The following is a 461,373-nucleotide window of genomic DNA, read 5'->3' on the forward strand; positions in this document are numbered from 1 at the left end:
CTAATACAAGTGGAATCATCGCAGCTTTTTTCGCTAAATGTTTACCTGTGTTTGTACCACCTGTGAACGATACCATATTAATGCCTTCGTGTTCTACTAAGTAGTCACCAATTACCGAACCGCGTCCTGTAGCTACGTTTACAAGCCCTTTTGGAAGGCCAGCTTTATGAAGTGCTTCAACCATTTTAATACCGCTAATTGCACCTTGAGTTGCTGGTTTGAAAATAACAGCGTTACCCATAATTAATGCTGGTGCAAGTTTTGCAGCAGATAAGTTTACTGGGTAGTTAAATGGTGCGATCGCTAATACAACACCAAGTGGTGCGCGTTGGATAATCGCAAGTTTAGATTTCGTTCCGCCAGGGAAGCTATCGCCCATCATGCTTTCTCCGTGCATATGAAGAGCTTCTTCAATCGTGTAACGAATGAAGTCAGCTGTACGAACAACTTCTTTTTTTGCATCTTTATATCCTTTACCGACTTCTTTCATAATGATATCGGCAATTTCATCTTGCATATTTACGAGCTCATCAGCCCATTTATATAAGTATTTTGCGCGATCTTGTAGAGAAGCGTCAGCCCATGATTTTTGAGCTTCTTTTGCAGATGCAATTGCTTCATCTACTTCTCCACGAGTAATTGCTTGTACTTGACCAATTACTTCGTGTAAGTATGGAGATGGAATTTCGATTGTTTGACCTGAAGAGCTTTCTCTCCATTCTCCGTTTAAATAAAATTTGTACGTATTGCTAGTTGTCATGATTAGTCCTCCTAAAATAGCAACTTGTAAGAGTGAGTATAAGGTGATTGTAGGTGGTTTGATAATATTTTTCAAATGAAATGTTTGTGAAAACGATTTCTTATTATTTTTTTATTTTGTATGCCCTTTCTTACAGAAGATTCTCTTATTTCAAATGGATTCATTGTGTATTTTAATTTTATATGTAAAAAAATAATTGACAGAATACTCAATAAAGTTGTAAGATTATAAATGGAAAATAAATGAAGGGGGTGTGCGTAATGATTGTAATCGTAAATGTAATGGGCTTAGCTCTGTTAAACGGTGGAAAACATTCATATCATTACGCAACCCGTGCGGATATATAGGACCTTTTTGTCTTATGAGAAGCGTACGTTGCGTATATCGTAACGTACGCTTTTATGCATTCTTTTGCATATCGTCAAGCGGCGGTATGCTTTTTTTTGTTTATTTTCCTTGTTTCCATACTTTGTATGGTTACTTAAAATAAATATTTGGAAGGTGGAAAAATGTGATGAAATTGTATGGCTTACGAAATGTAAATGTGATGGGTTTGGATAGCGGATAAAGAAATGTGAATCAAACGAAAACGAGAAAGGAGAGGTTATATTGTTTTCAGTATTACTAAAGTTAAGCTGGTTTTTTAGGGAGCATTGGAGAAGGTACAGTATCGCAATTGGGGTGCTTTTAATTGTAAACGTGATAGAGGTAATTCCTCCGAAAGTGTTAGGGATTACAATTGATAATATTAAAACAGGAGCCTTAACGAACGAGGCGATTATGCAATATATTTTTATTTTACTTGGAGTAACGATTGGTGGGTATGTGCTTACTTTCATTTGGCAGCACCAACTATTTGGCGGTGCGTTCGTACTTGAGAAAACGATGCGTTCAAAATTTATGGGGCATTTACTCAAGATGACACCAACGTTTTATCAAAAAAACCGTACTGGCGATTTAATGGCGAGAGCGACAAATGATTTAAAAGCAATCTCCATGACAGCTGGTTTTGGTATATTAACGCTCGTTGATTCTAGTCTATATATGCTTACAATCGTTTTTATGATGGGATTTACAATAAGTTGGCAGTTAACATTTGCTGCGCTTATACCGCTTCCGATTATGGCGTATGCGATGAATAGATACGGAAAGAAATTGCATGAACGATTTACAGTCGCGCAAGATGCGTTCGGAGATATGAACGATAAAGTGCTTGAATCAATTGCGGGTGTACGCGTTATTCGTGCCTATGTACAGGAGAATGCTGATCAAGAAAGGTTTCATCATTTAGGAGATGACGTATACGAGAAAAATATGAGAGTAGCAAAAATCGATGCATTATTCCAGCCGACTGTGAAAATGCTCGTCGGTCTTAGTTATTTAATTGGTTTAGTGTACGGTGCATATCTCGTATTCCAATCAAAGGTGACACTCGGTGAGCTCGTTTCTTTTAACGTCTATTTAGGGATGATGATTTGGCCGATGTTTGCAATTGGTGAATTGATTAATGTTATGCAAAGAGGAAATGCTTCGTTAGATCGTGTGAATGAAACGTTAGCTTATGAACCGGATGTAAAGAATCCGAAAGATCCAAAGGTTGTACAAGAGCCAGATTACATTCAATTTGATAACGTTACTTTTTCATATCCTTCATCAATTGAAACAAATTTAAAAAATGTTTCGTTCTCATTAAAACAAGGAGAGACACTTGGAGTTGTTGGGAAAACAGGAAGCGGGAAAACGACGCTCGTTCGTCAGCTTCTTCGTCAATATCCACTTGGAGAAGGGGATATTGCGGTTTCTGATGTGAAGCTAGATAAAATTACGAATGATAACGTACTTGGCTGGATTGGGTATGTACCTCAGGAACACATTTTGTTCTCAAAAACAGCGAAGGAAAATATTTTATTTGGAAACAGAGAAGCGACTGAAGAAGAACTTGAAAAAGCGATTGAAATAGCTGCGTTTAAAAAAGATTTAGAGTTTTTACCAGAAGGTTTAGAAACGCTTGTTGGGGAGAAAGGTGTTTCTTTATCAGGTGGGCAAAAGCAAAGGATTTCTATTGCGAGGGCTGTTATTCAAAATCCGGAAATTTTAATTTTGGACGATTCTTTATCAGCTGTTGATGCTCGTACTGAAGCGGCAATTATTGAAAACATAAGAACTGAAAGAAGCGGGAAGACGACGATTATAACAACGCATCGTTTGTCAGCGGTACAGCATGCTGATTGGATTCTCGTTATGGATAAAGGTGAGGTTATTGAAGAAGGTTCGCATGAAGCGCTCGTTCGAAATGGGGGCTGGTATGCTGAGCAGTTCGACAGACAACAAGGTGAAAGTGAAAGTGCGGATAGCGGGGTGAAAATATGAGTGTTTCAAAACGATTGTTTCAATATGCGATGAGAGTGAAGGGGCCGATCTTTGCAGCGATGGCGATGCTATTTGTTTTCGTCATTGCAGAACTCGCGGGTCCTTTCGTCGCAAAAACGATGATTGATGAGCATATAGTTGGAATAGAGAGACCTTGGTATGAAACAGAGAAGAGTGAGGATGCAGTTTCATATAATGGCGCCTTTTATAAGCGAAGTGATCGCTTTGAACAAGGTGAGCAAAAAGGGAAAGAGGTCCGAGTTATTCAAGTTGGTTTTCAATACTATTTTGTACCGAATAAAATAACGCTTGAAGGAACTCGTTCTGTTAAGGACGATATGCTTACAGTACAAAGTGGTAAGGCAGTGCAAGTGTATAAAGCGAAAGCCTTAACGAAAGAAGAAGTATTTGCGTTTTATAAACCAGAAATAAACCGACTATTACTACTCGGTGGTGGATATTTCGCTTTATTAGTAGTCGTATCATTATTTGCATACGGAAAGCAGTTCTTCTTACAGAAAGCAGCAAACAAAATTATTCAAATTATGAGGGAGGATGTTTTTTCTCATATACAAACGTTGCCAATTCGTTATTTCGATCATTTACCAGCAGGGAAAATTGTTTCGCGTGTAACGAATGATACAGAAGCGATTCGTGATTTATATGTAACAGTACTTGCGACATTCATCTCCAGTATTATTTATATTATCGGGATTTTCGTTGCGTTATTTTTACTTGATGTAAAACTGGCGGCGCTATGTTTACTTATCATCCCAATTTTAATTATTTGGGCGATTATGTATAGAAAGTATGCGTCTGTATACAATCATAAAATGCGTTCGCGTTTATCGGATATTAACGGAACAGTGAATGAATCGATTCAAGGGATGCCAATTATTCAAGCATTTCGTCAAGAGCGTGAAACGAAGAAGGAATTTGAAGAACTCAATGGTGATTATTTTAAATATCAAAATAAAATTTTAAATTTAAATGCAGCAACTTCACATAATTTAGTGTCTGTATTAAGAAATATTGCTTTCACAGGTGTGATTTGGTATTTCGGCGGTGCGTCATTAAGTGCTACAGGCATTATTTCACTTGGAGTACTGTATGCGTTCGTTGATTATTTAACACGATTATTCTCGCCAATTACGAACATGGTGAATCAGCTTGCGAACTTAGAGCAAGCGCGCGTTGCATCAGAACGTGTCTTTGAATTGCTAGAGGAAAAAGGAGAGGCAGTAGAAGAAGAACGTATGCCTCGCCTAAACGGAAATGTGAAATTCGATAATGTTTCGTTTTCTTACAATGGAAAAGACGAAGTGTTAAAAAATATTTCTTTTGAAGCGAAACAAGGGGAAACAGTAGCACTTGTTGGGCACACTGGATCAGGAAAAAGTTCCATCATGAATGTGCTCTTTCAGTTTTATGAGTTTCAAAAAGGAAAGCTTACGATTGATGGCCATGATGTGAAAGAGATGCCGAAACAAGCAACTCGTGAACATATGGGAATTGTATTGCAAGATCCGTTTTTATTTAGCGGGACAGTGGCATCCAATGTCAGCTTAGAAAATGAAAAAATTTCAAAAGATCGCATCGTAAAAGCATTACGTGATGTTGGTGCTGAAAGGTTTGCAAACAACATAGATGAAGAAATTACGGAAAAAGGAAGTACACTTTCAACCGGAGAACGACAGCTTATATCGTTTGCTAGGGCACTTGCTTTTGATCCGGCGATTTTAATTTTAGATGAAGCGACTTCTAGCATTGATACAGAGACAGAAGCGATGATTCAACAAGCGCTAGAAGTTGTGAAGAAAGGAAGAACGACGTTTATTATCGCTCATCGTCTTTCAACAATTAAGAGCGCCGATCAAATTATTGTGCTTGATAGAGGAACGATTTTGGAAAAAGGTTCGCATGATGAATTAATGAAAAAGCGTGGGCGCTATTACGATATGTATAAAACGCAAATGGAAGGAAACCAAAGCGCTTAATATGGAGGAGAACTTGCGAGTTTCGCAAGTTCTTTTTTGATCAATTAGCTTGTTGAAACGTTGATATATTTCGCGGCAAGGAAAACTTATAAATAAGTAAGTATTGTTTTACCTTTTTCCTTATAAATGCTATATTTAAAAATGTTACTTATTTTTTGTATGTAGAAGTGTTTTTCCATTTTGTTTGATTATGAAGAAAAAGGATAAACTAAATAAGAACATTTTTATTGAAAAATTGTTTGGAATTGCATACAATCAATATAGATTTTGAATTCCTATCAGAATACTTGGAGGACTACTACCATGAAAAAATTATTTTCAGTGCTTGCAGTAACTACATTAGCGATTGGGATTGTAGCGGGCTGCGGCAAAGAAGAGAAAAAAGATACAGCTAGTCAAGATGCGTTACAGAAGATAAAACAAAGCGGTGAGCTTGTAATTGGTACAGAAGGTACATATCCACCATTTACGTTCCACGATACAAACAATAAATTAACTGGATTTGACGTTGAATTAGCAGAAGAAGTTGCAAAACGTTTAGGTGTAAAACCTGTATTTAAAGAAACACAATGGGATAGCTTACTTGCAGGAGTAGATGCGAAGCGTTTCGATATGGTTGCGAATGAAGTTGGTATTCGTGAAGATCGTCAAAAGAAATATGATTTTTCTAGTCCATACATTTCTTCTTCAGCAGCATTAGTTATTGCGAAAGATAAAGATAAACCTGCTACATTTACTGATGTAAAAGGATTAAAAGCAGCACAATCTTTAACGAGTAACTACGCAGATATTGCTAAGAAAAATGGTGCGGAAATCGTTGGTGTAGAAGGATTCAGCCAAGCAGCTGAATTATTAAGTTCTGGCCGCGTTGATTTCACAATCAATGATAAATTATCAGTGTTAAACTATTTAGAAACGAAGAAAGATGCAAAAATTAAAATTGTAGATACAGAAAAAGAAGCATCACAAAGTGGATTCTTATTCCGTAAAGGTAGCGACAAACTTGTACAAGAAGTAAATAAAGCGTTAGAAGATATGAAAAAAGATGGTACGTACGATAAAATAACGAAAAAATGGTTCGGTGAAAATGTTTCTAAGTAGTGCAGTCGTCTCAGATCGATTGTCTACATGGATAGATATTATGCAGACTTCCTTCACGCCTATGCTGAAGGAAGCTGTCTTTACGACAATTCCGTTAACGCTTATTACATTTATTATCGGTATTATACTTGCGACGTTAACAGCGCTCGCGCGTATTTCAGGTAGTCGTATTTTACAATGGATTGCTCGTATCTATGTATCTATCATTCGCGGAACGCCACTTCTTGTACAGTTATTTATTATTTTCTATGGTCTTCCAACTCTTAATATTGAGGTTGAGCCATATACAGCAGCAATTGTTGGTTTTTCATTAAATGTCGGTGCATATGCATCTGAAATTATTCGTGCTTCTATCCTTTCAATCCCGAAAGGACAGTGGGAAGCAGCTTACACAATTGGGATGACATATCCGCAAGCATTAAAACGTGTTATTTTACCGCAAGCAACGCGTGTATCAATCCCACCGCTTTCGAATACATTTATTAGTTTAGTGAAGGATACTTCATTAGCATCGCTAATTTTAGTAACAGAAATGTTCCGAAAAGCGCAGGAAATTGCGGCAATGAACTATGAGTTTTTAATTGTTTATTTCGAAGCAGGTCTAATTTATTGGGTAATTTGCTTCTTATTATCTATCGTGCAACAAATATTAGAAAAACGTTCAGAACGTTATACTCTAAAATAACCCTTTCATAAAAGGAGTTTTTGTTTTTATGATTTCAATTCAACATTTACAAAAAAGTTTCGGAGATAATACCGTACTAAAACATATAGACTTATCAGTTGAGAAGGGCGAAGTGGTTGTTATTATCGGGCCATCTGGATCTGGTAAAACGACATTCTTACGTTGCCTCAATGTGCTAGAAACGCCGAACGCTGGTAACATTCGCATCGGTAATAAAGAGCTTAATTTCTCTCAAAAAGTATCGAAGAAAGATATTGTAAATCTTCGTACGCAAACAGGTATGGTGTTCCAGCACCATAATCTATTTCCTCATTTAACAGCACTTCAAAATGTAATGGAAGGGCTCGTTACAGTGAAAAAGATGGGGAAAGAAGAAGCGGAGAAAAAAGCAAACTACTTCCTTGAAAAAGTTGGTCTTGCGGATAAAGTAAACTTATATCCGTTCCAATTATCAGGCGGACAACAACAGCGCGTTGGAATCGCTCGTGCGCTTGCGATGGAGCCAGAAGTTTTACTATTTGATGAGCCAACATCAGCACTTGATCCGGAGCTAGTTCAAGAAGTTTTAAAGGTTATGAAAGAACTTGCTAAAGAAGGAATGACGATGGTCATTGTAACGCATGAGATGCGCTTTGCTCATCAAATTGCGAACCGTGTTATTTTTATGGATGGCGGTGTCGTTGTCGAACAAGGTACACCAGAAGATGTATTTACAAATCCAAAAGAAGAACGAACGAAGAAGTTTTTACAAATGTTGCAATAAATTAAGGAAGGTCTCAGGGCATATGCCCTGAGACCTTTTTGCCATGTATATTTATTTTTGGAATCCGCCAAGGCTTTGCTCAGCCATTGCAACTAAACGTTTTGTAATTTCTCCACCAACAGAACCGTTAGCGCGAGCCGTAGAATCTGCTCCTAATTGTACACCAAATTCTTGAGCGATTTCGTACTTCATTTGATCGATTGCAGCTGTTGCTCCTGGTACTACTAATTGATTGTAAGAACTTTGGTTTGCCATAGGAATATATCCTCCTTAGAGTTATAAAAATTTTTTTGGTTGGACTAGCTGGATTTGAACCAGATTATCGCCCCGTTTGGCGCTAATCCATCGGTAATTAAGTTTGTACTCATAGTATGGATGTTACCTAGAAAGATATACAAAATAATAATTTGTAAATTTTGTAAAAAATATTTCATCATTTCGTAAATTATGAAATAAGAGTAATCGTTGTATTTTTAAGAAAGAAGGCTAAACTAAGAGCGAAATCATATGCGTTAATTTTCTATGTATAATCAGCTATGCTTATAGCTTAGTAAAATAAAGTGAAACTTTAATCAGTGGAGGTGTTCATCCCTCACTGATTATTAGCCTTCACCAATCAGGCGTTTACTGCCCGGCAAATAACGGGATAAAAATTAAATCGGCATCAACTGTGTATCTCTGTTTTAACTCGAGATAGGGCAGGAAAAGGAACTAACCGCTCTTATGCATGGCTAGGTGCTCTCTTCAATTTAAAAAAGAGGCTTTTTAATTGTTTTTAAACGATAACGTATGGAGGAATCATGATGGGAATTTGCCCGCTTTGCAACGCATTAGAATCACAAACATATTCTTGTCAAAATTGCCAAGGTATACTCCAAGATTATGGGAAAACTGTAGATTACATAGATGATTACAGTGCGTATATGGATCAGGAATTGTTAAATGCGGTAGATGGTTTAACACATAAGAATTCACAGGAGTATTGCAAACATGTTTTTTATTGCGGAGTATGTAATGTGGAAACAGAGGTTGTAGTGAAACTTGTGTAAATAGAAAACTTCCACCTTATGAATGAGGTGGAAGTTTTTGTTTTTGTATTTGTGAGTTAATCATAGGAGAAGGGATATTTTCGGTGTTTGATACAGGCCCCGATTTTATTTGAGACATTTTTTCTTTTGAATCACGCAAAGAATGTTCAGTTAAGTAGATGGCATATTCGTAAAATAATTGGCGCGTCAGTTCACTTTGTTCTTTTAACTTTTCATCTTGGAATACAGTTCGCCCAGGTTTAGAATTTGCTTCAAATAACCAAGGGTTTTCCATCGTGTCCAAACCAATATCAAAACCAATTTCTCCAATGTTGCCGGTTACTTGTTCATCGAGCGCGTAACTTATTTGTAAGGCGGTATGTTTTAATTTATTTTCAATTTGAACTTGTTTCGTTGAATCTGGAAAAAGCTCTTGCAGTAATTTTGTATCACCACCGCTATTTACATGAGTCGTTAAGCTACCTTTTCCAGCGATTTTGGCGACAATTGCACTAACTACCCAATTGCCAAAATGGTTTTTATTTGTATGAATACGAAAATCGACGGGTTGCCCTTCGAAGCGGAGCAGCGAGATACCTTGCTGTACGATAAACTTTTTTAAATCATGTCCTTTTAATACATGGTTCAGAAGTGTTTCTAATGATTGATACTTTCTTAGTTTATTTTGGTCATTTTCACGATAACGACAATAGTAGCAATTCTCAGTTTGAGAATAGAGTATTTGATGAATGTTTCTTCCGAAGCTACCATGTATTGGTTTCATATAAATATACTTATACGAACCAAGAAGTCGTTCTACTTGTTCAAAATGTTGAAACGCTTCTGTTTTTGGTAAGAATGGCTTAATCGAATCTTCTTTTATTAGAAGTTGATGAACTTCCCATTTGTTGAAGAACCCTGGATTAAACCATGGAATTGCATATTTACCTTGTAATCGTTTCTTTGCTCTTACGATAGGTTTGTAATTTTCTGCTTGGCGATTCGGTAATCGGTCGTAAATGACATTTGGTAAAGGGACTTTGTTTCTTACCCATTTTCCTTCTTGAAAGAAGTATCCTTCAATTGTTTCTTCCTCCCAATTTATATGTTGAACGCCAAAGACAAATACAAATGGTCGTAATGTGAATGGCGGTGTTAGTAACTCGCCGAGAGAAGTTGAACGATTTCCTAAAGGTGTAGGTGATTCATCGTTAAAACCAGTTGTGAAAATCCCGATTAATGGGCCGAAAATGATTGTTTCATTTTGTGTGAGGGCATGGATTGTTGTTGAGTCTGGAAGTAAAAGTTTTTCTGCAATTTGTTTTCCGATAGTGATTTCTCGAGTAAATGAATAATGAATTTTAATATTTTCACATGTGATATAACGTACACCAAAGGAAAGTGATGTAATTGGTGGTGTAATAGAAAAAACGTAAGGTAAAGTAATACTATTTGGATGCTCATCTGAAATGATTAATGTATATATGTGCTCTTTCAACGGGGATTCGCCTCCTTTCGTTATGGTGTAAATCGGCTAAACTTTAATGGGCCGTGGAAAATTTGTTCAGCCAGTTCGTCGTTGTAACCAGTATAGACTTCGTAAGACGGCATCGTATTGACGTACATAAGCCAAATGGCACCTTTTTGATCCATAATGGTAGAAAGCTCTAATTCAAATAATGACGAATAGGACTGATCGAGTGTTTTAAACACTTCATTTACAACATCATGTAAAGCATCTTTCAATAATTGAACACCAGTTGAAGAAAGCAAATATTTAATTTTGGAAAATGGATGTAACATGGACCGCTCTGTTACTGAAAGTAAAAATTGCGCTGGGAATGAAGACTTTTGTATGAATTGACCAAGTACTTCCCAATTCTGTTCTTTATTTTTTTGCATAATGGTTCGAATATGAATTGGATAGGATAGTTGATTTGGAGGTTGTAACATTGGATGGATCATATAATGGGATGCGTGTACGTTCGATTTGCACCATGATATAAAGTCATCTGTCCGTTTGAATTGAGTAGAAGTATGATGCTGTTCATTTATTGTATCGATATGAAATGTTTTATTTTTGTAAGTGGCTCGATATAAGTTTTCATTGGAATGTATATTGAGTGGTCTTATAATGATATCTCTTGTTTCTAGTAGTAATTTGAAAATTCCTTGTACGGTTCCTTTTTTTATTTTTGGTATGTAAGGGGAAAGACGTTTGTTAGTAAGAAAAAGATTGTGCAAATCGCTTGGATTAATAAGCGTGTTATTTAAAAAAGTAGTGGAAGAACGTTTGTGTAATGAATGAATAATTGTTTTTGCTTGTTGGAATTCCTCATCCTTTTTGAAATGACAACGATCATATATATATGAAGGAATGGGGAAGGTTTGATCTATCCAATTTCCCGTATCTGTATCGTAAATAAGACCGGAAATAAGGTCAGTCTTTGAGTCAATGCTAAACGGTGTGAATTGGGCGACGACGTTATGATATAGACGGGCTCGTTTAGCGATTTCGGTGTAATACATTTGCTCGTGATGAAATTGAGAAGTTAAAAGACCAAGAACCAACGAAATCACTCCTTTATTAACAAGATGTTTGCATAATAGGCGAAGCTATATATTGCAAATACATTTTTATACCATTATACTTTTGTCCGTATGATGATATGCTATAGTTTTGGAGAAGTGAAAGGTTGATTATGATGAATATATGGTTGAATATGTTAACAACGACAGGACTTGGGGCGATTATTGGAGGATATACGAATCATTTAGCAATAAAAATGTTGTTTCGTCCTCATCGTCCTATTTATATTGGGAAGTTTCAAGTTCCATTTACGCCAGGATTAATTCCGAAGCGCCGGGATGAGCTCGCTGTTCAATTAGGGAAAATGGTTGTAGACCATTTGTTAACACCAGAAGGAATCGGAAAGAAACTAACAAATGAAGAGTTTCAAGCCAGTTTAGTTCGCTGGGCACAAGTGGAAGTGGATAAAGTAATTACGAATGAACAAACGTTACGGGATATGTTAGAAAAATGGAATTTAACACATGTAGAAGAAGAGGCGACTCAAAAAATCGAACATGTTATTACAGAAAAAATTCATGCATTTTTAGCAGAGTACTATACATATACATGGGAACAAGCTTTACCTCATTCTGTTCATGAAAAAGTAGAGAATGCGATTCCAAATGTAGCGTCTTTTATTTTGAAAAGAGGAATTAGCTTTTTCGAAAGTGAAGAAGGAAAGGCACGTCTTTCAAAAATGATTGATGATTTTTTCGCTTCCAGGGGAACGTTGCTTAACTTAGTTGGTATGTTTTTAGGGAATGTAAGTTTAGTGGATCGTGTGCAGCCGGAAGTAATTAAGTTTTTAGGACAAGATGGAACGAAGCAGCTTTTAAGCGATGTACTGCAAAAAGAGTGGGAAAAGTTAAAAGGAAGAGATGTAAAAGAATTAGAAACGTTTGTAGAGAAAGAAATGATTGTGAGCTCCATATTGTCAGCGGTTAAAGTAGAGGAAACAGTGAGTAAATTTTTAAATCAGTCTGTTCAGCAAGTATGTGAGCCAGTTCGCGAAACAATCATTGAAAAAGTGGTTCCTAGCCTGATGCAGAAATGTTTGAAGTGGGGGACAGAAAACACCGGAAGTATATTGGAAAATCTACACCTTGCGGAAATTGTCCAGCAAGAAGTATCTACATTTTCTACAGAAAGATTAGAAGATCTTGTATTGTCTATTACAAAAAATGAGTTGAAAATGATTACGTATTTAGGGGCATTATTAGGAGGAACGATTGGATTTATGCAAGGATTGTTGCTCTTGTTCCTTAAGTAATAAAGATGGGTACATAGAAATAAAAGTGAAATTTCTTCACATCTCTTGCATAGTTTGATATGGTAAGAAGAGGTGCGTATAAACAGCACTTAAAAGGCAGTGCGGGCGAAAAGCGCTAGCCTTCTAAAGGAGGAAAAATAAAATGACAAAAAACATTCATGATGTTGCATATGAATTACAAAAAGCAATCGCTGAAAACGAAGATTTCCAAACATTAAAAGCAAGCTACGCAGCAGTACAAGGAGATGCAGAGTCAAAGAACTTATTTGAAGAGTTCCGTACGATGCAACTTGGCTTACAACAGAAAATGATGCAAGGCCAAGAAATCACAGAAGAAGACAACCAAAAAGCACAAGAAGTTGTAGCTCGCATTCAACAAGATGCAAAAATTACAAAGTTAATGGAAACTGAGCAACGTTTAAACATCGTTATCACTGACGTTAACAAAATTATCATGAAGCCACTTGAAGAATTATATAGCGCGCAACAAGCGTAATGATAGAAGAAGCTCCTACTATAGGGGCGTCTTTTTTGTTTTCTATCATTAAGTTTATCCCGCTATTTGCGGGCAGTAAAACTCCCACCTTAAAATTCGGCTGAAGCAAAGGAGTTAGGTGGGAGCCCTGCTGCCCGTAAACGCCCGATTGGTGAAGGCTAATAATCAGTGGGGGATGAACAAAACCCCCACTGATTATAGTTTCACTTTATTAAAGCGCTTTGTGAAAGAAAACCCTGTCTTGAACAAGTTATCAACTGGTGTGAGTTTGTCTGTTTCCTAATCTAGTTCTATTGAAAGCACAGTAGACGCCGCTTGTTGAAGTGACGAAATCACAACCGATTTTTTGTTTAAAGATATGGACAGAACGCTGGCTGAATTATCAAGAGAAAACTTAGAGAATGATATTGTGGCCGCGAAAGGTGCGGAGTAAAAGGAATCGAAATTATGTACTCTCTATATAAAGAACCGAAGTCTTGTTCAGGCTTCGGTTTTTTTATTGATGCGCAATCTTCTCGTGAAATCCCCCTGTACCGTCTTATTATGTTTCATTTGTAAAATGAAAACTCGATTTTGAAGCAAAAGAAATATAAATTTCTCTCCAAACATATACATCAAAAGGATAGGGGGGATATGATGGGAAACTCAATTACTATTAGTTTATGCATGATTGTAAAAGATGAAGAACAAACTATATCAAAATGCTTAGAATCGGTCAAAAGTGTTGTAGATGAAATTATTATTGTAGATACAGGTTCAACAGATGCTACAAAAGAGATTGTGAAGAAGTACGATGCGAAAGTTTATGATTTTCAATGGATTGAAGATTTTTCAGCGGCACGAAATTTTGCATTTTCTAAAGCTACAAAAGAATATATTCTTTGGCTAGACGCAGATGACATAATAGATACGGAAGATAGAAAGAAATTGCTACAGTTAAAACGTACGTTAGATCGTAGTACGGATGCAGTATCTATGAAATATTATTTAACTTTTGATATAGAAGGGAATCCAACACATTCTTTAAGGAGATATCGATTAGTCAACAGAAGTAAAAATTTTCAATGGTATGGATTTGTTCATGAATATTTAGAGGTGTATGGAAATCTTGTAAATAGTGATATAGGAGTAAGTCATAAAAAAGTAAAAGCATATACTAATCGTAATTTGAAAATATATGAAAAACATCTGGAGAGTGGAAAAGAATTTAGCCCCCGCGATGTGTACTATTATGCAAATGAATGTAAGGATCACAGACTATATGATAAGGCTGTTAAGTGGTATTCCAGATTTTTAGATGAAGAAAAAGGTTGGGTTGAAGATAATATTCAAGCTTGTTTAAAAAGAGCCGAATGTTACTTAGAGTTGGGGGACCTTAAACAATCTATTGATTCTTGTTTACAATCATTTATGTATGACACACCTAGAGGAGAACTTTGTTGCCACTTAGGAAGTGTGTTTTTGCAGAAAAACGAATATTCCAAAGCAATATATTGGTACCATGCAGCAATTGACGGACCACGACCAATAGATTCTCCATTTGTCCGGGAAGAGTGTCATACATGGTTGCCGCATATTCAACTATGTATTTGTTATGATCGAATAAAAGAATATGAAAAGGCAATTTATCACAACGAACAAGCTGCACAGTTCATACCTAATAATCCAAGTATTGAATACAATAGAAAATATTTTGATGGTTTATTCAAAAAATAGTATTTAATAATACTAGATAATCATTTCGGCTTTTTGATATGCGATAAATTACGAAATTGCCTTCGTATGTTTGTTGGTTTGGTCACTTGCAAATATACAGGATGGGGCGATTTTTTTATGCAAAAAAAGGAGCTATCCTATAAGTTGGTTTCACTGACTTATAGGATAGCTCCTTTACTTTGAAACAAACGGATGCTTTTCATAATAAAACCGCCATGGATAGTGAACGGCTTCTTCTGCATAATCAATGTTAATACGTGGACCAGCCAGTATGTTATGTGTGGATGATAAATGGTCTTCTTCCGGAACTAATTCAATATGTAACGTATCACTTTGAAGTGATACTCCGCGCTCTTCTAAAGTGATTCCGAGTGCACGGCATAGTTTTCCAGGGCCATTTGTTAAGTTTTTGTACTGTGCTTTCGTAATGTCAGTTTTGTTGTAGCGCGCTAGTTTCATGTCTTCGATTCCGTCTACAGGTTCAAGAGCACGAATGAGAACTCCTTGCGGGGTGCCGATTGGTGCTGTAATTACGTTAAAACAATGATACATACCGTAAATTAAATATACGTAAGCATGTCCTGGTGCGCCGAACATTACTTCTGTTCGATCAGTCCGTCTGCCTCCGTAACTATGAGCGGCCTTATCATCTGGACCTTTGTATGCTTCTACTTCTACAATAATTCCGCTCCGCTTTATGCCGTCTACAATATGAACGAGTTTATGTCCGAGTAACTTTTGGGCGATTTCTAATGTTTCGCCTTCATAAAAAGAAGGTGGTGCCTGCATTGTATGATCTCCTTTGTCAGTTGTATATGTATATAGTAAACCAAATTTTGAGTAGTAATTCTAACTCGTTCTATTTGCTACATTTATTTCATAAAGTATGGATAGAGTACAACAGCGAAGAGGGGGAGTGCGACATGATTTATCGCTTACTAGCTCTTAATATAGATGGGACACTACTATACAACAACGGAAAAATCGCAAAAGGGTTACGGGAAACGATTGATTTTGTGAAAAGAAAAGATGTATACGTTACATTATTTACGAATCGTAATTTTCAATCTGCTCATAAAATAGCGAAGGCGTTAAAATTAGATTCTATATTAGTTACACATGGCGGTGCTTTCATTTCAGCGACGTTAGATAAGCCGTTCGTTCAAAGGAGATTATCTGAAGAGAAAACCTTTAATATCGTGCAAGTGTTAGAGCATTTTGATTGTAATGTTCGCATTTCTCATGAACGATTTTCAATTGGGAATCGTGAGAGAAATACACCAAACTTAATTGGGCGTACTGTATTATCAAGCACAGATCCGTTATTTTATCCGGTTCAATTTGTAGATTCGCTAGGGGATGCACTGCGTGATCATCCAGTAGCTGCACCGAAAATTGATATTGTTTTCCATACGAAAGGTGAAAAAGAAAGAGGGATGAATACGTTAAGAAAGGCATTTCAAGATGTAGATTACGTCGAGTGTGATGCGAGGCACATAGAAATTCTCCCTCAAAATGTATCAAAACTACGTGGTTTACAATTACTTGGGGAGCATTTAAATATTCAACTTAGTGAAATGGTCGCGATTGGAGATAGCATAGAAGACTTAGATGTAATTGAAAATGTTGGGCTCGGGGTAGCGATGGGGAACGCTCCTGTGGAATTAAAGCAAGCCGCAGACTGGATTACACGTTCTAATACTGAAAACGGCGTAGAGTATATGATTAAAGAGCATTTCCGCAAACAATTCCCGCTTCCATTTTTAAAGAATCATAAACATACACCGAAACGATGAAAAAAAAACGTAGCTTTTTGGCTACGTTTTTTTATGCGGTATGTCTTAATTTTTTAATTTGTTATGTTTTCCAGGTTCGTCTTTAAATTTAACATTAGCGCCAGATTGTGTTTGTTTACTATTAAAAAATGGTTCGATTTTTTGAATATCAGATTTGGAATAGCCGATACGATAAACTTAACTAAATCTATACAATTCAATCAAATTTACACAAGTTAGTGCTTCATCGTGTTCTCGCAACCCCGAAGGGACGAGGGGTATAACACTCCACACGAGGCAGTATCGTTACCTCCTATTATCAAGCATTTATTTTACCCATCTTGATAAATTTATCGCAGCATTTAAATCTCTATCGTGATGGCTATTGCATGGAACACAGTCCCATTCACGAATCTTTAAACTCCACTGTCCTTCTGGCTGAACTGAATGGTCGTATTTTACTCCGCAACATGAGCAAATCTTGCTTGAAGCGAACCATTTATCAGCTTTTACATACTCAATGCCGTACTTCTCACACTTGTATGATAAACATTGAAAGAAGAAGTTTAATTTTTGAAATGAAAATGCTTTCGATAGTTTTTTGTTTTTTAACAGGTTTGAGATAGATAAGTCTTCCACAACAATCCTCATTGGTTTGGTTTTCACCAATTTAGCTGTTGCTTGATGGATATGGTTATTTCGGATATTCGTAATTTTCCTAGACAACCGAAGGTGTTCGTTTTTTGCTTTTTCATATCCTGCGGATTGAACTTTTACACCTTTTGTAAATCTCCTAGACATATCTCTTTGCGCTGACTTTTTCCTTTTCAAAAGTTTTTTAACCTTGGCATCTTTGTTTATATTTCGTTCTTTCGTACCATTAGAAGCTACAAACAGCTCTTTTAAACCAACATCCACACCAATCGACTCATTGGTTAGTTCTTGTGATTCAAAGTCTTCTTGGAACCCTACACTAATCCACCAGTGACGACCATCAAATGTAACTCTTGGATTGGATGGTTTTTTGTTTCTTGGTAGTTGTTGGCTTGTTTTCACTTCTCCAATAGACTGAATATGAACTACTTTCTTTCCAATAATCAGTCTTTCATAATTGGCATAAAATCCTTGGATTAAATCTTTTTTAGATTTATAAGAAGTGTGATAACCATTTTTGTACTTTTCGAACGAATGTTTCCTCGCCTTGTCAAAATCTTTTGAAGCCTGTTTGGGAACTTGTGCATTGATGTCTTTTAACCACTTATATCTCTTTCGCTTCTTGATCTTTGTAAATCGTTTCTGTAAAGCTAACTGTGAAACAGATTTTCCAAATAGCTTATAGTATCTATCACTCATTCTTTTACAATAGTTATAAGCGAATCTTGCAGCACCAGCATGGTTTCTAAGCATTTTTTCTTGTTCAGGCGTTGGAATCAGTCTGACTTTCTTCGCCAATATCATCAGAATGTAACTCCTTTAATGAAAGATTTGTTCTTCTGAATAGTAGCGTGTTCCACCAGCATTCTCCTGAGACTACTCGGATGCAACAAACCTGTTAATTCTGATACTTGACTAACTCGTAAAAATTTCATTATTATTCTCACCTCATTGAATCTAACGTAGCACATACGTTCGATAAATTCAATAAAGTTTGATAGATTCAATAAAATTTATCTTGTTCAACTAAGGGCGCAATTCCTTAGCCAGTTCTCTTATGAACTTCTCATGTTTTCACATGAGCGCAGACTATATGTTTATCTCTTTAGAGATAGAGGATTTTTCCATCACCATAGGCTTGTGATGTACTCTCGTCAGTTATACGAGATAGTCGTTGAACGTTCATCTTATCCATTTTGACTTAGATGATTCGAGGCGGAAGACCCATTGTTCTAGTGTTTAGGATTTAACCTTGCACGATCTGATTGATTTTTTCTGCTTTCGCGACATTCACGCTCGCTATTTCTAGCCACGTTGTAGTTCAATCAGCTTTAGGGATTGCCCGCAGTTAACCCTCACTACTAGCCAATCACTTGATTAGTAGGGCTTACTGATATATTTAATTAACTTTAGTTATAATTGGTTAAATAAATCGTAACAGTTAATTACCCTTTTCTTGTAAATGCCACATTATATTTATAGTCGCTTCTTCTTTTGTTTTTGCGTCTCCTGAAATAAAGAAGCGGTTGATTGTACTTTTTAAAACGCTAAATATAGCGAAGTACATGTTATAGGAACATAAGGTTTTTATTCAAATTCCTCGCTCGTTCTACTCTTTTTCCTTACCATAGCTGAAATAATCATCTTATAAAATAAGGTAAAAGCTTCTGTATTGACCTGCAAACGCCCTTCAAGTAAACTAAAGAGAGTTTGTAAATGAAAAGGTGATAATGTTGTTAATTTCAATTAAAACGTTACAAGATGATCGTTTTTTACGTCCGCTACAAAATATTGGCGGTTTATTTTTTGAAGAGAGCAAGATAGGGTTTGAGCAAGAAGAAGCAAATCTTATCGTTGATATACAGATAGAAGGTAATGTGACAGCATCGGCTCGTTTAACGGATGTTGCAACCGGAAATGTGTATGAAGAGACATTCTCGAAAGATTTATCTGCTTTCACAGAAGAAAAAGAACGTATGAAGCAAGTGAAACATGTTGTTTCTTACGTATATCTTTCTGTGCTTCAACAGCTAACTGGACTTGAACAGAGCTGGGGAATTTTAACTGGGGTACGCCCAACGAAGCTCCTTCACAAAATGCTTCAAAATGGTATGTCAAAAGAAGAAGCGCATAAAGAACTTCGTGAAAGTTATTTAATTCATGAAGAGAAAATTGAACTTCTGCAACGTATTGTAGATTGTCAATTAGCGGTTGTTCCAGATCTATATCGCTTGAAAGAAGAAGTAAGTATTTATATCGGGATTCCGTTCTGTCCTACAAAATGTGCATACTGTACATTCCCGGCTTATGCAATTAACGGACGCCAAGGATCAGTTGATTCGTTCTTAGGCGGTTTACATTATGAAGTTCGTGAAATTGGTAAGTTTTTAAAAGAAAAAGGTGTTAAAGTTACGACGATTTATTACGGCGGTGGTACACCGACGAGTATTACAGCAGAAGAGATGGATATGTTGTATGAAGAAATGTACCAAGCCTTCCCAGATGTGAAAGATGTACGTGAAGTAACAGTTGAGGCAGGTCGTCCAGATACGATCACGCCAGCAAAGCTAGAAGTGTTAAATAAATGGAATATTGATCGTATCAGTATTAATCCGCAGTCATACCATCAAGAAACACTAAAGGCAATTGGACGTCATCACACTGTAGAAGAAACAATTGAGAAGTATCATTTAGCACGTGAAATGGGAATGAACAATATTAACATGGACTTAATTATTGGTCTTCCTGGTGAAGGGTTAGATATCTTCAAGCATACGTTAGATGAAACAGAAAAGTTAATGCCAGAATCATTAACAGTTCATACGTTATCATTTAAACGTGCTTCTGAAATGACGCAAAACAAACGTAAATATAAAGTAGCAGGTCGCGAAGAAATCACTGCGATGATGCATGAGGCGGAAGAGTGGACGAAAAACCACAATTACGTGCCATACTATTTATATCGTCAAAAGAATATTTTAGGTAACTTAGAAAACGTTGGATATGCAATACCATCGCAAGAAAGTATCTACAATATTGTTATTATGGAAGAAGTACAATCGATTATCGGACTTGGTTGCGGGGCATCAAGTAAATTTGTTCACCCACAAACAGGAGCAATTACACACTTTGCGAATCCGAAAGATCCAAAATCATATAACGATGGCTTCGTGAAATATACAGAAGATAAACTGAAAATTTTAGAAGAGCTATTCGTGTAAGGAGAAAAAGGCTGTCCCAATTTTGGGATGGCTTCTTTTTAATATAGGGGACTATTGCCCACCATTTTTGTTGGTAAATCGATATATCTTAAAAACCGCCGATATAATTTCATTTATCGTTGAACGGTCCATTTGTAAAACTATGTCGATAATAATCAGAAAAATTAGTCATATTATTAGAGGACAATGTCTACTTATAGACGAAATGATAGATTTATGAAAGAGAAAAGGGGGAAATTGTTGGCATGTACATGACGATAGGGAGAATCTTTGATTTAGCAGTTGGTAAGTATCCGAATAAAGAGGCGTTAGTAGAACCAGAAAAAAATATTCGCTGGACATATAAACAATGGGATGAGCAAATAAATAAAACGGCGCAAGCTCTATTGAAAGAAGGAGTAAGAAAGGGAGATTGTGTATCTGTTTACTTATATAATTGTCGTGAATTTGTAAACGTTTACTTAGCCTGTGCCAAAATTGGGGCAATCTTTAACCCGATTAATTTCCGCTTAAAAGCAAAAGAATTATCGTATATTCTCCAAGATGCAGCCTCGAAAGTAGTTGTCTTTGAAAAAGCAGTCGAATCAACGGTTGCTATGATTGAACGAGATTTTCCAAATTCGTCTTTTTGGTATGTAGAAGACGATGCACCTTCTTATGCTAGTTCCTATCATGAAAAAGTAAATGAAGCCTCAGCTGAAAAAGTAGATATTGTAGTCGATGAAATGGATTATTGTTCTATGCTTTATACGAGTGGTACGACTGGTCATCCGAAAGGAGTACTACATCGACATCGTGATATGGCTGAGCATAGTATGATTTGTACGTATTTCATAAAATATAACAGGGATAGTGCCGGACTTGTAGTCGCGCCTTTATATCATTGCGGTGAGTTAAACGCTGGAATCATACCGCGCATTCAAGTTGGCGGAAAGAATGTTATTTTACATCATTTTGATACGGATAGAGTATTACATACCATTCAAGAAGAGAAGATTACGACGTTTTTTGCAGCACCAACGATGTGGAATATGTTACTGCAAAAAGATCTAACTAAGTATGATTTAACTTCGATGAAGATTGGTGTATATGGCGGGGCTGCGATGGCACCAGCACTAGTGAAGGAATGTAAAGAGCGTCTTTATATTGATCTTGTCCAAATTTACGGAATGACAGAAATGGGACCTGTTGTTGCGTTTCTCGTAGAAGAGGATCAAATTACGAAAGCTGGTTCAGCTGGAACACCGTGCTTTAGCCATGAAATTCGAATCGTCAAACCGAACGAAGATGCACCGGCAGAGCCAGATGATGTATTGCCTCCTTATGAAGTAGGGGAGATTATTTTACGCGGACCAACTATGATGGCTGGTTATCATAACCGAGAAGAAGCAAATGCAAAATCGATGTATAAAGGATGGTATCATTCTGGTGATTTAGGCTACTTCGATAAAGACGGTTATTTATTCGTTGCAGACCGCGTTGATGATATGGTAATTAGCGGTGGGGTAAATATTTACCCGCGTGAAATTGAAGACTTCCTTCATAGTCACCCTGGTGTATTAGATGTTGCAGTACTTGGTGAGCCAGATGAACTATGGGGAGAGCGTGTCGTTGCGGTCGTTGTAAAGAAAGATGAAAATATTTCAGAAGCTGATTTAGAAACATATTGTAAAGAAAGTGATGAATTAGCAGATTATAAACGTCCGCGTCATTACTTATTTGTGGATGAACTTCCGCGTAATGCGAGCGGAAAATTACAAAAATTTGTGCTAAGAGAGTCGTTAAAAGGCGCGAAGAAATAGGGAGTAGAGCAGTCCTCTATACAGATAAGGCTACCTTTCTTAATAAGGAAAGGTAGCCTTATTATTGTAAAATTATCAAAAATGAGGAAATAGCATGCTTAAAAAATTTGTATGTACCCTCTATTTATACTTACTTTCAATTGTTATAGTAGGATATATTTTATTGCTTACTGTTTTAATTTTAAAACGATATGATTTGTGTTAAATAGGTTGGGTTTTGAAGTGATGAGAAATATTAAAATAGTAAATATGGATGTGTAATTTCGGAATATGTTCGTGCTTCAGTACTAGTGGAATAAAGTTATTAGGGGAGAATGGTAATGGATAATATTCGAAAGAGAAAAATGGTCAGTCATCAGATGACCGTATGAATGAAGTGGTCATTCAGTTCAATTTGGTTACTACTAACATAGTAACCAAATTAATATGTAAATGAACAGTCTTGTAATGCATTTTTATAAGTACTAATATTTATTGTTGGCTGCCAAAACAAGCGAACAATATGGTTAATGAATCGCTTTGTTACTGCTTTGTTTTGCATGATTAAAGATAGTTTGATGCTGCAAATATTCTTTAGTTGTAACTTTTTTTAAAAGTGGTTTAGGGTAAAAAGGATTTCACCGCAGAAAAATTTGATGATTAAAAATGGAGGCGTTATGAGTACATATTTAAAAAGAATATCTGTAATTTGTTTTATTTTTACTGTTATTATTGGACAAGTTTTTATGCCTATTATAAGTCATGCTCAAGAATTAAACACAACAGGATTAGTTGATAGTTTTGCATTTGAAAAGACAACATTAAATTATGGGGAAAAGACTACAATACATGTAAACTTTAGTGAAAAACCTGGAAAGAAGATGAAGTCTGGGGATACATTAACGTTAGCACTACCTCCAGAATTACAGGGTTATAGTGGAACGATTGCATTAAAGGATGAGGCAGGACGTGTTTTTGGAACGTGCCAGATTAATAGAAATAATGTGGTTTGTACATTTAACGATACGGTAGAGAAGCTTGAGAATATTCGAGGGAACTTTAATTTTACTGTTCAAGGTACGAATGTAGAAGCAGGAAAAACGAAAGATGTACAAACGAATTTAGGGACAAATTTAGAAAAACAAACGGTTAGCATTACCCACTCCAAAGGGGGCGGTACAGAACCGGGGATCTTTTTCTATAAAGCTGGTGATATTCAGCCAGACAAAAGTAATGAAATACGTTGGTTTTTAAATATCAATCTAAAGAAACAATATTTACATGACAATATCGTTTTGAAAGATACTTTACAAGAAGGACAAATGCTTAATAAAGATAGTTTTTATATAACTATTAATAGTAGAGAAAATTTGTCTCTTGAGCAATTTCAACAGCGAGGTTATGGATATATTAAGTTTACTAGTGATAACTCATTTGAAGTTGTAATTTATAGACATATGGCGAACGCTACTTCATTTACTGTTGCTTATAAATCAACTATAACTGAGAGTGGAAAAAGTTTAAAATTCCTACAAAATGACTATAAACTTGATTATCAAATTTTATATGAGAAACCTGTTTCAGAATCTAATAGTGTAAAGGTTGAAAATATATCATTTGGCGGCGGAGCTGAAGGGGATTTACCTGCGAAAGGAACGCTGCAAATTGTTAAGCATATTGAAGGGAACGAAGGGAAAGTTATCCCAGGTGTTTCTTTTAAATTGTACACAGAGTCAGGACAGCAAATTGGTGATTCTTATACAACGAATAAAGATGGAGTAGTTGAGGCATCAAATCTAACTCCAGGTAATTACTATGTACAAGAAATTTCAGCACCGAACTATGTAGAGTTCGATCCACAAACGAAAATTCCTTTTACAATTAAGAAGGATGATGTAAATGGAATAAAACTTATGGTTCCAAATAAGTTGAAAACTACATCTGTTGCAGGAACGAAAACGTGGAAAGACGACAAAGTAAAAGATCGCCCAGACAACATTAAAGTAGATTTACTGCAAAATGGTAAAGTCATTGCAACGAAAGAAGTTACGGCAGCAAATGATTGGAAATATGAGTTTGAAAAGTTACCAGCAGTTGATAATGAGGGAAAAGTTTATAAGTATGAAGTGAAAGAACAACCAGTATCAGGATATCAATCGAAAGTTAACGGATATGATATTACAAATATAAAGATCCATGAAGCAACAGAAGTAGAAGAGCAAGGTAAAGAAGAAACAACAGAAGAACTGGAAGAGTCATTAAAACCGGAAGAACCAAAGGTGACAGAAGAGCCGAATAACCCAGAAACACCAGAGGTAACAGACAAGCCGGAAATCTGGGTAAAACCAGAGGAAGAAAAGATTGAAGAAGAAACAACAGAAGAACTGGAAGAGTCAGTAAAACCGGAAAAGCCAAAGGTGACAGAAGAAGCGAATGAGTTAGAAACACCAGAGGTAACAGACAAACCGGAAATCTGGGTAAAACCAGAAGAAGAAAAGATTGAAGAAGAAACAACAGAAGAAATAGAAGAGTCAGTAAAACCGGAAGAACCAAAAGTTACAGAAGAAGCGAATGAGTTAGAAACACCAGAAGTAACAGACAAACCGGAAATCTGGTTAACACCAGAGGAAGAAAAGATTGAAGAAGAAACAACAGAAGAACTGGAAGAGTCAGTAAAACCGGAAGAACCAAAGGTGACAGAAGAACCGAATGTGTTAGAGAAGCCAGAGGTAACAGACAAACCGGAAATTTGGGTAAAATCAGAAGAAGAAAAAGTAGAAGTTGAAACAACAGAAGAGTGGAAAGAAGAAGGACTAGAGGTAAAAGAGCAACCGGGAGTACCGAACAAACCAGAGGTAAAAGAGCAACCGGAAGTACCAAGCAAACCAGAAGTAAAAGAGCAACCGGAAGTTTCAAACAAACCAGAAGTAAAAGAGCAATCGGAAGTTTTAAACAAACCAGAAGCTCAAGGTAAAGTAGAAGTGAAAAACAAACCAGAGGTACAAGATAAAGTAGAAGTACAAAACAAACAAGATGTACAAAATAAATCAGAAGTACCATCTAGTAAAGAAAGTAATAAGCAATCGAAGTTACTTCCTCAAACAGGTGGAGCAGCAACTGAATCTACTTCTATCCTTGCAGGTATGTTCGCATTAATTTTAGGAGCGATGATGTTTAGACGTAAAAAAAATTAATGGGCCTGAGGTTTAGTTTGAGAGCAAGATGTATGTGAAAAAGCGGAGACGATAGGTCTCCGCTTTTTTCTTATTTGTGCACGCAGCTAAGTGGGATGTAGAACCAAAGTATGTTTTTAATAAGGTACAAGATCATGTACATATGGAAGAGATGCAAAATATAAAAGTATTACCGGGCGGGAAATATGTAACATTAGCGTATAGTAAAGAAAATGAAGAGGAACGTAGAAATACCATGATTAAATATATAAAAGAAAACAATATCGAAGTGGAGAACTTTATTGAAGTGGAGTTAGTTAATGATTTTTTTAATACGGAGTCGTATAGTTGTCAAATTCAAATTTTTATCCCGCATTAACGGGCAGTAAAACTCCCACCTCAAAAGTCGGCTGGAGCAAAGAAGTTAGGTGGGAGATTAACTGCCCGTAAACGCCCGATTGGTGAAGGCTAATAATCAGTGGGGGATGAACAAAACCCCCACTGATTATAGTTTCACTTTATAGGGGATAGTGAGAATAAGAAGTTTTGATTCCATAATTTTATGGAATGGAGTTATATTCTTAGTTGGGAAAATTGCAACAGTGCATGAAAGTATATCGAACATAACTCTCATTATATCGACTTAAATACAAAATACGACAATAATAGCCTACCTATTAATAAAAAGAGGGCCGTCCCAAAAAATCTTTTGGGACGGCCTCATTAGTAGTAAGGAACGTATTATTTACGTGAGAAACCTTCTTCATCAAGGTATTCCGCAGCTTCTGGATAAGAGTTGAATGTACCGTCTAAGTTTACGCCAGCGTAAACGTTCCACATGTCATCCTCTGAGATAAGAGTTAGAATATGACCATCTTCGTTACGCCATTCCTCTTCGGCAGCAGGCGTCAATGGTGCTACAATTTCCTCTTGCTCCTGTGATAGACGTTCAATTACTTTTGCAATTAATGAACGCAGTTCTTCTTCTGAAAACTCACGGATGTTAATCATGCCTTTATCATCTGTTTTATAACCTTTAATGAAGTTTGCATATACAAATCCGTTTCCATTTGGGTGTAAATGATATACAACGTTCTTTTTATCTAAACGACTTTCTTCAAAGTGAAAGTTTACGCGTTTTAATGATACGTTCTTTCTTTCTAATTCCGGGAAAGATTCAATAATCGATAATTTTTCTTCAAAAGTTAGCATAGTGCCTCCAAGTATATAGTAAAAGATTTAATTTGTTCATTATAGCATAGTCAGGTTTGTTTCCAAAGATAGATTCGTCATATTGCTGTTTTTTAGTTTGACTTGGGAAGGTTATGTATAAATGTAGGCGTTTACTTCACGAGACTGTAAAGAGTTTTTTATAAATACGCTAACGAATGATTTGTTTTAGATGTACAATGGAACGTGGACTTTATCCCGCTATTTGCGGGCAGTAAGACTCCCACCTCAAATTTTGGCGAATGCGGGGAAGTTAGGTGGGAGTCGGGCTGCCTGTAAATGCCCGATTGGTTGGGGCTAATAATCAGTGGGGGATGAACAAAACTCCCACTGATTAAAGTTTCACTTTATACGAAGGTGGTTATTTATATGTTTCAAAAAATAGCAAAGGAATGTTTAGCTGGGTTTACTGTTGCGATTGTTGCTTTGCCGCTCGCAATTGCATTTGGTATTGCTGCAACTGGAACGTCTGAGGGAGCGTTAGTTGGACTATATGGTGCGATTTTTGCTGGTTTGTTTGCAGCGCTATTTGGCGGTACACCAGGACAAGTAACAGGTCCGACTGGGCCGATTACAGTTATTGCAACAGGCGTTATTGCAACTCACGGATTAGAAGCAAGCTTTATTGCATTTATGATGGCAGGGTTATTTCAAATCTTATTTGGTGTATGTAAGCTCGGCTCTTATGTTCGTTACATTCCGTATCCTGTTGTTTCAGGGTTTATGAATGGGATTGCACTAATTATTATTTTAGGTGAAATGAAGCACGTACAAAATAGCTTTCTACTCGTGTTATTAACGATCATTGTAATGATTGTTTCTGGAAAATGGATTAAGGCCATCCCAGCAAGTTTAGTAGCATTAGTAGGTGTTACAGTAACGTTGCCGTTATTTTCTTCTATGCTACAAGGACTTACCGTAAACTTACCATTTGTAGGAACTCTTTCTTTAAATAAGGTGATTGAAAAGATAGGTGCAATTCCAGAGGCGGTGCCATCTCTTCACGTACCGAATTTAGACGCAAATGGCATGTTAGCACTTGTATTACCAGCACTTAGTATTGCTTTACTAGGATCAATTGACTCATTATTAACGTCTGTCGTAATGGATAATGTGACGGGGACACGTCATAAAAGTAATAAAGAGTTAATCGGACAAGGGATTGGTAATATTGCGAGTGGTTTGTTCGGTGGATTAGCAGGAGCAGGTGCAACTGTTAGATCTATCGTCAATATAAGAAGCGGGGGGAAGACGGCACTTTCAGCTTGTATGCATAGTGTCATATTATTTATTTTCATTATGGGACTCGGTTCAGTGGTACAATATATTCCGCTTGCTGTATTATCAGGCATTTTAATTTTAACTGGCATAGGTATGTTGGATTGGGAAAGTATAAGGAAAGCACATGTAGCTCCAAAGGGTGATGTGATTGTAATGTTCGTGACGATGTTTGTAACAGTGAAATTCGATTTAATGGTTGCTGTTGCGTTTGGCATTATTCTTTCCTTCATTATATACATGGTGAAGTGTAAAGAACGTAAAGCTTCTATTATAAAAGAAAAAGAAGCGACGTATACGATTCAGGGACCACTTTCATTTCTATCAGTAGATCGTATTTTTGCTTCTTTACACGATGTGAAATCACCAGTTATTTTGCGTATGAAAGATGTACGCTATATGGATGTATCAGGAGCTATGGCATTATTAAACTTTGTTGAGCAATCGGATAAAGCAGGAGCGAGTGTGACACTTGAACACGTACATCCGCATGTTGAAAAGACGATAGTAATGATGGCGAATGATGAGCAAAAAGAGAAATTACAATTTTTGAAAACTAGAGCAATGTAATAATAAGAACTTTCACACTCTACAAAGTATTTCGTGTGAAAGTTCTTATTATTTTTACTGTGTTTATTATGTGTGAAATTCGTATATCTAGATGTTGCACGTTTGTTGACAATTGATTTTCTACGCAGTATAGTAACATCTTAGATTAGCAATGTGCTATTATAAGAAAGTATATGAATTTTGAGATTCCTTTATATTCAGAAGGAAGAGCTTTAAGCTGGAGGGAATATTTGATGTACAAACAGTTACCACATGGAGTGAAGATCGGGATTACACGATCAATTGTTGTTTCTTTTGAGAAGTATATGAAAGAAATTGAATGGAATGAAGAAAAATTTGATATGCAGCAATTTGTTGAACAGTGGAAACAATATTTATACACAAAATCAACTTGGATTAATAAAGTAGACGACGAGTTGAAAGGACATCCAGATTTCCATCAAGCATTAGCGATGAAAGTAAATGAAAAAATTAATGAACTTATTAGTGAGCAGCCGAACGAAGAACAATTAGAGCTGTTAAAAAAGAGCGACGTAAAGCATGTAGATGAAATGTGTAAACTAGAAGCGGAGTATCATATTGAACGTTTATTAGTAACGAAGTAGATTTTACATAAAAAAAGAGCCTATCCTAAAGGTGTGATGACCATCTTTTAGGATAGGCTTTTTTGTATATTAGTCTTGTGGTACAAATGCTTTCCAGCTAGATAAATCCATATTTTGTTTCAAGATGGATGAAGCAGGGAAAACAAATGACCACGGTTTTGTAGTATTCGCTTTAATTTCAAGATTCGGTAACGTGAAAGCACCTTTAACAACGACTTCTCCAGAAGCATCTTCAATATGAAGAGGAAGCTGTTCTAGTTGAATGTTATCTTTACAGCCATTACGAATTAGAAGTGTTGTATGTAAATCACCGTTCTCTTTCAATGCGGCTTGTAAACCTAGGAAGTTAATTTCACCGTCATTTGGAGGTGTTAAATTGTCTACAAAATTACGTAAAGCTTCTTTGCTTGCTTCAGGTAACTGTGCTTCCCAAGATGGATCTAAATCTAGTTGATGCTTAATTTCAAGTTCGAAAGCTAATTCCCAATCTGATTGAGATAGTTCAGCTTCAGTTATTGTTTCTTGCTCAAATGTAAATACGAACGGCATATTTACGTTTTCAGGAATATCGCCAAGAGCAGACAGGTTAAATGTTTTACGTGCGCAAAGCTTTTTATCTTTGTTTAATAGAAGTAATGTAACTTCTTCGAAAGAAATCGGTTTTGGGACACTGCTGCGAATAAATGCGGCTACATCGTATGCGCCATCCCGTTTTTCAATTTCAATTCCTGATAAGGAAATTTGATATTCTTGTAAACGTGGTAATTCTTTATGTAAGAATTGATAAATGTATTTTTGTTCTTGTGCTACGTCACCCCAGCTAGGATGGAAGTAAAGAACTGGCTTTACTGATTTATTTTGAGAAGTAGTTTCTTCTTGTCCAAATAATTGATTACTAGAAACAGTAGTATCTTTTCCTTTTTTCTTTGCCTTTTTCAGGAATGATAACATAAATTTTCACCTCATGATTGTACGTTTTCTGGAACTGCTAAATGTCTCGCGATATATCGGCACATTTCTTTTTCAAAATTACCGTAAGTGTATAAGAAAATATCCAAACCTTCTTTTTGATAAAGGCGAGTTGGATCTTCTTGTTGATATTGTCTTAAGCCAATACCTTCTTTCAAGTGAGTCATTGCATCTAAGTGATTTACCCAATTTTGATCTAGGAAGTGTAAACCAACGTAGCGCAGTGATTGTTGTAAATCCGCATGGTCATTTAATTCTTGTACACGCCCTAAATAGCTAGAAATTGTATCTTTTAAAACGATTTGTAAATCCTCAGGCGAATGTACGTCGTTCGCAGATAATAGTGGCAAAGTTTCAGCCGGTAAAATTTCTTTAATAGACGCTGTTAAACTAGCGAAATCCCATTCTTCAGGAAGCATTCCTTCGAAAAGGTGCTGCTTAGCAACTGCATCCACAGAGTGTTCAATCATTGGAATAATAAGCTCTATCATATTTGTTTCTTCTTTTAGAAGGTTGTTACGTAGTGTATATATAACATTACGTTGATCATTAATTACGTCATCTAATTTTAAATTATATTCACGCATTGAGAAATGACCACCTTCACAAATTAATTGTGTACGGTTGACGAAATCATGAACTTTAGACGTATGAATAAGTCCTGTATTGTCAGGTTTCAGTGATTTTATTAACTTTTCCACTTCTTCATGAGCAAAGCGCTTTAGCATCTCATCTTCTAAAGATAGGAAAAATTGAGAGCTTCCAGGATCTCCTTGGCGACCAGCTCGTCCTTTAAGTTGGTTATCAACGCGGCGAGATTCATGACGTTCTGTTCCAATTACATGTAATCCACCAAGGGCGTGGACACCTTCACCTAGTAAAATATCAGTACCTCGTCCTGCCATATTTGTAGCGATTGTAATTTGACCTTTTTGCCCAGCAGTTGCAATTAAGTCTGCTTCTTGCTCTGCACTTTTAGCGTTTAATAATTGATACTTTATGTTTGCTTCATCTAAGTAACGAGCAACAGTTTCAGATTGCAAGATAGACATCGTCCCAATTAAAATAGGGCGTCCTTGCTTATGCTGTTTTAGAACTTCTTCACGCACAGCTTTATATTTAGCATCAGCTGTTACATATACTACGTCATTTTTATCTTCACGAAGAATAGGACGGTTCGTTGGAATTGGAATAACTTCCATATTGTATACACGGTTGAATTCTTTTTCTTCCGTCTTTGCTGTACCTGTCATACCTGATAATGCCGGATACATTCGGAAGAAGTTTTGAATTGTAATAGAAGCTTGTGTTTGGTTTTCTTCTGTAATTTCTAAACCTTCCTTTGCTTCTAGTGCCTGATGTAAGCCGTCACTTAAAGAGCGACCATCCATAACACGTCCTGTGAAAATATCTACAAGTAGTATTTTTTCATCATGCACAATATAGTCAACGTCTAGTTGGAAAGCGACATTGGCACGTAATGATTGAATCATATAATGGTACAATGTTTGATGTTCTAAATCATATAAGTTATCGATATCAAATAAATCTTCTATTTTTGTAATACCGTCTTCTGTAAAACTAGCTGATTTCGATTCTGCATCGTATGTATAGTGAAGGGTATCTTGGAATGATTTAATAACTTTTGCACATAAATAATGCAAATCAGAGCTACCTGATTTCTTCCCAGCAATGATAAGTGGCGTTTTCGCCTCATCAATTAAAACGCTATCAATCTCATCGATAATAGCAAAGTGATAGGGGCGCTGAACTTGCTCATTTTTTGAAGCAGCCATATTATCGCGAAGATAGTCAAAGCCAAACTCTGTTCCAATACCGTATGTAATATCAGCTTCGTACGCAAGTTTCTTTTCAGAAGGATCGATTTGAGGAATATTTAATCCAACTTGTAAGCCGAGAAATTCATGGACTTGGCCAATTAACTCTTTATCACGCTTTGCTAAGTAATCGTTTACAGTAATAACATGAACGCCTTTTCCTTCAAGAGCACGTACATATGTTGGGAGAGAGGAAACTAATGTTTTTCCTTCACCAGTTGGCATCTCCGCAATATTACCTTCTAGTAATACAAGTCCTCCGATTAACTGTACATCGTAATGGCGTAATCCAAGCACACGTTTTGCGGCTTCGCGTACAACAGCGAATGCTTCTACTTTTATGTCATCAACTGTTTTACCATCTTTAAGCATACTTTTGAATGTGACAGTTTTGTGACGTAATTCTTCGTCAGGTAAATTAGACATTTGTTTTTCCAAATCATTAATTTCTTGAACGAGTTGTTCATATTTTTTTAGCTTTCTTTTTTGAGAATCTCCTAACAATTTCTTTACCGAATTCAGCATGTTGTAAACACTCCTCTTACTGACAATAGCTACATTATAGCACATGTTTATCTTGAACAAGTAGAAGTAGTAAATTGAAGAAAAAACTGGATAAAAAAAGATGTATATTGCACATATTATATTTAAAACATAAAAAGAAAGAGAGTATTCAATATATAAGAAATTTGGTATGATAACTAAATGAGATAAAGTGATGATTCTCAAGATGAATGAATAATAATGATTTAATATTTTATGTAGATTATATATTGAAAGAAAAGAGATAGAAGATGAATAAAAAGTTTGTAAAAGGCGCTGCGATTTTAACCGTTACAACGTTTATATCGAAAGTAGTGGGGAGTTTTTTTCAAATTCCATTGCAAAATATAGCAGGGGATGAAGTACTTGGGATTTTTCGCCTTGTTTTTCCTGTATATATGATAGCCTTAACTTTATCAGTAGCGGGAGTCCCGCTAGCAATATCACAGTTAATAGCTGATCTTCATGAAAAGAATGATCGTGACGGAATAGCTAAATTGTTTACATCCGCATCTATTATCGGTGTTATATTTGGGGTGCTCGGATTTTTAATTATTATCATTGGATCGAGTAGCATTGCAAATATGCTTGGTGGACAAGAGACGCGGCTAGCATTAATTGTTACTTCGTTTGCTTTATTAATCGCACCGTATATGGCAGTGTACCGTGGATATTTCCAAGGGTTCGGAGATATGATACCTACCGGTGTATCACAAGTAATTGAACAGTTGATTCGCGTATTCTTTATGCTAACAATTGCTTATATATTTGTATATTGGAATAAAGGTAGTGATATCATAACAGGCGGAGCGATGATTGGTTCTTGCTTTGGTGTTATTACGTCACTCATATATTTGCGAGTGAAATATGTGAAAAGCGCGTATCGCTATAAGAGTGAAACATATTCATTACAAGACTTTAAGAAAAACGCGAAAAACATACTCCGTGTTTCAATTCCTATTGCAATTGGAGCGTTATCGATGCCTGTTTTAAATTTAGTTGATTCTATAACAATTCCACATGTGTTACATGAATCTTCTACAACTATTCAGGAACAATTTGGTATATATAGCCGTGGTTTTGCATTTACGCAATTAATTGTTGTATTTGCAAGTGCGATAGTATTTCCGTTAATTCCATTATTAACAGCGGCTTTAACAAAAAAAGATATAGCTTTAGCTAAACTGACAGTAAAACGTACAAATGAGTTTGCGCACGTTTTAACAATGCCGATAACGATATGGCTTATGGCGCTTGCAGTACCGCTTAATGTTGCGTTATTTACAGATACAAAAGGAAGTGGCATGTTAGCTATTTTAATTGGTAGCTCGTATTTCACATCACTTATGGTATTATCGATAGGAATCTTGCAAGGGATTAATCGTTCGATGCAAGCAGCATGGATTGTCATCGGTGCAAGTTTTGTAAAAATTATATTAAATATAGCGCTAGTAAACCAATTCGGTATAAATGGAGCAGCGTATAGTACTCTAATTATTTATGTAATGATTTGTATCGCAAATCATATTTATATTAGAAAAGATCTTTCCTATCCAATAGCTATAGGGAAATTTTTGGCTGTAATTGGAGTATCTAGTATTTTAGGTATAGCATTATACTTTGTGTCTACATTAATCAATGTGACAGATTCCAGGATTCTAGCAATGATATATAGTGCTGTAGCGCTAAGTGTAGCTTCAGTATTATATGGCATATGTGCATTGAAACTAAACTGGATATCAAAAGAACAAATTCCATTTTTACGTAAATAAAATCGTTTATTATAGAAAATGAACAATATTATAAATGGGTATGACTTGTTATATGTTTGTGAAAGAAATCAATTTGAAGTTATCAAACCTTTCTCGGCAAGGAATGGATAACAATTTGTTTAATTACAAAAAGAGTTGATTGCGAAATGTTGGAGGAGATTAAGAGTGCGGTTAGTTTTATCAGGATATTATGGTTTTTATAATGTTGGGGACGAAGCAATTTTGCAATCAATTATTAAAGCGCTACATGAAGAGGATCCTACTCTTGAGCTTGTTGTACTTTCAAATGACCCCGACTATACAAGGAAAATGTACGGTGTAGAAGCAGTAAACCGCTGGGATATAAGAGCGATTTACCGAGAAATAAAGAAAAGTAATGGTTTAATTAGCGGAGGCGGAAGTCTCTTGCAAGATAAGACGAGTATTAAGAGTATTTTATACTATACGGGTATTATGCGGCTTGCCCGTTTTTTGAAAAAGCCGTATTATATTTACGCCCAAGGAATCGGACCTATTACGAAGAAGCAAAATCGTTTATTAGTGAAATGGCATGTATCAAAGGCTGAATATATATCAGTTCGTGATGAAGACTCTTTTTTGTACTTAAAAGAAATTGGTATTAAGAAAGACATCGAACTTGTTCCAGATCCAGTATTAGCTTGTCAGCCAGAAGAAAAGAAATCCGATTGGCTTCAAAAACATTCACTGCAAGGAAAAGTTGTTGCGGTTAGTGTAAGGTACTGGGATGCAAAAGAAGATTATATGAAGAAGTTAGCAGATACGCTGAAAAAGCTTAAGCAAGAGGGATACCATATTTTATTTGTACCGATGCATGGACCATTTGATCAAAATGCATCAAGGGATATCATTAATTTGATGGGAGAAGAAGCGCACATGCTCCCTTATAAAATGGATATTCATGAGAAAATCTCTATTTTATCACAATGCTCTCTTTTAATAGGAATGAGACTTCATGCTCTTATATTATCGGCAGTTGCAAACACGCCTATGATTGGAATTTCATATGATCCAAAGATCGATTCGTTTTTACAACAAGTAAATCAGCCGATTATTGGGAATGTTGATGGAGACTGGACGACAGAAACATTACATAGTATGGCGATTAAACAATTAGAGCAAACAGAATATGTACAGGAAACGTTAGGACAAAGGGTAGAGGAATTGCGAGAGCAAATTTCCATAGCGTCCAAATATATTATTAATGACTTACATGCAAAACAGTCTATAGAAAGAGGAATGGAATCTTAGTAGGAGAGGCCATTCCTCTTTTCATTCAATAATTGAGTAGAAAAAGAACAGGGATCGCTTGTTCTTTTTTTGTTATGTAAGTAAGAGTTTGAAAGAGAAGCGTATGAAAGAAAAAATAAAAGGTCGACAAAAAGTATAAAATGTAGAAAAATGTCGAAAAAAATAAAAGATTCAAGTTTTGTTTTTCCTGGATATGTATATTTTTAGTAGTGCTTAATCTTAAAATCTTAACATTAGTATATAAGGAATATTGATATAAGGCGTTTTATAGAAAAGATCATTGGATAACGAGGTGGATTTTGTTCAAAAAAATGAATTTAAGAATAATGTCGAAAAACACAGAAACATAGTGTCGATTAATGTCGTAATATCTTTATAGTTAAATATTAAAATTGCAAACGTTTTTCTGCTATAGTTGTAAATGGTTATATGAATATTGTTCAAACGTAGTTCTGACGCATTGTTTCGTACATTTAAAATATTCTGATTTTATAATTGGGTTATTTAAAATAAAAGTCGAAAAAAATAAACGTTAGAATTATGAAAATTCACTTTTTTGTCGAATTTAAGGATTTAAATTCGGATAAAAATGGTGTATTATGTGTATTGTTCTATATTGTGGAATCATTCCTATATATAGGATCTTAACTACATTTATATTTACTAGTTTCAACATTAAATAGAATATCTATTTAAAACATTATGGAACTAGTATTACATTCCTGAAGGAGGAAATATATAAAATGGCAAAGACTAACTCTTACAAAAAATTAATCGCTGGTACAATGACAGCAGCAATGGTAGCAGGTGTTGTATCTCCAGTAGCAGCAGCAGGTAAAACATTCCCAGACGTTCCAGCTAAATTCTGGGCAGAAGATTCTATTAACTACTTAGTAGAAAAAGGCGCAGTTAAAGGTACTGACACAGGACTATTCGAGCCTGGAAAAGAAATCACTCGTGCAGAAGCAGCTACAATGATGGCTCAAATCTTAAACTTACCAATCGAAGAGAACGCTAAACCATCTTACCCTGACGCTCAAGAAGGCTGGGCTGTAAAATACATCGCAGCTGTAGAAAAAGCTGGTGTAGTTAAAGGTAAAGATAACGGCAAATTCGATCCTAACGGAAAAATCGACCGCGTTTCAATGGCATCTATGCTTGTAGAAGCTTACAAATTAGACACTAAAGTAACTGGTACTCCAGAAACTAAATTCCCAGATTTAGAAAAAACATGGGGTAAAGCGAAAGCTAACATCCTAGTTGAATTAGGAATTTCTGCAGGTACTACACCAACAACTTGGGAGCCTGAAAAAACTGTAACTAAAGCAGAAGCAGCTCAATTCATTGCTATGACTGACAAGCAGTTCGGACAAAAAGCAGAAGCTAAAGTTGAGTCTATTAAAGCAATCAACGCTAAAGAGATCGAAGTTAAATTCGGTGCTGAAGTTAAAGATGTGACTGCTGCAAACTTTGCAATTTCACAAGAGGGCATGACATTTGATGCTCCAAAACTAAGTAAAGATAAAAAATCTGTAATCTTAACAGTAGCTGGAGACAAAAAACTTGAGAACAAAGAAGCTTACGTTTTAACTGTTCAAAATGTTAAAACTGTTGACGGTAAAGATGTTCCAAAAAAATATGAAGTTATCTTCTTTAACGATGAAGTAGCTCCAACTGTATCTACAGTATCTACTCCAGATGGAGATGTTAAAGTTGTATTCAGTGAAAAATTAAGCGCAGCTGAAGTTACTGTTGTTATTAACGGTAAAGAATTCAAAGCTATGCCTGTAGACAATACAGTTACAGTATCAAAAGCTGCAGTTAAAGATCTAGTTAAAAACGGCGAAGAATTTAGCGTAATTGTAAATGGTGCTAAAGATTTCTCTAATAATGCAATGTCTATGTACCAAGGTAAAGCGACATACAAAGTAGAAAAAGATACTACTGCACCTGAAGTAAAAGAAGTAAAAGTAACTGATATTGCTGCAGATGAAAAAGTAACTTTAGAAGCAACATTCTCTGAAGAACTTGCAGCTTTAAATACAATCACTGTCAAAAAAGGTGAAAAAACTCTTCCTGTAGTGATCAATGAAAATGCTGATAAAACAAAAGCTACATTCACAGTTGACGGAGCGTTCGAGAAAAATGAAAATACAGCTAACTTGTCTGTAGAATTTGTTGGACATAAAGACGCTGCAGGTAACGTTGGAACAAAAACAACAAAAACTGTTCAAGTTTCAAAAGATGTAGTAGCACCTAAATTTACTAAAGTTGAAACTGATGGATTAAATGCTAAATTAGTATTTGACAAAAAAGTTAACACAGTAGATGCAAAACAATTACGTGCTATCAATCTTGATACAAGTAAAGAAGTAACTGTTGAAGCAGTGAAAAATCCTGCAAATGAAAAAGAAGTAACTTTAACGTTCCCTGAAAAAGGAAACTATCAATTATTTGTTAATAAAGGATTTGCAGTAGATACTTCTGGTAACAAATCGGCTGCGTTTGATACAACTGCTAAAGTTGCAGAAAAAGATGTAGTGGGTAAAGAAGCTCCAACAGCAACAGCAGCATTTAATGCTAACAAAATTACAGTTGACTTTAGTAAAGCAGTTAAAGGTGGCCAAGGTGCAACTTCAGCATCTAACGTAAATAACTACACGTTAGATGGTAAAAAATTACCAGAAGGTACAATTATTGTATTAGATGAAACTGGTAAAAAAGCAACAATTGAGTTACCAGCATCAACTAAATTCGATGCAACAAAAACTGTTGTATTCACAGTAGCAAACGTTGAAAGTACTGATAATGTTAAAATCAAGAATACTGAGTTACTAGTTAAAGTTCTTGATAATACAGCTCCTGTATTCCAATCAGCTAAAATTACAAGCGTAGATAACAAAGAGATTACTCTTACATTCTCTGAGGCTGTAAAAGTTGATACAAATGATTTCGTACTTGATTTAAATGGTGCACCATTAACTGTAGCAGTTAAAGAAGAAGGCAAAGTAGCTAAAGACGTAGTTCTAAAAGTTACTAGCGATGTTAACTTAGGTAATGGTACAGTAACAGTTCAAGCTAAACAAGGTGCAGAGAATACTCCTCACGTATTCACAACTGCTGACCAAGCAGGCAACAAACTTGTTGATTTCAAATCAGTAACAGCAGCAAAATAATTGAAATTTATTTCAATAGAAAGAGTCCACATTATGTGGGCTCTTTTTTTTATGGTTTAATTTTTATATAAAACGATCTCTAAAAACAGATTATATTTTGAAGATTAATAGTTAGTTTTATTGAGAAATAAAATGACAACGTTTTCAAAAATAGAAAAACACCCTATTAATATGTAAATGTTTTGTAAATTCACACCTTTTTTCGTTAAAAAAACATTCGAAAAGAAGAAGAAAATGTCGAATTAATGTATTTTAAGTCGAAAATAGTCTGATAATTGTATTTATTGTAAAAAATATTTAAGTGATGAAGTGGAAATATGTGCTATAATTCCAATTGTGTATTCGATATGAAAATATACGAAGCGCAGTGAGAGTAGTTTATAGGAAAACAGTTTGTTCATTACTATATTCGAGTATTATTAATATCCTAATAATACGATTAAAAGACTGAATTATCAGAATGTGTCGAATCTTCTTTTGAGAAAGTTCTTGATAAAGAATAGTTTTGTATAGTATGATGAACTTGTTTCAAAAAATGGTATTTAAACCTTATATTTACATTTAACGGTTTGTATCATTTTATTATGTGAACTACTTTCCGCATGATATTTTGTATTTTTATTGTTTTATGGCTTTTTTAACTAACTAGTTTTCAAATTACATATGATATGAAACTAGTAGCACATAGTCCTGAAGGAGGAAAATAATAAAATGGCAAAGACTAACTCTTACAAAAAAGTAATCGCAGGTACAATGACAGCAGCAATGGTAGCAGGAGTTGTATCTCCAGTAGCAGCAGCGGGTAAATCATTCCCAGACGTTCCAGCTGATCATTGGGCATTAGATTCTATTAACTACTTAGTAGATAAAGGTGCAATCAAAGGTAAGCCAGACGGTACATATGGCCCAAATGAAGCAATTGATCGTGCTTCTGCAGCTGCAATTTTCGCTCAAATTTTAGGCTTAAAAGTTGATGAAAACGCTAAACCTTCTTTCAAAGATGCTAAAGATTCATGGGCAGCTAAATATATTGCAGCAGTTGAAAAAGCTGGTATCGTTAAAGGTGATGGAAAAGAAAACTTCTATCCAAGTGGCAAAATCGATCGTGCTTCTTTCGCTTCTATGTTAGTAAGTGCTTATAACTTAAAAGATAAAGTTAACGGCGAGTTAGTTACAACATTTGATGATTTAAGAGATACTTGGGGTGAAGAAAAAGCAAACATCTTAATTAATCTTGGAATCTCTGTAGGTACTGGCGACAAATGGGAGCCAACTAAATCTGTATCTCGTGCAGAAGCAGCTCAATTTATCGCATTAACTGATAAAAAATATGCAAAACCAGATAGCACTCTTGCAAATGTAACAGATGTGAAAATCTCTGAACCTACAAAATTAACATTAACAGGAACTGGTTTAAACAACCTTTCTGCTGATGATGTAACTCTTGAAGGTGACAAAGCACGTGCAATCGAAGTGAACGCTGACGGTACATCTGCAACTGTAACACTTGGTGGTAAAGTTGCTCCAAATAAAAATCTTACTGTAAAAGTAAAAGATCAATCATTCGTAACGAAATTCGTATACGAAGTTAAAAAATTAGCTGTTGAAAAACTTACATTTGATGACGATCGTGCTGGTCAAGCAGTTGCTTTCAAATTAAACGATGAAAAAGGTAACGCTGATGTTGAGTACTTAAACTTAGCAGACCATGACGTTAAATTTGTAGCAAATAACTTAGACGGTACAGAAGCAAACATCTTTGAAGGTGGCACAGCTACTTCTGATACAGGTAAACTAGCTGTTGGCATTTCAGAAGGTGACTACAAAGTAGAAGTACAAGTTACAAAACGTGGTGGTTTAACAGTTTCTAACACTGGTATTATTACAGTGAAAAACCTTGATACACCAGCTTCTGCAATTAAAAATACTGTATTTGCGGTAGATGCTGATACTGATGGTACTGTAAACTATGGTAGCAAACTTTCTGGTAAAGACTTTGCTTTAAATAGCCAAAACTTAGTTGTTGGTGAAAAAGCAGCTCTTAATAAATTAGTTGCTACAATTGCTGGAGAAGATAAAGTAGTTGATAAAGACGCAATTAGCATTAAATCTTCAAACCACGGTATTATCTCTGTAAATAACAACAAAATTATTACTGCTGAGGCGGCTGGTGAAGCTACACTTACTATTAAAGTGGGCGATGTAACGAAAGACGTTAAATTTAAAGTAACTACTGATTCTCGTAAATTAGTATCAGTAAAAGCTAACCCAGACAAATTACAAGTTGTTCAAAATAAAAAATTACCTGTTACATTCGTAACAACTGACCAATATGGCGATCCATTTGGTGCTGATACAAATGCAATTAAAGAAGTTCTTCCAAAAACAGGTGTAGTTGCAGAAGGTGGATTAGATGTAGTAACAACTGACGCTGGTTCAGTTGGTACGAAAACATTTGAAGTTACAGGTAACGAAGTTGGCGAAGGTACAGTTCACTTCCAAAACGGTAATGGTGCTACTTTAGGCTCATTATATGTGAACGTAACAGAAGGTAACGTTGCATTCAAAAACTTTGAGCTTGTATCTAAAGTAGGTCAATACGGTGAGTCACCTGATACAAAACTTGACTTAAATGTTTCTAGCACAGTTGAATATCAATTATCTAAGTACACTTCAGAGCGCGTATACTCTGATCCTGAAAACTTAGAAGGCTATAAAGTTGAGTCTAAAAACCCAGCAGTAGCTACAGCGAAAATTGTTGGAGATAAAGTTGTTGTAACTGGTAACGCACCAGGTAAAGTTGATATCCACTTAACGAAAAATGGTGCAACTGCTGGTAAAGCGACAATCGAAATCGTTCAAGAAACAATCGCTATTAAATCTGTAAACTTCAAACCAGTTCAAACAGAAAACTTCGTTGAGAAGAAAATCAACATCGGTACTGTATTAGAACTTGAGAAGAGTAACGATGATGATATCGTAAAAGGTATTAGCTTAACGAAAGAAACACAACATAAAGTACGTGTTGTAAAAGCTGTTGGTGCAGAGCAAGGTAAACTTTACTTAGATAGAGACGGCAATGCTGTATTTAGCGCTGGCGATGTAAAACTTGGTGATGTAACAGTAGCTCAAACAAGTGATTCTGCACTTCCAAACTTCAAGGCAGACCTTTACGATACTTTAACTACTAAGTACACTGACAAAGGTACATTAGTATTCAAAGTATTAAAAGATAAAAATGTTATTACAAGCGAAATCGGTTCACAAGCTGTACACGTGAACGTGCTTAACAACCCAAATCTATAAGTCGATTATAGATAAAGTGAAAAATCAGTGGGGATTCATCCTCACTGATTTTTTTATTATCTATTTAATAGAAAGAAGCCTCTTGTAAGTTTACAAGAGGCTTCTTTTATTTTTTAAACTTAAACATCTCACCACTCAAATTCGAATCACTATACACGAACAATACCATGTTAATATTGTTGTCTTTAATGTATTGATATACATCCTTTTCGTGATAGTGGCGAAGATCAAGGATGGATGTGTGTTTGAAGTTTTGTGCTAAATGAGGCACGATTGCGTTTGCGAATGAGTCTTTTAGGACTAAAGCTCGTACATCATTTGGTGCATTGTTGTTCTCGATGACGATTTCTGGATAGTCGTTTGTGTAATAGCCTGCGTATGATGTTGTGTCATTTTGTTTTTCTACGCCATATAGTTCATCTAATGTGCGATATACAGTGCCATTTACATCTTTTGCGGCTACGCTCGTAAAGTTGAAACCGTCTTTCGGTGTGTAGTAGCATAGTTTTTCTCCAGTTGCATCGATTAGTTGGTATAGCTGGTTGTTAAAGCTTCCGACTAGATGTTTATTTGGGGCGCACGTACGAGTATAATCTTCTTTTTTTATTTCTTTTCCTTTATATATAGAAGATTGTTGCGCGATTGTGTTCATTATATATTGATAGCCTAAGAAGGCACCATCCATATTCCAGTGATGGTCTGTTTTGAAGTACATACTTTGTATTTCTTCATTTGTATAGTTTTTCTTGAAATGTTCCATGAGCTTAATTGGCTTTACGTCCGCTGGAAGTTTATTTAGAAAATAATTTAAATTTTCCTGTGCATATGTGTGAATATGAGAAGGTAATTTAAATGATAATGCATTCGTTTTGGACGGTGGTAAGGCAAAGTAAAACTCAATATTTTGTTCTTTTAAAAACTGAGATAAGTCGTTTACAGCTGGCATTGATTGATCGATTTCATTATATTTTGTAGTCCAAGCTGGGTTTTTTAGAAGCCATTTATCATCAGTTAGAATAATATCGTTAATGAGCGATTTGTCCATTTTAATTTGGGCAAGTGTATAGATTTTAATGAGCTCATCTCTGCCGATTAATTGATCGTTTGTATATGTCTCAAAGTCTTTAAAGAAGCTACCATTTAAGACAGCTTCTTTTGTAAGAGCTGGTTTTTGAGCGAGCGGACGATTTTCAACGGGTGAAACTGCTCGGTCAGTTTTGAGAAGTGATAATATGCCAAATGAAAAGATAATGGTGAGAAAACCGATAAGTAGGACGATGTTCCCCAATTTTTTCATAATAACGTTTCCTTCCTATATAAAGTGAAACTTTAATCGGTAGGGGTTTTGTTCATCCCCCACTGATTATCAGCCTTAACCAATTGGGCTGCCCGGCAAATAGCGGGATAAGTTAAAACCTAAAGTAAATAAATGGATTATACGTCGAATTGATTAAATACATAATCGAAACCGTAAATAATGTTAGTAATAATATAGGACGTACAACTTGCATCCCGAACGTATACATTTTTGGCGCAAGTTCTAATATGTTTTTAATACGTTTTAAAATTGGTGTCGCTGCGATAAAGGCAATGATAAATATGACAATGTATTCATGTATATATAGCATTGTGTTATCATCGATGAAAGATTGCCCCCCTATGCCAAACATCGCTTTTAAATATTGGAACGAGTATGCGAAGTTATCAGCTCGGAAGAAGACCCAACCAATCATAACGATGATTAGTACATATGCATGTTGCAGCGGCTTACATAGCTTATTTAATATTTTTTCGAATCCTGCTTTTTCAATCGAGATAATAAAGCCATAATATAATCCCCAGGTGATAAATGTCCAGCTTGCTCCGTGCCATAAACCGGTTAATCCCCATACGATGAAGAGGTTACGGTAATTTGCTAGTTTGGAAACACGGTTTCCGCCAAGCGGAATGTATATATAGTCGCGGAACCAAGAGCCTAGTGTAATATGCCATCTTCTCCAAAATTCTGAAATGGATTTCGAGATGTACGGATAATTGAAGTTTTTCGGGAAATCAAATCCGAACATTTTTCCAAGTCCAATTGCCATATCAGAGTATCCCGAGAAATCGAAATAGATTTGAAGTGTATAGGCGATAATACCGATCCAAGCTGTTCCAACACTCATTTCAGACGGCGGTAAGGCGAAGATTTTATCTGCGACAAACCCAGTTTGGTTGGCGATTAATATTTTTTTCGATAGTCCTAAAACGAAAATTTGGATACCTTCTGTAAATCGTTCAAAAGAATGGATACGCGTTTTAATTTGCTCAGCAACGATATTGTAACGAACGATTGGTCCGGCAATAAGTTGCGGGAAAATTGATATATATAACGCTAAGTTAAGTGGATTCTTTTGAACTGCACCATCTTTACGGTATATATCGATGACGTATGACATCGCTTGGAACGTATAGAATGAAATTCCAATTGGTAGTGGAATAGGTTCCACATGAATAGATAAGTGTAATAGCTGATTCAAAATATCTGTGAAAAAGGAAATATATTTAAAATAAGAAAGTAATAAAATATTTCCGACCACAGCCATAATTAAAAATGTGACTTTCATATTTTTTCGTTTATCATAATGATGCACCAGTAGGCCGAAGCAGTAGTTTAATACAATTGAAAAGAGCATTAAAAGAACGAATCGTGGTTCTCCCCATGCATAGAAAATTAAACTAAATGCAAGTAATACGAAATTACGAAGCTCGGCACGCACTATAAAATAGAAAAATAATACGAGAGGTAAAAAGATAAACAAGAAAATAGAACTACTAAATACCAAAGAACTCTCCTCACTTTTTCAAAAATACATTTCGTGCAAAAAACCGACATTTCTATTATATATTTTTTTGTATAAAAGCGCCTTTAATATTTTATCATGTTAATAATTCGATTGAAATGATTATCATATATAATAGAAGAAAAGGGGAGCGGAATCCTTTTGACACTCGCTATTTGGATAAGATAAGATGAATAAGGTGTGATTTGTTTAGAAGGGAAGAGATGGTGTGTTATTTAACTCATTTGAGTTTATTTTTTTATTTTTACCGATAGCATTTCTTTTATATTTTCTATTAAATAAATTTGGACATGCTACATTAGCGAAAGCTTGGCTCGTTGCGGCCTCTTTATTTTTCTATAGTTATTGGAATGTGAAATATTTACCGCTTATGTTAGTGTCGCTCATTGTAAACTACTTTATCGGAATGAGGCTCGTAAAACATAAGAGTAAATTTCTTTTAACAGTAGGGTTAATATTTAATATAGGAATGCTTAGTTATTTTAAGTATTATGATTTCTTCTTACAAAATGTGAATTCATTATTCGGAACTCATTTTACATTATTATCTTTAACGTTACCACTTGCGATTAGTTTCTATACGTTTCAAAAGATCGCATTTTTAGTAGATACGTATCGCGGGGAAACGAAGGCATGTCATTTTCTTGATTACGCATTGTTTGTAACGTTTTTCCCACAGCTTATTGCAGGGCCGATTGTACATCATGCGCAAATTATGCCGCAGTTTGCTGATGATAGTAAAAAGCGCTGGCAATCGAAGTATATCATTCTTGGTATATTCGTATTTGCAGTTGGTATTTTCAAAAAGGTTGGTATTGCAGATGTATTATCACCCCTTGTACATGAAGGGTTTGATGTGCAGCAATCATTAACATTCGTCGAAGCATGGCTTTCGTCATTAGCGTTTACGTTCCAATTGTATTTTGATTTTAGTGGATATAGTGATATGGCAATTGGAATCGCTTTAATGTTTAATATTAAATTACCTCAAAACTTTAATTCACCGTATAAAGCAGTGAATATACAAGATTTTTGGCATCGTTGGCATATGACGCTTAGCCAGTTTTTAACGAAGTACGTATACATTTCTCTAGGAGGAAATCGAAAAGGAATTACGCGTACATACGTGAATATTATGATTGTATTTTTAATAAGTGGACTTTGGCATGGAGCTGGTTGGACATTTATTTTTTGGGGATTCTTGCATGGTTTAGCTTCTGTTATTCATCGCTTATGGAGTAAAGCAGGAGGGCGTATGCCAGCCTTTGCTGGTTGGCTCGTTACGTTTTTCTTCATTAATATAACGTGGGTATTCTTTAGGGCAACATCTATGCATGATGCGGTGAAAGTGTTGAAAGGAATGTTCGGACTAAATGGAATCGAATTAGCAAATAGTGTATTCCCAGCATTTATAATAGAGAAGCTGCAATTTTTAAAAGAGTACGGTGTTTCATTTACAGAAGCGTACCATGTCTCTTTATTAGATCCGAAAATGGTAGCGTATATTTTCGGGGCGTTATGTATTAGTTTCTTCTTAAAAAATTCAATTCAGTTAAAAGATTCATTCCGTCCGAATGTATGGACTGCGTTATTTACTGCAGTATTGCTCGTATATAGCGTGTTACATTTAACGAGTATTAGTGAGTTTTTATACTTTAATTTCTAGGTGGAGAATATGAAAAACAAACATTGGCTTATTTTCGTTTTTGTATGTGTTTTTGTTCCTCTGGCAGGTGTCGGGATATTTAATAGCTATATAGATTCTCTTTGGTTATTCCCGCATAAAAACAAGTGGAATGATGTTCAGTACGGGTTTAACGAGAGACAACAGAAAACGAATTATATAACATACCGTCCGTTTACATATGATGGAGTTATACTTGGAAGTAGTAGAACGACTTTTATTAACGAGAATGATTTCACCGGGTTAAACGCATTTAATTATGCGGTAAGCAGTACAGACCCGCGTGAATATGATGCATATATTGAATATGCAAAAGAACAAAAAGGTAGTGAATTATCTTCTATTGTACTTGGTTTAGATTTCCTTGGAACGAACAAAAATAGGGAAATTGGTTTTGATAAACCAGAAGTGTATATTAATCAGGCGCAAAGTTTATTGTATCCGATTAAATCGTATGTAAGCATGGACGGGATTACTTATTCAAAGAATACAATTGCAAATTCCACTCATCATAGTACGAATCTTGACCGGTACAATCGAGAGAATATAAAATCGATGCGTGATTATACGAAAGAAGAACGTGATGCGCAAGTAGCAGCGCAAGTAGATAAATTTAGTAAAGAGATTTATGGCGGGAATTATGAGTATCAAAATATGAAAGAAATATTAGGAACAGTAAAGGCTCATAATCCGAATACGAAGTTTTATATTTTTACAACGCCTGTTTCAGAGCCTCTGTTCCGCACGATGATTCAATCAGGGCGATGGGAAGATTATAAAAGATGGCTTCATGACGCTGTAGATGTATTTGGAGAAGTGCACCATTTCATGTATCTTAATTCCGTTACAACGAATTTAGATAACTATATGGATGGGCATCATTTCAGACCGGAAATTGGAAAGTTGATTGCGCATAAAGTTGTGAATGAAGAAGATAGCAATGTCCCGAAAGACTTCGGTATTGTCATTACGAAGGATAATATTGATGAGGTGTTGGAGGAGATTCATGCATCTTTTCAATAGAAAGAAATAGTTTTGCTTCAGAGACCGAAACATAATGTGATTCGGTCTTTTTTTACAGGAAACATACATATTGACGTAGAAATATTAGTTTGGGTAAGGGGAGTGGCATAATTAAGGAGGAGAAAAAATGAGTAACTTCGGGTTGTATGGAAAATTCACTGTAGAAGAAAGTAATCGAGATGTATTAGCGGATATTTTGTTAGAGGCAGCGGAATCGATGAAGTCATTGGACACGTGTGAGGTGTATATTGTAAGTACTTCTGATGATGAACCGAATGCTGTATATGTTTTTGAGGTATGGGATAGCGAAGGTGCGCACCAGGCATCTTTAACTTTAGAGTCTACGCAAAATTTAATTAAACGAGCAAAACCACTTATTACTGGAGCAGAAAGAATTAGTACTTTGAATACTAGAGGTGGTAAGGGAGTGTTAGGACAAAAAAACGCTTAGAGAATTATTTCTCTAAGCGTTTTTTTATTCATTTATCCCGATGGTGGGGGATGAACAAAAGCCCCACTGAATAAGGTTTCACGTTATTCCGCCTCTAAATCAACAATTAAGTAAGCGAGTATAACAGCGAAGAAAATACTAACGGACGGCGCTGTTAATACGTGGCCGGACATAAAGCCGATTCCAAGTGATAGTACAACGGTGCTAGCTAATAGCATATATTTCACAGTTAATATTTTCTTGAAGTTTGTTATGATGCGAATGAATAATTTAATACCGAAGTATAGAAGCGGTATTAAGTAAATAAGGAAACCGACGATTCCGAATGCAAAGAATAGGTCGTGGAAGTCCATTTCGATTAATTTAATTTTAACTGTATAGTTACCAGCATAGCCCATTCCGAATAATTTTTGTGATAGTGGTGCGTCTTTATAGTATTGTTTGTATACTTTTAAAAACTTATCGCGATCACTGTAAATTAAACTTTTGACCTCGGAGTCTGTTAGCTCACCTTTTGCATGTTTTTTCTCTTCGTCCGGATCTTCTTTAATTACTTTTCCTTCTTTTCTATCCTTTTCTTCTTGTACTGATTTTTTGTATTCGTATATTTGCATGTGGATGCCCATATTTTTTGCAATAGGAGTATGTGGTGTAAGTGCAATTAAACCTCCTAGTACAATAGCGACAACAACTGTATTTACGAGATATGTGAATCCTTTTCCTTCTTTTTTGCGATGAATCATATATTCAATGAATGAGAATAAAAGTGCCACGCCAAGCGTTAGAACAATTGCACCATATCCTACTTTCGTTCCGACCATAATACTTGCATACATCGCAAGTATTGTTGGAATCCAGTAATAGATTTTCGAGAAAGAAGTTGTTTTATGAATCGAATACAACACAACGATTGGGAACATAATTGCAAAAATAGAACTTAAATCATTTCCAGCAAAGAACCAACCTCTTGAACCAATCTTTGAGTGAGGGTAGCTTGGAAAATCTGTACCAGTTTGCATTGCAACAATCAGTGTGATGCTTAAAATTAAAGTTGCATATAAGAAATATGTAATGATTTTATGAAACGTATATTCTTTATTGTTTAACTCTTTAAAGGCGATAATATATCCAAACAGTAGTACAATTGGATATACGCTCTTTAAAATAAACTTCACTTCTTCGCCAAATGAAACTGGAGATTTAATCATCATATTATTTGCAAGACCAATTGCTAGTACGATCCCGAGTAGGCATAAATAGAGAATGTACTTTTTCGCCCCAGGTTGTTCTCTGTGAAGAAGTAGATAACCTAATGCAAGAAGCATAAAGGCGAAACGGACTACGATTCCAACTGTTGCGCTCATGTGTAATACATAGATTGAAAAAGACGTTAATAAATCTAAAATTGGTTGAAACACAATGAATAGCAATAGGAAATGCGGGAAGTAGTTATCCGTTTGTTTCAACTTATTAACCATATATTCCTCCATTTCTTCATTCCTTTAGTTCAATACCCAAGAGATGGGGATAAAAGCCTTATTTACATAATAAGGCGAATGAATTTCAATATTTATTTTTTTGCATCAAACTTAAGAATACACCATTTTATTGCAATGGTAAATAGACGAAAAGCAATGATAAACCGACTTTAATTTCTATATTTTTTAACGAAATTGTATGTTTTATACGGAGATATATACAAATTACGAGAAAATTAGACAGAAAATTGAGAAAAAAGAAGGATTTTTAACATGCTTTCTATAATTATATAAGTATAATCTTTATGTGGAAAAGAGGGGTATATATAATGGAAGTAACAAGTAAAACAGAATCTGTTGTTGTGAAATATGAAGGGCGCGTAGCAACGGTTATGGTCAATCGTCCAGAGGTTTTAAATGCATTAGATGAACCAACGTTAAAAGAGTTATTACAAAAGTTGAAAGAAGTGGCGGAAAGTTCTGTTCACGTTGTTGTGTTATGTGGAAGTGGCCGTGGGTTTTCTGCGGGTGGAGATATTAAATCGATGCTTTCAAGTAATGATGAAAGTAAGTTTGAAGGTATCATGAATACAATTTCTGAAATCGTTGTGACGTTATATACGATGCCAAAGCTTGTTATTAGTGCAATTCATGGGCCAACTGCTGGACTTGGATTAAGTATTGCATTAACAGCTGATTATGTCATGGCAGATATATCATCAGTTATTGCGATGAACTTTATTGGAATCGCTTTAATTCCAGATGGTGGTGGCCATTTCTTCCTTCAAAAGCGCGTTGGTGAAAATATGACGAAGAAAATCATTTGGGAAGGGAAGAAATTATCAGCGACAGAAGCACTAGATATCGGTTTAATTGACGAAGTAATCGGTGAGGATTTCCAAATGGCTGTGAAGCAAAAAATTAATGAATGGTTACAAAAACCAATTAAGGCGATGATTCAAACGAAACAAATTTTATGTGAAGTAAATCGTTCTAATTTAGAACAAACGCTGCAGCTCGAAAAGCGTGGTCAATATGCGATGAGACAAACAGCGGACCATAAAGAAGGTATTGCTGCTTTTCTAGAAAAACGTTTACCAGCATTTAAAGGGGAATAAGGTGAAACTTTAATCCGTGGGGATTATTAGTCTTACTGCCCGTTAATTCGAGATAAAGAGAAGAAAGTGCTAACACATTTTAGTATAATTGTGTTAGCACTTTTTTTAGGAGTAATATATGAAGAAAATTATCGGTATTATCGTTATTATTTCACTTACGTATTATGCTTTGCATAGTACACCATCTCTTGCGGTACGGACTGCATTATTCTTTGAGGGACATCCAATTGTTGCTTTCTCTGGTGAAGTAACGAAAGAACGGGATGTGAAAAAAGAGGCGATTCCTGATGAGTACCAAACCTTATACGGCGATAAGACAGAAGAACCAGAGCATTACTTCTTTCCGGTAGTAAGGGCGCACGGATCAGGAATTGATATGTTAAGTGCTTGTGTGAAAAAAGAGTGGTTTTTTTATAAAGCGGAGCTCGGGTGTTATTAAATATAGGAGGATAAAAGATGTCAACTTATAACAAGTTAGTGAGGGATCGTGTCCCGGAGAAAATTTTAATGTCTGGAAAAACATATACAGCACAAAAATTAACAGGACAAGCTTACATACAAGCGTTATCGAAAATTGGTACAGAAGAAATTCGTGAATTTGCTTCGATGAAAGAGCGTGAGCATGCGCTAGATTCACTTGCAGATGCACTTGAGGTTATTGTTTCATTAGCTCGCGCAGAAGGTGCAACAATTGAAGATGTAGAACGCCTTCGTAAGCAGAAAGAAGAAGAACGCGGCGGGTTTACAAGAGGGATTTATTTGATGGACGTTTCGGAAGAGTAGTTTTATAGAAAAAGCACAGCTTACTTAGTAGCGCTGTGCTTTTTTCCTGCAATTAGGCTAAAGATTAAAAAGATAGCTGTTAATGTCCAGCCGATTGTAATAGAAGTAGTAGTGTGAACGACATAAGAAACTTGTAAACATAGTAATGATGATAAAAACCAAATAAGTGCAATATGTACATGTTTTTTCGTTACATTCATTTTTGCCAGCTCCTTTTTACGTACTAAACTAAATTTTACTATAATTTAGAAAATTAAACTATATTAGTAGAGGTTTTATAGTAATTTCTGTATACTAAATAGTAGAAAAAGCGAGGGGGAAACGACAGTGGCACATCATGCGAAAGAAACGATGGAATTGATTAAAGAGCTTGTCTCTATTCCAAGTCCATCTGGGAATACGACGAAAATTATTAATTTTATTGAAAACTATGTAAGTGAGTGGAATGTAGAGACGAAGCGTAATAATAAAGGCGCTCTTATTTTAACTGTTAAAGGGAAGAATGATGAGCAGCATCGTTTATTAACTGCACACGTTGATACGTTAGGGGCAATGGTGAAAGAAATTAAGCCTGACGGCCGTCTTAGTCTATCTATGATTGGTGGATTTCGCTGGAACTCTGTAGAAGGGGAATATTGCGAAATTGAAACGTCAAGCGGTAAGACGTATACAGGTACAATTTTAATGCATCAAACTTCTGTCCACGTGTACAAAGATGCAGGGGAAGCGAAGCGCGATGAGAAAAATATTGAAGTTCGTATCGATGAGCGTGTGTTTTCAGCAGATGAAGTACGTGGGTTAGGAATAGAAGTAGGAGACTTCGTTTCATTTGATCCGCGCGTTCAAATTACAAAGAGTGGATACATAAAATCACGTCATTTAGACGATAAGGTAAGTGTAGCAATTCTATTAAAATTAATTAAAAGATTGCAAGATGAAAAGGCAACATTGCCATATACAACACATTTCTTAATTTCTAATAATGAAGAGATTGGATACGGTGGAAACTCAAACATTCCAGAAGAAACGGTAGAATATTTAGCAGTTGATATGGGAGCATTAGGTGATGGACAAGCATCTGATGAATATACAGTATCCATTTGTGCGAAAGACTCTAGCGGTCCATATCATTATGCTTTACGTAAACATTTAGTTGAACTGGCAAAAGCGAATGCTATTGAATATAAAGTGGATATTTATCCATACTACGGATCAGATGCATCAGCTGCGATTCGCGCTGGATTTGATGTGAAACATGCATTAATTGGAGCTGGTATTGATTCTTCTCACGCATTTGAGCGTACGCATGAAAGCTCGATTGCGCATACAGAAGCACTTGTTTATGCATATGTGTTATCAGAAATGATAGTAGAATAGTGAGAGGGTGGCTGTTTCTATGAATCAGCCACTTTTTTGTGTATAAAAACCACTGAAATTGTATTTTATCCCGCTATTTGCGGGCAGTAAGACTCCCACCTTAAAATTAGGCGAATGCGAGGGAGTTAGGCGGGAGATCAACTGCCCGTAAAAGCCCGATTGGTGAAGGCTAAATCAGTGGGGATGGACAAAACCCCACTGATTAAAGTTTCACTTTATTTTACAATATTAAGAAAGTAGGTTTACTACAGAATTCTAGTATTATAAAATGATAGAGGCGCACTAATTTTTTTAATTTGTTTTTGCTGAAATTTATATATTAAGATTACGCGTTTTTAAACATTAATTTTCGAGGGGAGTATTATTATTTATGAAGTATCGTGCAGTCGCGGCAGGTATTTTAGCCGCAAGTTTATTATCGTCTCCAGTAAGTAGTTTCGCAGCAGCGAAGAAGTTTTCGGATGTTCCTACATGGGCACAGGAATCAGTTGATTATTTAGTAAGTAAAAAAGCGCTTGATGGAAAACCAGATGGAACGTTTTCTCCATCTGAAGCAGTAGATAAAGGATCAGCTGCAAAAATATTAGCGGTAGTTCTTGGTTTACCAATTGATCCAAAAGCGAAACCATCTTTTAAAGATGCACAAGATCATTGGGCAGCACCATATATTGCTGCAGTAGAAAAAGCAGGTGTAATTAGTGGAGATGGTACTGGGAAATTCAATCCATCAAGCCAAATTAACCGTGCATCAATGGCATCTATGTTAGTACAAGCGTACTCATTAGATAAGAAAATTATTGGAGAACTCCCAACACAGTTTAAAGATTTGGAACCTCATTGGGGTAAGGAAAAAGCTAATATTTTAGTAGCTTTAGAGATTTCTAAAGGTACAGGAAATGGCTGGAATCCTGAAGGAACTGTAACTCGTGCTGAAGCAGCTCAGTTCATCGCGATGGCAGATAAAAATAAAACAAATACATCAAAAAGAATGTATATGAATAGAAACTTTATTACATATCATCAAGCATCATTATCATCTGGTATTACTGACGTTCAACATAAGCCACAAATGATTGAAGTAACAGAGCAAAGAGCGGACGGTTGGTTGAAGGTTGTAACAAGTAAAGGTGAGAAGTGGACACCATTACAAGAAAAAACAGAGTCTATTAATCAAGAATTCACTACATACCAAGAAGCTTCACATACGTCTACAGTGGCAGGCACACATAAAGCACAACAAGTAACTGTTATTGAAGAAAAAGATAGTTGGATTCGTATCCGTATGGGAGCTGGCTTCCAATGGGTTGATAAAAATCAATTAAACCCAGTGAAACAAGGTAATTTCTTAGAAGGTAAAGCGATTATTATTGATCCAGGTCATGGTGGAATTGATTCGGGTAATCCAGGTGTATATGAGAAAGAAAGTCAAATCGTATTAGACACATCTTTACGATTACAGAAAATATTTGAGAAAAAGACACCATTTACAGTGTTGTTAACTCGTACAAATGATACAAGACCTGGAAGTAGTGCTCCTGAGTCTTTACAAAAACGTGTAGAATTTGCACAAAAAAATAATGGTGATATCTTTGTAAGTATTCATGGTAACGGTTCTGAATATAAAAATGGACAAGGTACAGAAACATTCTATTATCAGTCAGCAACGACAAGAGCAACGAATCCAAATACAGAAGAAAGTCGTTTATTAGCAGAAAAAATTCAAAAACGTCTTGTAGCAGCACTTGGAACAAAAGACCGTGGTGCGAAACATAAGGACTTATACGTAACTAGAGAAAATACAATGCCAGCTGTATTAGCAGAATTAGCATTTGTAGATAATACAAGTGATGCAAGTAAAATAGCTACGCCAGAACAGAGACAACGTGCAGCAGAAGCTATTTATCAAGGTATTCTAGATTACTACGAAGCAATGGGTAATAACGTATCTTCTTACCGTTAATAAATAGAAAGAACGATAGAAGAGATTGCCAAGAGGCAGTCTCTTTTATTTATCCCGCTATTTGTGGGCAGTAAGATTCCCACCTAGAAATTAGACGAACACGAGGAAGCTAGGTGGGAGTCGGGCTGCCCGTAAACGCCCGATTGGTGAGGGCTAATAATCAGTGGGGGATGAACAAAACCCCCCACTGATTAAAGTTTCACTTTATTAAATGAATTATAAAGGTTTCTCTTTATTTCGGGCATGTGATATCATTTAATTTTATATGGAAAAGGTATTTGAGTAATTGTGATCATAACAATTTTAAACGATAAAGGATGATAATAGATTGAGTAATTATAGTAAAACACCTGCATGTATATATACGTATGCATTTCGTGAGGATGAACGTTCTTTATGCTACTTGGAAATGCGCTCATTATTCGGAATGGAGTCTCATGTTAACATTTTGAAAAGTGATGTCAAAATTAATCCAAGTAGAAGCCCGTTTATTAAAGAGCGAGTTGAAGTTATGTATGAAGGAGACGACTTGGAAAGCATCTTGAAACAAGTGGAACAAATTGACTTGGCAGGAGCGACGTTCAAAGTCATCTTCGTTAAAATTAATGACCTTGTTGGAGAGAATAAAATTGAATATGGAGCAAGACGTCTCATTGAGCGAGACCTTGGCATGCATATTGAAGGAGAAGCAGATGTTCGTAATCCAGAGCGTGTATTCGGGATTGTTCCTCTTGGAGGACGTTGGTACTTCGGACACTATGTAGAAAGTGATCCGGTTTGGTATCATCATATAAAAAAACCGCATAGCTATTCGACATCACTGAGCACACGTGTTGCTAGAGCTGTCGCAAATATCGCTGTACCAAACCCAGAGGGAGTACGAGCTATTGACCCGTGCTGTGGCATTGGAACAGTAGTAGTGGAAGCACTTTCTATGGGGATTAACATCGTTGGTAGAGATATAAATCCACTTGTGGTTCTTGGAACGAGAAAAAACATCGCACATTTCGGGTTTGAAGGAACAGTAACAAAAGGCCCAATTGAAGAACTTACTGAGAACTACGACGTCGCAATTATCGATATGCCGTACGACTTATTTACACACGCAACACCAGAAGATCAACTCTCAATCCTCTCAAGTGCGCGCCGTATTGCGAAAAAAGTAGTCGTTGTCACGATGGAAACGATGGATGACATGATTCATGAAGCTGGATTCGAAATCACAGATCGTGGCGTCGCAAAAAAAGGAACATTCTCCAGACAAATTCTTGTTTGTGAATAGGAAAGGTCACCCGTTTGGGTGCATAGCTATCAACTTAAAAGAAGTGTCTCCGATGCCTTTGGCATCAGAGACACTTCTTTTATAATCTTTGAATAAAGTTCTGTAGTTAGGGCATGTTCAAATAGAACTCCCCTTGGTACATAATTTTATAAAACCACCGGAAGTTGGTTCGTTGATATCTCGATGAAGCTTAGGATCTCAAATGACGTTGTCTTTTCGTACCACTGCGCTCTTCTCCATCTTTACTGATATTTTGAAAGGATCCGCAAAGCACTGAAACAGGATGTTGGAAAGTACAAAAAAGTGTGGTGTATTTTTTAAATATGAACCAAAGGTGATATTTAAGAGAAGGCATTTTCAATGTAGTTATTAGGCATTGTAGCAAGTAAATTTACTAGGATGCGTTTTTTTATGAAGAAATTAGGTGTTTTAAGTGCAGCTTGTATTTTAAGTACGAGTTTATTTGTAGGAGCTGCATCAGCAGCAGAGGTTGGGAATCCAAAAAATTTACCAGCAGAGGGAACAGTAATACCGCAAAAAAATTGATTCTACAGTTGATTCATATGCTAGTATTTATCCTGTTTACAGATATAAAACTAGGCATAAATCGATTTCAAAGAACGACTTCCATGTTTTAAACAAAATCTCTATTTGCCAACGTAGAGAGTAGATATATAGATATCGCTGTAGTTCTTCAGTGAACAAATGAAACGCATCTTGAATCGATAGATTCATACAAAAACGCCATCCTTTCTGTATATTTCTACAAAAAGAATAACGCTTTCTATGAATTATGTGTATAAGTTCACCTTAGGTTGATAGTAATGTATAGTGACTCCTAGTAAAGTGTCATTCCTTGATCGTCTGCTAAATATTTTCCGATTCCGTCTGATTCTAACACCTGAAGCTTGTATTTGTTTGACTTATCACGAATCGTATCGGTAATGGATAGGTCTTTTACATTCACACGGGAAATGGAGAGATCACGATTAAGGACATAAGCGCGTTCTCCGTCCTGGCTAAAGACAATGGCTTGCCGGGGTTCTGTGAAACCACTGATTGTCTTAATCACATGGTTATCAGAGACGTTGATCACATCGATAGTATTGTCCGCCTTGCTGCTTGCAAAAAGCAGTTTACCATCAGGCGACAAGGCTGCACCATATGGCTCACGTCCAACTTTTACCTCGTTAACGATTTGTCCTAGAGAGATGTCCACCACGGAAATGCTGTCACGACCGCTGTTTGCGGCATACAATGTTTGACCATCGGCAGTCACGGAGATTCCACGAATCATAGAGAAACCAATAATCTCACGTACGATGTTCTTAGTGGCTGCATCAACTACGGACACCTTATCTCCTTTAAAGTTTGTTACAAACACATATTTTCCATTCGGAGAGACTGTAATACCTTGGCGTGGTTGGGAGAAACCAGTGATGACTGCAGTCGGTTTGCGTTTCTCAAGGTCTATGACGGTTACAGAACTATGTGCCTGATTGTTCACGTACAGCGTCTTTCCATCGGGGCTGACGCTGGTACCGAATGCACCTGGACCGACTACGACTTCATCCTTTAAGGTTAGGCTTTTTGCGTTGTAGAATCGTAAAGTGCCTAGCGTACTGTCCGAGACAACAAACTCTGAACCATTGTTAACGAACACGATGTTTCTCGGTGTAACAAAGCCATCGATTTTCTTGCGTAAAGTACCTTTAGCAAGGTCATAAATACGGATGGATTGTTCGCGACTATCTGAAACAATCGCAATCTGCTCATCGGGACTTATAGCGAGGGAGTTGTTAGTGATGCTTCCATCGAAGCTCTCTTTTGCCAGAGAGCTTTTATTTTCAGTAAATGAAGCAAAAATGGCAGTCGGAAGAATAATAACAAACATCAAAGCTACAACCAATACACCTTTAAATTTCGTTTTTTTTAACATTTCTTCACCTCGTTAAAAATTTTTTCACATGATAAATCTTCAAGACACACGAATAACTTCCATAGGTACACGCAAGCACAGTAGGTAAACAGGGTGTTTGAATCTTTGCAAATATACTTACTATACGTCTTTTGATTCCCTCCTATTGTAATCGTGTCTGAATTTTTATCCCTTCTTTCTATGTAAACGTACAGATAGACAAATTGGTTTGAATATTATAAAAAAAAATTTGATGATTAAAAATAATTACATGTTTTATAAGAGGTACCACCCCACACATCCATCAACTTAAGGTATATTTTTATACAAAATGCGGTCTTTCCATATAGTTTTTTATTATCTTTTATAGATTTTATAAAAGTGGGCATATCAAATAAACCCTGACAGGTTTCAATTTTTATACTATGCTACCTGATGAGTAGAAGTGGTATACTCATAAACAACACCCAAAATATTAAAGACTGTCTTTTTCTCGTATCGATGAGATTTTCGTCCGTTGCGCTGGAGGCTGTGGCTTTGGTGGCGGAGTTGCATTACTTGTTGTGCTCTTTATCTTATTAATCATAGTTGGAGCTAGCTGCAGCCCTTAAAAAATGGTTAGAAGATTCGCGAATTGATTATGATATATTTGAAAAACGCCGATATACTTTCAACTAAGTAAAAAAGCGCCCTGTAAACAGGGCGCTTCACTCCAACCTAATGACTAATATTAGCAGTTGGGTATAATGTTGTTCCTCCAATTGAAACCTTTATTTCATTTGTTAATGGAACATTTTGCTCATTAATAATTGTTCTCCACCATTCCCATGCAAGACCTGTACATTCTCTCGCTACGACTTTTACATTTTTTGAATTGGGTGGAAGTGGTATGACTGTAGAGAAATGAGCAGTTTTGTCTCTGCCGCTTCCTTCCCAAGTTTTATGTGTTAGTACTTCTTTCCCATTTTGATCATATGAGAATTCATCCCAAGATACATCAAATTGAGCAACATATGCACCGTAATGATCAAGCGTCATTTTAGCACTTGAATATTCTGTAGTTGTGGTCTCAATATAATCTGTATTGTTATGAACAGCAGCAGTTGCATTATCTTTTAAGAAAGTGCTTGTATATGAAATTGGGTATGCTGGGTTTTTAAGACTTAATTCTGCATTATCTTTAATAATATTTCGGATTTCATTAAAATCTTTTGTAACAACCTTGTTATGCTCTTTTGCATCTCCGCCTAATACTACAGCGGTAAAGGTACTTTCTTCAAAAATATCTTTGTACTGTCCACTCGTTTCGACGCTGTTATTCTTAAGTAAGGCTTTAAAGGCAGCTTGTACATCTTTGCTCTTAGATGTTGTTTCTAATTTCACATAAATTGTTCTGCCATACGCTACATTTGACACCATAACAGGCGGAGCTACATTACTTACCCCTTTACGAGTTAACTCACCAAAAGTAACACTATTATCAAAAAGATCTGATGGATTGTTAGGTAGTTCAGCACTTACGGTATAAAATATTTGCTTATATGCCGCAACCATCACTTTTTTCTCTCCATTTGCAACCGCATTAAAGTCAATATTCAGCCCATTATCAAGATATTTAGCGTTAACATTAAGAGCACTTGCTATTTGTGATTTACTATAAACCATAGATTCTGTATACTGCATTCTTGCAGGTAACGTATGTGTGTTTGAATACTTTTCATTCCAAATAGATACTAAATCGTCTACTGCTCCAGACACATTACCATATGTCGGATTTGGGACAGTTATTGTATTTTCTTTTCTCATTCCAGGTAAGTCTATACTAATATTCAAAGGTTTTCTCTTAGCCACTAATAAACTAGGTTGATTATCTGCAAAAGCTTTATTTGCAAGTTGTACTGCTCCTGGATAAGTACGATTAACCACAGAATCAATAATCGAAATATCAACTGGTGACGTTGTAAGTGATTTTTTCTCACGCTCAACTACTACAAATTTACCATTTGAATTGATACTTTCTCTCGGAACAAAACTCTCTACTTTATCACCATTTACTGCTAAAATATCTCTACTATCATATTTTAAATTTGCTATGCCAGTATTAATGTCACTAGCATTTTTTGTTGCATCAGTTGCATTGCCTGTTTGTGTTTCTGCGAAGGAAATAGATGAATAATTAATAGTGCATAAACTAACTAATAAACATGCTAGGAATTTTATTCTTTTATTATTTTTCTTAATTTTCAAAAAAATCACTCCATTCTTTTTTATATTAAGATATGATAATGATTTATAAATGATTGCTAAATAATAAACTTACATAAATGCTTTTAAAAGTTCTTGAACTAATGGAATTACTCCACCTAAAAATTTTAAAACTGCCATTGCGATTTCCATATTATCTCCTCCTTTTTGTTGTATTAAGATGTATTGAATATTTATGCTTTCATTATAATAAGCGTTTACATTTGTATCAATTCATTTTCATATGCAATATTACATATTGAGAGGAATGCAACTTTTTCTGTTAGGTTGATGATGATGGGATAACACCATCAAAACGCGAATTTCGTACGCTAAGCCATTTTAAAAAAGTATTCAACATAACTACTTATTATGGAATACCTGTTGGAATAGAATAAGGTTTAATTAAAAGTTGTTCGTAAATATAGCTGCATAATAGGTATTCATTGTGTTACCTCTTTAAAAGAATTGCGTCTTTATTAAGAATCGAAAACCATGAGTGATTTCAATAGCAGCTGTCTCAATGGGAGGAAAGACCTCGATAATGATGTGGGAAACTAAGACATCAATGTTGTAGTCATTATTTTTAGGAAAAAACAAGTCTAGAGTTCCCTTTTTTATAGGAAGCTCGAGCATTCAACCCACTGATAAAAGGAAACCTAAAGGGCATACTAGGATTATATTTAAAATGGGAGGATATAAATTTGAGTACAATAGAAAATGCAGTATCTATCTTCGCCTTAGGCGGCTTGAATGAAATCGGGAAAAATATGTATGCAATCGAATATTCAAACGATATCGTGATTATCGACTGTGGCAATAAGTTTCCAGATGAAAGTTTATTAGGAATTGATTTGATTATCCCTGATATAGCTTACTTAGTAGAAAATAAAGATAAAGTCAGGGCTTTAATTGTCACACATGGACATGAAGATCATATCGGGGGGATCCCGTTCTTCTTAAAAAAATTGAATGTACCCGTTTATGCCACATGCTTCACACTAGGATTAATTGAAATCAAATTAAAAGAACATAAACTTCTAGGAGAAAGTGAACTTATTGAAATCAACTCAAACTCAAATTTGACAATCGGAGAAATGAGTGTAAGTTTTTTCAAAGTGACCCATAGTATTCCTGATTGCTTGGGAATAGTCTTTCACACACCAGAGGGTAATATTGTACATACGGGGGACTTCAAGTTCGATTTAACCCCTGCGAATAATGAGAATTCAGATATTCATAAAATGGCTGCAATCGGCAAAGAAGGGGTCTTGCTTCTATTGTCTGAGAGTACCAATGCAGAGCGTCCTGGTTTGACCCCATCGGAACAAATGGTAGGTGAACATGTGGAAGCAGTTTTCATGAAAGCCGAACGCAAAGTTATTCTTTCTACCTTTGCTTCAAATATTAGTCGCGTTCAGCAAGTCGTGAATGCAGCGCAAAAAACAAATCGAAAACTTGCGTTGCTTGGACGAAGTATGGTTAATGTCGTAGCGGTTGCTATGGAACGTGGTTATTTAACAGTTCCAGATGGAATGTTAATTGACCCACATGAAATCAATGAAACGGCTCCTGAAAGGGTGGCCATTTTATGCACGGGGAGTCAAGGAGAACCATTGGCCGCTCTTGCTCGCCTGTCCACTGGAAACTTTCGCGGTGTCGACATTTTACCTGAAGATACGGTTATCTTTGCAGCAGGTCCAATACCCGGGAATGAACGAAATATCACAAGTATCGTAGACAACTTATTTGCACTTGGAGCCAAAGTGATTTATGGATCAGGAAGTACATCCGGAATGCATGTTTCTGGCCATGGTTATCAAGAAGATTTAAAACTAATGCTTACATTAATGAAACCAAAATATTTTATTCCCATTCACGGTGAATTTAGAATGCTACACCATCACCGTTTGTTAGGTGAATCCGTTGGAGTAGAGCAAGGAAACACTTTTATCATCAATAATGGCGATGTCGTCGATATTGAACATACCATTGCCTGTCAGACCCGGAAAATACCGGTGGGGAATACCTACGTAGACGGGGGGGATGTCGATAATATTGGGGAAATTGTGTTACGAGACCGCAAACAACTTTCAGAGGATGGGATGCTCATGATTGTTTTAACTATGAGTAAATCGGAAGGAAAACTGATTTCTGAACCCGATACCATTTCTCGTGGATTTGTGGATAGAGATTTCTCGGAACTCCGAAGAGACGTTAATCGACTTACTATAAAAACTGTTAACGAGCTACAAGAAGCAAATAGAAACCAATGGAATGTAATGAAAAAACAAATAAAAAAATCAATACGACAATATGTATATACACATACTAAGAAAAAGCCAATGATTGTTCCTATACTTATTGAAATTTAATAGGGGGAAGTTTTAAAAAATGAATTAATTGATCTTCAACAATTGGGCGCGATTATTGAATAAGAAAGGACATAAAATATTAGTCATGTGAAATATGTTATGTCCTTTAATTTATCTACCTTTTTTAATTTAGGGCTTGATAAATCTTTTGTTCAAAACACGCTTTTTCTATATTCAATTGAATCATTCTTTTATAAAAAAGTTTGATAATTTTTGTGATTTTTGCTCAATTAAAGCGCCCGATTTTGGAACAAGAAAAAATCCTGCACATTAACACAGGATTTTTGATCAAACTTTGTTTTATGACCACAAAGTGACCTCTAAAAGTTAGACACATTATTTCATTAGGCAGCTTCTTGGGCATGGGTCCGGTATTGTACCGGGCTCATGCCTTTTAGTTTTGCCTTTGCTGTTGTGTATTTTATATTGTGGATCCATTGACAGTTACTTTTGCGTCTATAGTAAATCCTAATCTTGCATCTACAGAGCCTGCAACATTATTATCCTGCCAATATGGAGAATCATAGAAACATAGGTTGTCCACTTTAGACACGACACGTTTTCCTACATTTAAATTGTTTCGTTCCAATCGACTGCAAAATGAACGAATACGTTTCTCCCTGTCTCACCAGATTTCTTGGATTTAAAGCCATTTTCCCTTTTAGGGTGATATAGTCCTTAAGATCTTGTTAAACCTGTGCAATTACGGTTGGAATTTCATTCTGTTTGACACATACCCCTAGGCTATCTGGACATGATAAAAGATGAGGTGACTGACATGAAGGATAAGATATTAGAGTTAGTACCAGGATCGGTAAAAAAATTACTCCAGAAAAAAGTTAAAGATGGAAACCGATGCTTCATTGATTTGGTTGTGGATGATGCAACTGCTTATGGATTTGAACCGGAGCAAGTAGTCCCCTGTATCATGGCGGGTTATTATGTTTATGAATCCACCACCTATCCCAGTGAAATGGAGGAAGAATGGAGGCTGAACTTGGTTTTTCATGCGGCCAATCGCTCGGCAATGAAGCTTCTGTCTTATGGGAAGTATAAAGCGAAACAATCTGAAAGTGGATGGATGAGATATACAAATCCATAAGGTTTACTTAACGTACACTAACTAGCTTGGTGAGCATGGGGCACTGTCACACGCCCATCAACTTAAGAAAAATAATTGCCCCCAAAACGAAAAAAATGAGCTGACTTCTCAAAGTAACTACCTGTAGAGAAAGAAAATTTTCGTTTTGGGGGTACTTCAAAACCTTAGCTTGATGGCGATGGGTACCGTCAGGGAAATACGGATTTACAACGCTAAGTCCAATTTCCTGACGATACCCTAATATAACAAAAATGATTTTAAAGATAACAAATTTGGTTACCATAGCCCTTATGTTTTGATCATGCTCCTCATTTGTACTAAAAAATGACTGTTCAAATTGGCTATATTTTCGTTTTGTGGTGATTCTGAATTTTTAAGTTGATGGGCATGCTCGTTTGGATGCTCTTTTTTGGTTTGTATCAATGTGTGATTAGTTGGTAGTTTAGATGGGTGATTTGAAGGTTTTTGCCGAATAGCCGATATATTCCGAGAGTTATTTTGTTAGTAAATTACTCTTCTTTCGTTTTCTCTTGTTGTGCGATTAATAAATTGCGTAATACGTGTCCGCGGTAACTTTCTAGTTTTCTTCCTTCATGATAGCGAACACCTAATTTTTTTAGCTCAGCTACGTACCATCCTTTTGTTCCGTAATACATGAGACCACTTCCTTTTTTTCTTTTGAACAGTATATGTGCCGGGGCGAGAGAATTTTCTTTTTTTATTCATGAAATTTGCGAAAGTGAACATTGAATATTCTGTCTATTTATATTATGATTAGCTTATTATCGGATGACAGTGATTAGCCTCCCTGCAAGCCCGAGTTTACTTTTATTCAATTGAATAGCGGAGCTTCTTTCCACTTGAACTTCCTTAGCAGGAGGACGAGCCATAAGGATAGAGACAGTAAAATCCAATGTAAATGTGTACATTGTTTTTCTGGCTCTTTTTATTTTTAGTTAAAGTAGGAGGGGATTTAAAGAAAGCGTTGTCAATGGAATATGGTGCACGTTCACGCTAATGGAGGGGCTGGTGAATTGTTTGGCTAAAGAGAAAAAGGAGTTACAAAAGGATTTAAAAACTCGGCATATAACAATGATTTCAATTGGCGGTGTTATTGGGGGCGGTTTGTTTGTAGGAAGTGGAACGATTATTCAAACGACAGGGCCTGCGGCGATTTTGTCCTATATTATCGGCGCTTTAATGGTTGTGCTCGTGATGCGGATGTTAGGAGAAATGGCAGCGGAAAATCCTGATAGCGGTTCCTTCGCAACGTATGCGAACAAAGCAATTGGGCCGTGGGCAGGGTATACGATTGGGTGGTTATATTGGTTTAACTGGGTCATTATTATCGCAATTGAAGCGGTTCTTTTAGGTGTGATGATTAACAATTGGTTCCCTTCGGTTCCAGCATGGATTGCGAGTTTATGTATGGTCCTTTTAATGACGATGACGAATGTATATTCAGTAAAATTGTACGGTGAGTTTGAATATTGGTTAGCGTTTATTAAAGTTGTTGCGATTGTTGCGTTTTTAATTTTAGGAGTTTCGATGTTTTTTGGACTTGTTCCAGGGGTGGATAGACCGAGTCTTGCTATTGTTACGGAACACGGAGGCTTCTTCCCAAATGGAATTGTCCCTGTTTTACTGAGCGTTGTATTTATTTCTTTCTCTTTATCAGGAAGTGAAGTCGCTGCTATTGCAGCCGGGGAATCGGAAAATCCAGAGAAGAATGTAATACGAGCTATTAATAGTGTTGTATGGCGCCTTATGCTTTTCTTCGTAGGTTCGGTAACAATTTTAGTTATGTTTATTCCGTGGACGGATAAGGAGTTATTAAAACTTCCGTATGCAAGTTTATTTAATATGGCAGGAGTACCTGCAGCCGCAGAAATTATGAATGGTGTTGTATTTTTATCGCTGCTTTCCGTTATGAACTCAGGTATATATACGAGTTCGCGTATGTTATTTTCACTTGCTAAAAAAGGTGATGCTCCGGCTAGTTTCTCACGGTTAAATAGTAGAGGGACACCGGTTGTAGCGATATTTGCAAGTATCGTATTTGCATTTATTTGCGCGATGTTGAAATTTATATCTCCTGATAAACTGTTTGCGTTTTTAGCGAATAGTTCAGGCGGAGTAACGATGCTGATGTATATGTTCGTTGCCGTTTCACATGTCAAGTTAAGAAGAGAAAGGGAAAGAGAAGGGGCTGGAAAGCTGAAAGTGAAAATGTGGTTATTCCCTTATCTCACATATGCAACGCTTCTAATGATTATTACGGTATTTGTTTCACAAGCATTTATAGCAGATATGCGTATGCAGTTTTACATGACATTACTAGCTACGATCCTAGTAATAATAAGTTATTTCCTAAGAGTTAGAAAGTTAGATAAGCAAAAGTTGAATGATTTTACAATTATAAAAGATTCGGAAGTTAGTTTAGAAGAAAAATAAGAAAAGGGGTATATACCATGTTGAAAGAGAAGAAGAATATTACAACTACAAAATCTAGCATATTACATGAAAGAAGAAAAAATGCGGTGCCAGAAGGTCCTTACAATATTACAGAGTTGTATGTGCAATCAGCAAAGGGAGCGATTATTACAGATGTAGATGGCAATGAATTAATCGACTTTGCGGGCGGAATTGGTATGCAAAACGTCGGGCACTGTCACCCGAAAGTAGTAAAGGCGATTCAAGAGCAAGTGGAATCTTCTATTCATAGTTGTTTTCATGTAGCGCCTTATGAAAGTTATATTACACTCGCGGAAAGACTGAATGAGTTAACGCCAGGTGATTTCAAGAAAAAAACGATGTTTGCGAATAGCGGTGCTGAAGCAGTAGAAAATGCAGTGAAGATTGCTAGAAAAGCTACGGGAAGAAGTGCGATTGTATCGTTTGAGCGTGCCTATCACGGACGTACACTTTTGACGATGTCACTTACAAGTAAAGTGAAACCGTACAAGCATGGATTTGGACCGTTTGCATCAGAAGTATACAAATTACCATATCCATATTATTACCGTGCTGAAGAAGGACTGGGACCAGAAGAAGTAGACGCGCAAATTTTAGCGTATTTCGAACGCTTTATGTTAGAGGAAGTAGCAAGTGATAATATCGCTGCGATTATTTTGGAACCGCTTCAAGGAGAAGGTGGGTTTATCGTTCCGACGACTGCGTTCATGCGAGGGGTACGAAATATTTGTGATAAATATGGAATTGTTATGATTGCGGATGAAATTCAAACTGGTTTTGCTCGTACAGGTAGTTTATTTGCAATGGATCATTTCGGCGTAGCACCTGATTTAATGACATTTTCAAAATCTATCGCTGCCGGCATGCCGCTGAGCGCGATAACAGGACGAGCGGATTTGATGGATGCACCTGGACCAGGTCAATTAGGTGGTACTTTTTCAGGGAGTCCGGCTGCTTGCGCGGCTGCATTAGCTGTTTTAGATGTAATAGAAGAAGAGAATTTAGTAAAGCGTGCTGTAGAAATTGGTGCACGAATGATGGAAGTGTTTAATAGCTGGAAAGATAAATATGAACTAATTGGCGATGTCAGGGGCCTTGGCGCTATGACTGCAATTGAGCTTGTGAAGGATAAAGAGACGAAAGAGCCAGCAGCGGAAGAGGTTAAAGCGATTATGAAGGAAACGCATAGTAAAGGGGTCATTACGATAAGCGCTGGTATTTATAGTAACGTACTTCGCTTCTTACCGCCTCTTGTTATAACAGATGAACAGCTTGAAGAAGGGCTTACTATTTTAGAAGCTGCTATTGCGAAACTATCAAAATAAAAAAATGGTGGGGGCAGGGGAATGAGGTTTTTCAATTATATAAACGGTGAGTGGAGAGAACCTTCCACGAATGCATACATTAAAAATTATAATCCGCATAACGGGGAAGTGCTAGGTGAATTTCCGTTTAGTTCAGTAGAGGATACACGAGTAGCAATCGCATCAGCGAAAGAAGCTTTTCATAAATGGCAAAAATTATCGTTTCAAGAAAGAGCGAGCTATTTATGGAAAGCGGCAGCTATTTTAAAAGAAAAGGTAAATGAAGTTGGCCGGGATGTAACGAACGAAGAAGGAAAGACGATTGCGGAAGGGATAGGCGAGACGAAGCGGGCGATTAGCATTCTTGAATATTATGCAGGGGAAGCGAATCAGCCGATCGGAGAGATCATTCCGTCTGCTAATGAAAGTACAATGCTTTACAGTAAACGTGTGGCAGTAGGGCCGGTCGGATTAATTACGCCGTGGAACTTTCCGATTGCGATTCCAGCGTGGAAAATGGCGCCAGCACTTATTTACGGAAATACGATTGTTATTAAGCCAGCTGAAGTTACGCCAAAATCGGTGTACCATCTCGTGGAAGCTTTTCATGAGGCAGGCATTCCGGCAGGCGTTATAAATTGTGTGTTCGGTAAAGGCTCTGAAGTTGGGGCAGAGTTAACGGGAAATCCGGATATAAAAGCGGTATCCTTTACTGGTTCTAATCACGTTGGAAACATCATTCAAAAAGCAGCCGTTGAAACTAGGAAAAAAGTCCAATTAGAAATGGGTGGGAAAAATCCGTTAGTTGTATTAAAGGATGCCGATATTGAAAAGGCGGTAAATATTACGATAAAAGGTGCGTTTATGTCAACGGGGCAAAAGTGTACCGCAACGAGTAGAGTAATAGTCGAAGAGGGCATTTATGAAGCATTTAAGGAGCGACTGTTGCAGCGCACTGAAGCTCTTACAGTTGGGAATCCGCTATATAGTAATACATTTATGGGTCCATGTGTTTCTAAGGGTCAGCAGCAATCTATTTTATCGATGATTGAAGTAGGAAAAGGAGAGGCTTCTTTACTGTATGGAGGCAGCGTGCCAGACGAAGCTGAACTGCAGCGAGGATGTTATGTTTTACCGACTATTTTTGAAAATGTAGACAAAGATGCACGCATTGCAAAAGAAGAAATTTTCGGCCCAGTTATATGTTTATTTAAAGTGAATAGCTATGAGGAAGCAGTTTCTTTAGCGAACGATACAGAATATGGACTAAGTGCATCCATTTGTACAAATAATTTAAGTTTGTCGCAACGATTTATTGATGATATGGAAGTTGGAATGGTTCATGTGAATTCAGAAACTGCAGGAGCAGAACCACAAGTTCCGTTTGGCGGAATGAAAAACTCTAGTGCTGGACCGCGTGAACAAGGAAAAGCGGCGAAAGAATTTTACACGAGAACAAAGACAGTATACGTAGATCAAGTATAAGTAACCAAAACATAGTAACGGAGGATGAAATATGCGTAAAGGGACTTTTTTTATGGCAGGACATTCGAGACTTCCGAAAGGGATGGCTGTTCGCAGTATGTATGAAACATTAACAATTACAATTGAGGCAGATCATAAATATCATGTCATTATTGAAGCGTCATGTACGCTTGCGACAGAGCATGGTAGAGACTTCGTTGCTCAAATGTTGAGAGGACATAGCTTGCAAGATGGTATTGAAGAAATCGTTCAAGATATTATGGACCATTATCAAGGAAAAGCGCAAAATGCGATCGTTAGTGCGGTAAAAGATTTACATCGCCAATATGTAAGTTATTTAAATGATGAACAGCCTCAGGGAGAGTACGAGGAAACAACACCATAAAAACTGTCTAGTTTGTATAGCTATAAACGAGAGCCAGTTGTATTTCTTTTAAAGGGATACGACTGGCTTTTTATATTGAGGAGGCAAGGAATATGAAAAAGTTAAATGAAGTGCAAGTTGTAAAACAAGAGACGAAAAAAAGAGGGTGTGCGGAAAGCAAGGAGATTTGTAAAATGTGTAAAGTTTGTAGAGAAAATAATAAAAAACGAATTGACAGTTAGAATATTTTGAATTATTATTTAATTAATAAGATCCATACGAGAAATTAGCCTTCTCTATATTCGATCTTGCTTTCCTGTTTTACAAATATTTTCATACAAACTGTCTATTATTATTGTACTTTAAGAGATTAAAGAACATTCGTAATTATGAGCCAGTTGTACGTTTCTACGATTTTATATCGTGGATGCGTATGACTGGCTTTTTCGATGTTAGGGCAGTAAGACCGAATCTCAGCATAAGAAGATAAGGATAACTGTCTGTAAAAAGCGTCCATAAGTTCTTCATATTTAAATTAGGGAGGAATTGAAATGTCGATTATTACAGAACAAAGTACGAAGATGAAATTTGCAAAGAAATATGAGGGGTATGAGATTGTTCCTCATCCAGAGCATAAGCGTTTATATCATATTGTTTTAAATCAGCAATTGCTTAAGCAGTTTTTTGAAGAGGTACAAGAGCATTCAGAGCAGTCATTACAATACATTCCGTATTCTCGATTTAATCTTGCGGATAGCATGAGAAAGATTTTTGGGCAATCATTTATGGATAACATTCGCGGCATTGTTCATGACCGTGAAACGGGCGGATTTACAATTGGGGTACAAGGTGAAACGGCAGATCCAGCAGACTACGTGAAATTTGCAACAGCATTAACACATTTAATCGGGGCGCCAAACTTTGATGCAATGACAGGAACGTATTATGCTAGATTTAATGTGAAAGATACAGATAGTAGTGATTCTTACCTTCGTCAAGCGTACCGATTGTTTACACTTCATACAGACGGTACATTCGTTGATGAACCGACAGATTGGCTTCTTATGATGAAAATTGAAGAGCAAAATGCAGTAGGAGGGGAATCCCGTTTACTACATTTAGACGATTGGGAAGATCTTCAAAAATTTAGAGATCATTCGCTCGCATCTGTTAAGGTTACGTATAAAGCGCCACCAAGTAAAAATGCGCAAGAAATCGTCTATCGTGAAACGTTTTTTGATGTGAATAATGCACCATGTATTTGCTTTATTGATCAGTTCGCTTATCCAGATAATATTGAACAAGCAAACTATCTGAAAGACTTATCATATTCTGTTGAAAATTCACCAGCAACACATGCATTAAAATTACCAATTGGTGACTTAGTTCTTTTAAACAATTTATTTTGGATGCACGGAAGAGCTGCATTTGAGAAAAATAAAGATTTATATAGAGAACTAATGCGTCAACGCGGTTGTTTTTCTAAATAAGTTTGTACGGCGGGTCTTAAAAAAGGCCTGCCTTTCATCATATTAAGGGGGAAGTAGGATGTATGACTTTATAATTATTGGCGGAGGAATTGTTGGTCTTTCAACTGGAATGGCTTTAACGAAAAAATTCCCTCGTGCGAAAATCGCGATCATTGAAAAAGAAAAGGAACTTGCACATCATCAAACTGGACATAATAGCGGTGTAATTCATTCTGGAATTTACTATAAACCAGGGAGTTATAAAGCAAAGTTTGCCAAAGAAGGAAACGCAGCTATGGTTCAATTTTGTAAAGAAAATGACATCGCTTATGACATGTGCGGGAAAGTAATTGTCGCTACAGAAAAGGACGAACTTCCTCTTTTACATAACTTATATGAGAGAGGCTTACAAAACGATTTACATATTGAAAAAATAGATAAGGAAGAATTAGCTGAAATTGAACCGCATGTAAAGGGACTTGGGGCAATCCGTGTTCCATCTTGCGGGATTGCTGATTATAAAGGAGTAAGTTATGCATTTGCCCGCTTAATTCAGGAAAGCGGGGGAGAAGTACATTTAGGAACAGCCGCAGAGCGTATTACTGAAAAGAAAGACGCTGTAACAATTGAGACAAACAAAGGCATATTTAAAACGAAATTTCTCATTAACTGCGCTGGCTTACATAGTGATCGTATTGCGAAAAAGACAGGCATATTAACGGATATGAAAATCGTTCCGTTCCGCGGTGAATATTATGAACTCGTCCCGGAAAAACGCCATCTCGTAAAACATTTAATTTATCCAGTTCCAAATCCAGAATTCCCATTTTTAGGTGTTCATTTTACAAGAATGATAAACGGGGACGTACATGCAGGACCAAACGCAGTATTAAGCTTCAAACGCGAAGGTTATACGAAAACAGACTTCGATATGAAAGACTTCATGGAAACAATGACATACACAGGCTTTTGGAAAATGGCGATGCCAAATATGAAAGAAGGCATAAAAGAAATGGTGCGCTCATTTAGTAAACAATCATTTTTAAAAAGCTTGCAGCGCTTAATACCAGAACTTACAGAGAAAGATATCGTGCCAACGCATGCAGGTGTAAGGGCACAAGCCATCTTATCAAACGGAAATATGGTAGATGATTTCTGCATTATCCCTGGCATCAATTCTCTGCATATTTGCAACGCACCGTCTCCGGCGGCAACAGCTAGTATAAAAATTGGTGAGGAGATTGCGAAGCAAGTGCCGGATGTTGTGGCGGTGAGGGTTTGATGGGGTCCCCCGGGGTTTTTGGGGGATTTTTTGTTGGGGTTAGGTGTGTGGGCGGGTGCTTGGTGTAGCTTTTGAATATTGAAATAAAGTTACGATGTTTCTAAAAAAGATGCAAAAAACAAATAGAGCTACATCACTTTGTTAAGTTAAATTAAGTAGTTGCCCTTATAATAGAGAAGTCCGCGCTATTATAAGGGCGAATTAGTGCATTCTTATTTCCTTCCACTCAAAATCATTGCATTTCCTAATACTTTTTTGTTCAATAAGAGTGTTGGTAACTCTATTTCTTCAGCAAGCTTGTAGCTATTTAATTCAGATACACCATGTTTCTTTAAGATATTTAAGAGCTCTTTTTCATCCCCAAATATTTTTTCATCCATAAACAAATCTAAGAAAACAAATTCACCACCAGGTTTTAACACTCTTAATGCCTCTTTAATTACTTCAATTTTATTTTCTCTATCTTTTACTTCATGAAATGTTAGACAGCTTACAATTATATCAAATTCATCATCAGTAAAAGGGAGTTCTGCAGCACTTGCTTTCAGAAAATCAATTTTATCAGAGACCCCTTCTACTTCAGCATTCTGTTGGCATTGGGATTTGGAATATTCCCAATTTCCGCCCCAATAATCAATTCCAGTTAGAAAGGACTTAGGAAAAGTCTTTGCCAGTTTAATAATCAGTGAACCACTACCGGTTCCTATATCTAGTATTTTTCCTTTTCCATCCCAATTCACCTTGGCAACAATTAAATCATGTATTTTTGACTGATAATTCCCCCCAAATGCTGCAAATTGGTAAACTGAATAAGAAAGTATAAATGCTATATAAATAAAAGGTAACGCAAAAATACCTGACAGAACTCGCAGATATAAATTAACAGGTAATAATGTTACCGAGAGAAGAATGAGTGAAATAACCAAAAAAATAATTAGTTTGTAAATTCGTATCCAAGTTTGATATTTAGTTTTTGTTTTCAACATATCAGCCATCCTTAAATAACCTATCTTTTGTTTTCTATAATTATATAGGAAATCAATAATTCTGTCCTATAGTGTAAGTACATGATTTCATAATCGACCCTCAACAATCTGGCCCGTTTGTTGCAAAAGAAAAGGAGGTGCCACAGCACCTCCCAAGAACGAATATGTGGCTTGAATTCCACAATGAATAAATGACTTTTTTATTGGCTTATGAAGATACACCCCGCTGATTATCGCTCTACTTCATAAGTAATTCCGTACTTCTTTAATTTCTTATATAAGTTAGCCCGGGACATGCCTAACTTTTTCGCAGCGATGCTTTTATTTCCGTACGTGTCTTCGAGAGCTTGTATAATTCTAGTTTTCTCTAAGTTCTTTTTCTCATCAGTGAGTGAACGCTCTGTATGATGGAAGGATTTTTGCGAAGGCAATAGTTGCAAAATATTCGCTTCACGTATTTCTTTCCCGTCATGAAGGACAATTAATCTTTCTATTATATTGCGCAGTTCGCGAATATTACCTGGCCAAAAATATGTGTGTAGTCGATTCATTGCTTCTTGATGAACGAATGGGGCGAGCTTGTTATATTTAAAAGAAAATTCCTTTAAGAAATGATGAGTTAAAAAGGAAATATCGTCTGTTCGCTCTCGCAGCGGCGGGATGTGCGCTGTGAAAACATTTAATCTATAAAATAAATCAGATCGAAATGTCCCGCTGAGCACCATATCTTCTAACATACGATTCGTTGCGGCAATAATTCTTACGTTTATCTTTTTCGGCGTTTGCCCACCAATTCGGTAAATCTCCTTTTCTTGTAAAGCGCGAAGTAGTTTCACTTGCATATCAAGCGGGAGTTCTCCCACTTCGTCCAAAAATAAAGTGCCGCCATTTGCTAGTTCTAACTTTCCTGCCTTTCCGCCTTTAGCGGCTCCCGTATAAGCTCCAGATTCATAACCAAATAACTCACTTTCAAATAAAGCGGCAGGAATAGCGCCGCAATTAATTGGGATAAAAGGTTGCTTATTTCTAAGGCTCGCTTCATGAATGGCCTGAGCGAAGAGTTCTTTCCCAACACCACTTTCGCCTGTAATTAAAATCGTCGCATCAGTTTTTGCTACCTTTTTCATGTTGTGGATAATGTGCTGAAGTGTTGCGTTATTGCCTTTAATCGTGCTGAAGGGGTCATCTTGCTGATGTTGAATCATTTGCTTTAATTGCTGTAATTCTTCAGAAGTAGAGGATAATTTTTCATTTAACTTAATCGTCGCAGTAATATCTCTTTCTACAGACATAGAACCAACTAATTCGTTGTCGTCGTTATAAATAGGAGTCGTACTAATTAATACGTGCTTATCTGGACGCGGAAGATGATAAATATCACGGACCGGTTGCCCGCTCTCAAGAACTTTTAAATTTATAATATCTTCTTTTGAAAAGAACTGTTGTACATTTCTACCGATAATATCTTCCTTCTTAATGTCATACATTTTTTCTGCTGCCTCATTCCAGTACAACATAACTCCTTCCGTATTTACGATAGAAATCGCTTCTTCGACGTAAGAGAGGAGCGTGTGCAATGTTGGAACTGCAAAGGTATCGAATTGTTTCATAACATAGCCTCCAGAGATTTTATAAAAAAGTAGACAGTAGTATACAGATTTGTTGCCAAAAGGATACATCTTTTTCAGAAAAATGTAAACAAATTAACACTTTGTACATTGGCATGGTATTTGCAATGAAAAGAGTATAAAAGTATGAAGGAGAGATAGAAATGAAGGTTAGTAAAATATACACAACAATTGATGCGCACGTAGCTGGGGAACCACTTCGAATTATTACGGGCGGAGTGCCAGAGATAAAGGGAGCAACGCAGCTTGAAAGACGTGCATACTGCATGGAACATTTGGATCATCTTCGCGAGGTTCTTATGTATGAACCGAGAGGACATCACGGAATGTACGGGTGTATCATTACACCACCTGCAAGTGCTCACGCTGATTTTGGCGTATTATTTATGCACAATGAAGGCTGGAGTACGATGTGTGGTCACGGCATTATCGCTGTTATTACAGTGGGAATTGAAACGGGTATGTTTGAAGTGACAGGTGAAAAACAAAAATTCATTATTGATAGCCCTGCTGGGGAAGTTATTGCGTACGCAAAATTTAACGGGAGCGAAGTTGAATCCGTATCATTTGAAAACGTTCCTTCATTTGTATACAAAAAAGACGTTCCTATTAAAATAGATGACTATGAATTTCAAGTAGATATCGCGTTTGGCGGAGCATTCTACGCTGTTGTAGATAGTAAAGAATTTGGTTTGAAGGTCGATTTTAAAGACTTACCTGCAATTCAAACGTGGGGCGGTAAAATTAAGCATTATATTGAAAATCAGATGGAAGTAAAACATCCACTTGAAGAAGATTTAAAAGGAATATACGGCGTTATTTTTTCAGATGAACCGAAAGAAAAAGACGCTACGTTACGAAATGTAACGATCTTTGCTGACGGGCAAGTAGATCGTTCCCCTTGCGGCACAGGAACTTCCGCAAGAATCGCAACCCTTTTTGAAAAAGACGCCCTGCAAAAGGGAGAAATTTTCATCCACGAATGCATCACTGACGGCCAATTTGAGGGAGAAGTATTATCCATAACAGAGGTAGATAAATATGAAGCAGTCATTCCGAAAGTAACAGGGCAGGCATTTATTACAGGATTTCATCAGTTTGTTGTAGATCCGAGAGATGTTTTGAATCGAGGATTTTTGTTAGGATAGAAGGAGGAGGTGGAAATAAATGCTAGTCATAAGCGCGAACGAACAAAGAAATTTAGTAAATATGAACGAAGTTATTGAATACGCGGCGCTTGCTTTACAAGAATTTTCCGCAGAAAGAACGATTACACCAATACGTGGCTCATTACCATTTGCGAACGAGCAAAATACCGCATTAATTATGCCTTCAGTAGCGGAAGGACTTGAAGCACTCGGTTTAAAAGTAGTAACAGTAGTCCCGCACAACAAAAAGATAGGAAAGAAAACGATAAACGGGATTGTGATGCTATCAGACTTCCAAACGGGAGAACCACTCGCACTTTTAGAAGGTTCTTATTTAACAATGATCCGAACAGGTGCCTTATCAGGAGTAGCGACAAAACACCTAGCTCGTCAAAACGCCAAAACTTTATGCATCATCGGTACCGGTGAACAGGCGAAAGGAATCGCTGAAGCTGTACTCGCCGTTAGGGACATTGAAAAAATCATTTTATACAACCGAACAGAAGAAAAAGCGTATGCATTTGCGCAATATATACAAGAGACATTTAACAAACCTGCTTACGTTTACAGAGATCCAAATGAAGCAATAAGTGAAGCAGATATCATCGTTACAACTACGAACGCATCCACACCAGTCTTCTCAGAAACATTGCAAAAAGGCGTCCACGTAAACGCCGTCGGCTCATTCAGACCGAGCATGCAAGAACTACCATCTCATGCCATCGCTAACGCAAATAAAGTAGTAGTTGAATCAAAAGAAGCAGCACTAGAAGAAACAGGTGACCTTCAAGTTCCAATAAAAGAAGGTTTATTCGAAGCTAGCAATCTTCACGCCGAACTTGGTCAAATTATAAGCGGGGAAAAAGCTGGTAGGGAGAACGATGAAGAGATTACTATCTTCAAATCAGTTGGTTTGGCGGTAGTGGATATTATTGTTGCGAAGTATTTGTATGAGAAAGCGATAGAGCACGGGATGGGGACTGTGATTGAGTTTTGAGGCTGCCTTTTGGTGGTCTTTTTTGCTTGGATTGGTGCTCCATATATTTTTGTACATGAAAGTATATTGAGATTGTGGTGTTCTTTTTGTTTATAATGCGCGTATGTATTTCAAATGTGATGTGTAGTGTTTGCAAGTGGTATATGATACGTACGATTAAGGGGTGAATAGCAATGTGTACGAGTATATTTCAATGATTAGGTCTATTAAATGGTAATGATTAGCTTCTAACCGTTTTAATTTGATGAGTTACTTATATAAGAAAATAATTATTTTTTGATGTGGATTTTCTAATATTTATGTAAAATTGCGAGTGATATGAAGGTTTTATAGATGAATATTGAAGAGGAAAATAGGGGGGAGTTATTTGAAAACACGTGATATAAAAAAAGACTTAAAAACATTTTGTGAAATACTATGCTTGTTATTTAAAGAGAGTGATTTTCAGATCGTTAGCACAATTCATAAACATCGCCTGCGTTTGCTCGTGGAGGGGGAGTGTAGACAGTTAAATGCAGAAGAAGTAGCAGAAGTATTGCGTAATCCTGATACATTGGATGAAACTCAATTATGTGTTGCTATTACATGGGTTATTTTGTTAGCTAATGATTTACTTGAAAGTATGGATAATGAACATGTCCATTTTAGTAAGTTGACCAGTATTTATTCTGTACTCAAAGACCAAAAACACATGGTTTGTATGTGATTAATAAGAAGATACATTGTAATGGATTAAATAATAGTAAAATAAGGTGAATTTGAGTTTGTTTTTAACTTACCGTTTAATAATTAGCTACAAATGTAACACACTACGTAAATGAAAAAAATGAAATGTTGAAATTAATATTGTTAAAATGATAATGTGAAATTAAAAAAGCACACATTCTTTATGGAGTAGGCAGAAAAAGTGTCTGCTTTGAGGAAGTAATGTAGAATTTTATCGGCATACGGAAGGGAAAGGAAGTCAACCATCTATATATAGTAGGTGATTGGCTTCTTTTTCTCTTTTAAATATTTACTTACAACTACCATCCACGACTTATATCGTGATGACCAATGTCGACTCTTATAGCTTCACTGCGGCTTCCTTTTTTCCATACCACACAATAAATATCGAATTTGCTGCTTGGAGGAAAGCCTTGGAAGAAGCTACTTTCAACCACTAAAAATTTACTATCCAGTTCTTTGTTAAAACCTCTGTTTTCTAAATCATGCATTTTTAATTTGCTACCTGATTCAGGAGATAGGGTATACATACCTGAATCCACAGTTTTACCATTTTTTGAATAGCGACCAACACGGTAACAGATTTCATCCGTATTCTCTTTTTCCCATTCTTTTTGTTTCTCCATTTGTTCCCATTCTGCTTTGCGTTTTTGTGCTTCCTCTTCTTCTTTCTTTTTTTCTAATTCTTCTGCTTCTCTTTCTTCTTGTGATAGTCTGTAAGAACTATCATCGCTGCAACCAGTTAGAACAGTAAATAGACTCATAAAACCAATCAAAAGTAGTAACTTTTTCAATAGAATCGCCCCTTTTGTTTATCATTTGGAATGTGTTTATTGAAAAGCTTGAAACTGTTATGAATGAAAAAATGGGAAAACATTTGCTTCCAAATAAGTTTGTTTTTAACTTATCATTTAATAATTATCTACGAATGTAACAAACTATGTAAATGAAAAAAGTAAAATGTTGAAATTAATATTGTTAAAATGATAATGTGAACTTTAAAGAAGAAAGATTCTGAAGGGGGGAGAATCTTTCTTCTTTTTTTACTGGATTTGCATAACATAAATAATGATTTTTCCTTTTTAATCAAAAATTTAAAGGGGGAAAAAAGAAATAAAGTTAAATTAAAATTGGAAATGGTTTGTACATATAGAAAACCCACTACTTTGTAAAATCCTAGCTGAACCTGTCCCATTATTTGCGATAAAGATTGCTGGTTTTTTGTAATGGCTTACGATACGTGAAGCGAGAATGCCAATAATACCTTTATGAAAATCACCTTTTACAACAATAACAGGAGATAAATAAAGGCGTTCATTTTGAATCATTTCTATTGTGGACTTAAAGTGTTCGATTGTAGTTGTTTTTCTGTTTATTTCATACTCTAAAGATACACATCTTAAAGAATATAAGATATTTATGTTCAGAACGCCTTGGTAATTGGTTAGAGAAATGAGTTTGGAAAATAGAATAATTTTATTTAGAGAAGAAGAACTTAGAAAAACATCTAATCATATTATTAATTTGAATGAAAATTTTAATATATATTAGCATTGGATTCTATTGGAGTTGTTTTTGTTTGTTCCTTAGTTCCCAATTGGAGAAGAAGGGACAAAGTTTTATGAAGGAGTAAATTTAGACATCAAGTATGCAGCTTTTTACCATTCTCGCCATTCTTCTGTTATGTCTTCTTCGGATTCTAAGCCAGCTATTTGTGCTGCTGTATCGATAAATTCATAGAGATCTTCTCTTTCCATAGTTTCGATAAATTGGTCATGTTCGATATTTAATTCATTTATTTTAATAACTACTTCTTTAACGATTTGCATGATTTTGGCTTCGGTTGGATTCTCTCCCAATCGCTCTAAATTGTTAATGTAAGAGTCGAGAACTTTATTTGTTGCACTTATCTTTTCTTCAGTGAAAAACTCCCCGTCTTCATCATTCTCGATCCATAGGGTTGTTGGTTTGTTTTTTTTCAATTCATCAAATGTCATGATAACCTCCTAAATATTTCTTGTATTTAATCCCATTCTAGAGAAATTTTCTATAGACTGCTAGTTTTTTAGCTCGTTTTGCGAGGCCATCTTTTCGTGGTCTTTTTATTTTACGTCCCGCATAAATATAGTTTATCGCAAGAATTCATTGGTAGATTTCAAACTTTCTACCTTTGCGAAAAAGTTTGACAATACATACGGGTAGTGGTAATTTAAAACCTATAAGAAAACTCGGTATTAATTCCGAGTTTTCTTATAGGTGTAAATAGTCGAGAGGGGTCGAAATATGAAGAAGAAGTTGTTTGCATTACCATTTGTCCTACTATTACTTATTGCATTAGCGGCTTGCTCAGGGGAGAAAGATTCTTCGAAGCAAGCAGGAACTAGTACGTCAGGGACTCCGAAAGATGGAGGAACGTTAACAGTTGGTGTTAGCGACAATCCCGATACGATGAATCCGCTTTATGCGAATGATCGTGTGTCGTTAACGATACAGCAAGCTTTATATGCGCCGCTGTACCATATGGAAGACGGTAAGAAAAAATTTGTTCTTGCTGAGAGCTTTACGCCTTCAGAGGATCAATTAACATGGACTTTAAAATTAAAGGATAATTTGAAATGGCATGATGGTAAGAAAATTACATCAGATGATATTGCATTTACATTCCAATCAATTTTAGATGAGAAGCAAAATAGTTCAAGCCGTGAAAACTTTATCTTTAAAGGAAAGCCGCTTGAGGTGAAAAAAGTGGATGAGCTAACGACTCAATTCGTATTACCACAAGTAAGTGCATCTTTCGAAGGGGTTATGAATGATTTCTTCCCAATTCCGAAACATGTATTTGAAGGTGAAGGAGATTTAGTGAAGAGTAAGAAAAACCTACAGCCTGTAGGATCAGGTCCATTTAAATTCAAAGAGTTTAAATCGGATGAATATGTTGCGTTAGAGCGATTTGATGATTATTTTGCTGGTAAAGCGAAATTAGATTCTATCGTGTACCGCGTTGTAAAAGACCGTAATACGGCAAATGTTTCACTTCAAAATGGTCAAATCAATATGAAGATGATTGAGCCGCAAGACTTTAAGAAATTAGATAGCACAGGGAACTTCTCAATGGTGACATTCCCAGAAGGTAGATTATTCTACTTATCTTATAACAATAATACAGATCTTATGAGGAAGAAAGAAGTGCGCCAAGCAATTGCGCATGCATTAGATAAGAAAGAAATGATTAACTCAGCATTCGTTTCTAGTCAATTTGCAGAACCAGCAAATTCAATCTTAACGCCAGACGCTATGTATTATGCGAAAGATATTAAAGAGTATAAGTATGATCAAAAAGCAGCGAAAGATTTATTAGCAAAAGCTGGTGTGAAAGATAAAGAAAAAGTACGAGTTATGTATGTAACGAATAATAAAATTATGGAAAGTTTAGCGCTATATACACAACAAAAGTTACAAGAAGTTGGCTTACAAGTTGAACTGAATGCGTTAGATGCTAGTGCGGCAAGTGAAAAAGGCTTAGATAAAGAAAATAAAGAATATGACATTACATTTGGTGGTTACATAATGGGACCAGAGCCAGATTCATATAAGAGTCTGTACTTAAGTAATGCGGAATACAATTATGCACGTTATAAAAATGCCGACTTCGATAAGTTATGGGAAGAAGCTGCGGTTGAAACAGATAAAACGAAACGCGCAGAGCTATACCATAAAATCCAAGATACAGCGAGAGAAGACTTACCGTATCTTCCAATCGCATATCCGAAAGCAGTTATTGCAGTAGATAAAAAGTTTGATGGATTAAAAGAAGCAAAAGCAATTCCAGTTACAATGTTTGAAGATCTATCGAAGATTTATGAAGTGAAATAAGAAACTATGAAGAAGCTGGTGGAAATCAGCTTCTTTATCCCGCTTTAATGGGCAGTAAGACTCCCACCTCAAAATTCGGCAAATGCGAGGAAGTTAGGTGGAAGCTCTGCTGATTAAAGTTTCACTTTATCCCGCATTAACGGGCAGTAAGACTCCCACCTCAAAACTCGGCTAAAACAAAGAAGTTAGGTGGGAGATCAACTGCCCGTAAATGCCCGATTGGTGCGGGCTAATAATCAGTGGGGGATGAACAAAACCCCCCACTGATTAAAGTTTCACTTTATCTTGAGGGGGGAAGTTTGTGTATAAAGTAATTGCAAAGAGGCTTTTAAATGCAATTCCGCTTTTATTTGTTATTTCTATTATTTCTTTTCTATTAATAAAACTAGCGCCGGGCGATCCAGTTCGAAACTTTGTAACGCCGAATATGAGTCCGATTGACGTCGAGCGTATTCGTAAAAGTTTAGGACTAGATCAACCGATTTACGTGCAATATTTTTTATGGTTAAAAAATATATTAACAGGGAATTTTGGATACTCACTTCAAAATCACCGTCCTGTTTTAGAACTTATTACAGAAAGATTACCCGCAACAATTGGATTAATGGGATCATCTTTACTCGTCTCATTTGTAATCGCAATACCGCTTGGACTATTTACAGGGGTGAAAAAGAATTCGTTCTTTGATCGCATTGTGAATTTCATTTCCTATGTGGGAATCTCAATGCCAGTCTTTTGGTTCGCGCTATTATTAATCTACTTATTCTCTTTAAAGTTGAACATGCTTCCGAGTATGGGTATGCGTACAGTCGGTCAAGATTCCTTCTGGGATATTGTCCAGCACGGAATTTTACCTTGTACTGTACTAGCGTTCCAAAACATCTCTGTCTATATGAGATATATTCGTTCAAGCACAATCCAGCAATTAGAAGAAGATTATGTACAAATTCAATATGCATACGGTGCTTCAAAGAAAACAGTTTTATTTAATCACGTACTTCGAAACGTATTAATACCGATCATTACTATTTTCGGATTATCTATTCCGAGTTTAGTAGGCGGGGCTTTCATTACGGAAACAGTATTCTCATGGCCGGGACTTGGTTCGCTCGGGGTGAATGCTATTTTTAGATTTGATTATCCAATTATTATGGCAATTACATTACTATCATCATTCATGTTAATTCTCGGTAACTTAATTGCTGATATTTTATATGGCGTAGTAGATCCGCGCATTCGAATGAGGGGGTGATTTGGAATGAACAATAGGAGATTTCAAACGATAAAAAATAGTTTTACAAAAAATAAATTTGTAGTAATGGGAGTTATTATACTTGGTGTTTTAACAATCGCGTCTCTTTTCGCATTCATATCACCGTACGATCCTAGCAAAATGTCAATTCCAGATCGTTTACAAGAACCGAGTTTAAGTCATCCTTTCGGAACGGATGATTACGGAAGGGATTACTTAACGAGAGCGTTATATGGCGGAAGAGTTTCCCTTGCTGTTGGTTTTCTAGCGATGGTGGTTTCTATTACAATTGGTACCGCAGTAGGAACAATTAGCGGATATTTTGGCGGAAAGTTAGACAACTTTTTAATGCGAGTTGTTGAAGTTCTTATGTCAATTCCATCATTCTTTTTAATGTTACTATTAAATGCTTACTTAAAACCAGGAATTACAACGCTTGTTCTTATTATCGGATTACTAACATGGATGGATACCGCGCGTATCGTAAGGGCAGAAACATTATCAGTAAAAGAGCGCGAGTACGTTTTATATGCAAAAGTATCCGGACAAAAATCACTCATGATTATTGTAAGACACATCATTCCTAACATTTTATCAACCATTATTATCGCAGCGACATTAACAATTGCGACATCGATCTTAATGGAATCATCACTTAGCTTCTTAGGTTTAGGTATTAGAGAACCAGATTCTTCTTGGGGCAGCATGCTAAATAATGCGCAAGGATACATAGGTGAAGCTTGGTATTTAACACTCTTCCCAGGATTCCTTATTCTATTAACTGTATTAAGTTTTAACGTAATCGGTGAAGCGTTGAAGAAAGCTTTCGCACCAAAAGGGGCTGGACATGAGAACTAAAGTGTTAAGTGAAAGGAGTGAGAAGCGTGTCTGAAAAACTATTAGAAGTGAAAAATTTAAAGACTTCTTTTTTTATAGAAGGCGGCGAAGTTGAAGCGGTTCGCGGTGTTTCATTTCGTTTAAATAAAGGAGAAGTGGTAGGTATCGTTGGGGAGTCTGGAAGCGGAAAAAGTGTTATGGCAAAGTCCGTTATGTCTCTCGTTACGTCACCAGGGAAAGTGAAAGAAGGAGAAATTCTTTTTCACAATGAAAACATACTTTCTAAATCTGAAAAAGAATTACGCTCTATTAGAGGAAATCAAATTTCACTCATATCCCAAGATCCAATGTCTGCGCTAAATCCAGTCGTGAAAATTGGGAAGCAAATGACAGAAGTAATCATAAGGCATCAAAAAGTGAAAAAGAAAGAAGCAGAGCACATCGCGGTCAACTTGCTAAAACAAGTCGGTCTTTCTTCACCGGAAGAAAGGGTAAAACAATACCCGCATGAACTAAGCGGCGGTATGAAGCAGCGGGTTATGATCGCAATGGCAATGTCTTGTAACCCAGACCTTCTCATTGCGGACGAACCGACGACAGCACTTGATGTAACGATACAAGCACAAATACTAGATTTAATGAAAAACTTAAAAAACGAAACGAATATGTCGTTACTTCTTATTACACATGACTTAGGAATCGTCGCGCAAAACTGTACACGCGTTATCGTTATGTACGGCGGGCTTATTATGGAAGAGGGGCCTGTACTTGATATTTTCCAATCGCCGAACCATCCATATACGAAAGGGCTATTAAACTCTCTGCCGAAAATATCGAACGGCGTAAAAGAAAGACTCGCTCCAATTCAAGGTGTAACACCAAACTTACTACACCCGCCGAAAGGTTGCCCATTCGCAGAGCGTTGCCCACATAAAATGGACATTTGTGAAAAAGAACGTCCGCCATATTTTGAAATCGGAAACGGAAGACGCTCTATGTGCTGGCTAAACGATAGGGCGGTAGGTGATTCCCATGAATGAAGAAAATTTAATTGAAGTTCGGAACTTAAAAAAGTATTTTCCTATTAAAAAAGGACTATTCGGCAGAAAAACAGAGCAATTAAAAGCAGTCGATGACCTTAGCTTCACAATTAAAAAGGGTGAAACATTCGGACTAGTAGGGGAATCTGGCTGCGGAAAATCAACGACAGGAAGAAGCATCATTCGTTTACACGACGTAACTTCAGGTAATATCTTATTCGACGGAAAAGATATCGCGGATTTAAAGGAAAGTGAACTAAAGGAATATCGAAAACGAATGCAAATCATTTTCCAAGATCCATACGCATCATTAAATCCGACAATGAACGTATTCCAAATTATTAGCGAACCGATGAACATTCACGGATCTTATTCAGCGGAAGAAAGAAAAGAAATTATTCTAGACCTTCTCAAAAAAGTAGGCCTAAAAGAAGAACACTTATATCGCTACCCGCACGAATTTAGCGGTGGGCAAAGACAGCGCATCAGCATCGCGCGCGCACTATCTGTAAAACCTGATTTCATCCTATGTGACGAACCAATTTCAGCACTAGACGTCTCAGTCCAAGCACAAGTTGTAAACATGCTGCAAGACATCCAAGAAGAAACCGGAGTCACATACTTATTCATCGCACATGACCTATCGATGGTAAGACACATATCAGACAGAATCGGAGTCATGTACTTAGGAAACATAGTAGAAATTGCCGACAGCGAAGACCTATACACAAAACCGGCACATCCATACACACAAGCACTACTCTCCTCCATGCCAGAACCAGATCCAACAAACACAGGCAAAGAACGGATCATTCTAGAGGGTGAAGTTCCAAGCCCGCTCAACTCACCATCCGGCTGCAAATTCAGAACGAGATGCAAATTCGCCACTGAAAAATGCGCGCAGGAAGTACCGAAGATGGTGGAGATTGCGAAGGGGCATGAGGTGGCTTGTCATTTGTTTTAGAGGGAGAGCATCGGGGGAACCTGGTGGTATTTCAGTTGGTAATATGATAGCTGGTATGGCTTGTAGCGTTAAATAATTTATATAATAAACAATAAACATAAAAAAGAGCTAAGGTTCTCATACAGCCTTAGCTCTTTTTTTATGTTTGTTAAACAATATCCTTTCAAAAAAATATTTAAGTCTATATTTATCCCGCATTAACGGGCAGTAAAACTCCCACCTCAAAATTCAGGTGGAGCAAAGAAGTTAGGTGGGAGATCGACTGCCCGTAAACGCCCGATTGGTTCAACTAATAATCAGTGGGGGATGAACAAAACCCCCACTGATTAAAGTTTCACTTTATAATTTTTTCTATCTTAATGCATAAAGACAGGGAAGGATTATATTTAATTCCCTTCCATACTTCTGATGGGGTGGACATCAATGAGATGTGGTTTTTTGTTCACTGATTTTTAACATCTTTATTTACAGTGTTTTGAATGTAAACTAATAATAAAAAGTTTGCTTTCAAATTAGAAAAGGTTAGTCCCTCACTTCACTCCACTCCAGCTAAAAATCTCACACCCAAAAACAAAGGGGAGCTCAATTGTTCAAACTCATATAAAGTTTCAATCTTGTCTAAGCATCCATTAGGACATACAATTGATCGTCTATTTTTCTTTACATAATCTCCAGATACAGTCCATATCAACTATAGATTCTTGTCTTATGCTAAATGTAATCAAAAAGCAAGTAGATAAAGATAATGACTAAAACATTAACTCTAGATACTTTTTTGATGAATATTACAAATAAACAGGAGGTAATGAAAAATGATTAAAACATTATTAGCAGGAGCACTTTTAAGTACAGGATTGGTAGCGGGAGGTGCAGTAGGTGCAGATGATGCGAAAATGGACAATTTAAAGTCAAATGAAAATAGTTCAAATCAAGTAATTACACAGAGTGCAGATGGAACAACGTCTTTCTCACAAAACTTTGATTTACCTAAAGATGCAGTGCCAGCAACTCCTAAAGGAGATGTAAAAACTGTTGAAAGAACAGAAGGCACAGGTTCTCAAGAAGGAAAAATGGTACCAGTAAAAGAAGGTACAGATTCTCAACCTGGATTTGAAATGGGAGCCCCTGAAAAACCAGAACATGCAAAAACTGTTGAAAGAACAGAAGGTACAGATTCTCAAGAAGGAAAAATGGTACCAACAAAAGAAGGTACAGATTCTCAACCTGGATTTGAAATGGGAGCCCCTGAAAAACCAGAGCATGCAAAAACTGTTGAAAGAACAGAGGGCACAGACTCTCAAGAAGGAAAAATGGTACCAACAAAAGAAGGAAATTAAATAATATATAGTTATAACGAAGAGCATCCAAAAAGTGGTGCTCTTTTTATATTATAGGAATCAACCGGTTTTACTCAATATAGAACTGTAGCGGGAATTCAAGCTAGAATATGGGTTACTGTCTCTTCAAATCATGGTGTTTGAAGCACTAGTTTTGGTGGTAACGTTACAACATAAACATTTTATTAGAGATTTTTTAAATTTACATACACTCTAGATAAACTACATATCAACTTCAGATACTTGTTTTATGATACAAGTAGTCAAACAAAAGGAGGGCAATACAAAATGATTACAACAGTATTAACAGGGCACTCTTTTAAGTACAGGAGATTATTAACAGGTGGAGAAAATGTTGAAAATGTACAGACAGATAAACATATTCCATATGAACAAAATGAATTGCAGCAAACTCTAGAAAAGTACGATTCGAAGAAATTTGAGTTATAAAAAGAAAATAGATAAATATAGTGGAAATAGATAAATTGACAAGAGAAAAGCACTTTGTGTATATCACAGGTGCTTTTTATTTTCATTTTGATATAGGGCTTGAATTGAATTTTTACACTAAAATATATACGGCAAAAAGGGGGGAGTTCATTGCACAAAGTTATTTATGGAATATTAATTTTAATTTATACTTTGTATTCATTTTTTGTAAGTGATGGAAGTGAAGTAAGGTTTATTATGGTGTTAACTATAGTACTTATCTTTTCTGTAGTTTTAGAAAAAGGAAATGCAAACAAAACGACTGATTAAAGGTCTTTTTGTTTGCATTTTTTAGTTGGCTATTAAAGTCCAGATGTTTTAGGGATAGCACCAAATCGCCATCAAGCTTAAAGAACGATTTATCCCCCAAACAATAAAAATGAGCTTTTTATTACAAGTTAGCACCAAATTTCGTTTTTGGGACACTATTAAATTTTTAGTTGATGAAAACACCCGCCTAAAATAGAAAACTTTTAACCTATTATCACTTATTCCGTAGCTTTTAAGGTATTTAACACGACTTTGGTTGCGTCTGCAATAAGTTTATCATCGTATTTAGCATCTTCTTTATCATGATTAGAAAGTATAGCAAGAACAATCGGCTTTTTATTTGGTGGCCAAATAATTGCGATATCATTTCTTGTTCCGTAAGATCCCGCGCCTGTTTTATCAGCTACTTCCCATCCTTTTGGTACGCCCGCACGAATCAATTTATCTCCAGTTGTATTTCTCTTCATCCAATCTACTAATAGTTCACGTTTTTCTATTGGAAGTGCAGTTCCTAATGTAAATGATTGAAGTGTCTTAGCTATCGCTTCTGGTGTACTGGTATCATGTGTTTCTCCTGGATGCACTTCATTTAATTCAGGTTCAAATCGTTCTGAAGTAGTAACAGTATCTCCCATTTCTCTCAAGATTTTTTCAAATTCAGAGGGCCCCCCTAACTGTTTAAGAATCAAATTATGTGCTGTGCTGTCACTATATCGAACAGAAGCATCTGCAAGTTCTTTTAGCGTCATTCCTGTATCAACATGCTTTTCAGTAATTGGATTATAATTAGAAAGATCTTCATGAGTATACGTAATCCTTTGATCAAGAGCTTCTAATGAGTTCTTGCGTAAAAGAGCGCCCACAGCTAATGATTTAGATGTAGATGCAAATGCAAAACGATCATCTGAATGATAAGCAACAGTTTGATTTGTACCTGTGTCCAGTGCATAAATACCAAGCTTAGCATCATATTCTTTTTCAAGTTTAGCGAAAGATTGATTACCTGTATTTTCTTGTTTAATTTGATTAGCTTGATTCGTTTTTTTAGGTGGTTCAGATTGAGTGTTACTATTGGAACAGCCTATAAGTGATACACATGAAAGTAATACTACAGGCACAATCTTTTTGTAATGTAAAATGTTAAAGAACTTGTTTAAAACGAACATAAATTTTCAACCTCTTTCAAGAATATATGGATTTTGTCTAGGTATTCTAAATACCAATGCAATTAAGGATGGCATAGGGTAACAATACTACTACAGCTAAAATTTCACGGGTTAAATGACATCCAAAACGTTTATCCCGCTATTTGTGGGCAGTAAGACCCCCATCTCAAAATTCAGCGGAAGCAAAGAAGTTAGGTGGGGAATCAACTGCCCGTAAAAGCCCGATTGGTTTAACTAATAATCAGCGGGGGATGAACAAAACCCCCACTGATTAAAGTTTCACTTTATATGATTGATAAGTCACGGTTTGGGTTATTTCTTTTTTGTTTTCACTTGTAATGGCTCACCTGTGAAAGTATTACAATACATATTTTTTACTTTTGGGAATAATAAGTCCTTTCTTTTTTTTGTAATACATAAAAATAGATGTCAAACGGGATATGTTGTATCCAATCTGGACAACTACTATTAGAAATACACTTATTAGACACTCTAAGTAATAAATTTGTTCCACTTTAAGATGAGGAAGAATTTGGGGTTTGTAAAATAACAATGGAACTACGTGTTTTTTCGTCATACAAAAACCTCTACATATAAGTAGAGGTTTTTAAATTGTATATTAATGAATTATGCTTTTTTAGATAAAGCAAATCGAGTTCAGGTAAACGAAGAACATAGAATACGTAATTTTAACTAGATTTATTATTAGCTAGTTTATCTCCACCATTAAGCTCCGCCTCAATCTGCGAAGTCTTCGAAGATTCTGCCATACGCCAATACGTAATAAAGCTTATCGCGATACATCCAGCTACGTAGAAGTAGAATAGTGATTCCATTCCGATACTTTTTAGCCATAATGCGATGAACTCGGCTGTTCCGCCAAATATTGCAACAGTTAGTGCATACGGTAAACCTACGCCTAGTGCGCGAATTTCAGTTGGGAAGAGTTCTGCTTTTACAATTGCGTTAATGGAAGTGTAACCAGTAACGATAATGAGGCCGACCATCATGAGTAAGAATGCTACCATTGGGTCTGTCGTTTTTTCCATAAAGAAGAAGATCGGCGCTGTTAGTAAAGTTCCGAGAATACCGAAAGCCATTAATAGTGGGCGGCGTCCAATTTTATCGGATAATAGCCCTGCAATCGGTTGAAGTACAACGAATATAAGTAGTGCGACAAAGTTAATCCAGCTTACAACTTCTTTCGGGAGACCGACTGTGTTTACCATGAACTTTTGTAAATATGTTGTGTACGTATAGAATGCAACAGTGCCTCCTAGTGTTAGGCCGACTACTGTTAATACTGCTTTCGGGTGTTTCATAAGAGCGCTAATGGTTCCTGCGCTTTCGCGTTTTTGTGATTTTATGTTTGCGAATTGCTCCGACTCATCCATCGTGCGGCGAAGCCATAATACAGCTACTGCACCCATCGCTCCAATAATGAACGGAATACGCCATCCCCAAGCTTTCATATCTGGTTCGCTTAGTAATTGCTGAAGAACAATTTGAACGCCTAACGCAACCATTTGTCCAGCAACGAGCGTTACATATTGGAAACTTGAATAAAAACCACGGCGTCCACTACTAGCCATTTCAGATAAATACGTTGCGGAAGTCCCGTACTCTCCGCCGAGTGATAGTCCTTGTAGTAAACGGGCAAGAACTAAAATAATTGGTGCCATAATACCGATACTTTCGTAACTAGGTGTACAGGCGATAATTAAAGAACCACCCGCCATAACCGTAATCGAAAGCGTTAATGCTGCCCGACGTCCGTGCCGATCCGCATAACGCCCCATTAATAAACTGCCGATAGGGCGCATTAAAAACCCAACTGCAAAAATAGCTGCTGTGTTCAGTAATTGACTCGTTGGATCTCCTTTAGGAAAGAACTCTGCTGAAAAATAAACAGCGAAAGCAGAGTAAACGTACCAGTCGTACCATTCAATTAAATTGCCGACAGAACCTTTGAAAATATTGCCGGCGACTCGGTTAGATTTTGCCTGAGCCATAATCATTCCTCCTCATGCTTATAAATAAAAAATAATATGAAAGCGCGTTCATTGTAGTTGAATTGTACTGTCCTTTAACTAAAATCTCAATATTATGACAATTTTATTCTTTTTGTACTTTATGTACATGGATATTTTTAATAGTTGCTTCATTTTCAGTTTTGTCATAATAATAGAAAAAGGAGATTGATAGTTTTGAATATTTTATCAAAGGATATGAAATATGAAGAAATCACGCAAAGTGTCATTGCAAACGAAAATAGTAAGCTTAATTATTACGTTAATTTTATTTGTCGTTCTCCTGTTAGCGGGAATATTTGTTTACATTCAGTCCGTTGATACGAAGCGCCAAGTGGAGCAGCTAGCACTACAAACGGCTAAATCTCTTTCTTTTATGCCAGCTATAAAAGATGCTTTTCAATATAACGAGCATAAAAGTACCATTCAATCCATTGCAGAACAAGTTCGTGAGCAAGCTGGTGCGGATTATGTAATTGTGGAAGATCGTTACGGGGTTATGTATTCGCATTCTAATTCGGAGCTAATTGGTACAAAGAGTAACAATCCATATAACTATGAAGCACTCACTTTTGGTGGTTATTATACGCTCGAGGGAAATGGTGCAAGTGGACCAGCTTTAATGGCGAAAGCGCCGATTATTGTTCAGAACGGAGACTACGATCAAGTCGTAGGCGTTGTGACGGTAGAGTTTTTAATAAAAGGTATTGAATCTAACATACTGAGCAGAACGAAAGAAATTATCCTCTTTTCCGTAGCGGTATTATTAGCCGGAATTGTTGGCGGCATTCTTTTAGCACGTAGCATTCGTAAAGATACACTCGGTTTAGAGCCGAATGAAATCGCAGCGTTATACCGGGAAAGAAGCGCGATACTACTATCTATAAAAGAAGGAATTATCGCCATTGATCAAAACGGTTTTATTACGATGATGAACACATCGGCAGAAGAGATGCTGCATGTAAATGATGATTATATGCAGCAGCACATTTCAAAAGTTTTACCGGAATTTCATATGGAGAGAGTACTAGAAAACGATCAAGAAATCGCATTTCAAGATAAAGTGTTTATTTTAAACATGACACCAATACTTGAAAACAACAGTTCGGTAGGAGTTGTATGTAGTTTTAGAGATAAAACAGAACTGCAAAACCTTGTGAACACAATATCTGAGGTAAGAAAGTATTCAGAGGACTTACGTGCTCAAACGCATGAATTTACAAATAAGCTTTTCGTCTTATCTGGCTTATTGCAGTTAGGGCATTACAAAGAAGCGATTGAATTTATCCAGCAAGAATCTAATATTCATCAAAGTCAAAACCATATTTTATTCCATCAAATTCACGATGCGAAAGTACAAGCTATTTTATTAGGAAAAATCGGAACAGCGTCTGAGAAGAAAATTGATTTTCATATTGAAGGAGATAGTGCGCTTCATCCGTTACCAGATCATATAAAAGTTTCACACCTTATTACGATACTTGGAAACATAATCGATAATGCGTTTGATGCGGTGAGTGGGCAAGAGGAGAAGAGTGTTTCCTTCTTTGTTACGGATATTGGGCACGATATTGTGTTTGAAGTGATAGATAGTGGAGCAGGGATACCGGCAGAAAAAATTACGACCATTTTTCAAAAAGGGTTTTCAACGAAAGGAAATGATCGTGGTTACGGACTAGCGAACGTGAAAGAAATGGTAGATCTACTAGGGGGAACAATTGAAATTCAAAACGAGAAAAATGGGGGAGCTATTTTTACAATTTACATTCCGAAAACATTGAAAGAAAGTACATGAAAAACAGGGGGATGGGCATATGTTGAAGGTTGCAATTGCAGAAGATGATTTCCGCGTCGCGCAAATTCAGGAAGAGTTTTTATCAAAAATAAAAGACGTAAAAGTGATTGGAAAGGCATTGAACGCGAAAGAAACGATGGAACTACTAGAAAGGGAAGAAATCGATTTACTTCTATTAGATAATTACTTACCAGACGGAATCGGAACAGACGTATTGCCAAAAATTCATGCAGACTTTCCAGACGTTGACGTCATTATGGTTACTGCGGCAAATGAAAACCATATGCTAGAAAAAGCAATTCGAAACGGCGTAAGTAACTACCTTATAAAACCAGTCACGCTAGAAAAATTCGTTCGCACGATTGAAGACTATAAAAGAAAGAAGCAATTATTACATAGTAACAATGAAGTGAATCAAGCGCTTATTGATAATTTCTTCGGTACTTCGCAAACACAAGACATAAAAAACTTACCGACAGGCGTTGATCCTTTAACACTGCAAAAAGTGAAAGGGATTATAAAAGGATTCGAAGAGGGTATTACAATAGAAGAAATGGGAGAACAAATGGGGGCTTCCCGAACAACCGCAAGAAGATATTTAGAATACTTAGTAGCGACAAACGAATGCACAGTAGAGTACACATACGGCATTATCGGACGACCAGAACGAAAATATCGCATAGGACGGGGACTATGAAAAAACGATTATTACTATGTATATGGATCATGACAGGAGTAATAGCTGGTTGTTCTTCGGAAAAATCTCAAACGAATACAGTAAACATAGAAGAAGTAGAAATCGTTGCGCCAAACGTTCAAGGAGCGGGATGGGACTTAACAGCACGAGCGATGCAAAAAACGCTGACAGAAGAAAAAATCTTCACAAAACCAATCACAGTCACAAACAAAGTAGGCGGCAGCGGTGATGTCGGATGGAAATATACGAAACAAAAAGGCGGTCACGTACTGGCGATTAACTCAAGCTTACTCATAACGAATAACTTACTGGGCCACAGTAAACTAACATATAAAGACTTCACACCGCTCGCAACACTAGCGTCAGATTGGGAAGTCGTTGTCGTATCGAAAGACTCAAACATAGAAAATGCAAAACAACTAATGGAACAACTAAAACAGGATAAGAAAAACTTCAAAATCGGCGTTGCCCCAGGCCTAGGAAACGACGATCACCTATCATTCGTACAAGTAAGCAAAGCATTCGGCATAAACCCTGCCGAACTAGAATTCTTCGTCTACGAAAACAAAGAAAAAATCATAAACGCCCTAACGAACAAACAAATAGGCGCCGCAACCATGACCCTATCCGAAGCCGAAAAACAATACAAAGCCGGCAAAATAAAAATACTAGCCGTATCCGCACCAAAACGGCTAGACCGACTACCAGAAATCCCAACATGGAAGGAACAAGGAATCAACGTCATCTTCCAGCACTGGAAAGGTATTATGGGCCCAAAAGATATGACGGAGGAAGAGGTTGCTTATTGGGATGGTGTGATTAAGAGGATGGTGGAGAGTGATAGTTGGAAGGGGATTTTGAGGGAGAGGGGTTGGGAGAGTTTTTATAAGGATAGTGGGGAGAGTAGGATATTTTTGGAGGATAGTTATGGGTGGTATGCGGGAATGGTGAAAAATTAAAAGAAGATGGAGTACTAGGTGCAATGAATGAGTTATTTAGTGATGAAGAGTATCAATATTTTAACGGATATTACTGAAAAGGGTTTATAGTTTAAATAGATTGCCAGGTATGGAAGGTGGTAATTGGCAATCTATTTATGGCAAAATGTTATAATTAAGATGTGGAGATGTGAGAATTAATATCTCTATTAAATGATTTATAGTTGGTCAAATAAATACTAAATTAATTAAATATATAGGTTGAATTTAAAAATTGCTTAGATAAAATCGGTATTTTTAAGCATAGAAACAATAACATCTCCACGAAGCCATAGTTGTTGATAATACATGCTGATACCGTTAATGACAAGTGGTTTCTTTGATGCGTTACTGCCTGTTCCACGAATGAAAAATGAATTGTTTGTTGATTTAGGGAAATTAATTGATGTTCTAACAGTATTGGAACGTTTATTGATAATAGGTTCATTGTTTTTATCTAAATAAATTGTTTCTTCTAGTTTGTCATTATTAATTAAATAACGAACTTGTTCCCAGACAGGTTTTATATCATTTTCTATAATTTTATCATTCATAGAAAGACGCTTAAATCCAAGGAATTTATTATCTAGTAATGGAGCTTTCATAGAAGGCTCTTCGAAAATAATAAATAAAAATTGTTTCTCATGGAAGTAATTATAGATAAACGATTCATCAAATTGTATTTTTTGATCAGTCCATTCTTCAAAATCAATTTGGCAAAATTTCATATCTTCTGTGCGGCGGCTTTTAGTAGTTTGTGCTATGGACTTTGGAACAATTCCAATCTTACTAAATAGCTCAATTTTACTTAGTTTTTTTACTGATCCACCGAACATTTTTACAATGATTTGTTCCGAGATAGCTTTTGGCGCGGAGCCGTTTTTAGTTGGTAGAATTTCGAATTCTTTCATGAGCTCTCTAACCGTTTTATTTTTATATTTTTGAGTAAGATTATGTAATTTATTATCAAGTTCTTTAAAGTTTAAGTATGTATCATCCAGCTTTTCAAATTTATCTCCAAAATGTTTTTGTACTAGAGTTGATACGGTAGTCCGTTTTAGACGGAAACGAGGACTGTTAGGCCACTTAGGCGCTGTATCTATCAGCATCAAACTTTTTCGTAGTTCAGAAGAAATTCGAGGATATTCAGCTTTAGGGTCCCCATATGTATCTTTTAAGTGCTGAATAAAATTACGTACAATGAGCCAATCATTTTTTAGAATTTTTTTATCTTCATCTGAAAACGTGTGGAAATGGTAACCTTCAATGAAAAATTTAGCATATTCAGCAGCTGTTACAGTTTCTAGAGAATCGTAGTGATAATATACTAATAATAGGTGCTCTAATTTATGCCAGAAGCTAGAAGTTTCAAATTCTTCATCTGTAATTGATTCAGGTGAAACAGCTGTAATTGACATAGGCTCTTTTGCTTCATAAATAATATTAGACTTGTTTTTAGTTCTACTATTCTTCTTAGGTCTACGAATGCCAGTTGTTTTTACTTCTGTTTCAATACCGTCCACAATTAAATCAGGTTTTTTATCTGTATCAGGTGGATAACCTAAGATAGATTGTTCTACAACGTCTCCAGCGATGCCGGTAATTTTAGGTGATTTAATAGTCTTTGCAAACACATTGTTAACATCACAGGCTCCAAGTGTATTACCTACAGCGTTTTGAAAAATTTTATCTAATTCTTTTCGTGTGAATTTATGTAAGGCCATGAGAGAATACTCCTTTTTATATTCTATGTATATATAATATATTATTTCATCTTATTGGTAATTAAATATTATGAAGAACTTTAAATTTATGCCTTCTAAAGGAATAGGAGAGTTTATTTACTATTCTTTACAAAAGGGATATTATGTATTTAGATGAAGAAGAGGAAATAATATACAGAACAATGGTTGTGAAAAAGCTAATATAAAAAATTAGACACTAAATTGGTTGTTCAATATTATTTGATAGAATTTTATTTAATTATTTTAATATATTTTTATTCCGATATACTATTTGATTGGGCTATAAAATATGAAAAAATTTTTATACGTCTAAAAATAGGAGGAATAAGGTGTACCTTAGGAAAGAAATACATAGGGGAATTATTAATTTAATAGTATTTAGAAAGATTTATAGTGAGTTAGCTCTATATTGTAAAGACTAGTTATTATAGGAAAAGGAGATGGAAGGTTGAAAAAATTAGAGTTACTTAATCAGTATGCCCGTGAAGATATATATAATGTTTTTGATGGTGTTACACCATTTACAGCTGGTGCTGGTACATGGGGGATTCATGGTATTGTGAAAATTCCAGATCGTCCACGTGAATATGTTTTCTTTGTAACTTTTGGCCAGGATAAATTAGGTCAAGAATTCAAAGAAAGTATTACAGAAAAGGGAGTTCTTACATGGCAATCGCAAAAGAAACAAGGGTTAAAACATCCCCAAATCTTAGATTTTATTAGCCATGATCATCAAAAACATAATATTTACTTATTTTTACGAACTCGAAAAATCAATCCAAAAACAAATAAAACAGAACCATTTACTTATATGGGGAGACTTGCTTATCTAGCTCATGATTTAGAAAAAGAACATCCAGTTTTATTTAAGTGGCAGCTTTTAGACTTTGAATTTGCTACTAATGAAGATTGCACTGCATTAGATTTAACTTTAGTAAAAGAATTATCTACGTCTTATGATGTAAAAGAAAATAGTTTACTTGAAACAAGTGAACCGGAAAAAAGGGGGCGCCAAGAACGGGAAAATAATTTTAGCGCCAAAAAGAATGATTTTGAAGTTAGTAATAAAAAAAATAAAAAAATTGGTTTGCTAGGAGAATTACTTGTTTTCGATTACATACATACACAATTTATCAATGCTGGACGTCATGATTTAGCAAAAAAGATTATACATACATCAGTTGTAGAAGGGGATGGTGCAGGATATGATATCCGATCCTTTAAAGAAGATGGCTCACCGCTTTATCTTGAAGTTAAAACTACAAAGGGTGGTATCAATTCGGATTTCTTCATTTCTCCCAATGAACTTGCTTTTTCGGAAGAACATTCTAATTCTTATCAATTAATTAGGGTATACGAATATAATAGTGCAACTAACAGCGGTAAATTTTATAAAATAGAGGGTAATTTAAATAAGAAGCTTAATTTGAGATCAGTACAGTATTCAGCGAGGTTTTGAAAGGTTTCATATCTTGAGTTTTATATTGTTTGGTGTGATATATGTAAATAGTGAATTTGCACTTATTACAATTTATCGTTTAATGTTTCGATAAAATAATATTGCAAGAACATCAATAAGATATAACCCTGAACAGTGATTTTGTTCAGAGGATAAAAAATAAAAGGTATATTTGGATATAGTATTATTTTTAACAATTACGAACTGGCTTGGCAAAATGATTAATAAGATGATTTATCCCCTGCTTTTAAGTATCTATTTTTCTTTAGACGTACTATTTGTGAAGTAGTAACAAATGGACAAAAGGCAGATATTTTTAGGGGAAAGTGATATCTGCCTTTTTAATATGAATGGTGAATCTCTCAACAATAAAATTGACGTCGTATTACTTTTTATCAGCAATAATATCAGCTATGTACGAATTATTTAACCAATAACACTGCTTTGTAATGTGCTGACCATCAGGTAAAGTTACTTTATCTGCACCATTGCGAGCTTTTGGTCTAATATGTGTAACGCCGTTGAAAGTCATTTTGGGTAAGTTGTTTACTTCAACTTCTTTATCACCACGTTTTTTATATTCAATTTGAATACCTTCATTTATAACTTTATTAACTTCTTCCCATAGTTCACGTATTTCTTTTTCTATTGTAGGGACAGGCATGTTCCAAAGCTTAATGCCTTTAAAGTAGAGTTTACGGTTTGGGTTTTCTTTTTTTGTTTGGTTAAATTCAAAAATTACGAATAAAAATTTGGTTTGATAGAAGCGTTCTCGAATTTCGCTTTCTTCCCATGATTCATTTGTCCATTGATGAAAATCAATTGTTTCAAATGACATGCTTTGTTCTGGCTTTCCGTTTGGTTCTAAACGAATTGTTTTGAACTCTATATTGGCTTTTGCAAATTCTTCAATTTTATCGAGTCGAGTTCCTTTAATACCAAGTAAAGAGCTTACTAGTAACGGAACAAAGTTCTTGGTTGTAGGTTTGTACTCGATAGATAATTCTTGAGCGATTTCTTGATCAGTTAAGCCTATGTAATTTTCAAATTTTGAATAAAGGATTTCTTCTAAAGATTTCCCTTTTAGTTCATTTGTTGTTGTAAAACTTACTAGTTCTTCGTTTAGGTGATATCTGCGAACTAGTGCTGTCATATAAGACGGCTTTAATGAAAAAGCTCTTTGCATTGCTGGAATTTCAGAATACGGTTGTGAGCGAAGTGAATTTTTATTGGAACCTTTTGTACAAGCTCCTAAATAGTTTGTATCACCTTCGGATAATTCATGTGCTTTGCCGGCACGAATTTTATTTACGATGGTTTCCCAGTCTTGTTTAATTATTTCTAAATCAGCTTCAGGATAGGTGAACAGAAGACTTTTTGTAATATGAAAATCTTTACGGTCTACGCCAGGTACCCATTCATAGAACATTAGTAGTAGCTTTTCGTTTTTTTTCCAAAAGCTTGATGTCTCAAAGTGTGTATGAACTTCTTCCATATAGTTGATAATATTTAAGACTAGCCGTTCTTTGGCTGATAATGAACCGTTTTTATTTTGTTTAAATGCAGTTACTTTGAGTTCAATACCAAGGTGTTTAAAGTCAGCTTCTGCGTTTGAATTTACTTCATATCCAAAGAAGCTTTCCTCAATTACTTGTCCTAGCCCACCTTTTGATTTTGCATTTGCGAGTCGGTCAGTTGTATCGATTTTACCAAATGTTTTTCCTTCAGCTTCATGTGCTTTTTTCATTAGTTCTTCTATTGTAGTGTAGTCCATAATAATCTCCTTTCTGTATCCAGTGCTGCGGTGTATGATTTTAAACAATACATATTAAAGTTATGCTATAATAAAAAGCTGTTTCAAATTTATATAAGTAAAATTTATAAGAGGGAAAAGACAGTTTATATTATTAGATAACAGTTATATTGAATTTATTCAAGATGAGTTATGTCCTTTATAATATTGATAAAGTGCGAACAGTTTTCTTAATTGGTACAAGCCAAAAAAGGAAATACAAAAAAGTACGGTTCTTGAAATGTTATAGTTGATCTTTTCCTCACTTTTTATTATAATGAAGCATAGATAAATAAAATACCGAAAGGATGTTCGTGTATTTATGGTGAAAGTAGTAGAACTTTTCGCGGGAGTAGGAGGTTTTAGATTAGGACTAGAAGCAAACGAAAACTTTGAAGTTCTTTGGGGAAACCAGTGGGAACCCTCAACTAAAGCACAACATGCATTTAATTGTTATGCAACTCGCTTTGAAAATAAAGGAATACATGTAAATAGAGATATAGCTGAAGCTTGGCCGGAAATACCTGAGCATGATTTATTAGTAGGAGGCTTCCCTTGCCAAGACTATTCTGTAGCACGTACTTTATCAAATGAAAAAGGAATACAAGGGAAAAAAGGTGTTCTTTTTTGGGAGATAATGAACATAGTTAATTCTCGCAAGCCAAGATTTGTTTTGTTAGAGAATGTAGATAGATTATTGAAGTCACCAGCAAAACAAAGAGGTCGGGATTTTTCTATTATGCTGGCTAGCTTTAGAGATGCAGGTTATGTAGTGGAATGGAGAGTTATTAACGCCGCAGATTATGGAAACTCACAAAGAAGACGAAGAGTATTTATTTTTGCGTACTTAAAAGAATCTCATTTCGCATCTGTTCAAAATGGAATGGAGTCGTTAGAAATACTATGTGAAAATGGATTCTTTGCTCCAATTTTCAATGTGCATGAAGCACCTAAAGAAAACAAAAAAAGAGGGCAATTTGAGTTGCCGGTCGATATTATTGAGGTTTCTGATACATTTAAAGCTGAATACTATAATTCTGGCGTAATGATGGATGGACAAGTTTATACTGAAGAAGTAGTTCCGGTAACTGAAAATCCAGAGACTTTAGGTGAAGTTGTTCAAAAAGTATATGATAAATTTGGTCCTGCAGATGAATCATATTATTTGAAAATGGATAAGGTTAACAAAAAGGGCAGAACGGAATTTGAGGAACTTAAGTATCTTAAAGGTCCTAAAAAAGAAGAAAGAGTATCAAAAGCGACAGGTCATAAATATTTCTACTCTGAGGGAGGAATGGCTTTCCCTGATGATTTAGATAAGCCTGGACGCACAATGTTAACAAGTGAAGGAACATGTAATAGAAGTTCCCATGTAATAGAAGATCCTCATACAAAAAGGCTAAGATATTTAACACCAGCTGAATGTGAGTTGTTAAATGGCTTCCCGATGGACTGGACGAATACAGGAATGCCACAAAGAAACAGATACTTTTGTATGGGAAATGCTTTAGTGGTTGCTTTGGTGGAGCGAATGGGTGAGAGGATTTTAGAGATTAACGAAGAAGAAGAGAAGATGGATAGTATTGTACAGTTGAGTTTGTTCTAGGGGATAAACAGATGCATGCTCATTAAAGATTTGAAATAATAAAGAGTTGGGGTAATCTGGGTTATATAGCTAGCTATATAACCCAGATTATTTTTTTGCAAATTTTTAATTGAGAATGGATAATCCACTAATTCCCTTTTTTCTTAATGCCAACAATTCCTCTATAGATATTGTATAATATGGAATATATTCGAAACGTATTTTTATATTAAGAGGTGTTACATCATTGGAGAAATATACATTTGATTTTCTACAAGAGATATTCCCTGAGTTAGCGGAAATGGGGAGGGATATTGAAAATATTTTTTACCAAGATCCCCAATCGGTTTTAATTAAGGGAAGAGTATTCTCGGAGTTATTATCAAAACGCATTGCAGAAGAACATGAATTGTACGATATTCAATATTTAAAGCAAGTAGATCGTATTCAAAAATTAGAAAGAGAAGATATTTTATCAAAAGAAATTTCACGTTCATTTGATACAGTTCGCTATTTAGGAAATAAAGCAGCGCACGAACATATTGAAAGTGGAGTAGAGAGTGCTTTTAAAATGCATAAAAATCTATTCCAAATTGCAGTGTGGTTTATGGAAGTATACGGGAGTTATAAATTTGTTGCGCCGAAATATAAACACCCACAGCCGAAGAGTAGTTTGCATATTGTAGAGAGATTGGAAGAAAAGATATCTGCTAGTTTAGAAGAAAAGCTAAAATTACTAATTGAGGTTGCAAGTAAACAAAATACGCCTAATCAATCTGAGGAATTAATAGAGATAAATAACTCTGAGATTGCAGTGGGCTTAGAAATTGAAGATAAACAATCTGTGAATAATAAGGAAGAAACAGATAACCATTTGGAATACGATGACTTTATTTTTGGAGAAGGAGAGAGCTATTTACTAGCAGAAATCTCGAAGTTGAAAGAATCATCCCAAGAGGCTATAGAAAATCCTAATGAATTTAGTTCTTTCAAGGATTATTTACATGTTGAAAGAACGATACAGAACGATATGATGTCTGCTCTAACAACAGCAGCAGGGAAAAATACAAGTCAATTAATTTTCTTGTGTGGTAGCGTTGGAGATGGAAAATCACATTTATTATCGTATGTGAAAAATAAATATCCTGAATTGATGGAAGAATTTTCGGTTCATAATGATGCTACGGAAAGTTTTGATCCACAAAAGAGTTCTCTTGATACATTAGCGGAAGTATTAAAGCCGTATAGCGATAGTGAGATTGACAGTTCTGGATGTAAGCTAATTTTAGCTATTAACCTAGGAGTGCTACATAACTTTATTGAATCAGATTATGCAAAAGAGCACTATCAAACTTTAACAAAATTTATTGAGGAATCAGGAATATTCGAGGCAAATGAAGTTGCTACTAATCAACAAAGCGGTAATTTTCACTTGATTAGTTTTAGTGATTATCAACCTTTTGAATTAACTAGCGAAGGGCCAAAATCGGATTACTTTTCATCTATTTTAAAGCGAATTGTAGTTGAGTCAGAAAGAAATCCATTCTATCAAGCTTATTTGAAGGATAAGCAACGTGGTATAAATGGATTCTTTATGGTGAATTATGAGTTGTTGCAACAGCAACAGATACGAGATGGTGTTTTAAGCATATTAATTGAAGCAATAGTTAAGCATAAGATGATTATTTCGACACGCTCCATGCTTAATTTTATTTATGATATTTTAGTACCTTCTCATGGGAATGAAGATTTTCTTGGGGCAGGTATGATGGAAAAAACAGAAGCTTTACTGCCGAATTTATTATTTGATGGTCAAGAAAAATCAAATCTACTAGCAGTTATTGCTAAAATGGATTCTATTCATCTTCGATCAAATAGTGTAGATCAAATGTTAATTGAGCTAAATAACTCAGTAAATATGAAGAATACTTTCCAAAAACATTTAGATTTACATGGACTTGATGGATGGATAGAAGGGCTAGAAGAGATGGGACCTTTCTTTGAGTTAAGTGATTCATCTAGACAGGTATTCAATAAAACGTTAATACGTATGTCATTCTTTTTATCTCCAGTTTTAAATGAAATGTTCGCGGATGAAAATTATAAAAAATATATGGAATATTTATATGCTTTTAATAAGGGGAATCGATCAGATTTAAAAGATATGTATAATTTAGCGAGAAAATCAATTTTCTTATGGAACGGAAGTCCGAAGTCAGATTATGTATTTATGGATTATTCAAATGATACTACTCAGGTTGCACAGTCTCTTAAAATCAAGCCGTTTGTAGGACATTTGAAAGGGGTAGAAGAAGAGGTTTTAAATCGATTTAAATTAAATATATTACTTGCTTTTTCCAATGAAGATAAAGTAGCTCCTGTATATTTAGAAATTGATTATCCGTTATATGAAATGATGGTTAAACTTTCAAAAGGTTATCGCCCGAATAAAAAGGATAAAGAAGATTGTATTCAGTTCGTTGAATTTGTGGATAAGATAATGAAATTAGGAAATAGAGAAAAAGAATTATTGTTTGTTCAATCTAATGAAAATGGAATGTTTAAACTAACATACGACGAAGATTTTGAAGAATTTACGTTTAGAAGGGATTAGAAAATGATTGTAAGAGAGAATTTAGAGGATTTGAAAAGGTCGCTGAGTATTAAACAGGAAAAATTAGGATTAAAACATACAATAAATAAAAAAGCTCCTCTGTTACCTTTCTCTACACGAGGGACAGAGCGGGCAAAATTCGTAAAAGGGTTTCAGGGAGTATTGGGAGAATTCACGCGTCTTGTCAGCGGAAATAAGTTGAAAATGGAAGTTAACCTAGAAGAACTTATTGGGGAGATTAGTAAATCTGTTGATGTATCAAAGCAAGATAAGTCGCACTTTGAACAAATATTACGTACCTTTTTACAAGATAGTGACAATACAATTAAAATTTTTCATTTGCATTTATTTCAATATTTACCGTTAAGTGAAAGTGCAGATAAAAAAGGAGAACAAGATATTGCTAGGTTTCTTTTAGATGTCTTATTAGGTGAGGAAGAAACAGTAAAAGAGATTTTTGGAAAAAGTGATTCAACAGATTTAATGTCGCGTCTTGTGTTAAAGCAATTAAATCATTTAGAGAAAGATGAGAAAGAACGCCGTTATATTAATCAAATCCCATTTATTTCGAAGATATTCAAAGAAGATTTTCAATTTTTAGCGGAGCATAAAGATTATTTTAGAACCCATTATCACTTGTTTCTTAGTTATTATTACTTCTTATATATTACTCAATTGACTTTAAAGCTTTCACAAGTTGGGAAAGCGAATTTTAGTGAGAACAATGAAGTTTATTTTACACTTGACTGGGAGTCTACGAGTAAGAATAGAAAAGGTTATACTCATGGTTATCAAATGATTAAAGATACAGGTAGACATTTACTACTTCATATTAATTGCTTAGAACATTTAAATTTCTTAATGGGGGTAGAAAAAGCATGTGGCTACCCTGAATTGAAGGAAACACATCAGCAATTATCCGATGAGGATAAAAAAGTATTTTTAGAGATGCTTTGCGATTGGGTTATGGAATATAGAAGACATGTAGGTCTTGGGGTTTATGAAGAAAATTTAGAATTAGAATATGAGACGCTTGTACAATCTTTATTCCGTAGTATAGAAGAAGCTTATGAAAAAGATACGATGCAAGGACCTCGACATAGATATTCTTTATCAATAGAAGAGGTTGGAAAAAAATATTTCTTAAAAACTCGAGGTTCACTTGGTTATATGCTTAATATTAGTCAAGATATGTTATTGCTACTAACAGCATTGAGTTTGAAAAAGGAAAGAAAACCTTTGAAGCAAGTATTTATAGATTTAGAGGCTAGAGGTTTATTCTTCGATCGGTACTCAAAAGAAGAAATTGTACAGTTATTTGATAAGCTGAATTTAATAGACAAAAAAAGTGATAGCGGTGATGCACAGTATGTTAAACCAATTTTATAATTATCTTTCAGATAAACTAATAAATTATTTAGAAGCGGAAAATCTTAGAGGTGGAGAGCGATTTTATCTTCAATTTGATAATCATGAACAAGTAAAAGCGTTTTATGACACATTAAAAGAACAAGATTTATCGCAGGCGTTTTATTATCAGCATAAGCAAGGAACTCCATACGAAACAATTGCTATTAAGGTTTCAGAGGAAATGAAGGTAGTTGTTGCAACTACATCAGTAAATGTGACTCCTGACTTCTTAGTAACACTTCGTAATGAAGTCGGTGAACAAAAGGATGTTTGGGAGAAAACAGCTTTACTTAGTGTATGTCATGAGACGCTGGACAGTATTAAGGGTGGTAGCAGTGATTTACAAAAAGAAGGTATGCCATTTAATGTAAAATCAATTTTAAAAACATTAAAAGAAGAAATTGAAACTTCTTCTCTAAACAAAGAAGAGAAGGAAGTACTATCATTTTATTTACGTAAAAAATTAGATGATACAATTGTGCGACCATCTCTTTGGGATTATGAAGAAATTCTTGGGTTTCTATCAAAACAAGAGATTGCGAGAGAAGATTATTCTAATCTAGGTATTTTCTATGATGAAAATTTAAATCAATTTACTTCAGCTCAAATGAAAAAAAGACTAGAAGAAAATGCTTCATTCTTTGAGAAAGTACAACATATGCACGAGTATGAGCATTTAGAGAGTCAATTAGAAAAATTATTCGATGAGAAAGGTGTTTCTCGTCTAAAGAAGGAAGATTGGCAGCAAGCGGATTATGTTCTTGTTAAAGATTCTTACGACAAAATGACTGAAATAGATCGCCCATTAGAATATATTGAATCAGCAAAGAAATATTCAAAAGAAGGTCTGTTATATTGGGAAAAAGCACAAGCTGAGACAAAGGCTGGGAGACGTAAACGCCATATTATTATTTTTAATCCTACACAGGTAGAAAATATCAACATAAACTTTGAATTTGAAGAAAAGTTGAAGAAGGAATACATTCATAAAAATTCACAGGATTTTTGTGTGGTATCTGGGAAAAAGCTAACTGTAAGTTTAGTGCATAAGCAAAATGTGACTTCATTCCATAAAGTTGTATATACACATAAGATGCAATCTAAGTCGAAATATGAGTTTCATATTGCTGTTGTAGAATGTGAAGCCGCGTTTTTACAATCTCTCCAAACAATTTATGAAGTGAATATGAATAAGAAAAATATAGTTATGAATAAAGCCGAAGAGTGTATTGTTTTTGGGGATATTTCTAGTGAACCAGAAGAATTATTTATTGAAGAAGATGCACAGATTATAAATTGGCAAGGAGGAAGTTTTGAAGTCTCTGAATCTTCTCCTGCATGGAATGATGATAGCTTATCCTTTTCTATTCAAATTGAAACAACTTTAATCCCTATTCTTATTAGAGAGCAAGTTGCAAAGACTGTTCCAGTATCAGGAGAAAGGGTATGGAAATTAAAAAGAGAACATCAAGAAAGTTTCGAATATAACCTTGATACAAATAAATTAAAACAGGGTGCAAGGGAATTTTCAGCACGAGAAGGATTTCGAAATTATTTGCAAGACGAGAGAGTATGGATTGAAAATGAAATTGCTTTTGCAGTTAGAGGAGTATCAGGTCTAAATAAGGTTGAATTATCAATTAATCCATCATTGAGAGATGCGTACCAAGAATTATTAAATTACTATAAATTTAATAATACGGTTCCTAGTCTTTGTTTTGTGGATGATCAATTAAGAGAGGTATCTATAAGATACTTGAAAGCTTTTAACGAAAGCATTGCTCATATACAAGAAAATGTAATGCTAAAAGAAGAAGAAAAGAATCTGTTTAAATTGGGAGTTATTGAGGAGGAACAAAGAGTTATACTAACACCGTTGCATCCTCTTAATGTTGCCTACCAGTTAAGTATTAATGATGAAATTAAAAATGAAGTAGTTGAAATGCATATTTTAAATCGTCTGCATCCTAATAATCTATTGCCATACATATATGGACAGAATGATGAATTGTATCGCCCAGTTGCTCAAAATGAAGCGCCTGAATGGATCGTTTATGAACCACTTCATAAGGTTGCGATTGGAGAATCTAATGCATTTTTAGCTAATGTAGTTGAAGAAAAGCTTCAACAATTTGTGGAGCATTTTCAATACTTATTTTTACAAGAATCTAAATCTCCCATACGAATCAATGTGATTAATATAAATAATGATAAAGAAGTTGTAAGAGGTTTAGTACATTTTATTAAGAAGCAGATAGATAAAAAAGGACCATTAAAAATTATACCCGTAGAGGTTGCTTTATATCATGAGAATAATATATTAAGTGCCTTTGAAAAGTTTTCTATATATGATGACGTTCAAAAATTTGAGGAGTTCTTTGAATTATCGTTAGCATCAAAGAATCTTGATGCTGTAGACGTATTAAGGCTGATTCGAGAAAATGTTTTCTACTATAAACTTATAGGTACGAAAGAATATGGTTACGCTCATATTTCATTCTATAAAATGATTTCAAATGAGAAGCATGCGAAAAGTACAATGGAAGATATTGAAACAGGATTATCTCTAAATGGAATGTTATCATCTCTATCATCTATTAGTACAGAAGTAGATTATCGTACAGGCTTTGGATTGAAAAATGTATTGAATGATGAACATTTGTTAATTCAAACTGCTAGAAGAATGAACGAATTAGGAAGTAATTTAAATAACGATGGTACAAATCCTTACCGTAAGAATGAAACAATTGTTACGAGAACATCTACTTATGATGAACAAGTTCTAGAACATTTATATGAGTCTTCTTATTGGGTAACATTTATTGAGCCTAATGTTGGTTTAGATTTTTTCCAAGAGTCATCACGTAATTTATTGGTCATCCATTATAGTGATCAATATTCTTCATCAAGCCAGTATGATGCAATTACAGTAACGGATAAAGCAAGACAGTATCGAACAGTTATTGAACAGTATTTGGCAGAAAAAGAAATTGTATCGACGCCTGAAAAAATCAATACAGCTATTAGAGCTTTCAATAGTTTAAATGGTGAGTGGTTGCTACGAATTATAGGAAGTAAGGGACAATTCTCAAGAGAAAAGTTAAGTATTATTTCGGCTGTGAAATATATATTAAGTGCGTTAGATCATAAGAATATTTTATGGGTTCCTATCTCATTAGAAGAAATATTGCGTGTTGCTGGAGCGGTAAAGTTAACGAAGAGTGAAGGGGTATTTTCTGCGAAAAATCTAGGCGGAAAAGGTGCACATAGTGACGATTTGCTGTTAATCGGAGTAGAAATGCAAGATGATAAATTATCAGTGCATTATTATCCAGTGGAAGTGAAAATTGGTTTAAATCAAGACAGTGCTATTGCAAAAGCGAAAGAGCAAATTAATGCTACTAAGCAACTATTTGATACGCAACTTTCTAAAGTAAGTGAAGATGGTTTGCATGTATTTAAACATAAGTTTTTCCGAAACTTCTTTGTACAGTTATTGCTAGCGAATGCAGAGAAATTTATTGCAAATAACATTTGGCCAGAAAAATCTTATGAGAAAATTGAAGAACTAAAGAAAAGATTATTAAATGATGATTACGAAATGAGTGGAGATTTGGATAGTAAAATTGGGAAAGGTGCGATTTTATCATTCAAAAAAGAACAAGCATGGAGATCCATTAAAATCGAAGAAGATATTTTATTAGTGGAATTAACCGAAGAGGATGGATATGAAGGAGTAGTCGAAGAAATTGAGGCACTCAAAATGAAAATTCATTCGGGCGGAACTGATATTAATCCGGATAGATTATTGAATAAGAATCATGATCCTAATCAAGAGTTGAAAAATCCCAGCAATAAATTAGTTTCAACTGTACCTCATTCTCAAGGGGCGGTAGAAGAAAAGGAAACAAAGGGATTAAAAGACATCCGGGTTTTATTAGGAACGGTAGAGGGATCGACTCAAGAAGTATATTGGGAATTTGGAAACCCAGAGCTAGCAAATAGACATATTTTAATTTCAGGTAAATCAGGGCAAGGTAAGAGCTATTTCATTCAATGTTTACTTCTTGAACTGGCGCAAAACGGAATTTCTAGTATGATATTTGACTATACAGATGGATTCAAGAATTCTAAGTTAGAACCGGAATTTAAAGAGAAACTTCAAGATAATATTGAACAATTTTTAGTAGCAAAAGACAAATTTCCAATAAATCCATTTAAACGAAATCAAAAAGAATTGGATGAGGACATTTATATTGATGAAGATAATACAGACATTGCTGAAAGAATCAAAAGTGTATTTGCAGCTGTATATAAAGGATTAGGTAGTCAGCAACAAAACACTATATATGAAGCGGTAATGCGTGGTTTAGATAAACATGGTGAAAATATGAATTTGGAATTCTTATTAGCAGAATTGGAAGAAGATACTTCTGGCCCTGCTAAAACTACAAAATCACTAATTAAGCCATTTATTGATAAGAATCCATTTAATCATAGTGCCATCTGTGATTGGGGAGAAATACTAAACCAGAAAGGTAAGGTATTTATTGTACAATTAACAGGGTTTAGTCGCGAGGTACAGCTCATGATTACAGAATTTATCTTGTGGGATATTTGGAACTATCAATTGCACCACGGAGATAAAAATAAACCATTTCCAGTTATATTAGATGAAGCACAAAATCTTGATCATAGAGAAAAATCACCGAGCGCCAAAATTTTAACTGAAGGAAGAAAATTTGGTTGGTCAGGTTGGTATGCAACACAATCATTAAAAGGACAATTTACAACGGATGAAATTTCAAGACTACAGAATTCAAGTCAAAAAGTATATTTCATGCCACCAGAAAATGAAATTAGTGCTATTGCATCAAACCTTGCTCAAGATGCAGCTGTGCGTAAAGAATGGGAAAAAAGACTTGCAACATTAAAAAAGGGGCAATGTATCACTTCAGGACCAATGTTACAGAAAGATGGTACGTTGAAGTCGGGGAGCCCTGTGATTATTAATATTAGTGCGTTGCAGGATAGATTGAAGTAGTAATTTAATAGTGATATGGAAGTTTTAGAGAACCACCTTGAACGGGATATTTGTTTGAGGTGGTTTTTGTATAAGCATGGTAAAAATTTTATAAAGTAGGAGGTCTTCTTGTCAAATTTTTTTAAAATTCTTAAGTGATTTTCATAGGGATTAAGATGGGGGAATTCGTAACTAGATAAATTTTTAGTATTTAAAGAGTAAGTGTATAGTTGATCTTTTAATTTATTGGAGGGTATAATAAGAGAATCATAAAATTGAAAGGAGGAAGAGGGTTGGACTTTATGATTCTTTTGACCGGTATCTCAATTTTATTTCTCCTCTATTGGTGTGTTGTGAATCAATATATTGTTGTTAAATGGAATGCTATTGTTAAGAAATTTAATGAAAATGTGGTATTTGGGATATTTATTACATGTATGTTATTTTGGCTGCAGTATTTATTTCAAATGTTTTTTGATAGATAATCATTTTTTTTATAAAGAACTATAGTTTATTTCTGGCACCTCCCCCAACGTCACCCCCTAACCTAAAGAAGACAAATCAAAAAAGGGGGACAAAACTACTCATGAAAACCACCATAAAAGAAAAAAGAACGACCATCATCATGTTACTACTCTCAGCAGCAATAGGAATCTTTTCACCACTACTCATGTACATCAAGCTGGCACGTAAAAATGAAGTTTACAAATACCATTGCCGAAAAGCATTCAACTTTCATTTGTTAATCTTTCTTCCATTTAATATTAGTTCGCGTATTAGTGATGTTTTGTTTTAGATTGTATGAGGTAGTTCAAGTGATTATTGTTGCGTGGAAAGTAATACGTGACGAGCCATATTGTTATTTCATTTGAATTCCGTTATCTAAAGAAGATAAGCATGTAGTGGAAGGAGAATAGGTGATGAAACAAGAAGTGGAGATAAGGGGAAAGCGAATTTTTGTTATGATTGCAGTGTTGTTTGTTGCTTTACTTTATGTAAAGCTCCTTCTAAAAACCTCTGATCATCTGTAAAATTATGTATGTTGAGATTGACGCTTATATCAAAAATATAGAAAAAGGTATAATTTAATCATAAATTGGATAAAACTGTTAGTAGGAGTACAAGCAATTATATCAAATTATTTGCTATTTGAGTTTTTATCAAAGAGTAACAAAGAACATCAAACCTCTAAGAGATTTGATGTTAAATCAATAGAAGGTGATATTAAGTGCAGAAAGATTTAAACAGAACTATTGAGCTATTAAAAAATTTCGAAATTGATAGAAATAAGCTTTTTCTACAAGTTCTCCCATATATACAAGAAGTGATTGTAGATTTGCTTCGACCTAGTGAAGAGGAATTATTAAGTTGGAAAACCAGTAATTTGGGTAGGATCTATTTTAGAGATTATTTAAGTATTAAATGTAAAAAAATGCCGAACGAAGAGCAAATTAGTGCCCTTTGGAATTATTATACGGGGAATACGAACACTCGACGTAGTAAATCACTTGTTAAACTATTTAAGCAAATAAATCCTAACGAACAATTTTGTTCATATTGTCAGTCTGATAAGAATATAGTGGTGGACCACAAGATTCCATTGGTTAAAGGTGGAGTGGATGAGATTAAAAATATGCAGTATCTTTGTTCACCTTGTAACTTAATGAAACTTGGGAAATATGATTACCTAGAACTTATTTGTTAAAAAATAGCATGAATTTAGTTATTTTTAAAAGATTAATCATAGGTGGTTATATAAAAGAGCAATCATTATATTTTATATAACCACCTATGATTAACTATGACGTTGAAGGTTTTAAGTTTTTACTTTACACTATTTGAAAGGATAAATTTACTATGAAAAAAGCATACTCAAAGAAAAAAGAAGAACTATTAAGGTTAGTGACAGAAATTCGCAAAAACGTAGGGAATACTTTAAAACTTAAATTGGTGAAATTAGAACAAGGAAATGAGTACGAAATGTATACCAGCACAATTGCTGTTAATGAATCGATTGCTTTGGTTCGTCGAATTCCACGGGACTATGATAATCCAGGAGGAATTCAACGTGCACTTAAAGATGTGAAAATCAAAGAAATTTGTGAAAAAGCACTAGATACTGCAAAATTTTCTTCTCCCAATGCAGTTATTATGAACTTATATACAAACAGAGATGGACAGCGCCCTCATTTAGCAGATATCGTTACGTTTGAGCAGTCACTAGTTACACCCAAAGAAGCCGTGTATGTGATTGATTTAATTAAGTATGAAGAAAAATTAAAAGCTATTACAGCAGATGAAGATGGTTATTTAAATGCTGAAGATGAAGCATTACTGTTTCTAGGAGTTCTTATTGATTCACATCATCGTACCGAAGGGTTTTACTTAGCTGGTCGAATGGAAATTGAATTAACAGTCACAGTATACTTAGATCTACCTAATAATGATATGGCTCGTATTTTTATTGACATTAATGAAAAACAAGAAAAACCTAGTCCAGTTCATACACTAGCAATGAAAGCTATCGCTGGTGTTCTTGCAGGAACTGACGAAACTGCTGATACTATCATAAAAGGGTTAAACGATAATCCACAGTCAATTCTGTATCAACGGATTAAAGATATAGATGGTAAACGTCCAGAAAGTATGAAAAAAACTTACGTAACTAACAGCACATTCCTAAAGTTACTTAAAGACCAGATCATTCCATACCTATCTACCGATATGAGTAAAAGCCGGCAAATTGATTTACTTAATGACTACTTCACTGCTTGGAGTCTTGAATTCCCTGAAGCTTGGGAAGATACAAAACATCACATTTTAGTAAAATCTATGGGTTTTCAAATTATGATGCGCTTGTTCAATACACTCCATAGTCGAGTTTCAGTGTCAGGAATAACTCCTAATATAACAGTTTATCGAAATGTAATTAAAAAGACTTTAAAAAATGGAAAAACTTTAAATATAGAAGGAAATATGGAGTTCCTAATTAATTGGGAAAGTGGTTGTTTTGGAGGTTACTCTAGTGGTAAAGGTATTGGTATTATTACGACTGCATTAACACAACATATAGCAAGTCAAAATTTTGTTGCTCCTATAGTACCAAGTAAGAAAAAAATATCATAAGCCTTTAAGATAAAAATCCTGATCTGGTAGCAGGATTTTTATCTGTTTAAATTGTTTTCTAAAGGGTCCTCGAACTAAAGTTCTCTGGAGTGCTGCTCCCGCACCAGGGATAGGTCGTCCTCTAAATCAAAACAATGAAAAATAGTTATAGAGCCTAATGCAATTAAAAATTAGACTCGGTTAAACGATAGTGTTGATATTTTATCAAAAGAAAAAGAACCAAAAGGCTCTTTTTTGTTTCTTGTTTCATTAATGCCCCCGTTAGTATAAGTATAATTCCTCACAATCTTATTAGAGTTGCGGCGGAAACTCTCCCTAATTTACTTATCAAAAAAGATACATAAATTCCCTTTTTAGTAAAAAATAAATATAAAAGACGCCTATGCAGATCATAATACAAAAAAACAAATATTTAGTAGAGTATTTGAGAGCGACAGTGATCGAGTCAAGAAAGTAGCCTTAGATCAAGTATTCAAAAAAGTACAATACATTGATTATCAATACTATCATCGAAGTTTCCAAAATATAAAGTCAATAAATAAAGAGATTGAAGATTTAAAGAAAAAATCCCCAAAAGTAGAGAAAGCTATAATAGAAGAAAAATCAGCGGAGGAAAATCCCATGCCAACCTACAACAAGCTAATCCGAAACAAAATCCCACAAATAATAAAAGCTAACGGAAAAACACCCACAACAAGAATCCTACCCGAAGACGAATACATAACAGAACTCTGCAAAAAAACAGAAGAAGAACTAACCGAATACCTAGAAGCAGACACAAAAGAACATAAACTCGAAGAACTATCCGACCTACTAGAACTAATAAACGCCCTAGCCGAACACGAAGGCACAACATTAGAAGAAATCAACGACATCCGCAAAAAGAAAGCAGAAGAAAGAGGTGGCTTCTCAGAACGAGTCTTCTTAATCGAAGTAACCGATAACTAGTTCCTACCAAGTAATAAATCACTAAGAAAAAAGACAAAAACAACTACTGTAGTTTTCGTCAAAAAGATTTGAAATAATAGGCTGGAAATTTGTTCGTCCTTCCTATATATTACGAAGGACCTTTCCATTTTTGATATGCGGATATCGTCTTCATACATATTTTAAAAGAAGAACAGCAACGCTTAAATAAGCGTTGCTGTTCTTTTGATTCGTAAAATTCAAATAACATGTCAATACTCTTCAGAAAGACAGAATAGATTACAGTAGCGATTAGGATTTTTTATCAATCTTAATTAATATTGTATGTTCTTGATGCTTTTTAATAGTAGTGGAAAATGTTTTTTGGGGAGGGGTGGATGAAGGGGGAGGTAATCCAATTGTATTAGAAATTATTTTTATTTTTCTTTGTAGATCTTTCTTTTGTACGGGAGTAAGGTGATTAACAAAGTTATGACAGCAACTATCTATTACTTTATCGAATAGACGGAGAACTTTATCAAATACATACTGATGAGCTGAGAGAGTGTGTTGTTGTTTTAATGATCTTGTAAAAACAATATCTTTCAGTCTTTCGTTATTTAAACTTTCATCGCCGATCATATCGTTAATACAGTCTCTTTGAAAATCCTTTGAGGATTTATTAAATTCATCTAACTTGGTAAATGTTTTTATACTTTCTACATTGTTAGCATTTATTTTGCGTTTAATATAAATATCAGCTACATATTCTTTATTTTCAGGATGTATATTTGTTAAATGGTGGATCTCAGTTAACCCATGTATTCCAGCTCTAGATTGTTCTGCTCTAATTTTCCAATGGGTATTAACATCTTTTCCATTAATGTATTTTTTTAAGGTCTTTTTTTGTATGTTACATTGCTTAGCAATATCGTCTTCTGTATAACCATCATCAAGTAAAAAACTAATCATTCGTTCTACCTCATAACCTGTTTTCTTTTTGGATTTTAATTCAATACGAAGACGTTTTAGAACTCTAGAGTCTTTTGAGGTGAGTTTTTCCACTTTGCATGTTATGACTGGAATATTTAAATGTTTTAAAGCCCAAAAACGACGATAACCTTCGACTAATATAAAACAATTTGAATTTTTTTCTTCTACAATAAGTGGTTTTATTAATCCATGTTCTTTAATGTTTGTAGCAAGATTAAAATCCTCTAAATTCTTTCGGAATCCATCTTCTAGTTTAATATGTTCTAAAGGGATGTTTTTGAATTTCAAAAGAAACCACCTACTTGCTTTAAGATTTTATTAATGGATATTCAATAAGTAATTTGTACGATTACTTAACTTATAAATTTATTGTTGCAGGTAGTACAAAGAGAGCGAATGAGTTTAAGCTACTAAAAAGAAGAACGAAACCGCTTCCAAAACAGAACTTTCCTAATCAAACCAACCACTACTAAGCCCCTCCCAAGCCCCTACCAAGTAATAAATCACTAAGAAAAAACACAACAAAACAAAAACAACAACAAACACCGTAGTAGTAGTCAAAAAAAATTTGAAATAACACGCCAAAAACCGGGCCCTCCTTCCTATATATAGTACAAAGAGGGATTTTTCATTTTTGAATGGAGACGGGAGGAACTTTGATGGCGGTGTATCGTAATGTGCAGGTGAATTTTTGGCAGGATGATTTTGTTTTGGATTTGACGCCGGAGGAGCGGTATTTCTATGTATACTTGTTAACTTGTTCGAAGACGACGCAGTGCGGGATTTTTCCTTTTCCGAAGCGGTTAGCTGAGATGGAGACGGGTTATAACAGGGAGACTGTTGATAAGTTAGTGCAGCGTTTTATTGATTATGGAAAGATCCTGTATGATGCGGAGACGAGGGAGTTATTCGTTTTAAATTGGCTTCGTTATAATCCTGTGACGAATACGAATGTGGAGAAGTGTGTGCTTCGTGAGCTGAAGGGCGTGAAGAATAAGGAGTTTGTACATATGTTTCTTCAGAAGTGTGAGGAGGAGGAGCTGAGTGTTCCGATGCTTTTAGCACATTTCGGTATGCCTGGTGATTTGGCTATCCATGATGTTGATCCAGTTTGCGATGAGACAGGGGAAGAAGAGGTTATAGAGGAAGAAACGGGAAGTAAGGTGTTCACGTTTTATGAGCAACATTTTGGTAGTTTGTCTCCTCATACGGTAGAGGAACTGAGTGCGTGGATGGTTGATTTGTCAGAGGAGCTTGTGCTGAAGGCTCTTCAAATTGCGCATGAGAATAATAAGCGAACGGTTGCTTATGTGAAGGGGATTTTGCGTGGTTGGCACGGAAAGGGATTTACGAAAGTGTCTGAGGTTGAGGCGGATACTGCGAATTTTCGGAAGAAGGGGTCGTCTGTTAGTACCGGGGAGACGGAGAATTTTTTGGCGAAGTGTGAGGAGTGGGAGAAGAATGCGCCGTCTGAGGAAGAGTTGCAGCGCTTTTTAGCGGAACGCGGGTGGCGGCCATGAGTATTCAAAATGTGGAGGCGGAAAAGACGGTGTTAGGTTCTCTATTACTGGATGGAGAGCTTATTAAGGAGTGCCGTTTGACGGAGCAGTATTTTTCTATGCCAGTGCATAAGTCTATATTTCAGCTGATGCGAAAAATGGAAGAAGAGGGGCAACCGATTGATCTTGTGACGTTCATTTCTAGAGTAGATCCGAATTTTTTGAAAGGGATCGGGGGAATGGAGTATTTTATAGGGTTAATGGATGGTGTGCCTGCTACTAGCAACTTTTCTTATTATGAGGGACTTGTTCGAGGTGCCTGGAAAATGTATCAGGCGGGTGTTCTCGGACACAAGATGGGAGAGCGTCTTATTGCGGAGAAAGATGAAAAAATTATTGGTGAGACGATTACGGCACTTTGTGAGTTAGAGGAAAAGGACTGCGTGTGTGAGTTTGATTTGAAGGATGCGTTAGTTGGTTTGTATGAGGAGCTTCATCAAGATAAGAAAGAGAATACTGGTATTGAGACTGGTTATACATCGCTAAATAAAATGACGTGCGGATTGCAGGAAGGTGATTTTGTCGTTCTTGGTGCACGTCCTTCTATGGGGAAGACTGCGTTTGCGCTAAACGTTGGACTGCACGCGGCGAAGTCTGGAGCGGCGGTTGGATTGTTTTCATTAGAGATGAGTAGTAAGCAATTGTTAAAAAGAATGGCGTCTTGCGTAGGTGAAGTGTCAGGAGGTAGGCTGAAAAATCCGAAGCACCGTTTTGCGATGGAAGACTGGGAAAAGGTGAGTAGGGCGTTTGCGGAGATTGGGGAGTTACCACTTGAGATTTACGATCATGCAGGCGTTACGGTGCAAGATATTTGGATGCAAACTCGTAAGCTAAAGAGGAAGCACGGTGATAAAAAGCTTTTAGTTATTGTAGATTATTTGCAGCTTATTATGGGCGATCCGAAGCATAAGGGCAATCGGTTTCAAGAGATTAGTGAGATTTCTCGTAAGCTTAAGTTATTAGCGCGTGATTTGAATGTTTGTGTAGTAGCGTTGTCGCAATTGTCTCGTTCCGTAGAGTCACGTCAAGATAAGCGACCACTTTTATCCGATTTAAGAGAGACGGGACAAATTGAGCAAGATGCGGATGTCATTATGCTTATGTATCGTGAGGATTATTATGATAAGGAAACGATGCAGAAAGAGATGACGGAGATCCATGTGGCGAAGCATCGGAATGGGCCTGTGGGGAGTTTTAAGCTGCGATTTTTGAAGGAGTTTGGGCGGTTTGTGGAGAACGGGAATTAGTTGGAGAGGAAGTTTGTGTTTTGAAGAACGGAGTAGAAGCAGCTTCAATTATTAAAGGAAAAGAGAAAGGGAAGATTGTTCGTTTAATAATTGTAGAAAATACAGATCTTAAGACGAAAAAAGGAATGGACTTGGTAGTAAGAAAAAGATTTCATCAATATCCTATAACAGTAGTATTAACTTCATTAAAATATCTCTTTTTTTGTATGTTATTTTCATTTTCTTTGGCGGTTCTGGTGCAAAGATAAAATAAAGCATTACATGCATTTGTATAAGCTATAATATTGCTAATGCTTATCCCTGTTCCTGTCCTGTTTAAACATCGCTAAACAAATGGATTAGGTTGTTACAAGGTAAAGGGAGTCCATTCTACTGGATTCCCTTTATTATTTCTTTTTTAATATCAACATTAATGTTTAACAAATCGTATTACTTAAAAATCTTTCGCAAAATTTTAATTTTGTTCCTATACGGTGGAAATACAAGCCCTAAATCTATCCTTGAGCTTCTCTTTAAAATGCTTTTACGATGTGAAAAAGCATCAAAACCATGTTTGCCATGATAGGCGCCGAATCCTGCATTTCCTACCCCGCCAAAAGGTAAGTGGAGATTAGCCATATGTGACATTGTATCGTTGACGCATCCTCCTCCAAAAGAAATTCGTTCTAATACTTGCTTTTCAACATTTTTATTTTCAGTAAATACATACAAAGCTAACGGTTTGGGATGGGTGTTAACCGTATGAATGACTTCATCTAAATCATTGTAATCCATAATTGGTAAAATCGGTCCGAAAATTTCTTCTTTCATAGCTGCATCATCCCATGATTTTACTTCAAGAAGTGTTGGTTCAATATATAAATGGCTTCTAGATGAATTCCCACCAAATACTATATGATTTTTGTCTTGCTCTAATATAGAAATAAGTCTATCGAATTGTCTCTCATTAATAATTCGGCCGTAATCATCGCTTTTTAATACATCTGATCCATAAAAGTTTGTAATGATTTCTTTCATTTTCGAAATTAGTTTTACTTTGACAGATTTATGTGCAATAACATAATCAGGTGCAATACAGGATTGGCCAGCATTTATGAATTTTCCCCAGATAATGCGCTTAGCTGCTATATCGAGGTTGGCAGTTTCATCGACAATGGCTGGTCCTTTTCCGCCAAGTTCTAATGTTACTGGTACAAGGTTTTTTGCTGCAGCTTCCATGACAATCTTTCCAACTTGAATGCTACCAGTAAAAAAGATATGGTCAAATGGTTCATGAATCAATAAAGAAGTGATTTCCCGGCCTCCTTCAATTACACGAATGTATTGTTTATCAAATGTTTCACTTATCATTTTGTTAATTACAGCTGAAACATTTGGTGCATTTTCTGAAGGCTTGAGAATTACACAATTTCCTGCCGCAATTGCCCCAATGAGAGGTTCAATTAATGATTGGAATGGATAATTAAAAGGTCCAATAATTAGCACGGTACCATATGGCTCTTTTATTATGTAGCTTTTGGATGGGGCAAAATGAATAGGTGTTTTTACTTTTTGAGGTTTTATCCACTGTTTTAGGTATTTTATTATAAAATTGATACTATTAAATGCGAAACCAACTTCTGCAGCGTATGCTTCAAACTCGCTTTTGTGTAAATCTTGATATAATGCGCTCAGCACTTCACTTTCATATTTTTTGATGGAATATTTTAGCTTTTTTAACTGTTTAAGCCGAAATTGAAGACTTTTTGTATGATCATGATGGAAAAATTGTCTATGTTCTTGAAGAAGTTGTTGTATATCATCAACCATTAGGAAATCCCTCCAATAGCAAGAAAATATTCACATACCATGTCCATCAATTGTATAGAGCATTTAATCCACATATCCTATTTACTAATGCATCCGTTTGTTGATAAAGGCTACTTTTAAACTAAGGATGATAATCTTAGAAAATGTTGATATCTCATTAAAAAGTAACTTTAGACTGAAAAGATATTTTTTATGTAGCGTAAAATCTTTAAAAATTTCTCCAGTAGACCTGTAGGAGTTTTTTGTTTACATAAGTGGATTATTGGACTATAAATTATTACTAATTATCAGCTTTTGATGAATTAGAATTGTTTTCTAAAGAATTGCAACGATATATGTCACCTGATGCTTTAGAACAATTAGCTAGAAATACAGGATTTGTGCAACGAAAAATAAATACCGCACACAAGATTTAGTGGCCCTATGTATTTGGTTCAGTCAAAAACATAGTTCATACTTTATTGACACGATTATGTAGTTGATTAGAAGCGAACATAGGCATTTCTATAAGCCTAGAAGAACTCAATCAATGCTTCAATTACTCCTCAATAAAAAGAAGCCGAGAACTAAGTGAATATAAAACAACCTAAATCAGTAAGGATTACTATTTATATTTCAATCTCTACAATAAAATGCCCAAGAGCTATCAAAAATCTTCCTTCGTTTGTTTAATCTCTTACATAAAAATGGCTTCCTTTTGTCCCTTATCAAATAAGGGGTTGTAAAACATTTCTGATTGAGCTTTATTCTAAACTAACATCAGCAACAGGAAATAAAGTTCCTGTCGCTGAATAAAATGCATAGCACGATATACTCCAGTCACCTGAATATTCTTGTGAGGGAAAGACATCCACGTTGAGAATAATACAAACGAATTCTCTCAACGTGGATGTGTGATTATTATTCCACATTCTTCTTATAATTAAGCTTCAACAACCCCTTAAAATCCACCTCAGCAATCAACACACTCAGCAATATAAGCGTCGCTCCTAAGTATCCTTTTCCTGTAAGTGTTTCCCCTGTGAAGACGAAAGCAAAGCCTGCAGAAAAGACAGGTTCTAATGAAAAAATAAGTCCTGTATGTGTAGGCGTAGTGTATTGCTGGGCAATCACTTGCACGATGAATGCGACTGCAGTGCAAAATATGCTTAAGATTAATATGATGAGCCATGAGTCGATAGTGCTAGGAAGTTTTGGTGTTTCTATAGTGAATGAAAAAATAAGACTAAATAGGCCGACAAAACCTAGTTGTATGACCCCTAGTGCAATGGAATTCACATGTTTTGTTACGTTTCCAGTAATGATGACGTGAATGGCATAAAATAGGGCGGACAGTATGCAAAATATATCACCGTTACCGATCTTGAATTCACTCGTCAATGTTAATAAGCCGATTCCTATTATCGTTAAAACTATTCCTAATATTACTTTCTTTTCAGGAATGTGTTTTAAAAAGATAGCTGATAATATGGGAATGAAAATGACTGTGAGACATAGTAAGAAACCTGCATTAGATACGCTTGTATACTTTGTACCAAACGTTGCGAAAATGTAAACGATAAATAAAACAGAAGCCAATATAAATGCATATTTTACAGTTTTAAAATCAATCTTGAATAAATGTTTGTAAAATATTAAACCTGATAAAAGAAAGGCAATAATAAATCGTAATGCGATTAAATTATATTCTTCTATGTCATCAAGTCCAAGCTTTGTAAGTAGGATGGATGCACCCCAAAAAAATGTAACTAGTAGTAGCATTAAATCCGCTTTTAATTGAGTTCTCATTTCTATTCCCTCGTTATGTATAATTTGTGATATCCGTAGCCCCATTTTTTATTTTAATATTAATTCTGAATATTTGGAATAAAAATTTATCGACGGTTTTTTCTCTATAATAAAGAGGCTATTGTATAATCCGGTCCAATCGGTTTATACAATAGCCTCTTTCCTATGGGCGTTTTTTGATGTTGAAGTTATTCCTTTTCAAACTGAAAAATATTCCGGTTAATGAGTTGATGGAAGTGTTTATCCATTTCTGCTGCAGAAACTTTTCTTTCATTTTGAAACCACCACGCACTTAATGTTGTGATGACCCCTGAATAGAATTCGGTAATTAAATCGTTTGGTATCGTATGATTTTTGCACAGTCGATTTAACGCTTCCGTTTCCTGTTTTCTTGTGTCATGACTTAAATAATGTACACGGCTAATAAATTGTTCATCAGACATTTGCGCCTCAAACATTTTACAGATTTCTTCATGATGCAAGAATTGTTCCATCACTTGAAATGGTTTGCTTAATCGATCTAAAAGCGGTATTTCAGCAATCATTTCGTTATATCGTTTAAATCCAAATGCTAATAAAGCATCTTTGTCTTCAAAATGTTTATAAAAGGTTGTTCGGTGTACCATCGCGCGATCGCATATTTGGTTAATGGTGATGGCACTATATTTTTGTTTTGGTTGCGTTATTAATTCAAATAAGGAATTCCATAGTAATTTATGTGTACGTCTAATACGTAAATCAAGTTGCTTTTCATTATCGTTCATCTACAATTCTCCTTTTTTGTAGATTAAATATACAATGGCTGAAAATTGATTCTCCCTTTTTAATCTACATATGTATATTATATTACATGTGTTCCGGTGTATATAAAGCTTTTTTAGTAAAAAAACAGGAGGAGAATCAATACATGAATATGACAACTAAGAGCCCTACAAGTGGCAAAGTTGATACTTCTAATATGAAACATACGCCCATTGTAATTGCATTACTTTTAGGGGCAATGGTTGCATTATTAAACGAAACGTTACTTGGTAATGCGTTAACTGTATTAATGAAAGAATTTGACGTAACAGCTTCAACCATTCAATGGCTTTCTACAGCATACATGTTAGTTGTTGGTGTTTTAGTACCGATTACAGCGTTACTTCAGCAATGGATCACAACGAGACAAATGTTTTTGATCGCGATGGTAACATTTTTAGTCGGTACATTAATTGCGGGATTCGCACCGACATTTGCCGTTTTGTTAGTCGGGCGTATTGTCCAAGCAGTAGCGACGGGGTTAATTTCACCGTTATTAATGAATACGATTTTAATTATTTGTCCGCCTGAAAAACGTGGTGCGACAATGGGGTTAATCGCACTCGTTATGATGTCAGCTCCAGCAATTGGTCCTACATTATCTGGAGTAATTGTTGATTCACTGAATTGGCGCTGGTTATTCTACTTTGTCGTTCCGATCGTAATTATTTCCATTGTAATTGGAATGAAGTACATTCAAAATGTTTCAGAGTTAACAAAGCCAAAAGTAGATTATCCATCTATTCTTTTATCAACATTAGGCTTCGGCGGGATTGTGTATAGCTTTAGTGCATCCGGTGATTTAGGGTGGTCCGATCCGAAAGTGTATGGTGCTTTAATTGTTGGGCTTATATCACTATGTATTTTTATCGTGCGACAATTAAAAATCGATAATCCAATTTTAGAACTACGTGCATTTAAAGTTCCGATGTTTACATTATCAGTTGGATTAATCATCATTGTTATGATGTCCTTATTTTCAACGATGACTTTATTACCGATGTTTCTGCAAACAGTTTTACTCGTTACAGCCTTTAAATCAGGATTAATAATGCTTCCAGGAAGTATTATTAGCGCCATAATGGGACCAATCGCAGGCAAACTATTTGATAAATTTAGTCCGAAAGTTATTATCGTTCCCGGTATTGTGTTAGTAGGAATTGCAATGTTCTTATTTAAAGACATTACTCCTGACACATCAATGCTACAAATTATTATCATGCATAGCGTATTAATGGTCGGACTCATGTTTGTAATGACAGCACAAACATATGGATTAAATCAATTAACACCAGATCTATATCCGCACGGAACAGCGCTGTTTAATACGTTACAGCAAGTAGCTGGCGCAATTGGTACAGCTATATTTATTTCGAAAATGTCTTCGGGAACAACTAAGTATATGGAAAGCTCCGCAAATCCAATGGATCCAGTAGAGAAGTTAAACGGTTTAACATCCGGCTTCCAAGGTGCATTTACACTTGGGTTAGTCTTTATTATTGTTGCTTTTATCATATCGTTGTTCTTAAAAGAAGAGAAAAAAGGAGTAGAAGCAGCGGGGGTTTTACAGAACGAAAATTAAGGTTCATATAAAAAGACATCTTTTCGAGATGTCTTTTTACATTTCTTTCGTTATATCATACTGCAACAACTGCCCCTGATCATAAAACTTCTCAAAAATAAGACCCATTACATAGAAGAATACTAGACCGAAGCCAATATGAATAAGTGTAAATGTAGCTCCGAATGAAGAAAATTCATACACCATAATTGGTAATTTCGCAGTTGTCCAAACGCCTAAGAAAAATACGATGTATCTAATGCTTGCGCCTTTTTTTAATAATAGTGCTGCAATCGGGAAGGCAACATAGAGGGGACCAGCTGCAATTCCGCCTAATAATAGAGAAAATAAGATGCCATATATGCCGGACTTTTCTCCCATATATTTCATTAGTGTTTCTTTCTTCACCCACTGATCAAGTAACCCTACAAATATTAGGACAGGGGGGAGTAGAAACAACATATCTAAAATGCTATTACCCGTTAATTGTAATGCGCTCCATCCTAAAGATTGGTTTATAAAAGTTAATAAGAGGAGCCCAAACAGTAATATGAAAAAGAAGCGATATCTTTTTAGTTCATTCATACCATCACCACCCAAATGATATATGAGAATAGGAGTGACATGAGTAATGCAGATGCATTACGAGCGTAAGCAAAGCTTCGTCCGAATATCTTTTGTTCCATCGGCATGGTTGTAAGTCCTACTGACATTAATGTAGACATGAGTGCCGCAACCTGGGGAAGGCCTGCGCCATGTTGGACTAATGTATTACCAAGTGGGAACACGACAAAGCTTGGAATGAGTGCAACGGAGCCGAGTATTGCTGAATAAATAATCCCTATGAATCCGGATTGTTCTCCAATGATGGAAGAGATGAAGGACGGTGTTAATATAGAAAGTGATAGTCCAACGAAAAGCATAATGGAGAGCATGGCAGGGAGAAGGTTTCGAAATATTTTCCATGATTTTAATAGGGCAGCTTTCGTTTTATTACGATCCTTCATAAAAGAAATCCCTGTAAGAATAATGGCCAAAGTGTAAAGGATAGCGCCATTAATCATGATTAGATTCCTTTAAGTCTTTATATTTGTCTAAGAAAAATGATAAGTTTTTCATTTTTTCCTCAATATCCATTTGAAAATCTGCTAATTGTTCTTTTCCAGCAGTAGTAATTTTGTACATCTTTCTCGGCTTATCTGGAACTGATGTACTTACATAAGATTCAATAGCACCTTCGTTTTCTAATTTCTTCAGCGTGCGGTAAAGGATGGCACTATCAATTGGATTGACCGGAAGTTCTTCTTCACATTTCTGAAGTAGCTGCCCGCCATAGTTATCACCTTCTGCTAAAAATAACAAAAGAAATGCACCTGTATGTCTTCCTGTATGTTTCATGAATATACCTCCTAGAATGAATTGGAATATATACTGTTAATGACAGTATACTGTTGTTAACAGTATATGGTGCATGAAGTGCTATGTCAATTTTAAAATGTGCAATTCAAATGTTACTGATTAGAAAGGGTGATCCCTATTCTAATCTTGTTAAATAACAAAATAAAAGCCTACTGTTTTCCTGTGACAGTGGCTTTCATAGTTGGTAAACTACTATATTACGCTTAGGGAATCTCGCCTTTTGATAGTAACACATATATGTTAGTTGCATATTGAGAAATAAAAAAAAGACACTCTCAAGAGTGCCTCTTATTAGCAGCCGATTCCGCCGCCCCAACAGCTAGCTCCAACGATGATTAATAAAATAAAGAGCACAACAAGTAAGGCGAATCCACCGCCAAAACCACAGCCTCCACCACAACTACCACCATATCCCATATTAACTCCTCCTTCCATAAAGTCCATATATTAATGGATTTAATTCACTTTATGTTTTTACGGATAAACTTGAGCAGGTCCTTTTGAAAAATAAAAGGTACTTGGTATTTTAAGAGAATTGACAAACTTATTTTTGTCACGAGTATTACGTCGTTTACATATTGTATTTTATTCTGTGCATTAGGAGAAAGGAGATCTTTATGGCTAATTCTGAGATGATTTTACGTTTACTTACGGATTTAAAGATTGAACAGCAGGCTCTGAGAGAACAGATTGAGAAAATACAGACAGCTTTGACTACTCTTGAAGAAAAGTCAACTACTATTGAAGAAAAACCAGCTGTTACAAAGCAACGTGGACATTCTGGATTTCCAACATCTTTTCGTGATTGGAGAGCATCTACTCAAAGGGATTAAGGAATCCCGTTATAGTACGTTATACAAAATCATAAATGAAAAAGTACAGTCTACTGTAGTTAAGACAGAGGCTGTACTTTTTGCTATGCTAGTATAAGTTGTGATAGGTGGTTTATCTATTTTGTAGAAAAATCACTTATGTGAACTGCAAGCCGATAATCCAAATAAGAATGCGCTACATAATAATGATGTTAATAACTTTTTGTTCATAGTTTGTCCCTTCCGTCCAAAATAAAAGCACTTTCATGGGTGCCATAATGATTTAATAAATCTATATTTTTCTTTATGTGTATTAAATGTTTCGTTTTATTATATTGATTTTTGGAGGGGGAAGGAAACTTAATGAGGATTTCTTCGACTTGATACTCGTTTTTCGTTTTTTTTATGGCTGTATCAATGTTTTCGAAAATTTCATTACTCATATTTACAATAAAATTCTTTAAAAAATAATAAAGTTGTTTTATTATAATTGGGGTAGTGTCAGGAAAATGCGCATTTACAACGATAAGCATTTTGATATAAGTCTTATGAGACATTATGAAGTCTAATTTAAAGGTGATTTGATTATGTACCAATAGGCTTTACTCTATTGAAATTGTGAAGTTTCCTACTTAAACTAACGGGGCAGATTAGTTGAATAAGGTAATATTTGGATTAAAATAGATATAAGTAGAAAAACTAATAAAGTAATAAGGTTTACTTCAGTAAATAAGGTATATTATATTTGTTGAATAGATTTTTTTTAAAGACAAGAAAAGTAGGTGAACAAAGTGGGAAAATATCAATTGGATTACAAAAGTCAGGTAGCTGTGGCAAAGTTTCATGAAAAACAGACGCCTGCCAAATTTGATAAAAAGCAGCAACTTGAAAAATTGCGTGCGGAGTATTTGAAAAAGAAGCAAAAACAAACAGATAAATAATATGTTACGTTTTTATGTATATGGTGCAAACAAACACAAGAAAATAGGTAAGTTATCCATCGTTTAAATATATACAGGCTATTTTTTCAAACCTCTTACTTAATGAACTAACGCATGCGTTAGTTCATTAAGTATAACTAAAAAAGTCGATTCCTTGAGTGAAGTGCACCCCAATTGTTAGACACAGTCTAACAATTGGGGTGCACTTCATATAAGAGTGTCTTTTCCGCAATAATTGATCAGGTCCTTTTGAAAATAAAGAAAAGACACCTTAAGGTGCCTTTCTCCGACTTGAACCATCTTAATTTTAATAATATGTATTGGACTCCCATCCAAATATTATTTTACCATGTGAAGTTGTTTTATTCATTGAGAAATAAAATTCAAATCTATATTTTGTTGTTTTGGGAAATATTGCACATCAATCGTTACAATACACTTTTTAGTTTTTGAATTATTTCTCTTTCTAAAAGTTGAAATTAAAAAGAACCCCATAAATGATAAACCATTCCACTAACAAAAAACACTAATCCTAAAACAAAAACAATTAAAGCGAGTACTCCATTTTTATTATGTTCCATAAAATTAGCTCCTTTTTATAGTTGTTTATTTTTTGTAGAAAAAAGCCTTTAGTCATAATTATGGCTAAAGGCTTTGATCATCATACTTTTTCGTTTATAAAATTTCACAAGAAAAACAACTTGTATTTTTATATAGAGAAGAATGTATTGAGTAAAATTCAAATTGAAAACGTACTAGCTTGATAATGAAGCTTGGCTATTAGAATTGAAAAATTTTAGTTTTATTATAATTAATAGAAATGAAAGTAGTGTAAATATAAATCCGCTCCAAATAAGCTGGTGAATACCTAGGTTTGAAATGAACCAGCCTCCAATAGTTGTTCCTAGAGTAATTCCGAGGTTTGAGAAGGAAACGAATAGGCTATTACCAAATTCAGGTGCTTCTTTTGCTTCACTTATGAACCAAGTTTGACCAACAATTAATCCGCCAGCATGTACAATTCCCCAAATGAATACCATGAAAATCATTGGAACAAGGTAGGAACCTAAATAATAAACCAATATGTAAACAACAGAATATAGAATAGGGAATGATATTACGGTGTTTACTATGCTTTTTTGCAGGAGACTACCAAATAAATGATTGCCTAAAATCATAACTATACCAAATATGAATAGCATGATACTGATGAGCGATCCATTCATAGAAGTTACTTTTGCAAGGTATTCAGCGAAGTAGCTGTATACGGAAAACATGGCTGCAAAAAGGAATGTGACGGTTAAAATATTTAACCATAATCCTGGTTTTCTAAGTATACGAATTTGTTTGCCGAAGGACATTTTTTCTGTAACAGGCATGGAAGGAAGTGAGATTAATATTCCAATGAATGCAAGGGCGTTAACAAGTGCTCCGAATAGGAAAGCAATTTCTAGTGAAAACTGGTCTGCAAGGTAAGAGGTTAATGGTACACCTAGAGCAAACCCAACTGTAATACCCATGAAAACTTTTGTAACAGCTTGACCACTTTTTTCTGGAGGGACAAGTTTAGCAGCAGTTACAAGAGCGATTGAAAAGAAGAGTGGATGGAGTGCTGCCGGTAAAATACGAAAAATAAGCATGATTTCAAATTGTGTTGTATAAGCGTAGATTATATTTGAAATAACAAAAATAAAGATTGCTGTTAATAAAATTATTTTGCGATTAATACTAGAGACGAGCAGAATTAAAAACGGACCAGAAATAGCAACAACTAGTGCGAATATACTTACTAGAAATCCTGCTTGTGCAGTTGAAATGCCAAATTTCTGAGTGATTTGTGGTAATACACCGACAATACCCATTTCGGTAGTAATAATCCCGAACACACCTATTGCGAGTGTCAGAATAAGTAAAGGATTTACTTTTTTCATTTATAAAACTCTCCATTCGTATCAGTATTTTGAAAGTAAATTCATTAAAAAAGAAATGTGCATTATTACATGATTAGATGTCAATATTATTAGGCTTATGTAATTCAAAATACAATAACAGATATCTAAATAACTAGATATGATATATGAAAAAAATTTCTCCTTTCTATGTTTCTTGCTTATATAGGTAGTGCAATTTTATAAAAGAGTAATTGGACACCTATAAAAAAGCAGAATGTGTGAAAGCTACTAATCAATTGGTAGGTTGCTTAGTAGCTTTTACTTTATAATTCGTTTTGAACGTATTCAGAAAACTCTCGTATTGTTTTTTCATTTCGACGATAGTAGGTCCATTTTCCAATTCGGTCAGAGTCTAATAGTCCTGCTTTTTTCATAGTTAATAAATAACTAGAAATAACCGATTGGGCTAAACCAGTTTTAAGCTGGATATCTCCAACACACACGCCAACTTGAAAGTTAAGGCCTTGCTCTAGATAAGGTTTTTCATCGAAATGGTTTTCTGGATTTTTCAACCATGATAAAATTTGACATCTTGTTTCATTTGATAATGCTTTATAAATTAATAAAGGTTCCATAAGGATATTATATCTACTTTTATAGATTTGTAAATGGGTTTTGGTGATTTTAAGGGAAGAAAGTATTCATATCTCCTTTTAAATGTGAATGAGGCGCTTTAGCCATGGGGCTTTTTTCTGGATGTGAATTTATAAAAAGTTGCACCGTCATATTGCTTTAGAATATGATTGTTTAAAGAGTAGGTGATGAGTACATGCAGGAAACAAAACAATTCCCGCTTATATCTGGAAATCTCTCATTAGATTTAGTAAATACAGAGCTAGTTAGGCGTGGGCAACGTTATGATTTATTAATAACAGATGAAGATGTATTAGAATGGCTACGTGTAGTAAAGGAGAATATTCCTTTTGACAATGAAAAGGTACTCCAAGGGCGAACGAATCAAGTTACATCTAGCATATTAGAAATAAGAGAGATACTGAGAAAACAGTTCGAAGCAATTGCTGATCAGCACGAAATTTCTAATGATTTTATTACGTATTTAGAAAAACAAATTGAGAAGGCGCCATTTACATATAAAGTCATTGAACAGCGTCTCGTACCCATCCCAGTTGGAGAAATTGAGGATGTTCTCGTATCATTAATTGCATTTGATACTTTAACGTTAATAGCAGAGAATAAGCTTATTTCTCTTAAAAGGTGTTCAAACCCTGATTGTGTTTTATTATTTATAGATAAAAGTGGAAAACGAAAATGGTGTTCTATGAAAATATGTGGAAACCGGAAAAAGGTAGCAAAATTTCAGTATCGAAAATCTGAAGAGGTTTAGGGAATCAACTTATATTAGTTGATTCTTTTTTATTTTTATTTTTAACTAACCGTTAAAATCGATATTTACAGGTTAGTTATTTCTAGTTATAATGATTGGTAAATAAAGGAGGAGAACGATGGATAATATAACAACAGTTAAGCAGAAAGAGACCCAGCCGATAAGCGTACGATATTTTTTAAAAATGAAAGGGAAAGGGAGAAGTCCATTACAAGTAAATATAAAGGATTCTTTAACGGGACTACTGGGGGGATTTTTAACAATTCTCACCTTAACATATTTAACGAGTATAACCTCTACAGAATTGCTAATGGCTCCATTTGGAGCGAGTTGTGTATTAGCGTTTGGAGTTTGGAATGCACCGCTATCTCAGCCGCGTAATATTATTGGAGGACATTTGATTTCAACTTTCATTGGTCTATCAATATATCATTTGTTTGGGAATGAATATTGGACAATTGCTTTAGCAGTGGGGATGGCAATAGCCGTTATGATGTTAACGAGAACAACGCATCCTCCGGCAGGGGCCGATCCAATTATCGTTATTTTAGGAGCAAACAGTTGGAGTTATTTAGTAACACCAGTTTTAGTTGGTTCCGTAGTTATTGTAGTTATTGCTTTATTCATTAATAATATGAGTAGTAAAAGAAGCTATCCAACTTTTTGGATATAATTTGTAAAGAGAAAAATAATTTAAGTGAGTATTCTATTTAGATTACGTTCCATAAAATTAGCTCCTTTTAAATTTGTTTTTATATAAAAAAGCCTTTAACTTGTAATCATAGCTAAAGGCTTTTATCATCGTAATTTTTAGTTTATTGTTACCAACTGCTCGTGCCATCATTTGCCTTTAACCACTTCACCCAATCCAAATCCTCTACCTTAAGCAAACTGAGCGAAACACCCTTCATATCTAAAGAAGTTAACAGCGTACCAACCTTCACGAACTTCACATGTAAACCTTCCAGTTCACATAAACGGCGAATATCATTTGCGAAAATGTATTGTTCCATTAGTGGTGTCGCGCCTAATCCGTTAATAAGAATGGCGAAGTTGTCTCCTTTTCTCCAGCGATAAATGCTTTTTAATTTATTCATCAGTTCGATCGCTAATATTTCAGAAGAGGAGAGTGCTTCTTTACGGTAACCTTTTTCACCATGGATGCCGACGCCATAAAAGACTTCATCATCGTTTAATGTGAATGAAGCTTTTCCCTGCACGGGATCATTCGCAGGTGAAAGGGCGACTCCTAATGTGTGTAAGTTTTTGATGACAGCATGCCCAAGCGTTGTTAGTTCTTCTAAAGAATGACCTTCAAGAGCGGCCGCACCTAATATTTTTTGAACGAAAACAGTGCCAGCGACGCCGCGTCTTCTTTTATTAAAAGAAGCATCATCTTCAATTGAAACGTCGTCATTTACGATGATGTGGTCAATTTGTCTTCCTTCTTCTTTTGCAATTTGCTTTGCTGCTAGAAAGTTTGCTACGTCATCTTTAAAGTTTTTAATGATGAATAAAATACTCTTATCTTTTGGCATAAGGCGAGTTGCCGCGATAATTTGTTCCACTGTAGGCGGGGTGAAGATGCTGCCGTTTACTGCCGCTGTAAGCATTCCTTTTCCTACATAGCCAATATCAGCGGGTTCGTGTCCGCTACCGCCGCCGCTTATAATAGCGACGTTTTGCTTCATTTTTTCGATATTTTTTACATAAATGATGTTATTTGTTTCGTCATAATTTACTTTGTCGTTATGCTCAAAATAAAAGCCATGCAGCATATCTTGAACGATATTTTGTACATCATTCATAATCTTTTTCATTGCTTTTGCCATCCTTTGATTACTTTGCTGATTGCTCAAGTAATAGTAGTAATTGATTGTTTATCATATTTTTCATGAGAGAAGACATAATAGACGGATCTACTTCGCACTTGCTTTCAATCCAATCTTTTATCGTTCCAACGAAGCCGTGACTATAAAAGGAGGCAATCGTATTTTTTGTCTCATCAGAAAGGCTGAATCCACAGCTCACAGATAATTCATCAATAATCTTCATATATAAGTTTTTCGTATGCTCAAATAAATAGTGATTAAACGAGTTTTGCTCAATGACTTTAAAAGCATTTCGGTAAAATTTTTGATTTTCGTAAAAGTAATCAAATAATAAATCAAAAATGTTTTCCCACGTTTCATAGTCGAGAAAGTCGATAATGTTTTCCTTCGTTTCTTCTCTATAAATCCAGCTTAATAGTTCAAATTTATCTTTAAAATGATAATAAAAAGTTTGCCTACGCATTTGACAGTGTAACATAATATCGCTCACTGATATTTTATGAAACGACTCTGTTTCCATTAAATACTTCAATGAATTCGCGATTATCTTTTTAGAAATTATAGAAGAGGTCATCTGAATCATCCGATACGATAAACTTAACTAAATCTATACAATTCAATCAAATTTACACAAGTTAGTGCTTCATCGTGTTCTCGCAGCCCCAAAGGGACGAGGGGTATAACACTCCACACGAGGCAGTATCGTTACCTCCTATTATCAAGCATTTATTTTACCCATCTTGATAAATTTATCGAAGCATTTACATCCCTATCGTGATGGCTATTGCACCCAACACAACACCACTCACGTATTTTTAAACTCCACTGTCCTTCTGGTTGAACTGAATGGTCGTATTTAACTCCGCAACACGAACAAATCTTGCTTGAGGCGAACCATTTATCAGCTTTTACATACTCAATGCCATACTTCTCGCACTTGTATGATAAACATTGAAAGAAGAAGTGTAATTTTTGAAATGAAAATGCTTTCGATAGTTTTTTGTTTTTTAACAGGTTTGAGATAGGTAAGTCTTCCACAACAATCCTCATTGGTTTGGTTTTCACCAATTTAGCTGTTGCTTGATGGATATGGTTATTTCGGATATTCGTAATTTTCCTAGATAACCGCAGGTGCTCAGTTTTCGCTTTTTCATATCCGGCAGATTGAATTTTTACACCTTTTTTAAATCTCCTAGACATATCTCTTTGCGCTGACTTTTTCCTTTTCAAAAGTTTTTTAACCTTGGCATCTTTGTTTATATTTCGTTCTTTCATACCATTAGAAGCTACAAAAAGCTCTTTTAAACCAACATCCACACCAATCGACTCATTGGTTAGTTCTTGTAATTCAAAGTCTTCTTGGAATCCTACACTAATCCACCAGTGACGACCGTCAAATGTAACTCTTGGATTGGATGGTTTTTTGTTTCTTGGTAGTTGTTGGCTTGTTTTCACTTCTCCAATAGACTGAATATGAACTACTTTCTTTCCTATAATCAGTCTTTCATAATTGGCATAAAATCCTTGGATTAAATCTTTTTTGGATTTATAAGAAGTGTGATAACCATTTTTGTACTTTTTGAACGAATGTTTCCTCGCCTTATCAAAATCTTTTGAAGCCTGTTTGGGAACTTGTGCGTTGATGTCATTTAACCACTCATATCTCTTTCGCTTCTTGATCTTTGTAAATCGTTTCTGTAAAGCTAACTGTGAAACAGATTTTCCAAATAGCTTATAGTATCTATCACTCATTCTTTTACAATAGTTATAAGCGAATCTTGCAGCACCAGCATGGTTTCTAAGCACTTTTTCTTGTTCAGGCGTTGGAATCAGTCTGACTTTTTTCGCCAATATCATCAGAATGTAACTCCTTTAATGAAAGATTTGTTCTTCTGAATAGTAGCGTGTTCCACCAGCATTCTCCTTAGACTACTCGGATGCAAACCTGTTAATTCTGATACTTGACTAACTCGTGAAAATTTCATTATTATTCTCACCTCATTGAACCTAACGTAGCACATATGTTCGATATATTCAATGAAGTTTGATAGATTCAATAAAATTTATCTCGTTCAACTAAGGGCGCAATTCCTTAGCCAGTTCTCTTATGAACTTCTCATGTTTTCACATGAGCGCAGACTATATGTTTATCTACTTAGAGATAGAGGATTTTTCCACCACCATAGGCTTGTGATGTACTCTCGTCAGTTATACGAGATAGTCGTTGAACGTTCATCTTATCTATTTTGACTTAGATGATTCGAGGCGGAAGACCCATTGTTCTAGTGTTTAGGATTTAACCTTGCACGATCTGATTGATTTTTTCTGCTTTCGCAACGTTCACGCTCACCATTTCTAGCCACGTTGTAGTTCAATCAGCTTTAGGGATTGCCCGCAGTTAACCCTCACTACTAGCCAATCACTTGACTAGCAGGGCTTACTGATATATTTAATTAACTTTAGTTATAATTGGTTAAATAAATCGTAACAGTTAGTTACCCTAGAATGTTAGTAATATGAAAATCCTACCCATAAATGAGAGCGGTGTCTTTAGACAGATTGTCCATTTTGTCCGTTTACTATAAAACGCTTTCATTCTAACATGGATAGTAAGAAGAAGATTTCAAATATATCACAATATATTAAAGGAATTGAGGGAGAATCACAATGAAAAAGATTATAAACAAACCAGAAACATTAGTAATGGAAATGTGCAACGGAATGGTTATGGCTCATCCAGAGCTTGAGCTTTTGAAAAAATATAAAGTGATTAAGAAGAAAGAAATGAACGAGAATAAAGTAACGTTAATTAGTGGCGGCGGTAGTGGTCACGAGCCAGCGCATGCAGGTCTAGTCGGAAAAGGAATGTTAGACGCGGCAGTGTGCGGAGATGTGTTTGCTTCTCCCACGCAAATTCAGGTATACCAGGCGATTAAAGAGACAGCGAGTAAAAAAGGAACGTTATTAATTATTAAAAATTATAGCGGCGATATTATGAATTTCAAAAACGGTGCGCATTTAGCGACTGAAGATGGAATTGAAGTAGACTACGTAAAAGTGGACGATGATATTGCGGTAGAAGATAGTCTGTATACAGTAGGACGCCGCGGCGTTGCGGGCGTTATTTTAGTTCATAAAATTGCTGGTGCAGCAGCGGAAGCAGGTATGGACCTAGGAGCGGTGAAAGCTATCGCAGAAAAAGCAGCGGCTAACGTGCGCACAATCGGTTTAGCGTTAACTTCTTGTACAGTTCCAGCGAGCGGATCACCTACTTTTACACTTGCGGAAGATGAAATGGAATACGGCGTCGGTATTCACGGTGAACCAGGTATTAAGCGTGAAAAAACGATGTCAGCTGATGAACTAGCTAACCGTATGACAAATGATCTTGTAAAAGATTTAGGGGTAAAAGAGGGCGAAGAAATTGCGCTTCTAGTAAATGGTTTTGGCGGAACACCACTACAAGAACTTTACTTATTTAACAACGCAGTGACGAGAGAACTAGCTGCTAGAAACATTAAAATTAATAGAGTATTTGTCGGTAACTATATGACGAGTATCGACATGGCTGGTATGTCTTTAACAGTAATGAAGTTAGATGATGAGCTAAAAACATTACTATCTAAAGAGTGTAATACACCTGCATTTAAAGTAGATGGACCGGTTGAGAGTGTAGAGTACGTGAATGTACTTGAAGATGTAGAAGAGAAAGAAGTTTCCTTCGAAATAGAAACAGCGGAAGAGCACGCTATGATTAAAGATAATGTCATTACATTAAACAACATGATTTATCTCGTTGATAAAATGAGCGACGTTATTATTAAAAATGAAGTACCGTTCTGTGAGTTAGATACACATGCAGGTGACGGCGATTTCGGAATGAGTGTTGCGAAAGGATTTAAGCAATTAAAACGTGAGTGGCATTCTATTTTAGGACAAGAGAATGTAACGATCGGATCGTTCCTTGATGGTTGTTCGATGATTATTATGGAACATTGCGGCGGCGCTTCAGGTCCAATTTGGGGCGGTGCGTTCCGTGCAGCTAGTAAAGCAGCAGGCGAAAAACGTGAGTTAACAGTGAAAGAGTTCGCTGAAATGTTGCAAGCAGCACTTCAAGGCATACAATCTATCGGTGAAAGATCGTTCGGTAGAGGAGCGGTAGTTGGTGACAAAACGCTTGTTGATGCACTTGCTCCATGTGTAGACTCTTGGTTAAACAGTGCTTCAAACGGAGTAGACGTGAAAACTGCCTTTGAAAAAGGAGCAGAAGCAGCGGTTAAAGGAGCAGAGTATACGAAAGAAATCGTAGCTCGCATGGGCCGCGCCGGTACAGTTGGTGAAAGAAGCTTAGGATATCCAGATGCAGGTGCACATGCACTTGGAGTTATCTTTACGGAGATTGCGGGTAGTTTGAGATAGGAATGATGTTAGTTTGAAAGAATCCCCTTCATGGTAAGTTGTTTACTGTGGAGGGGATTTTATAGTTGATTGATATATAAATTCGCTAGATGCTCTCTCCACAAAGATATGTATTTTATAAATACTGAGATAAGGATTTTAAAAGAAGTAATATGAGTCCATGTAAATATAGAATTAATTTTGTTAATTCTTTGGTTGGATTTTGCTATAGATTTAAGTATTGCCTCATTTCTTTATAGATTCTAATTATAGACATATGAATCATATAATTTGTCCCTATCAAACTGATCATTTTTTGCATCTAATATATTGTAAATATATTTTATTTTGAAAGGATGTGATTATATGGCTCATAAATCTACTGGAGTGTTTCGAGTTCCAGTTTCTGAAAATGGGATTATTCCAACTGCTCTCAACATTATGTTAAACAATGATTCACGCTGCCATACTAGTAATGTAACGGTAACTGTTAAGAGAAGTCGAAACACTTTTTTCCCAACTCAAAATGAATTAGTTGAAATCTCTCGTACTTTTGTTTCTTTAGAACCAAACAGAACAACTAAGATTGTGTTGTTTACTCCAGAATTCCAAATAGAAGATTTTCTTGATGTCATCATTAGTGGAAATAAAGATGATGTTAAGGATGTTCTTGTATATTCTTTCTTAGCAGATTCAGCAGGTCACAATCTGCCATCTACTGTTTTCAGAAATGCAGAATACACTTTTGCTTGCTGACGCACTTGCTCTATGTGTAGACTCTTGGTTAGCTAGCGCTTCAAATGAAGAAGACATGAAAACTGCCTTTGAAAAAGGAGCAGAAGCAGCGGGCAAAGGAGCAGAGTACACGAAAGAAATCGTAGCTCGCATGGGCCGCGCCGGTACAGTTGGTGAAAGAAGCTTAGGATATCCAGATGCAGGTGCGCATGCGCTTGGAGTTATCTTTACGGAGATAGCAGGTAGTTTGAGATAGTAATGATGTTAGTTTGAAAGAATCCCCTTCATGGTAAGTTGTTTACTGTGGAGGGGATTTTTTATAGTTGATGGTATAGAAAATTTCTTCATGTACCCTTTTTGGAGCATTGTCATGTATGCTCTTTATGCAAATATGTGTATTTTTATACGACTAGGGATTTTAAATTAAGTTAAAAAATGAGTTCAAGTAAGTATGGAATTTAGGTTGTTTAATTGTTTAGTGCTCCAAAATTATAGTTGGAAATTTTATGAGGTGTTTCGAGGAGAAATAAAGGTATTGTTCTATAAGGTGTACCATTCGGTGTTGTGGATAACGCTAGACATACAACGAATGCGTCGCAATATACATTTATTCTATATTTGGTGTATTAATTAAGTCGAGGGGTGTTATTAGATAGTGACTATTACGTAGTGAAAGGTTAATAATCTTTCACTACGCCTTTACGAAAATAAACTCGTCTTCTATTATGTAAAATAATCTTAGGTAAATGATATACTAGTATTATAGTAAATTCTTACAAAGGATAAGGTGCAAAATGAATAGATTAGCTTATGTGGTTGGAATAAGTGAATATATAAATTGGCCAAGTTTAAAAAATCCAGTAAATGATGCGGAAACTATGAAGGAAGCCTTAGAAAATGCAGGCTTTGATGTAAAAGTATTTAACAATACTGAGTATTCAACGCTTTCAAGTTGTATAGCTCAATTTAAATTTGAACTGAGAAATTATGATACAGGTTTATTCTATTTTGCAGGACACGGAATTGAAATAAATGGAGACAATTATTTAATTCCGTCAAATGCAGAGCAAAATACGGACGAAAGTATCTCCGCTACTTCAGTTAATATTTCATCTATGGTTAAAGAAATATCATTATCAGATGAAGGTGTTTTTATACTAATTCTGGATGCATGCAGAACAAAACTTTTTACTGACGGAGTACGGGGATTTAGAGAAACGGGGTTAAAAAATTTCACGAATACTCCGATTGGAACTTTTATTTCATTTGCAACGGGCCCAGATTCAACGGCGAGTGATGGTAATGATGATGATTCTAATGGGTTATATACAAAGGTATTAAGCAGTCATATTCTCGTGGAAGGCTTAAAAATTGAGGAGCTATTTAAAAAAGTGAGAAAAGAAGTAGTTAGTGCATCAAAGAAGAAACAAATTCCTTGGGAACATTCTTCTTTAATGGGGGATTTCTATTTTATAGAGCCTAAAGCAAAGTTTATTGAACCGTTGAAAACAGAAAGTGATATGCAGGAAAAAGAATATGCGGATGATTATGAAGAAGACAAATACGAGCAACATAAAGAATCCTACTACAATACATTAGATGGAATTAATCAGCGCATTGAAACAATAAAATATAAAGAGTTTTACATCGTTAGTAAGGTTAGAACTCAAGTTAATCAATATACTAGTGGGAATATTCATTGGTGGGGTAAAGGAGGAGAAGGGTATACTGATAATTTAAAGGAAGCAGGGAAGTTTTCTAAAGAAGATATAAAAGGGAAAATTGAACCATATAATTTCACTTTACGTTTTACTAAATCTTTTGCTATACCAGTTCAAATAGTTGATGAATTATTTGAACAATCTAATGATTATGTTCAATATAATAGAGGTATTTTAGATGAATTTGAAAGTGTAGAACCTTCTATAATTGGTGATCTTGAATGGAATTTACCCGAGAGTATGTACTAGATATTTGTAGTTACAATGGGAAAAGGTTAGAGGAAAGAGATAAAAACTTTGTGAGAGTAATTAGGGGATGGAGGACACAGAACAAACTGTTGTTGTAGCTTAAAAGGAAATAGTGGCAGAAAAAAAGAAATCTCACTGGGAATTTTTGAAATAAGTGAATATGTCAGATAGAAACGAAAAGATCCTTGCTCGTTTTATGAACTAGGATCTTTTTTATTTGACTTAAAATGATTTTTCCTGTTTTGTGTAAAGTTAATTGTAAAATATAAATGGCTAGTAAGGAGCGGCAGCAATATTTGAAAAAGAATTGTTGAATGTTAAAAGTTTATACCCGATTGTAAGGGGTGTTATCCAAATTAGAATGGGGGAGTAAAGGACGAAACGGATGAATTGCGAATTACATGCTAAGGACTTTATAAATTGTAGTGAAAAAATATGGCCAGAAGAGGTTATGGTATTAGTTTGCTGTAACCTCTTTTTATTTTATTTTTCCATCTCATGTATCCTACCCTGCACAAAAAAATATTTCTCAACATTTCATTCATTGAAAAATATTGAATATTCGCATTATAACGAATATTATGTTGTTAGCGACAAAAAAAACGATAATTCGCAGACACTGGGGAGGAAATGCATTGAAAAAGAATAAGAAGTTAAAACCGTTATCAGTTTTAGCAACAGCGGCAGTGCTAAGTAGTACTTTTGCTTTTGGAAGTCATGCGGCGTATGCTGATGCGCCATCATCTCTACCAATAGATGAGCATTTAATACCGGAGGAGCGTTTGGCAGAAGCGCTAAAACAGCGAGGCGTAATTGATCAATCTGCATCACAAGCTGAGACGTCAAAGGCTGTTGAGAAATATGTTGAGAAAAAGAAAGGGGAAAACCCTGGGAAAGAAATCATGACAGAAGATAGTCTTACGCAAGAAGCTTCTGATTTTATGAAAAAAGTAAAAGATGCAAAAATGAAGGAAAATGAACAGGCGCAGCAGCCGGCAGTAGGGCCAGTAGCTGGACAAGATGCAGGGTTGAATTCTAGTAAATTAAATGGAAAAGTACCTACTGCACCAGCGAAGCAAGAAGCGTACAACGGAGCTGTTCGAAAAGATAAAGTACTTGTTTTACTCGTAGAATTTAGCGATTTTAAGCATAACAATATTGATCAAGAGCCAGGATACATGTATTCTAAGGACTTTAATCGTGAACATTATCAAAAAATGTTATTTGGTGATGAACCATTTACGTTATTTGATGGATCGAAGATTAACACATTTAAACAATATTATGAAGAACAATCTGGTGGTAGCTACACAGTTGATGGAACTGTAACGGAATGGCTTACTGTTCCAGGAAAAGCTTCAGATTACGGTTCGGATGCGGGTACTGGTCATGATAACAAGGGTCCTTTAGGACCAAAAGATTTTGTGAAAGAAGCATTAAAAGCAGCGGTAGCAAAAGGAATTAATTTAGCAGACTATGATCAATTTGATCAATACGATCAAGATGGTGATGGAAATAAAAACGAACCAGATGGCATTATTGATCATTTAATGGTTGTACATGCTGGTGTGGGTCAAGAAGCTGGCGGCGGTAAATTGAAAGATGATGCGATTTGGTCTCATCGTTCAAAACTTGGATCAAAACCATATGCGATTGATGGCACAAAATCTTCTGTTTCGAATTGGGGCGGAAAGATGGCTGCATACGATTATACAATCGAGCCTGAAGATGGAGCGGTTGGTGTGTTTGCGCATGAGTATGGTCATGATTTAGGCTTACCAGATGAGTACGATACAAAGTACTCAGGACAAGGTGAACCTGTTGAGTCATGGTCTATTATGAGCGGCGGAAGTTGGGCTGGAAAAATTGCAGGAACAGAGCCAACAAGTTTCTCACCACAAAATAAAGAGTTTTTCCAAAAGAATATGAAGGGGAACTGGGCGAATATCGTTGAGGTAGATTATGATAAACTTCGCACGGGAATCGGTGTTGCAACATATTTAGATCAAAGTGTTACAAAATCAAAACGACCAGGAATCGTTCGTGTTAACTTGCCGGACAAAGATATTAAAAATATCGAGTCAGCATTTGGTAAGAAGTTTTATTACAGCACAAAAGGAAATGACATTCATACAACACTTGAGACACCAGTATTTGATTTAACAAATGCAACGGATGCTAAGTTTGATTATAAGGCATTCTACGAACTTGAAGCGAAGTATGATTTCCTTGACGTATATGCGATTGCAGAAGATGGAACGAAGACACGCATTGATAGAATGGGCGAAAAAGATGTAAAAGGCGGCGCGGATACAACTGATGGTAAGTGGGTTGATAAATCATACGATTTAAGCCAATTCAAAGGGAAAAAAGTAAAACTGCAATTTGAGTATTTAACAGATATTGCAGTAGCTTACAAAGGCTTTGCGTTAGATAATGCTGCATTAACTGTAAATGGAAAAGTTGTTTTCTCAGATGATGCAGAAGGTCAGCCAGCAATGACGTTAAAAGGATTTACTGTGTCTAACGGATTTGAACAGAAAAAACATAACTACTATGTAGAGTGGAGAAATTACGCTGGCTCTGACACAGCGTTACAACATGCGCGTGGCCCAGTGTTTAATACAGGAATGGTTGTATGGTATGCGGATCAAAGCTTTACAGATAACTGGGTAGGCGTTCATCCAGGTGAAGGATTCCTAGGAGTAGTAGATTCTCACCCAGAGGCAATCGTAGGTACATTAAATGGACAACCGACTGTGAAGAGTAGTACGCGTTATCAAATTGCCGATGCGGCATTCTCATTTGATCAAGCGCCAGCATGGAAAGTGAATTCGCCAACTCGCGGTATCTTTGACTATAAAGGATTACCAGGGGTTGCAAAATTCGATGATTCTAAGCAGTATATTAACAGCGTTATTCCAGATGCAGGACGTAAGTTGCCGAAACTAGGATTAAAGTTTGAAGTAGTAGGTCAAGCTGAAGACAAGTCTGCAGGTGCAGTTTGGATTCATCGATAGAATAAGGTGAAACTAAGAGGAGCTGCCTCATAAGTTGGTGAAACCGACTTATGGGCAGCTCTCTTCTTATTGTAGAAACGAGGCAGTTTAGTTTAGGAACTAGTTCATTGGAAAGCAATTCTTTGAAAATGAAAGAGACTATAGTAAAAAATATATAGACTATCAAATATGGAAATGGAATTAAAACTATATATTCTCGGAATTTTTTACGCAAGCAAACCATTGACCTATGATCTCGTTATGATGCTTAATAATTTGAGACGCCGATAATACGGTAGAATTATATGTACTATGTCCATTCTTTACAAGAGTAACGTCATATCCTAAGCTGTATACACGCCGGCATGTTGCATCTATGCAAACTACAATGCTTAATGTATCCAAAAGTTCCAAAGAATATTGTATGGAGGTATGAAGTGAATGCCGATAATTACAATTAGTAAAAATTGTTTTAAATAAAGGACATGAAATTGGCAATCATACAATGAATTATGTTAAAAGGTATGTTCTCAGGATTATATTGCGATTTTAATGGGGATAGTATTGTTTTTATAGGCTACATTTTAGCGAAATAAAAGATCAAAAGCGATATGTATATTAATAAGGTTACATTAGTGTTTTTCTTTTCATTTATATATTCGCAAGTAAAATAGCATAATATCAGTACGAATCACTATATTAATATGAGTTTTTGCATATTTTCAAATTAATATATCCCCTGAAAAGTTTTAATTGTATAATATATCTTGTCATAGTCTTTTAGATTTTCCAACAAAAAACAACAAGAATGGAAGACGTATGGGGAGAGGGTATTATGTACACAAAACTATTAAAATCAATTACATCATTAACGTTAATTGGAAGCGCTTTCTTTTATGCGAGTGGTAGTGATGTGAAAGCTGCTGAAGCGGGTGCTTTTTCTGATGTGCCTACATCACATTGGTCGTATCCTGCTATTAAAGATTTATCGAGTAAAAATATTATTTCAGGTTATGGAAATGGGATGTTTGGTTTTGGGGATGTTGCGACGAGGGAGCAGGTGGCAGCTTTAGTTTATCGAGTGTTAGTACCGAATAAGCAAAGTGGTACGTTTAGTAATGATAGTGCTCGTTATGTATTAAAAGATGGATCTGCTTTAAACAATCCGTATCGTGATATTCGCTCAGGTTCTACACTGTTTCCTGAAGAGGTTTTAACGTTAACGAAATTAGGGATTTTTAAAGGTGATGGAAATGGTGGTTTTAGACCGAAAGATTCTGTTAGTCGTGCGGAAATGGCGCAAATTCTTACAAATGCTTTTCATCTTTCTGCTAAGCAAACACACACATTTAACGATGTTCCAAATGGTTTTTGGGCAGAAAATGCGATTAGTGCCGTGCAGTCAAACGAGATTGCAGCTGGTACAGGGGAAGGGAAGTTTGGGCCATATAATACGGTAACACGTGAACAGTATGCACAGTTTTTATATAAAACTTTGCAATATAAAAATACTAATGCGCAAAATACAGCAGATGCTGCACTATTAACAGCATTCAAAAATGAAGTACAAAAGCGTATTAATACGTACGAAACGAATATTACACTTCCATATTACACGACAAATAGTAATAAAGAAGAAGTGATGAATACACTTTTTAACGCATATAAAGAAGTCGCAAATAAAAATGAGTATACAAATTATAATAGATCGAACGTTTCGTACTCACTTTCTGGATCACCAGGGAATTATACGTTTACGTTAAAGATTACATATCGTGAAACGAAAGAACAGACAGAGTATGTGATGAAGCAAACGAAAGCCATTGTTTCATCTATTATCCAAGCGGGAATGGATGATCATGAAAAAGTGAAGGCGATTCATGATTACGTAGTAAAACATGCTTCTTACGATACGTCTTATAAAGCGTATACAGCATATGAGGCACTCGTGAATCGTTCTGCCGTTTGCCAAGGTTACACACTATTAACCTATCAATTATTAAAAGAAGCTGGAATTGAGAATCATTTTGTAGTAGGAACTGGAGACGGTCAGCCTCATGCTTGGAATTTAGTTAAAATCGATAATAAATGGTACCATCTTGATACAACATTCGATGATCCAATACCTGATAAACAAGGGCGAGTAACATATTCTTATTTCAACTTATCAGATGAACAAATTGCAAGAAATCACGAGTGGAACCGCGGAGACTATCCGCAGGCTACAACAAGTTATTATGATACAATTACAAATAAAATTGCAGTGGGTAGCCCGAAAACAACTGCATACGAACAAATATTAAAAGATACAAAACTAAATTATTTAGCAAATGAGTACGTTGCGAATAACTATAACGAATTAAAAAATAAAATGCAGCAGCGCTATAGTGCAAAAGTAGAAAAGATTGAGGTTCTTTATAAGCAATCAATGGACGGTTCCTTACAAGATGTGAAAAAAGCAATTGGAGAAATCGGTTTTCCAAAAGGAGCGAACCGTGTTTCTTATAAAGCTGAGCCGTATAATGCAAAAGAAGGATATTCTTTGGTGACGATTACGTTTACATATTGATAATAAAAAAGCATCTACTTCAGATGCTTTTTTACTATTTGTGTTTTCATGAATATGTATAATTACATAAAATTTAAGGGGAAAAGAGAGTATACTTTGGTATTGTGTAATAAAGATAGGGGGATGTTTTAACGTATAAAGAAAAGACACTCATATAAGAGTGTCTTTTCCGATAGTTTTTTAGCAGAAGCAAGAAGCTCCAACTATGATTAATAAAATAAATAATACAACTAATAAAGCGAAGCCACCGCCACAACTACTACAACTACCACCAAAGCCCATAACAGTTCCTCCTTTAGATAAGAGGGGAAAACAAGAGGTCACTCATGTATTTTAACGGATTCAATTTACTTTATGCATTTACGTATGAATTGAGCAGGTCCTTTTGAAAATAAAGAAAAGACACCTTCTAAGGTGTCTTTCTCCGATTTGAACCATCTCAAGTTTAATGATAGGGGGTCTCGCCACACATCCATCAACTTAAGGATTTAGACTATTCTTAAACTTAAAAGCACGTTACTATTCTCTTATGTTAATGAGAAAGGGTGACGTGCTTTTTATGAATATGCATCAAAAACAAGAGCTGTCTTTATTTGCCGAAGAGTTATATCGATATATGTCTCCCGCTACACTTAATCAATTAGCTATAGAAGCAGGTGGAATGAAACGAAAACGTAAGTGCCATGGGCACCATTTTTTATCTTTGTGTGTATGGTTAAATCAACAAATCGCTACAACCTCTCTTACTCAACTTTGTAGTCAATTAGAAACTTCAACAGGAATTTTATTAAGTCCTGAGGGACTGAATCGACGATTTAACTCGGCTTCTGTAGCCTTCTTTCGAAATGTATTTACTACACTTCTACAAGCTAAAATTGGAGGATCATCTACAATTTCTCATTCTCTTTCTGCTTACTTTGAGCGGATTCGCATCCTTGATTCTACAACCTTTCAAGTTCCAGATCGATTCGCAGCTACTTATCCTGGTGCCGGAGGCTGTAGTCATACAGCTGGTGTGAAAATTCAATTAGAGTATGACTTGTTGAGTGGAGAGTTTTCTGATGTGAAAATTGAACCAGGAAAACGAAGTGATCAGGCATATGGGGCGACTCGAATGGACATGACACAAAAGAATGAACTATATATTCGTGACTTAGGGTATTTTCGTTTACAAGACTTTAAATCGATCCAAGATAAGGAAGGGTATTATTTATCGCGTCTTAAATTACCAACTAAAATATATAGAAAAGAATTCGAAACAGTGGTATTTAAAACAAAACCTGCTCAATTGAGACCGGTATATATACAAATTCATTTGGAAGACATCATGAACCAATTACAACCTGGCCAAGTGTATGAATTACATGATGTATATGTAGGGAGCAAAGACAAACTACCCACTCGCATTGTGGTTTATAGATGTACAGAGGAGCAAAAACAGAAACGTCTACATGATCGAGCTATTCGCGAAAAGAAAAAAGGGATTACATATACAGAGCGTACGAAACTTTTACAAGGAATTACGGTATATATGACAAACATTCCTACGGAATGGGTACCGAAAGAGAAAATCTATGATTTATATTCACTGCGTTGGCAAATTGAGCTGTTATTTAAAATATGGAAATCTTGGTTTCGAATTCATCGTTGTAAATCTATTAAACAAGAGCGATTAGAATGCCACCTTTATGGACAACTCATTAGTATCCTATTATGTTCTTCTACTATGTTTAAAATGAGAGAACTCCTGTTACGTAAGAAACAGAAAGAACTAAGTGAATATAAAGCGATGTACATAATTAAAGATTATTTCTTACTTTTTCATCAAGCACTACATAAAAACACCCAAGAATTATCAAAGATTCTCCTTCGTCTGTTTAACCTCCTACAGCGAAACGGACGAAAATCTCACAGATATGAGAAAAAAACAGTCTTTGATATTTTAGGTGTTGTGTATGAGTATACCACTTCTGCCCATCAGGTAGCATAGCGAAAAATTTGAAACCCGTCAGGGTTTATTTGATGTGCCTACTTTTATAACATCTATAAAAGATAATAAAAAACTACGTGGAAAGACCGCATTTTGTATAAAAATATACGTTAAGTTGATGGATGTGGGGTCTCGCCACATACCTATCAAGCTGAAGGGGATCTTTTTTTAGCTTTTAAAGAAATCCTTCATCATTTTAGCGCCTTCAATGTTCACTGTCACACCTTCTACTTTATCTTTCTTCTCATCTTTAGCGATCGTAATTTGTTCCTTATTATCAACCCACATAAGAAATTCATCTTTTGAGTCATCTTTATATGTAACGGTTATAGTAGAATGTGCAGATTGTTTCTTTTGTTGATCTAGTGCGATTGTTTTCGGTGTTCCGTTTTGAACTGCTGAAACAATAGATTTTATCATTTCTTCATTGTCTGTTTGAGATTTGGAAATATCATTATCGGTTGTTCTAAGTAATTCAATGTTTGTAATGGTTGCGGAGTTTAATTGAAAGGTATTTTGTGTATGTTCTTGCTTAGCTTGTGAAGTTTTATCTGTAGCCGAGGTGCTTGTACAACCAATTAAATTGAAAGATAGAACGGTTATAGCGCATACATAAGTGATTTTTTTCATGCTATCCCTCCTTAAATATAATTATAACAATTTTCTGTCAATTAATGCAGTTATTGTAAGAGATAGGTAAAATAATATTTCATCCTTACAAAATTGTCACATTCATGTAAGGTAATTCAATAGATTAGTTACTTTTTCCATGTCATAATAAAGACATAAGAAAGCTAATCAAAAAACTATAAGTTATTAGGAGAGTGTCAGTCATGATTGTAACAACAACGTCTGGAATCCAAGGTAAAGAAATTATTGAGTATATTGATATTGTAAATGGTGAAGCTATTATGGGTGCAAATATTGTTCGTGATTTATTTGCTTCAGTTCGTGATGTTGTCGGTGGTCGTGCTGGTTCTTATGAAAGCAAGCTAAAAGAAGCGCGTGATATTGCAATGGATGAAATGAAAGAACTTGCAAAACAAAAAGGTGCGAACGCTATCGTTGGTATTGACGTAGATTACGAAGTTGTTCGTGATGGCATGTTAATGGTTGCTGTAAGTGGCACAGCTGTACGTATATAATTAAATAAAAAACAGGCTCATCCTCTTGAAGTGTATGCTTTGAGGGGATTTTTTATTTTTCTTTTGTTCATGACTAAAGTTAAAATAGAGAAGGGCTGATGTACTAGCTCGCTTATTTCAAATGTAGTATATATTCTTTTCAAAGAGAAAAGTAAGAAATATAGCAATCTTTATATATGCTTAATGAAAGTGTTAACTTTATGATAAATAATAAAATTGTTATTTGAGGTAATGAGAGAATTAGTGGTATGAATAACTTTAGAGGCGGTTAAGGGGAATTTCCAATTTGTAATAAAAAACGGAGGTACCGAAAACCTTTAAGAGAGTTTATAGAAATAAACGATTGAGCACTTAAAGAGTTATAGTACATAAAATTTATAATGAATGGGGGGAGTTATATTATGTTTTGGTTAGGGGGCTTTTTAGGATACGTTTTAGGTTCCGTTATTACATGTGCTCTACTTTACTTTGGGTATAGATCCAATGAAAACAAAAAAGCGGATATGCAAAAGAGGGAGGAGAGAAAAATCAATAAAAAAGGTGTATAGGATGTGAAAGGTAAGTTGATAACATTGATGCAAAAATAAAGGACAGTTACATATTTTATATGATGACTATGTACTGTCCCGCTTATTCCTTTGGATTATGAAAAATCGTTTCCTGTCTTGCTATAAAATTCATAGGCGAAAAAGCCAAATAAATAGCCTATTCCAGCTCCTAAACCAACTGTAAACAGTGAATAACCTGGGAAAAATATGTCGAAAATTATACCGATTAAACACCCTAAAAGCATTCCCATTGGTATGAAACTATCTAATAAATCTTGAGCGTCTTTTGATTTTTTCTTACCTAGATTGCCATGGTTATATTTATGCTTAAGCCTTTCAATTACATATAATACAATTCCTCCAACTATTACAACAGGCGCAATTGCCATGATTAACCACATGATAGAATCTCCTTTCACTTCTTAATCAAATCATACAAGCTACTTAAAATTCTATTTCGTTAAATGAGCCCATAGTTGAACGTACTATCCTCTTATGAATTAAAAGATCAATCAAAAGGACTTTTCAATTGTATTTAATAACTCGTCAAAAACACTTTTCCTTTTGTTTTTTCAGCAGACTGAACGACATCAATCGCAGTTTTCACATCTGCTAAGTCATACGTAGAATGTACCGTCATGAAACGTAATTGTTTATCTTCTACTAAGCGGATTAAGTGACGAAACGTTTCTTGCCATTTATATGCTGACACGTCTTTATTCCAATGTCGTAAATGAAATATGTTAGCGTACACTTTTGCTTTAGTGACAATCTCTGCCCAGTTTACTTGTATTCCAGATAGAAGACCTATAGTTAAAAAGTGCCCATTTGGACGTAAGGAGAAAGCTAATTCATTTCCATCCGGTCCTCCAATAGAATCAATCGCAGCATCTGCACCTATTCCGTTTGTTAAATCCATAACTGTTTCATGAAGCGGGGCAGTGGAAGTATCGATTACATGATGGGCACCAAGCTGAAGTAATTCTTCTATATGTTTACTATTTCTTGTCACTGCAATTAATCGGAAGTTTAAAATTTGCGATAACTGAGCAAAAAGGTGACCAATAGCGGATCCACAAGCATTTACTAATAAAACATCATTCGGTTTTAAGTTTAGCGTTTCTGTGCATGTGACCCACGCCGTAAGGGGATTAATATACATTTGTGATGCTGTAAAATCATCAATTGAATCAGGAATAGGGATTACGAAGTCAGCTGATGTTATAACAAAATCTTGCCAAGTTCCTTCTCCGCGTAATGGCAAAACGCGTTTGCCGATAAGGTCTTTAGAAACGAAATTTCCTACATCTTCTACAATACCAACGCCTTCATAACCAGGTATGTTAGGTAAAGGGATTCTATGTGCATATGCTCCGGTTACTGGAATTAAGTCAGATGGATTAATCGGTCTGACTAGCATACGAACGAAAACGTCATTATCTTTTAATGGTTCTATATTTTTATATTCAACCTGTAACACATCTTTCGGATTGCCAAACTCATGAAATTGAATGCATTTTCCGTGCAAAATAATTGTTCCTCCTTAGTGTGATTGGGTTAATTATAGCATTTTTAGCTTAATTGATTATTTCAGTAGCGCTAAATAAAGAGGAACAGACAATCGTTGTTTATTCATTTGATAAAATCGTAGAAAATGGTATTGCTGTGTTTAAAAAATTTAATAAAAAATAGGCTCGACCCTTGGATTTTATGCTTCGAGGGGATTTTTATTGTGCAAATTTCAAAAAGATACATTAATTATGTAGCATTGTATGGATTGTAAAATCGATTTTCTGAATAAGTTATTAGGTACATAGTAATATAATAAAAAGACGCCCTTGTGAGCGCCTTTTTCCGACTTGAGATAGATGTATCATTATTGTTCTGTTAGGATACATAGCTCTCGTTTAAAGTTTACTCACACAAATGATCTGTGTATCAATTCGTTTTGATATACAGATCATTTGTATGATAATTCTTATAGATAATTGCTGAATGATAACCTTACATGAATGCTTTTAAAAGTTCTTGAACCAATGGAATTACTCCACCTACGAATTTTAAAACTGCTATTGCGATTTCCATATGATTGCCTCCTTTTTTTTAATAGTAAGATGTAATGAATCTTTATACCCTCATTATAGTAAGCGTTTACGAATGCATCAATACATTTTGATATGCAATATTTCATATTCGTATTCGGTAATGAGGAATCAGTAATTTATCAAAAAGTAAGGCGCATCTTGTATGGTATAACGATAAAAATGAATGTTAAGGTATCATGATTTCCTTTTTATTTACTAAATAAAAAGGAAGCAACCGTAGTCGCTTCCTACATCTATTAAGCCGAAGCTTTCTTCATTCTCTCAAGTAAACTAGATAATATATGCGTACGATAAGATTCTAGTTTTTTACCTTCGTAAGTACGAATACCTAATTTTTTAAGTTCTTTTACATACCAACCTTTGCTTCCGAAATACATGTGATCGCTCCCCTTCAACTTTTTTATTTGTCCTGATTGTACTTGGAGGTACAGGTAATATAATGAAGGAAATGAATTTCGCGCGAAAATGGTTAACTTTGTTGCAAAAGACATATATACTAAAGGTAGTATACAACGAGGTGGGCAAGACGTGATTATAGAGAAGCACGAAATTCAAATTGACCAAATTACGAGTGGTAAAGTGAATATCTTTACTTTCTATAGAAATAGAAAGCAAATTGATGATCATTTTTTACGATTGCAAGAACCATCGCTTACAGCAAACTACTTCTTCCATTTTCATTTTGATGCAGAGAGTTTGCACCTTCTGCAGGAAGAGTTTCCGGGCGTATATCCATATAACGGTAGTGAAACGATTCACGACTGGACGGAAAAGATGAAAGCGGAATTGCAACATCAGATCCAAACAGGTAAATGGAATAAACGCGTACGCATCGGTAATCGCATTCTAGATGTGGTGTTTACGTGGTGTGACGAAGATATAGTAGAGTGAAAAAGAAGCGGATGACGCTTCTTTTTTTAGCGCTGGAATAAAACGAGCTTACCTGCAGAAGATGTGCAACGATGTGTTTTTTCGTACAATCCTTTTTCTTGTAAAATAGATTCACCTTTTGCTTTCGCTTCTTTTTCAGTTGCCGCCTCGAATGATTCGTCTAATGCTTTTGAACCATCTTTTTCAAAGACTGTTAGAACGTATACTCCCATGAAAATTCCCTCCAATGATTAAAATCAGAATCTTATAACTATTTTGTCATAAATCACTAGAATATGCAAAGAAATATATGACATTGCGTGGTAAAATAAAGTGAAACTTTAATCGTCGGGGAGTCTTTTCATCCCCGACGATTATTAGTTGAACCAATCGGGTATTTAGGGGCAGTTTGCTTTCAGACTAAACATCATAGTTTTACTGCCCGTTAATTCGGGATAAGGTGTAATAAGCGGGGGAGCCTTTTCATCCCACTAATTATTAGTTTTCAGCTATTTTAATATTGATAAAATGAAACTTTTGAAATATAGAAAGGATCGTTATTAGTGAAACAAGTGAAGTTTATACATGCGGCTGATTTGCATTTGGATAGTCCGTTTAAAGGGATGGAAATGAATGTACCATCGTCTGTTTGGGAGAGAATGAAGCAAAGTACGTTTGAATCATTTGAGCGTATTGTTGATAAAGCGATTCAAGAGCGCGTTGATTTCGTATTACTAGCCGGGGATTTGTATGATGCGGAGACGAGAAGTTTGAGGGCGCAAGTGTTTGTGCGCGAGCAAATGAAGAGACTTTCGCAGTACGATATTCCCGTTTTTATTATTCACGGTAACCATGATCATTTAGGTGGAAGCTGGGCAGCGATTGAGTTTCCGAAAAATGTTCATGTATTTACCGAGCCTTATGTAGAAGAGAAGCAGTTTTATAAAAATGGTGAATTGTTAGCTTCTATTTATGGGTTCAGTTATTTGCAGCAAGCGGTAACGGATAATATGACAGCGCAGTATAAGAAAATGAGTGAGGCGCCTTTTCATATTGGAATGCTTCACGGAAGTGTGGAAGGAGATGCAGAGCATAATCGTTATGCGCCGTTTCAAATTCGTGAGCTGAAAGAAAAGCAGTTTGATTATTGGGCTCTTGGCCATATACATAAACGTGCAATTTTATCAGAAGAGCCATGCATTATTTATCCAGGTAATATACAAGGTCGTCATCGTAAGGAAATGGGCGAGAAGGGTGCATACCTTATCGAGTTAACGAAACAAGGGTCGCATTGTTCGTTTTTCCATACGGCGGATGTTGTGTGGGATGAAATAGAAGTGAGTATTGAGGGACTTGACACTGTTGATGAACTTATGACGGCAGCGTCAAGTGTAATGAATGAGTGCCGAAGAGAAGAGGAAGGGACACTTTTAACTGTCATATTTACAGGGCAAGGGCCACTTTCTCCTTATTTACGAGATGAAAAGCGCGTGGAAGAGATTTTTCACATTTTAGCAGCGGGAGAAGAGCGAAAAGATTTCGTATATGCGATGAAGTGGAAAAATGAGACGGTTTCTTTTGCGGAAATCGAGCGTTTAAAAGAAGAAAATCATTTCGTCGGTAGTGTGCTGAAGGAGTTAGAAGCTTTTACAAATCTGGACGGAGTATTGCGCACGATTTGGACATCTCCTGTAGCACGTAATAGTATTGAATCTTTTACAGAGGAAGAGAAGAAAGAGATTCAAAAGGAAGCAGAAAATATTATTTTAGAGCAATTATTCCAGCAAGAGAGGGATAAAAAATGAGAATTGAAAAACTCCATATTTACGGCTATGGAAAACTAGAAAATGTGGAAATGGATCTTTCATTGCTGACGGTGTTGTACGGTGAAAATGAAGCGGGAAAATCGACAATTCGCTCATTTATGAAAAGTATTTTATTCGGTTTTCCGACGAGAGGACAGCGCCGTTATGAACCGAAAGAAGGCGGGAAGTATGGCGGTGCGATTACTGTGCAAACAGAGAAGTACGGCCGTTTGAAAATTGAGCGTTTGCCGAAAACAGCAGCTGGTGAGGTGACCGTTTATTTTGAAGATGGGAAAACTGGTGGCGAAGAAATTTTAAATGATATATTAAGCGGCATGAATGAAAGTTTATTTGAATCTGTCTTTTCATTTGATATGCATGGCCTTCAAAACATTCATCAGCTTGGCGAAGCAGATATCGGCAATTATTTATTTTCGGCAAGTGCAGTCGGAAGCGATGCGTTATTACAGTTAGATAAAAAATTAGAAAAAGAAATGAATCAGCGATTTAAGCCGAGTGGTCGTAATCCTGAAATTAACGTGTCACTGCAAGAAATGAAGAAGCTTGAAGAGAAGATGAAAGAGTGGCAAGGGAAAATTGGCACGTATGAAAAACAGGTCGAGCAGTTAAAAGAAAGTGAAGAGAAACTTGCTTCTGTTCGTGCAGAAAAAGAATTAGCTGAAAAGCGAAAGCAAGATTATGAAATATTAGCAGCGCTTGAACCGCTCGTTATTGAAAAGCGTGCGCATGAGAAAGTGTTAGAACATGAAAAAGGACAATTTTCTGTAAACGGAATGGCGCGCTATGAAGCAATCAAGGCGAAAATGGAGCCGCTTAAGTTGCAAGTAGATTCACTTCAAAAAAAGATAGAAACAGTGCAAACAGAAATTGATTCCACAGAAATAGATGAAGCATTTTTACAAAAAGAAAGTTACGTAGAAGAACTGCGTATGCAGCATATGTCTTATGAAAATGCACGCCAAGAAATGCGTGATATGACAGGAAGTATTGCGAATATAAAAGAAGAAATCGCAGAGCTAGAGCAGCAAATTGGCGCTACTTTTGAACAAGAGACTGTTCTTTCATTTGATATAAGTTTAGCGACGAAAGAATTAATTACACAAACGGTGCAAAAGGCGAGAGAGTTAGAAACGCAAAAAGCACAACTAGATGAACGCTTTAAAACGGCTCAAGAGCAATTAGAAGAGCAAGAAGAAAATATAAGACAGATTCAGAAACAAATGTTAGCTGATGAAGAACGTAATACGTTAGTTGAGAAAGAAAAATCATTTCAAGATGCGGCGTTTATCGGTATGGGCGCAGAGAGAATGAAGCGTAAGTATGAGGAAAAAGCAGGAGCGGCTATGCAAAAGAAAAAGCAGTGGCAAAGAGTTTGTCTTCTGTTACTTCTTATTAATACAGGCATTTTATTCACGAGTTTATTTATTGATAATCGCCCGCTTTTGTTTATTAGCGTCATTATTTTTGTAGGGATTGTTCTTGCCCTTGTTTTATATAAAGATCCGGCAAGTGGATTACAAGAAGAACTCCTTACGCTGCAGCAAAGCGCTGGCGGGAGACAAAGTGAAGAAGCGATGTCTGTGCGCTATCAGTTAGAAAAGGATGAAGAAATTCGTAAGCTATTTGAGCGAGAGTCTTATAAATTACAGCAAATGGAACGTGCTTATGATAAAGTCGTTTCATCGTATGAAGAATGGGAGAGAGAAACTTTCCATATGGGAGAACAAGTAGATGCGTATAAAACGCGCTATATGTTTCCTGAATTTTATACGTATGCGCACGTATTGCCAGCGTTTGAGCGTATTGAAAAAATGCAGCAATTATATCGTGAATTAGAGAAGCAAGGCGCGCGAAAATCTTCATTATATGAAATGATTTCGCACTTTGAACATAAACTAGAAACTGTTATCGGTAGTACAGAGTATAGTAATTTGCATGAGGCGCAAAGTCGTATGCAAAATGAGAAAGAGAAGCGCCAAACTTATAAGCAGCTGAAAGAGAAGCTGGCTGAATGGCAAGAAGAATATGAATTCGTGCAAGGGCAATTAAAACAACTGTTAGTAGAACGAGATGGCTTATGGCATATTGCAGAATCTACAGATGAAGAGATGTTTTTAGAAGCAGGTAAACTGGCGGAAAAACGTGAAGATGCGGATAAGCAAGTGGGGCGTTTATTACCGCAAATTGATCTGTTAGAACAGCGCTTAACGAGTTTATCATTAGCTGAGCATTATGAGGCTGACGGTTATGATGAAAAATTAAAGCAAGAAATTACAGCCGCGCAAAAATGTCTTGCGAAAGAGAAAGAATTAACAGAGCGTATTGCAAAACATCGTATGGAAATTGCGAATTTAGAAGAAGGTAGTACGTACGGTGATTTGATGCACGAGTGGGAAATGAAAAAAGCGCAAGTGCGTGAACAAGTGAAGAAATGGGCTGCTTATGCGGCCGCAAAGACAGTGTTAACGAAAACGAAGCAATATTATCATGAGGTACATTTACCGCGTATTTTACAAAAATCAGAAGAGTACTTTGTGTATTTAACGGGCGGGAGATATAGTAAAATCTTTTCACCGTCAGAGGCGGAGCCGTTCATTGTGGAACGTAACGACGGTATGCGTTTTTACAGTCATGAACTGAGCCAAGCGACAGCGGAGCAGTTATATTTATCGTTACGATTTGCACTCGCGAAAACATTTGAACATGATTATCCATTTATTATTGATGATAGTTTCGTGCACTTTGATGCGGTAAGGACGAATCGAACGATTGAACTTATAAAAGAAATCGCAAAAGATAGACAAGTAATCTTCTTTACATGTCATGCCCATTTACTATCGTTCTTTACGGAAAAACAGATTATAAAATTAACGCATATGCGTAAAGAAAATGAGTTGTAATATGCTATACTAAAAGTAACTGATTTGGTGGAGGAATTCGAATGAAAAAGAAAATTGCAGAATATGAAGTTGGTGAACAAGTCGATGTTTTCTTGTTAATTAAAACAGCGACAAAAGGTCTCGCAAGTAATGGAAAGCCGTTTTTAACAGTAATCTTACAAGACCCAAGTGGAGATATTGAAGCGAAACTATGGGATGTATCACCAGAAGTTGAGAAACAATACGTAGCGGAAACAATCGTTAAAGTAGCTGGAGATATTCTAAACTACAAAGGGCGTATTCAATTACGCGTGAAACAAATTCGTGTTGCGAATGAAAATGAAGTAACAGATATCTCGGATTTCGTAGAAAAAGCACCAGTGAAAAAAGAAGATATGGTTGAAAAAATTACGCAATACATATTTGAAATGAGAAACCCGAACATCCAGCGTCTAACAAGACATTTATTAAATAAGCATCAAAATGAGTTTTTAGAATATCCAGCAGCGACGAAAAATCATCACGAGTTCGTATCTGGACTAGCTTATCACGTTGTATCGATGCTAGATTTAGCGAAAGCTATCTCGGCTCTATACCCATCGTTAGATAAAGACTTACTATATGCAGGCGTTATTTTACACGACCTTGGTAAAGTATTCGAACTATCTGGCCCAATTTCTACAACGTATACGTTAGAAGGAAATTTACTAGGCCACATTTCTATCATGGTGAACGAAATTGGTAAAGCAGCAGACGAGTTGCAAATTGATGCAGAAGAAGTGTTGATCCTTCAGCACATCGTTCTTTCTCACCACGGAAAAGCAGAGTGGGGTAGCCCAAAACCACCATTAGTAAAAGAAGCAGAAATTCTGCATTACATCGACAACTTAGATGCAAAAATGAACATGATGGACCGCGCACTAGGACGCACAAAACCAGGCGAATACACAGAACGTGTCTTTGCGCTTGATAACCGTTCGTTCTATAAGCCGACGTTCCATAATTAAAATTGTAAATAGAATGGCCTCATTAAGTGTTAATAAGCTTAGTGGGGTTGTTTTTTATTGAAAATGAAATAAAATAGTTAAGAAGTACGCATGGGTGTAACGAAGAACTAATAAAACATATCTTGCCACTAGAATGGGAGCATATCAACTTTTTAGTTGAGTAACGCCAGCATTTCAGAAAAAATACAATAAGCTGTCCATATGGGCAGCTTATTTACATAATTCTCGTTATTGGAAGTTGATTAATATTAGCTTATTTGTCTTATAAGTTAAATTGAGAACAATTAGATTCCCAAATATTTCAGTTCTTTTTGTATGTTATTCAAAGCAAATCCCTCTCGTTCTCGAAAGGGGTTATTTAATTCGTTCGAAGATAATCTCAAAATATTGCGCGTATCCTGCGATTGATGGTGCAAAGATTTGAACAAATTTCCAACCGTCTTCAGCATGTTCGGCAATAATACGCTTATAATCTTCTTTAGGTTCCCCTTTCCAGTTATTAACTTCGACTTTCACGAATTTGTAATCGTACATATCCTTTCCCCCTTTTCCTAATTGTACCATTTCGGAGAATCGATTTGTTATGATTTTTGGATGTATATGGTATTCGCATTCAGTTAATATAACGTAACATTATCGGTAGCAAGGACAAGGAGGAACCAAGGGAACCTCCTTTTTACGTTCTATGGATCTATACATTTTTTTATACATTCCTATCCTGAAGGGGATTTTAAGATTTCTGTTTGTTACTGAATTAGCTGAAAAGCTGTATAAAACCTTGCATACTTCTTAGCGTGTTTTTTTATGCTGGCGATATCCTACATCCATCAACTTATGAATTTTATAATGTCTCCAAACCAAGAATTTCTTGTGTTTTTAGTCCGAAATTTTATGCAATAAAAAAATATCTCGAATTTGAGATAAATCACTTGCTTTTCAGTCACTTGAGGTGTAAAGTGATAGTAACGAAAGCGATTGAATCATATGAAAAACATACACCCAGTTGTTTTCGATTAAAAAACAAAGTAACTTATTCAGTAAAAACTAAGATGAATTTACAAAAACATAATGAGAATAAATTGAAAAGCTAAACACCATATTATTTGTGGGAAATGTTATTTTTTTAGTTATCACTTGACTAGTAAAACGAAACGGAGGAATAACCAATGTATGAAATTAAAGGGCATCATCACATTTCAATGGTTACGAAAAATGCAAATGAAAATAATCACTTTTATAAAAACGTGCTTGGTTTACGTCGTGTGAAAATGACAGTAAACCAAGATGATCCGTCCATGTATCACTTATTTTATGGAGATAAAATAGGAAGTCCAGGTACGGAGCTATCGTTTTTTGAAATTCCTTTAGTAGGCAAAACATATCGCGGTACGAATGCAATTACTCGAATTGGATTACTCGTTCCGTCAGAGGATAGCTTGCATTACTGGAAAGCACGATTTGAGAAATTTGGTGTAAAACATAGTGAAATTACAACATATGCAAATCGTACTGCTTTGAAATTTGAGGATGCTGAAGGTCTTCGTCTTGTACTACTCGTTTCAAACGGAGAAAAAGTAGAGCATTGGGAAACTTGGGAGAAATCAGAAGTTCCTGCTGAACATCAAATTCAAGGAATGGGTTCTGTGGAAATGACAGTTCGTAGACTTGATAAAATGGCGAGTACACTTACAGAGATGTTTGGTTATACAGAGGTTAGCCGCAGCGAAGAGGAAGCAATTTTTCAGTCCATTAAAGGAGAAGCTTTTGGAGAAATCGTTGTGAAATATTTAGATGGTCCTACTGAAAAGCCGGGCCGCGGTAGCATTCACCATTTAGCAATTCGTGTGAAAAATGATGCAGAGCTTGCTTATTGGGAAGAACAGTTGAAACTAAGAGGTTTCCATTCTTCAGGAATCATCGACCGTTTCTATTTTAAAAGCTTATATTTCCGTGAATCAAACGGAATTCTATTTGAAATTGCGACAGATGGACCAGGGTTTACAGTTGATGGAGATGTGGAGCATTTAGGAGAAAAACTTGATTTACCGCCGTTCTTAGAGGAACAGCGAGCAGAAATTGAAGCGAATTTAGCACCTATTGAAGAGAAGTAATAGAAGAGAGAATATAATTTTAAAAACCATTGGAGGAATATAAAATGAAACAATTAAAAGGAATTCACCACGTTACAGCGATTACAAGTAGTGCAGAAAAGAACTATGAGTTTTTCACTCACGTTTTAGGAATGCGTCTCGTTAAAAAAACAGTAAACCAAGATGATATTCAAACGTACCATTTATTCTTTGCAGATGATAAAGGTAGTGCAGGAACGGATATGACATTCTTTGATTTCCCAGGCGTTCCAAAAGGGGTACACGGTACAAATGAAATTTCAAAAACTTCATTCCGAGTTCCAAGTGATGCAGCATTAGCGTATTGGGTGAAACGTTTTGACCGTCTTGAAGTGGAACATACAGGAATTAAAGAGCAGTTTGGTAAGAAGACTCTTTCTTTCGTTGATTTCGATGATCAACACTATCAATTAATCTCAGATGAATTGGATAAAGGGATAGAATCTGGTACACCTTGGCAAAATGGACCAGTTCCATTAGAATACGCAATTACTGGTTTAGGACCTGTATTCATTCGTATTGCGAACTTTAGTTACTTCAAAGAAGTACTAGAAAAAGTTCTATTATTTAAAGAGATTGCTCAAGAAGGAGAATTCTATTTATTTGAAGTGAATGAAGGTGGAAACGGTGCCTCTGTCATTGTAGAACATAATACGGTTCTTCCTGAAGCACAACAAGGTTTTGGTACAGTGCACCATGCCGCATTCCGCGTAGAGGATCGCGCTGTATTAGAAGAATGGATTGAGAGAATAGGTAGCGTTGGACTTCCTACATCCGGTTATGTAAATCGCCACTTCTTTGAGTCATTATACGCAAGAGTTGCGCCGCAAATTTTATTCGAATTCGCAACAGATGGCCCTGGTTTTATGGGAGATGAGCCATATGAAACACTTGGAGAAAAGTTATCTTTACCTCCATTCTTAGAGACAAAGCGTGCAGAAATTGAAAAATTAGTTCGTCCGATTGATACTGTGAGAAGTACGAAGGAATTTATTAAAGAGTAAAAATAGAGATAATAAGTAAAAGGGCAAGTAGTTTTAGCGGATCGCTGAAATTGCTTGCTTTTTTATTTGGTCTATAAAATTATCTGACAGATGTTTCTCAAGTTTTTCGGATGGCAATGTTTGTTGTGATTAATTTGAAGTGATTTCCCTATCATTTCTTCTTATCACTTTTCTTTAGATCGAATTTGTATTTAAATATATATTCATCTTTTTATTTCATAAATCCTTTTGGATCATTAATGGAATTTAGCTACCGATAAGTAAGGGTGTGTGAACTAACTCTGTATAGGCTATTCCCATTAATCATAGACATTTCTAAGGTGCTATTTATGTAAAGTAAAAGTATGATAAAGCGTTATTAGCAAAAATATATTAAATGATTCATCATACAATTATTTACTTAACGCCGGGACTTTCATTTTTTCTCCAATTAGGGCACCCGACGTTTTTTGAATTATGTGTAAGTGTTGTTTTAGGACTTGTCTTTTCGGTGATTATTATCATTTTGTCAGATTACGAAATTAGAGAGGATGGTAACATTTACGCAAAGAAAAGCTGGAAGTTTGTCGTGGCTTTTATTCTAATGCTCCTTTTACGTTATTTTATCCGACAAGACATTACGACAGTCGATTCAGGTACATTTAGTCTGTTATTTTTCACCTTTATCATTTGCTACATTGTTCCGTGGCGAATTGTTTGCTATATAAAATTCAAAAAAGTGCTCGAACAAAAGAAAGAAGCTTTCTATTAAAACGTAGAAGGTTTTTTCCATCATCTTTGTATAGTCCATTTACTTAGTAATAGTGGAAAAGAGCTTATTGGACTCTGCCCCCTAGTAAAATTTTGATTGAGTATAATATACACACCTAGTTAACATAAGCCTTTATTATCCGGATTTAATGTATTTAGAAGACTATTAAAAGTCCTCCAGATTGTTTAACTGGGGGACTTTCGTGTGCACATAATTTTCGTTCTCGGAAGTTCTACACTTTATGTTCGGGATGGAAATCTAATGAGTTAGTTCAGATTACGAAGGTCAGGCGTAGTGTTTTAATATAGAGTTGGAGTCGGAGGAGAACAATGGAAGGAAACAATATCGTTTATAGCAACCGAATAATGATTCCATCTCCCACCGAAAAACCTATAGCCATAAATTCTTTCGTGCCCAACAGTCGTCAAAAAAAACCAGAAATTGTCTCCGTTTCTAAGCCGCAGATACGTAAATCGAAATAAACAATTTTGAAGACCCCAAGGACTCTGGGCATAGAGTGGCATTTGTCGTATATATACCATGATTCGAGGTTCACTCCTTATTGAAATTAGACTTATAACTAATTTTATGCTCAGGGTCAAAGCTTAGATTGGATGTATGCCTAGTAGCCTACTTAAATTCAATTTTGAATGTATATAGTATCCATGTCATGTTTACATAACGCATCATTATCGGTAGCAAGAAAAAGGCGGATTCCTTGTGAGAGTGGGGATCTAACTTTTTCTATGACTCTATTCATTTTTTTATACATTCCTATCCTGGCGTGGTTTTTTTCCGAAATGCTGGTGGTACCCCATGCCCATCAAGCTAAGATTATATAAGTTTAATTCTACGTGAGATTTTTTCTTTTTTCTAAAGATTGATAAATAAGTGGAAAATAATCTTTTATGATATAAACCGCTCTATATTCGCTTAGTTCTCGTTTCTTCTTGATGAGGAGTAATTGGCGCATTTGAAACATGGTGGAGGAACAAAGAAGGATGCTAATTAGTTGTCCATATAAATGACACTCTAGCCGTTCTAATTTCACAGAATTACAGTGATGAATACGAAAAAATGATTTCCACGTTTTAAAAATAAGTTCAATTTGCCATCGTAAAGAGTAGAAATCGTATACTTGTTCCTTTGGTAGGTATTCCAAAGGAATATTTGTAATGTAAAAGTTAATTGCACTAAGCCGTTTACTGCGTTCTTTATAGGTAATTTGCTTCTTACGTTCTTTAGAAAACAATTCTAGTTCATCAGAAATCGATAAATTCATAGCCAAAACGCCATCCTTTCTGTATATTTCTACAAAAAGAATAGCGCTTTTTTCGTAAGTTTAAAAGTTATGTTAGCGTCTTTTTTACAAATAAAATAAAAATTAACAGACTAACAAACCCAGAGACAGCACAAACAATGAATAGCATTTGATATCCCATGAGTTGTGAAACAAATCCTAGAAGAATGGACCCTAAACCAATCCCTAAATCAAAAGCAGTAAAAAATGTAGCGTTCGCTATTCCTCTTTTCTCTGGTGAAGCTAATCGTATCATGGCTACTTGAAGAGCAGGTTGTGCTGATCCGAATCCAATCCCATACAAAATAGCTGTAATAACTAGTCCAACCATCCCATTTGTCATTGCTAGAACTAATAGTGCGGCTATCAGTGTAAACAGCGCGGGAATAATAATGATTCCTTCTCCATATTTATCGGATACCTTCCCTGCAAATGGTCTAACTACTGTAAGTGTGACAGCATAAACTAAGAAAAAAGTACCAGCATTAACTTGAATTTTTGCCGCAAACAGTGGTAAAAATGTTGTAATGCCACCAAAAGTAAGAGATAGGAAAAATGTAACAATAGCAATTGGCAAGAGTGTTTTTTCAAAAAATGATATTGGTTTTTTTGATGCATGTTGAATTGCTGGTATTTTTGTACCAAGTGCAAGTATGAATGCAACAAGTGCTAATCCTGTACATAGAAGAAATAGATAATGGAATGAAAATGATTTTATTACCCAAAGACCTAATACTGGTCCTAAAGCCATACCTAAAGTCATGGCAAGTCCATACCATCCCATTCCTTCTCCACGACGAGATTGTGGAATAACATCAGTCACAGCCGTTCCTATCGAAGTTGTAGCAACTGCCCAGCTGATTCCATGGAGAATACGTAAGACCACTAAAAATATAACCCCTGTTACCCAATCATAAAAATACATTGTAATTGCGAAAAATAGTAGTCCGCTTATTATAAATACCATTCGACCATATCGATCCATTAATCCTCCAACAATAGGACGAAAAATGACTGCCGATATTGTAAACACCCCAATAATAAATCCAACTTGAGATTCACTTCCACCTAATTGTTTAATAAACATAGGTAGTGTTGGCATGAGTAAATAAAAACCACTAAATAGTAATAATGCTGTAATGGTCAGCATTATATAGTTTTTTGTCCATAAACGTTCCATTGTAATGTAATCCTGCTTTCTTTCGTTTAATAAGTTGAGAATGGAAAGCTCGCATCAATTGGGTCCTTACTGCCCAATTGATGCGAGCTAAGCAAATAAAAAAGCAGTACCACCCGCTATAAAAGTGTTGGTACTGCGATATAGAGTGACAAGTGTTTTGTTAATTAGAACTTACTTGCTACTTTAATCGCTTTTTCAAGCCCTACAGCAATAATTTCTTCTGCTTTATCTGGGAATTGGTTGTGACCTTCAATTACTATTTTTTCTATATCTTTTGCACCGAAGAAGCCCATCATACTTGCTACATATTTAACAGCCATTTCCATTGGAGCTTTTGGTCCTTCAGAATATACACCGCCACTTGCGTTTAATAATGCAATTTTTTTATTTCCAATAAGACCTACTGGACCTTCTGACGTATATTTAAATGTTTTTCCCGCGCGGTTTAAGTAATCAATATATGTGTGTAATACAGCTGGGATTGTTAAATTCCATAATGGGAAACCAAAAACAACTTTATCAGCTGCAAGGAATTGATCTAAATATTTATCAGCAACAGCTACTGCTTTTGCTTCTTCTTCTGTTAAATCAAATCCTCTACTAGACTTAAATGTGCCGTTAATCATATCTACTCCTACATATGGCAATTCCTCGTTGTATAAATCAAGCTCTACTACCGTCTCATTTGGATGAGATTCTTTATAACTTGCTAAAAAAGCATAATATAATTTTACGCTAACTGATTGATTTACTGGACGATTGTTTGCTTTTACAAATAAAACTGTTGTCATTCTCTTTTCCTCCTGTTACTCACTCTTTGACGTTGTTATATATTTATCTAATAAAAAGGGTAGTATATTGTTCTTTATAATATCTTTTTAAAACTATACTCCATGTCTCCACCTAGAGCTTCAGCTGTATCACCAGTTTCTCTGAAGTCATGTGTATGAATTTTCTCAAACAGACCAAAATTTACTTGCTTATAAAATTCATAACAAGGGAATCCATCATGTGTACCTTCAATATCGACAGTACCATCTTTTTGGACATGTACAGTTAATAGGTAGTCAACAGGCGGTGCATATACATTTAATGGGTTGCTAGCACTTGCAGTCATTTTAAATTTGACGTCATTTGACTTCCATACAACATCAGTGCACAAAATATTTTCCGTACTAGCTTTTCCTGTTCTCTTATTAACGGAACCATCAGGAGTTGTGATTCTTTCTGTTGTTATGCCGGTATTCACATATGTGAAAATTTCTTTTTTATAAAAATCTACAACTATTTCTTGTTCAATTCTGGAACGCATAGTGTTTACAGCATGTGGTGTAAATTCACGTGAGTCACCTTCGAATTGAATCACGTTTCCTGTTTGAGTATCCTTCTTAGGTTCAGTCCAAGACATTGGAATAAATACACTTGCTCTAACTTTAACGATATTAGTCATGAGACACACCTCTGCAACTCTTAATTTTATTTTGGGTAATAATATTGACACATTGAGCAAAACAGATCGCAATTTCTTTCGTATAAATAATTTTGCTGCTTGTAAACTTCTATTCAGTATTTATATCTAGATTGTCGTTTTAAAACTGTATTCCATTTCCCCAGCTAGCGCTGCCGGAGTGTCACCAGTTTTTCTGAAATCATGTGTATATATTAATTCAAATGGACCAAAATCTGTTTGTTTATAAAATTCATAGCAGGGGAACCCATCATGTGCACCTTCAATATGTGCAACCCCACTTTTGTTAACGTGTATAGTTAATACATAGTCAGCTGCAGGTGCTGCTGTATTTAAAGGATTGCTGGCACTTGCACTCATTTTAAAAGAAACTTCATCAGTACCCCACACAACATTAGTGCATACAATATTTTCTGTACTTGTTCTCCCTTTTTTATACTCGATAGAACCATCTGGATTTGTAATTTTCACAGTTACGATACAAGCATTTGCATGTGAAAAAATTTCTTTTTTATAAAAATCAATAATCACTTCTTGCTCTAATCTTGACCGCATTGTGTTTACAGCATAAGGTGTAAATTCACGTGAATCACCAGTATATTCAAGAAGTTTTCCTGTTGTAGGATCTTTAATAGGTTCTAACCAAGCATACGGAGCAAACACACTTCCTCTAATTTTCACGATGTTAGCCATGAGAAACCTCCATAATTTATTAATTTTTGTTTCGTTGAATCCCTTATTTCTCTTATAACTAATTATAGTCAATTTGATTGACTATATGCCATATAGTACAATAGAAATCAGATGTAGTCAACCGTATTGACTTTATTTAAGGAGGTTTCATGTATGAGTCATCAAGTATTTAGTGAATTGGACCTTACGTCACTTTTGTCATTATCCTTTAGCGCATCAATCAATGAACTACATGACAAATTGTGTGAATTGGGATTTGGAGATATTAGACCTGTACACGGTTTTATGTTTAAATGCATCACTCCTAATGGAGCCACAGGTATAGAACTAGCCGAATATTTAGGAATTACAAAGCAAGCTGTGAGTAAAATGGTGGATTACCTTGAGAAAAGTGGTTATGTAATGCGCAAAGCTCATCCAACTGATAAGAGAGGGAAAATTATTGTTTTGACCGAAAAAGGTTGGCTAGTAGTGCAAGCAAAAGAGAAGATACTAACTGAAATTGAACAACGTTGGATTGAAAACATAGGCGATGAAAGAATGCAAATGCTCAAGGAGGATTTAACAAAGTTAGTTTATGAAGCAAATGAGGGTAAATCATCATCGAAGTTAAGACCTGTCTGGTAAATAATGAGTTTATAAAAGGGGACTAACCGTGCACCCATCAAGTTAAGATATCATAATACCCCCCAGAACGAAAATCTTTGCATGTTGATCGTTTTTATCGTTTTGGGGTAACTCGTCCTTGTTAGCTTGATGGATATGTGGTGGTACCCCTAATAGTTTTATAGACAGCTGATTATTTTATTCGATTTATAATCCTTTGTTTAGTTGATTATTCTTATTTTTAAGTTCCTTGATGCTTCACATCTGCGGATACGCCTCCTGCTATGAGCTACGTCCTACTCTAAAACCAATTAACACCTTATATAATTCCTCTGTTTTAAACTCTTTCGCGTATAGTATGTAGTCTTTTGTTTTTCTAAAAAGACTACGGAAATTTTAAAAGCTCAAACAAACATAACCCCGTTCTAAAGTTAGAACGGGGTTAAAAATATAATAATAAAGTCGCTTAAAAATCTAAGTTTTATTCAACAGTAGGGCCTTTTATTGAATAAGAATTTTCTTCAAATATTTTTACTTCAGCAATGTATATTTCAGTAAAGGCTTTTTATAAAACGTCATTTACTTATTTGTTACCGAGTTCTTCCGCCAAACCGATTAGAAGTCCTTCGATTCCACGAATGTAGCAGAGCTTATACGAGTCCTCGTACTGAACCACTTCGCCAACGAGCTGAGCACCATGCTTAGTGAGTCTGGATACCATTTCGTCAATGTCTTCAACGGTGAACATGACGCGTAAATAACCGAGGGCGTTTACAGGAGCAGTCCGGTGATCTGCTATAGTAGGCGGGGTAAGAAATCGCGAAAGTTCAATTCGGCTGTGGCCATCTGGAGTAACCATCATAGCAATCTCTACGCACTGAGAACCGAGTCCCGTGACGCGACCAGCCCATTCACCTTCGACAGTGGCGCGCCCTTCGAGTTTCAATCCAATCTCCTCGAAGAAAGAGATTGCGTTATCAAGGGATTCTACAACGATGCTGACATTGTCCATTCTTAGTAATTTGTTTTTTGCCATAGTCTTATCTCCTTATGTGTAAAAATTTATCCCGCTATTTGTGGGAGTTTTACTGCCCATAAACGCCCGATTGGTTTGGGCTAATAATCAGTGGGGGATGAACAAAAACCCCACCTTTAACTGAAGTTATAATTAATATTATACCATTAAAAAATCCCCTTATAGTAGACGGGAAAAGAAAGCACATTAACCTGTTTACTTACTATGGAGGGGATTTTTCTATGGGCAAAATTAGAGTAGCTTACGATGTAGAATGTAAGAAAAAAGCTAGTTGAAATCATACACGTAAAGAAAAGAATTGACTTACTTAAAATACGTAACTATAATGGTTACAAAATAACCATCAGTAATGGGAATGAGTTATATTTTTTTAGTATAATTGTAACCTGTTTAGTTACAGTTAAAAAGAGAACATAAAACAACCAAAAAATGTAAAAACTTTAAATAGCAACTTGAGAAAGGAGACGGAAATTTGAAACGGTTTAAGTTTTATATGATTAGTGGTATTGTGCTCGTTTTGCTTATAGTATGTAACTTCGTTGATAAGCCGATTGCGAAGGTTGGAGAAGTGAAAGATACTGTTATGATGAAGCTACATACGAAAGAAAGTATGGCGCAAATTGATGGACAGACGATTTATTTTAAGCAAATTGGTGAGGGGAAACCGCCTTTACTTATGCTTCACGGGTTTGGTGGTTCTTCAGATGGGTTTAGTGATATTTATCCGGAACTTGCACGAGACCATACGATTATTGCGGTTGATATTTTAGGATTTGGGCGTTCTTCTAAGCCCGTTGATTTTCAGTATTCGTTTCCTGCGCAAGTGAATTTATATTATAAGTTAATGAAGAAGCTCGGATACGATCAGTTTGCGGTGCTCGGTCATTCGATGGGCGGAGAGATGTCGCTGAATTTAGCGTATTTATATCCGGACGCAGTGACGCATCTCATTTTGGCGGATTCTACAGGAATTGAATCTTTCCAGCAAAAAGACAGTTATGAAGTGCCGCCACTATCAACGGACTTACAAACTGTAACAGAGATTACGGATTATAATAAAAATGAAGTGAAAAATAGCCGCGATGATAAAGAGCATTATGATCAACTTACGAAAATGAGAGAACGCCGCATTGCGATGGAAGCTGATAAAATTAAGGTTCCGACTTTAATTATATGGGGACGACACGATAAGAGCGTTTCTTGGAAAAATGGTGAACTGTACCACGAGTTATTTGCAAATAGTACGTTTCATATTATTGAAAAAGGATATCACGCACCGTTTCGTCAAGAGCCAATTGAGTTTATAGAATATGTACAAGCGTTCTTCGCGAAGCATCCACAATGAAAAATTTTAAGCATAAATCCACCTTTTTCCTCATACAGTGAAACTAATAAGGCTTGTCTAAGGAAAGGAATGAAGTGATTTGGAAATTTTACCATGGTGGGTTTATCTTGTAATCGTTGGGATCGTATTAAGTGGCTACATGGTTTTATATACTTCGAAAAAAGAGCAAGATATGGATAATGAGTTTATTGAAAAAGAAGGCGAAGTATATATGAAACGTTTAGAAGAAGAGCGAGAGAAACGTAATCAGAGTAGTGATAAGGATTCGGTACTGCTTTAATAGAAACTTTTGAAGAAGAGAAAAGTATTGTATTTCTCTTCTTTTTTTGTTGTATGAAATATTTGTATAGGAGAAAAGTAGATGTTTCGTTTGTTAGCTGGCATTTTAAAAAGGAACGTCCATTTAATTTCTAGAAATTAATCTCCTCAATTGATAATAAGTAATTGTAACCAAGTACATTGTAATTAAAGAAGGTTTTGACATCAATTTGCATCTTTTATGTCAAAACTTGTGGGCTAAAATAGCTTTATAATTAACAATTATAAAGCTATAATTATGATGATATTTTGAAGGAGGAATAAAAATGAACCAAAAAGCTCTCCATCACTGGCATAAAGAACATAATAAGCGAGTAAGCGAATTTCATAAAAAACACGAAATTGAAATACAGCGAGGTGAAAATGGGAGCAGTTTATTAGCTAAATGGGAAAGATATTTTTATAACAAAGTCATTTCACCTCTCAAAAAAGTGAAATAATCCCTCTTTAAAAGAACTGCCTCATGTACAGTTCTTTTTTTGGTTACACCTTTTGCATATGCTAATCCAGAATTCAATTTCTACATATTTAACTAAACTGCCGGTTTCGACTACGATTACTGGGGTAAATATGAGTTTAACGGCCGGGGGAGTGCGTGAACTTCATTGGTATAAAGAGGCAGAATGGCCGTATATGCTTTTAGGGCGGGCACGAATAACGGCTGTTGATCAAAATGGACGAAATTTTATTACTGATGTTGGACCGCAATTAATGGATTCTTTACGTAAGCAAAAGTGGCCTGTTGTGAAATATCCTGGGTTTTCATATAACACGAAAACAGATGGATAAAAATGATTATATATGTGCTGTTCTTTCTAAAAAGTAATAGGAAGGAATGGCTTTTTTATGTTTCTTTACTTGAGTCTACTATTTATATTATTGTTCGGGAAATTATTATTGGAGCATATTATATGAAATCTACATACTACATAGCACTATTTTAAGCTGTAACGCACAAGTTGCACAGAATACGCAACGACAACTCGCTTTACTCTTCATCATGTGTTTGACCATAATAGGCATAGAGAGGTGATAAACACAGTATGATTTTTAGTGAACGTTTAAAAGAAGAAAGGGAAAAACGAAATTGGTCGCAAAGTGATTTGGCTGAAAAAATTCATGTGAGTAGGCAATCTGTTTCGAAATGGGAGACGGGAAAGAACTATCCAAGCATTGAAATTATTATTCATTTAAGCGATCTGTTCGGTATTACAATTGATGAGCTATTGAGGAGTGATGAAGAGTTGACGCAAAAAGTAATTGAAGATAGTAAGCAATTGGCGCATCCAAAATGGAAGGTGTTTTTTGATAGTTTATTTATGATAGGGGTACTTTTGTTTATTACAAAAATCTCTGTATGGGTTTTAAATAAGTTTGCAGGAGCAAGCATTACAATTGTAGCAGATGCACCATATGTAATGAACTTTTTACCTCTCATATTAATGGTTATAGGTGGTATGGGATCTGATAAGTTGAAGAAAATATATAGATAATGAAGGAATTTCCCTACACTAGCTGTTCTTTCCACTTAAATTGTGTACTATAAAGAATAGACGGAAAGGGGACATATAGAATGGAATTTCATGAACAAAAGATTTTGCCGGCAGTGAGGCAAATTAAAGATTTGGAAAAACTATTACATAGTTCGTATGAGTATATTGTTATTTTAGATATTCATGTTGGGCAATTGAAGAGTGTTGTGTCACTTGCGAAGCAGCATAGTAAAAAGGTGTTTTTACATGTTGATTTGATCCATGGATTACAAAGTGATGGGCATGCGACGGAGTTTTTATGCCAAGAATATAAACCGTACGGATTATTGTCAACAAAGGCGAGCGTAATTATGAAGGCGAAGCAAAAGGGTGTCGTCTCAATTCAGCGCATCTTTTTAATTGATTCTAGCGCGATGGAAAAGAGCTGTAATTTGCTAGAAAAGACGAAGCCAGATTATATAGAGGTGCTTCCTGGAGCGTTAACGGATGTGATTGCTGAAGTGAAAGAGCGTACAGGTGTACCGATTTTAGCAGGTGGTTTCATTCGTACTGTAGAAGATGTTGAAAGAGCTTTAAATGCTGGTGCGACAGCGATTACGACATCGAAGAAAGAACTATGGAAACATTACCAAAAAAAGTGACGGAAATGTGAAAAAATTCTGTTGACACCGCTTTCACGAGAGGTTAACATTATAGACAAGTTAATAAACGTGACGGAGAAAAGAAGAGATCCACATTTTATTGTTTCTATATACTTTTATATAGAGGCATGTAAGCTGTGGATCTTTTTCTTTTGAAAAAAACGAATGGCCATTCATTTTACCTCTATCACTTTTGAAAGCGTTTAAATTGATTGCGGAGGGATACTATGTCAGCATTTTTAGGAGAGTTAATAGGGACTGCATTGCTAATCTTACTTGGTGGCGGCGTTTGCGCTGGTGTAAGTTTAAAGAAGTCGTTTGCGAAAGATTCTGGTTGGATTGTCATTACAATGGGCTGGGGCTTAGCAGTAGCGGTTGCAGCGTATGCAGTTGGATCAATTAGTGGGGCACATTTGAATCCAGCTTTAACGATAGGACTTGCTTTTAAGGGAGCGTTCCCATGGAGTGACGTACCAGGTTATATCGCAGCACAAATGATTGGGGCAATTATCGGGGCAGTTCTCGTATATTTACATTACTTACCACACTGGAAAGAAACAGAAGATCCAGGAACAAAGTTAGGTGTATTTGCAACAGGTCCAGCAATTCCGAACACATTTACAAACCTTTTAAGTGAAATGATTGGAACATTCGTTTTAGTATTTGGTATATTAGCAATTGGGGCAAATAAATTTGCAGATGGATTAAATCCATTTATCGTAGGTTTCTTAATTGTAAGTATTGGTTTATCATTAGGTGGAACAACAGGATACGCAATTAACCCGGCTCGTGATTTAGGTCCGCGTATTGCACATTTCTTCCTTCCGATCGCAGGAAAAGGCGGTTCAAACTGGAAGTATGCATGGATTCCAGTAGTAGGTCCGATTTTAGGTGGATCACTTGCAGGTTTATTCCATCAAGTTGTATTTGAAGGAAAACAAAATTCAGCACTTATTTATGTGATTATTGCAACTGTGATTGTACTAGCAATCTCTTATATGACAAGTAAAAAAAGCGGAAGCACTACAAATAGTAGAAAAGTAGCATAAGGGGGAAACCGATATGAAAAAATATATTCTTTCATTAGACCAAGGAACAACAAGCTCACGCGCAATTCTATTCAATAAAAAAGGTGAAATTGTTCATTCAGCTCAAAAAGAGTTTACACAACATTTTCCAAAGCCAGGTTGGGTAGAGCATAACGCACAAGAGATTTGGGGATCTATTTTAGCAGTTATCGCAACTTGCTTAAGCGAAGCAGACGTAAAACCAGAACAAATCGCTGGTATCGGTATTACGAACCAACGTGAAACAGCGGTTGTATGGGATAAAGAGACTGGCAAACCAATTTATAACGCAATCGTATGGCAATCTCGTCAAACAGTTGAAATTTGTGATGAGTTAAAAGAAAAAGGTTATAGCGAAATGGTTCGCGAAAAAACAGGTCTTTTAATTGACGCATACTTCTCTGGAACGAAAGTAAAATGGATTTTAGATAACGTTGAAGGTGCAAGAGAAAAAGCAGAAAACGGCGAGTTATTATTCGGAACAATTGATACGTGGCTTGTATGGAAACTATCTGGTGGTAAAGCGCACGTAACGGATTACTCAAATGCATCACGTACATTAATGTTTAACATTCACGACTTACAGTGGGATGATGAGCTTCTAGACATGTTAACAGTACCAAAGAGCATGCTTCCAGAAGTACGTCAATCATCTGAAATATATGGAGAAACAGTGGATTATCACTTCTTCGGTCAAAATATACCAATTGCAGGTGTAGCTGGTGACCAACAAGCAGCATTATTCGGACAAGCTTGTTTCGGTGAAGGTATGGCGAAGAACACTTACGGAACGGGTTGCTTTATGTTAATGAACACAGGCGAAAAAGCAGTTGCTTCTGAGCACGGTCTATTAACAACAATTGCATGGGGTTTAGATGGTAAAGTGAATTACGCATTAGAAGGAAGTATTTTCGTAGCAGGTTCTGCAATTCAGTGGTTACGCGATGGAATGCGCATGTTTAAAGATGCAAGTGAGAGTGAAGTGTACGCTAGTCGCGTTGCATCAACTGAAGGTGTATATGTTGTACCAGCATTCGTAGGTTTAGGTACACCATACTGGGATAGTGAAGTACGCGGCGCTATGTTTGGTGTAACACGCGGTACGACGAAAGAGCATTTCATTCGTGCAACGCTAGAATCTTTAGCTTACCAAACGAAAGATGTATTATGCGCGATGGAAGCTGATTCAGGTATTGAACTGAACACGTTGCGCGTTGATGGCGGAGCAGTTAAGAATAACTTCTTAATGCAGTTCCAAAGCGATATGTTAGACGTTCCTGTAGAGCGTCCAGTAATCAACGAAACGACAGCTTTAGGTGCAGCGTATTTAGCTGGTCTTGCGGTTGGATATTGGAAAAACCAAGATGAAATTAAAGAACAGTGGCATATGGATAAGCGCTTTACACCAGCAATGGAAGCGGAAACAAGCGAAGAGTTATATGCTGGATGGAAAAAGGCAATTGAAGCAACTAAAGCTTTCAAATAATCATAAACAGTGTTATAATGGTGACAAGTTAATAATTCGGTAGGAGATTTGGAGAGACCACAACACGCTATAGAGGCGAAATCTATAGCGGAGTTCGTGGTCTCTTTTTTCGTTATCAAAGGGAGGAATTACCATGAAATTTTCAAGTAAACAACGTAAAGACGTATTAAACGGAGTAAATAAACAAGAGTTAGATGTGATCGTAATTGGTGGAGGTATTACTGGTTCTGGTATTGCATTAGATGGGGCAACACGCGGTTTATCAACGATTGTGTTTGAAATGCAGGACTTTGCAGCAGGTACATCAAGTCGTTCAACGAAACTTGTACACGGCGGTTTACGTTATTTAAAACAACTTGAAGTGAAAATGGTAGCAGAGGTGGGGAAAGAGCGTGCGATCGTATATGAGAACGGTCCCCATGTAACAACACCAGAGTGGATGTTACTTCCGTTCCATACAGGCGGTACGTTCGGATCATTCAGTACATCAATTGGTCTTCGTGTATACGACTTCTTAGCAGGTGTAAAACGAAGCGAGCGCAGAAAGATGTTTAGCCGTGAAGAAACGCTAAATAAAGAGCCTCTTGTAAAACAAGAAGGATTAAAAGGCGGCGGTTACTACGTAGAATATCGTACAGACGATGCGCGTCTTACAATTGAAGTAATGAAAGAAGCGATTGAGCATGGCGCGAAAGCTGTTAACTACGCAAAAGTAGACAGTTTCTTATATAAAGATGGAAAAGTATGCGGTGTACGTGTAATCGATTTACTAGACGGAGAAGTGTATGAAGTTTACGGTAAAAAAATTGTAAACGCAGCCGGTCCTTGGGTAGATACACTTCGTGAAAAAGATAACTCTAAAAAAGGGAAAGTACTTCAATTATCAAAAGGTGTGCATTTAGTAATTGACCAAAAACGTTTCCCATTAGGGCAAGCAATTTATTTTGATACACCAGATAAACGTATGGTATTCGCGATTCCTCGCGGAGGAAAAACATACGTAGGTACAACAGATACGTTCTATGATAAAGACGCAGCTGTACCACACATGACAACAGAAGATCGCACATATATCATTAATGCGATTAACTACATGTTCCCAAGCGTGAAAATTACGGAAAAAGATGTTGAATCAAGCTGGGCTGGTGTACGTCCATTAATTTACGAAGAAGGTAAAAATGCATCTGAAATTTCTCGTAAAGATGAAATTTGGACTTCTGAATCTGGTTTAATTACAATCGCGGGCGGTAAATTAACAGGATACCGCAAAATGGCTGAAATGGTAGTAGACTACGTAACGAATCTATTACAAAAAGAAGGTCACAGCTCATATCCGAAGAGCGACACGAAACATATGCCAATCTCTGGCGGACATGTAAGTGGTTCACATGGATTCCCGGCATTTATCGCGAAAAAAGCAGGAGAAGGTACGAAATACGGTTTAACGACAGCTCAAGCGGAAGAATTCGCGAAATTCTACGGCTCTAACGTTGACGTACTGTTCGACTTAGCGAAAAAGCATAGAGACGAAGCGAAAGAATACAACATGCCGCTTGACGTTCTAATCCCGCTTGTATACGCAATGGACTACGAAATGACAGCGAAACCAGTTGACTTCTTCGTACGCCGCAGAGGCGCTGTATTCTTCAACATTCACTGGGTATACGAGTGGAAAGAAGCAGTAATTAACTACATGGCTGCAAAACTTGGCTGGAGCAAAGAAGAGCAGATGAAATACACAGCAGAACTAGAAAAAGCTTTAAGAGACGCTGTAATTCCTGTAGATCAACAAGAACAGGCAGCTGCGTTAGCGTAAAATAGAGAACCACCTGAAGGGGAGCCTTTAGGTGGTTTTTTATCTTGACTAAAAATAAATATAATGTGTTACAATGATGATAGAGTATTTAGTATGAATTTTGCATAAAATAAAGAAGACAGAAGCCTGAGAAACTTCTGCCTTGTGTAACCTAACTTGCTATTGTGGTGGTAGTAGGTGCGGTTATAAGACAATTACATTAACGTTTTAGCCGAGAACCGCCCTTACCTTTTCCGCGAAGCAGGGTGGTTCTCGCTTTTTTGTATACAGAAATTAGCCACGGACCAACGTATCTTCTACCGATGACAACGCCAGCTCCGGTTAGGATACCATACACTAATTTAATTACAAACATCGCGATCATTTTATCACCTCCCCCCTTTTTTCGAAATGGAAGAGATGATTACCACACCTACTAGTTATAGCGTATTAAGTTACATTTTAATTGTATTATGTTTTAAAATTGGGAACAAGACATATGGATGAAAATTCCTGTCTTCAAGCAGAGCATTAGTGCGTGGGGACAATAAGCAAATAAACATTCATAAAAAACGGTACGGACATTGCCAGCCGTATTTTTTTATGAATTAATAAAACTTTTCCATACAGTGCGTCGTCTAATATATTGTGTATCGACGTAAAGATATGTCGTTTAGAATGAGAAAAACACCTTGATGATTATCAAGGTGTTTTCGTCACAAGTTCAAAACTCTCCGAAGCAGCCCCTGTTACAAAAGGACTAACCTCACCGACGCTATAAAGCTGCAATTCATGCATCGCACGCGTACAAGCAGTGTAGAACAATCTACGCAAGCTTTCATCACTGTACACATCTTTAGAAGCATTGTAAATAATAACAGCATCAAATTCGATACCTTTCGCTAAATAAGCAGGGATCACGACAATGCCTTGCTCATACTCGGCTGAGTTACTTTTCACAAGTTTAATATTCTCGATATGACTGAGTGCTTCGTAGGCAGCGGCGCTTTCAGCTGCGGATTTGCAAATGATTGCGATCGTATTGTGCTGTTGTTTTTGTAATTCAGCGACTTTGGAAGTGATGTGGTCATGCAGTTCACTGTGATCAGAAACTGTAGTCACTGTAGGTTTCTCACCGTCACGTTCAAATGCGTGAATGTTCTTTCCTTCCGGTACGAGATATCGTGTAAATTCAATAATCGGTTTTGTTGAGCGATAGCTACGAGTTAAGTTGATGCCGTTCGTTTCATCTGGTCCGTATAAGCTAGTAAGTGTATTGAAATTCACTGTTTCACTTGCGTGAGCGAATATCGCTTGGTTAAAGTCTCCGAGTACAGTCATTTTTGCTGCAGGGAAGAGACGTTTTAAAAACTCGAATTGAAACGGAGAATAATCTTGCGCTTCGTCTACGAGTACATGTTTAATGGATCTATTTGTTTGGAAGCCTTCAATTAATTCTTTTAAAAGTAAAAATGGAGTTGCATCCTCGTAATGTAGCTTTCCTTCATCGAGCATGTTCACCGTTAGCGAGCAAATGTCGTCCCATTCTTTCGGTTTTTCTCCAGTAACCCATGATGCATCTGTGAAGAGTTGTTTATATATTCCTGTGAAATTGATGAAACGCAATGTTTGAACGCCTTTACGAAGCGGCTTCAATTTTTTACGGACAATCATACGTCCAAGTACTTTCGTTTCTTTCTCATAATCATTAAAGGAGTTGTCTTCAAACTCGCCTTTTTTCTGTAAGTATTTATAAGCTTTTTGATATTCATCTTTACTAAGTAGTTCAATTTCTTCTTCTACCCAAGGCTTTTTTAGTTCTGCCTTTTCAATTTCATCTATTTGTTTATTTAGCCAATCCGTTAACTTTTCAATTCTATTATGGAAGCGGAGGGAGGAGCCGGTATTGTAAAATTGCTCTGCGATTTCTTTAGCAGAGGCAATCAGTTTCCCTCTAAATTTCATTCCTCTAAATAACATGCCTGAAGATTCAAGGGATTGTCTGTACGCTCTAATCATTTCGAAAAATTGAGTGGATGCTTTAAAACGAATACTAGCATTTCTCGTTTTATAGGCAGGGCTATTCGTTTCAGTTAGCATATATTCTAATTGCTCATAAGGATCTTCAACGTCAAATGACTTGCTTAGTCTATGGTTTAAATATTCCTGGAATGTAACTTGCTGCATATTCTCTTCACCGAGTTCTGGCAATACGTTAGAAACGTAGCTGTTGAACATGGAGTTAGGGGAGAAGAGGATGATTTGATCTGCTTTTAACCATTCGCGATATTTATATAGTAAATAGGCGATTCGCTGCAATGCAGCTGATGTTTTACCGCTACCAGCAGCTCCTTGAACGATAAGTAGTCGCCCTTCATCGTGACGGATAATTTCATTTTGCTCGCGCTGGATTGTAGCAACGATACTTTGCATATGTTTGTTCGTACCTTTTCCGAGCGCTTGTTGCAATATTTCATCGCCAATTGTAAGGCTCGTATCGAACATAGAATCAATCTCGCCATTTTGAATAATATATTGTAATTTTTTCTCCACATTACCGCGGATTAAGCCTCCTGGTGTACTGTATTCAGCGGGTCCTGGTGGGTAATCGTAATAGACACTTGAAATTGGTGCGCGCCAGTCATATATAAGAAAGTTTTCTCCGCTTGCATCAGTAAGGGTAGCGACACCGATATAAATTTGCTCTGGACTTGATTCTCCTTCCTCTGTGAAATCAATTCGTCCAAAGTAAGGTGCTTTATGCATACGCCTTAGTGCGGCAAGTCGATTAAAGGTGTGCTTATGGGTGATTTGTGTTACGGCTAGTGACTGAGCTTGTTGCCTTAAGTTGATAACTGTTTCAAGATAATCATCAAAAGTATCAGTATTAACTTTTACATCATCCCAGAAGTGTTTACGGATGTTGATTACTTCTGCCCGGCGTCTGCCAGTTTCGTTTTCCAGTTTATCAATTTGTTCCGTAATCGTTTCGATTACGGTATCCAATCGCTGTTGCTCTAGATCAAGTTTTTTGTTCATACGGTAAGCACTCCTTTAAAAGTGAAAAATAGAGGTTGACTGCAGATGTGTTTTGGTGTACAATTAAAATACGGATAAATACGTTCTGTATATTTGTGTGAATGTGTTTCTGTACTAATTTAACATAGTTTTTTAATTTAATCAATAATAATGAGATAAACCTTGGTTCCGTACTGCGTGAATCGAGGTTTTTTGTGGAATGGAGTAAGAGAGAGGGATATATCAATTTATCGGTAAACAGAAATGAAATGATGCTGTAATCAGTGGGGGAGGTACAACTAAATATTAGCTGTATCTTTGAAATGAAGTTTGATTAAAAATATGCTCCAATTCAGTGTTTTATAACAAATAGAAAGCAGCCATTTTGAAAAATAGATTGATTATTTTTTGCTTGCGTAGCTCAATAATAGTCCTCTTTTATTGAGGGTTAAGCCTATTTAAGTTGGTTTAATCCGAGTGTACTTTAGCGCCTGTTAGTTGAGCGAAGGGGGGATATATTCCTGCCAAACCTTATTCAATTATTGTGTGCCAATCGTGCTGCCCGCAAAAAGCGGGATAAAACTACTGCAAAATAAAAAAGCTTGGGATATTCCCAAGCTTTTTTCACTTCATTATTTCTTTTCGTCTTTTTTAGCGTCAGCTTTTGGCTCTTCGAAAAGATCTTTCAAATCTTTATCGTCAACTTTTACGTCAGCTTTTTTGATTTCTTTCATCATAAGATCGTTCATAAATTGAGCATCTTGTGATTTTTCTTGAACTACTTCTTTTTTGATGTCAGCTTTTGCTTGATCGAAAGTTTTATCAGCATGAGTATCTGTTAGTTTAATGATATGGTAACCGTATTGTGTTTTTACAGGTTCACTTATTTCATCTTTTTTCAGCTTATGAGCTGCTTCATCGAATTCTTTTACCATTTTACCTGGTCCGAAGAATCCTAAGTCGCCACCTTTTTCTTTTGAACCTGGATCTTCAGAGTATTGTTTCGCTAACTCTTCGAAAGATTTACCTTGTGCAAGTTCTTCTTTCACTTTTTTAGCAGTTTCTTCATCTTTTACAAGGATATGGCTTGCTTTAATTTCTTGCTTATAGTCCTCATATTTTGCTTTTAAATCTTTATCAGTAATTGATTTTTCAATCGCTTGTTCTTGAGCTAATGAAGCGCGAACGCCATTTTTAACTGTTTCTTCTTTAAGACCTTGTTGTTTCAATAGTGTATCGAATTGGTCACCGACTTGCTTTTTCATTTCATCGTACTTTTTGTCTACTTCTTTGTCATCGACTTTGTAGTTTTTAATAAGTACTTTTTCCATAACCATGTTATTTAGTACTTGTTTACCAGCTTGTGTTTTCATTTGATTGTAGAACTCTTCTTTAGTGATGTCACCAGCTTTAGATGTAACAATTTTGTCTGATGATGATGTTCCACATGCTGATAATGCGATTACACTTGTTGCGGCTAAGGCAAGCATAGCTTTCTTCATTCAATAAACACTCCTACTATTATGTATTTTTAATTTATCCCGTACAAATGAAGAAACGCCTTATGATAGGTTATTTTCGTTCATAAGAACCTGATTAAGTCTCACTGATGTCTTTGCTTTTTTAATATGTAAAAGCACGCTTAACAGGGCTTACCGAGGCTTTAGGATAAAGTTTAGATGCGTGTCGTTTATTTCATAGTATAAGCAATATGTACAAAATTTAATATATCATATTTCGACGGGTTTTCCTATTGATAAAGTGAAACTTTAATCCTTTGGGTGAAGTGTCCCAAGGGATTATTAGTTGAATGAATCGGGCATTTACGGGCAGTTTCATTAGGTTTTACTTCATTTTGCCTACTGCCCGTTAATGCGGGATAAAGAAATTTTAAGCAGTTTGTGTCAGATTTTGAAAGGGTACCATATTGGGCGCATGCCGCATATACAGAAAAGAGGAGGGGATGGGGGATGAATTCTCAACTTATTTTATTACTTGTACTGTTTATTTTATTGGTTATAGTAGGTATAATTTGCTTATAGAGGAAAAAAATGAGGAAGGGGCTTTCCTTCCTCACTTTCCATGAAATATAATTTCTATATAACTAGAAATTAATAGAATGGTAATACATACATTAATAACTCGAAAGACACCGGGTTGGCGGCTCGCAGCTATTTGTTTTCGCTCACACAGTGTATGTGTCATGAAATTCGTGTAAAATATAACAAGAAGTGCGAATGCGACAAAGACAACGGTTATAAGAGTCATGAGGCGAGACCTCCTTTTGGCTAAAATACATATACTTTATATATTGTATCATACGATATTTTGTTCGTGTTACAAAATTCAGAAATAGAAGACTTTGTGTTAGGAAGCGAGGGAGAAAATGGACGTTGTAAGAAGACTAGAACAAGCTGAATACTACGTAGACCTACTATTTAAAATGATTGATGAAGAAAAGTGTCCATTTTATTCTTTAATCATAAAGAAAAAAGCTCGTAAAAAAGACATTGAACGTATACTAAAACTTTGTGAAAAGCTGAACGAACAATATGTAGTGGAGAAAGCAGAAGGCCTTCTATTGTTTGATGCGCTATTAGATCAATTTGAAAAAGCGCTTCCACATCAGCTCGAAGTACACGAAACTGCGGAAGCGCTAGCAAAACAGGGCTTATTTGATCCACTTATGAATGAATTCTTACGCATGATTGCGAAAGGATAAATTGATTATTTCTTAACTAATTTTTGATCGGTCTCCGTAAAGTTCTCCTCAATATTTTCTAGCGATTTCTCAAAAATATCGATGAAGTCCTGTCCGTAAATATTGCGAAGGATCGCAATCAGTTCGATATTTTCTGGGAACTTACCGTAAAAATTACGAAGTTCAAGTGCCCCATTAAACACCGAATTATTTTCAGGATCGTACTCCTCCATTAAGCGAAGTAGTAATTCTTCCCCTTTGTCTGTAATTTCAATGTACGTATTTCGTTTATCATCTTCTTTTTTAGAGAATACAAGATAGCCGCGTTCTTCTAGCTTTTTAGAGAAGTTAAACGCCGTTGATACGTGCATAACTCCAAACTTAGCAATCTCAGAAATAGAAGCCCCTTTTAAATGATAAGCGATTGATAAAATATGATGCTCATTAATGTTTAAATCGTAAGGTTTAATCCACTGTTGCCAATCTTTCTCTACGCATTTCCATAACGCTTTCGATAATTGAGCAATACGTTGGCTGAAAATCATCGCTTCTTTTACCGAGTAATCTTTTTCTCCACTTTTCATTTACTCACCCACTTTAACATTCTTTTTCATTATTATCTATTATGCCAGTAAAATAAAAATTAATAAAGTCTTTTTGTGAGAATTGTGAAAATTTTTCGGAAAAACAACATTCTATACAAATCATGCATAACAATGGAAGCGTTTTATGAGTCAAGAATACATGTGTTGTCTTTACATGTTAAAGGATAACATATATTGTAAATGCATAAAAACACGGCATATCTATGTGATATGCCGTGTAAAGGTCAATTCGTATGAAAAATATTTGTTATATGCAAAAAACTAAGCAGGAATATGTTTACGCTTTTTCTGGAACGGCTTCTTGTAGTTTCTCGATTGACTTTTGAATGTCTAAAATTTCTTTTTCAATATGTCGTTTGTTTTGAGAAATATCTTGTTTCCAGTTAGAAAGAGTGTCATGCATATCATCTTTTAGTTCTTGGAATACTTCTTTACCTTCTGAAGCAGTTTCAACGATTTGACGTTTTAATAACTTTGTATCAGCTGTAATATCAGCTAATGTCTTTTTAATATCAGTTCCTTTTTCTTTCAGCTTACCGCGCATATCTTTACCAGAAGAAGGAGTTGAGAAAAGAACGGCTAGTCCAGCAACTGCTCCGCCGCAAATTACACCTGTAATAAAGGATTTAGCTTTTGACATAAAAGGAAACCTCCTTATTTTTCGTTCGTATTCATGATGTATAAAAGTGTGCATATCTTTAAGACAAGGAGAAGAAAAGTGAGCTTTTCTCTCTTGTACATGCTATGCACAAAAAAACATGCCCCCGGCATTTTTTGTGAAGAAACAAGCCATACAATAAATGCCAGAGGAATCGGCTTGTTATGTATTACTTCTTATTATAGTGGCACTATTTCACACTATTTGCAATTGTACTTGCGATGTTTTGTAAATTTTCCATTGTATATTCATTTTGGTGTGATTTCCAAACAGCACCGAAACCATCGTTTTCACCGTAGCGTGGAATTAAATGAAGGTGGAAGTGGAATACAGTTTGTCCAGCTTTCTCGCCGTTATTGTTAAGTAGGTTGAATCCAACTGGATTAAATTCTGCTTTCATTGCATTTGCGATTTTTGGAACGACAGCAAAAATATGTGATGCGATTTCTGGCGTTAACGCATAAATGTCTTGTTTGTGTACTTTTGGAATAACAAGAGTATGCCCTTTTGTTACTTGACTAATATCTAAAAATGCAAGCACATGTTCATCTTCGTATACTTTTGAGCAAGGGATTTGCCCGTCAATGATTTTACAAAAAATACAATTGTCCGCTGTATGATTCATCGATCTCATCCTTTCAAATAGCCTTAGCCGTATTTTACCATAATTACATAGGAGAACAAATACGAAAAACAGGAAGCTGACTCAGCTTCCTGTTTTCTGAAGAGGGATTGAAAAAGCATTTTTTATAATTTACGGTTCGCAGACACCTCATTTATTTAAGAAATGCACGGTAAATCGGCTAAAGTTTCTGCCGTAGACACCCCATTTTCAAGTGAAATGAATTGCAATCTTTTTTTAAAATGAAATTGTTTATTTTTTAAAACAGTATATGCTCTTTCGGAGACACCCCGTTTCGAAAATGAAACAAATTATCTGGTTATGTGTAAATTTCATTGTCCAACTTGGACACCCCATTTCATGATGACTTCACTATGTTGTTGTACTCATCAATTGGTGGTTGCTTTTTCAATGTGTTCCTTCCTCACTAATTATGATGTCCGCTTTCGTAAAAATATATGCTAATAAATTTAAATTTTTTTTTGAAGGCATCGATACTATGTAGTGCACCATGATTTTTGGTAAGATGAGTATATACATTTCTTACAAAAGAGAATGAATATAAATGAAGAAAGTGGTGTCGTATGAGCGAGTTATTGCGTGTAGACAATGTTACAGGAGGATATACGAAACGACCTGTACTGCAAAATGTTTCGTTCTCTGTTAATAAAGGCGAACTTGTCGGCTTAATCGGTTTAAATGGTGCTGGTAAAAGTACGACAATTAAACATATCATCGGTTTAATGGAACCGAAAAAAGGAACTGTCACAATTAACGGGAAAACAATTCGTGATGATATGACAGCGTACCGTTCTAGTTTCTCCTTCATTCCAGAAACGCCAGTATTATATGATGAGTTAACGCTAGAAGAACATTTAAAATTAACAGCGATGGCGTACGGCGTAGATGAAAAACAATATGAAGAACGCGTAGGACAATTATTACAAGAATTTCGCATGAAAAATCGTTTGAAATGGTTCCCGTCTCATTTCTCAAAAGGGATGAAACAAAAAGTAATGATTATGAGTGCGTTTTTAGTGGAACCATCTCTTTACATTGTGGACGAACCGTTCGTTGGTCTTGATCCATTAGCGATCCAATCACTTCTTCAAATGATGGATCAAATGAAAAAGAGTGGTGCAGGTATTTTAATGAGTACACATATTTTAGCGACAGCAGAGCGTTATTGTGATTCATTCATTATTTTGCATCAAGGTGAAGTGCGAGCGAAAGGAACGTTGGCTGAATTACAATCACAATTTAATATGCCTGGTGCAACGTTAGATGATATTTACATTGCATTAACAAAGGAAGAAGATTATGAATAGCACAGCGTTATGGAAAGAACGATTTCGGCACTTTCTAAAAGAAGTTCGTACATATAGTAAATACGTATTTAATGATCATTTGAAATTTATTTTCGTATTCATCATCGGCGCAGGAGCGTATTATTACCAGCAGTGGTTACAAACGTTAACACCTTCGTTTCCGACAGCGATTGTTATGGCAGTCTTACTTGGCCTCGTACTAACAGCTGGATCCATACAAACGTTATTAAAAGAAGCAGATCTCGTTTATTTGCTGCCAGTTGAAGAAAAGTTAAAGCCTTACTTTACAAAGGCATTTCTCTTTACGTTTATGATTCAGTTATACATAATCGCAATCGTAGCAGCTGCGCTTGCCCCGTTATACTTCCAGCAAATGAAACAAACGGGAGCGGCTTACATATGGATTGTACTCGCGTTCGTCATTGTAAAGGCGTGGAATTTATTTGTAGCGTGGGAAAAGTCATTTTTAACAGATCAAAATGTACAAAAAGCAGATTGGTTCATTCGTTTTATTTTAAACGGCTTATTTGTGTACTTCCTTGTAGAACGTACTTCAGTCATTTTTACCGGTGTAATTGTCTTTTTAATGGCGCTATACCTTGCTGTTATGCATCAAAAGGTGAAGGGAAAGCCGCTGAACTGGGAGTATTTAATTTCTGAAGAAGGTAAAAAAATGATGCTGCTATACCGCATTGCGAATATGTTCGTTGATGTACCAGCATTAAAAGAGAGAGTATCCCGTAGAAAATGGCTTGATTTCATTCTTTCGATAATTGGCGAAAAGCGTACATATTTATACTTATATACGAGAACGTTCTTAAGATCGGGTAACTATTTCGGATTATATGTGCGCCTGCTCGCTCTTGGCGGGATTATTCTTTACTTCATTCCATTTTTATATGGACGTTTTATCGTAAGTCTTATCTTCTTATACTTAATCGGTTATCAGTTATTAACCTTATGGAAACATTACCGAATGAAGATTTGGCTTGATTTGTATCCAGTAGGGGAAGACGAGAAGAAGGAAGATTTTCTTACTTTATTAAATGCGATTCTTATTATCGGCAGCATTGTATTTACAATTTTATTTGCACTTGCGACGAAAGATTTCATAATGACCGGTATTTTATTTGTCGTAAGCATATTATTTAGTATTGGTTTCGTTTATCAATACAGTGCGAAACGCATTGAGCGTTTAAACTGAAAGGAATGAACCTATGATTACATATGAAGAGAAGGTTATAAAAGAATTGGAGCAGTGGAAAGCTACATTCATGAAAGATTCTTCTATGATGACACGGTTCTCAAAAAAAGTGCAGACGAAAGTACAACAGCTCATTCCGGCGAAAGTACAAAAAGTGTTAACAGAAACGATTCGGATGATGGTGCAAACGATTAGTGCCGGATCAAATTTTATAAAGCCGAAATTAAAAGAGACGAACTGGTCACTGCAAAGACGAGACGATGAAGTACGTAAAAAAATGGATGAGTACAAAAAAATAGCAGCGGCAGAAGGAGCAGGAACGGGAGCAGGTGGAATTCTTCTCGGTCTTGCTGATTTTCCGCTTTTACTCACCATTAAAATAAAGTTTTTATTTGATGCAGCAACATTGTACGGGTTTGATACGAGCGACAAAGAAGAACGCCTCTTTATTCTTCACGTTTTCCAGCTTGCTTTTTCAAGTGACGATCACCGAAAAGAAGTATGGAAAGCAATTGAAACGTGGGATACAGAAGAAGAAAATCATATGGACTGGGAAAAGTTCCAAACAGAGTACCGAGACTATATCGATTTAGCGAAAATGCTTCAGCTTGTCCCGATAATCGGTGCCCCGGTCGGAGCGTATGCGAATTATCAATTATTGCAAAGGCTTGGGGAAGTGACGATGAATTGTTATCGTATGCGATTGCTTACTAAAAATTAATTTGTTTTATAAAAAGAAGGCATTCTAAATTACAACATTTAGGATGCCTTCTTTTTATTTGTATTTCTACTCATATTTTTTATTTTATGTCGCTATTTGTGGGGGGAAAACCCCCTGATTAAAGTTTCAGCTTATTGTATTCATAGAAAATCAATGGGAACGTACCACCATATTAACTTTTAAACATCTAAGCAGTGATGTGACGTTATCCCTATCAGAATATTTTCATTAAAGGGTTGACCCATCAACCCGATTTATTATATGTTATAAAAGTAAGAAAATTCACTCAATTAAAACTGGAAGAAAGGAGGAAATGGATCTTATGTTAGAAATAAGAACAGAAAATGCATTCCAGTAGGCAGCAAGGGCATTACAAATAACAAAGGCAACGAAAGGCTAAATTGATAATGACAACACATCCCTCTAACATTCATCGACGATCATTTCTTAATCGCAAATTCCCTACCAATATAGATTTTACGTGATCTGCTAGTATACCATTTTTCATTATATATACTCTCAAACTATGACATTATAAAGGCCTTATTTAATCAAGTTTATATACATTTATAAATGTATATAAACTATAGAAGGGCAGGGGTACAAATGATTTTTTGCAAGTCAAAAAAGATTGTTATTCATGAACAGGACAAATTGCAAGTTTTTAAGGGGAATGTCTTTCTTCTCTTGCGATTGGATTCACTGGGAATTGATATGCCAATTATCCATACGAAGAGTTAAAAACTATTGGAATTCATTTTTGATAAACCATTATTACATTTGGAGGTAGAATATGTTAAGACGTCGAGCTGGGTTGAAAAAACTGGTAACCGTGTCCTTATCAGTGGGTATGCTGTTTTCTATGCTTCCAACAGCATCTGCTACTGCAACTAAAAAGAATTACTCCATTAATAACGTTTCTGATAATCAAATCTATAAGACTATAGGTAAAATTACTAAGGTTACAAAAGAAGGAAATAACGTATACTTTGACTTGAAAACAGGAGAAAAAATAAAAATTAACTTTCTAAAAAATAATGTTTTTCGATTGCATTTGGACCCAAAGGGTGTTTTTGAAGAATATCCAACTCCAAATAAACCTGAGCATGAGACGAAAATTATCGATAAGAATGTTAGCGATTACAAAAAGGAATATGGATCAATTGACATTAGGGTCGATGAAAGAGATAACAAGGTCTATAAAATATCTACTAATGCTTTAGAGTTAAGAGTAGATAAAGATACCTCAAAGATGAGCCTGTACGATAAGAAAAGAGCAAAGACTCTTTGGAGTGAAAGTGAACCGCTAAAACATTCGAGCGGAAGTACGGTTCAAACCCTCGATACAAAAGAAAGTGAATATTTTTATGGTGGAGGTCAACAGAATGGGTTTTATGCCCATAAGAATAATTCCATAAATATTGCAGTCGGGGGAGGTTGGGATGCAGGAGCTGCATCAAGTCCAGTTCCTTTCTATTTAAGCACTGAGGGCTACGGAGTCATGCGAAATACTTTTAAGCCGGGCGTTTATGATTTTACCAAAATGTCTACCTTTGCACACAATGAAGACAGATTTGATGCTTATTATTTTGTAGATGATTCCATTCCAAACATCATTAACGAATATACCGAATTAACCGGGAAACCGGCCCTTATGCCAAAATCTGGTTTCTATTTAGGGCATGCTGACTGTTTTAATGGAACTCATAATGGTCATAAGGACCAACGAACACTCCTAAATAATGGATTAAATACAGTAAATCAATATGCAGATAATGATATGCCTTTAGGATGGATATTACCAAATGACGGCTATGGATGCGGATATGGCGGATTAAATAATTTGGAGCAATTTGTTGATAAAGCAAATGATCAGAAAGTAGAGGTAGGTTTATGGACACAAAGCAGTCTTTATCCAGATCCTAATTTACCTGAAGATAGTCCATTACGCAGAGATCTTGATGGGGAAGTAAAAGCCGGTGTAAGAGCAATAAAGACGGATGTTGCATGGGTTTGGGAAGGATATTCCATGGCCTTAAATGCCACACGACAAGCAGCCGAAGGAATTCAAAAAGCAGAGAATTCAGGTGGCGCACGTCCATTTGTTATTTCGCTAGATGGGTGGGCTGGTACTCAGCGTTATGCTACATTATGGTCAGGAGACCAATATGGCGGTAATTGGGAGTACATAAGAATGCATATCCCTACTTACATTGGCGCAGGTTTATCAGGAAATCCAAACGTTGGTTCAGATATGGATGGTATATTTGGCGGAGATCCAAAAGTACAGACACGTGATTTCCAATGGAAAGCATTCACTCCTATCCAAATCGATATGGACGGCTGGGCATCAGGAGGTAATGATTACAGTAAGTCTAAAAATCCATGGAATTATGGTGAACCTTATGCATCGATTAATCGGATGTACTTAAAATTAAAGTCACAAATGATGCCTTATATATACACGATTGCTGAGGAATCTACATCAAAATCCATGCCGATGGTTCGAGGGATGATGTTAGAAGCTCCGAATGATCCGTATACGTACGGGACACAAACACAGTATCAATATATGTGGGGGCCAAATCTATTAGTAGCGCCAATATATGATGGAAACTCTAATGATGCTGAAGTAAGGAACGATATTTATCTTCCAGATAAAGATCAAGTTTGGATCGATTATTTTACAGGTGAGCAATATCAGGGAGGTTCGGTCCTTCATAATTTTAATGCTCCACTATGGAAGACTCCTGTATTTGTTAAGGCTGGTGCAATTATTCCAATGGCACCAGAAAATAATTCTATTAATGAATTAAATGGTTCGGAAAATAGAATATTTGATGTTTATCCATCGGGAGAATCAGAGTTTACCCTATATGAAGATGATGGTAAAACTGTTGAGTATAAGGAAAAGAAAAATACAACAACGAAGGTCACTTCAAAGGTAAGCAAGGAAAAAGCTGTTATCACTGTTGATGCTGCAAAAGGAAAAGGCTATAAAGGGATGGTTAAAGACAGGGGCACAGAAGCGATTGTCAATACGCGTGTAAACCCAAAGAATGTAAAGGTTAAGGTTGGAAATAAAGATGTTAAATTAAGGAAAGTTACAAGTGAAGAGGAATATAACAAATCAGAAAATGTGTATTTCTATAATGAAAGTCCAAACCTGAACAAATATGCTACAAAAGGCTCAGCGTTTGAACAGACTGAAATTATTACATCACCAAAGCTTTATATTAAAGTAGGAAAAACAGATATCACGAAAAATAAAATAACTTTTACAGTAGATGGATTTGATAATACTCAAAAGAAGGATGTAGTAGATAAAGAAGTACCGACTATTCCATCAGGGCTTAAAGCTGATGAGGCAAACATAACAGATAGAGATATTAAATTAGATTGGAACAAGGTTGATGGTTCGAATACAACATATGATTTAATGATTGATGGTGTGGTTCATACAAATGTGTTTAAGGCAAGTGATAGTGGGCAAGCACCATTCTATCTCCATACAAGTTTGACATCCGATACAGAACATTCTTATCGAATAAGAGCAACAAATACAAAAGGATCATCAGGCTGGAGTGATGAGATCAAAATAAAAACGAAGCTTGACCGATACAGAAATGTTCCTAAAGATATGACTGCAAAAGCAAATAGTGAACAGCCAGGGGAAGAAGCATCTCTAGCTGTTGATGGAAAGGATGAAACAAAGTGGCATACTGCGTGGGGAGATTCGGGCAATAAACTGCCACATACATTTGAGATTGATATGAAGTTAGCTTATGAATTAGATAAGCTTGAGTATATTCCAAGACCAGATGCAGGGAATGGTACGATATTAAAATACAATTTAGATGTAAGTCTAGATGGAAAAACTTATAAAAACATCATCACTGATGGAACATTTGAGAGAAATGACGAAACGAAAGTCATTGATTTTCAGGGGAATATTACTGCAAGGTATATTAAGTTGACCATTACAAACTCTGTAGGCGGCTTTGGAAGTGCAATGGAATTCAGACCGTACAAAAAGGATAAAACTGAAGGAACGGTTGTTGGTGAAAATATACCAAATGGAAAAATTGATGAAGATGACCTTCTCTTCTTTGCAAGCTATATGGGTGTCGATCAAACTGAAGCTTGGGAACAGGTTTCAAAGGTGGATATTAATTTCAATGGTGTAATAGACGCATACGATTTAATGTATGTAGCATCACAATTGGGTCAAAACCCACTTCAAGCAACAGGCAAACCAATTGCCGGATTATTGGATATTAGACCTAGTAAGAAGGAGTTAAAAGCAGGAGAGGAATTTTCAGTAGAAATAATAGGTGCAGGATTAAAGGATATTAATGCATTCAACTTAGAACTAAAGCTAGATCCGAACAAATATGAATTAGTGAAAGAGTGTAAGCCTGACGGGACTTGCGGTGCAAATATTGTTTCGGCTTCCAATGAAACTGCTAATCTGTTGAACTATTCTTTACTTGCGGGGATCGGAAAGCCTGAACAACGAATTATGGCTGCATTTTCTAACAAGGGAACACAAAATACATTAGAAGGTACAAAGACATTAGCTACGATTAAGTTAAAGGCTAAGAAAGATATTAATTTTGATATGCCGATAACAAGATCATTACTGATTAATACAGCCTTTGATACTATTGATAAAATAGGAGAGGTTTTAAATCCTGGCCAAGAACCTGGAGAGGTGGAACAACCACAAGAGCCTAAGGAACTACAATTATCAAATAAAGATATGACGGTTACTGGTGAAGGGGAAAAGATGCAGGGCGGTGCACTAGCTTTTGCCAACCTGATTGACGGTGAGATAAGTGAAAGTTCATTGGCGGAATTGAAATGGAGTCTCACTGGGAATGAAGGAATTTCACTACCGTTACCCGTGGATTTCAACTTTACTAAACCACAAGAATTGACTAAATTTATCGTTTATAATCGCCCGCAATACACGAACGGAAAAATTAAAACACTAAGTGCCAAAGTATATACTGAATCTGGGAAAGAGTATGATCTAGGTGCAAAAAGTGTTAAATTCGACGATAAATCAGTAACTTTCGATTTAACAGAGGCTGCTATACCTACTGGAACTAAATTTACAAAGTTATCGATTAACTTTGAGGAATCGCACAGTGGGCCTCTTATGTTGTCTGTTGCAGAGGCAGAAGTCTTTGTAAAGAATCCTGCTTAGGTAGAGAAATAAACATAAACATCTCTTATTACCTTAGTGGTGTTAGGGTTAACCCATTAACCCTAACACCACAATCTTTATTATGATTGGGGAGAAAATTAAGATGTATATGAAAAAGATGCTGTCGCTGTTCTTATCTACTGCCATTGTGGTGAGCGTTATACTCCCGATTGGCAGTAACTCAAGTTCAACAAAAGTTTCAGCTGCCGGGTCAAGTTTTGTAAACATAGAAAAGGACAAAGTAGAAATTGGAAATGATGCAATCAAAAGAGTTATTGATGTATCCGATTCCAAGTTGAAGACAAAAATAGTCTCTAACAAAAGAATTGGAAAGGACTTGGTTCCTGAAGGAGGTTCGGAGGACTTTGCCATCCATTTGGTCTCCGAGAAGCAAACACCTGAAGAGCCGTCAAAAGAGATAAACGCACAAATTCCTGATGCGCACAAACCGAAAATTCAGCTTGACAGAACAAATTGGACGGCAACAGTCAATGATTCTGTCGGAAAAGCCAAAGATGGTGCAACCATGCTGGATGGCGATCACAACACTTACGTAGACTTTTCGGATGGAAACAAGGCATGGCCATATGAAGTTGTGATTGACTTAAAGGAAGAAAAAACAATTGGATCGTTTGGCTATCAAAAAAGACCAGGATTCCAAGACCAGGCATATGGGATCAATGGAACAATAGGAAAATATGAAATTAAGGTTAGCAGCGACGGGAAAAATTGGACAGATGCAGGCACGGGAGAATTTTCGTCCAAAGACTTTAACCTGCACAAAGTAGATAATCTCTACAATGTGGGAGATATGGTCTATGGAAATTTAACAGAGGCGAAAACAGCAAGATACGTAAAGATTGTTCAATTAAGTGGTGCATTAACAAATGATATTTCATTTACCGGTGCTGAAATTTACCTGTTTGAGGATACCACTCGACAAGATAACAACGATCCTGGAGACACTAGTAAAAGAATGATTAAGTCAAGTGAATTAACGATTAAACAAGTAAATGAAGAAAAATACAAAACGGGGAAACGAATTCAATTCGTGTTTGAAGAGTATGAAAAGTATAACTCGGTATGGACCATTAAGTACAACGTATTTGTAGAGGACAATGCTCCTTATTTAAGAAGTAATCTTGAAATTACATCTTCAAATAAAGATATCGCCTTTGACTACATCGATGTGGATCAATTCGCACTGCCCAAAAACGTGGAAGGGCTATTCCATCACCCGCCGCTAAAGGATATTTCCTCCATGTGGATTGGACAATATGAATTAGTTTTGGGGCAGCCAATTTATGCAAATGGTATGTTCTTTGGATCAGAATTTCCTGCCTCAGACACAGATGTAGTAAATAACACGATGCAGGTACGGTATTACTCAGGCAAGAATTTTAAAAAGCTGGCAGAAGACAAGCAGCTTAATACGGATGGAAGCTTTACGACTTGGAATAGCGTCATGGGTGCTGCAGCCGGAACGGATAAAGACGTCGTTCAAACTGACTTTTTCGCCTATATCAATGATATTGCTACAAAGACGGAATTCCGAAAGCAATATAATTCCTGGTATGACAATATGATGGATATTACAGATGAGAGTATCGCTAATTCATTCTATGGTACGGAAAAAGAGTTAAGCAAAAATGGAGTAGCGCCTTTGGATTCTTATGTTGTAGATGATGGCTGGAATGCCTATGAAACTGTTAATTCCACTGGACAGGAAACGAAAGCGCCATATGATAATAAAACTGGATTCTGGGAATTCAACAACAAATTTCCTAATGAATTATATCCGGCCAGTGATATGGCAAAGAAGTTTGGCTCAACGTTTGGACTGTGGCTTGGCCCTCAAGGCGGCTACAATTACTTTGGCGGGTTTGCCGAATTTCTTGAAAAGAATGGCACAGGACATGTGACCAATGATTATTGGAAAAGCGTAGACGTAGGCTCCAAAACATATGTAAACAATCTGACGAAGATCTTCTTAGATTATCAAAACAGATTTGATATTGAATATTGGAAGCTAGATGGATTTGCTGTGAGACCTTCAGCCGATAAAGACAATCAGCACATGGTTGGCGGCGACCACAATATGTATTATACATCAGATCTTTGGGAAACATGGATTGATACCTTTAAATCCATGAGACAAGAAAGGGAAGAAAAAGGCAGGGGTCTATTTTTAAACCTTACCTGCTATGTAAACCCAAGTCCGTGGTTGCTGCAGTGGGCAAATACGATTTGGATTCAAGACTCCGGTGACAATGGATTTTTGAGCACCTACGGCGGAACCCAGGCAGAACAAATGATGTCATACAGAGACAATGTTTACTTTAACATTTTTAAGAAAAATGATCTGCAGTTCCCGTTGAAAAATGTATATAACCATGACCCGATTTACGGAGTTTCTGCAGGGATAAACTTTACCGATGATGATTTTAGAAATTATTTGATGATCAATGCGACAAGAGGAACGGCATTTTGGGAATTATATTTTTCACCGAGTATGATGAATGATGCCAAATGGAGAATAACAGCTGATGTATTGGAGTGGGCCGAAAGTCATTCAAAGACGCTTGAAAAAGCAAAACTATTTGGGAAGCGGCCAGATCAAGGTGGAGTTTACGGCTATTCGGCCTGGAACAGTGGCGAAGGAATTGTTTCATTTAGAAATGCCAGCAATAAAGAACAAAGCTATACGCTGACATTAGATAATACTGTAGGTGTTCCAACGGATTTAGATAATGCAAAAATGGTACAGACTCTGCCAAGAGTTGATGAAACCAAAGTGGAGAAGAAGAGCTATGGCGATACGTTAACAGTAACCCTAGCCCCTCATGAGTCAAGAATCTATCAAGTTACCAGCAAAGATCAGACACCTGCCAAGGTTATCTCTGTAAAGAATACAAAAGAGAATACTGTGCGAGTAAAATTTGATCAGAGGATTCAGAATCCAACTATTACTGTTAATGGGAAGCATGCAGATGCAACTATTTTGGAAGATTATCGATCCATTGAGGTTACCAATGCTAAACAGATTGGTAAGGAAAACAAAGTAGACATTAACGTCGAAAATATCTGGGGTACTCCTACTGCTACCAAGAAGGATTTCCATGGGTATGCAAATGGCTATGCGGCAAAGCTGTTAGAGAAAACGGATGTTGAGAATGGAGAAAGCTTGGAGACTTTCCATTTTGGAAAAGCAAATATTGACTTGTACAGCATCAATCATAAAGAATATAAATTTAAGAAACAAATTCCATTGGTAGGAACAGACGACTTTTCTATCTCATTTAAGTTTAGATCTTCAGGTAATAACCAAGTCATTTTAAACCAGGAAGGTGCCTATTCTATTGCGATTGACGAAAACGGATATCTCAACTTTACTGTAGGAGACGATGTTGTCAATTCAAAGACGAATGTAACGACTGTTGCTGAAAAGGCGACTGGAACTTTTGGAACGACAGAATACAAACCAACCACAACAAATGAAACGGTTAAGGGGAAAGTTAACGATGGAACCCTGCATGATGTAAAGGCAATTAGAGAAGCAAATGGGATGATTAAGCTCTATTTAGATGGAGAACTCTTGTCATCAAAATACGTTAAAGATAGATTCTCATTGCCAAAAGGAAAAATCACCCTCGGCAGTAAACAAACGAATCTGCAGATTGCAGATGTAGAAATTAAAAATGAAGCAGCAGCGTATGATGAGGCAAAAAAATCTTATGAAGATCTTAATTTAACGCCTGGATATAAGGAATTGGACAGAACTGGATTTAAGGCATCTGCAGATTCAGAGGAGCAAAAAGCCGGGGGAAATGAAGGACCGGCAACTAATGTATTAGACGGGAAAACCTCTACATGGTGGCACACGCAGTACAATGGAGCAAGCCCTGTAGCACCTCATTGGTTAACCATTGAAATGCCGGAAGTTAAACCTGTTTCTGCTTACGAGTATGTAAGCAGAAACGGAAACGGGAACGTGAAAAAGTATGAATTACAAGTTTCGGATACGAACGACGATGGCAGCTGGAAAACTATGAAATCTGGAGAAATGCAGGATGGCGGAAGTACTTTAATTAAGTTCGATCAACCAGTTGAAGCTAAGTTCTATAGATTATACATCATGGAAACATATGGCAATCTGGCTAATACATTTGCATCGGCTGCCGAAATAAAGTTGTATAAGTACAATGAAGGAGCTGCGGATTTTTCAAAATTAGCCGCTGCTTACAAAGAAATGACTCTTTTCGATGATAAGCCTTATTCAAAGAAAAGTTTAGACAGCTCAGGATTTAATGCTTTAAAGGATAAAGTTGTAAATGTATATAAAAATCCTAATTCAGCACAACCTGAAATAGATGAAGCGTCTTCTGATTTCACACAAAACTTTGCGGCTATTTTATCCCAGTTGAAGCAAAAAAGCCAATAAAAAAACTTAGAAGCGAAGGGTTCACTGAGAGAAGAGAAATCTCTATAAGAGGATGATTTCTTTTCTCCTTTTAAAATGTACGATTGATTCATCAATCCGTTTAATGTGTATTTGAATTGTATTAATAATTTGTATGTTACAAAAAACAGGAGAATTAAATGGCTTGGTAAGGGGAGAGGCTGTCGAAATCTTTTCCCTGAAAATTAAAAGTTTTTTAACTTGTTGGGTTGACCCTATATTTCGAAGTGGTATAATATAACTAATTACAATATTCAGAGTATTCTCATAGTGTAAAAACTATGAGTTTTTCTTCCGTTTAACTTATACCATCAACCCGATGTTACAAAGGGCATGGAATGGATTTTTTGAAGCAAACTCGTCTTCCAAATTACATCGATTTTTTCAACAGATGCGCAGTTAAACTTGAATAATAATGGTGTTGTTGGCGCAGGATGGCGAGTATTCGAAAGAATTTAAAGAGGAGTGTTCGTATATGTTTACATTCAGTCAAGAAAAATTAGTACCACTAGGTGCACAAATCACAACCGCAGAGATAAAGCAGCAGCCTGATCTATGGGCTGAAACCTTTGCACTGTATACGGATAGAAGCAGTGAGATTGAAAAGTTTTTACTAAAAATATCAATGAAACACGACCGGATTCGCGTTATTTTTACCGGTGCTGGAACATCTGCCTACGTCGGTGATCTCGTTACCCCATATCTAAAAGAAAAAGTGGATGAAAAACAGTGGGAATTGCTTAGTATTCCGACAACCACCTTGGTATCCAATCCTTATCAATTCCTAAAAGCGGATTTTCCAACCTTACTCGTTTCGTTTGCAAGAAGCGGAAACAGCCCGGAAAGTGTTGCTGCCGTCCAATTAACGGAGCAAATTGTGACCGATTTGTATCATCTAACAATTACTTGTAATAAGGATGGTCAATTGGCCAATCGAGCAGCAGGGGATGAAAAAAATTTATTGCTTTTGATGCCTGAAAAATCGAATGATCAAGGATTTGCGATGACGGGAAGTTATACGTGCATGGCACTATCGACTTTGCTCGTTTTTGATTCTAAGTCCCTCGAAGAAAAAGCGGCCATTGTAAAAATGATTCAGCAAATGGGTGAAAGTGTCATTCAAAGAGAAGACGTCATTGAAGCGATTATCAATCGTGATTTTGACCGCATCATTTACTTAGGATCTGGCAGTTTAGAAGGTTTAACGAGAGAAGCACAATTGAAATTATTAGAACTGACAGCTGGAAAAATTGTCACTGCTTTTGATTCACCGTTAGGCTTCCGGCATGGTCCTAAATCATTTGTGGATGAAAAGTCCGTGGCTTTTGTGTTTGTTTCCAACCAACCTTATACACGTCAATACGATTTAGATATGTTAAAAGAAATGAAGCAGGAAAACATTGCAAGCTATATATGTGCCATCGAGGTTGATGGAGAAACCAATTATGATGGGAACACATTTAGTTTCGACAGGGAGGCCCAATCTATACCAGATGCTTACTTGGCCTTACCTTTTGTCATGGTTGGCCAGACGGTTTCACTGCTGGCGTCGATAAAAGTCGGAAATACACCGGATAACCCATCTCCCACAGGAACAGTGAACCGTGTCGTTAAAGGTGTAACCATCTATGAATACCAGTAATTTGGATAGAGAGAGCAGCGAGCCGATGTTTATTTTTGCCGATCAGTTTTTTCTTGAGGGGAAGGTCGTAGGGCCTGGTTTTTTGGAAATAAAAGATGGGAAATTCGGTGTTTTTTCTGAAAACCAGTCTGATGAAGCGGCAGAAATCATTGATTACGCGGGGCATTGGATTGCACCTGGTTTAGTAGATACACATATTCATGGATTTCAAAATCACGACGTTATGGACAATGATTTTCAAGGATTGAATGAGATATCTGAAGGACTTCTTTCTTGCGGAGTTACTTCGTTTTTGCCGACAACCTTAACCTCTTCAACAGAAGCGTTGGATCACGTAACTGAAATGATTGGTACCAATTATACGAAAGTCAGGGGAGCCAAGATTAAAGGTATTTTTTTAGAAGGACCATTTTTTACCGAAAAACATAAAGGGGCACAAAATACGAAATATTTTTGTGACCCATCCGTTGAAAAGTTGAAAGCTTGGCAGAGATTATCCAATGATTCTATTAAAAAAATCGCGATTGCACCTGAAAGAAAAGGTGCAGCAGAATTTATTGAATATGCTGTCGGTGAAGACATAGCTGTAGCGTTAGCTCACAGTGATGCAACTTATGAAGAAGCAAAGCAAGCAGTTGAGAGAGGGGCTTCGATTTTTGTTCATACGTTCAATGGAATGAGTCCGCTGCACCATCGTGAGCCAGGGATGGCCGGCGCTGCTATGAATCTAAAAGATGTTTTTGCGGAAATCATTTGTGACGGACACCATGTTCATCCTGCTACCGCCAATATTTTAATGAATGTACGCGGCAGAGATCAAACTGTTTTAGTCACTGATTGTATGATGGCTGGGGGAATGCCGGAAGGAACCTATCAGCTTGGAGAATATGCTGTAGAGGTAATAGGTGGTGCCGCTCGTATCGAGGGTGGCAGTTTAGCAGGCAGTGTTTTACAGCTGAAAGATGCAGTGAAAAATGTTGTTGATTGGGGGATTGCCACCCCAGAGGAAGCGATCTATATGGCGAGCACCGCACCTGCTAAAAGTATTGGGATGGATGGGGAATGCGGGAAAATTGCTAAGGGTTATGCTGCTGACTTTATTGTGTTGAATCCTGAACTGGAATTAATAGCGACGTACCTTGATGGTGCTTGTCGTTACCATTTACGGAAAGGGGGAGTGCGATGATTTTAGCTGTCACGATGAATCCATTCGTTGATATTTTCTTTCCTTGAACTATTTGCTTTATGGTCTGCTTTTTACATTCTTCCATTCGATTTATTTGGGAATAACTCTAGATAACCCATCACCATCTGGTATGGTAAACCGGGTTGTTAAAGGAGTAAAAATATATTTATTCCATCCATCATATTTATAGGGGGTAACATCATGCCGAATATTTTGCTAACAAGAATCGATAACCGATTGGTTCATGGTCAAGTAGGAGTTACATGGGTTAATCATTTAGGAGCCAATTTAATTGTCGTCGCAAATGATGAAGTGTCTGAAGATGAGGTACAACAGGATTTAATGGAAATGGTTGTCCCTGGGTCAATCGGAATTCGCTTTTTCTCAATCCAGACTACCATTGATGTGATCCACAATGCAGCAGATGAACAGCATATCTTTTTAGTTGTAAAAACACCACAAGATGCGTTGCGACTTGTAGAGGGCGGTGTGCCAATTGACAAGGTGAATATTGGAAATATGCATTTTTCTCAAGGGAAAACACAATTATTCTCCACCGTGTCTGTTGATGCAGATGATAAAGAGTCATTTAGGAAGCTGCGTGACTTGGGGGCGAAACTTGAGGTACGCCGTGTTCCAGATGAAAGACCAGATGATATTTATAAACACTTATAGAAAGAAGTGAGAATGAATGGATAATCACATGCTGCTTCAAGCTTTATTAGTTGCCATATGGGCTGGAATTGCAGGAATAGACCTGTTTAACGGATTGTTTCACATTCACCGGCCGATTGTAACCGGTGTCATTATTGGTTTGATTTTTGGGGATGTAACGACGGGGGTTATGACAGGTGCTGCTATGGAGTTAGTGTGGGCTGGTATGGTGCCGCTCGCTGGGGCACAGCCGCCAAATGTTGTTATTGGAGGAATAATCGGAACATCGTTTGCGATTTTGACAGGACAAGAGCCAACAGTGGCAATCGGTATTGCTGTTCCGTTTGCAGTTGCAGTTCAGGCATGTATAACTCTCATGTTTACTGCTTTTTCTCCGGTCATGCATAAAGCTGACCAATATGCACAAGAGGCTAACACAAAGGGAATTGAACGGATTAATTATTTTGGAATTCTTACATTATTTATATTCTATTTTGTTATTGCTTTTTTACCAATTTATTTTGGCGCAGAAAGTGCTAAAGGGGTCGTAGAGGTTTTACCAAAATGGCTTATTAGTGGCCTGGGTGTTGCTGGGGGGATGATGGCCGCAATTGGTTTTGCGATGCTATTAAAAATTATGTTGAAAAAACAATACGTTGCCTTTTTAATCGTCGGATTTATTTTAGTCACATATATGAAAATGCCAGTTATTGCTGTTGCTTTAATTGGGATTGCCATCGCGCTATACGATTACTTCAAAGTAAATTCTGGTGATGGATCAGTAAGGGGAGGGGCAAAACGTGGAATCTAAACAAGTAGAAACGATAATGGATCATACGAGCAGTCCGGAATATTATCAAGACGTTGCCACAGAAAAGGTTTTAACTAAAAAAGATTTAAACAAGATGGTATGGCGATCTCTTTTACTTCAAGCGTCATTTAACTATGAAAGAATGCAGGCCGCAGGGTGGTTATATTCGATTTTGCCAGGATTGAAAAAAATCCACAAAAATAAGCATGATTTAAGTGAATCGATGAAAAGTCATATGGAATTTTTCAACACGCATCCATTCCTTGTAAACATTATTATGGGGATTGTCCTTGCGATGGAGGAAAAGAAACAAAATCGAAATATGATTAGATCTATTCGAGTAGCCATGATGGGACCGCTTGGTGGAATTGGTGATGCCCTATTCTGGCTGACCCTCCTTCCCATTTGTGTTGGTATAGGTGCTTCACTTGGGCAAGATGGAAACCCTATGGGGGCAGTGGTCTTTCTATTAATTTTTAACACAGTTCATTTCGCTCTTAGATTTGGGTTAATGCATTACGGTTATAGTGCCGGAACAAATGCTATCAGTTCTTTAAAGGAAAATACTAAAAAAGTAGCACACGCAGCATCTATTGTTGGGGTAACAGTTGTTGGCGCATTGATTGCCTCATTCGTAAAGTTAGAATCAAGTTTAGTGATCCATGCTGGTAAGGCAAAAATTGCTCTACAAAAGGATTTACTCGATAAACTCATACCAAACTTATTGCCTTTGGCATACACTTTATTAATGTACTATCTATTAAAAAAGGGATTTTCTCCAGTTAAGCTAATTATCATTACTGTTATCATCGGTATTATTGGTAAAATTCCATTTCCATTTGGAACCATTTTATAATATTTAGCATGTTAGGAGGATTATTAATATGAATGGTTTGATTATTAGCGGTCATGGATCGTTTGCAACTGGTCTTCAATCTTCGGTAAAACTAATCGTTGGAGATCAACCCAATGTGGAATACGTGGATTTTCTTGAATGCGATTCAACATGCGACCTTGAGAAAAAGCTACTTGAGGCTTTTTCAAGATTACAAAAATGTGAATCTATCTTAGTCTTATGTGATTTAGTTGGTGGTTCTCCGTTTAAAACAGCCGTTTCACTTACGAATGGGAAGGAAGGTTCTGCTGTGGTTGGCGGAACAAATCTTGCGATGGTCCTCGAAACTGTTTTATTAAAGGACGGACTTCAAATCGATGGATTAAGAGATTTAGCAATCAATACTGGTAAAGAAGCGATTAAAGGTTTTCAAAAGTCGGAACGTCCAAAATTCAAAGAGTCTAGCATTTAATGAAAGCGATAAAGGATAGAGCAATCTATAATTCTAATAATTGTGACTCCCACATCCGGATAAGGAATAGGATAGAACGGAACTACAACTGAATATTGTAGAGTGGCTAGGTTTTCGGAGTTATTTATCTGAAGATTAAAACATTTAGTGCGTTGCATTAAATGTTTTAATCTTAATGGGTTAAACCCATAAGCTATGGTTACATAATAGAATTACTTAAAACAATCTAACTATTATTCTCATAATCTAGTTTTTCTTTCGCTCTAACTTGTACCAACAACCCAATCTTATAATCGTTTTTTGGGAAGAAACACTTGTCTTCTTGATTACATCAATTTATTAAAACAGATGAGCAGGTACACTAGAATAAATAGAGGTGCAGGAACATGAAAATGGCAATAGGCATTGATATTGGAGGGACAAAGATTATGGCGGGCAGTATTTTGCAAGTAAAAGAGGCTGTCAAAAATGTCGTTGATTGGAGAATCGCGACTAGCGAGAAATCCCTCTATATGGAAAGAACAGCATCCGCAGAAAGTAGTGGCATCGATAGGGAATACGATAAGGTTACGAACAGTTATGATGCCGATTTTATCGCATTAACACCGGATCTCGATTTAACTGGCACATATCTTGGTGGGGTTTGCTGGCTTCAAGCTGAAAACTTGCTAGGGAAAGAGGGAGGAAGATGATTTTAGCTGTCACCATGAATCCATCCGTTGATATTTCCTATCCAATTCAAGATTTTAAGCTAGATGATGTAAATCGTGTGGAAAATGTTCGAAAAACTGCCGGCGGAAAAGGATTAAATGTCGCCCGGGTTGTCAAACAGATGGGCGAAGACGTTTTGGCCACAGGCGTCATTGGCGGGACTATTGGCGATTACATTATTCAAGAATTGACGAAAAGTGATATCAGGAATCATTTTTATAAAATCAATCAAGAATCAAGAAACTGTATCGCGATCCTTCATGAAGGCAAGCAGACTGAAATCCTCGAATCCGGGCCAAGTTTATCTGCGGAAGAAGGAGATGCCTTTTTAGAAAAATATCGGGAACTGCTGTCTGAAGTTTCTATTGTTACGATTTCGGGTAGTTTGCCAAAAGGTCTTGAGTCTGGATTTTACCGTCAGATGGTCGAAATCGGCCGGGAGAAGGGAATCCCCGTAATTGTTGATACATCAGGAGAGCCGCTCCGACAGGTTTTGAACCATCATGTAAAACCTTTTGCAATCAAACCGAATATCTCAGAACTGTTCCAGCTTTTTGGCATGAAAGTGGAGGAGAGCACAAGCAGCTTGAAGCAACTGTTAAACAATAAGTTATTTCATGGGATTGAATGGATTGTCGTTTCGATGGGAGCGGCGGGTTCTTTTCTCAAGCATGGTGCAGATTATTACCGGGTTACTATTCCAGCTATTGAGGTCATGAACCCTGTTGGATCGGGTGATGCAACTGTTGCGGGATTAGCGGTTGCCCTGAAACGAAAGCAAGCTGTTTCGGACATCCTGAAAACTGCGATGACGACGGGCATGCTCAATACGATGGAAGAGGTAACAGGTTATATTGATCCGGAGAAGTTCGGTCAATTTTTTGAAATGGTAGAGGTTATTAAAATAGATTAATAGAGGTGATTGTTGATGTTAAAATTAACAAATAATAAATTAGCAGCTCTCAAACGTTTGTCAGATGAAAATGGAATTATAGGAGCTTTGGCAATTGATCAACGCGGCTCATTAAAGAAAATGATTGTAGCTGGCAGTGAGAATAATGTCGGAGATGAGGGCATCATTCGCTTCAAAGAGTTGGTTTCTGAAGAGTTAACACCATATGCAACGTCTATTCTATTGGATCCGGAATATGGTCTGCCAGCTGCGAAAGTCCGTCATTCAGACGCTGGGTTATTAGTGGCGTATGAAAAAACAGGTTATGATGCAACAACCGAGGGTCGATTGCCTGATTTATTGCCAGAGTGGTCCGTTAGACGTCTGAAGGAAGCTGGAGCAGATGCAGTTAAGTTTTTATTGTATTATGATGTAGATGAAGATGAAAAAATTAATGACTATAAGCACGTTTATATGGAACGAGTTGGATCTGAGTGTGCGGTAGAAGACATTCCGTTCTTCCTTGAAATAGTGACTTACGATGCCAAAAATGATGATGTGAAAAGCATGGAGTATGCCAAAGTGAAGCCTCATAAGGTTATCGAGGCCATGAGGGAATTCTCTAAACCACAATACAAGGTGGACGTATTAAAGGTAGAAGTTCCAGTAGATATGCAGTTTGTAGAGGGTTACGCAGAAGGTGAGACAGCCTACAGCAAGGAAAAAGCGGCTGCGTATTTCAAAGAGCAAAGTGAGGCAACAAATCTGCCGTTTATCTTCTTAAGCGCCGGCGTAAGTGCAGAATTGTTTCAAGAAACCCTGACGTTTGCGAAAAAATCTGGCTCAACTTTCAACGGTGTCCTCTGCGGCCGAGCAACATGGAAAAATGGTGTCGCTCAATTTGCCGAAAATGGTGAACAAGCCGGACGCGCTTGGTTACAAGAAAACGGCAGAAAAAATATCCAAAGACTAAATAATGTCTTGAAAGAGACAGCATGCCCCTGGTTTGTAAAAATTTCAGGGTAAGAAAGTGTGGGGAAGGTTCTCGTACTTCCTTATATTTGATTTATTTTTAAACGTAGTTTTGACTATTTTACAAATGTAGAAAATATTAATAACGATTTTGATAAGCTATCATTATTATAGTTTGGTAGAAACTATTCCGTTATAGAACCTGCTTGTTAGATTGACGCATTAAGTATTAATGGTATAATTTAGGTTATTAAAAGAACGTTAGTGTAGTTTGGAGGCTGGTTTAGTAAAATGAAACCATTGCAGCATGAAAGTCTAATTCCGCTTTATCATCAATTAATGGAAAGATTAAAGGATTCAATTGAAAAAGGTCATTGGGCACTTGGTGATAAAATCCCATCAGAAAACCAGTTAATGGATCAATTTGGCGTGAGTCGCAACACGGCAAAAAAAGCGATTGAGGAGCTTGTACAGGAAGGGATTCTATACCGAATCCAAGGAAAAGGTACCTTCGTAGCAAAACCAAAATTGCAGCAGTCATTGATGGGATTTTATAGTTTTAGTAAAGTATTGAAAGAAAAAGGCTTGAACCCTAAGGATATCATTTTGAAAATAGAAGAAATCAAACCGAATGTCAAAATCAAAGAAGCGCTACAGCTGAGCGAAGATGTGAATGTCATTGAAATGAAACGCCTTCGCTGTGCTGAAGATGAGCCGTTTATATTGGAATCATCTTTTATTCCGAAACATGTTGTTACAGATATAGAGCAGCTAAAAAGGGTAGGCGAAATTTCTTTATATGATTTATTTTCACAACATTTTAATACCGTAGTAACAAGAGCAAACGAGGCATTTGAACCCGTTCTCATCCGTGCTGACGAAAGTAAGTATCTGCAAACGGAGGAAGGTCGTCCTGCACTTCTGCTTGAACGAACTGCTTATGATATCAATGGTGTGCCTGTTGAATTTTGTATATCTATTGTGCGGGGCGATCGCTGCCGCTTTTACACTGAATTAACCTAATCGTTGAATCACTCATAACATTTGTTTATGAGTGATTCAATTAATCTATTTTTACAATCCCCCATTATCCGTTCCAAAATTTTTCTTTGGTTACAGTTCAGGTGGCGTACCTGAATATAATCCGGTGGAAAAGGACGGGAAAATGGACATAATTTACTTGGAACATAGAATGAGTATTAAAATTTAGTACAGAAAGAGTGAAATATAAAATGGAAGAAAAAACATTTAAAATTATCGAAAAATTCGGTATTCATGCAAGGCCAGCAACACGTCTGGTCAATACAGTAGGTCAGTATGGGGCAGAAATAACTCTTCAGTACAATGGGAAGTCTGTAAATTTAAAATCAATTATGGGTGTCATGTCACTTGGGGTTCCAAGTGGGGCTGAAGTCACAATCGTAGCTGAAGGTAATGATGCAAAAGAAGCATTAGAAGCGCTCGAAGAGTTAATAAAAAGTGAGGGGATTGGCCAATAACGTCAGCATGAATGTTACAGGAATTGAAGTTTTTTAGGAATCTTGATTAGGAGGGCTTTTAGCCCTCCTCTGTCATATAGAGAGTATTCACATTTAATCAGATGAAGTGTATATTGGCTTGATGGAAATCCGCTTGAACTAAAAATTAATATGAGAAAAGGGTTGTTAAAACAATGTCCATCATAATTAAAGGGATTGCAGCTTCTCCAGGCATTGCTATTGCCAAAGCTTTTCGCTTAGAAAATCTAGAGTTAATTGTAGAAAAAATAGCAGTAACGAATACAAATCAGGAAGTAGAACGCTTTGAACAAGCAATCGAAACATCAAAATCAGAGCTTGAAGGAATAAAAGAGCATGCTCGTAAAGAACTTGGCGAAGATAAAGCAGAAATCTTTGCTGCCCACCTTCTCGTGTTGACTGACCCGGAACTAATAAATCCAATTAAGGACAAAATCAAAAACGAGCAAGTCAATGCGGAGTTTGCTTTAAACGAAGTGGCCACTATGTTTGTGAACTTGTTTGAGGCAATGGACAACGAATATATGAAAGAGCGCGTTACTGATATTCGTGATGTGACAAAACGTGTGTTATCGCATCTTTTAGGTGTGAACATTGCCAATCCAAGCATGATTTCAGAAGAAGTAGTGATTGTCGCAGAAGACTTAACACCATCTGATACCGCCCAATTAAACCGCAAATATGTAAAAGGATTTATAACGGATATAGGTGGGCGTACATCACATTCAGCGATTATGGCGTGTTCTATGGAAATTCCAGCGGTCGTAGGTACGAAGGTGGTAACAAACGATATTGAAAACGGAGTATTAGTCATAGTCGACGGTTTAGATGGCAAAGTAATCGTCAATCCAACAGAAGATGTTGTGAAGATATATGAAGATAAAAAAGCTGTTTACGAAGCCCACAAAGCAAAGTGGGCCAAGCTTGTGAATGAGCCTACATTATCATCTGATGGACATAAAGTAGAGATTTTTTCCAACATCGGTACTCCTGAAGATGTAAAAGGTGTCCTTGATAATGGTGGTGAAGGAGTAGGTTTATACCGTACTGAATTTTTATATATGGGGCGCGATACACTTCCAACAGAAGAAGAACAATTTGAGGCTTACAAAACGGTATTAAAGCGAATGGAAGGTAAGCCAGTTGTTGTTCGGACGCTGGATATCGGGGGTGATAAAGAGCTTCTATATTTAAATCTTCCAAAAGAAATGAATCCATTCTTAGGGTTCCGTGCGATTCGTTTATGTTTGGAAATGCAGGACATGTTCCGTGCACAACTTCGTGCGCTGTTGCGTGCAAGTGTATACGGTAATTTAAAAATTATGTTCCCGATGATTGCTACACTTGATGAATTTCGTCAAGCAAAAGCGATTTTAATAGAGGAAAAAGAAAAACTTCAAGCTGAAGGTACAATCATTGCCGAAAGTATTGAGGTAGGGATGATGGTGGAAATTCCATCTTCCGCTGTGATGGCTCACCAGTTTGCAAAAGAAGTTGATTTCTTTTCAATTGGAACAAATGATTTAATTCAATATACGCTGGCAGCAGACCGTATGAATGAGCGTGTTTCTTATTTGTACCAGCCATATAATCCGGCGATCCTTCGCTTAATCAAAAATGTCATTGATGCAGCACATAATGAAGGGAAATGGGCAGGTATATGTGGGGAAATGGCTGGGGATGAAATCGCGATCCCTATTCTTCTCGGTTTAGGATTAGACGAATTTTCTATGAGTGCCACTTCTATTTTACGAGCAAGAAACCAAATTCTTAAGTTATCAAAAGCAGAAATAAACTTAGTTATTGAACAAATTTTAAATATGACAACATCTGAGGAAGTGGAGAGATTTGTGAAAGATGTATTTATAAAACCAAAAAAATTTTCTGTTTAATTTTATCCCGCTATTTGCGGGCAGTAAGACCCCCACAAACAAAGTACTTAATATAAAAACAGCCATATCACTAACAAGAAGCTTCCAAACATTCTTCCCGACAATTGATGATTTTTCTCCGCCAAATAAAGAATTGTAAATTCCATTATTACATTTGTTTTAGGATTTGCGATTGTATCATATTTTAATAAGAAAAAGTGATTGAGATAGTTCTTAATCACTTTTTTGTTATTTCTATTCATATTTTTTATTTTATCCCGCTATTTGTGGGCGGTAAAACCCCGCTGATTAAAGTTTCACTTTATTACCAATAATATACAGATAAAGCAGATTTAGTTATAAAGTTACTTGAGCTTACTTTACTGTATTTAGGGGTGCAAAATATGAAAGTATCAATATTTATTACTTGTGTTGCAGATGTTTTTTATCCAGAAGTAGGGAAAGATGTTGTGGAAATTCTTGAAGATTTAGGGTGTGAAGTTGATTTTCCAAAAACTCAAACTTGCTGCGGACAACCTGCTTATAATAGCGGGTATGTGAAAGAAACAAAAACAGCTGCAAAACATATGATTGAAGCCTTTGCTAGTTCAGAATATGTTGTGGCACCATCGGGTTCGTGCGCTATGATGGTTCACGAGTTTTCTAGCTTATTTTCTGAAAGTGAAGCGGAGTGGAAGAAAAAAGCGACGGAACTTGCGAATAAAACGTATGAATTTACACAATTTCTCGTTGAAGTATTAGGGAAAGAAGATTTAGGTGCGGAGCTTCATAAAAAAGCAACGGTTCATACATCTTGTCATATGAGCCGATTAATGGGGATTAAGGAACCGCCGCAAAAATTATTAAAGTGTGTAAAGGGACTGGAAGTTGTTTCACTGCCGCATAATTATGATTGCTGTGGATTTGGGGGTACATTCTCAGTGAAAATGCCGGAAATTTCTGAGCAAATGGTTGAGGAAAAAGTAAAACATATTATGGAAACCGGTGCGGAAGTGTTAATTGGGATGGATTGTAGCTGCTTAATGAATATAAAAGGACGTTTAACGCGCAATGGTTATCCAATTGATGTAAAACATATTGCTCAAGTATTAAATGAAGATCGAAAATAAGAGGGGGATATAGAGATGGGAATGAAAATTGGGAACGATCCCTTTCATAAGCGTACGAAAACAGGCATTGGTGATCCGTTTATGCGGCAAGCTGTTAGGAAAGCGCAAGATGGTCTTAGAGGTAAGAAGTTAAAAGCTACGGAGAGTCTTGGAAACTGGGAAGAATGGCGAGCTTTAGGAGAAGAAATTCGAAAGCATACTTTAGAAAACCTAGACTATTATTTATATCAATTGAGTGAAAATATTGAGAAAAACGGTGGTTCTGTTTATTTTGCAAAGACTGCAGAAGACGCAAGAGAATATGTAAAAGAGATTGTAAAAAAGAAAAATGCAAAAAAAATTGTGAAATCAAAATCTATGGTAACGGAAGAGATTAGTTTAAATGAAGCGATTGAAGAAGCGGGAGCGGAAGTGTTAGAAACAGATCTTGCGGAATTTATTCTACAAGTGAACGACCACGATCCTCCGTCACATATTGTTGTTCCGTGTCTTCACAAGGATAAAGAACACATTTGTGAAATATTTAAAACAAAGTTAAATTACACGGGAACATCTGACCCTACGGAAATGGCGAGGTTTGTAAGAGCGTATTTACGTGATGATTTTTTTGCAGCGGATATAGGGGTGACGGGATGTAACTTCGCTGTTGCAGAGTCTGGATCCATTTCTATCGTAGCAAACGAAGGAAATGCAAGGCTTACTACGACACTTCCAAAAACGTTGATTACAGTTATGGGGATGGAACGTATTGTTCCGACATGGGAAGAGCTTGATGTTTTAGTAACACTTCTATGCCGAAGTTCTGTAGGACAAAAGTTAACAAGTTATATTACAGGGTTAACTGAGCCTGGCGGGACAGATGGACCTGAGGAATTTCATTTAGTCATTGTTGATAACGGCCGTTCTGATATTGTAGGAACAGAATTCCAAAGTGTCCTTCAGTGCATTCGTTGCGCCGCATGTATTAACGTGTGTCCTGTATACCGGCATATTGGTGGACATGCATACGGCTCTATTTATCCAGGGCCAATTGGAGCTGTATTAACACCGCTTTTAGGGGGATATGATGAATATAAGGATTTACCTTATGCGTCTAGCCTTTGTGGTGCTTGTACAGAAGCGTGTCCAGTGAAAATCCCGTTACACGATTTATTAATTAAACACCGCAGCCGCATTGTAGAAGAAAAACAATCACCTGTAGCTTGGAACGTAGCTATGAAAGGTTTTGAAAAAGTGGTGAAGAGTCCTAGATTATTTTCTTTTGCTGCGAAGAGCGCTCCGTATGCATTAAAACCTCTTGCAAAAGGGGATAAGATCGAGCACGGTATTGGACCGTTAAAAGCTTGGACGGATGCGAGAGATTTTCCAGTTCCGAACAAACAACCGTTTCGAAAGTGGTTTGAAAAACACGTAAAGGAGAACGATGATGGCCATCCAAAATCGTGAGGAATTTTTACTCCAATTATCAGAAAAGCTTGGTAGGAAACGTCCAGAAGCAGTGAAAAAACCGACATGGTCTGTTTCCCCGCAGTGGAATGTTTTTGACGGACTTTCGCAAGATGAACTTGTCTTACAGTTAATGGAGCACTGCGAAGTGATTCATACAGAAGTGAAGCGAACAACAAAGGAAAATCTTGTTGAAACATTAGGGTCTTTTATACAAGAATGGAATATCAAATCTGCGATGTGTGCGAATGATGAGCGCTTTAATGAATATGGTCTTACTCCATTTTTCAAAAATGAAGGCACAACACAATTTCGCACATGGGGATTAGACCATAAAGAAGAGGACATAGCATTTGCGAAAGCTGCTGACCTTGGCATTACGTTCAGTGATATGACTTTGGCAGAATCAGGAACCGTTGTACTATTTAATGACGGGTTAAAAGGAAGGCATGTGAGTCTTCTTCCGGAGTCATATATTGCAATTGTTCCTAAAAGTACGATTGTACCAAGATTAACCCATGCTACAAAACGTATTCATGACCAAAATGAAGCAGGAGAAAAACTGCCGGCTTGTGTGAATTTCGTTTCTGGTCCGTCAAATAGCGCTGATATTGAAATGAACCTTGTCGTAGGTGTACATGGGCCAATTAGAACAGCTTATATTATTGTGGATGATCAATAATGATTTCGAGTTATAAATAGAGATGAAGCAAACAAAATAGAAAGCACTAGCTGTTACATATAACTAGGGCTTTCTATTTTGTTTGCCTGGCTAAGTTGAGAACTGCTTAATCTTTTCTTAGAAGCCAAGTCCGCTATAGCTAGCTCCAGCGATAATCAATACGATAAAGAGTACAATGATGAATGGAAATCCACTCTTACCAGCTTGTCCATCTTCACCACCGCCACTACCACCTTTACCGCCATATCCCATATGAATTTCCTCCCCATTGTTATACGTTGTTTTTTCTTTATATTTTTCTAGATTTAGCAAGAAAGTCCTTTTGAAACTATGATTAACTTGCAAATCATTCCGTTTCATTTTACAATTTATTTACCGACCGGTAAGTAAAAACAAGTGAGGTACAGTATGACAAAGAATTTACAAACATCGCAGAACATTGTAGAGGCATCATTTAAATTAATGGCAGAGCACGGTATTGAGAAGATGAGTCTTTCCATGATTGCGAAAGAAGTAGGCATATCAAAGCCAGCTATTTATTATCATTTTCCGTCTAAAGAAGCGTTAGTTGATTTTTTATTTGAAGAGATTTTTTCTGGATATCGATTCGTGGGTTACTTCGATAAAGGCCAATATACGAAAGAAAACTTTGAAGAAAAGTTAATTGCAGATGGTTTACATATGTTGTCGGAGTATAGAGGTCAAGAAGGCATATTACGCGTTATAAATGAATTCATCGTAACGGCGACGCGAAATGAAAAGTATCAGAAACGCTTATTTGAAATACAAGAAGATTTCTTAAATGGATTCCACGATTTATTGAAGCAAGGTGTGGAACTTGGTGTTGTGTCACAACATGCAACAGAGGAGAATGCTCATACGTTAGCGCTCGTTATTGATAATATGAGTAATTACATACTAATAGGATTCCAGTTAAAGTATAAAGAAATTTGGATTCAAAATGTGAAAAACGTCATGAAGGAGGAGTAAGCGTGAAAATGCAAAAAAACTGGTGGCTCGGTTTTCTTGGATTTGTCCCGCTATTTGCGGGCAGTAAGACTCCCACCTCAAAATTCGGCGAATGCGAGGAAGTTAGGTGAGAGATAACTGTCCGTAAATGCCCGATTGGTTCAACTAATAATCAGTGGGGGATGGACAAAACCCCCTCTGATTAAAGTTTCACTTTATTGGGATTTATAAAATTCCAGGTATGATTGATGCCTTTCAAGGCGATAAAGGTTGGCTAGCATTAATTAGTTTAGTTTGGCTACTTTGGTTCGGATATTTTATTTCTGAGAAGAAAGATAATTAAATTTCAATTTTTTGTAAAGTTATGTAAAATGTAGATTAAGAGTATTCATATATTAGATTACTAGATTTGGAGTGGTTACATGGATCCATTGAAAAATGAAATTCACCCTGACATGGTCAAGGTGTGGAAAACGCGTTCCTTAATTGAGCTAGGAATTAGTATTATAGTCATTTTGGCATATCTTTTCTTTATGATTAAGTTTAATTGGTGGGCTTGGATTTTCTATGTGCTCATCGGATTAACAATTGTATATACGCCGTTTGATTACTTTACGTTTCCGAAATTGCGTCAGCGTTATTACAGCTACCAACTAAATGAAGAAGAGCTTGAAATTCAGCACGGTCTTTTCGTTGTAAAACGTGTATTAGTACCGATGATCCGTGTGCAGCACGTTACGATTGAGCAAGGACCAATTATGAGAAAACATGGATTAGCAGAATTACATATTTCAACAGCAGCAACTTCTCATAGTATTCCAGGCTTAACGATGTATGAAGCAGAAATGCTAAAAACGAGAATCGCAGAATTAGCGAAAGTGAGTGATGAGGATGTATAAGAGACAGCATCCAATCACGATGTTATTAGAATTAAAAATAACAGACTTTATACCACTAATTATTTTCATGTTTAGTTTAAACGGAAAGTTCCCATTTTGGTATTTAATCCCCGCTGGATTCGGTTTACTCACTATTTTTTCAGCGTTTGAAAAATGGTATTACACAACATACTGGGTTGAAAATAACGTATTACATGTGAAACAAGGGCTCTTTGTGAAAAAGGAGAGCTACTTAAATAAAGAACGTGTTCAAACGATTAATACAAGTTCTAACGTGTTGTATCAAATGCTCGGTTTAAAGAAAATTCAAATCGAAACAGCTGGCGGAGGCGATGATGCCGAAGTGAGCCTAGCTGGTATTACAGAAGATGAGGCGAAGGAGCTTATTTCCTTACTAAATGAGCCAACTCCAGAAGTGAAAGCAGAAGAAGCGTTAGACGAATCAGCAGAACATGCAGTAGAAAAAGAAATCATTACAGAGGAAAAACAAGCGACAGAATACAAATTAACTTGGAAAGAAATTTTATTAGCGTCTGTTACATCTGGTCAGTTTGGATTATTATTCTCTTTAATATTTTTCGTTTATAACCAAGTGGACGAGTACATTCCGAAATGGATCAAAAATAGCGTAGAATCTTATGTAATGGACCATGATATATATGGCTGGATTTACATGGTAGCTATTTTACTAGTCGTTTCTTGGATTATATCTACAATTGGTTATGCGTTAAAACATGGGGATTTCAAAGTAAATCGAAAGAACGACGAAGTTCGTATTTCTCAAGGTTTGCTTGAAAAGAAAGAACTTGTACTAAAATTGCACCGTATTCAAGGTATTATGATAAAAGAAAGTATTTTACGTCAGCCATTCGGTTATTGTGCTGTGCAAGTAGAAGTCATTCAAAGTAAGGGAATGGGAGAAGAGAAAGACAAAGTTACACTGCATCCGATTATTCGAAAAGATCGCGTGCAACAGTTACTCGCTCATTTACAATTACCATATGAACTGAATGCAAACATTACATCATTACCAAAAGCGGCATTGCGCCGTTACTTAATTGATAGTTTCATCTTCTTCGCAATGCTAGCAATCCCGCTTACGGGAATAAGCATATACTTTGAAAAGTATTACATCATGTGGGCATTATTACCGCTTGCAATCCTCATCTTTACACTTGGATACGCAACATTTAAAACAAATGGTTACAGTGTAAATGGAGAGCAAATTACAATTGTACATCGTAGTATTGGAAAACATACAGGACTTGTCAGAAGAAGACACGTCCAATCAATTGAAAAAACACAATCATATTTCCAGCGCCGAGCGGATTTATGTACGTATAATTTTTCTAGTGCATCATCGAATTATAAACTAGAGCATACGAGAGTAGAAGATGCGGAGAGAATGCAGGATTGGTATAAGAAAAGAATAAGTGAAGATTAAATGAAATGGCTTGCCTAGTATGAAAGGCAGGCTTTTTTGTTATAGAGAAATGAGTAGTTTAATTTATATATTGGTGCAAATACAGCTCATATTTCTCAATACGTATCAGAAAAAAAGGTAGTTCCCTTCTATTTCAGGGGAATTTGTGAAATTTTTGATATAAATGGTATACTAATATAGAAATATTAGTAGGAGGTTATATATGATAAGTCAGTTGAAAAGAGAAGCACTTTATGCATTAAAAGGTAAGTGGGGATTCGCGGTAGGGGCAACCTTATTAATTGGAATCCTTATTGGAGCTGTTGAACTTCTAATTACAGGTGTTTTCTCGATGTTTTGGGGTTGGGAAGAAGCAAGTGCTTCGCTTACAGTAAGTATTATTGTAATGCTTATTATCGGTCCGTTAACAGTAGGAGCCTATTATCTTGTTTTAAATGTAATTCGTGGGACTAATACTAGTATTGGTCATTTATTTAGATGGTTTAGCGATGGAAGTAAGTTTATGAAGGCATTTTTAACATATTTACTAATGTATGTGTACTTAATTCTATGGACATTACTTCTCATTATCCCGGGTATTATTAAATCATTTTCTTATTCTATGACGTATTTTATTTTGAATGATCATCCAGAATACACAGCAAATCAAGCAATTACTGAAAGTCGTCGTATGATGGATGGGCATAAAATGGATTACTTTTTACTATGCTTAAGCTTCCTTGGCTGGTTCATTTTAAGTATTCTTACTATAGGAATCGGTTTCTTATGGTTAGCACCTTATTTTTACGCGACATCCGCAGCATTTTATGGAGAGATTTCAAGAGAATATCATAAAAAAGAAGGTACTACTTTCTAATAGAAAATCAAGCCATCTATTCTCTATATTCTTTAGGGGGTAGGTGGTTTAATTTTTATTGAGAGCTTTACCTAATACATAGCTATAATTATGTTTAGTAAAAATAAAAGGAGTAAAATAATGAAATACACTTGTCCATGCTGCGGATATAAAACATTAGAAGAAGAACCACCAGGTACATATGAAATTTGTAACATATGTTTTTGGGAAGATGATCCTGTTCAGTTTAAAGATCATGACTATGAAGGCGGGGCAAATGAAGTTTCGTTAAGACAAGCGCAGAAAAATTTCATTGCGTTTGGTGCTTGCGAGGAATGTTTTGTTGGATCAGTTAGAAAGCCGGCTAGTGAAGATGTGAAGGATGCTAGTTGGAAGCAAATTTGTTAAGTAGTGTATAAACAAAAATGTTATTACTCAATTCAACAAGAGTAATAACATTTTTTATGTAGTGATGAAAGAATTAACGCCGTCTTATAAGGTAAAACAATAAAGATGATAAAGTAATAGGAAGGCCGGTTTCAAAAAAGGCTTCTAAATTAAAGGATAGAAAATCTCTGTCATTAAACCACGTAAAAAATAAATGATTGTAGGAAATGCCTAACAGTATAAATATAGGAATTCCAATTTTTAATTCGTGACTTCTTTTTATTTTTCTATAACAAAATTCACCTAATAAACAACCGATAAGAACGGGGATACTGCCAAGGATAATATACATAATGATTGATACCCAAATTGGTCCCCATGAATCTGCAAAATTGGGAACTCGTGTATACTGCAAAATATTTACAATGACAGAGAAAACTAGTAAGCATGTTAAATAACTAATTATGAATTTTTTCAATAGAATCATCCTCTTACTATAAGAAGTTATGTAAAATGATATAAAAAAAGCATCTAGCAAAAGAACTAGATGCAAATAAAAACACAAGGGAAGACAAAATTCTTCCCTTTTCCCGTATGTAATTATATCAAAAAAATTATAAAAAACTAGCTTTATTTTTAATATAATTGATGTGTGAGGCTATGATATTGTAGGATTACACTATTTTTATAGTGTTTTTTATTAAAAGGAGTGAATTATAGTGCTCGAAGTAAAGTTTTATGATTGGAAAAAACAACGCCCTAAAAAACATTATTTGCGTGTGCATGAAATTAGGATTTTTGAGTTAATTTTTTCAAAGGCAATTAGCGATTTTGAGATGGGATTAGGAGAGATTGAGCAAGTTACTGTTTACTGTTTAGCTAATGAAAACACTGATATTTCATATAACGTGAATAGATCTTTAGGGGAAATTCATGTAGATGTTCCTTATGATTTTATGGGATTTTTAACACTTGATTCAGTTGAAGAGAAATACAACGAGTTTTGTAAATTGATACGTCAATATGTTATCCCCGGACTTGAAGTAAACTCTACTCTCTCACCATCTATTGTTAGAGAGTATGTCGAAAAGTCTTTAGGAGAAATTGTGAAACAAAACTATGAAGGGATATTTTTAGTAGGAAAGACACCTAAAAAAAGCCCAAGCCGTAAGAAGATAGCGATATTAAAAGGGATTCATCGCGTCAAAGGTTTCCAACTACGATGTGAGGTGTATGACGAAAAGGGTTTAAAGATTCGCGATCAATTATTGGTGGAAGAGGTAGGTAACGAAATGGTGTATTCAAGATTTTTAGGCACATTAAAATGGGAAAGTGAAAATTTAATTGTGGTCAAATCAAAATCCAGTAGTTGGAAAGAAGAAATTTATATTTAATAATAAAGTTATTATAGAAGAAATGCTCGATATGATGTAATAACTATAATTTTACAAAACTGTATATAACAACTAATATATAATTAGTAAATTCATATAATTGGAGTGATGAGATGCAGCCGTTAGAAAGGGAGATTCATGCTAATATGCTGAAAGTGTGGAGAATTCACGCTTTAATTGGGGCAGTGGTTATACTTGCAGTCGTAATTGCGTATTTCTTTTTTATGATTAACTTTAACTGGTGGGGCTGGTTGTTTGGATTGTTAGTAGCAGGCGCTATTACATTTATTCCACTAGATTATTTTGTGTTTCCAAATTTACGTCAACGTTATTATAGTTACAGATTAAATGAAGAAGAGATTGAGATTCAAAAGGGAATGTTCGTTGTAAAGCGCGTGCTTATTCCGATGATTCGTGTGCAGCACGTAACGATTGAACAAGGACCAATTATGAGAAAGTATAATTTAGCAGAATTACATATTTCAACAGCGGCAACTTCTCATAGTATTCCAGGCTTAACGAAAGAAGAAGCAGAGCAGTTGAAAAGACAAATTGGAGAACTTGCGAAAGTGAGTGATGAGGATGTATAAGAGGCAACATCCAATCACGATATTATTAGGAATTAGAATTGCGAGTTTGTTGCCTTTTATTTTTCTTGTTCTATTTCGTTCAGACGAGAATGAACCGTGGTATTTATTTTATTTTGTTTTATTGTTCCTTTTAACTATTATGGCTATTTTTTCAGCTGTAAAATGGTATTTTAAAGTGTACTGGGTTGAAAATAATATTGTACATATAAAACATGGTGTGTTCGTTAAGAAAGAAAGCTACTTAAATAAAGACCGTGTGCAAAATATTAGTACGTCTTCTAACGTTATTTATCAAATACTTGGACTTACGAAGTTAAATATAGAAGTAGCGGGCGGCGGTACTGAACCAGAAGTGATGTTAGCAGGTATTAAAGAAGAGGAAGCGAAGAAACTAATTGCTTTATTACATAAAGAAAGAAGCGTTGTGACTGAAGAAGAGCCCGCAGCAGAAGAAAGTAAGACGGTGTACCAGTTAACAACGAAAGAAATTTTATTCGCAGCCATTACATCTGGTAGATTCGGGTTAGTATTTTCTGGACTACTTCTTATTTACTCAGAGTTTAATGAATTTCTTCCAAAATGGCTCATTAATAAGGTGGAAGCGTATGTGATAGATAACGGTGTATATGAATTAATCGTTATGGCCGCGATTTTAATGGCGGTTTCATGGGTCATTTCTACAGCCGGCTATGCGTTAAAATATGCGAACTTTAAAATTGAGCGAAAAGGAAATGAAATTCGCATCGTTCAAGGGTTATTTGATAAGAAAGAGTTTGTCTTAAAACTACACCGCATTCAAGCGATTACTGTAAAAGAAGGTATTCTCCGTCAGCCTTTCGGTTATTGCTCTGTCGAGGTGGAAGTCATTCAAAGTATAGAATCCGCTGGGAATGAAGTGATGTTACATCCTTTTATGAAGAAAAAAGATGTACAGCAGTTACTTACTTATTTGCAGTTTCCGTATGAAATGGAAGAGGAAATCGTCCATTTACCAAAAGTCGCATTACGCCGTTATATCATCATGGGCTGGATTACAAGTGCGGTGCTCGCTGTGCCAATTGTTGGTGCGAGTATATATTTTAAACAACATACCGCATTGTTCACTCTTATACCGCTATTTATTGTATTTACAATACTTGCGTACGCCCGGTATACAAGCGGCGGTTATATGATGAAAGAAAATCAATTAACGATGGTGTACCGTCGTCTTGCGAAATATACAGGAATCATGCGTAGAAGGCATGTGCAAGTAGTCGGGTACAATCAATCGTATTTTCAAAAGAAAGACGAGTTATGTACAGCTGCCGCATCGGTAGCGGGGCACGGTTATGAAGTAAAGCATATGCGTAAAGAAGATGCACTTCGCATATATAATTGGTATAAAGAAAAAGGAAACACCATTGTGTAATGGTGTTTCCTTTTTTGTCGTACGGTCGATATAATCTCACGTACCAATTGTTGCGAACTTCTAAACTAACACATCAAAAGTAGTCACAAAAGATGGACGAGAGAAAATGCTTTTTTGCCCTTCCGCATGTGGATGCGCCGGAGCTTGTCCCTCTGTTTGTGCAGGGCGTTTTTTATGAGCATTTTCGAATGAACGTGATTCTGTCCAGTCTTTAAAGTTTTGCTCTGTTTCCCACATTGTTAAGATGACATATGTATCGTTACTTAATGGGCGAAGAACGCGGATCGCTTGGAATCCTGGTTCGTTTTCAATTAGGCCTGCACGGTTTTTAAAACGGTTTTCAAATACAGGGCGACCTTCGTCTGTTACAGAAATGTTGTTACAAACGATGTAGCCAGGTTGTCCTTTAAATTCGCCAACAGCGTCTAGTACGTCATACTGAAGTGCAGATTCTACAGATTCTTCAGTATTTTCTTTATAAAACATATCTTTTTCGTTATTTTTTGCAGTGAAATGTGCTTGTTCTAAAGGTGTTTCGTATGAAATAATAGCCTTCATTTTAATGCCCCCTTTATAGTTTGTTTCTATTATATCAATTCTCTTAAAAAACTTCGAAGATTATATACATAAAGATAATTCTTTTTCAAATAATAAATGTACCATCATTTGGAAAGAAGGCCGATGTATGAAGAAAGTAAAGTGGACTTTATTAGGTGGGTTAGCAACGTTTGTATTAGCAATTGTACTTTATAAACTTATTGTGTTAACTGGTGGCTATATGATGGATGAAAAGCAGCTCGTTTTCCATTCTTCATCACGTATTGTTGACCAGAAAGGAAAAGAAATTACGAAATTATACGTAGAAAATAGAGAACTCGTGCCAGTCGAGCAAATTCCGAAGTATGTGCAGCAGGCGTTTGTTGCGGTGGAAGATTCTCGTTTTTATGAGCATCAGGGAATTGATTATCCATCTATATTCAGGGCTCTCTATAAAGATACGTTAGCTGGTGAAAAGGTAGAGGGCGGTAGTACCATTACGCAGCAACTCGCTAAAAATGTCTTTTTAACTCGTGAAAAAACATTTACGCGCAAATTGAAGGAAGTCGCAATTTCCCTTCAACTAGAGCAAAAATATACGAAGCAGCAAATTCTTGAAATGTATATGAATCATATTTATTTTGGTCATGGGGCTTACGGTATTCAAGCGGCAGCAAAGTTGTATTTTAATAAAAATGTTGAGGATTTAACAGTAGAAGAAGGGGCAATGCTCGCAGGTCTTCCGAAGTCACCAAACGGATATTCACCGTATTTCTCTCCAGAGAAGAGTAAGGAGCGCCGTGATCTTGTATTGTCACTTATGCATAAACAGGGCTATTTGACTGCAGAAGAAAGCGTTCGTTATCAAGGAAAGACAATTGCTCTATATAAAAACTTAGATGAGAATGAGCTCGCATATATGCCGTATATTGATATGGTCATAGATGAAGCAGCTCGTTTATACGGATTGTCTCATCAAGAAGTACTTCGCGGGGGATATACGTTTGTCGTACCGATGGATGAAAAGATTCAAAAGGTAGCGTATAACCAGTTTCAAGATGCAAGGAATTTCCCTGGTAAAGAAGAGGGGGCACAAGGAGCATTTTTATTAATGGATAATCGTACGGGCGGGATTAAAGCTGCGATTGGCGGAAGAAAGTATGTCCCGAGAGGATTTAATCGTGTTTTTGCAAAAAGACAGCCGGGCTCTGTTTTAAAACCACTTCTCGTGTATGCGCCAGCATTAGAAACGAAAAAGTATAATCCGTATTCGTTATTAACAAATGAAAAAGCTTCTTTTGAAGGTTATGAACCTCGAAATTACAATCGTCAATATACGAAAGAAATGACGATGTATGATGCAATTTTAGAGTCAGCAAACGTACCGGCAGTTTCTTTATTAAATGAGTTAGGAGTAGAAGAAGGCAAGCAATATTTAGAGAAAGGCAATGTTCATATTGCGGACGCTGGTTTAAGTACAGCGCTTGGTGGGCTGAAAAATGGCGTTTCAACATTTGATCTTGTAAAAATGTATCGTGCATTTTTAGCAAACGGAAATATTATTGAGCCGCACGTTATTGATAAGGTGTTAAATAGACACGGCGCAGTCATTGGGGAATCGCCAAAAGTAGAGACGAAAATTTTCTCGAAACAAACGGCATGGTATATGACAAAAATGTTAGAAGGAGTTGTGAAGGAAGGGACAGCCAAAGTAGGTGTATATAACGGTGCGTTGGCTGGAAAAACGGGTACAACTTCATTGCCAAATGATGATAATGGAGCAAGGGATATGTGGTTTGTTGGATATACGCCGAATTTAGTGGGGGCAGTTTGGGTCGGCTATGATCGCACAGATAATGAGCACCAATTACAAGGAGAAAGTGCATCTGCTACGAAGTTATTTAAGAAAATTTTAACGAGGGCAAATGTAGAACAGAAAGAAAAGTTTATGCAGCCAGAAGGTGTGGAAACGATTGGTGCTCCAATTCGTTTACGCAAGATTGAAGATGTAAAAATGAAACTATCGTTTAGTCCTTTCGGTTTATTTAAAACAAAATTAAGTTGGACACCACTTCCAGATGAAAGAATTATGTATCGCATTTATAGAGTGGAAAACGGAATTCATACGCATGTAGGTACTGTAACAGGTGCTGGAGAATATGAGGAAAAGTTTGTTAATATATTCTCAAAATCGAGTTTTTACGTTGTGCCATATAACACACAAACGAACCGCGAGGGAGAAAAGTCAAAAGTAGCTAAACCGTAGTTTTTCTCTGTGCTATAATAAGAATGTTGTGAAAATAGTAAACGGTTTTACGAATGTTTGTGTCAATTTCATGAACAACGTACATAATGTTATGCATTTTGTTTTTACAAGCTGTATAGTAAAAAAAGATAAATATCGGAATAGAACGTATTTAAAGCAAAAGCATTGGTAGGGAAGGGAGCTAGGGTCTTGGTTAGAAATATAAATGAGACATTTTTAAAAGCATGTAGGGGGGAACGTACAGAGTATGTACCAGCATGGTATATGCGTCAAGCAGGTCGTTCACAGCCGGAATATAGAAAGATAAAAGAGAAATATTCTTTATTTGAAATTACACATAATCCAGAGTTATGCGCTTACGTTACAAAGTTGCCAGTTGATCAATATAACGTAGATGCAGCAATTCTTTATAAAGATATTATGTCACCACTACCTGCAATTGGTGTTGATGTTGAAATTAAATCTGGTATTGGCCCAGTAATCGATAATCCAATCCGTTCTTTACAAGACGTAGAAAAATTAGGGGAAATCAATCCAGAAGATGACGTACCGTACATACTAGATACAATTCGTTTATTAACGACAGAAATGTTAGATGTACCGTTAATCGGTTTTTCAGGAGCTCCATTTACGTTAGCGAGCTATATGATTGAAGGCGGTCCTTCTCGTAACTACCATAATACGAAAGCATTCATGTATGCAGAGCCGAAAGCTTGGTTCGCATTAATGGATAAGCTTGCAGATATGGTTATTACATATTTAAAAGCGCAAATTAACGCAGGAGCAAAAGCTGTTCAAATTTTCGATTCTTGGGTTGGAACAGTAAATGTAGCGGATTACCGTATATTTATTAAACCAGCGATGGAGCGTATTTTTGCAGAAGTTCGACCGATGGGTGTTCCAATGATTATGCACGGCGTAGGTGCTGCACATTTAGTGAATGAATGGCACGACTTACCGCTTGATGTAGTAGGTTTAGATTGGCGCTTACCGATTGAAGAAGCACGCGCACGTGGCGTTCATAAGGCGGTACAAGGAAATATGGATCCTTCATTCTTACTAGCACCATGGTCTGTTATTGAAGAACATGTAAAAGGTATTTTAGATCAAGGGATGAAGCAGCCTGGTTACGTATTTAACTTAGGTCACGGTGTATTCCCAGAAGTAAATCCAGATACATTAAAACGCTTAACTACATTTATTCATGAGTACTCTAAAGAACAGTTAGCGAAGTAAAGGAGAATTGCTGTATGAAAAAGAAAATTGGTTTGCTTGTAATGGCATACGGAACGCCATATAAAGAAGAAGATATTGAACGTTACTATACACATATTCGCAGAGGAAGAAAGCCAAGTCCTGAAATGCTAGAAGATTTAACAGAGCGTTACCGTGCAATTGGTGGTATTTCTCCTTTAGCTGCTATTACATTAGAGCAAGCTAAAAAATTAGAGACGCGTTTAAATGAAATGCAAGATGAAGTAGAGTACCATATGTATCTTGGCTTAAAACATATCGAACCGTTCATCGAAGATGCAGTACAAGCTATGCATAACGACGGAATACAAGATGCAATCGCACTTGTTCTTGCGCCGCACTATTCTACATTTAGCGTGAAATCGTATGTAGGACGAGCACAAGAAGAAGCTGAGAAACTTGGAAACTTAACAATTCATGGCATTGATAGCTGGTATAAAGAACCGAAATTCATCCAGTACTGGGTTGATGCAGTGAAAGGTATATATAACGGTATGTCAGAAGCAGAACGTGAAAAAGCAGTATTAATCGTATCTGCTCATAGCTTACCAGAGAAAATTATTGCAATGGGCGATCCATATCCAGATCAATTAAACGAAACAGCGGATTATATTGCAAGGGGCGCTGAAGTAGCAAACTATGCAGTTGGCTGGCAAAGTGCAGGAAACACGCCAGATCCTTGGATTGGTCCAGATGTACAAGATTTAACGAGAGAACTAAATGAAAAGTATGGATACAGTTCATTCGTATATGCACCAGTTGGATTTGTTGCGGAACATTTAGAAGTTTTATATGACAACGACTTTGAGTGTAAAGTTGTGACAGATGAAATTGGCGCGAAATATTATCGTCCAGAAATGCCAAATGCATCGGACGCATTTATTGATTGCTTAACAGATGTTGTATTAAAGAAAAAAGAATCTGTAATGTAAGAAGAAAGGGGGAGCCTGCTTGAGGAAAAAAGTTGTAATCATCGGCGGTGGCATCACAGGATTAACAGCAATGTATCACTTACAAAAAGAAATTCATGACAAGAACTTGCCGATAGATACATTACTTATAGAAGCATCGGGTAAACTTGGCGGGAAAATTCAAACCGTTCGAAAAGATGGATTTACAATTGAACGCGGACCAGATTCTTTCTTAGCGAGAAAAGAAAGCGCAGCTAAATTAGCGAGAGAATTAGGCCTTGGTGATGAAATTGTAGAGAATACGACCGGTCAATCATTCGTTCTCGTAAATAATCGGTTACATAAAATGCCGAGCGGATCAATGATGGGAATTCCAACGCAAATTACTCCGTTTCTATTTTCCGGCTTGTTCTCCCCGATTGGTAAATTAAGAGCTGGTTTTGATCTGTTAATGCCTAGATCAAAGCCAGTATCTGACCAATCACTCGGACAGTTTTTCAGACATCGCCTCGGAAACGAAGTGGTTGAAAACTTAATAGAACCATTATTATCTGGTGTGTATGCTGGGGATATTGATGAAATGAGCTTAATGTCTACATTCCCGCAGTTATATCAAATTGAGCAAAAACATCGCAGTATTTCGCTTGGCATGCGTACGCTCGCTCCGAAAGAAGAGAAAGCTAAGCCGAAAAAAGGAATCTTCCAAACGGTGAAAACCGGTTTAGAATCTATAGTAGAATCTCTTGAAGCGAAGATTCACGAAGGTACGGTAATGAAGGGAACGCGCATTGAAAAAGTTGCGAAGCTTGCTGACGGTTATACGATTACACTTAGTAACGGAAAAGAAATCGAAGCAGATGCGATCGTTATGGCAGCCTCGCACAAAGTATTGCCATCTATGTTTGCCCAGTACAAGCAGTTTCGTTTCTTCCGCAACATTCCGTCCACATCAGTTGCAAACGTGGCACTTGCTTTCCCAAAGTTTGCAATTCAGCGTGATATTGATGGTACGGGATTTGTCGTATCAAGAAATAGTGATTACACGATTACAGCGTGTACGTGGACACATAAGAAATGGCCACATACAACGCCAGAAGGAAAAGCGCTTCTTCGCTGTTACGTCGGACGCCCAGGTGATGAAGCGATTGTTGAACAAACTGACGAAGAAATTGTGCAGCTCGTATTAGAGGATTTACAAAAGACAATGGATATTACAGAGGATCCAGAGTTTACAATTGTAAGCCGATGGAAAGAAGCGATGCCTCAATATACAGTAGGTCATAAAGAGCGAATGAAGAAGCTCACAACATTTATGGAGAAAGAATTGCCAGGTGTGTATTTGGCAGGTAGTTCTTACGCTGGTTCTGGTCTTCCGGCTTGTATTGAGCAAGGTGAGTTAGCGGCAAAGCGGGTAGTATTTCATTTAGAGAAGGTAGCGGAAACTGAGTTAGTTGCACATTAAAATATTTCAAACGAAACGCCTTCAATTATATTGAAGGCGCTTTTTTTATTATATGAAATACTTATTAACCAATAAACATATATAAGTTATTTGGTTTTATAACCGCATCTCCCGCATAAATAACCCACTCTGTTAAGTTGTCAAAATCTAAATGATAAGAATTCCCTTCATGCATCTCTTCTATAAAATACGGTTCATTAATGAGTATTCCTTGAATGAGATCTTCCGTAAGGTCTTGCATTTCAAACCACATATGTTCACTTTTCCCTTCTTCGTAAGAGACACCAAACTTAGCGAGGAAACGGAAATCTTCATTTGATTGTTCAATTTGAAAAATGTTGCTGAAATACCCGAAAGTATTTTTTGCATTATAAGCCATACGAGCCGTTTCACTATTTGTTTTATAGAACATGAGCCCTGTAGTTTCTTCGTGTTCTTTGAAAAAGCTTTCTATATATTCTCCGGAAGTATTATATTGGAATAAGAGAACAGATGGAGATTGATGGTATTCATCTCGGTCATCCATCCCGCCGAGGAATACGTTTTGTGCATCTATTGGCTGTAGTTTCACTTCTTCATCCTCAATTGAAGATAATTGATCCATACTCGTTTTACGTCCAATATAAGATAAACCTTTTTCCCATGGAACAGCTACTGTATGTATGGAACCTTGCTGACTATGTGCGATAACGATAGGCTCATTCATTGGGACTTGGCCATTCTCAACGGCATTATTAGCAAATGTTTGAAAAAGATCGCCAATGCCGTAGTAGGAAGAAATGCGATTTGGAATAATTAATTCTATTTCAGTTACGCCTGCTCTTAAAAGGCCGTGTGTATGAAACCAATATTGCGTAGGCTCGCCTTCTTTATCATCTTCATAAACGGAATGAATAACGTATAAGTCAGGAATGTCAGGTAACAATTCATTTTCAACGTGATATTCAATATAGTTTCTAGATATCACTTTCATTGCTGCACTTGAATCGATTACAAATAACAAATCTGGTGCGAGGTGCCATAAAAATTGTACCTGCTGGAAAAAGCAGTCCAGTACATCGCCTACAAATAGCGTACGAGTGAAAATTTCAGTGCCGAAAGCCGTATCTTCAAAAGTACGGTCTACTATTGTGGAATCTTGTCTATTGTACATTTTATATTCTTCTGGATCATTCGTTTCATCAATATGCAGTTCATACGGTATGACTTTTTCATCCATATGTAACTCAACAATAAGGCTTGTCTCATCACTATAAACAATTTTTAATTCATCAACTTTAGTAGAGATAGTTTCTAGCCGCTGTTTTAGCTGATCAATTGTAATTCTAGTTGGTATAACAGCAATCATATCTGAAAAATGACGTTCTAATGTTCCATTCATAGCTGCACGGTATGTTTCCGTTTGTACTTCCATCCAATCAACTCCAATTCAAATGAATACATTTTACATATCAATAAAAAATTCGGTATTTTCTGTTTTCTCTCTCTGACATTATAGAGCGCATTCGTAGAAGCTGTAAAATTATTATTTTGTATTATAGTTTGAAAGCTTGTAAATTAAATAAATTTTTTGTAAAACTTGTCGAAATAACGTTCTATATAACGAATCATTTGATATGATAGAAATGCTGAGAAAATATGAAATAGGGAGAGGAAAATGGCTGTGAAGAAATTGTTAAGTGTCTTTTTATCATTCATACTATTGCTTTCATTTACTGGAACTTTAGTACAAGCAGAAGAAACTACTTCTATGTCAGTAGAAAAAGCAATTCAAGTATTTAAGCAGCAAGGGAAAACGAAGGGGATCGTGGAAGGATATATCGTTGGATATACGCAAGGCCCTTCTAAGTACACGAAGGATCCGGCTAAGTTTGACGACACAAACGTAGCAATTGCCGATTCGCCAAACGAAACGAATCCAGATAAGATTATGCCTGTTCAGTTGCCCAAAGGCGATGTGAGATCGGCTGTAAACGTGAAAGATCACCCTGAAAATATCGGGAAGAAAGTTAGTTTAACTGGGACGCTTGAGTTATATTTCGGTAGTCCTGGTTTAAAATCAGTAACAGCTCATAAGTTTCAAGGAGAAGAACAAAACCGCGTTAGCGATGTAGTGGCTTCACCTGGCGGCGGGGAAGTTGCAAAAGGGACAGCGGTAACATTAACAACGAATACAGAAGGAGCGACAATCTACTATACGTTAGATGGCTCTAATCCTACAAATAAAAGTGTTCGTTATAACGGACAAATTGTAGTGAATGAAAATAGTGTAGTGAAAGCAATCGCAGAAAAAGAAGGGCTTACTTCTTCAGCAGTTTCGACATTTTCATTTATTATCGTAAGCAATGAATCAGTTCGTATTCATGATATTCAAGGAAAATCACATATTTCTCCTTACAATGGGAAGAAAGTAAACAATGTGGAAGGCGTTGTCACAGCGCTTGATAAAAACGGTTTTTATGTAGAAGATAATCAGCCGGATAATGATCCAGCTACTTCAGAAGGTATGTACGTATACAAAAAAGATGCGAATGTAGCGGTAGGAGACCTTGTCCAAGTTGATGGAGCAGTAGAAGAATATGTTGGGCCTGGATATGCAGAACGATTTGAAACAGACTTAACGACGACAGAAATTAAAGCGAGTCGCGTTGCTGTAATCGCAAAAGATCAAACTTTACCAGAAGCGATTGTATTAGGAGAAAACGGAGTGAAAATCCCAGATCAAATTATTGATAATGATGGATTTGGTCTATTTGATCCGAACGAAGATGCAATTGATTTTTATGAGAGTGTAGAAGGCATGCGCGTTACGATGCCAACACCAAAAATTATCGCTCCTCAGAAAAATGGTAACTTATATGTAACAGTAAAAAATGGTGGGGATAAAGTTATAACGAAGTATGGCACACCGCTATTAGATAAAGAGCAATTAAACCCAGAGCGTCTTTCTGTAAAAGTACCTCGTGATTATGTCGCGAAAGTAGGAGATACGTTCACTGGTAATATAACAGGCGTAGTAGGATATGATTACGGTTCGTTCCGTATTTCGCCAGTAACAGAATTACCATCTGTAGTAGACGGTGGGTTTAAGCAAGTAGGGGCAAATATTCAGCCGCGTCTTGATAAATTAACAGTTGCTACATATAATATTGAAAACTTCTCAGCGAACAAAAAAGAAACAACAGATGAAAAAGTAAAAGCATTAGCTTATTCTATTAAATACAACTTAAAGATGCCCGATATTATCGGTGTAGAGGAAATGCAAGATAATAATGGATCAATTAATGATGGTACAACAGATGCTTCTTTAAGTGCAAAACGTATTATTGATGCTGTATTAGAAATTCGTGGGCCGAAGTATGAGTATGTAGAAATTGCGCCAAGCAACAATCAAGACGGAGGAGCACCAGGAGCGAACATTCGCGTCGGTTTCTTCTATAACCCATCACGTGTGAAATTAGCGACAGTACCAAAGTTACTAGATAAAAATGTAGTTCGTATTGGAGACGAAAATCCTTTATTTGAAAGTACACGTAAACCGTTAGCGGCAGAATTTACGTTCCAAGGACAAAATGTTGTTGTCGTTGCAAATCACTTAAACTCAAAAATAGGAGATGCAACGCCATTTGGAAAAGTACAACCGCTCGTATTAAAGAGTGAAGAAAAACGAGTTCAATTAGCACAAGAAGTGAATCATTTCGTACAAGGTATTCAGAAAAAGAATACGAATGCACCGGTTGTTGTATTAGGTGATATGAACGATTTCGAATTCTCTAAACCACTGGAGGCACTAGAGGGAACGATATTAAAAGATATGTTAAACACAGTGCCGAAAGAGAATCGTTACACGTACATTCATGAAGGTAACGCACAAGTGTTAGATCATATTTTAGTAACAAATAACATCGCACCGCACACAATTGTAGACCCAGTACACTTAAACTCAAACATTATGAAAGAGCACGGGCGTGTAAGTGACCACGATCCAGTACTTGCTCAAATTGATTTGAAGAAGGCTTCTTAAAGTGGGGGAACGCTTAGGGTAACTAAGCGTTCTTTTTTGTTTTTGCATCGTCATATAATTATGAAGATAGAATTCCTTTTTTTGTAATATGGTGATAAAATTAATTGAATATTTAGTTTTCGGAAGAGGGGCTAAAGATGCAAGCGCTAATAAGTGGGAAATTAATGAATCAAATCGCAATCTTTTTTAGTAGTATCGTCATGATTCAGTTTATAGCCGAGATAACAGGACTTACAGAGAATTTAGATATTACGTATAACCTAATAAATACAGCAAGTTCTTATATAACATTTAGTTTGGCAGTCATTTTTACTTTAATAGGAGCAAGAAGAGAATTAAGTAAATATGCAATTATTTCATTATGTTTAGTGGTAGCTATTAAAGCCATTTACTTTGCGGCTGTTGTTATTTTGTGGGGATTGGCTGGTACGCCGTAAATGAATATAAAAAACCTAATTTCCAAGATAACGTGAGGAAATTAGGTTTTTATAATGGCTGAAAAGCTTTTCTACATCGATCTCGTTTTTGAAGTCTTCTCATATATCTTTTTTTGTCCCGTTGTAATCCTTTTATGTACATGAATAAGCTGACAAGGAAGAAAAATGTACATTGTATGATTAAAATGTACGATGAAATCCCGTGTAATGGTTGTTTCGGATCATATAAGTGAATAGGTGCTCCGCCTATTGTAGGGAATATTGTATTTAGCAGGACTAAAGGAATGGAAGTAACTGCAAATGGAAATAGAAGTGCCATGTAATCCTTTTGTGACCATGTGGACGCTGCTAAACCTAAGAGGGCCATTAAACCAGCGAATAAAAAATTAATCCCAATATATAGATAAATATAAGTGATGGGAGAAGAGAAATATAACTCTGCGAACATTCCGTTTCCGTTTATCATACTCGTACTGACGGTTGGATCTCCATTTTGAATTGTTAATTTGCAAAGTAATAAAGAAAGAATGAACGGTAAAGTATAAAGAAATCCACCGCAGAAAAATGTAACGATATATTTTGTAAAAGAATACGAGAATAGGGAAATTTCCTTACTTATAAAAGCTTTGAAACCATCGGATTTATCGGAATTATAACTTGTACTAAATGGTAAACTTGCAATAACAGGCATTAATAATAAATAAACATCCATTTCATTATCACGAAACCCGATCCATTTAAAAGCAGTTGCTATAGTCTCATTCGCTGCGTCTCCTAAATAACGAATTACATAATAATAATGATAAATAGAAATAAGAGCTAATCCACTAAACATAATAATTAAAGAAACACGATTACAAAAAGCTTGCCTTATATTTAAACGAAGCGCACGCATCATGACTGAAAAAGCCTCCACTATTTTTATAAATCTGTCTACTTTCTATATTACTATTAATTGTAAGGATTTTCTTGTTTTTTTATTTGTTTATTAGAAAAAGAGGAATTTTGTTGTTGTGAAGTAAGGTTTAACTGTATATCTTAAGAACACCTTTTCTTTTTCTCTTTCCTTCTGATACACTATGACAGTATTATATGAATGGACTGGAATTTTTTTAAACTGGGAATAACTAAAAAAGAGAACTTGTATAGAATGTAAGCGTGTGGTAATATCAAATGTGTAACGATTGACTATATCATCCAATTGGTCATTTTTGGAGGTGACGATGTGGCAATAGATCGAAAACGTTCTATTATTGAAGCTGCAACAAAGTCTTTTTCAGCATTCGGTTATAAGGCGACAACGATGGATCAAGTTGCGAAGTTAGCGAATGTAGGAAAAGGAACAATTTATACTTTTTTCAAAAATAAAGAAGAACTATTTGGCGAAATTATTTCTAATTTAATTACAGAAATGAAGCAAGTCGCAAAAGACGCAATTCGTTCAGATATTTCATTTTTTGAAAATGTACATAGAGCATTATACAGCATATTAGAATTTAGAAAAGAACATCAGCTCATGATTAAACTAATTCAAGAAGAGCGTGATATGGGAACGAAAGAAGTACAAGAAGTGATGCAACAAGTAGATGTGGAAATCATTTCTGTCATCCAATCTTATTTAGAGATTGCGATTGAAAAAGGTGAGATTAGCAAATGTGATCCAGAAATTACAGCATTTATTATGCTTCGCCTATACGTATCGCTTATTTTTGATTGGGAAAAAAATCATGAACCGTTAGAAAAAGAAAAGATATCGGAATTATTTGAACTTTATTTACTAAAAGGATTGTCAAATTAAGATAATCCTTTTAATATTATAAAAAATGACCACATGAACAAAACGGTCATATATTTAATTTAAGGAGGGAACATAAAGATATTAACTTCATATTGAGAGGAATGTGCATAGTATAAATTCGGGGATAAGGCATATGTATGAACAGATATAGCCTTTTTATTTGGGTAAAAATGACTAAATAGACGTTTTGGTCATTTTGAAAAAGGGGGATAAATTATGAAATGGCATAAGTTACTTAGTAAAGAATTTGCAGAGATTATAAAAAGTAAAAAAATATTAATCCCAATCATTGCGGTTTTATTTGTACCGATTTTATATGCTGGTATGTTCTTATGGGCCTTTTGGGATCCGTATGAACAGCTAGATGACTTGCCAGTTGCGGTAGTCAATTTAGATAAAGGTGCAGAACTTGATGGGAAACCAATTGAGGTCGGGAAAGGGCTTGTTGATAACTTAAAAGATAATAAAAGTTTTAAATGGGAATTTGTAAGTGAAAAAGAAGCGAAAGAGGGAATGGAAGGCAGAAAGTATTACATGTTAGTACGTATTCCAGATGACTTCTCAAGTAACGCTACAACGTTATTAAAAGACGATCCGAAACCATTAAACTTAGAATACATTCCAAATGAAAGTTTAAACTTCTTATCTTCACAAATTGGCGGAACAGCAATTGAAAAAATTAAAGGTGAAGTATCAAGCACGTTAACGAAAACATATGCAGAGAAAATGTTTGATTCTATTAAAGACGTCTCAAAAGGATTAGCAGATGGAGCGGACGGAGCAAATAAGTTACATGATGGAGCTAGTGAGTTGCATGATGGATCAAGTAAAGTGACGGATGGACTCCATACACTTCAAGGGAAATCTGGGGAGATGAAAGATGGAGTTCAGAAATTAGCAGATGGATCTAATAAATTACAAGATGGGTCCGGAAAAGTAACAGCAGGTTTAAATACATTAAATAGCAAAACAGGTGAAATACAGACTGGTATAGGGAAATTACAAGATGGATCTCAGAAAGTGACAGCAGGTTTAAATACATTAGTAAGTAAAACAGGTGAATTAAAAGCAGGAACGAGTGAATTATCAACTGGTATGGAAAAACTTGTTGGAGGACAAAGTCAATTAGAAGAAGGTTCTCAAAAAATTGAAAAGGGTTTGCAAGAGTTAAATAGTGCAGTGAAAAATTCTGTTGCAGGTTTAGAGGGAATGCAGTCGAAAGTTCCTTCTATATTAAATACGGTAAATCAGAAAATAGATGGAGCTGGGGAAAATGTAAATCAGTTAAATGAATTTACTCAATCAACAGCAGGGGATGCAAAAACTGCAGCACAAGATGTAGCGAATTTGCAAAAGCAAATTGAAAGTTTACCAAAAGAATATCAAGAGCAATTACAACCATATATAACAAATGCGGCAAAAAGTACAGCGACAGTTCAGCAGAAAGCCATTGGAGTAGCAGGTGGAACAAATAAATTAAATGAAGAAGTAAAACAATTAAAAGGTGAAATAAATCAAACGACAAGTGAAATGCAAAACAAACTACCGAATTCAGAAGGGGTCAAAACTTTAACGGATGGTATTGCGAGATTAATGAATGCGCAAAACGAATTTGTAAGTAAATTTCATGGATTTGGTGAAGGATTAAGTAATGCCAAAGTAGGTGTAGATAAATTAAATAACGGGTCAGGTCAATTAATTGATGGAGTAACCCAATTAGCGGATGGCTCAAGCAAAGTAACAGGTGGTTTAGGTACATTATCTGCAGGAGCAAGCCAAATGACAGGCGGAATAACGCAATTAGAAGACGGTTCAAGCCAAGTAACAACAGGCATAGGCACTTTAAATGGTGGTCTAAATAAAATGTCAACTGGCTCAACCCAGCTAATCGACGGAGTAAATAAACTAACAGACGGCTCAGGAAAAGTGACAGACGGACTCGTAAAAGTAAACGATGGATCAGGTGAACTTGCTGAGAAACTTGGGGAAGGTGCAGAAAAAACAGGAGAAGTAAAAGGAACGGATAAAACGTATGATATGTTTGCAAGCCCTGTAAAAGTGAAGACGGAGAAACTAGCGGAAGTTCCAAACTACGGAACAGGATTTACACCGTACTTCTTATCACTCGGTTTATTCGTTGGGGCATTACTATTATCTATCGTATACCCGTTACGCGATACAGTCGGTGTTCCGAAATCAGGATTTAGCTGGTTTATTAGTAAGTTTGGCGTGTTACTGTCAGTCGGCATTATTCAAGCAATAGTAGCAGATGTCATATTACTGTTCGGATTAGGCGTAGAAGTACAAAGCATTCCATACTTCATACTCTTTAGCATTGTTACAAGTTTAGCATTCATCGCATTAATTCAGTGTTTAGTAACAGCATTCGGTGATGCAGGGCGTTTCATCGCCATCATAACATTAATTATACAGCTTACAACAAGTGCTGGAACATTCCCACTAGAATTGATTCCGAAGTATTTACAACCATTTCATGCTTGGCTACCGATGACATACTCTGTATCGGGACTTAAAGCAGTCGTATCGAGCGGTGATTTTAACTTCATGTGGCAAAATATAGGGATACTAATGATCTTTATCGTTTTATTATCACTTGGAACAATCGCTTCATTAACTTGGATGCATAAACGACGTTTTAGAAATATTGCTGAAAATCAATCGGTTGAAGCGTAGGGAAAAAGCACCTTTTTGGTGCTTTTTTATTTTAATAGAGGGCATCTTTTCTGTAGTTCATATATAAACCTTTCTAAAAGCTATAGAAACGAAAGAAAAGGAATAATAACAATTTACAGAGAAACATAAAAATAGGGGAGTTGATATGATGAAAGGAAATCTAACTTATTATTTTATCTTATATCCGTTAATCTTCTTTCTTGTTTTCACCCTTTAACCTATCTTGTTTCATAAAGAAGAATATACAGGTATGAAAGATACACTGGGAATACTTTTAGTCTACTATGTGCTAATTAGTGGGTATTACTTTATGGATGTTGTAAGTGAAAGAATGAAGAAAAATGGTAAGGACAAACAATAAAGTGAAACTTTAATCAGTGGGGGTTTTGTTCATCCCCCGCTGATTATTAGCCCTCACCAATCGGGCTTTTATGGGCAGTTGATCCCCCACCTAACTTCTTTGCTTCCGTTGAATTTTGAGGTGGGGGTCTTACTGCCCATTAATGCGGGATAAAGTTTTATTACATAAAAACTGATGGAGGGTACCAAAATGACCGAAAGCGAAATGAAATTTAGGGATACGACCATTCGTAACTTTTTCGATAAAGAGAATCGTTTAAAATCGATTCCAGGTCAAAAGAAGAAAAAGTTAGTGTTATTAGAACATTTGATTAGCAAATTAAACGCTGAAAATCAGTATATGGAAAAAGAAATTAATACATTCATAAAACAATATCATGATGATTTTTGTACGATTAGACGAGAGTTTATCGTGCATGGGTTTATGGATCGCGAGGATAATATGTACCAAATAAACGCGAGAGAAGTATGGACGAAGTGGGAGGAGTTAAAATAACGAATCAGCGGGGAGATCCCCACTGATTATGAATCCGTGCTAGTCTTGCATTTTCTCTGTAGTAAGTCTATGAACTCTTCAATATTTGAACTTGTAATGTATCCCACCGTTATATATTCATCTTCATAATAAAATATTATTTTTTTATCAAAGATTCTTCTCTTCGTTTCTATAGATACAATTTTTTCATACTCAAATTCGCCAATTAATGTATTTTTATATTGGCTAAAAAAGAGAAGTCTTCTATTAGTAGCAAGTAGAGTGCCTGGATATGGGACTTTATGCGTATTCATATAGTCAGTAAGTGAACATTTTAAAGTAGATAAAATTTTTTCTTCATTATGTAATAGTTGTTTTGCAGCTGTTAAAATTGGATTCATTGTATACATTCCTTTTATCTAGATTTATAAATATTGTATCAAAAGTGAAAAGATTCTCAATATGTAATGTTGCATATTGAGAGTTTGGGTTTAATGGCTCCAGTATTAATTTTTAAGAAAAGGTACGAGGTGATTCAGTGATACGATTAGCAAAAGAGGTTGATGCGGAATCCATTATGGATATTAGAAAAGCAATTATATTATCGGAGACTACTACAAAGTTTTTTATAGTATCTCCAAATAAATTACCAAATGATATTGATGCAGAAAGAGAAAAGATACGGAAAAGCAATGAAAAAGGTAATCTTTACATCGTGTATGAAGTAGATAGTAAGGTGGTTGGCTTTTTACTTTTCAATCGATATGAGCTAGAACGTTTACGACATGCAGGCACAATGGGAATGGGGATTAGAGAGGCGTACTGTAATCAAGGCATTGGTACGAAGCTAATTGAATTTCTTATTAGTTGGGCTAAAGGGCAGAAAGGTTTAGAGAAAATTTGCTTAGGCGTAGTTGCTATTAATGATAGGGCGATTAAAGTGTATAAACGTATTGGCTTTGTAGAAGAAGGAAGACAACGAAAGCAAATTAAATATGAAGATGGATCATATGGAGACGACGTGTTGATGGGTTTTTATATTGAATAAAAGCGATATTAATAAGAAGATGTATATACGTAATGGTATGTACATCTTTTTCACATGCTTATTGTAAACTTCTAAAAGTAGTATGTATCTCCCTGCAGTTAACAGACTTTTCCCTATGAATAATATTAATATAGTAAAATCATAAGAACCTATATTGCAGTTTCCAATAATATACTATATAATCAGGATAAGAAAACGTTTTCATGCAAAGGGGGAAAATTTCGTGTCGACTATCGAGGACGTGGCGAAATTAGCGGGATTATCAAGGACAACGGTTTCTAGGGTGATCAATAATCATCCATATGTTTCAGATGAGAAGAAGAAAAGGGTTCAATTAGCAATGAAGCATTTAGGCTTCGTTCCTAATTCTGCGGCGAGAAGGCTTCGTAAACAAAAAACAGAAACAATTGCGGTGCTTGTTCCAAGGATTACAAATCCTTTTTTTAGTAGATTTATTGAAGCAATCGAGATTGCTGCTTCTGAACATAAATATAAACTGATTATTTGTCAAACAAGATATTTACCGGAAAAAGAGATGGAGTATTTACAGTTATTATCTACGAAACAAGTAGATGGGATTATTCTATGTTCACTAGAAAATCCGTGGGAAGATGTAGAGCCATACTTGCAACACGGTCCAATCGTGTTATGTAATGAATATATTGAGGAAGCAAATGTTCCAACAGTGAAATTTGATCATGCACAGGGAGCATACATAGCTGCCAATCATGTATTAGAACAAGGATATCGTAAACTGATTTTTTGCCGTGGTAACGAAACGAAAGTAGTGAGCCAACAGCGAAAAATGGGCTTTTTACGCGCTATTACTGAAAAGAGTAGAGAAGTGGAAGCGATCGATTTTCTTGAAAACGCTTTCTCTTGGGATGATGGAAAACGAATATTCAATGAAGTATTAAAGGACAAAAAAAATCCTACCGCGATTTTGGCAGGAGGCGACGAGGTTGCAGCTGGAATTATCTCAGAGGCGAAACGCCATGGTTGGAGTATTCCAGAAGATCTCGCTGTGATCGGTTTTGATAATCAAATTTTAGCGCAGATTACAGAGCCAGGTATTACGACAATTGAACAGCCAATCGACGAGATGGCCCGAAAAGTTGTCGACTTAATGATGGATAAAATCCATACGAAAAACTATCGACAAAAAGAATTGTATGAGTTTGAACTGGAGCTCTTGGTGAAAGGTTCAACGATGAAGGATACGATGTTATTAGCCTAGTAGACTATGTCTGCTAGGTTTTTTTATGTTCACAAACTACTATTCTTCGTGAACGCAATCGTCACATTTGTTATGGTATGCTTCGTGCTGCTCATCAATTTCTTTCCCGCAGTGTGCACAAGTTTTCGTCGGTAAATTTCGGAAAAACTCCATTGGTTGATCAATCATGTCAATCCCTCCATTTCCATTTCTTACTATCATTGTATTAGTACAAAAAACAAAAGTCAACAACTGTTTTATAACAAAATTGAAAATTAATGAAAAAGTTTAGGAAATGGATTATAGTTAACAATGTAGGATGTAAGTAAAAAACTTTCTCAAGTACGGAGAAAAACTGCATTGCTACTCGGTTTTAGAAAGGATGGATACATATGAAAATGACTGTTGTCGGCTTTTGGGGCGGCTTTCCAGAAGCGGGAGAAGCAACGTCGGGGTATTTGTTTGAACACGATGGTTTTCGTTTACTTGTAGACTGTGGTAGTGGTGTACTAGCACAGCTTCAAAAATATATAACACCATCTCATATAGATGCAGTTGTATTGTCGCACTATCATCACGATCATGTTGCAGACATTGGGGTGCTGCAATATGCGAGATTAATTACGAGTGCGACAAAGGGACAACTACAGGAGTTACCAATATACGGTCATTCGTTTGATGAGAATGGATTTAATTCTTTAACGCATGCACCGCATACGAAAGGGATTGCGTACAATCCAGAAGAAACACTTCAAATTGGGCCGTTCTCCATTTCATTCTTAAAAACTGTTCATCCTGTTACATGCTTTGCGATGCGTATTACAGCTGGCGATGATGCCGTAGTATACAGCGCGGATTCAAGTTATATTCCTGAATTTATTCCATTCACGAAAGATGCTGATCTTTTCATTTGTGAGTGTAACATGTATGCACATCAAGAGGCTGCAAAAGCAGGGCATATGAATAGTACAGAAGTAGCAAGTATTGCGAAAACTGCGAATGTAAAAGAACTTTTATTAACGCACTTACCACATACAGGCAATCCATCTGATTTAGTAACAGAAGCAAAACAAATTTTCAGTGGTCACATTACGCTAGCGCATAGTGGCTACGTATGGAACTCATGAGGTGATACGATGTTATTTATTGATAATAAAGGGATTACAGATCCTACGATAAACTTAGCGATTGAAGAATATTGTGTGAAGAATTTAGATATTAACGAAACGTATTTATTGTTCTACATTAATGAGCCTTCGATTATCATTGGTAAAAACCAAAACACAGTAGAAGAAATTAATGCAGATTACGTAAAAGAACAAGGTATTCATGTCGTTCGTCGTCTATCAGGCGGAGGCGCAGTATATCATGATTTAGGAAACTTAAACTTCAGCTTTATTACGAAAGATGATGGAGACAGTTTCAGTAACTTTAAGAAATTCACAGAGCCTGTAACGAAAGCGCTTGGTAAACTAGGCGTAAATGCAGAACTAAGTGGTCGTAACGATATTTTAGCTGAAGGTAGAAAAATTTCAGGTAACGCACAGTTCTCAACGAAAGGCCGTATGTTTAGTCACGGCACGTTACTATTTGATTCTGAAATCGATCATGTCGTATCAGCGTTAAAAGTAAAAATGGATAAGATTCAATCAAAAGGAATTAAATCAATCCGTAGCCGCGTTGCGAACATTACAGAGTTCCTAAACGAAAAAATGACGACAGAAGAGTTTAGACAACTTCTTCTAGAAACAATTTTCGAAGGAGAAACAGAAATTCCAACGTACGAATTAACAGAAGATGATTGGAAAGAAATCCATAAACTTTCTGAAGAGCGCTACCGCAATTGGGACTGGAACTACGGAAAATCTCCGAAGTTCAACTTACAACATTCACACCGCTTCCCAGTTGGACAAGTTGACGTTCGTCTTGAAGTGAAAAAAGGAACAGTAACAGAATGTAAAATTTACGGTGATTTCTTCGGCTCACTAGATGTTCATGACATTGAAGAACGTTTAACTGGCGTACAATTTGATAAAGATGCATTCACTGTAGCTTTAGAAGGCGTAGATATCGCGCGTTACTTCGGTAATATTACAACAGAAGATTTCTTGCATTTATTCTTCTAAACAGATGAGGCCGTTCCAAAAAAATATTTTGGAACGGTCTTCTTTTATGAATAGGTTGCTCTCAATTTGTATGGGGAGTATACGAGCTTAAATAAAGAGGAACTTGAAAAGCTTAGAGAAAAGATGAGTGCATATTATCCTAAAATGATTTTAGTACTAGTTTAATAATTTATGGGTAAACGAAATTCCCTTATCCTTCCAAAGTAAACTAAGAGAAGGTGATCTGTGTATATGCAGTTAATAGAATATCACTTGCTACTTTAATTTTCTTTTAATATAATTAATTTAGAATTTTTAAATATTCTAAATTTTATAAAGGTGGGGTTTGTGTGAATCTCGTTCAATCTTTGGCTGAAACGGCAAAAAATAAGGGGGATAAACCGGCGTACATATTTATGGATCAGTCGGTCTCGTATGACCGATTAAACAAAATGGTCACGAAGTTTTCTGGCAATTTAGCAAAAATGGGCATTGGAAAAGGGGACAATGTCGCATTAGCTGTAGGCAATTCACCACATTTTTTAGTAGGTTTATACGGAACAATGAAAGCAGGAGCAACTGTCATTCCGATTAATCCAATTTATACAGCAGACGAAATACATTACATATTACAAGATGGAGATGTAAAAACAATCATCGTACTCGACGTCCTTCTACCTGTTATACAATCTCTTACAACAAGACTTCCTTCATTAGAAAATATCATCATATGCGAAACCTCATCAGATTTTAACCATACAGAAACCGAAAAAATGAAAACGTTTACTAGTTTTATAGGAACTGGAGATTTAACTTACGAAGGTCCTGAACTAGATGAAGAAGATGTAGCGGTTATCCTATACACTTCAGGTACAACTGGAAAACCAAAAGGTGCTATGTTAACACATAAAAATTTATATAGTAATGCGAGCGATGTAGCGTCATATTTACGATATACTGCAGATGATCGCGTCGTTGCAGCGTTGCCGATGTTCCATGTGTTCTGTTTAACGGTTGCGGTAAATGCGCCGATTGTGAACGGAGCAACAATTTTAATGTTACCGAAGTTTAGTCCGAAAGAAGTATTCCGTATTTGTCGCACGTATGAGCCAACGATTTTTGCTGGTGTACCGACGATGTACAATTATTTATATTTATTTGAAGAAGCGAGCGCAGAAGACGTGAAGACACTTCGCCTTTGTATTTCAGGTGGTGCATCAATGCCTGTTGCGCTTCTGAAAAACTTTGAAAAACGTTTTGATGTAATTGTTTCAGAAGGATACGGTTTATCAGAAGCATCACCAGTTACTTGTTTCAATCCGTTAGACCGTCCTCGTAAACCAGGATCAATTGGCACAAATATTTGGCATGTAGAAAATAAAATTGTGAATGAGCTTGGGGAAGAAGTACCTGTTGGTGCAGTTGGGGAATTAATTGTTCGCGGGCCTAACGTTATGAAGGGTTACTATAATGCGCCAGAAGATACTGCAGCGACATTAAAAGACGGCTGGCTATATACAGGTGACTTAGCGAAAATGGATGAAGAAGGTTACTTCTATATCGTCGATCGTAAAAAAGATATCGTCCTAGTTGGCGGTTATAACGTATACCCTCGTGAAGTAGAAGAAGTATTATATACTCATGATTCAGTAGCTGAAGTTGTCGTAATCGGCGTTCCTGATGAAAACCTAGGGGAAGCAGTACGAGCTTACGTTGTTCTGAAGCAAATGAACGTAACAGAAGAAGAACTCATGCATTACTGCACGTTACATTTAGCGAAATATAAAGTGCCGATGAGTATCGAGTTTTTAGCAGAACTGCCGAAGAATACAACGGGTAAATTACTGCGAAGAGCATTAAGAGAGAAAGCGATGCAAGTGTAAAAATAGGAGCAACCACCGTTATGAAGGTGGTTGCTTTTGTATTTTTTAGCATTGGTTAAGCTATGATGCCATATATTTAAACCGTAATATGACTAGTAGGGAGGAGATATACGTGGAGCAAAAGGAATTACGTTTGCGGCGAGTGCAATATCTTATTTGTGACATTATGGATGAAATGAATGCTGAAAATGAGAAGAAGAACTTAGAAACACTGCAGCAAGTAATTGATCATCTTTCTGGTGCGATAGGTGATTTGGTTGATCCATCCAGCACGTATTCTATCGATTATTTAGAAAGGAAAGTTCATACGGCGCATTATTTACTTTTTAAAAACGAGCGGAAAGCGTACTTATGTAGGAAATAAAAATAGATAGTTTTTTATTTTTACAATTGATAATGATTAAAATAGAGATACTAATATATTTGTTATGGTAGCAATCTATTAAGAAAAGGAGAGCTTTCCAAGATACCTTTTAATAGATTGCTTTTTAAGATAAGGATTTCTTCTAATAAATAAATTATTACTATCGTTATACATATAAGTTAATTATTTAGAAAAGGTGGAATACGAGTTTTTATGAGTATAGTATATTGAAAATTGATTATTTTATAATTGTTTACTAGGTAGATAGTACATGTTATTAAATTTCGGCCTTAATATAAATAAATTATAATATATTCTGATTAATCGGTAAATAAAAATGGGAAATTGTCAATAAATATTCGATTTTTGGTTTGAAATGTAAAAAAAGGTAGAATTTTATGTTTTTATCCTATACAATCATTTTGGGATATTAATTTAGAATGTTGTGAAAGTTTTGTATTTAATAAAAATGATTCTTCGCAAAAATATGAATTTAAACGGTAGAATTTTTAAGTTTGGATGATACAAATCCATTCTGTTAGATTACTTTTTAATAACCTAAGATAAAAAACTTAATTTTCCGTTTTTAATTACGGATGTTAGTGGTGGAAAGTAAAAAATAGTCAGTTCTTTGTTTTATATTGTTACGGGGCAACAATATAAAATCCACATTCAGCAACGTTGGTGTTGGTTACTGAAGTTTAATTATTGCCATGAAGTAATTTGTTTAGAGATATCTAGACTGATTGTTCAACAATTAAATTGGAATTCTATTAAGATAAAAATACAGAATATATTGAATTTTGCGAGGGCAATACAAAAAGAGGTTATTTGTAAATGTTTTAGAGAAATAAGAATGTGAGGACTTTAAATGGGGATTTTATTAAAGAAGTGGCCGTGTGAATTGCAACATGATGCATCAGATTGTGCTGCGGCAGTAGTATCCACTGTATTACTTAGATACAAGCAGGAAATGACAATTACGAAAATTAGAGAAATTATTGGAACTGATTCATATGGAACAACTGTAAAGGGGATTGTAACAGGACTCGAAAATCTACATTTTAATGTTAAAGCTATACGTACCAAGACGGATGAAATAACTAGTGATTTGACTTTTCCGGCTATTGCTCAAGTTAAAACCAGTGAAGGACTTAATCATTTTGTTGTTATTCATAAAGTAACAAAATCAGATAAATTAATTATTGCAGACCCTTCCAAAGGGTTGCATAAATGTGATAGAGAAGAATTTGATAACATGTTTACTGGTGTAGTTATTTTCATGGTACCAACTAGTGAATTTGAAATGATGAGAATAAAAGACCAAGGAATGCTAGATTTATTCCTGAAGTTAATTCTCCCCCAAAAAAAACTTTTGGCAGTTATAATTTTAGCTTCAGTTCTTTTAACGGCTATAGGTATCTTCTCAAGTTTTTTTTCAAAAATAGTAATGGATGAGATAATTCCATACAGATTAAAAGAGAGTTTATATGTCTTTCTTATTGTTTTTGGTATTGTAAGTCTATTACAAAATTTACTTTCATTTTTCAGACAACATGTTCTTTTATACCTCTCACGGAAAGTAGATATCCCAGTCTTAATGGGGTATTACAATCATATCATTCGATTACCATATAAATTTTTTGGAACAAGGAGAATAGGAGACATAATTACTAGGTTCCAAGATGCGATGACAATAAAAGAAATTTTTACGACTGTATCTATCTCACTTGTGTTAGATCTTGCATTAGCACTAATTAGTAGTTTACTTCTATATAATTTGAACCCAAAGTTATTTATGATTTTGTTAGTCATGGTGTTAATTAATATTGTGCTTATTTATATATTTAAAAAGCCATACAAGAAAATTAATTATGAGCAAATGGAAGCTGGAGCTTCTCTTAATGCACACTTAATAGAGTCAATCAGAAATATTAATACAGTAAAAGCTCATGGTGCTGAAAATGAGCAATTAAGTCAGTTAGAAACTAAATTTGTCCGTTCATTAAAGATTGGTTATAAAGAAGGTATTCTCCAAAATACACAAGGGTTTGTATCAACTCTTGTGAATTCTATCGGGAATATATTAATGCTTGGAGTTGGAGCATTATTTATTATGGATGGTGAGATAAGTATAGGAGATCTATTAGTATTCCAAACTTTAAGCCAATTTTTCATTGAACCAGTACAAAATTTAGTGAGCTTACAGCTGACATTCCAAGAAGCACAAATAGCTATGAAACGTCTAAGTGAACTAATGTCTTTAAATCGAGAAGATAGTGAAAAAGACTCAAAATTAACTGATATTGAATTGAAAAAGGATATACATATAAATAATATTACCTTCGCATACGGCTCTAGAGCACCGGTATTAAAAGATTTTAACTTACATATTCCACAAGGTGAAAAGATAGCATTGGTTGGTGAAAGTGGCGCGGGTAAAAGTACCATAGCAAAGTTATTATTGAATTTCATGGAGGTACAGCAAGGGGATATTAAAATAGGTGAATATAATATTTCGGATATCGATCTTCAGTATTTGAGAAAAAGGGTTGCATATATTCCTCAAAATATTGAGCTATTTACTGGAACTGTTATTGAAAATTTGAAGGTTGGAGATCCGTTAGCTAAATACGAAGATATTGTTAATGCTTGTAAGGTAGCTGGTGCCGCTGAATTTATTGAAAAAATGCAAAATAAATATCAATCACTAATAGAAGAAGGAGGAGGTAACCTTTCAGGAGGAGAAAAACAACGATTGGCAATTGCACGAGCTTTATTAGCTAAGAGTGATTTTTACATTTTTGATGAAGCAACCTCCAACCTTGATTCCTTTAGTGAAAGAAAGATACAGGAAGTTATATTTGAAAAGATAAAAAACAAAACAACCATTATTATTGCACATCGCCTTTCTACAATTATTAGGTGCGATAAGATTTATTTTATTGAAAATGGAGCTGTTGTTCAATCTGGCACGCATGAGGAGTTGATGAGTCTTAAAGGGAAATATTATGAATTGGTAAAAAATCAAACTATCATGTCTACCTCTGCGGATAAAATAGATGAAGATATAGCTGAAAATGATGATGATAACGAGGTGTTTTCATATGAGTAAAATGGAAGTGAAAGAAAATAAAAAATTAATTCTTAAGCAAGTTTTGATAAAAGAATTAAAAAATATGCAATTAGATCAAGTAGATATGGAAATAAATAAGTTTGTAAATCAAATAAAATTATTAAAAGTTCAAGTGTTCGGACCTTTAATTGTTAGTAACACGGGCGTAAATGTTCATGATGATGGAGCGATGACTATGAATTATGAGTTGATAGTTCAGGCGCATAATTATAGCCAGTACAAAAACACTTTCAATGCAAAAAAAAATTTAAAGTATGAAAATTGTGTTTATTTGAGGTATGAGGGAAAACCAGAAGATATTCATTATGCTAATTCAAAATTAGAAATATATTTTTTTGAAAATAATCTTATTCCTGACAGCTCTACAATAAATGTTTACGTATCTGATTCTGCAGATAATATTGTAGTGGACATTTTTAAACCGGTAAAAACACTATGAAGCTTTACACAAAAGGAGAACTAAAAGACGCACGTATCTTTTTCGATAAAAACCCACCCTCATTTATGACTGTATACGTTGTTGCAGTGCTTATAATTATATTTTTTGCAATCATAACTGCCCATTTTGTAAAAAAACCGTATGTTGTTAAAGCACAAGGGATAGTGGCAGTCAATGGAACATCTTATGTTGCATCCAAGGGATATGGAGTAATTAATGAGATTTATGCAAAATCGGGTGATTATGTGAAAAAAGGCGATCGAATTTTAGTGATTTCTTCAGGGAATGAAGGTGTACAAGCTACTGCTATAGAAGAACAAATTCGTGATTTAGAAGAAACTATAGAAGTTATGGATCGATATAAACAATCATTAATGAAAAAAGAAAACACACTAAAACAAAACGGGAAAGAACTAGAATATTATGGGAAAGTTAATTACTATCTTGATAGTGTAAAACGAGAAAATTATGAAGTTAATTCTATAAAGGATCAAATGAATGAAAAGGTAAAAGAAGTTGATAAACTTGATAAGGAAATTAATGAGCTTCAATCACAACTGGAAAAATTGAATCTAAATGAAGAGAATAAAAATTCTGTTAATTCAGAATTAATAGACGGTAATTCTGAGTTGATTTCAAACAATGAGGGAAAAAAAAGCGAGATTAAAGGTTATTTAGATTCGAAAAAATCGGAAAAAAAAGGGCTTTTAAACGAAATCAAGCAATTGGAACAACAGGTGAAGGGACCCTCATCCAAGTCGACAGAATTGTTAAATCAGTTATTGAGTGAGCTCGGACAAAGCAGGAATCAAGCTTCATCTAAAATAATAGAACTTACTGCTAACTTGGGGGCTTCAAAAGAGCAAGATTCAGTCCATACCCTGATAGCCAGTCAGTCTGGCGTGTTACATTATCCCAATCCCCTGGCTAAAGGCATGTCTATCCAACAGAATCAAATACTTGGTGAGATAGCAAGCGAGGAAGAGGATTTTTATATAGATGCTTATATACCCGCACAAGATAGAAGCAGGGTAAAGGTAGGTAACCCTGTCGAGGTTTCAATCATTGGTGTCAACAATCATAGATTTGGAAGTCTTTCTGGTTCGGTAAAATTTATTGAACCAGGGACACTGAAGGATGAATCATCGAAAGAAAAAATGATTTATTATAGGACCAATGTAAAGTTAGGAGCAACTTCTTTGAAAAGTAAATCAGGAGAAGTCGTTGAGTTAATGCGCTCTATGCCTGTTGAAGCTAGAATTGTGTATTCAGAAGAATCATATTTAGAATGGTTATTAAATCTACTTAATTTAAGATCAACTTAATATTGGTAGTTTAATATATAAAAAAAAGGGAGGAATTTTATTATGGAAATGGTATTACCAAGAATTCATGAGGAAATTGAACAAGATGAAATGATGTATCTAGATGGGGGATTTTATGTAAGTAACAGTCAGTTAAAAGGAATTTTAATTGCTGTTGGTATGAATCCTATGGGGGCGGTGTCAGCAGCAGTTTTAGCGGCTGGTATTAAGAGAGCTGGAACTGCAATAGGAACGAGAATAGGCTTAATCGGAGGCCCGGTTGGAGCTGCATTTGGAACTATAATAGGCTTTGCAGTATCTGGATGGGCAGCAAGCACTATTGCTCATGCGTTAATACAAGGTAAAGGTGTAGATGTTGGTCTTATGTATACATCATTTGGAGTTCCTTATGGTGTGAAATTTGCTGTAAAATAGTAATGAAATAAAAGCACATCTTCCATAGGTTGATGTGCTTTTTAAAGTATAGTTTTGTATTATTTATACGAGACAGGAAATACCACTAATTACTATAGTGTTTAAAATATCTATTAAATATAGAAATTAATAATTAATTAGAAAGGATAAAAAATAGATGGATAAGAAGATAAAAAAATTGATGTTATTAAATATTATTTTTTATTTAAATAATTTTATTATGATAATTCTTATGCATAACCCAGAGTTAGAGGAGATAGCGGCGATTTGGTTTTTCTCACCGTTCGTTGTAATACTTTTTACTACTTTTATGTTTGAAAGTTTAAATGGAAAAATGAATAATCCACTTAAAAAATTGTCTGTAATAGATTTCTTATTAAGGTGCACGATATTGCTAGTTAATTTCTTGGGTGTTAGTGGAATTATATATCTAACATTTAATTATCTTATCGTCTTAGGAGTTATCTTTATGACTGTAAACGTTTATTTGGAGTGGAAAATGTATAAAAAGATACTCCTATTGAATTTACAAAATAAAAAAATAGATGAAGCTCCGTTGACGAGAAGAGAAATAGATGATTTGTGTGAAGACTATGCTAAGGAACAATCTATCCTAAGAGATAAATCTCCTAATGAAAAGGAAGAGATTAGAAGTATTTATAGATCTACGTTCTTGGTAGGTTGCTCATATGCACTAATCTTACTATTGATTGGAGGGGGGATTTTTTCGTTCAGTTTGTTGGGAGAAAAGTATAGAATGTTAATAATAATGATAGCTTTTTTACTAGTAGGAATTTACTTTTACTTAACAAGTAAAAAACTTACTTTGTTTTTTAAAGATACCAACCAACGAAAAAAAATAAGCTTAAGAGATAATTTAACCTTTATAGTTGGATTGTCAATCATTTATATACTACAGGGATATATTCATATAGGAACGGGAACATTTAATTTTTTAGGAGTTTTCTTTGCTACAATATTTTTAATTCCAACTATAAAAACAAATCATTTGATAAGGGATACATTTTATAAAATAAATAAAAAATATCATAATAGATAGTCTTTACTAACTTGTGAAATTTTTGTGTTTCACTAACTAACCTAACTTCTATTATCTTGTTCCTGTTGTATGTAAACTGTAAAATATTGTGATCGTTTTAGATAGAGGAAGGAGAAATCTTTAAAAGCGAATATGATTTGCAGTTATAGAACTTCTAAATAATTGAATGATCAATATAAAAGAATAACTGTGTTTTGAAGAGGGGGATCCTAAAGTAGACGAGTAGATACTGGAGGAATCCCTTTTCTTTGCATAAAAAAATATATCCAAAATAAAGTATTTATCTTATATATAGGAACATAGAGGTAATATTAAGTGATACATATCCAATCATGCCTTTAGCGTGGGATGATTTTAATGATGATATCGAAGGATATTATGCCTTAAAATAAAAGCGATAGAAAACGAATTTTGTAAAAAGGTGCACTCAACAATGAAGTGACCATGTCAAGTCAACAGTATTCAAAAAGCACAACTAAACCAACTTGAGTTCTATATTTACATGGACTCAGGTTATTTGATTTCTTTTGAAATCTTTGAGGATTATAAAAGTGTACATATTTAGGCACGCAAATCTCATCTCATCTCAGCAGTTTTATGGAAAGGGTATAAATGAAAACACTCTGACTAAGAGTAGCTGGAGAAGTTTTCTATACAAGTATTGTCCGAATAGTTTCCCTTTCGAGATATATTGGCCTTCATCTGATATCTAATGCACTCATTAATCCCTGTATACGCTTATGATTAAAGTAAAGGTATAGTTAATCTTTAATCAGACTTGTATCCCATTCCTTATTCAAGGTATAAATCTACTACTTTTTCTTAAATTCTATATCGTAAGTTACTCTAGTTTTACCCATAGAAAAATCTGCTCCATTAGTCCTGTAGGAATTAAATAATTCTTTGACATTTTATATTAGAATTGACTAAGCTATAATCCATATATTTAAACCGTAATATGACTAAGGAGATATACGTGAAGCAAAAGGAATTACGTTTACGGAGGGTCCAATACCTTATTTGTGACATTATGGATGAAATGAATGCTGAAAATGAGAAGAAAACTTTAGAAATTTTGCAGGAAGTAATTGATCACCTTTCCGGTGCGATAGGTGATTTAGTTGATCCATCCAGCACGTATTCTATCGATTATTTAGAGAGAAAAGTTCATACGGCCCATTATTTACTTTTTAAAAATGAGCGGAAGGCGTACTTATGTAGGAAATAGTATTATTAATTTTATTTGACATTGATAATCATTATCAATATGATAGTTATGTTGGGTATATTCATATAAAGGGAGATGTCATATTGATAATGATTAAGAAAAAATATATTAATGCATTCGTTATAGCAGCAACTTTAGCAGTTCCATTTAGCGATATTATGGCACCTATTGCGAAAGCAGATGCAGCGGTTGAAATGAAAGCAAATAGCAAACTTGCAGATGGTACATATGACGTTATTTTAAAAACTTATAAAGATCAAACGAATGAAACATCTGTTGCTTCTACATATTTAAAAAATGCAAAAGTAACAATTCAAGGTGATAAAAAAATCGTTACGTTAACAGTTCAAGATAGTAGCTATTTCCAGTATCTTAGAGTAGAAGATTCTAATAAAGTAGGGACATTCCATGATGTAAAAGTGATCTCCGAAGATAAAGCAAATAACGGTACGAAAGTTGTTCAATTTGAAATCGGTGAATTCTCGAAAAAATATAATATGCAAATGCATATATTAATTCCAGCAATTAAATATGATCATAAATATCAAGTGCAGTTTGAAATTGATGCGAGTGCAATTGAAAAGAAATCTAAGTTCTCAGATGTACCGACTTGGGCACAAGATTCAGTTCAATATTTAGTAGACAAAGAGGCAGTACATGGTAAGCCAGATGGTACATTTGCACCGGCTGAAAATATCGATCGTGGTTCAGCAGCAAAAATATTAGCTACTGTTTTAGGATTAGAAATTAATAAAGATGCCAAGCCATCATTCCGTGATGCGCAAAATCATTGGGCTACACCGTATATTGCCGCAGTTGAAAAAGCTGGTATTGTAAAAGGTGATGAGCAGGGTAACTTCAATCCGAGCGGGCTAATTAACCGTGCATCGATGGCTTCTATGCTAGTAAATGCATATAAATTAGAAAGAAATGAAAATATTAAACTACCAAAAGAATTTGCGGATCTAAATAATCATTGGGGCGCGAAGTATGCGAACATTTTAATTCAAGAAAGCATTTCAGCTGGAACAGATAATGGATGGGCTCCAGATAAAGCGGTAAGCCGCGCGGAAGCAGCACAATTTATTGCGAAGACAGATAAGTTGAAGAAATAAAGTGAAACTAAAATCAGTGAGGGACAATCCTCACTGATTTTAATTTATTAAGAAAAAACAAATTCCAAGTTGACACATATGAATTGCGGAATTAAAATGAAAAGAAATCAAACATAATACAATAGAAGCTCATCAGAGAAACTGAAGGCGCACAACGTTCACTTTTGTGAATAGATTGTGTGCCTTTTTCTATTGTACAAACTAAGGGGGCTTTATATATGAAACAGTGGAGTAAGACAGCATTAATGAAAAGTACAGGTGTTTTATTATCAGCATTTGTCCTTTTGTCAGGGTGTGGTTCGGCAACATCCACTAACAATTCTGAAGGAAGTGCAGATAAGAAGACAGTCGAACTTTTAAATGTTTCATATGATCCAACGCGTGAGTTATATCAAGACTTTAATAAAGACTTTGCGAAGTATTGGAAAGAGAAACATGGTCAAACAGTAAATGTAAAGCAATCACACGGGGGATCTGGAAGCCAGGCACGCTCCGTTATTGACGGTTTAGAAGCAGACGTTGTAACACTAGCGCTCGCTTATGATATTGACGCAATTAGTAAGAAGAAACAACTAGCAGAAGATTGGCAGAAGCGACTTGCCGATAATTCTACGCCGTATACATCAACGATTGTATTTCTTGTGAGAAAAGGAAACCCGAAAGGAATTAAAGATTGGGATGATTTAACGAAAAAAGGTGTGTCTGTCATTACACCGAATCCGAAAACATCTGGAGGAGCAAGGTGGAACTATTTAGGTGCGTGGGGATATGCGCTAAAGAAATATAACAATAGTGAAGATAAAGCGAAAGAGTTTGTCGGTCAAATTTATAAAAACGTAGAAGTGCTAGATTCTGGTGCACGCGAGGCAACGACAACTTTTGTTGAAAAAGGAATTGGTGATGTCTTAATCGCTTGGGAAAATGAAGCGTTATTATCCCAAAAAGAACTTGGAAAAGATAAATTTGAAATTGTAACACCTTCAATTAGTATACTAGCAGAACCACCAGTAGCTGTTGTAGATAAAGTAGTTGATAAAAAAGGAACGAAAAAAGTAGCAGAGGGATATCTTGAATATTTGTATTCAGAAAAAGGGCAAGAAATTGCGGCGAAAAACTTTTATCGCCCTCGTAATGAAAAAGTAGCAGAAAAGTACGCATCACAATTTCCGAAAGTTCAATTATTTACAGTTGATGAACTATTTGGCGGATGGAAAAAAGCGCAAGAAAAACATTTTAATGATGGCGGCGTATTCGATCAAATGTATAAAAAATAAGGGGGGATGAGGTGACGTTATATGAGGAAGAAGCGTGTTTTACCAGGGTTTGGATTATCTCTTGGCTTTACAATGCTGTATATGAGTTTATTCGTACTTATACCACTTTCTATCGTATTTATTCAAACTTCGCAGCTAGGCTGGAAGAAGTTCGCACAAGTTATAACGAGTGAGCGCGTTTTGCATTCGTATCAAGTGAGTTTAACGACTTCACTTGTAGCGGCAATTGTTAATGCCATTTTCGGTTTATTAATTGCATGGGTGCTCGTTCGTTACACATTTCCAGGGAAACGATTATTAGACGGACTAATTGATTTACCATTCGCTCTTCCGACTGCTGTAGCTGGTATTACACTGACCACGCTATATGCCGAAAATGGTTGGATCGGAAAAATATTTAGTGTGTTTCATATAAAAGTAGCTTTTACCCCGCTCGGAATTATCGTCGCACTTACGTTTATTGGCTTACCATTTGTCGTCCGAATGGTGCAACCAGTGCTGCAAAGTATTGATAAAGAAGTAGAAGAAGCAGCTTCTAGTTTAGGGGCGTCACGCTTCCAAATATTTATGAAAATCATTTTGCCAGAAATATTCCCGGCGTTACTTGCTGGTTTTTCACTCGCCTTTGCGCGGGCGCTAGGAGAATATGGATCTGTCGTTTTCATAGCTGGTAATATGCCGATGAAAACAGAAATCGCACCGCTTATGATCATGACGAAACTAGAACAATATGATTATGCAGGCGCAACAGCTGTAGCGGCTGTGATGCTTATTATTTCTCTCCTTTTCTTACTTTTTATTAATATGATTCAAACTTGGAGCAGAAGGCATGAACTGAAAAGCGAATAGGAGGGGAGAAAATGGAACCAACATTACTAGAAAAGAAAATAGTAAAAAGCGTATCAGCTAAAAAAGAATCTAAGTTAGTACCAATTCTATTCATTACGATAACAATTTTATTTTTATCTCTCTTTCTATTACTGCCGCTCGTGACAATTTTTATGAAAGCATTTGAACGAGGAGTTGATGTATATATTGCCGCCGTAACAGATCAAGAAGCATTTTCAGCAATTAGGTTAACGCTTCTCGTTGCTTTAATTGTTGTGCCGCTTAATACGATATTCGGAATAGCAGCGGCTTGGCTTATTACAAAATTTCAGTTTAAAGGAAAGCAATTATTATTATCTCTTATTGAACTGCCGTTTGCTGTATCACCAGTCATTGCAGGATTAGTATTCGTTTTACTTTTTACACCGCGTGCTGCTCTTGGCGGATGGCTATTGGAACATGGTGTAAAGCTCATCTTCTCTGTCCCTGGCATTATCATTGCAACGATATTTGTTACGTTCCCGTTCGTTGCGCGTGAATTAATTCCGGTTATGCAAGCGCAAGGGAAGAGTGAAGAAGAGGCAGCTCTATCACTTGGCGCAAGCGGGTGGAAAATGTTTTGGCATGTTACGCTTCCGAATATAAAATGGGGTCTTTTATACGGCATGATTTTATGTAACGCCCGCGCAATTGGTGAGTTCGGAGCAGTTTCCGTTGTATCTGGTCACGTGCGTGGTGTGACAAATACGATGCCACTTCACATTGAAATTTTGTACAATGAATATCAATTTTCAGCAGCTTTCGCTGTGGCGACTTTAATGTCACTCATCGCAGTTTTTACGCTCGTTATAAAAAACTGGATTGAATGGAGAATGGAAAAACGACAATAAGGAGGGACTATGATGAGTATTCAAATTCAAGGTGTATCAAAACAATATGGTACGTTTCAAGCGTTAAAAGATATTCATTTGGATATTCCAAAAGGTGAGCTTGTCGCCTTATTAGGCCCGTCGGGTTCTGGGAAAACAACGTTATTACGAATTATTGCAGGACTAGAAGAGGCGGACGGAGGCTCTATTTCATTTGATGGGGAAGATTTAACAAATATTCACGTGAAAAACCGGCAAGTCGGTTTCGTTTTCCAGCACTATGCACTTTTTAAACATATGAATGTGTTTGAAAATGTTGCTTTCGGTTTAAAAGTAAGAAAGAAAAGTGTAAGACCTTCAGCAGAAGCAATAGAAGAAAAAGTAACAGAACTATTGAAACTAGTAAAAATGGATGGTTTCGCAAAACGATACCCAGCGCAATTATCTGGCGGACAACGCCAGCGTATCGCACTAGCCCGGGCGCTTGCAGTCGAACCGAAAATCTTATTGCTAGACGAACCGTTTGGTGCACTTGATGCGAAAGTACGGAAAGAATTGCGAAGATGGCTCCGGAAATTACATGACGAATTTCAAATTACGAGCGTATTCGTAACGCATGACCAAGAAGAAGCGTTAGACGTTGCAGACCGCATTGTTGTAATGAATGAAGGGCGCATTGAACAAATGGGAACGCCAGAAGAAGTGTATGAAAAACCGGCAAGCCCGTTCGTATATGACTTTTTAGGAAACGTGAATTTATTTCACGGCCGCGTTCATAAAGGTAAGCTAAATGTAGGATCGGTGGAACTAGAAGCACCAGAGCATAAGCACGTTTCAAATGTAGACGGAGTGGGATATGTAAGACCACATCATCTATCAATTGCCCGTACGAAACAAAGTATAGATGCCATCCCGGCGAAAGTAACATACTCACATGCAGTTGGCCCTGTCGTATATGTAGAATTGAAGCGAGACGGAATAGATGAGTATTTAGAAGCAGAAATTAGTAAAGAACAGTTCAAACAGCTGAGCATTCAAACGGGTGAGTTTGTATACGTACATCCGAGAGAAGTGAAGGTGTTTATTCCAGAGGATTTTGTTATTTAATAATAAGGTGCGGTCTCTATATGAGTATGTATAGGGGCCGCATCTCTTTGTTTGCTTGAATGTCTTATTCTTATGTACAATGTAGACGAGAGCTGGTTATAGATATAAAAGGAGAGGAATGCCATGTCCAAACAATTAGTAAATTTGCGCATTGATTTTGCCTTTAAACAGTTATTTGGTACGAGTGGTAACGAAGATATTCTTACGACTTTCTTAAATGCTATGTTATAAGAATCTTTAGAATCACCTATTACATCGTTACAGCTAAAATATCCACATTTGCACAGAGAATATGAGGATCACAAGTAAGAGGAAAATAACTTTGATTTGCTTACTATTTACGTTCTAGGCACAGAACAAGCTATAATAGAAGAAATTAATAAGGAGGCTAGCAGTGAAAATTTTTCGTTATCTCAATATATTCACTATTTTAATTGTATACACACTACTCATGTTTTACATTGGCTGGAACGGCTGGGTTTGGCTTCATGCAGTATTTGGCTGGGAATCTTGGGGGTATTACGCTTTCGTAGTTGGCTTTATCTCATATGCGTACATTCTCGTGCAAGTGTTTAAATTTCTTCCTTTTCTGCGAACGGTCGGTTCAATTTGGTTTGCGGTTATACAATATGCGCTTATGTTATTGCCGTTAGCCGATATTGCAGTCTTCTTTTTACAATTTTCTATAGAGAGAGACACGGCAATTATTTGGACAGGGGCAGTCACTTTACTCGTATTTTTCTTTATCTTCGCATACGGGGTATTTAATGCGTATAGCCCGGTAGTAAGAAAGTATGATGTACATATACCAAAAAAAGTAGAAGGGCGTAAAAGTTTACGCATTGCGATGGCTTCTGATATGCATTTCGGTAAACTGTCTGGTGTTTCTCATTTAAAGAGACTTGTCCATCATGTAAATGAAATGAAACCAGATATTATTTTACTGCCTGGTGATATTATCGATGATCATCCAGGCGTGTTCATTCAGAAAAATATGGGACCAATCATGAAACAGATGAAAGCTCCATTAGGCGTATATGGCGTGCTAGGAAACCACGAATATTACGGCCGAGCTATTCCTGAGTTTTTACAAGAGATGGATAAGATTGATATTCGTATTCTTTTAGATGAAGTCATTACAATTGAAGATGATTTCTATCTCGTTGGAAGAAGAGATAAAACAGAGCGTGATCGTCAAAGCTTTGAAAGTCTAATGAGTACGGTAGATAAATCGCTCCCTGTTATTGCAATGGATCACCAGCCATTTGAATTAAAACAAGCAGCGGATGCCGGCGTCGATTTATTATTATCTGGTCACACGCACCGTGGACAAATGGCGCCGAATCATATTGTGACGAGAAGAATGTACGAACTAGACTGGGGATACGCGCAAAAAGGTGCATTCCATGCGATTGTTTCTTCTGGATTTGGATTCTGGGGACCACCGCTTAGACTTGGAAGTAGGTCGGAGATTGTGCAGGTGGAAGTTACATTTGAATAGGTATGTGAAATAGAGAGCTGATGGCTCTCTATTTTTTAATTTAAAGGTACAAAATATTCGAGTGAAGTTCTTTATTTACTTTCTGAAAAAAGAGATACTATAAGAAGACTCTGCTTGAAAAGGGGGATTATGAGTGGTTATATCAGATGTCATATATGGTGAGTTTAAAGTAGATAAAGTGTTAGAAGAATTACTTTTAAGTAAACCTGTGCAAAGGCTGAAAGGTATTCATCAAAATGGCGCAAGCTACTTAATAAATGAGGAATGGAATGTAACACGTTTTGATCATTCAGTTGGTGCTATGTTGTTAATTAAAAAACTTGGTGGTTCAGTAGAAGAACAAATTGCAGGTTTACTGCATGACGTATCGCATACTGCTTTTTCCCATGTAATTGATTATGTTTTTGATAACGAAAATGAAAGTTATCATGAAGAAATATTTAGCTCTGTTGTGAAAAACTCGGAAATCCCGGCGATTCTTTCAAAGCATGGTTATAACTATGAAGATATTTTGTTAGATGATTCGAAGTGGACATTACTTGAAAGATCCGCACCAGAATTATGTGCAGACCGAGTGGATTACACATTGAGAGATATGTATACATATGGATATATTTCTTTAGAAGAAGCTCAAAATTTTTTAGATGATTTAATCGCAGTTAATGGGAAAATGGTTCTTCAAAATATCGAGATTGCTGAATGGTTTACGAAGACGTATTACAAAGAAGTTATCGATTTCTTTATGAAACCAATCAATATTTATGGAAATGATATGTTAGCGAAAACGTTAAAATTGGCTCTTCATAAAAAGATAATCCATCCAGATGATTTTCTTCTTGAAGACCATGAGCTTATTTCGAAATTGCAGCTATGTAAAGATCAAGAAGTAGATGCTTTATTAAGAAAAGTTCATCCAAGTATAGAAGTAAAAGAAGATAGAAATGAGTATGATCTACATCAGAAAAATAAAGTGCGTCTTATTGATCCGCCATTACTTAGTAAAGGGAAAATCGTTCAGTCGTCTGTTGTATCAGAAAAAATAAGACAGATGAGTGATATCGCTTATGAAAAAGCGGTGAGAGGGATGTATGTGAAAGTGATTTCGAATTAGTGTATTTGTAATAACAAAAGGTGTCATCGATTATGATGACACCTTTTTGCTTTAAAGGGTTGTTCGTATGGAAATGCATTGCATTTTTACGATACCATTGTATTTTACCAGAAAAATACCTATTATGGTAAAAAAAGAATTTTCTCAAAGTTTTTCGATAAAAATAATTTGTGAAAAAAGTACTCATTTCAAATGTGATGAAAATAATATATTTTTTAATAATTACCTTGGAATCTTTTATTATTCATATATGAATTTTTCTATTATTTAAGGTAATTTAAAGGTTTTTGTCGTTTTTTGTTGTAATTTTTATATTATGATAAGTATATTTTTGGGAATCCACCATTATAACAGAAAAATTCTAAAAAAACAGAATTGAATCATATTATTTATTTTAATATAATATATTTGTTAATTAATAACATATTTGGGGTATGATTCTTTATTACGGTGGGAATTTTTTTAGCATAGGGGGATTTACAGAATGGTTAAAACGGCGAAAACTGAAATGATGAATGAATTAAAAGAAACAATTTACAAATTCTTTCCGAAAAATATTGTGAAAGAAGAATTGTACGAAGAGTCCAAAGAGTATAAAAGGTTTGTAGACTTAAAAGAGAGCTTTGTGAAAAACGAAAGCTCTCAAAAGGAAATTTTGTCTTTAATCGAGTCAACATTTTGCGATTATCACGTGTCAGACTATACAGATTTAAACCTATACAATTGTCTAGAGTATAATGTGTTATTAAATGGAAAAGAACCAATGTTAAATGATGATATTGATTTAGGGGTTTTTGTTAGTTTACTTGATAAATATTATTATTACTACGTATTAAAAACAACATATGATGAAGAATTAAGGGAATGGACTTTTGAGATAATCGATGTAGAAATGGATAACATTTGTAAATTTGAAAAACTAATGAATACAAAAGGATTTGTAAGAGTAGAACGAGAGGTTGCGAGAACTGCAATTCCTGATATAGAAACGGAATGTTTACGTATGGGGGAAGTTAACGTATTTCATGCTTTATTCACGGATTCGGTTAGTGAAATATAAAATTGATATCTTTTTAAAGGTATTATTAAAAAGGTTGATTAGGAAATAGTAGCTATTTTCTAATCAGCCTTTTCGTTTTTAATGATCAAACCAATTCCAAACCTCAATATCTCCAAGAGTAGCATAACGTACGTGAGGCGAGTTTTGTAATTTTAATAACTCTTTTGACGGTCCAGTAATGACCATTCCGTATACTTTTACGCCGTTAGCTTTTACATATTTATAACGTTTATCTAAGTTCAGCTGATCCTCAGGAACCATGGCAACTTTACTTACAGTTTTTTCATGTGTAGAAAGAATGCGCATCATTTCAATAACTTTATCCTCTTGCGTTTTTAGGTTTTCTGTTTCATCATCAAGGAATCCTATATGTTCTGGAAATCCTATAAAGTCGCTCCCAGATAGGATGAAATCTTCTTCATTTATTCTTTCTTGTCCCGTATCTAAAGCGTACCATACAGGAGTTGGAGGGAGTTCTTGTGCTTCAAATACGCTATATAAAAGTGGTTCTAATTCTTGTAAAGTGTAAGGTTTGTCAAAAGATATTGCTACTTCTGCAACTGTTCCCTCATGTACCTTTGCAAGTGTATCCCAAACCTTTTTAGATGCTTCTTTCAAATAATCACCTTGTTTTATTTTTGGGTGAACAAAGTGGATGTTCGGTTGATAGTGCATATTCACCCAAGATTTATTTGTGATATTTAAAGAAGATAAGAAGCTGCTCGTTTCAATTGTACCGAGCGGCATTTCTTTTTTACCAATCGTTTTTACTAAATCAAATTGGCTGTTTGTTCGAAAGAAAGCTTCTACACTTGTTCCGCCCCCCATAACGCGACTATTTGGGATAGTTGCTTCAAGTGCAAGAGAAGGAACATCTCTTATTTCTTTTAGCCGTTTATCATTATCAGCTTGAAAATAAAAGGCAGATAATACCCCGCCGATCATATATATAACGATACAAATTGCTAGTATAAAACCAAGCGTTTGTAAACGATGTTTCCATTTAATCCTCCAAAAAGGAATTTTAAGATCTTTTGGTGGTAACTTTTTCTTAATCGGCTCTGTTTTTGCTAACAATTCATCCAAATGTGCTTCACATTCTTCGCAAGTTTCTATATGACTTTCTAACTGTTCTTGTTCGCCATGTGTGAGTGTTCCGTTTTCATATTTCTCCCACAGTTTTTTAAATTCTGCACAAACCATCTGCATCACTCCTTAATGATTTTTGCTTCTTTTCGTCCTCGGTGTAATTCAATTTTTACTTTTGCTAACGAGAGACCGGTCATTTCTGCTATTTCCTTATAGGAGAATCCGTAGTAATCTCGTAGTAGTAACACATTTCGTCTTTCGAGCGGAAGAGAGGATATGTTTTGTAACCAACTAGTAATCTCATGTTTTACGAAATAAGAGTGCTCTGTACTTGGCACGTTTGGTAAATGGAATTCTTCGATTTTAGTTGTTTTATACTTCTTTTCTTTTCGGTACCAATCGATAAAGGCGTTGTAGGCAATTGTAAATAACCACGGCCTAATTTCTTCTCCCTCATAATAGTCAATATGGACGAGCATTCGGTAAAAAGTTTCTTGCATGAGATCTTCTGCAGGGTGGGGATCTCCGGTTAGGGAGAGAAGATAGCGAAATAAGTCATGCATGTGCTCTGAGTAAATGTCTTCTAATGATTGTTTGCGTTTCACTACATTTCCCTCCCTTCATAAATAACAACGAAATACATATAAAAAAGTTACAATTTTTTATCCAGCATTAACGGGCAGTAAAACTCCCACCTCAAGATTCGGCTGGTGCAAAGAAGTTAGGTGGGAGATCAACTGCCCGTAAATGCCCGATTGGTTCAACTAATAATCAGTGGGGGATGAACAAAAACCCCACTGATTAAAGTTTCACTTTATAAAATTATAGTAAAAAACGTCAAGAATTGGATAGGATTCTCTTTTATCATAATACATATAAGGCGGGTGAACAGAGGTGGAAAGTTATGAAACTCAAATTCAAAGGGCAATTGACTATATTGAAGAAGATGTAATGGAAAAACAAACGCTGCGTAATTTAGCTCGCATTGCATGTTTTTCTGAATCGCATTTTCATCGTGTATTCCAGGCGTTAGTAGGCGATACAGTAATGGAGTATGTTCGGAAGAGGAGGTTAGCCCGGGCAGCTTATCAACTTTCTCATACGGATGAAAAAATTATTGATGTCGCATTTGAGCATGGCTTTCAATCCCACGAAACGTTCACGAGAGCCTTTAAAAAATTATTTCAGATGACACCAAGTGAATATCGAAAACAAGAAATTGAAACACCAATGTATTATAGAGTGAATGTAAAACAAAGAAAATTAAATCCATATTTAGGGGGCATACAAATGGAATATCGTATTGTAAATAAACCGGAATTTTTAATGGCGGGTTATGAGCTGAAGACGACGAGTAAAGAAGGGAAAAATCATCAAGATATCCCGGTCTTTTGGCAGGAGTATTTACAAAAGGATCTTGGAACGACGATTCCGAATCGTAAAGATACGAGCCAATGGGTAGAGCTTGGACTATGTACAGATTTTAATTTAGAAACAGGGGACTTCACTTATATTATCGGGATGGAAGTTACAGGCTTTGAAAATGTACCAAATGAAATTGCAAAGCGCACATTCCCGGCAGCAACGTATGCCGTATTTACAACGCCGAAAGTTCCTCATGAGGAAATGGTTTCGTCTATTCATCAAACGTGGAATGCAGTATTCTCAGAATGGTTCCCGCATTCAGGATATGAACATTGCGGAGTTACAGAGTTTGAACTATACGATGAGCGTTGCCATGAAGATAAGAGTGAGTTTGCTCAAGTAGAGCTTTGGATACCGGTGAAGAAGAAATAATAGGAAGAGAAGCGAACCATTGAGAGATGGTTCGTTTTATTTTTGAAAATCGATATATCTAGGGTTGTGGTCGATATATTCGGAAAAACGCCGATATAATTTCATTTATTAGCGTATTGCTTCGAAAAGAGAAAATATAAGAAAAGGTGCTTTTGGAAAGCACTTTTTCTTATGAACTAAAAGGAAACACAAGAATAATCGTCGTTCCTTTTCCGAGCTCACTATCAATGGAAATCGTTCCATTATGAGCGTGAACGAGCTGTTTTGTGATGGCGAGGCCAAGTCCAGTTCCGATGTTGCTTTCTTCTGTATTTGTTCCTCTGTAATATCTCTCGAATAAAAGCTCTTTCGTTTTATCATCCATTCCTTTTCCGTTATCTGAAATCGATAATGTAAAGAATTTAGCATTTTGCGAAAGTTTTACGATTACTTTTGTTGTTTCATTATTATGTTTTACGGCGTTTACTAATAAGTTTTCGATAATACGTTGGAACCATTTTTCTTCAATAAAATATTGGATTTTGCTTGAGCTTGGTACAAATTCAATGTTTTGATTTTGCAGCATTGGATTATTAATAAATTGCAATAGTACTTTTTGGACGAATTGATTGATTTCAACATTTACGTGCTGCGCAGGAAGGGTATCATTTTTTAATTGATACGTTAAGCTTAAGTCGTCAATTAACGTAGTCATATATTGTGACTTTTCTTTCATGACATGGCCAAATTGTTGAATGTCTTGATCGGTCCAATTATACTGCTTCGATTCTAGTAATAGTGCATAGCCATATATAGAGCTAAGCGGTGTTTTTAAATCGTGTGTCAGACCAGTAATCCATTCTTCACGTGTTTGCTGCAGTACTTGTCTCATTGCATCGTTTTTTTTCAAAGTAATAGAAAGGTGCTCTAGTGAGTTCGTAACATCTTTAAATAGGCGGAACGACCATTTTTCTTTACCGGATTTTCGGAATCGAATCGCTTTTCCTTTTTTACTAACAGGCTCTTCATATTTCCCCCCGGCTATGTTTTTAAGCCAGCGCATCGCGTGTAATAACGGTTTCCCAAACTTATTTCCATACCAAATTGAAAGAATGACTAAATAAACAAATACGATAAGGAGGATTAAGCTGCATCCGATTAGAAGTTTCTTAGTAAATACATCATCTAATTCATCATCTGGATAGTAATGATCGTTTTTCGCGGATACAACGATGAGATGACCGCTATTTGAATCGTAAAAACTAGATATACTTTCTTTATGGTTCCACGGTTCTTTCTCATTAAGAGCAGTTTTTATAGCTGAAAATGTTTTTTTCTTTCCATCTGGATAGGAAAAAACTTCTTCACCATTGTTATTAAATATTTGTAGCATTGCTTTTTCTTTAGAAAGTAATTGTTTTTCTTGTTCAGTTAATGCAAACTCATTTAGTGATAACGAAGGATGCCCTTGCTGTATCGTTTTGAGTAATGTATTACTTTTTAGTTTGGCACCGTAAATAACGAGTACCGGTTTCTTTTCTAATTTAATTTCCCAATAGTTAAATTTATAAGGATTTTCTCTACTGTTTTGTAAATATGTAAGTAAAGATGTCTTTGTGTAAGCGGTCGGAACATCGCTAGGTGTATTGAAGTTGTAAAGGACTTTTCCCTCTTCGCTTACAATTTGAAGCCAATCATTTTTTTCTGTTATTAAATCTTTTAATTCAGGTCTTAATGTAATGTGATTGTCTTCAGAAGAAATATATTCAGAAATTGTAAAACTATCATAATCAGAAATGTTAGGTTCATATAAAGTGCTATTAAGGAGAAAAATTAAATAAGAAAAAGAAGCAAATACAGCGATAAGTAACGTAAATAAGACGAAAACGTGTTGCAGAATAAACTGGATTATAAGTCGTTTATTTAAATTCATATCGTTAACCTACTTTGTAACGAACTTATAGCCAAGTCCACGAACCGTTTTTATGTATTCTGGTTTACTTGGATCTTGTTCGATTTTTTCACGTAGTTTTCGAATGTGGACCATAACAGTATTATCATCGCCATTATAGGCAGGCGCTCCCCAAACTTTTTCGTATATTTCTTCCTTCGAAAATACGTAGTTCGGATTCTCACAAAAGAAGAGTAATAGTTGAAAGAGCTGAGCGGAGCATTCGACAACATTACCATCTACTGTTAGTTCCGCAGAATGTTGATCGATTTCAAACCTTCCAAATGAAATGGAGTGTGTTTTTTGTTCTTGTATGCTTTGTTTCATATGTCTTCGGAGTTGAGCTTTCATACGAGCTACTACTTCTAGCGGATTAAATGGCTTCGTAATGTAATCATCCGCACCGTATGAAAATCCGGATACTTTATCTAAATCAGACGCTTTCGCTGTTAGGAAGAAGATAGGACAATCTGTCTTTTGGCGAATGATAGGACAAATATCGAAGCCGGACTGTCCAGGAAGCATCACATCTAAAATAATTAAAGCATATTCGTTTTGTTCAATGAGAGATAAAGCGATTTCAGCAGAAGTTGCGGTTGTAATATGAGAAAACCCTTCTTTTTCAAGAATGGTAGTTAGTAATTGTAAAATTGCTGTTTCATCATCAACGAGTAGAATGTTTGCATGATACATATGAATCCCTCCTAATTTCCTCGAATATCATATCATCTTTTTTGTAACTTATGGAATTTTTAAGGAAATTTTAAGGTTTTCTTTCACAAAAAATTAAGATTCAAATGATATGATAAAAGTAACATGGGGAGGAGATGAGTGTGAATCCGTTTCAAACGATGCGAGCTAGATATTTTTTAATTGTATTTGCACTATTAATTTTGATAGCACGAAGTAGTAATGAATTGCTAGAAAATACATTTCATATACAAAATTCTTCTTTTATAAATATTCTTATATTTTATATCCTTCCAATAATATGGCTCTTTTATGGATATAGAAAGCATCGAGTCTCATTTTCATTATTTATTAATAGAAATGAAACATTTAACCTAGTGCAAGTTTTGTACATCGCGATTATGCTATGTGTTTTTAGTTACGGCTATCTTATTTTATACATGTACAGCTTTGCGTGGATTACACCAGATTTCATTATGAATGCCTTGCATGAACCGATTATAGATAGTACCGGGGGATATGTATATCAATTTATTATGGTTGTATTTATCGCGCCAATTGTCGGAGAGTTTGTTTTCCGAGGATTTTTACTTCAGCGTTTTGCAGTAAAATGGGGTACTAGTATAGCAATGATCGTTGTAGCGCTTTTATTTGCTTGCTTACATGTTGATTTCCTTGGCGCAGTCGTGTTTAGCATCGTACTATCAATCGTATATATTCGTACGAAAAGCTTACTCATGCCAATTGCTATTCATATGTTAAACAATGCGTTTGTGCTTAGTTCTTCTTTTCTAATAAGTAGAGAAAAGATAATGAGTTTTGCTGATTTTTCGAACTATACGACATTCTTTCCAGGATTAATTATTTTTATGGCAGGGTTAAACTTAGTACTCATCTTTTTATTTATGAATCGCAAATATTGGAGTAAAGAAGTGCCTGTTATATATGCGGAGAAGGAAAAGAGCTTTTCGAGCATAGTGGGAGATAAGTAAGGTAGAGAAGACGTTTGAGAAAATATTGAAGGAAATGATAGATTCCGCTTCTATTAGATATAAGTACTTTTCCATCAATAATGATACAGGAAATACTATTTTTCTTTTTATCGTGTTAGGGGCATTAATAATAGTCAGCTTTATTGTAGAAGAAATGATGAAGTGCATCTTCAGACAGTATGTAAAAATGAAGAGAATGATGTTAGGGCTCATAAAATGATTGAGGAAGTAATGGCGCTTTTGTTTTACGAAAACTAAATCATCATTAATTCGAAATTTGAAAGGGATGTATAAAGTTATATGAATGAAACAATATCGTCAAATAAGTTTTTTTATTTGATTGTACTGAGTTTAGTATTGATTACGACAGTAAATGTTGTTCTTCGCTGGGAGGAAGCTTACTTTTTTATGTATTTAGCGCTCCATTTATTAGGGATTTTATGCATAACGGGCGGAGTAGTTGCTGAGAAAAAGCATGAAGAAAGTATTAATTATATGTGTGTGATGGGTCTTATTTTACTTTTAACTGTACAAGGTATTATGAAATATAGTTCTTTTTCTTTGCAAGATTTTAGTTTATTAATAGATGTGCTTCCTTAAGGAATAGAATAATATGTAAAAGCGGCTTGTTTGTAAGTACATTTCTTATACTAGATTATGAGCCGAAGAAAATATTTGAAAATAGGTGAAACTCTTCTTGTAATAGAAGAGTTTTTTTATGTAAATTGAACGAGCTAGAACAATTCTCACGATTAGCTTGTTCTAATTTTGAAAGTACGAACTTACAATAATAATAGACAGGCAGCATAGAGGAGGGAATAGCGTGAGGAAAGTTATTGGGTGGTCGCTTTTTTTGTACGTTGGGTTTGCGTTATTTATATATTGGTATTTATTTGGATGGAGTCATGAACTCATTCCGGACATGTATAAAGGAACGAGGGCGGATCCAGAAACCTTTATGAATGCGAGAGAGCTTACGCTAAGCCAAGATTATTCGCGCGTGAAAAATTTACTGTTCTTTTTAGCGACGCCTCTTGAATGGATTATTTTATTATTTGTACTCGTGCTCGGTATTTCAAAAAAGTTTGAGAAATGGTCGAAGGAAACGACCAAAATAAATGTCTTACAAGTTGCGATTTATTTCTTTTATTTATCATTACTGACAACAGTTCTTGCATTACCGATGCAATGGATCGGGCGTAAAGTGTCTGTTGATTACGGTATTTCCACGCAAAGTACACAAAGCTGGATAAAAGATCATGTTATTGATTTTTGGGTGAATTATGCGACTATGCTACTCATTGTTACTGTTCTTTTATGGCTCATCCGTAAATTTCCAAAGCGATGGTGGCTAGCAGGATGGGCGCTCTCTGTACCGTTTACGATTTTCTTAACGTTCGTGCAGCCTGTTATTATTGATCCACTTTATAACGACTTCTCGACGCTGAAAAATAAAGAGTTAGAAACGAAAATTTTAGCGATGGCAGACAAAGCTGACATTCCTGCTAAACACGTATATGAAGTAAATATGTCGGAAAAAACGAATTCGTTAAATGCGTACGTAACGGGAATTGGCCTTAACTCTCGCATTGTAATGTGGGATACGACGCTTAAGCAATTAAAAGATAAAGAGATTTTATTTATAATGGCTCATGAAATGGGACATTACGTAATGAAACATATTTATTGGGGCGTTGCGAGCTATGTCTTAATATCGTTTATAGGTATGTATGTAATTAGTCGTATTATAAATATGTGTATTCGAAAATGGGGAGATACGCTGCAAATTCCAAAATTAGCATGTTTCTCAATTTTACCTTTATTTTTCTTAATTTCCTCTTTATTATCTTTTGCATCACAACCAGCAACAAACTACGTTTCTCGTATAGAAGAACGAGCGGCAGATCAATACGCTTTAGACATGACGAAAGATGGAAATTCAGGTGTAAAAACTTTTCAATACTTATCAAAAACAAGTTTAAGCCAAGTAAATCCGCCTGCGTTAGTGAAATTTTTCTTATACACACATCCGCCAATTTTTGAAAGAATTCATACGTTTGAACAATATGAAAAACAAAAGAAGCAGTAGTGTACTGCTTCTTTTTATTATGGAGTATTCGAGTTTTGGAAAATTATAGTGTATAATAAATAGAATATTCCGTTAAATATTTAGGAGGTTAATATTTTGTTTCATTCAAAATCAATGCCGGCTATAAAAATGATTCTTTCGATGTCTATTTTCGGATCGATTGGATTTTTTTCTGTGCAAACTGGTTTACCGTCTTTTGAATTAGTATTTGTTCGTTGTATTTGTGCGACTTTATTTTTAGCATTATGTTGGTTCGTAACAGGGCAATACAAAAGTGAGAAATGGAACAAAAAAGAAACCATACAAATATTAGCTTGTGGCGTATTTCTCGTTTTTAACTGGGTATTTTTATTTAAAGCGTTTGAACTCATGTCGATTACAATTGCGATTTCAGTGTATCATCTCGCTCCAATTATCGTATTAATGATCGGTAGTATCGTATTTAAAGAAAGACTTACAGTATTTGCTGTTATGTCCATTGTTATTTGTTTTATCGGCACAGTGTTAGTAGCTGGAGTGGACGGTAGTATGTCGCTTGAGAAATTAATGTCATCTGGAATGGTATGGGCACTTCTTGCGGCTTTGTTTTATGCTTTTACCACGTTACTAGGAAAGGGGATTCAGCATACGAGTGCATATGCGATGACATTTTTACAAACGCTTTTAGGCATATTTTTATTGCTACCATTCGTAGATTTCGGACATTTTCAAGGATTAACAGAGATGAATTGGATGATGATTACTGCGACAGGACTTATACATACTGGGTTTGTATATTACTTATTTTTTGACAGTTTAAGAGATTTACCGACGAGACTTATTTCTGTATTAGTGTTTTTAGATCCTGCTGTTGCAATTTTGTTAGATACGGTCTTTACCGGTTTTAGACCGACTAGTATGCAAATTGTAGGGATTATTCTTATATTTGTAGGAATGGCATTTACTTTTCGAAAAACGAAGGATGAAAAAGTGATGGTAAAAGAAAATACGTATTATGAAGTGTAAAAAATTACCTCCTACCGTATTGAGAATCCCCTTATTTTTTGTACAATATAAGAGTAGGAAAATAAAGGAAGAGGCGGATGAGAGAGATGAAAAAGTTATTAAAGGTAGCGACATCATTAACTTTAATAGGGGGGATATTTGTTAGCGGTAATATTGTTTCAGCAAATACAGATGTAATTCAACAATCTCCACCTCCACCTGATATTATATTAGAGTTTGATGATTTAGCAAATGATCATTGGGCTTATAATGAAATTATGAACTTAGTATATCATCGTATTATGTATGGATATGGAAACGGTAAGTTTGGGGTAGAAGATAATGTAACACGTGAACAAGCAGCAGCAGTACTACATCGCGCACTCAATTTAAAATTAAGTCCATTTGAAGAAAATCGATATGAAGATATTAGTGGGAAATCAACAATGTTCCCTTACGAAATTTTACATTTAACAAGACTTGGTATTTTTAAAGGAGACGAAAATGGGAATTTCCGTCCGAAAGCCACATTAACTCGTGCAGAATTAGCACAAATTTTAACGAAAGCATATGAGTTGAAAGCAAAGCATCCGCATACATTTACAGATATACCAGAAAACTATTGGGCAAGAGATGCAATTAGTGCATTGCAGTCTAATAAAGTCGTGGTAGGAACCGGAGATGGTAAGTTCGAGCCTGAAATGCTCGTTACACGTGGGCAATTCGCTAAGTTTTTACAACAAGCAATTTATAATTCACCAGAGAAATGGGAATAAATAAGAGTATAAAAAAAGTACAAGTAGATTATACTTGTACTTTTTTGTCTGAAAGGTGAAGTTTTTACATAACGCAATTCATAGATTCCACTCAAATGATTAATCTATGAAACTGGAAAAAAGCGCAAATATGATATTTGCGCTTTTTTTGTCTATAAAGTGAAATTTTTATAAGTGAAGGACTTGATTAGTAGATAGTAGAATATTGTATATATAACATTTTTGCAAAAGCTTTTGTTTATCCTTTTTGAAAATCAAACAGAGAAACTAGAGCGCAAAGATAAGAATATTTCTTCAAATGATTTGCATGCAATTCAGAATACCAATTGGAATTGAGAGCGAATTGGCTCTCCTAGTAATCTTCAAAATAATAGATGTTAAAAATGCAATATATTACATATGGCTTGCAAATACAGCATATGTAATATGGGGAAAGAATTTAGTCTATTATGTTCCACTTTTAATAAGGTGGAAATGAAGGAGCGAGGACAATGAAGAAAAAAATGTTCCGTATAATGGCAGCAGCGACTATTATGGGTGGATTATTGGTAAGTGCAAATGTTCCTAACATAAAAGCAGAAGAATATCCAGAAATGATTGTATTTGATGATGTTCCAGTAGACTATTGGGCATATGACTATATTATGGAAGTGGCGTATCATAAAGTTATGCTAGGCTATGGAAATGGCAAGTTTGGTGTAGGTGATAATGTAACACGTGAACAAGTGGCGGCAGTACTGTATCGCGCACTTAATATAAAGCATGAAGGACCGTTAAAAAATCCTTATAATGATATTTCTGAAAGATCAACAATGTTTCCAAATGAAATTTTAGCATTAACAGAACGCGGTATTTTTAAAGGTGATGAGAAGGGGAATTTTAGACCTAGAGAAACAATAACACGTGCAGAAGTAGCACAAGTTCTTACACAAACATTTTCATTTGAAGCGCTGCAACAGCACACATTTACAGATGTGTCAAATAATTACTGGGCGAAAAATGCGATTAGTGCCTTGCAAGCTAATAATGTCATAGTAGGAACAGGGAATGGCAAGTTTGAACCAAATAAAGTTGTAACACGTGAGCAATATGCAACATTTTTAAATAAAGCTATTATTAATTTTTATTTGAAAGATGAATAACATGAAACGGAAGTTAAAAGAATAATATAGTACAAGGGAATTAAAATTATATTAATATATCATATTTCTTTTAAAAAAGCGCGGGGATTACGCGCTTTTTTCTTATTTTTAATTGTTTATTTGTATATTAATTCTGCTGTTCATAGTTTGGTGAATAGTATTAAATGGAAAAAATAGGTTGATTTTAGTTACTTTTTATAATGTTAAAGTACGATTTAGTAACTTCATTGTTAACTAGGTGTAAAGAAAAGTATGTGAAATACAGTTCACAAATTAGACAAAACTTATATGAATAAGTGTATTGTTACTTTTCCATGAATTCTTTATATTAGAAAAAAATATGTTTTTTTTAGGGAGAGAATACAGTGAAGAAAAAGATTTTAAAAGTAGCGACAGCTTTAACAATTATGGGTGGAATTGGATTAAGTGCACAAGGTACTACAGCAAATGCTGAAGTAGCTGTGAAACAACAAGCTGCATCTGTTACATTTAAAGATGTACCGACAGGACATTGGTCTTATGAAGCAATCCAAAATCTAGCAGATTGGGGAATCGTTGCTGGTTATGGAGATGGAAGATTCGGTTTTGGTGATAATGTAACACGTGAGCAAGTAGCGGCGTTAATTTACCGTACGATTGATGGGGACCAATACTTTGATGAAGATCATGAGTTTGTAAGTACATATAAAGATATCGTTGATGATAATTCAACAATGTTCCCGATTGAAATTTTAGCATTAACAGAATTAGAAATCTTTAAAGGTGATGGTAGTGGAAACTTCAGACCAAAAGATACGTTAACACGTGCAGAAATGGCACAAATTTTAACGGAAACATTTGAATTACAAGTAAAAGGTACACCAGGATTTAAAGATGTACCAGCAGGACATTGGGCAGCTAAGGCAATTAATGCAGTAGGTTCAAATGGTATTTCAGCAGGTGATGGTTCAGGTAACTTTGCGCCAGGTATGAAAGTAACACGTGAACAATATGCACAGTTCCTATACAAAGCAATTTTAAATGATGAGCAACAATAATTTATAAAAAGAGTCAGTGTTATATAACACTGACTCTTTTTTTGTTGAAATAATAATGGATAAACACAGTTTTGTAAAAAAATCATTAAATTTTCAAAAAAAACTTCCTTTTCAGAAGATTTGTTATATAATATAAAACATAAAATTAAATCTGTTATAAAACAGTTTAAGAAGGGGATGCTAATATGTCGACGCAAACTTCACGGGTTACACTGACCGGAGAAATGTTACCAGCGTACAACGAAATATTGACACCTGAGGCGCTTAGTTTTTTAAGGGAATTACATGAAAATTTCAATGAGCGCCGAATAGAACTTTTACAAAAACGTGTAGAGAAACAAAAAAGAATCGATGCAGGGAAGTTTCCTAAGTTTTTAGAAGAAACAAAGCATATACGTGAAGGTGATTGGACAATTGCCCAGCTTCCGAAAGATTTAGAGGATCGCCGCGTGGAGATTACTGGACCGGTGGATAGAAAGATGGTCATTAACGCTTTAAATTCAGGCGCACATCTTTTTATGGCAGACTTTGAAGATTCGAATGCACCAACTTGGAGAAATGCTGTAGAAGGTCAAATTAACTTACGAGATGCGAGTGAGGGAACGATCTCACATAAAAATGAAAACGGAAAAGAATATCGTTTAAATAGTAAAACAGCTGTATTAATTGTGCGTCCGAGAGGGTGGCATTTAGAAGAAAAACATATGCAAGTTGACGGAAAGAACATGTCTGGCAGTTTGGTAGATTTTGGCTTGTGCTTTTTCCATAATGCGAAGGTGCTTTTAGCAAAAGGGAGTGGGCCGTACTTTTACTTACCGAAAATGGAAAGTTACTTAGAGGCGAGATTATGGAATGACGTTTTCGTATTTGCTCAAAAGTATATCGGTATTCCAAGCGGAACGATTAAAGCGACTGTGTTAATAGAAACGATTCACGCTTCATTTGAAATGGATGAAATTTTGTATGAACTAAGAGATCATTCTGCTGGTTTAAACTGTGGACGATGGGATTATATATTTAGTTTCTTAAAGAGCTTCCGTAATCATAATGAATTTTTACTTCCGGATAGAGCGCAAGTCACGATGACAGCGCCGTTTATGCGCGCGTATTCTTTGAAAGTTATTCAAACGTGTCATCGTCGTAATGCGCCAGCAATCGGAGGAATGGCAGCACAAATTCCAATTAAAAATGATTTAGAAGCAAATGAGGCAGCTTTTGAAAAAGTGCGTGCTGATAAGGAGCGCGAAGCTTTAGATGGTCATGACGGGACTTGGGTTGCCCACCCGGGACTTGTACCGGTTGCAAGGGAAGTATTTAATCACATAATGAAAACGCCAAATCAAATTTTTAGAAAGCGTGAAGAAATACGTGTAACAGAAAAGGATTTATTAGAAGTACCGATGGGAACGATTACAGAAAGTGGCCTTCGCACTAATATTAACGTCGGTATTCAATATATTGCATCTTGGTTAAGTGGGAGAGGAGCAGCTCCAATTTATAACTTAATGGAAGATGCGGCAACAGCGGAAATATCAAGAGCACAAGTATGGCAGTGGATTCGTCATGAAGGTGGAAGGCTAAGTGATGGCCGTAATATCACTTTTAAATTGATGGAAGAATTGAAAGAAGAAGAACTAGCAAAAATAGAAAGAGAGATTGGTAAGGAAGCATTTAAGAAGGGGAGATTTGAAGAAGCTACAAAACTGTTTACAAATCTTGTTCGTAATGATGAATTCGTACCGTTTTTAACATTACCGGGTTATGAAATTTTATAAAGTGAAAAGGGGATGGAACATATGAAAAACGAAAGAATCGAGAAATTACAAGAGAGCTGGGAATTAGATAAGCGCTGGAAAGGGATTACACGTCCATATTCAGCAGAAGATGTAATTCGTTTGCGCGGATCGATTGATATTGAACATACATTAGCGCGCCGCGGTGCAGAGAAGCTTTGGAAATCGCTTCATATGGAAGATTATATAAACGCACTTGGCGCATTAACAGGAAACCAAGCGATGCAGCAAGTAAAAGCTGGGTTAAAAGCAATTTATTTAAGTGGTTGGCAAGTAGCAGCTGATGCGAACCTTTCTGGACATATGTATCCAGATCAAAGTTTATACCCAGCGAACAGCGTACCAGCTGTAGTAAAACGAATTAACCAAACACTTCAACGTGCTGACCAAATTCAGCATATGGAAGGAAACGGTGATACAGATTATTTCGTACCGATTGTAGCAGATGCAGAGGCTGGGTTTGGCGGACAATTAAATGTATTTGAACTAATGAAAGGTATGATTGAAGCGGGGGCATCAGGTGTACACTTTGAAGATCAATTATCTTCAGAGAAAAAATGTGGTCATTTAGGTGGAAAAGTATTGTTGCCAACGCAAACAGCGGTACGCAATTTAATTTCTGCACGCCTTGCTGCGGATGTAATGGGAGTGCCGACAATTATCGTTGCGAGAACAGATGCGGATGCAGCAGATTTAATTACGAGCGATATTGATCCTGTTGATAAAGCGTTTATTACAGGAGAAAGAACACCAGAAGGATTTTATCGTACGAAAGCAGGTCTTGATCAAGCAATTGCGCGCGGTTTAGCGTATGCACCGTATGCAGACCTAGTTTGGTGTGAAACATCTGAACCAAGTTTAGAAGATGCAAAACGATTTGCGGATGCAATTCATAAAAAATATCCAGGGAAATTGCTAGCTTACAACTGTTCACCTTCATTTAACTGGAAACAAAAACTAGATGAAAAAACAATTGCGACGTTCCAAAAAGAAATCGCATCTTACGGTTACAAATTCCAGTTCGTAACACTTGCTGGGTTCCACTCATTAAACTACGGTATGTTTGAATTAGCACGCGACTATAAAGAGCGCGGCATGGCAGCGTACTCTGAACTACAACAAGCTGAATTCACAGCTGAAAAACATGGTTACTCTGCAACACGCCATCAACGCGAAGTAGGAACAGGATACTTTGATGAAGTAGCACAAGTAATTACAGGTGGTACTTCATCAACGACTGCTCTAAAAGGATCCACAGAAGAAGAACAGTTTACGAAATAAGAAGAGATGCAGGTGCCTATAACGGGCACCTGTTTATTAATTAAAATAACCAATTGAATATCGTATAAATACCAATTAAAGCACAGAAAATAAGCAATATGAATATAGATAGACATCCCCAAAAAACAAGTTTGTCTTGCCACGTTTCTTCAATTTCTTCAGTTATTGTTTCTCTAATTTTTTTCTGTAAAGGAGAGAAAGTATGGTCAGGATGTAAATCTTTAATAATGTCATAATCTCCTTTGAATTTTAAAGCACGTACAATATGATAAGGATCGTTTCCCATCGATTTTTCAAATTGTAGACATGCCGCGTGCATAACATCTGTTTTCTCTTTTTCAAGATACCAATACCGTCCAGCCATTTCTGGGTATTGTAATGTAAAGTAAATATCACCGAGTTTTTTTCTAAGTGCTAATTCATTCGGATAAGTAGCGATTAATCCGTGTAATCTATCTCTTGCTTTTCCAAGGTTGTTATTTTCAATATCTTTTTCAATTCCCTTTAATGTTTTTTTAGGAATTATTTCTGTCATATACTCCTCCTTATTAGAATAGGTGTCGTTATATTTTATAAGAAATACTAAAATTTAGAAACTTTATTTTCAAAAAGGATTGTACATTCTATTTTAAGTATGCTATGATAATACCAGTTGAATAATTAAATTAAGCAATCCATATATTATCAAGTGCCGAAAACGAACGGGAAAAAGTATGTGAGAACTAGTTTATGTTTCGAATTTGATAATGTGTGGATTCTTTTTTTATACATGAAGACTAAATAAAATGTATTTTCGTAGGAGGAAATAATTATGACAGTTACAGGACAAGTAAAATGGTTTAACAACGAAAAAGGCTTCGGTTTCATCGAAGTTCCAGGCGAAAACGATGTATTCGTACATTTCTCTGCAATCGAAACTGAAGGTTTCAAATCTTTAGAAGAAGGCCAAAAAGTTAGCTTCGAAATCGAAGAAGGCAACCGTGGACCTCAAGCTAAAAACGTAATCAAACTATAATTTTATAGTTTATGATGGAAAAAAGGATGGCTTATGCCATCCTTTTTTTGTTGTTGAGATATACGAGATTATATTATTAATAAAGACAGCCTAAAAAGTACGATTGAAGAAATAAAGGCGTGCTCGAAAACTTATGAAAATGATAAAGTGACGGTAATTGATTTGAGGAAGTCTCATTCTCGGTATTTAGATCAAGAACAATATATAGTCATATCACAAGTTGAAAGAGATACAGAGGATCTTGGAAGGAAACGTGAAAAGGGGAATGTGTTAAACATATTACAAATGATATAAATTCTTTTTTCGTATATAGAATCCTCTTTTTATACAGGTTATTTCGTTATTATTCGCATATTATCATTGATTGATTTATATTATATTTGATTTATTATAAGTATTTGTAAAGAATCGTAGAATGTAAACCATGTCCTTTTTACAGGTGCTACAATTATTTATGCAGCTGCTACTATAAATGGAAAATGAAGAAGGAGATAGGAGACTATGGAAAGTAAAGTAGAACGTTATGTCGAAAACTATGTTGTAAGCAAAAATACAATGGCCTTACTTCCTGTTGTTCTAGGGGAAAAGAAAGTTGTTACGCGAATTGTTGAAATGGAAGATTCTTTTTTCGTATTTCAAAAGCCTCTTGATATTATAGAGAGAAGTTGCCGGAAACATGGTTCTAGTTTCTTTGGAAGAAAAGAAGGAACGAAGGAGTTAACTCGTATTACACATAAAGCTCCTATCGCAATTAGCCCGACAGATCAACTTTATTTTTTCCCTACGTATTCTTATTCTCGAAAAGAGTGTGCGTGGTTGTCTCATTTTCATATTGAAAGTAATAAAGAATTAAAAGATGGAAATCTTATTATTAGATTTATAAATGGTTTCGCTGTGAAACTAGAAATGTCAAAAAGTAGCTTTGAAAATCAGCAAAATCGTACAGCGAAATTGCGGACAGAATATGAAGACCGTAAGAAAAAACAAGGAAGCCCTTGTTTTAAAGAGATTGATAAAAGGGATGAATCAACATTAAGACCAGCTTATGAGAAAGTGTATGTTGTTAGGGAAGAGGACGTGTAAGAGGAAAAGGATGAGGGAACTCATCCTTTTCTTTATTTCATTTACGCGCTAAATTATGTAACAGTAAGTTCTCTAATAGCTGTAGGTGGTATAAAATCGCAATATAAGGGTTATTTTCCTATATAAGTTTAATATAGTGTAGTTATATATCATTTTACATGAAGGGCATTACATTATTGAATAAAAGGGGTGAGTGTTTTGTTGAAAAGGACCATTTTATTTTGGGCGCAATATACCCTTGTTTTGCCTATATTGTTTATTACATTTATATTTACTGGAGTCGTTGGTAGTCAGTTAATGATAAGTGATGCTAAAGAGCATTTTGTTTTTACGCCTCAAAATGTAACAGACTATAGTCAAATTTATGAAATTGATAAACTGCTATTTTCTTTTTCAATTCAACCGTTTGTCACTATAGTTTTTCTGCTGTCGATAGTATACTTATTGACACTTATTGTCTTTCAAATTATTGAATGTAAGAAGAAAAGAAAGGTATTACATAGCGTTCAATATATGATTCTGATACCGATTTTTCTTTATTTGTGGCTAGGGATGATGCAATTTTCTGCAGTTGATTTAGCCTGGATTGATAATTGGAAAGATTACCTTATATTCACTCCTACTACTATAACGAGTGAGCAAGATATATATATATATGATCGATCGTTTTCTATACAAATTTCGAATTTTGCCTATTCAGAGTACAGTATTAATACTATCTTTCTTATATCTATTAATACTTATCATGATTGATAGTATACGTTTGCTAAAAAAGTTACGTGTAAGAACTGGTCATTAAAAAAGGTGAATTGTTTGAAGGTACAACAATTATCAGTCACTACTCATTTCTATATAGGTAGAAATAACCTTACGCGCAGTAAGGTTATTTTTGAAAAATATTGATTATCACTTTCTATGTATTCTTCTTTTTCATAATATGTAACCGTTAAGTAATAATTTAGGCATAGTATCTAAATTAACTTCAAATCCTGTCGAATATTGATAGATTATCATAGCTAAATAATGAAGGAATTCTAACGAAAGATATGGAAACTTTAATAAATACATCTCCATATGTCGTATCTACCATTTCCTCTTTCATTTAAGCAATGATACAGTAGAGGTAATAATTAGATAAAGGGGTAAAGTGTAGAATGGATTTTCAGACGATCAAAGAATATTTTTCACCAGAAAATATGGATCACATTGTTGAAAGTTATCGTGCGTTCGGACCACTTCTCGGTATCGGTTTACCGATGATAGAGGCGCTTATTCCGGCATTACCGCTTATTGTGTTTGTGTTAGCGAATGCTGTTGCATTTGGCTTTTGGTTCGGTTTTCTTTATTCATGGCTTGGATCAGTAATAGGTGCAATGCTTGTATTTTTCATTATTCGTAGCTTTGGAAGAAGTCGTTTCTTTTCTTTTGTAAATAAGCATGAGAGAGTGCGAAAAGCGATGGGATGGATTGAAAGAAAAGGGTTTGCGCCAATCTTTGTTATATTTTGTTTTCCGTTCACTCCATCTGCGCTTATAAACGTTGTAGCTGGTTTATCTCGCATTAGCGTAAAACAGTTTGGACTAGCATTGGCATTTGGAAAGCTTGTGATGATTTTTATTTTAACGTATATCGGTCATGATTTAATGTCATTTATTCATAAGCCGGTGAAATCGGTTATTGTTGGTGTTGTTATTTTTATTTTATGGTATGTCGGTAAAAAAATTGAAGTAAAGTTAGAACTACATTAGGAATAGTCTTCTTTGTCCCGCTATTTGAGGGCAGTAAAGTTCCCACCAAAAAATTCGGCTGAAGCAGAGAAGTTAGGTGGGAGATCAAACTGCCCGTAAATGCCCGATTGGTGCGGGCTGATAATCGGTGGGGGATGAACAAAACCCCCACCGATTAAGTTTCACTTTATAAAGAAAAGCTTCATTATTAAAAGGGTAAGGGGAGAAGCGAATGAAGAAAACTTTGAAAAAAGAAGGCCTAGAGTGGATGCGAACAATTTTAATAGGCGTACTATTAGCTGTATTTTTTCGAACGTTTTTCTTTTCAACGTACGTTGTAGAGGGGAAGTCAATGATGCCGACATTGCAAGATGGAAATATGCTCGTTGTAAATAAGGTGAGTTATCAAGTAGGGGACTTGAACAGGTTTGATGTCGTCGTGTTTCATGCGAATAAAAAAGAGGACTATGTAAAGCGAATTATCGGTTTACCTGGGGATCGTATCGAATATAAGCATGATAAACTCTATATAAACGGACAATTCGTGGATGAGCCTTATTTAGAGACATTTAAGAAAGAGATAAATGGACGGCAACTAACAGGCGATTTTAAATTGGAAGAGTTAACGAAAGAAAAGTCTGTACCACCCGGTTATATTTTTGTAATTGGTGATAATCGCCTTGGTAGCTGGGATAGTAGGCACTTCGGCTTTGTGAAAGCTGATACAGTTGTCGGTAAAGTTGATTTACGATATTGGCCGATTCAAGAGGTACAAACGAATTTTTCAAAAGGTTGATATAATGAATAGTAGTATAGGGAAAGGCAAACAACTGAGTTTGTCTTTTTTCGTGTCCTATAATACAATTATGATAGCAAACTAACGTTCGTTATGTAAGTGAAAGGTGGGGTTACATGTCACTTCGATTTGTGATTGGTAGAGCTGGAAGTGGAAAAAGTACACTTTGTTTACGCGAAGTGCAAGAAGAGTTAAAGCAGCGTCCAAGAGGGAAAACAATATTATATCTTGTGCCAGAACAGATGACATTCCAAACGCAGCAGGCGTTAATTGGGAGCGAAGATGTAAGAGGTTCTATTCGGGCACAAGTTTTTAGTTTTTCGCGATTAGCGTGGAAGGTGTTGCAAGAAGTTGGCGGAGCGAGTCGTCTTCATATTGATGAAGCTGGTGTACATATGTTGCTTCGTAAAATTGTAGAATCTCGTAAAGATGGACTATCTGTGTTTCAAAAAGCAGCGGAGCAAAACGGTTTCTTTGAACATCTTGGTAGTATGATTGCAGAGTTTAAACGTTACAATGTGACGCCGTCTAACGTATATGAAATGTGGCAACAATTAGACACGCATAGCAGTAGTGCAGAGCAAAAATTGCTAGCGAATAAAGTGTATGATTTACAGTTACTATATGATGATTTTGAACGTGCTTTAATCGGAAAGTATTTAGATTCGGAAGACTACTTACAATTATTAATTGAGAAGCTTTCAGACTCTGAGTATGTAAAAGGCGCGGAAATTTATATAGATGGATTCCATTCATTTTCTCCTCAAGAGCTAGAAATTGTTAGAGGGTTAATGAAATTAGGAACTAGAGTAACAATAACATTAACGATAGATGAAAAGACGTTAGCGCAGCCAGTGAATGAACTGGATTTATTTTACGAAACGACGTTAACGTATGAAAGAATAAAACAAGTAGCACGTGAAGAGAAAATAGAAATTGAAAAAACGGTTCCACTTATGGAACAGCCGCGTTTTCATTCGCAAGCATTAGCGCATTTAGAAATGCATTACGAAGCACGTCCAAATGAAAAGTTTCACGGTGAAGCGAGTGTGACAATTAGTACAGCAGCTAATTTACGAGCTGAAGTAGAAGGCGTTGCTCGTGAAATTCGAAGACTCGTGGCGGATGAAGATTATCGTTACCGAGATATCGCGGTTCTTCTTCGTAACGGAGAAAGTTATTACGATGTGATGCGAACGTTATTTACGGATTATAATATCCCGCATTTCATCGATGAAAAACGCCCGATGTCACATCATCCGTTAGTAGAGTGCATTCGTTCTGCATTAGAAATTATTAGCGGGAATTGGCGTTATGATGCGGTGTTCCGCTGTGTGAAAACAGAACTCTTATATCCACTAGACGTAAGAAAAGAAGCGATGCGCGAAGAGATGGATGAGTTTGAAAACTACTGTTTAGCGTACGGTGTACAAGGGAAGAGATGGACTTCTGAAGATCCGTGGATGTATCGTCGATATCGTTCTCTTGATGATACAAGTGAAATGATAACAGACAGTGAACGTGAAATGGAAGAGAAAATAAATCGACTTCGCGACGTTGTAAGAACACCAGTTATTCGCATGCAAAAAAGGTTAAAGCGTGCTGGAACAGTTATGCAAATGTGCGAAGCATTATACTTATTTTTAGAGGAGCTTGACGTTCCGAAAAAACTAGAAGCATTACGTATTCGTGCAGAAGAAAGCGGAGATTTCTTATTTGCGACAGACCATGAGCAAGTGTGGGAAGAAGTAATGAGTCTTCTTGATACGTTTGTAGAGATGCTTGGTGAAGAGAAGATGTCCCTGTCTATGTTTACTGATGTAATGACGACAGGTCTTGAGGCACTTCAATTTGCGAACATTCCGCCGTCACTAGATCAAGTGTTAGTTGCTAATATTGATCATTCTAGATTATCAGATGTTAAAGCGACGTTCATTATTGGAGTAAATGAAGGAGTGATTCCAGCAGCACCTATGGATGAAGGTATGCTTTCTGATGAGGAAAGAAATGTTCTCACTGCTGCAGGTATCGAATTAGCACCAACGACGAGACAAACTTTATTAGAAGAACAGTTCGTTATGTATCAAATGGTGACGAGAGCATCTGAGAAGTTATACATTTCCTGTCCGCTTGCGGATGAAGAAGGAAAGACGTTACTTGCTTCTAGTTTTATTAAGAAAATAAAAAGAATGTTCCCTGATGTGAAAGAATCGTTTATTACGAATGATGTAAATGACTTATCGCGTTCGGAACAAATCTCATATGTAGCAACGCCAGAAGTAACGTTGTCTTACGTTATGCAGCAACTGCAGACGTGGAAGCGGTACGGATTTGAAGGCAATTTAGACTTTTGGTGGGACGTATATAACTTCTACGTTACTTCAGATGAATGGAAGCAAAAAAGTAGCCGCGTTTTATCAAGTTTATTTTACCGAAATCGTGCACAGAAACTAAGTACAGATGTAAGTAGGGATTTATATGGAGATACAATTAAGGGAAGCGTTTCTCGTATGGAACTATTTAACCGCTGTGCGTACGCTCATTTTGCTCAGCACGGTTTATCGCTAAGAGAGCGTGATATTTTCAAACTTGATGCGCCAGATATCGGTGAGTTATTCCATGCAGCGCTGAAGAGAATTGCAGACAAGCTATTACGTGAAAATCGTACTTGGGCGGATTTATCAATAAAAGAGTGTGAGCACCTTTCTGCTTTAGTAATAGAAGAAATTGCACCGTTATTACAAAGACAAATTTTATTAAGTTCAAACCGTCATTTCTATTTAAAACAAAAACTACAACAAATCATTTTCCGTACGTCACTTATTCTTCGTGAACATGCGAAGTCGAGTGGATTTGTACCAGTTGATTTAGAAGTGCCGTTCGGTATGGGTGGTACTGGATCACTTCCACCAATGGAATTTGCGTTGCCAAATGGTGTGAAGATGGAAGTAGTTGGCCGTATTGACCGTGTTGATAAGGCGGAAGATGAGAGTGGTACGTTCCTTCGTATTATTGATTATAAATCAAGTTCGAAAGCGTTAGATTTAACAGAAGTGTATTACGGACTCGCGCTTCAAATGTTAACGTATTTAGATGTTGTTACTGCAAATGCACATACGTGGATGAAAAAAGGCAGTACTGCATCACCGGCGGGTGTATTGTATTTCCATATTCATAACCCGATTGTTGAGATGAAAGGCGATGCATCTGAAGAAGAAATTGAGAAAGAAATTTTAAAGAAATTTAAAATGAAAGGACTCGTACTAGGAGATGCTGACGTTGTTCGTTTAATGGATAATAAACTTTCAACAGGAAGCTCTGATATTATTTCTGCTGGTTTGAAAAAAGATGGTAGTTTTAGTGCGCGTTCTAGCATTGCAAGTGAACAAGAGTTTAACGTACTTCAAAAATATGTACACCACTCGTTTGAAAATATCGGAAAAGACATTACAGAAGGTGTTATCGATATTGCTCCTTACAAAAAGGGGAATAAAGCGGCATGTACGTTCTGTAACTTCAAATCTGTTTGTCAATTTGATGAATCACTTGAAGATAACCAATTCCGTATGTTAAAAGATATGAAAGATAGTGAAGCAATGGAGAAAATTAGAGAGGAGGTTGGCGGAGAATGATAGAAAATTGGCCTGAGAAACCAGAAGGTAGTCAATGGACAGATGATCAGTGGAAAGCCGTTGTAGCGAACGGACGTGATATTTTAGTCGCAGCAGCAGCTGGATCAGGGAAAACAGCAGTATTAGTTGAACGTATTATTAAAAAGATTATAAGTGAGGAAAATCCAGTCGATGTCGACCGCCTGCTCGTTGTAACATTTACGAATGCGGCGGCGCAAGAAATGAAAAATCGAATTGGGGAAGCGTTAGAAAAAGTATTAATTGATGGGCCAGGTTCACAGCATATAAGAAAACAGCTTAGCTTATTAAATAAAGCTTCCATTTCTACAATTCATTCATTTTGTTTACAAGTTATTAGAGGGTATTATTACATGCTTGATGTCGATCCTCGTTTTCGTATTGCGAACCAAACAGAAAATGAGTTATTAAAAGAAGAAGTGCTAGATGACATATTAGAAGAAGAATATGGAATCGAAGATAATGGTATTTTCTTTGAATTAGTTGATCGTTATACGAGTGACCGTAGTGACGATGACTTACAACGAATGATTTTAGCGCTTCATACAGAATCAAGAGCGCATCCAAATCCGGAGAAGTGGCTTGATAAATTAGTAGAAGCATACGATGTTGAAGGAAAGACGATTGAAGATTTGGTGTACGCTTCTTACCTATTAGAAGATGTAAAGTTTCAGCTTGAAACCGCGGAAGAGCATATTCGTAAGGCGACTGAACTCGCAATGCTTCCTGATGGTCCAGCGCCTCGCGTCGAAACCCTGCAAGCGGATGTAGCTTTACTTGGAACGTTATCATCAGCAGCTCGTGAGTCGTGGACAAGCGTGTATGAAGCGATGCAAAATGTATCGTGGCAAACGTTAAAGCGTATTAAGAAAAGTGATTACAATGAAGATGTTGTAAAACAAGTAGACTCTCTTCGTAATAAAGCGAAAGATGAAGTGAAGAAATTACAAGAAGAGCTATTTAGCCGCAGACCAGAAAGTTTCTTACGAGATTTTCAAGATATGCATCCTGTATTAGAAAAACTCGTTCAGCTCGTAAAAGTATTTACAGAGCGTTTCCAAGCGATGAAGCGCGATAAAGGAATGGTCGATTTCACAGATTTAGAGCATTTCTGTTTACAAATTTTAAGTGAACAAAGTGAAAACGGTGAAATGAAGCCATCAGCTGTAGCGCTTCAATATCGTAATAAATTTGCTGAAGTACTAGTTGATGAATATCAAGATACGAACTTCGTACAGGAATCGATTATTAAATTTGTAACGAAAGATTCTGAGAGTGAAGGAAACTTATTCATGGTTGGTGACGTAAAACAGTCAATTTATCGTTTCCGACTAGCAGAGCCTGGTTTATTCTTAGGAAAATATAAACGCTTCACACAAGAAGGATCGGGCGGCGGAATGAAGATTGATTTAGCGAAAAACTTCCGTAGTCGTCATGAAGTACTAGCAGGTACGAACTTTATCTTCAAACAAATTATGGGCGAAGAAGTTGGGGAGATTGACTACGATGCTGACGCGGAATTAAAGCTAGGTGCTAGCTATCCAGAAGGTGAAGATGTAGCGGCTGAACTGTTATGCATTCAACAAACGGAAGAAGAAGTGCAAGACGGAGAAGAAGGTGCCGAAGTAGAAAAAGCACAGCTAGAAGCTCGTCTTATGGCACAGCGTATTAAAGCGATGGTTGATTCAGGTTATGAAGTGTATGACCGTAAAACTGATAGTATGAGACAAGTGCAATACCGTGATTTCGTTATTTTACTGCGATCCATGCCGTGGGCGCCGCAAATTATGGAAGAGTTAAAATTACAAGGAATTCCGGTATATGCTGATCTTGCGACTGGTTACTTTGAAGCGACAGAAGTAAATATTATGATGAACGTATTCCGCGTTATTGATAATCCGATGCAAGATATTCCGCTTGCAGCTGTACTTCGTTCACCGATCGTTGGACTAAACGATGAAGAACTTGCAACGCTTCGTGCTCACGGAAAGAAAGGGTCGTTTTATGAAGTGATGAGCTCGTTCTTAAAAGGAGCACCGCTTGAAGAAGAGCAAGAACTACATGACAAATTAGAGTGGTTTTATAATTTACTGCAAGGATGGCGTGAATTTGCGCGTCAACAATCTCTTTCCGATTTAATTTGGAAAGTATACGGTGAGACAGGTTATTACGACTTCGTTGGTGGTTTACCAGCTGGAAAGCAAAGACAGGCAAACTTACGCGTACTATATGATCGTGCAAGGCAATATGAAGCAACATCGTTTAGAGGATTATTCCGTTTCTTACGCTTTATTGAGCGTATTTTAGAACGCGGTGATGATATGGGTACGGCGAGAGCTCTTGGAGAACAAGAAGACGTCGTTCGCATTATGACGATTCATAAAAGTAAAGGACTTGAGTTCCCAGTCGTATTTGTAGCTGGACTTGGGCGTCGTTTTAATACACAAGACTTAATGAAACGTTTCTTACTGCATAAAGATTTTGGTTTCGGTTCCCAGTTCATTGATCCGCGTAAACGAATTAAATATACGACATTATCGCAACTAGCGATTAAGCGTAAAATGAAGATGGAATTAATTGCGGAAGAAATGCGCGTATTATACGTAGCGTTAACACGTGCGAAAGAGAAGTTAATTTTAATCGGAACAGTTAAGGATGCAAATAAAGAAATGGAAAAATGGCTCGATGCGAGGGAGCATAGCGAATGGTTATTACCAGACCATATACGTGCCGGAGCGTCTTGCTATTTAGACTGGATTGCACCTTCATTATATAGACATAGTGATAGTGAAATGCTTCTTGAATTAGGGCAAGGAAATATTCCAGGTGAAATTTATGGGTATGACACTAGCTGGAAAGTAGAAGTTGTTGACGGTAACACGTTACTTGCACCAGAACCAGTTCAAGAAGAGAAACAAGAGTTGTTAGAAGCGCTTCGTGAGAAAAAGGCTGTTCCGTTAGAAAGTGAACGAAAAGAAGAAGTGTACGACAGATTAATGTGGGAATACGGGTATGAGGATGCGACATCTCACCGTGCGAAACAATCTGTTACAGAAATAAAGAGAAATTATCAATCTGAAGAAGGCAGCGATAACGCCTTTATTAAAAAACTTCGTGCACCAATTAAAACACGTCCGCGCTTTATGGAGAAAAAAGGACTAACATACGCAGAGCGAGGGACAGCAGTCCATGCAGTTATGCAACATGTAGATTTGAAGAAACCAATTACAATTGAAGTTCTTCAAGAACAAATTGCAAGAATGGTAAATAAAGAACTATTAACACTTGAACAAGCTGAAGAAATAGCGATCGAAAAAGTAATTTCATTCTTTGACAGTGATTTAGGTAAAAGGGTATTAGCAGCAAAAAGTGTTGAGCGTGAAGTACCATTTACGATGATGCTTTCAGCAGAAGAGGCGTATCAAGATTGGCAAGGTAAGAGTGACGAATCGATACTTGTCCAAGGGGTTATCGACTGCATGATTGAAGAGGAAGACGGAATTACTTTAATTGACTTTAAGACAGATACGATTGAAGGGAAGTTCCCAGGCGGATTTGATCAAGCGAAACCAACTTTAGAAGACCGATACAAGGTACAGCTTTCACTATATGCAAAAGCACTCGAGAAAAGCTTAAAACATCCTGTGAAAGAGAAATGTTTATACTTCTTTGATGGGAATCATGTTGTAAATATTGACGAATAGAGCTTAGAAAGGGGTTATGCATTATGGCGACGTTAAGAACTTGTGATCAAGGACACGAGTATTACAAAAGTAGCGATTGTCCAACTTGCCCAACCTGTGAGAAAGAGAGAAAGCCAAAAGAAGGCTTTCTTTCTCTTCTTTCAGCACCAGCAAGGCGAGCATTAGAACATTATAGAATTCATACTTTAGAAGAACTTTCAAAGTATAGTGAAAAAGAAATTTTGAAACTGCACGGTATAGGACCAGCATCTTTACCTAAATTGAGAGCGGCTTTAGAAGATAAGGGATTATCATTTAAATAAAGAAAAACGAATCATTAGTGGGGAGTAGTATCTTCACTAATGATTCGTTTATATAATCGGTATGAATTAGCTGGATAAACGCGTATAACGAAATCTCATTTTGAAAATCGTAAATCGATGGGCAAAATGATTTAAAAAGATGAATTTATGAGTGTAGAGAACTTGATAAAGAATATAAGCAAATTGATTATAATATTAAGGAAGGAAGTGCAACACTATGGATTTCGAAACAGTAATGCAAGAGCTTGAAACTCTCGGTAAGGAACGAACTAAAAAAATATACATATCTAATGGTGCAAAGGATCCACTTTTTGGCGTAGCTACAGGTGCTATGAAACCAATCGCAAAGAAAATAAAAATCAATCAAAGTTTAGCTGAAGAGCTTTATGCCACAGGTAACTACGATGCAATGTACTTTGCAGGCATTATCGCAGACCCAAAAACTATGAATGAATCGGATTTTGATCGTTGGATGGATGGAGCGTACTTTTATATGCTGTCCGATTATGTGGTGGCAGTAACTTTATCAGAATCAAATTTTGCACAAGACGTGGCTGATAAATGGATTGCAAGTGGTGACGAACTAAGAATGTCAGCGGGCTGGAGTTGCTACTGCTGGCTTTTAGGAAATCGAAAAGACAATGAATTTTCCGAAAGTAAGATTGCCAATATGCTAGAAGTTGTGAAAAATACAATTCACGATTCGCCAGAACGAACGAAATCCGCTATGAATAATTTTCTAAACACCGTGGGGATTTCATATGTGCCGCTACATGAAAAGGCAGTTGAAACCGCAAAGGAAGTAGGCATAGTAGAACTAAAACGAGACAAGAAGAAAAGCAGTTTTCTAAATGCTTACGAAAGTATTCATAAAGAACTTGATAGGGGAAGACTGGGGTTCAAACGTAAATATGTAAGGTGCTAAAAATTAGAAGAAACAGCCTTAACTCTATATGATATAGAGCTAAGGCTGTTTCTTTTTTACGCTGTTCCAATTTGATCTTGGTCTGCTACATCAGAATCAAATGTATTTGTTGCGCTAACGCCGCTAAAAGTATTGACGACAAATCCGACATTGGAAGCCCCAGACCCGTTATAAGCTTTCGTATTTTCTTTCGGAGACACGTTATAAAAATCTCCTAAATTGAAAGAGCCGTTACTGTTTTGAACGACAAGATTTCCTACAACCGAAGGCATACCATCCACCTACTTTACTAAGCTTTTTAATTACTATATGAATTATTTAGAGGAAGGTTCATCGGTAATAAATTGGCGGATTTGTAGCGTGCGAGAATTACTAAAAACATAGTCAACATTGCCGATTTGGAAGCACGCGGAATTTAAAATTGTTCGCAAGTGAACATCATTTACTTCAATAAAAGGGCACTCATTTACAATATTCATTTTTACATCTGTTGTTCGCTTTGGAATTGTAATGTATTCATCTGTAAAGATTTCAAACGCATCAAAACGACCTTCACCTCTTATATAACAAGGGATTTCTCGATGAACGATAAGCGCTCTATTTTTTAATTCTATTTGATTAGCATCCCCGGCCTGGAAGACGGCTGCAACCCCCATAGAAATGATAGAAACATTTTGTACAATTGAAGTATGACGGAGCATAATTTTTCCTCTCCTCAACCTGGAGTCGGAGGGACATCTGTTACTAATGGTACAAATGGCCCCTCTGTAACGGATTCGAATGGCGTATCAAGAATAGAAGAAAGGATGAGAAGGTTAGCATCTCCAATTAAAAATAATGCGGAAGAAGAAACCCCGTTCATTTTAATCTGCCCTACTTTTAACTCGCGGTTCACAACATTTAAATTCATATATACTTACTCCTTTCGGAAATTGCCCGGTATGTGTTGAATAAAGGAAAGGAAGGCTTTGTCAATATCTTGTTTCATCGCTTGAATAATGACGTCTCGTAAATAATCGGGATCTGTGGAAATACCCTCATATGATTGAACTTGTGATAAATAATACGGAAGTCTATGTTCCATCTGTTTTTTTATGTCATCCACCATCATTTGTCGATACATCTCATCAAGCGGCGTTCTCTCTTCTTGTTCAAAATGGAGAATTCGACTATATGCTTCTTCATCTAAATAGCGATGCATTTCTTGAAGAATACCTTGATAAAAGTCTGGATTTGTTTCTGTTTCAGGATTTACTTTTAATGTTTCTGTATCTACTTGAAAATCTTCAATCTGTTGCCCTTTTGTTGAAAATGGATTCAAGCCAATATTTAAAGTGCCGTTTAAATTTTCTACTTTTAATTGATCGAATTTATATTCCACTTTTCCTATAGAAGAGGAGGGACGACTTTTTAACTCATTAAGCTCTTCTTGTAGTAGGCGAACTTGTTCTTCAAGATTTAGAATGGTTTGTTGCTGTATTTGAAGAGCTTGCTGAAGTTGGTTTAGGTAAGTGTATATATCTTGATTCATTTTGTGAAACCTCCTTTTCAATAGGGAGGGTATATTCCTGCTATATATTTATGATAATGGTGGTCTAAGAAGAACTAGTTGAAGGCTTAATGGAAATAATTTGTCCTTTCGCACTTAAAGGGCGAAGAGGTTCTGTAAATCCGCCAGTATTTGAGAATTTAGAAAGAGCCTTAATACTACCTGCAGTTCCAATTTGAAAAACGGAAGAGGTCGTAATGCTATCGATTTTAATGCTGTTAATGATGATACTTTGGTTCACATAAAAATTCAAAGCAATCGCCTCCTTTAGTTCGAACCAATTATTGCTTGATCGATTACGTCTGAATCATTGACAGTCGTTGAACTTTGATAATTATAAACAGAGACGTTATCTCCAACATTAAAGGAACCGGCTCCAGCGAAAGCGCGTGAATAACTAATAGGTCTAATCGCAAATACATCTCCAATATGAAAAATACCACTTGATCCAATATTAACGATACGAATATGTCCAACCATAGCTGGCATACAAAACACCCTTCGTTTTTAAAATTTTCTTTTCTACTATTGTATGGGCGTTTTCAATAAAATGTGTATTTTTTTGAAATAAAAGAAACACATACGCTATTGCGTATGTGTTTCGAACATTTGAGTGTGCGTACAATCTGTGTGTATATGCCAAACAACATTTAAGAGCCTGTCCAGTTCTTGGCTACAATCCACTGTTTTTTGAGAAGTCATTCCGTAGCGTTCAGCAAAATAGATCATTTTTTCGCGTTTTTTTTCGATAGCTTGCTCAAACATTGAAATCGGCTCCATCTCTCAATAAATTTTTATGTATATATTTAGTACATATTATACAAAAATTACATAAAAAAGAAACATCTTCGCTAAAAAAAGTATAATTTCTACATTTTATGTCAAATAACGGATGAGGAACGAATGTAAGAAGGGTTGAATATTGTAAAAATTAGCGTGTATAAGAAGGTTTTTTTCTTAAGGATGCGAATACAATTAAATGGTATGAGTTTTAGGATGGAGAGTGGAAATGTTGCGTTTTGTAACGGCGAAGAAAGAAGAGAAGGTATTTGTAGGTATTGTAGATGAAGAGGAAGAAAAAGTATTACATTTAAGAGAAGCGCAAAGACAAAAAGGGGAAAAGGTTACTATCCCAATTACCATGTTAGAGTGTATTGAAAGAGGAAGCGAATGTCTTGAGAAAGTGTGCGACATTGTAAATTGGGCGAAGGAAAATGCGGGATCGGCGTATTATCCGTTAGCAGAGGTGAAAATATTAGCACCGATTCCAAGGCCGAGAAAAAATATTCTTTGTGTTGGAAAGAACTATCGTGAGCATGCGGTAGAAATGGGTGGAGTAGAGTCGATCCCTGAAAATATAATGATCTTTACAAAAGCGCCAACAACAGTGATCGGAATTGATGAGCAAATTAATGGTCACCCTCACGCAACGAATGAACTAGACTATGAAGGAGAACTAGCGATCGTTATTGGTAAGCGAGGGAAACAAATAAAAATAGAAAAAGCTCTTGACCATGTTTTTGGATATACAGTTATAAATGATGTAACTGCTCGGGATATTCAAAGGAAACATAAACAATTTTTCCTAGGGAAAAGTTTCGATACATTTTGTCCGATGGGACCGTATTTAATTCATAAATCAATGGTTAGAACGCCGAATGAATTACACATTGAAACAGTGATAAATGGAGAAGTAAGGCAAACTTCAAATACGAGAGAAATGATTTTTTCAGTAGAAGAAATTATTTCAACTATAAGTAAAGGCATGACATTAGAGCCAGGAGATATCATTGCAACAGGGACACCAGCTGGTGTTGGTAAAGGTTTTACACCACCGAAGTTTTTGCATGCTGGTGATGAAGTTGTTATTACAGTAGAGGGAATTGGTACGCTAAGAAATATAGTGAAATGAAAAAAGAGCTATCTTGTGAAAAGATAGCTCTTTTTTATGGGCGTGGATTAATGGAGTAATCTATAATGGCGAAAATATACAATCCGATTAGTGCTAAAGTGCAAATTCCAATTAGCATAACTGCAAGTGCGCTTCTTTCGCGGCCAAAACCGATAATTGTAAGGAAAACAGCAGTCCAAAATGATGTTTTAAGTAGTGTGAATGTATTAGGAGTTGAATAGTGATTGAGTAACGTCGTAGATAATATGAAGCCGATGAATGTAATAGAAATAAAAATTGTAGCTAAATAGTTAATGTGTTTACCGTATTTCAACAGCATACAGTTCCCCCTTTTTACAGAAAACAGAATATTCAATTTTATTTTAAGGTAAATTACTAAAAAATGAAAGAGGTTGTCCTATATTTTAGGACAACCTCACTATTATTAAGATAGTACAGCTTTAATTTTTTGGAATGCCCACTCTAAATCTTCTTCAGAGATTACTAGAGGTGGTGCAATACGAATTACGTTTTCGTGTGTTTCTTTACATAATAGCCCAGCTGCTTTTAGTTGTTCACAGTAAGGACGAGCTGGCTCGTTTAATTCGATACCGATGAATAAACCTTTACCACGAATGTCAGTAATCATTGGGTTATCAATTTCTTTTAATTGCCCAACTAGTTTTTCTCCTAATTGAAGAGAACGCTCTGTTAATTTTTCTTCTTCTAATACTTCAAGAGCTGCGATAGAAACAGCACATGCAAGTGGGTTACCACCGAATGTAGAACCGTGAGAACCTGGCTCGAATACGCCTAAAATGTCGCTGTTTGCTGCAACACAAGAGATTGGGAATACGCCGCCGCCAAGTGCTTTACCAAGTATGTACATGTCAGGAGTTACATTGTCCCAGTCGCAAGCAAATACTTTACCAGTACGGCCTAAGCCTGTTTGGATTTCATCTGCTACGAATAAAACGTTTTCTTTTTTACATACTTCAAAAGCTTCTTTTAAGAAACCAGCTGGTGGGATGTTAATTCCTGCTTCACCTTGGATTGGCTCTAAAATGAATGCAGCTGTATTTGGTGTAATCGCAGCTTTTAAAGCTTCTAAATCACCGTAAGGAATTACAATAATGCCAGGAAGCATTGGACCGAAGCCGCGCTTGTACTCTTCGTTTGATGACATAGAAACAGCACCCATTGTACGTCCGTGGAAGTTATCTTCACAAACGATGATTTCTGCACGGTTTGCCTCTACCTTTTTCACATCGTAAGCCCAGCGACGAGCTGTTTTAATTGCAGTTTCAACAGCCTCTGCGCCTGTATTCATAGGAAGTACCATATTTTTATTTGTTAGTTTCGCAACTTTTTCGTACCAAGGACCTAATTGATCACTATGGAAAGCACGAGAAGTTAACGTAACTCGATTAGCTTGGTCAATTAAAGCGTTAATGATTTTTGGATGACGATGACCTTGGTTTACTGCAGAATATGCACTTAGTAAGTCCATATAGCGGTTTCCTTCAGGATCTTCTACCCAAACGCCTTCTGCTTTAGAAATAACGATTGGAAGTGGATGGTAGTTATTTGCTCCGTATGTGTCTGTAAGTTCGATAATATCCTTAGTTTGAATCATGATTGTTCCCCCTTTTGTTATTACAAGAAGTTTGTAAATACTCTAAATATTATAGCATTTAAATATAAAAAAGCGAAACATTTCCTGAAAATAAATGAACATGTTATCATATAGAGTGAAAAAGTGTGAAAAGAGGAGGCAGGGATACGATGGTACATATGCATATTACAGCATGGGCGTTAGGTTTAATTTTATTCTTTGTGGCGTATTCACTTTATTCGGCAGGAAGAAAAGGTAAAGGTGTACATATGGGGCTTCGCCTAATGTATATCATCATTATTGTGACAGGATTTATGTTGTACATGAGTATTGTGAAAACAGCAACAGGTAGCATGCACATGTGGTACGGCATGAAAATGCTAGCAGGTATTTTAGTAATCGGCGGCATGGAAATGGTTCTTGTAAAAATGAGCAAAAACAAGGCAACAGGGGCATTTTGGGGACTATTTGTTATCGCACTTGTAGCGGTATTTTATCTTGGCTTGAAATTACCGATTGGCTGGCAAGTATTTTAATTAAAAATAAAACCACCTTATAATCTCAAATTTTTGAGGGATAAGGTGGTTTTTTCTTTATGTCGCATCTATATGTAACTCTTCTCCGTTTGCTTTCGTAAAACGGAACATGTTTTTATTTGATGTAGCGTGACGAACGAAATGGTGCTGTAATGTACAAATCATCTCTTCGTTATCGAATAAAAGAATATTTACTCCTTCGCATGCTTCCTCTTTTGGTAAGAAGGATAAATAATTATGACAATACATGCAATCATATAAAGAGTAATGAAGCGATTGCAATGATTCGGTTAATAATGTAAAGACAGAGTCGGGTAACTCCTCAAGCCATTCATTATAGCTAAGAAGTAATTTTTTTCGAATTCGTATCATCTCACCATTTTGCAAATGGTGCTGTTCGTTGGCGATTTGTAATACATCTTGTTCATAGAAGCGGGCTGGTAGCCAATTGTTGTTATACAAAAGTTCAAATCCATCTTGGATAATATCTTCTAATAAAAATGCTTCATCATTTTCATCATCAAAGAATACCCATTCATTGTTTATATACTCTACATTACCGACTGTATGAGCGCGAGGCTGATTATATAAAATATGTTTACGTTGTATCATGCACGATTTCTCCTTTATGAAAAGTAGTTATTCTTGTTATGGACAGTTCGTACGTTCTTTATAACTAGACACACCTAAAGAGAGGTGGGCATACAATAAAACACGCTTTACACTGTGAAACTGCTATTCCATATATGAATAGTTAGTTATCGTCAAGTTTGTTGTTTTTATGTATCCGCACTCATAGGGTGGGGATTACTGCACGTTCAGAAACAGATATTAGATTAGGAAGGATGATTCTTATGTGCGGGATTACAGGATGGGTGGATTATAAGCGCTCATTAGAAGGGGAAAGGGACGTTGTGACGAAGATGGCGGAAACGCTAGCGAAACGCGGTCCGGATGATAATAAAGTTTGGATTAAAGGGAACGTTGCATTTGGGCATAAACGGTTAATCGTTGTAGATCCTGAAGGTGGTAAACAACCGATGACTTGTTTGAAAGATGAAACTAGTTATGCGATTTGCTATAACGGAGAGCTTTACAATACAGAAGATATTCGCAAAGAGTTATTAAGAAGAGGTTATACATTTAAAGGGCATTCCGATACAGAAGTACTATTGGCCTCTTATATCGAATGGAAAGAGGAATGTGTCGATCATTTAAACGGTATATATGCGTTTGCAGTATGGGATGAACAGAAAGAGCAAGTGTTTATTGCAAGAGATCGATTAGGTGTGAAGCCGCTATTTTATAAATATGATAGCGGACGATTATTATTTGGTTCAGAGTTAAAAGCGATACTGGCGCATCCAGATGTGAAGGCGGAAGTAACGTTAGAAGGTTTGTCAGAAATATTCGGCCTTGGACCATCTAGAACTCCTGGGCACGGCATATATGCTGGTATTCAAGAACTGCGCCCGGGTCATGCAATGACGTTCTCGAAAGACGGTTTATGCATATGGAGATATTGGAATGTGGAAAGTAAAAAACATGAAGATTCATTTGAAGAAACAGTAGAGAAAACTCGTTTTTTATTAAAAGATGCGATTACGAGACAATTAGTTTCTGACGTACCACTGTGCACTTTTTTATCAGGTGGTGTAGATTCAAGTGCTATAACAGCGATAGCTGCAAAAGAGTATGAAAGAGCAGGGAAAGGTCAATTGCACACGTATTCTATTGACTATGAGGATAACGAAAAATACTTTAAAGCGAATGCATTTCAGCCAAATTCAGATGCACCATTTATTAATTTAATGACGGAGACATTTCAAACAATTCACCATCGCTGCGTCATTTCAAATGAACAACTAGCGCAGTATTTAACAGAAGCGGTACTCGTTCGCGATTTGCCTGGTATGGCAGATATTGATTCTTCATTATTATGGTTTTGTCGTGAAATAAAACAAGATTTTGTCGTCGGTTTATCTGGAGAATGTGCAGATGAAATATTCGGTGGTTATCCGTGGTTTTATAGAGAAGATGATTTACAATCAAGTGCATTTCCGTGGATGCGTTCTACAGAAGCGCGCGAACAACTTCTAAAGAAAGAATGGAGAAATAAATTAAATTTACAACAATATGTGCAAAGGCGCTATGAAGAGTCCATTCAAGAAGTTCCTATTTTAGAGGGAGAAAGCCTATTAGAAGCGAAGCGACGACAATTATTTTATTTGAATATGGTATGGTTTATGACAACATTATTAGACAGAAAAGACCGTATGAGTATGGGGGCAAGCTTAGAAGTACGCGTTCCATTTGCGGACCATCGACTTGTCGAATATGCGTGGAATATTCCTTGGGAAATGAAAATGTATAAAAACCGCGAAAAAGGTCTATTGCGTAAGGCGTTAGAAGGATTACTTCCAAATGATATATTGTATAGAAAGAAAAGTCCGTATCCGAAAACGCATAATCCGCACTATACGAAAGCAGTAACAGTATGGCTACAAGATTTATTAACGGATAAAGGCTCAATTTTGCATGAATTGTTCGATAAAGAGCAACTTAGTGGAATCATTCAATCAGGCGGAAGTGCATTCCAAACGCCTTGGTTCGGTCAATTAATGACAGGGCCACAACTTTTAGCGCATTTAGCGCAAATTCATGTTTGGTTTAAAGAATATGGGGTAAATATTAAAGAATAGGGAAGGGCGGCTTACATTTGTGTGAGCCGCTTTTTTTATTAAATACATTGTCAAATAAAATTTAAAGTCATATTATAAACAATACTTATTTAGAATTATTATTTTGACGTACTTATTATTACTTGTTATACTTGGAAACGAATGTTCTTGAAAAAGATTCTCATTTTCAAGGTTGAGGTGTTACATAGATGACAAAGAAAAAATAGGTTTACTCATAATGGCTTATGGAACACCAGAGTCGTTAGAGGATGTAGAGGCGTAGTATACACATATCCGTCATGGGTGTAAGCCGTCTGAAGAAGCACTCCAAGATTTAATTGGATGTTATAAAGCAATTGGTGGAATTTCACCGCTTGCGAAAATAACGAAAGAGCAGGCGCATAAATTAACAGATTCAATGAATAACATATTTACAGAGTGTGAATTTGTTTGTTACTTAGGTTTAAAGCACATTGCCCCATTTAGAAGTTTTACATGACAATGATTACGAATGTAAAGTTGTAACTGATGAATTAAATGCCGCATATTTTAGACCAAATATGCCCAATTCACAATCTGTATTTATTGATTGCTTAGCTACAATTTTTTCCAAAAAAATGAAGGGAATAGTTGACAAAGATTTAATTTTGAATAATAATTAGTTTATAATAATTTTAAATAAATAATAATTACTACGAAAGAAAGAGGAGGATCCCCCTAGATGAATCCAAATAATCGCTTAACAACAAACCAAGGTGCTCCAGTTGGAGACAACCAAAATTCTCGTACAGCTGGTCGCCGTGGACCGGTATTGTTAGAAGACTATCATTTAATAGAAAAACTTGCACACTTTGATCGTGAACGTATTCCAGAGCGTGTTGTGCATGCACGTGGTGCAGGTGCTCACGGTGTATTCGTAACGAAAAACAGCATGAAGCAATATACGAAAGCGGCGTTTTTACAAAATGAAGGAACTGAAACGCCTGTATTTGTTCGTTTCTCGACGGTTATTCATGGTCAAGGTTCTCCTGAAACAGCGCGTGATCCACGTGGTTTCGCCGTTAAATTTTATACAGAAGAAGGAAACTATGATATCGTAGGTAACCATTTACCAGTTTTCTTCATTCGTGATGCAATTAAATTCCCTGACATGGTGCATTCTTTAAAACCAGCACCTGATACAAATGTTCAAACACCAGATCGTTACTGGGATTTCATGACGTTAACTCCAGAATCTACACATATGATGACATGGGTATTTTCTGATTATGGTACACCGGCAAATTATCGCGAAATGGAAGGGTTCGGTGTCCATTCATTCAAATGGATTAATGCAGAAGGTAAAATTGTTTACATTAAATACCATTGGAAACCACAGCAAGGTGTACGTAATTTAAATGCGAAAGAAGTGCAAGAAGTACAGGGGAAAGACTTCAACCATGCAACTCGTGACTTATTCGATGCGATCGAAAAAGGAAACTATCCGAAATGGGATTTACACGTACAAGTAATGCAACTAGATGAAACGGATTCTTTAGATTTCGATCCACTAGATCCAACGAAAGTATGGCCAGAAGATCGTTTCCCATTAATTGAAGTAGGGACAATGACGTTAAACCGTAACCCGAAAAACTTCTTTGCGGAAGTAGAACAAGTGGCATTCTCTCCAAGTGCAACTGTAAATGGTATTGAACCATCGGAAGATAAATTATTACAAGGTCGTTTATTCTCTTACCCAGATACACAGCGTTATCGCCTTGGTGCAAATTACTTACAAATACCTGTAAACTGCCCATACGCAGCTGTTCATAACCAACAACGTGATGGTGCGATGCAAATAAATCAAAACCCATCTACAATAAACTACGAACCGAGTCGCCATACTGAAAATCCAGTTGAAGACCCGACTTACCGCGATTCAACTATGAAAGTAGAAGGCTATGTATCTCGTGAAAAAATTGACAAACCAAATGACTTCAAACAAGCGGGTGAGCGTTATCGTTCATTCTCTAAAGAAGAGCAAGACAACTTAATTGCGAACTTAACAAATGATTTAAGAGATGTAAATGAACGCACAAAATTACTAGCTATTTGCAACTTCTTCCGTGCAGATCATGAGTACGGCATGCGTTTAGCAGGGGCATTAAATGTTGATATTACGCAATATGTAGGGAATGCTCCGAAATAAAGTGAAACTTTAATCAGTGGGGGTCATTCCCCACTGATTATTAGCCCTCACCAATCGGGCTTTTACGGGCAGTTGATCCTTCACCTAACTTCTTTGCTTTCGCTGAATTTTGAGGTGGGGGATCTTACTGCCCGTTAATGCGGGATAAATAGGAAAAGACGACTGAATTTCAGTCGTCTTTTTTTATTTTACTTGGAGCGTTAGGGGGTATTCTTCGCTCCTGTCCTTTCGGAATTTGTTGGTAAATCGATATATTTAAAAAATCGTTGATATATCTACATTGATACTGGGCTGGGTATATCACCGAGTGCGATAAAAAAGAGATGGAATCTACTATTAATAGATTCCATCTCTTTTTATTTAATTTACTCGCTCAGTATACTCATAAGCTTTCTCCCCATGCATTGAAATATCAAGCCCCATTTGTTCTTCGTGCTCATCGACGCGAACAGGGAGGAAGAAGTTAATGGCTTTAATAATGGCGTACGTCATTATGATCGTGAATGCATATGTTGCTCCGATTGCTATAAGTTGTTTGAAAAGAAGTGCAGCATTCCCGTAAAATAATCCGTTAGCGCCATCACCGTTTACAGTAGTAGTTGCAAATAGTCCAGTTGCGATACCGCCCCAAGTTCCTCCGATGCCGTGACATCCAAAGGCATCAAGTGTATCATCGTATCCGAATTTGTTTTTTAAGAAGAAGACAGCACCGAAACATAATATACCGCCAATTGCTCCGATAAGAAGAGCGGAGAAAGGTGTAACGAATCCACAAGCCGGCGTAATTGCGACTAAACCAGAAACAACCCCGCAAGCAGCTCCCATCGCAGTCGGCTTTGATTGGAAGAACCATTCAGAAAGCATCCAAGTTAGAGCTGAGGCAGCGGCGGCTATATTTGTATTAATAAATGCAGTTAAAGCTACGTCATTTAAAGATAATGCGCTACCGACGTTAAAACCGAACCAGCCGAACCAGAGTAAGCCTGCGCCTAACATTGTAAATGGTAAATGATGAGGAGAGGTACCGCTTATGTTTTTTCGTTTTCCAAGGAAAATAGCTAATACAAGACCGGCAACGCCAGATGTGATATGAACGACATTACCGCCAGCGAAGTCTAACGCGCCGAGTTCTCTCAGCCATCCACCAACGCCCCATACCCAATGAGCGACGGGATTGTAAACGATTGTTGTCCAAAGAAGGATAAAAATAAGAAAGGCAGAAAATCGCATTCTTTCGGCGAATGCACCTGAAATTAAAGCGGGAGTTAAAATGGCGAACATGAGTTGGAACATCATAAATAAATTGTGAGGAATAGTAGATGAGTAGTCTGGATTTGGTGCGTAGGTAACTCCGTTTAGACCGAACCAATCGAGAGTGCCGATAAGTCCGTGCCAATCTGGTCCGAATGATAAAGAATAACCGATAACAATCCATTGAATCGAAACGATAGCCATTGCGCTATAACTGTGCATGGTTGTACTGAGTACGTTTTTACTGCGAACCATACCTCCATAAAAAAGTGCCAATCCTGGTGTCATCAACATGACCATTACTGTCGTTACAAAAATAAAAACTGTATCTCCCGTATTCATTCTCTCTCCTCCTATGATGTTAGAAAAAATAACATCTATTTGTTATGTTTCATATCATATTCGAAATGAAAAGAAAAATCAACTAAAAATTCAGAAAACTTTTAAGGTGATGTTAGAAAATCTGACATGATGTATTTTGGAGGGGCGAAATCAACGTATGCGATTTGTTTCAAAAGTTGGTATAATATTCTTACAATTGAAAGTTTGGGGGATGCGTGTGAGAAAAATATGGACTAAGGAACTATTCATTTGTTTTTGTTTAGCTGTCATTTTGTTTGTACCAGTACATACTTTTGCAGAAGAAAAAAGGGAATGGCGAGATGAAGTTATATATTCCATTATGATTGATCGCTTCAATAACGGAGAACCGAAAAATGACAAACAGTTGGACGTTGGTAATTTAGAAGGGTATCAGGGCGGGGATATACGAGGGATTATAAAAAGATTGGACTACATAAAAGAAATGGGATTTACTACTATTATGCTTTCGCCGCTTTTTGAAAGTGAAAAGTATGATGGATTAGGCGTTCGAAACTTTCAAAAAGTAAATGAACATTTCGGAACAGAAAATGATGTGAAAGAACTTGTAAATGAGGCTCACAAAAAAGGAATGAAAGTTGTCTTTCAATTTCCGTATGAAGAAAATGAACAACAATTAATAGACTCGATGAAATGGTGGATAAAAGAAGTCGATTTAGACGGAAGTTATGTGATACATAGTGAAAAAAAGCCGCGTGCTTTTTGGGATGAAGTGCAAAAGGATTTGCAGAAGGTAAAAAAAGATTTTCGCATTATGACAAAGGAAGAGAATGAGTACTATAAAAAAATAGTGGAGTCATTTTCAAAAGCAGATATGTCTGTGAAACCTTTATACGATGTGAGTAAAAAAGAAGAGGAATTCGCTACGTTTTTAGATAATCAAGAAACAAAGCGATTTGCGCGTATTGCAAAAGAAAATATGTATTACCCGCCGTCTCGTTTAAAACTAGCACTCACTTACTTATATACATCCCCGGGGATACCGAATTTTTATTACGGAACTGAAATCGCATTAGATGGAGGGGATACTCCAGATAATAGACGATTAATGGATTTTAAATCGGATGAAAAGTTTATGCAGCACATAACGAAGCTAGGTGAACTTAGACAAACGAGGCCATCTTTACGACGTGGTACGTTTGAACTTCTATATGATAAAGCTGGAATGAGTATATTAAAACGAAAGTATAAAGATGAAGTAACATTAGTAGCGATTAATAATACGAAAGAGACGCAAAAAGTTTCCTTACCTGTAAGTACAATTGGTGAAAAACAACAGTTAAGAGGATTGTTAGAAGACGAAATTATAAGAGAAGAAAACGGGAAATTTTATCTTGTTTTAAAGCGCGAAGAATCGAATGTGTATAAAGTTAGCGAAGAAACAGGTGTGAATTGGTTATTTATCTCCTTAATCGTTGGTGTGAACGTATTATTTATTGCTTTTTTAATTGCGGTTAAAAAGAAACGAAAATGAGTAACTCTTTTCTTTAGTAGTCTGCCTAAAGTTCAAGGTGAGGTGAGATGTTTGAGGAGAAAGAAGTTGTTCGCTCTATGTTTTTGTCTTCTTATCGTATTCGTAAGTTTGTATTCTTGGGACAACGGTGACGATGGGGAATTTGTTCAGTGGGGCGATAGTGTTCATTCTGTGGATACAGCGGTTCTTAAGAAAAATAATATTAAATACAAAATTGAAAATGATAAAGTGTATATTCGAGAAAAATCATTTGATAAAGCAATAGGGTGCTGTTCTTAATAAGTAGAAAACCTCCTCTGAATAGAGGAGGTTTCTTTTTAGCGGTAGTTAATGAACTGTACGTCGATTGGTAAGTCAACGCTGCGAACGGCTGCGATTACTGCTTGTAAGTCATCACGGCTTTTCGCTGTTACGCGTACTTGGTCATCTTGCACTTGTGTTTTTACCTTTAATTTCATTTCTTTAATGATGTTGTTGATTTTTTTCGCGTTATCTTTATCGATACCTTGTTGCAGAGTTGCACGTTGGCGAACAGTGTTACCAGATGCAGCTTCAACTTTTCCGTAGTCCAAGTTTTTAATTGGAACGTTACGTTTTACAAGTTTAGAAATTAGAACGTCTTTTACTTGCTCTAATTTGAACTCGTCATCAGAAGTTAAAACAAGTACTTCTTTTTCTAATTTAATATCACTTTTACTACCTTTAAAGTCATATCGGTTTTGGATTTCCTTTAATGCGATGTTAATTGCGTTTGTTACTTCAGGTAATTCTACTTTCGAAACGATGTCAAAAGAACTGTCTTTTGCCATAGTTAGCACCTCCAAATAAATTTCTATCTTTTAATGCGCCTAAATAGGCTATGTAATATACATATTAAAGTATAGCGGAAAATACAACGATTAGATAGAGTGTAGCAATTTAAGTGTTTTGACAGATCATCTGTAGGGTAATATAGTCCATAAAGTCTTTATTTAATTATAGTGAATTTTGGGCAGTTGGACAAATAAAGGAAAAATCGTGTTATAATTAACTTTTGTTTGGAATGATAAAAAAGATAACTTTATATATATAGAAGGGAATTAAAAAATATGTATTTGCAATTAGGATCGATTGAACAGGTAACTGTTTTACGCGAAACGGAAATCGGATATATGGTTGGAAACGAAGAGGAAGAAATCTTCCTACATAAAAACGAATTAGCTGGAGAAATTGAAGAAGGCGATACGATTGATGTATTCTTATACCTTGATCACCAAAATCGTATTTCAGCAACAATGAAGGAACCAATTATTACAACGCATGATTGGAATTGGGTAAAGGTTGTAGAAGTTATTCCTAGTTTAGGTGTGTTTGTTGATATTGGTGTATCAAAAGATATACTAATTCCACTTGATGAGTTTCCAATTTATATGCCAGTATGGCCTCAAGAAGGCGACGAATTATATTGTACGTTAAAATTAACGAATCGTGATCGTTTAATTGCTCTTCCGGCAAGAGATAGTGATATGCAAGAAATTATCGTAGATGCAACGCCATCTATGCGTAATAAAAACGTAAATGGACGTGTGTATCGCTCACTTCAAGTTGGTTCATTCATACTAACAGACGAGCATTTCCGTGCTTTCTTACACCATACAGAAAGAAAAGAGCAAGTCCGTATCGGTGAGCGCGTAACAGGCCGTATTATTGACGTGAAAGACGACGGTACAATTAACATTTCACTTCTTCCTCGTAAAGAAGAAGGAATGGAAGGTGACGCTGCAGTAGTTTATGAATATATGGAAGAACGAGGCGGAGCGATGCCGTTTTGGGATAAGAGCCACCCAGAAGACATTAAAGAACGTTTCAACATGAGTAAAGCTGCATTTAAGCGTGCACTTGGTAAGTTGATGAAAGAAGAAAAGGTCTACCAAGAAGAAGGCTGGACTTACTTTAAAAAATAAAGTGGACTAAAAAGAACTATCTTTTCTCTGAGTTTATTAGGGGAGGGGATAGTTCTTTTTGCGTTCAGCAAAAATTGAGAGGGGGAGTAAGAGAATCGTTGGAAGAGGAATATTTTAAAGAATATAGAAAGGATAGATTTATATGATATATATATGAGAGTAGTAAAAGCTTTGAAAAAATGCTTGAAAATATGATGCACTCTCAGCAGTCTAAAGAAGACTTAATAGATGCGCTAATTGAAATGGAGGTAGAATTAGATCATATCAATTGGCATTATAAAAGCTTGAAGAAAAAGTTAAAAATGTTGATAGAAGATTAAAAAAGCACGATCTTATTTTTTTCAATAAGATCGTGCTTTATTTTATTTCCCTTTCTCAAAAAAGATGAGAAAATGTATCTTTCAAATCACTATCATTTATTTTAATATCCGCCTTTTTTAATTCATCTTGTAATAATTTTTGACCGAAGGAAGGGTCGGCAATACGTTCTTCTTCTAAGTCTTTACGTATAGAGTCTTTCGCTTCATCGTAAGGTTTTAAATCTTTTTTATCAGTTAGTTTAATAATGTGATAGCCGTTTGGTGATTTTACAGGATTGCTAATTTGGCCGGGCTTTAATTTGTAGGCAGCTTTTTCAAATTCAGGTGTCATTTTGCCTGCCCCGAAGTATCCGAGGTCTCCGCCATTATCTTTTGATGCTAAATCTTGAGATTCTTGTTTTGCTAATTCTTCAAATGAAGTGCCGGTATCTAATTTCTTCTTTATTTCTTTCGCTTCATTTTCGTTACTTACTAAAATATGACTAGCTTTAATTTCTGGTTTATAGTGGTCTTTCACATCTTTTTCTGTAACGCTTTGTTTAATCGCTTCATTCAATGCAAGTTTGAATCTAATTTGATTTTTGAAATCCTCTTCATCTTTTAAACGATTATTTTCTAATGCTGCTTTGAATTGTTCTCCATATTGAGCTTTTGCTTTTTCTACTTCTTTATCCACTGCATCATCAGATACTTTATATTTTTTAGTAATAACATCTTGTGCTATCATTTCGTATAGTGTGTCTTTTCCGTATCGATCTTTCAATTGTTTTTCGAAATCGCTCTTCGTAATGGTTGAGTTTGTTGTTGTAGCGATTGTGGCCGAGTCATTTTTTTGTCCGCAAGCCGATAGCATTAATATACTTATTAGTGCAGTTATAATGAATATACTTTTTCCTCTCATGCTAACACCTCATCCGAATATGTTATCGCTATTGTAGAATATAGAAGTGAACATGAAGTGAATTTTCAATGTTTTTTTCCTGTGAAATGTAAAAAAAGTACATCAACATTAACGTTGATGTACGATGTAATCAAAGGTGATCAGTTTTCTTAGAATATGCACGTTTTCCTTGCTGAATATTTTTTTGCTCTTGTTCATTTTTTTGAGTGCGCTTTGCATTATTGTCGCGTGCTTTTTTGTCGTTATCGCTCGTATGTGGCATATGTATCAACTCCATTTCTAAACGTTGTACGTTTATCATTTCCTTTTTCGTAAAGACTATGTATAGCGGGGCATTTATGAATAATAAAGTGAAACTTTAATCAGTGGGGGGTCTTCATCCCCCGCTGATTATTAGCCCGCACCAATCGGGCTTTTACGGGCAGCTGGTCCCCACCTAACTTCTTTGCTTTCGCTGAATTTTGAGGTAGGGGTCTTACTGCCCGCAAATAGCGGGGTAAAGGTGGATTAGAAATGGATTTGAAGCTGAATTATACTGAACTTATTAAGAAGTTAATCGTTGTAATTATTGCAGGTTTATTAAATGCAATTGGAATGAATTTATTTTTAACACCAGCGAAAGTATATGCTAGTGGTTTTGCTGGATTGTCTCAATTATTATCGCAAATATTAGGTGACTTTTTATCCATTCATATATCTACGGGTGTATTGTTTAGTTTATTTAATATTCCCGTCGTTATTTTAGCGTGGAAAAAGGTTGGAAAGGCTTTTACATTTTTTAGTTTTCTCTGTGTTGTATTTATGACTTTGTTTTTAGAAATTATCCCAGTTAGAGCGGTTTCGAATGATATCATATTGAATGCGATTTTTGGTGGTATTATTTCAGCGATTGGGGTAGGGATTGCTTTAAAGTGGGGTGCTTCTACAGGTGGCTTGGATATTATCGCCATGATTTTATCAAAGATAAAAGATAAGCCTGTCGGTACGTATTTTTTCTTCTTTAATGCACTTATCATTATCGCTGCTGGCTATGTGTATGGATGGGAAAAGGCATTATATACTTTGGTTACTTTGTATGTGTCAACGAGAATTATTGATGCGATTCATACCCGCCATGTGAAGATTACGGCATTAATTGTTACAAAGAACGGGGCAGATGTGCGAAAAGCAATTCACTCTCGCTTAGTGAGAGGGATTACAACCATACCAGCAACAGGTGCTTATACAAATGAAAATAAAGAAATGTTAATGATTGTTATTACTCGTTACGAGTTGTACGAATTAGAGAGAGTTATTAAACAAGTGGACCCAGGTGCATTTACAAATATATTGCAAACGGTCGGTGTGTTTGGATTGTTTAGAAAAGATTAAAGAGGACCAAAGTTGGTCCTCTTTTTTAATGCGAATTCGTAATGTTTTGCAATTGCTCCTGCATTTCACGTAGCTGAACTTTTTCAGCAGTTGAAGAGTTTGCATAAGCAGAGTGCAAAGAGTTTTTTGCTCTATAAACGAGTTCCTGTTGTTCAGCGCCACTTGAACAAGAAACGGCACTTGCAACAGCGTCTCTAGCTTGTTGGAATAGTAAGTTCCCCATTTAAACCCCTCCAAACGAAGAGTTACTTCTCGCTTTTTCTGCCTCAGCTAATGTACCTCTGTACGGGAATCTTGCATCATGCTTCATAACAGCATCGGCTCCTTGTTGGATAAAACGTTTTGATTTGTTCTTTTTACCCATTCGAAAAACCCCCTTTATTCAGCTGAAAACAATTGACGCGCTGACTTTTGCGTCTAATAATAGTATGAGCGTTTGGCGAAAACTATAAGCAGGGAATTTTTAGATTACAACCCAAGAACCTCTTCTAAATATAGAGCGATACCATCTTCTTCATTCGTTAATGTCGTATGATTTGCGAGTGATTTTAATTCAGGAATTGCATTACCCATTGCGATTCCATGACCAGCAAATTCGATCATTTCAAAGTCGTTATCCTCATCACCAAAAGCGATAATTCGCTCTTTAGGAATATTATAATGGCCTGAAATTTTTTGTAATCCGACAGCTTTATTTAATCCGCTTTTTACAATTTCAATAATTGGCCAAGGCGCACCCCATTTTCTATGGTCGATGACTTCAGCATGCATATCTGTTAAATGTTGGCGGATTGCAGCAGAATGCTCGTCATGTGCATCGATTAATAAGCAAGTTGGATGGTCGTTTAAAATATTTAATAAATCTCCTGTGAAAATCTTAGGAGAGCCGAATTCAAAAATATGTTTTTTATCTTCATCAATTTCACGGACATATACATCATCCATGACTTCAGCATAGACATTTTTCACGCCGAACTCAAAGCAAGCTCGGACGATTTCTTGCGCTGTTGAAAGTTCAAGAGGAGAATGATGTGTTCCCCAATTTGAATCAAGAGGGTGATGCACGTAAGCGCCATTAAAGTTTACAATCGGTGTATTAAGATTAAGTTCTTTATAATAATCAAAACTAGCACGGAATGGACGTCCCGTTGAAATGACGACGATATGTCCTTGTTCCTTTGCTTTTGCAATTGTCTGTTTCGTTCGAGTGGAAATTATTTTGTTGTCTGTTAATAAAGTGCCGTCTAAGTCTAATGCGATTAAATGTTGTTTACTCATAATTTCACCTCTTATAATAATTTTTTTGTATCTATCTGTATTTCCGTTTTTAATATGCAGAAATAAGAGGTTAGACTGGGTGAGACCACCATAGATGGAAATTTCACTATATATCCATCTTACGTCGCAAAGTGCTGTGGTGTCTACTATTTCTCACTGGAAATGCAGAAAAGTCAATAACTTTTCGGAAAGTTCAAATAATGTTTCTTTCATTATGTACAAATTGTGAAAAGGGTTACATTGCTCGTATGAGGAGGCTTATAATGAACATGTAATCTTCTCGTATATGTTTGACTCTCCTTTGAAACTGGCCTAAACTTTGGTTGGTTTCTTTTTTTTCAACAAATATGCCAATAATTCCTGCTTAAGCTTGTGTAATTATATATATGTACGTGAGTAAACGGTAGTACATGTTTCCTAAACATGACAGAAAAGCTTTCTTTTAAAATGGATATACTAATGAGGCAAGACGTCATGGAAGGAGAATGGAAATGGGACAAAATCGCAGGTTTCGTTCAGGGCAAAAGGCGCCAAATGATGGCATTTACGTAGAAATTGGTGAAACGGGAAGTATGGTGAAAGATCCACAAATGGTGAAATTAACTGCCGGGGAAAGGTTTCCGGAGAACGCAAATCATAACCGTCAGTGGACATATAAAAGAAAACCGTAACAGAAGCCGCAATCGTTATTGCGGCTTTTTTTGATTAGGGAAATGAATGTTACTTTTTTCTTTTTCCAATAATAAGTTTGAACTACATAAGCAAAATTATTGTATAAAAAAGTCAGTTGGCGTATAATCAAATTAAAGGTCAAAGAAAGTCAAACATTTGGAGGGCTGTAAAGATGGACTTAAATCAAATGACAACGAAAACACAGGAAGCGATTATGAGTGCTCAATCTTTAGCGGTATCTCATCATCATCAAGAAGTAGATACTGTTCATCTATTGCTTACGTTATTAGAGCAGCAAGACGGATTAACAGTACGTATTTTTCAAAAAATGAATGTCGATATAGAAGCGTTAAAGCAAGGCGCCGAAAATTTAATTAAGAAAAAGCCTTCTGTAACTGGAAGCGGGGCAGAGGCAGGGAAATTATATGTAACAGGTGCTTTGCAACAACTGCTTGTGAGAGCAGGAAAAGAAGCAGAAAAATTACAAGATGATTATATTTCAATAGAACATGTATTGCTTGCTTTTTCTGAAGAAAAAGGCGATATAAATCAATTATTTACAAAATTTCATATTACGAAAAACAACTTATTACAGTCTTTAATGACAGTTCGGGGGAATCAAAGAGTGACTAGTCAAAATCCAGAAGCAACTTATGAAGCGTTAGAAAAATATGGCCGTGATTTAGTGGCTGAAGTAAGAGCGGGGAAAATTGATCCTGTAATTGGCCGAGATAGTGAAATTCGCCGCGTGATCCGTATTCTTTCACGTAAAACGAAAAACAACCCTGTTTTAATCGGGGAACCAGGTGTTGGGAAAACAGCAATCGTTGAAGGATTAGCACAGCGTATTGTGAAAAAAGATGTACCGGAAGGATTAAAAGATAGAACAATTTTCGCTTTAGATATGAGTGCACTTGTGGCCGGAGCAAAATTCCGCGGTGAGTTTGAAGAACGTCTGCAAGCTGTATTAAATGAAATTAAAAAGAGCGAAGGCCGCATTCTATTATTCATTGATGAACTGCATACAATTGTCGGCGCTGGTAAAACAGAAGGAGCGATGGATGCAGGAAATATGTTAAAACCAATGCTAGCTCGTGGTGAACTGCATTGCATCGGGGCAACAACGTTAGATGAATACCGTAAATATATTGAGAAAGATCCAGCGTTAGAAAGACGTTTCCAACAAGTATTAGCAGAAGAGCCAACTGTTGAGGATACAATTTCGATTTTACGTGGTTTAAAAGAGCGTTTTGAAATTTATCACGGTGTAAATATTCATGACCGCGCGATTGTAGCAGCATCTGTTTTATCAGATCGATATATTTCAGATCGTTTCCTACCAGATAAAGCAATTGATCTTGTTGATGAAGCTTGTGCAACAATTCGAACAGAAATTGATTCTATGCCAACAGAATTAGATGAAGTAACGCGCCGCATTATGCAGCTGGAAATTGAAGAAGCTGCTCTTGGGAAAGAAAAGGACTTAGGTAGTCAAGAGCGCCTAAAAACATTGCAACGTGAATTATCGGATTTAAAAGAAGTTGCAAGTAGTATGAGAGCGAAATGGGAGAAAGAAAAAGAAGAAATTCATAAAGTGCGTGACTTACGTGAACATTTAGAGCGCTTGCGCCGTGAGTTAGAAGAAGCAGAAGGAAATTACGATTTAAATAAAGCAGCTGAGCTTCGCCACGGGAAAATTCCAGCTATCGAAAAAGAGTTAAAAGAAGCGGAAGAGATGGGTGCACATAATAAACAAGAGAATCGTTTATTACGTGAGGAAGTAAGTGAAGAAGAAATTGCAGACATTGTTTCACGCTGGACTGGTATTCCTGTCGCAAAACTCGTTGAAGGTGAACGTGAGAAATTATTACGTCTTGAACAAATTTTATCAGAGCGTGTCATCGGTCAAGAGGAAGCGGTAAGTCTTGTATCAGACGCAGTTCTTCGTGCTCGCGCTGGCATTAAAGATCCGAATCGTCCAATTGGTTCATTCATTTTCTTAGGCCCTACAGGTGTTGGTAAAACTGAGCTTGCAAAAACGTTAGCACAAACGTTATTTGACAGTGAAGAGCAAATGATTCGTATCGATATGTCTGAGTATATGGAGAAACACGCAGTGTCACGCTTAATTGGTGCGCCTCCTGGATATGTTGGATATGAAGAAGGCGGACAATTAACAGAAGCAGTAAGACGTAAACCGTATTCTGTTATTTTGTTAGATGAAATCGAAAAAGCACATCCAGAAGTATTCAACATTTTATTACAAATGTTAGACGATGGACGCATTACAGATTCACAAGGACGTACAGTAGACTTTAAAAACACGGTTATTATTATGACTTCAAATATTGGATCTGCGCACTTATTAGAAGGGTTAGAAGAAGATGGTTCTATTAAAGAAGAGTCAAGAGAACTTGTAATGGGACAATTAAGAGGACATTTCCGACCAGAATTCTTAAACCGTGTCGATGAAATTATTTTATTCAAACCTCTTACAAGGAATGAAATTAAAGGTATTGTTGATAAGATTGTACAAGAATTACAAGGGCGTTTAGCAGATCGCCACATATCATTAGAATTGACGGAATCTGCAAAAGAATTTGTTGTAGAAGCTGGATTTAATCCAATGTACGGAGCTCGTCCGTTAAAACGATACGTACAGCGTCAAGTTGAAACGAAATTAGCGAGAGAATTAATTGCAGGAACGATTACTGACAATAGTCACGTAGTGGTCGATGTTGAAAATAACGAATTAGTCGTTCATGTAAAGTAAAAAAAGAGTTCGGATAAAATCCGGACTCTTTTTAGTGTTGTTCTACTGGCTCGTTTGGAATCGCAGCTGCAATCGCTAATACTAATACCGCAAGAACAACTGAGAAAATAGACGCTTGGTTAAAATCGTATGTACCGCCAGTCATAGAGCCGATTACGTAGCTCATCATATGTACAAGCGCGAACGACCAAATTAATGCCCAAATGAAACGCATATTTTACACCTCTATTCGTTCAATCTGTCCTTATTGTAACACAATTGAAAAAAGAATATAGAAAAATATTTGTAGATTTTTCAACGCAAATTTGCATTCTGTTCATACATTATAAAAGAGTACTTTTATACGTTTAGAAAATAAGGCGGGGGAAAAATGAGTATTACGGAACGTTTTTTTTATTTAGAAAAAGAACCATGTGTAATTTATTTACCGGAAAAGCCAAATGGATTTTCTGTTATGCTCCTAGGAGATTATAACTATTTTATTGAGAATGGTACAAGTTTATGGACACAGCATGCAGGGAGAGCTTATTTTTTACAGGGCCTTATTGAAAAAGGCTATACGGTCTTTTCATCTAACTTATACGGAAGGCATTGGGGGAACGATCGAGCTGTTCGTCTTGCAAAACGTTTGTATGATGTCGTTCTAAGAAAAGAGACATTAAATATGAAAATGCACATTATGGCAGATGGTATGGGAGCACTTGTAGCGCTTGAGATGATGAACAAGTACCCTGAATGTATACGTTCTGTCGTTATGTTAAATCCGTGTTTAGATTTACCAGAATATGTGGGGTTTGAGAAAGAGCATAAGTTTTTTTACAAAAGATTAGTGAAGGAATTAAGTTTGGCGTATGATTCCAAAGAAGAAGAATTAGAATCAAAAATAAATAAGAAATCATTTGTGCTTCTTCCGTCTTGTGTACCTGTTAAAATTTTCGTATCGACACAAGAAAAAAGAGGAAGAAAACAATTGTTACGTAAATACGAGAAAATGAGGCAATTAAGTCAATGCGATACTTCTGTCTTATTCCATCTGCAAGATGTGAAATATAAAATGGTTAGGCAAACGACTGATTTCTTTAAAAAATATGAAGAAGAATTGTGAAGCTCCCATATACATAAATGAGGAGCTATTTGTTTCAAGGGGAAAGGGTTGGTGGTATGAAACGCGTGCTGATTATAGGTGCACTTACGTTTGTAGGTTATCACCTTGTGAATAAAATGATTGCAGAAGAAGTAGAAGTATATGGTCTTGATTTTGATGAATTTGATAGTATGACAAAAATTAATGAAGAGAAATTATTGTTGATTGGGCGAAATGCGCTATTTACGTACTATTCTATAAGGGATGAAGACGGGTGGCGATCGGTAGAGGAAGAGAGTTTCGATACAGTTTATTTTTGCTTGTATGAGCCGAATCAGCAAAGTGGATTTCGGAATGAAAGGGTCATATTACAATATTTAAAACGAATCGTAAGGATGTGTGAAAAAAATAACGTAAAGTTAAATCTAATTTCTTCTATTGAAATAGGAAGCACTGAAGAATCCGAAAACAAACGTCTATTTTTGAAAGTGGAAGAAGGGTTGAAAAAAGGCGAATTACAATATAGTGCATATCGAGTTCCTACATTATATGGGCCGTGGCAACCGTCGTTTATGATGTATCATCAGCTTATTTTATCAGAACTTGATGAAAAAGAGTGCCGTTGTATAAATGGAGAAAAAGGAAGCGATTTACTTTACGTTGAAGATGTGTGTGAATATTTATGGGAACATGGAATGAATGTAAAGCACCTCGGTGTATATAACTTACTTAGCGGAAAAGAAGCGTTATGGGAAAAAGGTATGAGTCTTTTACATGCAGATGGTAAGGTAAATAAAAAAAACGTGGAAGTAAGAGATGAAGCTGTAGATGTTATCTCTATTCAAAAAAATACACCAGTAGAATTCGGTTTAAATAAACAATTGGCACATATGAAAAAATATAAAGAGTTATACGAAGGGTAGCGCACGTGTTAAACTATTGTATGGATAATTGATTGAAAGCTTTAATGGAGAGGAAGAGATTACATGAACGAAAAAAGTATGCAATTTTTACAAATCGCAATGAAGCATTTACCAGAAGCTAAGGCAATTTTAGATTCTAATGGAATTGCACTTGATATGGAGAAAGCACAGCCAGTGTTAGAGCTATTGATGAAAGTAATGGACGAAGCATATGAGCTTGGAAAAGCAGATAAAGAATAAACCAAAACAAACCAAACCAAACCCCTTCTTTTTTGATGGGAGAGAGGCTCGAACCGTGGATAGAAGCGGTAAGGGCCTTTTTTAGTCTCGAGCGGAGTAAAACCAGAGGGAAGATGAGGTTAAAGGGGAAGGTTATGAGGAGAACGTCTTAGTTTTGAGGGAAAAGCAGATAAAGAATAAACCAAAACAAACCAAAACAAACCCCTTCTTTTTTGATGGGAAAGAGGCTCGAACCGTGAGAAGAAGCGGTAAGGGCCTTTTTTAGTCTCGAGCGGAGTAAGGTCAAAAGTATTGGGAAGTTTATCTTTTGAAGGACAGGGATTTTTCTGTTTCTTTTAATGAAAAATAAAGTTGGTAATACGCTGTCTTTATTTTTTTAGCTGAAATATATTCTAGACAAAAGTACATTTATGTTTTAAAATTAGTACCAAGTCATAATAATTGATATAAAACGGAGGGCTGCGATGTGAACGTGGGCATTTTAGGGATCGGAAGATATGTGCCAGAAAAAGTAGTCACAAATCACGATTTAGAGAAAATCGTAGATACATCTGATGAATGGATTCGTACGAGAACGGGAATTGCAGAAAGACGCATTGCCGATGATACAATAGATACTTCATATATGGCGGTAGAGGCTTCTAAAAAAGCACTTGAAGATGCAGGGATTAGTGGAGAGGATATCGATCTTATTTTAGTGGCAACGGTAACGCCAGATCGCGCATTCCCAGCAGTAGCTTGTGTAATCCAAGAAGCAATTGGTGCAAAACATGCAGCTGCGATGGATTTAAGTGCAGCGTGTGCTGGCTTTATGTACGGAATGATTACAGCGCAGCAATTTATTCAAACGGGAACTTATAAAAATGTATTAGTAGTTGGTAGTGACAAACTATCTAAAATTGTAGACTGGAACGACCGAAATACAGCAGTACTATTTGGGGACGGAGCAGGTGCTATCGTAATGGGAGCTGTTTCGGAAGGAAAAGGTGTACTTTCATTCGAATTAGGAGCGGACGGAAGTGGCGGTAAGCATCTTTATCAAGACGAGTATGTTATGATGAATGGCAGAGAAGTCTTTAAATTTGCTGTTCGTCAACTTGGTGATTCTTGTCTTCGTGTGTTAGACAAAGCGGGACTTACGAAAGAGGATGTGGACTTTTTAGTACCGCATCAAGCGAATATTCGTATTATGGAATCTGCAAGAGAGAGATTAAATTTACCGAAAGAAAAAATGAGTATGACAATTGAAAAGTTCGGTAATACATCAGCTTCTTCAATTCCAATTGCAATGGTAGAGGAATTGCAAAATGGACGTATTCAAGATGGTGATTTAATTATACTAGTCGGTTTTGGCGGCGGATTAACATGGGGAGCAGTAGCTCTTCGTTGGGGTAAATAAGGACTGAGAGAAAAAAAGGAGTGTATTTTGTATGGAAAAAAAGAGGGTTGTAATTACAGGGCTAGGAGCTGTTACACCGATAGGAACAGATGTTGAAACAGCTTGGGAAAATATTAAAAACGGTGTATCGGGAATCGGACGACTTACAAGAGTAGATTCAGAACAAATTCCTGCAAAAGTAGCAGCAGAAATTAACGACTTTGAAGTCGAAAAATATATGGATAAAAAAGAAGCGCGCCGTATGGATCGCTTTACACAATATGCAGTAGCAGCAGCAAAAATGGCGGTTGCAGATGCAAAGCTTGAAATTACAGAAGAAAATGCACCGCGCATTGGTGTATGGGTTGGTTCTGGTATTGGTGGTATGGAAACATACGAAGAACAATTTAAGATTTTTACTGAAAAAGGTCCGCGCCGCGTGAGTCCATTTTTCGTACCAATGATGATTCCAGATATGGCAGCAGGTCAAGTATCAATTGCTACAGGAGCGAAAGGGATTAATACTTGCTCTGTAACAGCTTGTGCATCTGGAGCGAACTCAATTGGTGATGCGTTTAAAGTAATCCAGCGCGGTGATGCTGATGCAATGATAACGGGCGGAGCAGAAGCGCCGTTAACAAGTATGGCATTTGCTGGATTTAGTTCAGCGAAAGCATTAACATTTAATGAAGATCCAGCAACAGCTTGCCGTCCATTTGATAAAAATCGTAGTGGATTTGTAATGGGAGAAGGATCTGGTATTGTAATCCTTGAAGAATTAGAGCATGCGTTAGCGCGTGGTGCTCATATTTACGCGGAAATTGCCGGCTATGGTGCAACTGGTGATGCATTCCATATTACAATGCCTGCTCCTGGTGGTGAGGGCGGAGTTCGTGCGATGCGTCAAGCTTTAGCTGATGCAGGTCTTCAGCCAGAAGATATTGATTACATTAATGCGCACGGTACAAGTACAGATGCAAATGAAAAGTATGAAACGATGGCAATTAAAGAAACTTTCGGTGAGCATGCATATAAAGTAGCGATTAGCTCGACGAAATCAATGACAGGTCACTTATTAGGAGCAGCAGGTGCTGTTGAAGCGATCTTCTCTATTAAATCAATTACAGACGGAGTGATTCCTCCGACGATTAACTATGAAACACCAGATCCAGAATGTGATTTAGATTATGTACCAAATAAAGCAAGACAGCAAGAAGTACGTGCTGTATTAAGTAATTCATTAGGATTCGGTGGTCATAACGCAGTATTAGTATTTAAAGCATATAAGTAATAGATAAAATGCGGTGTTTTTTCGTAACATACTACGAAAAAACACCGTATTTATTTTTACGTTCCTTTCTTTTTTCGCATATACATAAGAAAAGGAGGGAGGAAGATGGGGGTTGTTGAAACGGCAGAATGGTTACATCTGTATTATGGACGCCCAGAAAAGCTTTGCGAGAAATTTACAAAGTATATTCCATTACCAAAAGAAAGGCTGTATCGATTTCTAATCTCTAAAGGGATGTATCGCCCAGTAATGAGGGGAGAACAGGAAATTAAAGAGTTAGAGAAAAAAGAAATTTGGAAAGAACTTAGCAGGGAGTATGAAAAATTAAAAAGTTGGCTAAAAGGTCCAGATATCCCTATTTTTATTTTGTTATCAGATTCATATAATCGAACTGTACAAAAAGAGTATAACGGGAAGGCTGGATTATCTATGCGTCACGTTATTTTCTTGTTCGTATGTGGACGAAATTCGATAGAAGAATTAAAAGCATTATTAACGCACGAGTATCATCACATATGTAGATTACATCAATTTGATACGAAAGAAACGGAGTATACATTGCTTGATACGATGATTATGGAGGGTTTAGCTGAACAGGCCGTGAGGGAAAGGCATACAGAAAAAAGTAATGCACCATGGACGGTGTACCTTTCGAAAGAAGAAGCGCTTTATTATTGGCGAAACGTTGTACACGAAAGAATAACGATAAAACGTGGAACAAGGGAGCATGACATTTTATTAAATGGACTTCATTCCTATCCGAAAATGCTTGGCTATGCACTCGGGTTTCATATTGTGAAAGACTGTGTAGCATTTGAAGGAGAAAATACACTATCTTTATTATCTATAGATGCGAAAGAAATCTTGAATAAAGCAAATACATTTAATGTGTAATGAAAAAACAGGAGCTCTTATCTCCTGTTTTTTTAATTTAATAGGAGAAAAAATAATAATTAGAATATATTTCCTCAAGTGGAATAAAGTTAAGCAAAAATGAACATAATGATTGGTACAAACCTTAGTGAAGTGAGGGGTAGAGAATGTTATATCTGCATGATGTATGGGTAAATTGGTTTGAAGGTGAAGAGAATGGGTATAACGTTTGTCATTTTTACGAATGGCGGAAAGATGATACGATTGAGCTATTAGATCAAGTGCCATTATTAAAAGTAGATTCCACATTATATCATTACATCGAGGACGAATTGTTAGAGCTTCCACAAAAGTTATTGGAAGACGTACATCATAAGGCTTATATTCGTAAAAATCACGAACGTTTGCAACAAGAGTATTGTTTTGTAGTTACAGATGGAAAAGGAATTATTGCGATTGATTCAATCGGCTACAATGTGCCGATTCGAAAAAGTAGGCTAATACCGCGTCAAGAACAGATGGTATACGAGATGGTAGAAAATGTGCAAGCAGAAAAGTATGAGTTCCAAGTGGAAGAGATTGAAAAAGAACATCATATTTTATCACCATCGCCTTTCATTATGAATGGCCTAACTCGTAAAGAAAGACAGCTTAAACAATTATTATTTATGGCGTTAGATCAATTACATACAACGAAAAATCCAGCTGAAATTCGCTATTGGTTCACGGAGTGGGATCCATCAGCATACGGAATGGTTCAACATATGGAGTTTGAAGATGTTTGGACTAAGCTTTATGATGAAGCGAAAACTGGATGGTCTGAAAAGCACGAACAATTATGCGAGCGCCTTGTAAAAGGACAACCGTTTTTCGAAAAGTTATGGGAAATGGAAAACGAGCAGAAGGTAAATTAAAAAAACCGCCAATTGGCGGTTTTTTTATATGGAGTCGGCAAGCTCTTCGTGTCTAAGAACCTTTCGCATAAGAAGGAAAAAAGCGCCTTTTATGTGAAAGAACCTGAGCCAGTCAGAGCTGAGCGAGCCGCTTCCGCTTTTTATGAAATCCAGCTCCGGCTCCTAGCCCTTCGCGTCTAAGAACCTTCCCCACGAGAAGGTAAAAAGCACCTTCTGTGGGAAAGAACCTTAGCCGTCAGGGCTAAGCAGTCGCCTCCGCTTTATATGTTACCTACGTTTTCTGCTTAGTCCCATTGCGTTTTCTACTTTGCGTAGTTGTTTGAATGCAACGTGGTTTGCTTTTTCGGCACCTTTGTCTAGAATTTCGTCTAGCTCTGGGGAGTTGATTAGTTCGTTATATTTGTCTTGGATTGGACGAATTGCTTCTACAACTACTTGTGCTAGGTCACCTTTGAAGTCGCCATATCCTTTTCCTTCGTACATTGCTTCTATTTCTTCCACTGTTTTTCCTGAGAATGAAGAGTAGATTGTTAATAAGTTAGCAATACCAGGTTTGTTTTCTTTATCAAATTTAACGATACCGTCAGAGTCAGTTACGGCACTTTTAATTTTCTTTTCGATTGTTTTTGGATCATCAAGCATGCTGATCATCGATTTTGGATTTGGATCAGATTTGCTCATTTTTTTCGTAGGTTCTGTTAATGACATAACGCGTGCCCCTACTTTTGGAATGCGGATTTCAGGAATCGTGAACACTTCGCGGAAACGTTTGTTGAAGCGCTCTGCTAGGTCGCGTGTTAATTCCATATGTTGTTTTTGGTCATCACCAACAGGCACGATTTCTGTGTTGTAAAGTAAAATATCAGCAGCCATTAATGGTGGATACGTAAGTAATCCAGCTGGAACTGAATCTCTACCAGATGCTTTATCTTTATATTGTGTCATACGCTCTAATTCTCCAACGTACGCAACAGATTGCATAATCCATCCTAGTTGAGCGTGTGCTGGCACTTCTGATTGTACAAATAAAGTAGCTTTTTCAGGATCGATGCCGCATGCAACGTATAGCGCAGCAAGACTGCGGATGTTTTTACGAAGTTGTACGGGATCTTGAGGTACTGTAATCGCATGTTGGTTTACAATACAGAAATAACAGTCGTGTTCGTTTTGAAGTTCTGTAAATTGCTTCATAGCTCCTAAATAGTTTCCAAGTGTAATTGTTCCGCTTGGCTGGATACCAGAAAAGATAACTGACATAAGTAATTCCTCCTAAAATTGAATGTGCGATGGGGAAGAGAAGGCATACAAAAAAGCCCATTCATCCCAAATTACATAGGGGCGAATGGACCGCGGTACCACCCTAATTATTTCACAGCTGTGAAATCTCTCAAGATCCATAATAACGTCTGGATATGACGCCAAAGCCTACTACTTTCGGTTCGGTTTGGTGCTCAAAAGCCCATTCCATACTGTACAATTACTTGTTCACACCAGCCACAAGCTCTCTGAAATTGCCCCAATATGTACTCTTCTTTATCATCGCATACATATAAATTTATTTATTGTTAACTGAGTCCTTTTAATATGAAAGAACTAAAGTTTTATAACAAAATGTTTTGCTGATTATTATATCATATGGAATAGTGTTTGCAAACTACATCAAAATAGTAAAGCTAATGAGGGTCGAGAACAACCCAAGTACGATACCAGTAATACAAATCGGATACGTCCATTTGAATGAATATGTTTTATAAATACGTTCTTTCTTATCGATAGGTTCCTCAGCTTCTTCAATTAAAGAGTCAATCTTTTTGTTCGTACCAAATACTCTTTGGAATGCGTAAATGGTTACGTTAAAAAATCCATTTTGAAAGATGTATAAAAAACCACCTATAAGAATAAAAAACAATGCGATATAGAATGAGATGTTGACAAAATTCAACAAAAACTGAGATGAAACGAGGAATGCGCCCACACTAGCAGCGATTATCGCTACAAAAAATAGTATACAAGTATGAAAAAAAACTTTATTCAAAATATTCCCCTCCGTCAAAATATTACTAGAATTATTATACTATAAAAGTTATAATAAGTAATATAAAAAATTTTTTGAAAATTATACGCAATTACAGTTCTAATTTCAAGATGATGGTAGCAATGTTAACGTATCCCTTTACAAAAAATTAAAAATATAAACATTTTATTAAAAATTTTAACAAAAAAACAAAAAACTATATTCACAATCGTCATATTATATGTATAATGAAAATTGTAGAAACTTGGAGATTATTCTTTCAATTCTGTTTTTCTACAAGTTAGGGTACAGGAAGTGCAATTAGGGGAGGCAACACAACATGAAGAAAAAGATACCGCTATTGCTTGCATCGACGTTGACAGTAAGTGTGCTAGGAGCCTGTAGTTATCAAAAAGATGATAATAAGGCAAGCGCGAAAGGATCCAGTACTTCAAATAAGCAAGTATTGAATCTAACAGAAACTGCTGAAATACCAACAATGGATACGACGTTATCAACGGATGCAGCATCTTCTAACATCATGAATAACACAATGGAAGGATTGTATCGTCTGGGGAAAGACGATAAACTTGTTCCAGGAGTCGCTAAATCTTATGAGAAATCAGAAGATGGTAAAAAGTATGTATTTAAATTACGTGAAGATGCGAAATGGTCGAATGGTGAACCTGTAACAGCGAAAGACTTCGTTTATTCTTGGAGAAGAGCTGTTGATTCAAATACGGGTGCCAAATTTGCTTACATACTATTTGATGTGAAAAATGCAGAGAAAATTAATAAAAAAGAACTACCAGTTGAGGAACTTGGTGTAAAAGCAATTGATGATCACACACTTGAAGTGGAATTAGATAACCCTGTTCCTTATTTTGTAAGTTTAACAGTCTATCCAACATTTTATCCTTTGAATGAGAAATTTGTAAAAGAACAAGGAACAAAATTTGGATTAGAATCCAATACGACACTTTATAATGGCCCATTCGTTTTAAGTGAATGGAAACATGAACAAAGTTTCCACCTTAAGAAAAATCCAACGTATTGGGAAAATAAAGTAGTGAAGCTTGAGGAGATAAACTTCAATATTGTTAAGGATCGTTCAACTGCTATAAATTTATATGAAACGAAAGCGATTGATCGTGTAGTATTAACATCAGAATTTGTAGATAAATACAAATCAGATGCTGATTTTAAAACAATTAAGAGACCATCTACACAATTCATTCGTTTAAATGAAAAAAATAAATTTTTAGCCAATAAAAATATCCGAAAAGCAATTGCGATGTCCTTTGAACGTGAAAATATCGGAAAAGTTATCTTAAACGATGGTTCAGAAGGCATGTATGGTTTTGTTCCGAAAGGTTTGGCAAAAGGACCTAACGGAAAAGACTTCCGTGAAGAGAACGGAAAGCTTATAAAAGAGGATGTTAAAGAAGCTCAAAAATATTGGGAAGCTGGTAAAAAAGAACTTGGTGTAGACAAAGTAGAGTTAGAGTTATTAAACTTTGATACTGATGATGCAAAAAAAATCGGAGAGTATTTAAAGGGACAATTCGAAAAGAACTTACCAGGTTTAACAGTTTCAACAAAAATGCAGCCATTTGCACAAAAATTAAAACTTGAAGCAAGTGGAGATTATGCGATGTCATATGCGGGATGGAGTCCAGATTATATGGACCCAATGTCATTCCTTGAAATGTATACAACAGGTAATTCACAAAATAAAGTGAATTACGCAAATCCAGCTTATGATGAACTAATTAAGAAAGCCAAAACAGAAGTAGATGTACAAGCCCGTTGGGACGCTCTATTAAAAGCAGAACAACAATTGCTTGAAGATGCAGCGATTGCTCCAGTATATCAACCTGGAAAGGCATATTTACAACGTAGTTCAATTACGGGCCTATTAGAACATAAATACGGCGGAGAATTTAGCTATAAGTGGGTTGAACTCAAAAACTAAAAATGGTTTCCATCATGAATAAGGGTATATGCCTATGATGGGCATGTGCTCTTATTTTAAAAAAATAAAAGTAAGAATATTTTAAACTATCTTATTGCTTTTGAGAAAAACGGGGAGGTGCTTGACTATGGGACGTTATGTATTAAAACGTTTCGTGTACATGGCTTTGACATTATTTTTAATTACTACACTGACTTTCTTTTTGATGAAATTACTTCCGGGTTCACCGCTTAAAAATCAGGAGAAATTATCACCGGCACAAAAAGAAATCATTCTTGAAAAATATGGTTTAAATGATCCAGTACCAGTTCAATATGCACGTTACTTAGGTAACTTAGCAAAAGGTGATTTAGGGGTATCATTCCAATATGATAACCGCCCAGTAACAGATATGATTGTGGATCGTATTGGACCATCAGCACAACTTGGTTTACAAGCGATTATATTAGGAACATTTATCGGTTTAATTTTAGGAATCGTTGCGGCACTTCGTAACAATACGTGGGTCGATTATGGGGCGACAATTATTTCCGTACTCGGGATGTCGGTACCGTCATTCGTATTCGCCGCATTACTACAATATTTCGTAGGGGTAAAACTTGGTTGGTTCCCAGTAGCATTTTGGAAAGGACCGGAGTTTACAGTAATGCCTACAATTGCCTTATCGATGGCAGTTATCGCAACAATCGCACGTTTCGCTCGTGCAGAGTTAATTGAGGTTATGCAAGCTGACTACATTTTAACAGCGAAAGCGAAAGGAATTAGCCAAGGCGTTATCATTATCAAGCACGCACTTCGTAACGCATTAATTCCAGTTGTAACAATTTTAGGACCAATGGTTGCAGGATTAATTACAGGGACACTAGTTATTGAGCAAATTTACGCTGTACCTGGACTTGGGGAACAATTCGTTAAATCGATTACAGTGAATGACTATACAGTTATTATGGGAACTACAATTTTCTATAGTGCGATCTTCATCTTAGTTATTTTCATTGTCGATATTTTATACGGAATTATTGATCCTCGTATTCGTTTAGCGGGAGGGAAAAAATGATGAAAGATGTACAAAAATTATCTCCAGATTTATTTCAACCAGCCAATCAAAGTAATGTTGATAATGAAGTCATTGCCCGTCCAAGCTTAACGTTTTGGCAAGATGTAAGAAGACGTTTGTTCCAACATAAAGGTGCGATGTTTGGTTTCGTATTATTAAGCCTTATTGTATTACTAGCAATTATAGGACCGATGGTAAGTAAACACTCATATAAAGAGCAGGATTTAGGTCGTGCGAAAATGCCACCGAAAATTCCAGTGATTGAAAATATTCATTGGCTACCATTTGACGGTACAGATCAATATGGTGTTGATCAATATGAAAAACGTGATATTAAAGAGTACTTCTGGTTTGGTACAGATGATCTTGGCCGTGATTTATGGACAAGAACATGGGAGGGTACACGTGTATCATTATATATCGCTCTTTTAGCAGCAGCGATTGACCTAGTAATCGGGGTCGCATACGGAGGTATTTCAGCGTTCTATGGCGGTAGAGTAGATAATATTATGCAACGTATTATGGAGATTATTAACGGTATTCCATACTTAATCATCGTTATTTTAATGGTAATCATTATGGGATCAGGTATTTGGTCGATTACACTCGCGATGGCAATTACAGGTTGGATAGGGATGTCGCGTATCGTTCGTGGACAAATCCTAAAATTAAAAAACCAAGAATATGTATTAGCATCTCGTACATTAGGGGCAACAAATACACAGTTAATTGTGAAGCACTTAATTCCGAACGTAATGGGACCAATTATCGTAATGACAATGTTTACAATTCCAACAGCGGTATTTGGTGAAGCATTCTTAAGCTTCATCGGACTAGGTATTCAGCCACCATTCGCATCACTTGGTTCTCTTGTAAACGATGGTTATAAATCAATTCAAACGTATCCACATATGATGTTCATCCCAGCGGTTGTCATCAGTATGTTAATCTTAGCATTCAACTTAATGGCAGACGGATTACGCGACGCGTTAGATCCAAAAATGCGTAAGTAAAAGAGGGGAGAAGTAAAAATGAAAACATTGCTAGAGGTAAAAGATTTGCAAGTCTCCTTTGATACACATGCAGGTGAAGTACAAGCTGTACGCGGCGTTACTTTTGATTTAAAAAAAGGAGAAACATTAGCGATTGTAGGAGAATCTGGTTCTGGTAAATCAGTTACTTCTAAAGCGTTAATGGGATTAATTCCGAATCCTCCAGGACGTATTAAAAACGGTGAAATCATATTTGAAGGTCGTGACTTAACGAAACTAACAGAAAAAGAAATGCAGCAAGTACGCGGTAAAGATATTGCGATGATTTTCCAAGATCCAATGACATCGCTAAATCCAACGATGACAATTGGTAATCAGATTATGGAAGGTCTTATTAAACACCAAGGGATGAGTAAAGCAGACGCACGTAAAGTTGCTGTAGAATTAATCGACCTTGTAGGTATTCCAAATCCAGAAGCTCGTTTAAAACAATATCCTCACCAATTCTCAGGTGGTATGAGACAGCGTGTAGTTATTGCGATGGCGTTAGCTTGTAACCCAAAATTATTAATTGCCGATGAGCCGACAACTGCGCTAGACGTTACAATTCAGGCGCAAATTTTAGAGCTTATGAAGGACATTCAGCAAAAAACAGAAGCAGCAATCATTTTCATTACGCATGACTTAGGTGTAGTGGCAAACGTTGCAGACCGAGTTGCGGTTATGTACGCTGGTAAAGTTGTTGAAATTGGAACTGTTGATGAAATTTTCTATAATCCACAACATCCATACACATGGGGCTTAATCGCATCTATGCCAAGCTTAGATGGTTCAGAAGACGAGCTATATGCGATTCCAGGAACGCCTCCAGACTTATTAAAACCGCCAAAGGGTGATGCTTTTGCACCACGTAACCCACAGGCGCTGAAAATTGATTTTGAAATGGAACCACCTTTATTTAAAGTAAGTGATACACATTATGCTGCAACTTGGTTACTTCATGAGCAAGCGCCAGAAGTAAAACCACCAGCAGTTGTTGAAAAACGTATTCTTCAAATGAAAGTGGGTGAACAACATGACTAAACAACGTGAGAAATTAATTGAAGTAAAAAATGTGAAACAACACTTTGATGTGAGTGGTGGTGTTGTTAAAGCAGTTAATGATATTTCATTTGATATTTACCGCGGTGAAACATTTGGACTTGTAGGAGAATCTGGTTGTGGTAAGTCAACAACTGGAAGAACGATCATTCGTTTATACGATGCAACTGCCGGTGAAGTGTTGTTCGATGGTGAAAATGTACATGGTAAAAAATCACGCGCAGAACTTAAGAAGTTCAACCGTAAAATGCAAATGATTTTCCAAGATCCATATGCATCATTAAATCCTCGTATGACAGTGGGGGATATTATCGCAGAAGGTATTGATATTCACGGACTAGCAAAAAGCAAAAAAGAGCGTATGGACCGTGTTCACGAGCTGTTAAATACAGTTGGTTTAAATAAAGAGCACGCGAACCGTTTCCCGCATGAATTCTCAGGTGGACAACGTCAACGTATCGGTATCGCGCGCGCGCTAGCTGTAGAACCTGAATTTATCATTGCTGATGAACCAATCTCAGCACTTGACGTATCGATTCAGGCGCAAGTTGTAAACTTACTGAAACAGTTACAAAGAGAAAAAGGTTTAACGTACTTATTCATCGCCCATGATTTATCCATGGTAAAATACATTAGTGATCGAATTGGTGTAATGTACCGTGGTCAAATCGTTGAGCTGACAACAAGTGAAGAGTTATATGCGAATCCAATGCATCCATATACAAAATCACTACTATCTGCAATTCCGCTTCCAGATCCAGATTATGAGCGCAATCGTAAACGTATCGTATACGATCCATCTCAACATCAATATGGTGAGGAAGCACCAACAATGCGTGAAATTCGCCCAGGACATTTCGTATTATGTTCTGAAGCAGAGTATAAGAAATATAAAGAAATTTATCAATAAAAAAGTAGAGCCATTCTTCTATTACAGAAGGATGGCTCTATTTTTTTATACTAGTTAAACTTAATTTAGTATAAAGAGATTTTATCCAAGTTCTTTTTCTGTTTAAAGACAGTAAAGTAAGAGTTTCCAAGAATGAAGAAACACTTTTATTTTATTGTGCTTGAACAGAAGTACTCTCTTCTTGTTCATCAGGTTTAACAAGTGCATAATTTTCCCATGCTCTACTTCTCCAGCGGAAGAACATAATAATCGCCCGTGTCCATTCGTCGATAGCAATCGCTAGCCAAATACCAACGAGACCCATATCTAATTGAAAGACGAAAAAGTAGCCGAGCGGTAAGCTCATTAACACCATGGAGAATGCGCCGATTAAAACCGGATATTTTGCATCGCCAGCTGCACGAAGTGAATTAATGATGACGATGTTCATCGTCCGTCCTGTTTCAAGTAGTACACTTAGTAAAAGAACGCTTGCCCCTAGAGAGATAATATGGGGATTATCCGTAAATAGTCCCATTAATTGTGTGCGGAATGTAACAACGAGAATGACCATAAATAAAGTTACACCAATCGCCCATTGTACACTTTTCCATACGCGTGTGTAAGCTTCATCCTTTTCATTTCCGCCAACTAGACGTCCAACGATAATAGCTGTTCCCATACCGATAGCAATGGCGAATAAATAAGTGAACATGGAAATGTTAGTAGCATATTGTCTAGCAGCTAACGATTCTGTTCCTAAGTATGTTGCGTAATATAGGAAGACGATTTGGCAAGCTTGGTACATCACTTGTTCAAATGCAGATGGAATGCCGATCTTTAAAATTTTGCCAACGTATTCTTTCGATAAAGTGAAGTAGTATTGTAATTTCACGCGGTATTCCATAACGCGGTACAGTAACCAGAAGAAAACGATAAGTGCGATTAACCGGCTAACAGCGGAAGAAATAGCTGCCCCTTGCACACCAAGTTCAGGGAAACCGAATTTCCCGAAAATGAGTACATAGTTTCCGGCGATATGAATAATATTCATTCCAAGTGAAATAAACATTGCTTGCTTTGTAAAACCGTGTACGCGGATAATTGCGGCTAATGAGTTAATAATAGCTTGAAGGAAAATGGCTCCTCCGACGATGGATAAATAGCTTTGCGCGTACGTTAATACATCGCCTTGTAAGTTCATTGCCATCATCATATGTTTTGAGAATAAAAGAAAACCGGCGCTTATAACGAGCCCGACTCCTAAATTTAATGTTACTGCCAATGCTGATATTTTTGATGCTTCCATAAAGCGTTTAGAACCGAGGTATTGGGATACAACGATAGCGGCGCCATTCCCGATGACTTCTAGTACTAAAATCGCGATATGAAGGTATTGATTCGCTGCACCAACCCCAGATACAGCATCGTCTGATAATGCACTTAACATGAAAGTATCAGCGATCCCCATCAGCATAAAAAGAAAAACTTCTAGAAAAATAGGCCAAGTTAATAAGAATAAACTTAGTTTCTCTGTTGGCCCGTTTTTTGAGCGAATTGCTGTCATGTCCGTCCCCTCTTTACCGATATCTATTTTTAGCAAAGTGTATCGTAACACACTTTCATATCCTTTGCACTTATTTTAGCCTACATATTTTCAATATGAATAAACCTTCATTTTATGACAGAAAAAGAAGGATAATTATACATAAGATATTATAGGATATAAAATTTGTTTTTCTCTGATAATTTAGAAAAGTATAAAATTTGGTATTTTTAACACTTTAGTTCAATAAAAAGGCAGTATGAAACGTTTACAAATACACTAATCGTTAACAGAAAATTTTAATAAAATAGAAATATAAATATACAAAGAATATATTTGTGTGTATAATATGAATTATTAGAACATATATATATTTCTTTCTGTTTGAAAATGAAAGGGCTAACATTTTTTTGGAGGGTGGAAGTATGAAAAAAAAGATACCAGTTTTTGTAGCATCAACAGTAGCAATGAGCATGATTTTAGGGGCATGTGGCTACCAAAAAGATGAACCGCAAGCGAACGCAAAAGGGGATAGCGGGAAAAGCGGTGCGAAGCAAGTTATTAACTTAATTGAAACACAAGAAATTCCAACGATGGACCCAGCGTTATCAGCTGATGCAGTTTCTTCAAAAGTAATGAACAACACGATGGAAGGTCTATACCGTCTTGGAAAAGATGATAAGTTAGTTCCAGGTGTAGCGAAAGAATTCCAAAAGTCAGAAGACGGTAAAAAGTATACATTTAAATTACGTGAAGATGCAAAATGGTCAAATGGTGAACCTGTAACAGCGAAAGATTTCGTATATGGATGGCAAAGAGCGATTAATCCAGATACAGCTGCAAAATCAGCGTACATTATGTATGATATAAAAAATGCAGAAAAAATTAATAAAAAAGAGATGAGTCCAGATCAATTAGGCGTAAAAGCAATTGATGATCACACGTTAGAAGTGGAATTAGACAACTCGATTCCGTATCTTGTAGATTTAATGGTATATCCAATCTTCTATCCTGTTAATGAAAAGTATGTAAAAGAGCAAGGTACGAAGTTTGGTTTAGAAGCAAATACAACACTTTATAACGGTCCATTTACATTAAGTGATTGGCAACATGAACGTAGCTTCAAAATGACAAAGAGCTCATCATATTGGGACAATAAAGAAGTGAAGCTTGAGGAAGTAAACTTTAATATTGTAAAAGATACGTCTACACCAATTAATTTATATGAAACAAACGCAGTTGATCGAGCGACGTTATTAGCTGAGTTCATCGATAAATATAAAGGAAAACCAGATTTCAAAACGGTAGAAGATACATCTGTATTCTTCCTACGTTTAAATCAAAAGGACCCAGCTTTAGCAAATAAAAATATTCGTAAAGCAATTTCACTTGGTTTTGACCGTAAACCATTCGTTGATACGTTATTAAATAACGGTTCTAAGCCAGCGACTGGATTAATTCCTGACAATTTCATTAAAGGACCGGATAACAAAGATTTCCGTGCTGAAAATGGAGATATTGTAAAACCGAATGTGAAAGAAGCGAAAAAGTATTGGGAAGCTGGTAAAAAAGAACTTGGTAAAAATGAAATCGAATTAGAGATGTTAAATGAAGATGTGGAATTATCGAAGAAAACTGGTGAATATTTAAAAGGTGAGCTAGAAAAGAATTTACCAGGTTTAACAGTGAAAATTAAACAGCAGCCATTCGCGCAAAAACTAAAATTAGAAGATGCGGGTGACTATGTAATGTCATTCTCTGGATGGAGTGCAGACTTCCCAGATCCAGTTACATATCTTGATATGTTCGTAACTGACGGAGCACAAAATAAAATGAATTATTCTAATCCGAAGTACGATGAGATTATTATGAAAGCGAAGAAAGATGGAAGCGACGTAAATGCTCGTTGGAAAAACTTATTAGAAGCGGAAAAAATGTTACTTGATGACGCTGCGATTGTTCCAGTATATCAACGTGGTAGAGCATATTTACAAAGAGAAACAATTAAAGATATGTACAACCATAAATATGGCGGCGAAGTAAGCTTCAAATGGGCATCAGTAGAGAAATAAAAAAAAGCAGGTGATTACCTGCTTTTTTTTTAATACGTACGTTTTTTATAAATACCTTTTCCACCAACTTGGTTCCAGCCAGATTGTACATCTAAACTTTTGTTAACAAACTTCATTTTTTCTTTCCCACCAAAGAGTTTTTCACCAATGCTATTTGTAATGACACCAATCAATGCTGTTATTCCGATGATGAGGGTAGCAACAATGATAAAATCAGTAAAAAAAGCAATCATATGCAAATTCCCCCTTTGCCTGTCTGTATTTTTATTGTATGAGATAAATGGTAAAAAAGAAAGAAATGTCAGAAAAATATTCGATTTACTTTAGAAAGCATATAGACATGAGTGAGGAGATTTGTTAAAATGAGAACAGATGTTCTTTTTCGTTTCAAACCTTTAGAGTCTTACATTTCTCAATTGTTTTGTCGGGAAAAGGTAAGAAAACGCTCTCTTTTTAATGTGGAAGATTATGAAACTGTAATTGTATATCAAGTGAAAATTATTGTAGAAAGCAAGTATCAAAAGGGTTGAAGACCGTTGTTAAAGAACAGTTTTAGTGAGTGTAATCATGTTGCATAGCAGTGGAATACGAGGAAGAGTTTTCTCAACTAGCAGGAAATTTACTGTATATTTCTTGCAAAATCTATTGTATAATGATTATAGAAGTTACTTATTAAAAGTAATTGTTGTTTATTATAAGTTGTTGCTTACATGAAATGCGATTTTTGCACTTTGCTATAAGACAAGTTGTCGCGAAAAATTGCTGAATTTAGAAATTTAAACTGTAATTAGTACAGAATTTGTACTCTTTAAGGAGAGTGAGCTTTGTATGGTAACATTATATAGTTCTCCAAGCTGTACGTCTTGTAGAAAGGCGAAATTATGGCTAGAGGAAAATCATATTCCTTATACAGAACGTAATATTTTCTCAGATCCATTAACGATTGAGGAGATTAAAGAGATTTTACGTATGACAGAAAGCGGAACGGATGAGATTATTTCTACTCGTTCAAAAGTTTTCCAAGAATTGAATGTGAACTTAGAGTCTTTACCACTTCAAGATTTATATAAGATGATTCGTGACTATCCAGGTATTTTACGTCGTCCAATTATGATTGACGAAAAACGCCTTCAAGTAGGTTACAACGAAGACGAAATCCGTCGTTTCTTACCACGTACAGTAAGAACGTTCCAATTACGTGAAGCACAGCGTCTTGTAAATTAATTATAATAATATGAAAACCTTCTACCTATTATAGAGTAGAAGGTTTTTTTTTACTGTTTAACATTACGTAATCGCACTTGTTGAACGACAAAGCCTATGCATAAAATCGTGAAAATGAACAAATAAGGGATACTTGCGGTAAAACTAGGGTTATGATGAAAAAACGTTGCAAGTCTGTCTTCATGTGTAATCATTTTTCCTGCTGTATAGGCGAGAATTGCTGCTCCGCAATAAATGAGAAATGGAAAGCGTTCCATGAGTATTAAAATAAGTTTGCTTCCCCAAATGATAATCGGGATAGAAATGAATAAACCGATAATTACGAGTGAAAGTCTTCCGTGAGCTGCTCCTGCAATGGCAATAACATTGTCAAACCCCATAACGAGATCCGCGAATACAATTGTACGCACAGCTTGGAATAAAGTCGTTTTTCCTTGGATAGAAGAAAGATCGTTGTTATTATCAGTGAGTAAATTTACCGCAATTAATGTGAGTAAAATCCCGCCGATGAGTTGTAAAAATGGGATGTCAAGTAAATAGACAGCTAGTATTGTGAGGAGAATTCGTAGCACAATTGCTAAAATAGTACCAATCAAAATGGCTTTATTTCGTTTTGCTTCAGGTAAATTTCGGCTAGCTAGTGCGATGACAATTGCGTTATCGCCACCTAGTACAACATCGATACCGACAATCATTAGTACAGATGTTAAAAACTCTAAGTCCATTCGTCTGCCTCCATTTATGATGTTTTAATAAGCGAAATATATGTATGTGGTGAAGAAAGTTTGTCTAGTTTTGATCCCGCGCTCCGGGGACAAAATAATCACCTCTAATAGAAGTTTCACTTTATTACAGTGTACGGGGGAATATGGGAATGTATGTCCAAATTTTTTACGAGAAGTGAATTGGTATAATGGTATATTTATTCCGATTGGTGCGAGCTAATAATCAGTGGGGGATGAAAAAAATACTGATTAATGTTTCACTTTATGTAAACGGTCGAATACAGATAGGTATATAACTATTTTTGTAAAATAAATCGATTTTATTTCCATTCTGGAGAATCTTATCATAAAATGAGAGTACAAGAATCTATTGTTTTGTCATATGAGTGGGGAATCCCTTCATAACAATTCTAAGCAGGAAGGGAGAGTTGTATTTTGGATATTGAAAGAATTAATGACCATACGATGAAATTTTTTATTACGTACATTGATATAGAGGACAGAGGGTTTAATCGGGAAGAAATTTGGTATGATCGCGAACGAAGTGAAGAGCTCTTTTGGGAGATGATGGACGAAGCTCGTGATCATGATGATTTCTTTATCGATGGGCCGTTATGGATTCAAGTGCAAGCAGTCGATAAAGGGATTGAAGTACTTGTAACGAAAGCGGAGCTTTCAAAGGATGGACAAAAGCTGGAACTACCAATAGGTGTAGACAAAATTATAGACATTCCTCTAGATGAAGGCATCGAATCATTATTCCAGCAAGAATTAGTGGAAGAGGTAGAAGAACAAGTAGGAACAAACTTTAATGAAGATGGTACTTTTGGCTTTTTAATTAAGTTTAATGATTTTGAAGATGTCATTTCATTAAGTCATCGTCTTATCTTTGAAGATATAAAAGATGAATTGCATTCATTTGAGGACCGCTATTATGTATATGTGGAATTCGATGAAGTGCTACATGATGAAGAAGAAATTGATCGTATTTTAAGTATTGTTTTAGAATATGGAGAAGAATCTACTTTAACGATTCACCGTGTAAGTGAGTATGGGAAACAGGTTGTGAAAGAGCGTGCGCTTGAGACAATTCGCAACCATTTTCCTGCCAAAGCGTAGGCCGATTTCTATAGTATGAAATCGGCTTTTTTTATGAAGAATAGGAAGGCTTTCTTATTTAGGGGGTAAGAGATGAAAAATACACTAAAACTACTTTTCTTTTTTCTACTACTGTTCGCATTATTTGTTTCATTACGCATGTTTATTGATGTAGCATTTTATTCGGATGTCATTGGGATAAAGGATGTTTCGATTTTAGGTATTATTAGTATTTTATTTACGGTTTCCGCATTTTTAATTGGATGTGTTATTTTCTTAGAAAACCGCCATCCGTCTAAAACACTTACGTGGTTAATCGTACTAGGTATTTTTCCAGTGTTCGGTTTCTTTGCCTATCTTTTATTTGGACAAAACTTTCGTAGAAAAAGAATGTTCCAAAAGAAGGCATTACTCGATGAACAGGCGTTTTTACAATATAAGGGACACGAAGATTACGAAGAACGGATTTTACGAAATCACAAGCATCAAGAATTGTTATTTCGTTTAGCAGATCGATTGGGTGCTTTAAATATTTCATTTCAAACTGAAACGAGGACATTAACAAATGGAGACGAAACGTTTCAGGCAATTTTAGATGGGTTAAATCGAGCGAAACACCACATTCATATGGAGTATTACATTGTGCGTGATGACAAGCTTGGTACAGAAATTAAAGATATTTTAATAAAAAAATCAAAAGAAGGCGTTGTCGTTCGTTTTTTATACGACGCGGTTGGAAGCTTTAAATTATCAAATTCGTATATTGAAGAATTGAATGATGCAGGAGTAGAAATGATTCCATTTTTCCCTGTGCGTTTTCCAATTTTAAACGATAAAATTAATTATCGAAACCACCGAAAAATCGTTATTATAGATGGAAATGAAGGGTTTGTAGGTGGATTAAATATTGGTGATGAGTATTTAGGGAAGGATAAATATTTCGGTTTTTGGCGAGACACGCATTTATATTTACGCGGTGAAGCAGTTCAAAGTTTACAGCTGATTTTCCTTCAAGACTGGTTTTATATGACTGGTGAGGCGGTATTAGCACCTGAATATTTACAAGCGGAAGCAGTTGAGGGTGATCATTGGGGCGGAGTCCAACTTGTTGGAGGTGGACCGGATAATAAATGGGAAACAATTAAACATCTATATTTTGCAATGATTGCTTCAGCTAGGAAATCGATTTGGATTGCAACACCATACTTTATTCCAGATGATGATATTTTATCTGCATTAAAAGTAGCTGCACTTGCTGGTATTGATGTTCGTTTGTTAATGCCAAGTAAGCCAGATAAGCGGACTGTCTTTTATGCATCAAGATCGTACTTTCCGGAGTTATTAGATGCAGGAGTAAAAATATATGAATATGAAAAAGGTTTTCTTCATAGTAAAGTTGTTATCGTGGATTCTGATCTCGCATCAATTGGGACAGCTAATATGGATATGAGAAGTTTTCATTTAAACTTTGAAGTAAATGCCTTTTTATATGATACAGATAGCATTCGAAAGCTCGTTCAAGATTTTAAAGACGATTTAGAAGAATCCAGTGAAATTCATGTTGACCGATTTCATAAGAGACGTCTTCATAGGCGGATTGTTGAATCGACGTATCGGTTATTATCACCTCTATTATAGAAAGAGATGTCCTAATTTAGGACATCTCTTTTTTTGAGAGGAATTTGTAGTAAATTGTAGAATACAAGGAGTTGAAAGGGTGTGATTGTGATGTTTATTGCAAGGAGAGAAAACGGAGAAAAAATTCATCTATTATATAACCGGAATGAAGAGCTTTTACGCGAAATACGTAAACGAGAAAAATTTTTTTGTACAGCTTGCGGAAAAGAAGTGCAAATGAAATTAGGAAAACAGAAGAGGTGGCACTTTGCTCATAAGAAAGTGGATTCATGTCTCGCCTTTTATGAAGCAGAATCTATGTATCATATGCACGGTAAAGAATTGTTATATAGATGGTTAAAACGTCAAGATTTTCATGTAGATATAGAGCATTATCTGCCGGCAATTCAGCAACGGCCAGATATTTACGTAGAGAGAGCGGATAGAAAAATTGCGATTGAATATCAATGTGCAAATCTCTCCATAGAGCAGCTTTGTAAGCGAACATATTCGTATTGGCAAGCTAGTATACAAGTCATCTGGATAATCGGTGGAAATCAGTTGAAAAAGCAATCCGCCTATTGGATGACATTCTCCTCCCTTATGGCGTTCTCCTTACAACCTTATCCTCAGCCATTTCTTATTTTCTTTTGTCCGAAACAAAAATCGTTTATGAAATGCGCATTTATCACTCCGTTTTCTACAAATGTCTCTTTCTCACATACTATTTATTTACCAACCGATACGACTACTGTTGACATGCTTTTTTCTCCCGTTCCTTTCCGGAAAGAGGTATTAAGACAAGAATGGAAGAGAAAAAAGAACCATTTTCGGCAAAACGCTCTATCTATCTGGAATTATAATCATAAGTCACTACTCCGTCTCTTATATCAATATAAATGTACCCCAGCGAGTTTTCCTTCTGAAATCGGTGTTCCGCTCCCATCCTCGTTTGCTTTTCAAACAAATCCATTTATATGGCAAGCTTCTCTTTATATGAAGTGTATAGGTATGCTTAAGATAGGGGAGTATATTTCTCTGCAATACGTATGTAACTATGTAGCAAAATATACGAAGAGGCGTCTACTTCCGTATTTTGCACAACATATATGGAAGGTAGCAGTTGCAGAGTATATGACATTTTTATGTTATGCAGGTGTATTAATGAAAATAGGTATTAATAAGTATCGAAAAATAAGAGATGTTATTTTGTTAAAAACAGAGGAAGAAATTATGAAATATGATGAAATTTGCTTAGCGCATGCACTATCTCTATTTGAGACAAAGTACAACATGAGAGAGGGAAAAGGGGATATAATAAAGACTGATCGTGAAGGAATTACATAAGAAAAATCGAATTGTACTTAAGTAGAGATATTATAAGGAGGGCTTAAAGAATGGCTGAACAAAATACAGTAAAATCATTACCAAATCGTAATGAGATTGAAGAAGCAAACACATGGCGATTAGAAGATATTTTCCAAACAGATGCAGAATGGGAAAAAGAATTCCAAGCTATTAAAGAGCTATTGCCAAAGTTAACTGAATTTAAAGGGAAGCTTGGCGACTCTGCAGACAATTTGCTTGAGGCATTGCAATATGAAGATGAAATTTCAATGCGATTAGGTAAGCTATATACATATGCACATATGCGTTACGATCAAGATACAACAAACTCTGTGTATCAAGCATTAAATGATCGCGCAACAAATTTATACTCACAAGTATCTAGTAGCACAGCTTATATCGTACCTGAAATTTTATCTATTTCAGAAGATACATTACAAACTTTCTTACAAAAAAATCGAGAACTAAGTGTATATGAGCATGCATTAGAAGAAATTACCCGTCAACGTCCGCACGTATTATCTGAGGCAGAAGAAGCCTTATTAGCAGAAGCATCTGAAGTGATGAGTGCATCAAGTAATACATTCGGTATGTTGAATAATGCGGATTTAAAATTCCCATCTATTAAAGGTGAGGATGGAGAAGAGGTAGAAATAACACATGGTCGTTACATTCAGTTTTTAGAAAGTGATGATCGTCGTGTACGTGAAGATGCATTCAAAGCTGTATATGAAACGTACGGAAAATATAAGAACACATTTGCAAGTACGCTAAGCGGTGCTGTGAAACGTAATAATTTCAATGCGCGCGTTCGTAAATACGATTCTGCACGTCAAGCTGCATTAAGTAATAATAATATTCCTGAGGCGGTGTATGATCAACTTATTGAATCGGTAAATGATAATTTACACTTACTACATCGATACATTGATATTCGTAAGCGTGCTCTAGGTCTTGATGAGCTTCATATGTACGATTTATATACACCACTTGTACCAGAAGTGAAAATGAATGTGAAGTATGAAGAAGCGCAAGAAATGTTATTGAAATCTTTAAACGTACTTGGTGATGAATATGTTGAAATTTTAAAAGAAGCATATGAAAATCGCTGGGTAGATGTATATGAGAATAAAGGAAAACGAAGCGGAGCATATTCATCTGGTGCATACGGAACAAATCCGTATATTTTAATGAACTGGCATGATAATGTAAATAATTTATTTACACTTGCTCATGAGTTTGGTCATTCAGTGCATAGTTACTATACAAGGAAGACACAACCGCACGTATATGGTGATTATTCAATCTTCGTTGCAGAAGTAGCATCAACTTGTAATGAAGCACTTCTAAATGATTACTTATTAAAGACGACAGAAGATAAGAAAGAGCGTCTATATTTATTAAATCACTATTTAGAAGGATTCCGTGGTACTGTATTCCGTCAAACAATGTTTGCAGAGTTCGAGCATATCATTCATAAAAAAGTACAAGAAGGACATGCGGTTACGCCGGACATGTTAACGGAGATCTACTACGATTTAAATAAGAAATATTTCGGGGACGCTTTAGTAATCGATAAAGAAATCGGTTTAGAATGGTCTCGTATTCCGCACTTCTATTACAACTATTACGTATATCAATACGCAACAGGATTTAGTGCAGCGACAGCTCTATCAAAACAAATTTTAGAAGAAGGACAACCAGCAGTAGAACGTTACATTAACGAATTCTTAAAAGCTGGAAGCTCTGATTATCCAATTGAAGTGTTGAAAAAAGCAGGAGTAGATATGGCATCGCCAGAACCTGTAAAAGAAGCATTACAAGTATTTGAAGAGAAGTTAAATGAATTAGAAGCGCTATTGTTTGAAGAGAAGTAATGAGAAAAGACGAGGAATTGTATCCTCGTCTTTTTGGTTTGGAACATTTGTTCAAAAATACATCATGTCGATATTTGTCGAATAATTAAGGTGATTTTCTTTACTTTTTCTATATTAGAAGGAATTTTTACGACTTATTTTTGTAGTTAAAATCCTTTAAATCGTTTTCTATAGTTGAAATAAGAGACAGCGATGACGATAACTCCGAATAAAAGAGGGAAGGCAATAATTTTAGGAAAAGCTTGTAATAGAGAGAGGATGTACAAGAAAAAAGAAACAATAACACATAGAAAGATAAGAAAAATATGAGACTTTTTCATAAGAAAACCTCCTAAATTGCTTTTTTTATAGCTTATTCAAGAATGAAAACGTTTAGAATGTGACAAAAGTGTGAAATTCGACAAAAGGGGTTGTCATCTGACGTCGAATCTTGTAATATAATAAGCGTGAACGAATTCACATACAAACATATACCCCTTTGTTTGAACGTGAAAATTTCTCCCATCCCCTTTAATATTTTTATAAGCCGTAAAGAAAAGACCTGGTGTTTACACTAGGTCTTTTTCTTTTGCTATCCATTTCCAATAACGCTCGCACTTCACTTCAATCATTTTTACTTTTCGTTTTAGTTGTAATTTCTTTAGTTCGCGCTCTATTTCTTGCTGAGGGCAGTCATATATAAATGAGATTTCCTTTGAAGAAATAAATTGTGTTGCTTCTAGTAATACCTCTAAAGGAGGTAATGGCTCTGGCTCAATCTCGCATTTTACAAGTTCTTTTAACAACTGTACGTATACATCATAGGAATAAATTCCTGTGATTTTAATACCTTCCTCATCTGAATTTGCATGAAAAAATAGGAGGGAAGGTATTTCTGTAATGTGCATCTCATTTGTGAATTTCAAGTCGCATTGGAAAGCTTTTTTTGCACTAACTGAGTGTAGGTCTTTTTTAAACTCCTCTACATCAATGCCGCTATCTTTAGCGCATGTAAGCAATAATTCACAGTCAGGGTTTGATACATTTTCAAGAAAAATGTATTCTTGGAGTTTTCGCAAAAACTTCGAACCTGCTTTTCGGCCTTGCAACTCCGCCGCCTTAATTGCCATCGAAACTAAATACGGTGTTGACGATGCCTCTTGCATATGTAATTTTCCATCACATGAAAAACCTTGTAAACTTGTTGTTTTTTCCCACACAAATCGAATATTAGCAGGTTTATTCCATTTGTGTGAGGAAGCGTTTGCCCCGTCCACTTTTCCTGTTACTATATGACGAATAGAGAAGTATTTCCCATACTCAAGCCATAGTTTAATAATAAATGGCTCGATATCCCAGCAATCTTTACAAAGTGGATCAATAAATAAATATGCTTCTACAGATTTATGCTCGCATGTGGAAGGAGAAGGCATATTCATATGCTTTGCTTCCTGCTTATCCATTACGCTTCACCTGTTTCATTTTGAGTATTGACCATATGTTGAGCAGTTAATGCTAAACGTTCAAAAACAAACTCTCTTATATGACCGTGCACTCCTGTATCATCCATTGCTTGCTCCATACATGATAGCCAAGCTTCTGCGCGTTTTGGAGTAATCTCAAACGGAAGATGGCGTGCTCTTAGCATAGGATGCCCATGTTCTTCAGTGTATAAATTAGGACCACCTAAATATTGTGTTAAAAATTGTTTCTGCTTCCTAGCAGTTTCTGTTAAATCATCCGGGAAGATCGGAGATAAGTCAGGGTGTTCACTGACATAGGAATAAAATGTATCCACTAATGTTGCAATGCATTGTTCACCGCCAATTGCTTCAAATGGTGTCATCGGTTGCTTGCTCATCCTTTATAAACTCCCTTTTCCATGAAATGTATATCTATTGTAGCAATGGAATGTTATGAAGGGCAACTAAACAGCCTTCATAACATTCTTTGCTTATTCTATATGTTGCTAATAAATCTTTACTTTCCAAAAAGGTGAAACATAGCCACCAGTAAATCACTTCTTCACTGATGGAAATTTTACTTTAGCGCTCTTTGTTTTGTTTGGCAAGGAAAAAGCGTTTTACTTTGTTATTTGTATGACGAACTGGTACGTTATGTTGCTTCAATAACCTCATAAATGCTGCTTTACCAGTCTGTTCATCTTGCACTTCGTATTCAATTTCATAATCATCGTGATTGTAATAGAAACTATGATCAAAGACAAGCGTTCCGCCTTCAAATAATGTTTCAGCTCTTTCTGTTGTTAAACTACCCATATAAGTTAAAGAGGAAACGGGAATTTGTAATTTGTCTAGCTGATCCATTACAGTTCCTTGAATGATCGTGTTTGTTTCCATCATAAGTTTTGCTTCTTTTTCTGTTACAGACTGATGAGTTTCTAATAAACCAATTTCAGCAGGTTGTTTTAATGTTAATGTATAAATTCCATCTTTATGACGAATACGAAGTGCAGAGCCCGCATCTTTTAAAGAGAAGTGAGGCGTTTCAAAGTAGTGATTCACTTGTTTTGTAAATGTTTCAATAGAAAAAGATTTGCATAATGTTTGGAATTCTTCCTCTGTAACCATATTTTTAAATTCAATTTCAATTTCTTGTGTCATTGTATGTGCTCCTTTTGAAAAATAATTCTTTCCACATTATCGCTTTTTCGCAAATTTGGTTCAATGTTTTATTTGTTTGCGTCCATGTTATGATACAATAATACTGTTAAGTAAGACAGGAAGTTGAGATGGAGGAGTTCGAGCATGCAAAATAAAATTCAAGTTAAGAGCGTAGAAATGAGAGAGAATGCGCTTATTTTTTGTGCGGAAAATACTGAAATAGAGGTAAAGGAGTTACGTGCACGTAATCACGTACTTGTAGACTCAGACAATTTATCATTTTTATATATCTTAGAAAACGAATCATCTTTCATTTATGTAAGTATTCCGCATACGTGCTGGGAAGCAATGCATGAAGCGATGAATAAAGATACAACGATGTTTATTCACGTGAATGATGTTGAAATAGAATTAGAAGGATTAAAAGAAGAAGTAGAATATTTAGTTGAAAATATTGAAGGTAATGCAAATTACGGAGAAGAACTAGTAACTGCTGTAGAAAAAGTGTTTCTATAAGTAAATGGATTGATTTTGGTGGTGGTTGAAATGAATCGTAATTGGGAAGAATTTTTAGCGCCTTATCACCAAGCGGTGGCGGAGCTGAAAGTGAAACTAAAAGGAATGCGTACTCAATTTGCAATGTTAACGGAGCATTCTCCAATTGAGTTTGTAACAGGAAGGGTAAAGTCGGTTGCGAGTATTATTGATAAAGCGGAGAAGAGAAATGTACCGCTAGACCGGATCGGAGAAGATATGCAGGACATCGCGGGCCTTCGAATGATGTGTCAATTTGTTGATGAGATTAAACCTGTTGTAGAATATCTTCGAAAACGAAATGATTTTGAAATTGTGGAAGAACGTGATTATGTAACGCAAAAGAAAGATAGCGGCTATCGCTCTTACCACGTTGTCATTAGTTATCCTGTTCAAACGATACAGGGAGAAAAAAAAGTGTTAGTGGAAATTCAAATTCGCACGTTAGCGATGAATTTTTGGGCAACGATTGAGCATTCTTTAAATTACAAATATAGTGGACGTTTTCCTGAAGATATTAAAATACGCTTACAACGTGCAGCGGAAGCGGCGTTTTTATTAGATGAAGAAATGTCTTCTATTCGTCTTGAAATTCAAGAAGCGCAAAAGATCTTTTCACGAAAGCAGGAAACGAAAGATTCTGAATCATAAACTAAAGGGTGTTGGGCGATGAAATTTACAATTATGTCAAAGGGAGATCAGTCATCAGATACATTAGCAAGTACGATGAAAGAATACTTGCTAGATTTTGGATTTATAATGGATGAAAAGGAACCTGATATTGTAATTTCTGTTGGGGGAGATGGAACGCTTTTATATGCATTCCATCGTTACTATAATCGATTAGATGAAACCGCATTTGTTGGTGTACATACAGGGCATTTAGGTTTCTATGCAGATTGGTTACCGACGGAAGTAGAGAAGTTGGTGATTGCAATCGCTAAAACACCGTTCCAAGTGGTTGAATATCCCCTTTTAGAAGTGATTATTCGCTATGTGAATGGTAGTAAAGAGTCTCAGTATTTGGCGATGAATGAAGCGACTGTAAAAAGTGCAGAAGGTACATTAGTAACAGAAGTGGAAATACGCGGAGAGTATTTCGAAACGTTTCGCGGAGATGGTCTTTGTATTTCTACTCCTTCAGGAAGTACCGCGTATAATAAGGCGCTTGGCGGAGCAATTATTCACCCTTCTATTGAAGCGATTCAAATTGCAGAAATGGCATCTATTAACAATCGTGTATTTCGTACGGTAGGTTCGCCGCTCGTACTGCCGAAGCATCATACATGCGTTTTAAAGCCAGCTGCAGGAATGAACTTGCAAATTACGGTGGATCATTTGACGATGGTTCATCAAGATGTGAAATCAATTCAGTATCGCGTTGCAAACGAGAAAGTACGATTTGTTCGTTTCCGTCCGTTCCCGTTCTGGAAGCGTGTCCGTGACTCGTTTGTTGCAGATAAATAGAGAGGGTTTATATATTTGAACAGATTTACATTGAAATGGGATATAGGGCTGGCTGAAGAGGGAACTTTAGTTAGAGAATTTTTGAAAACAAAAGGGATTTCGAAAGCTGCTTTAACGGATATAAAGTTCCGTGGCGGAGCAATTGAAGTAAACGGTCAAAATGCGAGTGTTCGTCATAAGTTACAAGCTGGTGAAGAGTTACAAGTCTTTTTTCCAGTGGAGGAAAGAAGTGAAGGGATGGAAGTGGAAGAAATCCCTTTATGTATCGTATATGAAGATGATGCGGTTCTTGTTGTAAATAAAGAAGCAAATATGTCAACGATTCCGTCTAGGGAGCACCCGTCAGGAAGTGTTGCAAACGCTCTTTTACATCATTATGATAAACAAAATCTTGCAAGTACGGTGCACATTGTGACGAGGTTAGACCGTGATACTTCAGGGCTTATGTTAATTGCGAAAAATAGATTCGTTCACCACCTTTTATCGAAGCAGCATCAACAAAAAGGGGTGAAACGAACGTATGAGGCAATCGTCCATGGGACTATTGTAGAAGAAGTAGGAACGATTGACGCGCCAATCGGACGAAAAGCGGATAGTATTATCGAGCGAACTGTCTGTGAAGATGGTCAAAGAGCTGTTACTCATTTTAGAGTGATGGAGAGTTCTTCCGATAAGACGCATGTAGCGCTTGAGCTCGAGACGGGAAGAACACATCAAATTCGTGTACACATGGCATATATGGGACATCCGCTACTTGGGGATGATTTATACGGTGGCCGAAGAGATGTGATAAAACGTCAAGCGCTTCATAGTACATCTTTGACGTTTTATCATCCTATTTTAGAAAAGGGAATGACTTTTACCGTAAGTATCCCAGAGGATATGCAATACGCTTTACATAACAATTAAAAGGGAACAAAATTCTTATCAGATAAGAATTTTGTTCCCTTTTTTTAGCGGAATAATATTAAAACTTGATTCTCATCAGTACGCTTTATAACGAAAAAGCCACTTTCAGCTTTTGTAGCAATGCCGTCATCATTTGGACGACAATACCCGTGTGTTTCGCAAGTGCCGTCATCACGTACTAACATTTGTCCAATTAATCCGACAGGAAGCCACTCAGTGCGGTCTCTTCTTGATATATACTTACAAGCTGGATCCCATTCTGTATTTAAAAGAGGTTGTATTTCTTGCGTATCCGTACGCGTATATTGACGTTTTCCGAAGCTATCTGTTTTATAGCGTTTTTGCCAACTTAAAGCACCGCTATTTCCTATGAGAGCAGGAGTTGCGCTAGATATGCCTAATATGAATGTATCATTAGAAGTAGCTTTTCGAATTTTTTCTTCGCTACTAAATGTAATGAAATAACCGATATCAATAGGACTATGATCTGCTGTCTCAAACATTTGTGCAAAATCAGTACCGCCCGCATTGTAAGAAGCACCATCGATATACATTTCTCCGTTATGGGCAAGCCATTTGGCACCTATATTATAATCAGTGTCATTTGTCCCATTTGCAATAAACCAGGAATAGGCTTCTTCTGCTGTACCAAATTTACCCATAATATGGCTACCTGCAAAATTAGCTGTTGATGTATGATTTCCTTCCGCATGAGATGAGAATCCGTTAGCGATAGTTGCGGTTCCTTCTGCATGTGCTGCTTCGCCGAAAGCAATTGTATGTTTTCCTTCCGCGTGAGAATAAGGACCGCCTGCTGTCGTTTCACTTCCTTCACTATGCGAACTATGTCCAGTTGCTTTTGTTTTTGAACCTTCTGCGTGAGAAAAGGCACCCTCTGTATGAGTAAGAAATCCTTCTGCATGTGAGGCTATCCCGTCAGCTGTAGAGTGAAGGCCCTCCTTATATGCGTATCTGGCTACTTTTTCATTCTCTGCAGGAGTAGGTGAAAGTATAGGGGGGGGAGTGATAATAGAATCCTCTTTTTTTATGTCATTGGTTAAAGTTAATCCCTCTTTTATTTTTGTTACTTGCTGTATAATATTGGTGGGAATTTCAGCTTGGGTCTTTTCTTTAATTGCTTTAGGAATTTCAGCTTGGGCCTTTTCTTTAATTACTTTAGGAATTTCAGCTTGGGCCTTTTCTTTAATTACTTTAGGAATTTCAGCTTGGCCCTTTTCTTTAATTGCTTTAGGAATTTCAGCTTGGATTTTTTCTTTAATTGTTTCAGGAATTCCTTTGTTTATATTCTCCTGTAAATTCTTTGACTCAAGTATAGGCTCATTGTTATGAGAAAGTCGTTTCTTTTTTTGTAGTGCCTTTATTTTTCTGTAATCTATCATTCGTCTCATAACAGCATTTTCTAAAGAAATATATGTTCCTCTCGTTTTCCCTTTTTTTATTTCCTCTCGTTCTTCTATCTCTTCAATAGCCGCAGCTCGTATGCTACACCAGTTATTAATTCCATATATGGGATGATATAAAGGAGAGAAATTTCTTTTTTGTTTAGATCGTTTTTTCTTCATTCCGTCACCTCCTGCGACAGTATATGCCGCATAGTAAAAAAAAGATGCATTTCATAGCATCTTTTTTTACTGTATGACCAATTTTTAACGAGGAATTCGCCTAGAAATCATCCTTTATACGTACTGAGATGAATTGTACAAAGGTAAATATAATTATGAAATTGGGCGGAACTTCTCAGTGACAAAAGGTAGGGAAGAAGGTACGGAAATGGTCTCCATTTCAGGATAACGAAGTCCAGTTAGTTTGCCGCCAAATACAGCGCCAGTATCAATATTGATTGTATGGTTCACAAAGCGAGGTTCGTTGACAGGTGTATGTCCATATATAATCCATGTTTCCCCCTTATAATCTTTCGCCCAATCTCGGCGTACAGGTGAGCCGTCAGGATGCTTTTCCCCTGTAATATCACCATATAATACAAATGTTTGCACTTTTTTATCATTTCTTCCTATGTAATCCTGACGAATGCCAGCATGGCACACGATTAATTTTTTGTTATCCAGTATGTGATACAGTGGGGACTGCTCGTAAAGCGTAATGAACTTTTCTTTTATGATTTGTTGTTTATTAGAAGGTAATGCCTCATATTCGGCAACAGTTGTTTCGAGTCCATGAGCGATTGAAACATTACGCCCAAGGAAAAAACGATACAGTTTATTACAATGATTCCCAGGCGCATAATAAGCTTCGTTTCTATTTATTACGAGCTCCCATACGATTTCTATCATACGTAATGAATGAGGGCCGCGGTCTGTAATATCACCAACGAATGCTAGCTTTCGTTTGGCGTTATGTATAGGGAGACCACTAGCCCAGTTATATCCTAGTTTCGTTGTTAAATCTTGAAACTCTTGGAAGCATCCGTGAATATCACCTATAATGTCATATTTCATATGTAAACCTCCAGTTCATTTTTTCATTAGTATATCTAAAATGAATATAGAAAAAAACATACCGTTTTCCGATATGGTTCATTTAAACATAAAGATTTGCGTTCTTGAACGTACGTTTAAAATAAATCCAATAGCAATCATGTATGTGAGTAGTGAACTCCCACCATAGCTCATAAGAGGTAATGTTATTCCTGTAATAGGGAGTAAACCGATTGTCATCCCAATATTTTGGAATACTTGGAAGGTGAACATTCCGATTGTACCAGCGCAAATATAACTACCGAAAGGTTCATTGCTTTCTAAAGCGATATGGATCATTCGGTAAATGAGTAAGAAAAAAAGTGAAATAATAACACTTGCTCCTAAAAAACCGAATTGTTCAGCGACATTTGTAAAAATAAAATCTGTATGTGGCTCTGGAAAATATACTTGTCCATTTTCCCATCCTTTTCCTTGCATTTCTCCTGATCCGGTAGCTAAGAATGCCTGTCTTAATTGGTATCCTTGTGCGTCATATTCGTAAGGGGATAGCCAGCCATAGAAGCGGTTTAATTGATATTCTTTTAGAATATGCTCTTTAAAGAACTCTGTATGAGTGAAATAAATATATATTAAGGTAGAGCCTATGACGAAAATGACGGAGGTTAATCCGAGGATAAGACGCCAACGTATACCAGAAACTAAAATCATTGCTGCAAGCATCGCTGATATTACCATAGTGTTTCCTAAATCAGGTTCTTTTGCGATTAAAAGCAGTGGAGGTAAACTAGCTGCGAATATTTTTCCAAGTAAAATAAAATCTTCACGGGTTGTCCGGAAAAAGTACTTTTCATTATGATTTGCTATAATTCGTCCAATGATGATAATTAAAAATAATTTCATAATTTCAGAAGGTTGAAAGTTTCCGATGCCTGGGAGTCTATACCATGCAGTGGCCCCTTTAATCGTAACGGCACCCGGAACTTGAAGTTCTAGACCAATAAGAAGTATGAGGGCAAAGCTATACAAATACCAAGCAATTTGTTTATATCGATCGAAATCAATAATCATAATAACGCCAATGGCCACAAATCCAATGACATACCATTGAATTTGTTTTAATGCAAAATTTATGTTTTGTAAAAATGGTGGTAAAGAAGCTTGTGCACTTGCAATAGCAAAGCAACTAACAGTCCCGATGGCAAATAAAATACAGATTAGTATGTAGTCTATTTGATATTGAGAGTTCGTATCTTTCACGGTATGTATTCCTTTCTATAGCCTAGTAAGTGTGATGATGACGTGATTGCAAAAAATAATATGCAAGTAGACTGTTCATACATTTATTCCACTATTTATGGAAAGTCATACATAATAAGGAAGAATATCGCTTTTGTAATTATATTCAAGCTATAGGGAAGATGTACATCCACATTTAGGATGAGGTTGGGATGTTACCTATAAAATTGCGAAAGCAGTAAAACTGGTACCAGTTTTACTGCTAAGGAAACAATTACGCGATTTTTTCAATAACGATTGATGCTCCCGTACCAACAGCTAGTGATAATACCGCCTCTATACCAATTACTTCAACTGATACTGGAGCTGTTGTAATTTGTGTAATCGCTTGGATAACGATAGGTGCCCCGAGTGAAACTAAATTTCTTCCAGCACCTGGTATTTTTACGCCGTTCGCTTGAATTTCAATGCCACCTAGTGAACCTGATGTTGCAGTATATACGATCACAGTAATTTTATATAATCCATTTTGGTGTATGGTGAAAGCATCGCTATCTAATTGAGTAATCGCTGTACCGAGCTGTGACCCAACGGTATTAAATGGTACAGGTGTGTTAATCCCAACGTTGATGCTACTTGCAGCGGAGTTAAATGCGTACAATCCTGCTGGAAGTCCTAATCCAGATGGCCCAGTAGCACCAGTCGGTCCAGTAGTACCAGATGGCCCAGTAGCACCAGTCGGTCCGGTAGTACCAGATGGCCCAGTAGCACCAGTCGGTCCGGTAGTACCAGATGGCCCAGTAGCACCAGTCGGTCCAGTAGTACCAGATGGCCCAGTAGCACCAGTCGGTCCAGTAGTACCAGATGGCCCAGTAGCACCAGTCGGTCCAGTAGTACCAGATGGTCCAGTAGCACCAGTCGGTCCGGTAGTACCAGATGGCCCAGTAGTACCAGATGGCCCAGTAGCACCAGTCGGTCCAGTAGCACCAGTCGGTCCAGTAGTACCAGATGGCCCGGTGTTGCCAGCCGGTCCAGTATCGCCAGTCGGCCCGGTAGTACCAGATGGCCCAGTGTTGCCAGATGGTCCAGTAGCACCAGTCGGCCCAGTATCGCCGATTGGTCCAGGTGTCAAAGAAAATTGTGGAAATGTAGGGTCAAATGTGCTGGAAGATAAAGAGTCAACTGGATTTAAGCCGTTTGAATCATTATGATTGGACATAAATTCACCTCCGTAAATCTCTCATTATATAATAGGTGAAAATTAATGAGAAAATGACATAGATATTTGCATGCTTGAAAAGAAACTTTAATTATATGGAACATTATAAAGATGTATTATCTCCATCATAAGGGAGAGATGCATAATGAAAGGGATTATTAATAAGCTCATTCATACTTCTTTATACGGTACGTATCACGTATCAAATAGAGGCTCATGTTCTTGGTTTGAATTTGCTCAAAAAATATTTTCGTATGCAAATATGAAAGTGAATGTATTACCTGTTTCAACCGAAGAATTTGGATCGGCGGTAGCGAGACCGAAATATTCTATCTTTCAACATAACATGCTACGATTAAATGGTTTTTCACAAATGTCTTCTTGGGAAGAAGGATTAGAGCGGTTTTTTATAGAAACAAAAAGTCATTAACAAATTTACGTTAATGACTTTTTTGTTTGCCTTTAAGCGGTTTTATGATACTATAATTATAGTATCAGGTACTAATAACAAGTATAAGCATTTCTGGGAGGATATATCATGGAACTATTACAAGGGAAAACATTTGTTGTTATGGGCGTTGCGAACCAAAGAAGTATTGCGTGGGGAATTGCTCGCTCTTTGCATAATGCAGGTGCAAAATTAATATTCACATATGCAGGAGAACGTTTAGAAAGAAACGTTCGTGAATTAGCGGACACATTAGAAGGGCAAGAATCACTTGTATTACCTTGTGATGTAACGAATGATGAAGAACTTACAGCTTGCTTTGAAACGATCAAGCAAGAAGTTGGTACAATTCACGGTGTTGCACACTGTATTGCTTTTGCAAATCGTGACGATTTAAAAGGCGAATTTGTAGATACTTCTCGCGATGGATTTTTACTTGCACAAAATATTAGTGCATTCTCTTTAACAGCTGTAGCAAGAGAAGCGAAGAAAGTGATGACAGAAGGCGGAAATATTTTAACTTTAACATACCTTGGCGGCGAGCGCGTTGTGAAAAACTATAACGTTATGGGTGTTGCGAAAGCTTCATTAGAAGCTAGCGTGAAATATTTAGCAAATGATTTAGGTCAACACGGTATTCGCGTTAACGCTATTTCTGCAGGACCAATTCGTACGTTATCTGCGAAAGGTGTAGGCGATTTCAACTCAATCTTAAGAGAAATCGAGGAGCGCGCACCACTTCGTCGTACAACAACTCCAGAAGAAGTTGGGGATACAGCAGTATTCTTATTCAGTGATTTAGCACGCGGAGTAACAGGTGAGAATATTCATGTTGATTCAGGATATCATATTCTAGGATAAATATAATACTTATTATAGTTTGGTAAAGGGCAGTCTCTAAATATTGAGGCTGTCCTTTTTAATTGTTCTCGGAAAGAACGATTTTTAACGAAAGTTCTTGCATCGTTATGAATATAACTATAATAGTACACGATTTATCCAGCTATGTATGGAAGTAGGAGGGACGAGTGTGAAGAATAAAAGCTCAACAGTTGGAAAACCGTTGTTATATATTGCGCAAGTAAATTTAGAACTTGCTGCACCGAAAATAAAAAGAATTATCCTTACAAACTTTGAAAATGAGGATAGAAAAGAGAAAAGTGATAGAAATGAAAATAGTGTAAGTAGTGAGGTGGAAGAGACAGTAGAAAAAGAAAAGCTTGAGAAAGAGGAGCAGCAAGTGGAGGAAGAAGTGGAAGAAGTGGAAGAAGAACAAGAAGAGCAAGAAGAGCAAGAGCAGGTGAGAACGGTCCCGCACAATAAATCATTTAAGGATATGAACAATGAAGAAAAACTTCAGTTTTTAGTAAATCGCCCTCATTACATTCCGAAAGTGAGATGCAGAATAAAAACGGCGACGGTCTCATATATCGGATCAATTGTATCGTACCGTAATGGGGTTGTATCAATTATGACGCCAAATAGTATGAGAGATGTTAGGTTATCTATAGAAGAAATAAAATCAATTGATATTGCAGGTTTATAAAATATGTAAAGGTGGTAGAGGAATTCTACCACCCCAATAGTTTTTTAATTTACTTATTAGATAGAAACATCGCGTAAGCACTGAATAGCGCAGAAACAGTCTAAATCAACAGTAAGGCAAGTAGATGTTGATTTTAAAGTCGCTTGTGGATCATTTATAAATGTGCAAATTGGATCATCACCCATCTTTAAAGGATCTCCTTTAATTGTTACAGCTAATACACGTAATACAGCGCAGCTCTCATCTACGCTCTCCACGCGGAAAAACGGAGACGTACAGTGCTTAGTACTTTCTGATGGTGCAAATGCTTCAAAAGGCTTTCCAGTTTTTGTGTATAAAATAAAAGGACGTGTATTCGCTATTGATGCAGTGTTGTGTGCTCCTAAAAACGGGATTTCACAACCAGATCCACACGTTGTAGTAGAACAATCTTGTAATTCATTGATGAATTTTACAACGTCAGCTACGCAGTGAGAAGAGCTATGGTGTTTATTTTCGTTACAACTCATTAATGTCACTCCTTATCTTCTTGTTTGTATTTACATTAATAAGATATTTGAGTGGGGGAGATTTGGTCACAATCTCAAGACCTTTTTTTTTAAATAGGCTAAAGAAAGTAAGGGAAGGTGAAAGTATGTTATTTACAAGTTGGCTTTTATTTTTTATTTTCGCACTAGCTGCTTTTCGATTAACACGCCTTATCGTTTATGATAAAATTACAGCCTTTTTGCGAAGACCGTTTATTGAAGAGTTAGAGATTACGGAACCTGACGGAAGCGTATCAACTTATACGAAGGTGAAAGGGAAAGGTCTTAGGAAGTGGATTGGAGAATTATTAAGTTGTTATTGGTGTACAGGTGTATGGGTCAGTGCCTTTTTATTAGTCTTATATAATTGGATTCCAATCGCCGCGGAGCCGCTACTAGCATTATTAGCTATTGCAGGAGCAGCAGCAATTATTGAAACAATTACAGGACACTTTATGGAAGAATAATAAATTTTCATGTTAGAAAAAGCGGAGTTTAAAAGAATGAGGGAACGGACATAAGGAGTTGTTCATATAGTAAATAGACAGAATTGATAGTAGAGGAGATGTTTGCTGTGAGCAATAATCCAAGGCCAAATTCATATGATCTTCAGCAGTGGTACTATCTACAGCAACAAGAACAACAACAGGCATACCAAGAACAATTACAGCAACAAGGCTTTGTGAAGAAAAAGGGATGTAATTGCGGAAAGAAAAAAATATAATAAAACAATATGGAGAATGAAGCACTCATGTTACTGTGGGTGTTTTTCATTTAATAATTAAACGTGGTACTCCAATTAAGAAATACCGCGTTTGGTTAAATAATTTGTACGATTGTTAATGCAGCAGCGCGAATATCTACACTACCTTCTAATTCAACCGGTACGATTTGAATGAAATTACCAGGGTTTAAGTTAATGAGAACACTACCACTAGAAACTTCTACTTGACCAGCACCAATAACGTTAGAGCCTACTGCTGTACCAGATCCAGGAATAACATTCTGGGGTGTATTTAATGATAAGAAAAAACGAGCCGCTGCTGGTATAACAGTAAGATCATTAAAATTTATTGATAATGTATAGCTGATTTGATAAATACCAGTTCTTTGTATTTTAATGCCATTTCCTACACTTACTGTATCATTTATTACTGGAATATTGAGATCTGGGTTTGAACTTGTACTAGGTAATAATAGTGGTGTGAATAATGAAGCGAATTGAGGGGCGAGAGCGTTGAATGCAAAGCCGAAAGCTGGCAATGTACTAACGGCTTTTGCGTTGCAATCAATTTTATTAAATTTATATTTATATTTATATTTATATTTATCAGAAGAGAGCATGTTTTTCACTCCTTTATTTCTTCTACTTTTAGTCAATAAAAGGGATACGTTCTTTACTCTAGACAAGTTCCTAAGTTTATAAAAAATGCGTTGGTACCTTTTAAGCATGGATTGGGTGACAGAAATACCTGCCACCCAATCCATGCTTAAATCAGTATTCAGTTTTAAATCGTAACATCACGTAAGCATTGAATAGCGCAGAAACAGCTTAAATCAACAGTAAGGCAAGTGTTTGTTCCTCGTAAAGTCGCATTTTGAGCATTTAAAAATGTGCAAATAGGATCATCGCCATGTGCGAGAGGATCTCCACCAATTGTTACGGTTAGGACGCGTAGTACAGCGCATCCGTCATCATCTATGCTCTCCACGCGGAAAATCGGAGACGTACAGTGCTTAAGACTTCCTGATGGTGCAAATGCTTCGAAAGGTGTTCCAGCTTTTGTGTATAAAATAAAAGGTCGCGTATTCGCTACTGATGCGCTGTTATGTGCTCCTAAAAATGGAACTTCGCAACCAGATCCGCATGTTGTGGTTGCACACTCTTGTAGTTCATGTATAAAACGAACGACATTAGATACACAGTTGAAATCAAAATCATGGTGATGATGATCTTCGTTACAATTGCAGCTCATTATGTTCACTCCTTATCGTGAGTTCTGACATACACTATTACAATATGAACGGGATATGGTTGATATTACGTTAATTCTCAGGATAGAAACAGGGAATTTATCTCGCATTAACTGGCAGTAAGACTCCCGCCTCAAAATTTGGCAGGAGCAAAGAAGTTAGGTGGGAGCCCTGCTGCCCGTAAACGCCCGATTGGTGAAGGCTAATAATCAGTGGGGGATGAACAAAACCCCCACTGATTATAGTTTCACTTTATATAGAGGGGATGTACATAACGGGATATGGAAAAAGACACCCTTATTTAATGGGTGTCTTTTCAGGTAAATCTTTTCGCGCAGTATATAAAAAACGAGATATATCTAGTTTCTTTCCTCTGAAAAATTGCGGGGAGGAAATATAAAGTTCTTCTTTAGCGCGTGTAATTGCGACATAGAGTAATCGTCGTTCTTCTTCTAAAGCTTCAGAAGTCTCCGTGACACGGTCATTTGCGTCTTTTAAAGAAGATGTATGCGGCAGTATACCATCGCTCGCACCGAGTAAGAAGACACATGGAAATTCAAGGCCTTTTGCGTTATGGATCGACATAAGCGATACAGCATCTTTTTGCGGCATTGTTTTTAATGCTTCCATTTCTTTTTGCCCTTGAATTGCTTCATTAATAAATTGTAAGTAAGCGGAAATATCCGTAAATCGAGTCGCGGATTCCATTAATTCTTCTAGCATTTCTTCTTGTATGTCCTTATGCATCGTAAAGGAAGAACGATCGTTACTTTGTAAGTACTCTAAATACTTTCCCTTACCATGAATAATTTCTTTCAATGCTTTTTTCGGTTCAAGTTCTTTTATAAATTTAATAAAATCGATTCGCTCATTTACTTTTTTAACTTGAAAAGGTTTCAAGCTTGGATTTAGTAATAGGAAATGAAGAAGAGAAGGGAACCGGCCCTCACCATATTTCCATTGTTCACGTTCAATAAATGAAATGCACTCATCACGGCCAATATACATTGTTGGTAATATATTTGAAAGTGATTCGAGTCGGAACGGTTCAAGCACGAGTCGTAAGTGATCTAATACGGGCCTAATTAAAGAATGTTCGTAGAACGATTGGCTCGCTCCATGTTTAATAAACGGAATTTTATGAATTGTAAGCTGATCAAGTAAAGAACGGCTTACAGAATGTGTACGATATAATAAACAAAAATCTTTATAATTTCGTTCACCACTATCTACTTTTTCCTGAATGAGTTGCAAAATTTGATTTGCTTCATCAAGAGTTGTCGCAGGTCGTGCATAAAACGGCTGCATGCCATCGTTACGAACAGAATATAGCTCTTTATCAAAACGTTCTTGATTGAGCTTAATAACTTCATTTCCAAGTCCGACGATAAATGGATTAGATCGATAATTCGTATTAAGTGCGATAATCGTTGTGTTATCAAATTCCTTTGGAAAAGATAAAATAATTTGGTGACTTGCTCCTCGCCAGCCGTAAATCGCTTGATCGTCATCACCTGCGATAAATAAATTATTTCTTGGCGTGGCTAACAATTTTACGATTTCATATTGTGCATACGACGTATCTTGAAACTCATCTACTTCAATGTAATGAAAACGTTCTTGTAATTGAGTAAGCAGGGGAGCATTATTTTCTAGCATATAATACATTTCTAATAAGATATCGTCAAAATCGATATAATTGTATCGTTGTTTTACTTCTTCGAAACGTTCGTATACTTCTTTGAACTCTTGTTCAACCGGTGTTTTCGCTTTTACATCTTTCGGACGATTCAATTTGTTTTTCTCAAGTGAAATCATAGCGAGTATCGTTTCAGCATCATAAGCGTCTTTTAAGCGTAATTCTTTCAAAATTTTCTTTATCATAATTTGTTTATGTTTTTCATTGGCTAAAATTTGCTGATTATATCCTTGACTACGAAGCAATTTTAAAAAAACAGAGTGGAATGTACCAGCAACGACATAGCTACTTGCGGCATGATTCATACCAGGTAAATTCGCTACACGAGTTCGAATTTCTTCAGCCGCTTTTTGTGTAAACGTCAGCAACAAAATATTTCGCGGATGAACTTGTTTTACATTTACTAAATAACCAACGCGAGTTGTTAAAACAGATGTTTTCCCGCTTCCGGCACCAGCCAATGTAAGAACAGGACCTTCTGTCGTTCGCACGGCTTCTAATTGTTTTTCGTTTAGAAAAACGTTTTGCTGTTCAAGAGCACGAAAATACGCCGCATCTGCATCTTCTTCCATAATTAAATGGGTAGACGTTTTCGGAATATGATACGTCGCTTGCGGAATGCCAGCGTGTGTTAACGATTTTTGTGAAAATTTTTCTTGTGTCATATATTCACCTTCAAAACTATAGCATCAACATTTAACTTTAGCGGAAGAAAAAGAAAATAGCAATGTAAAAAACAGGAGGGGTTACCTCCTGCTACAAAATTACCCCGCTATTTGTGGGCAGTAAAACTCCCACCTTAAAAATTCAGGTTGGAGTTTTACTGCCCGTAAACGCCCGATTGGTGAGGGCCAATAATCAGTGGGGGATGAACAAAACCCCCGCTGATTAAAGTTTCACTTTATAATTCTTTTATCATTACGACGTGCGGGATATTTGCTTCCATAAACACATCAGAAGCCATCACGTATCCTAGCTTTTTATAGAAAACTTCAGCATGTGTTTGAGCATGGAGTTTCAATTTCGATAGAGACTCTTCTTTTGCATGCGCTTCAAGTGCATCCATAATGATTTTGCCAATACCTTTTTTGCGATGGGAGGCTAGTACGCAAATGCGTTCCATTTTCCCAACTCCATCAACAATGCGAAAGCGACCTGCACCGACTGGAATATCATTGTCATATACAACAACGTGCGCCGAAGTCTCTTCAAATTCATCATACTCTTCTTCAGAAGAAACACGTTGTTCTTCTACAAAAACCTGTTTACGTACAGAGAATGCATCACTTAGCTGCTCGTCTGTTTGTACGATTTGTGCGTGCAAATTAGTTGTTCCCCTTTCCAAGGTGGAATGTTTCATGTACAGTCCATGTTCCGTTTTCTAATTGATATAGAAGATGGAAACGATCGATTGGTTGCTCATAATAGAAATCTTTCATACGTAATCGACCTAATACATCAGCGTGCTCTGCATCTGATAGGCTTTGACCGATTGTTAAATGAGGTACAAAAGAGTACTCGCGTTCTTGTGTAAAGAATCCATTATGCATTTCTTCATTTAAGAAAGTAAGTTCAGGTGTTTTTTCTACTTTAAAATAAAGAACATTATTAACAGGTGCGAATGAACCAACTTTTCCAACATGAAGGGTGAAAGGGTTCGTTTTGTTTGCGATTGTATGTAACTCACTCACAATCGATTCTAATTGTTCATCTTGCGTCTCAAAGGGTGTTTTCAATGTAATATGTGGCGGAACTAATGCGTAATGCGGATCATAACGTTTACGCAATCCGTTCGCTTTATCTTGAATCATTTTTGATGGGAAAATTACAATTCCTAATTTCATGTTCCAATTCCTCCCTTTGCAAGTCTAGTTAGATTTTGAGAATAAATCTCTTTATCTATTATATCAAATTATTCTGAATATAGCTCTCTATTATTTCATTGATAGAATATGAGAAAATGCTTTCGGTAAATCTGCTTGCCAATGTTTCCATGTGTGATTCCCTTCAAACTCTTCATAATGCGTGATGAAATTTCTATCTGTAAGTAGTTTATTTAACTCGCGATTTGGTTCTACGAAATCAGATACTTGTCCGTCTGTACGCTTGACAGCTGTTTCTTCTGTCCCAATTACGTGATAAATTTCTAACGCCCCAGGATTTTTGAAATCTTTTGCTAAGTTCATGACTGTTTCATCAACAAATGGTGATTGCATAACGACCTTGCCGAATGTATGCGGATACATAAGTGCGGTCATGAAGGAAACTGTACCGCCAAGAGAATCTCCAATTAAAACGCGCCCTTTACCCATTTGATACGTTGGATAATTTTCATCAATATATGGAGCAAGCTCATGAGCAAGGAAACGAATGTAAGCAGCATTCTTTACATCGCTTGGGAAATATTTTTCCTTACGATCGTGTACATTTTTATATGGAATACCGACAATAATTGTGCGGTCGATTTCTTCAGTTTCACGAAGACGCTCAATTACACGGTGCGCTTTACCAAGCTGAAAATAATCTCTACCATCTTGTGCGATAACAACCGTATGCTTATGGAGAGGTGTGTAATTTACTGGTAAATAAACAAGAAGTGTAAGTTCTTCTTGAAGTGCTGTACTAAAAAATGAAATTTCTTCAATTCTCCCTATTGTTTGATTCATGTATATCCCCCTAAATAAAATTTACTATGATTGTAAGAGCAACGTTTGTAGTGAAAAAGAAAGAAATATTCACTAATAGGTGCCTTAATTTCTATTTTACCATAATGGTACGAAGAATCTAAAAAATTAGTATTTAAGTTATGAAAGAAAACGGATATAATGAAGTGGGATTTTTACAGGTGAGAGGGGAGACAGGATTTGAAACAAGAAAAATCAATCGCACTACCATTAGCAATTTCCATTATAGCCATTTCATTCGCAGCTGTTTTTGTAAAGATGTCCTCAGCACCATCTTCAATATTAAGTATGTATCGATTATGGATTATCGTACTTATTATGCTGCCTATCGTTTGGAAAAAACGGGAAGAGTTTAGTAAGATTCAAATAAAAGATTGGGGATTTTTAATTGGATCTGGTTTCTTTTTAGCGCTTCATTTTCTTTTATGGTTTGAATCTTTAAAGCATACGACAGTTGCTAGTTCGACGATTATTTTAGCACTTCAACCAATCGTATCTTTAGTTGGAGGTTTTTTCTTATTTAAAGAAAGAACAACATACTCGGCCATTGCGACAATGGGAATTGCGATACTAGGCGTAATGTGTATTGGGTGGGGAGATTTAGGGCTAAGTGAACAAGCAATTTATGGAGACATATTATCCTTTTTAAGTGTGATAGCAGTTGTCGGTTATTTATTTATCGGGCAAACAACAGTAAAGAAAGTATCGCACTGGATTTATAGCTTTACAGTTTTTGCATTTGCAGGTATTTTTATGGGGATTTATAATATAGTGCTGCAAGTACCTTTTACAGGTTATACGAAGTGGGACTGGACCGTTTTTCTTTTACTTGCGATTGTGCCTACAGTGTCACATGTCATTAATAATTGGTTATTAAACTACGTAAATGCAACAACAATTTCAATGAGTATTTTAGGAGAACCAGTTGGGGCATCTATACTAGCGTTCTTCTTACTTGGGGAAAAATTAAACGCAATGCAAATTATCGGTAGCATGCTCGTATTGTTTGGTGTATCTGTTTTCTTACTACAGCAACAAAAACGAACATCAAAAAATGTGGTGAACGAGCCGGTATATACACAGGAATTATGACGAGTTGCTAGGAAATAAAATGATATAAGAGTTGAAAAGAGAAGTAGTTAGTGACTTCTCTTTTTTGTTTTATACCAAAGGAAAAGAGAAAGGGGAGGATTCATTGAATTAAATTATAAGGGGGAGTGTAATGGAATTTCCATCAAAAAAAGATGCATGGTTATATCCAATCTTTTTTATTGTTTTAGGTGCTTGTTTTGCTCCAATATTTGCAGGGAGAGAATATTTTCTTTTATTTTTCACAATTCCGTTAGCGATATTATTTATTTGGAGTTGGTTTTCAACAAAGTATACTGTCGGGGAAGAAATAATTACTATTAAATCAGGTCTCGTTAAAAAACGCATATTTATACGAGATATAAAACGAATTTCGAACACGAAAAATCCAATAGCAGCTTATGCACTATCATTTGATCGACTTGAAATTGTTTACGGGACATATGAAACGGAGATTATTTCTCCTAAAAATAAAGAACAATTCATTAATCTTGTGAAAGGTAAAAATCCGCAAATTGAAATAAAGTAAAGGGTGGCTATGAAGCCACTCTTTTACTTTGGATTTGTCATATAAAGTTGTACGTGAATGACACATAAATCACGGAATTTTCCTTCAGCAGTTGTGACAATTACGACTGCTCTTCCTGCACTTTTTCCAGTAATCGTTACCGTATCACCTTTTGGATGTATTGTGATGACATCAGAATTCATATTTGTCCAAATAAGCTCTTGGTTCGTCGCTTGCATTGGCAAAACGGAAGCTGATAACTCAGTACTTTGCCCAGTTTTTATTTTTAACTTATTTTTTCCAATATGAACCCCGATAACTGAAATAACAGAAGGAGCAATAGAAATTTTGGGTGGATTAGGTTGTATGTTTAAACGAGAAGTAGAAGTGTTTGTGATAGGTGAAAATTTTCTTATATGTTTTTGTTGTAAAGATGCTAACATTTTGGAGTCCCCTTTCTGTATAGGTGTCGATATCGATATAAATAATATAAAGGAAGAATGTTATAGTAAATTTAACGAAACATAAAGAAATTGTTAAATTCGAGAAGAATATTGTCGAAATGCGGTAAAAAGAAAGCTCTGCTGTTACGATAACAGCAGAGCTTCTTCTTTATAGATTATGACGATGTTGTTTTTCGAAATTCTCAAATTGCTCTTCAACTTCTTTTGAAGGTTGCGTTAGTAAACTAACAATTACGATTGCTAGTAAACTAATTGTGAAACCAGGAATCATTTCATATAAGAATTTTGTTAAAAATTCAAACTGAGTCCATATAATAACAGTAGCGGCACCAGAAATCATACCAGCAAGCGCGCCCCATTTCGTCATACGTTTCCAATATAAGCTTAATAAAATAGCAGGTCCGAATGAAGAACCAAACCCAGCCCAAGCGTATCCAACAAGAGCTAAAATCGTATCATTTTGTTTAAGCGCTAATGCACATCCAATTAAAGCAATACCAAGAACAGCCATACGACCGACAAATACAAGTTCTTTATCAGAAGCATCGCGCTTAAAGAATGTTCTATATAAGTCTTCTGTTACTGCACTTGAAGTAACAAGAAGTTGAGAAGAAATTGTACTCATAATAGCTGCTAAAATAGCTGCTAATAAAAATCCAGTAATAAGTGGATGGAATAAAATACTGCCAAGTTCAACGAAAATCGTTTCTGGATCAGAAAGTTTTAACCCTGCATTTGAATAGTATGCGATACCGATAAGACCAGTAAACATAGCTCCGGCAACAGAGAAAATCATCCAGCTCATACCAATACGGCGTGCGCTTTTAATTTCTTTTACAGAAGAAATTGCCATAAAGCGTACGATAATATGAGGTTGTCCAACATAACCAAGGCCCCATGCGAATAATGAAATAATTCCTAATACAGAAGTGCCTTTAAAAATATCTAATAATGCTGGATCGATAGATTTAATTGTTTCAAATGCTGGACCAAGTCCATTTACATGCATAATTGTTACGACTGGAACAAGAATAAGAGCGACTACCATAATGATTCCTTGCACGAAGTCTGTCCAACTTACAGCTAAGAAACCACCAAATAATGTGTAAGCTACAACGACACTTCCTACGATAAGAAGACCGACATGGTAATTGAGTCCAAATGAATTCTCGAATAATACAGCGCCAGAAACAAATCCTGAAGCTACATAAAATGTGAAGAAAATCATAATAACAAGTCCAGATACGAGGCGTAGCATATGAGATTTGTCGTGGAAACGATGTTCCAAAAATTCTGGAATAGTAATAGAGTTGTTTGCAATTTCTGAGTAGGTACGTAAGCGAGGAGCGACATAGATCCAGTTTGCGTATGCGCCTAGTGTTAGGCCAATCGCAATCCAGCTACTACTTAATCCAACGCTAAACATTGCACCGGGTAAGCCCATTAAAAGCCAACCGCTCATGTCAGCTGCTCCAGCACTTAATGCTGTTACTGCGGGGCCTAGTGTACGCCCGCCAAGCATATAATCTGTTAAGTTGGATGTTTGCTTATAGGCGAAATAGCCGATAATTAGCATCCCGAGCATGTAAATAGAGATAGAAGTTAAAATTAACATCTGCGTACTCATGTAGTTCCCCTTCCTTTTGTCATGTCTTTTGATGGATTTTGCATATTTATAATCTATCATGATTATTCAGAAAAATCCATGCTAAAATACGAATTTTCTGAAATGTAAGCGTTTTTTGACAACGATTTACTTTTATAATATATAATCTTCTGACAAAAAAACTTGATTTTAATAGAGTATTTATTATATTTACATAAAAGTAGGTTGTTTTGTCAATATAATATTGAATGAAGAAAAAATATTTTTTTTAGAAAAAGTATTGACTTATTAGAAACGAGAGGAATATAATGAGTGCAACTTAAAAAAATGCAAGCGTTGATGAAGAAGAGTACACATGATGAACATGTCAGAGAGCTGATGGTTGGTGCGAATCAGTATGGAATTGATGTGGAATGGGCTTCGGAGCTTCCAAACCGAAACGAAAGAAGTAGGCTTTGGCGACATGATCTCATCGATACAAGAGACACGTATTATTTTTGATACGGCAAAGTGCGTTACATTCGTAACGAATTAAGGTGGCACCACGGGAGTACCCGTCCTTTTTATAGGATGAGTACTCCCTTTTTGTGTATAAAAAATTGTTGAACGCCCTATAAAAATTAAATATGTTAAATCGTTTAAGTAAGAAGAGTACGTATATTGGAGACGTTTCAGAGAGCTGGGGATAGGTGAGAGCCCGGTGCGGTGCCATATACGGAATGGGCTTACGAGAGGTATGCTGAACAATTGTTTTCAGTAGGCAACCCGGGTTCCGCCGTTACAAGGATAAGGTATATATTTTGTACCTGAATAAAGCGGGATGCTTTTGCATCCAACCTGAGGTGGTACCACGGTAAATTTATCGTCCTCTACATATTTCGATATGTAGGGGACTTTTTTATTTTTCAGAGTGAGGTGAAAGGCATGATGACGAAAGAAGAATTTATGAAGCAAAAAAGACAAGGGAAAACATTTTTAATGATCGCTGAAGAAGAAGGAGATAGCATTACGCCAATTTCTTTATATAGACGTATGAAGGGGAACAAAAAGTTTTTACTAGAGAGCTCACAACTTCATCAAGATAAAGGGCGCTATTCTTACTTAGGTTGTAATCCTTATGGAGAAGTGAAAAGCGTTGGTATGGAAGTTGAACAAACGATGTATGGGCAAACAGAAAAGTTGCAAGGCAACGTACTGCAAGTATTAGAAGATGTAATCGCACCAGCGCAAGTAGACAGTCCATTCCCGTTTTGCGGAGGAGCAATTGGCTATATTGGCTATGATGTCATTCGGCAATATGAAAATATTGGAGCAGACTTACATGATCCATTAAATATTCCGGAAGTACACCTGTTACTATATCGCGAGTTTATCGTTTATGATCATTTACGCCAAAAACTATCGTTTGTATATGTATGCAAGGAAGAAGATTCAGCAGATTATGAAGAAGTATACGAAAGATTGCAAGTATACAAAGAGGAAGTGCTAAAGGGAGAAGAAGCGGAAGTAAATGAAATACAATCAATATTATCATTCACTTCTTCCATAACGGAAAAAGAGTTTTGCGAAATGGTAGAAACGGCGAAAGAACATATACGAGCCGGGGACATATTCCAAGTCGTATTATCTCAACGTTTGAAAAGTGAGTGTAAAGGCGATCCATTTGCATTATACCGAAAACTTCGCATTGCAAACCCATCGCCATATATGTTTTATATCGATTTTCAAGATTATGTTGTACTCGGTTCTTCGCCGGAAAGTTTACTATCAGTAAGAGATGATAAGGTGATGACAAATCCAATTGCCGGTACGAGGCCGAGAGGGAAAACAAAACAGGAAGATGAGGAAATCGAAAAAGAACTGTTAGGAAATGAGAAAGAGCGGGCAGAGCATATGATGCTTGTGGACCTAGGACGAAATGATATTGGCAGAGTAAGTGAAATTGGCTCAGTTACGATAGATAAATATATGAAAGTAGAGAAATACTCTCACGTTATGCACATTGTATCTGAAGTTTACGGAACATTGCGAAAACAAACAAGTGGGTTTGATGCATTAGCGTATTGTTTACCAGCTGGCACGGTATCAGGAGCTCCGAAAATTAGGGCGATGGAAATTATTAATACGTTAGAGCATGAGAAAAGAAATGTATATGCTGGAGCAGTTGGATACATCAGCTTTTCAGGGAATCTTGATATGGCGCTAGCGATTCGAACGATGGTTGTGAAAGACGAGAAAGCGTACGTTCAGGCAGGAGCGGGTATCGTCTACGATTCAGACCCTGTAGCTGAATATGAAGAAACATTAAATAAAGCGAGAGCGCTTTTGGAGGTTATGAAATGATTGTACTCATCGATAATTATGATTCATTCACATATAACTTGTATCAACTATTAGGCGAGTATGAAGAAGACATCGTCGTCGTAAGAAATGATCAAATAACAATTGAACAATTAGAGGAGATGAAGCCAAAAGCGATTATTCTCTCACCAGGACCTGGGAAACCAGAAGATGCTGGAATTTGTATAGAAGTAATTCGTCACTTTTATAAGAACGTTCCCATCTTAGGTATTTGCCTTGGCCATCAAGCAATCATATCCGCATTTGGAGGAAAAATTGTTAGAGCAGAGCGCATTAAACACGGAAAAACATCGCGAGTGAAACATAACGGCACGTCAATCTTTTCATACGTTACGCAACCGCTAACAGCAATGCGTTATCATTCACTCGTCGCAGCGCAAAATAGTTTGCCAAAATGCTTCGACATACTCGCGACAGCGATGGATGACAGAGAAATAATGGCGGTTTGTCATAACTATTATCCGCTCTTCGGATTACAGTTTCACCCAGAATCAATCGCAACAGAAGAAGGCGGAAAGTTAATACGTGCCTTTTTAGCAGAAGTGAAAGAGGAGGAGAGAGTATGAACAGTTATCTTCGCAAATTAGTAGAGGGACAACATTTAACGGAAGAGGAGATGTATAAAGCGGGACTTCTTTTATTGAGTGACAACATATTGGAAAGTGAAGTTGCAGCTTTCTTAGTATTGCTGAAAGCGAAAGGTGAAACAGCAGAAGAAATATACGGTCTTGTCCGTGCACTTCGTGAAAAAGCATTGCCATTCTCTAATCATATAAAAGGAGCGATGGATAATTGCGGAACAGGTGGTGACGGTGCTCAAACGTTCAATATTAGTACAACATCTGCATTCGTACTGGCAGGAGCAGGCGTAAAGGTTGCGAAACATGGAAACCGTGCTGTTTCTAGTAAAACAGGAAGTGCTGATTTATTAGAAGAGCTCGGTGTAAACATTAGTTGTACGCCGAGTGAGATTGATTACTTATTAGAAAATGTAGGCATTGCCTTCTTATTCGCACCAGCGATGCACCCAGCATTACGACGCATTATGAAAATAAGAAAAGAATTGAACGTTCCAACAATCTTTAACTTAATTGGACCTTTAACGAATCCGATCAATTTAGAAACGCAATTTGTTGGTATTTATAAACGAGATATGTTATTACCAGTTGCACAAGTATTACAAAAGCTAGGCCGGAAACAAGCGCTTGTCGTAAATGGAAGTGGCTTTTTAGATGAAGCGTCATTGCAAGGAGAAAATCATGTCGTCGTTTTAAAAGATAACGAAATAGTAGAAATGAGTATTGCACCTGAGAAGTACGGTTTCTCAAGAGTGAAAAACGAAGAAATTAGAGGCGGGAATTCAAAAGAAAACGCAAAGATTACACTCGGAGTATTAAGCGGAGAAAAGAGTGTATACCGCGATACCGTTTTATTAAATGCAGGTCTTGCTCTTTTTGCAAACGGAAAAGCAGAGACGATTGAAGAAGGAATTAAACTAGCAACGCATAGCATTGACTCCGGAAAAGCATTAGAAAAATTAAACTTATTAATTGAAGCAAGCAATGAAAAATTAGAAAGGGTGAATTAAAGTGGGGACGATTTTAGATAAAATTGTAGAGCAAAAGAAAGTAGAAGTTGCGGAGTTATATGAAACATATACACCAGTGAAAGAAAAAAGAAACACATACTCACTTGTAGAAGCGCTAAAGCAATTTACAGTAATCGCAGAGGTAAAGCGAGCGTCTCCATCAAAAGGCGATATCAATTTACATGTTGATGTAAGAAAACAAGTGAAAACATATGAAGAATGCGGCGCTGGAGCGGTATCTGTTTTAACAGATAGTCAATTTTTTAAAGGATCATTTCATGACTTACAAACCGCAAGAGTAGAAAGTAACATACCGCTTTTATGTAAAGACTTTGTAATTGATAAAATTCAAATCGATAGAGCATATGAAGCAGGAGCAGATATTATTTTACTAATCGTAGCAGCGTTAACGAAAGAGAAATTAACAGAGCTCTATAGCTACGTACTAGAAATGGGATTAGAAGCAATTGTTGAAGTTCATGATGAACAAGAATTAGAAATTGCGACCCGATTAAATCCACACGTTATCGGTATTAACAACCGCAATTTAAAAACATTTGAAGTAGATTTAGGTCAAACTGAAAAGCTTGGAAAACGACTGAATGAGGAAAACCTACTTTGGATTAGTGAAAGTGGTATTCATTCAAAAGAAGATATTATTCGCGTCAAACGAGCTGGGGCAAAAGGTGTATTAGTTGGAGAAGCGCTTATGACATCATCTTCTATCAGTAGCTTTTTTGAAGATTGTAAGGTGAATATATGAAAGTGAAAATTTGCGGTATCACTGATGTGGAAACAGCAAAAAGTGCGTGTGAATACGGTGCAGATGCAATCGGATTTGTTTTTGCAGAAAGCAAACGGAAAATCACTTCAGGGCAAGCGAAAGAAATTATTCAGGAAATTCCAGAACACGTGTTAAAGGTCGGTGTTTTCGTAAATGAATTAGTAGAAGTGATCCAGAAAATTGCAGAGGAATGCGGATTAACGCATGTGCAACTACATGGTGCTGAAGAGAATCATCAAATTAGAAGATTGAATATTCCGTCTATAAAATCACTAGGAGTAACTTTAGAGGATGATATGAAAAACGCTCAAACATATGAAGCGGATTATATATTGTTTGATAGCCCGAAAGAAAAGTTCCACGGAGGAAATGGAAAGACTTTCTCATGGGAACTACTCGCACATATGCCAAAAAAGTTGCGAAAGAAAACGATATTAGCTGGTGGATTAAACATCCTTAATATAGAAGAAGCAATTCGAACCGTTCAGCCTTATATGGTCGATGTGAGCAGCGGAGTAGAGACAGAAGGAAAGAAAGATGTAGAGAAAATAAAACAATTTATACAAAAAGCGAAGGAGTGTTCCAAATGAACTACGCATATCCAGATGAAAAAGGTCACTACGGTATATACGGAGGACGCTACGTTCCAGAAACGTTAATGCAATCTGTATTAGAACTAGAAGAGGCATATAAAGAAGCGATGCAAGATGAAGCGTTTCAAAAGGAATTAAATCATTATTTAAAAACATACGTTGGAAGAGAAACACCGCTTTATTTTGCGGAAAATATGACGAAGTATTGCGGCGGGGCAAAGATTTATTTAAAACGTGAAGATTTGAACCATACAGGAGCTCATAAAATTAACAATACGATTGGTCAGGCACTTCTTGCAGTACGTATGGGTAAGAAAAAAGTTGTTGCTGAAACAGGAGCAGGACAACACGGAGTTGCAACAGCAACAGTATGCGCCCTTCTCGGATTAGAATGCGTCATCTTTATGGGAGAAGAAGATGTGAGACGTCAAAAATTAAATGTGTTCCGAATGGAATTACTTGGAGCGAAAGTAGAAAGCGTAGCGGCAGGTAGCGGCACGTTAAAAGATGCGGTAAACGAGGCGCTTCGTTACTGGGTTTCACATGTGCACGATACGCACTACATTATGGGATCAGTTCTTGGACCGCATCCATTCCCGCAAATTGTCCGTGATTTCCAAAGTGTAATTGGGAAAGAAACGAAGAAACAATACGAAGCGTTAGAAGGGAAATTACCAGAAGCAGTCGTTGCTTGTATTGGTGGTGGTAGTAATGCGATGGGAATGTTTTATCCGTTCGTACACGATGAAGAAGTTGCTCTTTACGGCGTAGAAGCAGCTGGAAAAGGTGTTCATACAGAAAAGCACGCAGCAACTTTAACGAAAGGAAGCGTCGGTGTTTTACACGGATCAATGATGTATCTTCTGCAAAATGAAGAAGGACAAATTCAAGAAGCGCATTCTATTTCGGCGGGATTGGATTATCCAGGCGTTGGGCCAGAACATAGTTTACTCAAAGATATCGGCCGCGTTTCTTATCATTCAATTACAGATGAGGAAGCGTTAGAAGCGTTTCAATTATTAACGAAAAAAGAAGGAATTATCCCGGCATTAGAAAGCTCACATGCTGTTGCGTATGCTTTAAAACTAGCACCGCAAATGAAGCAAGACGAAGGACTTGTCATTTGTTTATCTGGCCGTGGCGATAAAGATGTAGAGAGTATAAAACGTTATATGGAAGAGGTGTAAAAAATGGGAGTAGAAAAAATTACAGCAGCGTTTGAAAATGGTAAAAAAGCATTTATTCCGTACGTAATGGGCGGAGATGGTGGACTTGAGAAATTCAAAGAAAGAATTCGTTTCCTAGATGGAGCAGGAGCAAGCATCGTTGAAATTGGTATCCCATTTTCAGATCCAGTCGCGGACGGCCCAACGATTCAAAGAGCAGGAAAACGAGCGCTAGATAGCGGCGTAACATTAAAAGGCATTTTTCAAGCATTAATAGAAGTGAGGCAAGAAGTGCAAATTCCGTTTGTGCTTATGACATATTTAAATCCAGTACTTGCATTCGGAAAGGAACGTTTCATTGAGAGTTGTCTTGAAGCAGGAGTGGATGGCATTATCGTTCCAGACTTGCCGTATGAAGAACAAGACATTATTGCATCGCTTCTCCGCGCGGCAAATATAGCTTTAATTCCACTTGTAACTGTAACGAGCCCAATTGAGCGAATTAAGAAAATTACGAGTGAATCACAAGGATTCGTTTACGCCGTTACAGTAGCGGGCGTAACGGGAGTACGTCAAAACTTTAAAGATGAGATTCGTAGTTACTTAGAAAAAGTAAAATCACATGTACACTTGCCAGTAGTCGCAGGATTTGGCATTTCAACACGAGAGCAAATAGAAGAAATGATTACGATATGCGACGGCGTTGTTGTGGGGAGTAAAGTTATTGAGCTTTTAGAAAATGAAAAACTAGAGGAAATATGTGAGTTAATACATGCAGTAAAAGAAACAGAAGAGGCGTAAGTCTCTTCTGTTTCTTTTGTGTGATAAATGTTAAAATATACAGAAAATACTTATAACTTAGAGGGTGAGAAAGCATGCTAAGACGTAAACTATTATATCTTCTTTTAACTGTACCATTATACGCTTGGCTCATTAGCATGACGAAAATAGAGTTGATGGCTTTATTTTTAGGATATGTATTCATCTTTTCCCAATTAAATCGAATACAAGAGCAATCTATTTTAGAAGTATGTATATTTTCAATTAGTATAGAACTATTTAGTATTGTTTCGATTGTATTATTAAACGAGTTATTTCGGGGGATTTATTCATTTTCACTAATGAAATTTGGGAATATTGTACTGCAAGTAATATGTGCTTATATTGTGTTTGTTGTGTTAGACAAAATAGTCGGACAGCAGAGCGTTTTTCAGAATAAAAGAAAATGGGAGTGATCCAAAAAAAGAGCTGTTTGGCTCTTTTTTTAATCTGTTTTAAAAATAATTGAAAATCATGGTAACTGTTATATAATAGTTAAAATTGCATTTTTTACGAAATGAGATGATAGCATGGCCATATTGTTGGCACTTATCCCGATTATGATGATTTTCATTTGTTTATTTTTATTTAAACAAACGTCATTAAGGTCTTCACTAATTTCTTATGCCGTTTCTGTCGGAATCGTTTTACTCTCGCCAACGTTTCAGTTAGGGATAAGTGAAACTGTACACGCAACGATTAAAGGTTGGTTAATTTGTTTTATTGTCGGATACGTTTTGTTTTTCGGTATTTTTTTATTTCACCTCATGAACAAAATGGGATACATCGATCAAGTAGCGAGATTTCTAGAACAAGTCACGCGCGATCGATTATTGCAAATGCTTCTTATGTGTTTTGGTATTTGTCCACTTATTGAATCAGTGAGTGGATTCGGAATTGGTTTTATGGTCGCAGCACCTATTTTTCTTTCATTAGGCTATAAACCATTTCAAGCTGTACTGCTCTCATTTATTGGATTACTAGCTAGTTCATGGGGCGCGATGGCAACAGGTACAATTATCGGTTCGCAACTTATTAATATGCCGCTCACGACACTTGGCACAAATACAGCGCTATTAAGCATCCCGATGTTTGCTTACTTCGTCATTCTTTCTTTACACGTCGTTGGTGGTTGGCAGGCCGTTATGGAAAAGTGGAAGGAAGGAGTAGGGTTCTTTCTATTATTTTCTCTCGGAATCTATCTTTCTAATGCGTACGTAAGTGTTGAACTAGCAGGAATACTAAGTTCTATCGTTACGATTACATTTGGCTTTCTTATCATTAAACTAAAAGGAAAAAGTGAGCAAAACCTTATGACAGAACATGCTGCGGCAACGGAGAGAGAAGTATCCATTATAAAAATTATTAGCCCTTATATATTCTTAACAGTTTGTATTTTACTTTCTCGCCTCGTTCCAGCATTACATGATTTGCTCAGATCATATGCAGTTCTCGATTTAAAATCATATTCTTATAGATTAGAAATGCTGTATTCACCAGGATTTTGGCTCGGTATGACTTGTTTATTTACAATCGTTTTCTTCCGCATTCCATCTACTATTATTAAACAATCAATCTCGCAAACGATAAAACAATGGATTCCTTTCGCTATTACAACGACAATGTTCATCGCCATTTCAGAACTAATGGGCGCATCGGGTATGCATTCATTACTCGCAAAAACAGCTGGTGAAACATTTGGTACCTTTTTCGTTTTCGTTGCCCCGTTCATCGGTGGTATCGGAGGCTTTTTAACAGGTAGTAACGCAGGATCAAATGCGATGTTTATAAAACTGCAAATGCAAACAGCGCAAAACGTAGCACTCCCGTGGCAATACGTCACAACACTGCAAAATACCGCATCATCAGTAGCGACAATCGCTTGCCCATCACGCATTACACTTGGTGCTTACTTATGTAATATTCCGTATCGTGAAAATGAACTATTAAAGAAGACGACGTTAATGATCTTTGGCGCGGTTTTGCTTGTAGTGGTAGAGGTTATTGTTTGGTATATGTTGAGAAATTAAAAATCCTCCTAACATAGGAGGATTTTTTTTATGATTGGATAATGTTTTAAATATGAAAAGCTTCTACTAAATGAATAGGAGATGAAAGGTATGCCCTTAAAAAACTATGGTGTATTAAAAGGTACAATTATACAATCAAAGATTGGAAAGGGGAAAACACCACATTATCAAGTTCATTTACAAGGTGAAGCAGGAGTAGATTATCGTATTTCAATTAACGTAAAGTCGCAAAGTTATCCATCGGAAGTTTTATATTTTGCGAGTGAAAATATTCGGTCAGAGGCGATTCATATTTTACCGACATTACAGTTCGGTTTTACAGAAGTAAAAAACAATGAGCCGAAAGTAGCTTTAGACTATGTAAGAGGTAATTTATTTGATTCGAAGCAAATGATTCCTTTACCTGCTGAAAAAGCAGGAGTTGATAATGATCTAAATGAAAAAATAGAACGTTATATAAAACGAGCGATAGAAGAAAAAGCAACTATTTACGCGTTTGGTGAAAGATGGGGACCAGAAGAAAAAACACCCGATTCTTACTTTCATTTTAAACCAGGAAACGGTATACACGATATTCATATGAATCAAGGAAATGTAGAGAAATGGCAAGGTGATGATGGCATATGGCAAGACGGAGGAATACTCATTCACTTTGAAAAGGAAGAAGAATGGATCGGTATCTTTCTTGCATTCCAATCACAGTCATGGTGTACCGATGAAGAAGGGCATGCTCGTGTTCCGGTTGAGAATTGTAGTTATAAGAAAAATAACTAATAAGAAGAGGGCGTTCACAACGAACGCCCTCCTCTTATTTTATAAAACCCAAAACTCACAAGTGTAGAAATACAAGAGAAAAGCAACGCCACACTAGAAAATGCGATGAGATACATATTATATTTCATAACTTTACCGATTAGTTGGTTACTGTCGTACTGAAACAGTCCCGCTATTATATTGAATAAAAATAATACGATAAACATTACGATGACGCCGTCTATTGATCCTTTAATGTCTGGTTTACTTAAAGCGATATGAGCAGAAATACAAATAGCAATAAATAAAAATAACCAAAAAGAAGGGGTCAATAAATTGCTCATTGTAAACAAGCTTTTTAATAAAAAGAATGTTGATAAAAACATGTTTTGGATCATGTCTAAGTTAATAGAAGTCGATGCAATCGTTGTTTCGAGATTCGTATTAAATAAAAAATATGACTCTGGTACGAAATAGCGCATTAAAAGTATTAAGGCAGTAATACCAGAAATAATAGGGCCGATGCCGATAAAGAAATTCCCGATTCGTTGGTATATACTTTTTTGATTGTATTGATGTTGTATGTAACCTAAAGCTCCTTGACTTGTATCTGTCGGGAAGAACTGCGTTGCTACAATTTTATGACGAAATAATAAACACATAATTGCATGTCCAAGTTCATGAATAGGAACACCGATCCATGCAGTTAAAAGAAAGCCTTTCCTTCCGAAAGCTCTCGACCAATACATTCGTGTGAGAGATTCTAAATAACCTAATATAAATCCAATTACAATGATGATTCCAATTAAAGAAAATAATTGGATCACACTTATAAGGAGTGTTTGAAAAATCGAGTTTACAAATTCCACTGTCTTCATCCAATCTATTAAAAATGTTATTTGCTTTGTTTCATAATAACATTATTTTTCTATATTACTAGCATACATAGTTTCGTTTAAAAGAAGGATTTCATATTCTTTTTCTTGTAGTCATGTTTTATGTACAAAGTCATATATTGAATTTGTAACACCCTATCAGGTATATGCTTAAGGAGGGATGAGAGAATGAAATGTCCGGCATGTAATACAGAAAATGCAGCGGAAGCAAAGTTTTGCGGGAATTGTGGACATTCGTTAACGGAAGAAGTGGTGGCAAGTGGTGCACAGGAAGAAGGGGAGCAACAAGCGCGCGTAGCACAAGTAAAGGAAACTCGTTCGAATGAAACGGTAGAGCAAGCGAAACGATTTGCGAGTGGTTATTTCCAGTTTTTTACAGATACTTTAAAAGCACCGACAGCGATTATGAAAAATGGCAATATTGAAGTGCGAAATGGAATTGTAAGTCTTGTTCTTATTTGTTTTTTAGGAGCATGTATTTTTTATAGAATGATGAGCGCGGCAACAGCTGTTACGAGAACATTAGTACCAGATATAACTACTCCTACTTTCTTTGGAGAATCTGTAAAAGTCTTTTTCTTTTTATTAATTTTAACGTTATTTGTCGGATTTATTATTTTTGTAAGTGGTAAGATGATGAAATCTTCTTTTTCGTTTCTTGAAGTATTCGGTATATGGGGAACGATAGCGACTCCGGCTATTGCTATATTAGTTCTTTCTTTTCTGTTTAGTTTCCTATTGATCTTCTTTCTACCGATATTATTAGGGGTGGCTACAACGTATATGTCAATTAGTATCATCGTAGCTATATTAAAACTAGATAGCGGTGGATTAGATCCTGTTTACACTCTTCTTATCGCAAATGTTTTAATCGGAATCGCAACGTGGATTGTACTTTGGTCTTACATTAATACGATAATTCAAACTATTACTGGAGGATTTACGGGCTTCTAAGGAAAAGGTGGTTGAATGGATGAATGTATGTACAAAGTGCGGAATTCCGTTTGAAGATGGTGTGCAATTTTGTCAAAACTGCGGGACGAAGAGAGGAAGTCCTGTAGTAAAGAAGAACATGAGCGGAGGTACAAAAGTTGGTATTACACTTTTAGTAATACTTATTATAGCGATTGTTGGATTGTATTTGTACGGATCATCGTATTATGCACAGGTGGCACAAGTAGACCGAATGATTACGATTTTACAAGAGCGGGACGGGGAGAAATTAGCTGAGGTCATCACGGCAGATGATCCATCGGTTATTGTAACGAGAGAGAGTTTAACGCCTCTATTTTCATATATAAAAGAAAATCCATCTTACGTGAATGAATTGAAAGAATATTTGAGGCAAGGTGAAAAACAAGGGGATGGAATAGAAAGAGCAGATTTTTCTTTAACGAAAGACGGGAAGTATTTCTTTTTATTTGATCGGTATAAATTGAAAGCAAAGACGTATTATACGACTCTGCTTTCAAATGAAAAAGGTACATCTTTAAAATTGAACGGAAAAGAAATTGATAAGACAAATGATAAAAAGTTTGAGAAGCAATATGGACCGTTTCTTCCTGGAACTCAAGTATTTCAATCCGAATATAAAAATGATTATGTAAAACTATTACGTGAGGAAAAGGTTGTACTTATGAAACAAAGTCAAAATAATGTAACGATAGACTTAACGCTGCAAGGGCAATATATTACAGTTCAAACGAATGCGCCTGGTGCGACATTATACGTGAATCAAAAGCCAGTTACAGCGTTGACCGGAGAAGAAATTACGTGGGGACCGGTAGCAAGTGATGGAAGTGCAGCGATTTATTTAGAACGAAATGGAGAAAACGGAAGGGAAACGACAAAGGTAGAAACGGTAACGGCACTTTCTACGTATAATCTTCCATTTCAAAAGAAAAGCACAGAAAAAACAATTGTTTACAATGTCACCCCACCACCTGTGACTGGGTATGTATATAATGGTTTCATTTTTCCGGATAGTGATATTCGAAAATTAACGAGTGCGGATTTAAGGTATGTAACGAAAGAACAGTTGAAAATTGCTAGAAACGAAATATACGCAAGACACGGACATATTTTTCAAACGAAAGATATGCAAGCGTATTTTTCAAAACAGTCTTGGTACAGAGAAAACCCGTACTTTACAGGAGCGTTAACGGATATTGAATCTTATAATGTTGAACTGATCAAATCAAGAGAATAGGGTGCATGATAAAAGGTACAGTGCATAACTGTACCCTTTTATGATTATTTAGCTGGACCAGGATCCCTTGAGAAAAAGATGTGAAAGAGAAATGTGACTTTGCTTGCTCCTCCTGATGTACTAGCTTGCACATCAGATAAAGCACTAGATGTTAAAACAGCTTCAGAATGAGGGGGGACGACTATTTTGAGTGCATCATCTGATTCTGATGATGCAGTAACTGTTATTGTATCATCAGATAAATTCAAAATTTTAACGGTACCGATTGGTAAGATGGACTTGCCAGCGTGTGAGGCTGAAGCGAAACGAGAACCTTTCCAAATCGTTTGTGAGAAAGTTTCGTCATTAGATAACCAAGCACGAGCACTATAAATTGTTGCATTAATGGAAAATTCTTGGTCAAGTGGCAAGGCGGCTTTCGGTTCTTTCGGTTCATCTGGAAGCTGGGCGAGAAGGCCGGCGCACATGTATGTTTCACCTACTTTCAATAGTAACTGTTATAGCATATTAAACATGTTGTTTATAAGGCACGACGGTTACCTATTTACGCATAGTTTTGTGCACTAAATTTGTAGATGGATTTCTCTTTCTTTACAATGGAAGTAGGTGTTATTTCTATAAAATATGGAAATCGTAAAGAGTATGTAAAAAGAAGGAGTGGTAAAGTGAACTATGTCATTATTGGCGGAGATGCAGCTGGTATGAGTGCAGCAATGCAAATTGTTAGAAACGATGAAACTGCAAATGTTGTTACGTTAGAAAAGGGTGAAATATATTCATACGCTCAGTGCGGATTACCGTATGTGATTAGTGGTGTTATTGCTTCTACTGAAAAGTTAATTGCACGCGATGTAAAGACGTTTCGTGATAAATATGGAATTGATGCGAAAGTGCGTCATGAAGTAACGAAAGTAGATACGGAAAAGAAAATTGTGTATGCAAAGCATACGAAGACGAAAGATGTATGTGAATTTTCATATGACCGTTTATTAATTGCGACTGGTGTACGCCCTGTTATGCCGGATTGGGAAGGTAAAGATTTACAAGGTGTTCATCTTTTAAAAACAATTCGGGATGCTGAGCGTATAGTAGACACGTTACAAACAAATAGTGTTGAGCACGTAACGATTATTGGCGGCGGTGCAATTGGTCTAGAGATGGCAGAAACATTTGTAGAACTAGGAAAGAAAGTAAGAATGATTGAGCGAAACGATCATATTGGCACAATTTATGATGCCGATATGGCGGAATATATACATAAAGAAGCAGAGAAACATCATATTGAGATTTTAACAAATGAAAATGTAAAAGCGTTTAAAGGAAAAGAGAGAGTGAAACAAATTGAAACAGATAAAGGTACGTATAAAACAGATCTCGTTCTAGTATCTGTCGGTGTACAGTCAAATACTGATTTTCTTGAAGGAACAAATATACGTACAAATCATAAAGGGGCAATCGAGGTAAATGCCTATATGCAAACGAATGTGAAAGACGTATATGCCGCTGGTGATTGTGCAACGCATTACCATGTTATAAAGGAAATTCATGATCATATCCCGCTCGGGACGACTGCAAATAAACAAGGGCGACTTGCCGGACTCAATATGATTGATAAACGAAGATCATTTAAAGGTACGTTAGGTACAGGCATTATTAAATTTATGGATCTGACGCTCGCAAGAACAGGCTTAAATGAAAAAGAAGCAAAAGGGCTAAATATCCCGTATAAGACGGTCAAAGTAGATTCAACAAATATGGCGGGCTATTACCCAAGTGCCAAACCACTTCACTTGAAATTACTATATCACGCCGATACGAAACAATTGTTAGGCGGTCAAGTAATTGGAGAAGAGGGCGTAGATAAACGTATTGATGTTATTGCGATGGCACTTTTCAATAAAATGAGTATTCACGATTTAGAAGATGTCGACTTAAGTTACGCGCCACCATATAACAGCGTTTGGGATCCAATTCAACAAGCAGCAAGGCGAGCGGAATAGCACTTTTTTTAGTGCTATTTTTTTCGTTAAAGGGGAGTAAATAAAGTTTCACTTTATTTTGAATATACCGTTCACCCTTGAAAACATAGTACGTATCGCTTATATTGTCATATAGTATTTGTTTTTTAACAAGGCAATGAACGAACCAGGGGGCACAGTATGGCAATTAACATGAATACAATCGAAGAATGGATTGCTGAGTCAAACGCAAGAAACGAAGAAGACTTAGGAAACGTTGTGGAAGAGATGAAAGAAGTATGTGTCGGACTTGATAATGCGACATTAATTTATACGAAAAATGTATTTTGTTTCGGTAAGAAAGTAGAAGTATTGTTCTTCTTCCAAGATCACGTCGTTATCGGAGAAGAGAAGGAAGAGTATATTGAGATTAAAAAATTAAAGTATGATGATATTACAAATAATAACTTAAAAACAAATGATAAAAATACAACGTTAGAATTAAAGTTTGCTAACGGGAAATCTATCAATTTAGATAGTTTGAATGATAACTATGGTACGAAAAACTGGTTATTTGCAAGACAAATTAAGAGTATTTTTAAATTAATCTAGTAAAAAAGCAGGCCCTGAAGGGTCTGCTTTTTTACTTATTTCCTATTACACAAAGGCATCCTCTTTCTTCGTAACATTGCACGCTTGTAAATCCCGTCTTATAAAAAAGGTTTACTAATTCCTCGGTCGTCTTAAATTTATCCATATGATATTGAATTTTGAAAGTTTCAGCGACTAGTAAAAAGGATCCGTTCGGTTTTAAGGTGCGAAATACTTCTTTCATATCGTGTTCAACATCAGGCCAAAAATAATGAGTTTGAAAGGCAGTAATGAGATTGAAGAAGTTTGTAGTGTATGGGATAGAGGAAACGCTTGCCTGATGAATGATTACTTTTTCTGTTTCTACATCCTTCGTATTGATTTTCTTTGAGTTTTCAACAGCCTGTTCTGAATAGTCAATGCCGTATATTTTTCCGTGGGGAGTTAGTCTTGAAAGGCTATGTATTTTTTTCCCACCTCCGCAACCGATATCTAAAATAACTGCATCTTCACGTATATGTATTTTTTGTAAAGCCCAATTTGTTAGTCTCGTATGCGCAGCATTCATAATGCAAAGCATAGAGGAACCAATTGTCCCGCGAGGATTTTTCGCTTGCTCGATTAATCTTTGTAAAATACTCAATTCAAACTCTCCTTTTATATAAGAATATGTATTTATTTCGCTTTTAATAATTTAACTCCTTTAAAAAAAAGCACGCCATCAACCGGCGTGCTTCTAATTATGCAAATATCCCTTTAGCCAATTCCGCGCCCGATACGCCCCAACCGGAATTTGAATGAGTGAAGTTTCATTTTCAGTATCTATCCCATACAACTGATCACATAAATTTGTATCAAAACTAAGTAAAGGATGACCACCCATTCTCATAGCGGTCGCAGCTAGAACGAGTTTATGAACGAGTATACCAGCTTCCATTTGGTGAATTCGGTATCCTCTATAGCCTAATTTATTTTTATAGTAATCTTTATTTCCGATTACATGTAGACAAAGTGGTGCTTGAAAAAGATTTACGTTATCCATCGTCATACTGGATTGCAGAGAATAACGAAGGTCTCCGTACCGAAGTGGCTGTATGGAATGTATCCTACTGTTATAAGCGTAAGCGCCGTTTTCTATGTCTTTTACGTTATAAAAACATCCATATAGTGAGACGCGTGCGTTTTCATTTAAATATTTTCCATCAAGGTCGTTGTAATAAGGGAAGGAGAGGCTCGCTTCTTGGAGTAGAGTAGCGAGCTCGGCTGCATCCCATTTCGTTAAAATGAAGTCAGCATCAGGTGAATATCGTTTTTTACAAAGTTGTAAGAAATCATATGATAAACGTTCCACTTTAGGTAGCTGTACAGCATGTGGACTATATTGTTGTCGTTCTTCACAGGTAAATGTTTGGAAGTGTTCTGTTGATTCAATCATAGATGCCGCGTTTATTTTTGTTATCATCGGATATTCATCTACATGTTTTGAGCGAACGAAATGCTCATGTGTTAACGGCGGGATTTGCTGCAACAAGTCATGAGAAGTAACGGTTTTATTTTCACGATGATCGCCATGAAACCAATCTGTATTCGGTTCTGTACTTAAAGGAATAACAGCATACACACTTTCTTCACCTTCTGACAGTCCAAGTAAATGATTCATTGCTCGGTCTAGAAACTGAAAATATACACCATTTGTATAACCGAATTGTTTTGCGCATTCAAGCAATTGACCGATGAGAACACCACTATCTAATCCTTGCAGACGATACGAAAAGTTATTGTATTTAAAGAAGTTTTTCCAAAACATAGTTGATACAAATACAGCACCAAAACAAGGATGTATGTTGCAACGATTGCCGAGTGCTTCTGTAAGATAAGAATCAAAATTTCCTTCGCGAAGTAAGATAAGACGGTGATGCGCGGCGTCGTAATGGTAAATGCCGTCTGGATAATGATCAATTTTTAAATACATATATAATTCATTTGGATATAAAGCACCCCCAGAAGGGATGAATCTTCGAAATAGAGTCGTTGTTTTATTATTTTCTAGGTTAGTAGTAGGTTGACATAATTGTGTTAAACCAAATGAGTACCAAAGATAATGACCGAGTTCCTCTAAGTTAGGTTTAGTAGAAGAATTCCGCAAAGTTAAAGGGATTTCTAAAGAGAGAGGGATGACTGGTAAATTTCGATATAATTTATAAGGAAGTGGTGCGTCTTCCCAATCAATCTCTTTATCGGACGACATAATTTCATTAATAGAAAAATGGAGATGATGTAAAAAAGTATCCAGTTGCATCAAATTTCCCCCTCGCTATGAATTATGGAAACGGATGCGGGTGTGGATTTAATTTTTCATTCGTTAAAGGCTCAGCTCTATATCCAAGTGTCATCGGTACGGTATACACTCTATCCAGTCCTGTAACCCGGATGAGATGGTGACCGAACGTCATCGGTAACATGCCTGGAATTATTACTTTTACACAATGTAAGCCGTTCTTTTCTATAAGAGGGACCGTTTGATCTACAACGATTACTTCAAGTCCAGATTGATGTAGTCGGTTTAAAAGTTGATGAAGATCAGATGTTAAATCCATATCAAATGATTGTAATGCCTTCATTTCTTGGAACGTTTGCACCGGAGCATCTTCACGTAAAAGGAAGTGAAGACGTTCTTCCGCTTCTTTCAATCCGTACAGCATACTATGATCTTCCATTTTATTAACGAGGTAAGGATCTTGTAAGCAGTTTTCATAATACTCTCTTTTTTGCTTGAGCTCATCGTCTGTTATAAGTAACATGCCTGCTATTTCGTGAATTGCACTCTTTAGAGCTCGGATTGGGTCTAGATGAGAGCCTCCTGCACAAACAACGTTCATTCCATTTTCACGAGTATTTTTTGCAATGACCCATAGGCTCGGGATGCCATGTTCCATCGTCGCGTTAAAAGCATGTAATTCATATCCGGTGATCGTGCGTAACCGATGGATCATTAATTGTAATTCCGTATCCTCTGCTGAACTAAGATCAAGGCGGGGAAGAGGTAATTCGGCATACCAAGTGAGCAAAAAGGCGTCACGCTCTACAATTTCTAAAATGCCGTGAAAAATTGCCTCCTCTAAACTACCACCAATCGCACATCCATTTGATGTTTCATACACGAAAGCATCTCGTTGACCAAGGCTATAATAAGCGATTGATTCTGGAACTAAAAGTGGCTGGCTTTGTGATAAAGAGTATCCCCATACCCAGTTTTGCTCATAATCAGGATCAAACGGCTTAAACGGAAAACTATCACGATTGTAATGTTCACTTGTATGTACGCCGAGTGTGAGGGGATTTAGTGCAATATGCTCTAGCTCATGAAAACTACCATGCATATTTGGCTTTTTCCCGCGAGGCGACATACCACAATATCGTTCTAATCCTTCTAAAATAGCGGTTGCTGCACTAAGTGCGAATGAATGAGTTCGGCCCGCGACACCTTCATTTCCGAACATTAATGGCATGTTTATAATAACATCAGCAAACGGTAATAAAGAATGTTGCATTTGGCCGTTTAAAATACCAGTCCGGTAATCTAAATAGTCTCTCGTTAAAAATGTGTTTAGCTCATGAATGGAACGACAGCGATACGTTTCAGGGCTCGTTTTCAAACTTGGTTGTAAAGAAATTTGCGCTGCATCTGCTGTATCGTCAGACAAATTGCTGCATACTGGACAGAGAGGGTCTGGAAGAAAAGAATGCCGGGTACATTGTAATGTTTGTAAGTCCAGTAAAATGAGTTCATTGTCTATAGAAGAATGTTTGTTAGTTAATATCTTCTCCGTTTCAGCATGAATGAGCTGGCACATTTGTAACATTCCATTTTGGGTGGCGCGTACATCACGCCTCGTCACGTTATCTGCTTTTAACGCATATTTCCGTTGTAGTTCCCACATTTCTTTTTGATCAAAGCCAGCTATAAACCGGCGTCCATCAGCGCAGTGGGAACATCCAGTTGTAAGAGGCTTCACGTAAGGACCGATAATACCTTCACCAAACGAAGTAAACGCGCGAAGCCACGGAATATTATTTGAGCGAAAGATAAGCTCAGCATCATGATGTATAGAAGAAGGAGACCCGTCATGTAAGACGAGAGCAAGATGAATGTTTTCTGGGAGAGCTTCTGTAATTGTATGCTGGCGGATGAGTGAATATTGCTTACACAATTGCTCATGTACATAGTCTGTGAGTAGGCCATCTCCTATAAGGAGTATGTTTTGAGTCATTGGTCATCCTCCTTTGCAATTAATACTCCATATACACCGTCTAAGTTGTCTCTTAAAAATGACTCAATAGCTAAATCAAAAACGAACGGATACAAGTTGTTTTCCGCTAAATTTTGCAAAGCAACTTGTAAAGACTGTACGCCTGGAACTTCTTCCTCTTCTTGTATTGCTACTCTAACAGAATCCGTACTATATAAAACAATGGATGATTCTGGTAACATATTGGCTTTATAAGGAATCTCTTCATTTTGAATATGAAGGAGTGCTTGTTGCAGAGCATTTCTTAACGCCAATGTTATATTAATATTGGCCGCACCATACCATCTATCATTAATACCGATCCAAACGACAGGAAAACCAAGTAAATCCTCACTCATTCCTACTTTAGGTATTTCATGAATTGTAGAGAGAGCATCGTAGTAAAACCTACAATGTTTATCATGAATTTCGGTTAAATCAAGCTCTGTAATCTCTTCTAGCATATGTGATTGGCGTTCATATAACTTATTATTTAAATGTTTTTGTAGTGCTCGGTATACACCTTCTGCCATCGTTTCCCCAGCACCAATACCGATATCAGTATGTTCGGGGATAAGACGATGAATCATTTCAGCTACATATGTTTCAACTCCTGTTAAACCAGCTTCGCGGCGTGCTTCATTATGAGTTAATCCACCGCAAGTTATAGTAGGAAGGGGAGAGGTAGGTCCATCTGATAATGGATTTGCAACTTGAATATAGCACTGTGATAAAGGCAATTGGTGTAAATCTTGTTCATCCCACATGTGGAATATGCCAGCTTCTTTAGAAGTTAACGTATCAAAAAAACGAAAAAGTTCAGTTGAAGTATGTTGTCCGGAACGATGGGCAAGGTTTTCTTGAAGATTTTGCACCGTATCAATTGTAAAGATTTCATCGGTTGCGAGAAGATGTTTTATAAAAGGGTGCCACTTTCCTTCAAGTGTTTCCAAGTTTAATAAAAAGAATTGAGGATTATGCTGCCTGTGTGAACCTTCAGCGACATGTTTAAATAACTCAAAAACGATAATATTTGCTAACATTGCAGATGTAATTGGTGAGAAAGGTTCAGGTGGATTTTCACTTTGTAAAGTAGTTTCGTGTAGACGATGCCAAGCTGATTCCCAGCATTCTTCACGGTCTGCGGTTACGACCGGTCCAGCTAAACCAATTCTTGATAAGCAAATAGCTGGTATGAAATTTTTCCCCTCATCTCTACAAATAGTATGGATTGCTCTTAAACTTTCAATATCTCCATTTTGGGAAACGTATAAAATCCAGTCGAAAGGCTCGAATACTTCATGCAAAGGGCGATCAATTGTAATATCTATTTCTTGAATAAATACATTGTCATCATTTGCATATGCACGTTCGCTTAGTTCATGAATTCGATCGTAGTTTGTTTCAGCACGATCTGTAACAAGATAATGAAATGTAGGTAAACCAGATTCTAATAAAGAAGAAACTAGGGAAGTAAGCATATCGCCAGAACCAATTATAAGCACATTTGCTGCGCGGTACGTTTCGAATTTTAAAGCGCCTGAATGGGAATCAGCTTCTAAAAACTCAATTTGCGAAGCGTATCTGTCGAGTAATGCACTGTTTAATTCGTGGGGAGCATCTTGGCTTACATCACGAACGAAACCATTTTCATATAAAATCTCTCCAATTTCAAATACTCGATTTTGATAGGGAAGAGGGAGACCATCGGTTATTTCTGTCAAAGAATGATTACCGTTAAACATAGGCATTAATTTCTCAATCCAGTCATAAATTCCATCACCATCCATACGGAATGAACTGGAGTTATTTCGAAAGTAAACACCCCCGTTTGAATCGGGGAGGAAGAAAGTATCCTTATTTGCTTTAAGTTTTGCATGAACTGGAAGGTTATTCATTTTAATCCTCCTTACGTTGTAGGCATACATTATTAGTCTATGTAGTGTGATTTGTCCCGTATGAACAAACTAAAAAAAGGCTGTAGAATAATTCATTCTACAGCCTTTGATAGCTTAATCATCTATCAACCGATCAACCTTCTAATAATAATGATTTTGGATCTTCAAGCATATCTTTAACAGCAACAAGGAAGCTAACTGCTTCTTTACCATCAACAATACGGTGATCGTAAGATAGTGCAAGGTACATCATTGGACGGTTTTCCATACGCTCGTTATCGATCGCAACTGGACGTACTTGGATTTTATGCATCCCTAGAATACCTACTTGTGGACTATTTAGGATTGGTGTCGACATTAGAGAACCGAACACACCACCGTTTGTAATTGTAAATGTACCACCTTGTAGCTCTTTTAATGAAAGTTTATTATCGCGTGCTTTCAGACCTAAATTACGAATCTCGCTTTCAATTTCAGCGAAGTTCAATTGGTTAGCATCGCGTACAACTGGAACAACTAATCCATCTGGAGCTGCTACTGCAATACCGATATCATAGAATTTTTTAATGATAAGCTCATCGCCTTGAATTTCAGCATTTAATAATGGGAATTGTTTTAATGCTGCAACAACTGCTTTTGTGAAGAATGACATAAAGCCAAGACGTACATCATGTTTTTTCTCGAAAGCATCTTTGCGTTCTTTACGTAATTCCATGATTGCACTCATATCAACTTCGTTAAATGTAGTTAACATTGCAGATGTTTGTTGAACTTCTACAAGACGTTTTGCAATTGTTTGACGGCGGCGGGACATTTTCACACGCTCAACTGGTTTTTCGAATTCAGTTTTTGCAACTGGAGCCGGACTTTGTTTTGGAGCAGCTGGTGCTTCTTTTGGAGCTGCAGCGTGAGCTTGTACATCATGTGGTCTCACACGTCCAAGTGGATCTGTGCTACGTACGTCGTTTAAGTCGATTCCTAATTCACGAGCCATTTTGCGAGCAGCTGGTGATGCGATAGGACGATTTGTGTTTGGTAAACCTTGCAACGCTTTATTTTGTTCAGCACTCGGAGTTTCTGCTTTCGGTGCTTCAGTAGTTTCTTGTTTTGGTTGCTCATTAGCTGGAGCAGGTGTGCTTACTGCAACTGCTGCGCCGTTTGCATCTAAAATTGCGATAGTAGCGCCAACTTCAACTGTGTCTCCAGGTTCGCCTAGTAATTTCGATACAATACCTGAATCTTCTGCAATGATTTCTACATTGACTTTGTCAGTCTCAAGCTCAACAACGCTGCCACCTTTCTCAACTTTGTCGCCTACGTTGATAAGCCATTGTGAAATAGTTCCTTCTGAAATAGATTCTGCAAGCTCAGGTACTTTAATTTCGATCATTTTAAATGTCCTCCCCTTATTTGCCTAACGGTGTGTTTTGTCTTCTTTAATCTTCGGTAATCTCCATTTGTTAGCCCGGCTATGGCAGACTATCTGCCATAGCCGGGCCTGAAAAACTCATTGTTACTTTCAGTTGCTATAAACTTCAATTTCTTGTTTATCTTGACGGAAGTTGTAGTTCACATCTAAAGCGTGTGCAACGATTAATTCTTGCTCAGCTTTGTGAGCGAATGGATCGCCACCAGATGGGCTAGAACGATCCGGGCGTCCAATGTAACCTGTTTTCACTTTATCCCCAGCTAGTTCAAACAGAATTGGAGCCATGTAATGCCATGCGCCCATATTACGAGGTTCTTCTTGAACCCAAATGATTTCTTCTAAGTTTTTAAAGCGTTTAATAATAGATTGAACTTTTTCAGCAGGGAATGGGTACAACTGCTCGATACGAACCATATGAACTTCATCTAAGTTGTACTCATGCTTACCACTTTCGATTTCTGCTGCTAAGTCAATTGCCATTTTACCTGTACTTAAAACAAGGCGTTTTACTTTGTTTGGTTTCGCACCAAGGTTTTCTTGTTCTAAAGCAGGTTGGAAACGTCCTTCACTTAACTCACTACCTGTAGAAAGTGTAAGTGGGTGACGTAATAAGCTTTTCGGCGTCATAATTACTAATGGTCGAACAGCCTCTGTTCCTAAGATAGATGCTTGACGGCGCAAGATATGGAAGTATTGTGCCGCGCTCGTTAAGTTTGCAACTGTCCAGTTGTTCTCAGCAGCTAATTGTAAGAAACGCTCTGGACGTGCACTAGAATGCTCTGGTCCTTGACCTTCATAACCGTGTGGTAATAGAAGAACTAGACCTGATTTTTGACCCCATTTCGCTCTTCCTGCCGAAACATATTGATCAAATAATGCTTGCGCAGTATTTGAGAAGTCACCGTATTGAGCTTCCCACATAACAAGAGTTTCTGGAGCAAATACGTTATAACCATATTCGTAACCAACAACAGCAGCTTCTGATAACGGACTGTTATGAACAGAGAATGAAGCGTTAATGTTCGGTAAGCGATGTAATGGTGAATATGTTTCGTTTGTATCAGTATCGTGTAATACGATATGACGATGCGCAAATGTACCACGCTGTGAATCTTGACCAGTTAAACGAATTGGCGTGCCTTCTTGTAAGATAGAAGCGAATGCTAACGATTCAGCAAGTGCCCATTCAATTTTACCGTTTTCTTCAAGAGCATCTTTACGGCGCTCAAGAATTTTCTTCACTTTTGGATATACGTTAAAGCCTTCAGGCCAAGATAATAGACCTTCATTAATTGCACGAAGTGAGTCAATTGAAATACCAGTGTCAATCGGCTGGATTCCTCTTGCAACAACCTCTGGAACTTTAACATGAATTGTTGCAGCACTCGTATCAGCTGGTGGCACTTGTGCGTATTCAGCCTTTAATTCCTCTTGTATAAACTGAGTAATTGTTTCAACCTCATCTGCATTCAGAACGCCAGCAGATTGTAATTGATCTGCATAAATTGCTCTTACAGTTGGGTGATTTTTAATTTTTTTGTACACTTGTGGTTGCGTAACTGCTGGATCATCCATTTCGTTATGACCATATCGGCGGTAACCGATTAAATCGATTAAGAAGTCCTTTTTGAACAGCGTACGATATTGGATCGCAAGGTTTGCAGCAGCAAGACAAGCTTCCGGATCATCAGCATTCACGTGAACAATCGGAATATCGAAACCTTTTGCAAGGTCGCTTGAATATTTAGTAGAACGAGAATCATAGCTATCAGTCGTAAAGCCGACTGCATTATTTGCGATAACATGGATCGTTCCGCCAGTTTGGTATGCATTCAATCTACTTAAGTTCAATGTTTCAGACACAACACCTTGACCAGGGAATGCAGCATCACCATGAACTAAAATTACGAATGATTTTGAAGTATCTTGTTCTGGAAGACCAGATTTTTTACGATTCTCTTGAGCTGCACGTGCGAAACCTTCAACAACAGGGTTAACGAACTCAAGATGACTCGGATTATTTGCTAATGTAACACGAGTACTAACTTCTTCATTACCAACGACTTGTTCTCTACCTAAATGGTATTTCACGTCGCCAGTCCAGCCAGCATTTGCTACTGCGCCTTCTATTTTTGCATGTTTGAACTCAGCAAACATGTGACTATATGGTTTTTCTAGTACGTGTGCAAGTACGCTTAGACGACCGCGGTGAGCCATACCAATCATGACATCTTCAACGCCGCTCTTGGCACCTTCTAGAACAATTTCATCTAGAACAGGTACAAGCATATCAACGCCCTCTATTGAGAAACGCTTTTGCCCAACGAATGTTTTATGCAAGAATTGCTCGAAACCTTCAACAGCCGTTAAACGTTTTAAAAGAGCAGTTCGTTTTTTATTTGATAGTGGTTGACGCAATGAATTTGATTCCACCATTTGATGCAACCACGCGCGTTCTTCACTATCTTGTATATGTGAGAATTCATAAGCTAAAGATTTTGTATAAACGTCTTTTAATCTATGAATTACATCAAGTGCAGTGTGAATACCCTCTGGTGCATCTTGCCATACTGTTTTAGCTGGAATCGCTTTCAAATCAGCATCGCTCAGTTCGCTCATTGTTTTCTCGATAAGAGATTGTCCATTTGCAGCATCTTCCATCGGATTAATGTGAGCCAACGTATGCCCGAAAGAACGAATCTGCTCAACAAGTTGAACGACTTTAAGAATTTTTTCAATGTTCCCTGTGTTTTGAGGAGAAAAATGTGTTGCTGTGTTGTCCCCTGTTACGACATCATCTTGAAACGAAGGAGCTCCAAAAATTTCAAAAAGCTCTTGTAATTCCGGATCAACAGAACCTGCTCCAGTTACGTAAAGATCATACTGTTCAATAACATAACCAAGGTTCGGACCATGGAACTTGGCCCAAGGGTTTGTCGTTGTATTCTTCCTCGTCATTTGTTTAAACCTCCCAATGCATATAATCCTTTTCCTATACAAAAGGTGCATTTTGCTCTTTTTCAATAATTGATGAACTAATAATTAATGTAAATGTTATCTTTACTCTTATGTTATTACAATAATTTACATAATACCAAACACTATTACTTATCTGTTTTGTAAAAAAACATTCACAATAACTTATCACCCAAGTTAATCTTTCATGTTATAAAGTAATTTTACAGAAAAATGGGGTGGATATATTTGGTATACCTACATTAATAACTATAATTGTTGCATTTAAATATAGATATAATTGTTGGAATATTTCGATAAACTTTAGTTGGAATTATGTATATTGAAATAATAAGCGCTTTCATTGATATTATACAACAATATAACGGAATATAGTATAAAAAATAAAAAATTATGAATTTACCGTAAACTTTATATCGATAGTGTTAAATATTGAAAGGAAAACGAAGGATTTCTACAAAAAAAGTGGCTATACATAAAAAATGCTTCATAAACCGTTAGTTTCTATAAATATGGCGAAAAACAACGTAAAAACAATAGCGTATTTCACCCAATAAGGAGAAGAATGAAATATTTTAAAAGGATAAAACAAATATGGAGATATTAAATTTTCACAAAAGCGGGGAGGAGATATAGTAACGGATATATACATTGTTCCATGTTTCATTTCAAAATAGACGTGCTGAATTTGAAAAAGTTTCTTCTATAATAAATAGAATGCAAAATAATCTAAATATATGTAAAGGAACCTTGACGTAAAGTTTCCTTTACATATATACTCGGTATAAGGAAGGAGGGAGAATTTTCCTTGGAAAATAAAATGGTCGAATACCGAAAAAAATTTGGACTATCTCAAGAAAAATTGGCTGAGAAACTTGGGGTTTCCAGACAAACCATCATTTCAATTGAAAAAGGGAAATATGATCCATCACTTCCATTAGCATTTGAAATAGCGAAAACATTTCAAACAACGATAGAACATGTATTTATTTATGAGGGAAAAGAAGGGGAGGAGTAAAGATGAACTATTCACAAAAGTATTTTGTAATTATGGGAATTATTTTTCTATTTATGAGCGGATTTATGATATTAACAGGTATAATGACCCATTCAGCACCGCCAAGTCCTACTTATACGTTACTAGCAATGATGATTATGTGTTTCTGCCTAAGTTACTTGCACCCGCAATTCAAAGAAAAAGATGAGCGAATGAAACTCATTCGTTATAAAGGAATGTTTTTCAGCTTTTTTGCGCTAACAGCATACTATCTTCTTTTCTCCATCGGTTTGAACTTAAAAGTAATTACACTATCTGCAACTGAACTATTGAACATACTTATGGCACTCACGATGAGTGCCGTTTTTATCTCATTTGTTGTTTTATCAAAAAGATATTAAGATGTAAGAGAGAAAGGAAGATTAACATATGCAAATGATGTATGCTTTTGGCATAGGGCTCGTTTTATTTTTAGCCGTATTCTTATTCATTCGTAAAGACGTTCAAGGCGGGACGTTAACGAAAAGAGGATTTTATAAAATGATCGGCTGTTTAGTCGTTATGTTTATAGCGATTATCGTAATGATTGTTTTAATAAATCAGTCACTATAGAATTTAAAAACGGAACCTTACTTCGGTAAGGTTTTTCTTTTTGAAAGTAAAACTAAAAATTACCATAAAATCCATTTACTATCTATATCTTATATTGTATAATCCAATAAAATGATAGATAGGGAGAATAGTATATGAATAAAAAAGCTATCTTCTTTATAGCGATATGTCTACTACTTATAGCTAGTATTACTTATATAATATGTAACAAACGAGAACAAGTGCCACCTATATTAGTATGGGAGGGCCAGGAATACTACGTTACGAATGAGCCTGCTAAAGCAGAAGAAGTCGGGCAAAAACTTGGCGAAGTGACAAAGAAAATTGAAACAAGTAAAAAACCTATCGAAAATAGTGAATCCAATATATTACAAGAAAAAACAGAAGTGTTCGCAACGATTGAGGAAGAAAAAGATGATCACCAATCTTTAATCATAAAGGAACCTTATAGTGAAGAATATAGAATAGTAAGGCCGGTGTTAAAACAGGTACTATAATAAGAAGGAGACTCATATGCAGACATTAACCTCATATTCGTGGTCGTTAAGAAAAATATTTGTCTTTTTCTTTGCAAATATTAATATATCGCTTTGGTTATCGCTTATGACTTTTAATCGGAGCATATGGATGGTAGCAGGACTTTATGTACTTGGAGTAATTGTTATTGTTTTTTCGAATATGAATAAGAGATAACCGGCAATCTTAAAGTTGCTGGTTTTTCTTCTCATATTTATAATGAAGAAACAAATTTTTAATAGAGAGTAGTGGCGTTATGAAATGGAAAGCAGGAACTTTTGAAAAATTAGAAACGAATGACTCATCTATTGAGCAATTAATACATACATTCAAAGAACAAAACCTACATGGTGGAGCAGTTATAAGGTGTTTTAAAGTACATAACGAAAATTTTTTCAAAGAAATACCGCATGGAGAAGATGGACACGAGCACTTTTTCAGAAGAATCTTCAACTCTTTAGATATAATTAATAACATAGAAGAGTTAAAAATACATACATCAGAAAAATATAAGTTTCATTTTAAAGAACATCAGGCAGTCATGCTTGATGGTAGCATTGCCGCTCAAATTTTGTGGGGCGGAGCATATGTAGAATTTCAAGAACGTCCGGTTGTCGCCAAGCAATTAGCAGTCAATGTATGTCAATACATGTTTCAAGATCGATACGAAGATATTAGAGTATTTGAAAGTGATTGCCCTTGGACAGATTGGTTTTACGATGTTGCATGGGATGTTACTTGGATGTTGTTAGATAGTAAGGAGCATAAAATGTGGTTAATTTGTGCGACGGATACGGATTGATGGGAGAATGTATAAGTAGAGCCTTGTAGAAATGTTGCAAGGCTCTTTGTTTGTCTGGAAAGAATAGAAAACAAATCATATAAATGATATACTAAAAAATGTTTGTAATGTCAGTTTCATACTATTGTATAGTGTTGACTTACTAGAAAAGATAAGAGGAGAATGAATGTGAAAAAGATAAAGAAATTATTGCTGTTAATGATGGTAGTAGGATTAACAGTTGGTGTTCTAGCAGGATGTGCAAATCCGAAAGACTCTGTAGAAGAATTTTTAACAGCGATACAAAAAGATGATTTAGAAAAAGCTCGTACATTTGTTGAAAGTGATAAAGAGTTCAGTAAACTAAATGAAAAAACAGATGATGCTGACGGAAAAGCGATGCTAAGCGCAATTACGAAGGGCTTTAAATTTGAAAAGCTAGAAGAAGTATCAAAAAAGGATGACAAAGCAGAAGTTAAAGTGAAAGTTACATCTGTTGATTTATCTGTTGCCGTAACAAAAGCAATGGGAGAAGTTATGCCAATGGCCTTCGCTAGTGCCTTTAGCGAAGACAAAGAGCAATCCGAAAAAACGATAGAAAAAACAATGACATCAACTATCATCAAAAACTTAGCGGATAAAGATGCAGCAATGGCAACTCGCGAAGTTACATTGAACTTAAAGAAAAACAAAGATGGCGACTACAAAATCGTAGCTGATGACAACCTACAAGAATTGTTATTTGCTAATGCGAAGTCTTTGGAGAAGATGTTTGGTGGGAAGTAATTTAATTTTGATAGAGGAAATAGAAATTCAGAGATAGTATAATAAATTAGAAAGAGACGTTAGTAAAACGTCTTTTTTTATTTCTTTAAAGTTTATTAATTTACCAAAATAAGGTCTGATTTTTTGTGAAGAGGAAAAATTTAGTGTTAAAAGATTTTTTAGTAATAGAAGATAAAAGAGAAGAAATTTAAATAATGCTGAAGGGGAGTGTATGTTTTGACCGTTTTAATTCCAAAGAGTGTTGGAGAAATAATGAAAGAACATGTTCATTTTTGGATTCCTGCATATCAACGAGGATATCGTTGGACATCGTTACAAGTAACAGAGTTATTAGATGATATTTGGGAATTTCATCAGATGGATCCGAAAAAAGAAGATTTTTATTGGTTACAACCCATTGTAGTAAAAGAACAGGAGAAGGGGATAGAAGTTATTGATGGGCAGCAACGTTTAACGACAGTATTATTAATCGTGAAATATATTCAATCTCTAATTCCTTTTTATGAAGAAACAGGGTATACGATGTTATATGCAACAAGGCCAGAAAGTGAAAGATATATTGCGAATATAAAAGCTGGAGATGTAAAGCGGAACGAAAATATAGATTTTTATCATATGTATAATGCATACGAAACAATTGGTAATTGGTTTCAGCGACATGAGGACAAGAATGCACCAATTCATATTTGGCAGCGATTGACCGATCAAGTAAAGGTACTTTGGTATGAACTTGATAAAGGCTATGATCCTATTAACTTATTCACGCGAATTAATATCGGGAAAATCCCGTTAACAAATGCAGAATTAATTAAAGCTTTATTTCTGAGCAAAAATAATTTAGGTCCAGACATAACGCAGCATAAGTATTTAAAAATGAAACAAGTAGAATTGGCAACTCAATGGGATGCAATAGAAACCCATTTGCAAAATCCAAACTTTTGGTATTTTTTACAGTCAACACAAGGGAAATATGAAAATCATATTGAATGGTTGTTTGAATTAGTGGTTGATAATTTTGCTCAAACAATTGATATGGATACTTCCTATCGTACGTTTCATGCATTCCACGATGAGATAGAGCGCCGTACTGAACAAGGGGAAATGCGATATGAAGTAGTAGAGACAATTTGGTCTGAAATCCAAATTTTATATTATCAATTGAGTGAATGGTTTGAAAATCGTGAGTTGTATCATCTGATTGGATATTTACTTAATACCTCTGATCAGATTCAGAGTATTTTACAAGATGCGAAGTCGATGAAAAAAGATGAATTTGTAAAATCTTTATATAAAAGGATTAAAAACCGTTTACGTAATTGGAATGTTTCTGAACTTAGTTATGATCTAGAGCGTTCCAAGGTGAAAGAAATTTTAGTCTTACATAATATTATGACGTTGCAACGAGATCAACATTCTAAGCAACGTTTTGATTTTGAGCGTTTTAAAAATGAAAAGTGGGATATTGAACATATTCATGCGCTACATAGTCAAGTACTGGTGAAACGAGATGAACAGCTTTCATTTATTCAAGATTCTTTAGTTTATGTAGAGGATGCAGTATTTCAAGAAGAACTAAAAAAATATGAAATGTCATTGTTGAAAGATGAAATAGAAGCAGAAAAGTTTGAAAAAATTCAACAAAAAATTACTGATTACTTTGGTGAAGGGTATTCAAATCATATCTCGAATTGCACGTTATTGGATGCGAAGACGAATCGTAGTTATAAAAATGTGATTTTTCCGAAAAAGAGAGAGGAAATTATTTTACGTGATCAAAATGGAGTGTACATTCCAATTTGTACTAAAAATGTATTTTTAAAATATTATAGTAAACAAACGAAACAGATTCATCATTGGAATCAAGAAGATCGTAAGGCATATATGAAAAATCTAGGGGATGTTTTGAAACCTGTTTTAACAATACCAATAGAGAGCTAGGTGATATAAGATGCAAAAATCAAAGGTGTTTTCTTTTTGGGAGTTAATTGACAAATATTATATTACAATCCCAATTATTCAGCGTGATTATGCACAAGGAAGAGAAGGAGCACAACATATACGAAGTGAGTTTTTACGTGTGCTGTTTGATGCACTTCAAACAAATAATCCTACAGAGTTAGATTTCATTTATGGAACGGTGAATGAAATGGAGCAATTTGCTCCGCTAGATGGACAGCAACGCTTAACGACATTGTTTTTATTACATTGGTATTTTGCTTTAAAAGAAGAAAAATTGGCTGCAAATCAAGAAATATTTCAAAAGTTTTCTTATGAAACACGCCTAAGTAGTAAGCAGTTTTGTAAACTACTAGTCTCACTAACAGATCTTGATTTAACGAAAACATCATTATCAAAACAAATTTATAATGAAGCGAATTTTTATTACGGATGGGCTCATGATCCAACAGTTTTGTCGATGCTAACGATGATAGATCTGATTCACGAGTTTGCTAGTAAACATAATCTCCCTAGTGGGATATTTGGAACTCTCACAACTAAAGCGCCAATAACATTTCAATTTATTGACTTAGATTTATTCCATTTGGAAGATACGCTATATATTAAAATGAATTCAAGAGGTAAACCACTTACACCATTTGAAAATTTTAAAGCACGTTTTCAGCAGTATCTAGAAAGTATCCATACAGTGAATGAAAAAGATATTTTGGAGAAAATCGATACAGCTTGGTCCGATTTTTTTTGGAAGCATCAGCACAAAAGTTATGATGAGTCCTTTTTACACTTTTTTTATGCGCTCCTTTATAATCAGTTAGCACGTCATAACGAAAATCGTAATCGACTCTTTGTAGCTATTAACGGAGAAGAAGCTATTCGATTTGACGAATTAGCAAATGTATCTATCGACGATGAAGCCTGGATTAAGAATATTGAAGTAACAATGAATATGCTATGCAGTGATGAGTTATTTAACCAACAGACAGTTATTGATATAAAGAAGCTTATTACACAAACAATTACAGGTCAGTTGAATTATACTGAGCGTGTGCAATTATATGCAATTGTATCCTATATTAGTCTCTTTAATAATGATCTTGCAAGCTTTGAGAGATGGATGCGTTTTATTCGTAATGTAACTGTGAATACGGTTTATAATCGTGTTGAAGATTTTATGCAGTCAATCCAAACGATCGATATGCTCATTACACAAGCACAGGATATAAATTCTTATTTAGTTGACCCTTCGATAAAGTTAACAGGATTTTTAGGAGCTCAGATCACCCAAGAACAAATTAAGGCGCAATTAATACGTAGTAATCAACAATGGGAAGAAATACTGTTTAAAGCGGAAGACTATAGTTATTTTGAGGGAGATATTGGTTTTCTCCTCCAATTTAGTAATATGGATGATAATGACGTAGCGAGTTTTGCGCAGGACGATCATAGAGAAAAACAAGAAATCTTCGTGACTTACTATGAAAAGTCTATTGCTATTTTTGGATCAACTAAGCTGAATGTACCAACAAATTTATTAAGTAGAGCACTACTTACCTTCGGAGATTATTTAATACAAGCTGGACAAAATCGTAGTTTCTTAATTGAAGGATTTGACCGTGATATTAGTTGGAAACGTTTTTTACGTCATGAAAATGTATCGTATTTGAAAGAACTATTAGATGAAGTAGAATTACATTCAATCCAAGCAGATTTACAACGAATTATTAATGAAAGTGATGTAATGGATTGGAGACGATATTTTATTAAATATCCGAGCATTTTAGAGGAACGATGTGGAAAGAGACGCTTTATTCGATTTTATGAGGATAAGGATATTCTACTTCTTGATACTACGATGACGAGCGGCTATTGTCAGGAATATTACAGCTATGCAATATATGCAGGATTAAAACAACTAGGAATTGCTTGTAGCTATATAGATTCAATTGGAGCATTGAATGATAAATATGTACAACTTGGCAACGGAGGATACAGATTGAAATTTATCGAGAAACAGATGTATATTTATGATGAAAATGATCATGTAATTGCTGAACCTCAGCATTTTGATGAAGCGCTAGAGAAAATGAGTGAGTTAGCGGGGATTAGTATATAGATTGGATATAAAAAAGAGGCTGTCCCAAAAGGTATTTTTGGGGCGGTTTTCTCATGTATTATGTTGCTGATAGTAGTAGCTATACCGGTATGTGGGGAAATGTGTGATAAGAATTACATTATAATGTTGGAGTTTAGGAAGATTCTAATAATAAACAGTACTGAATTTCTTTATTAGAATTCTATTGAAGTGGAGAGCTAGTGAATATGGAAGAACAAGAAACGCTAGAAACTCTAAGAGAGCAACTACACCTAGATTAATCATACTATTTTTACATCATTGGTAAATTGTTATATTATAGTGATTGAGAATTATTATTGCGATAAAATTAATGCTGTGAAATTAAAAAATAAAAAGGAGTGTTTAGGATTAAAAGATTATTATTAATTGTTCTAAGTATAATTCCCATTATGTTAGTTGGTTGTTCCTCTAATTCAACATCCGATGATGCCGAAAATATTGACAAAGGAAGCATTGTAGTAGCTATTCAGGAAGTCGTTAAACAAAATGAAGGTATTGATAATGTCGATTGGCCTTGGGACTATGATGATTATAATATTGTAGATAATGGAGATAACACCTACGATACATCCGGGCAATTTACTTGGCAAGATAAAATATATAATTTTAATATAACGGTAGAAGATACAGGAAGTACTATTAAAATATTAAACTATAATGTTTATTAAAGTTAGTAATAGATATCATCTAGTATATTATTAGTAAACATTAAAATTTTATGTGGAAATTTGAATTAATCCCTTCAAAAATCCTACTTAGCCAGCTTCATTTTATGAATAGGATTTTCTTTCTGGGTAAGAAGGTCCTTATGTTGCAGATAGTTAAAGAAAATCTTTAGCTAGTGAAACTTTGTGTTTCTTGTGACTACGTTGTCTTTCTTGTTCGTTGGCGATACACGAGATAGCTTTTAACCGTTGCCTCTCGATTTTATAGAAACAAAAAAGAGGGCTACCCCTGAGCCAGCTAATTAGCTGACTAGAAGTAGTCCTCTTTTAACTTGTGGTGTCTGATGGAGACCTCCACAGTTTTAGCTTTTGAGAATGTCCTATCAAGCCTTGATACTATTGAGTTTTATGACCCCGGAGAGGCTCGAACTCACGACCTCCACCCTGTCAAGGTGGCGCTCTCCCTGCTGAGCTACGGGATCTTCAATAATGCTTATGTAATAGCATTTTTAATCATTATGCTAAAGTAATTATATATAATTAACTGAAATTTTACAATATTTTTATAGTAATCTTTTAAAGGGAAAGTATTTGGAATTACGCTAGTAGTGTATTCGGGAATATATAATAAGAAGAGATTTTAATAGCAAGCTGGTTTTGAATAAAGCGGTTATGTTTTCCGATACCAATCCAAAGGACCTTCGTCACTCAAATCAACTAGAAAAGGGAATAAGAAGTGTAAAGGTAAGCTTATAAGTTCTGGCATGGCATTCAATGTTTTCTTTGATATATATTGTCGTCCAAGACAATACGGACAATCTTTTTCAAATGTTATGAGTATCGACTATACATCTTTTATTTTCCACTTCGTTTTACAATACGTACAACGCGCCATGGAGTTCCTCCTCATTTTTAGTATTTTTTAATATATTCCATTTAATTGTACGAAAGCCAAGTGTATTTGATGTGATAAAATGTAAGTTGTGTTGTTTTTATACGGATGTATTTAGTAATGTATGACAAATTGTATAACGTGTGATGGCTATGTAGAATAAGAGATTTTCATTTTTAATATGCAAATTGGCCAATATATCCTTTTTACAATTTTCAAGAAATCATGTATAAAAGAAGTACAAGATTTTTATAAATATTCAGGAGTAGAGGGAGAATAATTGTAATGGTAAGAAAAACGTTTAAAATGCGTGTGTCTAGAAATAGAACGATTTCGATTAATGGTTCGATTCTTGATGTGGATGTGACGCATGATGAGTTTTTGCACGAGTTTGTTGAGTGGGTCGATTCTAAAGGTTGGTCGTTTATGGGTATGACGGATGAGATTACAGCCGAGGAAGCTGGGCAAAAGTTAATAGATTCGTTGATTGATGAGAAGGATAAGAAAGAGTAATTCCTTCTTATTTTTTATTGTATATTTATGTTCTTCATCGTAAAAGTGTGATATAGTAAAAAATAGTGAATATTCTTCCAATTTAATACAAATTACATATAGATTGGTAGAGTTATTTTGTAGAATGTGAAAGTAAAGGGAAAAGGGAGAGTCATATGGTAAATTTTAAGAAAATTTCGGTTTTTGTTATGGTTATTTGTTTATTTTTTTTGACACCTATGACGTTATATGCTGAGACGAATATTGGAGTAAATCCGGAGCAAGTGGCACCGCCGCCTGCCGAAGGGCCGAATGTTTTTAGTCAGTTTGCGACTACGATTGATGCGAAAACAGGAGATGTGTTGTATGACAAAAATGCACACTATCGTGCGTTTCCTGCTAGCATGACGAAAGTGTTAACGGCAATTTTACTGATGGAGCATACGAAACCAGAGGATCAATTTACGTTTTCACAATTAGCATTAGATCAAGAGAAGAGTAATTATCAAATTGAGTTTCAACCTGGTGAGACTATTAATAGAAATACCGCACTTATGATTTTAATGGTGCTGAGTGCGAATGATGTGTCGTATGCGATTGCGGAGCGTATTGGAGGAAGTGTTGAAAATTTCGCTAATATGATGAATGAAAAGGCGAAGCAATTAGGGGCTAAAGATAGCCATTTTGTAACGCCAAATGGATTGCATGATCCAAATCATTATACGACGCCATATGATATGGCAATGATTACGAGAGGTGTGCAAAAGTATCCTGAAATTTTACAAGCGATGAATACGAAAAGAACGACGGTTACGACATCTACGCAAACAGTGTCTATTTTTAATAAGTCTACTTATTTTGAAAATCCATATAGCATTGGTGGTAAGACAGGGTTTACGAATGAAGCGCGCAATACGCTCGTTTTATTAAATGAGAAAGACGGAAACCGTATTATAAATGTAGTAATGGCTTCTCAAAGACCTGAAATTTATGAAGATTTGAAGCAGATGGCGGAATATTCTTTTGGGCAATTTACGAAGCAAACTGTACTAGATAAACATAGTTGGCATCAAAAGACAACGTATTTAAATAAAGATGTTGATTCTGAGCTCGAAAAAAGTGCTGAGCTTATGCTAAAGAAAGATGAAGGAAAAAATGTAAAAACGGCTTTTCGGGTTAATCCAGTGGATAAAGAAGCTTTGTACCAAAAAGGAATTCATCGCGGTGAAGTAGTTGGTGCGGTAGATATTATAAAAAATAATCAAACGATTGCGACTATAAATGTTCTTTCAAAAGAAGATGTTACTTTTGCGATGCCTAAAAAAGATACAGTTGCACCTGAAGTAAAGGAATCCAATGTGAAAGTGATAAGTGTTGGGATAGGTGCTATTGTATTATTTGGAGCCATTTTATATGTAGTGCTGCATCGAAATAAACAAGGAATGAAATCAGAAGAAAAATAAATTGCTAGTATGGAGACTGTGATGAGATTTTGTCACGGTCTTTTTTCTGCTCATATACCCTTACGAAATAACTAATAATTGTAAATTTTCTTATTGCATTTCTATATTGTTCGTTATATTATTTACTTGTGTTCTCGTTAAAGAACTAAGGTGGATATTGCATACTTCAAATAATATAAAACAACGGAGAGGGAGAGAGACGATGAAATTAATTTGGAAGGTGATTAGCAACGTTATCTCATTTGTTTTATTTGCGGTAATGGTTTGTTTAGCTTTTGTAGTTATTTCTTCAAAAGCGAGTGGTGGTGATCCAACAGTGATGGGATATCAATTTAAGAGCGTTCTTTCAGGATCGATGGAACCAACATTTTTAACAGGATCAATCATTGCGATAGAGCCAACGAAAGATGGTTCTAAATATCAAAAAGGTGATGTTATTACCTTTAAAGAGAAAGATGACAAAATTGTCACTCACCGTATTATCGGTGTGAAAGATACAAATGGAAAAGTAATGTATGAAACAAAAGGGGATAACAACAACGGACCAGATTTAGCACCAGTACTTGCAGAGAATGTAATCGGAAAGTATGCAGATATTACAGTTCCATACCTTGGTTATGGACTGAATTATGCGAGTTCAAAAGCGGGAGCAGCATTACTTCTTATTATTCCAGGAGTCTTTTTACTTGGTTATTCCGCGTTTTCTATTTTGGGCGCTATTCGTAGCATCGACGGAGAAAAGAAAGATAAAAAAGTAGAACAATCTGTCTAGTTCGTTTGGTTATACTTTCCGGTAGGAAGTTAACAAATATATATTATGGGGGATTTGGACATGACTTTAAAGAAAAAATTAGGAATGGGTATCGCATCAGCAGTACTAGGAGCAGCATTAGTTGGTGGAGGAACGTTTGCATTCTTTAGCGATAAAGAAGTGTCAAATAATACATTTGCGGCTGGTACGCTTGATTTATCATTAAATCCATCAACAATTGTTAATGTAGCAAACTTAAAACCTGGTGATACAATTAAAAAAGAATTTAAATTAGACAATAAAGGTACATTAGATATTAAAAAAGTGCTATTAAAAACAGAGTATACTGTAGATGATGTGAAGAAGGATAATAAGGAAGACTTTGGTAAGTACATTAAAGTCATTTTCTTGAAAAATATTGACAAGGACGATACAGTTGTAAAAGAAACAACGTTAGATAAGTTAAAAGATGAACTAGTTACTGCATCGGAAAATGATATTTCTTCATGGTTCTGGGGAGAGAAAGGTATTAAAGCAGGAACTTCTGATAAGTTTGCAGTGAAATTCCAATTTGTGGATAACAATAAAGATCAAAATGAATTCCAAGGCGATAAGTTACAATTAAAATGGACGTTTGAAGCACAGCAAGGCGATGGCACAGAGAAATAATAATGACAATAAAAAGAGACTATCAAGTGGTAGTCTCTTTTTGTGTTAAAAGAGAAATGTAAAAAGAAACATAATTTTTATATCATTTTGTAATTCACTTTATTATAATAAAGTTATAGTTCTTGATAAAGAACAAGTTGTTCGATAGGAGAGATTAAAATGCTGAAGACACCTCGCAAATTCAAAAAGATGCTTATATTGCCATGTTTGTGTTCTATTACTTTTTATTTAGGTTCTCAAATGATGACTTATACAGAAGCAGCTTTCATTCATGAAACGAAAGTGCAGGCTACTATTTCTACAGCAAGTATATTTCCAAAAACAGTTGATCAGTTGACAGAACAAGCTAAACAACATAAGGAAGTTATTTTGCATGAGTATGAAGAGATGAAATCGAAATTAACTTTCACTTCTACTCAAGAGTTAGAGCAGGTGCTTGTTGCATGGAAGCAAGGGCGTGAGAAAATAGCTGCTGAGAGAGAGTTGTTACAAAAAGTATATGAATCAATAGAAAATCCTTATAACAAAGCGAAAGAAGAGTTAAAGGAAAATGAAAGTGAATCTAATAAGCAAGTATTCTCGTATGTGAATGCTGGTTTTCATATAGTTAAAGAAAACTGTGAGTATGTTGATAAAGAGGTTAATTTGCAGGTGATTGATAAACAAATTCAAGCTTTTGAGAAATTATTAGTAGATGAAACAGCAAAGCAAGTGAATGAGGCAGAGAAGCAAAAGAAATTAGAAGAGAGTAAGAAACTGGAAGAAGCGAAAAAGCTAGAAGAGAGTAAGAAGCAAGAAGAAGCGAAAAAGCTAGAAGAGAGTAAGAAGCAAGAAGAAGCGAAAAAGCTAGAAGAGAGTAAGAAGCAAGAAGAAGCGAAAAAGCTAGAAGAGAGTAAGAAGCAAGAAGAACAGAAGAGATAGGAATAGTAAGTAAAATACAGCAGCATTTCGGAAGAAATAAATACAATCATAAGACAAATAGGTGAGAGAGAACTACTACTTATCTATTTGCTTTGTTTTTCTTATTTCACTATTCGTGGTATAAGACCTTCACCCAAAAATTTAACGAATGCGAGGAAGTTAGTTGGCAGCCCACCACTTGGTGAAGGTTAATAATCAGTGGGGGATGAACAAAACCCCCACTGATTAAAGTTTCACTTTATTTCTCAATAACTTTCTGAAAAAAGAGAAAAATGTTGAGAAATAAAAATAATCAAAAAATACATTGTACTTATATAGTTTTGTTCGTTATAATGAACTTAAGGTTTTTGAAAAAGAACAAATATTAGCTAAGCTAATATAGTTTTAGTTACACCTCTTATTTTGAAATAAGAGATAAAAATACAAAAAACAGCTAGGGGGAATTGATTGTGAGTCTGAAAAAGAAATTAGGTATGGGAGTTGCATCAGCAGCATTGGGTTTATCTTTAATTGGTGGAGGAACATTTGCATTCTTTAGCGATAAAGAAGTGTCAAATAATACATTTGCAGCTGGGACGTTAGATCTTACATTAGACCCTAAAACGCTTGTAGATATTAAAGATTTAAAACCAGGGGATAAGGTTAAGAAAGAGTTCTTATTAAAGAACAGTGGTACGTTAGCGATTAAAGACGTTAAATTAGCGACAAAGTATACTGTTACAGATGCAAACGGTAATAATGCTGGTGAAGACTTTGGTAAGCATATTAAAGTGAAATTCCTTTGGAATTGGGATAAGCAAAGTGAGCCTGTATATGAAACAACTTTAGCGGATTTACAAAATGTAGATCCAGATCTTTTAGCTAAAGACATCTTTGCTCCTGAGTGGGGAGAAAAGGGTGGATTAGAGGCTGGCACAGAGGATTACCTATGGGTACAGTTTGAATTCGTAGATAATGAAAAAGATCAAAATATCTTCCAAGGCGATTCATTAAACTTAGAATGGACATTCAATGCTAACCAAGTGGCTGGCGAAGACAGAGAATAAATCAAAAAGCGGGTATCCCCCGCTTTTTTTTATAAAGAAAAAAGGAGTGCTATATGCACCCCGTATGTATTATTTTTGATTTTTCTTCCATTGTGTAAATTCGAGAAATTCACGAAACTGTTCTTTTGAGACACCGGAGCTCATCGCATCTTTAACGAGTTGTGTCCATTCGGAGTCTAGATGACTTTCCGTTGTTGTTTCATCATGAAGTAAAGTATCAACTGGAATTTGTAGAACAGCTGCAATTTTTTCAAGAAACTGAATGGAAGGGTTTTTTTGTAAATTTCGTTCTATAGAACTAATGTAAGATTTAGCGACACCAGCTTTTTCGGCGAGTTCTGTTAGTGAAATGCCTTTTTGTAAACGAAGGCGTTTTATACGTTCTCCAATCATATTTGCGCACCTTTCTATCAATATGTAGTCGTCTTATGATGTGATTATTATAACATAAAATTCGCTAAAAAGAACGAGCTATTGAGCCGGGCTCGTATGCTTCATACGTTGGAAAAAGTGTTCGATATCTTGCAGGGCAATGCCAGCATCTAGAGCCTCAAGTATTAAATCAATCCATTCTTGATCTAGTGAGTCAGCCTTATCTTTGTACAAATGTAATTCCTCCCTAATTATTGGTCATAATTGCTGCTACATAGTAGACGATAATTAACCAAATTTTATATTTTATGTGTCAAATTATCGAATATTGTGTAGATGAAACAAAGATAAAATCCCCATTAAATTCCCTCTATGGAAATTATAAGTTTTTTGTCAAAACTTTTCAATATTTTCAGAAAACATTGTTGAATTGTGATATATTCGTATGCTAACTATGAAATTTTTACAAATATATTAAAAAAATTACATAATGTGACTAAATATTGAAAATATATCGAATATTTAATAAAATCAAATATGTAATACATATTTGATTTTAGGGGAGGAAATAAGGGATGATAAAGAAACCATTTAAAGTGTTATCAACAATTGCTTTGACAGCTGCTTTAGGCCTTTCGTTTGGCGCTGGAAGCCAGTCTGCGTATGCAGAAACGCCTGGGGATAAAACAGCTACAAGCCCAGTTGATGATCACTTAATCCCAGAAGAGCGATTAGCAAATGCGCTAAAAAAACGTGGGATAATTGATTCATCTGCTTCAGAGACAGAAACAAAGAAAGCTGTTGAGAAGTATGTAGAGAAGAAAAAGGGAGAAAATCCTGGAAAAGAAGAGACAAATGGGGATCCACTTACGAAAGAAGCATCTGACTTTTTAAAGAAAGTGAAAGATGCAAAAACAGATACGAAAGAAAAATCAGAGCAACCAGCAAACGGGACTGTAGCAGGAACAAGTCCAGTTAGAGGCGGCTTAAATGGGAAAGTGCCAACTTCACCTGCTAAACAAAAAGAATATAACGGTGAAGTTCGTAAAGATAAAGTACTTGTTTTGCTTGTAGAGTACGCTGATTTCAAACATAACAATATTGATAAAGAGCCTGGTTACATGTATTCCAACGACTTTAATAAAGAACACTATGAAAAAATGTTATTCGGTAACGAGCCGTTTACACTAGATGATGGAAGTAAAATTGAAACGTTTAAACAATATTATGAAGAGCAATCAGGTGGTAGCTACACAGTGGATGGAACAGTTACGAAATGGTTAACGGTTCCTGGTAAAGCAGCTGATTACGGTGCTGATGCTGGTACAGGTCATGATAATAAAGGACCAAAAGGACCACGTGATCTAGTAAAAGATGCATTAAAAGCAGCTGTAGATAGCGGACTTGATTTATCACAGTTTGATCAGTTTGATCAATACGATGTAAATGCTGATGGAAATAAAAATCAACCGGACGGTTTAATTGATCACTTAATGATTATTCATGCGGGCGTTGGACAAGAAGCAGGCGGGGGTAAATTAGGTGATGATGCAATTTGGTCACATCGCTGGACAGTTGGACCAAATCCATTCCCAATCGCAGGTACACAAGCGAAAGTTCCATATTGGGGCGGAAATATGGCAGCATTCGACTACACAATTGAACCAGAAGATGGCGCAGTTGGTGTATTTGCACATGAATACGGCCATGATTTAGGTCTTCCAGATGAGTATGATACACAATATAGCGGTAATGGTGAGCCGGTTGAAGCTTGGTCTATTATGAGTGGCGGAAGTTGGGCTGGTAAAATCGCAGGAACAACGCCAACGAGTTTATCACCACAAAATAAAGAATTTTTCCAAAAAACAATAGGTGGTAACTGGGCAAATATCGTAGAGGTAGATTACGAGAAATTAAATAAAGGTATCGGTCTAGCAACATACTTAGACCAAAGTGTTACGAAGTCAGATCGTCCAGGTCTGATTCGTGTTAACTTACCAGATAAAGAGGTAAAAGGAATTCAGCCTGCATTTGGTAAACAGTATTACTACAGCACAAAAGGTGATGACCTTCATACAACGATGGAAACGCCACTATTCGATTTAACGAAAGCAACGACTGCAAAATTCGATTATAAGTCATTGTATGAAATCGAAGCAGAGTACGATTTCCTTGAAGTACACGCTGTAACAGAAGATGGACAAAAAACGTTGATTGAAAGAATTGGTGAGAAAGCAAATAGTGGAAATGCAGCTACGACAAATGGAAAATGGGTTGATAAATCATATGATTTAAGTCAATTCAAAGGTAAGAAAGTGAAACTAGTATTTGAATATATTACAGACGGTGGATTGGCGTTAAATGGATTTACACTTGATAATGCGTCACTAACTGTAGATGGAAATGTTGCATTCTCTGATGATGCAGAAGGTACACCACAATTCAAATTGGACGGTTTCGTTGCATCTAACGGAATGGATAAGAAAAAGCATAACTACTATGTAGAGTGGAGAAACTATGCGGGTTCAGATAACGCATTGAAATTTGCTCGCGGTCCAGTATATAACACTGGTATGGTTGTATGGTATGCGGATTCAGCTTACACAGATAACTGGGTTGGCATACATCCAGGACATGGTTTCCTTGGTGTAGTTGACTCTCATCCAGAAGCAATTGCAGGAACTTTAAATGGCAAACCAACATTTAAAAGCAGTACGCGATTCCAAATTGCTGATGCGGCGTTCTCATTCGACAAAACGCCAGCTTGGAAAGTTGTATCTCCAACGCGTGGCACATTCGTATACGATGGATTACCAGGAGTACCGAAGTTTGATGACTCTAAAAAGTATATTAATGAGCAAATTCCAGATGCAGGACGTATTTTACCGAAGCTTGGTCTGAAGTTTGAAGTAGTAGGACAAGCTGATGATAACTCTGCAGGTGCTGTTCGTTTATACCGTTAATACAGTAAAACTACCGAGAGATTTTCTTTCGGTAGTTTTTTTGTGAGCAATGAATTTTATATAAAGGGAAAAGTTATATATAATGTAACTTTAAGAATAGAAATTTGTTACATATGAAGTCTATATAAATAATGAAAGAATTGGATAAAAATAGTGGGAGAAGGTGAATGAATGAGTGTTTCTTCTATTGTAAGTAAACAAAAGGGATATTTTTTTAAAGGGCATACGAGAAGTATAGAAACGAGAAAGAATAATTTAAGGAAGCTTTATGATGGAATTCAGCGTTTTGAAGAAGAGATATTTCAAGCTTTGAAATTAGATTTAAATAAATCAGTTCACGAATCGTTTACAACAGAAATTGGATATGTATTAAAAGAAATTTCTTTTCAATTGAAACATATTTCATCGTGGAGTAAACCGAAGCGTGTTCGAACAGCGCTCACTCATTTTGGGTCAAAGGGAAAAGTAATACCAGAACCGTATGGTGTGACGCTTATTATTGCACCGTGGAACTATCCGTTTCAATTAGCAATTGCACCACTTGTAGGAGCATTGGCAGCTGGCAATACAGTCGTTTTAAAGCCGTCAGAGTTAACGCCAAACGTTTCAAAAGTGATTGTGAGAATGTTAGATGAATTATTCCAAGAAGAGCTTGTAGCGGTAGTAGAGGGCGGTATTGAAGAGAGTACAGCTTTGCTGAGGGAACCATTTGATTATATTTTCTTTACTGGTAGTGTGGGTGTTGGAAAAGTTGTGATGGAAGCAGCAGCGAAAAAGTTAACGCCTCTTACGTTAGAACTTGGTGGTAAAAGCCCATGTATTGTACATAAAGATGCAAAAATAGATGTAACCGCAAGACGTATCGTTTGGGGCAAGTTTTTGAATGCTGGTCAGACGTGTGTAGCGCCTGATTATATGTATGTCCATTCTTCCGTAAAAGAACAGTTAATCGAGGCATTACGACATGAAATTACGGAGCAGTATGGGGAAAACCCGCTGAACAATGAAAGTTACGTACGAATTGTGAGTGAGCGTCATTTTGAACGGTTATGTACATTTTTGAAAGATGGTAAAACCGTAATTGGTGGGAATTATAAAAAAGAAACGTTGCATATTGAACCGACAGTAGTAACAGACATTACATGGCAAGATGCGGTTATGGAAGATGAAATTTTCGGTCCGATTTTACCAATTGTAGAGTATGACAACATAGAAGAGGTAATTGACACAATTCAGCAACATCCGAAGCCGTTAGCGTTATATGTATTTTCTGAAGATAAAGAAATGCAAAAGAAAGTGACGAGTAATATTTCATATGGCGGAGGCTGTATTAATGATGTTGTGTATCATCTTGCAACGCCATATTTGCCTTTTGGGGGCGTCGGAAGTAGTGGATTAGGTAGTTATCATGGGGAAGAAAGTTTTCGGACTTTTTCACATTATAAAAGCATTTTAGCCCAATCTACGGCATTCGATATGAAAATTCGTTATTCTTCTACAAAAAGTGCTTTAAAATTCATACGAAAGTTGTTAAAATGATGATGGTGTTTATCAGTAGGCGTAGCCGTATGATAATAACCCCTTCGCAATGGAAGGGGTTTTTCTGTTCGACGTTATGTATCATGCGAAAATGAATCAAACATACTACATAAAGAATAGAAGCGAACGCTTGTTAAATAATCATTTTTGTTTGGATCGAAACAAAAAATAGTCTATAGAACATAAATAAATATTTATTCATGAATATAAAAATTAAAATTTAAGGTAGATAGGACGGGAAAATGAAAAAGATTATTAAAGTTGAAGCAGTAGAAAAACATTTTGGAAATCAAGTGATTATCCCCCCTCTTTCTTTAGATATTAAAGAAGGAGAATTTTTAACAATTTTAGGACCGAGTGGTTGCGGGAAAACGACTTTACTTCGTATGATTGCAGGATTTGAAACGCCAACTAAAGGGAATCTTTTATTAGATGATGAAAAGATTAACGATTTGCCGCCATACAAGCGTCATATGAATTTAGTGTTCCAACATTACGCACTATTCCCACATATGAATGTTGAAAAAAATATTTGTTTCGGTATGAAAATGCAAAAAGTATCAGCAGCAGAACAGAAGGAACGTGCGGAAGAGGCGATGCGTTTAACGCAGTTACTGGAGTTCCGTAATCGTAAACCTTCGAAGCTTTCTGGTGGACAGCAGCAGCGTGTAGCAATTGCAAGAGCAATTGTAAACAACCCACGTGTATTACTATTAGATGAACCACTTGGAGCGCTTGACTTTAAGTTAAGAAAAGATTTGCAACGTGAATTGAAAAACTTACAACGTAATTTAGGAATTACGTTCATATATGTAACGCACGATCAAGAAGAAGCGATGAGTATGAGTGATCGTATTGTTGTTATGAATAAAGGGCATATCGAACAAGTCGGCACGCCTAAAGAAATTTACAATCAACCGAAAACATTGTTTGTTGCGACGTTCATCGGTGAAAATAATATCGTGAAAAATGGGGAAAACTACGTAGCAGTTCGCCCTGAGAATGTAAAAGTTCGCTCGGTTGAAGAGCCAATTTTAAAAGAATACCACCTTGGGCATATTGAAGATATTGAATTTGTTGGAAATATGGAAAAGCTATATGTACGTGAGGAGAAAACAGCGGAATTACTAATGGCATACCAAACTGCTGAAGAAGCAACGCAGTGGAGCATTGGAGATAATGTATATGTAGGTTGGGAGCAAGAGGACGAGGTGACCTTAAATTGAAGAAAGGGAAATTACTCGCATTACCTACAGTCGTATGGCTGTTACTCTTCTTCCTAATTCCACTTCTGTTCGTATTAGCATTTGCCTTCATGCAGCGTGGAGCATACGGGACAGTGGAGATGAAATTTACATTAGATAACATAGCGCGTGTGTTTGATCCATTATATATGGGGACGTTATGGGAAACAGTGAAGATAGCTGTTATTACTACAGTTCTATGTTTATTAATCGGTTATCCATTTGCCTATACAATTACAATTGTTGATCGTAAATATCGTTCTATTCTTTTATTATTGGCAACGATCCCGTTCTGGATTAACTTCCTTGTTCGTTCATACGCATGGATTGTTATTTTACGTTCACAAGGTCTTGTAAACACATTGTTATTGAAACTAGGTATTATTAGTGAACCTTTAAATTTACTATATAATACACCTTCTGTAATACTCGGAATGGTATATTCTTTATTACCATTTATGATTTTACCAGTGTATGCGGCAATTGAGCAGCTGGATAAGCGTAAGCTAGAGGCGGCTTATGATTTAGGGGCAACACCAGCAAAGGCATTTTGGAATGTAACAGTACCGATGACGATGTCAGGGATTGTTACTGGTTCTATTTTAGTATTCGTCTCTTCTATCGGAATGTTTGTTGTATCAGACGTTATGGGTGGATCGAAAGTAGCGTTAATCGGAAACGTAATTCAAAATCAATTCTTAGGCTCGCGTGACTGGCCGTTTGGTTCCGCGTTATCTCTGATTGTTGTTCTATTCTCTGTTCTGTTAATTTACTTATATTATCGTGCAACGAAAATATATAAATATGATGGAAACGGAGGGGAATAGGCAAAGATGAAGAAGTTTTTAGTTTCTTATTCTTGGTTAATTTTATTGTTTTTGTATTTTCCAATGATGGTTTTAATGGTATATTCCTTCAACGATTCGCGCATTAATGCAGAATGGGAAGGCTTTACATTCCATTGGTATACAGATTTATTTCAAAAACAAGATGTTATTGATGCGTTTATAAATAGTATGACGATTGCAGTTATAACGACGGTTGTAACGACAATTCTTGGTGTGTTTTTTGCGATTGCCTTACATCGTTATAAATATCGTTTTGAAGGGGCCATTAACGGTCTTGTATACTTACCAATTTTAATTCCTGATATTTTAATGGGATTATCTTTACTAATCTTATTTAGTCAATTAGGTATGGAACTTGGACAAGTAACGATTATTATTTCTCATATTACATTTAGTATTTCATTTGTTGTTGTTATTTTAGCGGCACGTCTGTCTAGTATGGGACGTGATTTAGAAGAGGCTGCAAATGATTTAGGAGCAACGCCGTGGCAAACGTTTCGTTATGTAACGTTTCCAGCAATTGCGCCGGGAGTTGTTTCGGCAGCATTATTAACATTCACATTATCAATTGATGATTTTGTAATTAGTTTCTTCGTATCAGGACCAGGATCAACAACATTGCCATTATACATTTACAGTATGGTTAAGCGCGGAGTATCACCTGAAATTAATGCTCTTTCTACAATATTAATTGTCGTTATCGTAGGATTAATGGTGCTATCTGAAATCTTCCGTAACAAAGGTGCAGATGGTGAAGAAAACTCTGGAGGACACCTTCCTTTATAATACGAATGATATAGAAAGTACGAGGAGGTAATAAACCGATGAAATTAGTGAAGAGATTAGCTGGTATAGCGATTAGCTTCAGTCTTGCTGCAGGTGTACTTGCTGGTTGTGGTGAGAAAAAAGAAGAATTAAACATTTATAGCTGGGCTGACAATTTTGATGAGCAAGTTTTAAGAGATTTTGAAAAGAAATATAACGTGAAAATTAACTATGATAAATATGCAAGTAATGAAGAAATGCTTGCGAAATTACAAGCTGGTGGCGCAACATATGATTTGATTCAGCCGTCTGATTACATGGTGAAAACGATGGCGAAGATGGACTTGTTAGAGCCTTTAGATAAGAAGAACATCCCGAATATCGAGAATCTTGTTTCTAATTTCAAAACACCTGCGTTTGATCCAGAGAATAAGTATTCTTTAGTATATACTTGGGGTGTAACAGGAATTGCATACAATAAAAAGTATGTGAAAGAAACACCTACAAGCTGGAATGATTTATGGAACGAGAAATATAAAGGACATGTTACTTTATTAAACGATTCTCGTGAAGTATTAGGAATGGGACTTAAGAAAAATGGTTTCTCTAATAGCACGAAAGAGGATGCACAGTTAAAGACAGCGTCAAATGATTTACAGAAGCTACTTCCAAACTTATTAGCATTCGATACAGATAACATTAAACAAAAATTCATTACAGAAGATGCTTGGATCGGGACAGTTTGGTCTGGAGACGCAGCGTTCATCGCGAAAGATAATAAAGATGTAGGATACGTTGTACCAAAAGAAGGCGGCACAATTTGGGCTGATACGTTAGCAATTCCAAAAGGTGCGAAAAATAAAGAACTTGCAGAGAAGTTTATGAACTACTTATTAGATGAAAAAGTAAGTGTGAAAAACTACGAGTCAATTGGTTACAGTAATCCAAATGAAAAAGCTCATCCTCTTCATAGTAAAGAATATCGTGATAATCACATGATCTTCTTAACAAAAGAAGAATTAGATCGTACAGAATGGCTTGTTGATGTAGACGATAAGTTAAAAGACTACGATCGCTACTGGACAGAGCTGAAAACAAAAGGTAAATAAGTAAGAAAATGCGGTTTCTAAAGTAGAAATCGCATTTTTTCATAGTAGGAGGAAATCGATTGAAGAAAAAGTTACATCAGTATGAGTTAATGTGTATCGTTTTATTGTTTGTTCTATTTAGCATCATCGCTTGGAGGATACATGTAGGTGGAGTTACAATGATGGATACATACGTACAGGGTATGGTAAAAGGATTACAAACGGAAAGCTCACTTACATTTTTCTCATACTTTACAAAGCTGGGATCTGAGATTGGGATAATAACTACGCTTGTTATAAGTTTGCTTGTTTTTTGGAAGAAACGTTATTATGCTGCGATGATTGTGTATCCAGTTGGTATTTTAGTAACACATCTTGTTAATAAAGGGATAAAAGAAATTGTTAAAAGGGACCGCCCGTCGTTAAATGAGGCATTAGACGCACTTGGATATAGCTTCCCTAGTGGACATGCAATGTTATCTATTATGACATTCGGGTTTCTTACCTATATCATTGCTGCGAATTTGAAAAGTATAGCTGGAAAATGTGGTATTACGATTTCGATGGGCATATTAATTATATTGATTGGATTAAGTAGAGTTATTTTAAATGTTCATTACCCGACTGATATTTTAGCTGGTTACTGCGCAGGTGGCATTTTGTTAATCATAGCAATTTATTGTCATCGTTTACTTACTGAGAGATTGGGACTTAATAACGAGAGATAGAAAAACGTCTAGAAAAACTAGTATTATAGTTTTTCTAGACGTTTTTTGTTTATGGGGAGATGTGATACAGTATAAATGACAAGTGAATTATATAAAGTAGGTGAAAATGTGTGAAGACAAATGTACATAAAATTGATAAGTGGGGGAAGTTAGGAACTTTTTTGTATCAATTTCGTTATACAGTAATCGTAGCATTACTACTACTCGCGATAGTTCTCGGTATTTTTGCTCCAAAACTTCCAGGAGTATTGGGCGGTGATGGTTTCCAAACAGAAGGGGATTATCAAAAGACGAAAGAAATTTTAGATAAAGATTTTAAGCAGTCTCAAGAAACACTTTTACTCGTTTTTGAGAAGGGAAAGGATACTTCGCATGAGGATTTCCAAAAGCGTATAGAGGGGATAATAAATCAAATTCAAGAGAAGGAAACATACGAATCTTTCCATCATCCAATGCAAAGTAAAGAGATGTTACAAGATGATATCGGTTATGCGACGATTTTATTTTCCGGGAAAACAAATAAAGAACGAATGGAAAAGACATTACAATTCGCTGGGAAAATCGAGAAGGAAAGTAATAGTGTATTAAAAGTAACACCGACAGGGTATCCGAAAATTAATCAAGAGATTAATGAAAGAACGCAAAATGATTTAAAAGTAGCAGAGATGATTGGATTACCTATTGCTTTTCTCGTACTATTATTCTCATTTGGTAGTCTGCTTGCATCTATTTTACCGATTGTAAATGGCGCGCTAAGTGTAATTAGTACGATGGGGATTTTATATTTTATAGGTAGTGAAAAAGAGCTATCTATTTTCGTGTTAAATGTTGCGCCGATGATTGGGCTCGCATTATCAATTGATTTCGCACTGTTATTTGTAAATCGTTTTCGAGAGGAAGTTGCGAGGAGAACAGTGAAAGAAGCGATAGCGATTACGTATCAAACGGCAGGGCGTGCTATCGTATTTTCAGGGTTATGTGTATTCGTCGGTTTATCAGGCTTATTTTTCTTTAAGATAGATTATATTCAGTCTGTCGCTATTAGCGGGATGATTGTCGTTATTATGAGTATTCTATTTTCGCTCACACTTCTTCCGGCATTATTATCTTTAATTGGTAAAAGAATATTAAAAAAGAATCAGGCGGCGCCTACACCATCAAATGTATGGCGTAAATTTGCACAGTTTGTAATGAAACATCCAATCGTCATGATTATTGTTGTTACAACATTTATTGTTATTTGTTTATTACCGCTACGTACGGCTAACTTGCAGTTTCCTGGTGTTGAAGCGTTACCTGAAAAGAGTGATACGAGAGTTGCATTTGAGAAGTATGAAGAAGCCTTTAATAAAACTGTCAAAACACACGCCGATGTTACTTTAGTAGTAGAGACGAAGGATGATATAACAGAAAAAGAAAGTTTACAAAAGATAGAAGCCGTTGTTCAAAAGTTAAAAGATGACAAGCAAGTATATAAGGTGACAAGTGTATATGACGGGCTAAATGGAATGAAAGCAGATCAAGTTGCGGGAATGTTACAATCACCAGAAGCGGCGAAAGTAGCTCCTGTATTTGAAGCGTATACGAAAGGAAATAAAACAACAATGGAAGTCTTTTTGGATACGAAGCCAAGTACAGAAACTGCAAAACAATGGGTTCGTGATTTCAAAAAGAATTATAAAGAAAACGATGTTACTTATTATTTAGGCGGGATGACAACGTTCCAACAAGAGTTGGAAGATGAAATTAAAGATAAAGTTGCAATTGGTATGTCTGTTATATTTGGGTCAACCTTTGTTATTTTATTATTCGCATTCCGCTCGATACTCATTCCAATAAAGGCGATTATTATGAATGTACTTAGTTTAAGTGCAACAATTGGAATTGTTATTTGGTTATTTGAAGGTGGTCATTTCGGATTAGATGAGAGTTCAGTTTTATTTGTATTACCAATCTTTATTTTCGGCCTCGTATTTGGGCTTAGCATGGATTATGAAGTATTTCTTATTTCACGAATCCATGAGTTATATGAGGAAACTGGAGATAACGATCAAGCAACGCTAGAAGGGCTTGTCTCGACAAGCCGCATCATTACATCCGCTGCTTTAATTATGATTGTTGTTACCGGTGCGTTCGCCTTTACTGATATTTTGCCAGTAAAGCAGATGGGTATTGGAGTCGCATTAGCGATATTTCTTGATGCAACAATTATTCGACTTATGCTCGTACCAAGTTTAATGAAATTATTTGGAGATTGGAACTGGTGGCTACCATTTCGAAAGAAAAGAGAAAAATCATCGTAAAAAATGCTCATCTATAAGATGAGTATTTTTTTATGAATAGCGAGGCCTATATTTTGCAAATAGTATGTGATAAGAACAATACATACAAGTAGGTGAAGGCAATGTTTCGTTATTTTAAGTTTAAGCTAAATGATACAGTACAGTTTGCAGAAAAAGATGGGCATTTGTATCGCATTGTCGGTTATCGGTTGGAAAAAGGGTTTTACCCAAAAGATGAATGGACTCATATTATTTATGAACTACTTAGAGAATTTGACGGATATACGATGGATGCGGAAGAAGAGGAACTTGTAAAAGTTATTCAAGTAGAGGATGAGTATTACAAAATACAAGAAGTATCGGGGTATCGCTATCCAGTAAAAATGAAGCAAAAGCAGCAAGTTATGAAAGGAGAGAAAATAGACGACTTATTAGATACGTACAACGACTATAAACGATTGGCGGATTTCTTTAAAGATTTATTGTATGAACAAAAAGCTGAAGAAGTGTTGCAGGAGATAAAAAGGCTTAGAGCGTGAGGGGGCAGTCGATTATAAGACTGTCCTCTATTTTTGACGGTGCATCAAAGTATGTTTTCCGTTACAATGAGAGAATCAATAGAAATAAGGTGATTATAGTATGGAAACAAAGAAAAAGGGCGAATGGTGCGAAATTACGGTTCCAGCGACGTGGAATGGTATAAGTATTGAGTCGTTGTTAAGAGTAGAATGGGAAGTACCAAAAAAGTTATTACATCAGCTTCGTATGGAAAAAGGTGTTACGGTTAACGGAGAACAGAGGAGATGGAATGAACTTTTAAAAGAAGGAGATAAGTTACAAGTTCATATGTTTATGGAGGAGGAGTACGGCGTAGAGCCGGAATATGGTGAATTAAATGTAGTGTATGAAGACGATCACGTACTCGTTGTAAATAAGCCCGAGCAAATGGATACACATCCTTCTGAAAAAAATGGGACAGGAACACTCGCCAATCTTGTTGCTTTTCATTTTCAAATGCAAGGTTTAGAGACGAAAGTTCGTCATATCCATAGGTTAGATAAAGATACGACAGGTGGTGTTGTATTCGCAAAACATAGAATTGCGGGTGCAGTTATGGATCGTTTACTAATGGAACGGAAAATTAAAAGAACGTATACGGCACTTGTTGAAGGAAAAGTAAAAAAGAAGCAGGGGACAATTGATGCAGCTATCGGAAGAGATCGACATCATGCTACAAGGCGCCGCGTTTCTCCAAAGGGAGACCAAGCTATAACGTATTATAAAGTAGAGAAATATTTTAAAAAACAAAATGCGACGCTCGTAACGTTACAGTTAGAAACCGGTAGAACGCATCAAATTCGCGTTCATATGAGCTATAATGGAAATCCCTTAGTTGGGGATGTATTATATGGTGGGCAAACAAAATATATGTCCGGGCAAGCGTTACATGCGATGAAGATTAATTTTTTGCATCCGATTACGAAAGAAGAAATCGTGGTTGACATACCTTTCCCTACAAATTTAAACGATACAATGAAAAAATTTGAAAGAGAAAATGGGTAAAGTGTAAGTTTAAAGTTGAAAAGGTAGATTTTTGCAGGGATTTCTCTAAAAGAGGCGAAGCCATTAAGAGAAAAGAGAGGTGAGAATTACTTGCTCAAATATAAATATATGCTAGGGATATTTTTCGCTTGTCTTTTACTTACTCTATGTATTTATCCATATTTACCAACTCGTATGGCAGTGCATTGGAACGAGAATGGTGGAGCGAACGAGTTTATGAGTAAACAAGTTGTCGTATTATTTATCCCTGTCCTTATTATTATTTTACATGGATTAGTATATGTTATTTCACATAATATATATAAGTTTAATGAAGGAGAGCATTTCATTATAAGTGGATTTATAAAGAGTATTACTTTATTTATGATGTTTGTCCATATGCTAATTCTCTTTATTAATTTGGGAAATATTATATCCTTTCAGACAGGACTAACGATTGGAATTAGTGTGTTTCTTTTTATGTTTAGTAAAGTGTTTAAAAAGGTGAAGGATAGAGAGAAAGAACCGATCAAATTACAAAAAATCCGTTTAGTTAGTAGGCGAATCTTTCAAGTGATGGCATGCAGCATATTATTTTCATTGTTTTTGAACTTGAAGTGGGGATTTTATGTGTTACTTAGTGTAATAAGCTGCGGGTCTACTTTGTTTATGTTCTACATTTTCTACGCGTACATAATAGAAAGTTATGAAACTTAAAAAAGAGTCTTCTCATCATGAGAAGACTCTTTTAATCTATTTACTTCGTAATAAATTGTTGTGTCCAGTAGTTGCCGCTTTCTACATAGCCAACACCGATATGAGTGAAGCCACTATTTAAGATGTTTGCACGGTGTCCAGCGCTGTTCATCCAAGCTTGTACTACTTCTTCAGGTGTACGTTGGCCTTGAGCGATGTTTTCCCCCGCAGATGTATAAGAAATACCAAATTTCTTCATCATGTCAAACGGAGACCCGTATGTAGGGCTGTTATGATCAAAGTAGTTGTTTTTTTGCATATCTTCAGACTTAATGCGTGCTACTTTGCTTAATTCAGTATCGATTTGTAATGCTGGTAAGCCTTGTTTTGTACGCTCAGCGTTTGTTAATTCAACAACGCGTTGTTCGAATTCGCTTAAAGATTTTGCTTCTTCAGCAGGCTTTTGCTCAGCAGGTTTTTGTGTCTCGTTTTGAGTATTGTTGTTTTCAGCAGGTTTTTGAGCTTCTGGTTTAGCTACTTCTTCAGCAGGCTTTTGTTCAGCTGGTTTTTGAGTTTCCTCAGCAGGCTTTTGAGCTTCTGGCTTAGCTGTTGGTTGTTCAGTTACAACATTTTCAGTAGGCTGTTGACCAGGAATGAAGCAATCTTGTTGGAATTGACCTTGATTCCATTGTGCTAAAGATTCAACTCCCATAGATTGTAAGAATGCTTGTAATTCTTGTTGGCTCATTTGTTTCATCATTACTTTCGAATGCTGAATATTTTGAACCTTTATGTTAGATGGTTGTACTGTTGCAGCTTGTGCATCTAAAGATGATACTCCTAAAGTAAGAGCTGTTGCAGCAGCTACAGATAATAAAACACGCTTTTTCATGATGTGTGTCCCCCTATATAAAGTTTTAATTTGTTTTCACACGATTTGTTTTTGACAGCCTGTCTGACTGACAAATCCATCGTAGCATACAATTTGCGAGAAAAAAGATGGAAAAAAATTCATAGACTTCAAAATTACCTAATTTATCCTAGGAGAAGAAAAGGGCAGAAATAAGAGAAACATAGAGTGTAAAAGGAATTTTCATCATTTTTATACTTGATTTTAAGAGGGTGTTTTTGGATAAATCTACCTAAAACAAAAATGAAGAATCCTATTGTATCAATGGTTTTAGCATTTTTTTGAGGAATATACTGGATTGATTTTTACAAAACTGTAATGTTTCTGTTGTTCTTTTTTATAATAAAGTAACATATTCTTAATGTTGTAGCGGACAAAAAAGCGGCTATCTCTTTACATAGACGAAGGAGATAGCCGTTTTCCTATTATTACGTATGTTACGAGTTATTACGAGTTGGTTTCAATTGCTTCTAATAATAGATCAACAATGTGAATTCCTCTCATTTTATGAGAAAGGTCTTCACGTTCAATACCTAGTTTCATTTGTAATAGACATCCAGGATTTGCAGTAACAATTGTCGCCGCATCTGTTTCATGCACACGTTCCATTTTATAATCTAGAAATTCCATTGATAACTCCGAATGGACAATATTATAAATACCAGCAGAACCACAGCAACGGTCCGCATCTTTCATTTCGCGATATGTTGCGCCTTGGATGGCCTCTAGTAACATACGAGGCGCAGAAGATGTTCGCATAACATTACGTAAATGACAAGAATCTTGATACGTAATAATTTGTGGCGTGAGTCGTAAGTCAGTACGTTTATGGAAATCTAATTCTACTAGTATAGCAGTAATATCTTTAATTTTAGAAACAAACTGCTCTGCTCGCTTTGCCCACTTAGGATCATCTTTTAATAAATAATCATAATCTACGAGATAAGCTCCGCAACCACCTGCATTGGTAATAATATAGTCGATGTTTAAATCTTCGAATGCTTTTATATTTCGTTTTGCTAATTCTTTTGCTCCGCTCTTTTCACCGGCATGCCCATGTAATGCCCCGCAGCAACTTTGTGTTTTCGGAATAACGATATCACAACCAGCTAACTGAAGAAGTTTCATCGTTGCGTTATTTGTTTCTAAAAACATCGTATCCATTAAGCAACCTGTGAAGAATGCAACTTGTTTCTTCTTTTCCACCTCAGCAGGTAAAAATTCAGGACGATCTTTCATTGCTTTCATTTTAGGTACTTTTGGCAAAACGAGATCCATCGTTGCAAGTGTTTCAGGAAATAACTTCATAATACCTGTTTTATGTGTTAGCGTTTGTAAACCAGAACGCTGATAAAATCCGATAAGTCCAGTTAATGTTCTCATTCGATTTTGATGCGGGAATAATCCTTCAAAAACGACTTTACGAACAGCTCTCACGGGCATTGAGAACTTTTTATTTTGATTTATAATATCACGAGCTTCTTCTAATAAATGTCCATAATTCACACCAGATGGACAAACAGGTTCACAAGCACGGCAGCCAAGGCAAACGTTTAATGTATTTTCAACATCTTCATCCGGCTCAATTAAACCATCAGCGACGGCTTTCATTAATGCGATACGTCCTCGTGGTGAATGTGATTCTTTATATCCAGATTGAATGTAAGTAGGACAAGTCGGTAAACAAAAACCGCAGCGCATACAATTTAATAGTTCATCTTCACTTAATCGTTCTTTAAATTCTTTTTGAATGTTTTCTTTATTTAATGTGCTCATCGCTCAACCACTACTCTTTTACGAGAGTCTTTCGCAAACATCTTTCCAGGATTCATAATGTTGTTTGGGTCGAAGGCTTGTTTAATCCCTTGCATAGCAGCGATACCTTCTTTACCTAATTTCATTTCTAAATAGGGAGCTTTCATCGCGCCAACACCATGTTCACCAGTAATCGTACCACCAAGCTCAATCGCTTTCGCAAATATTTCAGCAAAAGCTTGTTCAGCACGGTGCATTTCTTCTTCATTACGGGCATCTGTCATACAAGTTGGGTGTAGGTTGCCATCACCAGCATGACCAAAAGTACAAATAGGAATATTATATTTTTTTGCAATTGCATTAATTGCTTCAACCATTGGAGCGATTTGTGAACGTGGTACAGTTGCATCTTCTAATATTGTTGTCGGTTTTAGTCTTGCAAGTGCTGATAGTGCACTACGGCGTGCTGTACGAAGCGCATCTGCTTCGGCTTCATCTTTTGCAACGCGAACATCGACCGCATTCATAGAACGGCAAACGTTAGCCATTTTTTCGATATCTCGATTGACAACCTCGGGCGGGCCATCTTGTTCAATTAATAAAATTGCTTTGACGTCAGTTGGTAAACCGATTTGTGCAAACTCTTCTACAACTTCAATTGTTGGTTGGTCTAAAAACTCAAGTGTCGCCGGAATAATTTTATTTGCAATAATAGCAGAAACAGCTCGAGCAGCTTCGTTAATATCTTCATATAGCGCAAGCATCGTTTTCTTCGTTTCAGGCATAGGGACAAGTTTTAATATAGCTTCCGTAACAACACCAAGTGTTCCTTCAGAACCAATAAATAAACGAGTTAAATCATAACCAGCTACATCTTTTGCTAATTTACCGCCAGTGCGAATGATATCGCCGTTCGGTAAGACAATTTCAAGCCCCATTACATAATCACGTGTTACGCCATATTTTAAACCACGTAATCCGCCGGAGTTTTCATTAATGTTACCGCCGATTGTAGAAATTTTCATAGAGCTTGGATCTGGTGGATAAAATAAACCTTTTTCTTCTACTGCTTTAATAATATCAAGTGTAATAACACCAGCTTGTACAGTAATTGTTAAATTCTCTTCGTTAATTTCTAAAATATTGTTCATATGGCGGAAAATAAGGACGATACCGCCTTCTAATGGACACGTTCCAGCGCAAAGATTTGTTCCAGACCCGCGAACATATACAGGGATTGTATGGGTGTTACACACTTTTAACACGTCGGCTACTTCATTTGTATTACGAGGAGCAATGACTGCATCAGGCATCGCTTGGAAGTTTGGAGTGGCATCATAACTATAAGTTAAACGCCCCATATTGGATGTATCTACATTCTCTTCGCCAACAATAGATACGAATGAATCAATAATTTGCTTTTCTAACATTGGAAATCCCCCTCAAACTGTTAACGTATTTCGTCATAATAAAAAACGTTGTAACAGTGCTTTCATTATAATGATAAAAAAGTTGGGTGATTCTTTCTATGTACAATCATCTAAAGATTAATCTGTTTTATCGTTATTTTTTGTATGATTATCTAATAAGAGGAGTGCAAAGTATAAAACATTTAAATCTTTGAATTGTTTCGGGTCAAGTCCTGTATGTTCTTCAATCTTTTTTAGCCTGTAATGCAATGTGTTAATGTGTATATGTAATTGCTCAGCTGTCTGCTTATAAGATTGGTTATAATCGATAAATAAACGTAAAGTGTGCATAAGCTCAGGAGATGATACTAAGTTTTCAATGGTACGCTCTAGAAACTGTTCCCGGGTTTCGGTAGAAATATCTTGTAAGCACATTTCTAAACGTAAATCTTCATTAAATACAATTTTTTTCGTTTCAAGTGATACCGAAAGGGCGCGTAATGCTTGTTCGTACGATAAGTTCATATTGCTTGGCGTAACTGTTTGTCCAATCCCGATATATAGAGTAATAGAAAATAAAGTTTCACAGTCTTGTTTTAACCGTTTTAAAAATTGAAAGGTTTGCTCTTTGGATTGCATTGTTGTAAACAAAATAAACCGATCATTTCCCCAGCGAACAAATAAATTTTCTTTTGCTAAAATGTTGCGCATATGTTGCCAAATTTTACGCTGCAGCATCGTATTATCTTGGGCGATTGATAATAAAATAAGTTGTTTCTTCTTATATAAATCAATGGCAAGCGTTTTTGCACGATCTAGAAAACTTGGAGACCAGTCTGTATTTTGAAGCCAATCAAAGACAAATGCTTCATAAGAACGGTGCTCAAGTTCTAGTTGTTCCAAAAAGTAGTTTTCATGAATTAATAATTCGGTCATCTTACGTAATATTTCTCCGTATTGTGAAATGTTTTCAGGTTCTCCTGTAATTCCAATCACGCCGATTACTTCGTCATGGAATAGTAAAGGAAGATTCATTCCAGCTTTTACACCTTGCATTCGTCGTTCATCATCTTTTGTAATAATGACAGTGTTCTTTTGTTTCGCACAGCGGAGTGCACCTTCATGAAATTGACCGATTCTCTCCGCATCTGTACTTGCGATAATAACTCCTTGTATATTAATAATAATAATGTTTTCAGTAATTAATCTGCGTACTTCACGTACAATTTTATTCGCTAAATCAGGAAAAAGCATAATTTGCACACCTCAAATTCTATTTGTTGTACATTATATATGTAAGTTTATTAATAAAGGAAGATTTCACATTTTCCACACATTTATTTGTTATTTTACAATTATAACGAAATCATCCGAAGATGGAGGGAATCTTTTGAGAAAGTATGTTTTTCTTCTCTGTTTTTTATTTCTATTAGTAGGGTGTCAAGGAAGTTCATATACACCGATTACTAAAGATAAAAGTGTTATTATAACAACGAATATAAAGGAAGGTAGTATTAGTTTTATTGATAAAAAAGCTAAAAAGTTACTCGCGACATGGGAATTAAATGAACCGATGGCAGGAATTGCACTACTTCCAAATAACGAGGAAATACTTGTATACGGAAAGCAGTTAGAATATATGTATGTATATTCACTAGCAGAAGGAAGGCAAGTGGAAAAATATAAAACAGGAAAAGGAATTGTGAATGTAGTCGTATCAGAAGATAAAAAACAATTATTTGTTGCCGATCAAAATACTCAAAAGGTAAGGTTCTTTACGATAGAAGGGAAAGAGACAGGGAGTGTTTCAACAGGAAAAGGACCGATAACGATGGTAGAGCATCATAATCAGTTATCTGTACTAAATTTTTATGATACGAAACTAACAACAATTGATACAAAGAAAAAAGAGGTTATCCAATCCTTTATGATTCCCCCAGCATCAACAGGAGCGACGATTAGTCCTGGTGGGAAAGAAATATGGATTGGCGGACATGGTGATGGAAGTCAAGTGAATGAGAAAGTATTAGTGTATTCATTACAGAGCGGAGAAATGGTACGTTCTTTACATGCTCCGTTTATGCCAGTGAATATAACAAAGGATGATAAGTATGTATATGCGCTAAGTCACGGTTCGAATACGCTTAGAAAGTTTGATGCAAGTACGTATCAAGAGGTAGGATTTGCAGAAGTAGGATCTAATCCATTTGCATTTTTGAAAAGCGGGGCAGAAGGATACGTAGCTAGTTATGATAGCGATGAAGTATGCGTAATGGATATGAAGAATATGAAAATAAAACAAACAATTAAAGTCGGAAAAGGACCGTTTCAACTCATAGAGAGAGAAGGGGAAGGACAATGAGTAAATATAATGTGCTAGTCGTAGATGACGAAAGTGATATGAGGCAACTTGTCGGAATGTACTTAGATAACTTCGGATACGAGTGGGGAGAAGCTGAAAATGGAAAAGAGGCACTTCGAAAATTAGAGACGGAACATTACGATTTCGTTGTACTAGATATTATGATGCCAGAGATGGATGGGCTTTCAGTTTGTAAAGAGATTCGAAAAACGTCGGATGTACCTATTATATTTTTAACAGCAAAAGGTGAAGAGTGGAATAGGGTGAACGGCTTACGTATGGGAGCAGATGATTATATTGTAAAGCCGTTTAGTCCTGGGGAACTAATTGCTCGTATGGAAGCTGTTTTAAGACGATATACAAAGCAAGAACAGCAAGAAGAGATTCAATTTGGACCGATTCTTATTAATGAAAAAAGTAGGAGGATCGAGACGAATGGTGAGACGATTCCTCTTACGGTAAAAGAGTTCGATTTACTATATTTTCTTTGCCAACATAATGGACAAGTATTTAGCCGGGAACAATTGCTTGAAAAGGTATGGGGATATGATTATGCAGGAAGTACAAGAACGGTAGATACGCATGTGAAAACGATGCGTCTGAAGCTAGGAGAAAGTGGAAACTACATTCAAACCGTTTGGGGTGTAGGTTATAAATTCGAGGTGTAACGTATGTTTACGATGGTACAAAAGCTTTGGCTTACAGTAGTATGTGCAGTATGTGTAACAGTTTCCTTTCTTTATTTTGTATCTTTATACTCATATGAAAAGTTATACGTTGATAATTTAAAAGATTCATTAGTAATGGAAGGGAAGCGTCTTGCCACGCAATATGATAAAAATGAAGGAGTATCCACTTTTGAAGAGAAAGTAAGGGCATACGATCAAATATCTAGTTCAGATGTCCTTTTCGTGTACAATCCGCGTGATTTAAGCGCATGTATGCCTTTTGATGTTCACCATCATTCTCTTATAAGTGAAGGGGATAGACAGGCGCTATTAGATGGGGAAACTGTGACAAAGATAGGGTATGAAGAACATTTTGATCGTAATATTATGGGTGTTGTCATCCCTGTTTTAGATAATAAAAAATTAGTTGGTATTGTATACTCTTATATTCCTTTAAAAAGTATAAAAGACTTAATATTTGATATGGGTCTTATTTTAGCACCGTTAGCACTTGCGATGATTTTAATTACAATATGGATTGGTAGAAAAATTATTATTGCTATTACGAGACCGCTTTCGCAAATGGAACGAGTTGCAAATCATTTGGCTACTGGAGATTTCTCAGAGCGGATTACAATTTCTTCAGAAGATGAAATTGGACGATTGGGAAAAGCGTTTAATAAAATGGCAAATTCTTTAGAAACAGAAGATGTAAAGCGTAAGGAATTTTTAGCTAATGTTTCGCATGAACTTAGAACACCGCTTAGTTATATTAAAGGATATAGTGAAGCTATTTTAGACGGTGTAGCGAAGGGGCCGCAGCAGGAAAAAGTAACGCAACTTATCCATAAAGAAGCAGATCGCATGCAGCGCCTCGTTCATGATTTATTAGATCTAGCGCAGCTAGAAGGTGAACACTTTCCTCTAAAGAAACAACCTATCGTTTTTTCACAGCTTATTGAAGATGTACTAGATACGTACGAGTTACAGTTTATAGAAAAAAAACTTCGTATTTCAACGAATTTAAATCCTGAAATTATCGTAATGATTGATGAGGATCGTATGCAACAAGTACTTCATAATGTGTTAGATAATGCGATACGTTATACAAATCAAAACGGGGACATCATAATAACATTAAAGCAAATCGATGATTACTGTGAATTGCACATAAAAGATACAGGAATAGGTATTGATATAGAGCATTTAGAAAATCTCGGGGAACGCTTTTACCGAGTAGATAAAGCGAGAAGTCGTCAACATGGTGGAACAGGTTTAGGTCTTGCAATTGTAAGGCAAATTGTTCATATACATGATGGTGAGTGGAGAATAGAAAGTGAAAAAGGTAAGGGAACGACAGTTATTATTAAATTAAAAGTGCAAGATGAGGAAAGCATGTTCTAATGTAAAAGGACATGCTTTTTATTAAATATAAATTAATATCAAATAAATATTAAAAATTTGACGGTTTTATGAACAAAACATTTGTACTTCTTTCCAATTCGTTCTAAAATAGTTATGGATGCTAAGTTCTTATAAATCGTTTCAATTGTTGTTTGGAAGATACTGAGGTGATTTAACTGGAGTACAAATCTATTAAACCGAAAAAAATTTACGAAGAAGTATCTGAAGCTATTTTAACAATGATTAAAAATGGTACGTTAAAACCTGGTGACAAACTACTTCCTGTGCATCAATTAGCTGAGCAGTTTCAAGTTGGCAGATCTGCTGTTCGTGAAGCGCTAAGTGCGCTAAGAGCGATGGGCTTAATTGAGATGAAACAAGGAGAAGGTACATATGTGAAGAATTTCGATTCTTCTTCATTAACAAAATCATTAAATAATAAATTATTAATGAAGAAAGAGGATATTTTGAATTTATTAGAAGTACGAAAGGTGCTTGAAGTGGGGGCGGTTCGAGCAGCTGCGGCAAAACGTACGGAAGATAATTTGCAAAATATGAAACATTGGTTAGATGAAATGGCAAAGAGCATAGGAAATGAAAAGGCTGGCGAAAAAGCTGATTTTCAGTTCCATATGGGAATTGCAGAGTCTTCGCATAATAACATTTTACTTGAACTCATGAATCACGTTTCAGAGATGATTGCTGAAACGATTGGTGAATCAAGACGCATTATTTTATATGGTGAACAAACAACATCAGAACGACTTATAGAAGAGCATCAAGTCATATATGATGCGGTGTTAAAGCAAGATGTAGAATTAGCGCAGCAAGCAATGCTAGATCATTTAACAAATGTAGAACATATTGTCACAGGTAAAACAGATATAAATTCGTAATTTAATCTTTTAAAAATTTAATTTTCTGATAAAATAGAGAGAGATTAAGTAAGCGTTTTCCTTAGAAGAGGGAGAGGATAGGCCATGGTTGAGCCTACTTCTTCTAATCTTAGTCATCTGATGACCATATGATTGTTGGCGAAGTTGTAATGAGGGGGAATTATAGTTATGAAAGTTACTTTATTTGTTACTTGTTTAGTCGATATGTTTGAAACAAACGTTGGCAAAGCAACAGTTGAAGTATTGGAGCGTTTAGGTTGTGAAATTGAATTTCCAGAAGCACAAGTTTGTTGTGGGCAGCCTGCTTATAATAGCGGCCATGTAGAAGCAGCAAAAGAAGCGATGAAACATATGATTGAAACTTTCGAAGATGCAGAATATATCGTTACACCATCTGGCTCTTGTGCGACAATGTTTCATGAGTATCCGCATGTTTTTAAAGATGATCCGAAGTGGGCTAAACGTGCACAACAGGTTGCTGATAAAACATATGAATTTACACAATTTATTGTAGATGTTTTAAAAGTTACAGACGTTGGTGCAAGTTTACCAGGGATAGCTACTATTCATAAATCTTGTCATATGACACGTCTGCTTGGAGTAAAAGAAGCACCAGGAATTTTACTATCAAACGTAAAAGGATTAACTGTGAGAGAATTACCAAACGCGCAAAATTGTTGTGGATTTGGGGGAACGTTTTCAGTTAAGATGACTCCAATTTCTGAGCAAATGGTAGATGAAAAAGTAGATAGTGTAATGGAAACAGGTGCTGATTATTTAATCGGTGCAGATTGTGGGTGTTTGTTAAACATTGGCGGACGTATTGAGCGTTTAGGAAAAGAAGTAAAAGTAATGCATATTGCTGAGGTCTTGAATAGTCGCTCATGAAGGGGGAACATAAGCTATGTCTATGAAAATCAGTGAGAAAAAATTTAATGATCGCGTTGGCGATGGAATTCAAGATTCGTTTATGCGCGGAGCAGTATCTTCTGCACAAACGCGTTTATATACAAATCGATTAAAAGCAGCTGACGAGTTGGGAAACTGGGAAGAGTGGCGTGAACTAGGTGAACAAATTCGTCAACATACGTTAGAAAATCTTGATTATTATTTAATGCAGTTAAGTGAAAATGTATCAAAAAGAGGCGGTCACGTTTACTTTGCGAAAACGAAAGAGGATGCAGCAAAGTATATTCAAGACGTTGCAAAAAAGAAACAAGCGAAGAAAGTTGTAAAATCAAAATCAATGGTAACTGAAGAAATTAGTATGAATCATGCCCTTGAAGAGATTGGTTGTGAAGTGTTAGAGAGTGACTTAGGAGAGTATATCTTGCAAGTAGATAACGATCCACCATCACATATTATTGCGCCTGCACTTCATAAAAACAGAACGCAAATTCGTGATGTATTTAAAGAAAAACTTGGATATGAAAATTCTGATGATCCATACGAAATGACAAAGTTTGTTCGTAAACAGCTTCGTGAGAAATTTATGGATGCAGAAATTGGTGTGACAGGTTGTAACTTCGCTGTTGCAAATACTGGATCTCTTTGTTTAGTAACGAACGAAGGTAATGCCGATCTTGTTATGTCGATTCCGAAAACTCAAATTGCAGTAATGGGTATGGAACGTATGGTTCCGACAATGGAAGAATTAGATGTTTTAGTTGGTTTACTATGTCGTAGTGCAGTAGGTCAAAAATTAACAAGTTATGTAACAGTAGCAGGACCAATTCAAGAGGAAGAGGTAGATGGACCAGAAGAGTTTCATTTAGTCGTTGTTGATAATGGCCGCTCTCAAATTCTTGGATCGGAATTCCGTTCAGTATTGCAATGTATTCGTTGTGCTGCTTGTGTCAATGTGTGTCCTGTATATCGTCACGTTGGTGGACATTCATATGGTTCTATTTATTCAGGACCAATTGGTGCAGTGTTAACACCACTTTTAGGTGGGTATGATGATTACAAAGAGCTTCCTTATGCATCTAGTTTATGCGGAGCATGTACAGAAGCTTGTCCAGTAAAGATTCCATTGCATGATTTATTATTAAAACATCGTCAAGTTATCGTTGAGCAAGAAGGACGTGCCCCACTTGCAGAAAAATTAGCAATGAAAATGTTTAGCATGGGTGCTTCTTCAGCAGCTTTATATAAAATGGGATCAAAAATGGCACCGGCAGCAATGAGTCCATTTACATCTGGTAACCGTGTATCAAAAGGTGTTGGACCACTTAAAAACTGGACGGATATTCGTGAATTCCCGGCTCCAAGTAAAGAACGATTCCGTGATTGGTATAAAGATCATAAGAAAGGCGGGGACAAATAATGACAGGATTAATTCAAAACCGTGAGTCCTTTCTAGATAATATCGCAAAAGAACTTGGGCGCGCGCGGAAGACAGAAGGCGTAGAACGTCCAGCATGGAAAAGTAATGTGAATGTAGAAACGTTAAAAGATTATTCACAAGAAGAATTGTTAGAAGTATTTAAAAATCAATGTACAAACATTCATACAACTGTTGTGGAAACGACAAACGACCGTTTACGTGAAGATATTCAAAAAGTAATCGTTGAAAACGGCGGAGGACCTATTCTATTATCAGCAGATGAACGTTTTGATTCCTATGGATTGACTTCTTTATTTAAAGAAGAGCTTCCAAAGCAAAATGTTGAAGTAAATGTATGGGATCCTGAGAAAAAAGAAGAGAATATGCGTATAGCGGAAAAAGCGAATATTGGAATCGCATTTAGTGATTATACTTTAGCTGAATCAGGTACGATTGTTGTACAGAGTCATAAAGGCCAAGGGCGTTCTTTACACTTTTTACCGACTGTATACTTTGCTATTATTCCACGTGAAACACTTGTACCTCGTATTACGCAAGCAGTTCAGGATATGAACTCACGTATAGAAAATGGTGAAGCAGTTGCATCTTGTATTAACTTTATAACAGGTCCAAGTAACTCTGCAGATATTGAAATGAATCTTGTTGTCGGAGTGCACGGACCATTAAAAGCAGTATATTTCATCGTATAAAATAGGGGAAAGCAGGCCGGAAAACGGCCTGCTTTTTTTATAGAATAAAGATAATATGAAGTAGAAGTTCTCTCCTTTTTTTGCTATGTTCTTTTGGAAAGGAGAGGAAGGGATGTTCACTTATGTATATGCATTGTTAGTGGGTATGGTGTTTGGTTCTTTTTTTATGGTAATCGCAATGAGGGTTCCTGTAGGTGAATCTATTATTACACCGCGTTCGCATTGTCACTACTGCAAGTATACGTTACAGCCGAAAGAACTGATTCCAATCATTTCATTTTGTATGCAGAAAGGGCGTTGTACGAATTGTAAAAGAAAAATCTCAAGTTTGTATATAGTATTTGAATTTGTTACAGGGAGTTTATTTTTTCTTACTGTATATGTAATTGGAATAGAACGAGAGCTCATCATCATTTTATCGCTCTTTTCTTTACTTCTTATTATTTCAGTTACAGATTTAGTATATATGCTAATACCTAATAGTATTTTAATTTGGTTTGCGCTTTTGCTTATTTTAGAATGTATTTTTGTACCGTTAGTTACTTGGATAGATAGTTTAGCTGGTAGTGGAACTATATTCATTTTGTTATATTGCATGCAAAGGATTCATCCAGATGGTCTTGGCGGAGGTGATGTAAAATTACTTTCGTTACTCGGATTTATAGTGGGAGTGAAAGGGGTTTTTATAACTTTATTTTTATCATCTTGCTTTAGTCTTTGTTTTTTCGGGATTGGTATCGTATTAAAACGTATAGAAGCAAGAAAGCCCATTCCGTTTGGACCTTTTATTAGTCTTGGAGCAATATGTTATGTGTTAGTTACATATTCAAAATAGAAGGGAATTAGAAAATGAATGTGTATATGGATGATCAAAGAAGTTGCCCGTACGGATATCTTTTGGCAACTACAGTAGAATCTGCAATGCAAATCGTTCGAAATCATGATGTGAATATCCTTTCCCTTGATTTTAATATGGGATGGCGACAGAGTAATGGGCTCGATTTCGTAGAAACTTTTTGTAAAGAAGGATTATATGTTCATGAAATTCACTTCCATACAAATGATGTCATCGGTTTGCATAAGATGAAGCAAAGAATAGAGAGAGGGAAAGAAAAAGGGGAGATTGAAGCTCATATTATCGTGAAATATGTAGGGAGCTAAAAACTCCAAAGTAAAACTTAAACGGACTATAATAAGAAGAGTTTTCGATTTGCCTGCAACCCACCAATCAGAATTAGATGAGATTCTTTTTGATTGTACGTATCGATAAGCTCCCTACTCGTATACCAGTTATCAACCAGCGCATATACTTGCTCATCACTTGTTAGATAGTAATATTCGATATCAAAAGCCTCTTATACATTAGTTATCAATACATATTTTCTATTGTTGTATAGATTCTTTCTATAATTCATCTCTTAAAAAGGAACTTATAATTAAATCAATCATTCAAAATATGTTTAAAGTGGTGAATAAAATGCAAAAAGTTGTTGGGATTATTGGGGGCATGGGGCCTTTGGCGACTGTTGATTTAATGAACAAAATTATTTCTTATACACCTGCAATGAAAGATCAAGATCATATCCATATCATTGCAGATAACTATTCTCAAATACCTGATCGGACAACGGCTATTTTGGGAAAGGGAATAGATCCGACCCCGTACATTGTACAATCAGCGCAGCGATTGCAAAACGCTGGTGCGGATTTTCTTGTTATTGCGTGTAATACCGCTCATTTTTTCTATAAGGCGGCTAAAAAATCTGTTAATATTCCGATTTTGCATATGCCTTTAGAAACGGCCCGTTTTGTGCAAGAAAATAATTTTAGAAAAGTAGGTTTGTTAGCTACGGATGGGACGATTAAAACGGAACTATACCAAAACAGTTGTCAACGTTACAGGATTGATGTCATTGAGCCTGATAGAAAAATGCAAGAAAAAGTGATGGAAGGAATATATGCTATTAAAAGTGGAGATTTAGAAACAGGATTTTTATATCTTTCAATGGTTGCTAATAAATTGAAAGATAGCGGAGCTGAGGCCATTATAGCAGGTTGCACAGAGATTCCACTTGTATTGAGATCATCTGAAAATATTTGCGTTATTGATCCAACAGAAATTGTAGCTAAAATGGTTATTAAAAAAGCTAATAGAAAAGAGAAAGAAATAATAAAAGTGTAATTTAGAAGTTGGGAATGCAGCAGAATTGTTGCATTCTTATTTTATGGATGTTTGATGCATACGATTTTACGTGTACATGTTATAGTAAATGATGATAGAGAGCTAAAGTAAGGAGCGTTTAAACATGAATATTGAAAATATTGAAGCTTTTATATATGTTTGTCAACTTGGTAGTTTCAATAAAGCTGCCGAAGCTCTTTATTTAACCCAACCTTCTGTAACAGCACGTATCCAATCACTCGAACGTGAAATTAATATAAAGCTTTTTCATCGAAAGGGCAATAAGATTTCTTTAACTGAAAAGGGAGAGTATTTTTTCCCACATGCACAAAAAATTTTGCAATCTTATCAGGAAGCTAAGTATGGGTTGCAACAAGTAACAATCCCATATGACTTGGTAATTGGGAGTGCTTCATCGATATCTAATAATATCCTGCCTGAAATTTTACCTAGTTTCAAATCTGAATTTAAGGATGTTAGGATGAAAATTGTAACTGGTCATTCACAAGACATCTTACAGAAGGTTATTAATAAAGAAGTTGACTTTGGCATCGTACGAACAGAAACACATCCTCAAGTAGAATCAATTCGTCTTTATAATGATCCTATTGGCCTTTTTGTGCCACGAAATCATATACTTTTAAAAGAAGACAAAGTAACGATAGAACATGTAAGTAAACAACCCCTTATCTTCTTTGATTATGGATCAATGGATTGGCTCATGATTCATCGGTTATTTTCAAGTAATGATGTGAGCCCGACTATATCTTTAGAAGTAGATAATATGGAAACAGCGAAAAATTTAGTGATACAAGGGATGGGCATTAGCTTCTTGCCTGAACATTGTGTTAAACAAGAATTAGAAAATGGAGAGTTGATCCGAGTGGAAATGGCACCTCCAGTGAAAATTAATATTAGTATTGATTTTATCTATTTAAAAGGTAGGCCAAAATCTGTTTTTATTGACTTTTTAAAAGAGAAGATGTGTAAATAAAACAAACTGATTGGTATATCAATCGGTTTGTTCTTGTTCTGGAGTTGATAGGCATGGGATCCTGATGTATACCTATCAAGCTAAGAAAAGAGGTCACCCCAAAAACGATAAAATAATCTTCTCTGTTATAAGAGGGTCTAAAATTTCGTTCTGGGGGTGCTACAAAATATTAACTTGATGGGAATGTGTCGCTACCCCACATCCATCAACTTAACGTATATTTTTATACAAAATGCGGTCTTTCCACGTAGTTTTTTATTATCTTTTATAGATGTTATAAAAGTAGGCACATCAAATAAACCCTGACGGGTTTCAAATTTTTCGCTATGCTACCTGATGGGCAGAAGTGGTATACTCATACACAACACCTAAAATATCAAAGACTGTTTTTTTCTCATATCTGTGAGATTTTCGTCCGTTTCGCTGTAGGAGGTTAAACAGACGAAGGAGAATCTTTGATAATTCTTGGGTGTTTTTATGTAGTGCTTGATGAAAAAGTAAGAAATAATCTTTAATTATGTACATCGCTTTATATTCACTTAGTTCTTTCTGTTTCTTACGTAACAGGAGTTCTCTCATTTTAAACATAGTAGAAGAACATAATAGGATACTAATGAGTTGTCCATAAAGGTGGCATTCTAATCGCTCTTGTTTAATAGATTTACAACGATGAATTCGAAACCAAGATTTCCATATTTTAAATAACAGCTCAATTTGCCAACGCAGTGAATATAAATCATAGATTTTCTCTTTCGGTACCCATTCCGTAGGAATGTTTGTCATATATACCGTAATTCCTTGTAAAAGTTTCGTACGCTCTGTATATGTAATCCCTTTTTTCTTTTCGCGAATAGCTCGATCATGTAGACGTTTCTGTTTTTGCTCCTCTGTACATCTATAAACCACAATGCGAGTGGGTAGTTTGTCTTTGCTCCCTACATATACATCATGTAATTCATACACTTGGCCAGGTTGTAATTGGTTCATGATGTCTTCCAAATGAATTTGTATATATACCGGTCTCAATTGAGCAGGTTTTGTTTTAAATACCACTGTTTCGAATTCTTTTCTATATATTTTAGTTGGTAATTTAAGACGCGATAAATAATACCCTTCCTTATCTTGGATCGATTTAAAGTCTTGTAAACGAAAATACCCTAAGTCACGAATATATAGTTCATTCTTTTGTGTCATGTCCATTCGAGTCGCCCCATATGCCTGATCACTTCGTTTTCCTGGTTCAATTTTCACATCAGAAAACTCTCCACTCAACAAGTCATACTCTAATTGAATTTTCACACCAGCTGTATGACTACAGCCTCCGGCACCAGGATAAGTAGCTGCGAATCGATCTGGAACTTGAAAGGTTGTAGAATCAAGGATGCGAATCCGCTCAAAGTAAGCAGAAAGAGAATGAGAAATTGTAGATGATCCTCCAATTTTAGCTTGTAGAAGTGTAGTAAATACATTTCGAAAGAAGGCTACAGAAGCCGAGTTAAATCGTCGATTCAGTCCCTCAGGACTTAATAAAATTCCTGTTGAAGTTTCTAATTGACTACAAAGTTGAGTAAGAGAGGTTGTAGCGATTTGTTGATTTAACCATACACACAAAGATAAAAAATGGTGCCCATGGCACTTACGTTTTCGTTTCATTCCACCTGCTTCTATAGCTAATTGATTAAGTGTAGCGGGAGACATATATCGATATAACTCTTCGGCAAATAAAGACAGCTCTTGTTTTTGATGCATATTCATAAAAAGCACGTCACCCTTTCTCATTAACATAAGAGAATAGTAACGTGCTTTTAAGTTTAAGAATAGTCTAAATCCTTAAGTTGATGGATGTGTGTCGCTACCCCTATATGTTAGATTTCTTGTTTAATGCAACAGTTAAATCAATTTTTTGATTAATTTAATTTAAAACCCCCTAACATATTAGACACATATAATATGTTAGGGGGTTGATTTAATAATATTTTTTAAAATTAGGTCTTGATAACAGACACTTTAGAGTTTCTAATGTTTCATATGTGCTTGTAAAGGAATAATTTCCTCTGTTTGAGCTGCTACTAATTCAGTTTCTTCTTGTTTAGCAACAGGTGCTTTCTTTGTTAAGTAATGATATACCATACCGACAAATACCGATCCGCCAATAATGTTACCGATTGTAACTGGAATTAAGTTATGAATAGCCCCAGCGAAAGTAATTGTATCAGGATGTGGTGAAACTAAAGATAAGGCAAACAATGATAAGTTTGCGATGCTATGCTCATAGCCAGATAAGAAGAATGTGAAAACGAGCATCATTATCATCAATATTTTTGCTGTATCACCTTTTACTTGAGAAGGTAAGAAGCAGGCAAGACATACGAGCCAGTTACATAAAATCGCTTTAAAGAATAATTGTATTGTAGGTGTGTTCATTTTTCCTTCAACGACTGTATTCATTAAATGACCGTGATCGATTGCTCCGAAAATGCCAGTTGCGTAAAATAGTAAGGCAAAGAATAAAGCGCCAGCTAAGTTACCTGCATAACAAGCAACCCAGTTACGAAGTGTATCAGAAATCGTTGTTTCTTTTCGTAAAGTTGCCACTGTGAAATACATTGTATTTCCAGTAAATAATTCAGCACCGCCATACATAATAAGTACGAGAGCAATTCCGAAAAACATGGAGGAAGCTAAATATGTTGCTGGTGAATCTGCAATGTGAAAAAAGTTACCTAATTTAAAACATAGTACAATAACAAAACCGATATAAATACCAGCAAGTGCAGCACGAATGAAATATTGCATTGGGTTTGTATCTATCATTTGCTTTTTGCTCTTAGCCAGTTTGACAACATAATCTAATCCTTGTTCTAGCATGAGTAATACGCTCCTTTAGTACATCGTCTATAAATACTCCTTATATGAATAAAGTACATGGATTTGTTCTCGTTTTCAATAAGTTTGTTCAATATTTCACAAAAAGGACATACATCTGAAAAGGAAGCGTTTACAACGAGTGGTATAATGGGATTTTTTCTGAAAATAGAGAGGGATTGAAATGAGTGAAAAAGAAAAAGCGCTGTAATTACAGCGCTTTTTCGTCTAAATTCTTTTCTACTTTTACTTCTACTTCTTTCGAGAAGAACCAACCGCCAACTGCGATTCCGATTAATACAATCCAGAATGTAAGCTTCCACGGAGTAGATTCTGGGAATGAATGCGGAAGGACACCTAAAGCAGGGTGTGCTAACGTATAAATTGCTAATTTCACACCAACCCAACCTACAATTAAGAATGCTGCAGTTTCAAGTCCTGGTTTACGTTTTAATATTTGTACGAAAGCAGTTGCGGCAAATCGCATTATAACTAATCCGATAAGTCCACCTGTAAAGATAACAATAAATTGACCTGTATCAAGGCTACCAATCGTACCTAATCCTGTTTTCGGTAAAGTTACTGCTAGTGCAACAGCCGCTAAAATTGAATCAACAGCGAAGGCGATATCAGCAACTTCGACTTTAAATACAGTCCACCAAAAGTTCTCTTGTTTTTTCTTTGCTTCTTTTTCTTCTGTCTCTTCATGTGTATTCTTTTTAACATACGTTTTAAATAAGTGATTACCAGCGATAAACATAAGATAAAGGGCACCGATTGCTTGCACCTGCCATACATCGACTAGGAACGAAATCATAAATAGTGATCCGAAGCGGAAAACGAACGCTCCTGCTAATCCATAAAATAGTGCTTTCTTTCGTTTTTCTTCTGGTAAATGTTTTACCATAATTGCGAGAACGAGAGCGTTATCAGCCGCTAAAATCCCCTCTAGTGCAATTAGGATGAGTAATACCCAACCATACTCCAATAATAATGATACATCCATGTACATTCTCCTCTCATTTCTATAAAGACTAAACAAGTGAAGAAGTTCCCCACTGTTTAGTTTCCCCATACTCCTGCATATCAACGGTGGAAGGAATTGGTAAAAACAAAAAAGACCTCTGCCATTGATAGGCAAAGGTCTTGCTAGACATATGTAATGAAAATGCCAACAAAGCCGGAAGAACTAAGTTCTACGTAATGACGACTTTGTTTCCAAGAAATAGTTCTTGGACGCTACTCCCCTTTGGAGATATGCTATTGTATTCTCATTATATGGATAATTTATACGGTTGTCAACCTGTTAAAATATCTTCGTTTGGATATTTTATTTTTCTTTGTTTTTTACGTGCAAATGAAAAGGCTAATGTTAAAGGCCCCATCTTTCCAAAAAACATCATAAAGATAATAATTGTTTTGCCGATGATTGTTAAGTGTGGTGTCAAATTCATGCTAAGGCCGACAGTTCCAAATGCTGAAAATACTTCAAAAGCACTCATTAATAAAGGAACTTGCTCAGTGATGCTTAAAATTAAAATGGAAAGAAAAATAAACGAAATTGAAATAATGGTAATGGTTAATGATTTGACAATGAGCGTATCTTTAATGGATTTTTTAAACACGACAATATCATCTTGCTCTTGCAAAAATTTAAATACGCCAAAAAACATAATTAAAAAGGTCGTTAACTTAATTCCACCACCAGTTGAAGCACTACCAGCACCGATAAACATAAGAAGCATCATTAATAAAAGAGAAGGTTTTGATAATGCAGAGATATCAACAGTGTTAAACCCGGCAGTGCGCGTCGAAATCGCTTGAAAATAAGCAGCCATACCTTCTTCAAATGGTGTAAACCCTCTCATGGAAATTGAGTTATGAAACTCGAATATGAAAATAAAAGCTGTAGCAATAATATTGACGATAAGAGTAGAAGAGAGCATAAGTTTTGAGTGCAAAGTAAGGTTTTTAAAGTTTTTCTTTCTTTTTATATCTACGATAACCGTAAAACCAATCCCACCTAAAATGATGAGGGAAGAAATAACGAGATTGACGAGAATACTATGGGAGTGGGACATTAAATTATCGCTCCATACAGAAAAGCCAGCGTTGTTAAAGGCAGAGATCGAATGAAAAAAGCTATAATATATACCTTTGGCAATCCCGTATTTTGGTACCCATTCAAAAGAGAGAAGTAAAGTAGCGATACATTCTACAGCAAAAGAAAATAAAAATAATGCTTTTGCAAGACGAATGACACCGCCGATATTTGTTTGGTTCAATGCTTGTTGTAATAAAATTCGGTTTTGAAGGCCGATTTTTCTGCCGAGCATAATTGCGATTAAAACAGCAAAGCTCATAATGCCAAGCCCGCCAACTTGTATAAGTGTTAAAATGACACATTGGCCAAATAAGGTAAATACTTTACCAGTGTCCACAACACCAAGCCCTGTAACCGTACAAGCAGAAACCGTTGTAAATAAAGCATCGAGCCATGAAATAGACGCTGTTGTAGCAATTGGCAATTTCAATAGGCATGTACCGATAATTGATAGCATAATAAAAGATAAAGTAAGAACACGGGGAGGACTCATGCTAATGTTAATCCGTTTCATTTCACATATCGTTCCTTTCAATTTGCTCTTACTAGTATGTGAAAAAGCACTATTATGTATGTTAAAAAAGAAAGAGGCAGAGAATATCTGCCTCTTAGCCATAGGTTATATAGTTATCCGCGTAATTGTTGTTGAGCTAAAGCAACAAGACGTTTCGTTACTTCACCGCCAACTGATCCGTTAGAACGAGATGCTGTGTTAGATCCTAAGCTTACACCGAATTCTTGTGCGATTTCATATTTGAATTGTTCAAGTGCTTGCTCTGCACCCGGAACTAGTAATTTGTTTGTTTTAACCATGCTGATACACATCCTTAAAGAGTAATCCAGTTTAGCTAAGTGCTATCTGGTAACGTTATTTTATGTGTAAACGACATACTCATACACGGAAGTAAACGGTGTGATTAGAAGTTCTTGGATAGAAAAAAGAGTAGCAAATTTGCTACTCTTTTTTCAGTATTGTCGCTGTACCTTCTACGACAATATCATCGGATTGATTATATATGTTTGTTTGCAATGTAATGATTTTTTTATCGTCACGCTTTTTAATAACTTCTGCCACAACGCGAAGTGTATCACCGATTTTGACAGGAGCACGGAATGAAACGTTTTGTGATAAATAAATCGTATTTTTGCCTGGGAGTTTCGTTCCAAGAATGGTAGAAATAAAACTTGAAACGAGCATGCCATGGGCAATACGTTCTTTGAACATTGTCGTTTTTGCAAAAGAGTCTAGAATGTGAATAGGATTTACATCTCCAGTCAATTTTGCAAAATTGATAACGTCCTCATCCGTAATTTTTTTTGTAAGTGATGCTTGATCACCGACTTGAATCTCATCGTAACGAAGCTCCGGAACAGTTTGTGCTTCTTGAAATGGATTCATTTTGTCCTCCTTCTTTTCCATATCGAAAAATGTAAGCCATCTTGATGTAGTAGGAGGAAGAAAGAGTTTTGTTTGTGCTGCAGTTAGTTGCCACATTTTTCTTACTTGATGGAAGTAAATAGATTTTTTGAGTTTTCCTCGAACTGCTTTGCGAGTTCTAGTTGTTTGGACTTGAACTCTCCCAAAAAAACTTCTAACTGTTTTTGAACCTCTTCACGTTGCGACTGTTGTTGTTCGATAAAGTGTTTTGTTGTTTCTTCAAATTGGCCGCTAGTTTGAGTAAGAATAGACAAAGATGTTTTCGTAGGCGAAACAGTAAGTTGGTGCATTTGATTAGAAAGCTCATTCCACTTTTCTTGCCACTCGTTAATTTGATCATTTAAGGAGTTTCCAGTTAATTGCTTCACATAGTCTGTATATTGGTTATTGAATTGAGCAGTGAATTGGTGTAGTTCTTTTTCTAGTTCATCTACTCCTGATGTTAATTTATGCAAAGCGTCTTGTTGTTGTTTTAACGTTTCTAAAGTAAGTTGCTCTAATTGTTTCCCAGCTGAAGAGAAGAGGGAAAGAGATTGAGACCAGTTTTTCCAAAATGCATCGACTAATTCGTATGGCTTAGTTTCCATTGTTTGACCTCCAAATGTTTTTTTGCATATTGTGAACGCAGATTACTCTGCTGTACCACCAGGTGAAGATGAAGAATCCTTTTCATCCTTTTCTGGAGAAGTAGAAAATGGAAAGAATGCATTGGTGTATAACGTGAAAAACGTCCGCAACATATTTTGATAATGTTCAAAAGAAGTCGCACATGTTGTTAAATATTGCTCTCCATATTCTGTTAAAGAATAAATTCGTTTTGCTGGCCCGCCTTCGCTTGTATCCCAAGTAGAAGAAATAAGATTTTCTTTTTCTAATTTGCGCAAGGTCCTATACACATTACCTTGGTCAACAGAAGAAAAGCCGATGTCCATTAGCATTTGAATAAGTTTGTAACCATGAAGACTCCAGTCTTTTAGACAGAGAAGTAAGAAAGGAACTAAGAAGTTTTTTGGCATGGAGTTTGGTTGTTTCGCTTGGTTTTTTTCCAAACTTTCTGGGTGTTCTGGTTCATTATGTAGCATGATTAAGCATCACCTCATGAATCAGTTAAATGGAATTTTTTGCTTATAAGTGCAATTTACACCTATCTGTTTTTAATGTCAATACATTTATCGGAAAATAAAGAAAAATAAAATATAGACTTGAATTTCTATTCGGAATATTAGAAAATAGTGAATAGGTTGAATTGTTTCAAAAACAAAAAAGGGAGTGTAGGCGAAGTGATTGATCAAAAATTCGATCCATTGCAAGCATGGAAAAATGCTTATGAACAAACCGAAACATTTTGGGGAAAAGCGCTCAATGAAACAATTAAAACAGAAGAATATTCTGCTTGGATGGGCAGCGTTCTAGATTTGAATTTGTTTTATCAAAAAGCATTAAATGATACGACAAAAAATTATTTAGAGCAGGTGAATGTGCCGACGAGAGAGGATATCGCTAGAGTAGCTACGCTTGTTATTAACTTAGAAAATAAAGTTGATAACATCGAGGAAATTCTAGAAGAGAAAGTGGATTCATTAGGACAAGCTCCTACATTAAAGCGTGATGTTACGAAAGTAAAACAAGATATGCGCACGTTAGAAACGAAAGTTGATCAAATTTTAGAATTGCTAGAAAAGCAAAATGCAGTACTAGCTAAACTACAAGTACCTGTAAAAGAAGAAGTAAAGCCTGTAAATAAGCCAGAAAATAAAAAATGATAATCGCGTTTGTTTATAACGTGTAAAAGAGAGAGGGAGAATCTCTTTTCATGTATAAACAACGAAACATAATTAATATATGGACTCAATTAGTATGAGTACCAAAATGATTCATAACAATCGTTCACAAATTCATTTAAGGGGGAAAAGAAATGGTTCAATTAAATGGCAAAGTAGCAATCGTAACAGGTGGGGCAAAAGGAATTGGAAAAGCAATTACAGTAGCATTAGCACAAGAGGGAGCAAAAGTAGTTATTAACTATAACAGCAGTAAAGAAGCAGCTGAAAACTTAGTAAATGAATTAGGAAAAGAAGGACATGATGTTTATGCAGTTCAAGCGGATGTTTCTAAAGTAGAAGATGCAAACAGACTTGTAGAAGAAGCTGTGAATCATTTTGGTAAAGTTGACATTCTTGTTAATAATGCTGGTATTACAAGAGATCGTACATTCAAAAAATTAAATCGTGAAGATTGGGAGCGCGTAATTGACGTGAACTTAAGCAGTGTATTTAATACGACAAGTGCGGTACTTCCATACATATCAGAAGCAGAAGAAGGAAGAATCATTAGTATTTCTTCTATTATTGGCCAAGCTGGTGGATTTGGACAAACAAATTACTCAGCAGCAAAAGCAGGTATGTTAGGATTTACAAAATCATTAGCGTTAGAACTTGCAAGAACAAATGTAACTGTAAACGCAATTTGCCCAGGATTTATTGATACTGAAATGGTAGCAGAAGTACCAGAAGAAGTACGTCAAAAAATCGTTGCGAAAATCCCGAAAAAACGTTTTGGTCAAGCTGATGAAATTGCAAAAGGTGTAGTATATCTATGCCGTGACGGTGCGTATATCACAGGTCAGCAATTAAACATTAACGGCGGATTATACATGTAATGAAGTAAGAAAAAAGTGCATATCCATAGCAGGAATGCACTTCTTTTTTAGAAAGAAATCGACCGAAAAGGAGATAGAAAAATGACTACATTCGTAACGGAATGGGAAAAGCAATTGGAGTTGTACCCAGAAGAATATCGCAAAGCATATCGCCGTGTGAAAAGAGCGAGCGAAGTTTTATTACGCGAACCAGAACCACAAGTTGGTTTAACACCGAAAGAGGTTATTTGGACGAAGAATAAAACGAAGCTTTATCGTTACATTCCAAAACAAGAAAAAACACAGAGAGTGCCAATCTTATTAATATACGCTCTTATTAATAAACCGTATATTATGGATTTAACTCCAGGAAATAGTTTAGTGGAATATTTAGTAGATCGTGGTTTTGATGTGTATATGCTTGATTGGGGCACATTTGGTTTAGAAGATAGTCATTTGAAGTTTGATGATTTCGTGTTCGATTATATTGCAAAAGCAGTGAAAAAAGTAATGAAAACTGCAAAATCGGACGAGATTTCTTTACTTGGTTATTGCATGGGTGGAACGTTAACATCTATTTATGCAGCACTTCATCCGGACATGCCAATTCGTAACTTGATTTTTATGACAAGTCCTTTTGATTTCTCTGAAACAGGATTATACGGTCCTTTATTAGATGAGAAATATTTCAATTTAGATAAAGCGGTTGATACATTCGGAAATATTCCGCCAGAAATGATTGACTTCGGAAACAAGATGTTAAAACCAATTACAAACTTTGTCGGTCCATATGTTGCTTTAGTAGATCGTTCAGAAAATGAGCGCTTCGTCGAAAGTTGGAAATTAGTTCAAAAGTGGGTTGGCGATGGTATTCCGTTCCCAGGCGAATCATATAGACAGTGGATTCGTGATTTTTATCAAAACAATAAATTAGTGAAGGGTGAACTCGTTATTCGCGGACAAAAGGTAAACCTTGCAAATATTAAGGCGAATGTCTTAAATATTTCTGCGAAACGTGATCATATCGCCCTGCCATGTCAAGTAGAAGCTTTACTTGATCATATTTCTAGCACAGATAAACAGTATGTATGTTTACCGACAGGACATATGTCTATTGTGTATGGTGGGACGGCTGTAAAGCAAACATATCCGACGGTTGGAAATTGGCTTGAAGAGCGTTCTAATTAAAGAGAAAAAATCCAACTAGCGTATGTTAGTTGGATTTTTTTATGGAAAATGACGAAATATAGAAAGGAGAAAATTACATGGTAGGAGTATAATTATGAAGCTTATGACTGGGAAGTTGTTTTGGAATTCTGGAGTTTCTGTACCTTGTTATCCATCGTTAGAAAATGATATGATATGTGATGTGCTCGTAATTGGAAGTGGAGAAGCAGGTGCTCATATAGCGTATTCGTTAGCGGAAATTGGAATGCGTGTTATGCTCATTGAAAAAAGAGCAATCGCATGTGGTAGCACAGCTGCAAATACAGGGTTATTACAATTTTGTCATGATAAATCGTTGACCTCTCTTATTCATACATTTGGTGAAGAGAAAGGGGTACGGGCATATAGACTTTGTTATGAAGCGCTGCGAACGATGGAGAAAGTTGTGCCAACTCTCGATATTGACCCCCACTTTATTCCGCGAAATAGTTTGTATTATGCAAGTAGAGATGAGGATATTTCATTTTTACAGGAAGAATATAATACGTTACACCATTATGGATTCCCAGTTGAATATTTTACAGAGTCTGATATTAAGAAACGTTATTCATTTAAAAAACAAGCAGCGTTATATACGCATGGTGATGCAGAAGTGAATCCATATTTATTAGCGCATAGTCTTTTGCATAAAGCGAAACAAATGGGTGCTACTATATATGAACATACAGGGGCATTACATGTTAAACAAATCCATAATGATTTAATTTGTTACACGAACACAGGAAATAAAATCGTAGCAAAGAATATTATTATGGCGACAGGTTATGAAGCAATCTCTGGAAAGAAAGAAAAAAACACAACGGTAGAAACTTCTTATGCAATTGTGACAAATAAGCTAAATCATTTTGAAGGCTGGCATGAGCAATCATTAATTTGGGAAACAGCACGGCCTTACTTATATTTTCGAACGTATCAAAACCGCATTATTGTAGGTGGATTAGATGAAGCGATGCAAATTCAAACAATCGGCGATACGAAATTATTGCATAAGCGTGATGTCCTTATTAACATTGTAAGAGAAATGTTCCCACAGTTTAATCATATACAGGCAGAGTACTATTGGGCAGCCGCATTTGGTGGTAGTCATGACGGTCTTCCTATTTTAAAAGAAGATAAAAAGATACATAATTTATATTACGCACTGCCATATGGGGGAAATGGGACCGTGTATGGAATGGTATTTGCGAAACTATTTCAGCAGTTATTTACGAATAAAGAAAGTGATGATTTTTCTTTATTTAATCGATAGAAAAAAGGTAGCGAAGTGATGGAATGAGAGATATAAAAAAGTTTTTACAAAAATTACGTCCCGTACAACTAATCGTTGTATTCTATTTACTAGCGGTAGTCGTATCGGTAAGTTTGCTTAGTTTACCATTTGTTACGAAGCCTGGCGTGAAATGGACATTTATAGATGCACTGTTTACATCTGTTAGTGCTGTAAGTGTTACAGGGCTGTCTGTTGTTACTATTTCAGATACATTTACAACGGCAGGAATTATTGTTTTAGCCCTTATTTTGCAATTAGGCGGCTTAGGAATTATGGCACTTGGTACATTCGTTTGGATTATAACGGGTAAAAAGATTGGTTTGCAAAGAAGAAGATTAATTATGGCAGACCATAACCAAGGGAATTTGGCAGGTCTTGTGGAATTGATGCGTTCTATTTTAATTGTAATTATTTCAATAGAGCTCATTGGAGCGTTACTGTTAGGTACAAGATTTTTGTTGTATTTCCCGACTTGGCAAGAAGCATATTTTCACGGTTTCTTTGCCGCTGTTAGTGCAACAACGAACGGGGGATTTGATTTAACAGGGCAATCACTTATTCCGTACAAGAAAGATTATATTGTTCAAATTATTCATATGTTTCTTATTGTTTTAGGGGCTATCGGTTTCCCTGTGTTAATGGAAGTGAAGCAATATCTTAGTAAGAGGAGAGAGCAACTGTTTCGCTTTTCGTTATTTACAAAATTGACGACAACAACATTTTTTGCGCTTGTTTTCGTTGGAACAATTATGATTTTTCTATTAGAACGAAATCATTTTTTAGTAGGAAAGTCATGGCATGAAACGGTATTTTATACATTATTCCAATCTGTAACGACGCGAAGTGGTGGACTTGCCACGATGGATATACGTGAATTGTCACAACCGACACTTTTATTTATGAGTATACTAATGTTTATTGGAGCATCTCCAAGTTCGGTTGGGGGCGGAATACGTACGACAACATTTGCGGTTAGTATATTATCGTTATATACATTTGCAAGGGGCGGGAGAACAGTCCGAGTTTTCAAGCGTCAGTTACATGAAGAGGATGTGTTGAAAGCATCTGTCGTTATGACGATGGGGATTTTATTATGTGCCACGGCGCTATTTATTTTATCCATTACGGAAAATGTACCGCTTATGAGCTTGATCGTTGAAGTTTGTTCTGCTTTCGGGACGACGGGACTATCAACAGGTATTACGCCAGATTTAACAACTGTTGGTAAACTTGTACTCATTGTACTTATGTTTATTGGACGCGTCGGTATTTTGACATTTATTTTAGCTAGTGGTGGAAGAGAACAACCACCTCGCTATAAGTATCCGAAAGAGAGAATTATTATTGGATAGTATGAAACCATTCTACCTATGTTAGGTAGAATGGTTTTTTAGTCATTAATTCCAAATTGAGGATGCATAAAACCATCATTTTTGTTATCAACTTCATTTTTTAGTAGTTCTTGATTTTCTTCTGAAATCCACCCAATATCATTTGTAGGGTGTATCCATTCTTTCCCAGACATAATGGCGGGATCTACCTCATCACTCCAATTATTAAGAGGGCTGTTTTTAGAATTATATTTACTATCACCGATAACAACGTCGTATTGATTTACAAAAGGCTGTTGCATTTGTTTTCCCGTTCCTTTAAATGATGGGAAATTCATTTGATGTGGGAGCGTTTCGTCTAAAATTGGCGATTGGATCGGTTCTTTCTCCTTCAAAGTAATCGCTCCTTTTTGTAATGGTTTGTTCGTATGTAGTATTTCCATCTATAAGCCCTTATGTACTTGTTAACACTTCCCAGTAATAATTATTTTAAGTTGTTTCAAACTAGAATAGAAAGTTATTTAGTGAGAGCAGGTGAGTATGTTGGTAAAAAGAAAAGTAAAACAAAATGCAGCAATTAATAATAATAAAACTCCGAAAGAAAGCCTACCAGATGCAGAATTTGCATTAGAGTATGAAGGAGAAAATAGTGCGAAGTATGCAAATCGTAATTCAAAAAAAGGTAAACAAAAATGAGGCGTTTTTTACAAACGCCTCATTTTTTTGTGGGATTATAAAGGTTTTTTTAATTTTTTGTAAATTTCGCGTTTGTTATTAGCAGAAAAATGCGAAAAAACATAGAAGTAGCAACGTATTACACAAAAACAAACAACAAACAAAAGATTAATGTTGGTTTAATACTGCTTTTACACTAGTTGTTTATATTTGAATTGTACATAAGATTTGTAAAAGGAGAGAGAAACAGTGAAAAAAACGATCTTTAAAGCTGTAGCAACTGGAATGGTATTTTCGTTATTAATGGGGTGTGGTGCAAAGAAAGAAGAAAGTGCTGGAGCAAAAGTGAAAGATGATAAATTATCTGGATCATTAACTGTTTACACAGCGATTGAAGAAGAGCTTGTACCAATTTATCTTGATTCTTTCAAAAAGAAATACCCAGATGTGAAGTTGAACATTGTTCGTGATTCGACAGGAGTTATTACAGCGAAATTGCTAGCTGAAGGAAAAAATACACAAGCAGATGTTGTATGGGGAACTGCAGCGTCTAGTCTATTAGCTTTAGAGAAAAAAGATATGTTAAAAGAATACTCTCCAAAAGGAGCGGATCGTGTCCTTCCACAATTTAAAGACGATAAGCAACCAGAAAAATGGGTAGGAAATACTGCATTTATGACGGGGATTGCTGTAAATAAAGAAGAATTAAAGAAGAAAAATTTACCGATGCCAGAATCATATGAAGATTTAACGAAACCAGAATATAAAGGAACACTAGTTATGCCACATCCAGCTTCTTCTGGAACAGGATTTTTAACGGTTTCTGCATGGCTACAAATTATGGGAGAAGATAAGGGCTGGGAATACATGAAGAAACTTCATGATAATATGGCAACTTATACTCATTCAGGTTCAAAACCAGCGAAATTAGCAGGTGCAGGTGAATATCCGGTTGGTGTATCAATGGTTTATAGTGCTTTGAAAGAGAAACAAAAAGGCGCACCAGTTGAAGTTGTACTGCCGAAAGAAGGATTAGGCTGGGAAGTAGAAGCGAACGCACTTATTAAGAAAGATAATGCAAAAAATGATAAATTAGCACAAGCATTTTTAGACTGGGCAATTACAGATGATGTAATGAAGTTATATTTTGAGAAAAATGGATTTGCGACAATTAAAAATGATTATAAGCTTCCAGATGGGTTCCCTAAAGATGTGACAGAAAAGCTATACAAAAAGAATGATTTCAAGTGGGCAGCAGAAAATCGTGACAAAATTTTAGAACGTTGGGAAAAAGAGTTTGGTCAAAAAGCAGAACCGAAAAAGTAAGTGGGAGAGAGAAAAATGAGCGAATATTTATCAATTCAACACATTCAGAAGCAGTTTGATGCGTTTACAGCGTTAAAAGATATATCTTTTACAGTGAAAAAAAATGAGTTTGTTTGTTTATTAGGCCCGAGTGGTTGTGGGAAAACGACGTTGCTTCGAATTTTAGCAGGGCTAGAAGAGGCAACAACAGGTAGTATAGCTGTGAATGGAACAGATATTACAGCATTACCGCCTGGAAAAAGGAACTTCGGAATGGTTTTTCAATCGTATGCATTATTTCCGAATTTAACTGCACTTGAAAACATTAAATATGGCTTAAAGACAAAAAAATATGGAAAAGCAGAAGTAAAAGAGAAAGCGCTATTGGCGTTAGAACTTGTTGATTTACTGAATGTAAAAGATAAATATCCTGCTCAAATGTCTGGTGGACAACAGCAGCGAGTAGCACTTGCACGTGCACTCGCTCTGTCTCCGGATATTTTGTTACTTGATGAGCCGTTATCTGCTTTAGATGCAAAAGTGCGTGAAAAGTTGCGTAGAGAAATGCGTGATTTGCAAGAAAAAGTGGGAGTAACAACTATTATGGTAACGCATGATCAAGAAGAGGCATTAACGATGGCTGATAAAATTGTTGTAATGAATCATGCGGAAATTATGCAGATTGGAACACCAGAGGAGATTTATCAAAGACCAGCCAATCCGTTTGTGGCAGATTTTATTGGTTCTATTAATTTCTTTTCGAAAAATAACGAAGAACATGCAATTCGTCCTGAACATGTAACAGTTGTACAAAATAATGGCATTAAAACAGTTGTAGAAAGCATGGAATTTCGCGGACCTGTATACCGGACGGAAGTGAGGGTCATAGAAGAGAAAACACACCTTTATAACGAGAAAATTGTAGTGGATATATTGGCATCGGAAGTAGAGAAAACTGCTATTAGAAAAGGAAAGCCAATTCAAATCTCTTTCTCAGAAAATCATATGTTGTCATATGGAAAGAAGGTCATTGTATAGATGGAGATGTTAGAAAACTTTAAGGTAGAAAGTACGAAAAAAAAGATTAAGAGACGTATCGGTAAAGAAGAGTGGATACAAAGACTATTAATTATTGGTATGCTCCTTTCATTTTTTATCATGCTTGTATTGCCTTTATTACAACTGTTTACACAAGCCTTTTATGACAAAGACGGAGCTTTCGTTGGTGTTGCGAATTTCAGTAAATATTTCACAACACCAACGCTAGTTCAATCATTACAAAATACGATATGGATTTCGAGCGCTACAACAATTATTTCAGTTACACTCGCTTTCGCTTACGCATATGCAATCGCTCGTACAAATGTTTTTGGAAAGCGCGTATTTCAATACGTAGCATTATTGCCATTATTTGCACCGACGATGATGCATGGTATTGCGCTTACCTATTTATTTGGTAATCAAGGGTTAATAACGAAAGGGATGTTTGGTTTATTTGAAGGAATACAAATACCGTTATATGGACCAGTAGGAATTGTAATGGCTGAAGTTATGTATACATTTCCGCAAGCATTCCTTATTTTATTAATTGCTTTTCAAGGTTCTGATTATCGTTTATATGAAGCTTCTAATATGTTAGGTGCAAGTAAAGTGAAACAGTTTCTTACGGTTACTTTACCTAGTGTGAAATATGGATTAATTAGCGCGATGTTCGTTGTATTTACACTTAGTTTTACTGATTTTGGGGCACCGAAAATTGTTGGAGGACAATATAACGTACTTGCTACTGACGTATATAAGCAAGTAATTGGACAGCAAAATATGTCCATGGGCGCAACTGTCGGAATGATTTTATTAATCCCAGCTATTTTCGCATTTGCGGTTGATCGTATTACGCAAAGAAAACAGGCGAATCTCTTATCTTCAAAAGCAGTACCTTACAGAATAATAAATAATAAGAAAAGAGATGTTATTTCATTCGTATATTGTAGCGTAGTAACGCTTATGATCATTCTTTTATTTGTGGCAGTTGGTATTGCTGCAAGTGTGAAAGTATGGCCCTACAATATGAGTTTTACACTTGAGCATTTTAATTTTTCAAGTTTGACAGGAGACGGAATTGAAGCATTTAAAAATAGTGTAATTGTCTCAGCTATTACGGCAGTTATAGGGGCGATTTTAACATTTGTGTTCGCTTATGCGATTGAAAAAATAGAACAGCTACAGTTTTTCAGAAAAGCAGGTTACTTTTTCTCTATTGTACCGTTAGCGATTCCTGGATTAGTACTTGGATTAGGATATGTCTTTTTCTTCAGTCAACCAACAATTCAAATTCTAGGACTTTCAGTAACAAATCCGTTTCACTCCTTATATGGCACAATTGCTGTTTTAGTATTAGTAAATATCATTCATTTTTACTCTGTAACGTTTGTTACCGCAACGACTGCTTTAAAGAAACTGGACCGAGAGTTTGAACTTGTTTCACAGTCGATGAGTGTACCATTTTATAAAACTTTCTTTCGGGTAACAGTACCGATGTGTTTACCAGCTATTTTAGAAATGGTTATGTACTATTTTGTAAATTCAATGGTAACTGTATCGGCAGTAGTGTTCTTATATGCGGCTGATTTTAAACTAGCTGCGGTATCAATTGTAAATATGGATGATGCAGGAAATGTAGCACCAGCAGCTGCAATGAGTGTACTTATTGTTGTTACAAATATTGTAGTGAGGGTTGTATATGAATGGGGAACGAAAGCACTTCGTAACCGAACGTCACAATGGCAAAAAAGATAAAGTGAGACTTTAATCAGTGGGGGGTTTGTTCCTCCCCCACTGATTATTAGCCTTCACCAATCGGGCGTTTACGGGCAGCCCGACTCCCACTTAACTTCTTTGCTCCAGCCGAATTTTGAGGGGGAAGTCTTACTGCCCGGCGAATAGCGAGATAAATAAGAAGGGTGATGGATAGAATGAAAATTGAAGCAGTTATTTTTGATTGGGCAGGTACAACAGTTGATTACGGTTGTTTTGCACCACTGGAAGTATTCATGAAAATTTTTCATAAACGTGGTGTTGAAATTACAGCAGAAGAAGCACGTAAGCCAATGGGATTATTAAAAATAGATCATGTAAGAGCACTAACAGAAATGCCTCGTATTGCGAATGAGTGGAAGCGTGTTTTCGGACAATTACCAACAGAAGCAGACATTCATGAGATGTATAAAGAATTTGAAGAAATTCTCTTTGCTATTTTGCCAAACTATGCCACGCCAATTGATGGGATAAGAGAAGTGATGGATTCATTACGTAAAAGAGGCATTAAAATTGGTTCAACAACTGGATATACGAGAGAAATGATGGATATTGTAGCAAAAGAAGCAGCAATACAAGGGTATAAACCCGATTTTCTTGTTACACCAAATGATGTTCTAGCAGGTCGTCCATATCCGTGGATGTGCTATAAAAATGCGATGGAACTTGGTGTGTATCCGATGAATCATATGATAAAAGTGGGAGACACGGTGTCAGATATGAAAGAGGGTAGAAATGCTGGGATGTGGACTGTTGGCGTAATTCTCGGTAGTAGTGAGCTCGGCTTAAGCGAGTGGGAAGTTGAAACTATGGATCCGGTAGAACTTCGTGAAAAGATGGAAGTAGTTCGTAATCGTTTCGTTGAAAACGGGGCTCATTTTACGATTGAAACGATGCAAGAACTCGAGAACGTAATTGAACATATCGAGAAACAAGAACTTATTATTTCATAAAAGGGGCATAGGATCATGAATGAAAATCACTACTTATTATTAACACCAGGACCATTAACGACAACAAAAACTGTAAAAGAAGTTATGTTATACGATTGGTGTACGTGGGATGCTGAATATAACACGATGGTGCAAGATATAAGAAATAGGCTTGTATCGTTAGCGACAAAGGAAGAAGAAAAGTACACAACAGTTTTAATGCAGGGAAGCGGTACGTTTTCAGTTGAAGCAGTAATTGGTTCTGTCATTCCTAAAAACGGAAAGCTGCTCGTTTGTATAAATGGTGCATACGGTAAGCGAATTGTACAAATGGCAGAGATGTTACATATAGATGTGGTGGTCAGTCAAACAGAAGAGTGGGAGCCTACTAATATTGCAGAAGTAGAAAAGATATTGCAACAAGATAAAGAGATTACACATATTGCAGTTGTTCATTGTGAAACAACAACAGGTATTATCAATCCAATTGTAGATGTATGTAAATTAGGGAAGCAATACGGAAAAGTAACACTAGTTGATGCAATGAGTAGTTTCGGTGGTATTGAAATAGATATTGCTGAGTTGCAAATTGACTTTCTAATTAGTAGTGCGAATAAATGTATTCAAGGTGTTCCCGGATTCGGATTTGTTATCGCAAATCGTGCTGAATTACTGAAGTGTAAAGGGCAAGCCCGTTCTTTATCGTTAGATTTATACGATCAATGGGAAACGATGGAAGAAAAAAATGGAAAATGGCGTTTTACGTCACCTACACATGTTGTACACGCTTTTTATCAGGCATTGCTTGAATTAGAAGAAGAAGGCGGAGTAAGAGCGCGTTACAATCGATATTATAATAATCAAAAGCTATTAGTTAATAGAATGAAAGAAATTGGTTTTCGAGCGCTAGTAGATGAGAAATATCAATCTCCTATTATTACATCTTTCATTTATCCAGAAGAGAGATTCGAGTTTCAACAGTTATATAACGAGTTAAAGCGTTATGGATTTGTTATTTACCCTGGGAAAATTTCGAAAGTAGATACGTTCCGCATTGGAAATATCGGTGATGTACATGAAGAAGATATTATTCGCTTAGTTGATAGTATTGCTAAAGGGGTTGTTATAGGGTGAAAGTATTTTGCTTAGGTGGAGCAGGTAAAATTTGTCGTGAAGCAATTTTAGATTTAGTTCAATTTTCATCTTTTGAGACGATTACGGTAGCCGATTTTAATGAAGAGGAAGGCCGAAAAGTAGTAGAGTGGTTAAATGATTCTCGTGTTGATTTTGTGAAAGTCGATGTGACAAATCATGAGGATACGGTCGCAAAAATGAAAGGCTATGACATTGTAATGGATGGTACGACGATAAAGTTAAATGGATTGTCTACTCGCTGTATTGCAGATGCCGGCTGTCACGGTGTGAACTTAAATGGATTTGGTGAAGAAAATGAATCCCACTCTAAATTTGTTCAAAACGGAAAAACATGTTTACCTGGATTTGGTATGACACCAGGTGTAACGCAAATGATGGCCATGTATGCAGCAAATCAGCTAGATACTGTAGAGTCAGTTCGAGTAAGTCATGGCTCGTATCGTCCAATTGCTTTTTCTGCATCAATTACAGAGACAACGACATATGAATATGATCCACAGTTGCCGACGCGTACAGTGTATGAGGAAGGTGAATTTAAGCAAGTACCTCCGTTTGCGCGCCCAAGAGAAAATGAATTACCAGCACCTTACGGAAAAACAATGCAGTATATAATCCCGCATTCAGAAACGATTACGTTAGCGAAGGCACTGGAGGATAAAGGTGTTGGGCTAATAGAAACGAGAGGTACTTGGCCAGAGCAAAATATGCAGCTCGTTCGTGCTTTATATGATTATGGTATATTGCGTAATGATCAAATTGAAATAAACGGTAAAGAAATTGGTATTATGGATTGTATTTCGAAGTATCTATTAAAATCGAAAGAAGGGCAAGCAACAGAGCTTTATGGTTATGCACTTCATGTAGAAGTAGTAGGTATGAAAAATAATCAAAAACAGCGACATGTCTTATACCATACACATCCGATATCTGACGGTTCTGTAGTAGGTTGGGAGAAATTAAGAGCCTATACAAGAAACGTTGGTATCCCATTTGGAATTGCTACAGAGTTAATTGCAAAAGGAGTAGTTAATAAAGTCGGTGTTATTACTCCTGAAGAAGCTTTCGAAAATCCACAAATTATTTTTGACGAACTAGAAAAGCGCGGTATTTATATTCATGAAGAGATTTCTACTTACAAAGAAAATTATAACTTTGTATAAGTAAGGCAGTTTATGAGTTAGATATAAATGGGGTGAGGCTATGTCTGTAGTAGGTGAAGAAAGAAAGAGGACAATTCTTGAGAAGGTAGAGTTTAAAGGGAAAGTAAAAGTTTCAGAATTAGCAAGAGAGTTCGCAGTATCAACAGAGACGATTCGTCGGTATTTAGAAGAATTAGATCGTGAAAAAAAATTGAAGAAAGTGTACGGTGGAGCCGTTCAACTTCCGGGAGCTGGTATAGAGGCACCGATGTTAGAACGAGAGATGCTGCATATAGAAGAGAAGAAAAGAATTGGATATAAAGCAGCAACGTTTGTGGAAGATGGAGATGTTATTGCGATTGATGATGGAAGTACACCACTTCAAATGGTGCCATATCTTGTTCATCGTAAAAATTTAACGATTGTTACGAGCTCTTTTCCAGTAGCGACACAATTAATATCTTCTATTAATAAAAAGATGTTTCACGGTGAGGTTTTATTTATTGGTGGAAAAGTATCTCCAAAACATTCACGTGTGTCGGGGTCTATTTCGCAGCAAGTAATTCATCAATTCCATTTTCATAAAGCATTCGTTTCGATTGATGGATTGTTACCTAGCTTTGGAGTTTCCAGCTTTGAATTAGAAAAAGCGAAACTGTCAGAAGCGATGATTAAATTATCGGAGAAAACGTATATTTTATGTGATCATACAAAGATAGGCGTAAAAGGGAACTACCGAATAGCAGGATTTTCTCGTATTCAACATGTTATTTGTGATAAGAAAATGCCATATAGTTTTGAAGAAGAAGTTAAAAAGCATAATATTCAATGGACAGTTTGCTAGTAAGCGGCGGGAGGTTCCATCTCCCGTTAATTATTAGTAAGGACTAGCGACTCAAGCTTTTATGCATAGTTGGACTTACTTAACAAAAATTTTGATATGCTCTCGAATAGTGAGAGAAAAGATTTGCATTTGTGCAAAAATTGGACACATTTTCTCATTTCCTTCATATAATTTACCAATAGAAAAAAAGTTGGCTGGAGGAAAGAGGGGACGGGAATGTCGGAACGGGTATATAATAAGCTTTTATTGTACGCGAATGTTTTGCAAAAACTCGGTGTTATTAATGAAAAAGAAAAAAGTGAAATCCTTCATACGATAGGTAAAAAAGCCCTTTGAATAAAGGGTTTTTTTATTTTTTATCGTCGAAAATATAATTTTAATGTAATATTCCCGTTGACAATGATAATGAGATTCATTATCATTTAATTGTAGGTAATTGATAAAAGTTATCAATTATTAAAAATTATATAAGACAAGGGGATATTATTTTGAAAAAAAATTATATTAAGGCGTTAGTAGTAGCAACAACATTAGCTATTCCATTTGCTGCATACTCTACTCCAGCATTAGCAGCAATAAAAATTGAAGCAAACCAGTCGGTAGCAGCAGCGAGTGATCGTACGTATGATACTGAGATTAAAATATATAAGGATCAAAAAGATGAGCCATCTATGGTTTCTCAATACATAAAAAATCCTAAAGTAGCGGTTGAAGACGGGAAAAAAATTGTTACTGTAACCGTACAAGATAGCGATTATTTTCAATATCTTAGAATAGAAGATAGAAACCAACCTGGTGTATTTCATGATGTGAAAGTTTTGTCAGAAGATAAGAGAAAAAATGGAACGAAAGTAGTTCAATTTGAAATTGGTGAATTTGAGAAGAAGCATAATATGCAAATGCATATACTTATTCCGGCTATTGGATATGATCACAAATATCAAGTTCAATTTGAAATTAAAGATCCAACTTTAGGCGACAAAGAAACAGGGAAACCAGATGATGATTCTAATTCAGGCAATACGGAAACGGATACTCCAGTTGATAGTCAAAACATGATAACAGATAAGAAACTAAGAGAACTCGTTAACAAAAAAGTATTTAATAGAAAAGATTTAAATACCCCAATTACGAAAGAAGAGTTATTACAAGTAAATGACTTGTTTTTAAATACGAATGAGATTCTTGATTATAGTGCATTAAAATATATGCCAAATTTAAAATCTTTAACAGTTGCGAATGCGAAGATAAAAGATCCGTCGTTCTTTGCGAACCTAAAGCAATTAAACCATTTAGCTTTGCGTGGTAATGAATTTGTAGATGTAACCCCACTTGTGAAGATGGATAATTTAGAATCTCTTGATTTAAGTAATAATAAAATTACGAACGTTGCACCACTAACGGAAATGAAAAATGTAACAAGTTTATTTTTAGCAGGAAATCAAATTGAGGATGTAGCACCATTAGCGAAAATGGAACAATTAGATTACTTGAATGTGGCAAACAATAAAATTACAAACGTTGCTCCGTTAAGTAAGTTGAAAAATGTAACATACTTATCTTTAGCAGGAAATCAAATTGAAGATATTACACCACTTTATACGTTACCGTTAAAAGATTTAGTATTAACGCGTAATAAAGTTAAAGATTTATCAGGAATTGATCAATTGAATCAATTACAAGAATTATGGATTGGGAAAAATGAAATAAAAGATGTTACTCCTCTAAGTAAGATGACACAATTGAAAGTTTTAAACTTACCTAACAATGAGTTAAAGGATATTACTCCATTATCAAGTCTAGTAAACTTACAAAAACTTGATTTAGAAGCAAATTATATTTCAGACTTAACACCAGTTAGCAATTTGAAAAATTTAGTATTTCTAAGTTTTGTTGCAAATGAAATTCGCGATGTTAGACCAGTTGTAGAACTAAGTAAAACAGCTTACATTAATGTTCAAAATCAAAAAGTATTTTTAGAGGAGACAGAAGTAAATAAAGAAGTGAAAGTACCTGTATACGAAAAAGATGGTAAAATCTCTACGAAAATTCGTTTGAAGAGCGAAGATGGTACGTATAGTAACGATGCAGTTAAGTGGAGTACACCAGGTGAAAAAGTATATGAATTTGGTGTGAAAGACCCATTTGCAGATACAGGCATTTTCTTCACTGGTTCTGTGATTCAAAATGTGGTAGAAAGTAAAGAGGACAATACTTCTAAAGAAGACGAGGAAATAGAAGCAGTAATAGAATTTAAAGATGTGCCGAAAGGACATTGGTCAGAAGCAGCAATTAATTATTTAGCGAAAGAAAATATTTTCAAAGGATATGGAAATGGGCAATTTGGATTTGGTGATAATATTACCCGTGGACAAGTTGCGTCTTTAGTACAAAGGTATTTGAAACTAGAAAATAAAGCAAATCAGAAAGAGCTGTTTACAGACACGAAAGGGCATATGTTTGAAAAAGATATTGATACAGTTGCACAAGTGGGAATTATGCAAGGAGATGGTACTGGGAAGTTTCGTCCGGATGGCGTGTTAACTCGATACGAAATGTCTGTAGTATTACACAAAGTATTTCAGTTAAAAGAAGATGAAAATAACCAAGTGAACTTTAAAGATGTACCAACTGGTCATTGGGCAGGAGGATATGTGAAAGCTTTAGCGGATAATAATATATCAAAAGGTGATGGGAAAGGGAATTATTTAGGCGAGGATTTCGTAACACGTGAACAATATGCACAGTTTTTATATAACGCAATAATTAAATAATAAATGAGGAAAATACGTTATTCTTTAATAGGAAGGATAACGTATTTTTTTATATGTATAAAATTATGTAAGAAATAGACGGGAGTGTGTATATGTGAGTTACTTATTTTTACGAGGAGTGATGAAACCATATTGACAAAAAGGCATTCTCATGTGATAATTCAATTAAATTTTTAGAATAATCAAAAAATAATCCTTTTACATAAAAAGGATTTGAAAATTATATTAATATTACGCCGGGGGTGACGAAATGTTATTTTTTCTGAAGAAATGGAATGAATTAAAAGATGTGAAAGCAGAATTGGCACTTCGCGATTGGTTTTATGGTACAAAAATTAGTTTATCGATGTGTACGTCAAAAGAACCATTAACATTTTTAGTGAATGTAGAGGGAAGAGATAAAGGGTTATTTTCGGAAGAAGATTTTATCGTTGTAAATTGCATGTGTGAGCCGGTATTTGAAAATGAAGGGAAGCCAGCGTCAGAGTCATTTATGCATGCAGATATTTATAAAAAAAGCAGTGCAGAATGTATTTTACAAGTACAGACTGTAGATAGTCATTTAATGTCTGAGTTATATGGGAAAGAAGGAGAAGTAACATTCGAAAAGCGCAGCGTGGAACGTGTTTTTGGAAAAGAAGGTATTACAGAAATGACAATTCCAATTGTGGAAGATGAAAAGAAATTCGCTGATTTATTAGAAAGTAATGTTCCAAATTTTATTGAAGGCGGAGGAGTAGTTCTTGTTCATAATTACGGAATGATTGTGTGGGGGAAAACGCCAGAAGAAGCGAAAAAATGGTTGGAAGGTATAGAATATTTAATGAACTATCACGTAAAGCTTTTAATGATAAAAGGGGCAAAGAGCTCTGTTATATAAAAATGTATTCACAGTGGTTACCATTCCACAAAGAAATGAAAGCGTTTTAAAAATAATTTTACTCATAAAATATAGGTCTCCTTATTATATATAGATTACATGTTGACATGTAAGGAGGAACATATTTTGCGAGTTAAATATCATTTTCTGCCGAAACAGCAGGTGACCTTTTGCAAAACGAATGATTCTGGTGAACAGGCGTTGCAAATTATGAATGAAAAGGGATTTCGAGCAATCCCTGTATTAGCAGAAGATGAGAAGAAATTCACAGGGATTATTTATAAAGTAGACCTTTTAGAAAAGAAGTGTAATAGCGGATTAGAGCATGTAATTACGAAAGATATGCAGGAAGATCCATATGCGCTTATTTTTGAAAAGGATTCTTTTTTTAGAGCTTTTTACGTTATTCGTCGTCTCCCGTTTTTAGCGGTTTTAAATGAGTATAATGAATTTGTCGGCATTTTAACACATTCTAATGTATTTGATGTTATTGAGGATTCGTTTGGTATGCGGACGGGTGGTTATATATTAACAATTGCAACACAAGATTGTAAGGGAACAATTAAAGAGCTTGGGACATTATTAAAAGCATATAATATCGGTGGACTGTTTACGCTCGATAACGGTGATCAATATATTCGCCGTGTTATCGTAAATATATCGGATGAGTTAAATGAAAAAAAATTAAAGCAGTTAATTGAAAAGATAGAGAAAAAGGGATTCAGGGTGAGTCATGTAGATTATATTTAAGTTGAAAAGGAAAGGTACCTATCTGCTATATGTAGATAGGTACCTTTTTTAGTTCGAGAAATGAATCTTATTTTGAAACAGAAGGTGGAGACAATGCTAAATCAGATAAAAAAATAAAGTCTGCATGCTCACGAATTTTAGGAATAGAAGTTTCTATAACACGTGATGTAATTTCACCTGGAGGCCCAACATGTCCGATAGCTACCATAATGGGTTTGTCTTGGATTTTTTTAATGAGTAATTGTGCTTGTTTTGAAATGTGATTTACCGTATATACATCATCAAAAAATAATTGGTTTTCAACAATAGGCACGCCTAATTCTTTACCGATTTTTGGGACAACACTATTAGGGTTTGTTTTACTATCTAAATAAAATAAACCGTGTTTTTTACAGGCAGAAAGTATAAGACGTACAATCCTTTCATCAGCGGTTACTTTTGATCCCATATGATTGTTCATCCCTATTGCATGAGGTATTTCTTGAATTGCTTGTTCGAGTCGGTTGTTTATTTCTTCATCGCTTAAATCTGTTGTAATCGCTTTTGGTCCAAGCCACTCTTTTTTTCCTCTAATTGGTTCCATTGGCATATGTATAATAACTTCATGCCCTTTTTTATGAGCAGCTATTGCATCTTGCTTAGTAGAAGGAAGAAATGGCATAACAGCAACAGTGAGTGGAATAGGAAGTGATAACATCTTATCTGTGCCTTTCATATTATTGCCGAAATCATCAATGACAATAGCTACTTTATTCGTATGAGCATTTGCTTGAATAGGAAATAGGAAAAAGGGTATGAACAGGGTGAAGACGAGAAATGTAATAGTATATTTGCGCATATAAATATTTCCTTTCTATTTTATCCCGCTATTTGCAGGCAGTAAGACTCCTACCTCAAAAATTCGGCTGGAGCGAAGATGTTAGGTGGGAGATCCACTGCCCGTAAACGCCCGATTGGTGAGGGATAATAATCAGTGGGGGATGAACAAAACCCCACTGATTAAAGTTTTACTTTATCAATCATCATTATGTTTTGCGTTTTTATATAAATTAAACAAAAAATGTCGAAGAAAAGTACATTAAAAATGGAGAACCCACTGTTTACTGAGTATTTACAAAAAAGAAGATGAAAAAAATGTCTATTATTGCGAATGTATTTACAAAGATAGAATAATTTGTAATAATTCTCAAAGTGAGGGTAAAGATTTGTAAATTTCAGGGGGAAAATGTTAAATTTTCTGATTCTTCAAATTCAAATAGGATTAAGTGTTTAAAGGGCTAAAATAGAAGAGACGTTGAGAGTATGGAAGAAAAATAAGGGGGATATGGATGTTTACTGTAAAAAGGAAGTACACATTAGAAAAGCTTTCGCATGATATTCATATGAAACGTGAAGAAATGATTCATTTAGGATTAACAAGTGGGTTAAATAGCATGGAGACAATTCAAGTTAGTCAAGAATTGGACAAGCTTATATTACAGTATCAGCGTTATAAAGAAAAACAAACACCGAAATGGTTTTCAATTATAAAGGTTCCTATTTTTCAAATTGGATATGAAGGGAAATCGAGTAATTTTTGGAGAATGTTTGTGGCTGGTTTTATGAAATAAGTATAATTACCCTTTTAGGACAAGGATAATTATACTATGTGTAATGGAATCTCTATATGAACTGTCGTTCCTTTGTTTTCTTTACTATCAATAAATATATGCCCGTTGTACATCTCTACAATTCGTTTACATATGACAAGCCCAAGACCTGTTCCAGTATCTTTATTAGTAAAGAACGGATGAAAGAGGTGTTTTTGAATATGTTTTGGAATCCCTTTTCCAGTATCAGTAATTTGCAATTGTGCGTGTTTTTCGTTGTTTGTTACTACAATGGTTAATGTATCACCAGAAGCCATAGCTTCAATTGCATTTTTTGTAATGTTTAAAACCACTTGTTTCATATGGTCTTTTGAGAAACGTATATGAACAGGGTGGTCTGGCAAATGTAAATGAAATACAATGTTATGTAGATTCGCTTCAGATTGGATAATTAATGCTACCTCATTAAGAATCGTTCTTACATCATATGTTTGTTCAATGATGGCAGTTGGCTTTCCAAGAATAAGAAATTCGCTTACAATTTCATTAATCCGTTCTATTTCTTGTTCGATTATGGAAAAGTAGAACTGATCCTGTTCATCTTTATATTTCTCTTTTAACAGAGCAACGAGTCCTTTAATTCCAGTAAGAGGGTTACGGATTTCATGGGCTGTACTAGCTGCAAAAGTTCCAACCAATTCAATTTTTTGCAGTTCATTTTGTTGTCTTTCTAGTTTTGTTTGACGTTTTAATAACATATATTGAGCAAGTAAAAATAAAATAGACATTAAAAATAAAGTAGCTATACACTCTATTGCAACTAACTGGTATAAAGTTTGTTGATGAATAGGTAACGGAGAAACAGAGACTTTCCAATTTAATTTTTGGAGTGGGGTAGTAAGCATCTTAGAATGACCATTGCTTGTTTTGTTATTATCATCGGTTAGAAAAATTACACCATGTTTATCAGTCACTTCGAAATGATATTGTGGTTTAATAGCATTTAAAGAGGCTGAAATGTAGTCAAAGCGTAAACTTGCTAATAATAAGCCTGAGAGTTCCTGTTGCCTATTAAATATTGGAGAGGCAATCATAATAGCTTGATGTCCAAGAACGCGATCTGTAATAACTGATGATACAGTTGTTTTCTTAGATTGTAATGCATCTTGAATGTACTGGCGATCAGAGACATCAACATACGTTGATTCACCTTGGGATGCGATTGTAATTATCCCATCTGTCGTAGCATAATATAGACCAGAAAAACGTACATCATTTCCATCTGTATCGTGTACAATTTGTTTAATCCCATTGATGTTCCCTGTTTCGGTCCCTACTACTTTCGCGAGCATTTCTAAGGCGGAAATAGCTTCACCAAGGTGATGGTCTAAATAGTCTCTATATAAAAAGAGAACGGTGTGAGCAGACAGTTTGTTTTCTTGTTTCATTTGATAAGTGTGATACGAATAAAATGTAGCGCCAATCCCTATCGTTGGCAGTATAACAAGCAGTATGTAAAGAACTATGCTTTTAAATTTGACTTTCAAATTTGGTACTCCTTCTTTTTTATTATCATTATATATAAACTATGTTAAAATTGTCATGTTTTTATTCAAGAATTATTCGTATTACATGAGGGAAAAGAAAAGGGATGAGTGAGTGCTCATTCGGAATTTTCAATGAAGTGCGAAGTTGTTTTTCTTTTGTTGTGGAGAATTTAAGTGAAGGGTTGAAATGGTATGACATCAAATAATGAGCGAGAAGACATTTCTCAATCTTTAAAAGTATTTATTGCATTATCTCGTGTACATCGTTCTGTTATGGATACTACAAATAAATCCATACAAAGTAACGGATTAAATCCAACTGAGTTTGCTGTATTAGAATTACTATATCATAAAGGAGGCCAACCACTTCAGCAAATTGGTGAGCGTATTTTAATAGCTAGTGGCAGCATTACATACGTTGTAGATAAGTTAGAGAAAAAAGGGCTTGTAAAACGAATTCCATGTCCAAATGACAGGCGTGTTATTTATGCGCAATTAACGGAGTCTGGAGAGAGCTTTATTGCTTCTATTTTTCCAGGTCATGAGCAAGTTATACATCAGTCTTTTGAAATGTTAACGAAGGATGAGAAGGATGAATTACTTGATCTATTGAAAAAAATTGGAAAGTATGAAAAATGATGCTATGTTCCAAAGGAGCTTTGGATAAAGAAATCCAAGGCTTTTTTGTGTGCATGTATTCATGACATCATCTACCGCATTTTGCTGAAGAATAAGAGGAGATTTGTAAGTAAGCATTGAATTATAGTAATGATGCATATAATGGAGAGGGGGCTCGTTCATGTCATTTAAAGACTATGAATATAAACGGCCAAATATTGAAGAATTAAAAGAGAAGTTTACTGTTGCTTTAGAAAAGTTCGATAAGGCAAAAACGGTTGAAGAACAAAAACAAGTAATTAATTCAATTAATGAAATTCGTAATGATTTTGGTACAATGGGGAACCTTTGTTACATACGCCATTCTGTTGATACGACAGATGCTTTTTACAAGGAAGAGCAAGATTTCTTTGATGAATACTCTCCAGTTGTACAAGGCTATGGAACAAAATATTATAAGGCGTTAATTAATTCTCCATTTCGTGAAGAATTAGAAGCGTATTATGGAAAGCAATTATTTGCTCTAGCAGAATGCGATTTAAAAACATATTCAGATGAAGTTGTGAAAGATTTACAATTAGAGAATAAATTATCTTCACAATATACACAGTTATTAGCATCTGCAAAAATTGACTTTGCAGGAGAAGAAAGAACGTTATCGCAACTTATTCCATTTATGCAAGGAAAAGAAAGAAATGAACGTAAAGTAGCAAGTGAAGCATACTACGGATTTTTAGCTGAGAACGAGGAAGAACTAGATCGTATTTATGATGAGCTTGTTAAAGTGAGAACAAACATCGCAAAATCTTTAGGTTTCAAAAACTTTGTTGAACTTGGATATGCAAGAATGTATCGTACAGATTATAATGCAGAGATGGTGGCGAATTATCGTCAGCAAGTACTTGATTATATCGTTCCCGTTACAACGGAATTAAGAAAGAGACAACAAGCACGTATCGGTGTAGAGAAGTTAGCATATTACGATGAAAACTTTGAGTTTGCTACAGGTAATCCAACTCCAAAAGGAGATGCGGATTGGATTGTTAATCATGGGAAAACGATGTATAAAGAGTTATCGGCTGAAACAGATGAGTTTTTCAATTTTATGCTAGATAATGATTTATTAGATTTAGTTGCAAAAAAAGGAAAAGCTGGCGGTGGATATTGTACATATATCGAGAATTATAAAGCACCATTTATTTTCTCAAACTTTAATGGAACATCCGGTGACATTGACGTATTAACACATGAAGCGGGTCATGCTTTCCAAGTATATGAAAGTCGTAAATTTGAAATTCCAGAATATAATTGGCCAACATATGAAGCGTGTGAAATCCACTCTATGAGTATGGAATTCTTTACATGGCCATGGATGAAGTCGTTCTTTGAAGAAGATGCAGAAAAGTATTACTTCTCTCACTTAAGTTCAGCACTTCTGTTTTTACCTTATGGTGTATCTGTTGATGAATATCAACATTATGTATATGAAAATCCTGAAGCATCACCCGAAGAGCGTAAGGCAGCATGGCGTAACATAGAGAAGAAGTATTTACCGCATCGTGATTATGAAGATAATGATTATTTAGAGCGTGGTGGTTTCTGGCAACGTCAAGGTCATATTTATAGTTCACCTTTCTATTACATTGATTACACGCTTGCTCAAATTTGTGCACTACAATTTTGGAAACGTGCAAGAGATAATAGACAAGAGGCGTGGGAAGATTATGTGAACCTTTGTCAACAAGGGGGAAGTAAATCGTTCTTGGAATTAGTAGAAGTTGCAAATTTAACATCGCCATTTGCTGAAGGCTGTGTGAAAAGTGTTATTACAGAAATTGAAGCATGGTTACATGCGATTGACGACACAAAATTGTAAAAAACATGCGCTTTTTTTCACATGTTTAACATCGACATAATGGGAAAATGATGCGATAATAAAAGAAAATTCAGAATTATTAAAGGGGTGTTTCGAATGAGGAACACCTCTTTTCAACAACAAAAAGGGGGAAAGAAATATGCTCCAATCTAATATGGATGTGAGTTTAGAAAGTTTGGTGAACTCATTACAGTTTACTCGAAGCACGCTATTATCAGAAATTGAAATGTTAAATGACACAGAAGTGAATGTAAAGCCACGCCGT

At 36.0% G+C, this 461,373-nt stretch carries 418 protein-coding genes, 1 tRNA gene, 19 pseudogenes, 1 riboswitch and 3 other annotated features (2 of these 442 only partly in view); of the genes and pseudogenes, 293 read left to right on the top strand and 145 right to left on the bottom strand.

Annotation, left to right across the window (positions count from 1 at the left end; genetic code table 11):
- Window positions 1-760: the 5' portion of an NADP-dependent glyceraldehyde-3-phosphate dehydrogenase gene (gene gapN, locus QUF93_RS06705; RefSeq protein ID WP_289358230.1), read on the bottom strand. The gene continues 680 nt to the left of window position 1, outside the view; the window shows 760 of its 1,440 coding nt (coding positions 1-760); its start codon is at window positions 758-760; its stop codon lies beyond the left edge, outside the window.
- A gap of 609 nt (window positions 761-1,369) precedes the next feature.
- Between gapN and QUF93_RS06710 the strand changes: the two genes are divergently transcribed.
- The 5 genes from QUF93_RS06710 (at window position 1,370) to QUF93_RS06730 (ending at window position 7,676) form a co-directional block, all read left to right on the top strand.
- The gene (locus QUF93_RS06710; protein ID WP_289358231.1) at window positions 1,370-3,130 is read left to right on the top strand and encodes an ABC transporter ATP-binding protein; all 1,761 of its coding nucleotides are present in this window, start codon (window positions 1,370-1,372) and stop codon (window positions 3,128-3,130) included.
- A complete protein-coding gene (locus QUF93_RS06715) occupies window positions 3,127-5,127 on the top strand; it encodes an ABC transporter ATP-binding protein (RefSeq protein ID WP_289358232.1) in 2,001 nt (666 codons plus the stop codon). Before QUF93_RS06710 ends, QUF93_RS06715 begins: the two co-directional genes overlap by 4 nt.
- Before the next feature lie 303 nt (window positions 5,128-5,430).
- Complete coding sequence (locus QUF93_RS06720) at window positions 5,431-6,228, top strand: amino acid ABC transporter substrate-binding protein (protein WP_289358233.1); 798 nt, start codon at window positions 5,431-5,433, stop codon at window positions 6,226-6,228.
- Window positions 6,215-6,913: an amino acid ABC transporter permease gene (locus QUF93_RS06725; RefSeq protein ID WP_088057654.1), complete on the top strand. Its 699-nt coding sequence runs from the start codon at window positions 6,215-6,217 to the stop codon at window positions 6,911-6,913. The genes QUF93_RS06720 and QUF93_RS06725 overlap by 14 nt, the downstream gene beginning before the upstream one ends.
- Before the next feature lie 28 nt (window positions 6,914-6,941).
- Entirely contained in the window at window positions 6,942-7,676 is a 735-nt protein-coding gene (locus QUF93_RS06730; RefSeq protein WP_289358234.1) for an amino acid ABC transporter ATP-binding protein, read from the top strand.
- Between the two features lie 51 nt (window positions 7,677-7,727).
- On the opposite strand, the gene sasP is transcribed toward QUF93_RS06730, so the two are convergent.
- Window positions 7,728-7,931: a small acid-soluble spore protein, SasP family gene (gene sasP / locus QUF93_RS06735; protein ID WP_000013349.1), complete on the bottom strand. Its 204-nt coding sequence runs from the start codon at window positions 7,929-7,931 to the stop codon at window positions 7,728-7,730.
- Window positions 7,932-8,479: 548 nt separating this feature from the next.
- On the opposite strand from sasP, the gene QUF93_RS06740 reads away from it, so the two are divergent.
- Entirely contained in the window at window positions 8,480-8,725 is a 246-nt protein-coding gene (locus tag QUF93_RS06740; RefSeq protein ID WP_002116517.1) for a hypothetical protein, read from the top strand.
- 16 nt (window positions 8,726-8,741) lie between these two features.
- On the opposite strand, the gene QUF93_RS06745 is transcribed toward QUF93_RS06740, so the two are convergent.
- Together QUF93_RS06745 and QUF93_RS06750 are read right to left on the bottom strand one after the other, a co-directional pair.
- A complete protein-coding gene (locus QUF93_RS06745; RefSeq protein WP_289358235.1) occupies window positions 8,742-10,202 on the bottom strand; it encodes a spore coat-associated protein YheD in 1,461 nt (486 codons plus the stop codon).
- 20 nt (window positions 10,203-10,222) lie between these two features.
- On the bottom strand, window positions 10,223-11,275 hold the full coding sequence (locus QUF93_RS06750) for a YheC/YheD family protein (protein WP_289358236.1): 1,053 nt from the start codon (window positions 11,273-11,275) through the stop codon (window positions 10,223-10,225).
- A gap of 125 nt (window positions 11,276-11,400) precedes the next feature.
- On the opposite strand from QUF93_RS06750, the gene QUF93_RS06755 reads away from it, so the two are divergent.
- Both QUF93_RS06755 and QUF93_RS06760 read left to right on the top strand, forming a co-directional pair.
- Window positions 11,401-12,546: a DUF445 domain-containing protein gene (locus QUF93_RS06755; RefSeq protein WP_289358237.1), complete on the top strand. Its 1,146-nt coding sequence runs from the start codon at window positions 11,401-11,403 to the stop codon at window positions 12,544-12,546.
- 142 nt (window positions 12,547-12,688) lie between these two features.
- On the top strand, window positions 12,689-13,042 hold the full coding sequence (locus tag QUF93_RS06760; RefSeq protein ID WP_002116527.1) for a YlbF/YmcA family competence regulator: 354 nt from the start codon (window positions 12,689-12,691) through the stop codon (window positions 13,040-13,042).
- 204 nt (window positions 13,043-13,246) lie between these two features.
- Here the strand turns inward: QUF93_RS06760 and QUF93_RS29000 are convergent.
- A pseudogene (locus QUF93_RS29000) lies at window positions 13,247-13,357 on the bottom strand (NDxxF motif lipoprotein); the annotation flags it as partial.
- Window positions 13,358-13,678: 321 nt separating this feature from the next.
- On the opposite strand from QUF93_RS29000, the gene QUF93_RS06765 reads away from it, so the two are divergent.
- Window positions 13,679-14,758, top strand: a complete 1,080-nt coding sequence (locus QUF93_RS06765; RefSeq protein ID WP_289358238.1) for a tetratricopeptide repeat-containing glycosyltransferase family 2 protein — start codon at window positions 13,679-13,681, stop codon at window positions 14,756-14,758.
- Window positions 14,759-14,932: 174 nt separating this feature from the next.
- Here QUF93_RS06765 and QUF93_RS06770 read toward each other — a convergent pair whose 3' ends face one another.
- Window positions 14,933-15,547, bottom strand: a complete 615-nt coding sequence (locus tag QUF93_RS06770; RefSeq protein ID WP_002116530.1) for a DNA-3-methyladenine glycosylase — start codon at window positions 15,545-15,547, stop codon at window positions 14,933-14,935.
- 134 nt (window positions 15,548-15,681) lie between these two features.
- On the opposite strand from QUF93_RS06770, the gene QUF93_RS06775 reads away from it, so the two are divergent.
- Window positions 15,682-16,554 (top strand): Cof-type HAD-IIB family hydrolase, encoded by an 873-nt coding sequence (locus QUF93_RS06775; protein WP_289358239.1) that lies wholly within the window; start codon window positions 15,682-15,684, stop codon window positions 16,552-16,554.
- Between the two features lie 306 nt (window positions 16,555-16,860).
- On the opposite strand, the gene QUF93_RS06785 is transcribed toward QUF93_RS06775, so the two are convergent.
- Both QUF93_RS06785 and QUF93_RS06790 read right to left on the bottom strand, forming a co-directional pair.
- Window positions 16,861-17,991 carry an RNA-guided endonuclease InsQ/TnpB family protein gene (locus tag QUF93_RS06785; RefSeq protein WP_289358240.1) on the bottom strand — a complete coding sequence of 377 codons (1,131 nt, stop codon included), beginning with the start codon at window positions 17,989-17,991 and terminating at the stop codon, window positions 16,861-16,863.
- Window positions 17,991-18,122 carry a hypothetical protein gene (locus QUF93_RS06790; protein ID WP_289358241.1) on the bottom strand — a complete coding sequence of 44 codons (132 nt, stop codon included), beginning with the start codon at window positions 18,120-18,122 and terminating at the stop codon, window positions 17,991-17,993. The genes QUF93_RS06785 and QUF93_RS06790 overlap by 1 nt, the downstream gene beginning before the upstream one ends.
- Window positions 18,123-18,917: 795 nt before the next feature.
- Here QUF93_RS06790 and QUF93_RS06795 point away from each other — a divergent pair.
- From QUF93_RS06795 to QUF93_RS06810, 4 genes and pseudogenes are all read left to right on the top strand, one after another.
- Window positions 18,918-20,408, top strand: a complete 1,491-nt coding sequence (locus tag QUF93_RS06795) for a coproporphyrinogen III oxidase (protein WP_289358242.1) — start codon at window positions 18,918-18,920, stop codon at window positions 20,406-20,408.
- 245 nt (window positions 20,409-20,653) lie between these two features.
- Window positions 20,654-22,210, top strand: coding sequence for a fatty acid--CoA ligase (locus tag QUF93_RS06800; protein ID WP_289358243.1), 1,557 nt, complete (start codon window positions 20,654-20,656; stop codon window positions 22,208-22,210).
- 656 nt (window positions 22,211-22,866) lie between these two features.
- Window positions 22,867-25,383, top strand: a complete 2,517-nt coding sequence (locus tag QUF93_RS06805) for a Cna B-type domain-containing protein (protein ID WP_434476090.1) — start codon at window positions 22,867-22,869, stop codon at window positions 25,381-25,383.
- A 91-nt stretch (window positions 25,384-25,474) separates the two neighbouring features.
- A pseudogene (locus tag QUF93_RS06810) lies at window positions 25,475-25,741 on the top strand (MerR family transcriptional regulator); the annotation flags it as partial.
- Between the two features lie 362 nt (window positions 25,742-26,103).
- Here the strand turns inward: QUF93_RS06810 and QUF93_RS06815 are convergent.
- The gene (locus tag QUF93_RS06815) at window positions 26,104-26,574 is read right to left on the bottom strand and encodes a hypothetical protein (protein WP_289358245.1); all 471 of its coding nucleotides are present in this window, start codon (window positions 26,572-26,574) and stop codon (window positions 26,104-26,106) included.
- A gap of 387 nt (window positions 26,575-26,961) precedes the next feature.
- Between QUF93_RS06815 and QUF93_RS06820 the strand changes: the two genes are divergently transcribed.
- On the top strand, window positions 26,962-28,440 hold the full coding sequence (locus QUF93_RS06820) for a SulP family inorganic anion transporter (protein ID WP_289358246.1): 1,479 nt from the start codon (window positions 26,962-26,964) through the stop codon (window positions 28,438-28,440).
- A 233-nt stretch (window positions 28,441-28,673) separates the two neighbouring features.
- A complete protein-coding gene (locus QUF93_RS06825) occupies window positions 28,674-29,045 on the top strand; it encodes a hypothetical protein (RefSeq protein WP_289358247.1) in 372 nt (123 codons plus the stop codon).
- Window positions 29,046-29,114: 69 nt separating this feature from the next.
- Here the strand turns inward: QUF93_RS06825 and QUF93_RS06830 are convergent, their stop codons facing one another.
- The gene (locus QUF93_RS06830) at window positions 29,115-29,996 is read right to left on the bottom strand and encodes an accessory Sec system S-layer assembly protein (RefSeq protein ID WP_289358248.1); all 882 of its coding nucleotides are present in this window, start codon (window positions 29,994-29,996) and stop codon (window positions 29,115-29,117) included.
- Between the two features lie 11 nt (window positions 29,997-30,007).
- Entirely contained in the window at window positions 30,008-32,377 is a 2,370-nt protein-coding gene (secA2, locus tag QUF93_RS06835) for an accessory Sec system translocase SecA2 (protein WP_289358249.1), read from the bottom strand.
- 269 nt (window positions 32,378-32,646) lie between these two features.
- Here secA2 and QUF93_RS06840 point away from each other — a divergent pair, with 269 nt between their 5' ends.
- From QUF93_RS06840 to QUF93_RS06855, 4 genes are all read left to right on the top strand, one after another.
- Window positions 32,647-34,167: a putative polysaccharide biosynthesis protein gene (locus QUF93_RS06840; protein ID WP_289358250.1), complete on the top strand. Its 1,521-nt coding sequence runs from the start codon at window positions 32,647-32,649 to the stop codon at window positions 34,165-34,167.
- A gap of 165 nt (window positions 34,168-34,332) precedes the next feature.
- Window positions 34,333-35,436, top strand: a complete 1,104-nt coding sequence (gene csaB, locus QUF93_RS06845; RefSeq protein WP_289358251.1) for a polysaccharide pyruvyl transferase CsaB — start codon at window positions 34,333-34,335, stop codon at window positions 35,434-35,436.
- Window positions 35,437-36,179: 743 nt separating this feature from the next.
- A complete protein-coding gene (locus QUF93_RS06850; RefSeq protein ID WP_289358252.1) occupies window positions 36,180-38,612 on the top strand; it encodes an S-layer homology domain-containing protein in 2,433 nt (810 codons plus the stop codon).
- Window positions 38,613-39,323: 711 nt separating this feature from the next.
- Window positions 39,324-41,918 carry an S-layer homology domain-containing protein gene (locus tag QUF93_RS06855; protein ID WP_289358253.1) on the top strand — a complete coding sequence of 865 codons (2,595 nt, stop codon included), beginning with the start codon at window positions 39,324-39,326 and terminating at the stop codon, window positions 41,916-41,918.
- Window positions 41,919-42,024: 106 nt separating this feature from the next.
- Here QUF93_RS06855 and patB1 read toward each other — a convergent pair whose 3' ends face one another.
- Both patB1 and QUF93_RS06865 read right to left on the bottom strand, forming a co-directional pair.
- Window positions 42,025-43,215, bottom strand: a complete 1,191-nt coding sequence (patB1, locus tag QUF93_RS06860) for a secondary cell wall polysaccharide O-acetyltransferase PatB1 (RefSeq protein WP_289358254.1) — start codon at window positions 43,213-43,215, stop codon at window positions 42,025-42,027.
- A gap of 112 nt (window positions 43,216-43,327) precedes the next feature.
- Window positions 43,328-44,743, bottom strand: a complete 1,416-nt coding sequence (locus QUF93_RS06865) for an MBOAT family O-acyltransferase (protein ID WP_289375242.1) — start codon at window positions 44,741-44,743, stop codon at window positions 43,328-43,330.
- A 226-nt stretch (window positions 44,744-44,969) separates the two neighbouring features.
- Between QUF93_RS06865 and QUF93_RS06870 the strand changes: the two genes are divergently transcribed.
- The 3 genes from QUF93_RS06870 (at window position 44,970) to QUF93_RS06880 (ending at window position 47,919) form a co-directional block, all read left to right on the top strand.
- Window positions 44,970-46,427 carry an MBOAT family O-acyltransferase gene (locus QUF93_RS06870; RefSeq protein WP_289358257.1) on the top strand — a complete coding sequence of 486 codons (1,458 nt, stop codon included), beginning with the start codon at window positions 44,970-44,972 and terminating at the stop codon, window positions 46,425-46,427.
- A 9-nt stretch (window positions 46,428-46,436) separates the two neighbouring features.
- On the top strand, window positions 46,437-47,468 hold the full coding sequence (locus tag QUF93_RS06875) for a hypothetical protein (protein ID WP_289358258.1): 1,032 nt from the start codon (window positions 46,437-46,439) through the stop codon (window positions 47,466-47,468).
- Between the two features lie 127 nt (window positions 47,469-47,595).
- Window positions 47,596-47,919, top strand: coding sequence for a putative quinol monooxygenase (locus QUF93_RS06880; RefSeq protein ID WP_212934590.1), 324 nt, complete (start codon window positions 47,596-47,598; stop codon window positions 47,917-47,919).
- Window positions 47,920-48,002: 83 nt separating this feature from the next.
- Here QUF93_RS06880 and QUF93_RS06885 read toward each other — a convergent pair whose 3' ends face one another.
- A complete protein-coding gene (locus QUF93_RS06885; RefSeq protein WP_289358259.1) occupies window positions 48,003-49,397 on the bottom strand; it encodes a secondary cell wall assembly protein WpaA in 1,395 nt (464 codons plus the stop codon).
- A 329-nt stretch (window positions 49,398-49,726) separates the two neighbouring features.
- Between QUF93_RS06885 and QUF93_RS06890 the strand changes: the two genes are divergently transcribed.
- The 3 genes from QUF93_RS06890 to QUF93_RS06900 all read left to right on the top strand — a co-directional run bounded on the left by QUF93_RS06890 (window position 49,727) and on the right by QUF93_RS06900 (window position 51,298).
- Window positions 49,727-50,515 carry an enoyl-CoA hydratase gene (locus tag QUF93_RS06890; protein WP_085309438.1) on the top strand — a complete coding sequence of 263 codons (789 nt, stop codon included), beginning with the start codon at window positions 49,727-49,729 and terminating at the stop codon, window positions 50,513-50,515.
- A gap of 118 nt (window positions 50,516-50,633) precedes the next feature.
- Window positions 50,634-50,954 (top strand): YjcN family protein, encoded by a 321-nt coding sequence (locus QUF93_RS06895; protein ID WP_289358260.1) that lies wholly within the window; start codon window positions 50,634-50,636, stop codon window positions 50,952-50,954.
- 17 nt (window positions 50,955-50,971) lie between these two features.
- Window positions 50,972-51,298 carry a nucleoside triphosphate pyrophosphohydrolase gene (locus QUF93_RS06900; protein ID WP_002116577.1) on the top strand — a complete coding sequence of 109 codons (327 nt, stop codon included), beginning with the start codon at window positions 50,972-50,974 and terminating at the stop codon, window positions 51,296-51,298.
- Window positions 51,299-51,318: 20 nt separating this feature from the next.
- On the opposite strand, the gene QUF93_RS06905 is transcribed toward QUF93_RS06900, so the two are convergent.
- A complete protein-coding gene (locus tag QUF93_RS06905; RefSeq protein ID WP_289358261.1) occupies window positions 51,319-51,498 on the bottom strand; it encodes a hypothetical protein in 180 nt (59 codons plus the stop codon).
- A 127-nt stretch (window positions 51,499-51,625) separates the two neighbouring features.
- On the opposite strand from QUF93_RS06905, the gene QUF93_RS06910 reads away from it, so the two are divergent.
- From QUF93_RS06910 to QUF93_RS06925, 4 genes are all read left to right on the top strand, one after another.
- Window positions 51,626-52,675, top strand: a complete 1,050-nt coding sequence (locus tag QUF93_RS06910; RefSeq protein WP_088057693.1) for a M42 family metallopeptidase — start codon at window positions 51,626-51,628, stop codon at window positions 52,673-52,675.
- A gap of 370 nt (window positions 52,676-53,045) precedes the next feature.
- Window positions 53,046-54,635: an N-acetylmuramoyl-L-alanine amidase gene (locus QUF93_RS06915; RefSeq protein WP_289358262.1), complete on the top strand. Its 1,590-nt coding sequence runs from the start codon at window positions 53,046-53,048 to the stop codon at window positions 54,633-54,635.
- 328 nt (window positions 54,636-54,963) lie between these two features.
- Complete coding sequence (locus tag QUF93_RS06920; protein WP_289358263.1) at window positions 54,964-55,917, top strand: TRM11 family SAM-dependent methyltransferase; 954 nt, start codon at window positions 54,964-54,966, stop codon at window positions 55,915-55,917.
- 411 nt (window positions 55,918-56,328) lie between these two features.
- Window positions 56,329-56,463: a hypothetical protein gene (locus QUF93_RS06925; protein ID WP_289358264.1), complete on the top strand. Its 135-nt coding sequence runs from the start codon at window positions 56,329-56,331 to the stop codon at window positions 56,461-56,463.
- A 54-nt stretch (window positions 56,464-56,517) separates the two neighbouring features.
- Here the strand turns inward: QUF93_RS06925 and QUF93_RS28830 are convergent.
- A pseudogene (locus QUF93_RS28830) lies at window positions 56,518-56,586 on the bottom strand (transposase); the annotation flags it as partial.
- Window positions 56,587-56,755: 169 nt separating this feature from the next.
- Entirely contained in the window at window positions 56,756-57,856 is a 1,101-nt protein-coding gene (locus QUF93_RS06935) for a WD40 repeat domain-containing protein (protein ID WP_289358266.1), read from the bottom strand.
- Window positions 57,857-58,332: 476 nt separating this feature from the next.
- On the opposite strand from QUF93_RS06935, the gene QUF93_RS06940 reads away from it, so the two are divergent.
- A complete protein-coding gene (locus QUF93_RS06940; RefSeq protein ID WP_232297170.1) occupies window positions 58,333-58,446 on the top strand; it encodes a YjcZ family sporulation protein in 114 nt (37 codons plus the stop codon).
- A 106-nt stretch (window positions 58,447-58,552) separates the two neighbouring features.
- On the opposite strand, the gene alo is transcribed toward QUF93_RS06940, so the two are convergent.
- Complete coding sequence (alo, locus tag QUF93_RS06945; protein WP_033711659.1) at window positions 58,553-60,091, bottom strand: anthrolysin O/cereolysin O family cholesterol-dependent cytolysin Alo; 1,539 nt, start codon at window positions 60,089-60,091, stop codon at window positions 58,553-58,555.
- Window positions 60,092-60,783: 692 nt separating this feature from the next.
- Between alo and QUF93_RS06950 the strand changes: the two genes are divergently transcribed.
- On the top strand, window positions 60,784-62,454 hold the full coding sequence (locus QUF93_RS06950) for a ribonuclease J (RefSeq protein ID WP_289358267.1): 1,671 nt from the start codon (window positions 60,784-60,786) through the stop codon (window positions 62,452-62,454).
- Window positions 62,455-62,790: 336 nt separating this feature from the next.
- Here the strand turns inward: QUF93_RS06950 and QUF93_RS06955 are convergent.
- A pseudogene (locus tag QUF93_RS06955) lies at window positions 62,791-63,022 on the bottom strand (hypothetical protein); the annotation flags it as partial.
- Between the two features lie 210 nt (window positions 63,023-63,232).
- Between QUF93_RS06955 and QUF93_RS06960 the strand changes: the two are divergent.
- Window positions 63,233-63,556: a hypothetical protein gene (locus tag QUF93_RS06960; protein ID WP_289358268.1), complete on the top strand. Its 324-nt coding sequence runs from the start codon at window positions 63,233-63,235 to the stop codon at window positions 63,554-63,556.
- A 509-nt stretch (window positions 63,557-64,065) separates the two neighbouring features.
- Here QUF93_RS06960 and QUF93_RS06965 read toward each other — a convergent pair.
- Window positions 64,066-64,282 (bottom strand): annotated as a pseudogene (locus tag QUF93_RS06965) (YflJ family protein).
- Window positions 64,283-64,585: 303 nt separating this feature from the next.
- On the opposite strand from QUF93_RS06965, the gene QUF93_RS06970 reads away from it, so the two are divergent.
- The 7 genes from QUF93_RS06970 (at window position 64,586) to lhgO (ending at window position 71,935) form a co-directional block, all read left to right on the top strand.
- Window positions 64,586-66,010: an amino acid permease gene (locus QUF93_RS06970; RefSeq protein ID WP_289358269.1), complete on the top strand. Its 1,425-nt coding sequence runs from the start codon at window positions 64,586-64,588 to the stop codon at window positions 66,008-66,010.
- Window positions 66,011-66,027: 17 nt separating this feature from the next.
- A complete protein-coding gene (gabT, locus tag QUF93_RS06975) occupies window positions 66,028-67,356 on the top strand; it encodes a 4-aminobutyrate--2-oxoglutarate transaminase (RefSeq protein ID WP_289358270.1) in 1,329 nt (442 codons plus the stop codon).
- A gap of 21 nt (window positions 67,357-67,377) precedes the next feature.
- A complete protein-coding gene (locus QUF93_RS06980) occupies window positions 67,378-68,820 on the top strand; it encodes an aldehyde dehydrogenase family protein (protein ID WP_289358271.1) in 1,443 nt (480 codons plus the stop codon).
- A gap of 31 nt (window positions 68,821-68,851) precedes the next feature.
- Window positions 68,852-69,205: a DUF3870 domain-containing protein gene (locus QUF93_RS06985; protein WP_002116596.1), complete on the top strand. Its 354-nt coding sequence runs from the start codon at window positions 68,852-68,854 to the stop codon at window positions 69,203-69,205.
- 92 nt (window positions 69,206-69,297) lie between these two features.
- Window positions 69,298-69,426 carry a hypothetical protein gene (locus tag QUF93_RS06990; RefSeq protein WP_289358272.1) on the top strand — a complete coding sequence of 43 codons (129 nt, stop codon included), beginning with the start codon at window positions 69,298-69,300 and terminating at the stop codon, window positions 69,424-69,426.
- Window positions 69,427-69,735: 309 nt separating this feature from the next.
- The gene (gene glaH / locus QUF93_RS06995; RefSeq protein WP_289358273.1) at window positions 69,736-70,674 is read left to right on the top strand and encodes a glutarate dioxygenase GlaH; all 939 of its coding nucleotides are present in this window, start codon (window positions 69,736-69,738) and stop codon (window positions 70,672-70,674) included.
- A 58-nt stretch (window positions 70,675-70,732) separates the two neighbouring features.
- On the top strand, window positions 70,733-71,935 hold the full coding sequence (gene lhgO / locus QUF93_RS07000; RefSeq protein ID WP_289358274.1) for an L-2-hydroxyglutarate dehydrogenase: 1,203 nt from the start codon (window positions 70,733-70,735) through the stop codon (window positions 71,933-71,935).
- A 212-nt stretch (window positions 71,936-72,147) separates the two neighbouring features.
- On the opposite strand, the gene QUF93_RS07005 is transcribed toward lhgO, so the two are convergent.
- Together QUF93_RS07005 and QUF93_RS07010 are read right to left on the bottom strand one after the other, a co-directional pair.
- The gene (locus tag QUF93_RS07005) at window positions 72,148-72,921 is read right to left on the bottom strand and encodes a class I SAM-dependent methyltransferase (protein WP_289358275.1); all 774 of its coding nucleotides are present in this window, start codon (window positions 72,919-72,921) and stop codon (window positions 72,148-72,150) included.
- A gap of 230 nt (window positions 72,922-73,151) precedes the next feature.
- On the bottom strand, window positions 73,152-74,531 hold the full coding sequence (locus tag QUF93_RS07010; RefSeq protein WP_289358276.1) for a sigma-54 interaction domain-containing protein: 1,380 nt from the start codon (window positions 74,529-74,531) through the stop codon (window positions 73,152-73,154).
- A 161-nt stretch (window positions 74,532-74,692) separates the two neighbouring features.
- Between QUF93_RS07010 and QUF93_RS07015 the strand changes: the two genes are divergently transcribed.
- From QUF93_RS07015 to QUF93_RS07025, 3 genes are all read left to right on the top strand, one after another.
- Window positions 74,693-75,697, top strand: coding sequence for a proline racemase family protein (locus QUF93_RS07015; protein ID WP_289358277.1), 1,005 nt, complete (start codon window positions 74,693-74,695; stop codon window positions 75,695-75,697).
- Between the two features lie 19 nt (window positions 75,698-75,716).
- The gene (locus tag QUF93_RS07020) at window positions 75,717-76,694 is read left to right on the top strand and encodes an ornithine cyclodeaminase family protein (RefSeq protein WP_289358278.1); all 978 of its coding nucleotides are present in this window, start codon (window positions 75,717-75,719) and stop codon (window positions 76,692-76,694) included.
- 367 nt (window positions 76,695-77,061) lie between these two features.
- A complete protein-coding gene (locus QUF93_RS07025; RefSeq protein WP_289358279.1) occupies window positions 77,062-77,400 on the top strand; it encodes a hypothetical protein in 339 nt (112 codons plus the stop codon).
- A gap of 319 nt (window positions 77,401-77,719) precedes the next feature.
- Here QUF93_RS07025 and QUF93_RS07030 read toward each other — a convergent pair whose 3' ends face one another.
- The 3 genes from QUF93_RS07030 to QUF93_RS07040 form a co-directional block, all read right to left on the bottom strand.
- Complete coding sequence (locus QUF93_RS07030; protein WP_289358280.1) at window positions 77,720-78,214, bottom strand: hypothetical protein; 495 nt, start codon at window positions 78,212-78,214, stop codon at window positions 77,720-77,722.
- Between the two features lie 330 nt (window positions 78,215-78,544).
- The gene (locus QUF93_RS07035; RefSeq protein WP_289358281.1) at window positions 78,545-78,748 is read right to left on the bottom strand and encodes a hypothetical protein; all 204 of its coding nucleotides are present in this window, start codon (window positions 78,746-78,748) and stop codon (window positions 78,545-78,547) included.
- Between the two features lie 330 nt (window positions 78,749-79,078).
- Window positions 79,079-79,417 carry a hypothetical protein gene (locus QUF93_RS07040; protein ID WP_289358282.1) on the bottom strand — a complete coding sequence of 113 codons (339 nt, stop codon included), beginning with the start codon at window positions 79,415-79,417 and terminating at the stop codon, window positions 79,079-79,081.
- Window positions 79,418-79,703: 286 nt separating this feature from the next.
- Here QUF93_RS07040 and QUF93_RS07045 point away from each other — a divergent pair, with 286 nt between their 5' ends.
- The 8 genes from QUF93_RS07045 to QUF93_RS07080 all read left to right on the top strand — a co-directional run bounded on the left by QUF93_RS07045 (window position 79,704) and on the right by QUF93_RS07080 (window position 87,482).
- Complete coding sequence (locus QUF93_RS07045) at window positions 79,704-81,293, top strand: ABC transporter substrate-binding protein (protein WP_289358283.1); 1,590 nt, start codon at window positions 79,704-79,706, stop codon at window positions 81,291-81,293.
- Window positions 81,294-81,594: 301 nt separating this feature from the next.
- Window positions 81,595-82,545 carry an ABC transporter permease gene (locus QUF93_RS07050; protein ID WP_289358284.1) on the top strand — a complete coding sequence of 317 codons (951 nt, stop codon included), beginning with the start codon at window positions 81,595-81,597 and terminating at the stop codon, window positions 82,543-82,545.
- A 6-nt stretch (window positions 82,546-82,551) separates the two neighbouring features.
- A complete protein-coding gene (locus QUF93_RS07055) occupies window positions 82,552-83,403 on the top strand; it encodes an ABC transporter permease (RefSeq protein WP_088057728.1) in 852 nt (283 codons plus the stop codon).
- A 26-nt stretch (window positions 83,404-83,429) separates the two neighbouring features.
- Entirely contained in the window at window positions 83,430-84,422 is a 993-nt protein-coding gene (locus tag QUF93_RS07060; RefSeq protein ID WP_289358285.1) for an ABC transporter ATP-binding protein, read from the top strand.
- Window positions 84,415-85,386: an ABC transporter ATP-binding protein gene (locus QUF93_RS07065; RefSeq protein ID WP_289358286.1), complete on the top strand. Its 972-nt coding sequence runs from the start codon at window positions 84,415-84,417 to the stop codon at window positions 85,384-85,386. The genes QUF93_RS07060 and QUF93_RS07065 overlap by 8 nt, the downstream gene beginning before the upstream one ends.
- A gap of 812 nt (window positions 85,387-86,198) precedes the next feature.
- Window positions 86,199-86,723 (top strand): hypothetical protein, encoded by a 525-nt coding sequence (locus QUF93_RS07070; RefSeq protein ID WP_289358287.1) that lies wholly within the window; start codon window positions 86,199-86,201, stop codon window positions 86,721-86,723.
- Between the two features lie 288 nt (window positions 86,724-87,011).
- Window positions 87,012-87,173, top strand: a complete 162-nt coding sequence (locus QUF93_RS07075; RefSeq protein ID WP_289358288.1) for a hypothetical protein — start codon at window positions 87,012-87,014, stop codon at window positions 87,171-87,173.
- Between the two features lie 150 nt (window positions 87,174-87,323).
- The gene (locus QUF93_RS07080; RefSeq protein ID WP_002087303.1) at window positions 87,324-87,482 is read left to right on the top strand and encodes a hypothetical protein; all 159 of its coding nucleotides are present in this window, start codon (window positions 87,324-87,326) and stop codon (window positions 87,480-87,482) included.
- Between the two features lie 218 nt (window positions 87,483-87,700).
- Here the strand turns inward: QUF93_RS07080 and blaIII are convergent, their stop codons facing one another.
- Window positions 87,701-88,648: a class A beta-lactamase BlaIII gene (blaIII, locus tag QUF93_RS07085; RefSeq protein ID WP_151304840.1), complete on the bottom strand. Its 948-nt coding sequence runs from the start codon at window positions 88,646-88,648 to the stop codon at window positions 87,701-87,703.
- A 689-nt stretch (window positions 88,649-89,337) separates the two neighbouring features.
- Entirely contained in the window at window positions 89,338-90,660 is a 1,323-nt protein-coding gene (locus QUF93_RS07090) for an MFS transporter (protein WP_289358289.1), read from the bottom strand.
- A 223-nt stretch (window positions 90,661-90,883) separates the two neighbouring features.
- Here QUF93_RS07090 and QUF93_RS07095 point away from each other — a divergent pair, with 223 nt between their 5' ends.
- The 3 genes from QUF93_RS07095 to QUF93_RS07105 are packed head-to-tail and all read left to right on the top strand — an operon-like array spanning window position 90,884 to window position 94,129.
- Window positions 90,884-92,473: an ATP-binding protein gene (locus tag QUF93_RS07095; protein ID WP_289375243.1), complete on the top strand. Its 1,590-nt coding sequence runs from the start codon at window positions 90,884-90,886 to the stop codon at window positions 92,471-92,473.
- Window positions 92,474-92,492: 19 nt separating this feature from the next.
- Window positions 92,493-93,170 carry a response regulator gene (locus QUF93_RS07100; RefSeq protein ID WP_289358291.1) on the top strand — a complete coding sequence of 226 codons (678 nt, stop codon included), beginning with the start codon at window positions 92,493-92,495 and terminating at the stop codon, window positions 93,168-93,170.
- Window positions 93,167-94,129: a tripartite tricarboxylate transporter substrate binding protein gene (locus QUF93_RS07105; protein ID WP_289358292.1), complete on the top strand. Its 963-nt coding sequence runs from the start codon at window positions 93,167-93,169 to the stop codon at window positions 94,127-94,129. The genes QUF93_RS07100 and QUF93_RS07105 overlap by 4 nt, the downstream gene beginning before the upstream one ends.
- A gap of 257 nt (window positions 94,130-94,386) precedes the next feature.
- Here QUF93_RS07105 and QUF93_RS07110 read toward each other — a convergent pair whose 3' ends face one another.
- Entirely contained in the window at window positions 94,387-95,871 is a 1,485-nt protein-coding gene (locus QUF93_RS07110; protein ID WP_289358293.1) for a MutH/Sau3AI family endonuclease, read from the bottom strand.
- Between the two features lie 469 nt (window positions 95,872-96,340).
- On the opposite strand from QUF93_RS07110, the gene QUF93_RS07115 reads away from it, so the two are divergent.
- Window positions 96,341-97,351, top strand: a complete 1,011-nt coding sequence (locus tag QUF93_RS07115; protein ID WP_289375245.1) for a DUF3427 domain-containing protein — start codon at window positions 96,341-96,343, stop codon at window positions 97,349-97,351.
- 385 nt (window positions 97,352-97,736) lie between these two features.
- On the opposite strand, the gene QUF93_RS07120 is transcribed toward QUF93_RS07115, so the two are convergent.
- Complete coding sequence (locus QUF93_RS07120; RefSeq protein WP_289358296.1) at window positions 97,737-99,125, bottom strand: Sau3AI family type II restriction endonuclease; 1,389 nt, start codon at window positions 99,123-99,125, stop codon at window positions 97,737-97,739.
- 340 nt (window positions 99,126-99,465) lie between these two features.
- Here QUF93_RS07120 and dcm point away from each other — a divergent pair, with 340 nt between their 5' ends.
- From dcm to QUF93_RS07160, 8 genes and pseudogenes are all read left to right on the top strand, one after another.
- Window positions 99,466-100,749: a DNA (cytosine-5-)-methyltransferase gene (dcm, locus tag QUF93_RS07125; RefSeq protein ID WP_098910065.1), complete on the top strand. Its 1,284-nt coding sequence runs from the start codon at window positions 99,466-99,468 to the stop codon at window positions 100,747-100,749.
- A gap of 226 nt (window positions 100,750-100,975) precedes the next feature.
- Window positions 100,976-103,342 carry a DNA phosphorothioation-dependent restriction protein DptF gene (dptF, locus tag QUF93_RS07130; protein WP_289358297.1) on the top strand — a complete coding sequence of 789 codons (2,367 nt, stop codon included), beginning with the start codon at window positions 100,976-100,978 and terminating at the stop codon, window positions 103,340-103,342.
- A gap of 3 nt (window positions 103,343-103,345) precedes the next feature.
- Window positions 103,346-104,731 (top strand): DNA phosphorothioation-dependent restriction protein DptG, encoded by a 1,386-nt coding sequence (dptG, locus tag QUF93_RS07135; RefSeq protein ID WP_088057746.1) that lies wholly within the window; start codon window positions 103,346-103,348, stop codon window positions 104,729-104,731.
- A complete protein-coding gene (gene dptH / locus QUF93_RS07140) occupies window positions 104,712-109,796 on the top strand; it encodes a DNA phosphorothioation-dependent restriction protein DptH (protein WP_289358298.1) in 5,085 nt (1,694 codons plus the stop codon). The genes dptG and dptH overlap by 20 nt, the downstream gene beginning before the upstream one ends.
- 565 nt (window positions 109,797-110,361) lie before the next feature.
- Window positions 110,362-110,647 (top strand): annotated as a pseudogene (locus QUF93_RS07145) (magnetosome magnetite crystal formation protein family).
- Between the two features lie 356 nt (window positions 110,648-111,003).
- Window positions 111,004-111,480, top strand: coding sequence for an HNH endonuclease signature motif containing protein (locus QUF93_RS07150; RefSeq protein ID WP_088057752.1), 477 nt, complete (start codon window positions 111,004-111,006; stop codon window positions 111,478-111,480).
- A gap of 152 nt (window positions 111,481-111,632) precedes the next feature.
- On the top strand, window positions 111,633-112,901 hold the full coding sequence (locus QUF93_RS07155; protein WP_289358299.1) for a DGQHR domain-containing protein: 1,269 nt from the start codon (window positions 111,633-111,635) through the stop codon (window positions 112,899-112,901).
- A 621-nt stretch (window positions 112,902-113,522) separates the two neighbouring features.
- On the top strand, window positions 113,523-113,849 hold the full coding sequence (locus tag QUF93_RS07160) for a nucleoside triphosphate pyrophosphohydrolase (protein WP_088057756.1): 327 nt from the start codon (window positions 113,523-113,525) through the stop codon (window positions 113,847-113,849).
- 270 nt (window positions 113,850-114,119) lie between these two features.
- Here the strand turns inward: QUF93_RS07160 and QUF93_RS07165 are convergent, their stop codons facing one another.
- On the bottom strand, window positions 114,120-115,088 hold the full coding sequence (locus tag QUF93_RS07165) for a ParB/RepB/Spo0J family partition protein (RefSeq protein ID WP_289358300.1): 969 nt from the start codon (window positions 115,086-115,088) through the stop codon (window positions 114,120-114,122).
- Window positions 115,089-115,459: 371 nt separating this feature from the next.
- Between QUF93_RS07165 and QUF93_RS07170 the strand changes: the two genes are divergently transcribed.
- The 3 genes from QUF93_RS07170 to QUF93_RS07180 are packed head-to-tail and all read left to right on the top strand — an operon-like array spanning window position 115,460 to window position 117,854.
- The gene (locus tag QUF93_RS07170) at window positions 115,460-116,320 is read left to right on the top strand and encodes a DnaD domain-containing protein (protein ID WP_289358301.1); all 861 of its coding nucleotides are present in this window, start codon (window positions 115,460-115,462) and stop codon (window positions 116,318-116,320) included.
- Window positions 116,317-117,606 (top strand): replicative DNA helicase, encoded by a 1,290-nt coding sequence (dnaB, locus tag QUF93_RS07175; protein WP_289358302.1) that lies wholly within the window; start codon window positions 116,317-116,319, stop codon window positions 117,604-117,606. Before QUF93_RS07170 ends, dnaB begins: the two co-directional genes overlap by 4 nt.
- A gap of 20 nt (window positions 117,607-117,626) precedes the next feature.
- Entirely contained in the window at window positions 117,627-117,854 is a 228-nt protein-coding gene (locus tag QUF93_RS07180; protein WP_289358303.1) for a hypothetical protein, read from the top strand.
- A 181-nt stretch (window positions 117,855-118,035) separates the two neighbouring features.
- On the opposite strand, the gene QUF93_RS07185 is transcribed toward QUF93_RS07180, so the two are convergent.
- On the bottom strand, window positions 118,036-119,415 hold the full coding sequence (locus QUF93_RS07185; protein WP_289358304.1) for an aldehyde dehydrogenase: 1,380 nt from the start codon (window positions 119,413-119,415) through the stop codon (window positions 118,036-118,038).
- A 335-nt stretch (window positions 119,416-119,750) separates the two neighbouring features.
- Here QUF93_RS07185 and QUF93_RS07190 point away from each other — a divergent pair.
- Both QUF93_RS07190 and QUF93_RS29005 read left to right on the top strand, forming a co-directional pair.
- Window positions 119,751-119,993, top strand: a pseudogene (locus QUF93_RS07190) (IS4 family transposase); the annotation flags it as partial.
- A pseudogene (locus tag QUF93_RS29005) lies at window positions 119,967-120,106 on the top strand (IS4 family transposase); the annotation flags it as partial. The pseudogenes QUF93_RS07190 and QUF93_RS29005, both read left to right, overlap by 27 nt.
- 209 nt (window positions 120,107-120,315) lie before the next feature.
- Here QUF93_RS29005 and QUF93_RS07195 read toward each other — a convergent pair.
- Window positions 120,316-121,203: a DMT family transporter gene (locus tag QUF93_RS07195; RefSeq protein WP_289358305.1), complete on the bottom strand. Its 888-nt coding sequence runs from the start codon at window positions 121,201-121,203 to the stop codon at window positions 120,316-120,318.
- Between the two features lie 188 nt (window positions 121,204-121,391).
- Window positions 121,392-121,967 carry a TetR/AcrR family transcriptional regulator gene (locus QUF93_RS07200; protein WP_289358306.1) on the bottom strand — a complete coding sequence of 192 codons (576 nt, stop codon included), beginning with the start codon at window positions 121,965-121,967 and terminating at the stop codon, window positions 121,392-121,394.
- A 143-nt stretch (window positions 121,968-122,110) separates the two neighbouring features.
- Between QUF93_RS07200 and QUF93_RS07205 the strand changes: the two genes are divergently transcribed.
- Complete coding sequence (locus QUF93_RS07205; RefSeq protein ID WP_289358307.1) at window positions 122,111-123,586, top strand: MDR family MFS transporter; 1,476 nt, start codon at window positions 122,111-122,113, stop codon at window positions 123,584-123,586.
- Between the two features lie 36 nt (window positions 123,587-123,622).
- On the opposite strand, the gene QUF93_RS07210 is transcribed toward QUF93_RS07205, so the two are convergent.
- The 4 genes from QUF93_RS07210 to QUF93_RS07225 all read right to left on the bottom strand — a co-directional run bounded on the left by QUF93_RS07210 (window position 123,623) and on the right by QUF93_RS07225 (window position 125,401).
- Entirely contained in the window at window positions 123,623-124,150 is a 528-nt protein-coding gene (locus QUF93_RS07210; RefSeq protein ID WP_289358308.1) for a permease, read from the bottom strand.
- Entirely contained in the window at window positions 124,147-124,629 is a 483-nt protein-coding gene (locus QUF93_RS07215; protein ID WP_289358309.1) for a hypothetical protein, read from the bottom strand. The genes QUF93_RS07210 and QUF93_RS07215 overlap by 4 nt, the downstream gene beginning before the upstream one ends.
- Window positions 124,622-124,963, bottom strand: coding sequence for a PadR family transcriptional regulator (locus tag QUF93_RS07220; RefSeq protein ID WP_002159060.1), 342 nt, complete (start codon window positions 124,961-124,963; stop codon window positions 124,622-124,624). Before QUF93_RS07220 ends, QUF93_RS07215 begins: the two co-directional genes overlap by 8 nt.
- Window positions 124,964-125,275: 312 nt before the next feature.
- Window positions 125,276-125,401, bottom strand: coding sequence for a YjcZ family sporulation protein (locus QUF93_RS07225; protein ID WP_000540378.1), 126 nt, complete (start codon window positions 125,399-125,401; stop codon window positions 125,276-125,278).
- A gap of 200 nt (window positions 125,402-125,601) precedes the next feature.
- Between QUF93_RS07225 and QUF93_RS07230 the strand changes: the two genes are divergently transcribed.
- Window positions 125,602-125,817: a hypothetical protein gene (locus QUF93_RS07230; protein ID WP_002116663.1), complete on the top strand. Its 216-nt coding sequence runs from the start codon at window positions 125,602-125,604 to the stop codon at window positions 125,815-125,817.
- 206 nt (window positions 125,818-126,023) lie between these two features.
- Here QUF93_RS07230 and QUF93_RS07235 read toward each other — a convergent pair whose 3' ends face one another.
- The gene (locus QUF93_RS07235; protein ID WP_289375248.1) at window positions 126,024-126,239 is read right to left on the bottom strand and encodes a hypothetical protein; all 216 of its coding nucleotides are present in this window, start codon (window positions 126,237-126,239) and stop codon (window positions 126,024-126,026) included.
- 348 nt (window positions 126,240-126,587) lie between these two features.
- Here QUF93_RS07235 and QUF93_RS07240 point away from each other — a divergent pair, with 348 nt between their 5' ends.
- A complete protein-coding gene (locus QUF93_RS07240; RefSeq protein WP_000521653.1) occupies window positions 126,588-126,737 on the top strand; it encodes a hypothetical protein in 150 nt (49 codons plus the stop codon).
- Between the two features lie 755 nt (window positions 126,738-127,492).
- Here the strand turns inward: QUF93_RS07240 and QUF93_RS07245 are convergent.
- Entirely contained in the window at window positions 127,493-128,668 is a 1,176-nt protein-coding gene (locus QUF93_RS07245; RefSeq protein WP_088057779.1) for an MFS transporter, read from the bottom strand.
- A 284-nt stretch (window positions 128,669-128,952) separates the two neighbouring features.
- A complete protein-coding gene (locus QUF93_RS07250; protein ID WP_002011018.1) occupies window positions 128,953-129,264 on the bottom strand; it encodes an ArsR/SmtB family transcription factor in 312 nt (103 codons plus the stop codon).
- Window positions 129,265-129,458: 194 nt separating this feature from the next.
- Between QUF93_RS07250 and QUF93_RS07255 the strand changes: the two genes are divergently transcribed.
- Window positions 129,459-130,034 carry a CGNR zinc finger domain-containing protein gene (locus tag QUF93_RS07255; RefSeq protein WP_289358311.1) on the top strand — a complete coding sequence of 192 codons (576 nt, stop codon included), beginning with the start codon at window positions 129,459-129,461 and terminating at the stop codon, window positions 130,032-130,034.
- A gap of 118 nt (window positions 130,035-130,152) precedes the next feature.
- Complete coding sequence (locus QUF93_RS07260; RefSeq protein WP_289358312.1) at window positions 130,153-130,707, top strand: HPP family protein; 555 nt, start codon at window positions 130,153-130,155, stop codon at window positions 130,705-130,707.
- 148 nt (window positions 130,708-130,855) lie between these two features.
- Here QUF93_RS07260 and dhaQ read toward each other — a convergent pair whose 3' ends face one another.
- From dhaQ to QUF93_RS07280, 4 genes are all read right to left on the bottom strand, one after another.
- Entirely contained in the window at window positions 130,856-131,866 is a 1,011-nt protein-coding gene (gene dhaQ, locus QUF93_RS07265) for a DhaKLM operon coactivator DhaQ (RefSeq protein WP_289358313.1), read from the bottom strand.
- Window positions 131,867-131,873: 7 nt separating this feature from the next.
- On the bottom strand, window positions 131,874-132,440 hold the full coding sequence (gene dhaS / locus QUF93_RS07270; RefSeq protein WP_000204220.1) for a dihydroxyacetone kinase transcriptional activator DhaS: 567 nt from the start codon (window positions 132,438-132,440) through the stop codon (window positions 131,874-131,876).
- 152 nt (window positions 132,441-132,592) lie between these two features.
- Window positions 132,593-133,723, bottom strand: a complete 1,131-nt coding sequence (locus tag QUF93_RS07275) for an RNA-guided endonuclease InsQ/TnpB family protein (protein WP_289358314.1) — start codon at window positions 133,721-133,723, stop codon at window positions 132,593-132,595.
- A complete protein-coding gene (locus QUF93_RS07280) occupies window positions 133,723-133,851 on the bottom strand; it encodes a hypothetical protein (protein WP_000672785.1) in 129 nt (42 codons plus the stop codon). The genes QUF93_RS07275 and QUF93_RS07280 overlap by 1 nt, the downstream gene beginning before the upstream one ends.
- A gap of 682 nt (window positions 133,852-134,533) precedes the next feature.
- Here QUF93_RS07280 and dhaK point away from each other — a divergent pair.
- The 6 genes and pseudogenes from dhaK (at window position 134,534) to QUF93_RS07310 (ending at window position 144,537) form a co-directional block, all read left to right on the top strand.
- A complete protein-coding gene (gene dhaK / locus QUF93_RS07285; protein WP_289358315.1) occupies window positions 134,534-136,285 on the top strand; it encodes a dihydroxyacetone kinase subunit DhaK in 1,752 nt (583 codons plus the stop codon).
- Between the two features lie 345 nt (window positions 136,286-136,630).
- Complete coding sequence (locus QUF93_RS07290; protein ID WP_002116680.1) at window positions 136,631-137,020, top strand: hypothetical protein; 390 nt, start codon at window positions 136,631-136,633, stop codon at window positions 137,018-137,020.
- A pseudogene (locus QUF93_RS07295) lies at window positions 137,013-137,255 on the top strand (DAK2 domain-containing protein); the annotation flags it as partial. The gene QUF93_RS07290 and the pseudogene QUF93_RS07295, both read left to right, overlap by 8 nt.
- Before the next feature lie 538 nt (window positions 137,256-137,793).
- A complete protein-coding gene (locus QUF93_RS07300; RefSeq protein WP_289358316.1) occupies window positions 137,794-138,969 on the top strand; it encodes a caspase family protein in 1,176 nt (391 codons plus the stop codon).
- A 635-nt stretch (window positions 138,970-139,604) separates the two neighbouring features.
- On the top strand, window positions 139,605-141,989 hold the full coding sequence (locus QUF93_RS07305) for an immune inhibitor A domain-containing protein (RefSeq protein ID WP_289358317.1): 2,385 nt from the start codon (window positions 139,605-139,607) through the stop codon (window positions 141,987-141,989).
- Window positions 141,990-142,803: 814 nt separating this feature from the next.
- The gene (locus QUF93_RS07310) at window positions 142,804-144,537 is read left to right on the top strand and encodes an S-layer homology domain-containing protein (protein WP_289358318.1); all 1,734 of its coding nucleotides are present in this window, start codon (window positions 142,804-142,806) and stop codon (window positions 144,535-144,537) included.
- Between the two features lie 180 nt (window positions 144,538-144,717).
- On the opposite strand, the gene QUF93_RS07315 is transcribed toward QUF93_RS07310, so the two are convergent.
- Window positions 144,718-144,819: a YjcZ family sporulation protein gene (locus tag QUF93_RS07315; protein ID WP_000505688.1), complete on the bottom strand. Its 102-nt coding sequence runs from the start codon at window positions 144,817-144,819 to the stop codon at window positions 144,718-144,720.
- Window positions 144,820-145,096: 277 nt separating this feature from the next.
- Between QUF93_RS07315 and QUF93_RS07320 the strand changes: the two genes are divergently transcribed.
- A complete protein-coding gene (locus tag QUF93_RS07320) occupies window positions 145,097-146,527 on the top strand; it encodes an IS4-like element ISBce2 family transposase (protein WP_080019313.1) in 1,431 nt (476 codons plus the stop codon).
- 168 nt (window positions 146,528-146,695) lie between these two features.
- Here QUF93_RS07320 and QUF93_RS07325 read toward each other — a convergent pair whose 3' ends face one another.
- Window positions 146,696-147,157 (bottom strand): hypothetical protein, encoded by a 462-nt coding sequence (locus QUF93_RS07325; protein ID WP_289358319.1) that lies wholly within the window; start codon window positions 147,155-147,157, stop codon window positions 146,696-146,698.
- A 203-nt stretch (window positions 147,158-147,360) separates the two neighbouring features.
- On the opposite strand from QUF93_RS07325, the gene QUF93_RS07330 reads away from it, so the two are divergent.
- Together QUF93_RS07330 and QUF93_RS07335 are read left to right on the top strand one after the other, a co-directional pair.
- On the top strand, window positions 147,361-147,672 hold the full coding sequence (locus QUF93_RS07330; protein WP_000637510.1) for a YbjQ family protein: 312 nt from the start codon (window positions 147,361-147,363) through the stop codon (window positions 147,670-147,672).
- 401 nt (window positions 147,673-148,073) lie between these two features.
- Window positions 148,074-148,220 (top strand): hypothetical protein, encoded by a 147-nt coding sequence (locus QUF93_RS07335; protein ID WP_002116689.1) that lies wholly within the window; start codon window positions 148,074-148,076, stop codon window positions 148,218-148,220.
- 95 nt (window positions 148,221-148,315) lie between these two features.
- Here the strand turns inward: QUF93_RS07335 and QUF93_RS07340 are convergent, their stop codons facing one another.
- From QUF93_RS07340 to QUF93_RS07350, 4 genes and pseudogenes are all read right to left on the bottom strand, one after another.
- Window positions 148,316-148,621 carry a hypothetical protein gene (locus QUF93_RS07340; protein ID WP_289358320.1) on the bottom strand — a complete coding sequence of 102 codons (306 nt, stop codon included), beginning with the start codon at window positions 148,619-148,621 and terminating at the stop codon, window positions 148,316-148,318.
- 134 nt (window positions 148,622-148,755) lie between these two features.
- Window positions 148,756-149,748, bottom strand: a complete 993-nt coding sequence (locus QUF93_RS07345) for a zinc-dependent alcohol dehydrogenase family protein (RefSeq protein WP_289358321.1) — start codon at window positions 149,746-149,748, stop codon at window positions 148,756-148,758.
- Window positions 149,749-150,224: 476 nt separating this feature from the next.
- Window positions 150,225-150,411 (bottom strand): annotated as a pseudogene (locus QUF93_RS28840) (hypothetical protein).
- A gap of 150 nt (window positions 150,412-150,561) precedes the next feature.
- On the bottom strand, window positions 150,562-150,702 hold the full coding sequence (locus QUF93_RS07350; protein WP_000273535.1) for a YflJ family protein: 141 nt from the start codon (window positions 150,700-150,702) through the stop codon (window positions 150,562-150,564).
- A 151-nt stretch (window positions 150,703-150,853) separates the two neighbouring features.
- Here QUF93_RS07350 and QUF93_RS07355 point away from each other — a divergent pair, with 151 nt between their 5' ends.
- Complete coding sequence (locus tag QUF93_RS07355) at window positions 150,854-151,216, top strand: hypothetical protein (RefSeq protein WP_002116695.1); 363 nt, start codon at window positions 150,854-150,856, stop codon at window positions 151,214-151,216.
- A 26-nt stretch (window positions 151,217-151,242) separates the two neighbouring features.
- Here QUF93_RS07355 and QUF93_RS07360 read toward each other — a convergent pair whose 3' ends face one another.
- Entirely contained in the window at window positions 151,243-151,428 is a 186-nt protein-coding gene (locus QUF93_RS07360; protein WP_000539551.1) for a YhzD family protein, read from the bottom strand.
- 330 nt (window positions 151,429-151,758) lie between these two features.
- Here QUF93_RS07360 and QUF93_RS07365 point away from each other — a divergent pair, with 330 nt between their 5' ends.
- Genes QUF93_RS07365 through yhaM form a run of 3 tightly spaced genes read left to right on the top strand, consistent with a single transcriptional unit; the run spans window position 151,759 to window position 156,907 of the window.
- Window positions 151,759-153,000 (top strand): metallophosphoesterase family protein, encoded by a 1,242-nt coding sequence (locus QUF93_RS07365; RefSeq protein WP_289358323.1) that lies wholly within the window; start codon window positions 151,759-151,761, stop codon window positions 152,998-153,000.
- The gene (locus tag QUF93_RS07370) at window positions 152,997-155,921 is read left to right on the top strand and encodes an ATP-binding protein (RefSeq protein ID WP_289358324.1); all 2,925 of its coding nucleotides are present in this window, start codon (window positions 152,997-152,999) and stop codon (window positions 155,919-155,921) included. The genes QUF93_RS07365 and QUF93_RS07370 overlap by 4 nt, the downstream gene beginning before the upstream one ends.
- A gap of 41 nt (window positions 155,922-155,962) precedes the next feature.
- Window positions 155,963-156,907: a 3'-5' exoribonuclease YhaM gene (gene yhaM, locus QUF93_RS07375; RefSeq protein ID WP_144505589.1), complete on the top strand. Its 945-nt coding sequence runs from the start codon at window positions 155,963-155,965 to the stop codon at window positions 156,905-156,907.
- A gap of 354 nt (window positions 156,908-157,261) precedes the next feature.
- On the opposite strand, the gene QUF93_RS07380 is transcribed toward yhaM, so the two are convergent.
- Complete coding sequence (locus QUF93_RS07380; RefSeq protein ID WP_000272495.1) at window positions 157,262-157,441, bottom strand: DUF4177 domain-containing protein; 180 nt, start codon at window positions 157,439-157,441, stop codon at window positions 157,262-157,264.
- A 632-nt stretch (window positions 157,442-158,073) separates the two neighbouring features.
- On the opposite strand from QUF93_RS07380, the gene QUF93_RS07385 reads away from it, so the two are divergent.
- The 3 genes from QUF93_RS07385 (at window position 158,074) to QUF93_RS07395 (ending at window position 160,791) form a co-directional block, all read left to right on the top strand.
- On the top strand, window positions 158,074-159,018 hold the full coding sequence (locus QUF93_RS07385; RefSeq protein WP_289358326.1) for a ring-cleaving dioxygenase: 945 nt from the start codon (window positions 158,074-158,076) through the stop codon (window positions 159,016-159,018).
- 44 nt (window positions 159,019-159,062) lie between these two features.
- The gene (locus QUF93_RS07390) at window positions 159,063-160,040 is read left to right on the top strand and encodes a ring-cleaving dioxygenase (protein WP_289358327.1); all 978 of its coding nucleotides are present in this window, start codon (window positions 159,063-159,065) and stop codon (window positions 160,038-160,040) included.
- Window positions 160,041-160,416: 376 nt separating this feature from the next.
- Window positions 160,417-160,791 (top strand): CcdC protein domain-containing protein, encoded by a 375-nt coding sequence (locus QUF93_RS07395; RefSeq protein WP_289358328.1) that lies wholly within the window; start codon window positions 160,417-160,419, stop codon window positions 160,789-160,791.
- An 868-nt stretch (window positions 160,792-161,659) separates the two neighbouring features.
- On the opposite strand, the pseudogene QUF93_RS07400 reads toward QUF93_RS07395, so the two are convergent.
- The 5 genes and pseudogenes from QUF93_RS07400 to QUF93_RS07420 form a co-directional block, all read right to left on the bottom strand.
- Window positions 161,660-162,034 (bottom strand): annotated as a pseudogene (locus tag QUF93_RS07400) (transposase); the annotation flags it as partial.
- Between the two features lie 106 nt (window positions 162,035-162,140).
- Window positions 162,141-163,271 (bottom strand): MFS transporter, encoded by a 1,131-nt coding sequence (locus QUF93_RS07405; protein WP_088060227.1) that lies wholly within the window; start codon window positions 163,269-163,271, stop codon window positions 162,141-162,143.
- Window positions 163,272-163,435: 164 nt separating this feature from the next.
- On the bottom strand, window positions 163,436-164,062 hold the full coding sequence (locus QUF93_RS07410; RefSeq protein WP_088060229.1) for an FMN-dependent NADH-azoreductase: 627 nt from the start codon (window positions 164,060-164,062) through the stop codon (window positions 163,436-163,438).
- Window positions 164,063-164,136: 74 nt separating this feature from the next.
- A complete protein-coding gene (locus QUF93_RS07415; protein WP_088060231.1) occupies window positions 164,137-164,721 on the bottom strand; it encodes a DUF3238 domain-containing protein in 585 nt (194 codons plus the stop codon).
- A gap of 126 nt (window positions 164,722-164,847) precedes the next feature.
- Window positions 164,848-165,432: a DUF3238 domain-containing protein gene (locus tag QUF93_RS07420; protein WP_088060233.1), complete on the bottom strand. Its 585-nt coding sequence runs from the start codon at window positions 165,430-165,432 to the stop codon at window positions 164,848-164,850.
- A 153-nt stretch (window positions 165,433-165,585) separates the two neighbouring features.
- On the opposite strand from QUF93_RS07420, the gene QUF93_RS07425 reads away from it, so the two are divergent.
- On the top strand, window positions 165,586-166,059 hold the full coding sequence (locus QUF93_RS07425) for a MarR family winged helix-turn-helix transcriptional regulator (protein WP_289358329.1): 474 nt from the start codon (window positions 165,586-165,588) through the stop codon (window positions 166,057-166,059).
- Between the two features lie 562 nt (window positions 166,060-166,621).
- Here QUF93_RS07425 and QUF93_RS07430 read toward each other — a convergent pair.
- Window positions 166,622-167,074, bottom strand: coding sequence for a VOC family protein (locus tag QUF93_RS07430; protein WP_289358330.1), 453 nt, complete (start codon window positions 167,072-167,074; stop codon window positions 166,622-166,624).
- 472 nt (window positions 167,075-167,546) lie between these two features.
- On the opposite strand from QUF93_RS07430, the gene QUF93_RS07435 reads away from it, so the two are divergent.
- The 9 genes and pseudogenes from QUF93_RS07435 (at window position 167,547) to glpD (ending at window position 175,240) form a co-directional block, all read left to right on the top strand.
- Window positions 167,547-168,419 carry an alpha/beta fold hydrolase gene (locus QUF93_RS07435; protein WP_289358331.1) on the top strand — a complete coding sequence of 291 codons (873 nt, stop codon included), beginning with the start codon at window positions 167,547-167,549 and terminating at the stop codon, window positions 168,417-168,419.
- Window positions 168,420-168,498: 79 nt separating this feature from the next.
- A complete protein-coding gene (locus tag QUF93_RS07440) occupies window positions 168,499-168,699 on the top strand; it encodes a sporulation YhaL family protein (RefSeq protein WP_289358332.1) in 201 nt (66 codons plus the stop codon).
- A gap of 304 nt (window positions 168,700-169,003) precedes the next feature.
- Window positions 169,004-169,177, top strand: coding sequence for a hypothetical protein (locus QUF93_RS07445; protein WP_002116713.1), 174 nt, complete (start codon window positions 169,004-169,006; stop codon window positions 169,175-169,177).
- A 16-nt stretch (window positions 169,178-169,193) separates the two neighbouring features.
- Window positions 169,194-169,442, top strand: a pseudogene (locus QUF93_RS07450) (cupin domain-containing protein); the annotation flags it as partial.
- A 338-nt stretch (window positions 169,443-169,780) separates the two neighbouring features.
- The gene (locus QUF93_RS07455) at window positions 169,781-170,230 is read left to right on the top strand and encodes a helix-turn-helix domain-containing protein (protein WP_289358333.1); all 450 of its coding nucleotides are present in this window, start codon (window positions 169,781-169,783) and stop codon (window positions 170,228-170,230) included.
- 80 nt (window positions 170,231-170,310) lie between these two features.
- Entirely contained in the window at window positions 170,311-170,871 is a 561-nt protein-coding gene (glpP, locus tag QUF93_RS07460; protein ID WP_000394295.1) for a glycerol uptake operon antiterminator GlpP, read from the top strand.
- A gap of 227 nt (window positions 170,872-171,098) precedes the next feature.
- On the top strand, window positions 171,099-171,920 hold the full coding sequence (gene glpF / locus QUF93_RS07465) for a glycerol uptake facilitator protein GlpF (protein ID WP_289358334.1): 822 nt from the start codon (window positions 171,099-171,101) through the stop codon (window positions 171,918-171,920).
- A 13-nt stretch (window positions 171,921-171,933) separates the two neighbouring features.
- Window positions 171,934-173,424, top strand: a complete 1,491-nt coding sequence (glpK, locus tag QUF93_RS07470) for a glycerol kinase GlpK (RefSeq protein ID WP_289358335.1) — start codon at window positions 171,934-171,936, stop codon at window positions 173,422-173,424.
- A 133-nt stretch (window positions 173,425-173,557) separates the two neighbouring features.
- Complete coding sequence (gene glpD, locus QUF93_RS07475; protein ID WP_289358336.1) at window positions 173,558-175,240, top strand: aerobic glycerol-3-phosphate dehydrogenase; 1,683 nt, start codon at window positions 173,558-173,560, stop codon at window positions 175,238-175,240.
- A gap of 199 nt (window positions 175,241-175,439) precedes the next feature.
- Here the strand turns inward: glpD and QUF93_RS07480 are convergent, their stop codons facing one another.
- From QUF93_RS07480 to QUF93_RS07495, 4 genes are all read right to left on the bottom strand, one after another.
- Window positions 175,440-175,604, bottom strand: coding sequence for a hypothetical protein (locus QUF93_RS07480; protein WP_000561154.1), 165 nt, complete (start codon window positions 175,602-175,604; stop codon window positions 175,440-175,442).
- 317 nt (window positions 175,605-175,921) lie between these two features.
- Window positions 175,922-178,258, bottom strand: a complete 2,337-nt coding sequence (gene helD / locus QUF93_RS07485) for an RNA polymerase recycling motor HelD (RefSeq protein ID WP_289358337.1) — start codon at window positions 178,256-178,258, stop codon at window positions 175,922-175,924.
- Window positions 178,259-178,869: 611 nt separating this feature from the next.
- Window positions 178,870-179,739, bottom strand: a complete 870-nt coding sequence (gene prsA, locus QUF93_RS07490; RefSeq protein ID WP_002116734.1) for a peptidylprolyl isomerase PrsA — start codon at window positions 179,737-179,739, stop codon at window positions 178,870-178,872.
- A gap of 571 nt (window positions 179,740-180,310) precedes the next feature.
- Window positions 180,311-180,505 carry a hypothetical protein gene (locus tag QUF93_RS07495; protein ID WP_000172690.1) on the bottom strand — a complete coding sequence of 65 codons (195 nt, stop codon included), beginning with the start codon at window positions 180,503-180,505 and terminating at the stop codon, window positions 180,311-180,313.
- 118 nt (window positions 180,506-180,623) lie between these two features.
- Here QUF93_RS07495 and QUF93_RS07500 point away from each other — a divergent pair, with 118 nt between their 5' ends.
- A complete protein-coding gene (locus tag QUF93_RS07500; RefSeq protein ID WP_289358339.1) occupies window positions 180,624-180,959 on the top strand; it encodes a DUF1878 family protein in 336 nt (111 codons plus the stop codon).
- Between the two features lie 5 nt (window positions 180,960-180,964).
- Here the strand turns inward: QUF93_RS07500 and QUF93_RS07505 are convergent, their stop codons facing one another.
- From QUF93_RS07505 to QUF93_RS07515, 3 genes are all read right to left on the bottom strand, one after another.
- Window positions 180,965-181,522 (bottom strand): HTH-type transcriptional regulator Hpr, encoded by a 558-nt coding sequence (locus QUF93_RS07505; RefSeq protein ID WP_219917387.1) that lies wholly within the window; start codon window positions 181,520-181,522, stop codon window positions 180,965-180,967.
- Window positions 181,523-181,820: 298 nt separating this feature from the next.
- Window positions 181,821-182,183, bottom strand: coding sequence for a YtxH domain-containing protein (locus tag QUF93_RS07510; RefSeq protein WP_002116745.1), 363 nt, complete (start codon window positions 182,181-182,183; stop codon window positions 181,821-181,823).
- 208 nt (window positions 182,184-182,391) lie between these two features.
- Window positions 182,392-182,826: an HIT family protein gene (locus QUF93_RS07515; RefSeq protein WP_289358340.1), complete on the bottom strand. Its 435-nt coding sequence runs from the start codon at window positions 182,824-182,826 to the stop codon at window positions 182,392-182,394.
- A gap of 581 nt (window positions 182,827-183,407) precedes the next feature.
- On the opposite strand from QUF93_RS07515, the gene ecsA reads away from it, so the two are divergent.
- The 17 genes from ecsA to ptsP all read left to right on the top strand — a co-directional run bounded on the left by ecsA (window position 183,408) and on the right by ptsP (window position 207,331).
- Window positions 183,408-184,151, top strand: coding sequence for an ABC transporter ATP-binding protein EcsA (ecsA, locus tag QUF93_RS07520; RefSeq protein WP_033711685.1), 744 nt, complete (start codon window positions 183,408-183,410; stop codon window positions 184,149-184,151).
- Window positions 184,144-185,355, top strand: a complete 1,212-nt coding sequence (locus QUF93_RS07525) for an ABC transporter permease (RefSeq protein ID WP_289358341.1) — start codon at window positions 184,144-184,146, stop codon at window positions 185,353-185,355. Before ecsA ends, QUF93_RS07525 begins: the two co-directional genes overlap by 8 nt.
- 13 nt (window positions 185,356-185,368) lie before the next feature.
- Window positions 185,369-186,076, top strand: coding sequence for an ecs operon protein EcsC (gene ecsC, locus QUF93_RS07530; protein ID WP_097904099.1), 708 nt, complete (start codon window positions 185,369-185,371; stop codon window positions 186,074-186,076).
- Window positions 186,077-186,869: 793 nt separating this feature from the next.
- On the top strand, window positions 186,870-191,288 hold the full coding sequence (locus QUF93_RS07535) for a discoidin domain-containing protein (RefSeq protein WP_289358342.1): 4,419 nt from the start codon (window positions 186,870-186,872) through the stop codon (window positions 191,286-191,288).
- Between the two features lie 103 nt (window positions 191,289-191,391).
- Entirely contained in the window at window positions 191,392-195,729 is a 4,338-nt protein-coding gene (locus tag QUF93_RS07540; RefSeq protein WP_289358343.1) for a discoidin domain-containing protein, read from the top strand.
- A gap of 493 nt (window positions 195,730-196,222) precedes the next feature.
- Window positions 196,223-197,389 (top strand): AgaS family sugar isomerase, encoded by a 1,167-nt coding sequence (locus QUF93_RS07545; RefSeq protein ID WP_289358344.1) that lies wholly within the window; start codon window positions 196,223-196,225, stop codon window positions 197,387-197,389.
- A 25-nt stretch (window positions 197,390-197,414) separates the two neighbouring features.
- Complete coding sequence (gene nagA, locus QUF93_RS07550; protein WP_434476091.1) at window positions 197,415-198,575, top strand: N-acetylglucosamine-6-phosphate deacetylase; 1,161 nt, start codon at window positions 197,415-197,417, stop codon at window positions 198,573-198,575.
- Window positions 198,576-198,776: 201 nt separating this feature from the next.
- Window positions 198,777-199,250 carry a PTS N-acetylgalactosamine transporter subunit IIB gene (agaV, locus tag QUF93_RS07555; RefSeq protein WP_002116766.1) on the top strand — a complete coding sequence of 158 codons (474 nt, stop codon included), beginning with the start codon at window positions 198,777-198,779 and terminating at the stop codon, window positions 199,248-199,250.
- A gap of 16 nt (window positions 199,251-199,266) precedes the next feature.
- Window positions 199,267-200,040, top strand: coding sequence for a PTS N-acetylgalactosamine transporter subunit IIC (gene agaW / locus QUF93_RS07560; RefSeq protein ID WP_002116769.1), 774 nt, complete (start codon window positions 199,267-199,269; stop codon window positions 200,038-200,040).
- Between the two features lie 16 nt (window positions 200,041-200,056).
- Window positions 200,057-200,896 (top strand): PTS system mannose/fructose/sorbose family transporter subunit IID, encoded by an 840-nt coding sequence (locus tag QUF93_RS07565; RefSeq protein ID WP_050552056.1) that lies wholly within the window; start codon window positions 200,057-200,059, stop codon window positions 200,894-200,896.
- 28 nt (window positions 200,897-200,924) lie between these two features.
- The gene (gene agaF / locus QUF93_RS07570) at window positions 200,925-201,347 is read left to right on the top strand and encodes a PTS galactosamine/N-acetylgalactosamine transporter subunit IIA (protein ID WP_002116774.1); all 423 of its coding nucleotides are present in this window, start codon (window positions 200,925-200,927) and stop codon (window positions 201,345-201,347) included.
- Window positions 201,348-201,733: 386 nt separating this feature from the next.
- Complete coding sequence (locus QUF93_RS07575) at window positions 201,734-202,039, top strand: hypothetical protein (protein WP_289358346.1); 306 nt, start codon at window positions 201,734-201,736, stop codon at window positions 202,037-202,039.
- Window positions 202,036-202,971 carry a tagatose-6-phosphate kinase gene (gene lacC / locus QUF93_RS07580; RefSeq protein WP_289358347.1) on the top strand — a complete coding sequence of 312 codons (936 nt, stop codon included), beginning with the start codon at window positions 202,036-202,038 and terminating at the stop codon, window positions 202,969-202,971. The genes QUF93_RS07575 and lacC overlap by 4 nt, the downstream gene beginning before the upstream one ends.
- 15 nt (window positions 202,972-202,986) lie before the next feature.
- On the top strand, window positions 202,987-203,976 hold the full coding sequence (gene lacD / locus QUF93_RS07585) for a tagatose-bisphosphate aldolase (RefSeq protein WP_289358349.1): 990 nt from the start codon (window positions 202,987-202,989) through the stop codon (window positions 203,974-203,976).
- A 237-nt stretch (window positions 203,977-204,213) separates the two neighbouring features.
- Window positions 204,214-204,945: a GntR family transcriptional regulator gene (locus QUF93_RS07590; RefSeq protein ID WP_289358350.1), complete on the top strand. Its 732-nt coding sequence runs from the start codon at window positions 204,214-204,216 to the stop codon at window positions 204,943-204,945.
- A gap of 209 nt (window positions 204,946-205,154) precedes the next feature.
- The gene (locus QUF93_RS07595; RefSeq protein ID WP_002116787.1) at window positions 205,155-205,421 is read left to right on the top strand and encodes a phosphocarrier protein HPr; all 267 of its coding nucleotides are present in this window, start codon (window positions 205,155-205,157) and stop codon (window positions 205,419-205,421) included.
- Between the two features lie 173 nt (window positions 205,422-205,594).
- A complete protein-coding gene (gene ptsP, locus QUF93_RS07600; protein ID WP_289358351.1) occupies window positions 205,595-207,331 on the top strand; it encodes a phosphoenolpyruvate--protein phosphotransferase in 1,737 nt (578 codons plus the stop codon).
- A gap of 21 nt (window positions 207,332-207,352) precedes the next feature.
- Here the strand turns inward: ptsP and QUF93_RS07605 are convergent.
- Window positions 207,353-207,475, bottom strand: a pseudogene (locus QUF93_RS07605) (NupC/NupG family nucleoside CNT transporter); the annotation flags it as partial.
- A gap of 239 nt (window positions 207,476-207,714) precedes the next feature.
- Between QUF93_RS07605 and QUF93_RS07610 the strand changes: the two are divergent.
- The 3 genes from QUF93_RS07610 to QUF93_RS07620 are packed head-to-tail and all read left to right on the top strand — an operon-like array spanning window position 207,715 to window position 210,568.
- On the top strand, window positions 207,715-208,440 hold the full coding sequence (locus QUF93_RS07610) for a (Fe-S)-binding protein (protein ID WP_002116791.1): 726 nt from the start codon (window positions 207,715-207,717) through the stop codon (window positions 208,438-208,440).
- Between the two features lie 15 nt (window positions 208,441-208,455).
- Complete coding sequence (locus tag QUF93_RS07615; protein WP_289358352.1) at window positions 208,456-209,886, top strand: LutB/LldF family L-lactate oxidation iron-sulfur protein; 1,431 nt, start codon at window positions 208,456-208,458, stop codon at window positions 209,884-209,886.
- Complete coding sequence (locus QUF93_RS07620) at window positions 209,867-210,568, top strand: LutC/YkgG family protein (RefSeq protein ID WP_289358353.1); 702 nt, start codon at window positions 209,867-209,869, stop codon at window positions 210,566-210,568. The genes QUF93_RS07615 and QUF93_RS07620 overlap by 20 nt, the downstream gene beginning before the upstream one ends.
- A gap of 117 nt (window positions 210,569-210,685) precedes the next feature.
- Here QUF93_RS07620 and QUF93_RS07625 read toward each other — a convergent pair whose 3' ends face one another.
- Window positions 210,686-210,820, bottom strand: a complete 135-nt coding sequence (locus QUF93_RS07625; RefSeq protein ID WP_289358354.1) for a YjcZ family sporulation protein — start codon at window positions 210,818-210,820, stop codon at window positions 210,686-210,688.
- A 156-nt stretch (window positions 210,821-210,976) separates the two neighbouring features.
- On the opposite strand from QUF93_RS07625, the gene QUF93_RS07630 reads away from it, so the two are divergent.
- The 5 genes from QUF93_RS07630 (at window position 210,977) to QUF93_RS07650 (ending at window position 215,123) form a co-directional block, all read left to right on the top strand.
- Window positions 210,977-211,558 (top strand): TetR/AcrR family transcriptional regulator, encoded by a 582-nt coding sequence (locus QUF93_RS07630; protein ID WP_289358355.1) that lies wholly within the window; start codon window positions 210,977-210,979, stop codon window positions 211,556-211,558.
- Between the two features lie 401 nt (window positions 211,559-211,959).
- On the top strand, window positions 211,960-212,436 hold the full coding sequence (locus tag QUF93_RS07635; protein ID WP_088077895.1) for a PH domain-containing protein: 477 nt from the start codon (window positions 211,960-211,962) through the stop codon (window positions 212,434-212,436).
- Window positions 212,429-213,880, top strand: a complete 1,452-nt coding sequence (locus tag QUF93_RS07640) for a PH domain-containing protein (RefSeq protein WP_289358356.1) — start codon at window positions 212,429-212,431, stop codon at window positions 213,878-213,880. Before QUF93_RS07635 ends, QUF93_RS07640 begins: the two co-directional genes overlap by 8 nt.
- 202 nt (window positions 213,881-214,082) lie before the next feature.
- Window positions 214,083-214,736 carry a DUF975 family protein gene (locus QUF93_RS07645; protein WP_289358357.1) on the top strand — a complete coding sequence of 218 codons (654 nt, stop codon included), beginning with the start codon at window positions 214,083-214,085 and terminating at the stop codon, window positions 214,734-214,736.
- Window positions 214,737-214,856: 120 nt separating this feature from the next.
- Window positions 214,857-215,123, top strand: a complete 267-nt coding sequence (locus tag QUF93_RS07650; RefSeq protein WP_289358358.1) for a CPCC family cysteine-rich protein — start codon at window positions 214,857-214,859, stop codon at window positions 215,121-215,123.
- Window positions 215,124-215,196: 73 nt separating this feature from the next.
- Here QUF93_RS07650 and QUF93_RS07655 read toward each other — a convergent pair whose 3' ends face one another.
- Complete coding sequence (locus tag QUF93_RS07655; protein WP_289358359.1) at window positions 215,197-215,580, bottom strand: hypothetical protein; 384 nt, start codon at window positions 215,578-215,580, stop codon at window positions 215,197-215,199.
- 241 nt (window positions 215,581-215,821) lie between these two features.
- Here QUF93_RS07655 and QUF93_RS07660 point away from each other — a divergent pair, with 241 nt between their 5' ends.
- The 3 genes from QUF93_RS07660 (at window position 215,822) to QUF93_RS07670 (ending at window position 218,494) form a co-directional block, all read left to right on the top strand.
- Window positions 215,822-216,496, top strand: coding sequence for a hypothetical protein (locus QUF93_RS07660; RefSeq protein ID WP_289358360.1), 675 nt, complete (start codon window positions 215,822-215,824; stop codon window positions 216,494-216,496).
- Window positions 216,497-216,609: 113 nt separating this feature from the next.
- On the top strand, window positions 216,610-217,086 hold the full coding sequence (locus tag QUF93_RS07665) for a PH domain-containing protein (protein ID WP_212936700.1): 477 nt from the start codon (window positions 216,610-216,612) through the stop codon (window positions 217,084-217,086).
- Window positions 217,079-218,494, top strand: coding sequence for a PH domain-containing protein (locus QUF93_RS07670; protein ID WP_289375249.1), 1,416 nt, complete (start codon window positions 217,079-217,081; stop codon window positions 218,492-218,494). The genes QUF93_RS07665 and QUF93_RS07670 overlap by 8 nt, the downstream gene beginning before the upstream one ends.
- Before the next feature lie 60 nt (window positions 218,495-218,554).
- On the opposite strand, the gene hmoB is transcribed toward QUF93_RS07670, so the two are convergent.
- Window positions 218,555-219,052, bottom strand: coding sequence for a heme-degrading monooxygenase HmoB (gene hmoB / locus QUF93_RS07675; protein ID WP_002116825.1), 498 nt, complete (start codon window positions 219,050-219,052; stop codon window positions 218,555-218,557).
- A 127-nt stretch (window positions 219,053-219,179) separates the two neighbouring features.
- Between hmoB and QUF93_RS07680 the strand changes: the two genes are divergently transcribed.
- From QUF93_RS07680 to hemY, 4 genes are all read left to right on the top strand, one after another.
- Window positions 219,180-221,297 (top strand): transglycosylase domain-containing protein, encoded by a 2,118-nt coding sequence (locus QUF93_RS07680; RefSeq protein WP_289358362.1) that lies wholly within the window; start codon window positions 219,180-219,182, stop codon window positions 221,295-221,297.
- Window positions 221,298-221,486: 189 nt separating this feature from the next.
- A complete protein-coding gene (gene hemE / locus QUF93_RS07685; RefSeq protein ID WP_289358363.1) occupies window positions 221,487-222,533 on the top strand; it encodes a uroporphyrinogen decarboxylase in 1,047 nt (348 codons plus the stop codon).
- Between the two features lie 14 nt (window positions 222,534-222,547).
- Window positions 222,548-223,483 carry a ferrochelatase gene (gene hemH / locus QUF93_RS07690; protein ID WP_289375251.1) on the top strand — a complete coding sequence of 312 codons (936 nt, stop codon included), beginning with the start codon at window positions 222,548-222,550 and terminating at the stop codon, window positions 223,481-223,483.
- Between the two features lie 19 nt (window positions 223,484-223,502).
- Window positions 223,503-224,924, top strand: a complete 1,422-nt coding sequence (hemY, locus tag QUF93_RS07695; protein ID WP_289358365.1) for a protoporphyrinogen oxidase — start codon at window positions 223,503-223,505, stop codon at window positions 224,922-224,924.
- Window positions 224,925-224,988: 64 nt separating this feature from the next.
- Here the strand turns inward: hemY and QUF93_RS07700 are convergent, their stop codons facing one another.
- Window positions 224,989-226,338 carry a DUF4026 domain-containing protein gene (locus tag QUF93_RS07700; protein ID WP_289358366.1) on the bottom strand — a complete coding sequence of 450 codons (1,350 nt, stop codon included), beginning with the start codon at window positions 226,336-226,338 and terminating at the stop codon, window positions 224,989-224,991.
- 243 nt (window positions 226,339-226,581) lie between these two features.
- Between QUF93_RS07700 and QUF93_RS07705 the strand changes: the two genes are divergently transcribed.
- The gene (locus QUF93_RS07705; protein WP_289358367.1) at window positions 226,582-228,948 is read left to right on the top strand and encodes a DUF6359 domain-containing protein; all 2,367 of its coding nucleotides are present in this window, start codon (window positions 226,582-226,584) and stop codon (window positions 228,946-228,948) included.
- A gap of 137 nt (window positions 228,949-229,085) precedes the next feature.
- The gene (locus QUF93_RS07710; RefSeq protein WP_289358368.1) at window positions 229,086-229,385 is read left to right on the top strand and encodes a hypothetical protein; all 300 of its coding nucleotides are present in this window, start codon (window positions 229,086-229,088) and stop codon (window positions 229,383-229,385) included.
- Between the two features lie 49 nt (window positions 229,386-229,434).
- Here the strand turns inward: QUF93_RS07710 and QUF93_RS07715 are convergent, their stop codons facing one another.
- Window positions 229,435-230,283 carry a hypothetical protein gene (locus QUF93_RS07715; protein WP_002116841.1) on the bottom strand — a complete coding sequence of 283 codons (849 nt, stop codon included), beginning with the start codon at window positions 230,281-230,283 and terminating at the stop codon, window positions 229,435-229,437.
- Between the two features lie 327 nt (window positions 230,284-230,610).
- On the opposite strand from QUF93_RS07715, the gene QUF93_RS07720 reads away from it, so the two are divergent.
- The 4 genes and pseudogenes from QUF93_RS07720 to QUF93_RS07740 all read left to right on the top strand — a co-directional run bounded on the left by QUF93_RS07720 (window position 230,611) and on the right by QUF93_RS07740 (window position 234,733).
- Window positions 230,611-231,183, top strand: coding sequence for a TetR/AcrR family transcriptional regulator (locus tag QUF93_RS07720; RefSeq protein ID WP_002116844.1), 573 nt, complete (start codon window positions 230,611-230,613; stop codon window positions 231,181-231,183).
- Window positions 231,184-231,399: 216 nt separating this feature from the next.
- Window positions 231,400-233,877, top strand: a complete 2,478-nt coding sequence (locus QUF93_RS07725) for a YhgE/Pip domain-containing protein (RefSeq protein ID WP_289358369.1) — start codon at window positions 231,400-231,402, stop codon at window positions 233,875-233,877.
- A 145-nt stretch (window positions 233,878-234,022) separates the two neighbouring features.
- Window positions 234,023-234,238: pseudogene (locus tag QUF93_RS07730) on the top strand (hypothetical protein).
- 189 nt (window positions 234,239-234,427) lie between these two features.
- The gene (locus QUF93_RS07740; protein ID WP_002116850.1) at window positions 234,428-234,733 is read left to right on the top strand and encodes a DUF2087 domain-containing protein; all 306 of its coding nucleotides are present in this window, start codon (window positions 234,428-234,430) and stop codon (window positions 234,731-234,733) included.
- 26 nt (window positions 234,734-234,759) lie between these two features.
- Here the strand turns inward: QUF93_RS07740 and QUF93_RS07745 are convergent, their stop codons facing one another.
- Window positions 234,760-235,113 (bottom strand): PH domain-containing protein, encoded by a 354-nt coding sequence (locus QUF93_RS07745; RefSeq protein WP_289358370.1) that lies wholly within the window; start codon window positions 235,111-235,113, stop codon window positions 234,760-234,762.
- Between the two features lie 137 nt (window positions 235,114-235,250).
- On the opposite strand from QUF93_RS07745, the gene QUF93_RS07750 reads away from it, so the two are divergent.
- Window positions 235,251-235,760 carry a GNAT family N-acetyltransferase gene (locus QUF93_RS07750; RefSeq protein ID WP_289375252.1) on the top strand — a complete coding sequence of 170 codons (510 nt, stop codon included), beginning with the start codon at window positions 235,251-235,253 and terminating at the stop codon, window positions 235,758-235,760.
- 223 nt (window positions 235,761-235,983) lie between these two features.
- The gene (locus tag QUF93_RS07755) at window positions 235,984-236,997 is read left to right on the top strand and encodes a LacI family DNA-binding transcriptional regulator (RefSeq protein WP_289358372.1); all 1,014 of its coding nucleotides are present in this window, start codon (window positions 235,984-235,986) and stop codon (window positions 236,995-236,997) included.
- A gap of 39 nt (window positions 236,998-237,036) precedes the next feature.
- On the opposite strand, the gene yhfH is transcribed toward QUF93_RS07755, so the two are convergent.
- Window positions 237,037-237,165: a protein YhfH gene (gene yhfH, locus QUF93_RS07760; RefSeq protein WP_000567010.1), complete on the bottom strand. Its 129-nt coding sequence runs from the start codon at window positions 237,163-237,165 to the stop codon at window positions 237,037-237,039.
- Window positions 237,166-237,368: 203 nt separating this feature from the next.
- Here yhfH and QUF93_RS07765 point away from each other — a divergent pair, with 203 nt between their 5' ends.
- The 9 genes from QUF93_RS07765 (at window position 237,369) to QUF93_RS07805 (ending at window position 247,702) form a co-directional block, all read left to right on the top strand.
- Complete coding sequence (locus tag QUF93_RS07765) at window positions 237,369-238,103, top strand: MBL fold metallo-hydrolase (RefSeq protein ID WP_289358373.1); 735 nt, start codon at window positions 237,369-237,371, stop codon at window positions 238,101-238,103.
- Between the two features lie 9 nt (window positions 238,104-238,112).
- The gene (gene lplA / locus QUF93_RS07770) at window positions 238,113-239,102 is read left to right on the top strand and encodes a lipoate--protein ligase (RefSeq protein WP_219917426.1); all 990 of its coding nucleotides are present in this window, start codon (window positions 238,113-238,115) and stop codon (window positions 239,100-239,102) included.
- Window positions 239,103-239,431: 329 nt separating this feature from the next.
- Window positions 239,432-240,964, top strand: a complete 1,533-nt coding sequence (locus QUF93_RS07775) for a fatty acid--CoA ligase family protein (protein ID WP_289358374.1) — start codon at window positions 239,432-239,434, stop codon at window positions 240,962-240,964.
- 112 nt (window positions 240,965-241,076) lie between these two features.
- Window positions 241,077-241,328 carry a hypothetical protein gene (locus tag QUF93_RS07780; RefSeq protein ID WP_289358375.1) on the top strand — a complete coding sequence of 84 codons (252 nt, stop codon included), beginning with the start codon at window positions 241,077-241,079 and terminating at the stop codon, window positions 241,326-241,328.
- Between the two features lie 871 nt (window positions 241,329-242,199).
- Entirely contained in the window at window positions 242,200-244,443 is a 2,244-nt protein-coding gene (locus tag QUF93_RS07785) for a peptidase domain-containing ABC transporter (RefSeq protein WP_289358376.1), read from the top strand.
- On the top strand, window positions 244,436-244,903 hold the full coding sequence (locus QUF93_RS07790; protein ID WP_289358377.1) for an AraC family transcriptional regulator: 468 nt from the start codon (window positions 244,436-244,438) through the stop codon (window positions 244,901-244,903). Before QUF93_RS07785 ends, QUF93_RS07790 begins: the two co-directional genes overlap by 8 nt.
- Before the next feature lie 65 nt (window positions 244,904-244,968).
- Window positions 244,969-246,228: a beta-barrel domain-containing protein gene (locus QUF93_RS07795; RefSeq protein ID WP_289375254.1), complete on the top strand. Its 1,260-nt coding sequence runs from the start codon at window positions 244,969-244,971 to the stop codon at window positions 246,226-246,228.
- Between the two features lie 42 nt (window positions 246,229-246,270).
- Window positions 246,271-246,642 carry a hypothetical protein gene (locus QUF93_RS07800; RefSeq protein WP_289358379.1) on the top strand — a complete coding sequence of 124 codons (372 nt, stop codon included), beginning with the start codon at window positions 246,271-246,273 and terminating at the stop codon, window positions 246,640-246,642.
- A gap of 157 nt (window positions 246,643-246,799) precedes the next feature.
- Window positions 246,800-247,702 carry a hypothetical protein gene (locus QUF93_RS07805; protein WP_289358381.1) on the top strand — a complete coding sequence of 301 codons (903 nt, stop codon included), beginning with the start codon at window positions 246,800-246,802 and terminating at the stop codon, window positions 247,700-247,702.
- A 452-nt stretch (window positions 247,703-248,154) separates the two neighbouring features.
- Here the strand turns inward: QUF93_RS07805 and QUF93_RS28845 are convergent, their stop codons facing one another.
- Window positions 248,155-248,271, bottom strand: a complete 117-nt coding sequence (locus QUF93_RS28845) for an IS3 family transposase (RefSeq protein WP_353050840.1) — start codon at window positions 248,269-248,271, stop codon at window positions 248,155-248,157.
- Window positions 248,272-248,678: 407 nt separating this feature from the next.
- On the opposite strand from QUF93_RS28845, the gene QUF93_RS07810 reads away from it, so the two are divergent.
- The 10 genes and pseudogenes from QUF93_RS07810 to QUF93_RS07855 all read left to right on the top strand — a co-directional run bounded on the left by QUF93_RS07810 (window position 248,679) and on the right by QUF93_RS07855 (window position 257,795).
- On the top strand, window positions 248,679-248,930 hold the full coding sequence (locus tag QUF93_RS07810) for a hypothetical protein (protein WP_289358382.1): 252 nt from the start codon (window positions 248,679-248,681) through the stop codon (window positions 248,928-248,930).
- A gap of 89 nt (window positions 248,931-249,019) precedes the next feature.
- A complete protein-coding gene (locus QUF93_RS07815; protein ID WP_289360962.1) occupies window positions 249,020-250,045 on the top strand; it encodes an S-layer homology domain-containing protein in 1,026 nt (341 codons plus the stop codon).
- 218 nt (window positions 250,046-250,263) lie between these two features.
- A complete protein-coding gene (locus QUF93_RS07820) occupies window positions 250,264-251,319 on the top strand; it encodes a sulfate ABC transporter substrate-binding protein (protein WP_289358383.1) in 1,056 nt (351 codons plus the stop codon).
- Window positions 251,320-251,340: 21 nt separating this feature from the next.
- Entirely contained in the window at window positions 251,341-252,168 is an 828-nt protein-coding gene (cysT, locus tag QUF93_RS07825) for a sulfate ABC transporter permease subunit CysT (protein WP_289358384.1), read from the top strand.
- 11 nt (window positions 252,169-252,179) lie between these two features.
- Complete coding sequence (gene cysW / locus QUF93_RS07830; RefSeq protein ID WP_289358386.1) at window positions 252,180-253,037, top strand: sulfate ABC transporter permease subunit CysW; 858 nt, start codon at window positions 252,180-252,182, stop codon at window positions 253,035-253,037.
- 12 nt (window positions 253,038-253,049) lie between these two features.
- On the top strand, window positions 253,050-254,123 hold the full coding sequence (locus QUF93_RS07835; protein ID WP_289358387.1) for a sulfate/molybdate ABC transporter ATP-binding protein: 1,074 nt from the start codon (window positions 253,050-253,052) through the stop codon (window positions 254,121-254,123).
- Between the two features lie 123 nt (window positions 254,124-254,246).
- Window positions 254,247-254,429 (top strand): annotated as a pseudogene (locus QUF93_RS07840) (PD-(D/E)XK nuclease family transposase); the annotation flags it as partial.
- 88 nt (window positions 254,430-254,517) lie between these two features.
- Window positions 254,518-255,624: a metallophosphoesterase gene (locus tag QUF93_RS07845; RefSeq protein ID WP_289358389.1), complete on the top strand. Its 1,107-nt coding sequence runs from the start codon at window positions 254,518-254,520 to the stop codon at window positions 255,622-255,624.
- Between the two features lie 133 nt (window positions 255,625-255,757).
- On the top strand, window positions 255,758-256,735 hold the full coding sequence (locus QUF93_RS07850) for an HD domain-containing protein (protein WP_289358390.1): 978 nt from the start codon (window positions 255,758-255,760) through the stop codon (window positions 256,733-256,735).
- A 484-nt stretch (window positions 256,736-257,219) separates the two neighbouring features.
- A complete protein-coding gene (locus QUF93_RS07855; RefSeq protein WP_289358391.1) occupies window positions 257,220-257,795 on the top strand; it encodes a hypothetical protein in 576 nt (191 codons plus the stop codon).
- A gap of 78 nt (window positions 257,796-257,873) precedes the next feature.
- On the opposite strand, the gene QUF93_RS07860 is transcribed toward QUF93_RS07855, so the two are convergent.
- Together QUF93_RS07860 and QUF93_RS07865 are read right to left on the bottom strand one after the other, a co-directional pair.
- Complete coding sequence (locus QUF93_RS07860) at window positions 257,874-258,998, bottom strand: anti-sigma factor (RefSeq protein WP_289358392.1); 1,125 nt, start codon at window positions 258,996-258,998, stop codon at window positions 257,874-257,876.
- A 5-nt stretch (window positions 258,999-259,003) separates the two neighbouring features.
- Window positions 259,004-259,489, bottom strand: coding sequence for an RNA polymerase sigma factor (locus QUF93_RS07865; protein WP_289358393.1), 486 nt, complete (start codon window positions 259,487-259,489; stop codon window positions 259,004-259,006).
- Window positions 259,490-259,778: 289 nt separating this feature from the next.
- Here QUF93_RS07865 and QUF93_RS07870 point away from each other — a divergent pair, with 289 nt between their 5' ends.
- Window positions 259,779-260,681, top strand: a complete 903-nt coding sequence (locus QUF93_RS07870; RefSeq protein WP_289358394.1) for an AraC family transcriptional regulator — start codon at window positions 259,779-259,781, stop codon at window positions 260,679-260,681.
- 169 nt (window positions 260,682-260,850) lie between these two features.
- Here the strand turns inward: QUF93_RS07870 and QUF93_RS07875 are convergent, their stop codons facing one another.
- Window positions 260,851-262,593: a sensor histidine kinase gene (locus QUF93_RS07875; RefSeq protein WP_289375256.1), complete on the bottom strand. Its 1,743-nt coding sequence runs from the start codon at window positions 262,591-262,593 to the stop codon at window positions 260,851-260,853.
- 9 nt (window positions 262,594-262,602) lie between these two features.
- Window positions 262,603-263,304 (bottom strand): response regulator transcription factor, encoded by a 702-nt coding sequence (locus QUF93_RS07880; protein ID WP_289358396.1) that lies wholly within the window; start codon window positions 263,302-263,304, stop codon window positions 262,603-262,605.
- 140 nt (window positions 263,305-263,444) lie between these two features.
- Here QUF93_RS07880 and QUF93_RS07885 point away from each other — a divergent pair, with 140 nt between their 5' ends.
- The 9 genes from QUF93_RS07885 to aceA all read left to right on the top strand — a co-directional run bounded on the left by QUF93_RS07885 (window position 263,445) and on the right by aceA (window position 273,395).
- Window positions 263,445-264,293 (top strand): CPBP family intramembrane glutamic endopeptidase, encoded by an 849-nt coding sequence (locus QUF93_RS07885; RefSeq protein ID WP_289358397.1) that lies wholly within the window; start codon window positions 263,445-263,447, stop codon window positions 264,291-264,293.
- A gap of 300 nt (window positions 264,294-264,593) precedes the next feature.
- Window positions 264,594-264,893 carry a hypothetical protein gene (locus tag QUF93_RS07890; protein WP_001006056.1) on the top strand — a complete coding sequence of 100 codons (300 nt, stop codon included), beginning with the start codon at window positions 264,594-264,596 and terminating at the stop codon, window positions 264,891-264,893.
- 223 nt (window positions 264,894-265,116) lie between these two features.
- On the top strand, window positions 265,117-266,382 hold the full coding sequence (locus QUF93_RS07895; RefSeq protein WP_289358399.1) for a M48 family metallopeptidase: 1,266 nt from the start codon (window positions 265,117-265,119) through the stop codon (window positions 266,380-266,382).
- A 96-nt stretch (window positions 266,383-266,478) separates the two neighbouring features.
- Window positions 266,479-267,387 (top strand): DMT family transporter, encoded by a 909-nt coding sequence (locus QUF93_RS07900; RefSeq protein ID WP_289358400.1) that lies wholly within the window; start codon window positions 266,479-266,481, stop codon window positions 267,385-267,387.
- Between the two features lie 77 nt (window positions 267,388-267,464).
- On the top strand, window positions 267,465-268,142 hold the full coding sequence (locus tag QUF93_RS07905; RefSeq protein WP_289358401.1) for an S-layer homology domain-containing protein: 678 nt from the start codon (window positions 267,465-267,467) through the stop codon (window positions 268,140-268,142).
- Window positions 268,143-268,633: 491 nt separating this feature from the next.
- Window positions 268,634-269,284, top strand: a complete 651-nt coding sequence (locus tag QUF93_RS07910) for an S-layer homology domain-containing protein (RefSeq protein WP_289358402.1) — start codon at window positions 268,634-268,636, stop codon at window positions 269,282-269,284.
- 365 nt (window positions 269,285-269,649) lie between these two features.
- Complete coding sequence (locus tag QUF93_RS07915) at window positions 269,650-270,321, top strand: S-layer homology domain-containing protein (protein WP_128282117.1); 672 nt, start codon at window positions 269,650-269,652, stop codon at window positions 270,319-270,321.
- A 185-nt stretch (window positions 270,322-270,506) separates the two neighbouring features.
- The gene (gene aceB, locus QUF93_RS07920) at window positions 270,507-272,096 is read left to right on the top strand and encodes a malate synthase A (RefSeq protein ID WP_289358403.1); all 1,590 of its coding nucleotides are present in this window, start codon (window positions 270,507-270,509) and stop codon (window positions 272,094-272,096) included.
- Between the two features lie 21 nt (window positions 272,097-272,117).
- On the top strand, window positions 272,118-273,395 hold the full coding sequence (gene aceA, locus QUF93_RS07925; RefSeq protein WP_289358405.1) for an isocitrate lyase: 1,278 nt from the start codon (window positions 272,118-272,120) through the stop codon (window positions 273,393-273,395).
- 40 nt (window positions 273,396-273,435) lie between these two features.
- Here aceA and QUF93_RS07930 read toward each other — a convergent pair whose 3' ends face one another.
- A complete protein-coding gene (locus QUF93_RS07930; RefSeq protein WP_289358406.1) occupies window positions 273,436-273,930 on the bottom strand; it encodes a DUF6584 family protein in 495 nt (164 codons plus the stop codon).
- Window positions 273,931-274,206: 276 nt separating this feature from the next.
- Between QUF93_RS07930 and cspA the strand changes: the two genes are divergently transcribed.
- The 10 genes and pseudogenes from cspA (at window position 274,207) to QUF93_RS07980 (ending at window position 286,597) form a co-directional block, all read left to right on the top strand.
- A complete protein-coding gene (gene cspA, locus QUF93_RS07935; protein WP_000218989.1) occupies window positions 274,207-274,410 on the top strand; it encodes an RNA chaperone/antiterminator CspA in 204 nt (67 codons plus the stop codon).
- Window positions 274,411-274,470: 60 nt separating this feature from the next.
- On the top strand, window positions 274,471-274,704 hold the full coding sequence (locus tag QUF93_RS07940) for a hypothetical protein (protein ID WP_353050852.1): 234 nt from the start codon (window positions 274,471-274,473) through the stop codon (window positions 274,702-274,704).
- A 207-nt stretch (window positions 274,705-274,911) separates the two neighbouring features.
- On the top strand, window positions 274,912-275,493 hold the full coding sequence (locus QUF93_RS07945; protein WP_002116931.1) for a competence protein ComK: 582 nt from the start codon (window positions 274,912-274,914) through the stop codon (window positions 275,491-275,493).
- A 198-nt stretch (window positions 275,494-275,691) separates the two neighbouring features.
- Window positions 275,692-276,292: pseudogene (locus QUF93_RS07950) on the top strand (DUF4306 domain-containing protein).
- A gap of 355 nt (window positions 276,293-276,647) precedes the next feature.
- Entirely contained in the window at window positions 276,648-277,241 is a 594-nt protein-coding gene (locus QUF93_RS07955) for a TVP38/TMEM64 family protein (RefSeq protein ID WP_002116942.1), read from the top strand.
- Window positions 277,242-277,452: 211 nt separating this feature from the next.
- On the top strand, window positions 277,453-278,016 hold the full coding sequence (gene lepB, locus QUF93_RS07960; protein WP_289358408.1) for a signal peptidase I: 564 nt from the start codon (window positions 277,453-277,455) through the stop codon (window positions 278,014-278,016).
- Window positions 278,017-278,132: 116 nt separating this feature from the next.
- Window positions 278,133-281,648 (top strand): helicase-exonuclease AddAB subunit AddB, encoded by a 3,516-nt coding sequence (gene addB, locus QUF93_RS07965; protein WP_002116948.1) that lies wholly within the window; start codon window positions 278,133-278,135, stop codon window positions 281,646-281,648.
- On the top strand, window positions 281,645-285,370 hold the full coding sequence (gene addA, locus QUF93_RS07970; RefSeq protein WP_289358409.1) for a helicase-exonuclease AddAB subunit AddA: 3,726 nt from the start codon (window positions 281,645-281,647) through the stop codon (window positions 285,368-285,370). The genes addB and addA overlap by 4 nt, the downstream gene beginning before the upstream one ends.
- Before the next feature lie 23 nt (window positions 285,371-285,393).
- Window positions 285,394-285,672: an RNA polymerase alpha subunit C-terminal domain-containing protein gene (locus QUF93_RS07975; RefSeq protein WP_289358410.1), complete on the top strand. Its 279-nt coding sequence runs from the start codon at window positions 285,394-285,396 to the stop codon at window positions 285,670-285,672.
- 217 nt (window positions 285,673-285,889) lie between these two features.
- Window positions 285,890-286,597 carry a DNA alkylation repair protein gene (locus tag QUF93_RS07980; protein ID WP_289358411.1) on the top strand — a complete coding sequence of 236 codons (708 nt, stop codon included), beginning with the start codon at window positions 285,890-285,892 and terminating at the stop codon, window positions 286,595-286,597.
- Window positions 286,598-286,653: 56 nt separating this feature from the next.
- Here QUF93_RS07980 and gerPF read toward each other — a convergent pair whose 3' ends face one another.
- The 7 genes from gerPF to QUF93_RS08015 form a co-directional block, all read right to left on the bottom strand.
- Window positions 286,654-286,869 carry a spore germination protein GerPF gene (gene gerPF / locus QUF93_RS07985; protein ID WP_001141570.1) on the bottom strand — a complete coding sequence of 72 codons (216 nt, stop codon included), beginning with the start codon at window positions 286,867-286,869 and terminating at the stop codon, window positions 286,654-286,656.
- Between the two features lie 42 nt (window positions 286,870-286,911).
- Window positions 286,912-287,298 (bottom strand): spore germination protein GerPE, encoded by a 387-nt coding sequence (locus QUF93_RS07990; RefSeq protein WP_002116958.1) that lies wholly within the window; start codon window positions 287,296-287,298, stop codon window positions 286,912-286,914.
- Between the two features lie 14 nt (window positions 287,299-287,312).
- Complete coding sequence (gene gerPD / locus QUF93_RS07995; protein WP_001052805.1) at window positions 287,313-287,507, bottom strand: spore germination protein GerPD; 195 nt, start codon at window positions 287,505-287,507, stop codon at window positions 287,313-287,315.
- A 6-nt stretch (window positions 287,508-287,513) separates the two neighbouring features.
- On the bottom strand, window positions 287,514-288,128 hold the full coding sequence (locus QUF93_RS08000; protein ID WP_002116960.1) for a spore germination protein GerPC: 615 nt from the start codon (window positions 288,126-288,128) through the stop codon (window positions 287,514-287,516).
- Between the two features lie 64 nt (window positions 288,129-288,192).
- Window positions 288,193-288,399 carry a spore germination protein GerPB gene (gene gerPB / locus QUF93_RS08005; protein ID WP_002116962.1) on the bottom strand — a complete coding sequence of 69 codons (207 nt, stop codon included), beginning with the start codon at window positions 288,397-288,399 and terminating at the stop codon, window positions 288,193-288,195.
- Window positions 288,400-288,413: 14 nt separating this feature from the next.
- Window positions 288,414-288,635 (bottom strand): spore germination protein GerPA, encoded by a 222-nt coding sequence (gene gerPA / locus QUF93_RS08010; RefSeq protein ID WP_001111190.1) that lies wholly within the window; start codon window positions 288,633-288,635, stop codon window positions 288,414-288,416.
- Window positions 288,636-288,731: 96 nt separating this feature from the next.
- Entirely contained in the window at window positions 288,732-288,911 is a 180-nt protein-coding gene (locus QUF93_RS08015; protein WP_000462854.1) for an aspartyl-phosphate phosphatase Spo0E family protein, read from the bottom strand.
- 244 nt (window positions 288,912-289,155) lie between these two features.
- On the opposite strand from QUF93_RS08015, the gene QUF93_RS08020 reads away from it, so the two are divergent.
- Window positions 289,156-290,058, top strand: a complete 903-nt coding sequence (locus tag QUF93_RS08020; RefSeq protein ID WP_002116966.1) for a fumarylacetoacetate hydrolase family protein — start codon at window positions 289,156-289,158, stop codon at window positions 290,056-290,058.
- 34 nt (window positions 290,059-290,092) lie between these two features.
- Here QUF93_RS08020 and QUF93_RS08025 read toward each other — a convergent pair whose 3' ends face one another.
- Together QUF93_RS08025 and rocD are read right to left on the bottom strand one after the other, a co-directional pair.
- The gene (locus QUF93_RS08025) at window positions 290,093-290,377 is read right to left on the bottom strand and encodes a hypothetical protein (protein ID WP_289358412.1); all 285 of its coding nucleotides are present in this window, start codon (window positions 290,375-290,377) and stop codon (window positions 290,093-290,095) included.
- 105 nt (window positions 290,378-290,482) lie between these two features.
- Window positions 290,483-291,673, bottom strand: a complete 1,191-nt coding sequence (gene rocD / locus QUF93_RS08030; RefSeq protein WP_000616664.1) for an ornithine aminotransferase — start codon at window positions 291,671-291,673, stop codon at window positions 290,483-290,485.
- Window positions 291,674-291,822: 149 nt separating this feature from the next.
- Here rocD and QUF93_RS08035 point away from each other — a divergent pair, with 149 nt between their 5' ends.
- Entirely contained in the window at window positions 291,823-292,188 is a 366-nt protein-coding gene (locus QUF93_RS08035) for a YisL family protein (protein WP_098768734.1), read from the top strand.
- Window positions 292,189-292,245: 57 nt separating this feature from the next.
- On the opposite strand, the gene QUF93_RS08040 is transcribed toward QUF93_RS08035, so the two are convergent.
- A complete protein-coding gene (locus tag QUF93_RS08040) occupies window positions 292,246-292,800 on the bottom strand; it encodes a DUF2777 domain-containing protein (RefSeq protein ID WP_289358413.1) in 555 nt (184 codons plus the stop codon).
- 242 nt (window positions 292,801-293,042) lie between these two features.
- On the opposite strand from QUF93_RS08040, the gene asnB reads away from it, so the two are divergent.
- The 3 genes and pseudogenes from asnB (at window position 293,043) to katB (ending at window position 297,057) form a co-directional block, all read left to right on the top strand.
- Window positions 293,043-294,890: an asparagine synthase (glutamine-hydrolyzing) gene (asnB, locus tag QUF93_RS08045; RefSeq protein ID WP_289358414.1), complete on the top strand. Its 1,848-nt coding sequence runs from the start codon at window positions 293,043-293,045 to the stop codon at window positions 294,888-294,890.
- Window positions 294,891-295,161: 271 nt separating this feature from the next.
- Window positions 295,162-295,531, top strand: a pseudogene (locus QUF93_RS08050) (hypothetical protein).
- Between the two features lie 59 nt (window positions 295,532-295,590).
- The gene (gene katB / locus QUF93_RS08055; RefSeq protein WP_289358415.1) at window positions 295,591-297,057 is read left to right on the top strand and encodes a catalase KatB; all 1,467 of its coding nucleotides are present in this window, start codon (window positions 295,591-295,593) and stop codon (window positions 297,055-297,057) included.
- 360 nt (window positions 297,058-297,417) lie between these two features.
- On the opposite strand, the gene QUF93_RS08060 is transcribed toward katB, so the two are convergent.
- On the bottom strand, window positions 297,418-298,650 hold the full coding sequence (locus QUF93_RS08060; RefSeq protein WP_289358417.1) for an ammonium transporter: 1,233 nt from the start codon (window positions 298,648-298,650) through the stop codon (window positions 297,418-297,420).
- A 157-nt stretch (window positions 298,651-298,807) separates the two neighbouring features.
- On the opposite strand from QUF93_RS08060, the gene QUF93_RS08065 reads away from it, so the two are divergent.
- Window positions 298,808-300,163 (top strand): alpha-amylase family glycosyl hydrolase, encoded by a 1,356-nt coding sequence (locus tag QUF93_RS08065; RefSeq protein ID WP_289358418.1) that lies wholly within the window; start codon window positions 298,808-298,810, stop codon window positions 300,161-300,163.
- 51 nt (window positions 300,164-300,214) lie between these two features.
- A complete protein-coding gene (locus QUF93_RS08070; protein WP_289358419.1) occupies window positions 300,215-300,442 on the top strand; it encodes a hypothetical protein in 228 nt (75 codons plus the stop codon).
- Between the two features lie 38 nt (window positions 300,443-300,480).
- Here the strand turns inward: QUF93_RS08070 and QUF93_RS08075 are convergent, their stop codons facing one another.
- Window positions 300,481-300,972, bottom strand: a complete 492-nt coding sequence (locus QUF93_RS08075) for a YajQ family cyclic di-GMP-binding protein (RefSeq protein WP_289358420.1) — start codon at window positions 300,970-300,972, stop codon at window positions 300,481-300,483.
- Between the two features lie 279 nt (window positions 300,973-301,251).
- On the opposite strand from QUF93_RS08075, the gene QUF93_RS08080 reads away from it, so the two are divergent.
- Window positions 301,252-302,106, top strand: coding sequence for a CvfB family protein (locus tag QUF93_RS08080; RefSeq protein WP_289358421.1), 855 nt, complete (start codon window positions 301,252-301,254; stop codon window positions 302,104-302,106).
- A 129-nt stretch (window positions 302,107-302,235) separates the two neighbouring features.
- Window positions 302,236-302,426, top strand: a pseudogene (locus tag QUF93_RS28855) (hypothetical protein); the annotation flags it as partial.
- Between the two features lie 55 nt (window positions 302,427-302,481).
- On the opposite strand, the gene prsA (QUF93_RS08090) reads toward QUF93_RS28855, so the two are convergent.
- Window positions 302,482-303,327, bottom strand: a complete 846-nt coding sequence (prsA, locus tag QUF93_RS08090) for a peptidylprolyl isomerase PrsA (RefSeq protein ID WP_289358422.1) — start codon at window positions 303,325-303,327, stop codon at window positions 302,482-302,484.
- Between the two features lie 130 nt (window positions 303,328-303,457).
- The gene (locus QUF93_RS08095; RefSeq protein WP_001120851.1) at window positions 303,458-303,589 is read right to left on the bottom strand and encodes a DUF3941 domain-containing protein; all 132 of its coding nucleotides are present in this window, start codon (window positions 303,587-303,589) and stop codon (window positions 303,458-303,460) included.
- A 251-nt stretch (window positions 303,590-303,840) separates the two neighbouring features.
- On the opposite strand from QUF93_RS08095, the gene QUF93_RS08100 reads away from it, so the two are divergent.
- The gene (locus tag QUF93_RS08100) at window positions 303,841-304,698 is read left to right on the top strand and encodes a YitT family protein (RefSeq protein ID WP_289358423.1); all 858 of its coding nucleotides are present in this window, start codon (window positions 303,841-303,843) and stop codon (window positions 304,696-304,698) included.
- 25 nt (window positions 304,699-304,723) lie between these two features.
- Here QUF93_RS08100 and QUF93_RS08105 read toward each other — a convergent pair whose 3' ends face one another.
- The 3 genes from QUF93_RS08105 to QUF93_RS08115 all read right to left on the bottom strand — a co-directional run bounded on the left by QUF93_RS08105 (window position 304,724) and on the right by QUF93_RS08115 (window position 305,976).
- Entirely contained in the window at window positions 304,724-304,921 is a 198-nt protein-coding gene (locus QUF93_RS08105; protein WP_000527405.1) for a DUF3813 domain-containing protein, read from the bottom strand.
- The gene (locus tag QUF93_RS08110) at window positions 304,922-305,062 is read right to left on the bottom strand and encodes a hypothetical protein (RefSeq protein ID WP_000516816.1); all 141 of its coding nucleotides are present in this window, start codon (window positions 305,060-305,062) and stop codon (window positions 304,922-304,924) included.
- Window positions 305,063-305,166: 104 nt separating this feature from the next.
- Window positions 305,167-305,976 (bottom strand): Cof-type HAD-IIB family hydrolase, encoded by an 810-nt coding sequence (locus tag QUF93_RS08115; protein WP_289358424.1) that lies wholly within the window; start codon window positions 305,974-305,976, stop codon window positions 305,167-305,169.
- A gap of 491 nt (window positions 305,977-306,467) precedes the next feature.
- On the opposite strand from QUF93_RS08115, the gene QUF93_RS08120 reads away from it, so the two are divergent.
- Both QUF93_RS08120 and clpB read left to right on the top strand, forming a co-directional pair.
- Window positions 306,468-306,647, top strand: a complete 180-nt coding sequence (locus QUF93_RS08120; protein WP_002117000.1) for a YjzC family protein — start codon at window positions 306,468-306,470, stop codon at window positions 306,645-306,647.
- A gap of 173 nt (window positions 306,648-306,820) precedes the next feature.
- Window positions 306,821-309,421, top strand: a complete 2,601-nt coding sequence (gene clpB / locus QUF93_RS08125; protein ID WP_289358425.1) for an ATP-dependent chaperone ClpB — start codon at window positions 306,821-306,823, stop codon at window positions 309,419-309,421.
- A gap of 31 nt (window positions 309,422-309,452) precedes the next feature.
- Here clpB and QUF93_RS08130 read toward each other — a convergent pair whose 3' ends face one another.
- Window positions 309,453-309,635, bottom strand: a complete 183-nt coding sequence (locus QUF93_RS08130; protein WP_001211111.1) for a YjzD family protein — start codon at window positions 309,633-309,635, stop codon at window positions 309,453-309,455.
- Window positions 309,636-309,791: 156 nt separating this feature from the next.
- Between QUF93_RS08130 and QUF93_RS08135 the strand changes: the two genes are divergently transcribed.
- The 7 genes from QUF93_RS08135 to QUF93_RS08165 all read left to right on the top strand — a co-directional run bounded on the left by QUF93_RS08135 (window position 309,792) and on the right by QUF93_RS08165 (window position 316,124).
- Window positions 309,792-310,526: an alpha/beta hydrolase gene (locus QUF93_RS08135; RefSeq protein WP_128282149.1), complete on the top strand. Its 735-nt coding sequence runs from the start codon at window positions 309,792-309,794 to the stop codon at window positions 310,524-310,526.
- 29 nt (window positions 310,527-310,555) lie between these two features.
- Entirely contained in the window at window positions 310,556-311,428 is an 873-nt protein-coding gene (locus QUF93_RS08140; protein WP_289358426.1) for an NAD-dependent epimerase/dehydratase family protein, read from the top strand.
- 63 nt (window positions 311,429-311,491) lie between these two features.
- Window positions 311,492-311,668 carry a ComZ family protein gene (locus QUF93_RS08145; protein WP_193645655.1) on the top strand — a complete coding sequence of 59 codons (177 nt, stop codon included), beginning with the start codon at window positions 311,492-311,494 and terminating at the stop codon, window positions 311,666-311,668.
- A gap of 466 nt (window positions 311,669-312,134) precedes the next feature.
- Window positions 312,135-313,067 (top strand): beta-ketoacyl-ACP synthase III, encoded by a 933-nt coding sequence (fabH, locus tag QUF93_RS08150; RefSeq protein WP_002117009.1) that lies wholly within the window; start codon window positions 312,135-312,137, stop codon window positions 313,065-313,067.
- 31 nt (window positions 313,068-313,098) lie between these two features.
- Window positions 313,099-314,337 carry a beta-ketoacyl-ACP synthase II gene (gene fabF, locus QUF93_RS08155; protein ID WP_289358427.1) on the top strand — a complete coding sequence of 413 codons (1,239 nt, stop codon included), beginning with the start codon at window positions 313,099-313,101 and terminating at the stop codon, window positions 314,335-314,337.
- Between the two features lie 105 nt (window positions 314,338-314,442).
- On the top strand, window positions 314,443-315,231 hold the full coding sequence (locus QUF93_RS08160) for a DUF2268 domain-containing putative Zn-dependent protease (RefSeq protein ID WP_289358428.1): 789 nt from the start codon (window positions 314,443-314,445) through the stop codon (window positions 315,229-315,231).
- Between the two features lie 146 nt (window positions 315,232-315,377).
- On the top strand, window positions 315,378-316,124 hold the full coding sequence (locus tag QUF93_RS08165; RefSeq protein WP_002117017.1) for a YjbA family protein: 747 nt from the start codon (window positions 315,378-315,380) through the stop codon (window positions 316,122-316,124).
- A 267-nt stretch (window positions 316,125-316,391) separates the two neighbouring features.
- On the opposite strand, the gene trpS is transcribed toward QUF93_RS08165, so the two are convergent.
- Window positions 316,392-317,381, bottom strand: coding sequence for a tryptophan--tRNA ligase (gene trpS, locus QUF93_RS08170; protein ID WP_289358429.1), 990 nt, complete (start codon window positions 317,379-317,381; stop codon window positions 316,392-316,394).
- A gap of 74 nt (window positions 317,382-317,455) precedes the next feature.
- Window positions 317,456-317,673, bottom strand: a binding site (T-box leader).
- Window positions 317,674-317,778: 105 nt separating this feature from the next.
- A complete protein-coding gene (locus tag QUF93_RS08175) occupies window positions 317,779-318,159 on the bottom strand; it encodes a DUF3899 domain-containing protein (protein ID WP_289358430.1) in 381 nt (126 codons plus the stop codon).
- A gap of 319 nt (window positions 318,160-318,478) precedes the next feature.
- Between QUF93_RS08175 and QUF93_RS08180 the strand changes: the two genes are divergently transcribed.
- The 5 genes from QUF93_RS08180 to QUF93_RS08200 all read left to right on the top strand — a co-directional run bounded on the left by QUF93_RS08180 (window position 318,479) and on the right by QUF93_RS08200 (window position 324,173).
- Entirely contained in the window at window positions 318,479-320,113 is a 1,635-nt protein-coding gene (locus QUF93_RS08180; protein ID WP_002117026.1) for a peptide ABC transporter substrate-binding protein, read from the top strand.
- Between the two features lie 127 nt (window positions 320,114-320,240).
- Window positions 320,241-321,170, top strand: coding sequence for an oligopeptide ABC transporter permease (gene opp3b, locus QUF93_RS08185; protein ID WP_000534165.1), 930 nt, complete (start codon window positions 320,241-320,243; stop codon window positions 321,168-321,170).
- Window positions 321,167-322,183, top strand: a complete 1,017-nt coding sequence (opp3C, locus tag QUF93_RS08190) for an oligopeptide ABC transporter permease (protein WP_002117029.1) — start codon at window positions 321,167-321,169, stop codon at window positions 322,181-322,183. Before opp3b ends, opp3C begins: the two co-directional genes overlap by 4 nt.
- Before the next feature lie 18 nt (window positions 322,184-322,201).
- Window positions 322,202-323,245, top strand: coding sequence for an ABC transporter ATP-binding protein (locus QUF93_RS08195; RefSeq protein WP_002117031.1), 1,044 nt, complete (start codon window positions 322,202-322,204; stop codon window positions 323,243-323,245).
- Window positions 323,238-324,173, top strand: coding sequence for an oligopeptide ABC transporter ATP-binding protein OppF (locus tag QUF93_RS08200; protein ID WP_002117032.1), 936 nt, complete (start codon window positions 323,238-323,240; stop codon window positions 324,171-324,173). The genes QUF93_RS08195 and QUF93_RS08200 overlap by 8 nt, the downstream gene beginning before the upstream one ends.
- Before the next feature lie 151 nt (window positions 324,174-324,324).
- Here QUF93_RS08200 and QUF93_RS08205 read toward each other — a convergent pair whose 3' ends face one another.
- The gene (locus QUF93_RS08205) at window positions 324,325-325,770 is read right to left on the bottom strand and encodes an MATE family efflux transporter (RefSeq protein ID WP_289358431.1); all 1,446 of its coding nucleotides are present in this window, start codon (window positions 325,768-325,770) and stop codon (window positions 324,325-324,327) included.
- A 353-nt stretch (window positions 325,771-326,123) separates the two neighbouring features.
- On the opposite strand from QUF93_RS08205, the gene QUF93_RS08210 reads away from it, so the two are divergent.
- The gene (locus tag QUF93_RS08210; protein WP_002117037.1) at window positions 326,124-327,770 is read left to right on the top strand and encodes a peptide ABC transporter substrate-binding protein; all 1,647 of its coding nucleotides are present in this window, start codon (window positions 326,124-326,126) and stop codon (window positions 327,768-327,770) included.
- 29 nt (window positions 327,771-327,799) lie between these two features.
- On the opposite strand, the gene QUF93_RS08215 is transcribed toward QUF93_RS08210, so the two are convergent.
- Window positions 327,800-328,003: a hypothetical protein gene (locus tag QUF93_RS08215; protein ID WP_000559981.1), complete on the bottom strand. Its 204-nt coding sequence runs from the start codon at window positions 328,001-328,003 to the stop codon at window positions 327,800-327,802.
- Between the two features lie 129 nt (window positions 328,004-328,132).
- On the opposite strand from QUF93_RS08215, the gene QUF93_RS08220 reads away from it, so the two are divergent.
- Window positions 328,133-328,300: a hypothetical protein gene (locus QUF93_RS08220; RefSeq protein ID WP_289358432.1), complete on the top strand. Its 168-nt coding sequence runs from the start codon at window positions 328,133-328,135 to the stop codon at window positions 328,298-328,300.
- Window positions 328,301-328,598: 298 nt separating this feature from the next.
- Entirely contained in the window at window positions 328,599-328,994 is a 396-nt protein-coding gene (gene spx / locus QUF93_RS08225) for a transcriptional regulator Spx (protein WP_000258267.1), read from the top strand.
- A 50-nt stretch (window positions 328,995-329,044) separates the two neighbouring features.
- Here spx and QUF93_RS08230 read toward each other — a convergent pair whose 3' ends face one another.
- Window positions 329,045-329,719 carry a TerC family protein gene (locus QUF93_RS08230; RefSeq protein ID WP_289358433.1) on the bottom strand — a complete coding sequence of 225 codons (675 nt, stop codon included), beginning with the start codon at window positions 329,717-329,719 and terminating at the stop codon, window positions 329,045-329,047.
- Between the two features lie 435 nt (window positions 329,720-330,154).
- Between QUF93_RS08230 and mecA the strand changes: the two genes are divergently transcribed.
- The 4 genes from mecA (at window position 330,155) to pepF (ending at window position 335,658) form a co-directional block, all read left to right on the top strand.
- Window positions 330,155-330,838 carry an adaptor protein MecA gene (gene mecA / locus QUF93_RS08235; protein WP_002117044.1) on the top strand — a complete coding sequence of 228 codons (684 nt, stop codon included), beginning with the start codon at window positions 330,155-330,157 and terminating at the stop codon, window positions 330,836-330,838.
- Between the two features lie 72 nt (window positions 330,839-330,910).
- Window positions 330,911-332,455 (top strand): cardiolipin synthase, encoded by a 1,545-nt coding sequence (locus QUF93_RS08240; RefSeq protein WP_098778100.1) that lies wholly within the window; start codon window positions 330,911-330,913, stop codon window positions 332,453-332,455.
- 90 nt (window positions 332,456-332,545) lie between these two features.
- Window positions 332,546-333,781, top strand: a complete 1,236-nt coding sequence (locus tag QUF93_RS08245; protein WP_289360964.1) for a competence protein CoiA — start codon at window positions 332,546-332,548, stop codon at window positions 333,779-333,781.
- Between the two features lie 50 nt (window positions 333,782-333,831).
- Complete coding sequence (pepF, locus tag QUF93_RS08250; RefSeq protein ID WP_088057896.1) at window positions 333,832-335,658, top strand: oligoendopeptidase F; 1,827 nt, start codon at window positions 333,832-333,834, stop codon at window positions 335,656-335,658.
- 146 nt (window positions 335,659-335,804) lie between these two features.
- Here pepF and QUF93_RS08255 read toward each other — a convergent pair whose 3' ends face one another.
- The 4 genes from QUF93_RS08255 to QUF93_RS08270 form a co-directional block, all read right to left on the bottom strand.
- Entirely contained in the window at window positions 335,805-335,978 is a 174-nt protein-coding gene (locus tag QUF93_RS08255; protein WP_000748141.1) for a hypothetical protein, read from the bottom strand.
- 228 nt (window positions 335,979-336,206) lie between these two features.
- Window positions 336,207-337,100 (bottom strand): ClpXP adapter SpxH family protein, encoded by an 894-nt coding sequence (locus QUF93_RS08260; RefSeq protein ID WP_088057898.1) that lies wholly within the window; start codon window positions 337,098-337,100, stop codon window positions 336,207-336,209.
- Window positions 337,100-337,498, bottom strand: a complete 399-nt coding sequence (locus tag QUF93_RS08265) for a globin domain-containing protein (protein ID WP_002117060.1) — start codon at window positions 337,496-337,498, stop codon at window positions 337,100-337,102. Before QUF93_RS08265 ends, QUF93_RS08260 begins: the two co-directional genes overlap by 1 nt.
- Window positions 337,499-337,682: 184 nt before the next feature.
- Window positions 337,683-338,261 (bottom strand): CYTH domain-containing protein, encoded by a 579-nt coding sequence (locus QUF93_RS08270; RefSeq protein WP_002117063.1) that lies wholly within the window; start codon window positions 338,259-338,261, stop codon window positions 337,683-337,685.
- 144 nt (window positions 338,262-338,405) lie between these two features.
- Between QUF93_RS08270 and QUF93_RS08275 the strand changes: the two genes are divergently transcribed.
- Genes QUF93_RS08275 through QUF93_RS08290 form a run of 4 tightly spaced genes read left to right on the top strand, consistent with a single transcriptional unit; the run spans window position 338,406 to window position 341,171 of the window.
- Window positions 338,406-338,777: a UPF0738 family protein gene (locus QUF93_RS08275; RefSeq protein ID WP_289358435.1), complete on the top strand. Its 372-nt coding sequence runs from the start codon at window positions 338,406-338,408 to the stop codon at window positions 338,775-338,777.
- Window positions 338,778-338,807: 30 nt separating this feature from the next.
- Complete coding sequence (yjbM, locus tag QUF93_RS08280) at window positions 338,808-339,446, top strand: GTP diphosphokinase (RefSeq protein ID WP_002117068.1); 639 nt, start codon at window positions 338,808-338,810, stop codon at window positions 339,444-339,446.
- An 18-nt stretch (window positions 339,447-339,464) separates the two neighbouring features.
- Entirely contained in the window at window positions 339,465-340,262 is a 798-nt protein-coding gene (locus QUF93_RS08285) for an NAD kinase (RefSeq protein ID WP_000673190.1), read from the top strand.
- 15 nt (window positions 340,263-340,277) lie between these two features.
- On the top strand, window positions 340,278-341,171 hold the full coding sequence (locus QUF93_RS08290; RefSeq protein WP_289358437.1) for an RluA family pseudouridine synthase: 894 nt from the start codon (window positions 340,278-340,280) through the stop codon (window positions 341,169-341,171).
- Between the two features lie 44 nt (window positions 341,172-341,215).
- On the opposite strand, the gene QUF93_RS08295 is transcribed toward QUF93_RS08290, so the two are convergent.
- The 4 genes from QUF93_RS08295 to QUF93_RS08310 all read right to left on the bottom strand — a co-directional run bounded on the left by QUF93_RS08295 (window position 341,216) and on the right by QUF93_RS08310 (window position 346,085).
- Entirely contained in the window at window positions 341,216-342,754 is a 1,539-nt protein-coding gene (locus tag QUF93_RS08295) for a peptidase G2 autoproteolytic cleavage domain-containing protein (protein ID WP_289358438.1), read from the bottom strand.
- Window positions 342,755-342,907: 153 nt separating this feature from the next.
- The gene (gene prpE, locus QUF93_RS08300; protein WP_289358439.1) at window positions 342,908-343,648 is read right to left on the bottom strand and encodes a bis(5'-nucleosyl)-tetraphosphatase PrpE; all 741 of its coding nucleotides are present in this window, start codon (window positions 343,646-343,648) and stop codon (window positions 342,908-342,910) included.
- 78 nt (window positions 343,649-343,726) lie between these two features.
- Window positions 343,727-344,887 (bottom strand): FtsW/RodA/SpoVE family cell cycle protein, encoded by a 1,161-nt coding sequence (locus QUF93_RS08305; RefSeq protein ID WP_289358440.1) that lies wholly within the window; start codon window positions 344,885-344,887, stop codon window positions 343,727-343,729.
- 253 nt (window positions 344,888-345,140) lie between these two features.
- On the bottom strand, window positions 345,141-346,085 hold the full coding sequence (locus QUF93_RS08310) for a BclA C-terminal domain-containing protein (RefSeq protein ID WP_289358441.1): 945 nt from the start codon (window positions 346,083-346,085) through the stop codon (window positions 345,141-345,143).
- Window positions 346,086-346,239: 154 nt separating this feature from the next.
- On the opposite strand from QUF93_RS08310, the pseudogene QUF93_RS08315 reads away from it, so the two are divergent.
- The 3 genes and pseudogenes from QUF93_RS08315 to QUF93_RS08325 form a co-directional block, all read left to right on the top strand.
- Window positions 346,240-346,515 (top strand): annotated as a pseudogene (locus QUF93_RS08315) (sugar nucleotide-binding protein); the annotation flags it as partial.
- A gap of 108 nt (window positions 346,516-346,623) precedes the next feature.
- Entirely contained in the window at window positions 346,624-347,394 is a 771-nt protein-coding gene (gene fabI / locus QUF93_RS08320; RefSeq protein ID WP_000421885.1) for an enoyl-ACP reductase FabI, read from the top strand.
- Window positions 347,395-347,542: 148 nt separating this feature from the next.
- A complete protein-coding gene (locus QUF93_RS08325; RefSeq protein WP_289360965.1) occupies window positions 347,543-348,079 on the top strand; it encodes a CotO family spore coat protein in 537 nt (178 codons plus the stop codon).
- A 56-nt stretch (window positions 348,080-348,135) separates the two neighbouring features.
- Here QUF93_RS08325 and QUF93_RS08330 read toward each other — a convergent pair whose 3' ends face one another.
- Window positions 348,136-348,588, bottom strand: coding sequence for a CotY/CotZ family spore coat protein (locus QUF93_RS08330; RefSeq protein WP_088057910.1), 453 nt, complete (start codon window positions 348,586-348,588; stop codon window positions 348,136-348,138).
- A gap of 125 nt (window positions 348,589-348,713) precedes the next feature.
- Between QUF93_RS08330 and QUF93_RS08335 the strand changes: the two genes are divergently transcribed.
- Together QUF93_RS08335 and QUF93_RS08340 are read left to right on the top strand one after the other, a co-directional pair.
- Complete coding sequence (locus QUF93_RS08335; protein ID WP_193645685.1) at window positions 348,714-349,073, top strand: DUF1360 domain-containing protein; 360 nt, start codon at window positions 348,714-348,716, stop codon at window positions 349,071-349,073.
- A 98-nt stretch (window positions 349,074-349,171) separates the two neighbouring features.
- A complete protein-coding gene (locus QUF93_RS08340) occupies window positions 349,172-349,330 on the top strand; it encodes a cytochrome C oxidase subunit III (protein WP_289375965.1) in 159 nt (52 codons plus the stop codon).
- Between the two features lie 95 nt (window positions 349,331-349,425).
- Here the strand turns inward: QUF93_RS08340 and QUF93_RS08345 are convergent, their stop codons facing one another.
- From QUF93_RS08345 to QUF93_RS08370, 6 genes are all read right to left on the bottom strand, one after another.
- Window positions 349,426-349,950 (bottom strand): hypothetical protein, encoded by a 525-nt coding sequence (locus QUF93_RS08345; RefSeq protein WP_289358443.1) that lies wholly within the window; start codon window positions 349,948-349,950, stop codon window positions 349,426-349,428.
- A gap of 164 nt (window positions 349,951-350,114) precedes the next feature.
- Window positions 350,115-350,582, bottom strand: a complete 468-nt coding sequence (locus QUF93_RS08350) for a CotY/CotZ family spore coat protein (RefSeq protein WP_002117096.1) — start codon at window positions 350,580-350,582, stop codon at window positions 350,115-350,117.
- Between the two features lie 295 nt (window positions 350,583-350,877).
- Window positions 350,878-352,944 carry an ATP-dependent helicase gene (locus tag QUF93_RS08355; protein WP_289358444.1) on the bottom strand — a complete coding sequence of 689 codons (2,067 nt, stop codon included), beginning with the start codon at window positions 352,942-352,944 and terminating at the stop codon, window positions 350,878-350,880.
- A gap of 236 nt (window positions 352,945-353,180) precedes the next feature.
- Window positions 353,181-353,603, bottom strand: a complete 423-nt coding sequence (locus QUF93_RS08360) for a GNAT family N-acetyltransferase (protein WP_289358445.1) — start codon at window positions 353,601-353,603, stop codon at window positions 353,181-353,183.
- 1 nt (window position 353,604) lies between these two features.
- Window positions 353,605-354,123: a YjcG family protein gene (locus QUF93_RS08365; RefSeq protein ID WP_289358446.1), complete on the bottom strand. Its 519-nt coding sequence runs from the start codon at window positions 354,121-354,123 to the stop codon at window positions 353,605-353,607.
- A gap of 90 nt (window positions 354,124-354,213) precedes the next feature.
- Window positions 354,214-354,945: an alpha/beta hydrolase gene (locus QUF93_RS08370; RefSeq protein ID WP_289358447.1), complete on the bottom strand. Its 732-nt coding sequence runs from the start codon at window positions 354,943-354,945 to the stop codon at window positions 354,214-354,216.
- A gap of 198 nt (window positions 354,946-355,143) precedes the next feature.
- On the opposite strand from QUF93_RS08370, the gene QUF93_RS08375 reads away from it, so the two are divergent.
- Both QUF93_RS08375 and QUF93_RS08380 read left to right on the top strand, forming a co-directional pair.
- Window positions 355,144-356,055 (top strand): DMT family transporter, encoded by a 912-nt coding sequence (locus tag QUF93_RS08375; RefSeq protein ID WP_289358448.1) that lies wholly within the window; start codon window positions 355,144-355,146, stop codon window positions 356,053-356,055.
- Window positions 356,056-356,185: 130 nt separating this feature from the next.
- Entirely contained in the window at window positions 356,186-356,581 is a 396-nt protein-coding gene (locus tag QUF93_RS08380; RefSeq protein WP_289358449.1) for a PH domain-containing protein, read from the top strand.
- 23 nt (window positions 356,582-356,604) lie between these two features.
- On the opposite strand, the gene QUF93_RS08385 is transcribed toward QUF93_RS08380, so the two are convergent.
- Both QUF93_RS08385 and putP read right to left on the bottom strand, forming a co-directional pair.
- Window positions 356,605-357,003 carry an Ig-like domain-containing protein gene (locus QUF93_RS08385; RefSeq protein ID WP_289358450.1) on the bottom strand — a complete coding sequence of 133 codons (399 nt, stop codon included), beginning with the start codon at window positions 357,001-357,003 and terminating at the stop codon, window positions 356,605-356,607.
- A 169-nt stretch (window positions 357,004-357,172) separates the two neighbouring features.
- Complete coding sequence (gene putP, locus QUF93_RS08390) at window positions 357,173-358,651, bottom strand: sodium/proline symporter PutP (RefSeq protein WP_289358451.1); 1,479 nt, start codon at window positions 358,649-358,651, stop codon at window positions 357,173-357,175.
- Between the two features lie 306 nt (window positions 358,652-358,957).
- Window positions 358,958-359,195: a binding site (T-box leader), on the top strand.
- A 63-nt stretch (window positions 359,196-359,258) separates the two neighbouring features.
- Window positions 359,259-359,503, top strand: a binding site (T-box leader).
- Window positions 359,504-359,554: 51 nt separating this feature from the next.
- On the opposite strand from putP, the gene trpE reads away from it, so the two are divergent.
- The 10 genes from trpE to QUF93_RS08440 all read left to right on the top strand — a co-directional run bounded on the left by trpE (window position 359,555) and on the right by QUF93_RS08440 (window position 368,745).
- On the top strand, window positions 359,555-360,973 hold the full coding sequence (trpE, locus tag QUF93_RS08395; protein ID WP_289358452.1) for an anthranilate synthase component I: 1,419 nt from the start codon (window positions 359,555-359,557) through the stop codon (window positions 360,971-360,973).
- Window positions 360,970-361,557, top strand: a complete 588-nt coding sequence (locus QUF93_RS08400; protein ID WP_289358453.1) for an aminodeoxychorismate/anthranilate synthase component II — start codon at window positions 360,970-360,972, stop codon at window positions 361,555-361,557. Before trpE ends, QUF93_RS08400 begins: the two co-directional genes overlap by 4 nt.
- Window positions 361,554-362,579 (top strand): anthranilate phosphoribosyltransferase, encoded by a 1,026-nt coding sequence (trpD, locus tag QUF93_RS08405; RefSeq protein ID WP_289358454.1) that lies wholly within the window; start codon window positions 361,554-361,556, stop codon window positions 362,577-362,579. The genes QUF93_RS08400 and trpD overlap by 4 nt, the downstream gene beginning before the upstream one ends.
- A gap of 1 nt (window position 362,580) precedes the next feature.
- Window positions 362,581-363,342 (top strand): indole-3-glycerol phosphate synthase TrpC, encoded by a 762-nt coding sequence (gene trpC / locus QUF93_RS08410; protein WP_002117122.1) that lies wholly within the window; start codon window positions 362,581-362,583, stop codon window positions 363,340-363,342.
- Complete coding sequence (locus QUF93_RS08415; RefSeq protein WP_289358455.1) at window positions 363,339-363,953, top strand: phosphoribosylanthranilate isomerase; 615 nt, start codon at window positions 363,339-363,341, stop codon at window positions 363,951-363,953. Before trpC ends, QUF93_RS08415 begins: the two co-directional genes overlap by 4 nt.
- On the top strand, window positions 363,950-365,143 hold the full coding sequence (trpB, locus tag QUF93_RS08420) for a tryptophan synthase subunit beta (protein ID WP_289358456.1): 1,194 nt from the start codon (window positions 363,950-363,952) through the stop codon (window positions 365,141-365,143). The genes QUF93_RS08415 and trpB overlap by 4 nt, the downstream gene beginning before the upstream one ends.
- A gap of 3 nt (window positions 365,144-365,146) precedes the next feature.
- A complete protein-coding gene (trpA, locus tag QUF93_RS08425) occupies window positions 365,147-365,923 on the top strand; it encodes a tryptophan synthase subunit alpha (protein ID WP_289358457.1) in 777 nt (258 codons plus the stop codon).
- A 74-nt stretch (window positions 365,924-365,997) separates the two neighbouring features.
- Window positions 365,998-366,357, top strand: coding sequence for a DUF4029 domain-containing protein (locus QUF93_RS08430; RefSeq protein WP_289358458.1), 360 nt, complete (start codon window positions 365,998-366,000; stop codon window positions 366,355-366,357).
- A gap of 114 nt (window positions 366,358-366,471) precedes the next feature.
- Window positions 366,472-367,971 carry an L-lactate permease gene (locus QUF93_RS08435; RefSeq protein WP_289358459.1) on the top strand — a complete coding sequence of 500 codons (1,500 nt, stop codon included), beginning with the start codon at window positions 366,472-366,474 and terminating at the stop codon, window positions 367,969-367,971.
- Between the two features lie 90 nt (window positions 367,972-368,061).
- A complete protein-coding gene (locus QUF93_RS08440) occupies window positions 368,062-368,745 on the top strand; it encodes a DUF2278 family protein (RefSeq protein WP_289358460.1) in 684 nt (227 codons plus the stop codon).
- A 14-nt stretch (window positions 368,746-368,759) separates the two neighbouring features.
- On the opposite strand, the gene QUF93_RS08445 is transcribed toward QUF93_RS08440, so the two are convergent.
- Complete coding sequence (locus QUF93_RS08445) at window positions 368,760-369,593, bottom strand: hypothetical protein (protein WP_289358461.1); 834 nt, start codon at window positions 369,591-369,593, stop codon at window positions 368,760-368,762.
- 195 nt (window positions 369,594-369,788) lie between these two features.
- Between QUF93_RS08445 and QUF93_RS08450 the strand changes: the two genes are divergently transcribed.
- Window positions 369,789-370,574, top strand: a complete 786-nt coding sequence (locus QUF93_RS08450; RefSeq protein ID WP_289358462.1) for a zinc ribbon domain-containing protein — start codon at window positions 369,789-369,791, stop codon at window positions 370,572-370,574.
- 19 nt (window positions 370,575-370,593) lie between these two features.
- Complete coding sequence (locus QUF93_RS08455; RefSeq protein WP_289358463.1) at window positions 370,594-371,829, top strand: TcaA 3rd/4th domain-containing protein; 1,236 nt, start codon at window positions 370,594-370,596, stop codon at window positions 371,827-371,829.
- Window positions 371,830-371,873: 44 nt separating this feature from the next.
- Here the strand turns inward: QUF93_RS08455 and QUF93_RS08460 are convergent, their stop codons facing one another.
- The gene (locus QUF93_RS08460; RefSeq protein ID WP_289358464.1) at window positions 371,874-372,296 is read right to left on the bottom strand and encodes a hypothetical protein; all 423 of its coding nucleotides are present in this window, start codon (window positions 372,294-372,296) and stop codon (window positions 371,874-371,876) included.
- Window positions 372,297-372,494: 198 nt separating this feature from the next.
- Here QUF93_RS08460 and QUF93_RS08465 point away from each other — a divergent pair, with 198 nt between their 5' ends.
- Both QUF93_RS08465 and QUF93_RS08470 read left to right on the top strand, forming a co-directional pair.
- Window positions 372,495-373,829, top strand: a complete 1,335-nt coding sequence (locus QUF93_RS08465) for an FAD-dependent oxidoreductase (RefSeq protein WP_289358465.1) — start codon at window positions 372,495-372,497, stop codon at window positions 373,827-373,829.
- A 159-nt stretch (window positions 373,830-373,988) separates the two neighbouring features.
- The gene (locus tag QUF93_RS08470; protein WP_002117141.1) at window positions 373,989-374,399 is read left to right on the top strand and encodes a DUF3908 family protein; all 411 of its coding nucleotides are present in this window, start codon (window positions 373,989-373,991) and stop codon (window positions 374,397-374,399) included.
- 31 nt (window positions 374,400-374,430) lie between these two features.
- Here QUF93_RS08470 and QUF93_RS08475 read toward each other — a convergent pair whose 3' ends face one another.
- The 6 genes from QUF93_RS08475 to odhA all read right to left on the bottom strand — a co-directional run bounded on the left by QUF93_RS08475 (window position 374,431) and on the right by odhA (window position 384,952).
- Window positions 374,431-375,021 (bottom strand): class I SAM-dependent methyltransferase, encoded by a 591-nt coding sequence (locus tag QUF93_RS08475; protein WP_289358466.1) that lies wholly within the window; start codon window positions 375,019-375,021, stop codon window positions 374,431-374,433.
- A gap of 93 nt (window positions 375,022-375,114) precedes the next feature.
- Window positions 375,115-376,677: a SagB family peptide dehydrogenase gene (locus tag QUF93_RS08480; RefSeq protein ID WP_289358467.1), complete on the bottom strand. Its 1,563-nt coding sequence runs from the start codon at window positions 376,675-376,677 to the stop codon at window positions 375,115-375,117.
- Window positions 376,678-376,699: 22 nt separating this feature from the next.
- Window positions 376,700-378,649, bottom strand: coding sequence for a TOMM precursor leader peptide-binding protein (locus tag QUF93_RS08485; protein ID WP_289358468.1), 1,950 nt, complete (start codon window positions 378,647-378,649; stop codon window positions 376,700-376,702).
- Window positions 378,646-380,565, bottom strand: coding sequence for a putative thiazole-containing bacteriocin maturation protein (locus QUF93_RS08490; RefSeq protein WP_289358469.1), 1,920 nt, complete (start codon window positions 380,563-380,565; stop codon window positions 378,646-378,648). The genes QUF93_RS08485 and QUF93_RS08490 overlap by 4 nt, the downstream gene beginning before the upstream one ends.
- A gap of 133 nt (window positions 380,566-380,698) precedes the next feature.
- Window positions 380,699-381,955, bottom strand: coding sequence for a 2-oxoglutarate dehydrogenase complex dihydrolipoyllysine-residue succinyltransferase (gene odhB / locus QUF93_RS08495; RefSeq protein WP_289358470.1), 1,257 nt, complete (start codon window positions 381,953-381,955; stop codon window positions 380,699-380,701).
- 129 nt (window positions 381,956-382,084) lie between these two features.
- Complete coding sequence (gene odhA, locus QUF93_RS08500) at window positions 382,085-384,952, bottom strand: 2-oxoglutarate dehydrogenase E1 component (RefSeq protein WP_289358471.1); 2,868 nt, start codon at window positions 384,950-384,952, stop codon at window positions 382,085-382,087.
- Window positions 384,953-385,778: 826 nt separating this feature from the next.
- Here odhA and QUF93_RS08505 point away from each other — a divergent pair.
- From QUF93_RS08505 to QUF93_RS08550, 10 genes are all read left to right on the top strand, one after another.
- Window positions 385,779-385,988, top strand: coding sequence for a type II toxin-antitoxin system RelB family anti-toxin (locus QUF93_RS08505; protein ID WP_000428510.1), 210 nt, complete (start codon window positions 385,779-385,781; stop codon window positions 385,986-385,988).
- A gap of 2 nt (window positions 385,989-385,990) precedes the next feature.
- Window positions 385,991-386,368 (top strand): permease, encoded by a 378-nt coding sequence (locus QUF93_RS08510; protein ID WP_289358472.1) that lies wholly within the window; start codon window positions 385,991-385,993, stop codon window positions 386,366-386,368.
- A gap of 28 nt (window positions 386,369-386,396) precedes the next feature.
- Window positions 386,397-386,579, top strand: coding sequence for a DUF3976 domain-containing protein (locus QUF93_RS08515; RefSeq protein ID WP_001178300.1), 183 nt, complete (start codon window positions 386,397-386,399; stop codon window positions 386,577-386,579).
- A gap of 134 nt (window positions 386,580-386,713) precedes the next feature.
- On the top strand, window positions 386,714-387,076 hold the full coding sequence (locus QUF93_RS08520; RefSeq protein WP_289358473.1) for a hypothetical protein: 363 nt from the start codon (window positions 386,714-386,716) through the stop codon (window positions 387,074-387,076).
- Between the two features lie 16 nt (window positions 387,077-387,092).
- Window positions 387,093-387,272 carry a hypothetical protein gene (locus QUF93_RS08525; RefSeq protein ID WP_289358474.1) on the top strand — a complete coding sequence of 60 codons (180 nt, stop codon included), beginning with the start codon at window positions 387,093-387,095 and terminating at the stop codon, window positions 387,270-387,272.
- A gap of 79 nt (window positions 387,273-387,351) precedes the next feature.
- Window positions 387,352-387,897: a hypothetical protein gene (locus tag QUF93_RS08530; RefSeq protein WP_289358475.1), complete on the top strand. Its 546-nt coding sequence runs from the start codon at window positions 387,352-387,354 to the stop codon at window positions 387,895-387,897.
- A gap of 168 nt (window positions 387,898-388,065) precedes the next feature.
- Window positions 388,066-388,662, top strand: a complete 597-nt coding sequence (locus QUF93_RS08535) for a hypothetical protein (protein ID WP_289358476.1) — start codon at window positions 388,066-388,068, stop codon at window positions 388,660-388,662.
- Between the two features lie 216 nt (window positions 388,663-388,878).
- Window positions 388,879-390,600: a DUF262 domain-containing protein gene (locus tag QUF93_RS08540; RefSeq protein ID WP_289358477.1), complete on the top strand. Its 1,722-nt coding sequence runs from the start codon at window positions 388,879-388,881 to the stop codon at window positions 390,598-390,600.
- 10 nt (window positions 390,601-390,610) lie between these two features.
- Window positions 390,611-392,734, top strand: coding sequence for a DUF262 domain-containing protein (locus QUF93_RS08545; RefSeq protein ID WP_289358478.1), 2,124 nt, complete (start codon window positions 390,611-390,613; stop codon window positions 392,732-392,734).
- Between the two features lie 410 nt (window positions 392,735-393,144).
- Window positions 393,145-393,423 carry a hypothetical protein gene (locus QUF93_RS08550; RefSeq protein ID WP_289358479.1) on the top strand — a complete coding sequence of 93 codons (279 nt, stop codon included), beginning with the start codon at window positions 393,145-393,147 and terminating at the stop codon, window positions 393,421-393,423.
- 406 nt (window positions 393,424-393,829) lie between these two features.
- On the opposite strand, the gene QUF93_RS08555 is transcribed toward QUF93_RS08550, so the two are convergent.
- Window positions 393,830-393,902, bottom strand: a tRNA-Val gene (locus tag QUF93_RS08555).
- Window positions 393,903-394,597: 695 nt separating this feature from the next.
- Between QUF93_RS08555 and QUF93_RS08560 the strand changes: the two genes are divergently transcribed.
- The 6 genes from QUF93_RS08560 (at window position 394,598) to calY (ending at window position 399,654) form a co-directional block, all read left to right on the top strand.
- The gene (locus QUF93_RS08560; protein ID WP_002117229.1) at window positions 394,598-394,825 is read left to right on the top strand and encodes a hypothetical protein; all 228 of its coding nucleotides are present in this window, start codon (window positions 394,598-394,600) and stop codon (window positions 394,823-394,825) included.
- A gap of 155 nt (window positions 394,826-394,980) precedes the next feature.
- Window positions 394,981-396,267 carry a D-alanyl-D-alanine carboxypeptidase family protein gene (locus tag QUF93_RS08565; RefSeq protein WP_289358480.1) on the top strand — a complete coding sequence of 429 codons (1,287 nt, stop codon included), beginning with the start codon at window positions 394,981-394,983 and terminating at the stop codon, window positions 396,265-396,267.
- Window positions 396,268-396,469: 202 nt separating this feature from the next.
- Window positions 396,470-397,039, top strand: a complete 570-nt coding sequence (gene sipW / locus QUF93_RS08570; protein ID WP_289375260.1) for a signal peptidase I SipW — start codon at window positions 396,470-396,472, stop codon at window positions 397,037-397,039.
- Window positions 397,040-397,099: 60 nt separating this feature from the next.
- On the top strand, window positions 397,100-397,687 hold the full coding sequence (locus QUF93_RS08575) for a TasA family protein (RefSeq protein ID WP_289358481.1): 588 nt from the start codon (window positions 397,100-397,102) through the stop codon (window positions 397,685-397,687).
- A gap of 159 nt (window positions 397,688-397,846) precedes the next feature.
- Window positions 397,847-398,608, top strand: coding sequence for a DUF4047 domain-containing protein (locus tag QUF93_RS08580; protein ID WP_289375262.1), 762 nt, complete (start codon window positions 397,847-397,849; stop codon window positions 398,606-398,608).
- A gap of 449 nt (window positions 398,609-399,057) precedes the next feature.
- Window positions 399,058-399,654 (top strand): biofilm matrix protein CalY, encoded by a 597-nt coding sequence (calY, locus tag QUF93_RS08585; RefSeq protein WP_289358483.1) that lies wholly within the window; start codon window positions 399,058-399,060, stop codon window positions 399,652-399,654.
- Between the two features lie 69 nt (window positions 399,655-399,723).
- Here calY and QUF93_RS08590 read toward each other — a convergent pair whose 3' ends face one another.
- Together QUF93_RS08590 and QUF93_RS08595 are read right to left on the bottom strand one after the other, a co-directional pair.
- A complete protein-coding gene (locus QUF93_RS08590; protein ID WP_000578889.1) occupies window positions 399,724-400,047 on the bottom strand; it encodes a helix-turn-helix domain-containing protein in 324 nt (107 codons plus the stop codon).
- Between the two features lie 78 nt (window positions 400,048-400,125).
- Window positions 400,126-400,260 carry an anti-repressor SinI family protein gene (locus QUF93_RS08595; protein WP_289358484.1) on the bottom strand — a complete coding sequence of 45 codons (135 nt, stop codon included), beginning with the start codon at window positions 400,258-400,260 and terminating at the stop codon, window positions 400,126-400,128.
- Between the two features lie 341 nt (window positions 400,261-400,601).
- On the opposite strand from QUF93_RS08595, the gene inhA1 reads away from it, so the two are divergent.
- The 11 genes from inhA1 to QUF93_RS08650 all read left to right on the top strand — a co-directional run bounded on the left by inhA1 (window position 400,602) and on the right by QUF93_RS08650 (window position 413,742).
- On the top strand, window positions 400,602-402,989 hold the full coding sequence (gene inhA1, locus QUF93_RS08600) for a M6 family metalloprotease immune inhibitor InhA1 (RefSeq protein ID WP_289358485.1): 2,388 nt from the start codon (window positions 400,602-400,604) through the stop codon (window positions 402,987-402,989).
- A gap of 171 nt (window positions 402,990-403,160) precedes the next feature.
- On the top strand, window positions 403,161-404,528 hold the full coding sequence (locus QUF93_RS08605) for an aldehyde dehydrogenase (RefSeq protein ID WP_289358486.1): 1,368 nt from the start codon (window positions 403,161-403,163) through the stop codon (window positions 404,526-404,528).
- A 242-nt stretch (window positions 404,529-404,770) separates the two neighbouring features.
- Complete coding sequence (gene potA, locus QUF93_RS08610; RefSeq protein WP_002117249.1) at window positions 404,771-405,754, top strand: spermidine/putrescine ABC transporter ATP-binding protein PotA; 984 nt, start codon at window positions 404,771-404,773, stop codon at window positions 405,752-405,754.
- Window positions 405,751-406,599, top strand: a complete 849-nt coding sequence (gene potB / locus QUF93_RS08615) for a spermidine/putrescine ABC transporter permease PotB (protein ID WP_002117250.1) — start codon at window positions 405,751-405,753, stop codon at window positions 406,597-406,599. Before potA ends, potB begins: the two co-directional genes overlap by 4 nt.
- Before the next feature lie 6 nt (window positions 406,600-406,605).
- A complete protein-coding gene (potC, locus tag QUF93_RS08620) occupies window positions 406,606-407,406 on the top strand; it encodes a spermidine/putrescine ABC transporter permease PotC (protein ID WP_002117251.1) in 801 nt (266 codons plus the stop codon).
- 38 nt (window positions 407,407-407,444) lie between these two features.
- Window positions 407,445-408,494, top strand: a complete 1,050-nt coding sequence (gene potD, locus QUF93_RS08625) for a spermidine/putrescine ABC transporter substrate-binding protein PotD (RefSeq protein ID WP_289358487.1) — start codon at window positions 407,445-407,447, stop codon at window positions 408,492-408,494.
- A 59-nt stretch (window positions 408,495-408,553) separates the two neighbouring features.
- The gene (locus tag QUF93_RS08630) at window positions 408,554-409,201 is read left to right on the top strand and encodes a phosphatase PAP2 family protein (RefSeq protein WP_289358488.1); all 648 of its coding nucleotides are present in this window, start codon (window positions 408,554-408,556) and stop codon (window positions 409,199-409,201) included.
- Window positions 409,202-409,311: 110 nt separating this feature from the next.
- Window positions 409,312-411,504: an MMPL family transporter gene (locus tag QUF93_RS08635; RefSeq protein WP_289358489.1), complete on the top strand. Its 2,193-nt coding sequence runs from the start codon at window positions 409,312-409,314 to the stop codon at window positions 411,502-411,504.
- A gap of 101 nt (window positions 411,505-411,605) precedes the next feature.
- On the top strand, window positions 411,606-412,022 hold the full coding sequence (locus QUF93_RS08640; RefSeq protein WP_002117260.1) for a YodN-related protein: 417 nt from the start codon (window positions 411,606-411,608) through the stop codon (window positions 412,020-412,022).
- A gap of 100 nt (window positions 412,023-412,122) precedes the next feature.
- Entirely contained in the window at window positions 412,123-413,046 is a 924-nt protein-coding gene (locus QUF93_RS08645) for an RluA family pseudouridine synthase (protein ID WP_289358490.1), read from the top strand.
- A gap of 90 nt (window positions 413,047-413,136) precedes the next feature.
- Window positions 413,137-413,742 carry a DUF1648 domain-containing protein gene (locus tag QUF93_RS08650; protein ID WP_088057944.1) on the top strand — a complete coding sequence of 202 codons (606 nt, stop codon included), beginning with the start codon at window positions 413,137-413,139 and terminating at the stop codon, window positions 413,740-413,742.
- Window positions 413,743-413,782: 40 nt separating this feature from the next.
- On the opposite strand, the gene QUF93_RS08655 is transcribed toward QUF93_RS08650, so the two are convergent.
- The 4 genes from QUF93_RS08655 to QUF93_RS08670 all read right to left on the bottom strand — a co-directional run bounded on the left by QUF93_RS08655 (window position 413,783) and on the right by QUF93_RS08670 (window position 419,049).
- Window positions 413,783-414,613: a YkwD family sporulation-associated protein gene (locus tag QUF93_RS08655; protein ID WP_002117266.1), complete on the bottom strand. Its 831-nt coding sequence runs from the start codon at window positions 414,611-414,613 to the stop codon at window positions 413,783-413,785.
- Between the two features lie 465 nt (window positions 414,614-415,078).
- Window positions 415,079-416,407: a (Fe-S)-binding protein gene (locus tag QUF93_RS08660; protein WP_289358493.1), complete on the bottom strand. Its 1,329-nt coding sequence runs from the start codon at window positions 416,405-416,407 to the stop codon at window positions 415,079-415,081.
- Window positions 416,404-417,816 (bottom strand): glycolate oxidase subunit GlcD, encoded by a 1,413-nt coding sequence (glcD, locus tag QUF93_RS08665; protein WP_289358494.1) that lies wholly within the window; start codon window positions 417,814-417,816, stop codon window positions 416,404-416,406. Before glcD ends, QUF93_RS08660 begins: the two co-directional genes overlap by 4 nt.
- 117 nt (window positions 417,817-417,933) lie before the next feature.
- Window positions 417,934-419,049: a CdaR family transcriptional regulator gene (locus QUF93_RS08670; RefSeq protein ID WP_289358495.1), complete on the bottom strand. Its 1,116-nt coding sequence runs from the start codon at window positions 419,047-419,049 to the stop codon at window positions 417,934-417,936.
- 136 nt (window positions 419,050-419,185) lie between these two features.
- On the opposite strand from QUF93_RS08670, the gene QUF93_RS08675 reads away from it, so the two are divergent.
- The 11 genes from QUF93_RS08675 to QUF93_RS08725 all read left to right on the top strand — a co-directional run bounded on the left by QUF93_RS08675 (window position 419,186) and on the right by QUF93_RS08725 (window position 429,337).
- A complete protein-coding gene (locus QUF93_RS08675; protein ID WP_289358496.1) occupies window positions 419,186-420,157 on the top strand; it encodes a YncE family protein in 972 nt (323 codons plus the stop codon).
- Complete coding sequence (locus QUF93_RS08680; protein ID WP_098776278.1) at window positions 420,154-420,825, top strand: response regulator transcription factor; 672 nt, start codon at window positions 420,154-420,156, stop codon at window positions 420,823-420,825. Before QUF93_RS08675 ends, QUF93_RS08680 begins: the two co-directional genes overlap by 4 nt.
- 3 nt (window positions 420,826-420,828) lie before the next feature.
- Window positions 420,829-422,229, top strand: coding sequence for a sensor histidine kinase (locus QUF93_RS08685; protein ID WP_289358497.1), 1,401 nt, complete (start codon window positions 420,829-420,831; stop codon window positions 422,227-422,229).
- Between the two features lie 206 nt (window positions 422,230-422,435).
- Window positions 422,436-423,125, top strand: coding sequence for a FadR/GntR family transcriptional regulator (locus tag QUF93_RS08690; protein ID WP_255291269.1), 690 nt, complete (start codon window positions 422,436-422,438; stop codon window positions 423,123-423,125).
- A 168-nt stretch (window positions 423,126-423,293) separates the two neighbouring features.
- Window positions 423,294-424,013: a lactate utilization iron-sulfur protein LutA gene (locus QUF93_RS08695; RefSeq protein ID WP_289358498.1), complete on the top strand. Its 720-nt coding sequence runs from the start codon at window positions 423,294-423,296 to the stop codon at window positions 424,011-424,013.
- Between the two features lie 16 nt (window positions 424,014-424,029).
- Window positions 424,030-425,451, top strand: a complete 1,422-nt coding sequence (locus tag QUF93_RS08700) for a LutB/LldF family L-lactate oxidation iron-sulfur protein (protein WP_000061921.1) — start codon at window positions 424,030-424,032, stop codon at window positions 425,449-425,451.
- Window positions 425,451-426,161, top strand: a complete 711-nt coding sequence (locus QUF93_RS08705; RefSeq protein ID WP_289358499.1) for a LutC/YkgG family protein — start codon at window positions 425,451-425,453, stop codon at window positions 426,159-426,161. Before QUF93_RS08700 ends, QUF93_RS08705 begins: the two co-directional genes overlap by 1 nt.
- A gap of 112 nt (window positions 426,162-426,273) precedes the next feature.
- Window positions 426,274-426,996: a prepilin peptidase gene (locus QUF93_RS08710; protein WP_289358500.1), complete on the top strand. Its 723-nt coding sequence runs from the start codon at window positions 426,274-426,276 to the stop codon at window positions 426,994-426,996.
- 14 nt (window positions 426,997-427,010) lie between these two features.
- Complete coding sequence (locus QUF93_RS08715; protein WP_289358501.1) at window positions 427,011-427,322, top strand: cyclic-phosphate processing receiver domain-containing protein; 312 nt, start codon at window positions 427,011-427,013, stop codon at window positions 427,320-427,322.
- Window positions 427,323-427,638: 316 nt separating this feature from the next.
- Window positions 427,639-428,343 (top strand): cysteate racemase, encoded by a 705-nt coding sequence (gene cuyB / locus QUF93_RS08720; RefSeq protein ID WP_289358502.1) that lies wholly within the window; start codon window positions 427,639-427,641, stop codon window positions 428,341-428,343.
- Window positions 428,344-428,467: 124 nt separating this feature from the next.
- Window positions 428,468-429,337 (top strand): LysR family transcriptional regulator, encoded by an 870-nt coding sequence (locus tag QUF93_RS08725; RefSeq protein WP_002117299.1) that lies wholly within the window; start codon window positions 428,468-428,470, stop codon window positions 429,335-429,337.
- 324 nt (window positions 429,338-429,661) lie between these two features.
- Here QUF93_RS08725 and QUF93_RS08730 read toward each other — a convergent pair whose 3' ends face one another.
- From QUF93_RS08730 to phaQ, 8 genes are all read right to left on the bottom strand, one after another.
- Window positions 429,662-431,092 (bottom strand): IS4-like element ISBce2 family transposase, encoded by a 1,431-nt coding sequence (locus QUF93_RS08730; RefSeq protein WP_080019313.1) that lies wholly within the window; start codon window positions 431,090-431,092, stop codon window positions 429,662-429,664.
- Window positions 431,093-431,353: 261 nt separating this feature from the next.
- Window positions 431,354-432,205 carry a formate/nitrite transporter family protein gene (locus QUF93_RS08735; protein ID WP_289358503.1) on the bottom strand — a complete coding sequence of 284 codons (852 nt, stop codon included), beginning with the start codon at window positions 432,203-432,205 and terminating at the stop codon, window positions 431,354-431,356.
- A gap of 208 nt (window positions 432,206-432,413) precedes the next feature.
- Complete coding sequence (locus QUF93_RS08740; protein WP_289358505.1) at window positions 432,414-433,208, bottom strand: MeeY/MeeF family manganese export membrane protein; 795 nt, start codon at window positions 433,206-433,208, stop codon at window positions 432,414-432,416.
- A 79-nt stretch (window positions 433,209-433,287) separates the two neighbouring features.
- Window positions 433,288-433,462: riboswitch (yybP-ykoY riboswitch) on the bottom strand.
- A 38-nt stretch (window positions 433,463-433,500) separates the two neighbouring features.
- Entirely contained in the window at window positions 433,501-434,820 is a 1,320-nt protein-coding gene (locus QUF93_RS08745) for a TrkH family potassium uptake protein (RefSeq protein WP_289358506.1), read from the bottom strand.
- A gap of 113 nt (window positions 434,821-434,933) precedes the next feature.
- Window positions 434,934-435,119, bottom strand: coding sequence for an alpha/beta-type small acid-soluble spore protein (locus tag QUF93_RS08750; protein WP_000241212.1), 186 nt, complete (start codon window positions 435,117-435,119; stop codon window positions 434,934-434,936).
- Window positions 435,120-435,261: 142 nt separating this feature from the next.
- Entirely contained in the window at window positions 435,262-435,705 is a 444-nt protein-coding gene (locus QUF93_RS08755) for a MaoC family dehydratase (protein WP_001067911.1), read from the bottom strand.
- A 101-nt stretch (window positions 435,706-435,806) separates the two neighbouring features.
- The gene (gene phaP, locus QUF93_RS08760) at window positions 435,807-436,331 is read right to left on the bottom strand and encodes a polyhydroxyalkanoic acid inclusion protein PhaP (protein ID WP_002011575.1); all 525 of its coding nucleotides are present in this window, start codon (window positions 436,329-436,331) and stop codon (window positions 435,807-435,809) included.
- A 42-nt stretch (window positions 436,332-436,373) separates the two neighbouring features.
- A complete protein-coding gene (phaQ, locus tag QUF93_RS08765) occupies window positions 436,374-436,826 on the bottom strand; it encodes a poly-beta-hydroxybutyrate-responsive repressor (RefSeq protein WP_000903018.1) in 453 nt (150 codons plus the stop codon).
- A gap of 198 nt (window positions 436,827-437,024) precedes the next feature.
- On the opposite strand from phaQ, the gene phaR reads away from it, so the two are divergent.
- The 5 genes from phaR (at window position 437,025) to QUF93_RS08790 (ending at window position 442,231) form a co-directional block, all read left to right on the top strand.
- On the top strand, window positions 437,025-437,507 hold the full coding sequence (phaR, locus tag QUF93_RS08770; protein WP_000566956.1) for a polyhydroxyalkanoic acid synthase subunit PhaR: 483 nt from the start codon (window positions 437,025-437,027) through the stop codon (window positions 437,505-437,507).
- Between the two features lie 152 nt (window positions 437,508-437,659).
- Complete coding sequence (locus QUF93_RS08775; RefSeq protein WP_002117312.1) at window positions 437,660-438,403, top strand: acetoacetyl-CoA reductase; 744 nt, start codon at window positions 437,660-437,662, stop codon at window positions 438,401-438,403.
- Between the two features lie 81 nt (window positions 438,404-438,484).
- Window positions 438,485-439,570 (top strand): class III poly(R)-hydroxyalkanoic acid synthase subunit PhaC, encoded by a 1,086-nt coding sequence (phaC, locus tag QUF93_RS08780; RefSeq protein WP_002117314.1) that lies wholly within the window; start codon window positions 438,485-438,487, stop codon window positions 439,568-439,570.
- 94 nt (window positions 439,571-439,664) lie between these two features.
- Complete coding sequence (locus tag QUF93_RS08785; protein ID WP_289358507.1) at window positions 439,665-440,858, top strand: NAD(P)/FAD-dependent oxidoreductase; 1,194 nt, start codon at window positions 439,665-439,667, stop codon at window positions 440,856-440,858.
- Between the two features lie 23 nt (window positions 440,859-440,881).
- A complete protein-coding gene (locus QUF93_RS08790) occupies window positions 440,882-442,231 on the top strand; it encodes a TrkH family potassium uptake protein (RefSeq protein ID WP_289358508.1) in 1,350 nt (449 codons plus the stop codon).
- Between the two features lie 38 nt (window positions 442,232-442,269).
- Here the strand turns inward: QUF93_RS08790 and QUF93_RS08795 are convergent, their stop codons facing one another.
- Window positions 442,270-442,653, bottom strand: a complete 384-nt coding sequence (locus QUF93_RS08795; RefSeq protein ID WP_289358509.1) for a DUF3905 domain-containing protein — start codon at window positions 442,651-442,653, stop codon at window positions 442,270-442,272.
- 100 nt (window positions 442,654-442,753) lie between these two features.
- Between QUF93_RS08795 and ykzP the strand changes: the two genes are divergently transcribed.
- From ykzP to cbpA, 11 genes are all read left to right on the top strand, one after another.
- On the top strand, window positions 442,754-442,906 hold the full coding sequence (ykzP, locus tag QUF93_RS08800; protein WP_000240799.1) for a protein YkzP: 153 nt from the start codon (window positions 442,754-442,756) through the stop codon (window positions 442,904-442,906).
- Between the two features lie 228 nt (window positions 442,907-443,134).
- Window positions 443,135-444,211 (top strand): putative 2-aminoethylphosphonate ABC transporter substrate-binding protein, encoded by a 1,077-nt coding sequence (locus tag QUF93_RS08805; RefSeq protein ID WP_289358510.1) that lies wholly within the window; start codon window positions 443,135-443,137, stop codon window positions 444,209-444,211.
- Window positions 444,212-444,226: 15 nt separating this feature from the next.
- On the top strand, window positions 444,227-445,228 hold the full coding sequence (locus tag QUF93_RS08810; protein WP_289358511.1) for a putative 2-aminoethylphosphonate ABC transporter ATP-binding protein: 1,002 nt from the start codon (window positions 444,227-444,229) through the stop codon (window positions 445,226-445,228).
- Window positions 445,229-446,986 carry a putative 2-aminoethylphosphonate ABC transporter permease subunit gene (locus QUF93_RS08815; RefSeq protein WP_289358512.1) on the top strand — a complete coding sequence of 586 codons (1,758 nt, stop codon included), beginning with the start codon at window positions 445,229-445,231 and terminating at the stop codon, window positions 446,984-446,986.
- Between the two features lie 176 nt (window positions 446,987-447,162).
- Window positions 447,163-447,957, top strand: coding sequence for a phosphonoacetaldehyde hydrolase (gene phnX / locus QUF93_RS08820; protein WP_289375263.1), 795 nt, complete (start codon window positions 447,163-447,165; stop codon window positions 447,955-447,957).
- Window positions 447,958-447,972: 15 nt separating this feature from the next.
- On the top strand, window positions 447,973-449,070 hold the full coding sequence (gene phnW, locus QUF93_RS08825) for a 2-aminoethylphosphonate--pyruvate transaminase (protein WP_289358515.1): 1,098 nt from the start codon (window positions 447,973-447,975) through the stop codon (window positions 449,068-449,070).
- Complete coding sequence (locus QUF93_RS08830; RefSeq protein ID WP_289358516.1) at window positions 449,067-450,251, top strand: saccharopine dehydrogenase family protein; 1,185 nt, start codon at window positions 449,067-449,069, stop codon at window positions 450,249-450,251. Before phnW ends, QUF93_RS08830 begins: the two co-directional genes overlap by 4 nt.
- A gap of 40 nt (window positions 450,252-450,291) precedes the next feature.
- A complete protein-coding gene (locus QUF93_RS08835) occupies window positions 450,292-451,074 on the top strand; it encodes a DeoR/GlpR family DNA-binding transcription regulator (RefSeq protein WP_128282247.1) in 783 nt (260 codons plus the stop codon).
- Between the two features lie 488 nt (window positions 451,075-451,562).
- The gene (locus QUF93_RS08840; RefSeq protein ID WP_289358517.1) at window positions 451,563-453,848 is read left to right on the top strand and encodes an NEAT domain-containing leucine-rich repeat protein; all 2,286 of its coding nucleotides are present in this window, start codon (window positions 451,563-451,565) and stop codon (window positions 453,846-453,848) included.
- A 250-nt stretch (window positions 453,849-454,098) separates the two neighbouring features.
- Window positions 454,099-454,728 carry a class II aldolase/adducin family protein gene (locus tag QUF93_RS08845; RefSeq protein ID WP_128282249.1) on the top strand — a complete coding sequence of 210 codons (630 nt, stop codon included), beginning with the start codon at window positions 454,099-454,101 and terminating at the stop codon, window positions 454,726-454,728.
- A gap of 126 nt (window positions 454,729-454,854) precedes the next feature.
- Window positions 454,855-455,478 (top strand): cyclic di-AMP binding protein CbpA, encoded by a 624-nt coding sequence (gene cbpA / locus QUF93_RS08850; protein ID WP_128282250.1) that lies wholly within the window; start codon window positions 454,855-454,857, stop codon window positions 455,476-455,478.
- 67 nt (window positions 455,479-455,545) lie between these two features.
- On the opposite strand, the gene QUF93_RS08855 is transcribed toward cbpA, so the two are convergent.
- Window positions 455,546-456,316 carry a divergent polysaccharide deacetylase family protein gene (locus QUF93_RS08855; protein ID WP_289358518.1) on the bottom strand — a complete coding sequence of 257 codons (771 nt, stop codon included), beginning with the start codon at window positions 456,314-456,316 and terminating at the stop codon, window positions 455,546-455,548.
- Window positions 456,317-456,806: 490 nt separating this feature from the next.
- On the opposite strand from QUF93_RS08855, the gene QUF93_RS08860 reads away from it, so the two are divergent.
- Window positions 456,807-457,088 carry an aspartyl-phosphate phosphatase Spo0E family protein gene (locus tag QUF93_RS08860; protein ID WP_002117343.1) on the top strand — a complete coding sequence of 94 codons (282 nt, stop codon included), beginning with the start codon at window positions 456,807-456,809 and terminating at the stop codon, window positions 457,086-457,088.
- Window positions 457,089-457,117: 29 nt separating this feature from the next.
- Here QUF93_RS08860 and QUF93_RS08865 read toward each other — a convergent pair whose 3' ends face one another.
- Entirely contained in the window at window positions 457,118-458,614 is a 1,497-nt protein-coding gene (locus tag QUF93_RS08865; RefSeq protein ID WP_289358519.1) for a sensor histidine kinase, read from the bottom strand.
- Between the two features lie 192 nt (window positions 458,615-458,806).
- On the opposite strand from QUF93_RS08865, the gene QUF93_RS08870 reads away from it, so the two are divergent.
- The 3 genes from QUF93_RS08870 to QUF93_RS08880 form a co-directional block, all read left to right on the top strand.
- The gene (locus QUF93_RS08870) at window positions 458,807-459,253 is read left to right on the top strand and encodes a MarR family winged helix-turn-helix transcriptional regulator (protein WP_000203343.1); all 447 of its coding nucleotides are present in this window, start codon (window positions 458,807-458,809) and stop codon (window positions 459,251-459,253) included.
- 160 nt (window positions 459,254-459,413) lie between these two features.
- Complete coding sequence (locus tag QUF93_RS08875; RefSeq protein WP_289358520.1) at window positions 459,414-461,108, top strand: M3 family oligoendopeptidase; 1,695 nt, start codon at window positions 459,414-459,416, stop codon at window positions 461,106-461,108.
- Window positions 461,109-461,247: 139 nt separating this feature from the next.
- A protein-coding gene (locus tag QUF93_RS08880; RefSeq protein WP_289358521.1) for a DinB family protein crosses the window boundary here: on the top strand, window positions 461,248-461,373 show its beginning. 408 nt of this gene lie beyond the right edge of the window; 126 of the gene's 534 nt are visible here — the first part of the coding sequence; it begins with the start codon at window positions 461,248-461,250; its stop codon lies beyond the right edge, outside the window.

This window comes from Bacillus hominis (assembly GCF_030348325.1).
Classification (GTDB): Bacteria; Bacillota; Bacilli; order Bacillales; family Bacillaceae_G; genus Bacillus_A; species Bacillus_A hominis.

Excerpts from the sequence above, each read along its gene's own strand:
- QUF93_RS06715 (WP_289358232.1), top strand. The coding sequence starts at position 3,127 with ATGAGTGTTTCAAAACGATTGTTTCAATATGCGATGAGAGTGAAGGGG.
- QUF93_RS06720 (WP_289358233.1), top strand. The coding sequence starts at position 5,431 with ATGAAAAAATTATTTTCAGTGCTTGCAGTAACTACATTAGCGATTGGG.
- QUF93_RS06725 (WP_088057654.1), top strand. The coding sequence starts at position 6,215 with ATGTTTCTAAGTAGTGCAGTCGTCTCAGATCGATTGTCTACATGGATA.
- QUF93_RS06730 (WP_289358234.1), top strand. The coding sequence starts at position 6,942 with ATGATTTCAATTCAACATTTACAAAAAAGTTTCGGAGATAATACCGTA.
- sasP (WP_000013349.1), bottom strand. The coding sequence starts at position 7,931 with ATGGCAAACCAAAGTTCTTACAATCAATTAGTAGTACCAGGAGCAACA.
- QUF93_RS06740 (WP_002116517.1), top strand. The coding sequence starts at position 8,480 with ATGGGAATTTGCCCGCTTTGCAACGCATTAGAATCACAAACATATTCT.
- QUF93_RS06760 (WP_002116527.1), top strand. The coding sequence starts at position 12,689 with ATGACAAAAAACATTCATGATGTTGCATATGAATTACAAAAAGCAATC.
- QUF93_RS06765 (WP_289358238.1), top strand. The coding sequence starts at position 13,679 with ATGGGAAACTCAATTACTATTAGTTTATGCATGATTGTAAAAGATGAA.
- QUF93_RS06770 (WP_002116530.1), bottom strand. The coding sequence starts at position 15,547 with ATGCAGGCACCACCTTCTTTTTATGAAGGCGAAACATTAGAAATCGCC.
- QUF93_RS06775 (WP_289358239.1), top strand. The coding sequence starts at position 15,682 with ATGATTTATCGCTTACTAGCTCTTAATATAGATGGGACACTACTATAC.
- QUF93_RS06785 (WP_289358240.1), bottom strand. The coding sequence starts at position 17,991 with ATGATATTGGCGAAGAAAGTCAGACTGATTCCAACGCCTGAACAAGAA.
- QUF93_RS06790 (WP_289358241.1), bottom strand. The coding sequence starts at position 18,122 with ATGAAATTTTTACGAGTTAGTCAAGTATCAGAATTAACAGGTTTGTTG.
- QUF93_RS06795 (WP_289358242.1), top strand. The coding sequence starts at position 18,918 with ATGTTGTTAATTTCAATTAAAACGTTACAAGATGATCGTTTTTTACGT.
- QUF93_RS06800 (WP_289358243.1), top strand. The coding sequence starts at position 20,654 with ATGTACATGACGATAGGGAGAATCTTTGATTTAGCAGTTGGTAAGTAT.
- QUF93_RS06805 (WP_434476090.1), top strand. The coding sequence starts at position 22,867 with ATGAGTACATATTTAAAAAGAATATCTGTAATTTGTTTTATTTTTACT.
- QUF93_RS06815 (WP_289358245.1), bottom strand. The coding sequence starts at position 26,574 with ATGCTAACTTTTGAAGAAAAATTATCGATTATTGAATCTTTCCCGGAA.
- QUF93_RS06820 (WP_289358246.1), top strand. The coding sequence starts at position 26,962 with ATGTTTCAAAAAATAGCAAAGGAATGTTTAGCTGGGTTTACTGTTGCG.
- QUF93_RS06825 (WP_289358247.1), top strand. The coding sequence starts at position 28,674 with ATGTACAAACAGTTACCACATGGAGTGAAGATCGGGATTACACGATCA.
- QUF93_RS06830 (WP_289358248.1), bottom strand. The coding sequence starts at position 29,996 with ATGTTATCATTCCTGAAAAAGGCAAAGAAAAAAGGAAAAGATACTACT.
- secA2 (WP_289358249.1), bottom strand. The coding sequence starts at position 32,377 with ATGCTGAATTCGGTAAAGAAATTGTTAGGAGATTCTCAAAAAAGAAAG.
- QUF93_RS06840 (WP_289358250.1), top strand. The coding sequence starts at position 32,647 with ATGAATAAAAAGTTTGTAAAAGGCGCTGCGATTTTAACCGTTACAACG.
- QUF93_RS06850 (WP_289358252.1), top strand. The coding sequence starts at position 36,180 with ATGGCAAAGACTAACTCTTACAAAAAATTAATCGCTGGTACAATGACA.
- QUF93_RS06855 (WP_289358253.1), top strand. The coding sequence starts at position 39,324 with ATGGCAAAGACTAACTCTTACAAAAAAGTAATCGCAGGTACAATGACA.
- patB1 (WP_289358254.1), bottom strand. The coding sequence starts at position 43,215 with ATGAAAAAATTGGGGAACATCGTCCTACTTATCGGTTTTCTCACCATT.
- QUF93_RS06875 (WP_289358258.1), top strand. The coding sequence starts at position 46,437 with ATGAAAAACAAACATTGGCTTATTTTCGTTTTTGTATGTGTTTTTGTT.
- QUF93_RS06880 (WP_212934590.1), top strand. The coding sequence starts at position 47,596 with ATGAGTAACTTCGGGTTGTATGGAAAATTCACTGTAGAAGAAAGTAAT.
- QUF93_RS06885 (WP_289358259.1), bottom strand. The coding sequence starts at position 49,397 with ATGGTTAATAAGTTGAAACAAACGGATAACTACTTCCCGCATTTCCTA.
- QUF93_RS06890 (WP_085309438.1), top strand. The coding sequence starts at position 49,727 with ATGGAAGTAACAAGTAAAACAGAATCTGTTGTTGTGAAATATGAAGGG.
- QUF93_RS06895 (WP_289358260.1), top strand. The coding sequence starts at position 50,634 with ATGAAGAAAATTATCGGTATTATCGTTATTATTTCACTTACGTATTAT.
- QUF93_RS06900 (WP_002116577.1), top strand. The coding sequence starts at position 50,972 with ATGTCAACTTATAACAAGTTAGTGAGGGATCGTGTCCCGGAGAAAATT.
- QUF93_RS06905 (WP_289358261.1), bottom strand. The coding sequence starts at position 51,498 with ATGAATGTAACGAAAAAACATGTACATATTGCACTTATTTGGTTTTTA.
- QUF93_RS06915 (WP_289358262.1), top strand. The coding sequence starts at position 53,046 with ATGAAGTATCGTGCAGTCGCGGCAGGTATTTTAGCCGCAAGTTTATTA.
- QUF93_RS06925 (WP_289358264.1), top strand. The coding sequence starts at position 56,329 with ATGAAGAAATTAGGTGTTTTAAGTGCAGCTTGTATTTTAAGTACGAGT.
- QUF93_RS06935 (WP_289358266.1), bottom strand. The coding sequence starts at position 57,856 with ATGTTAAAAAAAACGAAATTTAAAGGTGTATTGGTTGTAGCTTTGATG.
- QUF93_RS06960 (WP_289358268.1), top strand. The coding sequence starts at position 63,233 with ATGAAGGATAAGATATTAGAGTTAGTACCAGGATCGGTAAAAAAATTA.
- gabT (WP_289358270.1), top strand. The coding sequence starts at position 66,028 with ATGTTGAAAGAGAAGAAGAATATTACAACTACAAAATCTAGCATATTA.
- QUF93_RS06980 (WP_289358271.1), top strand. The coding sequence starts at position 67,378 with ATGAGGTTTTTCAATTATATAAACGGTGAGTGGAGAGAACCTTCCACG.
- QUF93_RS06985 (WP_002116596.1), top strand. The coding sequence starts at position 68,852 with ATGCGTAAAGGGACTTTTTTTATGGCAGGACATTCGAGACTTCCGAAA.
- QUF93_RS06990 (WP_289358272.1), top strand. The coding sequence starts at position 69,298 with ATGAAAAAGTTAAATGAAGTGCAAGTTGTAAAACAAGAGACGAAAAAA.
- glaH (WP_289358273.1), top strand. The coding sequence starts at position 69,736 with ATGTCGATTATTACAGAACAAAGTACGAAGATGAAATTTGCAAAGAAA.
- lhgO (WP_289358274.1), top strand. The coding sequence starts at position 70,733 with ATGTATGACTTTATAATTATTGGCGGAGGAATTGTTGGTCTTTCAACT.
- QUF93_RS07005 (WP_289358275.1), bottom strand. The coding sequence starts at position 72,921 with ATGTTGAAAACAAAAACTAAATATCAAACTTGGATACGAATTTACAAA.
- QUF93_RS07010 (WP_289358276.1), bottom strand. The coding sequence starts at position 74,531 with ATGAAACAATTCGATACCTTTGCAGTTCCAACATTGCACACGCTCCTC.
- QUF93_RS07015 (WP_289358277.1), top strand. The coding sequence starts at position 74,693 with ATGAAGGTTAGTAAAATATACACAACAATTGATGCGCACGTAGCTGGG.
- QUF93_RS07020 (WP_289358278.1), top strand. The coding sequence starts at position 75,717 with ATGCTAGTCATAAGCGCGAACGAACAAAGAAATTTAGTAAATATGAAC.
- QUF93_RS07035 (WP_289358281.1), bottom strand. The coding sequence starts at position 78,748 with ATGATTCAAAATGAACGCCTTTATTTATCTCCTGTTATTGTTGTAAAA.
- QUF93_RS07040 (WP_289358282.1), bottom strand. The coding sequence starts at position 79,417 with ATGACATTTGATGAATTGAAAAAAAACAAACCAACAACCCTATGGATC.
- QUF93_RS07045 (WP_289358283.1), top strand. The coding sequence starts at position 79,704 with ATGAAGAAGAAGTTGTTTGCATTACCATTTGTCCTACTATTACTTATT.
- QUF93_RS07055 (WP_088057728.1), top strand. The coding sequence starts at position 82,552 with ATGAACAATAGGAGATTTCAAACGATAAAAAATAGTTTTACAAAAAAT.
- QUF93_RS07065 (WP_289358286.1), top strand. The coding sequence starts at position 84,415 with ATGAATGAAGAAAATTTAATTGAAGTTCGGAACTTAAAAAAGTATTTT.
- QUF93_RS07070 (WP_289358287.1), top strand. The coding sequence starts at position 86,199 with ATGATTAAAACATTATTAGCAGGAGCACTTTTAAGTACAGGATTGGTA.
- QUF93_RS07075 (WP_289358288.1), top strand. The coding sequence starts at position 87,012 with ATGATTACAACAGTATTAACAGGGCACTCTTTTAAGTACAGGAGATTA.
- blaIII (WP_151304840.1), bottom strand. The coding sequence starts at position 88,648 with ATGTTCGTTTTAAACAAGTTCTTTAACATTTTACATTACAAAAAGATT.
- QUF93_RS07090 (WP_289358289.1), bottom strand. The coding sequence starts at position 90,660 with ATGGCTCAGGCAAAATCTAACCGAGTCGCCGGCAATATTTTCAAAGGT.
- QUF93_RS07095 (WP_289375243.1), top strand. The coding sequence starts at position 90,884 with ATGAAGAAATCACGCAAAGTGTCATTGCAAACGAAAATAGTAAGCTTA.
- QUF93_RS07100 (WP_289358291.1), top strand. The coding sequence starts at position 92,493 with ATGTTGAAGGTTGCAATTGCAGAAGATGATTTCCGCGTCGCGCAAATT.
- QUF93_RS07105 (WP_289358292.1), top strand. The coding sequence starts at position 93,167 with ATGAAAAAACGATTATTACTATGTATATGGATCATGACAGGAGTAATA.
- QUF93_RS07110 (WP_289358293.1), bottom strand. The coding sequence starts at position 95,871 with ATGGCCTTACATAAATTCACACGAAAAGAATTAGATAAAATTTTTCAA.
- QUF93_RS07120 (WP_289358296.1), bottom strand. The coding sequence starts at position 99,125 with ATGGACTACACTACAATAGAAGAACTAATGAAAAAAGCACATGAAGCT.
- dcm (WP_098910065.1), top strand. The coding sequence starts at position 99,466 with ATGGTGAAAGTAGTAGAACTTTTCGCGGGAGTAGGAGGTTTTAGATTA.
- dptG (WP_088057746.1), top strand. The coding sequence starts at position 103,346 with ATGATTGTAAGAGAGAATTTAGAGGATTTGAAAAGGTCGCTGAGTATT.
- dptH (WP_289358298.1), top strand. The coding sequence starts at position 104,712 with ATGTTAAACCAATTTTATAATTATCTTTCAGATAAACTAATAAATTAT.
- QUF93_RS07155 (WP_289358299.1), top strand. The coding sequence starts at position 111,633 with ATGAAAAAAGCATACTCAAAGAAAAAAGAAGAACTATTAAGGTTAGTG.
- QUF93_RS07160 (WP_088057756.1), top strand. The coding sequence starts at position 113,523 with ATGCCAACCTACAACAAGCTAATCCGAAACAAAATCCCACAAATAATA.
- QUF93_RS07170 (WP_289358301.1), top strand. The coding sequence starts at position 115,460 with ATGGCGGTGTATCGTAATGTGCAGGTGAATTTTTGGCAGGATGATTTT.
- dnaB (WP_289358302.1), top strand. The coding sequence starts at position 116,317 with ATGAGTATTCAAAATGTGGAGGCGGAAAAGACGGTGTTAGGTTCTCTA.
- QUF93_RS07185 (WP_289358304.1), bottom strand. The coding sequence starts at position 119,415 with ATGGTTGATGATATACAACAACTTCTTCAAGAACATAGACAATTTTTC.
- QUF93_RS07195 (WP_289358305.1), bottom strand. The coding sequence starts at position 121,203 with ATGAGAACTCAATTAAAAGCGGATTTAATGCTACTACTAGTTACATTT.
- QUF93_RS07200 (WP_289358306.1), bottom strand. The coding sequence starts at position 121,967 with ATGAACGATAATGAAAAGCAACTTGATTTACGTATTAGACGTACACAT.
- QUF93_RS07205 (WP_289358307.1), top strand. The coding sequence starts at position 122,111 with ATGAATATGACAACTAAGAGCCCTACAAGTGGCAAAGTTGATACTTCT.
- QUF93_RS07210 (WP_289358308.1), bottom strand. The coding sequence starts at position 124,150 with ATGAATGAACTAAAAAGATATCGCTTCTTTTTCATATTACTGTTTGGG.
- QUF93_RS07215 (WP_289358309.1), bottom strand. The coding sequence starts at position 124,629 with ATGATTAATGGCGCTATCCTTTACACTTTGGCCATTATTCTTACAGGG.
- QUF93_RS07220 (WP_002159060.1), bottom strand. The coding sequence starts at position 124,963 with ATGAAACATACAGGAAGACATACAGGTGCATTTCTTTTGTTATTTTTA.
- QUF93_RS07225 (WP_000540378.1), bottom strand. The coding sequence starts at position 125,401 with ATGGGATATGGTGGTAGTTGTGGTGGAGGCTGTGGTTTTGGCGGTGGA.
- QUF93_RS07230 (WP_002116663.1), top strand. The coding sequence starts at position 125,602 with ATGGCTAATTCTGAGATGATTTTACGTTTACTTACGGATTTAAAGATT.
- QUF93_RS07235 (WP_289375248.1), bottom strand. The coding sequence starts at position 126,239 with ATGAGTAATGAAATTTTCGAAAACATTGATACAGCCATAAAAAAAACG.
- QUF93_RS07245 (WP_088057779.1), bottom strand. The coding sequence starts at position 128,668 with ATGAAAAAAGTAAATCCTTTACTTATTCTGACACTCGCAATAGGTGTG.
- QUF93_RS07250 (WP_002011018.1), bottom strand. The coding sequence starts at position 129,264 with ATGGAACCTTTATTAATTTATAAAGCATTATCAAATGAAACAAGATGT.
- QUF93_RS07255 (WP_289358311.1), top strand. The coding sequence starts at position 129,459 with ATGCAGGAAACAAAACAATTCCCGCTTATATCTGGAAATCTCTCATTA.
- QUF93_RS07260 (WP_289358312.1), top strand. The coding sequence starts at position 130,153 with ATGGATAATATAACAACAGTTAAGCAGAAAGAGACCCAGCCGATAAGC.
- dhaQ (WP_289358313.1), bottom strand. The coding sequence starts at position 131,866 with ATGGCAAAAGCAATGAAAAAGATTATGAATGATGTACAAAATATCGTT.
- dhaS (WP_000204220.1), bottom strand. The coding sequence starts at position 132,440 with ATGACCTCTTCTATAATTTCTAAAAAGATAATCGCGAATTCATTGAAG.
- QUF93_RS07275 (WP_289358314.1), bottom strand. The coding sequence starts at position 133,723 with ATGATATTGGCGAAAAAAGTCAGACTGATTCCAACGCCTGAACAAGAA.
- QUF93_RS07280 (WP_000672785.1), bottom strand. The coding sequence starts at position 133,851 with ATGAAATTTTCACGAGTTAGTCAAGTATCAGAATTAACAGGTTTGCAT.
- dhaK (WP_289358315.1), top strand. The coding sequence starts at position 134,534 with ATGAAAAAGATTATAAACAAACCAGAAACATTAGTAATGGAAATGTGC.
- QUF93_RS07290 (WP_002116680.1), top strand. The coding sequence starts at position 136,631 with ATGGCTCATAAATCTACTGGAGTGTTTCGAGTTCCAGTTTCTGAAAAT.
- QUF93_RS07300 (WP_289358316.1), top strand. The coding sequence starts at position 137,794 with ATGAATAGATTAGCTTATGTGGTTGGAATAAGTGAATATATAAATTGG.
- QUF93_RS07310 (WP_289358318.1), top strand. The coding sequence starts at position 142,804 with ATGTACACAAAACTATTAAAATCAATTACATCATTAACGTTAATTGGA.
- QUF93_RS07315 (WP_000505688.1), bottom strand. The coding sequence starts at position 144,819 with ATGGGCTTTGGTGGTAGTTGTAGTAGTTGTGGCGGTGGCTTCGCTTTA.
- QUF93_RS07320 (WP_080019313.1), top strand. The coding sequence starts at position 145,097 with ATGAATATGCATCAAAAACAAGAGCTGTCTTTATTTGCCGAAGAGTTA.
- QUF93_RS07325 (WP_289358319.1), bottom strand. The coding sequence starts at position 147,157 with ATGAAAAAAATCACTTATGTATGCGCTATAACCGTTCTATCTTTCAAT.
- QUF93_RS07330 (WP_000637510.1), top strand. The coding sequence starts at position 147,361 with ATGATTGTAACAACAACGTCTGGAATCCAAGGTAAAGAAATTATTGAG.
- QUF93_RS07335 (WP_002116689.1), top strand. The coding sequence starts at position 148,074 with ATGTTTTGGTTAGGGGGCTTTTTAGGATACGTTTTAGGTTCCGTTATT.
- QUF93_RS07340 (WP_289358320.1), bottom strand. The coding sequence starts at position 148,621 with ATGTGGTTAATCATGGCAATTGCGCCTGTTGTAATAGTTGGAGGAATT.
- QUF93_RS07350 (WP_000273535.1), bottom strand. The coding sequence starts at position 150,702 with ATGTATTTCGGAAGCAAAGGTTGGTATGTAAAAGAACTTAAAAAATTA.
- QUF93_RS07360 (WP_000539551.1), bottom strand. The coding sequence starts at position 151,428 with ATGGGAGTATACGTTCTAACAGTCTTTGAAAAAGATGGTTCAAAAGCA.
- QUF93_RS07370 (WP_289358324.1), top strand. The coding sequence starts at position 152,997 with ATGAGAATTGAAAAACTCCATATTTACGGCTATGGAAAACTAGAAAAT.
- yhaM (WP_144505589.1), top strand. The coding sequence starts at position 155,963 with ATGAAAAAGAAAATTGCAGAATATGAAGTTGGTGAACAAGTCGATGTT.
- QUF93_RS07380 (WP_000272495.1), bottom strand. The coding sequence starts at position 157,441 with ATGTACGATTACAAATTCGTGAAAGTCGAAGTTAATAACTGGAAAGGG.
- QUF93_RS07385 (WP_289358326.1), top strand. The coding sequence starts at position 158,074 with ATGTATGAAATTAAAGGGCATCATCACATTTCAATGGTTACGAAAAAT.
- QUF93_RS07390 (WP_289358327.1), top strand. The coding sequence starts at position 159,063 with ATGAAACAATTAAAAGGAATTCACCACGTTACAGCGATTACAAGTAGT.
- QUF93_RS07395 (WP_289358328.1), top strand. The coding sequence starts at position 160,417 with ATGATTCATCATACAATTATTTACTTAACGCCGGGACTTTCATTTTTT.
- QUF93_RS07405 (WP_088060227.1), bottom strand. The coding sequence starts at position 163,271 with ATGGAACGTTTATGGACAAAAAACTATATAATGCTGACCATTACAGCA.
- QUF93_RS07410 (WP_088060229.1), bottom strand. The coding sequence starts at position 164,062 with ATGACAACAGTTTTATTTGTAAAAGCAAACAATCGTCCAGTAAATCAA.
- QUF93_RS07415 (WP_088060231.1), bottom strand. The coding sequence starts at position 164,721 with ATGACTAATATCGTTAAAGTTAGAGCAAGTGTATTTATTCCAATGTCT.
- QUF93_RS07420 (WP_088060233.1), bottom strand. The coding sequence starts at position 165,432 with ATGGCTAACATCGTGAAAATTAGAGGAAGTGTGTTTGCTCCGTATGCT.
- QUF93_RS07425 (WP_289358329.1), top strand. The coding sequence starts at position 165,586 with ATGAGTCATCAAGTATTTAGTGAATTGGACCTTACGTCACTTTTGTCA.
- QUF93_RS07430 (WP_289358330.1), bottom strand. The coding sequence starts at position 167,074 with ATGGCAAAAAACAAATTACTAAGAATGGACAATGTCAGCATCGTTGTA.
- QUF93_RS07445 (WP_002116713.1), top strand. The coding sequence starts at position 169,004 with ATGAACCAAAAAGCTCTCCATCACTGGCATAAAGAACATAATAAGCGA.
- QUF93_RS07455 (WP_289358333.1), top strand. The coding sequence starts at position 169,781 with ATGATTTTTAGTGAACGTTTAAAAGAAGAAAGGGAAAAACGAAATTGG.
- glpP (WP_000394295.1), top strand. The coding sequence starts at position 170,311 with ATGGAATTTCATGAACAAAAGATTTTGCCGGCAGTGAGGCAAATTAAA.
- glpF (WP_289358334.1), top strand. The coding sequence starts at position 171,099 with ATGTCAGCATTTTTAGGAGAGTTAATAGGGACTGCATTGCTAATCTTA.
- glpK (WP_289358335.1), top strand. The coding sequence starts at position 171,934 with ATGAAAAAATATATTCTTTCATTAGACCAAGGAACAACAAGCTCACGC.
- glpD (WP_289358336.1), top strand. The coding sequence starts at position 173,558 with ATGAAATTTTCAAGTAAACAACGTAAAGACGTATTAAACGGAGTAAAT.
- QUF93_RS07480 (WP_000561154.1), bottom strand. The coding sequence starts at position 175,604 with ATGATCGCGATGTTTGTAATTAAATTAGTGTATGGTATCCTAACCGGA.
- helD (WP_289358337.1), bottom strand. The coding sequence starts at position 178,258 with ATGAACAAAAAACTTGATCTAGAGCAACAGCGATTGGATACCGTAATC.
- prsA (WP_002116734.1), bottom strand. The coding sequence starts at position 179,739 with ATGAAGAAAGCTATGCTTGCCTTAGCCGCAACAAGTGTAATCGCATTA.
- QUF93_RS07495 (WP_000172690.1), bottom strand. The coding sequence starts at position 180,505 with ATGACTCTTATAACCGTTGTCTTTGTCGCATTCGCACTTCTTGTTATA.
- QUF93_RS07500 (WP_289358339.1), top strand. The coding sequence starts at position 180,624 with ATGGACGTTGTAAGAAGACTAGAACAAGCTGAATACTACGTAGACCTA.
- QUF93_RS07505 (WP_219917387.1), bottom strand. The coding sequence starts at position 181,522 with ATGAAAAGTGGAGAAAAAGATTACTCGGTAAAAGAAGCGATGATTTTC.
- QUF93_RS07510 (WP_002116745.1), bottom strand. The coding sequence starts at position 182,183 with ATGTCAAAAGCTAAATCCTTTATTACAGGTGTAATTTGCGGCGGAGCA.
- QUF93_RS07515 (WP_289358340.1), bottom strand. The coding sequence starts at position 182,826 with ATGAATCATACAGCGGACAATTGTATTTTTTGTAAAATCATTGACGGG.
- ecsA (WP_033711685.1), top strand. The coding sequence starts at position 183,408 with ATGAGCGAGTTATTGCGTGTAGACAATGTTACAGGAGGATATACGAAA.
- QUF93_RS07525 (WP_289358341.1), top strand. The coding sequence starts at position 184,144 with ATGAATAGCACAGCGTTATGGAAAGAACGATTTCGGCACTTTCTAAAA.
- ecsC (WP_097904099.1), top strand. The coding sequence starts at position 185,369 with ATGATTACATATGAAGAGAAGGTTATAAAAGAATTGGAGCAGTGGAAA.
- QUF93_RS07535 (WP_289358342.1), top strand. The coding sequence starts at position 186,870 with ATGTTAAGACGTCGAGCTGGGTTGAAAAAACTGGTAACCGTGTCCTTA.
- QUF93_RS07540 (WP_289358343.1), top strand. The coding sequence starts at position 191,392 with ATGTATATGAAAAAGATGCTGTCGCTGTTCTTATCTACTGCCATTGTG.
- QUF93_RS07545 (WP_289358344.1), top strand. The coding sequence starts at position 196,223 with ATGTTTACATTCAGTCAAGAAAAATTAGTACCACTAGGTGCACAAATC.
- nagA (WP_434476091.1), top strand. The coding sequence starts at position 197,415 with ATGTTTATTTTTGCCGATCAGTTTTTTCTTGAGGGGAAGGTCGTAGGG.
- agaV (WP_002116766.1), top strand. The coding sequence starts at position 198,777 with ATGCCGAATATTTTGCTAACAAGAATCGATAACCGATTGGTTCATGGT.
- agaW (WP_002116769.1), top strand. The coding sequence starts at position 199,267 with ATGGATAATCACATGCTGCTTCAAGCTTTATTAGTTGCCATATGGGCT.
- QUF93_RS07565 (WP_050552056.1), top strand. The coding sequence starts at position 200,057 with ATGGATCATACGAGCAGTCCGGAATATTATCAAGACGTTGCCACAGAA.
- agaF (WP_002116774.1), top strand. The coding sequence starts at position 200,925 with ATGAATGGTTTGATTATTAGCGGTCATGGATCGTTTGCAACTGGTCTT.
- QUF93_RS07575 (WP_289358346.1), top strand. The coding sequence starts at position 201,734 with ATGAAAATGGCAATAGGCATTGATATTGGAGGGACAAAGATTATGGCG.
- lacC (WP_289358347.1), top strand. The coding sequence starts at position 202,036 with ATGATTTTAGCTGTCACCATGAATCCATCCGTTGATATTTCCTATCCA.
- lacD (WP_289358349.1), top strand. The coding sequence starts at position 202,987 with ATGTTAAAATTAACAAATAATAAATTAGCAGCTCTCAAACGTTTGTCA.
- QUF93_RS07590 (WP_289358350.1), top strand. The coding sequence starts at position 204,214 with ATGAAACCATTGCAGCATGAAAGTCTAATTCCGCTTTATCATCAATTA.
- QUF93_RS07595 (WP_002116787.1), top strand. The coding sequence starts at position 205,155 with ATGGAAGAAAAAACATTTAAAATTATCGAAAAATTCGGTATTCATGCA.
- ptsP (WP_289358351.1), top strand. The coding sequence starts at position 205,595 with ATGTCCATCATAATTAAAGGGATTGCAGCTTCTCCAGGCATTGCTATT.
- QUF93_RS07610 (WP_002116791.1), top strand. The coding sequence starts at position 207,715 with ATGAAAGTATCAATATTTATTACTTGTGTTGCAGATGTTTTTTATCCA.
- QUF93_RS07615 (WP_289358352.1), top strand. The coding sequence starts at position 208,456 with ATGGGAATGAAAATTGGGAACGATCCCTTTCATAAGCGTACGAAAACA.
- QUF93_RS07620 (WP_289358353.1), top strand. The coding sequence starts at position 209,867 with ATGGCCATCCAAAATCGTGAGGAATTTTTACTCCAATTATCAGAAAAG.
- QUF93_RS07625 (WP_289358354.1), bottom strand. The coding sequence starts at position 210,820 with ATGGGATATGGCGGTAAAGGTGGTAGTGGCGGTGGTGAAGATGGACAA.
- QUF93_RS07630 (WP_289358355.1), top strand. The coding sequence starts at position 210,977 with ATGACAAAGAATTTACAAACATCGCAGAACATTGTAGAGGCATCATTT.
- QUF93_RS07635 (WP_088077895.1), top strand. The coding sequence starts at position 211,960 with ATGGATCCATTGAAAAATGAAATTCACCCTGACATGGTCAAGGTGTGG.
- QUF93_RS07640 (WP_289358356.1), top strand. The coding sequence starts at position 212,429 with ATGTATAAGAGACAGCATCCAATCACGATGTTATTAGAATTAAAAATA.
- QUF93_RS07645 (WP_289358357.1), top strand. The coding sequence starts at position 214,083 with ATGATAAGTCAGTTGAAAAGAGAAGCACTTTATGCATTAAAAGGTAAG.
- QUF93_RS07650 (WP_289358358.1), top strand. The coding sequence starts at position 214,857 with ATGAAATACACTTGTCCATGCTGCGGATATAAAACATTAGAAGAAGAA.
- QUF93_RS07665 (WP_212936700.1), top strand. The coding sequence starts at position 216,610 with ATGCAGCCGTTAGAAAGGGAGATTCATGCTAATATGCTGAAAGTGTGG.
- QUF93_RS07670 (WP_289375249.1), top strand. The coding sequence starts at position 217,079 with ATGTATAAGAGGCAACATCCAATCACGATATTATTAGGAATTAGAATT.
- hmoB (WP_002116825.1), bottom strand. The coding sequence starts at position 219,052 with ATGAAGGCTATTATTTCATACGAAACACCTTTAGAACAAGCACATTTC.
- QUF93_RS07680 (WP_289358362.1), top strand. The coding sequence starts at position 219,180 with ATGAAGAAAGTAAAGTGGACTTTATTAGGTGGGTTAGCAACGTTTGTA.
- hemH (WP_289375251.1), top strand. The coding sequence starts at position 222,548 with ATGAAAAAGAAAATTGGTTTGCTTGTAATGGCATACGGAACGCCATAT.
- QUF93_RS07700 (WP_289358366.1), bottom strand. The coding sequence starts at position 226,338 with ATGGAAGTACAAACGGAAACATACCGTGCAGCTATGAATGGAACATTA.
- QUF93_RS07705 (WP_289358367.1), top strand. The coding sequence starts at position 226,582 with ATGGCTGTGAAGAAATTGTTAAGTGTCTTTTTATCATTCATACTATTG.
- QUF93_RS07710 (WP_289358368.1), top strand. The coding sequence starts at position 229,086 with ATGCAAGCGCTAATAAGTGGGAAATTAATGAATCAAATCGCAATCTTT.
- QUF93_RS07715 (WP_002116841.1), bottom strand. The coding sequence starts at position 230,283 with ATGATGCGTGCGCTTCGTTTAAATATAAGGCAAGCTTTTTGTAATCGT.
- QUF93_RS07725 (WP_289358369.1), top strand. The coding sequence starts at position 231,400 with ATGAAATGGCATAAGTTACTTAGTAAAGAATTTGCAGAGATTATAAAA.
- QUF93_RS07740 (WP_002116850.1), top strand. The coding sequence starts at position 234,428 with ATGACCGAAAGCGAAATGAAATTTAGGGATACGACCATTCGTAACTTT.
- QUF93_RS07745 (WP_289358370.1), bottom strand. The coding sequence starts at position 235,113 with ATGAATCCAATTTTAACAGCTGCAAAACAACTATTACATAATGAAGAA.
- yhfH (WP_000567010.1), bottom strand. The coding sequence starts at position 237,165 with ATGATTGATCAACCAATGGAGTTTTTCCGAAATTTACCGACGAAAACT.
- QUF93_RS07765 (WP_289358373.1), top strand. The coding sequence starts at position 237,369 with ATGAAAATGACTGTTGTCGGCTTTTGGGGCGGCTTTCCAGAAGCGGGA.
- lplA (WP_219917426.1), top strand. The coding sequence starts at position 238,113 with ATGTTATTTATTGATAATAAAGGGATTACAGATCCTACGATAAACTTA.
- QUF93_RS07785 (WP_289358376.1), top strand. The coding sequence starts at position 242,200 with ATGGGGATTTTATTAAAGAAGTGGCCGTGTGAATTGCAACATGATGCA.
- QUF93_RS07790 (WP_289358377.1), top strand. The coding sequence starts at position 244,436 with ATGAGTAAAATGGAAGTGAAAGAAAATAAAAAATTAATTCTTAAGCAA.
- QUF93_RS07795 (WP_289375254.1), top strand. The coding sequence starts at position 244,969 with ATGACTGTATACGTTGTTGCAGTGCTTATAATTATATTTTTTGCAATC.
- QUF93_RS07800 (WP_289358379.1), top strand. The coding sequence starts at position 246,271 with ATGGAAATGGTATTACCAAGAATTCATGAGGAAATTGAACAAGATGAA.
- QUF93_RS07805 (WP_289358381.1), top strand. The coding sequence starts at position 246,800 with ATGGATAAGAAGATAAAAAAATTGATGTTATTAAATATTATTTTTTAT.
- QUF93_RS07815 (WP_289360962.1), top strand. The coding sequence starts at position 249,020 with ATGATTAAGAAAAAATATATTAATGCATTCGTTATAGCAGCAACTTTA.
- QUF93_RS07820 (WP_289358383.1), top strand. The coding sequence starts at position 250,264 with ATGAAACAGTGGAGTAAGACAGCATTAATGAAAAGTACAGGTGTTTTA.
- cysT (WP_289358384.1), top strand. The coding sequence starts at position 251,341 with ATGAGGAAGAAGCGTGTTTTACCAGGGTTTGGATTATCTCTTGGCTTT.
- cysW (WP_289358386.1), top strand. The coding sequence starts at position 252,180 with ATGGAACCAACATTACTAGAAAAGAAAATAGTAAAAAGCGTATCAGCT.
- QUF93_RS07835 (WP_289358387.1), top strand. The coding sequence starts at position 253,050 with ATGAGTATTCAAATTCAAGGTGTATCAAAACAATATGGTACGTTTCAA.
- QUF93_RS07855 (WP_289358391.1), top strand. The coding sequence starts at position 257,220 with ATGGTTAAAACGGCGAAAACTGAAATGATGAATGAATTAAAAGAAACA.
- QUF93_RS07860 (WP_289358392.1), bottom strand. The coding sequence starts at position 258,998 with ATGGTTTGTGCAGAATTTAAAAAACTGTGGGAGAAATATGAAAACGGA.
- QUF93_RS07875 (WP_289375256.1), bottom strand. The coding sequence starts at position 262,593 with ATGAATTTAAATAAACGACTTATAATCCAGTTTATTCTGCAACACGTT.
- QUF93_RS07880 (WP_289358396.1), bottom strand. The coding sequence starts at position 263,304 with ATGTATCATGCAAACATTCTACTCGTTGATGATGAAACAGCAATTTTA.
- QUF93_RS07890 (WP_001006056.1), top strand. The coding sequence starts at position 264,594 with ATGAATGAAACAATATCGTCAAATAAGTTTTTTTATTTGATTGTACTG.
- QUF93_RS07905 (WP_289358401.1), top strand. The coding sequence starts at position 267,465 with ATGAGAGAGATGAAAAAGTTATTAAAGGTAGCGACATCATTAACTTTA.
- QUF93_RS07910 (WP_289358402.1), top strand. The coding sequence starts at position 268,634 with ATGAAGAAAAAAATGTTCCGTATAATGGCAGCAGCGACTATTATGGGT.
- aceB (WP_289358403.1), top strand. The coding sequence starts at position 270,507 with ATGTCGACGCAAACTTCACGGGTTACACTGACCGGAGAAATGTTACCA.
- aceA (WP_289358405.1), top strand. The coding sequence starts at position 272,118 with ATGAAAAACGAAAGAATCGAGAAATTACAAGAGAGCTGGGAATTAGAT.
- QUF93_RS07930 (WP_289358406.1), bottom strand. The coding sequence starts at position 273,930 with ATGACAGAAATAATTCCTAAAAAAACATTAAAGGGAATTGAAAAAGAT.
- cspA (WP_000218989.1), top strand. The coding sequence starts at position 274,207 with ATGACAGTTACAGGACAAGTAAAATGGTTTAACAACGAAAAAGGCTTC.
- QUF93_RS07945 (WP_002116931.1), top strand. The coding sequence starts at position 274,912 with ATGGAAAGTAAAGTAGAACGTTATGTCGAAAACTATGTTGTAAGCAAA.
- QUF93_RS07955 (WP_002116942.1), top strand. The coding sequence starts at position 276,648 with ATGGATTTTCAGACGATCAAAGAATATTTTTCACCAGAAAATATGGAT.
- lepB (WP_289358408.1), top strand. The coding sequence starts at position 277,453 with ATGAAGAAAACTTTGAAAAAAGAAGGCCTAGAGTGGATGCGAACAATT.
- addB (WP_002116948.1), top strand. The coding sequence starts at position 278,133 with ATGTCACTTCGATTTGTGATTGGTAGAGCTGGAAGTGGAAAAAGTACA.
- addA (WP_289358409.1), top strand. The coding sequence starts at position 281,645 with ATGATAGAAAATTGGCCTGAGAAACCAGAAGGTAGTCAATGGACAGAT.
- QUF93_RS07975 (WP_289358410.1), top strand. The coding sequence starts at position 285,394 with ATGGCGACGTTAAGAACTTGTGATCAAGGACACGAGTATTACAAAAGT.
- QUF93_RS07980 (WP_289358411.1), top strand. The coding sequence starts at position 285,890 with ATGGATTTCGAAACAGTAATGCAAGAGCTTGAAACTCTCGGTAAGGAA.
- gerPF (WP_001141570.1), bottom strand. The coding sequence starts at position 286,869 with ATGCCTTCGGTTGTAGGAAATCTTGTCGTTCAAAACAGTAACGGCTCT.
- QUF93_RS07990 (WP_002116958.1), bottom strand. The coding sequence starts at position 287,298 with ATGCTCCGTCATACTTCAATTGTACAAAATGTTTCTATCATTTCTATG.
- gerPD (WP_001052805.1), bottom strand. The coding sequence starts at position 287,507 with ATGAATTTAAATGTTGTGAACCGCGAGTTAAAAGTAGGGCAGATTAAA.
- QUF93_RS08000 (WP_002116960.1), bottom strand. The coding sequence starts at position 288,128 with ATGAATCAAGATATATACACTTACCTAAACCAACTTCAGCAAGCTCTT.
- gerPA (WP_001111190.1), bottom strand. The coding sequence starts at position 288,635 with ATGCCAGCTATGGTTGGACATATTCGTATCGTTAATATTGGATCAAGT.
- QUF93_RS08015 (WP_000462854.1), bottom strand. The coding sequence starts at position 288,911 with ATGTTTGAGCAAGCTATCGAAAAAAAACGCGAAAAAATGATCTATTTT.
- QUF93_RS08020 (WP_002116966.1), top strand. The coding sequence starts at position 289,156 with ATGTTGCGTTTTGTAACGGCGAAGAAAGAAGAGAAGGTATTTGTAGGT.
- QUF93_RS08025 (WP_289358412.1), bottom strand. The coding sequence starts at position 290,377 with ATGCTGTTGAAATACGGTAAACACATTAACTATTTAGCTACAATTTTT.
- rocD (WP_000616664.1), bottom strand. The coding sequence starts at position 291,673 with ATGATTCAAACTAAGGATATTATCGAACTTACAGACACATACGGAGCA.
- QUF93_RS08035 (WP_098768734.1), top strand. The coding sequence starts at position 291,823 with ATGGTACATATGCATATTACAGCATGGGCGTTAGGTTTAATTTTATTC.
- QUF93_RS08040 (WP_289358413.1), bottom strand. The coding sequence starts at position 292,800 with ATGATACAACGTAAACATATTTTATATAATCAGCCTCGCGCTCATACA.
- asnB (WP_289358414.1), top strand. The coding sequence starts at position 293,043 with ATGTGCGGGATTACAGGATGGGTGGATTATAAGCGCTCATTAGAAGGG.
- katB (WP_289358415.1), top strand. The coding sequence starts at position 295,591 with ATGAATCCAAATAATCGCTTAACAACAAACCAAGGTGCTCCAGTTGGA.
- QUF93_RS08060 (WP_289358417.1), bottom strand. The coding sequence starts at position 298,650 with ATGAATACGGGAGATACAGTTTTTATTTTTGTAACGACAGTAATGGTC.
- QUF93_RS08065 (WP_289358418.1), top strand. The coding sequence starts at position 298,808 with ATGCGATTTGTTTCAAAAGTTGGTATAATATTCTTACAATTGAAAGTT.
- QUF93_RS08075 (WP_289358420.1), bottom strand. The coding sequence starts at position 300,972 with ATGGCAAAAGACAGTTCTTTTGACATCGTTTCGAAAGTAGAATTACCT.
- QUF93_RS08080 (WP_289358421.1), top strand. The coding sequence starts at position 301,252 with ATGTATTTGCAATTAGGATCGATTGAACAGGTAACTGTTTTACGCGAA.
- prsA (WP_289358422.1), bottom strand. The coding sequence starts at position 303,327 with ATGAGAGGAAAAAGTATATTCATTATAACTGCACTAATAAGTATATTA.
- QUF93_RS08095 (WP_001120851.1), bottom strand. The coding sequence starts at position 303,589 with ATGCCACATACGAGCGATAACGACAAAAAAGCACGCGACAATAATGCA.
- QUF93_RS08100 (WP_289358423.1), top strand. The coding sequence starts at position 303,841 with ATGGATTTGAAGCTGAATTATACTGAACTTATTAAGAAGTTAATCGTT.
- QUF93_RS08105 (WP_000527405.1), bottom strand. The coding sequence starts at position 304,921 with ATGGGGAACTTACTATTCCAACAAGCTAGAGACGCTGTTGCAAGTGCC.
- QUF93_RS08110 (WP_000516816.1), bottom strand. The coding sequence starts at position 305,062 with ATGGGTAAAAAGAACAAATCAAAACGTTTTATCCAACAAGGAGCCGAT.
- QUF93_RS08115 (WP_289358424.1), bottom strand. The coding sequence starts at position 305,976 with ATGAGTAAACAACATTTAATCGCATTAGACTTAGACGGCACTTTATTA.
- QUF93_RS08120 (WP_002117000.1), top strand. The coding sequence starts at position 306,468 with ATGGGACAAAATCGCAGGTTTCGTTCAGGGCAAAAGGCGCCAAATGAT.
- clpB (WP_289358425.1), top strand. The coding sequence starts at position 306,821 with ATGGACTTAAATCAAATGACAACGAAAACACAGGAAGCGATTATGAGT.
- QUF93_RS08130 (WP_001211111.1), bottom strand. The coding sequence starts at position 309,635 with ATGCGTTTCATTTGGGCATTAATTTGGTCGTTCGCGCTTGTACATATG.
- QUF93_RS08135 (WP_128282149.1), top strand. The coding sequence starts at position 309,792 with ATGAGTATTACGGAACGTTTTTTTTATTTAGAAAAAGAACCATGTGTA.
- QUF93_RS08145 (WP_193645655.1), top strand. The coding sequence starts at position 311,492 with ATGAACGAAAAAAGTATGCAATTTTTACAAATCGCAATGAAGCATTTA.
- fabF (WP_289358427.1), top strand. The coding sequence starts at position 313,099 with ATGGAAAAAAAGAGGGTTGTAATTACAGGGCTAGGAGCTGTTACACCG.
- QUF93_RS08160 (WP_289358428.1), top strand. The coding sequence starts at position 314,443 with ATGGGGGTTGTTGAAACGGCAGAATGGTTACATCTGTATTATGGACGC.
- QUF93_RS08165 (WP_002117017.1), top strand. The coding sequence starts at position 315,378 with ATGTTATATCTGCATGATGTATGGGTAAATTGGTTTGAAGGTGAAGAG.
- trpS (WP_289358429.1), bottom strand. The coding sequence starts at position 317,381 with ATGTCAGTTATCTTTTCTGGTATCCAGCCAAGCGGAACAATTACACTT.
- QUF93_RS08180 (WP_002117026.1), top strand. The coding sequence starts at position 318,479 with ATGAAGAAAAAGATACCGCTATTGCTTGCATCGACGTTGACAGTAAGT.
- opp3b (WP_000534165.1), top strand. The coding sequence starts at position 320,241 with ATGGGACGTTATGTATTAAAACGTTTCGTGTACATGGCTTTGACATTA.
- opp3C (WP_002117029.1), top strand. The coding sequence starts at position 321,167 with ATGATGAAAGATGTACAAAAATTATCTCCAGATTTATTTCAACCAGCC.
- QUF93_RS08195 (WP_002117031.1), top strand. The coding sequence starts at position 322,202 with ATGAAAACATTGCTAGAGGTAAAAGATTTGCAAGTCTCCTTTGATACA.
- QUF93_RS08200 (WP_002117032.1), top strand. The coding sequence starts at position 323,238 with ATGACTAAACAACGTGAGAAATTAATTGAAGTAAAAAATGTGAAACAA.
- QUF93_RS08210 (WP_002117037.1), top strand. The coding sequence starts at position 326,124 with ATGAAAAAAAAGATACCAGTTTTTGTAGCATCAACAGTAGCAATGAGC.
- QUF93_RS08215 (WP_000559981.1), bottom strand. The coding sequence starts at position 328,003 with ATGATTGCTTTTTTTACTGATTTTATCATTGTTGCTACCCTCATCATC.
- QUF93_RS08220 (WP_289358432.1), top strand. The coding sequence starts at position 328,133 with ATGAGAACAGATGTTCTTTTTCGTTTCAAACCTTTAGAGTCTTACATT.
- spx (WP_000258267.1), top strand. The coding sequence starts at position 328,599 with ATGGTAACATTATATAGTTCTCCAAGCTGTACGTCTTGTAGAAAGGCG.
- QUF93_RS08230 (WP_289358433.1), bottom strand. The coding sequence starts at position 329,719 with ATGGACTTAGAGTTTTTAACATCTGTACTAATGATTGTCGGTATCGAT.
- QUF93_RS08240 (WP_098778100.1), top strand. The coding sequence starts at position 330,911 with ATGAAAAATACACTAAAACTACTTTTCTTTTTTCTACTACTGTTCGCA.
- QUF93_RS08245 (WP_289360964.1), top strand. The coding sequence starts at position 332,546 with ATGTTTATTGCAAGGAGAGAAAACGGAGAAAAAATTCATCTATTATAT.
- pepF (WP_088057896.1), top strand. The coding sequence starts at position 333,832 with ATGGCTGAACAAAATACAGTAAAATCATTACCAAATCGTAATGAGATT.
- QUF93_RS08255 (WP_000748141.1), bottom strand. The coding sequence starts at position 335,978 with ATGAAAAAGTCTCATATTTTTCTTATCTTTCTATGTGTTATTGTTTCT.
- QUF93_RS08260 (WP_088057898.1), bottom strand. The coding sequence starts at position 337,100 with ATGGATAAGCAGGAAGCAAAGCATATGAATATGCCTTCTCCTTCCACA.
- QUF93_RS08265 (WP_002117060.1), bottom strand. The coding sequence starts at position 337,498 with ATGAGCAAGCAACCGATGACACCATTTGAAGCAATTGGCGGTGAACAA.
- QUF93_RS08270 (WP_002117063.1), bottom strand. The coding sequence starts at position 338,261 with ATGACACAAGAAATTGAAATTGAATTTAAAAATATGGTTACAGAGGAA.
- QUF93_RS08275 (WP_289358435.1), top strand. The coding sequence starts at position 338,406 with ATGCAAAATAAAATTCAAGTTAAGAGCGTAGAAATGAGAGAGAATGCG.
- yjbM (WP_002117068.1), top strand. The coding sequence starts at position 338,808 with ATGAATCGTAATTGGGAAGAATTTTTAGCGCCTTATCACCAAGCGGTG.
- QUF93_RS08285 (WP_000673190.1), top strand. The coding sequence starts at position 339,465 with ATGAAATTTACAATTATGTCAAAGGGAGATCAGTCATCAGATACATTA.
- QUF93_RS08295 (WP_289358438.1), bottom strand. The coding sequence starts at position 342,754 with ATGAAGAAAAAACGATCTAAACAAAAAAGAAATTTCTCTCCTTTATAT.
- prpE (WP_289358439.1), bottom strand. The coding sequence starts at position 343,648 with ATGAAATATGACATTATAGGTGATATTCACGGATGCTTCCAAGAGTTT.
- QUF93_RS08310 (WP_289358441.1), bottom strand. The coding sequence starts at position 346,085 with ATGTCCAATCATAATGATTCAAACGGCTTAAATCCAGTTGACTCTTTA.
- fabI (WP_000421885.1), top strand. The coding sequence starts at position 346,624 with ATGGAACTATTACAAGGGAAAACATTTGTTGTTATGGGCGTTGCGAAC.
- QUF93_RS08325 (WP_289360965.1), top strand. The coding sequence starts at position 347,543 with ATGGAAGTAGGAGGGACGAGTGTGAAGAATAAAAGCTCAACAGTTGGA.
- QUF93_RS08330 (WP_088057910.1), bottom strand. The coding sequence starts at position 348,588 with ATGAGTTGTAACGAAAATAAACACCATAGCTCTTCTCACTGCGTAGCT.
- QUF93_RS08335 (WP_193645685.1), top strand. The coding sequence starts at position 348,714 with ATGTTATTTACAAGTTGGCTTTTATTTTTTATTTTCGCACTAGCTGCT.
- QUF93_RS08340 (WP_289375965.1), top strand. The coding sequence starts at position 349,172 with ATGTTTGCTGTGAGCAATAATCCAAGGCCAAATTCATATGATCTTCAG.
- QUF93_RS08345 (WP_289358443.1), bottom strand. The coding sequence starts at position 349,950 with ATGCTCTCTTCTGATAAATATAAATATAAATATAAATATAAATTTAAT.
- QUF93_RS08350 (WP_002117096.1), bottom strand. The coding sequence starts at position 350,582 with ATGAGCTGCAATTGTAACGAAGATCATCATCACCATGATTTTGATTTC.
- QUF93_RS08355 (WP_289358444.1), bottom strand. The coding sequence starts at position 352,944 with ATGACACAAGAAAAATTTTCACAAAAATCGTTAACACACGCTGGCATT.
- QUF93_RS08365 (WP_289358446.1), bottom strand. The coding sequence starts at position 354,123 with ATGAAATTAGGAATTGTAATTTTCCCATCAAAAATGATTCAAGATAAA.
- QUF93_RS08370 (WP_289358447.1), bottom strand. The coding sequence starts at position 354,945 with ATGAATCAAACAATAGGGAGAATTGAAGAAATTTCATTTTTTAGTACA.
- QUF93_RS08380 (WP_289358449.1), top strand. The coding sequence starts at position 356,186 with ATGGAATTTCCATCAAAAAAAGATGCATGGTTATATCCAATCTTTTTT.
- QUF93_RS08385 (WP_289358450.1), bottom strand. The coding sequence starts at position 357,003 with ATGTTAGCATCTTTACAACAAAAACATATAAGAAAATTTTCACCTATC.
- putP (WP_289358451.1), bottom strand. The coding sequence starts at position 358,651 with ATGAGTACGCAGATGTTAATTTTAACTTCTATCTCTATTTACATGCTC.
- trpE (WP_289358452.1), top strand. The coding sequence starts at position 359,555 with ATGATGACGAAAGAAGAATTTATGAAGCAAAAAAGACAAGGGAAAACA.
- QUF93_RS08400 (WP_289358453.1), top strand. The coding sequence starts at position 360,970 with ATGATTGTACTCATCGATAATTATGATTCATTCACATATAACTTGTAT.
- trpD (WP_289358454.1), top strand. The coding sequence starts at position 361,554 with ATGAACAGTTATCTTCGCAAATTAGTAGAGGGACAACATTTAACGGAA.
- QUF93_RS08415 (WP_289358455.1), top strand. The coding sequence starts at position 363,339 with ATGAAAGTGAAAATTTGCGGTATCACTGATGTGGAAACAGCAAAAAGT.
- trpB (WP_289358456.1), top strand. The coding sequence starts at position 363,950 with ATGAACTACGCATATCCAGATGAAAAAGGTCACTACGGTATATACGGA.
- trpA (WP_289358457.1), top strand. The coding sequence starts at position 365,147 with ATGGGAGTAGAAAAAATTACAGCAGCGTTTGAAAATGGTAAAAAAGCA.
- QUF93_RS08430 (WP_289358458.1), top strand. The coding sequence starts at position 365,998 with ATGCTAAGACGTAAACTATTATATCTTCTTTTAACTGTACCATTATAC.
- QUF93_RS08435 (WP_289358459.1), top strand. The coding sequence starts at position 366,472 with ATGGCCATATTGTTGGCACTTATCCCGATTATGATGATTTTCATTTGT.
- QUF93_RS08440 (WP_289358460.1), top strand. The coding sequence starts at position 368,062 with ATGCCCTTAAAAAACTATGGTGTATTAAAAGGTACAATTATACAATCA.
- QUF93_RS08450 (WP_289358462.1), top strand. The coding sequence starts at position 369,789 with ATGAAATGTCCGGCATGTAATACAGAAAATGCAGCGGAAGCAAAGTTT.
- QUF93_RS08455 (WP_289358463.1), top strand. The coding sequence starts at position 370,594 with ATGAATGTATGTACAAAGTGCGGAATTCCGTTTGAAGATGGTGTGCAA.
- QUF93_RS08460 (WP_289358464.1), bottom strand. The coding sequence starts at position 372,296 with ATGTGCGCCGGCCTTCTCGCCCAGCTTCCAGATGAACCGAAAGAACCG.
- QUF93_RS08470 (WP_002117141.1), top strand. The coding sequence starts at position 373,989 with ATGGCAATTAACATGAATACAATCGAAGAATGGATTGCTGAGTCAAAC.
- QUF93_RS08480 (WP_289358467.1), bottom strand. The coding sequence starts at position 376,677 with ATGCAACTGGATACTTTTTTACATCATCTCCATTTTTCTATTAATGAA.
- QUF93_RS08485 (WP_289358468.1), bottom strand. The coding sequence starts at position 378,649 with ATGACTCAAAACATACTCCTTATAGGAGATGGCCTACTCACAGACTAT.
- QUF93_RS08490 (WP_289358469.1), bottom strand. The coding sequence starts at position 380,565 with ATGAATAACCTTCCAGTTCATGCAAAACTTAAAGCAAATAAGGATACT.
- odhB (WP_289358470.1), bottom strand. The coding sequence starts at position 381,955 with ATGATCGAAATTAAAGTACCTGAGCTTGCAGAATCTATTTCAGAAGGA.
- odhA (WP_289358471.1), bottom strand. The coding sequence starts at position 384,952 with ATGACGAGGAAGAATACAACGACAAACCCTTGGGCCAAGTTCCATGGT.
- QUF93_RS08510 (WP_289358472.1), top strand. The coding sequence starts at position 385,991 with ATGAACTATTCACAAAAGTATTTTGTAATTATGGGAATTATTTTTCTA.
- QUF93_RS08515 (WP_001178300.1), top strand. The coding sequence starts at position 386,397 with ATGCAAATGATGTATGCTTTTGGCATAGGGCTCGTTTTATTTTTAGCC.
- QUF93_RS08520 (WP_289358473.1), top strand. The coding sequence starts at position 386,714 with ATGAATAAAAAAGCTATCTTCTTTATAGCGATATGTCTACTACTTATA.
- QUF93_RS08525 (WP_289358474.1), top strand. The coding sequence starts at position 387,093 with ATGCAGACATTAACCTCATATTCGTGGTCGTTAAGAAAAATATTTGTC.
- QUF93_RS08530 (WP_289358475.1), top strand. The coding sequence starts at position 387,352 with ATGAAATGGAAAGCAGGAACTTTTGAAAAATTAGAAACGAATGACTCA.
- QUF93_RS08545 (WP_289358478.1), top strand. The coding sequence starts at position 390,611 with ATGCAAAAATCAAAGGTGTTTTCTTTTTGGGAGTTAATTGACAAATAT.
- QUF93_RS08550 (WP_289358479.1), top strand. The coding sequence starts at position 393,145 with ATGTTAGTTGGTTGTTCCTCTAATTCAACATCCGATGATGCCGAAAAT.
- QUF93_RS08560 (WP_002117229.1), top strand. The coding sequence starts at position 394,598 with ATGGTAAGAAAAACGTTTAAAATGCGTGTGTCTAGAAATAGAACGATT.
- QUF93_RS08565 (WP_289358480.1), top strand. The coding sequence starts at position 394,981 with ATGGTAAATTTTAAGAAAATTTCGGTTTTTGTTATGGTTATTTGTTTA.
- sipW (WP_289375260.1), top strand. The coding sequence starts at position 396,470 with ATGAAATTAATTTGGAAGGTGATTAGCAACGTTATCTCATTTGTTTTA.
- QUF93_RS08575 (WP_289358481.1), top strand. The coding sequence starts at position 397,100 with ATGACTTTAAAGAAAAAATTAGGAATGGGTATCGCATCAGCAGTACTA.
- QUF93_RS08580 (WP_289375262.1), top strand. The coding sequence starts at position 397,847 with ATGCTGAAGACACCTCGCAAATTCAAAAAGATGCTTATATTGCCATGT.
- QUF93_RS08590 (WP_000578889.1), bottom strand. The coding sequence starts at position 400,047 with ATGATTGGAGAACGTATAAAACGCCTTCGTTTACAAAAAGGCATTTCA.
- inhA1 (WP_289358485.1), top strand. The coding sequence starts at position 400,602 with ATGATAAAGAAACCATTTAAAGTGTTATCAACAATTGCTTTGACAGCT.
- QUF93_RS08605 (WP_289358486.1), top strand. The coding sequence starts at position 403,161 with ATGAGTGTTTCTTCTATTGTAAGTAAACAAAAGGGATATTTTTTTAAA.
- potA (WP_002117249.1), top strand. The coding sequence starts at position 404,771 with ATGAAAAAGATTATTAAAGTTGAAGCAGTAGAAAAACATTTTGGAAAT.
- potC (WP_002117251.1), top strand. The coding sequence starts at position 406,606 with ATGAAGAAGTTTTTAGTTTCTTATTCTTGGTTAATTTTATTGTTTTTG.
- potD (WP_289358487.1), top strand. The coding sequence starts at position 407,445 with ATGAAATTAGTGAAGAGATTAGCTGGTATAGCGATTAGCTTCAGTCTT.
- QUF93_RS08640 (WP_002117260.1), top strand. The coding sequence starts at position 411,606 with ATGTTTCGTTATTTTAAGTTTAAGCTAAATGATACAGTACAGTTTGCA.
- QUF93_RS08645 (WP_289358490.1), top strand. The coding sequence starts at position 412,123 with ATGGAAACAAAGAAAAAGGGCGAATGGTGCGAAATTACGGTTCCAGCG.
- QUF93_RS08655 (WP_002117266.1), bottom strand. The coding sequence starts at position 414,613 with ATGAAAAAGCGTGTTTTATTATCTGTAGCTGCTGCAACAGCTCTTACT.
- QUF93_RS08660 (WP_289358493.1), bottom strand. The coding sequence starts at position 416,407 with ATGAGCACATTAAATAAAGAAAACATTCAAAAAGAATTTAAAGAACGA.
- glcD (WP_289358494.1), bottom strand. The coding sequence starts at position 417,816 with ATGTTAGAAAAGCAAATTATTGATTCATTCGTATCTATTGTTGGCGAA.
- QUF93_RS08670 (WP_289358495.1), bottom strand. The coding sequence starts at position 419,049 with ATGCTTTTTCCTGATTTAGCGAATAAAATTGTACGTGAAGTACGCAGA.
- QUF93_RS08680 (WP_098776278.1), top strand. The coding sequence starts at position 420,154 with ATGAGTAAATATAATGTGCTAGTCGTAGATGACGAAAGTGATATGAGG.
- QUF93_RS08685 (WP_289358497.1), top strand. The coding sequence starts at position 420,829 with ATGTTTACGATGGTACAAAAGCTTTGGCTTACAGTAGTATGTGCAGTA.
- QUF93_RS08695 (WP_289358498.1), top strand. The coding sequence starts at position 423,294 with ATGAAAGTTACTTTATTTGTTACTTGTTTAGTCGATATGTTTGAAACA.
- QUF93_RS08700 (WP_000061921.1), top strand. The coding sequence starts at position 424,030 with ATGTCTATGAAAATCAGTGAGAAAAAATTTAATGATCGCGTTGGCGAT.
- QUF93_RS08705 (WP_289358499.1), top strand. The coding sequence starts at position 425,451 with ATGACAGGATTAATTCAAAACCGTGAGTCCTTTCTAGATAATATCGCA.
- QUF93_RS08710 (WP_289358500.1), top strand. The coding sequence starts at position 426,274 with ATGTTCACTTATGTATATGCATTGTTAGTGGGTATGGTGTTTGGTTCT.
- QUF93_RS08715 (WP_289358501.1), top strand. The coding sequence starts at position 427,011 with ATGAATGTGTATATGGATGATCAAAGAAGTTGCCCGTACGGATATCTT.
- cuyB (WP_289358502.1), top strand. The coding sequence starts at position 427,639 with ATGCAAAAAGTTGTTGGGATTATTGGGGGCATGGGGCCTTTGGCGACT.
- QUF93_RS08725 (WP_002117299.1), top strand. The coding sequence starts at position 428,468 with ATGAATATTGAAAATATTGAAGCTTTTATATATGTTTGTCAACTTGGT.
- QUF93_RS08730 (WP_080019313.1), bottom strand. The coding sequence starts at position 431,092 with ATGAATATGCATCAAAAACAAGAGCTGTCTTTATTTGCCGAAGAGTTA.
- QUF93_RS08735 (WP_289358503.1), bottom strand. The coding sequence starts at position 432,205 with ATGCTAGAACAAGGATTAGATTATGTTGTCAAACTGGCTAAGAGCAAA.
- QUF93_RS08740 (WP_289358505.1), bottom strand. The coding sequence starts at position 433,208 with ATGGATGTATCATTATTATTGGAGTATGGTTGGGTATTACTCATCCTA.
- QUF93_RS08745 (WP_289358506.1), bottom strand. The coding sequence starts at position 434,820 with ATGAAACGGATTAACATTAGCATGAGTCCTCCCCGTGTTCTTACTTTA.
- QUF93_RS08750 (WP_000241212.1), bottom strand. The coding sequence starts at position 435,119 with ATGGTTAAAACAAACAAATTACTAGTTCCGGGTGCAGAGCAAGCACTT.
- QUF93_RS08755 (WP_001067911.1), bottom strand. The coding sequence starts at position 435,705 with ATGAATCCATTTCAAGAAGCACAAACTGTTCCGGAGCTTCGTTACGAT.
- phaP (WP_002011575.1), bottom strand. The coding sequence starts at position 436,331 with ATGGAAACTAAGCCATACGAATTAGTCGATGCATTTTGGAAAAACTGG.
- phaQ (WP_000903018.1), bottom strand. The coding sequence starts at position 436,826 with ATGCTACATAATGAACCAGAACACCCAGAAAGTTTGGAAAAAAACCAA.
- QUF93_RS08775 (WP_002117312.1), top strand. The coding sequence starts at position 437,660 with ATGGTTCAATTAAATGGCAAAGTAGCAATCGTAACAGGTGGGGCAAAA.
- phaC (WP_002117314.1), top strand. The coding sequence starts at position 438,485 with ATGACTACATTCGTAACGGAATGGGAAAAGCAATTGGAGTTGTACCCA.
- QUF93_RS08785 (WP_289358507.1), top strand. The coding sequence starts at position 439,665 with ATGAAGCTTATGACTGGGAAGTTGTTTTGGAATTCTGGAGTTTCTGTA.
- QUF93_RS08790 (WP_289358508.1), top strand. The coding sequence starts at position 440,882 with ATGAGAGATATAAAAAAGTTTTTACAAAAATTACGTCCCGTACAACTA.
- QUF93_RS08795 (WP_289358509.1), bottom strand. The coding sequence starts at position 442,653 with ATGGAAATACTACATACGAACAAACCATTACAAAAAGGAGCGATTACT.
- QUF93_RS08810 (WP_289358511.1), top strand. The coding sequence starts at position 444,227 with ATGAGCGAATATTTATCAATTCAACACATTCAGAAGCAGTTTGATGCG.
- QUF93_RS08815 (WP_289358512.1), top strand. The coding sequence starts at position 445,229 with ATGGAGATGTTAGAAAACTTTAAGGTAGAAAGTACGAAAAAAAAGATT.
- phnX (WP_289375263.1), top strand. The coding sequence starts at position 447,163 with ATGAAAATTGAAGCAGTTATTTTTGATTGGGCAGGTACAACAGTTGAT.
- phnW (WP_289358515.1), top strand. The coding sequence starts at position 447,973 with ATGAATGAAAATCACTACTTATTATTAACACCAGGACCATTAACGACA.
- QUF93_RS08835 (WP_128282247.1), top strand. The coding sequence starts at position 450,292 with ATGTCTGTAGTAGGTGAAGAAAGAAAGAGGACAATTCTTGAGAAGGTA.
- QUF93_RS08845 (WP_128282249.1), top strand. The coding sequence starts at position 454,099 with ATGTTATTTTTTCTGAAGAAATGGAATGAATTAAAAGATGTGAAAGCA.
- QUF93_RS08855 (WP_289358518.1), bottom strand. The coding sequence starts at position 456,316 with ATGCGCAAATATACTATTACATTTCTCGTCTTCACCCTGTTCATACCC.
- QUF93_RS08860 (WP_002117343.1), top strand. The coding sequence starts at position 456,807 with ATGTTTACTGTAAAAAGGAAGTACACATTAGAAAAGCTTTCGCATGAT.
- QUF93_RS08870 (WP_000203343.1), top strand. The coding sequence starts at position 458,807 with ATGACATCAAATAATGAGCGAGAAGACATTTCTCAATCTTTAAAAGTA.
- QUF93_RS08875 (WP_289358520.1), top strand. The coding sequence starts at position 459,414 with ATGTCATTTAAAGACTATGAATATAAACGGCCAAATATTGAAGAATTA.